414 protein-coding genes, 9 tRNA genes, 3 rRNA genes and 4 pseudogenes (1 of these 430 only partly in view) are annotated in these 461,373 nt (G+C 68.8%); 279 read left to right on the top strand and 151 right to left on the bottom strand.

The annotated features are described in order from the left end of the window. The 3 genes in view from U9J23_RS07905 to U9J23_RS07915 are tightly spaced (at most 28 nt apart) and all read left to right on the top strand, a layout consistent with a single transcriptional unit that may run on beyond the window. A protein-coding gene (locus U9J23_RS07905) for a DNA polymerase IV (protein ID WP_326602223.1) crosses the window boundary here: on the top strand, positions 1-222 show its 3' portion. The gene continues 837 nt to the left of window position 1, outside the view; 222 of the gene's 1,059 nt are visible here — the last part of the coding sequence; its start codon lies beyond the left edge, outside the window; its stop codon occupies positions 220-222. 28 nt (positions 223-250) lie between these two features. Next, positions 251-2,248, top strand: a complete 1,998-nt coding sequence (locus U9J23_RS07910; protein WP_326602225.1) for an ABC transporter ATP-binding protein — start codon at positions 251-253, stop codon at positions 2,246-2,248. Beyond that, positions 2,245-2,994 (top strand): energy-coupling factor transporter transmembrane component T family protein, encoded by a 750-nt coding sequence (locus U9J23_RS07915; protein WP_059383631.1) that lies wholly within the window; start codon positions 2,245-2,247, stop codon positions 2,992-2,994. Before U9J23_RS07910 ends, U9J23_RS07915 begins: the two co-directional genes overlap by 4 nt. 3 nt (positions 2,995-2,997) lie before the next feature. Here U9J23_RS07915 and U9J23_RS07920 read toward each other — a convergent pair whose 3' ends face one another. Then, positions 2,998-3,657 (bottom strand): DedA family protein, encoded by a 660-nt coding sequence (locus U9J23_RS07920; RefSeq protein WP_059383632.1) that lies wholly within the window; start codon positions 3,655-3,657, stop codon positions 2,998-3,000. 135 nt (positions 3,658-3,792) lie between these two features. On the opposite strand from U9J23_RS07920, the gene U9J23_RS07925 reads away from it, so the two are divergent. Together U9J23_RS07925 and U9J23_RS07930 are read left to right on the top strand one after the other, a co-directional pair. After that, the gene (locus U9J23_RS07925; RefSeq protein ID WP_059383633.1) at positions 3,793-4,299 is read left to right on the top strand and encodes an NADPH-dependent FMN reductase; all 507 of its coding nucleotides are present in this window, start codon (positions 3,793-3,795) and stop codon (positions 4,297-4,299) included. Next, positions 4,296-4,778, top strand: a complete 483-nt coding sequence (locus tag U9J23_RS07930) for a flavin reductase family protein (RefSeq protein WP_016692074.1) — start codon at positions 4,296-4,298, stop codon at positions 4,776-4,778. The genes U9J23_RS07925 and U9J23_RS07930 overlap by 4 nt, the downstream gene beginning before the upstream one ends. A 66-nt stretch (positions 4,779-4,844) precedes the next feature. On the opposite strand, the gene U9J23_RS07935 is transcribed toward U9J23_RS07930, so the two are convergent. Then, the gene (locus U9J23_RS07935; RefSeq protein ID WP_059383634.1) at positions 4,845-5,042 is read right to left on the bottom strand and encodes a DUF4177 domain-containing protein; all 198 of its coding nucleotides are present in this window, start codon (positions 5,040-5,042) and stop codon (positions 4,845-4,847) included. Between the two features lie 102 nt (positions 5,043-5,144). Between U9J23_RS07935 and U9J23_RS07940 the strand changes: the two genes are divergently transcribed. After that, on the top strand, positions 5,145-6,107 hold the full coding sequence (locus U9J23_RS07940) for an Acg family FMN-binding oxidoreductase (protein WP_059383717.1): 963 nt from the start codon (positions 5,145-5,147) through the stop codon (positions 6,105-6,107). Between the two features lie 55 nt (positions 6,108-6,162). Here U9J23_RS07940 and U9J23_RS07945 read toward each other — a convergent pair whose 3' ends face one another. Then, the gene (locus U9J23_RS07945; protein ID WP_059383718.1) at positions 6,163-7,512 is read right to left on the bottom strand and encodes an LLM class flavin-dependent oxidoreductase; all 1,350 of its coding nucleotides are present in this window, start codon (positions 7,510-7,512) and stop codon (positions 6,163-6,165) included. Between the two features lie 213 nt (positions 7,513-7,725). Here U9J23_RS07945 and U9J23_RS07950 point away from each other — a divergent pair, with 213 nt between their 5' ends. From U9J23_RS07950 to U9J23_RS07970, 5 genes are all read left to right on the top strand, one after another. Further along, entirely contained in the window at positions 7,726-8,610 is an 885-nt protein-coding gene (locus tag U9J23_RS07950) for an ABC transporter permease (RefSeq protein WP_080968354.1), read from the top strand. Further along, the gene (locus U9J23_RS07955; RefSeq protein WP_059383635.1) at positions 8,600-9,343 is read left to right on the top strand and encodes an ABC transporter ATP-binding protein; all 744 of its coding nucleotides are present in this window, start codon (positions 8,600-8,602) and stop codon (positions 9,341-9,343) included. The genes U9J23_RS07950 and U9J23_RS07955 overlap by 11 nt, the downstream gene beginning before the upstream one ends. 87 nt (positions 9,344-9,430) lie before the next feature. Then, entirely contained in the window at positions 9,431-10,501 is a 1,071-nt protein-coding gene (locus tag U9J23_RS07960; protein WP_229580222.1) for a PhnD/SsuA/transferrin family substrate-binding protein, read from the top strand. Positions 10,502-10,562: 61 nt separating this feature from the next. Beyond that, the gene (locus tag U9J23_RS07965; protein WP_059383637.1) at positions 10,563-11,480 is read left to right on the top strand and encodes a TauD/TfdA dioxygenase family protein; all 918 of its coding nucleotides are present in this window, start codon (positions 10,563-10,565) and stop codon (positions 11,478-11,480) included. A gap of 5 nt (positions 11,481-11,485) precedes the next feature. Then, on the top strand, positions 11,486-12,697 hold the full coding sequence (locus U9J23_RS07970) for an MFS transporter (protein ID WP_272268967.1): 1,212 nt from the start codon (positions 11,486-11,488) through the stop codon (positions 12,695-12,697). Here U9J23_RS07970 and U9J23_RS07975 read toward each other — a convergent pair. Further along, entirely contained in the window at positions 12,679-13,116 is a 438-nt protein-coding gene (locus U9J23_RS07975) for a PPOX class F420-dependent oxidoreductase (protein ID WP_370670868.1), read from the bottom strand. The two genes, U9J23_RS07970 and U9J23_RS07975, sit on opposite strands and share 19 nt — an antisense overlap. Positions 13,117-13,173: 57 nt before the next feature. On the opposite strand from U9J23_RS07975, the gene U9J23_RS07980 reads away from it, so the two are divergent. Beyond that, positions 13,174-13,953: a maleylpyruvate isomerase family mycothiol-dependent enzyme gene (locus U9J23_RS07980; protein WP_326602235.1), complete on the top strand. Its 780-nt coding sequence runs from the start codon at positions 13,174-13,176 to the stop codon at positions 13,951-13,953. A 63-nt stretch (positions 13,954-14,016) separates the two neighbouring features. Here U9J23_RS07980 and U9J23_RS07985 read toward each other — a convergent pair whose 3' ends face one another. Further along, positions 14,017-14,292, bottom strand: a complete 276-nt coding sequence (locus U9J23_RS07985) for a hypothetical protein (protein ID WP_059383641.1) — start codon at positions 14,290-14,292, stop codon at positions 14,017-14,019. Between the two features lie 157 nt (positions 14,293-14,449). After that, the gene (locus U9J23_RS07990) at positions 14,450-15,361 is read right to left on the bottom strand and encodes a helix-turn-helix domain-containing protein (RefSeq protein WP_272268965.1); all 912 of its coding nucleotides are present in this window, start codon (positions 15,359-15,361) and stop codon (positions 14,450-14,452) included. A gap of 36 nt (positions 15,362-15,397) precedes the next feature. Between U9J23_RS07990 and U9J23_RS07995 the strand changes: the two genes are divergently transcribed. Beyond that, a complete protein-coding gene (locus U9J23_RS07995) occupies positions 15,398-15,958 on the top strand; it encodes a TIGR03086 family metal-binding protein (RefSeq protein WP_272268964.1) in 561 nt (186 codons plus the stop codon). 20 nt (positions 15,959-15,978) lie between these two features. Then, a complete protein-coding gene (locus U9J23_RS08000) occupies positions 15,979-16,887 on the top strand; it encodes a pseudouridine-5'-phosphate glycosidase (protein WP_230825199.1) in 909 nt (302 codons plus the stop codon). Positions 16,888-16,891: 4 nt separating this feature from the next. Here U9J23_RS08000 and U9J23_RS08005 read toward each other — a convergent pair whose 3' ends face one another. Then, entirely contained in the window at positions 16,892-17,557 is a 666-nt protein-coding gene (locus U9J23_RS08005; RefSeq protein ID WP_229567772.1) for an NUDIX hydrolase, read from the bottom strand. 61 nt (positions 17,558-17,618) lie between these two features. Here U9J23_RS08005 and U9J23_RS08010 point away from each other — a divergent pair, with 61 nt between their 5' ends. Together U9J23_RS08010 and U9J23_RS08015 are read left to right on the top strand one after the other, a co-directional pair. Beyond that, positions 17,619-18,599 carry an ADP-ribosylglycohydrolase family protein gene (locus U9J23_RS08010; RefSeq protein ID WP_272268962.1) on the top strand — a complete coding sequence of 327 codons (981 nt, stop codon included), beginning with the start codon at positions 17,619-17,621 and terminating at the stop codon, positions 18,597-18,599. A 116-nt stretch (positions 18,600-18,715) separates the two neighbouring features. Next, a pseudogene (locus tag U9J23_RS08015) lies at positions 18,716-19,847 on the top strand (iron-containing alcohol dehydrogenase). A gap of 7 nt (positions 19,848-19,854) precedes the next feature. On the opposite strand, the gene U9J23_RS08020 reads toward U9J23_RS08015, so the two are convergent. Continuing rightward, on the bottom strand, positions 19,855-20,049 hold the full coding sequence (locus U9J23_RS08020; protein ID WP_060654362.1) for a hypothetical protein: 195 nt from the start codon (positions 20,047-20,049) through the stop codon (positions 19,855-19,857). 161 nt (positions 20,050-20,210) lie between these two features. Between U9J23_RS08020 and U9J23_RS08025 the strand changes: the two genes are divergently transcribed. Further along, positions 20,211-20,708 (top strand): beta-class carbonic anhydrase, encoded by a 498-nt coding sequence (locus U9J23_RS08025; protein ID WP_229567775.1) that lies wholly within the window; start codon positions 20,211-20,213, stop codon positions 20,706-20,708. Position 20,709: 1 nt separating this feature from the next. Here the strand turns inward: U9J23_RS08025 and U9J23_RS08030 are convergent, their stop codons facing one another. The 4 genes from U9J23_RS08030 to U9J23_RS08045 all read right to left on the bottom strand — a co-directional run bounded on the left by U9J23_RS08030 (position 20,710) and on the right by U9J23_RS08045 (position 30,970). Further along, entirely contained in the window at positions 20,710-21,483 is a 774-nt protein-coding gene (locus tag U9J23_RS08030) for a PIG-L deacetylase family protein (protein WP_272268961.1), read from the bottom strand. A gap of 38 nt (positions 21,484-21,521) precedes the next feature. Continuing rightward, positions 21,522-23,564, bottom strand: coding sequence for an elongation factor G-like protein EF-G2 (locus U9J23_RS08035; RefSeq protein ID WP_272268960.1), 2,043 nt, complete (start codon positions 23,562-23,564; stop codon positions 21,522-21,524). Between the two features lie 150 nt (positions 23,565-23,714). Further along, the gene (locus U9J23_RS08040) at positions 23,715-25,478 is read right to left on the bottom strand and encodes a sulfite reductase subunit alpha (RefSeq protein WP_088898730.1); all 1,764 of its coding nucleotides are present in this window, start codon (positions 25,476-25,478) and stop codon (positions 23,715-23,717) included. Next, complete coding sequence (locus tag U9J23_RS08045; RefSeq protein ID WP_272268959.1) at positions 25,475-30,970, bottom strand: glutamate synthase-related protein; 5,496 nt, start codon at positions 30,968-30,970, stop codon at positions 25,475-25,477. Before U9J23_RS08045 ends, U9J23_RS08040 begins: the two co-directional genes overlap by 4 nt. A gap of 327 nt (positions 30,971-31,297) precedes the next feature. Here U9J23_RS08045 and U9J23_RS08050 point away from each other — a divergent pair, with 327 nt between their 5' ends. Further along, entirely contained in the window at positions 31,298-32,722 is a 1,425-nt protein-coding gene (locus U9J23_RS08050; RefSeq protein WP_272268958.1) for an aldehyde dehydrogenase family protein, read from the top strand. A 173-nt stretch (positions 32,723-32,895) separates the two neighbouring features. On the opposite strand, the gene U9J23_RS08055 is transcribed toward U9J23_RS08050, so the two are convergent. Together U9J23_RS08055 and U9J23_RS08060 are read right to left on the bottom strand one after the other, a co-directional pair. After that, positions 32,896-33,693 (bottom strand): SDR family NAD(P)-dependent oxidoreductase, encoded by a 798-nt coding sequence (locus U9J23_RS08055; RefSeq protein WP_059383653.1) that lies wholly within the window; start codon positions 33,691-33,693, stop codon positions 32,896-32,898. Positions 33,694-33,847: 154 nt separating this feature from the next. Further along, positions 33,848-34,144 carry a chorismate mutase gene (locus U9J23_RS08060; RefSeq protein ID WP_085469565.1) on the bottom strand — a complete coding sequence of 99 codons (297 nt, stop codon included), beginning with the start codon at positions 34,142-34,144 and terminating at the stop codon, positions 33,848-33,850. A gap of 319 nt (positions 34,145-34,463) precedes the next feature. On the opposite strand from U9J23_RS08060, the gene U9J23_RS08065 reads away from it, so the two are divergent. Beyond that, the gene (locus U9J23_RS08065; RefSeq protein WP_272268957.1) at positions 34,464-35,411 is read left to right on the top strand and encodes a hypothetical protein; all 948 of its coding nucleotides are present in this window, start codon (positions 34,464-34,466) and stop codon (positions 35,409-35,411) included. A gap of 191 nt (positions 35,412-35,602) precedes the next feature. After that, the gene (locus U9J23_RS08070) at positions 35,603-36,787 is read left to right on the top strand and encodes a thiolase family protein (protein WP_059383655.1); all 1,185 of its coding nucleotides are present in this window, start codon (positions 35,603-35,605) and stop codon (positions 36,785-36,787) included. A 77-nt stretch (positions 36,788-36,864) separates the two neighbouring features. Here U9J23_RS08070 and U9J23_RS08075 read toward each other — a convergent pair whose 3' ends face one another. From U9J23_RS08075 to U9J23_RS08085, 3 genes are read right to left on the bottom strand one after another with little or no spacing between them, the layout of a single operon-like run. Then, positions 36,865-41,121, bottom strand: a complete 4,257-nt coding sequence (locus U9J23_RS08075; RefSeq protein ID WP_326602248.1) for a TIGR02680 family protein — start codon at positions 41,119-41,121, stop codon at positions 36,865-36,867. After that, positions 41,118-42,248, bottom strand: coding sequence for a TIGR02678 family protein (locus U9J23_RS08080; protein ID WP_272268955.1), 1,131 nt, complete (start codon positions 42,246-42,248; stop codon positions 41,118-41,120). Before U9J23_RS08080 ends, U9J23_RS08075 begins: the two co-directional genes overlap by 4 nt. After that, the gene (locus U9J23_RS08085; protein ID WP_272268954.1) at positions 42,245-43,759 is read right to left on the bottom strand and encodes a DUF2397 domain-containing protein; all 1,515 of its coding nucleotides are present in this window, start codon (positions 43,757-43,759) and stop codon (positions 42,245-42,247) included. The genes U9J23_RS08080 and U9J23_RS08085 overlap by 4 nt, the downstream gene beginning before the upstream one ends. Before the next feature lie 175 nt (positions 43,760-43,934). On the opposite strand from U9J23_RS08085, the gene U9J23_RS08090 reads away from it, so the two are divergent. Continuing rightward, positions 43,935-44,423, top strand: a complete 489-nt coding sequence (locus U9J23_RS08090) for a MarR family winged helix-turn-helix transcriptional regulator (protein ID WP_272268953.1) — start codon at positions 43,935-43,937, stop codon at positions 44,421-44,423. Beyond that, positions 44,416-46,206: an AMP-dependent synthetase/ligase gene (locus tag U9J23_RS08095; protein WP_326602251.1), complete on the top strand. Its 1,791-nt coding sequence runs from the start codon at positions 44,416-44,418 to the stop codon at positions 46,204-46,206. The genes U9J23_RS08090 and U9J23_RS08095 overlap by 8 nt, the downstream gene beginning before the upstream one ends. Positions 46,207-46,281: 75 nt before the next feature. Here the strand turns inward: U9J23_RS08095 and malQ are convergent, their stop codons facing one another. Then, positions 46,282-48,405, bottom strand: a complete 2,124-nt coding sequence (gene malQ, locus U9J23_RS08100; RefSeq protein ID WP_085469572.1) for a 4-alpha-glucanotransferase — start codon at positions 48,403-48,405, stop codon at positions 46,282-46,284. 61 nt (positions 48,406-48,466) lie between these two features. On the opposite strand from malQ, the gene U9J23_RS08105 reads away from it, so the two are divergent. Further along, positions 48,467-48,982, top strand: coding sequence for an O-acetyl-ADP-ribose deacetylase (locus U9J23_RS08105; RefSeq protein WP_059383723.1), 516 nt, complete (start codon positions 48,467-48,469; stop codon positions 48,980-48,982). 5 nt (positions 48,983-48,987) lie between these two features. Here U9J23_RS08105 and U9J23_RS08110 read toward each other — a convergent pair whose 3' ends face one another. Further along, on the bottom strand, positions 48,988-50,421 hold the full coding sequence (locus tag U9J23_RS08110) for a T3SS (YopN, CesT) and YbjN peptide-binding chaperone 1 (RefSeq protein ID WP_059383661.1): 1,434 nt from the start codon (positions 50,419-50,421) through the stop codon (positions 48,988-48,990). Positions 50,422-50,570: 149 nt separating this feature from the next. Between U9J23_RS08110 and U9J23_RS08115 the strand changes: the two genes are divergently transcribed. Continuing rightward, positions 50,571-50,777 (top strand): hypothetical protein, encoded by a 207-nt coding sequence (locus U9J23_RS08115; RefSeq protein ID WP_202400096.1) that lies wholly within the window; start codon positions 50,571-50,573, stop codon positions 50,775-50,777. 49 nt (positions 50,778-50,826) lie between these two features. On the opposite strand, the gene U9J23_RS08120 is transcribed toward U9J23_RS08115, so the two are convergent. Further along, on the bottom strand, positions 50,827-51,861 hold the full coding sequence (locus U9J23_RS08120) for an alpha/beta hydrolase (protein WP_326602257.1): 1,035 nt from the start codon (positions 51,859-51,861) through the stop codon (positions 50,827-50,829). Positions 51,862-52,202: 341 nt separating this feature from the next. Here U9J23_RS08120 and U9J23_RS08125 point away from each other — a divergent pair, with 341 nt between their 5' ends. The 5 genes from U9J23_RS08125 (at position 52,203) to U9J23_RS08145 (ending at position 57,514) form a co-directional block, all read left to right on the top strand. Further along, positions 52,203-52,517 carry a non-ribosomal peptide synthetase gene (locus tag U9J23_RS08125; RefSeq protein ID WP_225623759.1) on the top strand — a complete coding sequence of 105 codons (315 nt, stop codon included), beginning with the start codon at positions 52,203-52,205 and terminating at the stop codon, positions 52,515-52,517. A 93-nt stretch (positions 52,518-52,610) separates the two neighbouring features. Then, positions 52,611-54,149 (top strand): carboxylesterase/lipase family protein, encoded by a 1,539-nt coding sequence (locus U9J23_RS08130; RefSeq protein WP_059383663.1) that lies wholly within the window; start codon positions 52,611-52,613, stop codon positions 54,147-54,149. 104 nt (positions 54,150-54,253) lie between these two features. Next, entirely contained in the window at positions 54,254-54,910 is a 657-nt protein-coding gene (locus U9J23_RS08135) for a TetR/AcrR family transcriptional regulator (protein WP_059383664.1), read from the top strand. A 10-nt stretch (positions 54,911-54,920) separates the two neighbouring features. After that, positions 54,921-55,865 (top strand): ABC transporter ATP-binding protein, encoded by a 945-nt coding sequence (locus tag U9J23_RS08140; protein ID WP_059383665.1) that lies wholly within the window; start codon positions 54,921-54,923, stop codon positions 55,863-55,865. Then, on the top strand, positions 55,862-57,514 hold the full coding sequence (locus U9J23_RS08145; RefSeq protein WP_059383666.1) for an ABC transporter permease: 1,653 nt from the start codon (positions 55,862-55,864) through the stop codon (positions 57,512-57,514). Before U9J23_RS08140 ends, U9J23_RS08145 begins: the two co-directional genes overlap by 4 nt. Positions 57,515-57,518: 4 nt before the next feature. Here the strand turns inward: U9J23_RS08145 and U9J23_RS08150 are convergent, their stop codons facing one another. The 6 genes from U9J23_RS08150 to U9J23_RS08175 are packed head-to-tail and all read right to left on the bottom strand — an operon-like array spanning position 57,519 to position 60,707. After that, the gene (locus U9J23_RS08150; RefSeq protein ID WP_059383667.1) at positions 57,519-57,809 is read right to left on the bottom strand and encodes a GNAT family N-acetyltransferase; all 291 of its coding nucleotides are present in this window, start codon (positions 57,807-57,809) and stop codon (positions 57,519-57,521) included. Further along, positions 57,806-58,456, bottom strand: a complete 651-nt coding sequence (locus tag U9J23_RS08155) for a Type 1 glutamine amidotransferase-like domain-containing protein (protein WP_059383668.1) — start codon at positions 58,454-58,456, stop codon at positions 57,806-57,808. The genes U9J23_RS08150 and U9J23_RS08155 overlap by 4 nt, the downstream gene beginning before the upstream one ends. Before the next feature lie 4 nt (positions 58,457-58,460). After that, on the bottom strand, positions 58,461-59,315 hold the full coding sequence (locus U9J23_RS08160) for a maleylpyruvate isomerase family mycothiol-dependent enzyme (protein WP_145707235.1): 855 nt from the start codon (positions 59,313-59,315) through the stop codon (positions 58,461-58,463). Continuing rightward, a complete protein-coding gene (locus tag U9J23_RS08165) occupies positions 59,312-59,752 on the bottom strand; it encodes an HIT family protein (protein WP_059383670.1) in 441 nt (146 codons plus the stop codon). The genes U9J23_RS08160 and U9J23_RS08165 overlap by 4 nt, the downstream gene beginning before the upstream one ends. A 9-nt stretch (positions 59,753-59,761) precedes the next feature. After that, a complete protein-coding gene (locus U9J23_RS08170) occupies positions 59,762-60,526 on the bottom strand; it encodes an SIR2 family NAD-dependent protein deacylase (protein ID WP_085469577.1) in 765 nt (254 codons plus the stop codon). A 22-nt stretch (positions 60,527-60,548) separates the two neighbouring features. Beyond that, a complete protein-coding gene (locus U9J23_RS08175; RefSeq protein WP_167388354.1) occupies positions 60,549-60,707 on the bottom strand; it encodes a hypothetical protein in 159 nt (52 codons plus the stop codon). 437 nt (positions 60,708-61,144) lie between these two features. Between U9J23_RS08175 and U9J23_RS08180 the strand changes: the two genes are divergently transcribed. The 3 genes from U9J23_RS08180 to U9J23_RS08190 are packed head-to-tail and all read left to right on the top strand — an operon-like array spanning position 61,145 to position 64,026. Beyond that, positions 61,145-62,272 (top strand): Re/Si-specific NAD(P)(+) transhydrogenase subunit alpha, encoded by a 1,128-nt coding sequence (locus U9J23_RS08180; RefSeq protein ID WP_059383672.1) that lies wholly within the window; start codon positions 61,145-61,147, stop codon positions 62,270-62,272. Beyond that, entirely contained in the window at positions 62,273-62,602 is a 330-nt protein-coding gene (locus tag U9J23_RS08185) for an NAD(P) transhydrogenase subunit alpha (RefSeq protein WP_006552916.1), read from the top strand. After that, entirely contained in the window at positions 62,602-64,026 is a 1,425-nt protein-coding gene (locus U9J23_RS08190) for an NAD(P)(+) transhydrogenase (Re/Si-specific) subunit beta (RefSeq protein ID WP_059383673.1), read from the top strand. The genes U9J23_RS08185 and U9J23_RS08190 overlap by 1 nt, the downstream gene beginning before the upstream one ends. An 85-nt stretch (positions 64,027-64,111) precedes the next feature. On the opposite strand, the gene U9J23_RS08195 is transcribed toward U9J23_RS08190, so the two are convergent. Genes U9J23_RS08195 through pdhA form a run of 3 tightly spaced genes read right to left on the bottom strand, consistent with a single transcriptional unit; the run spans position 64,112 to position 67,569 of the window. Then, on the bottom strand, positions 64,112-65,479 hold the full coding sequence (locus tag U9J23_RS08195; protein ID WP_272268951.1) for a dihydrolipoamide acetyltransferase family protein: 1,368 nt from the start codon (positions 65,477-65,479) through the stop codon (positions 64,112-64,114). A 9-nt stretch (positions 65,480-65,488) separates the two neighbouring features. Then, positions 65,489-66,472 (bottom strand): alpha-ketoacid dehydrogenase subunit beta, encoded by a 984-nt coding sequence (locus tag U9J23_RS08200; protein ID WP_272268950.1) that lies wholly within the window; start codon positions 66,470-66,472, stop codon positions 65,489-65,491. Further along, positions 66,469-67,569, bottom strand: a complete 1,101-nt coding sequence (gene pdhA, locus U9J23_RS08205; protein ID WP_059383726.1) for a pyruvate dehydrogenase (acetyl-transferring) E1 component subunit alpha — start codon at positions 67,567-67,569, stop codon at positions 66,469-66,471. Before pdhA ends, U9J23_RS08200 begins: the two co-directional genes overlap by 4 nt. A gap of 166 nt (positions 67,570-67,735) precedes the next feature. Between pdhA and U9J23_RS08210 the strand changes: the two genes are divergently transcribed. Next, on the top strand, positions 67,736-68,224 hold the full coding sequence (locus U9J23_RS08210) for an Lrp/AsnC family transcriptional regulator (RefSeq protein ID WP_272268949.1): 489 nt from the start codon (positions 67,736-67,738) through the stop codon (positions 68,222-68,224). 4 nt (positions 68,225-68,228) lie between these two features. On the opposite strand, the gene U9J23_RS08215 is transcribed toward U9J23_RS08210, so the two are convergent. Beyond that, positions 68,229-68,702, bottom strand: a complete 474-nt coding sequence (locus tag U9J23_RS08215) for an acyl-CoA thioesterase (protein ID WP_024103679.1) — start codon at positions 68,700-68,702, stop codon at positions 68,229-68,231. Between the two features lie 184 nt (positions 68,703-68,886). Between U9J23_RS08215 and U9J23_RS08220 the strand changes: the two genes are divergently transcribed. Together U9J23_RS08220 and U9J23_RS08225 are read left to right on the top strand one after the other, a co-directional pair. Next, positions 68,887-69,726 carry a sulfurtransferase gene (locus U9J23_RS08220; protein ID WP_272268948.1) on the top strand — a complete coding sequence of 280 codons (840 nt, stop codon included), beginning with the start codon at positions 68,887-68,889 and terminating at the stop codon, positions 69,724-69,726. 130 nt (positions 69,727-69,856) lie between these two features. Next, positions 69,857-70,708 (top strand): DUF5995 family protein, encoded by an 852-nt coding sequence (locus tag U9J23_RS08225; RefSeq protein ID WP_059383678.1) that lies wholly within the window; start codon positions 69,857-69,859, stop codon positions 70,706-70,708. Between the two features lie 28 nt (positions 70,709-70,736). Here U9J23_RS08225 and U9J23_RS08230 read toward each other — a convergent pair whose 3' ends face one another. Further along, positions 70,737-71,555 carry a shikimate 5-dehydrogenase gene (locus tag U9J23_RS08230; protein WP_326602277.1) on the bottom strand — a complete coding sequence of 273 codons (819 nt, stop codon included), beginning with the start codon at positions 71,553-71,555 and terminating at the stop codon, positions 70,737-70,739. A gap of 92 nt (positions 71,556-71,647) precedes the next feature. On the opposite strand from U9J23_RS08230, the gene U9J23_RS08235 reads away from it, so the two are divergent. Continuing rightward, complete coding sequence (locus U9J23_RS08235; protein WP_059383679.1) at positions 71,648-72,430, top strand: enoyl-CoA hydratase/isomerase family protein; 783 nt, start codon at positions 71,648-71,650, stop codon at positions 72,428-72,430. Between the two features lie 32 nt (positions 72,431-72,462). Here U9J23_RS08235 and U9J23_RS08240 read toward each other — a convergent pair whose 3' ends face one another. After that, the gene (locus tag U9J23_RS08240; protein WP_059383728.1) at positions 72,463-73,134 is read right to left on the bottom strand and encodes an HNH endonuclease family protein; all 672 of its coding nucleotides are present in this window, start codon (positions 73,132-73,134) and stop codon (positions 72,463-72,465) included. A gap of 129 nt (positions 73,135-73,263) precedes the next feature. After that, positions 73,264-74,187 (bottom strand): NADP-dependent oxidoreductase, encoded by a 924-nt coding sequence (locus U9J23_RS08245; protein WP_085469582.1) that lies wholly within the window; start codon positions 74,185-74,187, stop codon positions 73,264-73,266. Positions 74,188-74,236: 49 nt separating this feature from the next. Between U9J23_RS08245 and U9J23_RS08250 the strand changes: the two genes are divergently transcribed. From U9J23_RS08250 to U9J23_RS08285, 8 genes are all read left to right on the top strand, one after another. Continuing rightward, positions 74,237-77,044, top strand: coding sequence for a DEAD/DEAH box helicase (locus tag U9J23_RS08250; protein WP_189637386.1), 2,808 nt, complete (start codon positions 74,237-74,239; stop codon positions 77,042-77,044). After that, positions 77,045-77,815 (top strand): SWIM zinc finger family protein, encoded by a 771-nt coding sequence (locus U9J23_RS08255; RefSeq protein ID WP_059383682.1) that lies wholly within the window; start codon positions 77,045-77,047, stop codon positions 77,813-77,815. 109 nt (positions 77,816-77,924) lie between these two features. Next, entirely contained in the window at positions 77,925-78,476 is a 552-nt protein-coding gene (locus U9J23_RS08260; protein WP_059383683.1) for a DUF1360 domain-containing protein, read from the top strand. Positions 78,477-78,682: 206 nt separating this feature from the next. Further along, positions 78,683-80,215, top strand: coding sequence for a CoA-acylating methylmalonate-semialdehyde dehydrogenase (locus U9J23_RS08265; protein ID WP_064851604.1), 1,533 nt, complete (start codon positions 78,683-78,685; stop codon positions 80,213-80,215). An 11-nt stretch (positions 80,216-80,226) separates the two neighbouring features. Continuing rightward, positions 80,227-81,381: an isobutyryl-CoA dehydrogenase gene (locus U9J23_RS08270; protein ID WP_272268947.1), complete on the top strand. Its 1,155-nt coding sequence runs from the start codon at positions 80,227-80,229 to the stop codon at positions 81,379-81,381. After that, the gene (locus U9J23_RS08275) at positions 81,378-82,442 is read left to right on the top strand and encodes an enoyl-CoA hydratase/isomerase family protein (protein ID WP_059383686.1); all 1,065 of its coding nucleotides are present in this window, start codon (positions 81,378-81,380) and stop codon (positions 82,440-82,442) included. The genes U9J23_RS08270 and U9J23_RS08275 overlap by 4 nt, the downstream gene beginning before the upstream one ends. Beyond that, positions 82,439-83,347: a 3-hydroxyisobutyrate dehydrogenase gene (gene mmsB / locus U9J23_RS08280; RefSeq protein WP_059383687.1), complete on the top strand. Its 909-nt coding sequence runs from the start codon at positions 82,439-82,441 to the stop codon at positions 83,345-83,347. The genes U9J23_RS08275 and mmsB overlap by 4 nt, the downstream gene beginning before the upstream one ends. Next, positions 83,344-84,120: an enoyl-CoA hydratase gene (locus tag U9J23_RS08285; RefSeq protein ID WP_106200181.1), complete on the top strand. Its 777-nt coding sequence runs from the start codon at positions 83,344-83,346 to the stop codon at positions 84,118-84,120. The genes mmsB and U9J23_RS08285 overlap by 4 nt, the downstream gene beginning before the upstream one ends. A 77-nt stretch (positions 84,121-84,197) precedes the next feature. Here the strand turns inward: U9J23_RS08285 and U9J23_RS08290 are convergent, their stop codons facing one another. The 4 genes from U9J23_RS08290 to U9J23_RS08305 form a co-directional block, all read right to left on the bottom strand. Beyond that, on the bottom strand, positions 84,198-84,725 hold the full coding sequence (locus U9J23_RS08290; RefSeq protein WP_006552564.1) for a MarR family winged helix-turn-helix transcriptional regulator: 528 nt from the start codon (positions 84,723-84,725) through the stop codon (positions 84,198-84,200). A gap of 72 nt (positions 84,726-84,797) precedes the next feature. Further along, positions 84,798-85,946, bottom strand: a complete 1,149-nt coding sequence (locus tag U9J23_RS08295; protein ID WP_059383688.1) for a sulfotransferase family protein — start codon at positions 85,944-85,946, stop codon at positions 84,798-84,800. A gap of 12 nt (positions 85,947-85,958) precedes the next feature. Further along, positions 85,959-86,750, bottom strand: a complete 792-nt coding sequence (locus tag U9J23_RS08300) for an SDR family oxidoreductase (RefSeq protein WP_085469587.1) — start codon at positions 86,748-86,750, stop codon at positions 85,959-85,961. Further along, complete coding sequence (locus U9J23_RS08305; RefSeq protein ID WP_229580204.1) at positions 86,747-87,913, bottom strand: hypothetical protein; 1,167 nt, start codon at positions 87,911-87,913, stop codon at positions 86,747-86,749. The genes U9J23_RS08300 and U9J23_RS08305 overlap by 4 nt, the downstream gene beginning before the upstream one ends. A gap of 82 nt (positions 87,914-87,995) precedes the next feature. Here U9J23_RS08305 and U9J23_RS08310 point away from each other — a divergent pair, with 82 nt between their 5' ends. The 6 genes from U9J23_RS08310 (at position 87,996) to U9J23_RS08335 (ending at position 94,350) form a co-directional block, all read left to right on the top strand. Beyond that, the gene (locus U9J23_RS08310; protein ID WP_085469589.1) at positions 87,996-88,937 is read left to right on the top strand and encodes an IclR family transcriptional regulator; all 942 of its coding nucleotides are present in this window, start codon (positions 87,996-87,998) and stop codon (positions 88,935-88,937) included. 114 nt (positions 88,938-89,051) lie between these two features. Further along, positions 89,052-89,984 carry a sulfate adenylyltransferase subunit CysD gene (gene cysD / locus U9J23_RS08315; RefSeq protein ID WP_272268946.1) on the top strand — a complete coding sequence of 311 codons (933 nt, stop codon included), beginning with the start codon at positions 89,052-89,054 and terminating at the stop codon, positions 89,982-89,984. After that, a complete protein-coding gene (gene cysC, locus U9J23_RS08320) occupies positions 89,984-91,819 on the top strand; it encodes an adenylyl-sulfate kinase (RefSeq protein WP_326602294.1) in 1,836 nt (611 codons plus the stop codon). The genes cysD and cysC overlap by 1 nt, the downstream gene beginning before the upstream one ends. Further along, a complete protein-coding gene (locus tag U9J23_RS08325; RefSeq protein WP_272268944.1) occupies positions 91,816-92,943 on the top strand; it encodes a 3'(2'),5'-bisphosphate nucleotidase CysQ in 1,128 nt (375 codons plus the stop codon). The genes cysC and U9J23_RS08325 overlap by 4 nt, the downstream gene beginning before the upstream one ends. 52 nt (positions 92,944-92,995) lie before the next feature. Next, positions 92,996-93,994 carry an MBL fold metallo-hydrolase gene (locus tag U9J23_RS08330; protein ID WP_272268943.1) on the top strand — a complete coding sequence of 333 codons (999 nt, stop codon included), beginning with the start codon at positions 92,996-92,998 and terminating at the stop codon, positions 93,992-93,994. Next, the gene (locus U9J23_RS08335) at positions 93,991-94,350 is read left to right on the top strand and encodes a nuclear transport factor 2 family protein (RefSeq protein ID WP_059383694.1); all 360 of its coding nucleotides are present in this window, start codon (positions 93,991-93,993) and stop codon (positions 94,348-94,350) included. Before U9J23_RS08330 ends, U9J23_RS08335 begins: the two co-directional genes overlap by 4 nt. A gap of 122 nt (positions 94,351-94,472) precedes the next feature. Here the strand turns inward: U9J23_RS08335 and U9J23_RS08340 are convergent. The 3 genes from U9J23_RS08340 to U9J23_RS08350 form a co-directional block, all read right to left on the bottom strand. Further along, positions 94,473-94,548 (bottom strand) — tRNA-Arg (locus U9J23_RS08340). 120 nt (positions 94,549-94,668) lie between these two features. Continuing rightward, positions 94,669-95,379 carry a DUF305 domain-containing protein gene (locus U9J23_RS08345; protein ID WP_059383695.1) on the bottom strand — a complete coding sequence of 237 codons (711 nt, stop codon included), beginning with the start codon at positions 95,377-95,379 and terminating at the stop codon, positions 94,669-94,671. Positions 95,380-95,381: 2 nt separating this feature from the next. Then, positions 95,382-96,203, bottom strand: a complete 822-nt coding sequence (locus U9J23_RS08350) for a DUF3105 domain-containing protein (protein ID WP_059383696.1) — start codon at positions 96,201-96,203, stop codon at positions 95,382-95,384. A gap of 154 nt (positions 96,204-96,357) precedes the next feature. On the opposite strand from U9J23_RS08350, the gene argS reads away from it, so the two are divergent. The 8 genes from argS to prfA all read left to right on the top strand — a co-directional run bounded on the left by argS (position 96,358) and on the right by prfA (position 106,757). Beyond that, positions 96,358-98,010, top strand: coding sequence for an arginine--tRNA ligase (argS, locus tag U9J23_RS08355; protein WP_106200165.1), 1,653 nt, complete (start codon positions 96,358-96,360; stop codon positions 98,008-98,010). Continuing rightward, complete coding sequence (lysA, locus tag U9J23_RS08360) at positions 98,007-99,428, top strand: diaminopimelate decarboxylase (RefSeq protein WP_326602300.1); 1,422 nt, start codon at positions 98,007-98,009, stop codon at positions 99,426-99,428. Before argS ends, lysA begins: the two co-directional genes overlap by 4 nt. Positions 99,429-99,466: 38 nt before the next feature. Next, the gene (locus U9J23_RS08365) at positions 99,467-100,753 is read left to right on the top strand and encodes a homoserine dehydrogenase (RefSeq protein ID WP_059383699.1); all 1,287 of its coding nucleotides are present in this window, start codon (positions 99,467-99,469) and stop codon (positions 100,751-100,753) included. Then, positions 100,750-101,841 carry a threonine synthase gene (gene thrC / locus U9J23_RS08370; protein ID WP_016693795.1) on the top strand — a complete coding sequence of 364 codons (1,092 nt, stop codon included), beginning with the start codon at positions 100,750-100,752 and terminating at the stop codon, positions 101,839-101,841. The genes U9J23_RS08365 and thrC overlap by 4 nt, the downstream gene beginning before the upstream one ends. 37 nt (positions 101,842-101,878) lie before the next feature. Continuing rightward, positions 101,879-102,808: a homoserine kinase gene (gene thrB, locus U9J23_RS08375; RefSeq protein WP_059383700.1), complete on the top strand. Its 930-nt coding sequence runs from the start codon at positions 101,879-101,881 to the stop codon at positions 102,806-102,808. Positions 102,809-103,178: 370 nt separating this feature from the next. Next, positions 103,179-105,233: a transcription termination factor Rho gene (gene rho, locus U9J23_RS08380; RefSeq protein ID WP_106200161.1), complete on the top strand. Its 2,055-nt coding sequence runs from the start codon at positions 103,179-103,181 to the stop codon at positions 105,231-105,233. A 122-nt stretch (positions 105,234-105,355) separates the two neighbouring features. Further along, positions 105,356-105,589 carry a 50S ribosomal protein L31 gene (gene rpmE, locus U9J23_RS08385; protein ID WP_059383702.1) on the top strand — a complete coding sequence of 78 codons (234 nt, stop codon included), beginning with the start codon at positions 105,356-105,358 and terminating at the stop codon, positions 105,587-105,589. Positions 105,590-105,677: 88 nt separating this feature from the next. Next, positions 105,678-106,757: a peptide chain release factor 1 gene (prfA, locus tag U9J23_RS08390; protein ID WP_059383703.1), complete on the top strand. Its 1,080-nt coding sequence runs from the start codon at positions 105,678-105,680 to the stop codon at positions 106,755-106,757. Positions 106,758-106,784: 27 nt separating this feature from the next. Here the strand turns inward: prfA and U9J23_RS08395 are convergent, their stop codons facing one another. After that, positions 106,785-107,261 carry a hypothetical protein gene (locus U9J23_RS08395; RefSeq protein ID WP_059383704.1) on the bottom strand — a complete coding sequence of 159 codons (477 nt, stop codon included), beginning with the start codon at positions 107,259-107,261 and terminating at the stop codon, positions 106,785-106,787. Between the two features lie 184 nt (positions 107,262-107,445). Between U9J23_RS08395 and prmC the strand changes: the two genes are divergently transcribed. The 13 genes from prmC (at position 107,446) to U9J23_RS08460 (ending at position 118,683) form a co-directional block, all read left to right on the top strand. Then, positions 107,446-108,369 (top strand): peptide chain release factor N(5)-glutamine methyltransferase, encoded by a 924-nt coding sequence (gene prmC, locus U9J23_RS08400; RefSeq protein WP_059383705.1) that lies wholly within the window; start codon positions 107,446-107,448, stop codon positions 108,367-108,369. Between the two features lie 51 nt (positions 108,370-108,420). Then, positions 108,421-109,083, top strand: a complete 663-nt coding sequence (locus tag U9J23_RS08405) for an L-threonylcarbamoyladenylate synthase (RefSeq protein WP_024103704.1) — start codon at positions 108,421-108,423, stop codon at positions 109,081-109,083. A gap of 19 nt (positions 109,084-109,102) precedes the next feature. Continuing rightward, entirely contained in the window at positions 109,103-110,308 is a 1,206-nt protein-coding gene (locus tag U9J23_RS08410) for an MraY family glycosyltransferase (protein ID WP_059383706.1), read from the top strand. 11 nt (positions 110,309-110,319) lie between these two features. Beyond that, on the top strand, positions 110,320-110,799 hold the full coding sequence (locus U9J23_RS08415; protein ID WP_006552589.1) for a hypothetical protein: 480 nt from the start codon (positions 110,320-110,322) through the stop codon (positions 110,797-110,799). 409 nt (positions 110,800-111,208) lie between these two features. Continuing rightward, positions 111,209-111,907: a F0F1 ATP synthase subunit A gene (gene atpB, locus U9J23_RS08420; protein ID WP_006552590.1), complete on the top strand. Its 699-nt coding sequence runs from the start codon at positions 111,209-111,211 to the stop codon at positions 111,905-111,907. A 90-nt stretch (positions 111,908-111,997) separates the two neighbouring features. Next, complete coding sequence (locus U9J23_RS08425; protein WP_006552591.1) at positions 111,998-112,246, top strand: ATP synthase F0 subunit C; 249 nt, start codon at positions 111,998-112,000, stop codon at positions 112,244-112,246. A gap of 13 nt (positions 112,247-112,259) precedes the next feature. Beyond that, positions 112,260-112,823 (top strand): F0F1 ATP synthase subunit B, encoded by a 564-nt coding sequence (locus tag U9J23_RS08430; protein WP_006552592.1) that lies wholly within the window; start codon positions 112,260-112,262, stop codon positions 112,821-112,823. A gap of 5 nt (positions 112,824-112,828) precedes the next feature. Further along, a complete protein-coding gene (locus U9J23_RS08435) occupies positions 112,829-113,644 on the top strand; it encodes a F0F1 ATP synthase subunit delta (RefSeq protein ID WP_059383730.1) in 816 nt (271 codons plus the stop codon). 60 nt (positions 113,645-113,704) lie between these two features. Continuing rightward, positions 113,705-115,348 carry a F0F1 ATP synthase subunit alpha gene (atpA, locus tag U9J23_RS08440; protein ID WP_059383708.1) on the top strand — a complete coding sequence of 548 codons (1,644 nt, stop codon included), beginning with the start codon at positions 113,705-113,707 and terminating at the stop codon, positions 115,346-115,348. A gap of 48 nt (positions 115,349-115,396) precedes the next feature. Next, complete coding sequence (locus U9J23_RS08445; protein ID WP_059383709.1) at positions 115,397-116,380, top strand: F0F1 ATP synthase subunit gamma; 984 nt, start codon at positions 115,397-115,399, stop codon at positions 116,378-116,380. Between the two features lie 6 nt (positions 116,381-116,386). Beyond that, positions 116,387-117,835 carry a F0F1 ATP synthase subunit beta gene (atpD, locus tag U9J23_RS08450; RefSeq protein WP_326602307.1) on the top strand — a complete coding sequence of 483 codons (1,449 nt, stop codon included), beginning with the start codon at positions 116,387-116,389 and terminating at the stop codon, positions 117,833-117,835. 6 nt (positions 117,836-117,841) lie between these two features. Further along, positions 117,842-118,210: a F0F1 ATP synthase subunit epsilon gene (locus U9J23_RS08455; protein ID WP_006552597.1), complete on the top strand. Its 369-nt coding sequence runs from the start codon at positions 117,842-117,844 to the stop codon at positions 118,208-118,210. Between the two features lie 74 nt (positions 118,211-118,284). Further along, on the top strand, positions 118,285-118,683 hold the full coding sequence (locus tag U9J23_RS08460; protein ID WP_370670867.1) for a DUF2550 domain-containing protein: 399 nt from the start codon (positions 118,285-118,287) through the stop codon (positions 118,681-118,683). A 10-nt stretch (positions 118,684-118,693) separates the two neighbouring features. Here U9J23_RS08460 and U9J23_RS08465 read toward each other — a convergent pair whose 3' ends face one another. After that, positions 118,694-119,266, bottom strand: a complete 573-nt coding sequence (locus U9J23_RS08465) for a cob(I)yrinic acid a,c-diamide adenosyltransferase (protein ID WP_059383711.1) — start codon at positions 119,264-119,266, stop codon at positions 118,694-118,696. A 58-nt stretch (positions 119,267-119,324) separates the two neighbouring features. Here U9J23_RS08465 and murA point away from each other — a divergent pair, with 58 nt between their 5' ends. The 8 genes from murA (at position 119,325) to ehuA (ending at position 129,766) form a co-directional block, all read left to right on the top strand. Then, positions 119,325-120,605 (top strand): UDP-N-acetylglucosamine 1-carboxyvinyltransferase, encoded by a 1,281-nt coding sequence (murA, locus tag U9J23_RS08470; protein ID WP_059383712.1) that lies wholly within the window; start codon positions 119,325-119,327, stop codon positions 120,603-120,605. Between the two features lie 559 nt (positions 120,606-121,164). Next, a 16S ribosomal RNA gene (locus U9J23_RS08475) occupies positions 121,165-122,686 on the top strand. A gap of 302 nt (positions 122,687-122,988) precedes the next feature. Continuing rightward, positions 122,989-126,119: ribosomal RNA gene (locus U9J23_RS08480) — 23S ribosomal RNA — on the top strand. 114 nt (positions 126,120-126,233) lie between these two features. Then, positions 126,234-126,350, top strand: a 5S ribosomal RNA gene (gene rrf, locus U9J23_RS08485). Together the 16S, 23S and 5S rRNA genes form the textbook arrangement of a ribosomal RNA operon. A 304-nt stretch (positions 126,351-126,654) precedes the next feature. Then, complete coding sequence (gene ehuB / locus U9J23_RS08490; protein ID WP_059383982.1) at positions 126,655-127,548, top strand: ectoine/hydroxyectoine ABC transporter substrate-binding protein EhuB; 894 nt, start codon at positions 126,655-126,657, stop codon at positions 127,546-127,548. 16 nt (positions 127,549-127,564) lie between these two features. Beyond that, the gene (ehuC, locus tag U9J23_RS08495) at positions 127,565-128,299 is read left to right on the top strand and encodes an ectoine/hydroxyectoine ABC transporter permease subunit EhuC (protein ID WP_059383981.1); all 735 of its coding nucleotides are present in this window, start codon (positions 127,565-127,567) and stop codon (positions 128,297-128,299) included. Continuing rightward, positions 128,296-128,940: an ectoine/hydroxyectoine ABC transporter permease subunit EhuD gene (gene ehuD / locus U9J23_RS08500; RefSeq protein ID WP_006554720.1), complete on the top strand. Its 645-nt coding sequence runs from the start codon at positions 128,296-128,298 to the stop codon at positions 128,938-128,940. The genes ehuC and ehuD overlap by 4 nt, the downstream gene beginning before the upstream one ends. A gap of 61 nt (positions 128,941-129,001) precedes the next feature. Further along, positions 129,002-129,766, top strand: a complete 765-nt coding sequence (ehuA, locus tag U9J23_RS08505) for an ectoine/hydroxyectoine ABC transporter ATP-binding protein EhuA (protein WP_174479673.1) — start codon at positions 129,002-129,004, stop codon at positions 129,764-129,766. Between the two features lie 9 nt (positions 129,767-129,775). Here the strand turns inward: ehuA and U9J23_RS08510 are convergent, their stop codons facing one another. After that, positions 129,776-131,323 carry an adenylate/guanylate cyclase domain-containing protein gene (locus U9J23_RS08510; protein WP_006554722.1) on the bottom strand — a complete coding sequence of 516 codons (1,548 nt, stop codon included), beginning with the start codon at positions 131,321-131,323 and terminating at the stop codon, positions 129,776-129,778. A gap of 42 nt (positions 131,324-131,365) precedes the next feature. Between U9J23_RS08510 and nucS the strand changes: the two genes are divergently transcribed. Then, positions 131,366-132,040 (top strand): endonuclease NucS, encoded by a 675-nt coding sequence (nucS, locus tag U9J23_RS08515; RefSeq protein WP_006554723.1) that lies wholly within the window; start codon positions 131,366-131,368, stop codon positions 132,038-132,040. 2 nt (positions 132,041-132,042) lie between these two features. Then, on the top strand, positions 132,043-132,366 hold the full coding sequence (locus U9J23_RS08520) for a hypothetical protein (protein ID WP_006554724.1): 324 nt from the start codon (positions 132,043-132,045) through the stop codon (positions 132,364-132,366). Between the two features lie 40 nt (positions 132,367-132,406). Here the strand turns inward: U9J23_RS08520 and U9J23_RS08525 are convergent, their stop codons facing one another. From U9J23_RS08525 to mce, 4 genes are all read right to left on the bottom strand, one after another. After that, positions 132,407-132,916, bottom strand: a complete 510-nt coding sequence (locus U9J23_RS08525; protein WP_106200157.1) for a hypothetical protein — start codon at positions 132,914-132,916, stop codon at positions 132,407-132,409. A gap of 88 nt (positions 132,917-133,004) precedes the next feature. Further along, a complete protein-coding gene (locus U9J23_RS08530) occupies positions 133,005-134,060 on the bottom strand; it encodes a DNA polymerase III subunit beta family protein (protein WP_272269995.1) in 1,056 nt (351 codons plus the stop codon). Positions 134,061-134,116: 56 nt separating this feature from the next. Then, complete coding sequence (locus tag U9J23_RS08535) at positions 134,117-135,349, bottom strand: hypothetical protein (protein WP_085470848.1); 1,233 nt, start codon at positions 135,347-135,349, stop codon at positions 134,117-134,119. A gap of 83 nt (positions 135,350-135,432) precedes the next feature. Further along, a complete protein-coding gene (mce, locus tag U9J23_RS08540; protein ID WP_059383976.1) occupies positions 135,433-135,918 on the bottom strand; it encodes a methylmalonyl-CoA epimerase in 486 nt (161 codons plus the stop codon). Between the two features lie 104 nt (positions 135,919-136,022). Here mce and U9J23_RS08545 point away from each other — a divergent pair, with 104 nt between their 5' ends. The 3 genes from U9J23_RS08545 (at position 136,023) to U9J23_RS08555 (ending at position 138,684) form a co-directional block, all read left to right on the top strand. Further along, a complete protein-coding gene (locus U9J23_RS08545; RefSeq protein ID WP_059383975.1) occupies positions 136,023-137,213 on the top strand; it encodes an acetyl-CoA C-acetyltransferase in 1,191 nt (396 codons plus the stop codon). Positions 137,214-137,318: 105 nt separating this feature from the next. Next, complete coding sequence (locus tag U9J23_RS08550) at positions 137,319-137,678, top strand: DUF3817 domain-containing protein (RefSeq protein WP_059383974.1); 360 nt, start codon at positions 137,319-137,321, stop codon at positions 137,676-137,678. A 115-nt stretch (positions 137,679-137,793) separates the two neighbouring features. Beyond that, positions 137,794-138,684, top strand: a complete 891-nt coding sequence (locus U9J23_RS08555; RefSeq protein ID WP_085470851.1) for a tetratricopeptide repeat protein — start codon at positions 137,794-137,796, stop codon at positions 138,682-138,684. Positions 138,685-138,757: 73 nt separating this feature from the next. Here U9J23_RS08555 and U9J23_RS08560 read toward each other — a convergent pair whose 3' ends face one another. From U9J23_RS08560 to U9J23_RS08570, 3 genes are read right to left on the bottom strand one after another with little or no spacing between them, the layout of a single operon-like run. Beyond that, on the bottom strand, positions 138,758-140,206 hold the full coding sequence (locus tag U9J23_RS08560; RefSeq protein ID WP_272269990.1) for a neutral zinc metallopeptidase: 1,449 nt from the start codon (positions 140,204-140,206) through the stop codon (positions 138,758-138,760). Positions 140,207-140,234: 28 nt separating this feature from the next. After that, entirely contained in the window at positions 140,235-142,445 is a 2,211-nt protein-coding gene (glgB, locus tag U9J23_RS08565; protein WP_442802275.1) for a 1,4-alpha-glucan branching protein GlgB, read from the bottom strand. Beyond that, positions 142,442-144,460 (bottom strand): alpha-1,4-glucan--maltose-1-phosphate maltosyltransferase, encoded by a 2,019-nt coding sequence (locus U9J23_RS08570; protein ID WP_059383972.1) that lies wholly within the window; start codon positions 144,458-144,460, stop codon positions 142,442-142,444. The genes glgB and U9J23_RS08570 overlap by 4 nt, the downstream gene beginning before the upstream one ends. A gap of 497 nt (positions 144,461-144,957) precedes the next feature. Between U9J23_RS08570 and glgP the strand changes: the two genes are divergently transcribed. Further along, complete coding sequence (gene glgP / locus U9J23_RS08575; protein ID WP_059384000.1) at positions 144,958-147,534, top strand: alpha-glucan family phosphorylase; 2,577 nt, start codon at positions 144,958-144,960, stop codon at positions 147,532-147,534. Between the two features lie 21 nt (positions 147,535-147,555). Here glgP and U9J23_RS08580 read toward each other — a convergent pair whose 3' ends face one another. Genes U9J23_RS08580 through U9J23_RS08590 form a run of 3 tightly spaced genes read right to left on the bottom strand, consistent with a single transcriptional unit; the run spans position 147,556 to position 151,563 of the window. After that, entirely contained in the window at positions 147,556-149,583 is a 2,028-nt protein-coding gene (locus U9J23_RS08580) for an ATP-dependent DNA helicase (RefSeq protein WP_174479670.1), read from the bottom strand. A 25-nt stretch (positions 149,584-149,608) separates the two neighbouring features. Beyond that, complete coding sequence (locus U9J23_RS08585) at positions 149,609-150,226, bottom strand: nicotinamidase (protein WP_059383970.1); 618 nt, start codon at positions 150,224-150,226, stop codon at positions 149,609-149,611. 5 nt (positions 150,227-150,231) lie between these two features. Continuing rightward, positions 150,232-151,563 carry a nicotinate phosphoribosyltransferase gene (locus U9J23_RS08590; protein ID WP_272266429.1) on the bottom strand — a complete coding sequence of 444 codons (1,332 nt, stop codon included), beginning with the start codon at positions 151,561-151,563 and terminating at the stop codon, positions 150,232-150,234. A gap of 69 nt (positions 151,564-151,632) precedes the next feature. On the opposite strand from U9J23_RS08590, the gene clpS reads away from it, so the two are divergent. The 7 genes and pseudogenes from clpS to rdgB all read left to right on the top strand — a co-directional run bounded on the left by clpS (position 151,633) and on the right by rdgB (position 156,682). After that, positions 151,633-151,989 (top strand): ATP-dependent Clp protease adapter ClpS, encoded by a 357-nt coding sequence (clpS, locus tag U9J23_RS08595; RefSeq protein ID WP_059383968.1) that lies wholly within the window; start codon positions 151,633-151,635, stop codon positions 151,987-151,989. Positions 151,990-152,013: 24 nt separating this feature from the next. Then, the gene (gene aosR / locus U9J23_RS08600; RefSeq protein WP_059383967.1) at positions 152,014-152,592 is read left to right on the top strand and encodes an oxidative stress transcriptional regulator AosR; all 579 of its coding nucleotides are present in this window, start codon (positions 152,014-152,016) and stop codon (positions 152,590-152,592) included. Continuing rightward, positions 152,553-153,683 carry a P1 family peptidase gene (locus tag U9J23_RS08605; RefSeq protein WP_085467924.1) on the top strand — a complete coding sequence of 377 codons (1,131 nt, stop codon included), beginning with the start codon at positions 152,553-152,555 and terminating at the stop codon, positions 153,681-153,683. The genes aosR and U9J23_RS08605 overlap by 40 nt, the downstream gene beginning before the upstream one ends. A 26-nt stretch (positions 153,684-153,709) precedes the next feature. Beyond that, complete coding sequence (locus U9J23_RS08610) at positions 153,710-154,336, top strand: rhomboid family intramembrane serine protease (protein ID WP_059383965.1); 627 nt, start codon at positions 153,710-153,712, stop codon at positions 154,334-154,336. 142 nt (positions 154,337-154,478) lie between these two features. Further along, positions 154,479-155,240, top strand: a pseudogene (locus U9J23_RS08615) (cyclic nucleotide-degrading phosphodiesterase). Positions 155,241-155,274: 34 nt separating this feature from the next. Continuing rightward, entirely contained in the window at positions 155,275-156,063 is a 789-nt protein-coding gene (gene rph, locus U9J23_RS08620) for a ribonuclease PH (RefSeq protein ID WP_106200151.1), read from the top strand. Between the two features lie 7 nt (positions 156,064-156,070). Beyond that, positions 156,071-156,682 (top strand): RdgB/HAM1 family non-canonical purine NTP pyrophosphatase, encoded by a 612-nt coding sequence (gene rdgB, locus U9J23_RS08625; protein WP_272266555.1) that lies wholly within the window; start codon positions 156,071-156,073, stop codon positions 156,680-156,682. A 71-nt stretch (positions 156,683-156,753) separates the two neighbouring features. Here rdgB and U9J23_RS08630 read toward each other — a convergent pair whose 3' ends face one another. The 3 genes from U9J23_RS08630 to U9J23_RS08640 form a co-directional block, all read right to left on the bottom strand. Continuing rightward, positions 156,754-157,215, bottom strand: coding sequence for a DUF3349 domain-containing protein (locus tag U9J23_RS08630; protein WP_059383998.1), 462 nt, complete (start codon positions 157,213-157,215; stop codon positions 156,754-156,756). A 352-nt stretch (positions 157,216-157,567) separates the two neighbouring features. After that, the gene (locus U9J23_RS08635) at positions 157,568-158,020 is read right to left on the bottom strand and encodes an ATP-binding protein (protein ID WP_272266431.1); all 453 of its coding nucleotides are present in this window, start codon (positions 158,018-158,020) and stop codon (positions 157,568-157,570) included. Between the two features lie 55 nt (positions 158,021-158,075). Beyond that, a complete protein-coding gene (locus tag U9J23_RS08640) occupies positions 158,076-158,462 on the bottom strand; it encodes an STAS domain-containing protein (RefSeq protein WP_059383961.1) in 387 nt (128 codons plus the stop codon). 146 nt (positions 158,463-158,608) lie between these two features. Here U9J23_RS08640 and U9J23_RS08645 point away from each other — a divergent pair. The 3 genes and pseudogenes from U9J23_RS08645 (at position 158,609) to U9J23_RS08655 (ending at position 161,866) form a co-directional block, all read left to right on the top strand. Continuing rightward, positions 158,609-159,793 (top strand): annotated as a pseudogene (locus tag U9J23_RS08645) (PP2C family protein-serine/threonine phosphatase). A gap of 10 nt (positions 159,794-159,803) precedes the next feature. Next, complete coding sequence (locus tag U9J23_RS08650) at positions 159,804-161,429, top strand: sensor histidine kinase (protein WP_272266433.1); 1,626 nt, start codon at positions 159,804-159,806, stop codon at positions 161,427-161,429. Beyond that, a complete protein-coding gene (locus U9J23_RS08655; RefSeq protein ID WP_059383959.1) occupies positions 161,426-161,866 on the top strand; it encodes a response regulator in 441 nt (146 codons plus the stop codon). Before U9J23_RS08650 ends, U9J23_RS08655 begins: the two co-directional genes overlap by 4 nt. A gap of 77 nt (positions 161,867-161,943) precedes the next feature. Here U9J23_RS08655 and U9J23_RS08660 read toward each other — a convergent pair whose 3' ends face one another. The 5 genes from U9J23_RS08660 to U9J23_RS08680 all read right to left on the bottom strand — a co-directional run bounded on the left by U9J23_RS08660 (position 161,944) and on the right by U9J23_RS08680 (position 163,947). Further along, positions 161,944-162,321 (bottom strand): DUF3817 domain-containing protein, encoded by a 378-nt coding sequence (locus tag U9J23_RS08660; protein WP_006554752.1) that lies wholly within the window; start codon positions 162,319-162,321, stop codon positions 161,944-161,946. Next, entirely contained in the window at positions 162,318-162,734 is a 417-nt protein-coding gene (locus U9J23_RS08665; protein WP_024100522.1) for a hypothetical protein, read from the bottom strand. Before U9J23_RS08665 ends, U9J23_RS08660 begins: the two co-directional genes overlap by 4 nt. A gap of 69 nt (positions 162,735-162,803) precedes the next feature. After that, positions 162,804-162,888 (bottom strand) — tRNA-Leu (locus U9J23_RS08670). A gap of 28 nt (positions 162,889-162,916) precedes the next feature. Beyond that, positions 162,917-163,408 (bottom strand): HNH endonuclease signature motif containing protein, encoded by a 492-nt coding sequence (locus tag U9J23_RS08675; protein ID WP_272266434.1) that lies wholly within the window; start codon positions 163,406-163,408, stop codon positions 162,917-162,919. After that, positions 163,408-163,947, bottom strand: coding sequence for an HNH endonuclease signature motif containing protein (locus U9J23_RS08680; RefSeq protein WP_272266435.1), 540 nt, complete (start codon positions 163,945-163,947; stop codon positions 163,408-163,410). Before U9J23_RS08680 ends, U9J23_RS08675 begins: the two co-directional genes overlap by 1 nt. A 402-nt stretch (positions 163,948-164,349) precedes the next feature. Between U9J23_RS08680 and U9J23_RS08685 the strand changes: the two genes are divergently transcribed. Both U9J23_RS08685 and acpS read left to right on the top strand, forming a co-directional pair. After that, on the top strand, positions 164,350-173,631 hold the full coding sequence (locus U9J23_RS08685) for a type I polyketide synthase (protein ID WP_272266436.1): 9,282 nt from the start codon (positions 164,350-164,352) through the stop codon (positions 173,629-173,631). Between the two features lie 29 nt (positions 173,632-173,660). Further along, complete coding sequence (gene acpS / locus U9J23_RS08690; RefSeq protein ID WP_059383956.1) at positions 173,661-174,068, top strand: holo-ACP synthase AcpS; 408 nt, start codon at positions 173,661-173,663, stop codon at positions 174,066-174,068. Between the two features lie 13 nt (positions 174,069-174,081). Here the strand turns inward: acpS and U9J23_RS08695 are convergent, their stop codons facing one another. The 3 genes from U9J23_RS08695 to U9J23_RS08705 all read right to left on the bottom strand — a co-directional run bounded on the left by U9J23_RS08695 (position 174,082) and on the right by U9J23_RS08705 (position 176,676). Continuing rightward, a complete protein-coding gene (locus U9J23_RS08695; protein WP_059383955.1) occupies positions 174,082-174,867 on the bottom strand; it encodes a TetR family transcriptional regulator in 786 nt (261 codons plus the stop codon). 79 nt (positions 174,868-174,946) lie between these two features. Next, a complete protein-coding gene (locus tag U9J23_RS08700) occupies positions 174,947-175,732 on the bottom strand; it encodes an ABC transporter permease (RefSeq protein ID WP_272266437.1) in 786 nt (261 codons plus the stop codon). Then, positions 175,729-176,676 (bottom strand): ABC transporter ATP-binding protein, encoded by a 948-nt coding sequence (locus U9J23_RS08705; RefSeq protein WP_272266438.1) that lies wholly within the window; start codon positions 176,674-176,676, stop codon positions 175,729-175,731. The genes U9J23_RS08700 and U9J23_RS08705 overlap by 4 nt, the downstream gene beginning before the upstream one ends. Positions 176,677-176,764: 88 nt before the next feature. On the opposite strand from U9J23_RS08705, the gene U9J23_RS08710 reads away from it, so the two are divergent. Beyond that, positions 176,765-177,526: a TetR/AcrR family transcriptional regulator gene (locus U9J23_RS08710; RefSeq protein WP_229580180.1), complete on the top strand. Its 762-nt coding sequence runs from the start codon at positions 176,765-176,767 to the stop codon at positions 177,524-177,526. Beyond that, the gene (locus U9J23_RS08715) at positions 177,523-178,893 is read left to right on the top strand and encodes a dipeptidase (protein WP_059383951.1); all 1,371 of its coding nucleotides are present in this window, start codon (positions 177,523-177,525) and stop codon (positions 178,891-178,893) included. The genes U9J23_RS08710 and U9J23_RS08715 overlap by 4 nt, the downstream gene beginning before the upstream one ends. Before the next feature lie 24 nt (positions 178,894-178,917). Here U9J23_RS08715 and bcp read toward each other — a convergent pair whose 3' ends face one another. Then, complete coding sequence (gene bcp, locus U9J23_RS08720; protein WP_059383950.1) at positions 178,918-179,391, bottom strand: thioredoxin-dependent thiol peroxidase; 474 nt, start codon at positions 179,389-179,391, stop codon at positions 178,918-178,920. Between the two features lie 89 nt (positions 179,392-179,480). Here bcp and U9J23_RS08725 point away from each other — a divergent pair, with 89 nt between their 5' ends. After that, positions 179,481-179,705, top strand: coding sequence for a DUF3618 domain-containing protein (locus U9J23_RS08725; protein ID WP_059383949.1), 225 nt, complete (start codon positions 179,481-179,483; stop codon positions 179,703-179,705). 121 nt (positions 179,706-179,826) lie between these two features. On the opposite strand, the gene U9J23_RS08730 is transcribed toward U9J23_RS08725, so the two are convergent. Further along, positions 179,827-179,899 (bottom strand) — tRNA-Lys (locus U9J23_RS08730). Positions 179,900-179,994: 95 nt separating this feature from the next. Next, positions 179,995-180,067 (bottom strand) — tRNA-Lys (locus U9J23_RS08735). A 258-nt stretch (positions 180,068-180,325) separates the two neighbouring features. Between U9J23_RS08735 and U9J23_RS08740 the strand changes: the two genes are divergently transcribed. Then, on the top strand, positions 180,326-181,546 hold the full coding sequence (locus tag U9J23_RS08740) for a L,D-transpeptidase (protein ID WP_179161674.1): 1,221 nt from the start codon (positions 180,326-180,328) through the stop codon (positions 181,544-181,546). A 17-nt stretch (positions 181,547-181,563) separates the two neighbouring features. Then, positions 181,564-182,709 carry a lipase family protein gene (locus tag U9J23_RS08745; RefSeq protein WP_085468276.1) on the top strand — a complete coding sequence of 382 codons (1,146 nt, stop codon included), beginning with the start codon at positions 181,564-181,566 and terminating at the stop codon, positions 182,707-182,709. A 178-nt stretch (positions 182,710-182,887) separates the two neighbouring features. Here U9J23_RS08745 and U9J23_RS08750 read toward each other — a convergent pair. The 3 genes from U9J23_RS08750 to U9J23_RS08760 form a co-directional block, all read right to left on the bottom strand. Next, positions 182,888-182,960 (bottom strand) — tRNA-His (locus U9J23_RS08750). 86 nt (positions 182,961-183,046) lie between these two features. Continuing rightward, positions 183,047-183,646 carry an oligoribonuclease gene (gene orn, locus U9J23_RS08755; RefSeq protein ID WP_024100533.1) on the bottom strand — a complete coding sequence of 200 codons (600 nt, stop codon included), beginning with the start codon at positions 183,644-183,646 and terminating at the stop codon, positions 183,047-183,049. Between the two features lie 72 nt (positions 183,647-183,718). Beyond that, positions 183,719-185,209: a flavin-containing monooxygenase gene (locus tag U9J23_RS08760; RefSeq protein WP_059383948.1), complete on the bottom strand. Its 1,491-nt coding sequence runs from the start codon at positions 185,207-185,209 to the stop codon at positions 183,719-183,721. Between the two features lie 273 nt (positions 185,210-185,482). On the opposite strand from U9J23_RS08760, the gene U9J23_RS08765 reads away from it, so the two are divergent. Further along, positions 185,483-187,024 carry a helicase HerA-like domain-containing protein gene (locus U9J23_RS08765; RefSeq protein WP_059383947.1) on the top strand — a complete coding sequence of 514 codons (1,542 nt, stop codon included), beginning with the start codon at positions 185,483-185,485 and terminating at the stop codon, positions 187,022-187,024. Between the two features lie 27 nt (positions 187,025-187,051). On the opposite strand, the gene cmrA is transcribed toward U9J23_RS08765, so the two are convergent. Further along, positions 187,052-187,858 (bottom strand): mycolate reductase, encoded by an 807-nt coding sequence (gene cmrA / locus U9J23_RS08770; RefSeq protein WP_326602329.1) that lies wholly within the window; start codon positions 187,856-187,858, stop codon positions 187,052-187,054. A 130-nt stretch (positions 187,859-187,988) separates the two neighbouring features. Between cmrA and U9J23_RS08775 the strand changes: the two genes are divergently transcribed. Further along, on the top strand, positions 187,989-189,320 hold the full coding sequence (locus tag U9J23_RS08775; RefSeq protein ID WP_272266439.1) for an MFS transporter: 1,332 nt from the start codon (positions 187,989-187,991) through the stop codon (positions 189,318-189,320). 6 nt (positions 189,321-189,326) lie between these two features. Here the strand turns inward: U9J23_RS08775 and U9J23_RS08780 are convergent, their stop codons facing one another. Both U9J23_RS08780 and U9J23_RS08785 read right to left on the bottom strand, forming a co-directional pair. Then, complete coding sequence (locus tag U9J23_RS08780; RefSeq protein ID WP_442802276.1) at positions 189,327-190,217, bottom strand: SGNH/GDSL hydrolase family protein; 891 nt, start codon at positions 190,215-190,217, stop codon at positions 189,327-189,329. 112 nt (positions 190,218-190,329) lie between these two features. Next, positions 190,330-191,151, bottom strand: coding sequence for an acyl-CoA thioesterase (locus tag U9J23_RS08785; protein WP_059383943.1), 822 nt, complete (start codon positions 191,149-191,151; stop codon positions 190,330-190,332). A gap of 96 nt (positions 191,152-191,247) precedes the next feature. Here U9J23_RS08785 and U9J23_RS08790 point away from each other — a divergent pair, with 96 nt between their 5' ends. After that, the gene (locus tag U9J23_RS08790) at positions 191,248-191,823 is read left to right on the top strand and encodes a TetR/AcrR family transcriptional regulator (RefSeq protein ID WP_436839758.1); all 576 of its coding nucleotides are present in this window, start codon (positions 191,248-191,250) and stop codon (positions 191,821-191,823) included. Positions 191,824-191,846: 23 nt separating this feature from the next. Here the strand turns inward: U9J23_RS08790 and U9J23_RS08795 are convergent, their stop codons facing one another. Then, complete coding sequence (locus U9J23_RS08795) at positions 191,847-192,680, bottom strand: alpha/beta fold hydrolase (protein WP_059383941.1); 834 nt, start codon at positions 192,678-192,680, stop codon at positions 191,847-191,849. Positions 192,681-192,758: 78 nt separating this feature from the next. Further along, complete coding sequence (locus U9J23_RS08800; protein WP_059383940.1) at positions 192,759-193,412, bottom strand: TetR family transcriptional regulator; 654 nt, start codon at positions 193,410-193,412, stop codon at positions 192,759-192,761. A 154-nt stretch (positions 193,413-193,566) separates the two neighbouring features. On the opposite strand from U9J23_RS08800, the gene U9J23_RS08805 reads away from it, so the two are divergent. Genes U9J23_RS08805 through U9J23_RS08815 form a run of 3 tightly spaced genes read left to right on the top strand, consistent with a single transcriptional unit; the run spans position 193,567 to position 196,228 of the window. After that, positions 193,567-194,685: a ferredoxin reductase gene (locus U9J23_RS08805; protein WP_272266441.1), complete on the top strand. Its 1,119-nt coding sequence runs from the start codon at positions 193,567-193,569 to the stop codon at positions 194,683-194,685. A 42-nt stretch (positions 194,686-194,727) separates the two neighbouring features. Then, positions 194,728-195,984: a fatty acid desaturase family protein gene (locus U9J23_RS08810; RefSeq protein ID WP_059383992.1), complete on the top strand. Its 1,257-nt coding sequence runs from the start codon at positions 194,728-194,730 to the stop codon at positions 195,982-195,984. Continuing rightward, positions 195,962-196,228 carry a hypothetical protein gene (locus U9J23_RS08815; RefSeq protein WP_059383938.1) on the top strand — a complete coding sequence of 89 codons (267 nt, stop codon included), beginning with the start codon at positions 195,962-195,964 and terminating at the stop codon, positions 196,226-196,228. Before U9J23_RS08810 ends, U9J23_RS08815 begins: the two co-directional genes overlap by 23 nt. A 12-nt stretch (positions 196,229-196,240) precedes the next feature. On the opposite strand, the gene U9J23_RS08820 is transcribed toward U9J23_RS08815, so the two are convergent. Beyond that, entirely contained in the window at positions 196,241-197,188 is a 948-nt protein-coding gene (locus U9J23_RS08820) for an alpha/beta hydrolase (protein ID WP_085467937.1), read from the bottom strand. A gap of 37 nt (positions 197,189-197,225) precedes the next feature. Beyond that, a complete protein-coding gene (locus U9J23_RS08825) occupies positions 197,226-198,869 on the bottom strand; it encodes a flavin-containing monooxygenase (protein ID WP_059383936.1) in 1,644 nt (547 codons plus the stop codon). Between the two features lie 176 nt (positions 198,870-199,045). Here U9J23_RS08825 and U9J23_RS08830 point away from each other — a divergent pair, with 176 nt between their 5' ends. After that, positions 199,046-201,430: an ATP-binding protein gene (locus tag U9J23_RS08830; RefSeq protein WP_272266442.1), complete on the top strand. Its 2,385-nt coding sequence runs from the start codon at positions 199,046-199,048 to the stop codon at positions 201,428-201,430. A gap of 22 nt (positions 201,431-201,452) precedes the next feature. Here the strand turns inward: U9J23_RS08830 and U9J23_RS08835 are convergent, their stop codons facing one another. From U9J23_RS08835 to selD, 5 genes are all read right to left on the bottom strand, one after another. Continuing rightward, a complete protein-coding gene (locus U9J23_RS08835) occupies positions 201,453-202,757 on the bottom strand; it encodes an L-lactate MFS transporter (protein ID WP_272266443.1) in 1,305 nt (434 codons plus the stop codon). A gap of 33 nt (positions 202,758-202,790) precedes the next feature. Continuing rightward, complete coding sequence (gene nrfD, locus U9J23_RS08840) at positions 202,791-203,810, bottom strand: NrfD/PsrC family molybdoenzyme membrane anchor subunit (RefSeq protein ID WP_059383934.1); 1,020 nt, start codon at positions 203,808-203,810, stop codon at positions 202,791-202,793. Beyond that, positions 203,810-204,721, bottom strand: coding sequence for a 4Fe-4S dicluster domain-containing protein (locus U9J23_RS08845; RefSeq protein ID WP_059383933.1), 912 nt, complete (start codon positions 204,719-204,721; stop codon positions 203,810-203,812). Before U9J23_RS08845 ends, nrfD begins: the two co-directional genes overlap by 1 nt. After that, the gene (fdh, locus tag U9J23_RS08850; RefSeq protein WP_226949799.1) at positions 204,718-208,062 is read right to left on the bottom strand and encodes a formate dehydrogenase; all 3,345 of its coding nucleotides are present in this window, start codon (positions 208,060-208,062) and stop codon (positions 204,718-204,720) included. Before fdh ends, U9J23_RS08845 begins: the two co-directional genes overlap by 4 nt. A gap of 103 nt (positions 208,063-208,165) precedes the next feature. Further along, positions 208,166-209,188: a selenide, water dikinase SelD gene (gene selD, locus U9J23_RS08855; RefSeq protein WP_272266444.1), complete on the bottom strand. Its 1,023-nt coding sequence runs from the start codon at positions 209,186-209,188 to the stop codon at positions 208,166-208,168. 58 nt (positions 209,189-209,246) lie between these two features. Between selD and U9J23_RS08860 the strand changes: the two genes are divergently transcribed. The 3 genes from U9J23_RS08860 to selB all read left to right on the top strand — a co-directional run bounded on the left by U9J23_RS08860 (position 209,247) and on the right by selB (position 212,420). Next, positions 209,247-209,341: transfer RNA gene (locus tag U9J23_RS08860), tRNA-Sec, on the top strand. Between the two features lie 32 nt (positions 209,342-209,373). Next, a complete protein-coding gene (gene selA / locus U9J23_RS08865) occupies positions 209,374-210,678 on the top strand; it encodes an L-seryl-tRNA(Sec) selenium transferase (protein WP_230787687.1) in 1,305 nt (434 codons plus the stop codon). Further along, entirely contained in the window at positions 210,678-212,420 is a 1,743-nt protein-coding gene (gene selB / locus U9J23_RS08870; RefSeq protein ID WP_230787686.1) for a selenocysteine-specific translation elongation factor, read from the top strand. The genes selA and selB overlap by 1 nt, the downstream gene beginning before the upstream one ends. 158 nt (positions 212,421-212,578) lie before the next feature. On the opposite strand, the gene gdhA is transcribed toward selB, so the two are convergent. After that, positions 212,579-213,922 (bottom strand): NADP-specific glutamate dehydrogenase, encoded by a 1,344-nt coding sequence (gene gdhA / locus U9J23_RS08875; protein WP_060651241.1) that lies wholly within the window; start codon positions 213,920-213,922, stop codon positions 212,579-212,581. Between the two features lie 373 nt (positions 213,923-214,295). On the opposite strand from gdhA, the gene U9J23_RS08880 reads away from it, so the two are divergent. The 12 genes from U9J23_RS08880 (at position 214,296) to U9J23_RS08935 (ending at position 222,013) form a co-directional block, all read left to right on the top strand. Continuing rightward, positions 214,296-215,417: a tyrosine-type recombinase/integrase gene (locus U9J23_RS08880; RefSeq protein ID WP_326602343.1), complete on the top strand. Its 1,122-nt coding sequence runs from the start codon at positions 214,296-214,298 to the stop codon at positions 215,415-215,417. 814 nt (positions 215,418-216,231) lie between these two features. Further along, positions 216,232-216,438, top strand: a complete 207-nt coding sequence (locus U9J23_RS08885) for a helix-turn-helix domain-containing protein (protein ID WP_326602345.1) — start codon at positions 216,232-216,234, stop codon at positions 216,436-216,438. A gap of 14 nt (positions 216,439-216,452) precedes the next feature. Continuing rightward, a complete protein-coding gene (locus U9J23_RS08890; protein ID WP_326602347.1) occupies positions 216,453-217,994 on the top strand; it encodes a hypothetical protein in 1,542 nt (513 codons plus the stop codon). A 22-nt stretch (positions 217,995-218,016) separates the two neighbouring features. Continuing rightward, positions 218,017-218,271, top strand: coding sequence for a hypothetical protein (locus U9J23_RS08895; protein WP_326602349.1), 255 nt, complete (start codon positions 218,017-218,019; stop codon positions 218,269-218,271). Further along, positions 218,268-218,564 carry a hypothetical protein gene (locus tag U9J23_RS08900; RefSeq protein WP_326602351.1) on the top strand — a complete coding sequence of 99 codons (297 nt, stop codon included), beginning with the start codon at positions 218,268-218,270 and terminating at the stop codon, positions 218,562-218,564. Before U9J23_RS08895 ends, U9J23_RS08900 begins: the two co-directional genes overlap by 4 nt. Positions 218,565-218,585: 21 nt before the next feature. Then, positions 218,586-218,828: a hypothetical protein gene (locus U9J23_RS08905; protein WP_326602353.1), complete on the top strand. Its 243-nt coding sequence runs from the start codon at positions 218,586-218,588 to the stop codon at positions 218,826-218,828. 14 nt (positions 218,829-218,842) lie between these two features. Further along, positions 218,843-219,304 (top strand): hypothetical protein, encoded by a 462-nt coding sequence (locus U9J23_RS08910; protein ID WP_326602355.1) that lies wholly within the window; start codon positions 218,843-218,845, stop codon positions 219,302-219,304. Beyond that, on the top strand, positions 219,301-219,717 hold the full coding sequence (locus tag U9J23_RS08915; RefSeq protein WP_326602357.1) for a helix-turn-helix domain-containing protein: 417 nt from the start codon (positions 219,301-219,303) through the stop codon (positions 219,715-219,717). The genes U9J23_RS08910 and U9J23_RS08915 overlap by 4 nt, the downstream gene beginning before the upstream one ends. 232 nt (positions 219,718-219,949) lie before the next feature. Further along, complete coding sequence (locus tag U9J23_RS08920; protein ID WP_326602358.1) at positions 219,950-220,282, top strand: hypothetical protein; 333 nt, start codon at positions 219,950-219,952, stop codon at positions 220,280-220,282. A gap of 10 nt (positions 220,283-220,292) precedes the next feature. Further along, on the top strand, positions 220,293-220,661 hold the full coding sequence (locus U9J23_RS08925; RefSeq protein WP_326602360.1) for a capsid cement protein: 369 nt from the start codon (positions 220,293-220,295) through the stop codon (positions 220,659-220,661). Between the two features lie 18 nt (positions 220,662-220,679). Next, positions 220,680-221,552 carry a major capsid protein gene (locus tag U9J23_RS08930; protein WP_326602362.1) on the top strand — a complete coding sequence of 291 codons (873 nt, stop codon included), beginning with the start codon at positions 220,680-220,682 and terminating at the stop codon, positions 221,550-221,552. Between the two features lie 14 nt (positions 221,553-221,566). After that, the gene (locus U9J23_RS08935) at positions 221,567-222,013 is read left to right on the top strand and encodes a hypothetical protein (RefSeq protein ID WP_326602364.1); all 447 of its coding nucleotides are present in this window, start codon (positions 221,567-221,569) and stop codon (positions 222,011-222,013) included. A gap of 269 nt (positions 222,014-222,282) precedes the next feature. Here the strand turns inward: U9J23_RS08935 and U9J23_RS08940 are convergent, their stop codons facing one another. Further along, positions 222,283-222,795: a hypothetical protein gene (locus U9J23_RS08940; RefSeq protein ID WP_326602366.1), complete on the bottom strand. Its 513-nt coding sequence runs from the start codon at positions 222,793-222,795 to the stop codon at positions 222,283-222,285. Positions 222,796-222,879: 84 nt separating this feature from the next. On the opposite strand from U9J23_RS08940, the gene U9J23_RS08945 reads away from it, so the two are divergent. Then, complete coding sequence (locus U9J23_RS08945) at positions 222,880-223,374, top strand: hypothetical protein (RefSeq protein ID WP_326602368.1); 495 nt, start codon at positions 222,880-222,882, stop codon at positions 223,372-223,374. Positions 223,375-224,034: 660 nt separating this feature from the next. Here U9J23_RS08945 and U9J23_RS08950 read toward each other — a convergent pair. Both U9J23_RS08950 and U9J23_RS08955 read right to left on the bottom strand, forming a co-directional pair. After that, positions 224,035-224,111 (bottom strand) — tRNA-Arg (locus U9J23_RS08950). A 62-nt stretch (positions 224,112-224,173) separates the two neighbouring features. Next, a complete protein-coding gene (locus tag U9J23_RS08955) occupies positions 224,174-224,830 on the bottom strand; it encodes a DedA family protein (protein WP_272266445.1) in 657 nt (218 codons plus the stop codon). A 247-nt stretch (positions 224,831-225,077) separates the two neighbouring features. Between U9J23_RS08955 and U9J23_RS08960 the strand changes: the two genes are divergently transcribed. Genes U9J23_RS08960 through U9J23_RS08990 form a run of 7 tightly spaced genes read left to right on the top strand, consistent with a single transcriptional unit; the run spans position 225,078 to position 233,979 of the window. Continuing rightward, on the top strand, positions 225,078-225,962 hold the full coding sequence (locus U9J23_RS08960) for an FAD binding domain-containing protein (RefSeq protein WP_326602370.1): 885 nt from the start codon (positions 225,078-225,080) through the stop codon (positions 225,960-225,962). 4 nt (positions 225,963-225,966) lie between these two features. Continuing rightward, positions 225,967-226,452, top strand: coding sequence for a (2Fe-2S)-binding protein (locus tag U9J23_RS08965; protein ID WP_019289024.1), 486 nt, complete (start codon positions 225,967-225,969; stop codon positions 226,450-226,452). Beyond that, the gene (locus tag U9J23_RS08970) at positions 226,452-228,845 is read left to right on the top strand and encodes an aerobic carbon-monoxide dehydrogenase large subunit (RefSeq protein WP_230787683.1); all 2,394 of its coding nucleotides are present in this window, start codon (positions 226,452-226,454) and stop codon (positions 228,843-228,845) included. Before U9J23_RS08965 ends, U9J23_RS08970 begins: the two co-directional genes overlap by 1 nt. A gap of 46 nt (positions 228,846-228,891) precedes the next feature. Beyond that, positions 228,892-229,803 carry an XdhC family protein gene (locus U9J23_RS08975; protein WP_179161675.1) on the top strand — a complete coding sequence of 304 codons (912 nt, stop codon included), beginning with the start codon at positions 228,892-228,894 and terminating at the stop codon, positions 229,801-229,803. Next, positions 229,800-230,699: an AAA family ATPase gene (locus U9J23_RS08980; RefSeq protein WP_059383923.1), complete on the top strand. Its 900-nt coding sequence runs from the start codon at positions 229,800-229,802 to the stop codon at positions 230,697-230,699. The genes U9J23_RS08975 and U9J23_RS08980 overlap by 4 nt, the downstream gene beginning before the upstream one ends. Then, the gene (locus U9J23_RS08985) at positions 230,696-231,940 is read left to right on the top strand and encodes a vWA domain-containing protein (RefSeq protein WP_085467947.1); all 1,245 of its coding nucleotides are present in this window, start codon (positions 230,696-230,698) and stop codon (positions 231,938-231,940) included. The genes U9J23_RS08980 and U9J23_RS08985 overlap by 4 nt, the downstream gene beginning before the upstream one ends. Positions 231,941-231,945: 5 nt before the next feature. Next, on the top strand, positions 231,946-233,979 hold the full coding sequence (locus tag U9J23_RS08990) for a cytochrome c oxidase assembly protein (RefSeq protein WP_272266448.1): 2,034 nt from the start codon (positions 231,946-231,948) through the stop codon (positions 233,977-233,979). A 74-nt stretch (positions 233,980-234,053) separates the two neighbouring features. Here U9J23_RS08990 and U9J23_RS08995 read toward each other — a convergent pair whose 3' ends face one another. Further along, complete coding sequence (locus U9J23_RS08995) at positions 234,054-234,908, bottom strand: tryptophan-rich sensory protein (protein WP_272266449.1); 855 nt, start codon at positions 234,906-234,908, stop codon at positions 234,054-234,056. 96 nt (positions 234,909-235,004) lie between these two features. Here U9J23_RS08995 and U9J23_RS09000 point away from each other — a divergent pair, with 96 nt between their 5' ends. From U9J23_RS09000 to U9J23_RS09025, 6 genes are all read left to right on the top strand, one after another. Beyond that, positions 235,005-236,156: a lipase family protein gene (locus tag U9J23_RS09000; RefSeq protein WP_272266450.1), complete on the top strand. Its 1,152-nt coding sequence runs from the start codon at positions 235,005-235,007 to the stop codon at positions 236,154-236,156. A 95-nt stretch (positions 236,157-236,251) separates the two neighbouring features. Next, positions 236,252-237,925, top strand: coding sequence for an energy-dependent translational throttle protein EttA (ettA, locus tag U9J23_RS09005; RefSeq protein ID WP_059383989.1), 1,674 nt, complete (start codon positions 236,252-236,254; stop codon positions 237,923-237,925). Further along, complete coding sequence (locus tag U9J23_RS09010) at positions 237,918-238,340, top strand: acyl-CoA thioesterase (protein WP_059383990.1); 423 nt, start codon at positions 237,918-237,920, stop codon at positions 238,338-238,340. Before ettA ends, U9J23_RS09010 begins: the two co-directional genes overlap by 8 nt. Positions 238,341-238,480: 140 nt before the next feature. Beyond that, positions 238,481-243,289: an NAD-glutamate dehydrogenase gene (locus U9J23_RS09015; protein ID WP_272266451.1), complete on the top strand. Its 4,809-nt coding sequence runs from the start codon at positions 238,481-238,483 to the stop codon at positions 243,287-243,289. Between the two features lie 3 nt (positions 243,290-243,292). Further along, entirely contained in the window at positions 243,293-243,727 is a 435-nt protein-coding gene (locus tag U9J23_RS09020) for an acyl-CoA thioesterase (protein ID WP_059383918.1), read from the top strand. Positions 243,728-243,811: 84 nt separating this feature from the next. Next, on the top strand, positions 243,812-244,507 hold the full coding sequence (locus U9J23_RS09025; protein WP_080968375.1) for a hypothetical protein: 696 nt from the start codon (positions 243,812-243,814) through the stop codon (positions 244,505-244,507). A gap of 7 nt (positions 244,508-244,514) precedes the next feature. Here the strand turns inward: U9J23_RS09025 and U9J23_RS09030 are convergent, their stop codons facing one another. Further along, positions 244,515-246,152 (bottom strand): glycoside hydrolase family 13 protein, encoded by a 1,638-nt coding sequence (locus tag U9J23_RS09030; protein ID WP_059383917.1) that lies wholly within the window; start codon positions 246,150-246,152, stop codon positions 244,515-244,517. 85 nt (positions 246,153-246,237) lie between these two features. Here U9J23_RS09030 and U9J23_RS09035 point away from each other — a divergent pair, with 85 nt between their 5' ends. Beyond that, on the top strand, positions 246,238-246,657 hold the full coding sequence (locus U9J23_RS09035) for a cupin domain-containing protein (protein ID WP_059383916.1): 420 nt from the start codon (positions 246,238-246,240) through the stop codon (positions 246,655-246,657). A 20-nt stretch (positions 246,658-246,677) separates the two neighbouring features. Here U9J23_RS09035 and U9J23_RS09040 read toward each other — a convergent pair whose 3' ends face one another. Continuing rightward, a complete protein-coding gene (locus tag U9J23_RS09040; RefSeq protein WP_006551125.1) occupies positions 246,678-247,070 on the bottom strand; it encodes a globin in 393 nt (130 codons plus the stop codon). A 186-nt stretch (positions 247,071-247,256) separates the two neighbouring features. Here U9J23_RS09040 and U9J23_RS09045 point away from each other — a divergent pair, with 186 nt between their 5' ends. The 3 genes from U9J23_RS09045 to U9J23_RS09055 are packed head-to-tail and all read left to right on the top strand — an operon-like array spanning position 247,257 to position 248,678. Further along, positions 247,257-247,886: an HNH endonuclease gene (locus U9J23_RS09045; protein ID WP_080968374.1), complete on the top strand. Its 630-nt coding sequence runs from the start codon at positions 247,257-247,259 to the stop codon at positions 247,884-247,886. 59 nt (positions 247,887-247,945) lie between these two features. Then, the gene (gene ctaJ, locus U9J23_RS09050; protein ID WP_085467950.1) at positions 247,946-248,218 is read left to right on the top strand and encodes an aa3-type cytochrome oxidase subunit CtaJ; all 273 of its coding nucleotides are present in this window, start codon (positions 247,946-247,948) and stop codon (positions 248,216-248,218) included. After that, positions 248,205-248,678 (top strand): DUF5130 domain-containing protein, encoded by a 474-nt coding sequence (locus U9J23_RS09055; RefSeq protein ID WP_059383915.1) that lies wholly within the window; start codon positions 248,205-248,207, stop codon positions 248,676-248,678. Before ctaJ ends, U9J23_RS09055 begins: the two co-directional genes overlap by 14 nt. Before the next feature lie 84 nt (positions 248,679-248,762). On the opposite strand, the gene pepN is transcribed toward U9J23_RS09055, so the two are convergent. Continuing rightward, complete coding sequence (pepN, locus tag U9J23_RS09060; protein WP_326602385.1) at positions 248,763-251,345, bottom strand: aminopeptidase N; 2,583 nt, start codon at positions 251,343-251,345, stop codon at positions 248,763-248,765. 63 nt (positions 251,346-251,408) lie between these two features. Beyond that, positions 251,409-252,650 carry an NAD(P)/FAD-dependent oxidoreductase gene (locus U9J23_RS09065; RefSeq protein WP_326602387.1) on the bottom strand — a complete coding sequence of 414 codons (1,242 nt, stop codon included), beginning with the start codon at positions 252,648-252,650 and terminating at the stop codon, positions 251,409-251,411. Positions 252,651-252,809: 159 nt separating this feature from the next. Here U9J23_RS09065 and U9J23_RS09070 point away from each other — a divergent pair, with 159 nt between their 5' ends. The 6 genes from U9J23_RS09070 (at position 252,810) to U9J23_RS09095 (ending at position 258,045) form a co-directional block, all read left to right on the top strand. Then, positions 252,810-253,442, top strand: coding sequence for a mycothiol-dependent nitroreductase Rv2466c family protein (locus tag U9J23_RS09070; protein WP_420714483.1), 633 nt, complete (start codon positions 252,810-252,812; stop codon positions 253,440-253,442). 37 nt (positions 253,443-253,479) lie between these two features. Further along, positions 253,480-254,067, top strand: coding sequence for a GNAT family N-acetyltransferase (locus U9J23_RS09075; protein ID WP_145691840.1), 588 nt, complete (start codon positions 253,480-253,482; stop codon positions 254,065-254,067). 178 nt (positions 254,068-254,245) lie between these two features. After that, entirely contained in the window at positions 254,246-255,460 is a 1,215-nt protein-coding gene (locus U9J23_RS09080) for an SfnB family sulfur acquisition oxidoreductase (protein WP_145691839.1), read from the top strand. A gap of 158 nt (positions 255,461-255,618) precedes the next feature. Further along, positions 255,619-256,734 (top strand): dimethylsulfone monooxygenase SfnG, encoded by a 1,116-nt coding sequence (sfnG, locus tag U9J23_RS09085; protein ID WP_026061069.1) that lies wholly within the window; start codon positions 255,619-255,621, stop codon positions 256,732-256,734. A 30-nt stretch (positions 256,735-256,764) separates the two neighbouring features. Then, positions 256,765-257,244: a ribose-5-phosphate isomerase gene (locus tag U9J23_RS09090; RefSeq protein WP_016691858.1), complete on the top strand. Its 480-nt coding sequence runs from the start codon at positions 256,765-256,767 to the stop codon at positions 257,242-257,244. A gap of 3 nt (positions 257,245-257,247) precedes the next feature. Continuing rightward, positions 257,248-258,045 (top strand): Fpg/Nei family DNA glycosylase, encoded by a 798-nt coding sequence (locus U9J23_RS09095; protein ID WP_016691859.1) that lies wholly within the window; start codon positions 257,248-257,250, stop codon positions 258,043-258,045. A 34-nt stretch (positions 258,046-258,079) separates the two neighbouring features. Here the strand turns inward: U9J23_RS09095 and U9J23_RS09100 are convergent, their stop codons facing one another. From U9J23_RS09100 to U9J23_RS09125, 6 genes are all read right to left on the bottom strand, one after another. Further along, on the bottom strand, positions 258,080-258,874 hold the full coding sequence (locus U9J23_RS09100) for a hypothetical protein (protein ID WP_088897376.1): 795 nt from the start codon (positions 258,872-258,874) through the stop codon (positions 258,080-258,082). A 54-nt stretch (positions 258,875-258,928) separates the two neighbouring features. Next, a complete protein-coding gene (locus U9J23_RS09105) occupies positions 258,929-260,035 on the bottom strand; it encodes a wax ester/triacylglycerol synthase domain-containing protein (RefSeq protein ID WP_088897375.1) in 1,107 nt (368 codons plus the stop codon). A 119-nt stretch (positions 260,036-260,154) separates the two neighbouring features. Further along, positions 260,155-260,730 carry a hypothetical protein gene (locus U9J23_RS09110; protein ID WP_160876444.1) on the bottom strand — a complete coding sequence of 192 codons (576 nt, stop codon included), beginning with the start codon at positions 260,728-260,730 and terminating at the stop codon, positions 260,155-260,157. Positions 260,731-260,741: 11 nt separating this feature from the next. Then, positions 260,742-261,890, bottom strand: a complete 1,149-nt coding sequence (locus U9J23_RS09115) for a zinc-dependent alcohol dehydrogenase (RefSeq protein WP_106200091.1) — start codon at positions 261,888-261,890, stop codon at positions 260,742-260,744. A gap of 73 nt (positions 261,891-261,963) precedes the next feature. After that, the gene (locus U9J23_RS09120; protein ID WP_326602399.1) at positions 261,964-263,121 is read right to left on the bottom strand and encodes a carboxylate-amine ligase; all 1,158 of its coding nucleotides are present in this window, start codon (positions 263,119-263,121) and stop codon (positions 261,964-261,966) included. A 606-nt stretch (positions 263,122-263,727) separates the two neighbouring features. Then, a tRNA-Gly gene (locus U9J23_RS09125) sits at positions 263,728-263,801 on the bottom strand. Between the two features lie 140 nt (positions 263,802-263,941). On the opposite strand from U9J23_RS09125, the gene U9J23_RS09130 reads away from it, so the two are divergent. The 5 genes from U9J23_RS09130 to clpX all read left to right on the top strand — a co-directional run bounded on the left by U9J23_RS09130 (position 263,942) and on the right by clpX (position 268,466). After that, positions 263,942-264,018 (top strand) — tRNA-Pro (locus U9J23_RS09130). A gap of 73 nt (positions 264,019-264,091) precedes the next feature. Further along, positions 264,092-265,480, top strand: coding sequence for a trigger factor (tig, locus tag U9J23_RS09135; protein ID WP_419957098.1), 1,389 nt, complete (start codon positions 264,092-264,094; stop codon positions 265,478-265,480). Between the two features lie 142 nt (positions 265,481-265,622). Next, on the top strand, positions 265,623-266,249 hold the full coding sequence (locus U9J23_RS09140; RefSeq protein WP_016691866.1) for an ATP-dependent Clp protease proteolytic subunit: 627 nt from the start codon (positions 265,623-265,625) through the stop codon (positions 266,247-266,249). A 46-nt stretch (positions 266,250-266,295) separates the two neighbouring features. Further along, a complete protein-coding gene (locus U9J23_RS09145) occupies positions 266,296-266,958 on the top strand; it encodes an ATP-dependent Clp protease proteolytic subunit (RefSeq protein ID WP_016691867.1) in 663 nt (220 codons plus the stop codon). Positions 266,959-267,188: 230 nt separating this feature from the next. After that, positions 267,189-268,466, top strand: coding sequence for an ATP-dependent Clp protease ATP-binding subunit ClpX (clpX, locus tag U9J23_RS09150; RefSeq protein ID WP_016691868.1), 1,278 nt, complete (start codon positions 267,189-267,191; stop codon positions 268,464-268,466). A gap of 90 nt (positions 268,467-268,556) precedes the next feature. On the opposite strand, the gene U9J23_RS09155 is transcribed toward clpX, so the two are convergent. Both U9J23_RS09155 and U9J23_RS09160 read right to left on the bottom strand, forming a co-directional pair. After that, the gene (locus U9J23_RS09155; protein WP_016691869.1) at positions 268,557-269,300 is read right to left on the bottom strand and encodes an SDR family NAD(P)-dependent oxidoreductase; all 744 of its coding nucleotides are present in this window, start codon (positions 269,298-269,300) and stop codon (positions 268,557-268,559) included. A gap of 34 nt (positions 269,301-269,334) precedes the next feature. Continuing rightward, entirely contained in the window at positions 269,335-270,255 is a 921-nt protein-coding gene (locus tag U9J23_RS09160) for a 3-oxoacyl-ACP reductase (RefSeq protein ID WP_016691870.1), read from the bottom strand. Positions 270,256-270,458: 203 nt separating this feature from the next. Between U9J23_RS09160 and U9J23_RS09165 the strand changes: the two genes are divergently transcribed. The 7 genes from U9J23_RS09165 (at position 270,459) to U9J23_RS09195 (ending at position 278,137) form a co-directional block, all read left to right on the top strand. Further along, a complete protein-coding gene (locus tag U9J23_RS09165) occupies positions 270,459-271,076 on the top strand; it encodes a TetR family transcriptional regulator (RefSeq protein WP_026061072.1) in 618 nt (205 codons plus the stop codon). Between the two features lie 118 nt (positions 271,077-271,194). Beyond that, the gene (locus U9J23_RS09170) at positions 271,195-272,358 is read left to right on the top strand and encodes a steroid 3-ketoacyl-CoA thiolase (protein ID WP_272266455.1); all 1,164 of its coding nucleotides are present in this window, start codon (positions 271,195-271,197) and stop codon (positions 272,356-272,358) included. A gap of 31 nt (positions 272,359-272,389) precedes the next feature. Continuing rightward, positions 272,390-274,579 (top strand): acyl-CoA dehydrogenase, encoded by a 2,190-nt coding sequence (locus tag U9J23_RS09175; protein WP_229580145.1) that lies wholly within the window; start codon positions 272,390-272,392, stop codon positions 274,577-274,579. A gap of 5 nt (positions 274,580-274,584) precedes the next feature. Beyond that, on the top strand, positions 274,585-275,454 hold the full coding sequence (locus U9J23_RS09180) for a MaoC/PaaZ C-terminal domain-containing protein (protein ID WP_085467964.1): 870 nt from the start codon (positions 274,585-274,587) through the stop codon (positions 275,452-275,454). Next, positions 275,451-276,107, top strand: a complete 657-nt coding sequence (locus tag U9J23_RS09185; RefSeq protein ID WP_272266456.1) for a PaaI family thioesterase — start codon at positions 275,451-275,453, stop codon at positions 276,105-276,107. Before U9J23_RS09180 ends, U9J23_RS09185 begins: the two co-directional genes overlap by 4 nt. A 41-nt stretch (positions 276,108-276,148) precedes the next feature. Continuing rightward, a complete protein-coding gene (locus U9J23_RS09190) occupies positions 276,149-276,937 on the top strand; it encodes an SDR family NAD(P)-dependent oxidoreductase (RefSeq protein ID WP_145707076.1) in 789 nt (262 codons plus the stop codon). Between the two features lie 18 nt (positions 276,938-276,955). Next, positions 276,956-278,137, top strand: coding sequence for an alpha/beta hydrolase family protein (locus U9J23_RS09195; RefSeq protein ID WP_272266457.1), 1,182 nt, complete (start codon positions 276,956-276,958; stop codon positions 278,135-278,137). 9 nt (positions 278,138-278,146) lie between these two features. On the opposite strand, the gene fdhD is transcribed toward U9J23_RS09195, so the two are convergent. After that, positions 278,147-278,977 (bottom strand): formate dehydrogenase accessory sulfurtransferase FdhD, encoded by an 831-nt coding sequence (gene fdhD, locus U9J23_RS09200; protein WP_272266458.1) that lies wholly within the window; start codon positions 278,975-278,977, stop codon positions 278,147-278,149. 300 nt (positions 278,978-279,277) lie between these two features. Between fdhD and U9J23_RS09205 the strand changes: the two genes are divergently transcribed. Further along, on the top strand, positions 279,278-280,615 hold the full coding sequence (locus U9J23_RS09205) for an ammonium transporter (protein WP_059383894.1): 1,338 nt from the start codon (positions 279,278-279,280) through the stop codon (positions 280,613-280,615). Positions 280,616-280,698: 83 nt separating this feature from the next. Here the strand turns inward: U9J23_RS09205 and U9J23_RS09210 are convergent, their stop codons facing one another. The 8 genes from U9J23_RS09210 to glnT form a co-directional block, all read right to left on the bottom strand. Continuing rightward, positions 280,699-281,346 carry a helix-turn-helix domain-containing protein gene (locus tag U9J23_RS09210; protein WP_059383893.1) on the bottom strand — a complete coding sequence of 216 codons (648 nt, stop codon included), beginning with the start codon at positions 281,344-281,346 and terminating at the stop codon, positions 280,699-280,701. A gap of 128 nt (positions 281,347-281,474) precedes the next feature. Further along, positions 281,475-282,665, bottom strand: a complete 1,191-nt coding sequence (locus U9J23_RS09215; RefSeq protein ID WP_272266460.1) for an NAD(P)/FAD-dependent oxidoreductase — start codon at positions 282,663-282,665, stop codon at positions 281,475-281,477. Positions 282,666-282,721: 56 nt separating this feature from the next. Further along, on the bottom strand, positions 282,722-283,282 hold the full coding sequence (locus tag U9J23_RS09220) for a HutD/Ves family protein (RefSeq protein WP_085467970.1): 561 nt from the start codon (positions 283,280-283,282) through the stop codon (positions 282,722-282,724). After that, a complete protein-coding gene (locus U9J23_RS09225) occupies positions 283,283-284,512 on the bottom strand; it encodes an allantoate amidohydrolase (RefSeq protein WP_272266461.1) in 1,230 nt (409 codons plus the stop codon). It lies immediately after the preceding gene. 46 nt (positions 284,513-284,558) lie between these two features. After that, entirely contained in the window at positions 284,559-285,887 is a 1,329-nt protein-coding gene (locus U9J23_RS09230) for an FMN-binding glutamate synthase family protein (protein ID WP_272266462.1), read from the bottom strand. 46 nt (positions 285,888-285,933) lie between these two features. After that, on the bottom strand, positions 285,934-286,632 hold the full coding sequence (locus U9J23_RS09235; protein ID WP_059383986.1) for a protein glxC: 699 nt from the start codon (positions 286,630-286,632) through the stop codon (positions 285,934-285,936). A 53-nt stretch (positions 286,633-286,685) separates the two neighbouring features. Beyond that, positions 286,686-287,573 (bottom strand): glutamine amidotransferase, encoded by an 888-nt coding sequence (locus U9J23_RS09240; RefSeq protein ID WP_059383888.1) that lies wholly within the window; start codon positions 287,571-287,573, stop codon positions 286,686-286,688. Positions 287,574-287,619: 46 nt separating this feature from the next. Next, positions 287,620-288,999, bottom strand: a complete 1,380-nt coding sequence (glnT, locus tag U9J23_RS09245) for a type III glutamate--ammonia ligase (protein WP_229580134.1) — start codon at positions 288,997-288,999, stop codon at positions 287,620-287,622. A 377-nt stretch (positions 289,000-289,376) separates the two neighbouring features. Here glnT and U9J23_RS09250 point away from each other — a divergent pair, with 377 nt between their 5' ends. The 5 genes from U9J23_RS09250 (at position 289,377) to U9J23_RS09270 (ending at position 293,845) form a co-directional block, all read left to right on the top strand. Beyond that, complete coding sequence (locus U9J23_RS09250) at positions 289,377-289,880, top strand: dimethylamine monooxygenase subunit DmmA family protein (RefSeq protein WP_229580133.1); 504 nt, start codon at positions 289,377-289,379, stop codon at positions 289,878-289,880. Beyond that, entirely contained in the window at positions 289,877-290,872 is a 996-nt protein-coding gene (locus U9J23_RS09255) for a PDR/VanB family oxidoreductase (protein ID WP_326602415.1), read from the top strand. The genes U9J23_RS09250 and U9J23_RS09255 overlap by 4 nt, the downstream gene beginning before the upstream one ends. Continuing rightward, positions 290,869-291,894: a heme-dependent oxidative N-demethylase family protein gene (locus tag U9J23_RS09260; RefSeq protein WP_145707056.1), complete on the top strand. Its 1,026-nt coding sequence runs from the start codon at positions 290,869-290,871 to the stop codon at positions 291,892-291,894. Before U9J23_RS09255 ends, U9J23_RS09260 begins: the two co-directional genes overlap by 4 nt. 124 nt (positions 291,895-292,018) lie before the next feature. Further along, complete coding sequence (locus tag U9J23_RS09265; protein WP_272266464.1) at positions 292,019-293,230, top strand: winged helix DNA-binding domain-containing protein; 1,212 nt, start codon at positions 292,019-292,021, stop codon at positions 293,228-293,230. 9 nt (positions 293,231-293,239) lie between these two features. Next, entirely contained in the window at positions 293,240-293,845 is a 606-nt protein-coding gene (locus U9J23_RS09270) for a GNAT family N-acetyltransferase (RefSeq protein WP_059383878.1), read from the top strand. A 90-nt stretch (positions 293,846-293,935) separates the two neighbouring features. Here U9J23_RS09270 and thiD read toward each other — a convergent pair whose 3' ends face one another. Further along, on the bottom strand, positions 293,936-294,727 hold the full coding sequence (gene thiD, locus U9J23_RS09275; protein WP_059381122.1) for a bifunctional hydroxymethylpyrimidine kinase/phosphomethylpyrimidine kinase: 792 nt from the start codon (positions 294,725-294,727) through the stop codon (positions 293,936-293,938). A gap of 124 nt (positions 294,728-294,851) precedes the next feature. Here thiD and U9J23_RS09280 point away from each other — a divergent pair, with 124 nt between their 5' ends. Further along, positions 294,852-296,846 carry a S9 family peptidase gene (locus tag U9J23_RS09280; RefSeq protein ID WP_085467975.1) on the top strand — a complete coding sequence of 665 codons (1,995 nt, stop codon included), beginning with the start codon at positions 294,852-294,854 and terminating at the stop codon, positions 296,844-296,846. A 33-nt stretch (positions 296,847-296,879) separates the two neighbouring features. Here U9J23_RS09280 and U9J23_RS09285 read toward each other — a convergent pair whose 3' ends face one another. Next, on the bottom strand, positions 296,880-297,245 hold the full coding sequence (locus U9J23_RS09285) for a hypothetical protein (protein WP_085467976.1): 366 nt from the start codon (positions 297,243-297,245) through the stop codon (positions 296,880-296,882). A 160-nt stretch (positions 297,246-297,405) separates the two neighbouring features. On the opposite strand from U9J23_RS09285, the gene U9J23_RS09290 reads away from it, so the two are divergent. The 9 genes from U9J23_RS09290 (at position 297,406) to proB (ending at position 309,662) form a co-directional block, all read left to right on the top strand. Next, positions 297,406-300,066 (top strand): valine--tRNA ligase, encoded by a 2,661-nt coding sequence (locus U9J23_RS09290; RefSeq protein WP_059381124.1) that lies wholly within the window; start codon positions 297,406-297,408, stop codon positions 300,064-300,066. After that, positions 300,063-301,484 (top strand): bifunctional tetrahydrofolate synthase/dihydrofolate synthase, encoded by a 1,422-nt coding sequence (folC, locus tag U9J23_RS09295; RefSeq protein ID WP_059381125.1) that lies wholly within the window; start codon positions 300,063-300,065, stop codon positions 301,482-301,484. Before U9J23_RS09290 ends, folC begins: the two co-directional genes overlap by 4 nt. Beyond that, positions 301,481-301,885 (top strand): DUF4233 domain-containing protein, encoded by a 405-nt coding sequence (locus U9J23_RS09300; RefSeq protein WP_016932615.1) that lies wholly within the window; start codon positions 301,481-301,483, stop codon positions 301,883-301,885. The genes folC and U9J23_RS09300 overlap by 4 nt, the downstream gene beginning before the upstream one ends. Before the next feature lie 16 nt (positions 301,886-301,901). Next, positions 301,902-302,321 (top strand): nucleoside-diphosphate kinase, encoded by a 420-nt coding sequence (gene ndk, locus U9J23_RS09305; protein ID WP_006551181.1) that lies wholly within the window; start codon positions 301,902-301,904, stop codon positions 302,319-302,321. A 445-nt stretch (positions 302,322-302,766) separates the two neighbouring features. Next, the gene (locus U9J23_RS09310; protein WP_442802277.1) at positions 302,767-306,066 is read left to right on the top strand and encodes a translation initiation factor IF-2 N-terminal domain-containing protein; all 3,300 of its coding nucleotides are present in this window, start codon (positions 302,767-302,769) and stop codon (positions 306,064-306,066) included. A gap of 234 nt (positions 306,067-306,300) precedes the next feature. Beyond that, positions 306,301-306,612 carry a 50S ribosomal protein L21 gene (rplU, locus tag U9J23_RS09315; protein ID WP_006551183.1) on the top strand — a complete coding sequence of 104 codons (312 nt, stop codon included), beginning with the start codon at positions 306,301-306,303 and terminating at the stop codon, positions 306,610-306,612. 36 nt (positions 306,613-306,648) lie between these two features. Further along, the gene (rpmA, locus tag U9J23_RS09320; protein WP_006551184.1) at positions 306,649-306,912 is read left to right on the top strand and encodes a 50S ribosomal protein L27; all 264 of its coding nucleotides are present in this window, start codon (positions 306,649-306,651) and stop codon (positions 306,910-306,912) included. 137 nt (positions 306,913-307,049) lie between these two features. Continuing rightward, positions 307,050-308,507, top strand: coding sequence for a GTPase ObgE (obgE, locus tag U9J23_RS09325; protein ID WP_059381128.1), 1,458 nt, complete (start codon positions 307,050-307,052; stop codon positions 308,505-308,507). Positions 308,508-308,558: 51 nt separating this feature from the next. Then, positions 308,559-309,662 (top strand): glutamate 5-kinase, encoded by a 1,104-nt coding sequence (gene proB / locus U9J23_RS09330; protein WP_059381129.1) that lies wholly within the window; start codon positions 308,559-308,561, stop codon positions 309,660-309,662. Between the two features lie 31 nt (positions 309,663-309,693). Here the strand turns inward: proB and U9J23_RS09335 are convergent, their stop codons facing one another. After that, positions 309,694-310,539, bottom strand: coding sequence for an NAD-dependent protein deacetylase (locus U9J23_RS09335; RefSeq protein ID WP_085467979.1), 846 nt, complete (start codon positions 310,537-310,539; stop codon positions 309,694-309,696). Positions 310,540-310,544: 5 nt separating this feature from the next. Further along, entirely contained in the window at positions 310,545-312,083 is a 1,539-nt protein-coding gene (locus tag U9J23_RS09340) for an ATP-dependent DNA ligase (RefSeq protein WP_326602426.1), read from the bottom strand. Between the two features lie 134 nt (positions 312,084-312,217). On the opposite strand from U9J23_RS09340, the gene ligD reads away from it, so the two are divergent. Next, positions 312,218-313,165: a non-homologous end-joining DNA ligase gene (gene ligD, locus U9J23_RS09345; RefSeq protein WP_326602427.1), complete on the top strand. Its 948-nt coding sequence runs from the start codon at positions 312,218-312,220 to the stop codon at positions 313,163-313,165. A 52-nt stretch (positions 313,166-313,217) separates the two neighbouring features. Here ligD and U9J23_RS09350 read toward each other — a convergent pair whose 3' ends face one another. The 5 genes from U9J23_RS09350 to U9J23_RS09370 form a co-directional block, all read right to left on the bottom strand. Then, positions 313,218-314,153 carry a D-isomer specific 2-hydroxyacid dehydrogenase family protein gene (locus tag U9J23_RS09350; RefSeq protein ID WP_326602429.1) on the bottom strand — a complete coding sequence of 312 codons (936 nt, stop codon included), beginning with the start codon at positions 314,151-314,153 and terminating at the stop codon, positions 313,218-313,220. Positions 314,154-314,202: 49 nt separating this feature from the next. After that, positions 314,203-314,601 carry an ectoine synthase gene (locus U9J23_RS09355; RefSeq protein ID WP_006551191.1) on the bottom strand — a complete coding sequence of 133 codons (399 nt, stop codon included), beginning with the start codon at positions 314,599-314,601 and terminating at the stop codon, positions 314,203-314,205. Positions 314,602-314,659: 58 nt separating this feature from the next. After that, positions 314,660-315,949 (bottom strand): diaminobutyrate--2-oxoglutarate transaminase, encoded by a 1,290-nt coding sequence (gene ectB / locus U9J23_RS09360; protein ID WP_106200046.1) that lies wholly within the window; start codon positions 315,947-315,949, stop codon positions 314,660-314,662. A gap of 60 nt (positions 315,950-316,009) precedes the next feature. Next, on the bottom strand, positions 316,010-316,516 hold the full coding sequence (gene ectA, locus U9J23_RS09365) for a diaminobutyrate acetyltransferase (RefSeq protein WP_085467984.1): 507 nt from the start codon (positions 316,514-316,516) through the stop codon (positions 316,010-316,012). A 216-nt stretch (positions 316,517-316,732) separates the two neighbouring features. After that, positions 316,733-318,883 (bottom strand): RecQ family ATP-dependent DNA helicase, encoded by a 2,151-nt coding sequence (locus U9J23_RS09370; protein ID WP_326602432.1) that lies wholly within the window; start codon positions 318,881-318,883, stop codon positions 316,733-316,735. Between the two features lie 349 nt (positions 318,884-319,232). On the opposite strand from U9J23_RS09370, the gene U9J23_RS09375 reads away from it, so the two are divergent. Continuing rightward, on the top strand, positions 319,233-320,774 hold the full coding sequence (locus U9J23_RS09375) for an acetyl-CoA hydrolase/transferase family protein (RefSeq protein ID WP_059381137.1): 1,542 nt from the start codon (positions 319,233-319,235) through the stop codon (positions 320,772-320,774). Between the two features lie 100 nt (positions 320,775-320,874). On the opposite strand, the gene U9J23_RS09380 is transcribed toward U9J23_RS09375, so the two are convergent. Further along, the gene (locus U9J23_RS09380) at positions 320,875-321,489 is read right to left on the bottom strand and encodes a DUF3515 domain-containing protein (RefSeq protein WP_059381138.1); all 615 of its coding nucleotides are present in this window, start codon (positions 321,487-321,489) and stop codon (positions 320,875-320,877) included. Between the two features lie 144 nt (positions 321,490-321,633). Here U9J23_RS09380 and U9J23_RS09385 point away from each other — a divergent pair, with 144 nt between their 5' ends. From U9J23_RS09385 to U9J23_RS09395, 3 genes are read left to right on the top strand one after another with little or no spacing between them, the layout of a single operon-like run. Further along, positions 321,634-322,557, top strand: a complete 924-nt coding sequence (locus tag U9J23_RS09385) for a thiamine-phosphate kinase (RefSeq protein ID WP_059381473.1) — start codon at positions 321,634-321,636, stop codon at positions 322,555-322,557. Positions 322,558-322,602: 45 nt separating this feature from the next. Next, positions 322,603-323,130 carry a gamma carbonic anhydrase family protein gene (locus U9J23_RS09390; protein ID WP_085467988.1) on the top strand — a complete coding sequence of 176 codons (528 nt, stop codon included), beginning with the start codon at positions 322,603-322,605 and terminating at the stop codon, positions 323,128-323,130. A 3-nt stretch (positions 323,131-323,133) separates the two neighbouring features. After that, positions 323,134-323,862 (top strand): uracil-DNA glycosylase, encoded by a 729-nt coding sequence (locus tag U9J23_RS09395; RefSeq protein WP_218775615.1) that lies wholly within the window; start codon positions 323,134-323,136, stop codon positions 323,860-323,862. 22 nt (positions 323,863-323,884) lie between these two features. On the opposite strand, the gene U9J23_RS09400 is transcribed toward U9J23_RS09395, so the two are convergent. Both U9J23_RS09400 and rpmB read right to left on the bottom strand, forming a co-directional pair. Continuing rightward, complete coding sequence (locus U9J23_RS09400) at positions 323,885-324,700, bottom strand: enoyl-CoA hydratase/isomerase family protein (protein ID WP_085467989.1); 816 nt, start codon at positions 324,698-324,700, stop codon at positions 323,885-323,887. 88 nt (positions 324,701-324,788) lie between these two features. Further along, positions 324,789-324,980, bottom strand: coding sequence for a 50S ribosomal protein L28 (gene rpmB, locus U9J23_RS09405; RefSeq protein WP_006551201.1), 192 nt, complete (start codon positions 324,978-324,980; stop codon positions 324,789-324,791). A 233-nt stretch (positions 324,981-325,213) separates the two neighbouring features. Here rpmB and U9J23_RS09410 point away from each other — a divergent pair, with 233 nt between their 5' ends. The 10 genes from U9J23_RS09410 to mutM all read left to right on the top strand — a co-directional run bounded on the left by U9J23_RS09410 (position 325,214) and on the right by mutM (position 337,359). Next, positions 325,214-326,902, top strand: coding sequence for a DAK2 domain-containing protein (locus tag U9J23_RS09410; protein WP_326602439.1), 1,689 nt, complete (start codon positions 325,214-325,216; stop codon positions 326,900-326,902). Between the two features lie 45 nt (positions 326,903-326,947). Then, on the top strand, positions 326,948-329,239 hold the full coding sequence (gene recG / locus U9J23_RS09415; RefSeq protein ID WP_106200033.1) for an ATP-dependent DNA helicase RecG: 2,292 nt from the start codon (positions 326,948-326,950) through the stop codon (positions 329,237-329,239). Positions 329,240-329,421: 182 nt separating this feature from the next. Then, a complete protein-coding gene (locus tag U9J23_RS09420; RefSeq protein WP_059381144.1) occupies positions 329,422-332,823 on the top strand; it encodes a pyruvate carboxylase in 3,402 nt (1,133 codons plus the stop codon). Next, positions 332,820-333,386: a 16S rRNA (guanine(966)-N(2))-methyltransferase RsmD gene (rsmD, locus tag U9J23_RS09425; protein ID WP_059381145.1), complete on the top strand. Its 567-nt coding sequence runs from the start codon at positions 332,820-332,822 to the stop codon at positions 333,384-333,386. Before U9J23_RS09420 ends, rsmD begins: the two co-directional genes overlap by 4 nt. Next, positions 333,383-333,874: a pantetheine-phosphate adenylyltransferase gene (gene coaD / locus U9J23_RS09430; RefSeq protein ID WP_059381146.1), complete on the top strand. Its 492-nt coding sequence runs from the start codon at positions 333,383-333,385 to the stop codon at positions 333,872-333,874. Before rsmD ends, coaD begins: the two co-directional genes overlap by 4 nt. 139 nt (positions 333,875-334,013) lie before the next feature. Beyond that, a complete protein-coding gene (locus U9J23_RS09435; RefSeq protein WP_059381147.1) occupies positions 334,014-334,772 on the top strand; it encodes a DivIVA domain-containing protein in 759 nt (252 codons plus the stop codon). Between the two features lie 102 nt (positions 334,773-334,874). Then, positions 334,875-335,489 (top strand): YceD family protein, encoded by a 615-nt coding sequence (locus U9J23_RS09440; RefSeq protein WP_059381148.1) that lies wholly within the window; start codon positions 334,875-334,877, stop codon positions 335,487-335,489. Between the two features lie 2 nt (positions 335,490-335,491). Next, a complete protein-coding gene (gene rpmF / locus U9J23_RS09445; protein WP_006551208.1) occupies positions 335,492-335,674 on the top strand; it encodes a 50S ribosomal protein L32 in 183 nt (60 codons plus the stop codon). 11 nt (positions 335,675-335,685) lie between these two features. Next, a complete protein-coding gene (rnc, locus tag U9J23_RS09450; protein ID WP_326602444.1) occupies positions 335,686-336,489 on the top strand; it encodes a ribonuclease III in 804 nt (267 codons plus the stop codon). Between the two features lie 6 nt (positions 336,490-336,495). Further along, on the top strand, positions 336,496-337,359 hold the full coding sequence (gene mutM, locus U9J23_RS09455) for a bifunctional DNA-formamidopyrimidine glycosylase/DNA-(apurinic or apyrimidinic site) lyase (RefSeq protein WP_326602446.1): 864 nt from the start codon (positions 336,496-336,498) through the stop codon (positions 337,357-337,359). A gap of 36 nt (positions 337,360-337,395) precedes the next feature. Here the strand turns inward: mutM and pcaG are convergent, their stop codons facing one another. Both pcaG and pcaH read right to left on the bottom strand, forming a co-directional pair. Beyond that, positions 337,396-338,079 (bottom strand): protocatechuate 3,4-dioxygenase subunit alpha, encoded by a 684-nt coding sequence (gene pcaG, locus U9J23_RS09460; RefSeq protein WP_326602448.1) that lies wholly within the window; start codon positions 338,077-338,079, stop codon positions 337,396-337,398. Continuing rightward, a complete protein-coding gene (gene pcaH, locus U9J23_RS09465) occupies positions 338,076-338,807 on the bottom strand; it encodes a protocatechuate 3,4-dioxygenase subunit beta (protein ID WP_326602450.1) in 732 nt (243 codons plus the stop codon). The genes pcaG and pcaH overlap by 4 nt, the downstream gene beginning before the upstream one ends. Positions 338,808-338,901: 94 nt before the next feature. Between pcaH and U9J23_RS09470 the strand changes: the two genes are divergently transcribed. The 15 genes from U9J23_RS09470 (at position 338,902) to trmD (ending at position 356,329) form a co-directional block, all read left to right on the top strand. After that, the gene (locus U9J23_RS09470; RefSeq protein WP_326602452.1) at positions 338,902-339,873 is read left to right on the top strand and encodes a LysR substrate-binding domain-containing protein; all 972 of its coding nucleotides are present in this window, start codon (positions 338,902-338,904) and stop codon (positions 339,871-339,873) included. Then, positions 339,866-340,303, top strand: coding sequence for an OsmC family protein (locus U9J23_RS09475; RefSeq protein WP_059381154.1), 438 nt, complete (start codon positions 339,866-339,868; stop codon positions 340,301-340,303). The genes U9J23_RS09470 and U9J23_RS09475 overlap by 8 nt, the downstream gene beginning before the upstream one ends. Positions 340,304-340,306: 3 nt before the next feature. After that, positions 340,307-340,594: an acylphosphatase gene (locus U9J23_RS09480; protein ID WP_059381155.1), complete on the top strand. Its 288-nt coding sequence runs from the start codon at positions 340,307-340,309 to the stop codon at positions 340,592-340,594. Between the two features lie 87 nt (positions 340,595-340,681). Beyond that, a complete protein-coding gene (locus U9J23_RS09485; protein WP_085467995.1) occupies positions 340,682-341,596 on the top strand; it encodes an SMP-30/gluconolactonase/LRE family protein in 915 nt (304 codons plus the stop codon). A 36-nt stretch (positions 341,597-341,632) separates the two neighbouring features. After that, positions 341,633-345,259, top strand: a complete 3,627-nt coding sequence (gene smc / locus U9J23_RS09490; RefSeq protein ID WP_326602456.1) for a chromosome segregation protein SMC — start codon at positions 341,633-341,635, stop codon at positions 345,257-345,259. A gap of 12 nt (positions 345,260-345,271) precedes the next feature. Then, on the top strand, positions 345,272-346,852 hold the full coding sequence (gene ftsY, locus U9J23_RS09495) for a signal recognition particle-docking protein FtsY (RefSeq protein WP_326602458.1): 1,581 nt from the start codon (positions 345,272-345,274) through the stop codon (positions 346,850-346,852). A gap of 244 nt (positions 346,853-347,096) precedes the next feature. After that, on the top strand, positions 347,097-348,404 hold the full coding sequence (locus U9J23_RS09500; RefSeq protein WP_060651072.1) for an ammonium transporter: 1,308 nt from the start codon (positions 347,097-347,099) through the stop codon (positions 348,402-348,404). A gap of 63 nt (positions 348,405-348,467) precedes the next feature. After that, the gene (locus U9J23_RS09505; protein ID WP_016694628.1) at positions 348,468-348,806 is read left to right on the top strand and encodes a P-II family nitrogen regulator; all 339 of its coding nucleotides are present in this window, start codon (positions 348,468-348,470) and stop codon (positions 348,804-348,806) included. Beyond that, on the top strand, positions 348,796-351,309 hold the full coding sequence (locus tag U9J23_RS09510) for a [protein-PII] uridylyltransferase (RefSeq protein ID WP_326602462.1): 2,514 nt from the start codon (positions 348,796-348,798) through the stop codon (positions 351,307-351,309). Before U9J23_RS09505 ends, U9J23_RS09510 begins: the two co-directional genes overlap by 11 nt. A gap of 128 nt (positions 351,310-351,437) precedes the next feature. Beyond that, a complete protein-coding gene (ffh, locus tag U9J23_RS09515; protein WP_085468000.1) occupies positions 351,438-353,006 on the top strand; it encodes a signal recognition particle protein in 1,569 nt (522 codons plus the stop codon). 13 nt (positions 353,007-353,019) lie between these two features. Next, positions 353,020-354,135 carry an amidohydrolase family protein gene (locus U9J23_RS09520; RefSeq protein ID WP_326602464.1) on the top strand — a complete coding sequence of 372 codons (1,116 nt, stop codon included), beginning with the start codon at positions 353,020-353,022 and terminating at the stop codon, positions 354,133-354,135. Positions 354,136-354,328: 193 nt separating this feature from the next. Beyond that, on the top strand, positions 354,329-354,775 hold the full coding sequence (gene rpsP, locus U9J23_RS09525; protein ID WP_059381162.1) for a 30S ribosomal protein S16: 447 nt from the start codon (positions 354,329-354,331) through the stop codon (positions 354,773-354,775). Next, complete coding sequence (locus U9J23_RS09530; RefSeq protein WP_006550954.1) at positions 354,775-355,017, top strand: RNA-binding protein; 243 nt, start codon at positions 354,775-354,777, stop codon at positions 355,015-355,017. Before rpsP ends, U9J23_RS09530 begins: the two co-directional genes overlap by 1 nt. Before the next feature lie 10 nt (positions 355,018-355,027). Further along, positions 355,028-355,618, top strand: a complete 591-nt coding sequence (gene rimM / locus U9J23_RS09535) for a ribosome maturation factor RimM (RefSeq protein ID WP_326602468.1) — start codon at positions 355,028-355,030, stop codon at positions 355,616-355,618. Positions 355,619-355,621: 3 nt separating this feature from the next. Next, complete coding sequence (gene trmD / locus U9J23_RS09540) at positions 355,622-356,329, top strand: tRNA (guanosine(37)-N1)-methyltransferase TrmD (protein WP_059381164.1); 708 nt, start codon at positions 355,622-355,624, stop codon at positions 356,327-356,329. Positions 356,330-356,347: 18 nt separating this feature from the next. On the opposite strand, the gene U9J23_RS09545 is transcribed toward trmD, so the two are convergent. Beyond that, entirely contained in the window at positions 356,348-357,295 is a 948-nt protein-coding gene (locus tag U9J23_RS09545; RefSeq protein ID WP_326602883.1) for a hypothetical protein, read from the bottom strand. A 265-nt stretch (positions 357,296-357,560) separates the two neighbouring features. Here U9J23_RS09545 and U9J23_RS09550 point away from each other — a divergent pair, with 265 nt between their 5' ends. The 9 genes from U9J23_RS09550 to dprA all read left to right on the top strand — a co-directional run bounded on the left by U9J23_RS09550 (position 357,561) and on the right by dprA (position 366,667). Next, positions 357,561-359,939: a Tex family protein gene (locus U9J23_RS09550; RefSeq protein WP_326602470.1), complete on the top strand. Its 2,379-nt coding sequence runs from the start codon at positions 357,561-357,563 to the stop codon at positions 359,937-359,939. 68 nt (positions 359,940-360,007) lie between these two features. Next, complete coding sequence (locus U9J23_RS09555; protein ID WP_326602472.1) at positions 360,008-360,913, top strand: hypothetical protein; 906 nt, start codon at positions 360,008-360,010, stop codon at positions 360,911-360,913. 83 nt (positions 360,914-360,996) lie between these two features. Then, the gene (gene rplS, locus U9J23_RS09560) at positions 360,997-361,338 is read left to right on the top strand and encodes a 50S ribosomal protein L19 (protein WP_006550960.1); all 342 of its coding nucleotides are present in this window, start codon (positions 360,997-360,999) and stop codon (positions 361,336-361,338) included. A gap of 228 nt (positions 361,339-361,566) precedes the next feature. After that, positions 361,567-362,376 (top strand): signal peptidase I, encoded by an 810-nt coding sequence (gene lepB, locus U9J23_RS09565; RefSeq protein ID WP_326602885.1) that lies wholly within the window; start codon positions 361,567-361,569, stop codon positions 362,374-362,376. Next, positions 362,373-363,125 carry a ribonuclease HII gene (locus U9J23_RS09570; protein ID WP_080968152.1) on the top strand — a complete coding sequence of 251 codons (753 nt, stop codon included), beginning with the start codon at positions 362,373-362,375 and terminating at the stop codon, positions 363,123-363,125. Before lepB ends, U9J23_RS09570 begins: the two co-directional genes overlap by 4 nt. 37 nt (positions 363,126-363,162) lie before the next feature. Then, on the top strand, positions 363,163-363,477 hold the full coding sequence (locus tag U9J23_RS09575) for a DUF2469 domain-containing protein (protein WP_006550963.1): 315 nt from the start codon (positions 363,163-363,165) through the stop codon (positions 363,475-363,477). Between the two features lie 177 nt (positions 363,478-363,654). After that, positions 363,655-364,029: a YraN family protein gene (locus U9J23_RS09580; RefSeq protein WP_059381169.1), complete on the top strand. Its 375-nt coding sequence runs from the start codon at positions 363,655-363,657 to the stop codon at positions 364,027-364,029. Beyond that, positions 364,029-365,537 (top strand): YifB family Mg chelatase-like AAA ATPase, encoded by a 1,509-nt coding sequence (locus tag U9J23_RS09585; protein WP_326602479.1) that lies wholly within the window; start codon positions 364,029-364,031, stop codon positions 365,535-365,537. Before U9J23_RS09580 ends, U9J23_RS09585 begins: the two co-directional genes overlap by 1 nt. Further along, entirely contained in the window at positions 365,534-366,667 is a 1,134-nt protein-coding gene (gene dprA / locus U9J23_RS09590) for a DNA-processing protein DprA (RefSeq protein WP_085468003.1), read from the top strand. The genes U9J23_RS09585 and dprA overlap by 4 nt, the downstream gene beginning before the upstream one ends. Before the next feature lie 20 nt (positions 366,668-366,687). Here dprA and U9J23_RS09595 read toward each other — a convergent pair whose 3' ends face one another. After that, positions 366,688-368,004 (bottom strand): ClC family H(+)/Cl(-) exchange transporter, encoded by a 1,317-nt coding sequence (locus tag U9J23_RS09595; protein WP_059381172.1) that lies wholly within the window; start codon positions 368,002-368,004, stop codon positions 366,688-366,690. A gap of 187 nt (positions 368,005-368,191) precedes the next feature. Then, positions 368,192-368,458 (bottom strand): DUF6953 family protein, encoded by a 267-nt coding sequence (locus U9J23_RS09600; protein WP_106200014.1) that lies wholly within the window; start codon positions 368,456-368,458, stop codon positions 368,192-368,194. Positions 368,459-368,573: 115 nt separating this feature from the next. Here U9J23_RS09600 and U9J23_RS09605 point away from each other — a divergent pair, with 115 nt between their 5' ends. Beyond that, positions 368,574-369,338, top strand: a complete 765-nt coding sequence (locus U9J23_RS09605) for a siderophore-interacting protein (protein WP_085468004.1) — start codon at positions 368,574-368,576, stop codon at positions 369,336-369,338. Between the two features lie 16 nt (positions 369,339-369,354). Here U9J23_RS09605 and U9J23_RS09610 read toward each other — a convergent pair whose 3' ends face one another. After that, a complete protein-coding gene (locus U9J23_RS09610) occupies positions 369,355-370,542 on the bottom strand; it encodes a multidrug effflux MFS transporter (RefSeq protein WP_059381175.1) in 1,188 nt (395 codons plus the stop codon). Positions 370,543-370,627: 85 nt separating this feature from the next. Here U9J23_RS09610 and U9J23_RS09615 point away from each other — a divergent pair, with 85 nt between their 5' ends. Both U9J23_RS09615 and U9J23_RS09620 read left to right on the top strand, forming a co-directional pair. Then, positions 370,628-371,566, top strand: coding sequence for a tyrosine recombinase XerC (locus U9J23_RS09615; RefSeq protein WP_326602482.1), 939 nt, complete (start codon positions 370,628-370,630; stop codon positions 371,564-371,566). Positions 371,567-371,632: 66 nt separating this feature from the next. Continuing rightward, positions 371,633-373,126, top strand: a complete 1,494-nt coding sequence (locus tag U9J23_RS09620) for a MinD/ParA family ATP-binding protein (RefSeq protein WP_106200012.1) — start codon at positions 371,633-371,635, stop codon at positions 373,124-373,126. 15 nt (positions 373,127-373,141) lie between these two features. Here the strand turns inward: U9J23_RS09620 and U9J23_RS09625 are convergent, their stop codons facing one another. Next, positions 373,142-373,645 carry a M23 family metallopeptidase gene (locus U9J23_RS09625; protein WP_059381178.1) on the bottom strand — a complete coding sequence of 168 codons (504 nt, stop codon included), beginning with the start codon at positions 373,643-373,645 and terminating at the stop codon, positions 373,142-373,144. A 306-nt stretch (positions 373,646-373,951) separates the two neighbouring features. Between U9J23_RS09625 and rpsB the strand changes: the two genes are divergently transcribed. From rpsB to U9J23_RS09655, 6 genes are all read left to right on the top strand, one after another. Next, positions 373,952-374,794: a 30S ribosomal protein S2 gene (gene rpsB, locus U9J23_RS09630; RefSeq protein ID WP_059381179.1), complete on the top strand. Its 843-nt coding sequence runs from the start codon at positions 373,952-373,954 to the stop codon at positions 374,792-374,794. Between the two features lie 129 nt (positions 374,795-374,923). Next, a complete protein-coding gene (gene tsf, locus U9J23_RS09635) occupies positions 374,924-375,748 on the top strand; it encodes a translation elongation factor Ts (protein ID WP_059381180.1) in 825 nt (274 codons plus the stop codon). Between the two features lie 196 nt (positions 375,749-375,944). Beyond that, entirely contained in the window at positions 375,945-376,673 is a 729-nt protein-coding gene (gene pyrH / locus U9J23_RS09640; RefSeq protein ID WP_059381181.1) for a UMP kinase, read from the top strand. A gap of 28 nt (positions 376,674-376,701) precedes the next feature. Then, on the top strand, positions 376,702-377,259 hold the full coding sequence (gene frr / locus U9J23_RS09645) for a ribosome recycling factor (RefSeq protein ID WP_024100638.1): 558 nt from the start codon (positions 376,702-376,704) through the stop codon (positions 377,257-377,259). A gap of 2 nt (positions 377,260-377,261) precedes the next feature. Next, positions 377,262-378,200: a phosphatidate cytidylyltransferase gene (locus U9J23_RS09650; RefSeq protein WP_085468007.1), complete on the top strand. Its 939-nt coding sequence runs from the start codon at positions 377,262-377,264 to the stop codon at positions 378,198-378,200. A gap of 67 nt (positions 378,201-378,267) precedes the next feature. After that, positions 378,268-378,966: a class I SAM-dependent methyltransferase gene (locus U9J23_RS09655; protein ID WP_059381183.1), complete on the top strand. Its 699-nt coding sequence runs from the start codon at positions 378,268-378,270 to the stop codon at positions 378,964-378,966. A 6-nt stretch (positions 378,967-378,972) separates the two neighbouring features. Here the strand turns inward: U9J23_RS09655 and U9J23_RS09660 are convergent, their stop codons facing one another. Next, entirely contained in the window at positions 378,973-379,812 is an 840-nt protein-coding gene (locus tag U9J23_RS09660; protein WP_059381184.1) for an HpcH/HpaI aldolase/citrate lyase family protein, read from the bottom strand. A gap of 136 nt (positions 379,813-379,948) precedes the next feature. Here U9J23_RS09660 and rlmN point away from each other — a divergent pair, with 136 nt between their 5' ends. After that, on the top strand, positions 379,949-381,058 hold the full coding sequence (gene rlmN, locus U9J23_RS09665) for a 23S rRNA (adenine(2503)-C(2))-methyltransferase RlmN (RefSeq protein WP_326602487.1): 1,110 nt from the start codon (positions 379,949-379,951) through the stop codon (positions 381,056-381,058). A 109-nt stretch (positions 381,059-381,167) separates the two neighbouring features. Here rlmN and U9J23_RS09670 read toward each other — a convergent pair whose 3' ends face one another. After that, on the bottom strand, positions 381,168-381,416 hold the full coding sequence (locus tag U9J23_RS09670; RefSeq protein WP_059381186.1) for a DUF2631 domain-containing protein: 249 nt from the start codon (positions 381,414-381,416) through the stop codon (positions 381,168-381,170). Between the two features lie 184 nt (positions 381,417-381,600). Between U9J23_RS09670 and dxr the strand changes: the two genes are divergently transcribed. The 5 genes from dxr to U9J23_RS09695 all read left to right on the top strand — a co-directional run bounded on the left by dxr (position 381,601) and on the right by U9J23_RS09695 (position 387,977). Further along, the gene (gene dxr / locus U9J23_RS09675; RefSeq protein ID WP_283478896.1) at positions 381,601-382,719 is read left to right on the top strand and encodes a 1-deoxy-D-xylulose-5-phosphate reductoisomerase; all 1,119 of its coding nucleotides are present in this window, start codon (positions 381,601-381,603) and stop codon (positions 382,717-382,719) included. 15 nt (positions 382,720-382,734) lie between these two features. Then, entirely contained in the window at positions 382,735-383,952 is a 1,218-nt protein-coding gene (locus tag U9J23_RS09680; protein WP_059381187.1) for a M50 family metallopeptidase, read from the top strand. A gap of 45 nt (positions 383,953-383,997) precedes the next feature. Next, positions 383,998-385,152: a flavodoxin-dependent (E)-4-hydroxy-3-methylbut-2-enyl-diphosphate synthase gene (gene ispG / locus U9J23_RS09685; protein ID WP_016691224.1), complete on the top strand. Its 1,155-nt coding sequence runs from the start codon at positions 383,998-384,000 to the stop codon at positions 385,150-385,152. A 114-nt stretch (positions 385,153-385,266) separates the two neighbouring features. Continuing rightward, on the top strand, positions 385,267-386,103 hold the full coding sequence (locus U9J23_RS09690; protein WP_016691223.1) for a GNAT family N-acetyltransferase: 837 nt from the start codon (positions 385,267-385,269) through the stop codon (positions 386,101-386,103). Between the two features lie 32 nt (positions 386,104-386,135). After that, the gene (locus U9J23_RS09695) at positions 386,136-387,977 is read left to right on the top strand and encodes a penicillin-binding transpeptidase domain-containing protein (protein ID WP_179161676.1); all 1,842 of its coding nucleotides are present in this window, start codon (positions 386,136-386,138) and stop codon (positions 387,975-387,977) included. A 125-nt stretch (positions 387,978-388,102) separates the two neighbouring features. On the opposite strand, the gene U9J23_RS09700 is transcribed toward U9J23_RS09695, so the two are convergent. Together U9J23_RS09700 and U9J23_RS09705 are read right to left on the bottom strand one after the other, a co-directional pair. After that, a complete protein-coding gene (locus U9J23_RS09700; RefSeq protein ID WP_059381188.1) occupies positions 388,103-389,473 on the bottom strand; it encodes an APC family permease in 1,371 nt (456 codons plus the stop codon). Positions 389,474-389,524: 51 nt separating this feature from the next. Further along, positions 389,525-390,388: a LuxR C-terminal-related transcriptional regulator gene (locus U9J23_RS09705; RefSeq protein WP_059381189.1), complete on the bottom strand. Its 864-nt coding sequence runs from the start codon at positions 390,386-390,388 to the stop codon at positions 389,525-389,527. Between the two features lie 108 nt (positions 390,389-390,496). Here U9J23_RS09705 and U9J23_RS09710 point away from each other — a divergent pair, with 108 nt between their 5' ends. After that, positions 390,497-392,140 (top strand): AMP-binding protein, encoded by a 1,644-nt coding sequence (locus U9J23_RS09710; protein ID WP_085468009.1) that lies wholly within the window; start codon positions 390,497-390,499, stop codon positions 392,138-392,140. A gap of 65 nt (positions 392,141-392,205) precedes the next feature. Then, positions 392,206-393,063 carry a type I methionyl aminopeptidase gene (map, locus tag U9J23_RS09715; protein ID WP_059381191.1) on the top strand — a complete coding sequence of 286 codons (858 nt, stop codon included), beginning with the start codon at positions 392,206-392,208 and terminating at the stop codon, positions 393,061-393,063. Between the two features lie 81 nt (positions 393,064-393,144). Here the strand turns inward: map and U9J23_RS09720 are convergent, their stop codons facing one another. The 3 genes from U9J23_RS09720 to U9J23_RS09730 are packed head-to-tail and all read right to left on the bottom strand — an operon-like array spanning position 393,145 to position 395,137. Further along, positions 393,145-393,879 (bottom strand): hypothetical protein, encoded by a 735-nt coding sequence (locus U9J23_RS09720; RefSeq protein ID WP_059381192.1) that lies wholly within the window; start codon positions 393,877-393,879, stop codon positions 393,145-393,147. Then, positions 393,876-394,781 (bottom strand): ABC transporter ATP-binding protein, encoded by a 906-nt coding sequence (locus tag U9J23_RS09725; protein WP_272266478.1) that lies wholly within the window; start codon positions 394,779-394,781, stop codon positions 393,876-393,878. The genes U9J23_RS09720 and U9J23_RS09725 overlap by 4 nt, the downstream gene beginning before the upstream one ends. Then, positions 394,778-395,137 carry a GntR family transcriptional regulator gene (locus U9J23_RS09730; protein WP_026060947.1) on the bottom strand — a complete coding sequence of 120 codons (360 nt, stop codon included), beginning with the start codon at positions 395,135-395,137 and terminating at the stop codon, positions 394,778-394,780. Before U9J23_RS09730 ends, U9J23_RS09725 begins: the two co-directional genes overlap by 4 nt. Positions 395,138-395,258: 121 nt before the next feature. On the opposite strand from U9J23_RS09730, the gene U9J23_RS09735 reads away from it, so the two are divergent. Beyond that, positions 395,259-395,825 carry an alpha/beta fold hydrolase gene (locus U9J23_RS09735; RefSeq protein ID WP_179161677.1) on the top strand — a complete coding sequence of 189 codons (567 nt, stop codon included), beginning with the start codon at positions 395,259-395,261 and terminating at the stop codon, positions 395,823-395,825. A gap of 91 nt (positions 395,826-395,916) precedes the next feature. Here the strand turns inward: U9J23_RS09735 and mtr are convergent, their stop codons facing one another. Both mtr and U9J23_RS09745 read right to left on the bottom strand, forming a co-directional pair. Continuing rightward, positions 395,917-397,290 carry a mycothione reductase gene (mtr, locus tag U9J23_RS09740; protein WP_085468011.1) on the bottom strand — a complete coding sequence of 458 codons (1,374 nt, stop codon included), beginning with the start codon at positions 397,288-397,290 and terminating at the stop codon, positions 395,917-395,919. Then, positions 397,287-398,354: an alpha/beta hydrolase gene (locus U9J23_RS09745; RefSeq protein ID WP_326602499.1), complete on the bottom strand. Its 1,068-nt coding sequence runs from the start codon at positions 398,352-398,354 to the stop codon at positions 397,287-397,289. Before U9J23_RS09745 ends, mtr begins: the two co-directional genes overlap by 4 nt. Positions 398,355-398,541: 187 nt before the next feature. On the opposite strand from U9J23_RS09745, the gene mqo reads away from it, so the two are divergent. The 4 genes from mqo to U9J23_RS09765 all read left to right on the top strand — a co-directional run bounded on the left by mqo (position 398,542) and on the right by U9J23_RS09765 (position 404,080). Beyond that, entirely contained in the window at positions 398,542-400,068 is a 1,527-nt protein-coding gene (gene mqo / locus U9J23_RS09750; protein WP_326602501.1) for a malate dehydrogenase (quinone), read from the top strand. A gap of 96 nt (positions 400,069-400,164) precedes the next feature. Continuing rightward, entirely contained in the window at positions 400,165-401,427 is a 1,263-nt protein-coding gene (cobA, locus tag U9J23_RS09755) for a uroporphyrinogen-III C-methyltransferase (protein ID WP_145706974.1), read from the top strand. A 59-nt stretch (positions 401,428-401,486) separates the two neighbouring features. Further along, positions 401,487-402,908 carry an MFS transporter gene (locus U9J23_RS09760; RefSeq protein WP_226950115.1) on the top strand — a complete coding sequence of 474 codons (1,422 nt, stop codon included), beginning with the start codon at positions 401,487-401,489 and terminating at the stop codon, positions 402,906-402,908. Between the two features lie 95 nt (positions 402,909-403,003). Beyond that, complete coding sequence (locus U9J23_RS09765; RefSeq protein WP_059381200.1) at positions 403,004-404,080, top strand: FUSC family protein; 1,077 nt, start codon at positions 403,004-403,006, stop codon at positions 404,078-404,080. Here the strand turns inward: U9J23_RS09765 and yaaA are convergent. Continuing rightward, positions 404,073-404,815: pseudogene (gene yaaA, locus U9J23_RS09770) on the bottom strand (peroxide stress protein YaaA). The gene U9J23_RS09765 and the pseudogene yaaA sit on opposite strands and share 8 nt — an antisense overlap. A 75-nt stretch (positions 404,816-404,890) precedes the next feature. Here yaaA and U9J23_RS09775 point away from each other — a divergent pair. Next, positions 404,891-406,624: a proline--tRNA ligase gene (locus tag U9J23_RS09775; RefSeq protein WP_145706971.1), complete on the top strand. Its 1,734-nt coding sequence runs from the start codon at positions 404,891-404,893 to the stop codon at positions 406,622-406,624. Positions 406,625-406,727: 103 nt separating this feature from the next. Beyond that, complete coding sequence (locus U9J23_RS09780; protein WP_085468015.1) at positions 406,728-407,387, top strand: O-methyltransferase; 660 nt, start codon at positions 406,728-406,730, stop codon at positions 407,385-407,387. 8 nt (positions 407,388-407,395) lie between these two features. Here U9J23_RS09780 and U9J23_RS09785 read toward each other — a convergent pair whose 3' ends face one another. Further along, the gene (locus tag U9J23_RS09785) at positions 407,396-407,839 is read right to left on the bottom strand and encodes a ferritin-like domain-containing protein (RefSeq protein WP_059381209.1); all 444 of its coding nucleotides are present in this window, start codon (positions 407,837-407,839) and stop codon (positions 407,396-407,398) included. Beyond that, positions 407,836-408,327: a hypothetical protein gene (locus tag U9J23_RS09790; RefSeq protein ID WP_174479582.1), complete on the bottom strand. Its 492-nt coding sequence runs from the start codon at positions 408,325-408,327 to the stop codon at positions 407,836-407,838. The genes U9J23_RS09785 and U9J23_RS09790 overlap by 4 nt, the downstream gene beginning before the upstream one ends. Before the next feature lie 156 nt (positions 408,328-408,483). On the opposite strand from U9J23_RS09790, the gene rimP reads away from it, so the two are divergent. The 11 genes from rimP (at position 408,484) to truB (ending at position 419,459) form a co-directional block, all read left to right on the top strand. Beyond that, entirely contained in the window at positions 408,484-409,083 is a 600-nt protein-coding gene (gene rimP / locus U9J23_RS09795) for a ribosome maturation factor RimP (RefSeq protein ID WP_179161678.1), read from the top strand. After that, positions 409,080-410,108 (top strand): transcription termination factor NusA, encoded by a 1,029-nt coding sequence (gene nusA / locus U9J23_RS09800; RefSeq protein ID WP_059381211.1) that lies wholly within the window; start codon positions 409,080-409,082, stop codon positions 410,106-410,108. The genes rimP and nusA overlap by 4 nt, the downstream gene beginning before the upstream one ends. Before the next feature lie 44 nt (positions 410,109-410,152). Further along, complete coding sequence (locus U9J23_RS09805) at positions 410,153-410,461, top strand: YlxR family protein (RefSeq protein ID WP_080968157.1); 309 nt, start codon at positions 410,153-410,155, stop codon at positions 410,459-410,461. 203 nt (positions 410,462-410,664) lie between these two features. Further along, positions 410,665-413,541 carry a translation initiation factor IF-2 gene (gene infB / locus U9J23_RS09810; protein WP_059381212.1) on the top strand — a complete coding sequence of 959 codons (2,877 nt, stop codon included), beginning with the start codon at positions 410,665-410,667 and terminating at the stop codon, positions 413,539-413,541. Between the two features lie 122 nt (positions 413,542-413,663). Continuing rightward, a complete protein-coding gene (locus tag U9J23_RS09815) occupies positions 413,664-413,954 on the top strand; it encodes a DUF503 domain-containing protein (RefSeq protein WP_026061433.1) in 291 nt (96 codons plus the stop codon). A 53-nt stretch (positions 413,955-414,007) separates the two neighbouring features. Beyond that, entirely contained in the window at positions 414,008-414,466 is a 459-nt protein-coding gene (rbfA, locus tag U9J23_RS09820) for a 30S ribosome-binding factor RbfA (RefSeq protein WP_016693580.1), read from the top strand. 28 nt (positions 414,467-414,494) lie between these two features. Continuing rightward, on the top strand, positions 414,495-415,502 hold the full coding sequence (locus tag U9J23_RS09825) for a DHH family phosphoesterase (protein WP_442802288.1): 1,008 nt from the start codon (positions 414,495-414,497) through the stop codon (positions 415,500-415,502). Next, positions 415,499-416,890, top strand: coding sequence for an MATE family efflux transporter (locus U9J23_RS09830; protein ID WP_442802278.1), 1,392 nt, complete (start codon positions 415,499-415,501; stop codon positions 416,888-416,890). Before U9J23_RS09825 ends, U9J23_RS09830 begins: the two co-directional genes overlap by 4 nt. A gap of 3 nt (positions 416,891-416,893) precedes the next feature. Next, the gene (locus U9J23_RS09835; protein ID WP_088898241.1) at positions 416,894-417,832 is read left to right on the top strand and encodes a metallophosphoesterase family protein; all 939 of its coding nucleotides are present in this window, start codon (positions 416,894-416,896) and stop codon (positions 417,830-417,832) included. A gap of 41 nt (positions 417,833-417,873) precedes the next feature. After that, positions 417,874-418,536, top strand: coding sequence for a 4'-phosphopantetheinyl transferase Npt (gene npt, locus U9J23_RS09840; protein ID WP_272266574.1), 663 nt, complete (start codon positions 417,874-417,876; stop codon positions 418,534-418,536). Then, positions 418,536-419,459 (top strand): tRNA pseudouridine(55) synthase TruB, encoded by a 924-nt coding sequence (truB, locus tag U9J23_RS09845; RefSeq protein WP_272266481.1) that lies wholly within the window; start codon positions 418,536-418,538, stop codon positions 419,457-419,459. The genes npt and truB overlap by 1 nt, the downstream gene beginning before the upstream one ends. A 6-nt stretch (positions 419,460-419,465) precedes the next feature. Here the strand turns inward: truB and U9J23_RS09850 are convergent, their stop codons facing one another. The 4 genes from U9J23_RS09850 to U9J23_RS09865 are packed head-to-tail and all read right to left on the bottom strand — an operon-like array spanning position 419,466 to position 422,750. After that, positions 419,466-420,158 carry a metal-dependent transcriptional regulator gene (locus tag U9J23_RS09850; protein ID WP_120282293.1) on the bottom strand — a complete coding sequence of 231 codons (693 nt, stop codon included), beginning with the start codon at positions 420,156-420,158 and terminating at the stop codon, positions 419,466-419,468. A 20-nt stretch (positions 420,159-420,178) separates the two neighbouring features. Next, complete coding sequence (locus tag U9J23_RS09855; RefSeq protein ID WP_120282294.1) at positions 420,179-421,072, bottom strand: metal ABC transporter permease; 894 nt, start codon at positions 421,070-421,072, stop codon at positions 420,179-420,181. Further along, on the bottom strand, positions 421,069-421,866 hold the full coding sequence (locus U9J23_RS09860) for a metal ABC transporter ATP-binding protein (RefSeq protein WP_120282295.1): 798 nt from the start codon (positions 421,864-421,866) through the stop codon (positions 421,069-421,071). The genes U9J23_RS09855 and U9J23_RS09860 overlap by 4 nt, the downstream gene beginning before the upstream one ends. Beyond that, a complete protein-coding gene (locus tag U9J23_RS09865; RefSeq protein ID WP_059381219.1) occupies positions 421,863-422,750 on the bottom strand; it encodes a metal ABC transporter substrate-binding protein in 888 nt (295 codons plus the stop codon). The genes U9J23_RS09860 and U9J23_RS09865 overlap by 4 nt, the downstream gene beginning before the upstream one ends. A 158-nt stretch (positions 422,751-422,908) precedes the next feature. On the opposite strand from U9J23_RS09865, the gene U9J23_RS09870 reads away from it, so the two are divergent. The 10 genes from U9J23_RS09870 to U9J23_RS09915 all read left to right on the top strand — a co-directional run bounded on the left by U9J23_RS09870 (position 422,909) and on the right by U9J23_RS09915 (position 438,138). Then, positions 422,909-423,877, top strand: a complete 969-nt coding sequence (locus U9J23_RS09870) for a bifunctional riboflavin kinase/FAD synthetase (protein WP_080968160.1) — start codon at positions 422,909-422,911, stop codon at positions 423,875-423,877. Between the two features lie 295 nt (positions 423,878-424,172). After that, positions 424,173-425,558: a DUF1298 domain-containing protein gene (locus U9J23_RS09875; RefSeq protein WP_272266482.1), complete on the top strand. Its 1,386-nt coding sequence runs from the start codon at positions 424,173-424,175 to the stop codon at positions 425,556-425,558. Between the two features lie 4 nt (positions 425,559-425,562). Further along, positions 425,563-425,832, top strand: a complete 270-nt coding sequence (gene rpsO / locus U9J23_RS09880) for a 30S ribosomal protein S15 (protein ID WP_006551263.1) — start codon at positions 425,563-425,565, stop codon at positions 425,830-425,832. 324 nt (positions 425,833-426,156) lie between these two features. After that, positions 426,157-428,442, top strand: a complete 2,286-nt coding sequence (locus U9J23_RS09885) for a polyribonucleotide nucleotidyltransferase (protein ID WP_059381222.1) — start codon at positions 426,157-426,159, stop codon at positions 428,440-428,442. A 192-nt stretch (positions 428,443-428,634) separates the two neighbouring features. Then, a complete protein-coding gene (locus tag U9J23_RS09890; RefSeq protein ID WP_326602515.1) occupies positions 428,635-429,885 on the top strand; it encodes a nitrate/nitrite transporter in 1,251 nt (416 codons plus the stop codon). Further along, on the top strand, positions 429,882-433,577 hold the full coding sequence (locus tag U9J23_RS09895; RefSeq protein ID WP_085468023.1) for a nitrate reductase subunit alpha: 3,696 nt from the start codon (positions 429,882-429,884) through the stop codon (positions 433,575-433,577). The genes U9J23_RS09890 and U9J23_RS09895 overlap by 4 nt, the downstream gene beginning before the upstream one ends. Before the next feature lie 25 nt (positions 433,578-433,602). After that, positions 433,603-435,288, top strand: a complete 1,686-nt coding sequence (gene narH / locus U9J23_RS09900; protein WP_106199997.1) for a nitrate reductase subunit beta — start codon at positions 433,603-433,605, stop codon at positions 435,286-435,288. Continuing rightward, positions 435,285-435,986 carry a nitrate reductase molybdenum cofactor assembly chaperone gene (gene narJ, locus U9J23_RS09905; protein ID WP_272266484.1) on the top strand — a complete coding sequence of 234 codons (702 nt, stop codon included), beginning with the start codon at positions 435,285-435,287 and terminating at the stop codon, positions 435,984-435,986. Before narH ends, narJ begins: the two co-directional genes overlap by 4 nt. Continuing rightward, positions 435,983-436,714, top strand: a complete 732-nt coding sequence (gene narI / locus U9J23_RS09910; RefSeq protein WP_230822995.1) for a respiratory nitrate reductase subunit gamma — start codon at positions 435,983-435,985, stop codon at positions 436,712-436,714. The genes narJ and narI overlap by 4 nt, the downstream gene beginning before the upstream one ends. A gap of 86 nt (positions 436,715-436,800) precedes the next feature. Continuing rightward, complete coding sequence (locus U9J23_RS09915) at positions 436,801-438,138, top strand: M16 family metallopeptidase (protein WP_085468026.1); 1,338 nt, start codon at positions 436,801-436,803, stop codon at positions 438,136-438,138. Here the strand turns inward: U9J23_RS09915 and zapE are convergent. Next, positions 438,087-439,166, bottom strand: a complete 1,080-nt coding sequence (gene zapE, locus U9J23_RS09920; protein WP_326602520.1) for a cell division protein ZapE — start codon at positions 439,164-439,166, stop codon at positions 438,087-438,089. The two genes, U9J23_RS09915 and zapE, sit on opposite strands and share 52 nt — an antisense overlap. A 22-nt stretch (positions 439,167-439,188) precedes the next feature. Here zapE and U9J23_RS09925 point away from each other — a divergent pair, with 22 nt between their 5' ends. The 4 genes from U9J23_RS09925 to U9J23_RS09940 all read left to right on the top strand — a co-directional run bounded on the left by U9J23_RS09925 (position 439,189) and on the right by U9J23_RS09940 (position 441,701). After that, positions 439,189-439,791 carry a TetR/AcrR family transcriptional regulator gene (locus U9J23_RS09925; protein ID WP_229580096.1) on the top strand — a complete coding sequence of 201 codons (603 nt, stop codon included), beginning with the start codon at positions 439,189-439,191 and terminating at the stop codon, positions 439,789-439,791. Between the two features lie 85 nt (positions 439,792-439,876). Beyond that, a complete protein-coding gene (gene dapB, locus U9J23_RS09930) occupies positions 439,877-440,632 on the top strand; it encodes a 4-hydroxy-tetrahydrodipicolinate reductase (RefSeq protein ID WP_174479584.1) in 756 nt (251 codons plus the stop codon). Continuing rightward, complete coding sequence (locus tag U9J23_RS09935; protein ID WP_059381231.1) at positions 440,629-441,108, top strand: hypothetical protein; 480 nt, start codon at positions 440,629-440,631, stop codon at positions 441,106-441,108. Before dapB ends, U9J23_RS09935 begins: the two co-directional genes overlap by 4 nt. An 89-nt stretch (positions 441,109-441,197) precedes the next feature. Continuing rightward, positions 441,198-441,701 (top strand): flavodoxin family protein, encoded by a 504-nt coding sequence (locus tag U9J23_RS09940; protein WP_326602889.1) that lies wholly within the window; start codon positions 441,198-441,200, stop codon positions 441,699-441,701. A 52-nt stretch (positions 441,702-441,753) separates the two neighbouring features. Here the strand turns inward: U9J23_RS09940 and U9J23_RS09945 are convergent, their stop codons facing one another. Then, positions 441,754-442,194 carry an SRPBCC family protein gene (locus tag U9J23_RS09945; protein ID WP_059381233.1) on the bottom strand — a complete coding sequence of 147 codons (441 nt, stop codon included), beginning with the start codon at positions 442,192-442,194 and terminating at the stop codon, positions 441,754-441,756. 58 nt (positions 442,195-442,252) lie between these two features. Continuing rightward, entirely contained in the window at positions 442,253-442,834 is a 582-nt protein-coding gene (locus U9J23_RS09950; protein ID WP_326602523.1) for a hypothetical protein, read from the bottom strand. A 143-nt stretch (positions 442,835-442,977) separates the two neighbouring features. Between U9J23_RS09950 and thyX the strand changes: the two genes are divergently transcribed. The 6 genes from thyX to U9J23_RS09980 all read left to right on the top strand — a co-directional run bounded on the left by thyX (position 442,978) and on the right by U9J23_RS09980 (position 451,330). Further along, positions 442,978-443,733 (top strand): FAD-dependent thymidylate synthase, encoded by a 756-nt coding sequence (gene thyX, locus U9J23_RS09955; protein WP_059381483.1) that lies wholly within the window; start codon positions 442,978-442,980, stop codon positions 443,731-443,733. Positions 443,734-443,839: 106 nt separating this feature from the next. Further along, a complete protein-coding gene (gene dapA / locus U9J23_RS09960) occupies positions 443,840-444,745 on the top strand; it encodes a 4-hydroxy-tetrahydrodipicolinate synthase (protein ID WP_059381235.1) in 906 nt (301 codons plus the stop codon). Then, positions 444,745-446,550, top strand: coding sequence for a ribonuclease J (locus U9J23_RS09965; RefSeq protein WP_326602527.1), 1,806 nt, complete (start codon positions 444,745-444,747; stop codon positions 446,548-446,550). Before dapA ends, U9J23_RS09965 begins: the two co-directional genes overlap by 1 nt. 77 nt (positions 446,551-446,627) lie before the next feature. Further along, the gene (locus U9J23_RS09970; RefSeq protein ID WP_059381236.1) at positions 446,628-447,254 is read left to right on the top strand and encodes a TIGR03085 family metal-binding protein; all 627 of its coding nucleotides are present in this window, start codon (positions 446,628-446,630) and stop codon (positions 447,252-447,254) included. 92 nt (positions 447,255-447,346) lie between these two features. After that, the gene (locus tag U9J23_RS09975; protein ID WP_167388356.1) at positions 447,347-450,130 is read left to right on the top strand and encodes a DNA translocase FtsK; all 2,784 of its coding nucleotides are present in this window, start codon (positions 447,347-447,349) and stop codon (positions 450,128-450,130) included. A 216-nt stretch (positions 450,131-450,346) separates the two neighbouring features. After that, positions 450,347-451,330 carry a TerC family protein gene (locus U9J23_RS09980; protein WP_326602531.1) on the top strand — a complete coding sequence of 328 codons (984 nt, stop codon included), beginning with the start codon at positions 450,347-450,349 and terminating at the stop codon, positions 451,328-451,330. Here U9J23_RS09980 and U9J23_RS09985 read toward each other — a convergent pair. Both U9J23_RS09985 and U9J23_RS09990 read right to left on the bottom strand, forming a co-directional pair. Next, complete coding sequence (locus tag U9J23_RS09985) at positions 451,320-451,604, bottom strand: YciI family protein (protein ID WP_033096530.1); 285 nt, start codon at positions 451,602-451,604, stop codon at positions 451,320-451,322. The genes U9J23_RS09980 and U9J23_RS09985 overlap by 11 nt on opposite strands. A gap of 25 nt (positions 451,605-451,629) precedes the next feature. Then, a complete protein-coding gene (locus U9J23_RS09990) occupies positions 451,630-452,157 on the bottom strand; it encodes an amino-acid N-acetyltransferase (RefSeq protein WP_016694603.1) in 528 nt (175 codons plus the stop codon). Positions 452,158-452,200: 43 nt separating this feature from the next. Here U9J23_RS09990 and pgsA point away from each other — a divergent pair, with 43 nt between their 5' ends. The 4 genes from pgsA (at position 452,201) to pspM (ending at position 455,379) form a co-directional block, all read left to right on the top strand. After that, entirely contained in the window at positions 452,201-452,944 is a 744-nt protein-coding gene (gene pgsA / locus U9J23_RS09995) for a CDP-diacylglycerol--glycerol-3-phosphate 3-phosphatidyltransferase (protein ID WP_326602533.1), read from the top strand. Between the two features lie 206 nt (positions 452,945-453,150). Beyond that, entirely contained in the window at positions 453,151-453,537 is a 387-nt protein-coding gene (locus tag U9J23_RS10000) for a helix-turn-helix domain-containing protein (RefSeq protein WP_059381240.1), read from the top strand. A gap of 199 nt (positions 453,538-453,736) precedes the next feature. Beyond that, positions 453,737-454,543, top strand: coding sequence for a phage shock protein PspA (gene pspA, locus U9J23_RS10005; RefSeq protein WP_006551283.1), 807 nt, complete (start codon positions 453,737-453,739; stop codon positions 454,541-454,543). A gap of 26 nt (positions 454,544-454,569) precedes the next feature. Beyond that, positions 454,570-455,379 (top strand): phage shock envelope stress response protein PspM, encoded by an 810-nt coding sequence (gene pspM / locus U9J23_RS10010; RefSeq protein WP_080968162.1) that lies wholly within the window; start codon positions 454,570-454,572, stop codon positions 455,377-455,379. A 59-nt stretch (positions 455,380-455,438) separates the two neighbouring features. Here the strand turns inward: pspM and U9J23_RS10015 are convergent, their stop codons facing one another. From U9J23_RS10015 to U9J23_RS10025, 3 genes are read right to left on the bottom strand one after another with little or no spacing between them, the layout of a single operon-like run. Further along, entirely contained in the window at positions 455,439-456,044 is a 606-nt protein-coding gene (locus tag U9J23_RS10015; RefSeq protein WP_272266486.1) for an energy-coupling factor transporter transmembrane component T family protein, read from the bottom strand. Beyond that, complete coding sequence (locus U9J23_RS10020) at positions 456,041-456,721, bottom strand: energy-coupling factor ABC transporter ATP-binding protein (RefSeq protein ID WP_016692684.1); 681 nt, start codon at positions 456,719-456,721, stop codon at positions 456,041-456,043. Before U9J23_RS10020 ends, U9J23_RS10015 begins: the two co-directional genes overlap by 4 nt. A 19-nt stretch (positions 456,722-456,740) precedes the next feature. After that, positions 456,741-457,337, bottom strand: coding sequence for a biotin transporter BioY (locus tag U9J23_RS10025; protein ID WP_059381242.1), 597 nt, complete (start codon positions 457,335-457,337; stop codon positions 456,741-456,743). 246 nt (positions 457,338-457,583) lie between these two features. Between U9J23_RS10025 and U9J23_RS10030 the strand changes: the two genes are divergently transcribed. From U9J23_RS10030 to recA, 5 genes are all read left to right on the top strand, one after another. After that, positions 457,584-457,757 carry a hypothetical protein gene (locus U9J23_RS10030; RefSeq protein WP_167388357.1) on the top strand — a complete coding sequence of 58 codons (174 nt, stop codon included), beginning with the start codon at positions 457,584-457,586 and terminating at the stop codon, positions 457,755-457,757. A 16-nt stretch (positions 457,758-457,773) separates the two neighbouring features. After that, positions 457,774-458,493 (top strand): PIG-L deacetylase family protein, encoded by a 720-nt coding sequence (locus U9J23_RS10035; RefSeq protein ID WP_085468032.1) that lies wholly within the window; start codon positions 457,774-457,776, stop codon positions 458,491-458,493. Positions 458,494-458,610: 117 nt separating this feature from the next. Next, positions 458,611-459,756 carry a glycosyltransferase gene (locus tag U9J23_RS10040; protein WP_326602890.1) on the top strand — a complete coding sequence of 382 codons (1,146 nt, stop codon included), beginning with the start codon at positions 458,611-458,613 and terminating at the stop codon, positions 459,754-459,756. Between the two features lie 37 nt (positions 459,757-459,793). After that, on the top strand, positions 459,794-459,988 hold the full coding sequence (locus U9J23_RS10045) for a DUF3046 domain-containing protein (RefSeq protein ID WP_059381488.1): 195 nt from the start codon (positions 459,794-459,796) through the stop codon (positions 459,986-459,988). A 265-nt stretch (positions 459,989-460,253) separates the two neighbouring features. Then, complete coding sequence (gene recA / locus U9J23_RS10050) at positions 460,254-461,297, top strand: recombinase RecA (RefSeq protein ID WP_059381245.1); 1,044 nt, start codon at positions 460,254-460,256, stop codon at positions 461,295-461,297. Positions 461,298-461,373: the final 76 nt, after the last annotated feature.

Here is a 461,373-nt window from a genome sequence, read left to right on the forward strand (position 1 = left end):
CGCAGTGAAGAACGGGAGGGAGTGCGGGTCGCGCTGAAGATCCGCTACGCGCCCTTCGTCACCCACACCGCGAGCGTCGCTCTTCCGTCGCCCACCACGGATCTCGCGACCGTCACGGAGGCGGCCGTCGGACTGCTCGACCGGTTCGATCACGAACGCGAGGTCCGGCTCGTCGGAGTGCGGGTGGAGATGACGCCACCGGAGAACGGGCGGTCGCTCTAGCGGCTGGCAGACTGGCCCGGTGCGATCGGTGACCAGGACACGGGGACCTCTACGACCACCGGAGGCCGCTGCAGCGGCGGTCTTCGGGACGTTGACCGCTGTGCTGTCGGTCGTCACGGGGCTGATACCTGTCGGTGTCGCCCAGGTGCTCGTCGCGCTCCCCGTCGCCTTCCTCGCGGCCACCGGGCGACTGCGCGCGATCGTCGCCGCGACCGTTGCCGCCGGAGTGGTCGCGCTCGTGGCCGGCGGACCGTTCGCCGTCGCCGCGGTCGTCGTCCTCTCCGGTATCGGAACGCTCGTCGGGTTCGCGCACCGCCGGTGGGGTCACGCCGCGGTGTTCATGGTGCTGGCCGGATCCGTCCCGGCCGGGTTGCTGCTCGCCGCCGCCGTCTGCGGTCTGCTGCTGGTCTTCGACCGGACCCGGGTACTGCTGCTCGAGGCGCTCGAAGCGTCGATGCGCGGGACGATCCGGGCGTTCGAGGCAGCGGGTGCGGGTCAGCAGTTCGTCGACACCTGGGACCGGACCCTCGAGATCATGGTGCGTCTGTGGTGGGTGTGGATCGGTGGCGCAGTGCTCGTCGGAACCGTGGGCACCGCACTGCTGTGCTTCGGGATCTTCCGGGTGGTGGCGCTGCGCAGTACGTGGGCGACCCGATCCGTCGACTGGCCCGAGCAGGACCCCACGGCCGACCCGGATCCGCTGCCCGTCGCCCTGCGCCTGGCCGGCTACCGGTATCCGGGAACCGAGCGCGACGCCCTGTCGGACATCGACCTCACGATCGGAGCCGGGGAGTTCGTCGCGATCGTCGGCGGCAACGGCTCGGGCAAGTCGACACTCGTGCGGCTGCTCGCGGGACTCGAGCCGACCGTCGGCCTGGTCGACCGGCCCGGACCCGTCGGACCGGGACGCCCCGGTGGCACCGCGATGATCCTGCAACATCCCGAGAGCCAGGTGCTCGGTCGCACGGTCGCCGAGGACCTGCGGTGGGGGATCGACGACGTCGACGTCGAGGATCTGCTCGCCCGCGTCGGCCTCGCCGGGATGGAGGACCGCGCCACGGAGGATCTGTCGGGCGGGCAACTGCAGCGACTGGCGCTGGCGGGCGCACTGGCGCGGCGACCCGCGTTGCTCATCGCCGACGAGATCACCGCGATGGTCGACGCGGACAGTCGCGCGGACCTGATCCGATTGCTCTCGGACGTCGCGCGGGACGGTACCGCGGTCGTGCTCGTCACCCACCTCGACGACGAGGCCCGCGCCGCCGACCGCATCGTGCACATCGCCGACGGTCGGATCGTCCCGCAGGTCGCGCCACCGCCCCTGCCGGCGCCGGTCCCGGCGACCGCCCCGTCCTTCCCGCAGCCGGTCCTCGAACTACGCGATGTCACGCACGTCTACGCGGCCGGAACACCCTGGGCGCACACCGCCCTGCGTGAGGTGTCGCTGACGATCTGCCGCGGCGAAGGGGTGCTCGTCGTCGGGGAGAACGGTTCGGGCAAGTCGACGCTCGCGTGGATCGTCGCCGGACTGATGCGTCCCACGCACGGAACGGCCGTCCTGCACGACACCCCGACCGCCGACCTGCACGGGGAAGTGGGCATGGTCTTCCAGCAGGCCCGGCTCCAGTTGCAGCGACCGACCGTCGCGCAGGAGATCTCCGAGGTGGCCGGACTTCCGCACACCGACCGCGGTTACGTCGCCGCCGTCCTGCACCGGGTGGGTCTGCGTCCCGAACTGATCGACCGGCCGATCGATCGGCTCAGCGGCGGAGAGATGCGGCGGGTCGCGATCGCCGCCCAGCTCGCCCGCACCCCGCGGGTGCTCGTGCTCGACGAACCGCTGGCCGGGCTGGACCTGCGGGGCCGCCGCGAAGTGGTGTCGATCCTCGCCCATCTACGGGCGGTCGAGCACGTCACCGTCGTCGTCATCTCCCACGACCTGCACGGCATGGAGGAGGTGTGTTCGCGCACCGTGGTGCTCGCGGACGGACGCATCGTGGAGCAGACGGGAGCGGTGATCGCATGAGTCGCACTCGTACGCGGCAGCGCCGCCCCGTCATCCTGCTGCGGCCGGTACCGCGGGAGACACCCCTGCACCGGGTGTGGGCGGGTACGAAGGTGCTGTCGGCAGCGGCGCTGTCGGTGGCGGTGAGTTTCGCGCCGAGCTGGACCGGGCTCGGAATCCTGCTCGCCGTGCTGGTCGCGGGCGTGCTCGTCGCGCGGATCCCGCGCGGGGTGGTCCCGACGATTCCGTGGTGGGTGTTCGCGGTCCTCGCCGTCGGCCTGGTGCTCAACGCCGCCGGCGGCGGACTCACCGCCTACGTCCGGACGATCCTGCTCGGCGTGGGGCTGCTGGTCCTCGCGTCGCTGGTGGGGTGGACGACGCGGCTGTCCGATCTCGTCGACGCCCTGCCGGTCCTGTTCGCGCCGCTGCGGTTGTTGCGGCTGCCCGTCGACGAATGGGTGACGGTGTGCGCGCTGGCGTTGCGGATGCTGCCGACCGTGCGTGCCGAGATGCGCGTGCTGTTCGCCGCCCGCAAGGTGCGCGGCCGGCCCGGCTTCCGCAATCCGGCGGGATGGTGGCAGGAGGTGATCGACGCCGTCGGCGCGGTGGTGTCGGTGTCGATGCGGCAGATCCGCGATCTCGGCGACGCACTGTCGGTGCGGGGTCCTCGATCGGCGACCCGCCCACCGCTGCGACTGCGGCTCGGGGACATCGTCACGGTGCTGGTCGTGGCGGGTGCATGCACTGCGATCACCGTGTGGGGCTGACCGTCAGTTGCGGTTGTCCGAAGCGGTGTTCTTCGCGCGCGAGCGGATGCGACGGACGAGCCCGTAGGCGATTACCGCGACGACGACGGCGATCACGACGTACTGCAGCACCGAGGCATACGGTTCCACCGCGCTCCAGTTCTCGCCGAGTTGATAGCCGGCCAGCACGAAGATCGAGTTCCAGATCAGACTGCCCGCGGTGGTGAAGGCCAGGAACTGCCAGATCGGCATCTGCGTGACACCCGCGGGGATGGAGATGAGGCTGCGGAAGACCGGCACCATCCGGCCGAAGAAGACGGCCTTGCGTCCGTGCCGCTCGAACCACGCCGTCGAACGGTCGAGGTCGTCGACGTCGACGAGCGGCAACTTCCGCACCGCCCTGCGGATCCGGTCCTCACCCACCCAGCGGCCGATCGAATACAGGCCGAGAGCGCCGACCACCGAACCGAGCGTTGTCCAGAACAGCGCACCGAACAGGGTGAAGCTGCCCAGGCTCGCCGCGAACCCGGCGAGCGGCAGGATGACCTCGCTGGGCAGCGGAGGGAAGAAGTTCTCGAGTGCGATCGCGATGCCGGCACCGACACCGCCGAGGCGGTCCATCAGGTCGAGCGCCCATCCCGCGAGACCGTCGGTGGGGGCTGACTGTGACTCCGCGACACTCATCCACCCGACCCTACCGAGGGGTCGTCGAGCTTTCCGCTCGTGCGGATCGAAACGGTTCCGGTCCGCTCGACCGGAGAGAAGGATGGCGGGGTACTTCGCTCTCCTCCGGAGGGCCGATCCGGAAGGTGAACTCCAGTGACGATCGTTGTCGTCGCGGGCAACCCGAAGCCCGCATCCCGCACTCTGGACGCCGGAGCCCGCCTCGCCACGGCGCTCACCGGACGAGAGCCCGATCACGTTGTGGACGTGATCACACTCGGCGCGGGACTGCTCGGTTGGGGCGACGAGACCGTCGCCGCCGCGGTCGAGACCGTCGCGGCCGCCGATCTCGTGGTGTTCGCGAGTCCCACCTTCAAGGCCACCTACACCGGCGTCCTCAAGTTGTTCCTCGACCAGTTCGCCACCGGTGACGGGTTGCGCGACGTCGTCGCGGTGCCGCTCATGCTCGGCGCAGGTCCTGCGCACGCGCTGGCACCCGACCTGCTGCTCAAGCCCGTCCTGGTGGAACTGGGCGCCACGACCCCGGCGCCCGGCCTGTATCTTCACGATTCGACCTACACAACCGATACCCGTATCGCGGACTACGCCGAACGCTGGTCGCCGGTGCTGTCCGCCGCACTCCGAAACGAGGCCGCCTCATGACCACTCTCGACGGACCGTCTCTGCGTCAGGCATTTGCGCACGTCCCCTCGGGCGTCGTCGCGATCTGCGCGGAGGTGGACGGGGAGCGGATCGGGATGGCGGCGAGCACCTTCGTGCCGGTCTCGCTCGACCCGCCGCTCGTCTCGTTCTGCGTGCAGAACACCTCGACCACCTGGCCGCGACTGTCGTCGCTCCCGCACCTGGGCATCAGCGTGCTCAGCGAGGAGCACGACGGTGCCGCGCGGGTGCTCGCCGCGAAGAACGGCGACCGCTTCGCCGGTATCGACATCGAGAGCCGTGAGGGCGGCGCGCTGTTCGTGTCCGGCACGAGCGTGCGCATGGACGTGACGGTGGAGCAGGAGGTTCCGGCGGGCGATCACGCGATCGTCGTGCTGCGCATCAACGAACTGCTCACCGACGCCGACGTCGAACCCATCGTGTTCCACCGCAGCTCGTTCCGTCGCCTGCTCGCATCCTGACCCGCACACGAACGATTTCGGTGGTTCCACCCCCGCTCAGCGGGGCCGGGACCACCGAAATCGTGTTCACTCCTCGCGTTCGAACGTCACGAGTATTCCCTCGACGCCGCCGGGACCGACCCGTCCCTTGATGTCGGCGGAGGTGATGGCCTTCAGACGCCACCCGGCGCGGGCGTGGTCGTTGAGGATCTTCTCGAGTTTGTCGCCGGACATCTTGCCGCCGAACATGCCTTCGCGGATCTCGACCACCTTGTACGAGTACATCGGCCCACAGTACGGCCGAACGCCGGAATCCCGTCGGAATCCCCGGTCGTATACGACACTGGGAGACGGGGCTTTCGAAATCCGGAGGCAGCAGTGGAGACGATGCCGGACCGTCGGACTCTCGAATCCGCCGTTGCGTCGGCGGGCCGCGCGCCGTCGCTGCACAACAGTCAGCCGTGGCGGTGGGTTCTGGACGCGGACGGGCTCACGCTGTTCAGCGACAACGATCGCATCCTGCCGGCCACCGATCCGTCCGGTCGCCAGATGTTGCTGTCCTGCGGAGCGGTGCTGCACCATCTTCGGACGGCATTGATCGCCCGACACTGGGCGACGGAGGTCGAGCGGATGCCCGACCCGACGAATCGTCGCTGTCTCGCGACCCTGCGCTTCCACCGGACCGACGCGGTATCAGACATCGACCTCCGGATGGCAGAGGCGATCGGTCACCGGCGTACCGAACGGTTGCCGATGGAGGCTCCACCGCAGTGGGAGCAGACCGAGAGCGCTCTGCAGACGCTCGTCGAGTCCACCGGTGTCCACCTGAGCGCGATCGCCGAACACGAGCGACCTGCACTGGAAGAGTTGTCCCGTCGCATCGGTGGTGAGCGTCGCTCCGATGCGGCCTACCAGACGGAACTTTCCTGGTGGGCCGGGCACGGGATGTACCCGGACGGAATACCTCCCGACGCACTCCCTCCGGGGCAACGCACGGTGGCGACCGAACGGGAGTTCCCTCCCGGCAGCGCGACCGGCGACTCGGCCGAAGCCGAGGACCGGGCCGCAATACTTCTGTTGTCGACCACGACGGACACGCGGCTCGACTGGCTGCGGAGCGGTGAGGCCCTGTCGGCCGTGCTTCTCGCGTGCACCGCCCGCGGGCTGGCCACGTGCTCCGTCACGCATCTGACGGAGTCGGAATCCGCACGAGTGTTCCTGCGTGACACAGCCCGGATCGAGGGTGCGCCGCAAGCGATGATCCGGGTCGGTGTCCGCTCGGGGCCGGTTCCGGATGCGGCGACGCCGCGCCGTCCGATCTCCGAGATTCTGTTCCGGACGCATCCCTGACAGGAACTTCGGTGGTTCCGACTGCGCTCAGCGACGTCGAGGACACCCGAATCGACTACGAAACGGGCACCTGCGAGAACAGTCCGGCCGGCCGCGACAGCCCGTAGTGGTCGCGGAGCGTGGTCCCTTCGTACTCGGCGCGGAACACTCCACGACGTTGCAGGATCGGTACGACCTCGTCGACGAAGACCTCGAACGAGCCGGGCAGATAGGGCGGCATGATGTTGAAACCGTCTGCGGCACCCGCCTCGAACCACGCGACGATGCGATCGGCGACATGCTCCGGTGTGCCGACGACCGTGCCGTGACCGCGGGCCCCGGCGAGGCGGTGCAGGAGCTCGCGCAGTGTCAGGCCGGGATCGCGCTCGACGAGGTCGAAGATGATGCGTGATCGGCTCTGCGCTCCCTGCACGTCCTCGGGGCGGGGCAGAGCGTACAGCGGCACCGGGCCGTCCAGCGGGAAGCCCGACAGGTCGACGTCGTCGAACCTCGCAGACAGGTGTGCCAGTCCGACCTCGGGGATCGACAGGTCGGCGAGATCCTGTTCGATGCGTCGCGCCTCGGCCTCGGTGGACGCCACGATCGGGGAGAGGCCGGGCAGGATCTTGACCGCCTCGGGATCGCGGCCGAATTCGGCGGCCTGCTGCTTGACGTCGCGGTAGAACAGGCGCGCATCGTCCAGGTCGACCTGCGCGGTGAAGATGGCTTCGGCGTAACGCGCCGCGAATGCGCGGCCGTCCGCTGAGGATCCGGCCTGGACCAGTACGGGTCGGCCCTGTGGGGAACGTGCGGCGTCGAGGGGTCCACGCACCCGGAAGTGTGCGCCCGCGTGGTCGATCCGGTGCACCCTGCGCGCATCGGCGTATACCCCGGTGTCGCGATCGAGCACGACCGCGTCGTCCTCCCAGCTGTCCCACAATGCCGTTGCGACGTCGAGGAATTCGGCGGCGCGGGCGTAGCGCTCCGAGTGGCCGGGTCGGCCGTCGACACCGAAGTTGTAGGCGGCGGCGGACGACCAGGACGTGACGATGTTCCACCCCGCACGTCCACGGCTGATGTGGTCGAGCGAAGCGAACTGGCGCGCAAGGTTGTACGGCTCGGTGTAGGTCGTCGAGACCGTGCCGATGAGCCCGATCCGTTCGGTCGCCAGGGCCAGCGCGGACAGCAGCGTCAGCGGTTCGAAACTGCTCTGGGCCACCCGGTCGTAGTGACGACCCACGGCCGGGACGTCCGCGAAGAAGATCGAGTCGAACTTCCCGCGCTCGGCCGTCTGCGCAATCTCACGGAAGTAGTGGACGTCGTCAACCCGTTCGGGTGCCGTGCCGGGCAGACGCCAGGACGCCTCGTGATGACCGGCGCCGGTGATGAACACGTTGAGATGGAGCTGAGAGGGCAAGGTGGACACCTTCCGAAGTCCCGACAGGAATCCGTTCCAGTGCAGTCCATTTCCGGCGAGGAACGAACCGTTGCGATCACCGTGATTCCTGGGGCACCCGCCGAGGCGGCCGATTGCGATCACCTCGATCACAAGGGTGGCTCGGCCGTGCGGGCACTCCTTACTGTCGGCGACCATGACGAGCAATCACACGCTTCGACGTCGGGTCGGGGTGAGCTGATCGTGGCAACCATCCTCGACAAGGCGCGCAGGACGACACCGGATGTCGCGGACACGCCCGAGACGACCGGGGCATCGGGACTGATCGATCCCACCGCGATCAGCCGGAAGACCCGCAGTTCGTCCCGCGTTCCGCGTTCGGCCCAGCGGCTGCTCGGGCCGGTCCTGCTCGTCGTGGCCTGGCAACTCACCGCGTCCAGCGGCCTGTCCGGCGAGAACGTCCTTCCCCGGCCTCTGTCGGTGCTCACCGCGGCGTGGCGACTGATCGCCAACGGGGAACTGCAGGAACACATGACGATCAGCCTGCTGCGGGTCGGCAACGGCCTGCTCATCGGCATCGTGCTCGGCCTGGTCCTCGCGCTGGTCTCGGGACTGTCGCGGGTCGGTGAGAACTTCGTCGACGCCAACATGGAAATCCTGCGCGCCGTACCGAATTTCGCGCTCGTTCCGCTGCTCATCGTGTGGTTCGGTATCAGTGAGACCCCGAAGGTCCTGCTCATCACGCTCGCCGTGGCCGTCTCGATCTACATCAACACGTTCTCCGCGATCCGGAGCGTGGATGCCGGACTCGTCGAAGCGGCACGATCGTTCGGTGTCCAGCGCCGCGAACTGATCCGTCGGGTCATCCTCCCTGGCGCGCTGCCCGGCTTCCTCATCGGCCTGCGGCTCGCCCTGACCGGTGCGTGGTTGTCGCTGATCTTCGCCGAGACCATCAACGCCAAACGTGGTCTGGGACGGATGATGAGCGACGCGCGCGAATACTTTCAGCTCGACGTGGTCTTCGTCCTGATCGCCGTCTACGCGATCCTCGGTCTGCTCTCGATCTTCATCGTGCGCGCCCTCGAAGCTCGCCTGCTCACGTGGAGGAGGTCGTTCGATGGCAACTGATGTGACCGAACGGACCGCGCTCGATTCCGTCGTCGTCGCCCGCGGTGTGCGGCGCGTGTTCGGCGAGCAGGTGGTGCTCGACGGCCTCGATCTCGACATCGCCCCCGGAGAATTCGTCGCGCTGCTCGGCCGGAGCGGCTCCGGCAAGTCCACCTTCCTGCGGGCGCTGGGAGCGCTGGACCCCGACGTCGAGGGGTATCTCCGGGTGCCGGCGAAACAGGCCATCGTCTTCCAGGACCCCCGGCTGCTGCCGTGGCAGAAGGTGCTGACGAACGTCAACATCGGACGACCGGACAACGCCCGCACCCGGGCCGAGGCGCTCGACGCGCTCGCCGAGGTCGAACTCGAGAGCAAGGCGAAGGTCTGGCCGCGGACGTTGTCCGGGGGAGAGGCGCAGCGGGTCGCCCTCGCCCGGGCACTCGTCCGCGAACCGCAACTGCTGCTGCTCGACGAACCTTTCGGCGCTCTCGACGCACTCACCCGGATCCGCATGCACGGACTGCTCGAGAAGCTGGTGGCCAAGCACCGGCCCGCGGTGCTCCTCGTGACCCACGACGTCGACGAGGCGATCCTGCTCGCGGATCGCGTCATCGTCCTCACCGACGGGGTGATCTCCCTGTCGTCGCAGGTCGAGGTGCCGCGCCCGAGGGGGCGCGACTCCCGCGAGTTCGTCGCCCTGCGACGCCGCCTGCTCACCGAACTCGGTGTCGGCGACCAGCCCGACGCGCGCTGAGCGTGCTGTGTCCCGCGCGCTGAGCGCGGCCCGTGTTCCCCCTACGTCCGGACAGCAGGTCCGGACGCCTCCCGAGAAGGATCGACTGTGTTTCGTAGTGTTCGCTCGCGATGGCTCGTGGTGCCGTCGCTCGCAGTGCTGTTCGCGGCATCCGCGTGCGGCCTCGGCGGTGCCGACGGGCAGGAAGCCCTCGCCGAGGCCACCATCGCGCATACCGGCGACGACATCCCCGACGGTGTGAAGCTCGTCGTCGCCGAGCAGAACGCGACCCGCTCGCAACCCCTCTACCTCTCCGGGGCGGGGGAGGATCTGCCGTACGACCTCGAGTTCGCCGATTTCAGCGGTGGTCCGGCCGTGATCGAGGCGTTGCGCTCCGGTGCCGCCGACATCGGTGCCCTGGGTGAAGCACCCATCCCGATCGCGGTCGCGAACGGGATCACCGACATCGTCGCGATCGCACTGGAAGCGAATCCCGGCAGCAGTGGCGGTTACTTCCTGGTGGCGCAGCCGGGTAGCGACATCGAGACGGTGGCCGACCTGAAGGGCAAGAAGGTCGCGTACCCGCCCGGAACGGGCCGGCACATGATCGTCGCGGGCCTGCTGGCGAAGGCAGGACTCGACCCGAAGACCGACATCGACGCGGTCGAACTGGCCGGCGCGGAGGTCGCTCCGACCTTCTCCTCCGGAGCCGTGGACGCCGCGATCCTCACCGGCGTGCAGTACTACAAGGTGGGCTCACCGCCCATCCTCGGCGACGGCACGGGGATCAACACCGGCATCAACACCCTGATCGTGCGGAAGCAGACCCTCGAGGATCCTGCGAAGGCCGCAGCGATCGGCGACTACGTCGGACGCTCGGTCGCCGCGAACAACTGGATCGCCTCGCATCCCGACGAGTGGGTGGAGGCGTATCACGTGGGCACTCAGGGGATGACACCCGAGGAAGGCCGCGAACTGCTCGACCACACGGGCAGCGGACGGTTCTACCCGATCGACGAGAAGTCGATCGCGCTGTTCCAGAGCGTCGCGGACGGGCTCTACGAGACCGGCACCATGACCGTTCCCGTCGACGTCTCGCCATACGTGGACGGCCGCTACAACGACATCGTCGTCGCGCAGAACGAGGCCGATGACAGCGTTCCGGATCCGCTTCCCTGATCCGACCCGTCACCGATGTCCCACCCATAGAAGATGTTCAACCGATAGAAGGAGCAGTCCCATGACCCAGGCCGCCACCCGCCTCGACGTCGTCCCCCAGTCCGGCCATGCCGGAGCAGAGATCCGCGGCGTCGACCTGACCCGCGAACTCGCCGAGGACGAGATCACCACCATCCGAGAGGCGCTGCTGAAGTGGAAGGTTGTGTTCTTCCGCGACCAGTTCCTCGACCACGACCAGCATCTGCGGTTCTCGTCGTACTTCGGGAAGCCGACCCCGGCGCATCCGCTGTTCGACTCGATTCCCGACCCGGACCACCCCACGATCTACCCGATCTTCCGCGACCGGTTCAAGGCGCGCATCGCGAACAGCAGCGGCTACGACAAGGTGCGCTGGCACGCCGACGTCACGGCGGCGGTCAACCCGCCGTTCGCGTCGATCCTGCGCGCCGAGACCCTCCCGCCCTACGGCGGCGACACCCAGTGGTCGAACGCGGTGGCGGCGTACAACGGTCTGTCGGCGCCCGTGCAGCGACTCGCCGACGAACTGCGTGCGGTGCACCGCTTCACTCCGGGTGACGGTGCGAAGCCGACCGAGGACTACCTGCGTCGCGTCGAGCGTCGCCCGTTGGTGAGTGAGCATCCGGTCGTGCGGGTGCACCCGGAGACGGGGGAGAAGGCGCTGTACGTCAACCCCGGCTTCACGCAGTACATCTCGGGGGTCTCGCCGCACGAGAGCCGGCGTCTGCTCGGGTTGTTCTTCGAGGAACTCGGCCGTCCCGAGTACACGGTCCGCTTCAAGTGGGAGCCGGGATCGATCGCATTCTGGGACAACCGATCCGCCGTGCATCTCGCCCCGAGCGATCTCGTCACCGAACACGATCGGCGCCTGTACCGCATCACTCTCGAAGGTGACGTGCCGGTCGGACCGGACGGACGCGAATCCGTCGCGCTCGAGGGCGAACCGTTCGAGGCAGTCTGAACCGCGTGACCGAACGGACGGAGCCCGGACCCGGGCTCCGTCCGTTCTTCCTGTCGCTGTTCGTCCCGTCGGCGATCTTCGGTCTGGGCACCGGTGCCGGTGCTCCCATGATGGCGCTGTTCGCCCGCGAACTCGGCGCGTCCGTGCCGGTCGCGGGACTGATCGTCGCGCTGGTCGCATTCGGGGCGGTCCTCGGCGACCTGCCGTCGGGCACGGTGGTCGCGCGTTTCGGGGAACGTCGCGCGATCGTCCTCGGATCGGCGCTCGGTGCGACCGGCGTGCTCGTGTCGTTGTCGGCGCCCACCCCGGCGGTGCTCGCGGTGGGCGCGACACTCACCGGTTTCGCGAACGCGGTGTGGGGGCTCGCGCGGCAGAGCTATCTCGCCGGTGCCCTGCCGTTGCACATGCGCGCCCGTGGCATCTCTGCGAACGCCGCTATGAGCAGGGCGGGTGTGTTCGTCGGTCCGTTCGTCGGTGCCGGTGCGGTGCACCTGACGGGCGTGAGCGGAGGGCTGATCGTCCAGGTCGTCGCGATCGTCGTCTCCGGGGCGCTCGTCGTGAATGCCGCTGTGCCGGAACCGGACAGGTCGGAGCGGCGCAGCGGCGGCGTGATCGCGGTGGCGGCCCCCCACCGGACGGTCCTCGGGACGCTGGGTGTCGGTGCGATGCTCGTCGGCGCGTCGCGCGCCTCACGCGACGCGGTGCTGCCGTTGTGGGCCGATCACATCGGGGTGGCGCCGGCGACCGTCTCGTTGATCTTCGGCGTTGCGGCGGCAGTGGACGTGGCGCTGGCCTACCCGGCCGGAGTTCTGATGGACCGCTACGGCCGCCGGGTGACGGCCGTACCGGCGCTGCTGCTGTTCGGCACGGCCTTCCTGATCCTGCCGCTGTCGCAGCAGCTGTGGTGGCTCGTGGTGGTCGCGGTGGTGCTCGGGACGGCGAACGGTATGAGCAACGGCATCGTCATGACGCTCGGCGCCGACGTCTCACCACCGCACGCGCGTGCCGAGTTCCTGGCTGCGTGGCGACTGACCTACGACACCGGATCGTTCGCGGGACCACTCGTCGTCGGAGCGGTGGCCACCGTGTCGCTCGCCGGTGGTGCCACCGCGATCGGGGCACTCGCCCTCGTCGGTGCCGGAGTGATGTACCGGTACATCCCGCGATACGTGCCGGTGCCCGTCGCGGTGCCACAGGATCAGCGCGCGGCGCCGTAGAAGCGGGAGACCCGCACACGCAGCAGCAACCTGCGATCGGCGACCATCGCGGCCCGGAAGTCGTCCCAGTCCGGATGCTCGCCCTGCACCGCTCGATACAACTCGACGAGCTGCTCGACGGTGTCGTCGTGGGGGTCCGCGGCCACCGGTGTCAGTTCGGCCTCGCCCTCCGCGACGGCGTAGGACCACTTGTCGTCGGAGTCGACGAACAGGCTCACGCGCGGGTCTCGGCGCATGTTCTGGGTCTTCGCCCGATCGTCGGTGACGGAGACGGAGAACGTGCGGGTCGCGGGCTCGTACCGGTAGGTGATGTTCGACAACTGGGGTCGCCCGTCGCGTTTGATCGTCGCGAGCACGGCGACACCGGTGGGAGGGAACAGGGCTTCGAGTGCGCTCTCGTCGGCCGGCATGGCGCCCAGACTACGGCCGACCGTGCAGAATCGGGGCGGGTATCGAGCCGAGCACGAAGGGCAGACATGCTGGACTACGCGCGTTACTGCGGAGAGATCGTCGAACAGACGGAACTGCTGGTGGACTCACTGGCCGGGCAGGACATGACCACACCGGTGCCGTCGTGCCCGGGATGGAATGTCGGTCAGCTCGCTCGACACATCGGCTACGGCCACCGCTGGGCGAGCGAGGCGGTCCGCGGTGAAGGGGCGATGCCGCGCACCGACCGCGCGATGCGGGAACTGGCGGACTACGTCGACGAGGATCCGGACGAGCTGATCCCGTGGTTGCGGGAAGGAGCGCGCGAACTCGAGGCCGCGCTTCGGGAGGTCGGCCCGGACATGCGGGTGTGGACGCCGATCCCGGGCGGCAAGAAGACACCGGAGTTCTTCGCCCGACGTTTCGCCCACGAGACCGTGGTGCATCGTGCCGACGCCGTGGTCGCGTTGGGAGCGGACTTCGAGGCGGCTCACGATCTCGCCGTGGACTGCGTGGACGAATGGCTCGACCTGGCGGTGGTCACCTGGCCGCGGCGCGATGTGGAACGGCACCGCGCGCTGCACGGCCCCGACCGGACACTGCACTTCCACGCGACGGACACCTCGGCGGAGTGGGTCGTGGACCTGACCGGCGAGGACTTCGCGTGGCGGCATGCCCACGAGAAGAGTGCCGTGGCGGTACGCGGACCGCTGACGGAACTGCTGTTGGTGCTCTACCGTCGGCGCGCCGTGGACGCAGCCGACGTGGAGGTCTTCGGCGACACCGGGTTTCTGGCGTCCTGGCTCGACGTCAGTCCCTTCGGCTAGCCGAAGGCAGAACGCACAGCGAGTGGCCGCACCGCGACGGCGAGACGGCCACCCGCCTGTGAGTCAGACCGACAGGCGCGAGGCCGAGTACGCGTGGCGGATCGCGTCGAGTGCGCTGGTGCAAGGAATGTGCGCTTCCTGCAGCGAATGGATCACCTCGGCGATCGGTCCGGACTGCTCCAAGGCGCTGCCGGCGGCGACGGCCCAGGCGACTTCGCCGGGTTCGAAGGTCCGGGTGGGCTTCCATCCTCGCTGGGGAGCGAGTTCGCGCAGTGTGCTCCAGTGCGCGACCTCGTCCGCATCCGGACGTCCGATGAAAAGTAGGCGGTCGTGTCCCACGATGAACCCCTTCGTCCTGCTTTGGTGCTTCGACAGGTAGGTCGTTTGCACTGTGTGCTTCGTTACATTTACCTGATCGAGAAGCGTCGCAGGTTTGTGACGTTCCACTATGTGGTACATCCGCCCGAATTCGGGAAACCGCATCCGGCGAGGGCGGTCAGCCACCGCCGTAACGAGCCGCGAACGCGCCCGGCGTCATACCCACGACCCTGGCGAAATCCCGTACGAAATGCGGCTGGTCGGCGTAACCGAGGACGGCGGCGACCTCCGACAGCGAGCCGGGCCCCTCGCGCAGGCGCCCGGCGGCCTCCTGCAGTCGCCGCCGCTGGATCAGCCACTTCGGGGTCAGCCCGATCCGTCGCTGGACCAGGCGTTGCAGCGCGCGCTCACCGAGACCGAACTCCGCCCGCACCTGCTCGACCCGCAGAACGTCGGAGTTCCCCTCGACGAATGCCACCACCCGGTTGACGAGCCGCCCCTCCTCGTCGATCGGAAGATAGGCGCGCAGCACGTCGTCGAACGCCTCCGTCGCGGCGCGGTGCGACTCGCGAGAGTCCGGGTCGTGCGCCATCGCCTCGCGTACCTGCGTGATCAGACGCGCACCGGCGTCGCCGAGGACATCGGTGAGGTCGACGGCCCGGTCGGTGAACACCGCGAGCGAGGTGCCGGTGATCAGAGCACCGGCCGCCGGACTGAGCATGGACCCGACCGCCCAGCCCTCACCGGTGAGGGTGACCGTGGACAGTCCGTGTTCGACACCGTAGAAGCGCGCGTAGTCGTGCGCGACCACCAGTTGGCAGACGGGATAGCGCAGCACCCGCTGGGGTGCCTCCCGGCCGGCCGGCACCGACCACACGGGAATCCAGTACCGCTGCATCAGACCCGTGAGGTCGGGCGCGGCGGGATAACGGTGCATGGTGTGCGAGGCATCGCGCGGATCCTTCAGGTGGGCACGTTCGGTGTCGTCGCGACCGCCGACGCGTTCGGTGTCGTCGCGACCGCCGACGCGGTCGGTGCCATCGCTACCGCCGAAAAGGTGCGACCCCGGGTCGCCGCCGTCGGGTTTCATCAATACCTCACGCTCGCCGGTCGTCAGTATCGAGTCATGAATACAACAGCACTGCGACACGCAGAGGCCGACCAGCCGCTCACCGACGTGATCTCGTCGCTTCGCGACACCGACTGGGATGCGCAGTCGCCGTGTGAGGGGTGGACGGCGCGCGACGTTCTGGCCCACGTCATCGACACGCAGCGGGACTTCTTCGCCGGACGCGGTGTCGAGATGGGCGAGCGGTCCGACACCGACCGTCCTGTCGAGGCGTGGAGGACGCACACGGCACGGATCGCCGAGATCCTCGCGGACGACTCCTTCGTCTCGAAGACATACGACGGATACTTCGGGCCGACCACGGTGGGTGCGACGTTCGAGCAGTTCTACATCTGGGACATGCTCGTGCACCGCTGGGACATCGCGCGCAGCGCCGGGATCGATGCGACCTTCTCGGACGCCGAACTCGACCGGATGGAGGCCGGCGCCGACAGTTTCGGCGACGCGCTCTACATGGACGGTGTCTGCGCTCCGGCCGTGCCGGCTCCCGAGGACGCGGACCGTACGACCCGGCTCCTCGCGAAGATGGGGCGCCGCACGGCCGCGTCGATCGGTTAGGCCGCGTTATCGTCGGTCGTATGAGCGAAACGATCCGCGTCGCGGATTACGTGCGCGAGGCGATCGCGGCCGGGCGGCCGGTCGTGGCGCTCGAATCGACGATCTTCACGCACGGCCTCACCCGGCCACGCAACGTCGAGGTCGCGCTCGACGCCGAGCAACGTCTGCGCGATTCCGGGGTGTTGCCCGCGACCATCGGGGTCGTCGACGGGACCCCGACGGTGGGTCTGTCGGAACAGCAGATCCGCATGCTCGGCGCGGAGGACGTCCCGGTCGTCAAACTCGGTATCCGCGACCTGCCGGTCGCAGCGGCCAAGCAGCTGCACGGCGGGACGACGGTGTCGGCGACGGCGCTGCTCGCGCATCGTGCCGGGATCGACGTGTTCGCCACGGGTGGGCTCGGCGGCGTGCACCGGGGGGCTGCGTCGACCTTCGACGAGAGCGCGGATCTCGTTGCCCTGGCGACACTTCCGATCGTGGTGGTGTGCGGCGGCGTCAAGTCCGTCCTCGACATCCCCGCCACGCTCGAACGGCTCGAGACGCTCGGGGTGATCGTGGTCGGATACCGGACCACCCGTTTTCCCGGCTTCTACGTGCGCGACAGCGGCTGCGATGTCGACGAGGTGGAGTCGGCGCAGCAGACCGCGGAGATGGCGCGGGCGCGGGACGGGCTGGGCCTGCGGTCGGCGGTGCTCGTCGGGAATCCGGTGGCGGCCGAGGCGCAGATCGATCCGGAACTGCACGACCGCGTGCTCGCCGAGGCCGAACGCGCGGCCGTGGAGGCCGGGACGCGCGGGAAGGCGATCACCCCGTTCCTGCTCGACCACATGCACCGGGCCACCGAGGGGCGCTCGCTCGAGACGAATGTCGCGGTCTACCGTGGGAACGTCGCGGTCGCTGCGGAGATCGCGCACGCGCTGGCGTCCTGATTCCTCACTGCAGGAGGAAGGCGGCGGTGGACGACGGCAGGGGAGTGCTGCGCCGGCGGTAGATCTCGGCGGGCCGGCCCGTGCCCTCCCTGCGCAGTTCGCCGGTGGGTTCGAGGCCGTGCAGCAGGTGTCTGCGGAAGGTGTCCTTGGGATAGCTGCGGGCATAGACGGTTTCGTACAGCAGCCGCAGGTCGAGCACGGTGAACTGCTCGCCGAGGAAGTTGCCGGGGTCGACCTCGGCGGAGTACCGGCGTCGCAGGTCGGCGACGGCCAGGTCGACGATCTCGGCATGGTCGAAGGCGAGGTCGGCGGTCTCGGTGGTCGGCACGAGATGCGCCTCGGCGGGGATCTCGGCGACCGGCACCGCGGCGCCGTGGGCCATCGACAGCACCCACCCGCGGTCGTCGCGCTCGGGATCGTCGAGCATGGCCAGCTGGTAGAAGTCCACGCCCGTGAGTCCGGCCTTGTCGCGCAGGGCGCGTTCGGCGGCCTCGGCGAGTCGCTCGCCGGGGTGCAGGAAGGTGCCCGGGAGGGCGAAGGTGCCGTCGGGACGTTCGACGACCAGAACTTTCAGTACTTCGTCGACGGTGAGGACCGCGACGTCCACGGCCACCGAGGGGCGCGGGTAGTCGGTGAGCGACCTGCCGGTCGAGTCGGTCGGTGTGCCCATGGTGGACATTCAATCATTGATGCGCTAACTTTAGCGCAGACTTGATCGAATAGAGGGGTTCATGGAAACGACCGCAGCGCAGAACGACCGGGCCGCCGGAGTCCTGCTCGCCACCGCAGCAGGCGACGCACTCGGGGCCGGATACGAATTCACCTATCCGACGGACGCCACGCCCATCGACATGATCGGCGGCGGTCTCGGGCCGTTCGCGCCCGGTGAGTGGACCGACGACACCTCCATGGCCCTCGCCATCGCCGAGGTCTCGGCGACCGGCGTCGACATCGGTGAGGGCGCCGGACTCGACGCGGTCGCGGCGCAGTTCCTCCGCTGGTACGCCACGAACCCCAAGGACATCGGCAACCAGACGCGTGCCGTCCTGCGCGAGGCGGGCCCCACCGCCGCCACCATGACGGCGCGCGCCCGCAGCCTCCCGGGGCGCACCGGCGGCAACGGATCGCTCATGCGCACCGCACCCGTCGGGCTCGCCTTCCTCGACGACGCCGAGCGGTGTCTGGCCGCGGCACATGCGATCAGCAGCCTCACCCACGCGGACGAGCAGGCATCCGAAGCGTGCCGGCTGTGGTCGTTCGCGATCCGTCACGCAGTCCTCCACGGCACCTTCGACGGGGTGCGGGTCGCCCTGGCCCACCTGTCGCAGCCCGCCGCACAGCGGTGGACGGCGCTGCTCGACGAGGCCGAGACCGCGCCGAGTCCGCGCGTGTTCGACAACAACGGCTGGGTCGTCCATGCCCTGCAGGCCGCGTGGTGGGCGATCACGCACGCCCGCACCGACGGCCCCGGACACCTGCCGGAGGCACTCGAACTCGCCGTGCGCGCCGGCAACGACACCGACACGGTCGCGGCCATCGCGGGCGGGCTGCTCGGCGACCGGTGGGGTGCCTCCGCGGTGCCCGAGCGGTGGCGTCGCATGCTGCACGGATGGCCGGGCTACCGCGCGGACGACCTCGAGCGCCTCGGACTGCTCACCGCGCGGAAGGGCTCCGGCGAGCGCGAGACGGGACTGCGGGTCGTCGAGAGTTGAGACTCCCCGAGATCCGCCGGATGCCTCCGCTCGCGGCTGTGATGCGGTAGACACGAGGCGTCGGCCGGATACTCGAGGAGGGATCGCACGTGGCTTCCATCGCACTTCCACGCATCATGCGCGTCGGCGGGGGCGCCGTCGACGAGGTCGGGGAGGTCGTCGCCGGACTCGGACTCGCCCGGCCCCTGGTGGTGACCGACAAGTTCCTGGTCGGCACGGGTGCGGTGGACCGGATGGTCGCGCAGCTCGAGGCCGCCGGACTGCACCCCGCGGTCTTCGCCGAGACCGTGCCCGACCCCACCACAGCCTCGCTCGAAGCGGGTGTCGCGGCGGTCGCCGAGCACGACGCCGACTGCGTGATCGGGTTCGGTGGGGGAAGCCCGATGGACACGGCCAAGGCGCTCGGGCTGCTCGCCCGGCAGGGGCGGCCACATGCGCGACTACAAGGCGCCGCGCGACAACATCGGCCCGGCGCTACCGGTGATCGCTGTGCCCACCACGGCGGGAAGCGGCTCGGAGGCAACCCAGTTCACGGTCATCAGCGACAGTGAGACCGACGAGAAGATGCTGTGCCCGGGTCTGGCCTTCCTGCCGGTCGCCGCGATCGTCGACTACCGGCTCACCCTGACGATGCCCCCGCGCCTGACCGCGGACACCGGCGTGGATGCACTCACCCACGCCATCGAGGCCTATGTCAGCAGGAAGGCGAACCCGTTCTCCGACAGCCTCGCGCTGGTCGCGATCGGCACCATCGGACAGGTGCTGCGACGCGTCTACGCGGACGGGCAGGATGCCGAGGCGCGGGAGCGGATGATGCTGGCCGCCACGCAGGCGGGGATCGCGTTCTCCAACTCCAGCGTCGCGTTGGTGCACGGCATGAGCCGGCCGATCGGCGCGCACTTCCACGTCGCGCACGGACTGTCGAACGCGATGCTGTTCCCCGCGGTCACCGAGTTCTCGGTGGACGCGGCCGAGTCCCGCTATGCCGACTGTGCCCGCGCCCTCGGCGCGGCTTCGGCGGACGCCTCGGATGCGACCGCCGCCGCCGACCTGGTCGTCGCGCTGAAGGAACTGTGCCGCGACGTGGAGGTGCCGACTCCGAAGTCGTACGGCATCGACAGGCAGACCTGGGACGAGAGGGTTCCGGTCATGGCCGAGCAGGCGCTGGCGTCGGGATCCCCGAACAACAACCCGAGGATCCCGACGGCCGACGAGATCCGCGAACTCTACGGGCGGATCTACGCGTGAGGACGGCTCATTCGGGGGCCTGATCGTCGGGTTCTACCTTCTCCGTCTTCACCCGGTCCGCGACATTGCCGGGCGCACCCTCCTCCTCGCGTTCCTTCTCGACCTTCTGTTCGAGCTTGTCGACGAGATGCTTGATCTTCTGGCCGGTGAGGTCGTCGTTGTCCTCGGGGCGGCCCGAGCCGTGCTTGGGGGCGTTGTCCATCGACGTCCGTCCTTCGTTCGTAGGGTGCAGGGGAGCGGTACCCGAGCGCCGGAACGGTCAAACGGGCAAACGGTTCTGCTCACGCCGATCACCACCCTGTACGGGCACGCCGAACCGGGCCATCATCGGGGCGGCCTGTCCGACGACGAAGGGGGACGAGGATGACCGTCACCGAGGAATTCCTGAAGAACAACGAGACCTACGCGGCCGGCTTCTCCGGCCCGCTGCCGCTTCCGCCCAGCAAACACATCGCGATCGTGGCGTGCATGGACGCCCGGCTCGACGTGTACCGGGCGCTCGGCATCGAGGAGGGCCAGGCCCACGTGATCCGCAACGCCGGCGGAGCCGTGACCGACGACGTGATCCGTTCGCTCACCATCAGTCAGCGACTGCTCGGCACCACCGAGATCGTGCTGGTCCACCACACCGACTGCGGCATGCTGACCTTCACCGACGACGAGTTCACGCGCGCGGTGCAGGACGAGATCGGTATCCGCCCGGCCTGGGCACCGGAGTCCTTCCGCGACCCGCACGAGGACGTGCGCCAGTCGCTGCGCCGCATCGAGACGAGCCCGTTCGTCACGAAGACCAGCTCGCTGCGCGGGTTCGTCTTCGACGTGGCAACCGGCAAACTCGAGGAGACCGTGCCCGCCGCCTAGTTCAGAGCGGGAGTTCGGTCTCCTGCAGGCCGGGCGGAAGGCTACGGCGCCGGAACCATTCGACACCGAAGGCGGCGCGCAGGTGTTCCTCGGGCATGTTCAGCATCGGCCCGAAGTCGCCGATCTGCGACTCGTAGCCGACCATCGCCGCACGTTTGGCACCCAGCGCCTCCGACACGTCCACCGCGGTGGTCAGTTCCGACTCCGGCAGGCCGAAGGTCCCGAGGTCCGGTGGGCGCACGTCGTCGGGGGTGTCCGGCAGCGCCGAGAGCAACCGCATCAGGTGGTCCCGGTTGCTCGACGCCTCGTAGACGGCATCGTGTCCGGTGATGCGTTCGGCATGGACCCCGGCCCGGTGGACCTGGACGTGATCGGGATGGCCGTACCCGCCGTGCGCGTCGTAGATCGTGACGACATCCGCGCGTTCCTGCTCGATCACGGCGGCCAGCCGCGCGCCCACCTCACTGGGATCGGTGTTGGCGAAGGCATTCGGATCGTGGTTGCCGGCCGTGCCGGCCATTCCCGAATCGCCGTATCCGAAGGGCACCACCCGCGCCGCACCCAGCGCCCGGGCGGATTCCTCGAGCTCCTTCGTGCGGCGCGCGGCGAGGGATTCACCGGGCGCGAGCAACCCGTCCGGACACTCGCCGCGGGCACCGTCGGTGGCGACGACGAGCACGACACGATGCCCGGCGTCGGCGGCCCGGCGCATCACGCCACCGGTGAGGAACACCTCGTCGTCGGGGTGCGCGTGGAAGCACAGCAGAACGCTCATGGCGTTCATGCTGACACGCTGCTGGTGCGGTGCAGCGATCAGTCCGACTCGCCGTACCGGGCAGCGAGGTTCTCGGGCATCGGTTCGTGCCGCAGATACTGGCGGGCGAAATCGGCGGTGCCCTGCGTGATCGCCCGCAGTTCCACCGGATAGCGGCCGAGTTCGAGTTCGGGAACCTCCGCGCGCAGCAGGGCGACACCCGGCTCGGGGGATTCGGTGCCGAGCACCCGCCCGCGTCGGGCCGACAGATCACCGAGGACCGCGCCGAGATACTCCTCGGGCACGATCACCCGTACGGCGGCGACCGGTTCGAGTACGCGAACGGTACTGTGCGATGCCGCATCCCGCAGGGCCAACCCGGCTGCCGCCTGGAAGGCCGCATCGGACGAGTCCACGGAGTGGGCCTTGCCGTCGACCAGTGTGACCTGCACGTCGACGAGCGGATATCCCGTCGTCACACCCTTCTCCGCCTGCGCGTACACGCCCTTCTCCACGGACGGGATGAACTGGCGCGGAACCGCACCGCCCACCACCTTCTCGGCGAAGACGACCCCGCTGCCCACCGGCAGTGGTTCGACCTCGACGTCGACGACCGCGTACTGGCCGTGGCCGCCGGATTGTTTGACGAGCCTGCCGTGGCCTTTCGCGGGGCCGGCGAAGGTCTCCTTCAGGGGCACCCGATGTTCGACCGTGTCGACCTGGACACCGTGCCGGGTGCGCAACCGTTCGAGGACCAGTTCGGCGTGCGCCTCGCCCGTGCACCACAGTACGAGTTGGTGCGTCTCGGGGTTCTGTTCGACGCGCAGCGCGGGATCCTCGGAGGCGAGGCGAGACAGGGCCTGCGACAGCTTGTCGTCGTCGGTGCGGGTGTGTGCCTCGATCGCGACGGGGAGCAGGGGAGTGGGGGTCGGCCACCGGTCGAGCGAGACCGGGTGGTCGGGGTCGTACAGGACGTCGCCGGGTTGCGCCGTCGCGAGCTTCCCGACGGAGGCGATGTCTCCCGCCACGGCCTCGCCGACCGGACGCTGTTGTTTGCCGAACGGGCTCGTCAGGGCGGGGATGCGTTCGCGGCTGTCGCGGTCGCCGTCGGCCAGCGCGACGATCGTGTCGGGGCGCAGCGTGCCGGAGTACACGCGCACCAGACTGATCCGGCCGACATAGGAGTCGCCGGCCACGCGCACGACCTGCGCGGCGAGCGGACCGTCCGGATCGCACGGTGGTGCCCCACGACCGCGGTGCGTCGGCGCCGGGAAACCGGTGGTGATCAACTCGAGGAGTTCGACGGCGCCGATCCCCGTCTCGTCGGCGGGGACGGCCGGGTGCAGGGTGCAGGCCAGGATCTCGCGGGTGAGCCCTTCCTGCAGGGAGGCCGTGTCGAGTTGCTCGCCGGCGATGAATCGCTCCATGAGCGTGTCGTCCTGGCCGGAGATGGCCTCCACGAGGCTCTCCCGCGCCTCGGTGGACACCGGGCACGGACCGGGTTCGCCGTAGCTGCGGCCCGTCAGCAGACCCATCGATCCGATCGGGCGGTCGCCGTCGTAGACGGGATAGAACATGGCCCGCAGGGTGTCCGGTCCCAATCCGAATGCGTCGTGGCAGTCGGTGAGCATGTCGTCGAAGCTGTGCCGGGCGACGTCGAGTTTGTTCACCACGATCGCGCGGGGGATCGCCTCGTCGTCGCATTCGCGCCAGAGCGCGCGGGTCGCGGCGCTGATGGGATCGGTGGCGGAGACGACGAAGATCGCCGCATCGGCAGCGTGCAGACCCGCGCGGACCTCGGCGTCGAAGTCGGGATGTCCCGGTGTGTCGATCAGGTTGATCTTGATGTCGTTCCATTCGAGGGGCACGACGGACAGCTGCACCGACCGGCGGTGGCGCTGCTCGATCTCCTCGTAGTCGGACACCGTGGTGCCCTCGGCCACGCGCCCGGCGCGCCCGACGGCGCCCGCTGCGACGGCGAGGGATTCGGTGAGGGTGGTTTTCCCGGAGCCGCTGCACCCCACCAGGGCAACGTTGCGGATCCGGTCGGGACTGTCGGCGGTCGGTGCCTGCCGGCTGCGTGCTGCGGAGCGATCGGGCATCGAGCTACTCCCTCGTGTGACCTGCAGCACAGTCTAAGGCATTCCGATGGTGCCTCCGGGGAGGTTCGCAGCACGCGCTCGAGGCTCGCAACGCCACCGGTGACCGATGGTGTTGCGAGCCTCGACGTGATGATGCGTACCCCGGCCTGCTCAGTACACGTCGCGCACGTACCGCTTCTCGCGCTTGAGGGTGGTGACGTACTCGGCGGCCTGCTCGTCGCTCATGCCGCCGTGCTCGGCGATGATCTCGTGCAGTGCACGGTCGACGTCCTTCGCCATCCGCGACGCGTCGCCGCAGATGTAGAAGTGTCCGCCCTCCTCGAGCCACGCGAACAGCTCCGCGCCGTGTTCCTTCATGCGGGTCTGCACGTAGATCTTCTCGGCCTGATCGCGGGAGAACGCCAGGTCCAGGCGCGTGAGCACACCCGAGTCGGCGAACTCGGTCAGCTCGTCCTCGTAGATGTAGTCGCAGCCGCGCTTCTGGTCGCCGAAGAACAGCCAGTTCTTCCCCGTCGCTCCCCGCGCCTTCCGCTCCTGCAGGAAGCCGCGGAAGGGCGCGATGCCGGTGCCCGGACCGACCATGATCATCGGTGCGGTGTCGTCGGCGGGGACGCGGAAGGCCTTGTTCTTCGACACGAAGATGCCGACCCTGCTCTCACCGACACGATCGGCGAGGAAGGTCGAGCACACCCCGCGACGCTCGCGGCCGTCGGTGCCGTAGCGCACCGCCGCGACCGTCAGGTGCACCGAACCGTCGCACGCGTTCGGGCTCGACGAGATCGAGTACGCCCGGTGCTGCAGCGGGCGCAGCAGCGCCAGGAACTGCTCGGCCGACAGCTCGGGCGCGGGATCGAGCAGGAGCACGTCGAGAATGTCGCGGCCCCACAGCCATTCGTCGAGTGCGGCCTTGTCGCCGTGCCGCAGCACGTAGGTGAGTTCCTCGTTGCCCGTGTGCTTCTCGATCTCCTCGAGGAGATCGACGGACGGAGCGGTGATCTCGTAGTTGTAGGTGAGCAGATGCTCGAGCGTGTCGTCGTGACCCTCGGGGACGGTCGCGCCGTCGAGACCGAGCCGACCGAGGATCGCGTGCACGAGTTCGGTGTCGTTGACGGGCACCACGTTCAGCGCGTCGCCCGCTTCGTATTCGAGACCGGAATCGGCGAGCGCGAACTCGTAGTGCCGGATCTCCTTGGCCGAGTCCGCCCCGGACAACAACACGTTCGACGTCAACACCGCCGGATAGGGATTCTTGCGGGTCCACTGCGACTTCGCCCGGGCCGGTGCCGCCGGTGCCGCGGGGGCGGGAGCGCCGTCGCCCACGATGCCCTCGACGGCCGCGACGAGCGGCAGCGTCTCCGCGATCCACGTCGCGGCGAGCTCCTCGAACTCGACGTCGCAGTCCACCCGCGGCACGATGCGCTGCGCACCGAGCTGCTCGAGCCGCATGTCGATGAGCTTGCCCGCCTGGCAGAACCCGTCGTAACCGGTGTCGCCGAGGGCGAGCACCGCGAAGTTCATGCCGTCGAGACGCGGGGCGCTCTCGGCCGACAGTGCCTCCCAGAACAGCTCGGCGTTGTCGGGCATCTCGCCCTCGCCGTAGGTGGACGTGACGATCAGGACCTGACCCAGACCGGCGAACCGGTCGAGGTCCATGTCGTCGAGAGCACACACGACGGGCGCGAAGCCCTGGGCACGCGCCGCGACCGCGGCGTCCTCGGCGACGGCTTCGGCATTGCCGGTCTGCGAGCCGTAGAGCACGTGCAGAGCGGGTGCCGAGCCGGCGGTCCCGGCATCGTCGGCGGGACCACCGGAGAACAGGCGGGTCTGCATCCCGGCGACGAAGCCGGAGAGCCACGACCGCTGATCGGCGGTGAACGGAGCGTCGAGGGGAATGAACGGGCCGGTGGTGGTCACGCGGAGACTCCCATCGTGGAGGTGAGGACGTTCGGGACGGCGTTGCGTGCGAACAGTTCCTCGTAACCGGGCAGGCGACCTGCGGCGTCGAGATTCTTGCGGCTCTGCAAGAGGATCCAGCCGTAGGTACCGGGCGCATCGACCGAGCGGACGTTGCGCAGGGCCAGGGCCTGCTTGTAGTCGTTGAGGCGCTTGTCGGCGACCAGCGCCGCGAGCTGCTCGTCGGTGTGGTCGGCGATCGCCGCGAGGGCGTAGCGCTCGAGCTTCGCGACGAGGAAGAAGTCCTCGGTGAGCAGCAGATTGCGTGCGGCCTTCTGCACCGCCGGATCCGACACGTCGGTGGCGCCGGGGACCTTCTGCAGCGCCATCTCCTGCGCGGCGGCGAGCACCGTGTAGTTGTTGAGCAGCGCGTACATGGCCTCGGTGTCGGTCGCGTCCGGGGTGACACCACCGGCGACGGGAACACCCGAGCGGTAGTTCTCCTTGAACTTGCGCACCTGGTGCGCGACCAGCGCGGTGGCGACCTCGGCGGCGAGGTCCTTGCGCGACGCTGCGGCGAGGATCTCGCCGAGGTCCTGGTACTGCAGCAGGGCGCGCGGCATGCCGTACGCGAACCGGTGCTGCTCGACCTGCCAGTTGTCGATCAGGAAGCGGGCCTTCACCGAGCCGGTGGCCTCGACGTGCAGGTGCAGCAGCTGCAGCACTGCAGCGTTGTGGATCGCGGCCTGCGGGTCGTCGCCGGTGATCGACCCGAGGACGATCGAGTCGGCGCTGGCCTTGCGGGGGAGCAGGCCCTCGGGGTCGTACTGGTAGACGAACCCGCCGGACATGCCGTTGCCGAAGCCCTTGCCGAACTCGCCGATGTTGAGCACCGCGCCGTTGGTCATGTACTCGCATGCGAACTCACCGACGCCCTCGACGACCGCGGTCGCACCGGAATTGCGCACCGCGAAACGGTCGCCGGCCTCGCCCTCGACGAACAGGCGACCACCCGTAGCGCCGAAGAGCGCGAAGTTGCCGATCAGGACGTTTCCGCCCCGCTCGTCGCTTCCGCCACCCGGGGAGCGCAGCACGATCTGCCCGCCGCACTGACCCTTGCCGACACCGTCGTTGGCGGTACCGGTGTGCTCGATGCGCATGCCGTCGTTGCAGAACGCCCCGAAGGACAGGCCCGCCGAACCGGAGGTGGTGATGGTGACGGTGCCGTCGCGCAGCCACCGGCGTCCGCGCTCGTCGTCGAGCACGGCCGGCAGGGCGCCGAGATCCTCGTGGTTGAGCAAGCGCTCGATGTCGATCGCCAGCTGCGCGCCGACGCTCTTGTTGTTGTTCGTCAGCTGCACGCCGTCGCCGAGCGAGACGGTGAGCTCCTTCGCATCGACGAGGGCCTCGCGCAGCCGGGCCACCCACGCCTCGTCGAGCGAGTAGTCCTTCTCCATGTAGACCGGATTGTCGATGTGCACCTCGGGCAGCACCGCGAGCATCGCCCGCAGGTCCAGTCGGCCCACGCTCGACGGGTGGTCGAGCAGGTGCAGCAGGTCGGCGCGGCCACGCGCGTCACGCAGCGACCGCAGACCCAGGCGGGCGAGCAGCTCTCGGGTCTCGTGCGCGACGTTGAGCAGGTACTGGGCCATCGCCCGCGGATCGCCGTTGAACACTTCGGGATTCGTGGTCAGACCTGCCGGGCACTTGACGTTGCAGTTCTTCGCCATGACGCAGCCGAGCATCATCAGCGCGGTGGTGCCGAACTCGAAGCTGTCGGCGCCGAGCAGCGCGGAGACGATGACGTCCGACGCCGTCTGGTGCGCACCGGAGCAGCGCAGCACGACCTTGTCGCGCAGACCGTTGGCCGTGAGGGCCTGGTGGACCTCGGCCACACCGATCTCCGCGGACCGACCCGCGTACTTCAGCGAGGTCACCGAGGCGGCACCCGTGCCGCCGGTGTTTCCGGCGACGTTGATGACGTCGGCGCCGGCCTTCGCGACACCCACGGCGATCGTGCCGATGCCCTCCGAGGAGACGAGCTTGACGATCACCCGCACCCGCGCCGCCTTGGCGTCGTGTATGAGCTGGGCGAGGTCCTCGATGGAGTAGGTGTCGTGGTGCGGCGGCGGCGAGACCAGCTCGACGCCGGGGGTCGCGCCGCGCGCCGCGGCGATCTCCACGGTGACTTTCTTGGCGGGCAGCTGACCACCCTCGCCGGGCTTCGCGCCCTGCGCGATCTTGATCTCGATCTCCTCGAGCATCGGATCGGCGAGGTAACCGGCCCACACACCGAAGCGGCCGGACGCGAACTGCTTGATGCGCGAGCCGCGGATGGTGCCGTAGCGGGAGATGTGCTCACCGCCCTCACCGCAGTTCGACATGCCGCCGACCATGTTGGTGCCGTGCGCGACGGCCTCGTGGGCGTTCGAGTTGAGCGCGCCGTGGCTCATCGCACCCGACGCGAGCGCCGGGGTGATCTCGTGCGCCGGCTGCACCCGGTCGAGTCGCACGCTCAGCGGGGCCTGGCGGACCTGCTCGAGATAGCGCGCGGCGTCACCGATCGCGTGCACGGTCAAGGTGTCGCCGTAGCAACGGTGCGAGACGATGCCGTCACCGAAGCGCGCGACGAGCGAGGCCGCGAGCGCATCGGGACGACGGTGGTCGTCTGCGAGCGGACCGGTCAGACGCAGGACGAATTCGCTCTCACCGACCCGCGCCGCGGAGATCCCGCGCACGAGCATCGAGTTGTTGCCGAACCGCGCGAAGCGGCCCATCTCCTTGGTGAAGTCCTCGGCGGTGACGGCGTAGGTGACGTCGGCGGGCAGGGCGAGCACGTCGCGCAGCGCCGCGGGACGCTGTGTGCGCTCGTCGGCCATCGTGCGGGCGAACGCGCGGTAACCCGGGGTGATCTCGAAGGCATCGATCTCGGCGGGTGTCAGGGCGCGGAAGCCGCCGTAGCGGTACGACGCGTCGTCGAGACCGTGCGCGTCGGAGAGCCGGTGCAGCGGCAGCAGACGCAGCGCGTCGGTCAGATCCGGCTCGGCCTCCTTCTCCACGGGCAGCGCGAACGGCTCCTCGGTCATGTCCACGAAGCCGCGCACGGCGGTCGTGCCGAACGAGTGACCGGCGCCCTCGGCGCGTTCCTTGAACAGACCCAGCAGCGGGACGTCCTTCTCCGTCTCGACGCTGAGGGCCCGGCGATGCCAGTCGGCGACGGCCTGCGCGAGGGTGGTGAAACCGACACCGCCGACCGGGGACTTCACGTTCGGGAACCAGCGCGCGAGCACCTCGTCGCTCGTGTCGAGATAGCTCGGCTCGAAGAATTCACCACCGATGTACGACTCGACGGTGCACAGGCCGACGCGTCCCATCGTCTTCATGAGGGACTTCTCCGCAGCCTTGCGGAACTTCAGGAACGCGGCATCGGCGTCGTCGCCGTACTTCTCCTCGGCGCGCATCTGCACCGTGAGCGGATACACCGCGGCGGCACCGAAACCGAGGGTCGCGGCGATGTGGTGCGACGAGAACAGTTGTCCGGACTCGACGATGACGGACACGCGCAGACGCAGCCCCTCGTCGATCAGGCGCTGGTTGACCGCGGCGACGGTGAGCACCATCGGTAGTCCGGCACGGTCGGTGGAGACGTGGCGGTCGGTGAGCACGGCGATGCCACCGGATTCGCGGGCGAAGTCGGCAACGGCCTCGGCCGTACCGTCGATCGCGGCGGCGAGTGCGGCCGCGTTCGCCTTGGCGTCGTCGAAGACGGGGGAGTACAGCATCTCGAAACGCTGCACCGGGGTGTCGGACTGCTCGCGGATACGCAGCATGTCGAGGTGCGTGAGGATCGGGGTGGGCACCACGATCTGGGTCGCGGACGACGCGGGAGCACCGCTACCGGGTCGGGCGCCGAGCGCGACGCGCAGGGTCATGCCGTCCGCCTCGCGGATCGAGTCCAGCGACGGGTTGGTGACCTGGGCGAAGCGCTGCGAGAAGTATTTGGCCACACCGCCTTCCTGATCCGACAGCGCATTGATCGCGTTGCCGTAACCCATCGCGGAGATGCGCTCCTGGCCCGACGCGAGCATCGGGTCGAGCATGAACCGGAAGGACTCCTGGTTGATGCTGTAGGACACGTAGCGCTGGTAGCGGCCGAGATCGCCGTTGTAGCGCAGCGGGGAACCGGCCTTCTCGGCGGGAACCTCCGGCAGGGCATCGAGTTCGCGACGGGCCTCGTCGACGAGCGATGCGTAATCCTGCTGGGCGGCAAGAAGTTCCAGTGCCTCGACGGTCCCGTAGGAGCGGCGCGTGCGGTGATCGAAGTACAGCATGCCACCGGCCTCGATGCGGCCGCGACGCAGGACGGTTTCGGGGGCGAAGTCGAACTGACCGGCTTCGGAGGTGACGGCGAGGTAGTCCTCGGTCTCCACGGTGCGCAGCGGGCGCAGACCGAGGCGGTCGAGGCGTGCGCCGACGACGGTGCCGTTGCCGAAGATCAGCGCGGCGGGACCGTCGTTCTTCTCCTCGTACAGCGAGAAGAACTCGAGCATCGCGCGGACCTGCGGCGGCAGTTCGGTGTCGTTCTCCCAGGCCGGCGGCATCATCTGCACGACGGCGGTGACGAGGTCGAGGTCGTTGTGGGCGATGCGCGAGGCCAGGGTCTGGTCGAAGCGGCAGCTGTCGGACTGTCCCGGCGGGCGGATGATGTCGCGGCCCATCGCGCGGGCGAGGGCGCCCTCGAACAGCCGGTTCTTGCGATCGGTGTTGAGCTCGCCGTTGTGCGCCATGAGGCGGAACGGCTGCGCCATCGTCGGATGCGGATCGGTGTTCGTCGAGAACCGCGTGTGGAAGAACAGGGTGTGTACCGCGTGCCGCGGGTCGGTGAGATCGCGGAAGTACGGGATGACCTCGTGGGAGTTCAAGCGGTTCTTGAGAACCTGCGTGCGCGCGCTGAGCGAGAGCGGGTACAGCCCGGCCAGTTCCGGCTCGGTGTAGGCGCGGGCCTCGACCTCGAGGAGCACGCCGTGCAGCAGCCGGTCGAACTCGTCGACGGAATCGCACGCGTCGGGCCGGGTGAAGATCCACTGGCGGATCGGCAACTGGTATTTCGGTGCGGTGGAACGCAACACGCTGTCGTCGACCGGGACGTCGCGCACCGCGAGCACGGTGACCCCGGCTCCGGCGAGTGCCGACGAGACGAGTTCCTCGGCGTCCGTATGTGCTGTGGGCTCGGTGGGGAGGAAGAAGTTTCCGACTCCGAAGTGCCCTTCCTGCAAGGGCATTCCGGTGATCTCGGAGAAGAATGCGACCGACAGGTCGACGTTGATGCCGGCTCCGTCGCCGACACCCTCGGCGGACATGCCGCCCCGGTGCGGCACGACGCACAGGGCCTCGTGGCCGCGGGTGAGCACCTCGTGAGTCTGCACGCCGTCCTTGCGGGTGATGAAACCGACACCACAACTGCTCTTGTCCAGCGTGCTGTCGTACAGGCCGGTGTCACTGGCGTGCGTCACGGACGTCCTCCTCGGTGCATCGAAGTCGTCGTCGACCGGCAGTGACGATGCGAAGAAGGGGGAACGCGTGGGAAGGCGCAGCTCCTGATGTGCATAGACGTGTGCCGGAGACGATATGTGTGAATGCAGACGTCTTTGTCCGAATGCGCCGTGCGTTGCGACGGTGGAGCGCGCGAGCAGCAAGGGCCAGTGTAGCGCACGTGTTAACTCCGGTGACGGCGGGATACATCACAACCCACCGGGCGTAAACGCTGTATTGCGGGAGGGTCTTCGCTACGCTCGCGCCCAACGGCGTCGACAGGCCGGACCACGAGCAGGGAGAGCGATATGACCGACATTCTCGACCGCACGAAGATCTACATCGACGGGCAGTGGGTGGACTCCGACGGCGCCGGCCGCATCGAGGTCGTGAACCCGACGACCGAAGAGGTCATCGCGGTGGTCGCCGAGGGTGTCGCCTCCGATGTCGATCGGGCCGTCGCCGCGGCGAAGGCCGCCTTCCCGGCCTGGTCCGCGCTCAGTGGTGCGTCACGCGCCGCCTACCTGGAGAAGGTCTCCTCGCTGGCGAACGAGCGTGCCGACGAGCTCACGAGCGTCGTCTCCCAGGACATGGGGATGCCCGCCCACTTCGCGCGTGCCATCCAGGTCGGGATGCCGCTGAAGAACATCGCCGCCTATGCGTCGCTGGCAGGAACGTACGACTTCGACGACCAGGAGATCGGCAACGCCCTGGTCGTACGCGAACCCATCGGTGTCGTCGGCGCGATCACCCCGTGGAACTACCCGCTGCACCAGGTGGTGCTCAAGGTGTTCGCCGCGCTTGCCGCCGGATGCACCGTGGTGCTCAAACCCACCGAGGTCGCGCCGCTGGTGACCTACGCGCTCGTCGACATCGTCGACGAGGCCGGCCTGCCGCCGGGCGTGTTCAACCTCGTCAGCGGCTACGGACCGGTCGTCGGCGAGGCCATCGCCGCACACCCCGACGTCGACATGGTGTCGTTCACCGGTTCGACGCGCGCCGGCAAGCGCGTCTCGGTCGTCGCCTCGGAGACGGTGAAGAAGGTCGCGCTCGAACTCGGTGGCAAGTCGGCCAACATCATCCTCGACGACGCCGACCTCACCGCCGCCGTCACCGAGGGTGTCGGCAAGTGCTTCCTCAACTCCGGCCAGACCTGCACCGCCCTGACCCGCATGCTCGTCCCCGCCGACCGTCTGCCGGAAGCCACCGCCATCGCCGAGCAGGTCGCGCGGGCCTACACCGTCGGGCTGCCCGACGATCCGTCGTCGAAGCTCGGTCCGCTCGTCAGCGGCACGCAGCAGGGGCGCGTGAAGGCGTACATCGACAAGGGTGTCGAGGAGGGCGCCGAACTGGTGCTCGACGGCCGCGAAACCGAGTTCACCACCGGCTACTTCGTCGGCCCCACCGTGTTCACGAACGTCGCACCGGAGATGACGATCGCCCGCGAGGAGATCTTCGGACCGGTGCTGTCGATCATCGGATACCAGGACGAGGACGACGCGGTGCGCATCGCCAACGACAGCGAGTACGGCCTGTCCGGCGGGGTCTGGTCGGCCGACCCGGCGCGAGCGGAGGCCGTGGCCCGCCGTATGCGCACCGGTCAGGTCTACATCAACGGCGGCGCCTTCAACACCGACGCACCCTTCGGCGGTTACAAGCAGTCGGGTATCGGACGCGAGGCCGGCGTCTTCGGGCTCGAGGAGTTCCTGGAGATCAAGACGATCCTGCGCTGACGGCGGTGCCGTCCAATTCTGCGCTGACGGCGGTGCCGTCCAATTCTGCGCTGACGGCGGTGCCGTCCAATTCTGCGCTGACGGCGGTGCCGTCCAATTCTGCGCTGACGGATGAGTGCGCGGCACCGGTCGGAGTCTTTCCGGCCGGTGCCGTGTCGTTTCGTCGGACCCGGTCAGTAGTAGACCGCGCCGGGCACGCCACCGCCCACGGCGATCGCGTCGCCGGTGATGCCGATGCTGCGCGGGCTCGCGAGGAACGCGACGACGTCGGCGACCTCGCTCGCGTCGATGAGGCGGTTCACGGAGTTCTTCGCGATCTGCTGTTCCAGTTCGGCTACCGGCGTGCCGGTCTCGGCCGACTCCTCGGCCAGTCGCGCCGCCAGCCGTTCGGTGCGGGTGCGGCCGGGGTGGACCACGGTGACGTTGATGCCGTGCGGGCCGAGTTCGTCGGCTAGGTTCTTCGTCACGGCTGCGACGCTGACGTTCCGGACCGTCTGGGCGATGGAGTTCGCGCTGCGCGCGCCGAGCCCGCTGATGTTGATGATCCGGCCCCAGCCCTGCTCGATCAGGTAGGGGGCGACGGCGCGTGCGGTGCGCAGACAGCCGAGGACCTTGATCTCGACCTCGTTGCGCACGATGTCGTCGGTGGTCGCGGCGAAATCCGTCGGCTTGTTGGCACTCCAGGGAGTGGCGGCGGAGTTGACGAGGATGTCGACCCCACCGAGTTCGGCGACGGCCCGCGCGACGAGTGCGTCGACCGAGGCCTGGTCGCCGGTGTCGGTGGGCACGGGAACGATTCGGCGCCCGGTCTCCTCCGAGAGGATTTTCGCCGCGGTGTCGAGATCGGCTGCGGTACGGGCTGCGATCACCACGTCGGCGCCCTCGGTGGCCAGTGCCCGCGCGATGGCGTAGCCGATGCCGCGGCTACCGCCGGTGACGATGGCCCTCTTCGCGGTAAGTCCGAGATCCATGCTGCTCCTGTCTGCTCTTCGGGATGTCCCGACGGTATGCCGACAGGGGAGCCGGCGGCCACGTTTGCAACCGGCGTGATGCGAATCGGTGGACGGCTCCGGGTACGGCGACGGCCCCCGCACCGTGTGGTGCGGGGGCCGTCGGTGGTAGGTCTCAGGCCTTGCGGGTGCGGCCGAGGCGCAGCAGCGTCATCGCGAGCGTGCTGCCGTCGGTGCCGAGTTCGGCGAAGCGTCCCAGGACGGCCATTTCCTCGGCCTGTGCTTCGCGGCTCGCGTCGGTGCCCTTCGCGGATGCTCCGGCGCGCTGAACGAGCTCCGAACGCCGCTTGATCACCGCGAGCAGCTGAGCGTCGAGCTCCTTGATCTGCTCGAACAGCTCCCCGAGCTCTGCCTCGGCCGACGAAGCTTCGCCGACGGACGCGATGCCAGGCGAATCAAGCTGGACAGTCATGCAGACTCCTCCGGTCTCGTCTGAATCGTCACAGATTGTGTCGTGCTCACGCCTACAGGTGTTACCGACACGTAGGGAAAAATTCTCGCGAGACTCTCCCATGCGCGTCCTGTCCCTTCAGAAACGGCCGTGACCTGGTTCAACACTCTGATGACCGAGGGGTATGTTAATTGTCACACCGACCGGTGCCAACTCGTGGGCCCGTCGGTGACATCGCGCCCGAAGGGTCCGCATCGGGTCCGCCGCTCGAGGTAGCGTTCCGGCCGACCGGCAGGGCCGAGGACGTCGGGGCTCCTCGGTACACCGGGAGGGGAGACCGATGCGACGACCTGTTGTCCCGTGGGGTGGGCGCGGCACGGAGGCTGCGACTTCCGATACCGAACCGACGCCCGGCACCGATGCGACGTACGACACCGAACCGCCGAGCGAATGGCAGCACGGCACGCGCAATCTGCACGTGTACGCAGCGGCCGGCGCGGCGGTGCTCGTGGCGATCTTCGCCGCGGCACGCGGAGCAGGCGCGTGGGGCACCGATTCGGTGGGCGCCGACCGCTTCTATTCGATCCTGGCGGTGCTGATGCTGCTGACGGCGGCCTTCGGCGCCACCTTCTGGTGGCCTGCCGGATCCGGGGGTCGGCGACCGTCGCCGTCGCCTCCGAGCCGCACACCGCGGGTCCGGTACGTCGAGACGGCCGGTCGCGGCGGTACCGAGATCGGGGGCCGCCGTCCCGTCTTCGGTCTGCTGCTCGCGATGGTCCTGTGCGGGACGTTCCTCTCGCTCGGTGCTGCCGTGGAGATCGTGGTCGGGAACGAGGGGCTACCCCTCGTGGCGCTGGTGCTGGCGCTCGTCGCCGCGGTGTGCCTGACCTTCCTCGTGGAGGTGGCACTCGGGCGCATCCGGGCCGGTTCGCTGGTTCTCGGGCCGGACGGGATCAGGCTGCGCGGCTGGTTCGTGGAGTCCTATCTGCCGTGGGTCTCGGTGCGGGGCCTCCGTGCGGTCGACCGGGGGTTCCCGGAGATCTGGATCGAGGGGCACGGGTCGGCGGCGTGGGCGCGTCGGCGCACGAGTCGGGTGTTCCCGTTCGGGCGCCTGCCGTCCGAGCCCCGGATCGAGGTGGACTCACGGCATCTGGCCGTCGATCCGGTGCAGTTGTACCGCTTCCTCGAGTTCTATGTGGAACACCCTCGGCACCGCCGTGAACTGGGAACACCGGCGGCTGCGGAGCGTCTCGCGGAGGGGCCACCGTTCGACGCCGGCGACGAGTGAAAACAACGTAGTACGTATTGTAGAATGGCGTTTCCGTTCACGTTTCTGCAACGTGTGTCCGGACCGACGCAATTGCGGCACTCGGTGCCGTAGCATCGGTCGGACGCTTCGGGAGGACGCCTTCCCGAAGAGCCGAGCGCTCGGCGGTGCCGGCGCGTGGACCCCAGGTGTTCGACCAGATTGGACGAGAAATGACCGCTCCGGAACGCATCGTCATCGTCGACGGCGCACGCACCCCCGTCGGTAGCTTCGGCGGCGCACTCAAGGACGTACCCGCGCACGAACTCGGCGCCACCGCAGTCCGTGAGGCGCTGCAGCGCGCGGGTGTCGCAGGTGAGGACATCGACGAGGTCGTCATGGGCTGCATCGGCCAGGTCGGTGCCGACGCCTACAACGCCCGTCGCGTCACCCTCGCCGCCGGACTTCCCGTCTCCACCCCGGCCCTGACCGTCAACCGCCTGTGCGGCTCGGGTCTGCAGGCCGTGTGGTCCGCGGCCCAGGAGATCCGTTGGGGTGCCGCGGAGATCACCGTCGCCGGTGGCGACGAGAGCATGTCGCGCATGCCGTTCTACGACTTCGGTGCCCGCAACGGTTACAAGCTCGGCAACCGCGAGCTCGTCGACGGCACCGTCGGCATGCTCACCGATCCGTTCAGCGGACTGCACATGGGCGTCACGGCCGAGAACGTCGCCCGCGAGTACGGCGTCAGCCGCGAGCAGCAGGACGAGTTCGCCCTCGAATCGCAGCGCCGCGCCGCCACCGACGCCGCGAAGGCCGCCTTCGCCGAGGAGATCACCCCGGTCGAGATCGGTGGCCGTAAGCCCGTCACCGTCACCGAGGACGAGCACCCCAAGCCCGACACCACGCTCGAGGTGCTCGGCAAGCTGCGCTCCGCCTTCATCAAGGACGGCACCGTCACCGCCGGTAACGCCTCCGGTATCAACGACGGCGCAGCCGCGCTCGTCCTGGCCCGTGAGTCGGTCGCGCGCGAACGCGGCCTCGGCGCCTCCGTCGTGCTCGAGTCGGTCGTCACCGCGGCGATGGAGCCCGAGCTGATGGGTTACGCCCCGACCCTCGCCCTGGTGAAGCTGTTCGAGCAGAACGGCCTGACCCCGGCCGACATCGACACCGTCGAGCTCAACGAGGCCTTCGCCTCGCAGGCCGTGGCGGTGGCGCGCGACGCCAAGCTCGACCCGGAGAAGACCAACCCCTACGGCGGTGCCATCGCCCTGGGCCACCCGGTCGGCGCGACCGGCGCGATCCTGACGCTGCGCGTCGCCAAGGACCTGATCCGTCGCGATCTCGAACTCGGCGTCGTCACCATGTGCATCGGTGGCGGACAGGCACTCGCCGCGCTGCTGCGCCGCGTGTCCTGATCCGGGCGGGTTTCGAAGGACCGACAGTGGTGGGAGCGATACGTATCGCTCCCACCACTGTCATGTCTGCAGCTCGGTCATGTCTGCAGCTCGGTGAGCGGTCGGAGTCGCCGGACGCGGCCGTCCCAGTGCACGCGGGTCGTCACGGCCGCACCGTCGGCGAGTCGCCGGACCTCGTAGACATCCAGCTCGGGCACCTCCGGCACACAACCCCACAGCGCGTGCCCGGTCATGACGAAGTCGATGTCCTGCCGTACGAGCAGACCCATGAGTTCACCGATCGTCGGGTCGTCGATCTTGGCGAACGCGTCGTCGAGCAGCACGAGCCGCAGTGCGGTGCCGGTGTCGGGTAGGCCCGAGAGATAGCCGTCCGCCGCCGCGAACAGCGCCACGTACGACACGAACCGGGTCTCGCCCTGGGATATCTTGGCGCGCGCGGAGATCCGCCGCTCGCGGCCCGGTTCGGGACCGAGAATCGTCACCTCGACCTCATGCCAGCGCCGATAGTCCAGTGCCTGCGACAGGTGCTGCGCGTAGCCGGCGGACGGATCGGCGGCGTGAGCGGATTCCACCCGGCGCCGCAGCATCCCGACCAGGTCGGAAGCGTCCCCGGGTGACCGTTCGCTGGCGGTGAGCAGCTGCGTCAACCGCGCCGCGTCGGCGTCCTCGCCGCCGGGTCGCCACTCGATCCGCACGCCGATCCCGTGCGTCGTGCGGCTGTCGGCGAGACTGTCGTTCATCGCGGCGATCACCTGTCGCGCCCGCTCGATCCGCCGACGCAGTTCGTCGGCCACACCGCCGAGCACGAATCCCGTGAACACGTCGTGCTCGCGTTGCGACAGTGCCCGTCGGCCGTCCTCGACCTGCCGGGTCAGGGCGACCGCGACACCCGCAGGCGTGGTGTCGTCGCCCGCCCCGGCGATCCGGACGCGATGGGCGCCGTGCGTCACCGTGTGCTCGATGTCGAACCGGGCCGTGATGTCGCGATCGAACTGCTGCAGCGCGACCAGCATCGCGTTCTCGTCGACTCCCGTGCGCGGCGGCAATGCGGCCAGCAGGGTACGGGCCACCGAGAGCACGTGATCCGGATCCTCGAGGTGGACGGGAGGTAGAAGCGCCGGGGCAGACGCGGCGGAGTCCGGGCCGGGATCCTCCTCGAGCGCAGCGCGCAGTTCGGGCAGCTGCAGGTGAGCGGCGAGCAGTTCGGCGGCCGCGGCGAGTTCGTGACGATCGCGGTCGAGCCGTTCGCGTGCGGCCGCACACCGCTGGAGCACCTCGGCGACGGCACGGCCGAGATGGTCGCGATGGGCGACCGTGCGTCGGTACTGCTCGTCGGCGCGTGCCCGTTCGGCCTCCGAGTCGCGCAGTTCCTGCGCCAGATCGGCGGCGTCGACGTCGACGGCCGCCGTCTGCGCCGCGACCACCGCGGCCTTCGCGTGCCATTCGTAGCGGCACGACTCGGCGATCTCCTCCGCGTCGACCCGCTCGGCGGTGGCCTGCGCACACCGCTCGGCGGCATCGGTGAACCTGGCGTGGGCAGCGAGGACGTCACCGAGGTCGCGTGCCAGCTCGGTGCACAGTGTGTCGGCGGACGCACAGCCGGCGACCAGCGCCTCGAGTTCCGGAATGCCGCCGGGCACGCCGAAGTGCTCACACGCTGTGCGGTGGGCGTCGAGTTCGGCGGTCCAGCGAGCACGCAGGGTCGTCGCCCGCTCGCGCAGTTCCACCGCGGTGTTCGCCGCTGACCGCACACGCGCGTGCGCGTACCGACGTCGTTCGAGCGCGGCGCGCATGGCATGCGAGGTCGGCGCGGTCGACAGATGCGCGTCGATCTCCGCCCGCCGGTGCGCCGCGTCCGGATAGTCGACGCGCAGCTGGTCCACCGCCAGGTCGATCCGGGCGAGTTCGGCGCGGATCTCGTCGAGACGCACACGACGGGCCGCGATCGCGGCCTCCCGGGCCGGCCTGCCGATGCAACGCGGAGTCTCGGCCGTGTGACGTCCGCGCAGAACACCGTTGTGCCAGCGGCCGTCCCGCGAGACCGAGGCCACCGCTGTGGCGTCCTCGAATCCGATCGTGCTGAGGACCGCCTCGATCGCCGGGCGCGGGACGTCGGCCTCGGGGTCCGGGCGCAGGACCGTCGACAGGGGCTGCGACGGTGGTTCGCCGCGCGGCGAGACGAGGACCTGGCCGCCCAGTGCGCGCAAGCGGCCCTCGCCGTCCACCGTTGCGGTGAGGAAACCCGCGGCGAGCAACGCAGCCTCGATCCCGGCGCGGTCGTCGTCCCCGAGCGTGTCGACGAACTCGACCGCCCGCCACAGGGGAACACCGTCGGTGCGAACGTGCCAGGGCGCCTGCTCCGGTCCCTCGCCGACAGCTTCGAGAACCGCCTGCTCCCGGACGAGATCTTCACGCGCGGTCCGCGCCTCGCGTTCACGGCGCTCCCGTTCGGCGGGGGCACTGTCGAGGTCGCTCAGGGCGGATCGAGCGGCCGCTGCGGGCAGCGAGTCCAGCTCCGCGAGTGCCGAATCGAGGTCGATGTCCTCGGAGTCCGTGTCTGCGGGGCCGGCGGGGCCGGAAAAGCCGGCGGGATCCGTAGGAGAGGCATCGATCAGTGCGTCGAGCTGCGTGGACAGTCGGCGCATCAGGACGACCCGATCCCGGTCGAGTTCCGGCAGCAGAGCCGTCGTGCGGTCGGCGGTGATCCACTCGCGCCACCGATGCTGCAGACCGGCGGCGGCCGCACCGACACCGGCATCCGTCTCGGCGGCGTCGACGGCACGCTGCTCGGCGTCGCGGGCCGCGCGGTCGGCCGCCGCCTCGGCTTCCCGGACGGCGTGCGCGGCCGCGTCGAGACGACGCGCCTCGAGCAGTCGCCGACCCGCCTGGTCCTGTCGGCGGCGGATCGCCTCGGCGGCACGGAGGACCGCATCCCGGACCTCGTCGACGTGCCCGGCGTCGAGGGAGACCGTCGCGACGACCGGCCGCACCACCTGCTCGGTGGTGTCGTCGATGCCGGTGCGCACCGGTTCGAGCACCGCGGGTGGACGGTCGACGGAGAAATGCAGCGTGGTCGGCACGGTGTCGTGCGGAAGACCCACCGACAGCAGCTCGCGACCTGCCGTCACGAGCCGTCGCGCGGCACGCGTGATCGAGCAGGTCAGGTCGTCGAGAACGCGGACCGCGTGGTCGGCGTCGCGCCGCTCCCGCAGACGGCTGCGATCGGCGGCAGCGGCCGCGTGGTCGGCGGCGCGCCGGAGCGTATCGACGGCGAGCTGGCGCTGCGCGAGATCGTCCGCGGACCGGAACATCGCGTGGGTCTCGAGTCCGCGGATCGCGCGGTCGAGTTCGGCGACCTGGTCGCGGCGCTCCTTCAGGCGGGTGTCCGCCGCGGCGGCCTGCGCGTCGAGGTCGGCCGCCTCGGCTTCCGCGACCGTGAGTGCGCGTCGCGTCTCGACGACCCGTTGTGCGAGGTCGCGGGCGGTCTCGGCGTCGGCGCGCAGCAGATCCGCCGCGTACTGCCGGTACACCTCGTGGAACTGCAGCACGTGTCCATGCGCCGTTTCGAGACGGAGCTGCTCCTGGCGGGTGTCGCCGAGCAGGTCGAGACGACCTCCCGCTTCGGCGAGCATGTTCTCCGTCAGCGGTGGCAGCGCGTCCGACAGGATCTGGGGGAGGCGCCCCTCGTCGATGCGGTGGCCGACATCGGGTGAGCGAAGGGTGTGCAGCAGCTGCAGGAGGCCGTCGTAGCGTTCGCGTCCTGTCTCCCCGTGCAGTCCGAACACCAGCCTCCGCACGGTCTCGCGATGCCGCTCCGGATCACGGGTGAGATTGTCGGCTCCGACGAGGTCGGCGAGTCGCTCCCGTGAGAGTGGGATGCGGGCGTCGTCGACGAGGTGCAACTCGGTGCCGACACGCAAGGATGTCGTGAAGAAGTGCACGTCGCTGCGACGGGCGTCGGCGCGGTACCGGATCTGCGCTCCGACGGTGAGATGTCCGCTGGGACGCGCCAGTTCGAGCCACAGATAGCCGACACGGTCGGTGGTGTCCGAAGCCCCGGTGCGCATGAGTTCGTCCAGATCGACCTTCGCGGCGCCCGTCGCGTCCATACGCCTGCGGTCGGCGTCGAGCAGGAAGGGCAGCAGCATCTCGAGGGCGCGGGACTTCCCCGATCCGTTGGTGCCGCGCAGGATCATCCGTCCACCGGACAGGACGAACTCGACGTCCAGGTAGTGCCAGACGTTCACGATGCCGGCGCGGTGGAGACGCCAGCGATCCGGGAAACGGGGTGGAGGGCTCTCGTCGAGGGCGGAGGGGTCGGACGAGTGGGTCATCGACACGTGCTTTCGGCGGGGACGGGACGGTAGCGGGCGGAGGGGGCGGTCAGTTCGAGTCCGTTCTCGTGCGGGCGCGCCAGCCCGAGCCGGACGAGCAGAGCGACGACATCCCGGCGCAGGAGCGCGAGATCGCGGACGTAGATGCTCTTCCAGGTGCGGGAACGCGCGGCGGCGAGGTCGGCGAGAACCGAGTCGAGGGTGTGGACGTCGACGTGCAGCGTGGCCGCTGCCGAGTCGCCGAACCGTTCGGTGAGTTCGGCCAGGAGCAGCAGGCAGGCGTGCTTCAGGGTGCCCGACCCCGGGAACGCCTCGTCGGTGAGTACACCGGCCGGGTCGTACGCGAGCGCGCCCTCGGCACGCACCTCGAGGACGAGACCGAAGTCGTCCTCCAGCATGCGGGCGAGCTCGTGCCGGTCGCGGGCGAGGATCGTCGTCGACTCGTCGTCCAGTGCGTCGCGCGCGACGAACGGATCCTCGACGAGCCTGCGATACAGGCGGCGGGCGGCGGGTTCGTGTTCGTGACGGGCGAGTGCCGCTGCGGGACCGGGCATCCCGTGCAGCGGAATGTCGAGCAGATGGGGAAGCAGGTCGCGGTGGACGTCGAGATGCGGCCCGTCGCCGGTCGCCTCGTCGACGTGACCGGACTCGGTGATCACGCCCCATTCCTCGAGGACGCGCAGGGCCGCAGCGAAGTTCCGCTCCTCGGACACCGGGTCGCCGAACACGATCCCGATCTCGCGCGCATCGGCGCGGACCTGCTCGAGCAGGTCGTCGACGGACACCCTCGCACCGGTTCCGGGCTCGATCAGTGCCGCGCACACCAGCGCGAGACACGCGTAGGTGGTCGCGCCGAACTCGGTACCGTCGGCGTGCCGGAGCGCGCGGTGCGGTGACGTGGACCCGAGCGGTGCCTTGGTCAGACGGGCGAAGGTCGGTTCGACGACGAGCCGGTATCCGAGGCGATCGGCGAACATGGACTTCAGGGCCGGGGCATGGCGCCGAACGAGGTCGAAGGTCTCCCGATCGCTCGCCGCGGTGACGATCGGTTGCTGCAGCAGTGCCCGCGCGGCGTCCCGCCGACCGGAGACGTCCCCCGACACCGCGCTCGCGTACGAGGTGCTCACGGGGCCACCGCGCTGTGATCGAGCGGTGCCGTGGCCGACGTGCGCAGCGAGAAACCGTGCACGGTGAGATCACCGTCGGGGGAGTGCACCACGGTGTCGGCGCCCGGCTCCGCCGTCAGCGACAACCCGAGATCTGGATCGTCCATATGCACCGGACCGTCGGTGGTGCGGTGACCCGCGAGCGCAGCGGCGAGGACGTCGAGCAGGACGTCGAGCGCCTCCGGCGACAGATCGGCTCCGTGCAGGTCGCCGGCGGCACCCAGCTCGGCGACGGCGTCGGAGCGTCGGCGCGACTCGCGCCGGGCGAGTTCGTCGGCCCGGACCCGGCCGGGCAGCGAATCGGGGAGACGGCCGACGGCCCCGCGGGACGTGTGGTCGCCGCGTTCGCGCAACGACACGGGCACGACGACGGGATCGGCCCGCCACCACGACGTGCCCGCACCCACCCGCGGGTCGGTCTCGTCGGGGCCGAGCAGCAGGTGCCGGCTGGGGAAGGCGCCGAAGGTCGCGGCGAACAACCGGTGGGCCTGTTCGTCGGACGACTCGGTGAACCACCGGGCCAGGCGCAGGAGGTCTGCGCGGTGTGAGAATCCCGGTGTGGTCGTCGTGATCCGTCGCGTGCGCACGAGCAGCCGGTTCAGGGCCGACGCTGCTGCCTCGCGCATGCGTCGCGGGCCGGCGTCCTCGGCGTACCACTGCGCCAGTTCGTCCCAGTCGGTGCGACTGCGACCGGGGGACCGGTCCGGGACGGTGTTCGGCAGGCCGGACTCGCGCAACACGGCGAGCAGGAGGTCCAGACGCGGCCCCATCCGGTCGAGCCTGCCGGCGACGAGAGGCGCGAGACGCTCGACGTCCGAACCGACGACATCGACGTAGTCGAGGAGCAGGTTCTTGGTCTCGGCGTAGTCGTCGACCACGTCCGCGCGTTCGCGGTCGGAGAAGTGTTCCAGACGACCCAGGATCTCGGCGAGGTGCGAGTAGAAATCGGCGACGCTGTCGGCGAACAACCGGTGGTGCGCGAACAGGGCGGTGACATGGGCGGCCAGTTCGTCCCGGTCGGGCACGCTCCCGTCGTCCACCAGCAGCTCGTCGATGCGGGAGAGCTCGTCGGCGACGCAGCGGAGCGACTCGCGTGCCACGCCGCGCACATCGTCGGAGGTGGTGAGGAGCCTGCCGGCCTCGCGGTGTACCCGCAGCCCGGCCGGGGTCGGCCGGTACCGGGCGCGGACGTCGGTCGATGCGGTCTCGGGGGTACTGCGCCGGTGCGAACCACCGCCGTCGGTCCCGCCGCTCGTGAGTGCGAGATTGCCCCACCGGACCAGGCTGCGGCACCGGGCGTCGACGACCGCGATGTCGAGTGCCACGCCACGCCGCGCACACGAGGCTGCGATGTCGTCGGCGGACAGATCGGCGAGCAGGAGGTCGGTGAAGCAGTCCATCACCGCGAGGTACTCGTCCGCTTCGTCGGCGACGAGATGGCGGAACAGGTCGCGACCGGTGTGTTCGCCCATCCGACCTCTTCTCCCGAGTGCTGACGCCGTACGGACAGACAGGCTAGCCCGGTGAACGCCGGGTGGGGCGGGCGAGTTCACCGGGTGTGCCCACGGGCTGTGAAGAGACAGACCGGAAATCGGCAGGACACCGCGCGGATTCGTGCCCTGCCTCACTCGCGTTTATAGTTGCCCTGTGCAACACAATCGGCAGGCCCGGCGGCCGTCCGCGGACGGCGTTGCCCGCGTATACGAGGAGTTCGAGCTTCTCGTGCGCTTCCTGACGTCCGGAACACGAACGCAGGACAGCGGACTCTCGCTGGTCCAGCATTCGCTTCTCGGCTTCATCTCCCGAAATCCGGGCTGCCGCGCCACCGACATATCCGAGGTCTTCGGGGTCCACCGCTCGACCGTGTCGCGCCAGTTGCGTCACGCCGTCGATGCGGGCTGGGTCGAGGCGGAGACGGGTCCGGCACGCGCCGGACATCCGCTCCGGCTCACCGACCACGGAGCGACAGTTCTCGAAGGTGCGATCGTGCGTCGTCTCGACGACGTCCGTGCCGGCCTCGAGGGCTGGGACGAGAACGAACTCGAACGCTTCGTGGATCTCCTGCGCCGCTTCCGCGCAGGAATCGATTCCGACGACCGGACTCCCGACCAGAACGATGGAGATTGCAGTGCGTGAGTACTCGACCCCGGCCCCGTTCACCATCGGTGACGACGAATCGGTCGTCCACACGGTGTTCACCCATGCGGAGAAGACTCCGCACCGCGTGATGTACTCCCGGCCGCAGGGGGACGACTGGGTCGCGGTCACCGCGCAGCAGTTCGCCGACCAGGTGAAGGCTGTCGCCAAGGGCCTGATCGCCAACGGTGTGCGGCCCGGCGATCGTGTCGCGCTGCTCTCGGCCACCCGCTACGAGTGGTCGCTGTTCGACTACGCCATCTGGACGGCCGGCGCGGTGTCGGTACCGATCTACGACTCCTCGTCCACGGAGCAGATCCGCTGGATCCTCCAGGACTCCGAGGCCGTCCTCGCCGTCGTCGAGACCGCGCGGCACGAGAAGCTCTTCGTCGACATGCCCGACACCCTCCGTCGCATCCTGCAGATCGAGGACGGCGCGGTGAACACGCTCGCGGCCGACGGCGCCGACGTAGACGACGCCGAGATCACCACGCGTCTGGCCGGAATCCGTTCCGGCGGCCTGGCCTCCCTCGTATACACCTCGGGAACCACCGGGCGTCCCAAGGGCTGCATGCTCACCCACCGCAACTTCCTCGCCGAGGTCCGGTCGATCCTCACCTCGGACGTCGGTATCGTCGCCAAGCCCGGCAACCGCGGCCTGACCTTCCTGCCCCTCGCACACGTGCTGGCACGCGCGGTGTCGCTCGCGCTCTTCGAATCCGGCACGGCGCAGGCGCACTGGGCGGACTTCTCGACCGTCTCCGCGCAGTTCGCCCGGTACTCGCCGAACATCATCCTCGGTGTGCCGCGCGTCTTCGAGAAGGTGCGCGACGCGGCAGCGGGCAAGGCGGCGGCCGGCGGACCGGTCAAGGCGGCGATCTTCGGTTTCGCGGAGCGCACCGCCATCGCCTACAGCGAGTCGCTCGACCACGGCGGCCCCACCTTCACGTTGAAGGCAAAGCGCGCCCTCGCCGACAAGCTGGTCTACTCCAAGCTGCGCGAGGCCATGGGCAACGAGTGCTGGTACGCGATCTCCGGCGGCGGTGCCCTGAGCCCCCGCCTCGGCCACTTCTTCCGCGGCGTCGGCGTGCCGATCTACGAGGGCTACGGCCTCACCGAGACCACGGCCGCACACAGCGTGAACACGCCCGGCGCGCAGAAGATCGGCACCGTCGGACGTCCCATGGGCGGGAACTCGGCGCGCATCGCGGACGACGGCGAGATCGAGCTGCGCGGCATGGTCGTCTTCGACGGCTACTGGCGCAACGACGAGGCCACCGAGGGTGCCTTCCACGACGGCTGGTTCCGCACCGGCGACCTCGGCTCGCTCGACGAGGGCGGCTACCTGTCCATCACCGGGCGCAAGAAGGACCTCATCATCACCGCCGGCGGCAAGAACGTCTCGCCCGGGCCGATCGAGGACCGCATGCGGTCGCACACCCTCGTCTCCCAGGCCGTCGTCGTCGGCGACGGACGCAGCTTCGTCACCGCGCTGGTGACCGTCGATCCGGAGGTCTTCGAGAACTGGAAGACCGAGAACGGCAAGCCGACCGGTGCGACGATCGCGGACCTGCGCCACGATCCCGCGCTGCGCGACGCGGTGCAGACCATCGTCGACGATGCCAACACCCTCGTCTCGCACAGCGAGGCGATCAAGAAGTTCGTCATCCTCGACCGGGATCTCACCGAGGAGTCGGGTGAGCTCACGCCGACGCTGAAGATCAAGCGCAACGTCGTCACCGAGCGTTTCGCCCACGAGATCGACGCCCTGTACGCGAAGTGACGCCCTGAGGCGTGTTACTCGAGCAGCGACCGCCGATCCGGGATCCGGATCGGCGGTCGCAGTGTTCGTGACGCGTCACTCCACCGGTGAGGTGTCTCCGGAGACCGCACGGGCCAATCTCGCGAATCCGTCGTGGTCGACGAGATCCTCGACGAGGACGACCTTGCCGCGGGCATCGGCGAGCGGGACCCGCCAGTTCGGGTACTCGTCGACCGTGCCCGGCTGGTTCTGGCTGCGGCGCTCACCGGTCACATCGGCCAGCGAGATGCCCAGCAGCGCAGACGGACTCGCTGCGATCAGCCGGTGCAACGCCTCGACCTGCCGATCGACGTCGGCTTCGCCCTCGTCGAGCAGTCCCCGCTCCACCGCGAGCGCCAGAACCGAGTCGCGTTCGGCGGCCGCATCGGTGAGTTCGGTGTCGAGATCGCCCTCGAGCAGACCGAGTTCCGATCGCAGCCGGATGTGGTCGCCCGCCAGATATCCCGCCGTGGGCGCGAGGTCGTGCGTGGTCACCGACGTCAGGCACAGGGAGCGGTAGGTCTCCGGCCCGCGCGGGGAGTCCTCGTCGCGTTCGAACCACAGGATCGACGTCCCGGCGATGCCGCGCTCGGCGAGATACTCCTGCACCCACTCCTCGAAGACCCCGAGGTCCTCACCCACGACCACGGCACCGGCGCGGTGCGCCTCGAGCGCCAGGATGCCGACGAGTGCCTCGTGGTCGCTGCGGACGTACGCGCCGTCGGCCGGTGACATCCCCTCCGGCACCCACCAGGTGCGGAACAGTCCCAGGATGTGATCGGCCCGGACACCACCCGCGTGCCGCAACGCCGAGCGCACCACATCGCGGAAGGGGATGTATCCCAGCTCCGCGAGGCGATCCGGCCGCCACGGCGGCTGATTCCAGTTCTGGCCGTTGCGGTTGAAGTCGTCGGCGGGGGCACCCACCGTGACGCCCGACGCCAACGCATCGCCCAGCGTCCAGGCGTCGGCGCCGTGCGGACCGACGCCCACGGCGAGGTCGTGCACGATGCCGATATCGGAACCTGCTGCGAGCGAAGCGGTTTGGGCGTTGGCGAGCTGTTCGTCGCACAACCATTGCAGCCACCGGTGGAAGTCGATCCGCGAGGCGAGCCGCTCGCGCAACCGGGCGACCTTGGGGTCGTCGGGACTCGGGGCGCGCGACGCCCACCGGTCGGCGCGGTCGCCGAACTTCTCGTACAGCGCGCACCACAGCGCGAAGTCGTCGAGCGCCTGCCCGCCCTCGGCGCAGAACGCCTCGTACCGTGCCCGTCGGGCGGGGCCGAGCGGCACCCGGTACACGCGCTCGAGGACGTCGAGCTTCGCGCGGAAGGTCGCATCCCGGTCGAGACGCCGCGCCTTCCGATTCGCCTTCGCCGCGCGCTGTGCGTGATCGTCGAGTTCCTTGCGGTGCTTGGCGGGCAGATAGGCCGTCTCGGGGATGTCCTCGATCCGCAGATACAGCGGGTCGACGAAGCGCCGCGACGACGGCAGATAGGGCGACGGTTCGTGCGGGGGCACGGGTTCGGCCGCGTGCACGGGGTTGATGAGGACGAAGTCGCCGCCGTAACCGGCCGTGATCGCCGCCAGATCGGCCAGGTCGGCGAAGTCGCCGATGCCCCACGACCGGCGGCTGCGCACCGAATAGATCTGGGCCGCAAGGCCCCAGCGCTTCTTCTCGAGCAGCCGGTCGGCGGTGGACAACCGGCGCGGGGTCACCACGAGGACCGCGGTGGCCTCGATGTCGTTGCTGCGGGCGTGCACGACGTGCCAACCGAGGGGCAGGCGCGGAACGGCGAAGGTCGCGCGGCCCACGAGCCGGCCGTCGACGGTCCGCGGGTCCACCCACACGTCGCGCTGCTCGACGTCGACCTCCTCGCCGTCCTCGGTGACGACCCACACCGCGACCGGGTCGCCGTGCGGCACGTGCACCGGGAACGTCCGGTTCTCGCCCTCGACGACCACGAGCGCGGGCGGGAGCATGCTGCGCCACGGACGGTCGTCGACGTCGGCGAGCGATTCCACGACCTCGTCGTCCGTCCGGGCAGGGACGTCGAGCGCGGCGAGTACACGCCGCAACGTCTCGTCGGAGACATCGTGGTCGCGTCCACCCCACCCCGTGTAGGTGGTGGTGATGCCGTGCTTTCCGGCCAGTTCGCGCAGCTTCGCCGAGGACGTCACGGTCCTGAATCATGCCAGCAAAACGACTCGGGGGCAGCGCGCGGACCATATGGTCGACAGGGTGACCGCTCTCGACATCGCGCACGGCGACATCACCACCATCGCGGTGGATGCGATCGTCAACGCCGCGAACTCCTCCCTGCTCGGAGGCGGGGGAGTGGACGGTGCGATCCACCGGGCCGGCGGCCCGGAGATCCTCGCCGCATGCCGCGAACTCCGCGCGACCTCGCTACCCGACGGACTCGAACCGGGCCGTGCGGTGGCGACGCCCGCCGGTCGCCTCCCGGCGCGGCGGGTGATCCATACCGTGGGCCCGGTGTGGTCGGCGCACGAGGACCGCTCCGGAATTCTGCGCTCGGCCTACCGCAACAGTCTGCTCGTCGCGCAGGACCTCGGCGCCCGGACGGTGTCGTTCCCGCTCGTCTCGGCCGGTATCTACGGCTGGCCCCTCGACGACGCCGCCCTGCAGGCCGTCACGACGATCCGGGAGACGCAGACGGACGTGGAGACCGTCGTACTCGTCGGGTTCGGCGACGCCGCCGTCGACGCTCTCCGGCGCGCCGTCTCCCGGACGTGATCGGTTCAGGAATAGTCGCCGAAGCCGTCGAAGAGGGTCGGTTCGTCGGGGTTGTCGAACAGCGCGGGCTGCTCGGGCGACGCCTCCCGGCCGGCGCTCGAGCGCGACGCGCGTGATCCGGCCGAATCGGTCCCCTCGCCCTGTTCGAGGAACTGGAGGGCCTCCGCGAGCGAACGGCTCGTCGCCTCCCATTCCAGTGCCCGCGCCCGTGCCTCGCGAGCACCGTCGGTGTTGAGCGCCGCCTCGCGGGTCTGCGACTCACCGTCCCACCACACCTGCAGCTCGGTGCTGATGGTGAGGAACCGTCGCAACTGCTCGGGATTGCGATCGCCGATCGCCGCGACGGTGCTGGCGGCGACGTCGGCGGCACCGTCGAGATGGAAGTCGCGCACCGCGAGCAGGGCCACCGGAAGATCGTCCTCGGCGTCGGGCAACTGCGAGACGTCGCCCCAGGGAGGATCGGCCGCCCCGCCCGTCGCACCGTCGAATCCCTGATCGCGCAGCAGCGAGCCACCGATATGGGTGGCGAACGAGCTGTCGACGGTGTCGAGGAACTGGGTGATGGTCTCGAGCGATCCGAGCAGGTGCGCCGGAGCGAACGGCGCGGCCGGAACATGATCGACGATCGCGAGGCGGTCGTCGACCAGCACGAACTTCAGGTGCGGCCACCGGCGGTTGAGATCGACGCAGATCTCGGCGGCCCGCGTACGTCCGGTGATGGAATGGACGATCGGTGCGAACAGGTCGACGGTGCCACCACCAGGGCCGACACCGACGAACACCAGCACCCCGGCGATCCGCAGGACGAGATCGCCGTCCTCGTCCCAGGCGGGAAGATCGTCGATCTGCTCGTGCAGGGTGGATTCGATCAGTTCGCGCACATGGTCGTCGCCGGTGGGGACGACCGCGAGCGGGACCTCCGGGGCCTGGGTGCGGTCCGCCTGGGGTGTCTCGGGCACGAGGAACGAGGTGAGCTCGGCGACCGAGCGCTCCGTTCCGAACGTCTCGGCCCGCAGGAAGAGGGGGTGGGGAACACCCCACACCGAACGAAGTGCACGCACGGCGATGACGGCGAGCTGATCGGCCCAGCTGCCAGGACGATCGATCCAGAACGCCGGGGATCCGCCGTCCTCCGGATCGTCCGGTCCGCGGGAGGGCGCCTGCAGCCCGAGTTCGAGGAGCATCTGCTCGTCGACCGGGGTGAGGTGCCGGTCGGGGGCGAGGTGTGCGTTGGACGGGACCTCGCAGCGGACGAGCCGGTCTCCCCACGCGTAGAACTGCACGCACGGCCCGGCAGGGCCACCGGCCTCGTCGGTGAAGGGTTCGAGGACCAGGCCGTCGCCGTCGCACATGGCCGCGACATGGTCGGCCAGGCGCGTGCGGAACTCGCGCCAGGCCGCGTCGACGTCCTGGTCGAACCGGGTCTGCGCGTCGGCCATGATCGGACCCCCTTCTCTGTGCGGTCGAGCCGAGAGAAAGACTAGTCGCCGGCACCGACAGGCATTCCTCCGCTGGGTCGCACGAGCGACGGCTTGCCCAAGCGCACGGTTCTCGGCCTGCGACGGCCCGCCGAGGTGTTCCGATCCCGGTGAACGAAACCGTGTCGATCCGTCCGGAGGTGCCCGACCATCGACGCATGATCGACGCCATCATCCGTCTCGTCCGGACCCTGCCGGCCCGCATCCCCGCAGGACGGTCGGCCGATCCGTCCGTGTGGCCCGTCGTCGTACCGGCCGGAACACCCGAATGCACCACGGATGCCGTGGCGGACTATGCGATCCGGGTCTCGATATGACCGTGCTCGCCGGGGCGGGCTCGAGGGCAATGGCGTCGGGAGGCGGGTCTCACCGCAGTTCACGCACGAAGCGGCCGATTTCGGCGAGCGCGCGGCCGCTCTCCGGGACGATCCCCGCCGCGGCCTGGAAGACGTGCACCTGTTTCTCCCACACCTGGAGTTCGGTGGAGACGCCGGCGAGTTGCAGCCGCCGGGCCATCAGCTCGGCGTCGACGTAGGTCATCTCCTCGGATCCGGTCTGGATGAGTGCGGGAGGCATCTCGGACAGGTCGAGATCGACGGGGGAGGCGACCGGCTCGGCGCCTTCGCCACCGAGGCGCTCGGCGCGATCGACGAGGGTCGACAGGACGCCGACGGCGCGTCGTGGGAAGACGGCGCACCGGTGCGAATTGGGATGGTCGAGCTTGCCCCGCGGGTCGAGATCGGTGAGGGGTGACAGGGCGACGGTGCCGGCCGGACGGCCGATGCCGAGGCGTACGGCTTCGTGGGCGACGGCGAAGGTGAGGAAGCCACCCGCGGAGTCCCCGGCGATCACGACACGCTCGACCGGGTAGCCGTGTGCCACGAGCCAGCGCAATCCGTCGAGCCCGTCCTCGACCGCGCGCCGGATCGGATGGCGGGGCAGCATGCGGTAACCGACCGCCAGAACCGGCGCGCCGGTTGCGGCGGAGATGCGGGAGACCAGATGGCGGTGCGTGGTGAGCCCGCAGCACAGGAATGCGCCACCGTGCAGGTACAGGACGGCGGTGCTGTCGATACTGGCCCGGACGGCGGTGCCGTCCGTACCGACCTGTGCGGCCGGGGGTGCGGCACCCGGAGCCCACAGCAGTTCCGCCGGGCACGTCGGGAGATCGACCCGCCGGCGGTGTGTGCCGGGTACCGGCACGAGTGGGAACGCGAGGCGGTCGATCACCGACGCCGGCCAGGGGACGGTCGGCGCGTACGACCACGCCTCGATGAACGGCCGCACGGTACGACGCACGGAGAAGGACAGGGCACGGGACTGAGTGCTCACCCCCGCGAACTCGCGCGTCGTGGCGCGGTGCGCGGGCAGAGGGAGCAACTCGGCGTGGGCGACGCTCACGACCGGCACCTCCTCGGTCTGCCCGGAGTCGTGGTCGGACCCGGTCGGGGTGGCTGCACGGACTTCGGATTTACGAGGATACGCCCGTTCATCCAGGTCGCGAGGGTTCGCGGAGCAATCGTTGTGGTCCTGGTCTCAGGGTGATGATTCCGGGTGAAGGTGGGTTCTCGGCGATGTACCTTCTGTCAGGTACCGGCAGTGCAAAAAGTTTTCCGGACCTTCTACACATTCCGTGCTTTTCGGGCCACACTGACTGTATGTTTCGACTGCGGCGCGCGGCCCGGCGTCGCTCCTGGGGGACGAACGAAGGCGAGATGTTGCGTAAATTCGACGTTGCAAGCATGAGTGCCGACGAGATCACCGCGGAGAACCTGCCCCGGATGGTGGCGGACGCCGCGGCATGCGAGCCCGACCGGATCGCCGTGGCGCACGGCGTGGACACCACCACCTACGCCCGGCTGCACGACGAGGTCGTCAAGCTCGATGCGGCCATGGGGATCCTGCTCGGAAAGGCCTCGCTCGTGCCCATCGCGCTCGCGACCGTCTTCCCGGCGCTCGCCGACTCGGCGCGCGGCGACCTGCGCGACGTACTCGACGCACTCGTGATCGATCTCGTCGACTGTGTGGCCCCCGAACCTCTCTCCGCAGCCGGCTGACAACCGACCCGGCATCCACCATCATCGAATCGGTAGGTCGACGAACGAAGTGAACGGTACTGCACGGCGGTACCGACCGGGGTGGGAGGCCACGTGGAGGACGACACGCTCACCGTCGCCTGCAAATACGGCGAGGTCCGCGGATATCGCGACGGCGGGGTCTACGTCTGGAAGGGCATCCCGTACGCGGCCCCGACCGGTTCCCGGCGGTTCCGGTCGCCGTTACCACCGGAACCGTGGGACGGCGTCCTCGACGGCGCACGATTCGGACCGATCGCTCCGCAGAGTCGGCAGAGTCCGATCGGGATCGAACCCGAGATGACGTTGAGCGAGGACTGTCTCTCGCTCAACATCTGGGCGCCGCCGCCCGACGGCCGCCGCCGCCCCGTCATGGTCTGGATCCACGGGGGCGCCTACATCATCGGATACTCGGGTCAGAAGATCTACGACGGCCGAATCCTGTGCGAGAGCGGCGATGTCGTGGTCGTCACGATCAACTACCGGCTCGGTGCGCTCGGTTTCCTCGATCTGTCGTCGTTCTCCACACCCGATGCCACCTTCGAATCCAACGTCGGTCTCCGGGACCAGATCGCCGCCCTCGAGTGGGTGCGCGACTGCATCGCCGACTTCGGGGGCGATCCGGACTGCGTCACGCTCTTCGGGGAATCGTCCGGTGCGGGGTCGGTCACCACACTCATGACGGTCCCGAAGGCCGAAGGCTTCTTCCATCGCGCGATCGCCCAGTCGCCGCCCGCCACCTCGGTGTACGGCAGCGAACGTGCCGCGACGGTCGCGCAGCGCTTCCTCGAGATCCTCGACCTACCGCCGTCCCGAGCCGCCGAACTGCTCACGATGTCGACCGACACACTGGTCGAGGCGTCGGAAGTGCTCGTCGCCGAGACCCCCACGAAGGTGCCGGGAACGCTCGCCATGACCCCGGTCGTCGATCGCGACCTGGTGCCGAAGTATCCGGTCGCTGCCTTCCAGAAGGGGCTGTCGCACCGGATCCCGCTGATCATCGGCTCGAACAAGGACGAGCCGTCGATCTTCCGCTTCATGAAGTCGCCGTTGATGCCCGTGAACGATACGGCCGTGCAAGCGATGTTCAAGGCGCTGGCCGACGACCGGACGGATCTGCCTCCCGAGCGTCTCGCCGAGATCGTCGCGGCGTATCCCGACCTGCCCAAACCCGCCGGAGCGATGGCACTCTCGCGCGATGCCGGTTTCCGGATGCCGGTGCTGTGGGTCGCCGAAGCGCACAGCGCGCATTCGCCGACCTGGGTGTACCGCTTCGACCACGCCACCCCGATGCTCAAGGCTGCGCGGATCGGTGCCGGGCACGCAACCGAATTACCTTACGTATTCGGTAATTTCGGCACCCTCGGTCGGGATCCGACCTTCTGGCTCGGCGGCCGCAGGTCCGCCGGGGAGGTCTCCGGGCGTGTGCAGCGGCGCTGGCTCGCGTTCGCGCACCACGGCGTGCCGGCGGCGCTGGACGGCTCGAAGCACTGGCCGCAGTACGAGGTGGAGGAACGTTCGACCCTGCTCATCGACTCCACGGACAGGGTCGAGTCGGATCCGGACGGCGAGATGCGCCGGGTCTGGGGCAGTCAGGTCATGGCCTTCACCTGAGCGCACCCCGAAGCGCCGAGCACATCTGCAAGTACCGGCGGTACACCCTTCGATGACACATTCCGTGCGTTGATCCGGTTGAACACGTGTGCAACGCTTGAAACGTGCGTTCAACCGTCGCCGGTGAAGACCTCACCACCCGTGCACGGATCCGCGACGCCGCGATCCGGTGCATCGCCGCGTACGGCGTCGGCGTGCCACTACGCACCATCGCCGCAGAGTGCGGCGTCAGCGCTTCGCTGATCGTGCATCACTTCGGATCCCGCGCCGGATTGAAGGAACACTGCGACCGGTACGTGCTCGACGGGATCCGGCAGGCGAAGAGTGCCGTCCTCGACCCGCAGGCCGGGCCGGCCGCGCTGAACGACCAGATGGAGCACATCGAGAACTACGCGACCACGGTCGCCTATCTCTTCCGCACCCTCCGGGCCGGCGGTGCACCCGCCGCCGACTTCCTCGACCGACTCGTCGCCGACACCGAGGCATATCTCGAAGAGGCGGTGGCTGCCGGAACCGTGCGGCCCAGCCGGTTCCCCTCCGAACGAGCACGCGCCCTCATCTCGTTCAGCGTCGGCGCCGTGCTCATGGACCTTCCGGGTCCGGACGAGTATCTCGATCTCGAGACGTTTCCTGCCAGGCTGCGTTCCTACACCGAGCGCCTCATGCTGCCGATGCTCGAGCTCTACACCGAGCCGTTGCTGACGGACTCGACGCTCCTCGAGGCATTTCTGGCAGCACGGAAGGCACCCCCCGACTCCTGACGGAGGAAAGATGGACACCCAGATCATCGAAATCCGCGACGTCGTCAAGACATTCGGAACCACGAGAGCCCTCGACGGCTTCTCGATGACCGTCGAACGCGGTACCGTCGCCGGATTCCTCGGACCGAACGGCGCCGGCAAGTCCACAGCGATCCGCGTGCTGCTCGGAATGCTGCGTGCCGATTCCGGCACCGTCCGCGTCCTCGGACTCGACCCGTGGACCGACGCCGTCGCGATCCACCGCCGGCTCGCGTACGTGCCCGGCGACACGAACCTGTGGCCCACCCTCACCGGTGGCGAGATCATCGACGTCCTCACCCGCATCCGCGGGGGCGAGGTCCGCACGCGTCGTCGCGCCGAACTCCTCGAGCGGTTCGAACTCGATCCGACGAAGAAGGCCCGCACCTATTCGAAGGGCAACCGGCAGAAGGTCGCACTCGTCGCCGCACTCGCATCGGACGCCGAGCTCTACCTGCTCGACGAACCCACCTCGGGTCTCGACCCGCTCATGGAGGCGGTGTTCACCGACGAGGTGCGAGGGCTCCGCGACCGCGGCGCGACCGTCCTGTTGTCCAGCCACATCCTCGCCGAGGTCGAGAAGCTCTGCGACACGGTGACGATCATCCGGGCCGGGCGCGACGTCGAGACCGGCACCCTCGCGCAGTTGCGGCACCTGACGCGCTCGTCCGTGCGGGCCACCACGAGTGCCCCTGCCGAGCGACTGGGCGGGCTCTCCGGGGTCCACGACCTCTACGCCGACGACGGCCGGCTCGCGTTCGACGTCGACAACACCGCCCTCGCCCCGGTCCTGCAGGAACTCGCCGGACTCGGCGTCGAGAACCTCACCATCACGCCCCCGTCGCTCGAAGAGCTGTTCATGCGGCACTACGGCGACACCTTCGACACCGGTGACGGGAACGGCGCCGGTGCGGTGGAGGAGGTGTCCTCACGATGACCACGACGACACCGACAGCTGTACCGACCCCGAGCGGTACCTCCGCGACGTCCGCGGCACCGTTCACCGGGCTCGGCACCCTGCTGCGGCTCTACCTGCGGCTGGACCGCGTGCGCATCACCGTCTGGACCCTCGCGCTCGCCTTCACGGTGTGGTCGACCGTCCTCAGCCTGGCCGCGGTCTATCCCGACGAGGCCTCCCGTCAGGCCCGTGCTGCCCTGCTGGAGAATCCGGCTGCCGTACTCATGACGGGCCCGGCCTACGGGATCGACAACTACACGCTCGGGGCGATGACCGCGAACGAACTGAGCCTGACCGTCTTCGTCGCGACCGCGATCATGAGCATCCTGCTCGTCGTGCGGCACACCCGGGCGCAGGAGGAATCCGGCCGGCTCGAACTTCTGCGGGCGCTGCCCGTCGGGGCCTATGCTCCGCCGGCGGCCGCCCTGATGCTGGTCTCGGTCGCGAACCTCATCGTGGGCACCGGTATCACCGTCGCGCTCATCGCAGGCGGGCTCGATGTCGTCGGCTCGGTCGCCTTCGGTGTGGCCTCCGCCGTCACCGGGGTGCTCTTCGGTGCGGTCGCGGCAGTGACCGCCCAGTTCGGCGAACACTCCCGCTCGGCCACGGGTACCGCGCTCGCAGTGCTCGCTGCGGCCTTCTTCGTCCGCGGCGCCGGCGACATCATCGAGTCGACCGGCTCGTGGCTGTCGTGGCTCTCGCCGATCGCCTGGGCCCAGCAGACCCGGCTCTACGTCGACGAGCGGTGGTGGCCGCTGTTGTTGTCCGTCGCCACGACGGTCGTGCTGCTCACCGTCGCCGTCGCACTGTCGCGGCGCCGCGACCTCGGAGCCGGACTGCGGGCACCGAAACCCGGACCCGCCGAGGCAAATTCCGCGTTGCTCGGTCCGGTCGGTCTGATCCGCCGCCTGCTGCGCGGAGCCTTCGTGGGCTGGCTGACGGGACTGGTCCTGTTCGGCGTCGCGATGGGCGCTCTCGCCAGCTCCGTCGAGGACCTCATCGACGAGATGCCGCAGGTGCTGGACATGGTCGGCGTGGACCCCGACGCCCTCACCGCCTCATTCTCCGGGATGATGCTGATGTTCCTCGCTCTCGGCGCCACCGCCTTCGGTGTGTCCGGCGTGATGCGGATGCGCAGCGAGGAGGACGGTGGACGTTCCGGTCTCGTGATCGTCACCGGAACGGCGCGCAGCGCATGGCTGTTCGCGGCACTCGGCGTGATCGTCGTCCAGTTGGTCGTGGCGCTGCTCGTCTCCGGTGCTGCGACCGGACTGGGGGTCGCGCTCGCGGTGGGCGACTGGGGGTGGATGCCGCGGATGATCGCGGCGTCCCTGGCCTACGCGCCGGCTGCGATCCTCGTGGTCGCCGTGGCGTTCGCGCTGCTGGGCTGCGTGCCGCGTGCCACCGGGCTCGTGTGGGTGCTCGTGGTGTGGATGGTGTTCGTCGCGTGGCTCGGCGAGATGCTGAACCTCCCCGACGAACTCGTCGCACTGTCGCCGTTCTCGCATGTCCCGCTGGTGCCCGCAGAGGGGGTGACGGTGATGCCGCTGATCGTCCCGGCGGTTGCGGCGGTGCTGCTCGTCGCAGCGGCGATCGTCGGTTTCCGCCGCCGCGACGTGCAGGTGTGACGGATCAGTTGCGGTATTCGGGATGTTCGGAGACGAACTTCTCGACGTACGAGCAGGACGTACCGATCTTCAGTCCCTGCTTCCTGGTCTCGTCGAGGGCGTGCTTCACCACGATCCCGGCGAGGCCCTTGCCGCGGAACTGCGGGTCGGTGACGGTGTGGTCGAAGTCCCGCAGGTCGCCGTGCTGCGTGTAGTCGGCGTAGGCCGCGAGGTCGTCGCCGAGATAGAGCGCGAAACGGGCCTTGTCGGCGTCGTGCTCGATCCGGGGTTCGGTGCCGTCGATGTTCTGCGTCATGATCTCACCGTACTCGGGGCGTGACCGGGAGGAGTGTCGACGACGATCGCGTCGTCGTCGGTCAACGCCACGTGTTCGACGTCGTGCTCGCGCAGGTAGCGCAGGGTCTGCCGTATCCCGTCGTCGGCCAGCATCGAGTCACCGGCGTGCGGCACGATCGCGTGTTCGACCCAGCCGAGTCCGTCCCACACCACCGGGACACCGCAGGTCGCGGCGACCTCGTCGGGGTCGTCGGAGAACTCGATGCCGCGCAGCGACGGTGTGGCGACACAGGCCCCGGCGCTGTAGCCCCCGTACACGAGACGGTTGTCGCTCACCAGATCCGTGAGCACGGTATCGCCTCCGCTGCGGGCCAATTGCGCTCGCAGGACGAAAGTGTTGCCGCCGCGCACCCACACGGACGTGAAGTCCGACAGGCGCCGCCGGAGCGAGTCGGGATCGTCGAGGTGATCACGTAGATCCACCTCCTCCGGTTCGAAGCCGAGCGACCGCAGCGGGCCCATCTCGCTCGTGACCGCCGCCGTGCGGGCCGAGGCGGGCCACGCGTCGGCGGCGTTCGCGATCACCGCGATCCGGCCCGGCGTCGTCAACCGGACGAAGGCGTCCGGATCGGTGCCGAACCGGTAGGAGGACAGGAACAGCCGCACGACGTCAGATCGTGAACGCGAGGTTGTCGACGATGCGGCGTCCGACCTCGGTGTCGCCGCCGAGGGAGATCTCCTCGATCCGGTCCTCGGCGCGCACGCGTCCACCGGCGAGCCGAACGAACAACCCGGAGTCCATCGCGATCGTGGTCGTGACCGGTTCGGACAGGGCCGGCACCTCGGTGGCCCGTCCGTGCACCTCGATGTGGATGGTGCGCGCGAGGGGACCGGTGAGTTCGAGCGTGATGCGCGCTCCCTCGGGGGCCTTGCCGCGCTTGCCGACGATGAACGGAACCGCACCGAAGACCTCCGCGGATCCGAGTTCGGCACGCGGGCCGCCCTCGCTGCCCGTCCTGCCGAGCGCGTCGCAGATGTCGAGTTCGTGGAGCCAGCAGTCGAACACGCGGATCCGCATGAAGCGCCCGTACGGTGCCGGCCCGACGGGAGTGTTCGACTGTTTCCCGAAGTCCTCCTGGGTCATCGCGCCGAGTTGCTCCGTGCGCAGGGCGACGATCTCGCGGTACCGCTCGAGCACGTCCGCGCCGGGGACGGGACGCAACGACTCCACCCACAACTCGTTGAAGGCCGCGATGTCGTTGCGCACGTGGTCGAACGAGCGCACGTCGCGTTCGACGCGCGGAGCCTCGATGCCCGCGAGCATCGACTCGGTGCCGATGAGATGCGCAGTGATGTCCTTGACGGTCCATCCCGGCAGGCAGGTGGCGGTCGTCCACTCGTCCTCGGTCAGTCCCGCCAGCAGGTCGTCGAGCACGGCGAACTGCTCGAGCAGCAGCGGCCGGATCGTGTCGATCGGGAACTCGGCAGCGGAGGTGTCGGGGGTGGTGTCGGGCTGTGATGTCACTGGTGCTCCTCGGCGGTGAGACGTTCGAGACCGGCGCGGATGATCGCCGCGGTGGTCTCGGGGTCGTGGGGGCGACGGCGGACCAGACCGATACCCATCCGGACACGATCGCCGTTCCAGCGGGGCAGGAGGTGCAGATGGGTGTGGAAGACGGTCTGGAAGGCTGCTCGTCCGTCGTTCAGGACGAGATTGGTTCCGTCGGTGGCGAGTTCGGAACGGGCCATCGCCCGGGCGATCCGTTGTCCGGCACGGAAGACTGCCGCACCCGACGCCGGATCGAGCTCCTCGAGGCGTGCGGTGTGCACGCGGGGGATCACGAGGGTGTGCCCGCGCGCGATCGGTCGGATGTCGAGGAAGGCCACGACCTCGTCGTCCTCGTACACCCGTGTCGCCGGACCGCTGCCGTCGGCTATGGCGCAGAACACACAGGAACTCACCGGGTCACCTTAACGCGGTGTGTCGGCCCCGATCTCCAGTGTGTCGACGAGGGCGGGGAGACCGACGGCAGCAGTGGTGCGCCAGGCATGGTCGACCTGATCGCTCAGATCGGTCTCGCGTGGATCGATCTGCACCACCGGTACGCCGTGACTGCGTGCGAGCGACGGCAGGCCGGCCGCCGGGTAGACGACACCCGAGGTGCCGACGACGAGCAGCAGGTCGGCATCACGCAGGGACTCGGTCGCGGTCTCCCACGGTTCCTGCGGCAACATCTCGCCGAACCACACGACGCCCGGCCGCCCGTCGCCTCCGCATGCGGGGCACGACGGCGGATCGAGACGAGCGACGGGATCCTCCGGCGGATCGGGAAGGTCGACGGCGCGCTCGCACCTGCTGCAGCGTGGGGCGAACAGGCTTCCGTGCAGATGGGTGACCTCGGAGCTTCCGGCCCGCTCGTGGAGGTCGTCGACGTTCTGCGTCACGATCTGCACGTGGGCCGCCCGTGCCCAGTCGGCGAGCGCCAGGTGTCCGGCATTGGGCTGCACCCGGCGGACGAGCGCGACCCGCCACTGGTACCAGGCCCAGACCGTAGCCGGATCGTCCGCCCACGCCTCCGGTGTGGCGAGCGCGGTGGCGTCGAAGTTCTCCCACAACCCGGTCTGCGCGTCGCGGAAGGTGGGGACACCGCTCTCGGCGGACATCCCGGCACCGGTGAGGACGGCGACGCGGCGGGCCGAGCGGGCGAGGTCGAGGACGGGGGCCGGCACGTTCATGTGGCCAGGTTAGGTGCTCGGGTCAGGAGGGATCCGGGATCGGGTGCTCCCTGCCGCATCGCGGGCACGGCTCCTCCTCGGAGGTGAGCATCGCTCCGCAGTCGGGGCAGAGGAGATGGAGCCAGCAGACCGGGTCGCCGCCGAGGTCGTCGTCGTGGTCCTTCTCGCGGTCGTGACTCATGAGAGCCCCTTACGCCGCCTGCCGGACGAGCGCAAAGATGTCGTTCGGCGACGCGGTATCTGAATCGATTCCGAAGTGTTCTGAATCGGTACACACCGTCGATCGGTACACGCGGAACGAATCTGTTTGCACACCGCCTTCTTTCGCTTCGGAGGCCGTTTCCCGGCCCGTTCCCGGGACCGTTTCCGATCGTCCTCCACGCTCTTGCTCACCGGAGGAAAATGGCATTTGTGAGGTGAGCTGCCTCACAAACTTGCGCCATCTTGCTGTTCGGACTCGATTCAGATGATTTCACCAGGTTGCGAGGTCACGGGAGGGCACGGTAGGTCTGCTTAAGCCTTTCAGTGCATGACGGGCCGTCACATGGCCTTCGATAACGCATCTTTCGCCGCCGATCGCGGCACGACGCGCACTTTCATCGACGCAGGAGTCAAGAATTGAGTACCGAAGGATCGAACACGGGGAGCGGAGCGCACCGCCGTCCGACCGTCGGCGTGGTTCGTGAGACGAACGACGGGGAACGGCGGGTCGCGCTCGTACCGAAGATCGTGCCCTCCTTGATCGGCAAGGGGCTCGACGTCGTCGTCGAGTCCGGTGCCGGCCAGGGCGCGCTCATTCCGGATGCGGCTTACAAGGAAGCCGGCGCGACCGTCGGCGACGCCTGGTCCGCCGACATCGTCGTCAAGGTCGCTCCGCCGAGCGACGCCGAGATCGCACGCCTGAAGTCCGGTCAGCGCCTGATCGGCTTCCTCGCCCCGCGCAACGCCGACAACCAGATCGGCTCCCTGACGCAGGCCGGTGTCGAGGCGTACGCCGTCGAGGCCATTCCTCGTATCTCCCGCGCGCAGGTCATGGATGCCCTGTCGTCGCAGGCGAACGTCGCCGGTTACAAGGCCGTGCTGGTCGCGGCGAGCGAATCCACGCGCTTCTTCCCGATGCTCACCACCGCCGCAGGCACCGTGAAGCCGGCGACCGTGCTGGTGCTCGGTGTGGGTGTCGCGGGTCTGCAGGCGCTCGCCACGGCGAAGCGTCTCGGTGGCCGCACCACCGGATACGACGTGCGTCCCGAGGTCGCCGACCAGGTCCGGTCGGTCGGTGCCCAGTGGCTCGACCTCGGCATCGACGCCGCCGGTGAGGGTGGCTACGCACGCGAGCTCACCGAGGCCGAGCGGGCCCAGCAGCAGCAGGCGCTCGAAGACGCCATCAAGGGCTTCGACGTCGTCATCACCACCGCGCTCGTGCCGGGCCGCCCGGCGCCGCGCCTGGTGACCGCCGCCGCGGTCGAAGGGATGAAGCCGGGTTCGGTGATCGTCGACCTCGCCGGCGAGACCGGTGGCAACTGCGAACTCACCGAGCCGGGGCAGACCGTCGTCAAGCACGACGTCACCATCTGCTCGCCGCTCAACCTGCCCGCGACGATGCCGGAGCATGCCTCCGAGCTCTACTCGAAGAACGTGTACGCGCTGATCGAGCTGCTGCTCGACGAGTCCGGTGCCCTGGCCCCGGACTTCTCGGACGAGATCCTCGCGGCTGCCTGCGTGACGCGTTCGAAGGAGAACTCCTAGATGTACAACGAACTACTCGCGAACATCGCGATTCTGGTCCTGGCCGGATTCGTCGGTTTCGCCGTCATCTCCAAGGTGCCGAACACGCTGCACACGCCGCTGATGTCGGGCACCAACGCGATCCACGGCATCGTCGTGCTCGGCGCACTCGTCGTGCTCGGTCATCTCCCCGGTGATGCCCACTGGGGCATCAAGATCATCCTGTTCGTCGCTCTGGTCTTCGGCACCCTGAACGTCGTCGGTGGCTTCGTCGTCACCGACCGCATGCTCGGGATGTTCAAGCAGCGCAAGGACTCCCCGGCTGCACAGAAGAAGGGGGCTGACGCCTGATGGGCTACCTCGTCTCGGTCCTGTACATCATCGCCTTCGCGATGTTCATCTACGGTCTGTCGGGTCTGACGGGCCCGAAGACCGCCGTCCGCGGCAACTACATCGCCGCCGTCGGTATGTTCATCGCGGTCGTCGCGGTGCTCATCGACATCCGCCACACGGAGAACTGGGGTCTGATCATCGGCGGTCTGGCCGTCGGCATCATCCTCGGCGTCCCGCCGGCACTGAAGACCAAGATGACGGCCATGCCGCAGCTGGTCGCACTGTTCAACGGCGTCGGTGGTGGCACCGTCGCGCTCATCGCGTGGGCCGAATATCTCGAGTCCACCAGCTTCACGACGCTGGACGACGACCCGACCGTGGTCATGATCGTCGGTTCGCTGTTCGCCGCGATCATCGGCTCGATCTCGTTCTGGGGTTCGCTCGTCGCCTTCGCGAAGCTGCAGGAACTGCTGAACAAGAACCTCGAGAAGAAGCTCGTCGCGTCGGCGAAGCTGTTCCAGCTGGCCAACATCGTGCTCGTCCTCGCGTCGATCGCCATCGCCGTCTACATCGGCATCAGCGCCGACGGTGAGCCGCTCGCCTCGTGGTGGATCCTGGCACTGCTCGTCGCCGCCGGCCTGATGGGTCTGTTCGTCGTGCTGCCGATCGGCGGCGCGGACATGCCCGTCGTGATCTCGCTGCTCAACGCCCTGACGGGTCTGTCGGCAGCAGCCGCCGGTCTCGCGCTGAACAACCAGGCCATGATCGTCGCGGGCATGATCGTCGGCGCCTCGGGCACCATCCTGACCAACCTCATGGCCAAGGCAATGAACCGGTCGATCCCCGCGATCGTCTTCGGCGCCTTCGGTGGTGGCGAGGCGGCCGCAGGTGTGGCCTCGGCGTCGGGTGGCACGGTCAAGGCCACCTCGGCCTCGGACGCCGCCATCCAGATGGCGTACGCCAACCAGGTCATCGTCGTCCCCGGCTACGGTCTGGCCGTCGCCCAGGCGCAGCACGCCGTCAAGGAGATGGCAGCGCTGCTCGAGGACCGCGGTGTCGAGGTCAAGTACGCGATCCACCCGGTCGCCGGTCGTATGCCCGGCCACATGAACGTCCTGCTCGCCGAGGCCGACGTCGAATACGACGCGATGAAGGAGATGGACGACATCAACGGCGAGTTCAGCCGCACCGATGTCACCATCGTCATCGGCGCGAACGACGTCACCAACCCGGCTGCCCGACTGGACTCGTCGAGCCCGATCTACGGCATGCCGATCCTCAACGTCGACCAGTCGAAGTCGGTCATCGTGCTCAAGCGCTCGATGAGCTCCGGTTACGCCGGTATCGACAACCCGCTGTTCACCGCCGACAACACGTCGATGCTGTTCGGTGACGCGAAGAAGATGGTCTCGGAGGTCACCGAGGAACTGAAGGCCCTGTAGGCCTTCCGGACCTGTCGCTGCTCCCTTACGGCGCCCACGCGGATCACCGCGTGGGCGCCGTCGGCGTCAGGGCGGCCACGCTCACCTAGTTGTCGGCAACGAGCATGGGCACGGGATCGCCGAGGAAAGCGCCGATCGTCGCGAGTGCCCGTCCCGCCTGCTCCCCGTCGACGAGCCGATGATCGAACGACAGCGACAACGTGACCACTTTGCGGATCGCAAGAGCACCGTCCACCACCCACGGGCGATCGGAGATCGCACCGACGGCGAGGATCGCCGACTCGCCGGGATTGAGGATCGGTGTTCCCCCGTCCACCCCGAACACCCCGACGTTCGTCACCGAGACCGTCGAACCCGTCAGCTCGGACGGCGTGGAGCGACCCGTCCGCGCGCGGTCGGCGACCTCGGCGATCGACCGGGCCAGGTGCGGCAACGACAGGCGCTGGGCCTCCCGGACCACCGGGACCTTCAGGCCGTCGGAGGTCGCGGTGGCGATCCCGAGATGCACGTCGTGATGGAGCACGATCTCACCTGCGTCGTCGTCCCAGTGCGCGTTGAGCGACGGTTCGGCCGCGATCGCGTGCAACAGCGCGCGGGAGACGATGCTCAGCGCCGTCGGACGGACGCCTTCGAAGGCCGGCGACGCGCGCAGGGTCGACACCAGATCGACGGTGGCAGTCGCGTCGCACGTGAGGAAGACACTCGCGTGCGGGGCGGTGAAGGCGCTGCGGGAGACGGCCTCGGCGGTCCTCTGGCGCACCCCTCCTACGGGTATCCGCGTGGTCCTCTCGGGGGAGGGCGCACGGGCGGGTGGGCGTGATTGTCCGGCGGTGGTTTCCTCGCCGTGCCCGGCGGTGGGTTCTTCGCCGTGCCCGGCGGTGGGTTCTTCGCCGTGCCCGGCGGTGGGTTCTTCGCCGTGCCCGGCGGTGCGCCGCACGTCGTCGCGTGTGATCACCCCACCTCGGCCGGTGCCCGTCACCGTGTCAAGATCCACCTCGAGGAGGGCTGCGAGTTTGCGTGCGCCGGGCTTCGCGTCGGGTCGTGCAGGTGGGGTGTCGCCGTCGCTGTCCCGCCCGGTGTCCGCCGAGGTACGGCGGGTCGCGCGCCTGCTCTGCGGGGCGTCGCCGGGGCCGTAACCGACGAGCACCGACGGTCGGGACGGGACGCCGCTGTCACCGGTCGGTTCGGCGGGTCCGTCCTCGGTGACGATCCGCAGCAGAGGTGCCCCGACCGGCACCGTCTGCCCTGGTTCGACCAGCAGTTCCTCGACCGTGCCGGCATAGGGCGACGGCAGTTCCACCGTGGCCTTGGCGGTTTCGACCTCCCCGATGACCTGGTTGAGTTCGACGCGATCGCCGACCGCGACGGCCCACTGCACCCAGTCCGCTTCGGTGAGTCCCTCACCGAGATCCGGGAGACGGAATTCCTGTACTGCACGTGTGGGATTCGTCATCGCTGCGCCTCACGCTGCGAGTGCGCGGTCGACCGCATGGAGGATGCGATCCGGGTCGGGACGGTGATGGGATTCGAGTTTGGCCGGAGGATAGGGGATGTCGAATCCGCCGACCCGCAGGACCGGTGCCTCGAGCTGGTAGAAGCACCGCTCGGTCGTGCGGGCGGCGATCTCGGCGCCGATGCCGCAGAAGACCGGCGCCTCCTGCACGACGACGAGTCGGCCGGTCCGTCGCACCGAGGCCTCGATCGTGTCGAAGTCGATGGGGGACAGCGACCTCAGATCGACGACCTCGAGCGAATGCCCTTCCGTCTCGGCGATCTCGGCTGCGCGCAACGCCGTGCCGACCAGCGCACCGAAGGTCACGACCGTCGCGTCGGAACCGGACCGGACGACCCGCGCGGATGTGAGCGGGAGGTCGGGGGCGGTGTCCGTGTCGACCTCACCGCGTTCCCAGTAGCGGTGCTTCGGCTCGAGGAAGATCACCGGATCGTCGAGTGCGACGGCCTGCTGGATCATCCAGTACGCGTCGGACGGAGTGCTCGGGCTCACGACCCGCAGACCCGCGGTGTGGGTGAAGTACACCTCCGGTGATTCCGAATGGTGTTCGACCGCACCGATGCCGCCGCCGTAGGGGATCCGGACGGTCAACGGGGCCACCACGGCACCGGCGGTGCGGTAGTGGATCTTCGCGACCTGCGAGACGATCTGGTCGAAGGCCGGGTAGACGAAGCCGTCGAACTGGATCTCGCACACGGGCCGATAGCCGCGCAGCGCCATTCCGAAGGCCGTTCCCACGATCCCGGATTCGGCGAGGGGAGTGTCGATCACGCGGCCCTCACCGAAGTCCTTCTGCAGGGTGTCGGTGATGCGGAAGACGCCGCCGAGTGTGCCGACGTCCTCGCCCATGATGACGACCTTGGGGTCGTGTTCGAGTGCGCGGCGGAGTCCGGCGTTGAGGGCGCCGCCGAGGGTCATCGTCGTGGTGGTCATCGTCGCGCCTCCTCCTCTGCGGGGCCGAAACTCGCCAGATACTCGGCGTAGTCCGCACGTTCCTGTTCGACGAGCGGATGCTCGGTGGCGTAGACGTGGTCGAACAGGGCATCGGGTTCGGGGTCGGGCATCTCGAGCGTGCCGCGCCGGAGCCGCATCGCGGCCTCGTCGGCGGCCGACCGGACCTCGTCGAAGAAGTCCTCGTCGGCGTGCCCCTCGCGTTCGAGCAGTCGGCGCAGCCGATCGATGGGATCGCGTGCCTTCCACTCCTCGAGATCGGCGGGTGTGCGGTAGCGGGTGGGGTCGTCGGAGGTCGTGTGCGGACCCATACGGTAGGTGAGGGCCTCGATGAAGAACGGGCCGGCACCCTCGCGGGCATGCCGGACGGCACGCCGGGTCACCGCCAGGACCGCGAGGACGTCGTTGCCGTCGACCTGCACGGCCGGCATCCCGAATCCGGCAGCGCGCCCTGCGAGGGGGACAGGGCTCTGCACGTGGGTGGGCGCGCTGATCGCCCAGTGGTTGTTCTGGCAGATGAACACCACGCCGACGCCCCAGCTGACGGAGAAGACCATCGCCTCCGAGATGTCGCCCTGGCTCGTGGCGCCGTCTCCGAAGTACACGACGGTGGCGATCTCGGCTCCGTCGAGCTTCGCGCCCATCGCGTAACCGGTGGCGTGCAGGCCCTGGGCTCCGACGACGATCGCGGGGTTGGTGGTGGCGACCGTCTTCGGATCCCATCCGGACAGTCCGCACCCACGCCACAGGCGTGTCATGTCGGCGGGATCGACACCGCGGCACAACGCGACGGCGTGCTCACGGTAGCTGGTGAAGACGTAGTCGTCGGGCGCGAGTGCCCGGGCGGAGCCGACCTGCGCGGCCTCCTGGCCCTGGAGCGGCGCCCAGAGGCCGAGTTCACCCTGCCGTTGGAGGGCCGTCGCCTCTGCGTCGATGCGTCGCGCGACGACCATGTCGCGGTAGAGCCCGCGCAGTTCGTCGGGGCCGACGTCGGCGACGAGTGGGCCGTACTCGGTGTCGAGGACGCGTCGCCCGTCGGGTTGGATCAACTGGACCGGATAGGCGGTCGGTACAACCATCGGATCACCTCGTCGGTGCGGATCCGGCGTGCCCTCGTGAGGCCCGACCGGATGATGTGTGCCGTACATCACATCATCCGGGCGAATCGCGCGTGCGCAATCGGTCCGCCTCCGACTGTGCAGAAAGCACGGTTTCGGGGTGCCCCGAGCTGGCAGACTGCGAAGAATGACCAGTCTGGATGCCACCGATGCGCGTCTGCTCCTCGAGCTCACACGCACACCGCGCGCCACGGGAGTCGAGCTGGCGCAGCGTCTCGGGTTGTCCCGCAACACCGTCCAGGCGCGCCTGGCCCGATGGGAGGCCGAGGGTGTGCTCGCCTCGTTCGACCGGCGCGTGGATCCCGTCAGCCTGGGCTATCCGCTCGCCGCCTACGTGGCCACCCGGGTCGATCAGCACCGTCTCGACGAGGTCGTCGACGAACTCGCGCAGATCCCCGAGGTCACCGAGGTCTACGGGCTGACCGGGCAGATCGACCTGTCGGTGAAGGTGGTCGCCCGCGACGCCGACGACCTCTACCGGCTCGCGGGCCGCATCCTGAAGATCCGCGGCGTCGAACGCACCGACATGTCGTTGGTCATGCAGGACCTCGTCCCGCAGCGCACGTCTCCGCTGCTGGCCCGGGCGGCCGGGCGCAGCGGAGACGACGCGACGTAGGGCGTCAGCGGCCCGCGTTCGGCGTGGCCAGCTGGGCGGCGGCCTTGCGGATCTGATCGGGGATCGGGACGGGGCGGCGCGTCTGCGGATCGACGTAGACGTGGACGAACCGGCCGGTCGCCGCCGGGATCAGGGTGTCGTCGGCCTCCCGGAAGATTGCGAGCGAATAGGTGATCGACTGTGTGCCCAGACGTTCGACCGCCAGTCCGACCTGCAGGCGGTCGGGGAAGGACAATTCGGCGAGATAGCGGCAGGAGGTCTCGGCCACGACCCCGATCGCGTCGAGTTCGCGGATGTCGACACCGGTGGTGGAGATGAGCCACCCGTTGACCGCCGAGTCGAAGTACGAGTAGTACGTGACGTTGTTGACGTGGCCGTAATGGTCGTTGTCGGCCCAACGCGTCTGCATGGGCCACAACACCGGGAACTGCTCCGGCTCAGGCGGGGCGGCTGGGCTCGTCGGTTGGCGGTTGCTCACGTCTCGACGATAGTGCTCTCCGCACGTCAAATCAGACCAACCCCCACGCCAATCCCGAACCGAGACGCAAAACCCTCGAATCGGACGTGCACAGGGCGTGTCCGCTTGCCGGGGTCGTCCCGGCACGCACGGCGTGTCGCCCCAAAGCCGGAACGGCATGTGCCGTTCGTGTCAGGATCGGGTCATGTCCGATACCCCCGTTCTCCTCTCCACCGTCGAACTCGCCGAGATGATCGAGCAGGGCCGGTCGCCGGTGATACTCGACGTCCGCTGGGCGCTCGGCGACAGACACGGACGGGACCGGTTCCACGAAGGGCACATCAGCGGCGCGGTCTACGTCGACCTGGACGAGGATCTCGCCGATCCGCCCGGCCCGGGGCTCGGCCGTCATCCGCTGCCCGACATCGACCGATTCCAGGCCACCGCACGCCGGTGGGGGATCGACGACGGTGCTCTGGTCGTCGCATACGACGACAGTGGTGATCTCGCCGCGGCCCGCGCCTGGTGGCTGTTGCGCTGGGCCGGGCACTCCGAGGTGCGGCTGCTCGACGGCGGACTGCAGGCGTGGATCGCCGGCGGGCACCCTCTCGCCGCAGGTCCGGGCGGCGAGAAGAAGCCGGGTAACGTGACGTTGAGTCCCGGCCACATGCCCACGATCGGTCCCGACGAGGCCGCGGCCTTCGTGACCCACGGAGTCCTGCTCGATGCGCGGGCCCACGCGCGGTACTGCGGCGACGAGGAGCCGGTGGACCGCCGGGCGGGGCACATTCCCGGGGCGGTCAGCGCGCCGACCACCGAGAACCTCCGCCAGGACGGTTCGTTCCTGCCCGCGGATCAGATCGCGCACCGCTTCTCGAAGCTGGGTGTGAAGCGCACCGACGTCGCCGTGTACTGCGGATCGGGAATCAACGCCGCACACGAGATCGCCGCGCTGGAGATCGCGGGCATCGACGCCGCCCTGTATCCGGGCTCGTGGTCGCAATGGTCGGCGGATCCGAAGCGGGAGGTCGCCACCGGCAGTTGAGCGGTCCGCCGGCCGATGCGCAGTTCTCGTCGACGATTCGCGAGATCGCCGACGAGAACTGCACGCCGGAGCCGGCCGCGAATGGGACACCCCGGAGTATCCCGGAGAAACGCCCGGTAAATTAACGCAAATGAAGCATTTCGCCCGAGGCCGTACGACGATCACCGTAGGTGCTGCAGTCCTGGCGACCCTGCTCGCCGCACCGACCGTATCGGCCGCGCCGGTGCCGGCCGATACGGCACCGTCCCACTGCGTATCCGCCACTCCCCAGGCCGAGATCGCCGCACTGACCGATCCCGCGGGAATCGACACCTTCGACGACGCCCGCACCCGGATCGCCGAGCTGCGAGACCTCCTCACCCGCAGCGACGACTACCGTGGCACGTTCGTCCTCGCCTTCGACGAGATCCTCGAACTCACCGGCCCGACCCTCGACTCCGGGATCTACGACGATCCCGAATGGGCGTCCGCGCTCGCCGTCGAAGTGGTGCGTCTCTACCTGGCGAATCTGCACGAGTACGTGACCGGCGGGTCGCCGGCGCCGCACTGGGCGGACGCGCTCGCGCTCACCGAACAGTGCGACCGCAGCCCCGGTCGCGTGTTGCTCGGCGCGATCGTCGCCCACCTGGTGGTCGACTTCCCGGAAGCGCTCGTGACCATCGGATCGACGCCCGAGCACACCCGCGATTTCTACACCTTCGGTGAAGCGCTCGTCGATGCTGCACCCGTGATCGCCGAGGAGTTCGAGGCGGTCTACGGCGTCGACCTCGGCCCGTTCTTCACCGGCTGGTTCGTCGGCGACCTGGTGGGCGACACCGAGACCACCACGTTCATGTTCCAGTCGGCACGAACAGCCGCGTGGGTCAACAACTTCGGTCTGCAGAACCCCGCCACGCACGACATCACCCGCCTCGAGATGAACGTCGCGGTCGACGCTGCCACCGTGGTGCTCGACGGTCTCGAGCAGGCCGGAATCGTCTGACGACGGGGTCGTCCTCGGTTCCCGCCGTTCAGGAACGGGAGTACTCCGACGCGCGGCGCACCTGCTCGCGCGTCGGAGCCACCCCCGTGTAGAGCTCGAACTGCAGCGCCGCCTGCAGCGCGATGACCTCGTCGCCCGTGATCGCCGGGATGTCGTGCTCGCGGGCGAACCGGACGAGCGGGGTGTCCGGCGGGACGGCCACGACGTCGAAGACCGTCGCCGCTGCGGCGACGAAGTCGTGGGGGAGCGGCAGGTCGCCCGATTCGGCGCCGCCCGCCATCCCGATCGGAGTGGCGTTGACGATCAGCCCAGGGGTGACCTCGCTCGTGTCGGCGCGCCATTCGTAGCCGTACTTGCGCGCGAGCGGCCGTCCGGTGTCCTCGTTGCGCGCGACGATCGTTCCGTCGGTGAATCCGTTGTGGCGCAGCGCCGCCGTCACCGCCTTCGCCATGCCCCCGCTGCCCACCACCGTGACCGGTAGGGCGGAGTCGACGCCGTGCTCGACGAGCACATCGCTCACCGCCTGATAGTCGGTGTTGTAGGCGTGCAGGACGCCGTCGTCGTTGACGATCGTGTTCACGGACTCGATGGCCCGCGCCGAATCGTGCAGCACGTCGACGAGCGGCAGCACGGCTTCCTTGAACGGCATGGACACCCCGGCTCCGCGGATGCCCAGGCCGCGTATCCCCGCCACGGCGTCCTCGATGTTCACGGGCGCGAACGCCTTGTAGACGAAGTCGAGACCGAGTTCCTCGTAGAGGTAGTTGTGGAACCGGGTGCCGATGTTGCTGGGGCGGCCGGACATCGAGATGCACAGCCGGGTGTCCTTGGAGATGCGCTCGAGCATTTCCTCACCGTAGACCGGATGCACTCGGAAACATCGATGTTCTTGTTTGAGCATGCTGTTCTCATGATTAAGAATGAGATACTGTCCGATACATGGGAGACGATCTGGGCGCAGGCGGACTGAGATTCGAACGGGAAGGCGCGATCGGCTGGTGCATCATCGATCGGCCCGCAGCACGCAACGCATTCACCCCGGCGATGTACTACGGGATCAAACGTGCGGTGCGACTGGTCAATTCCGATCCCGACCTCGCTGCCCTCGTCATCACCGGTGTCGACGACGTCTTCGCGCCCGGCGGTGACCTCGGCGGTCGCGCCGAACCCGGCGACGATCTGCCCGAGGGCCTCTCGGGAGTGGACGTCGTCCCGTTCCTGACCATCCGCGACAGTCGCGCCCCCGTCATCTCCGCCGTCAACGGCATCTGCCAGGCCGGGGGACTGCTGGTCGCGATGATGTCCGACATCGCCGTCGCCAGCGAACGCGCGACCTTCCGTGTCCCCGAACTCCTCCGGGGCATCCCCGACGCGACCTTCGCCGCAGCACTACCCGCGCACGTCGGTCTCGCCGCCGCCCGCGACCTGCTGTTGTCGGCGCGGGTCTTCGACGCCCACGAGGCGCAGCGCCTGGGAGTCATCTCCCGCGTCGTCCCGCACGAGCAACTGCGCGAGGCCGCCCTCGAAGCCGCGCGGCAGGTCCTGCGGACCGCGCCGATCGCGCGTGCCCAGGTCAAGCGCATGCTCAACGAGCGCTACGGGCAGTTCGACTACCAGACGATGTTCGGGGCACTCGAGACCTCGCCCGAACCCCGCGAGGGGATGCGGGCCTTCATGGAGAAGCGCGAGCCCGACTGGATCCCGCGCAACCTTCCCGCCTGAGCGGCAACACGGGCACGCTCCCCGCGACGGCATCACGGGCACGACTCCGCCGCGCCCAGCAGGGCACGGTGGTCGTCGACCGTGATCGGCAACGCGTAACGCACCGCCACGGTCAGGTACCGGCCGGCGAACCAGCAGCGGTAACCCGGAGCCGGGGGCAACCACTGCGCCGGCGTGCCGTCGCGCTTGTCGAGGTTCGCCTGCCCGTCGACGGCGACGAGGTTGTAGATGATGTCGTTCGCGAACCGGCGCCGACGTTCGGCAGGCCATGCGGAGGCACCGAGATCCCAGGCCGCGGCGAGTGGATAGATGTGATCGATGTGCACGGCGTTCGCCGCGGCGCGCCGGAACTCCACGCGCGCCCCGGTATACGGATCGTTGAGGACCCCGCTCGTCACGACGCAGTCGTCGGTGCCGGCCCGGAAGGTGGGGGAGGAGAGGTCGCGCGCGAGGACGTTGTTGCGGGTGTCGCACCCGTCGTGCCCACCGGCGCCGGGGTGGTCGTCGGACCAGGCCGGACCGAACACACATCGCTCGCCCGCGCCGCAGCCCCGCTGATAGCCGGGCACCTTCCGGCGCTCCTCGACCACCGTCACCTGCTCGAGCAGGGCATGCACCTCGGCTCGGGCGGGGCTGCCCGGCACCGTCCCGGATCCCGGCGCGGTGCGGTCCCACAACCACGACACCGCCACCGCGACCAGCACTGCCGCCACCCACCATGTCGCGTTCCCCCCACGCACGCGGCGATCCTGACATGCCCGGCCGACACGATGCTGCCGACAGGACCCTCGGGGCGGAGCGATCCGGAGTGAGGCGATTCGGAGTGAGGCGATTCAGGGGAGCGTGACGACGATCTTCCCGCCGGCGTGCCCGGACTCGACGAGTTCCAGGGCGGCCCCGGCTTCGGCGAGCGGGAAGGTCCGCTCGATGCGCGGCGCGAGGACACCCCGCTCGACGAACGCCGCGACCCGCTCGAACACCTCCCGGGTCCGTCGCCGCGTGATGCCCGAACCGCCCAGCTTCTCCGCGCGGGCCGGATCGGCGACACTCACGACCCGTTCCGGCGCCCGCGTCAGCGCGACCGCCCGTTCGAGCACGTCGCCACCCACGAGGTCGACGACCGCGGTCACCGCCCCGCACCGCTCGGTGGTGGCCGCGACCCGCGCGTCGAATCCGTCACCGGACTCGATCCACAGTCCGCCGCACGATTCGACGAGTTCCCGTTTGCCCGCGCTCGCCACGCCGAGCACGGCGGCACCCGCGGCGTGCGCGAGTTGCGTCGTTGCCGACCCGACACCACCACCGGCCCCCAGGACAAGGACGGTGTCCGCATCGACGATCTCGAGGTGCTCGACGATGTCGAAGGCCGTTCCGGACGCGACCGGGAGGGTGGCCGCAACCTCGAACGGCACGGAGTCGGGCTTGTGCGCGGCAGCCCGCGCGTCGACGAGGGTGTACTCGGCGTAGCCGCCGTAGCCCTCCGCGGTGGCTCCGAAGACGGCATCGCCCGGCCGGAAGCGGGTGTCCGGACCGACGGCCTCCACCACACCCGAGACCTCCCGGCCGAGCACCGCCGGGAAGTGCACCGTGACGCTGCCCGTGCGCCGTCCGGACCGCACCTTCCAGTCGGCGGGATTCACGCCCGCGGCCCGGACCGCCACGAGGAGCTGCCCCGGACCGGGTGAGGGGACGGGGGTGTCGAACAGCTGCTGTGTCTCCGGACCGCCGTACTCCACGAAGCCGTATGCGCGTGCCATGGGACCCAGCCTGCCATCGGGGTCGGGTGCAGCTGGCACGATAGTGGGCATGTTGCACGGGCTGTGGTCACCGGGATCCGGCCTGATGCTGTGGTGGGACCCCGCCGCAGAGCCCGATCCCGACGCGCTGCCGTCTGCGCTGCGCCGGTGGATCGACCGCCCGTTCCGCCATCGCGTCACCCTCACCCTCCCCACGGACACCGAGCCGAGCACGCTGCCCGCCGTCGCGGTCGCACCGGCGGACGCAGCCGAGCTCCTGCTCGACATGCCGCGCCGTCCCGGGGGCGTCGGCGGCGACCTGCGATATCTCGCGCACGTCGCCCGCGGCATCGAGAGGTGGGCGCAGGCCGGCCGCGTCGCACCGGAACTCGTGCGTGTCGAGAAGCAGTGGTGGGCGCGGTGGCGCCTGCTCGGTGGTGAGAAGACGCGGGCGTGGTCCGCCGAACTCGCGGCGGCGATGTCGCCTGCGCAGCGACAGCTCGGACGACCCGTCGATCTCCTCGACGATCTGTGCCGCGAACTGACCGATCCGATCGTGCGCACCCTCCACGGCTCGTCGACCTCGCTGCACCCGCTCGTCGCCGCACTGGCCGAGGGCAGCCCCCACCCCCGCGGGACCCAGCGCATGGCCGACGCGCTCGAGGAATGGCGTGCCAGCCTCGCCGGATACGAACCCGACCTCGTGCTGCGCCTCGTCGAGCCGGACGACGCCGACGACGCGGTCGGAGCCGACTCCGTCTGGCGGCTCGAGGTGTGCCTGCGTCCGGAGGGACAGTCCCCGACGCCGCTGCCCGTCGAGGACACCGACCCTCATCTGCTCCAGATCGGCGTGCGCAAGCTCGGGATCGCACTCCAGGCCTATCCCCGTCTGCAGGACGTGCCCCGCGACCCCGACAGTCTCGACCTGCTGCTGCCCACCCCGGTCGTCGTCGACCTCGTCGAGCACGGCGCCCGCGAACTCGAGGCCGCGGGCATCGCCGTGTTGCTGCCGCGTGCTTGGACCCGGGTCGATCCGTCCCTGCGTCTGCAGGTCGACTCGCCCGTCGCCCCCGTGAGCGCCGACGACAGCGTCGTCGGGATGAGCGCGATCGTCTCGTACGAATGGCAGCTCGCCGTCGGCGACATGCTGCTCACCCAGTCGGAGATGGAAGAGCTCGTCGCGGCCAACAGCGACCTGGTCAAGCTGCGCGGCAAGTGGGTCCGGGCCGACGCCGAGGCGCTGGCCCGCGCGGCCCGGTACGTCACGGCGCATTCCGCCGAGGATGCGACCCTCGGGTCGTTGTTCGCCCAGTTCACCGGCGACGATGCGCCGCCCGCGGAGGTCACCGAGATCTCCGCGTCCGGCTGGGTCGAGATGCTGCTCGACGGGCAGGCCCACCCCGAGTCCGTCCCCGTGCCGGCGGGACTGAACGCCGAACTGCGTCCCTACCAGCAGCGCGGCCTCGACTGGCTCGCGTTCATGAGCCGGCTCGGCCTCGGCGCCGTGCTCGCCGACGACATGGGCCTGGGCAAGACCATCCAGGTCCTCGCGCTGCTCGCCCACGAACGCGAGTCGGGGCTGCGGAAGGCGCCGACACTGCTCGTCTGCCCGATGTCCGTGGTGGGCAACTGGCAGCGCGAGGCCGAACGGTTCGTGCCCGACCTGCGGGTGCACGTCCACCACGGTGCCCAGCGGCTGAGCGGGCCGGCACTCGCCGCCGCTGCGGCCGACCACGATCTCGTGGTGACGACCTACGCCATCGCCGCCCGGGACGTCGCGCAGCTTGCGACCCTGACCTGGCAACGCGTGGTCCTCGACGAGGCCCAGCACGTGAAGAACACCGCGACGGCGCAGTCCCGTGCCACGCGCGCCGTGCCCGCCGCGCACCGGATCGCGCTCACCGGTACACCGGTGGAGAACCGTCTCGAGGAACTGCGCGCGATCCTGGACTTCGCGAATCCGTCCCTGCTCGGCAGTGCGGCATCCTTCCGTGCCCGGTTCGCGGTGCCGATCGAGCGCGACCACGACGCCGTCGCCGCGGCGCGGTTGCGGGCACTGTCCGCACCGTTCGTGATGCGCCGCGTCAAGACCGATCCCGACGTGATCTCCGATCTGCCCGAGAAGTTCGAGCAGACCGTGCGCGCCAACCTCACGGCCGAGCAGGCCGCCCTCTACCGGGCCGTGGTGGACGACATGATGCGCCGGATCCGCGACAAGGAGGGCATGGCCCGCAAGGGTGCGGTGCTCGCGGCGCTGACCCGGCTAAAGCAGGTGTGCAACCATCCGGCGCACTATCTGAGCGACGGCTCGCCCGTCCTGCGTCGCGGACGGCACCGCTCGGGCAAGCTCGGTCTGGTCGAGGACATCGTCGAGTCGGTACTGGCCGACGGCGAGAAGGTGTTGCTGTTCACGCAGTTCCGCGAGTTCGGTGAGCTCGTCGTCCCCTATCTCGAGGAGCGGTTCGCGACGACGGTGCCCTTCCTGCACGGGGGAGTGTCCAAGAGCCGTCGCGACGCGATGGTCGCCGGCTTCCAGGGAGAGGGCGGCCCGCCGATCATGGTGCTCTCGCTCAAGGCGGGCGGTACCGGACTGAACCTCACCGCCGCCAACCACGTCGTGCATCTCGACCGATGGTGGAATCCGGCGGTGGAGAACCAGGCCACCGACCGCGCGTTCCGGATCGGGCAGCGTCGCGACGTCCAGGTCCGAAAGCTCGTCTGTGTCGGAACGGTGGAGGAGCGTATCGACGAGATGCTCACCGGTAAGCAGGAACTGGCCGAGATCGTGGTCGGGGCGGGGGAGAACTGGATCACCGAGTTGTCCACCGACCAGCTGCAGAGCCTGCTCACGCTCGGCGACGACGCGGTGGGGGACTAGATGGCACGGGGCAACGTACGCCGCTACGGCACGGCCCGCCGGATCGACGGTGGCATCGAGGCGCGCACCAAGCGGGGCGCGATCGGCCGAAGCTGGTGGTCGAAGGAACTGATCTCGGCGATGGAGGAGGTCGCCGAGAAGGGGCGACTGACGCGGGGCCGTGCCTACGCGCGCGCCGGTCAGGTGATCTCCATGCGACTCGAACCCGGTGCGGCCGTCGGCGAGGTGCAGGGCAGCCAGCTCACACCGTTCACCTCGGCGGTGCGGGTGCGGACGCTCGACGAGGACGCGGTGGGTGAACTCGTGTCGCTGGTCCGCTCGTCGCCGGGCATGCTGGCGCGACTCGCGGCGGGCATCCTCCCCGAAGAGCTGGGATCCTCCCTGCTGCCGCGACGCGCGGGTGAACTCGATTTCGACTGCACGTGCCCCGACGACTCGTGGCCCTGCAAGCACGCTGCGGCCGTTGCCTACCTGCTCGCAGAACACGTCGACGACCAGCCGCTCGCGGTCCTGACCCTGCGCGGACTGGACCTCGCGACGCTGATCGGGGGTGTCGACGAAGCGGATGCCGACGACGACGCGGCCGCGTCGCAGGACTTCTACGGTGACGACACCGAGTTGCCCGAGTTGCCCGCGGAGCGGTTCCGCCCGGCCCTCGATGACCTCGATCCGATGCTGCTGCGCCGCGCCTTGCGGGCCGGTGGAACCGACGAAGCCGTGGTGATCCGCGGGATCACCGACCTCGAGGATCTCTACCGCCGCATGCGCTGACCGCGATCGGACGCCGGTGGTTGTGCCGTCCGCACCCGGGGTATGCCGCCCGATGAAGGTGACGGCTCCGGTCGCGCCGCCGACAGCACATGCCACGAGTGGAGGATTCATGCGGACACCGGAAGCACCGTCGACAGCGCGAGAGAACGCCGAACGTGCGGTCGATGCGGTCCAGGACGAGGCCGACACCTATCGGAACGGGGAGGATCGCCCCCTCGGCGGATATGCGGTGCTCATGTCCGTCTACCTCACCACCGTCGGCACGCTCGGTGCCGTCGCGGCCAGGCGCGGGCGGGCGATGCCGAGGCCCGATGCCGGGGATCTCGTGGTCACCGCGCTCGCGAGCCACAAGATCTCCCGGATCGTGAGCAAGGCGGCGGTGACCAGCCCGGTGCGGGCACCGTTCACGAAGTTCGACGGCCCCGGTGGTCCGGCCGAGGTGATGGAGCAGCCGCGCAAGTCGTCGCGGGTCCGTCACGCGGTCGGGGAACTGCTTGCGTGCCCCTTCTGCCTCGACCTGTGGACGGTGACGGCGCTGGTCTTCGGCCGTGTCTACGCTCCGAATCTCACACGTCTGGTGGCGGGTTCGTTCGCGGCGCTGACCGGAGCCGACTTCCTGCACCTTGCGTACGCGAAGGCGCAGCAGATGGCCGAGGGCTGATCTCGACCCTCGGGTATCGACCCGGGTGCACGGACCCCTCACGCGACGATCGTTCGTGAGGGGTGCCGGCCGATCCGGTCCGGTGTGACGGTAGACATACGTGGACTTCCAACTATAGGATGAGCGAAGACTTCGGGCCTTCGCCCGTTCGCGCCGAAAATCGCACATCCCACGTCATCGCACACCAGTAAAGGACGGGATCGGACATGAGCGTTCGAGAATTGACCCACTTCGTCGGCGGACAGCACGTCGCCGGCACCTCCGGCCGCTTCGCCGACGTCTTCGCCCCCAACACCGGAGAGGTCCAGGCCCGCGTGCCGCTCGCGGCCGACTCCGAGGTCGACGCCGTCATCGCCAACGCCGCCGAGGCGCAGAAGGTGTGGGCGTCCTGGAATCCTCAGAAGCGCGTGCGCGTCCTCATGAAGTTCGTGCACCTCGTGCAGGAGAACATGGACGAACTCGCCCACCTGCTGTCGAGCGAGCACGGCAAGACCGTCCCCGACGCGAAGGGCGACATCCAGCGCGGCCTCGAGGTGATCGAGGTCGCCATCGGCGCCCCGCACCTCCTCAAGGGTGAGTACACCGAGTCCGCAGGCGGCGGCATCGACGTCTACTCGATGCGTCAGCCCCTCGGTGTCGTCGCCGGGATCACCCCGTTCAACTTCCCGGCCATGATCCCGCTGTGGAAGGCCGGTCCTGCCCTCGCCGCCGGAAATGCATTCGTGCTCAAGCCTTCCGAGCGCGACCCCTCCGTGCCGCTCCGCCTGGCCGAGCTCTTCCTCGAGGCCGGCCTGCCCGCCGGTGTGTTCAACGTCGTCAACGGCGACAAGAGCGCCGTCGATTACCTGCTGAACGACCCGCGCATCAAGGCGATCGGCTTCGTCGGCTCGACCCCCATCGCGCAGTACATCTACGAGACGGCCGCGAAGAACGGCAAGCGCGCACAGTGCTTCGGTGGTGCGAAGAACCACGCGATCATCATGCCCGATGCCGACCTCGACCAGGTCGCGGACGCACTCGTCGGCGCCGCCTACGGCTCGGCCGGTGAGCGCTGCATGGCGCTGTCCGTCGCCGTCCCCGTCGGCGAGGAGACCGCGGACCGGCTCGTCGCCAAGCTCACCGAGCGCATCGCCGAACTGCGTATCGGCACCAGCTTCGACGAGAAGGCCGACTTCGGTCCGCTCGTGACCGCCGCCGCCCGCGACCGCGTGCACGGCTACATCGCCCAGGGCGTCGAGGAAGGCGCCGAGCTGGTCGTCGACGGCCGCGACTTCGTCCTCGAAGGACACGAGAACGGCTTCTTCTCCGGCGCCACCCTGTTCGACAAGGTCACCCCCGAGATGTCCATCTACAAGGAGGAGATCTTCGGCCCCGTGCTCACCGTGGTGCGTGCGCGCGACTACGAGGACGCCCTGCGCCTGCCGACCGAGCACGAGTACGGCAACGGCGTCGCGATCTTCACCCGCGACGGCGACACCGCCCGCGACTTCGCCGCCCGCGTCGAGGTCGGCATGGTCGGCATCAACGTCCCGATCCCCGTCCCGATCGCGTACTACACCTTCGGCGGCTGGAAGGCCTCCGGCTTCGGCGACCTCAACCAGCACGGCCCCGACGCCTTCCGCTTCTACACCAAGACCAAGACGGTCACGCAGCGCTGGCCGTCCGGTGTCAAGGAAGGCGACATCGAGGGTGCGCACGTGGCCGACACCGACCACTTCGTCATCCCGACGATGAACTAGGCGGTCCATCGATGTTCGTTCTCTCCGACGACGACCGGGCGATCCGCGACACCGCCCGCGACTTCGCCACCGAGTATCTGGCCCCGAACGCGGTCGAATGGGACCAGAGCAAGCACTTCCCCGTGGACGTGCTGCGCAAGGCCGCCGAACTGGGCATGGGCGGGATCTACGTCCGCGAGGACGTGGGCGGATCGGGGCTGCGACGCCTCGACTCCGTCCGCATCTTCGAGGAACTCGCCAAGGGCTGCCCGTCCATCGCCGCGTACATCTCCATCCACAACATGGTCACGTGGATGATCGACAAGTTCGGCAACGACGATCAGCGCAAGCAGTGGATCCCGAAGCTCTGCACGATGGAGCACCTCGCGAGCTACTGCCTCACCGAGCCCGGAGCCGGATCCGACGCAGCGGCCCTGAGCACCAAGGCCGTTCGTGACGGTGACGAGTTCGTGCTCACCGGGGTCAAGCAGTTCATCTCCGGGGCCGGCACGTCCGACGTCTACGTGGTCATGGCCCGCACCGGCGACACCGGCGCCCGCGGCATCTCGGCGTTCATCGTCCCGAAGGACACCCCCGGGCTGTCCTTCGGTGCCAACGAGAAGAAGATGGGCTGGAACGCGCAGCCCACCCGCCAGGTCATCCTCGACGGTGCACGCGTGCCCGCCGAGAACCTCCTCGGCACCGAGGGCGGCGGCTTCCGGATCGCCATGCACGGCCTGAACGGCGGCCGCATCAACATCGCCGCGTGCTCGGTGGGTGGCGGCCAGACCGCTCTCGACCGGGCGATCGCCTACCTCGCCGAGCGCAAGGCCTTCGGCGAGCGGCTGCTCGACTCGCAGGCGCTGCAGTTCCGCCTCGCCGACATGCGGATCGAACTCGAGGCCGCGCGCACGATGCTGTGGCGTGCCGCCGACGCGCTCGACCGCGGCGCCGACGACGTCGTGGAGCTGTGCGCGATGGCCAAGCGCTTCGCCACCGACACCGGTTTCGAGGTCGCGAACGAGGCGCTGCAGTTGCACGGCGGATACGGTTACCTTGCCGAGTACGGGATCGAGAAGATCGTGCGCGACCTGCGCGTGCATCAGATCCTGGAAGGAACCAACGAGATCATGCGGGTGGTCGTCGCGCGGAGCGTGGTGGCCGCAGCGCAGAACGGAGCGGCATGACCGGGCAGGAACCCGAGATCCTCATCGACGTGAAGGACGGCATCGGCCGTATCACGCTCAACCGGCCCAAGGCCATCAACGCCCTCAACCACGCCATGGTCCTCGAGATGTCGAAGGCCCTGAGCGCGTGGGAGAACGACGATTCGGTGCGTGCCGTGCTGGTGCGCGGTGCCGGTGAGCGCGGCCTGTGCGCCGGCGGCGACATCGTCTCGATCTACCACGACGCCAAGGATGGCGGCACGGGTTCGCAGGACTTCTGGCGCGACGAGTACATCCTCAACGCCGCCATCGGTCGCTACCCGAAGCCGTACATCGCGATCATGGACGGCATCGTCATGGGTGGCGGCGTCGGGATCTCGGCGCACGGCAACGTCCGGATCGTCACCGAACGCTCGAGCATCGCGATGCCCGAGACCGGAATCGGATTCGTTCCCGACGTCGGCGGCACCTACCTGCTCTCGCGCACGCCCGGTGAGATCGGCACGCACATCGCGCTGACCACCGGACGGATGAAGGCCGGCGACGCCATCGCTCTGGGCTTCGCCGACCACTACCTGCCGTCCGAGTCGCTCGACAAGTTCGTCGCCGCACTCGAATCCGGCTCGCTCGAGGACGCACTCGCCGAATACTCGCAGCCCGCACCGGAATCGGCACTGCTCGCGCAGCGCGAATGGATCGACGCGGCGTACTCCGCCGACACCGTCGAGGAGATCGTCGAACGCCTCCGGGCGTCCGATGTTCCGGAGGCGCGTGAGACCGCCGATCAGGTGCTCGCGAAATCGCCTGTCGCGCTGAAGGTGACCCTCCGGTCGCTGCGTCACGCCCGGCAGCTCGGCAGCCTCGAAGAGGTGCTGAACGAGGAATTCCGGGTCTCGACCGCCTCGCTGAAGTCGCACGACCTCGTCGAGGGCATCCGCGCACAGGTCGTCGACAAGGACCGCAACCCGCAGTGGTCGCCGGCGACCCTCGCCGATGTCACCGAGGCCGACGTCGACGCCTACTTCCAGCCGCTCGGCGATCTCGAACTCGGGCTCGCCGCTCCCAAGGAGAACGACCGATGAGTGAACTTCCCACCGTCGCCTTCCTCGGCCTCGGACACATGGGCGGGCCGATGGCCGCGAACCTCGTCCGCGCCGGGTACACCGTCAACGGCTACGACCCCGTTCCCGCTGCGCAGGAAGAAGCCACGAAGAACGGCATCACCGTCGCCGAGGCCGCGACCGACGCGGTGCGCGGCGCCCAGGTCGTGATCACCATGCTGCCCAACGGCAAGCTCGTCCTCGACCTGTACGACGAGATCCTGCCCGCGGCCGAGCCGAACACGCTGTTCGTCGACAGCTCGACCATCGACGTCGCCGACGCCCGCGCGGCGGCGGAGAAGGCACGCACGGCCGGTCACCGTGCCGTCGACGCCCCGGTCTCCGGTGGTGTCGCCGGTGCCGCCGCAGGCACTCTCGCGTTCATGGTCGGCGGCAGCGAGGACGACTTCGCCACCGCGAAGCCGCTGCTCGAGGCCATGGGACGCAAGATCGTCCACTGCGGCGGGTCGGGCAACGGCCAGGCCGCGAAGATCTGCAACAACATGATCCTGGGCATCTCGATGATCGCGATCAGCGAGGCGTTCGTCCTCGGCGAGAAGCTGGGCCTCGACAACCAGGCACTGTTCGACGTCGCGTCCAACGCGTCCGGCCAGTGCTGGGCGCTGACGAGCAACTGCCCGGTCCCGGGCCCCGTCCCGACCACCCCCGCGAACAACGACTATCAGCCGGGCTTCGCGGCCGCGCTCATGGACAAGGATCTCGGACTGGCCGCGAACGCGGTGCGGGCCAACGGTGTCGAGGCCGAACTCGGACTGCGTGCAGCCGAGCTCTACCATCGTTTCAACACCGAGGGTGGTGGAGGACTCGACTTCTCCGCCATCATCACCGACATCCGAGACCGCTCGACCGCGAAGGACAGCCAGTGACCGATTTCGAGACCATTCTGCTCGACCGCAAGGGCCGCGTCGGCATCGTCACCCTCAACCGGCCGAAGGCGCTCAACGCCCTCAACAGCCAGTTGATGCGTGAGGTCGTCGCCGCCGTCGAGGAACTCGACGCGGACGGCGAGATCGGTGCGATCCTGCTCACGGGCTCGGAGAAGGCGTTCGCCGCCGGCGCCGACATCAAGGAGATGGCGCCGAAGACCTTCGCCGAGGTCTACGCGGAAGACCTGTTCTCGCAGTGGGATCGGCTCTCGTCCGTGCGCAAGCCGATCGTCGCCGCGGTGTCGGGCTACGCGCTCGGTGGCGGTTGCGAGCTGGCGATGCTGTGTGACTTCATCATCGCGTCCGACACCGCCAAGTTCGGTCAGCCCGAGATCAAGCTCGGCGTCATCCCCGGCATCGGTGGATCGCAGCGCCTGACCCGCGCCGTGGGCAAGGCCAAGGCCATGGACATGTGCCTGACCGGCCGCAACATGGACGCCGAGGAGGCCGAGCGCGCCGGACTCGTCTCGCGCATCGTCCCCGCAGCGGAACTGTTCGACGTGGCGCTCGAGACGGCGACCACCATCGCGTCGATGTCGCTGCCGGTCGCGATCATGGCGAAGGAAGCCGTCAACCGGTCCTTCGAGACGACGCTGGCCGAGGGCGTGAAGTTCGAGCGCCGCGTGTTCCATTCGACGTTCGCCACCGCCGACCAGAAGGAAGGCATGGCGGCCTTCGTCGAGAAGCGCACGCCGGAGTTCAAGCACGCCTGACCCGCACTACCCGTACACGACGAAGGGCCGCCCCGAACGGGGCGGCCCTTCGTCGTATGTCGGCCGTCTCTCGTGCCTCACCACTTGGAAGGCGCACCGCCGGTGTCGAAGTCGCCGGCGTCGTGCCGCATCGTCGCGATGATGCGCAGCAGTGTGTCGATGTGCTCCTCGGGGATACCCGGCCGGGCGAAGACCTCCGTGTTGAGCTTCTCGGTCGCCTGGATCGCCAATGCCCGTCCCTCGTCGGTGAGTTCGATGAGAGTGGCCCGTCGATCGCTCGGATGCGGGGTACGCCGGACCAGTCCGGCTTTCTCGAGCCGGTCGACGGCGTTGGTGACACTGGTGGGGTGCACCTGCAGGCGCGCACTGGCCTTCGCCATCGGCAACGCTCCCGACCTGGTGAAATGCAGCAGCGTGAGGAGTTCGTAGCGGGCGAAGGTCAGGCCGAAGGGCTTGAGCACCTCCTCGACCCGCGCCATCATGATCTGCTGTGCCCGCATCACCGAGGTGACCGCGGCCATGCCGTCGGCGACTTCGCCCCAGCCGTGGGCGGTCCACTGGCGGTGGGCTTCGGCGATGGGGTCGAGGGGGAGTGGTGCGGGCATGCCTCCATCATCCCACGGACGAACGCGCAGGTAGCCAGGGCACACCGGTTTCCGGTGCCTTTCCTGCCGGGTTCAGCGGTACGCGTAGTCGCGGAAACGCTCGTCGACCTCGCCCACACTCAACCCGAACTCCTCGAGCGTGTACCGGTGCGCGGGTTTCCTTGCCCCGCTGCGGCTTTCTTCGTGCAGGTCGGCCATTGCGCGTTCGGCCTCCGCGGTGAACGGCAGACCGAACCGGTCGTACAGGCCGCCGACGGTGCCGAGCGGATCGGCGACGAAATCCCGGTAGTCCACGTCGACGAATCGGGCGGGATCGTGCCGGCGGCGCACCTCGGTGAAATGATCGAAACCTCGTGCCCAGAGGTCGAGCTGGCTGCGCCCGATCGTCTCACCGACGAACGCGTCGGACCATCCCTCGGTGGCCTGTGCCGCGAGGCTGCACACCGACGGGATCACGGTGCGCGGATCTCGATGGGTGACGACGACGAGCGCGTCCGGATACACCGTGAGCAGTTCGTCCAGTGCGAACAGATGACTGGGATTCTTGAGCACCCACCGCTTGTCGGCGTCCGGCAGTCCGATGAGCTGCAGGTTCCTCCGGTGCCGGGCATAGGCCGCGGTCCAGTCCTGCTCCGCGAGCCACTGCGAATAGGTGGGCAGGTGGGCCAGGCACTCGTAGGAGATCGAGCGGAACGACTGGCGCAGCAACTGCCAGCATTCCTCGACCTCGGCGGCCGACATGTAGTGCACACCCATGAATTCGGGATGCTCGACGTGGTGCTGTGCGAATCCGGCCTCGATCCCGGCGAAGACGGGGTTCTCCGCCCAGGTCTCGCGAGGAGGTCGCGGTTGCGGCATCTCGGTCAGCCACATCTCGAGCCCCTGATGGGCGGGATCCGCGGCGAGCAGGCGGTGCAGTGCCGTCGTGCCGGTGCGGGGCAGGCCGGTGACGAAGATCGGCCGGGTGATCGGGACGTCGGCGTGCTCGGGATGGGCGGCCCAGGCCGATTCCGAGAGCAACCGCGCGACGAGGGCGCCGCGCAGGAAGACCCGTGACATCTTGCTGCCGAGCGGGGTGAGTTTCTCGTCCCGTGCATACGATTCGAGTAGGACCTCGAGCCCGTCACGGTAGTCGTCGTCGCCGAAATCGGTCAGGCCCGTCAGGCGGGTCGCGGAGGCGTGCAGATCCTCGACGGTGCCGACGGTGGTGCGTTCGCTCATGTGCTGTCCCGTTCAGTGGTGGTATTCGCCGCAGTTGACGTCGAGGCACTGGCCGGTGATCGCCGACGCCATCGGCGAGGCCAGGAAGATCACCGCATCCGCGATCTCCTCGGTGGTCGGGAGACGCTTCAGATCGGAGGCGGCGGCGGTGTGCTCGTAGATCTGTTCGACGGTGGTGCCGTACTTTCCGGCCTGGTGTTCGAAGTAGCCCTGCAGGATCGGACCCCAGATGTAGCCCGGCGCAACGGAGTTCACGCGGACTCCCTGCGGTCCGAGTTCGGTCGCCAGGGACTGCGACATCGCCAGCAACGCCGACTTCGCGAGTTTGTAACTGCCATAACGTTCCTGGGAGTGCCGCAGCACCATCGAATTGATGTTGACCACCGCGCCGGCCGACTCGGCGAGGGCGGGGGTGAACAACTGTGTGAGCCGCAGCGCGCCGAGGACGGTGAGTTCCACGCTGTCCCGGATCTGCTGGAAGTCGGTGCGAGCCAACGGCTTCATCGACGGAACGGAGAAGGCGTTGTTGACGAGCACGTCGACACGCCCGAACTCCGAGACCGCAGACTCGACGAGTGCGGCGGCGGACTCGTCGTCGGTGATGTCGGTGGGCACGACCAGTGCCCGGCGGCCCGTGCTCTCGACCTCCGCTGCAACCTTCTCGAGCCGCTCCCGGGTCCGGGCGGCGAGCACCACGTCGGCGCCGTGTTCGGCGCACCGCAGCGCGAGCATGCGCCCCAGTCCCGGACCGACACCGGAGATCACGACGACGCGGTCGCGGAGCAGTCCGGCTGCCGCGCTCATGCGAGCATCCGATCGGCGACGCCCCGCTGGCGGTCCGCGATGCGCTGCGCCCAGGCCTCGGGAGTGATGCGGTTCGAATCGTGGAAGGGCAGGACCTCGGGAAGCCGCTCGAACGGCACCACCTCGGCGGTCGGGCCGTCGGCCGCGGTCAGTTCGCGATCGAGGCGCTGCCAGCGGAACTGCAGGATCCCGCGGCTGCGGCCGAGGGTCTCGACCCAATTGGTCAGCCCCGGATCGCGGGCCGAGACCACGATCCGGACCATCTCGTCGGGATCGACCTGCGCCTGACTGTTGTTCAGGGAGGTCTGGTGGTGGATGTAGTCCAGGGAGATGTACCAGAGGCTGCCGATCTGGAAGCCCAGATAGGGCGCGTCGCTCGCCGGGAGGGTCAGGACCATCGCCTCGTCGTCACCGAGTTCGTAGTGCCCGACGGACGAGTACTGCGTGTCCAGACCACCGGGGGTGCGGCGCGGCTCGGTGACCGTGTTCACCGGCAGCTTCAGGTAGAACCACTCGGGGAACTGCAGCCAGGTCTTCACCCGCGAGACGAGCGCGCGACCGGCACGTTCGTAACGGGTGACCACGTCCTGGTGGGTGGGCTCGGGTGCGGGGGTGCCGAGGTTGTCGAGCCGGTGGATGCTCAGCATGCCGCGGCGCTGCGTCCAGTCGCTGTAGACCTCGCGGACCACGAGCTGCGACGAGCCGGGCGCGAGCGGGAAGTAGTTCCGTTCCGGGTCTCTTGGGCCGGGTCCGAACCGCACCTCGAAGGTGCCGTCGTCGGCGATGGCCAACGCGCGGTCGTCGAAGGCCGTGACGTTGCCGGGCACCTCGGCGTCGGTGTAGTTGCCGGCCAGCACCTGGAAACTGAGGTCGCAGGTCGTGCCGCGGCGCCCGGTGACGACATATTCGGCGTCGTCGCGGATCGACGCGCCCCAGTACAGGGTGTCGGGATTGTCGAGGCCCATCTTCGCGTAGGGGCCGGTGCCGGTGACGAAGACCGGATGGGAGCGGCTGTACGCGAAGGTGGCGTGGACGCACGCCGATATCCCGCCCGCCAGATATCCGTATCCCTCGACGAGGTCCTGTTCGGTGCGGATGTGCGGGGCGGTGGCGACGAGTTTCTCGGCCTCGGCTATCGCCGCGGTGAGCGGATCGGTGAGCACTGCGATCTCCTGTGGTCCAAATATGTACCGCTGCGGTAGTCTTCCGTTGCGCCGAGAGTAGAACGTGTTCCAGGGAGGGTCAATGGCTCGTCGCGAGACCGGGATGCTCGGAGAGTCGGTCGCCGGGGTGGGAGCCGCCCGCCGATCGCCGCCCACGGAACGCGTCGTGCAGGTCCTCGACCACCTCGTCGTGCGACCCGGCGTCCGGTTCGGATTGTCGGAACTGGCGCGCGAACTCGACCTGAGCAAGCCCACCTGCCTGGGCATCCTCACCGTGCTCGCCGATGCCGGTTATCTGATCCGCGACCCCGTCGACAAGACCTACGGACTCGGGCCGGCGCTGATCGTCGCGGGACGCGCCGCCCAGCGCGGCTTCGCGTCCGGGCCGGTCGCGCACCGGCACCTCGCCGCGCTCGCCGAGGAGTTCGGCGTGATGTGCTCTGCATCGGCGGTCGTCGGCGACCGGATCGCCGTTCTCGACGTCGTCGGTGGCCACGGCACGGCCGCGGCGGCGCGGGTGGGAGAGGTGTATCCCTTCGCGCCCCCGGTGGGGCTGATGTACGTGCTGTGGGACACCGACGAGCGCATCGAGCAGTGGCTGCGGCGCGAGCCGACCCTGCCCGTGACCGTCGACCGCGACGATCTGTGGCGGATCGTCACCGAATGTCGTCGCGCGGGCTATCTGGTCGAGTCCCTCACGCCCGGCGGCCGTCGCCTCTACGCGCTCATGGCCGGGGTGGTCTCGCACGACCTCGCGCCCGAGATGCGGGAGATGCTGGCGGAACTCGTGGCCAGTCCCGGCGAGCGCGTGCTGATGCCCGACGCCTTCGCCGCGAAAGAGAGGCGGGCGGTCAATCTCGTGGCCGCCCCGGCCTACGATCCCGACGGTCACCAGTCGCTCGTGCTCACGCTGCACCTCGAACGGGAGATGGACGCCGACGGGATCGAGCGGTGCGGCGCGGCGCTCGTGGCGGTTGCGGAGGCGATCACCGCGGATCTCGGCGGGCGTCGGCCGCCGCGCTGATGGAGGCCGCGAGGACCGCCCGTTGACCTGGAATTGAAACTCGTTCTACTGTTGCGGAGTAATCTTCGACCGCGTCGGTACACATGTGTACCGCGCCGGGTGAGAGGGGCACGAGTGACCACGGTGCCACCGCAACGACCACCGATCTACGAACTGCCGCTGCTCGGTGCGCTCGAGGCCGAGTCCGTCCACATCTTCCGTGAGGTCGCCGCGACCTTCTCCCGTCCCGTCCTGCTGTTCTCGGGTGGCAAGGACTCCGCGGTGATGCTCCATCTCGCGGTCAAGGCGTTCTGGCCCGCGCCGCTGCCGTTCCCCGTGCTGCACATCGACACCGGGCACAATTTCGACGAGGTGATCGACTTCCGCGACCGCACCGTCGAGCGGCTGGGGCTCCGGTCGATCGTCGCCTCGGTGCAGGACGACATCGAGGCCGGGCGCGCCGTCGAGGACGACGGACCGCACGCGACCCGCAACCGGCTGCAGACCGGAACCCTCCTGCGCGCGTTGCGGGAAGGGGGATTCGACGCCGTCTTCGGGGGCGCGCGCCGCGACGAGGAGAAGGCCCGCGCGAAGGAACGCATCTTCAGCCTTCGCGACGAATTCGGACAGTGGGACCCGAAGGCGCAACGACCCGAACTGTGGCAGCTGTACAACGGCCGGCACCGCCGCGGCGAACACATGCGGGTGTTCCCGTTGTCCAACTGGACCGAACTCGACATCTGGCGCTACATCCGCGACGAGGGTGTCGACCTGCCGTCCCTGTACTACGCCCACCGGCGTCCGGTGATCGAGCGCGACGGAATGCTGCTCGCGCACAACCGTTTTCTCACTCGTCTCCCCGGAGATGCCCCGCGCGAGAGCCTCGTCCGGTTCCGCACCGTCGGCGACGCGACGTGCACCGGCTGCGTCGAATCCGCCGCCGCCACCGCGGACGAGGTGATCACCGAGATCGCCGCCAGCCGAATCACCGAACGCGGCGCGACGCGGGCAGACGACCGGATCTCCGACGCCGGGATGGAAGACCGCAAGAGGGAAGGGTATTTCTGATGTCCCGCCTGCTGCGCATCGCCACCGCCGGCAGCGTCGACGACGGCAAGTCCACGCTGATCGGCCGATTGCTGTTCGATTCCAAGGCCGTCTTCGAGGACCAACTCGAGGCGGTCACCCGCACGAGCCTCGACCGCGGCGCCGACCGCGCCGATCTCGCCCTGCTCACCGACGGCCTGCGCGCCGAACGCGAGCAGGGCATCACGATCGACGTCGCCTATCGCTATTTCGCCACGGCGCAGAGAACATTCGTCATCGCCGATACTCCCGGCCACGAGCAGTACACGCGCAACATGGTCACCGGTGCGTCCACCGCCGACCTGGCGCTCGTCCTCGTCGACGCCCGCAACGGCATCGTCGAGCAGACCCGCCGGCACGCCTTCCTCGCGTCGCTGCTCGGGGTGCGGCACGTGGTGCTGTGCATCAACAAGATGGACCTGGTGGACTGGTCGCAGAGCCGATTCGACGAGATCTGCGACGAATTCCGGAACTTCGCGGCGAAGCTCGACATGCCCGACCTCGCGTTCGTCCCCGTCTCCGCGCTGCACGGCGACAACGTCGTCTCCCGCACCGCGAACATGCCGTGGTACGAGGGCACTTCGCTGCTGCACCATCTCGAGCAGGTCCACATCGCCTCGGACACCAACCTCATCGACGCGCGCCTGCCCGTGCAGTACGTGATCCGCCCGGGCGAGGGCGAACACCGCGACTTCCGCGGCTACGCCGGAACGGTCGCCGCCGGCGGATTCGCGCCCGGCGACGACGTGGTCGTTCTCCCATCCGGTTTCGGAACACGGGTACGGACGCTGTGGGGGCCGGGAGGAACGGAACTCGAGCACGCCTTCGCCGGTGCTGCGGTGTGCGTCGAACTCGAGGACGACCTCGACGTCGGGCGCGGCGACATGCTGTGCCGCCCCAACAACCGTCCGCTCGTCGGGCACGAGATCGACGCCATGGTGTGCTGGTTCGACGAACGCTCCGCCCTCGACCCGGACGCCCGCTACGCCTTGCTGCACACCACGCGTTCGACCACCGCGCGGGTCGGGCGACTGGACTACCGGCTCGACGTCAACACCCTGCACCGCGACGAGGCCGCGACGACGCTCGGCCTCAACGAGATCGGCCGCGTGCAACTGCGAACGCAGCAGCCGCTGCTGTTCGACCCCTACCGGCGCAACCGCACCACCGGAAGCTTCGTGCTCGTCGACGGACGCACCGGCAACACCGTCGCGGCCGGGATGATCACCGGGCCGACGCTGGCGGACAGCCGGGTGGTCTGGCACTCGGCGGCGGTCTCGCGGACCGAACGGGGGAAAGCCGGGGCGACGGTGTGGCTCACCGGGCTGTCCGCCTCCGGCAAGTCCACGCTCGCCGTCGAACTCGAACGACGACTGCTCGCCGAAGGCATCCCCGCCTACCGCCTCGACGGCGACAACCTCAGGCACGGCCTCAACGCCGACCTCGGATTCGGCCCCGAGGACCGCGCGGAGAACGTCCGCCGCGTCGGCGCGGTCGCACAACTGATGGCCGACGCCGGACTCGTTGCGATCTGTGCGCTCATCAGCCCCTACCGACAGGACCGCGACCGCATCCGCCGCCAGCACGAGGAGGCCGGGATCCGTTTCGTCGAGGTCTTCGTCGACACCCCGCTCGCCGACTGCGAGGCCCGCGATCCGAAAGGCATGTACGCGCGGGCACGCGCCGGCGAGATCACCGGATTCACCGGCGTCGACGATCCCTACGAACCACCGTCGGATCCCGAACTGGTCGTGCGCCCCCACGACGGCACGCCTGCCGTGCAAGCGGGCCTCGTCGTGGAATTGTTGAGGACATGACGCACGACTACAGCGACGATGCCCGACTCGCAGCCGAGACGGCTTCCGGCGCAGGTGAACTGCTGCTCACGGTCCGCGCCATCGAATCGGATGCCCTCACCGGGCGCGAGCTGGGCCGGCGCGGCGATCACGCCGCCAACACGTACATCCTCGAACGGCTGGCGGCCGCGCGCCCCGGCGACGCGGTGCTCTCGGAGGAATCCGCGGACGATCCGGCGCGGGTCGGCGCAGACCGCGTCTGGATCATCGACCCCCTCGACGGGTCGAAGGAGTACGGGATGCCCGACCATGTCGACTGGGCGGTCCACATCGCGCTCTGGGAGGCAGGACGAGGGCTCACCGCAGCCGCGGTCGCGCAACCGGCGATCGGCGTCGTCCACAGCACCGCCGATCCGGTTCCGCCGCCGCGGCCGGCCCGTCGCCGCCCCCGCATCGTCATCAGCGGGAGCAGGCCGCCCGCCTTCGTGTTCGATCTGGCGCGCGATCTCGGTGCCGACCTGATCCGGATGGGTTCGGCCGGTGCCAAGGCGATGGCGGTGGTGCGCGGGGAGGCCGACGCCTACATCCACGCGGGCGGTCAGTGGGAGTGGGATTCGGCGGCACCGGTCGCGGTCGCGCGCGCCGCGGGTCTGCACTGCGCCCGCATCGACGGCAGCGAACTCGAATACAACCGGCCGCATCCGTATCTGCCCGACCTGGTGATCTGCCGCGCCGACTGGGCGCCGGAGGTGATGTCCGCGCTGGCCGTGCACGCCACCGGGCCGACCGACAGCCCCCGGGTCGCGATGGCACGCGCGTACATCCGATCCCTGGTCAGTCACGACGCGTCCCACGTCCGGCTCGCCGAGGACGCCTGGCGGGTCGAGAACGGGGAGCGCACCGGCGACAGCGGCATCGAGATCCGCGACCGCCTCGAGAACGGCCCGGAATACCGGCCCATCCGCCGCGTCCGCGACCTGCAGTTCCGCGAATGGCACCACAACGTCGTCGCGCGGTTCGTCCTGGACATCGCGGCGGGCCCGAGCGCGGAGATGTCGGTCGCGGTGACGGAGCACTTCGACATCCCGGCGGGGGAGATCAGGTCGATCGTCGCGATCATCGAGCCCGCGCAGGGTAATAGTTGAATTCATTGTTGTAGCTTTCGAAAGAAAGTCACCATGACCGAGAGGCATCACCATGGCCGAAGCGCGTGATATCGGGGACGGCATCCACGTCGTTCCCGTCCCGGTGGCGGACCTACCCGTCGGCGACACCCAGGTCTACGTGATGGAATCCCCGCGCGGCGTCGTCCTCGTCGACGTCGGCTGGAACGACGACCGGTCGTGGGCGGCGTTGCAGGACGGCCTGGCCACCGCCGGCCTGTCGGTCACCGACGTCGAGGGCGTGGTGGTCACCCATTTCCACCCCGACCACGTCGGGCTCACCGGGCGCATCCGGGAGGCCTCCGGCTGCTGGGTCGCGATGAACGAGGCCGACTTCGCCCACCTCGAGGTCATGCTCTCCGACGACGACCGGCGTCCTCAGGAAGCCGAACTGCTGCGCCGCGCCGGGGCGCCCGAGGACGCGATCGAGGAATCGCTCGCCACCCTCGTACCGGCGGTCGGCCGTCCCGACGCGCTGCCCGACCGCAAACTCGGTGCCGACGAGGCGATCCCGCTGACGGGGCGGTCACTGCGCACCGTGCTGACCCCCGGTCACACGGCCGGCCACGCGTGTTTCCTGCTCGAGGAACACGGTGTGCTGTTCAGCGGCGACCACGTCCTCGCGACCACGACCCCGCACGTCGGCGAGTTCGATTTCCCTCTGCCGCAACGCGACGCCCTGGGGGAGTACCTCGACTCGCTGCGCGCGGTCGCCGACCTGCCCGTGCGACGTGCACTGCCCGCGCACCGGCAGCAGATCGACGACCTGCCGCACCGCGTCGGCGAACTGATCGCCCACCACGACCAGCGCCTCGACGATCTCTACGACGCCTTCGGCGACGAGGAGCTCACGCTGTGGGAGGCCACCGCCCGCATGCGCTGGTACCGGCCGTGGGACGAGACCCCCTTGCACGGCAAGAGGATGGCGCTCGCGGAGGGATCGGCGCACGTCCGGCAGCTCATCGAACGCGGACGGGTCCGTCGCGTGCCCGGTACCGAACCCGCCCGCTTCGCGCGAGTGCAGAACCGATGAGCCCCGACGAACTGGTCACCGAGTTCTGCCGGCGCTGGGCCGATCCCGATCCTGCCGAGCTCGCGGCCTTCTTCGCCGACGACGCCGTCTTCCACAACATCCCGATGGAACCGATCCGCGGCCGCGCGGCGATCGAGGAATACATCGCGGGTTTCGTGACGTCCTTCGGTGCCATCGACTACCGCATCCACCACCAGGCGGTGTCCGGCAACGTCGTGCTCAACGAACGGACCGATGTGTTCACGATGAACGGCCGGACGATCGAACTGCCCGTCACGGGCGTCTTCGAGATCGTCGACGGGAAGATCGCGGCCTGCCGCGACTACTTCGATCCCACACCCTTCACCGGCAACTGACGGGCACCCGCCACCGAGCCCGGGAACGCCGAAGGCTTCCGCGGAGTCACCGGGAATGCCGAAGGCTTCCGCAGAGTCACCGGAACGCCGAAGGCCCCGCTTCGTGAGAAGCGGGGCCTTCGTGGTGCCCTCGGCAGGATTCGAACCTGCGACTTCTTGCTCCGGAGGCAAGCGCTCTATCCCCTGAGCTACGAGGGCATCCGGACCACCGGATGACCGGAGGTGCGGGAGTTAGCCTAGCGCATCGAGCGCTCAACTCCACATCGCCAGGTCAGAGCCGGTTTTCGGCCCGAAGTCGCGTTTCGCCCGATCGGTGGCTCAGTTGAGGGGCAGAGGTTCGGCGCCGCGCTCGGCGAGCAGCGACCTCATCAGATCCGACTCGCCCTGCTGCGTCGCGACCATCGTGCCCGCCAGATTGCGCACCGCCGAAGTGCTCGCGTACTGCTCGCCGTATTCCATCATCGGCAGACCACCCTCGTGGTGGCGCAGCATCAGCTGGAGGAAGAGCACGTCCAGTTCGGGCCCGCGCGCGGCCCGGAGATTCGCGAGATCCTCGGAGGTCGCCATCCCCGGCATCAGGTGCGAGCCGTCCGAATCCTCGGACTCGGCGGTCGCGCCGTGATCACCGTGGCCGTGACCCGTCCCGGTCTCGGTCATCCACTCCATGTACTCGCCCGTCGGCAGCGCCGGCTGTCCCCACAGCGACAACCAGCCCTGCATCTGACCGATCTGGTTCTGCTGGGTGGTGAGGATGTCGTACGCGATGTTGCGGATCCGATCGTCCTCCGAATTGGAGACCACCACGGCGGCCATCTCGACGCCCTGGTCGTGGTGCACGATCATGTCCTGCGCGAATCCGACGTCCACCGATCCGGCCTCCGGCGTCGCCTGCGCGGAGTCCTCGAAGGGGATCCGGGACAGGAACCCCGCGAGGAAGCCCACGGCGACCGCGGCGACGGTGAGCAGTACCAGCAGCAGCCGGTTGTGCCCACCGCGCTCGGGGGAGATGTCCGAGGAGGTCTCGCTCATCGTCAGCTCCCGGCCGGTGCCTGCTGCATGTCGCCGGCGGTCTCCGCGTTCATCGGCACGGCGTCGGGGCCGGGCTCGGAGGCGTCGAAGGCCGGCGGGTTCGCCGGATCGAACGAACCGGGGATCGTCGAGCAGCTCGCACCCACCTCGGGGTAGGTGTACTGGTTCAGGCGCAGCGCGCTGATGAACTGGTCGATGCGCTCGTCGTCGACGCTGTCGACCTTGAGCTGGTGACCCCACGACTGCAGCGCGATCGGGGTGTCGAGGTCCGGGTAGGGCGACATCAGCGTGTAGGTGCGGCCGTCGACCTTCTGGCGCAGCGTGTCGACCGCGGCGTCGTCGAGCAGATCAGGGTTGTACGCCACCCACACGGCGCCGTGCTCGAGGGAGTGGACCATGTTCTCGGTCCGGACCGGCTGCTCGTAGACGGTTCCGGTGCAGGTCGCCCACACGGAGTCGTGGGGGCCACCGAAGGGCGGCGACTGGTCGTAGGCGACGCGCTGGCCCGGCGCGACGTGCACACCGGCCGGGTACTCGATCTTCAGCACGCCCTCGATGTCGTCCGACGGGTCCTGGTTGGACTCCGACGGCGTCCACGCCGACATCTCCTGCTGGTTCTGGTACTTCGGGATCAGGCTCACAGCGATCACAGCGACGAGTACGACGACCAGGGCCACGCCGCCGATCGTCAACCACGGGATCTGACGCTGCGCGGGGACCCCGCGAGCGCCGCCGCTCTTCTTCTTGGCGGCCTGAATGGCCTTCGACGACTTGGCTCCGGTCTTCTTGTTACCGGAGCCGCCACTAACCGAACCGCTGGGCATCGCTGTGTGCTCTTTCGACGGGTGGACAGGCGGACGCGCGCCCATCGGGCGCACAAACACCCACAACTCTACGGGCGTGCTCCCGAGCGGTGCCCGGAGCTGCCGTAGGGGGAGCGTCGGCGCCGCGATCGACCAGCCAATAGGATGGACACCTGTGACTCCCTCCGACCTTGCTCAGCTGCTCCGCGGAACCGCCGCCGGTGTCCTCACCGACCGTGGTCTCGACGCGTCCGTTCTTCCCGAGACCCTCACCGTCGAGCGCCCGCGCAATCCGGAGCACGGCGACTATGCGACCAACGTCGCGATGCAGGTCGCGAAGAAGGTCGGCGTCAATCCCCGCGAACTCGCCACCTGGCTCGCCGAGGCCCTGACCGCCGCCGACGGCATCGATTCCGCCGAGGTCGCGGGCCCCGGCTTCCTCAACATCCGGCTCGCCGCCGACGCTCAGGGAGCGATCGTGGCGAAGGTGCTCGCCGAGGGCGACGCCTACGGCAACGGCAGCGACCTCACGAACACGAAGATCAACCTCGAGTTCGTCTCCGCCAACCCCACCGGCCCGATCCACCTCGGTGGCACCCGCTGGGCTGCGGTCGGCGACGCGCTCGGACGCATCCTCACCGCCCAGGGCGGCGAGGTCACCCGCGAGTACTACTTCAACGACCACGGCGCACAGATCGACCGCTTCACCCGGTCGCTCATCGCCTCCGCGCTCGGACAGCCCGCCCCCGAGGACGGTTACGCCGGCGCCTACATCGTCGACATCGCCTCCTCCGTGCTCGAGCAGCGTCCCGACGCCCTCGAACTCCCCGAGGACGAGCGGCACGAGACGTTCCGCTCGATCGGTGTGGACCTGATGTTCGCGCACATCAAGCGCACCCTCCACGAGTTCGGTGTCGACTTCGACGTGTACTTCCACGAGAACTCCCTCTTCGAGAGCGGAGCGGTCGACAAGGCCGTCGAGACCCTCAAGGCGTCGGGCAACCTGTACTTCGAAGACGGCGCCTGGTGGCTCAAGAGCACCGACTACGGCGACGACAAGGACCGCGTCGTCATCAAGTCCGACGGCAACGCCGCCTACATCGCCGGCGACATCGCCTACTTCCAGGACAAGCGCTCGCGCGGCTTCGACCTGTGCATCTACATGCTCGGGGCCGACCACCACGGATATATCGCGCGCCTGAAGGCCGCCGCGGCGGCGTTCGGCGACGATCCCGACACCGTCGAGGTGATGATCGGCCAGATGGTCAACCTCGTCCGCGGTGGCGAGGCCGTGAAGATGAGCAAGCGGGCCGGTACCGTGATCACCCTCGACGACCTCGTCGAGGCGATCGGCGTCGACGCCGCGCGCTACTCGCTCGTGAGGTCCTCGGTCGACCAGAGCATCGACATCGATCTCGAACTGTGGGCGAGCACCACGAACGAGAACCCGGTCTACTACGTGCAGTACGCCCACGCCCGACTGTCGTCGATCGCGCGCAACGCCGCCGATCTCGGTCTGAGCACCGAGGGCGCCGACTTCTCGCTGCTCACCCATGAGCGCGAGGGCGACCTGATCCGCACCCTCGGCGAGTACCCCCGGGTGCTCGCGAAGGCGGCCGAACTGCGCGAACCGCACCGCGTCGCCCGCTACCTCGAGGAACTCGCGGGCACTTACCACCGCTTCTACGACGCCTGCCGGATCCTGCCGCAGGGCGACGAGGAGGCCGGCCCGCTGCACACCGCGCGACTCGCGCTGTGCGCGGCCGCACGTCAGGTTCTTGCCAACGGCCTCGGCCTGCTCGGCGTCAACGCCCCGGAGCGGATGTGAACGCGCATCCGGCGGGACCGCGCCACGCCCAGATCCCGCACGCCCCGAACCTGCCCGAGCGCCCCGCCGACGCCGCGGCGCTCAACGCGCTCGCCCCGCACGTGTGGCCGCGCAACGCCGAGCGCGGCGAGGACGGCGTCATGCGCATCGCCGGCATCCCGGTGACCGAGCTCGCCGAGAAGTACGGCACGCCGCTGTTCGTCGTCGACGAGGACGACTTCCGCTCCCGCTGCCGGGAGATCGCGGAAGCCTTCGGTCCGACGGCGAAGGTGCACTACGCGTCGAAGGCGTTCCTGTGCAGCGAGATCGCGCGGTGGGTCCACCAGGAGGGACTCTCGCTCGACGTGGCGTCCGGCGGTGAGCTCGCCGTCGCCCTGCACGCCGGCTTCCCCGCCGAGAAGATCGCGATGCACGGCAACAACAAGTCCGTCCGCGAACTGCAGGCCGCCGTGAGCGCCGGGGTCGGGCACATCGTGCTCGACTCGCTCGCCGAGATCGACCGGCTCGATGCGGTCGCCGGTGAGGCCGGTGTCGTCCAGGACGTGCTGATCCGGGTGACCGTGGGCGTCGAGGCCCACACCCACGAGTTCATCTCCACCGCGCACGAGGACCAGAAGTTCGGGCTCTCACTCGCCGGTGGCCATGCCATGCAGGCCGTGCGGCGCGTCTTCGCGGCCGACAATCTCCGCCTCGTCGGCCTGCACAGCCACATCGGCTCGCAGATCTTCGACGTCGACGGCTTCGAACTGGCCGCCCACCGCGTCATCGGTCTGCTGCGCGACGTCGTCGCCGAGTTCGGCGTCGACAAGACCTCGCAGATGAACATCGTCGACCTCGGCGGCGGCCTCGGCATCTCGTACGTGCCGAGCGACGACCCGCCGCCGGTCGCCGATCTCGCGGCGAAGCTCAACGACATCGTCCGCAACGAGTCCGCGCTCGCGGGCCTGCCGGCCCCGACCCTCGCGGTCGAACCCGGCCGCGCCATCGCCGGGCCGGGCACGGTGACGCTCTACGAGGTGGGAACCCTCAAGGACGTCGAGGTCGGCTCCGGGCACGTCCGCCGCTACATCAGCGTCGACGGTGGCATGAGCGACAACATCCGCACATCGCTGTACCAGGCGGAGTACGACTCGCGCCTCGTCTCCCGCGTGAGCGAGGCCGCACCGGTGGTCTCGCGCGTCGTCGGCAAGCACTGCGAGAGCGGCGACATCGTCATCCGCGACGCCTGGATGCCCGCCGACGTCGCACCCGGTGATTTACTGGCGGTCGCGGCGACGGGTGCATACTGCTACTCGATGTCGAGCAGGTACAACCTGCTGCCTCGCCCCGCCGTCGTGGCGGTCAAGGACGGTGTCTCGCGGGTTCTGCTGCGCCGTGAGACCGTCGAAGATCTGCTCAACTTGGAGGTTTCGGAGTGACCAGTGCAACGGCGACCGATGCTTCGGGCCGGCGTCCTGTGGGTGTGGCGGTTCTCGGGCACGGCACCGTCGGTGCCGAGGTCGCGCGGATCATCCGCGAGGACGCCGCGGATCTCGAGGCGCGCATCGGTGCACCCCTCGAGTTGAGAGGGGTCGCCGTGCGCGACGCCTCCCGCGACCGGGGTCTTCCCGCGGAACTGGTCACCACGAACGCCGAGGCCTTGATCCGCCGCGACGACGTCGACATCGTCGTCGAACTCATCGGCGGCATCGAACTGCCCCGCAAACTCGTGCGCACGGCACTCGACTCCGGCAAGTCCGTCGTCACCGCCAACAAGGCGCTGCTCGCCGCCTACACCGGCGAACTGGCCGAGGTGGCCGAGGCCCGCAACGTCGACCTGTACTTCGAGGCGTCGGTGGCCGGCGCGATCCCGGTGATCCGTCCGCTGACCCAGTCGCTCGCAGGCGACAAGGTCAACCGGGTCGTCGGCATCGTCAACGGCACCACCAACTACATCCTCTCGGCCATGGACGAGACGGGCGCCGACTACGACGAGACGCTCGCCGAGGCGAGCCGCCTCGGATACGCCGAGGCCGATCCCACCGCCGACGTCGAAGGCTTCGACGCGGCCTCGAAGGCGGCGATCCTCGCGTCGATCGCCTTCCACACCCGCGTGACGGCAGCCGACGTCTACCGCGAGGGCATCTCGTCGATCACCGCCGCCGACCTCACCTCGGCCCGTGCGCTCAACTGCACGATCAAGCTGCTCGCGCTGTGCGAGCGCGTCCCGTCCGCCGACGGCAAGGACCGCGTGTCCGCCAGGGTCTACCCGGCGCTCGTGCCCCGCGAGCATCCGCTGGCCTCGGTCAACGGCGCGTTCAACGCCGTCGTCGTCGAAGCGGAGTCCTCGGGCCGGCTCATGTTCTACGGCCAGGGTGCCGGTGGCGCCCCCACCGCCTCCGCCGTGATGGGCGACCTCGTGATGGCCGCCCGCAACCGGGTTCAGGGTGGTCGTGGTCCGCGTGAGTCGAAGTACGCGCAGCTGGAGATCGCGCCCATGAGCGACATCCTCACCCGCTACTACGTCAATCTGAAGGTCGCCGACCGCGCCGGTGTGCTCTCCGCGGTCGCCGCCGAGTTCGCCACGCGGGGCGTGAGCATCGCAGCGGTCCGCCAGGAAGGCGCCGGCGACGCTGCCCGTCTGGTGGTACTCACCCATCAGGCCACCGACCGTGCGCTTGCGGATACCGTCGCAGCGCTCGACAAACTCGAATCCGTGATCGCTGTGACCAGCGTCCTGAGACTGGAGGGATCCGCCGAATGAGCGCGGCCGAGAAGAACACCACCCCCGTGCACACGCCGTGGCCGGGCCTGATCGAGGCGTACCGTTCGCGCCTGCCGATCGGTGACGACTGGAAGACGGTCACGCTGCGCGAGGGTGGCACGCCGCTGCTCCCGGCTCCGCGCCTGTCGGAGATCACCGGTTGCGAGGTCCACGTGAAGGTCGAGGGGCTCAACCCCACCGGCTCCTTCAAGGACCGCGGTATGACCATGGCGGTCACCGAAGCCCTCGCGACCGGCAAGCAGGCCGTGCTGTGCGCCTCCACCGGCAACACCTCCGCGTCGGCCGCCGCCTATGCCGCCCGCGCCGGTATCGGCTGCGCGGTGCTCGTGCCGCAGGGCAAGATCGCGATGGGCAAGCTCGCCCAGGCCGTCATGCACGGCGCGAAGATCGTCCAGGTCGAGGGCAACTTCGACGACTGCCTCGAGCTCGCCCGCAAGACCACCGCCGAGTTCTCCACCATCGGTCTGGTCAACTCGGTCAACCCGGTGCGCATCGAGGGCCAGAAGACCGCGGCCTTCGAGATCGTCGACGCGCTCGGCGACGCTCCCGACGTGCACATCCTGCCCGTCGGCAACGCCGGCAACATCACGGCCTACTGGAAGGGCTACAGCGAGTACGCGGCCGACGGCCTCAGCACGCGCCGCCCGCGCATGCTCGGCGTCCAGGCGGCCGGTGCCGCACCGCTCGTCCTCGGCCATCCCGTGAAGGATCCCGAGACCATCGCGACCGCCATCCGCATCGGTGCCCCCGCATCGTGGAACGGCGCGGTGGCCGCCAAGGAGGAGTCGAACGGCGCGTTCCGCGCGGCGACCGACGAGGAGATCCTCGAGGCGTACCGGCTGCTCGCGAAGTCCGAGTCGATCTTCGTCGAGCCGGCCTCGGCCGCGTCCATCGCCGGCCTGCTCGCGGCGAGCAAGGAAGGCTGGCTCGAGCGCGGCCTCAAGGTCGTGTGCACCGTGACCGGCAACGGTCTCAAGGATCCCGATACAGCCCTGCGCGACGTGCCCGTGGTCGAGCCCATCCCGGTCGACCCGGTCGCGGTCGCCTCCGCGCTCGAGTTGGCCTGAGTTGACCGCCACGCCTTCCTCCGTTGGGAATCAGGACATGACGCAGACGTTGCCCGTGGGGCTTTCGGTGACGGCACGGGTTCCCGCCTCGAGCGCGAATCTCGGTCCCGGCTTCGACTGCCTGGGTCTCGCCCTCGGTCTGTACGACGAGATCACCGTCACGACAACGGCTTCCGGGCTCGACGTGAAGGTGGAGGGGGAAGGCGCCCAGGAGGTCCCGTGGGGACCCTCGCACCTCGTGGTCCGTGCCGTCGAGCGTGGGCTCGAGGCCGCCGGTGTGTGGGCGGACGGACTGGACGTCGTGTGCCACAACGTCATCCCGCACTCGCGTGGTCTGGGATCCTCCGCCTCGGCGGCCGTGGGAGGGCTGGCGGCGGCCAACGGGCTCGTCCGCAAGATCGCTCCCGAGCGCGTGCTCGACGACGAGCAGCTCGTGCAGCTCGCCTCCGAGTTCGAGGGCCATCCCGACAACGCCTCCGCGAGCGTCCTCGGTGGGGCAGTGGTGTCGTGGACCGAGGCCGAGGTCGACTCCGAGCAGCGGACCTACCGCGCGGTGAACCTGCGGGTGCACCCGGACATCAAGGCGTACGCCTTCGTCCCGTCGGTCCGTTCGTCGACGGCCCACACCCGGGGCCTGCTGCCCGAACTCGTCCCGCACCGGGACGCGGCGTTCAACGTCAGCCGGGCGGCCCTCGCGGTCGTCGCGCTCACCGAGCGGCCCGAGCTCCTGATGCCGGCGACACAGGATCTGCTCCACCAGGCCCAGCGGGCACCCGCACTGCCGGTCACCACCAAATGGGTGGCCGCACTGCGCGAGGCGGGCATCCCCGCCGTCGTCTCGGGTGCCGGGCCGACAGTGCTCGCGCTCACGACCTCCGCGCTGCCCGACGAACTGCGGGCCGCCGCCGAGGCCGACGAACTGACGGTGCTCGACCTCGAGATCGCCGAGGGCGTCCAGGTCGACTGAGCAGACGCGCGGTGCCGGATGGGAGTCGACGGGTGGTGCAACACACACGTCCCATCCGGCACGGCGATTCTTGCTCTACGTACAGATCGTCGCTATTCTGTGGGGTGTCCGCACGTCGTGCGTATCAGTCGCCGGATTCTCCAGGGCAATCACTCCAGCTCCATCGGGGCGTCGAGCCTGGATCGATCCTCACCTGCTCCCGGATCCGGGAGGGGGACAGACCGCACCTACCGGATTTCGGTGTGGTGGCGGACGTGCCGACCGTTCGTTTTCCCTGAACTCGTACGGCAAATCCCAGCTCAGTGGACGAACTGATCTGCGGGACGAACCCTCTGCTGCGCATGAGCGAGCGAGGGAAGGAAGGATCTCCGTGACAGATACGGACCTGATCACTACACCTGCTCTCGACATTCCCGAGGCCGGTAGCCGGACGACCACGCGCGGTCGCCGCGGAGCAGGCCTTTCGGGCATGGTGCTTGCCGAGTTGCGGACTCTTGCCGCCGAGCTCGGAATCAAGGGCACCTCCGGGATGCGCAAGGGTGATCTCATCGCTGCGATCAAGGAGAAGCAGGGCGGCGGCGCCGCCGCACCTGCCGAGCAGCCTGCAGCCGCGCAGAACACCGGTGCCGAGAAGACCACTGCCCCCGAGAAGACCGACGCGGCAGTGAAGACCGAGACGGCGGGGAAGCCCGAGACGGCCGACAAGTCCGAGGGAGCGCCCTCGCGTGGCACCCGCGGTCGCCGTGGCCGTGCCGCCGCCGACGAGACCGCCACACCCGAGCAGAAGGCCGACGCCAAGCCGGCCGAGCAGAAGGCCGACGCGAAGTCCGGCGAAGAGGGTTCGCAGGAGAAGTCGCAAGGCGGCCAGACCTCCAGCGGCGACAACGAATCCGACGGAAACCGTCGTGGCCGTGGCCGCCGCGGACGCCGCGGTGGCGACAACGCCGACCAGAACCAGCAGAACGAGAGCGCCGACGCGTCCGATGACGGCCGCCAGGATCGCGACTCGCAGCGTGAGCGTGGCCAGGACCGCAACTCCGGAGACGGCTCCTCGCGCCGCGATCGCAACCAGGGCGACCGCAACCAGGGCGACCGCAACCAGGACGGTGGCGATCGCGACGGCGGGAACCAGGGTCCGCGCCAGGGCCAGGACAATCGTGGGGGAGACGACGAGGAAGGCGGCCGCGGCCGCCGGGGCCGTCGTTTCCGCGAGCGTCGTCGTGGACGCGACCGCGGCGAGAGCGGTTCGGACTCGCGCGAGCCCGAGATCCGCGAGGACGACGTCCTGCAGCCGGTCGCCGGCATCCTCGACGTCCTCGACAACTACGCGTTCGTCCGCACGTCCGGCTACCTCGCCGGCCCGAACGACGTGTACGTCTCGATGAACATGGTGCGCAAGAACGGCCTGCGCCGCGGCGACGCCATCACCGGTGCCGTGCGGGTTCCCCGCGAGGGCGAGCAGAGCAACCAGCGCCAGAAGTTCAACCCGCTGGTCCGCCTCGACACGGTCAACGGCCGCGACGTGGATTCGGCCAAGCGCCGCCCCGAGTTCAACAAGCTCACGCCGCTGTACCCCAATCAGCGCCTGCGGCTCGAGACCCAGCCGAACATCCTCACCACGCGCGTGATCGACCTGGTCATGCCGATCGGTAAGGGTCAGCGCGCACTCATCGTGTCGCCGCCGAAGGCCGGTAAGACCACCGTCCTCCAGGACATCGCGAACGCGATCGCCGTCAACAACCCCGAGTGCTACCTGATGGTCGTGCTCGTCGACGAGCGCCCCGAAGAGGTCACCGACATGCAGCGTTCGGTGAAGGGCGAGGTCATCGCCTCGACCTTCGACCGCCCGCCGTCAGATCACACCTCGGTCGCCGAGCTCGCCATCGAGCGCGCGAAGCGTCTCGTGGAGATGGGCCAGGACGTCGTGGTGCTCCTCGACTCCATCACCCGTCTCGGCCGCGCGTACAACAACTCGTCGCCGGCATCCGGACGCATCCTCTCCGGTGGTGTCGACTCGACCGCGCTGTACCCGCCGAAGCGTTTCCTCGGTGCTGCCCGCAACATCGAGAACGGCGGATCGCTCACGATCATCGCCACCGCGATGGTCGAGACCGGTTCCACCGGCGACACCGTGATCTTCGAGGAGTTCAAGGGCACGGGTAACGCCGAGCTCAAGCTCGACCGGAAGATCGCCGAGCGGCGTGTGTTCCCGGCGGTCGACGTCAACCCGTCCGGTACGCGCAAGGACGAGCTGCTCATGAGCCCCGACGAGTTCGCCGTGGTGCACAAGCTGCGCCGCGTGCTCTCGGGCCTCGATTCGCACCAGGCGATCGATCTGCTCATCGACCGGCTCAAGAAGTCCAAGACGAACATCGAGTTCCTCATGAATGTGGCGAAGACCGCACCGGGGGCACTCGACGACTGACGTCGGCGCCCCGGGGAATTTCTTCCCGGGGCCCTACGTTTGGCATAATCGACAGGCTCAGTCCGGCTCCGGTTCACGTCTTCGACCCGCGAAGGCGACCCGGCGGCCACGAAAGGGACACCATGAAGGCAGGAATCCACCCCAACTACGTGACGACGACCGTCGTCTGCGGTTGCGGTAACACGTTCGAGACGCGCAGCACCAAGGAGTCGGGACGTATCAACGTCGAAGTCTGCTCCAACTGCCACCCGTTCTACACCGGCAAGCAGAAGATCCTCGACACCGGTGGACGCGTCGCGCGCTTCGAGGCTCGCTACGGCAAGCGTGCGCCGAAGAACGCCGCTTCCGACAGCTAGCTGTCACGCCGACGCCCGGTACTGCCCTCGTGCAGGCCGGGCGTCGGCTTTTTCATCGCAAGGATCGAAATCAGAGCGGAGCACACTCATGGCGGGGCAGACCAAGCCGTCGGCCATCGACGACATCCTGGCCGAACACACGGGTCTGGAGCAGCAGCTGTCCGACCCGTCGCTGCACGACGATCCTGCGGCAGCGCGTCGGGTGGGTAAGCGGTTCGCCGAACTCGCCCCCGTGATGTCGACCTACAACGCTCTGAAGCAGGCCCGTGAGGATCTCGAGGCGGCGCGCGAACTCGCCGCCGACGATTCGTCGTTCGCGTCCGAGGTCGAGGACCTCGAGGCGCAGGTCGCCGAACTCGACCGTTCGCTGACCGATCTGCTCGCCCCGCGCGACCCGCACGACGGTGACGACGTCGTCCTCGAGGTCAAGTCCGGTGAGGGCGGCGAGGAGTCGGCCCTGTTCGCCGGCGATCTCGCCCGGATGTACACGCGCTACGCCGAACGTGCCGGTTGGCGCGTCGAGATCCTCGGTGCCACCTACTCCGATCTCGGCGGCTACAAGGACGTCACGTTGTCGATCAAGTCGCGGACCGACGTGCGCGACGGCGTGTGGTCCCGCCTGAAGTTCGAGGGCGGCGTGCACCGCGTCCAACGTGTGCCCGTCACCGAGTCGCAGGGACGCGTGCACACCTCCGCGGCCGGCGTCTTCGTATATCCCGAGCCCGACGAGGTCGAGCAGGTACAGATCGACGAGGGCGACCTGCGCATCGACGTCTACCGGTCGTCCGGCAAGGGCGGTCAGGGAGTCAACACCACCGACTCGGCCGTGCGCATCACGCACCTTCCCACCGGCATCGTGGTGACCTGCCAGAACGAACGCTCGCAGCTGCAGAACAAGGCCCGCGCGATGCAGGTCCTCGCGGCGCGCCTACAGGCGGCGGCCGAAGAAGCGGCCGAGGCGGAGGCATCGGCGGGTCGCGCCAGCCAGGTCCGGACAGTCGACCGGTCGGAGCGCATCCGCACCTACAACTTCCCGGAGAACCGGATCACCGATCACCGCATCGGCTTCAAGTCCCACAACCTCGACGCGGTGCTCGACGGCGAACTCGACGCGCTGCTCGACGCCCTGGGCGCTGCGGACAGAGAAGCCCGGCTCGCGGCGGAGTAACCGAGAACCGGGCTCGTCGGCAGGGGATCAGGCAGGAACGTCGTCGCCTTCGCCGTCCCCGTTGTCGTCGGGTGCCGGTGCCGCCGGCACATTCGTGAGATCGACGCCCGGCAGCAGGAAGCAACCCTGGCCGTCGGAGTTCTGATGAGCACCCCAGACTGCGCTGACCACGAGTCCGTCACCCGTCTGGAGGGCGATCGCGGGCTCGTCCCCCTCGGCCGCGTCCGGAAGAACGCCGCCACCGAGCTGCAGCGTCCTCAGGTTCACCCAGTTGATCTGGCCTCCGCCGCTGCCCTCCTGCTCGATCTCGTATTCGATCCCGGCGGGCGCCGCGTCCTCCTCGGCGACGGCGGTCTCCGTGTCGACCACGCCGACGCCCGCCGGGCATCCGATGGGGATCGGCTGGAAGTCGATGGGCTCGGCGCTCGCGAGAGCAGGGGCCGCGAATGCGGTTGCACCCGCAGCGGCAAGAACGGTGATTCCACGCACAGTCCGCGTCTTCATGGAGCAATCCCTTTCTGTCGATGAAACCGACCGGAAGGTATCGGTCCTCGTTCGGGTGCCCACCCTGCCGTGTCGTCAATCACGTTGCCGGAAACGCACTCGATGTCCGGTCCGTGCGTTCTGCCTGCAATGCGAGGGCTACCTCCCCGTAGTGCAGGGCCGAGGTCGTGGCACGCTGTAAGGCGTGAGCCGTCAACCTCTGCGCCTGGCCATCATCGAAGCGGCATCGGTCCTCGAGGAAGCAGGAGTCCCGAGTCCCCGGGTCGACGCCGAACTTCTCGCAGCGCACCTCCTCGGCATCGAGCGCGGGCGACTCGGGCTGGTGCCGCTCGTCGACGCCGCGATCATCGACGCCTACCGGTCCATGGTCGAACAGCGGGCGAAGCGGATACCCCTGCAATACATCACCGGCACCTCACCGATGGGAGAGATCGACCTGGCGGTGGGGCCGGGTGTCTTCGTTCCGCGTCCCGAGACGGAACTGCTGCTCGGGTGGGCGCTGGCCTTCCTCGAACGCCACGGCAGCCGCAATCCGGTCGTGCTCGACCTGTGCACCGGATCCGGCGCGCTGGCCCTGGCGATCGCGCACGCGCGTCCCGACGCCGAGGTCCACGCCGTCGAACTCGAAGCGAAGGCCCTCGGGTGGGCGCGACGGAACGCCGAGGCCCGTGTGCAGGAGGGGGACACCCCTATCCGGCTGTACCAGGGGGACGTCACCGACCGCACTCTGCTCACCAACCTCGAAGGCAGTGTCGACCTCGTGGTCGCCAACCCGCCCTACATCCCCGAGGGGGCCGACCTCGAACCCGAGGTGATCGAACACGATCCGCACTCGGCGCTCTTCGGGGGAGCCGACGGCCTGTCCGTCATCCGGCCGATGGTCTCCAACATCGCGCGGTGGCTGCGGATCGGGGGAGCGGCAGCGGTCGAGCACGACGACACGCACAGCCTGCTGGTCGCCGAACTGTTCGAGCAGCGCCGGGTGTTCGGGGACGTCGTACGGCACCCCGACCTCGCCGGGAAGGCCCGCTTCGTGACCGCACACCGTGTGCCCACCGCAGTGGAGGCCGACCGCATGAAGTCGGTACGGTCTGCGGCGGACGGCTGACGGGCAGGACCCGTCCGGTGCCGATTGCGGCCGAAGTGGAAGGATGAGCGCGTGAGCACCGTGTACGACTGCAACAACGAAGCTTCGCGCGCCGCCGGACTCAACGCGGCGCGCGGTGCACTCAAGGCCGGACGACTCGTCGTCGTACCCACCGACACGGTGTACGGCATCGCTGCCGACGCGTTCGACTCGGACGCCGTGACCGCGCTCCTGCGCGCGAAGGGACGCGGCCGCGACATGCCGGTGCCGGTCCTCGTCGGATCGTGGACGACCATCGACGGCCTCGTCGCCTCCGTGCGTCCCGAGGCGCGGGAGTTGATCCGCGCGTTCTGGCCGGGCGGGCTCAGCCTCGTGGTGCACCAGGCGCCGTCTCTGGCCTGGGATCTCGGCGACACCCGCGGCACGGTCATGCTCCGCATGCCGCTGCACCCGGTCATCCTGGAACTGCTGCGCGAGGTCGGTCCGCTCGCGGTCTCCAGCGCCAACGTCTCCGGCCGGCCCCCCGCCACGAACGTCACCGAGGCGCGCGAGCAACTCGGAGCGTCGGCGAGTGTCTATCTCGACGGTGGCCCCGCCGAGCACGGTGTCGCATCGACGATCGTCGACCTCACGGGTGACCGCCCGCGCATCCTGCGCGAAGGCGCGGTGACGGCCGAGGCACTCGCGGAGGTTCTCGGCGACGATCCCGAGCGCCTCCGGTCCGGCGGGGAGTAGCGGCGGAGGAACGGAGCACGTGACTGCAGCCGACACCACCGCCGTACTGCTCGCCCAGGCCGGGCGAGGCGCCGGCGTCCCCATCCGGGAACTTCTCCTCGTCCTGCTCACCGCCGCGGTGGTGACCTTTCTCGCGACCGGTGTGGTGAGGATCCTCGCGCTGAAGTTCGGGGCGGTTGCCGTTCCCCGCGACCGCGACGTGCACGTGACCCCGACCCCGCGGATGGGTGGGGTCGGCATGTACATCGGCCTCGTCGCGGGAATCGTGTTCGCTCAGCAATTGCCTGCTCTGACAAGGGGTTTCGAATTCACCCCGGATATGGGGGCGGCGCTCGTCGCGGCCTCGATCATCGTCGTCGTCGGCATCGTCGACGACCGGTGGGGACTCGACGCGCTCACCAAGTTCGTCGGCCAGGTCACCGCGGCCGGCGTGCTCGTGATCATGGGCGTGAGCTGGATCGTCATCTACGACCCGTTCAGTGCCTCGACGCTCGTGCTCGACCAGCTCCAGGGCGGCCTCATCACCGTCGCCGTCGCCGCGGTGACGATCAACGCGATGAACTTCGTCGACGGACTCGACGGACTGGCGGCCGGACTGGGGCTCATCGCCGCACTCGCGATCTGCGCGTTCTCCGTCGGTCTGCTGCTCGATCAGGGCGGCGACGTCTCCGCCTACCCGCCGGCCCTCATGGCCGCGGCCCTCGCCGGCGCCTGCCTCGGCTTCCTGCCGCACAACTTCCAGCCCGCCAAGATCTTCATGGGCGACTCCGGGTCGATGCTCATCGGTCTCATGCTCGCCGCGATCTCCACGAGCGCCTCGGGCCTCATCCCGCTCAGTGCCTACGGTTCGCGCGACCTGCTCGGTCTGCTCTCGCCGCTGATCCTGGTCGGTGCCGTGATGTTCATCCCGATCCTCGACCTGCTCCTCGCGATCGTGCGGCGCACCCGGGCCGGCGTCAGCCCCTTCAGCCCCGACAAGATGCACCTCCACCACCGCCTGCTGCAGATCGGGCATTCGCACCGTCGCGTGGTGCTGCTGCTCTACCTGTGGGTCGGCATCCTGGCCTTCGGGGCCGTCGGTTCCTCGCTGCTCGACCGGCGGGCGGTGGTGTTGATCCTCGCGGGCGGTCTCGTGTTCGCCCTCGTCGTGACCGCCGTGCCGTCGCTGCGGCGGCACGACGAGTCGGGGGAGACGCCGCCGGAGCACTCGCGAGAGGTCGGTTAGGCTCGGATATCGTGACGAACCCGGATCATCCCGAACCCGACCACGGTCTGCCCTCGCTGCCCGACCCGATCGCGCCGATGCGTGCGGCCGTGCGGTACGGCGCCCTCGGTCTTCTCGCACTCGCCGTCGTGGCGTCGGTGATCTCGGTGCTCGTCGCCGGGATGCCCGGCCTGTGGGGTGCACTCATCGGAGCGGCCGTCGGCGGAGGGTTCATCCTCTTCACCGCACTCGGCGTTCTCCTGACGTCGAAGATGCCGGCGATGACCGCCGGAGCCGTACTTCTCGGCACCTGGCTGCTGAAGCTGATCCTCGCCATCGTCGTGATGGGCTCGCTCGACTCGCTCGACTTCTACAACCGCAACGCGCTCGTCCTCACCATCGTGTTCGCCCTGGTCATCGTTCTGGGAGCCGAGACCTACGGGGTGCTCTCGCAACGCGCCCTGTATGTCGATCCCCAGGCGTCGTCCGGATCCGACAACGACGATCGGTAGTAGCACCGCTTGTCCATAACCCCCCACGTAGGAACCCACCTACGCACTGTCGTAGAGCAGTTGGTAGGGTGAGTTCTACGAGAGTGACGCTGCCCGCATCGGGTTCGAAGAGGGTGCGCAGTTGTGACTTCGTAGGCGGTCGTGTTCAAATGGCCGCCGAGTCGACGAGAGTCGCCGACACCGGCAGGAAGCGGGACCGTTCACGCGGTTCGGACCACTGGCGAATACGCGAGCCGACCTGGTCGACTTCTGGATCGTCAATGTCCGATCGAACCGCAGACGGCATGCCTGCGGCCGACTACGGGAGAGAGCGCTGAGCGTCACCACCTTGGCAGCCGGAGAATTCCACGCGCCGTCACTAGCTGATTTTTTCCCACCGGCAGTCCTGTTCGAAGGCACCCCCTTCGAGATGGACCGGCTGATGCTCATCCGCGTCGCCGTCGCCCTGATCGTCGCGCTGTTCTTCTTCTTCGCGCTGCGGAGTCCGAAGATCGTGCCGCGGGGCGTGCAGAACGTCGCCGAGATCATGCTCGACTTCGTCCGGATCCATATCGCCGAGGACATCCTCGGTAAGGAACAGGGACGCCGGTTCCTCCCGGTGATCGTCACCATCTTCTTCTTGGTGGTCGGTCTGAACCTGACATCGGTCATCCCGTTCCTCAACATCTCGTCCAACGCACGAATCGGTATGCCGATCGTGCTCGCGGCACTCGCCTACATCGTCTTCAACTATGTGGGCATCAAGAAGTACGGATTCTTCCGCTACGTCAAGAGCAGCATCGTCATCCCGAACCTGCCGCCCGCTCTCCACGTGCTGGTGATCCCGATCGAGTTCGTCTCGACGTTCATTCTGCGGCCGTTCACGCTGACCATTCGTCTCATGGCCAACATGCTGGCCGGTCACATCATGCTCGTGCTGTTCTTCAGTGCCACGCAGTTCTTCTTCTTCGATTCCGACGGCTTCATGAAGGTGTTCGGCATCGGTTCTCTCATCGGCGGAATCGCGTTCACCTTCTTCGAGCTCCTGGTGATCGTCCTGCAGGCCTACATCTTCGCGCTGCTCACTGCGGTGTACATCGACCTGGCCCTGCACGCCGAAGAGCACTAGCTCGACGAACGGCACGACCCACATCTACACAAAGACTGACTCGGTTGCCGACTCCCGGGGCCGAGCCACAAGAAAGGGAATGGAACACCAATGAGCGTTGCGCTTCAGGCAGCAGACGTCCTCGCCCAGGAGACCACGATCTCGGGTGCAGGCGCCATCGGCTACGGCCTCGCCGCCATCGGCCCCGGCATCGGCATCGGCATCGTCGTCGGCAAGGCGATCGAGGGCATGGCTCGTCAGCCCGAGATGGCCGGCCAGCTGCGCACCACGATGTTCCTCGGTATCGCATTCACCGAGGCCCTCGCGCTGATCGGCATCGTCGCCGGCTTCATCTTCTGATCCGACGATCACAATGGCTGACAGCATCCTGATCCTCGCGGCAGAGGAAGGGGAGACTCCCAATCCCCTTCTCCCCGCGACATACGACATCGTCTGGTCGCTGGTCGCCCTGATCCTCGTCGGATTCGTCTTCTGGAAGTTCGTGCTTCCGATGTTCCAGAAGGTGCTCGACGAGCGTTCGGAGCTGATCGAAGGCGGCATCAAGAAGGCAGAGGAAGCTCAGGCGGAGGCTGCGGCCGCGCTCGAGCAGTACCGTAGCCAGCTCGCCGAGGCCCGCACCGAGGCGGCGCAGATCCGTGAAGAGGCCCGTGCACAGGGCCAGCAGATCATCGCCGACATGAAGGCGCAGGCCCAGGAGGAGAGCGACCGTATCGTCGCCGCCGGTCACAACCAGCTGCAGGCCCAGCGCCAGCAGATCGTGGCCGAGCTGCGTAGCGATCTCGGACGCAGCTCCGTGGATCTCGCCGAGAAGATCCTCGGCGAAGCGCTCGCGGACGACGTGAAGCGTGCCGGCTCGATCGATCGGTTCCTCGACGAACTCGACTCCCTCAGCGCTGACTCTGCATCCGGAAAGTGAGCACCATGTACGCAGCAAGCCGTGAGGCACTCGCTCATACGCGTTCCGCGTTGCAGTCCGCCCTGGGCTCGGGTGCCGCGACTGCCGCTGCGGCTCAGGCCGGTTCCGAACTCTTCTCGGTGGTCGAGGCGCTCGACAGCCAGCGGGCTCTCCGGACCGCGCTGGCCGACGCCTCGGCCCCGGCTGCCGTTCGCGAGCGGCTGGCCGAGCAGGTCTTCGGCGGCAAGGTTTCGGCCCAGACCCTCGCGACCGTCAAGGCCGCAGCGGGGCAGGACTGGTCGGCGCAGTCCGACCTGACCGGCTCGCTCGTCCAGCTCGGCCGTGAGGCACTGCTGAAGGCGGCGGCGGACCAGGACCAGCTCGACACCGTCGAGGACGAACTGTTCCGCCTCGGTCGCATCGTGGCCGGCGACCCCGAACTCGAGCAGACGCTCTCGGATCGCAGCACCCCGGCTTCGGCCAAGCGTGATCTGCTGACGCGCCTGCTGTACGGCAAGGTCACCGCGGTCACCGAGGCCCTGGCGGTCCACGCGGTCGGTCGGCTGAGCACGTCGCCGGCCGAGACGTTCGACGAGTTGTCGGCGCTCGCCGCGGCCCAGCGGGACCGTGCCGTCGCGCACGTCCGCAGCGCGGCACCGCTCGATGCGAAGCAGGAGGAGCGGCTCACCGCGACCCTGACCCGCATCTACGGGAAGCCTGTGACGGTGCACGTCGAGGTCGATCCCGAGCTTCTCAGTGGATTGGTCGTCCGGGTGGGCGACGAGGTCATCGACGGTAGTGCCGCGGGTCGACTCGCTGCAGTGCGCAAGAGCCTCACGTAGTCCACTACCGAACACACACATAGATCTTTTCGAAGACCAGATACCGAGAGCAGGAAGAACATGGCGGAGCTGACGATCTCCTCCGACGAGATCCGTAGCGCGATTGACAATTACACCGCGAGCTACTCCCCGGAGGCCTCCCGCGAGGAGGTCGGCGTGGTCGTCGACACCAGTGACGGCATCGCGCACATCAGCGGTCTGCCGTCGGCGATGGCGAACGAGCTGCTGGAGTTCCCCGGTGGCGTCCTCGGCGTGGCCCTCAACCTCGAGGCCACCGAGATCGGTGCCGTTATCCTGGGCGACTTCCAGACCATCGAGGAAGGCCAGGAAGTCAAGCGGACCGGCGACGTTCTGTCGGTGCCGGTGAGCGACAACTTCCTCGGTCGCGTCGTGAACCCGCTCGGTCAGCCGATCGACGGCCTCGGCGACATCGAAGCCGATGAGACCCGCGCCCTCGAGCTGCAGGCCGCGACCGTGCTGGAGCGCCAGCCGGTCGAGGAGCCGCTGCAGACCGGCATCAAGGCCATCGACGCGATGACCCCGATCGGCCGCGGCCAGCGTCAGCTCGTGATCGGCGACCGCAAGACGGGCAAGACCGCGGTCTGCATCGACGCGATCCTGAACCAGAAGGCGAACTGGGAGACCGGCGACCCGAAGCAGCAGGTCCGCTGCATCTACGTCGCGATCGGCCAGAAGGGCTCGACCATCGCGGGTGTCAAGCAGGCACTCGAGGAGAACGGCGCGATGGAGTACACCACCATCGTCGCGGCTCCGGCCTCCGACTCCGCCGGCTTCAAGTGGCTCGCCCCCTACACCGGTTCGGCCCTCGGCCAGCACTGGATGTACCAGGGCAAGCACGTCCTCATCGTGTTCGACGACCTGACCAAGCAGGCCGAGGCCTACCGCGCCATCTCGCTGCTGCTGCGTCGTCCGCCGGGCCGCGAGGCATACCCCGGCGACGTCTTCTACCTGCACTCGCGTCTGCTGGAGCGCTCCGCCAAGCTCTCCGACGAACTCGGTGGCGGCTCGCTGACGGCCCTGCCGATCATCGAGACCAAGGCGAACGACGTGTCGGCCTACATCCCGACCAACGTCATCTCCATCACCGACGGCCAGGTCTTCCTCGAGTCCGACCTGTTCAACAAGGGTGTCCGCCCCGCCATCAACGTCGGTATCTCGGTTTCCCGAGTCGGTGGCGCCGCCCAGACCAAGGGCATGAAGAAGGTCTCCGGTTCGCTGCGTCTCGAGCTCGCGCAGTTCCGTGAGCTCGAAGGCTTCGCCGCCTTCGCATCCGACCTCGACGCCGCGTCGAAGGCTCAGCTCGAGCGCGGTCAGCGTCTCGTCGAGCTCCTCAAGCAGGACCAGTACGCTCCCATCGCGGTCGAGGACCAGATCGTGTCGATCTACCTCGCCGGCGAAGGTGTCTTCGACTCGGTTCCGGTCGAGGACGTGCGTCGCTTCGAGACCGAGCTCCTCGAGGATCTGCACCGCAACGCCGCAGGCGTCTACGAGCAGATCGCCGGTGGCAAGGCCCTGTCCGACGAGTCGATCGAGGCTCTCCGCGCCGCGACCGCCAAGTTCAAGGAGGGCTTCATCGCCTCCGACGGCAGCCGTGTCGTGAACGAGGCAGAGGCCGAGGCCCTCGGTGCCGACGAGGTCCAGCAGGAGCAGGTCTCCGTCAAGCGCACCACCGTTCGCAAGTGAGCGGGGAGTCCATGACCCAGCGTCCAGTGAAGGGAGTGTGATCGACGAATGGCGAACTTGCGCGAACTGCGCTCGCGGATCAAGTCGGTCAACTCGACCAAGAAGATCACCAAGGCGCAGGAACTGATCGCGACGTCGCGTATCACGAAGGCCCAGGCCCGAGTGGCAGCGTCCAAGCCGTACGCCGAGGAGATCACCAAGGTGCTCTCCGAGCTGGCGAGTGCGTCGGCCTCGTTGGATCACCCCCTGCTCAACGAGCGCGAGAACCCCAAGCGTGCCGCAGTGCTGGTCGTGACCAGCGACCGCGGTATGGCCGGCGGTTACAACTCCAACGTCCTCAAGGAAGCCGAGGAGCTGCGGCAGCTGCTCCTCAGCGAGGGCAAGGAGCCTGTGCTGTACGTGATGGGCGGCAAGGGCCTCGGCTACTACACGTTCCGTGAGCGTGAAGTGGCCGCTGCCTGGACGGGCTTCTCGCAGGACCCCCGTTACACGGACGCCGCGAAGGCGAGCCGTCACCTGGTCGAGCTGTTCATGGCGGGTTCGGGCACCGAGGTGCCCGCCCCGAACGGCGAGGGCACCATCGAGGGCGTCGACGAACTGCACATCGTCTACACCCGCTTCGTGTCGATGCTGACCCAGACCCCCCAGGTTCGCAGGATGGCTCCGCTCGAGGTGAGCATCACCGAGGACGAGATCGACCTCGGCGAGGACATGCTCACCGACGGACGCCGCGCCACGGACACCGAGGGACCGCAGGCCGTGTACAACTTCGAGCCGGAGGCCGGAGTTCTGCTCGAGGCTCTCCTGCCGAAGTACATCAGCACGCGGATCTACGCGTCGCTGCTGGACGCGGCGGCCTCCGAGTCGGCAGCCCGTCGTACCGCCATGAAGGCCGCGACGGACAACGCCACGGAACTGGTGAACACCCTCAGCCGTCAGGCGAACCAGGCCCGCCAGGCCCAGATCACCCAGGAAATCAGCGAGATCGTCGGCGGTGCCGGTGCGCTCGCCTCGAGTGCAGGAAGTGACTGAACCACAATGACCGCAGCAGTAACCGACAACAACGCCGGTGCGGCGTCGGCCCTTGCCGGGCGCATCGTCCGCGTCATCGGCGCCGTCGTCGACGTGGAATTCCCGCGTGGCGCCGTGCCCGAGCTGTTCAACGCCCTGCACGCAGAGGTCACTCTGCCGTCCGTGGCGAAGACCCTGACCCTCGAGGTCGCGCAGCACCTGGGTGACAACCTGGTCCGCACGATCTCGATGCAGCCCACCGACGGCCTGGTGCGTGGCGCCCCCGTCAGCGACACCGGCAAGCCGATCTCGGTTCCCGTCGGCGACGTCGTCAAGGGCCACGTGTTCAACGCGCTGGGCGACTGCCTCGACGCGCCGGGCACCGGCCGCGACGGCGAGCAGTGGGGCATCCACCGCAAGCCCCCGGCCTTCGACCAGCTCGAGGGCAAGACCGAGATTCTCGAGACCGGCATCAAGGTCATCGACCTGCTGACCCCGTACGTGAAGGGCGGCAAGATCGGTCTGTTCGGTGGTGCCGGTGTCGGCAAGACCGTTCTGATCCAGGAGATGATCACCCGTATCGCGCGTGAGTTCTCCGGTACGTCGGTGTTCGCCGGCGTCGGTGAGCGCACCCGTGAGGGCACCGACCTCCACCTCGAGATGGAAGAGATGGGCGTCCTCCAGGACACCGCCCTCGTCTTCGGCCAGATGGACGAGCCGCCGGGCACGCGTATGCGCGTCGCTCTGTCGGCCCTGACGATGGCGGAGTACTTCCGCGACGTCCAGGGACAGGACGTGCTCCTGTTCATCGACAACATCTTCCGCTTCACGCAGGCCGGCTCGGAGGTTTCGACCCTCCTCGGCCGTATGCCGTCGGCCGTGGGTTACCAGCCCACGCTGGCAGACGAGATGGGTGAGCTCCAGGAGCGCATCACCTCGACGCGTGGCCGCTCGATCACCTCGCTGCAGGCGATCTACGTGCCCGCCGACGACTACACCGACCCCGCGCCGGCCACGACGTTCGCTCACCTCGATGCGACCACCGAGCTCTCGCGTCCGATCTCGCAGATGGGTATCTACCCCGCTGTGGACCCGCTGACGTCGACCTCGCGAATCCTCGAGCCGGGCATCGTCGGTGCCGACCACTTCCGGGTGGCCAACGAGGTCAAGCGCATCCTGCAGAAGTACAAGGAACTGCAGGACATCATCGCCATCCTCGGTATGGACGAGCTCTCCGAAGAGGACAAGGTCACGGTCGCCCGTGCCCGTCGTCTCCAGAAGTTCCTCGGCCAGAACTTCATCGTCGCCGAGAAGTTCACGGGTCAGCCGGGTTCGGTCGTGCCGCTCGCCGACACCATCGAGGCCTTCGACCGCGTGTGCAAGGGCGAGTTCGACCACCTGCCCGAGCAGGCGTTCAACAGCTGCGGTGGACTCGACGACGTCGAGGCTGCAGCCAAGAAGATCGCCGGAAAGTAGGCCACCGTGGCTGAGATGAGCGTGGACATCGTTGCCGTCGAGGAGCGTGTGTGGTCCGGATCGGCGACTCTCGTCACCGCCCAGACCACCGAGGGCGAGATCGGCATCATGCCCGGTCACGAGCCCGTGCTCGGCCAGCTCGTCGAGGGTGGCGTCGTGTCCGTCAGGACCGCGGACGGTGAGCGGATCGTCATGGCCGTCCATGGCGGATTCCTCTCGGTGACCGCGACGACGGTGACGGTGCTCGCCGAAGCCGCCGACCGCGTGGAGGACATCGACGTCGAGGCAGCGAAGTCGACTCTGAACGATGCGGATCGTGACGAGTCGGAGATCGCAGCGGCCCGCGGCCGCCTGCGGGCTGTCGAACGAGCCTGATCGTCGAACAACGAGAGCCGCGACGGAGCCGACGAGCAGTGTCACTTGGATTTCTGATTCTTACTATCCTTGTGGTGCTGCTCGCGGTCTCCGTCGCGGCTTTGTTGTACCGCCTCTTCACCCTGCGCGGCGGGGGTACCGCCGCCATTCTGCGAGTTATGCCTCAGAACGAAGGTTCCGGCTGGAGGCACGGAATCGTTCGGTACGGCGACGAGACACTCGCGTTCTACAAGCTTTCGAGCCTTCGGCCCGGACCCGACGTACGACTGACCCGTCAGGGCATCGATGTGCGTTCGCGGCGCAAGCCGGAAGGCAGTGAGTTCGACATCATGACCGAGGACATCGTGATCCTCGATGTGATCGACCGCGACGACTCGTACGAGATCGCGCTCGACAGCGGCGCTTTGATGGCCTTCATGTCCTGGGTCGAGTCCAGGCCCGATGGCCGGTCGCAGCGCCGCCGCCCCCTCTAGAGGGACTTCCTCACGCGCCCGCTCCCGGCTTCCACAGCACGTCGCCGTCCGGGTTCGCGATCCGGCACAGGATGAAGAGCAGATCCGAGAGCCGGTTCAGATACTTCGCCGGCAGGACGTTCGTGTCGTCCGGAGCCGCGTCCACCGCCGCCCACGCCGACCGTTCCGCACGTCGTGCGACGGTCCTGGCGGTGTGCAGCAGGGCAGCCCCCGGCGTGCCGCCCGGAAGAATGAACGAGTTGAGCGGTTCCAGCTCCTCGTTGAATTCGTCGCACCAGCCCTCGAGCCGATCGATGTACTGCTGGGTGATCCGCAGCGGCGGGTACTTCGGGTTCTCGACCACGGGCGTCGACAGATCGGCGCCGGCATCGAAGAGATCGTTCTGGATCTGCCGGAGTACCGCGACGAGCCGTTCCGGGAGCGCTCCCAGTGCGAGCGCCACACCGATCGCCGCATTGGTCTCGTCGCAATCGGCGTAGGCGACCAGACGAGGGTCGTTCTTCGAGACGCGCGAGAAGTCGCTGAGCCCCGTCGTTCCGTCGTCTCCGGTGCGCGTATAGATCCGTGTCAGGTGGACTGCCATGAGCGTCACGGTACCGGCTCTGCTCTTCCCTCGGACACGCCCGTTACGCTGTGTCGTTGTGAGTGAACGCTTTCTTGTCACAGGTGGGAACCGCCTTTCCGGCGACGTCGTCGTCGGGGGTGCCAAGAACAGCGTCCTCAAGTTGATGGCTGCGGCACTCCTCGCCGAGGGCACCACCACGATCACGAACTGCCCCGACATCCTCGACGTGCCCCTGATGGCCGATGTCCTGCGCGGACTCGGATGCGAAGTCGAACTCGAAGGCGACGCCGTACGCATCACGACGCCTGCCGAACCCGAGTACCGCGCCGATTTCGCGGCCGTGCGGCAGTTCCGAGCGTCGGTCTGCGTGCTCGGCCCGCTGGTCGCACGCTGCCGCAAGGCGATCGTGGCGCTGCCGGGTGGCGACGCCATCGGCTCCCGTCCGCTCGACATGCACCAGGCGGGTCTGCGACTGCTCGGCGCCCATTCGTCGATCGAGCACGGGTGTGTCGTCGCGGAAGCGGACGATCTGCACGGTGCCACCATCCGCCTGGCGTTCCCCTCGGTGGGGGCGACGGAGAACATCCTCATGGCCGCGGTTCTCGCCAAGGGGGACACGACCATCGACAATGCAGCCCGTGAACCGGAGATCGTCGACCTGTGCAACATGCTGGTCCGCATGGGGGCACGGATCACCGGTGCGGGCAGTACGACGCTGCGGGTCTCGGGAGTCTCGTCCCTCCGCCCCACCGAGCACCGGTGCATCGGCGACCGGATCGTCGCGGCGACATGGGGGATCGCAGCGGTGATGACGCGGGGCGATATCGCCGTCCACGGCGTCAATCCGAAGCACCTCGCGTTGGTGCTGGACAAGTTGCGCAGTGCCGGCGCCGAAGTCACGCCGTTGGCCGACGGATTCCACGTCGTGCAGAAGGAACGGCCCCGTGCCGTCAACTTCGCGACGCTGCCGTATCCGGGATTCCCGACCGACCTGCAGCCCATGGCCATCGGTCTCGCGGCCATCGCCGACGGGACGTCGATGATCACCGAGAACGTCTTCGAAGCACGGTTCCGGTTCGTCGAGGAGATGGTGCGTCTCGGAGCGGACGCCCGTACCGACGGACATCACGCGGTCGTGCGGGGAGTGGAGCAGTTGTCGAGCGCACCTGTGTGGGCATCGGACATCCGTGCGGGCGCAGGCCTGGTGCTCGCCGGGCTGTGCGCGGACGGGGTCACGGAAGTGCACGACGTCTACCACATCGACCGCGGTTATCCGCGGTTCGTGGAGATCCTGCAGGAGCTCGGCGGAACCATCGAGCGAGTGGGTGTCGAGGAAGGCCGGCTCCTGTCGCACTAGGGAGAAATCCCTGGTCGGGAGCTGTGTCCGGCGTCACCGGTGGCGATTTCGGTCCGGCCGGCGACTTTCGTGGGTAGCCACCTGGGCTTTCTCGGAGGTCCACCCACTCTGACCAGGCGATTTGGCAGGCAGTTGATCCTCGCGTAACTTATTCCAGGTCAGAGCGACACGGACACCGACCCGGGCCGAGAGGAACGGGACAACGAGGTTGGACGAAGGCGCCTGAACTTGGTTACGAGCCCCTGATTCTTCTGGTAAGGTCAGTGGCCCGGGAGGTCGAAGAGACCTCCTGATGAACAGTCACCCCGGAGTGAACGAACCGGAAGGTTCGGGATCGATGGTGTGTGCGTGTTCTTTGAGAACTCAACAGTGTGCCGATGAATGTCAGTGCCAATATTATTTGGTACTCCGCTCCGTCGTTTCGATGGGGTGGGTATTTGCTGATCGTCTCATTCTTCCGTCTGGGATGGTCAGTGTTTTTGAGCTAGTTTGAGTTTTTATGCTAGTGATTTGACTCGATGTCTTTGACTGATTGCCCCTTCGGGGTGATTGTGAGTCTTCAACGGAGAGTTTGATCCTGGCTCAGGACGAACGCTGGCGGCGTGCTTAACACATGCAAGTCGAACGATGAAGCCCAGCTTGCTGGGTGGATTAGTGGCGAACGGGTGAGTAACACGTGGGTGATCTGCCCTGCACTCTGGGATAAGCCTGGGAAACTGGGTCTAATACCGGATATGACCTCTTGCTGCATGGCGAGGGGTGGAAAGTTTTTCGGTGCAGGATGAGCCCGCGGCCTATCAGCTTGTTGGTGGGGTAATGGCCTACCAAGGCGACGACGGGTAGCCGGCCTGAGAGGGCGACCGGCCACACTGGGACTGAGACACGGCCCAGACTCCTACGGGAGGCAGCAGTGGGGAATATTGCACAATGGGCGAAAGCCTGATGCAGCGACGCCGCGTGAGGGATGACGGCCTTCGGGTTGTAAACCTCTTTCAGCAGGGACGAAGCGAAAGTGACGGTACCTGCAGAAGAAGCACCGGCCAACTACGTGCCAGCAGCCGCGGTAATACGTAGGGTGCGAGCGTTGTCCGGAATTACTGGGCGTAAAGAGCTCGTAGGCGGTTTGTCGCGTCGTCTGTGAAATCCCGCAGCTCAACTGCGGGCTTGCAGGCGATACGGGCAGACTCGAGTACTGCAGGGGAGACTGGAATTCCTGGTGTAGCGGTGAAATGCGCAGATATCAGGAGGAACACCGGTGGCGAAGGCGGGTCTCTGGGCAGTAACTGACGCTGAGGAGCGAAAGCGTGGGTAGCGAACAGGATTAGATACCCTGGTAGTCCACGCCGTAAACGGTGGGCGCTAGGTGTGGGTTTCCTTCCACGGGATCCGTGCCGTAGCCAACGCATTAAGCGCCCCGCCTGGGGAGTACGGCCGCAAGGCTAAAACTCAAAGGAATTGACGGGGGCCCGCACAAGCGGCGGAGCATGTGGATTAATTCGATGCAACGCGAAGAACCTTACCTGGGTTTGACATGTACCGGACGACTGCAGAGATGTGGTTTCCCTTGTGGCCGGTAGACAGGTGGTGCATGGCTGTCGTCAGCTCGTGTCGTGAGATGTTGGGTTAAGTCCCGCAACGAGCGCAACCCTTGTCCTGTGTTGCCAGCACGTAATGGTGGGGACTCGCAGGAGACTGCCGGGGTCAACTCGGAGGAAGGTGGGGACGACGTCAAGTCATCATGCCCCTTATGTCCAGGGCTTCACACATGCTACAATGGTCGGTACAGAGGGCTGCGATACCGTGAGGTGGAGCGAATCCCTTAAAGCCGGTCTCAGTTCGGATCGGGGTCTGCAACTCGACCCCGTGAAGTCGGAGTCGCTAGTAATCGCAGATCAGCAACGCTGCGGTGAATACGTTCCCGGGCCTTGTACACACCGCCCGTCACGTCATGAAAGTCGGTAACACCCGAAGCCGGTGGCCTAACCCCTTGTGGGAGGGAGCCGTCGAAGGTGGGATCGGCGATTGGGACGAAGTCGTAACAAGGTAGCCGTACCGGAAGGTGCGGCTGGATCACCTCCTTTCTAAGGAGCATCTCCTGTCTCGGACCAGCACGTAGGTGTTGGGGGAGCAGGCAGAGCCATTACGGATTCACATGTAATCCGGTGGTGCTCATGGGTGGAACGCTGACAAGCATTTTCTTCACTACTGCGGGCCCGAGTGCCGGCAGGAAGAAAGTTATATCGGTGCACTGTTGGGTCCTGAGAGAACACGCGAGTGTTTGATCAGCGACGATGACTTACGAAGACGGTTGGCCGTGTGGCCGGCGTTGGTAGGGGTTGTTGTGTGTTGTTTGAGAACTGCACAGTGGACGCGAGCATCTTTGTTGTAAGTGTTTATGAGCGTACGGTGGATGTCTTGGCACCAGGAGCCGATGAAGGACGTGGGAGGCTGCGATATGCCTCGGGGAGCTGTCAACCGAGCTGTGATCCGAGGATTTCCGAATGGGGAAACCCAGCACGAGTGATGTCGTGTTACCCGCACCTGAATATATAGGGTGTGTGGAGGGAACGTGGGGAAGTGAAACATCTCAGTACCCACAGGAAGAGAAAACAACATGTGATTCCGTGAGTAGTGGCGAGCGAAAGCGGATGAGGCTAAACCGAGTACATGTGATACCTGGCAGGGGTTGTGTATTCGGGGTTGTGGGGTTCGTTGTGTCGGCGCTGCCATGCCGGCCGACAGTAAGAAATCGTCGTGTTAGTCGAAGTGGTCTGGAACGGCCTGTCGTAGAGGGTGAGAATCCCGTAGACGAAAACACGGCGACTGTCGATTCGAATACCCGAGTAGCACCGGGCCCGTGAAATCCGGTGTGAATCTGTCGGGACCACCCGATAAGCCTGAATACTCCCTGGTGACCGATAGCGGACTAGTACCGTGAGGGAAAGATGAAAAGTACCCCGGGAGGGGAGTGAAATAGTACCTGAAACCGTGCGCTTACAATCCGTCAGAGCCTTCGAACACTTCGGTGTTGGGGGTGATGGCGTGCCTTTTGAAGAATGAGCCTGCGAGTTAGTGGCATGTCGCGAGGTTAACCCGTGTGGGGTAGCCGTAGCGAAAGCGAGTCCGAATAGGGCGAGTCAGTGGCATGTTCTAGACCCGAAGCGGAGTGATCTACCCATGGCCAGGGTGAAGCGATGGTAAGACGTCGTGGAGGCCCGAACCCACTTAGGTTGAAAACTGAGGGGATGAGTTGTGGGTAGGGGTGAAAGGCCAATCAAACTCCGTGATAGCTGGTTCTCCCCGAAATGCATTTAGGTGCAGCGTCGCGTGTTTCTCACCGGAGGTAGAGCTACTGGATGGTCTAGGGGGCCCACAAGCTTACCGAAATCAGCCAAACTCCGAATGCCGGTGAGTGAGAGCGCGGCAGTGAGACTGCGGGGGATAAGCTTCGTAGTCGAGAGGGAAACAGCCCAGATCGCCGGCTAAGGCCCCTAAGCGTGTACTAAGTGGAAAAGGATGTGGGATCGCTGAGACAACCAGGAGGTTGGCTTAGAAGCAGCCACCCTTGAAAGAGTGCGTAATAGCTCACTGGTCAAGTGGTCCTGCGCCGACAATGTAGCGGGGCTCAAGTACACCGCCGAAGCCGCGGCATTCACACAAGCCCGCTGATTCTCCACGGAGGGTCGGCCAGGTGTGTGGATGGGTAGGGGAGCGTCGTGTGGCCGTAGAAGCGCCGGAGTGATCCAGGTGTGGAGGCCACGCGAGTGAGAATGCAGGCATGAGTAGCGAAAGACGAGTGAGAAACTCGTCCGCCGGATGACCAAGGGTTCCTGGGCCAGGTTAATCCGCCCAGGGTGAGTCGGGACCTAAGGCGAGGCCGACAGGCGTAGTCGATGGACAACGGGTTGATATTCCCGTACCCGTGTATCCGCGCCCAATGGCGAATCAGTTGTGCTAACCGTCCAAAAGGTCGGTCGTCTCCTTCGGGAGTCGGCGGGCTGGCTGCACGGGACCCCGATTGTAGTAGTCAAGCGATGGGGTGACGCAGGAAGGTAGCTGGGCCAGGTGATGGAATACCTGGTGTAAGCCGGTAGGGCGAATGGTAGGCAAATCCGCCATTCATCAAGCCTGAGAGGTGATGCGTACCCGTTGAGGGGAATTCAGTGATCCTATGCTGCCGAGAAAAGCCTCTAGTGAGTTGGTACACGGCCCGTACCCCAAACCGACACAGGTGGTCAGGTAGAGAATACCGAGGCGATCGAGAGAACTGTGGTTAAGGAACTCGGCAAAATGCCCCCGTAACTTCGGGAGAAGGGGGACCACGCTCGGTGACGAGTCTTGCACTCTGAGCTGGGGGTGGTCGCAGAGACCAGAGAGAAGCGACTGTTTACTAAAAACACAGGTCCGTGCGAAGTCGTAAGACGATGTATACGGACTGACGCCTGCCCGGTGCTGGAAGGTTAAGAGGACCGGTTAGTCACTTCGGTGGCGAAGCTGAGAATTTAAGCCCCAGTAAACGGCGGTGGTAACTATAACCATCCTAAGGTAGCGAAATTCCTTGTCGGGTAAGTTCCGACCTGCACGAATGGCGTAACGACTTCTCTGCTGTCTCGACCACAGACTCGGCGAAATTGCATTACGAGTAAAGATGCTCGTTACGCGCGGCAGGACGAAAAGACCCCGGGACCTTCACTATAGCTTGGTATTGGTGTTCGGTTCGGTTTGTGTAGGATAGGTGGGAGACTGTGAAGCGGCCACGCCAGTGGTTGTGGAGTCGTTGTTGAAATACCACTCTGATCGTATTGGACCTCTAACCTCGGACCATGATCTGGTTCAGGGACAGTGCCTGGTGGGTAGTTTAACTGGGGCGGTTGCCTCCCAAAATGTAACGGAGGCGCCCAAAGGTTCCCTCAGCCTGGTTGGCAATCAGGTGTCGAGTGCAAGTGCACAAGGGAGCTTGACTGTGAGACTGACAGGTCGAGCAGGGACGAAAGTCGGGACTAGTGATCCGGCACCGGCATGTGGAAGCGGTGTCGCTCAACGGATAAAAGGTACCCCGGGGATAACAGGCTGATCTTCCCCAAGAGTCCATATCGACGGGATGGTTTGGCACCTCGATGTCGGCTCGTCGCATCCTGGGGCTGGAGTAGGTCCCAAGGGTTGGGCTGTTCGCCCATTAAAGCGGCACGCGAGCTGGGTTTAGAACGTCGTGAGACAGTTCGGTCTCTATCCGCCGCGCGCGTTAGAAACTTGAGGAAGGCTGTCCCTAGTACGAGAGGACCGGGACGGACGAACCTCTGGTGTGCCAGTTGTCCCGCCAGGGGCATGGCTGGTTGGCTACGTTCGGAAGGGATAACCGCTGAAAGCATCTAAGCGGGAAGCCTGTTCCAAGATGAGGTTTCTCACCCCCTCGAGGGGTAAGGCCCCCGGCAGACCACCGGGTTGATAGGCCGGAACTGGAAGCACAGCAATGTGTGGAGGTGACCGGTACTAATAGGCCGAGGACTTACCACGAAGATGTTACGCGTCCACTGTGCGGTATCTGAAACAACACACACAGATATCCGATCGAGTTCTGCTGCGGCGGAACGCTATCGAGAGGTCTGCGTGGTTACTGTTTCATAGAGTTACGGCGGCCATAGCGACAGGGAAACGCCCGGTCCCATTCCGAACCCGGAAGCTAAGCCTGTCTGCGCCGATGGTACTGCACTCGACAGGGTGTGGGAGAGTAGGACACCGCCGAACACCCGTTCCGAAAGGGGACCCACATTGTGGGTCCCCTTTCGTGTTTTCCGGGCTCTCTCCGGACCGTCGGAGGATCCCATCCCACGGGAAAGTCCTTACGCTCCGAACGGATTTCGGGTACGGTGCGCCCTTTTCCATCGCCGGCGCCCGGCGGATCACGACCTCGTAACAAACACGCTCTGTTCCAGGCTATGCCTACTTATGTCGGTAACGTCCGCTCATGCACGATCGCACGGTTCGTGTGGGTTCGGCGTGTGAGCGCCTGTCGGGGGCGTTCTCGTCGACGACGAGGAGGGGCGAGACGATGACGAATCGATCGACTACGGGTACCGCCGGCAAGTTCACGGCGGTGATCGCGGGACTGGGACTCATCGGCGCGGCCGTCACAGGATGTACGAGCGTCGACACCGACAGCGAGGGCTCGACCCTCGAACGGCTCCAGCAGGAAGGCACCGTCACCGTCGGGTTCGCCGGCGAGGCGCCCTACAGCTTCATGCAGGACGGCGAACTCACCGGTGCCACCGTCGCTCTGCACCGCGAGATCTTCAAGAACCTCGGCATCGACAACGTCGAAGGTGTGGCCACCGACTTCGGTGCACTCATCCCCGGACTGCAGGCCGGCCGGTTCGACGTCGTCAGTGCCGGCATGTCGATCCTGCCACAGCGTTGCGAACAGGCACTGTTCAGCGAGCCGGAGTTCAACTACACCACCGCGCTCATGGTCCCGCAGGGCAATCCGGAACAGCTCGCCGACATGCAGTCGATCGCCGATAGCGGCGTCCGGATGGCCGTCATGACCGGCGCGATCGAAGCCGACTACGCGTCCGCCCTCGGCATCGACGCGATGCAGGTCGCGTCTCCCCAGGACGGAATGGATGCCGTCGTCAACGGACGCGCCGACGTCTTCGCCCTGACGGGTATCTCCTTGAACTGGATGAAGCAGAACAACGAGGGTGCACCCGTCGACGTCACCGAGTCGTTCGTCGCGGAGATCGACGGGGTGCCTCAGGTGGGCGCCGGCGGAACGGTCTTCCGTAAGGAGGACACCGAACTGCGCGACGCCTACAACGAGGAACTCGCGAAGATCACGTCCGACCCGCAGAAGTACCTGTCGATCGTCGGCGACTTCGGGTTCACGGAGGCCGAGATGCCCGATCCGGGGCTGACGACCGAGATGCTCTGCGAGGGCGTTTCCTGATCTCGGCTGCGTCGTAATGGATTTCGGTTCCAAGATCGAACTGCTGTGGAACTCCTTCCCCCAACTGTTCGACGGTCTGCTCGTCACCGTCGAATTGACCGTGGGGAGTGCGGTCTTCGCGTTCCTGCTCGCCGTGGCCCTCGGGCTGGCGGCAGGCGCGAAGAACCTCGTCCTGCGTGGCAGCGCGAGGGTGTTCATCGAGTTCTTCCGTGGCACGTCACTTCTCGTGCAGCTGTTCTGGTTCTTCTATGTCCTTCCGTTGTTCGGGTTCCGGCTCGAATCCATCGTGTGCGGGATCCTCGCCCTGTCGCTCAATTACGGCGCCTACGGCGCGGAGGTGGTGCGCGGTGCGATCGCGTCGGTGCCCAAGCCGCAACTCGAGGCGGCGACGGCGCTGAACTTCGGTTACTGGCAGCGCATGCGGCGGGTGATCTTCCCGCAGGCCTGGGCCGAGATGATCCCGCCGCTGACGAATCTGCTCATCCAGTTGCTCAAGGGAACGGCACTGGCGAGCTATATCCTCCTGCAGGACCTCACGTTCCAGATCGAGCAGCTCCGTAGAGGAAGCGGCGACACCATCTTCGCGTTCGGCGTGGGGTTGGTGCTGTACTTCGTGCTCGGCTATCTGCTGACGCTGCTGATGAATGCGCTCGAGGTGCGTGCGAAGAGCCGACTCGGGACCGGTCCGACGCTCCGTGAGATCTTCGGGCTCGCCCCGGTCTTCGATCAGCCGGTGGGGGCACGCTCATGACCGTCGACTGGAGTTGGCAACGCGCGGCCGACGCGCTTCCGGTGCTGCTCGAAGGATTTCGGATCACCCTGCTGGCCACGGTCCTCGGATTCGTGGTCGCCGCGGTGCTGGGGCTGGTCGTGGCCGTCGCCCGCCGCTCGTTGCCGAAGGTGCTCGCGACGGCGCTGTCCGCCGTCGTCCAGTTCATCCGGCTCACACCACTCGTGGTGCAGCTGCTGTTCGTCTACTACCTGCTCCCGCAGTTCAGTGCGCTGCAGATCGGCATCGCGGTACTGGGGATCCACTACTCGACCTACATGGCCGAGGTGTACCGGGCGGGCATCGACGCCGTGCCGAAGGGACAATGGGAGGCGTGCCGCGCCCTGTCGTTGTCGCCGATGCGTACGTGGCGTGCGGTGATCCTGCCGCAGGCCGTGCGCCGTGTCGTGCCCGCGCTGGGCAACTACGCGGTGTCGCTGTTCAAGGACACCCCGTTCCTGTTCACGATCTCCGTCGTGGAGATGGTGACCGCAGCCCAGCAGTTCGGTGCGCGCAACTTTCAGTACCTCGAGCCGCTCACGCTGGCCGGCCTGATCTTCCTCATCGCCAGCTACCCGACGTCGTTGCTCGTCCGCCGATTGGAGCGTCGCCTTGCCTATTGAGATGCACAAGGAAGCCGGTGCCGACGGCGACTCGCTTCCCGCCGCCAGCTCCGACGGATCCATGATCCGTTTCGACTCCGTGGTCAAGAGATTCGGCGACCACGTAGTACTCGACCACTTGGATTTCACCGTCGCCCCGGGGGAACGGGTCACGTTGATCGGTCCGAGCGGTTCGGGCAAGACGACCATCCTGCGCCTGCTCATGACCCTCGAGAAAATCGACGACGGTGTGGTGTGGGTCAAGGGCGAACCACTCAGCCACGAACGCAAGGGGACGCGTCTCGTTCCGGCCTCCGAGCGCTACCTGAGGACGATGCGCCGCAGCATCGGCATGGTCTTCCAGCAGTTCAACCTCTTCCCCAACATGAACGTGATGGAGAACCTCACCGAGGCTCCGGTCCACGTCCTCGGTCGCAGCAAGGCCGAGGCACGCGACCGTGCGCGGGAGCTGCTCGCGATGGTCGGTCTGTCCGACAAGGAGACCGCCCACCCCACGCAACTGTCGGGTGGTCAGCAGCAGCGGGTCGCGATCGCCCGTGCCCTCGCCATGGATCCGGAGATCCTGCTGCTCGACGAGGTGACCTCGGCCCTCGACCCCGAACTCGTCGCCGATGTGCTGGACGTGCTGCGGAGGATCGCCGAGACGACCGACATCACGATGCTGATCGTGACGCACGAGATGCACTTCGCCCGCGACGTCTCCGATCGTGTGCTGATGTTCGATCGGGGTCGCATCGTGGAGGAGGGGCCGCCCGAGCGCATCTTCACCAGCCCCCGGGAGGAACGCACCCGCAAGTTCCTCGACGCGGTGCTGGCGGGGGAGTGAGGCCGGCCGTCAGTCCGCGCGCGGAATCGCCAGGCGCGTCGGCTCGGAACGACCGCGCAGGGTGATCTCCTCACCCAGTTCCCACCGTGCGCGTTCGTCCTCGGGGGCGAGCTGCACGGTGCGGGCCGACGCCGCGACGTAACCCGGAACGGTCTTCGCGAGATCGGACAGCCTCGCTGCTTCGTTGACCGGATCGCCGATCACGGTGTACTCGAAGCGTTCCTGCGCGCCGATGTTCCCAGCGACCGCGCGACCTGCCGTGACCCCGATACCCGCGCGACACTCCGGTACTTCCTCGGCGAGACGTCGCGCCATCCTCCTCGCGGCGCCGAGCGCGGAACCGGCGGCGTTGTCGAGGGCGACCGGCGCCCCGAAGATCGCGAGCGCCGCATCACCCTCGAACTTGTTGACGAATCCTTCGGCCGCGTGCACCTCTTCGACGACGACCGCGAAGAAGCGGTTGAGCAGCGCCACCACCTCTGTCGGTGGGCGACTCGCGGCCAACGCGGTGGACCCGACGATGTCGACGAACAACACCGCGACATCCCGTTCTTCACCGCCGAGGACACCGGGATTGGCCAGCGCCGCAGCCGCGACCTCCCGTCCGACATGGCGGCCGAACACGTCGCGCAGTTTCTCGCGTTCGCGCAGGCCTTCGGCCATCCGGTTGAACCCCGTCTGCAGCTGCCCCAATTCGGTTCCGTCGTAGACGACGACCGCGGTATCGAAATCGCCCGACGCGATGCGCTGCATCCCGGCGCGCACCGACTCGATCGGCGCGATCGTCGACCGGATCGTGAGGAACATCAGCAGCGAGCCGGTGAGCAGACCGAGTCCACCGATGGCGAGGATCGTGATCGCCAGGCGCGTCGATGTGACGGGACGGATGAAGCTGAACACCGCGATGAACAGCAGACCGACGACGGGCACCGCGCTGCCCAGGGCCCACGCGAGCATCACGCGTCCGGTGGTGCCGGCCAGGCGCGGGCGACGAGGCGTTCCGACCTCGAGCGCGCGCGCCGCGATGGGGCGCAGCGCGAAATCGGTGAACATGTACGCGAATCCGCACACCGTGACACCGGCCAGGGTGATGGTCAGCGCGACCTTCGGGATCGTCTGCGGGTCGATGACCCCGAAACCGACGGTGAACAGGATCAACCCGATGAACCACAGTGCTCCCTGCTGGAGGGTGGTACGCCAGGGCATCCGCAACGCGATCCGCTGTTCCTGCGGGGTGGGCGGCCGGTTCTCCAGCGCCCACCGCAGCCTGCGGAGCGTCGCCCGGGTACCGAGCACCGAGCCGACCACGACGGCCGAGACCACGTAGACAGGAGCGAGGATCGCGGTGATGACGAGGAAGTCGGAGGTCAGCACGGACGGGCCCGGGATCACGACGTTGATGAGAGCGGCCACGATCAGGGCACCGACGAGATGCGTACCGATCAGGGAGAACGTCAACAGGGTCTGGATCCTGATGCGTTGCCGTCGGATCGGTTCGGCAGGCTCTCCCAGGATGGCCGATCCGAGCGGGGCCGTGCGGTGACTGCGTGCGGGCATGGTCGTTCGAGACTAGTCGAGTGGATCCTCTAGGGTGGCTGTGTGCGTCTTGTGATTGCCCGTTGCCGTGTGGACTACATCGGACGCCTGACGGCTCATCTGCCGACGGCCCGACGTCTCCTCCTCGTCAAATCCGACGGTTCGGTGAGTGTCCACGCCGACGACCGTGCCTACAAGCCCCTGAACTGGATGAGCCCACCCTGCTGGCTCGAGGAGGAGTCCGTCGAGGACGCCGAGGCCCTGTGGGTGGTCACCAACAAGGCAGGCGAGCAGCTGCGCATCACTCTCGAAGAGATCGACCACGATTCGAGCCACGAACTCGGTGTCGACCCCGGTCTGATCAAGGACGGTGTCGAGGCGCACCTGCAGGAACTTCTCGCCGAGCACGTCGAAACCCTCGGGACGGGCTTCACCCTGATCCGGCGCGAGTACCCCACGGCGATCGGACCCGTGGACCTGTTGTGCCGCGACGCCGACGGGGCGACCGTCGCCGTGGAGGTGAAGCGCCGCGGCGAGATCGACGGCGTGGAGCAGCTCACCCGGTATCTCGAACTGCTCAACCGGGATCCGCTGCTTGCTCCCGTCAGCGGCGTGTTCGCGGCCCAGCAGATCAAGCCGCAGGCACGGACGCTGGCCACGGACCGCGGCATCCGCTGCCTCGTACTCGACTACGAGGCGTTGCGGGGTACCGAGAGCACCGAGTTCAGATTGTTCTGATCGTGCCGCGCCGCAACCGATCCCGCACCGGCCGCAAGCGCGGTGGGGCGACCGACGAATCCCCGACCTATTTCGGGGCGACGGTGCGCACCGAGAACGGTCCCGCGGGGGCCGAAGGTGAGCGTTTCACCGTGCGCACGGTGCCGGGTTCGCGTGCCACCAAGCCGTACCGGTGCCCGGGATGCGATCACGAGATCGCGCCGGGAACACCCCATGTCGTCGCGTGGCCGACCGATGCGCTCGGCGGTGCGGAGGACCGGCGGCACTGGCACAGCGGATGCTGGGCAGGACGCGGGACCCGTCGGCCCACGCGACGCTGGTCCTAGGCCACGACGGATCGCTGTGGGACCGGTCGTAATAGACCTGTCAGCGGGCAGTACCCGGTGCGGACACTCGCGGCGCGGTGTCGCGGTCGGCGGTCGCCTGCCGCACCTCGTGCACGGCTGTGCGGATGGTGTCGCCGTAGGGATCGTCGGGGAGCGCGGAGAGGTGGTCCTGCGCGCGGTCGAGATGTTCCGTGGCTGCCCGGAACGACCCGAGACGACGGAGGTCGTCGGCCAGGTTCAGGTGCAGGCTCGGATAGAAGCCCGCGACGCGGAGAGATTCGTGGTGTTCCCGGGCACGCTCGTCGGTGAGGGCATCGGCAGCGTCGAGGGCGCGGACATCCCAGACCAGGGACTCAGCGGGATCGTCGTACAGGTCGGCAAGGTAGTGCGCGAGCGTGCAGCGGTGGAATACGTCGCCCGCCGAACCGATTCGCTCCCAGAGGGACAGCAGGTCGCGTCGGGCCGACCCGGTGTCCCCGTCGCGACCGCGAAGCACTGCTGCGCTGATCGCGTCCATCGTGGGATCGGGTGTCGAGGGGGATGTGGACATGGCGGGGCTCCTGTCGAGGTCTTGGGCGGATCCGGAGGGCACTGTTGATGTGGGCACTGTTGATGTGGGCACTGTTCGAGGGAGTGCTTCAGGGCGCGCTGCGCGGCATGACGAGTGTGGTGAGATCCCCCTCGTCGGCCGACCGGACGGTGACCGGCAGCTCGGGGCCGCGAATGTCGAGCATCAGGTCGTCGCCCAGCGCGTGACTCCACGCGGGATACACGGTGACCAGGTCGAACCAGATCGTCAGCTCCGGTCCGGTGGCCGTGCCGTCGAGCGGTATCTCGTCCCCGTCTGGGAATACCAGGACGGGCCGGTCGGGGGAGGTTCGTAGGCCGACCGTCTCCGGTGCTCGCTGTTCGAGCACCGTCACCACCCGGCGTTTGCCGAGGGTGACCCGCTGTGTCGCCGCGGGGAGCGAGTCCAGCAGGAGTCGGTGGTCGGGGTAAGGCTCGGGAAGCAGACGGCAGCGGAGGACGTCGTCGCCGGAGGTGCGGAAGGCGACCGCCCGCTCGTCCGCTTCGACGGTCACCGACGGACTGCGTCGGAGCCGGGACGTCGCGACCCGCAGGTCGTCGCCGGCGAGGGTGCCGGCCCAGGACGGGCAGGTCGGATCGGTGGGCACGAGCGTCCGGGTGGCGAGCCGGTACCGGTCGGTGGCGGTCAGCCTCACGCAGCCGGATCCGGTTTCCATGTGCACGCCGTTCAGTACCGGGATGTCGGGGTCGTGACCGGTGGAGGCGGAGACCTGATCGACGGCGCCGGCGAGGACGGGTCCCGGCACCGTGCAGATCACGCGGCGCGATTCGGCACGCAGGGACGCCGCGAGGGTCTCGGCGGCCCGTCGGAGCCGCTCGGCCTCCGTGGTCATCCCGGTGACGTGGTCGTCGAGCAGTCGCGCGGCCTCGTCCGTGTCGGCGGCGAAGAACTCACCGATGGCGGGCAGCGGCATCCCGATCTCCCGCAACTGCCGCAGCCGGCACGCACGCGGGACCTGGGAGCGGCTGTAGAACCGGTATCCCGTCGACGGATCGACCTGCTCGGGACGCAGCAGGCCGGCATCGTCGTAGAACCGCAATGCGCTCGCGGTCAGTCCGACGAGCTCGGCGAACACGCCGATCGACATCATCTCCGGGTCGGTCACCGGCCCATCATGGAGCTTCGACCGACTCGAAGGTCAAGCCCGACGGCCGGCGACCGTCAGTTGCGGACCTTGCTGGCCACGGCGGGAGAGCGACCCTGCGCACCGGCGCCGACCGAGGGGGAGCGATGCGGTGCCGAGGCGTTCGGCGTGCGTGGAGTGGACTGGGATCCCTGTGCGCCGCTGTTCGGCTGCGCGGCCGAGTTCGGGCCGGAGGCGTCGCTCTGGGGGATCCGCGCCGTCCGGTCGGCCTGCGGCATGGGCGTGGTCTTGTCGGTCTGCGGCAGCGGCGCGGTCTTGTCCGCCTTCGCGTCGGCCTCGGAGGATGCCGGCTCCTTCGGACTCTCGTCGTCCGAACCCTGCTTGTCGCTGCCCTGCTTGTTGTCGCGCGCCGTGCCGAGGACGGTCGTGCGGGGCTCGTCGAGGGAGATCTCCCGGTCGAGCAGTTCGCCCTCGCGGTTGATGCCCGCGAGCAGCGTGGGGACGTCGTCGAGCTGCTCGCGAACGGCGTCGAGCTGGCCGAGGATGCGTCCGCGCAGCACGCGGAGTTCCTCGGTGAGGTCGCGCGCGTTGGCGACCTTCCGCTCGGACTGTTCGGTGGCGCGGGCGAGCCGTCGTTCGGCTTCCTGCGTGGCTTCCTCGATGCGGCGCTCGGCTTCGGCCTTACTCGTCCGTTCGAGTTCGTCGAGCGCTCCGAGCAGCTTCGTGCGGCGCTCGGACATCGTGATCTCGAAGTCCTGCTGTACCTGCTCGCGCTTGGCCTCGGCCTCGGCGGCGAGTCGCTCGGCCTCCGCGCGGGCCGCCGCCACGATCCGCTCGGCCTCTGCGCGGGCCGCGGTCATCGTCCGCTCGTGCTCGGCCGCGAAGGCGACGCGGGTGTCCTCGAGTTCGGCGAGCTTCTTCTCGTAGTCGCCCCGGAGTCGGATGCCCTCCTGCTCCGCCAGCGAGATCATCTCGGCGGCGTCGGCCTCGGCGCGGGCGCGCAACTCGGAGGCCTCGTCGGAGGCGAGACGCAGCATCCGGGAGATGCGGTCGCTCATGCCCTCGGCGGTGGTGGGCGGCACCGACAGACGGTCGACGTCCTTGCGGAGTTCGTCGATCTCGTTGCGGGCGTTCTCGAGCTGTCGGGCCAGATCGCGGGCCTGCGCGGCGGCGGCGTCGCGGTCGGTGGCGGTCACGCGCAGCTCGGCCTCGAACCGTGCGAAGTAGTTGGTCACCTCGTCGCGGTCGAAGCCCTTCCGCACGATGGAGAACGGCAGGTGGCTGGGTGCGCGATCACGATCGAAGACCATGGAGACAATCTACCCGGTCCCTGCGGGTACGACCCGGGTGCGCTCCCGCCCCATCCGTCTTCGGGAGCGCACCGGAACGGCCGTCAGTGAGCGGGATGTGCTGCCGGCTCGACGAGCTCGACGAGGACGCCGCCCGCGTCCTTCGGATGCAGGAAGTTGATGCGCGAATCGGCGGTGCCGCGACGGGGTGCGTCGTACAGCAGGCGGACGCCGCGCTCACGAAGCGCAGTGGAGACGGCATCGATGTCGGAGACGCGGTAGGCGAGCTGCTGCAGACCCGCACCGTTGCGGTCGATGAACTTCGCGATCGTGGAGTTCTCGTTCAGCGGGGCGAGCAGCTGGATCATGGTGGACCCTTCGGGGGTCCCCGGAACGGCCAGCATCGCCTCGCGCACGCCCTGCTCCTCGTTGACTTCCTCGTGGGTGGACACGAGGCCGAGGTTCTCGGCGTACCAGGTGAGGGCGGCATCGAGGTCGGGCACGGCGATGCCGACGTGATCGATGGCGGTGACGAGTCCGGAGGCGAGAACGGACGTCGCCGGAGTGGATGTGGGAGAGGTCTCGGTCATGCTCTAGACGGTAGCGGTACCGTTGAGTGCACTCCTATCGGGATTCAGGTGAATATCCGAGGGGAGTTTTCCGATCACATGCCGATCTTTCGGAGGAATGTCCCGTGAGCAGTTCTGTCATCGTCGCCGGAGCCCGTACGCCCATGGGGCGTCTTCAGGGCTCGCTCAAGGATTTCTCCGGATCGGATCTCGGTGGCGTGGCGATCTCCGGTGCGCTCGAGCGCGCCGGTGTGGCTCCTGAGCAGGTCGAATACGTCATCATGGGCCAGGTGCTCACCGCCGGCGCCGGCCAGATCCCGGCCCGTCAGGCGGCCGTCGCCGCCGGCATCCCGATGGACGTCCCGGCGCTGACCATCAACAAGGTGTGTCTGTCGGGCATCAACGCGATCGCGATGGCCGACCAGCTGATCCGCGCGGGCGAGTTCGACGTCGTCGTCGCCGGCGGCCAGGAGTCGATGAGCCAGGCCCCGCACATGCTCGAGAAGTCCCGCGCCGGCTTCAAGTACGGCGACGTGACCCTGCGCGACCACATGGCCTACGACGGTCTGCACGACATCTTCACCGACCAGGCGATGGGCAACCTCACCGAGTCGGCCAACTCCGGCGACCGCTTCGTCTCCCGCGAGGAGCAGGACGCCTTCGCCGCTGCCTCGCACCAGAGGGCTGCCCGTGCCTGGAAGGACGGGCTGTTCGAGGACGAGGTCGTCCCGGTGTCGATCAAGCAGCGCAAGGGCGACCCGATCGTCTTCGCCGCCGACGAGGGCATCCGCCCGGAGACCACCGCCGAGTCGCTCGGTTCGCTGCGTCCGGCCTTCTCGAAGGACGGGACCGTCACCGCCGGTTCGGCCTCACAGATCTCCGACGGCGCCGCCGCGGTCGTCGTGATGAGCAAGGCCAAGGCCGAGGAGCTCGGCCTGAGCTGGATCGCCGAGATCGGTCGCCACGGTGTCGTCGCCGGGCCGGATTCGACCCTGCAGTCGCAGCCGGCACGGGCGATCGCCAAGGCTTGCGAGCGCGAGGGTGTCGACCCGAAGGACCTCGACCTCGTCGAGATCAACGAGGCGTTCGCCGCCGTCGGCATCGTCTCGGCCCGCGAACTGGGCATCGATCCCGCGAAGGTGAACGTCAACGGCGGTGCGATCGCGCTCGGCCACCCGCTCGGCATGTCGGGTGCGCGCATCGTGCTGCACCTGGCGCTGGAGCTGAAGCGCCGCGGCGGTGGCGTCGGTGCCGCCGCACTGTGTGGTGGTGGCGGCCAGGGCGACGCGCTCATCGTGCGGGTGCCCAAGAGCTGACCCTCTTTCCTAGAGCATGATCACGGCCCCGGCGCAAGCATGCCGGGGCCGTGATGTCTCTCACTGAACTACGGCTTGTCGTAGGCCTTTCGGCACAATGGCCGCATGACCAACATCCTCGACGTGTCCACGCCCGCGAAACGATTCCGGCTGATCGCGATCTGGGAGGCGGTGACCTGGCTCGCCCTCCTGATCGCCATGTTCTTCAAGTGGGTGCTCGGCTACGAAGAGGCCATCGCGATCCCGGGCATGGTGCACGGCGTGGCCGGTTTCATCCCGTTCGTGCTCATCGCGCTCCTCACTGCGCTGTCGCTGAAGTGGGATCTCAAGACGACCTTCCTCGCCCTCGTGTCGAGCGTGCCCCCGTTCGGCACGATCGTCTTCGAGCGCTGGGCCGTGCGCACCGGCCGCCTCGGAGAGCTGTCCGCTCCGGCGACCCGCGAGGACGTCACCGCGACCGTCTGACCTCACGGCGACGTCCCCCGGTCCGCGCAGCACGATTCGGACCACTCGTGACAAACTGGTGGACGTGACTCGACCCGGTTCCCGTCCAGCACGTTCAGCCGCCGTCGCCGCGGCGATGTCCGGCGCGGTGGATCTCTCACCGCTCAAGGAGAGGGCCTCCGCGCCGCCGCCTCCGCCTCCGTCCGGTGGCGACGGCGCCGCACCCGCTGCCATCGCCCCGATCGTGGACGTCACCGAAGCGACGTTCGAGACCGAGGTGCTGCAGCGGTCGACGCAGGTGCCCGTGATCGTCGACCTGTGGGCGACCTGGTGCGAGCCGTGCAAGCAGCTCTCACCCGTTCTCGAGAAGCTCGCGAACGAAGCGAACGGTGCATGGGTCCTCGCGAAGGTCGACGTCGACGCGAACCCGCGGATCGCCCAGGCGTTCGGCGTCCAGTCGGTGCCCACGGTGGTCGCGATCGCGGCCGGCCAGCCGCTCGCCGACTTCCAGGGCGTGCAGCCCGAGCCCGCGCTGCGTCAGTGGCTCGACGCCATCCAGAACGCGGTCGCAGGCAAGCTGTCCGGCCCTCCCGGGGCCGAACCGGAGGAACAGCCCGCCGACCCGCGCTTCGAGGCCGCCGAGCAGGCACTCGAGAACGGCGACTTCGAGGGCGCGGAGGCGGCCTACCAGCTCGTACTGAACTCCGAGCCGAACAACACCGAGGCGCAGGCCGCGCTGCGGCAGGTGCGTTTCCTCGCCCGCGCGAGCAAGGTTCCCGAGGATGCGATCGAGCGCGCCGATGCCGCTCCGAACGACCTCGAAGCCCAGTTCACGGCGGCCGACGCCGAACTGTTCGCGCAGCAGCCGGAGGCGGCCTTCGGTCGTCTCATCGAGTTCGTGCGTCGAAGCGCCGGGGACGAACGCACCGCCGCACGCACCCGGCTCCTCGAACTGTTCGAACTGTTCGACGCCGCGGATCCGGTGGTGGTGTCGTCGCGCCGCAAGCTCGCGATGGCCCTCTACTGATCCCTACCGATCGATTCCCTACCGATCTATCGGCCCGGCCGCTCACCATTCGTGGTGGGCGGCCGGTGTCGTCTCAGCGGTAACGCCCGGTGCAGGCCGCTTCGCCGCCGAGGACGCCGGTGCGGAAGGCGTCCACCCGCGCGAATCCGCTCGGCACCGTGTTGCCGTTGACGTCGCTCGCGGCCAGGCCGTCGGTGAGCAGACCCGAGACTGCTTCGTCGAGGTCGCCGGGGGACAGCCACACCAGCACCTGGCTCGGGTCGACGTTCGAGGCGAGGGTGCTGTCGGGGCTCAGCGCGGCACTGATCACCCCGGACAGGCAGGCCGCCCGCAGGGCGGTGCGCGGCTCGGTGAGCGACTGCCCGGCCTCCTTCTGCACTGCGAGTGCGTAGCGCGAGGCGACGAGCACGTAGGCGTTGTAGTCGCCGCGGACACCGGGGTCGAAGCCGCTCCCCGGCGGGGCGGCCGTACCGCGCTCGCTCAGTGCGTCCATGTCGACGCCCACGGTGTTGGTTGCGGGGCAGTACGACACCGGCGAGGTGGCCCGTGCGTCCGAACACCCGAGGTCGGCGCCCGACAGATCGAGTTGCGGCAGCGCCGCGAGGTCGAAGACCTGGTGGAACGACTCGAAGATGGCCTCGACCGACTCGTCGGTGACCGGCAGTTCGCCGTCGTCGGCGGCGTCCTGGTACTGCGGCAGATCGGCGCGGCGCGACTCGATTTCGGCGGCATCGATGCGCGCACACGAGCCCGCCCCGTCGGTGAATCCGATCTGTACGGCCGTCACCCGTTCGAAGGCCGAACCGTGGATCGAGTCGGGATCGTTCGGATCGGCGTCGCGGAAGAGCACCATCGATGCGAGCACGTTGTTCAGCCCGTCGGAGGTGTCGAGCTGGAAGTGCGTCGACCGGCCCTCCGCGACGTGCCGCATGAACGCACCGGCGAAGCAATCGGCCTGCTGCTCGAACACGATGCCCGGATCGTCCTCGGCGACCAGCCCCGCCGAATGCTGGACGGCGTGCCCGTATTCGTGGGCGAGGACCGTCACCGCGGCCATCGGCCCGAAGCTGTCGATGAGCTGCGGCATGAGGTAGGTGCGGTCCCATCCGATCTCGTCACCACCGCTGCAGTAGGCCGCGTTGATGAAGTCGTAGGTGGGTTTGCCGCAGAAACGCGGTCCCCGCCGCTCGGACGGATCCCACGACACGATCGTCCCGACCGGACGGAAGGTGCCCCTGGCGACGGAAGCGAACTCCTGACGCCAGTACTCCTCGATGTCGGCGATGGCGTTGCCGGCCAGGACGTCGACGGGACCGCCGTCGGTGTTCTCGATCTCGATGTCCGCATCGGGCACCCCGTTGCGCGGGCCCGACGCCCCGGAGGTGACGGGCAGCCCCGCCACGGTGAAGGGGTTGTCGTAGATCGACACCGCCGTTCCTTCGATCCGCTGGGCGCATCCCGCCAGCAGGACGACGGTCAGTGCGGGCACCACCAGTCGCGCGAACCGGTGCGTCCGTCGCATGTCGTTGTGCTCCTGTCGTCGGGCAGCGTCACCTCCGCAACGACAACCAGATGGCGCCGTGCGCAGGCAAGGTCACCCGAGCCGAGGCGGGACGCCCGTGCCACGAATGTTCGTCCGCCTCCACGGCGCCGAAGTTGCCCGCTCCGTTGCCCTGGTAGGCGGTCGCGTCCGTGTTGAGGACTTCCTCCCACGTGCCCGGTTCGGGCAATCCGACACGATAGTCGGCGTAGGTCGTGCCCGAAAAGTTGTGCAGGCACGCGAGCACCGAGCCGTCGCTGCCGTAGCGCAGGAACGACAGGACGTTGTTGTGCGCGTCGTTGGCGTCGATCCACGAATATCCGCCGGGCGTGGTGTCGAGCGTGTAGAGCGCCGGGTGCGAGCGGTAGATGCCGTTGAGATCGCACACCAGCCGGTGGATGCCGGCGTGGAGCGGTTCGTCGAGCTGCCACCAGTCGAGGCCGCGTTCCTCGGACCACTCGGCGACCTGCCCGAACTCCTGGCCCATGAACAGCAACTGCTTGCCGGGATGCGCCCACATGTAGGCGAGCATCGACCGCAGGCCGGCCGCACGTGTGGCATCGTCGCCCGGTAGTCGCGTCCACAGCGTGCCCTTGCCGTGGACGACCTCGTCGTGGCTGATGGGGAGCACGAAGTTCTCGCTCCACGCGTACACGAGCGAGAACGTGATCTCGTGGTGGTGGTAGGTGCGGTGCACGGGATCTCGGCCGAGATAGCCGAGAGTGTCGTGCATCCAGCCCATGTTCCACTTCATGCTGAACCCGAGCCCGCCGACGTTCGTCGAGCGGGTCACGCCCGGCCAGGAGGTCGATTCTTCCGCGACCGTCACGATCCCCGGATAGTGCTTGTGGACGGTGGCGTTGAGTTCCTGCAGGAACGCGACGGCCTCGAGGTTCTCGCGTCCGCCGTAGATGTTCGGCGTCCAGCCGCCCTCGGGACGCGAGTAGTCGAGATACAACATCGAGGCCACGGCGTCGACGCGCAGACCGTCGATGTGGAACTCCTCGATCCAGTACAGGGCGTTGGCGACGAGGAAGTTCCGCACCTCGGGCCGGCCGTAGTCGAAAACGTAGGTGCCCCAGTCCAGCTGCTCACCGCGGCGCGGATCGGGATGCTCGTACTGGGGGCTGCCGTCGAAGCGCGCGAGCGCCCACTCGTCCTTGGGGAAGTGGGCGGGCACCCAGTCCACGATCACGCCGATCCCGGCGGCGTGGAGACGGTCGACGAACGCGCGGAACTCGTCGGGAGTGCCGAAGCGGGAGGTGGGGGCGTAGTAGGAGGTGACCTGGTAGCCCCACGACCCGCCGAAGGGATGCTCCGCGACCGGCAGCAGTTCGACGTGCGTGAACCCGGTCTCGAGGATGTACTCGGCCAGCTGGTCGGCGAGTTCTGTGTAGTTCAGGCCCGGACGCCACGATCCGAGGTGCACCTCGTAGACCGCCATCGGTTCCTGCCAGGGCTGCGACTTCTCGCGGGTCGCGACCCACTCGTCGTCGTTCCAGGTGTAGTGACTCTCGGTGACCTTCGACGCGGTCGCGGGCGGCACCTCGGTGGCGAACGCCATCGGGTCGGCCTTGTCGCGGACGGATCCGTCGCGGCCGTGCACCCGGTACTTGTACAGCGCGCCCGGTTCGACGCCGGGGACGAAGACCTCCCAGACGCCGCTCGAACCGAGCACCCGCATCGGGGTGGTGCGCCCACCCCAGCCGTCGAAGTCGCCGGTGACGGTGACTCCGCGTGCGCCCGGTGCCCACACGGCGAAGGACGTGCCCGTCACCGGGCCGTCCGGGGTCTCGTAGGTTCGTGGGTGGGCGCCGAGCACCTCCCACAGCCGTTCGTGCCGGCCCTCGCTCAGCAGGTGACGGTCGAGTTCGCCCAGCGTCGGCATGAAGCGGTATCCGTCCGCGACGACCTCGACGTGATCGAACGGGTAGGTCACCACGAGCCGGTAGTCGGCGAGATCGAAGACCGGGATCAGGGCGCTGAAGACGTCCTCGCCCACGGGTTCGAGCGGATGGTCGCGACCACTGATCCGGGCGGCGACCTTCTCGGCCCCGGGGCGCAGTGCCCGGATGACCGTCCCCTCCGGATGCGGATGGGCCCCGAGCACCGCGTGCGGATCGTGGTGCTCACCGGCGGCGAGCAGGTCGAGGTCCTCCGGTCGCGGGCTGTGGCGCCGGCGCGGAACATCGGCGCCCGGCGTCTGGGGCGGCACGGTCACGACTGCCTCCTGTAGGCGAGCGTTGTGCGGGTGGGGATGCCGATCGGGGGCAGGACCAGGATGTGTGCCACCGCCCGCCACGGCTCGAGGCGCACGTAGTTGGCCTGTCCCCACGAGTACTGTTCCCCGCTCACCTCGTCGTAAACGGGGAAGTGGTCGTGCCAGTCGTGTCCGATCGCCGGCATGTCGAGCCAGACCGTGCCCTGTTCGGCCCCGTAGGGGTTGAGGTTGATCACCGTGAGCACGCAGTCCCCGGTGGACGGATCGAACTTCGAATAGGCGATGAGTGCGTCGTTGTCGACGTGGTGGAAGGTGATGTTGCGCAGCTGCTGCAAGGCCGGATGCGCGCGCCGGATGCGGTTGAGGGTGGTCAGCCACGGTTCGAGCGACTCGCCGCGCCGGCGGGCCTCGTCGTATCGTCGCGGCCGCAATTGGTACTTCTCCGAGTCGAGGTACTCCTCGCTGCCCGGCCGCACCGCAAGGTGCTCGAACAGTTCGTAACCCGAGTACACCCCCCACGACGGGGCCATGGTGGCGGCGAGCGCCGCGCGCAGCGCGAACATGCCCGGCCCGCCGTGCTGCAGCGTCTCGTGCAGGATGTCGGGGGTGTTGACGAACAGGTTCGGCCGGGCTTCGTCGGCCTTCGCAGCGATCTCGGTACCGAACTCCGTGAGCTCCCATTTCGCGACCCGCCACGTGAAATACGTGTAGGACTGCGTGAATCCGCGTCGCGCGAGCCCGTACATGCGGGCGGGGCGGGTGAACGCCTCGGACAGGAACAGCACGTCGGCATCGGTGCGCTTGATCTCGGCGATGAGCTGCTCCCAGAAGTTCGGGGGCTTGGTGTGCGGATTGTCGACGCGGAAAATGTCGACGCCCAACCGGATCCAGTGCCGGACCACGCGCAGGACCTCGGCGTAGATGCCCTCGGGGTCGTCGTCGAAGTTGATCGGGTAGATGTCCTGGTACTTCTTGGGCGGGTTCTCCGCGTACGCGATCGTGCCGTCGGGCAGCACGGTGAACCACTCCGGATGCTCCCGCGCCCACGGATGATCGGGGGCGCACTGCAACGCGAGATCGAGTGCGACCTCGAGGTCGAGTTCCTTCGCCCGGGCGACGAAATCGCGGAAGTCCTGCTCGGTGCCCAGTTCGGGGTGGATGGCGTCGTGACCGCCCTCGTCGGAACCGATCGCCCAGGGCGACCCGACGTCGTTCGGGCCGGCGACGAGCGTGTTGTTCGGTCCCTTGCGGTTGACCTTGCCGATCGGATGGATCGGGGGGAGGTAGACGACGTCGAAGCCCATCGCCGCGATGCGCGGCAGGTCGCCGGCGGCCGTGGCGAAGGTGCCGTGCCGCGGGGTGCCGTCCTCGTGCCAGCCGCCGGTGGACCGGGGGAAGAACTCGTACCAGGAGCCGAACAGTGCGCGGCGACGATCCGCGAAGGCCGTGAACGCCTTTCCGCGCGTGACCAGCTCGCGAAGGGGATGAGCGCGGAGGATCTCGGTGACGTCGGGGGAGAAGGCCGGAGCGATGCGTTCGGCCAGCGGCCGGTCGGAGCGCAGGGACACCGCGACCGCGAGCAGGGCGGGCCGGTTGCCGCGCGGTGCGCCCTTCGCGGCCTTCTCGAAGATCCGTGCACCGACCTCGAGATCGTTCGCGAGTTCGGCGGCGTCCTGCCCGGCATCGGCCTTCGCGGTGACCGCGTGCCGCCAGGTCGCCACCGGGTCGCTCCACGCCTCGACCCGGTAGGTCCACGCGCCGACGCTCGTGGGGGAGAAGGTGGCGTGGAAGGTGTCGGGTTCGGTGCCCGGAACCATCGGGATCCGCACCAGCCTGCCGGCGGATTCGGGATCGTCGGCCGGTCCTCGGACGGCGAGTGTCGCGGCGATGGCGTCGTGGCCCTCGCGCCACACGACGGCGGAGACCGGCACCACCTCCCCGACGACCGCCTTCGTCGGATAACGCCCTCCGTCGATGGAGGGTTGTACGTCGTCGATGGCGAGCCGACCTGTCACGCTAGCTCCGTTCCGTGCGGGTCCGGGTGGACGAGCAGGGCCGATGGGGGCAACGACCGTGTCTCGGACCACCGTAATGGAGGTCGCGCCGCGCGGCTGTGCATGCGGCGGGGACCCGCGAAGGATCCCCTCTGCGGCACCGAAATTATCTGTAACTCAGCGTTCACTTCAATTGACCGGACGGCAACACCCTGCTCCCTACTGTTTGTTCTGCAAGACAACAACAGCCTCCTCGGAGGCACGACGAAGGGAAGAACACATGGGTCTGGTTGCCGGTCTGATCGGAGTCGTCGGAGACTTGCTGCACCTGCTCCTCGGCGGACTCTGAGTCCACCGGCCGACGGGGGGTCGGTCACAGGAGAGAAGGCCCCGCGGTGTGCACGCCGCGGGGCCTCTCCGTGTGCCGGGTGATCCCGTCCGCGACCGGCACGGATACGGGCACGTGAGATCCGACGCCCGGCCGTCACGAAGCGCCCGCGGTCGGTAGTGTGCTCCCCGTGAAAGCACTGCGCCGGTTCACCGTACGAGCCCATCTTCCCGAGCGGCTGGCTGCGCTGGGAGCCCTGACCGCCAACCTCAGATGGTCGTGGCACCCGCAGACCCAGGACCTGTTCGAATCGGTCGACCCGGACCTGTGGCGCCGGTGCAGCAACGACCCCGTCCGGCTGCTCGGCGAGGTGCCGCCCGCCCGCCTCGACGCGCTCGCCGAGGACGGCGACTTCCTCGCCCGCCTCGATGCCGCTGCCGCCGACCTCGAGCACTACCTCGCCCGTCCCCGCTGGTTCCAGGAACAGCAGGAACGCGGCGCGGCACTGCCCGCCGGCATCGCCTACTTCTCGATGGAATTCGGTGTCACCGAGGTGCTGCCGAACTACTCCGGCGGCCTCGGCATCCTCGCCGGCGACCACCTCAAGGCCGCCTCCGATCTCGGCCTGCCGCTCATCGGTGTCGGCCTGCTCTACCGCTCCGGCTACTTCCGGCAGTCGCTCAGCGCCGACGGCTGGCAGATGGAGCACTACCCCTCCTACGACCCGCAGGGCCTGCCGCTGCGACTGCTCACCGAGGCCGACGGCACCGCCGCGCTCGTGCAGGTCGCCGTGCCGGGTGGGCGCACACTCGACGCGCGGATCTGGATCGCCCAGGTCGGGCGCGTCCCGCTGCTGCTGCTCGACTCCGACATCCCGTCCAACGACGAGGAGCTGTGCGGGGTCACCGACCGCCTCTACGGCGGCGACCAGGACCACCGCATCAAGCAGGAGATCCTCGCCGGCGTCGGCGGTGTCCGCGCGGTGCGCGCCTACACACGCATCCACGGCCTGCCCGACCCCGACGTCTTCCACATGAACGAGGGACACGCGGGTTTCCTGGGCGCAGAACGCATCCGCGAACTCGTCACCGGCTCCGGACTCGACTTCGACGAAGCGCTCGCCGCCGTGCGGGCCGGCACGGTCTTCACCACCCACACCCCCGTGCCCGCGGGTATCGACCGCTTCCCGATCGATCTCGTCCGTCACTACTTCTCGGGCACCAACGGCGAGAACGAGTCGGCGCTGCTGCCCGGCCTCACGGTCGACCGCATCCTCGCGCTCGGACGCGAGAGCAACCCGAACGTGTTCAACATGGCCCATCTCGGTCTGCGACTCGGCCAGCGCTGCAACGGTGTGTCCAAGCTGCACGGCGAGGTCAGCCGCGGCATGTTCGAAGGACTGTGGCCCGGATTCGACGCCGCCGAGGTGCCCATCGGATCGGTCACCAACGGTGTGCACGCCCCCACCTGGGCCGCGCGCGAGTGGATCGCGCTGGCCAACCGGCTCGCCGGACCCGACCGGGTCGAGGAGGCCCGCGGCTGGGAATTGCTCCAGTCCATCGACCGCAAGGAACTGTGGTCGACCCGCAACACGCTGCGCGCCCAGCTCGTCGCCGAGGTGCGCCGCCGGCTGCGCGAGTCGTGGCTCGAACGCGGCGCCACCGAGGCCGAACTGGGCTGGATCGAGTCGGTCTTCGACCCGAACGTGCTCACCGTCGGGTTCGCACGGCGCGTGCCCACCTACAAGCGCCTCACCCTGATGCTGCGCGATCCCGAGCGGCTGCGCGCGTTGCTGCTCGACGACGAACGGCCCGTGCAGCTCGTCGTCGCCGGTAAGAGCCACCCCGCCGACGACGGCGGCAAGGCCCTCATCCAGCAGGTCGTGCGGTTCGCCGACGAGTACGACGTGCGGCACCGCATCGTCTTCCTGCCCAACTACGACATGTCGATGGCCCGCTATCTGTACTGGGGTTGCGATGTGTGGCTGAACAACCCGCTGCGCCCGCTCGAGGCGTGCGGCACGTCGGGCATGAAGTCGGCCCTCAACGGCGGTCTCAACCTGTCCATCCGCGACGGATGGTGGGACGAGATGTTCGACGGTGAGAACGGCTGGGCCATCCCCACCGCCGACGGTGTCGACGACACCCGCCGCGACGATCTCGAGGCCGCCGCCCTGTACGAATTGCTCGAACGTTCGGTGCTGCCGCGCTTCTACGACCGCGACTCCGACGGTGTGCCGGCCCGCTGGATCGAGATGGTGCGTCACACGCTCGAGAATCTCGGCCCGAAGGTGCTCGCCTCGCGCATGGTGCGCGACTACGCCGTCGACTACTACATCCCCGCGGCCGCGGCGGCCGCGAAGGTGACCGCCGACGACTACGCGGGTGCGCGGGCGCTGGCCGACTACCGGCACCGCATCGAGGCGGCGTGGCCCGGAGTACGTGTCGCGCAGGTCGATTCGACGCCGATTCCGGACGTGCCGCAGATCGGCCTGCCGCTGGGGCTGACCGCACACGTCCAGCTCGGCGACCTGACCCCGGAGGACGTCGAGGTGCAGGCAGTGGTCGGGCGCGTGGGCTCCGACGACACGATCGGCGACCCCGTCACCGTGCCGATGGAACACATCGGCACCGATTCGCTGGGGGAGGAGTTCACCGCGACGGTGCCGTTGCCGCTCGCCGGCGCCGTCGGCTACACGGTGCGGGTGCTGCCCAGACACGGCCTGCTCGCCTCGCCCGCCGAACTCGGCATGGTCGCGCTCCCGTAGGAGCCGGGGCCCGCCGGGTGCTCAGCCGCGCAGACGCGTGAGTGCCCGGCGGACCACCGCCGGATCGGCCGTTTCCCAGAACGGCGGCAGCGACGCGCGCAGATAGCCGCCGTACCGCGCGGTCGCCAGACGCGAATCGAGCACCGCCACCACACCCCGGTCGTCGGTGCTGCGCAGCAGTCGCCCCACACCCTGCGCCAACAGCAGGGCGGCATGATTGGCGGCGACCGCCATGAATCCGTTGCCGCCGCGCGCCTCGACGGCGCGCTGCCGGGCGACCAGCAGCGGATCGTCGGGGCGGGGGAACGGAATGCGGTCGATGAGCACCAGCGACAGCGACGGGCCCGGAACGTCGACACCCTGCCACAGCGACAGGGTCCCGAACAGGCTCGTCGCCTCGTCGGCTGCGAACTTCTCGACCAGCGCGCCCGTCGCGTCGTCGCCCTGGCACAGGACCGGCGTGTCGAGACGGTCGCGCAGCGCCTCGGTGGCGGCCTTCGCGGCGCGCATCGAGGAGAACAATCCGAGGGTGCGCCCTTCGGCTGCGGTGACGAGTTCGGCGATCTCGTCGAGATGCGAGGGCGGCAGACCGTCGCGGCCGGGTGGCGTCAGGTGCTTCGCGATGTAGAGGATGCCCGCCTTCGCATGATCGAAAGGCGACCCCACGTCGATCCCGTTCCACGCGAGATCGCCCTTGTCGGAAGGCGGTTCGGCGCCGGAGGCGGAGGTGGTGTCGCTACGGGCGGGGGACTGCGGCGGCAGACCCCAGTTGACGGCGAGGCCGTCGAACGACCCGCCGACCGTGAGGGTCGCGGAGGTGAGGACGACGGTGGACTCGCCGAACAACCGGCTGCGCAACAACCCGCCGACCGAGAGCGGCGCGACCCGCACGGTGCGGCGGACGTTGCCGCGGAACTCGTCGGCGGCGAGCCACACGACGTCGGGCCGCTGAGAGGGATCGCGCTGCTCGAAGGTCGTGAGCACCCGGACCGCGCAGTCGTGCACCTCGTCGATCTCCGCGAGCGCCTGACTGCGGGCCGCGGCGACCTCGGGGTCGGTGCCGGGCTTGGCCGGTCCGATCGCCGTGTGCACGGCCCAGGCGGCATCGCGGATCGAGGCCAGCGCGGCCGCGGCGCCCTCGGGCAGCTCGTCCCAGCGACCCGCCGGTAGTGCTTCGAGAAACGACTCCCAGTTCTCGGCGGCACCGTCGAGCCGATCGATCTCCTCGTCCTCGACGAGCTTGACGCAGCGCCGCGCGGCCGCCGACACCGTGCCCGGAGACAACTCGGCCGTGGCGACGTTCGTGATCCGATCGACGAGTTCGTGCGCCTCGTCGACGACCACGACGTCGTGCTCGGGCAGGATCGAGATGCCGGTGATGGCATCGATCGCGAGCAGCGCGTGGTTGGTGACGACTACGTCGACCTGCGCGGCCTCGGCTCGCGCGATCTCGGCGAAGCAGTCTTCTCCCACCGGGCACCGCGACTTGCCGAGGCACTCGCGCGCCGTGACGGAGAGCTGACGCCACGCCTGATCGGAGACGCCGGGAGACAGATCGTCGCGGTCGCCGGTCTCGGTGGTGGACGACCACTCCGTCACCCGCCGCACCTCGCGGCCGATGCGCGAGAGGGCGAACGCGTCGAACAGCTCGGCGTCGGGCGTCTCCTCGGCGAGGCCGGTATGGATCTTGTTCAGGCACAGGTAGTTTCCGCGACCCTTGAGGATCGCGAAACGCGGGCGCCGGCCGAGCGAACCGGCGAGGGCGTCGGCGAGTCGCGGCAGGTCGCGCTCGACGAGCTGCCGCTGCAACGCGATGGTCGCGGTGGAGACCACCACGGTGCGGCCCGTCTTCACCGCGTACCGGATACTCGGCACGAGATAGGCCAGCGACTTACCGGTACCCGTGCCGGCCTGTACGGCGAGGTGTTCGCCGGTGTCGATGCTGTGCGCGACGGCCGAGGCCATCGTCAGCTGGTTGCGCCGCTCCTTACCGCCCAGTGCGTGCACCGCGGTTCGCAGCAATTCTGGGACTTCGGGGAGATCCGGCACCGGCACAGGGTATCGGTCCCCACCGTCACCTTCGGCCTGCGGCCCCGCTACCTGTGACTTCGGCGATATCTGTGACTCCGGAGATGTCGGTGACCAGTTCGACGCCGGCCTCGCGCATCCGTTCGAGTGCCGGGCGGATCGTCGTCTCCGACACCCCCGCGGTGTAGGGCAGCAGCACCCGCGCGCCGAAACCCTCCTCGATCGCGTCGAGCGCGGTGGCCCGCACGCAGTGGTCGGTGGCGATCCCGACGATGTCGACGTCCGTCACGCCGCGGTCGCGCAACCACGACGCCAGCATCGTGCCCTCGTCGTCGGTTCCCTCGAAGCCCGAATAGGCCGCGTCGTCGGCCCCCTTCGAGAAGACGGCCTCGAACCGGTCCGTGGCCAGCTCCGGATGGAAGTCCGCGCCCGGCGTCCCGGCCCGGCAGTGCGGCGGCCACGAGTCGACGAAATCGGGTTCGGGAGAGAAATGATCCCCGGGATCGACGTGGTGGTCGCGGGTCGCGACGATGTGTGCGTAGTCGTCACCGCGCGCCTGCAGGAACCGGGTGATGTCGGACGCCACCCGCGAGCCACCCTCCACGGCGAGCGAACCGCCCTCGCAGAAGTCGTTCTGGACGTCGACCACCAACAATGCGCGCATGGCACTCACCCCTCACGGACGAAGCGGGTGGGGATGGCGGGATCCCCGGCCGAGAGCGTCAGGCCCTCCCACGGCAGACGCACCATGCCCTGCCGGAGGTACTCCCGGCTCTCCTCCAGGGTAGGCAGATCGCCGACCGCCTCGCCGCCGCGGACCAACGGGATCATCAGTTCGTGGACCTGCGAACCCTCGCCCGGCGGGACCTGCTCGGCGCGGGCCGGGTACACGACCTCCTCGACGAGCGTGCCCGTCCTCCGCGCATACCGGACGGCCCGCTTCGCGCCTCCTCGGGACTCCTTCGCCGCACTGCGCTTCTCGACCGCGATGCCGTCGACCTCCACGAGCTTGAAGACCATGCCCGCGGTCGGAGCCCCCGACCCCGTGACCAGCGACGTGCCGACACCGTAGGCGTCGACCGGCTCGGCCCGCAGGCCCGCGATCCCGTATTCGTCGAGATCACCCGACATCACGATCTTCGTGCGGGTCGCGCCGAGCCCGTCCAGCTGTGCGCGCACCTGGCGGGCGAGCACACCGAGATCACCCGAATCGATCCGCACGCCACCGAGTTCGGGGCCGGCCACCGCGATCGCCGTGTTCACGCCCTCGGTGATGTCGTAGGTGTCCACCAGCAGGGTCGTGCCCACACCGAGGCTCTCGACCTGGCTGCGGAAGGCGGACGCCTCGTCGCGACCGGCCGTCGTGGTGTGCAGCAGGGTGAACGCGTGCGCGGCGGTACCTGCGGCGGGAATGCCGTACCGCTGCGCGGCCTGCAGATTGGACGTCGAGTCGAATCCTGCGAGATAGGCCGCGCGCGCCGCGGCGACCGCCGCTTCCTCGTGGGTGCGCCGCGACCCCATCTCGATGAGCGCGCGGCCGTCGGCCACACTCGCCATCCGTGCCGCCGCCGACGCGATCGCACTGTCGTGGTTGAAGATCGACAGCGTCAACGTCTCGAGCAGGACGCACTCGGCGAAGGTGCCGCTCACCGACAGGATCGGTGAGCCCGGGAAGTAGAAGTCGCCCTCGCGGTAGCCGTCGATGTCGCCGGAGAACCGGAAGTCGCGCAGCCACTCGACGGTCCGCGGAGCCAGGAAACCGGCGGCGAGTTCGAGCTCGGCCTCGTCGAACCGGAACGATTCGAGTGCCTCCACCAACCGTGCGGTGCCCGCGACGACGCCGTACCGCCGGCCCGGGGGAAGACGCCGGGCGAAGACCTCGAAGACGCACGGGCGGTCGCCCGTGCCGTCCGCCAGGGCAGCCTCGAGCATGGTCAACTCGTACTTGTCCGTGAACAGTGCGGTGCCGGGACGACCGGCACGGTGAATGGCTTCGGGCACCCGATCACTGTAGAGCCACGGCCTCCGAGGCGGGTTTTTCGCCGTGCTCCGAAGTCGTACCCTGGGAACATGGCGCCGTGTAGTACGACCACTCCGCTCGACGTCCGATTCATGGCCGGCCAGGCCGTTCAGGCCATGGCGGGACAGGCCGTTCCTGCCGAGGCCGAAATCGTCGAGGAGATCGAAGCGGTCGACAGGCCATGGGTGACCGTGGTCTGGGACGACCCCGTCAACCTCATGCACTACGTGACGTTCATCTTCCAGAAGCTGTTCGGGTACAGCAAGGCCAAGGCCACCGAGCTCATGCTCAAGGTCCACAACGAGGGCAAGGCCGTCGTGTCGAGTGGTTCGCGTGACAAGATGGAACACGACGTGCAGCGTCTGCACGCCGCCGGGCTGTGGGCGACGATGCAACGCGACGAATGATCCCCACAGGAGGGCCCGACCGACGTGCGGCAGTGGACCAGGAAGAACTCGCTCAGCGGCCCCAAGCTCCGGTCGGAGATGGACGCCCACGAAGCGTCGGTGCTGCGGTCGCTCGTGTCCTCCGTGCTGGGCATGCTCGAGGAACGCGCCGGACAGGCCCCGCAGGACGACCTCGCGGCGCTGACCGGCCTGCGCACCGGTAACGCCACCCCGCCCGAGATCCCGGCGCTGCGACGACTCCTTCCCGACTTTCACCGCCCCGACGCCGATGCCGTCGCCGAGGTCGGCGACGACGCCGCCGACCTCAACGGTGCGATGCGGAGCCTGCACGAACCGAGCATCATCGACGCCAAGCTCGCCGCCGGCGCGGTCATCCTGCGCACCGTGCCCGAAGGCGGCGGCAAGGTGGTGCTCAATCCCGAACAGGCCGAAGCCTGGCTGTACGGGCTCAACGACGTGCGGCTCGCGCTCGGCACCACCCTCGGCATCGACGCCGACACCCCCGATGTTCTCGACGACGACGATCCGCGTGCCCCGCATCTCGACGTCTACCACTGGCTGACATGGATGCAGGACTCCCTCGTCCAGGCGCTTCAGCCGTGATCGTGCCGGGGCCGACCGATTCGCTGCTCGACGTGGCGGGTCTGAGTGTCGGTCACTGGCAGCGCCTCGATCCCGAGGTCACCGTAGGCACCCCCGAGATTCCCGGTACGGGCGCCGCCACGGGATGCACCGTCGTGCTCGCCGACCCGTCCGCCGTCGCATCGGTGGACGTGCGAGGCGGGGGACCGGGCACGCGGGAGACCGACCTGCTCGATCCGAGTCACTCCGTGCAGCGCGTCGACGCGGTCCTCCTCACCGGTGGCAGCGCGTACGGGCTGGCCGCCGCCGACGGCGTGATGCGTTATCTCGAGAAGAACGGCAAGGGGATCCCGATGGGCGCGCCCGGCGCGGTCGTCCCGATCGTCCCCGGCGCCGTCATCTTCGACCTGCCGGTGGGCCAGTGGTCCGCGCGCCCGACCGCCGATTCCGGATGCACCGCCGCGGCCACCGCCTGCTCCACGCACCTCGAGCGCGGCAGCGCCGGCGCCGGCACCGGTGCCCGCGCCGGGGCGCTCAAGGGCGGCATCGGCTCGGCGAGCGTGCGGATCACGGACGGTCCAGCAGCCGGGGTGACCGTGGCGGCGCTGATGGTCGCCAACCCCGTCGGCTCGGTGTTCGACCCCGTGACCGGCCTGCCCTGGGGCGTCGACGCCGCGCGAGCCGAGGAACTCGGACTGTCGTCGCCCTCCGCGTCGGATCTGGCCGCGGCCCGCGCGCTCGGCGACAAGGGCACCGTCCTGAACACCACGATCGGTGTGGTCGCTACCGACGCACCGCTGTCGAAGGCGGCGTGCCGTCGCGTCGCGGTCACCGGGCACGACGGGCTCGGCCGCGCGATCCGTCCCGCGCATTCCCCGCTCGACGGCGACACGATCTTCGCCCTCTCGACCGGCACCGCCGACGTCACCGACGCACTCCGCGACTCCCCGTCGATCCCGGCCTTCGCCGCCGAACTGCCGATCCTCGCCGCCGTGTGTGAGGCCGCGGCGGTGGTGGTCGAACGCGCGATCGTCGACGCGATCCTGTCCGCGACCTCCGTGGCCGACATCCCCGCCTATCGCGACGTGCTGCCCTCGGTCTTCGGCCGCTGACCGGTACGTGACGGCAGAATGGTGCCATGACCATTCCCAGCGGTACCGGCGCCGACACCCGCATCCGGCCGATCTGGCAGCGTGCCGGTCTGTGGATCGGTGGGTTCGTCGCGATGCTCTACGGCGTCGAGGCCGTCGATGCGGTGCTCCCCGCCGATCTCGACGCGGCCGGTGTCGAACCCCGCACCGCCGACGGACTGTGGGGCGTGTTGTTCGCGCCGATCCTGCACGCCGACTGGGCCCATCTCACCGCCAACACCGTGCCCGCGCTCGTCCTCGGCTTCCTGGTGCTGCTCTCCGGTATCGGGCGCGGACTGGCCGCGACCGCGATCATCTGGGTGGTCGCAGGGGTGGGGACGTGGTTGATCGCAGGCTCGGGCGAAACCCACATCGGAGCGTCGAGCCTGATCTTCGGGTGGCTCACCTATCTGATCGTGCGAGGTGTGTTCACCCGCAAGGCCGGGCAGATCCTGCTGGGAGTCGTAGTGCTGTTCCTCTACGGCGGCATGCTGTGGGGCGTGCTGCCGAGCGAACCGTGGATCTCCTGGGAAGGGCACTTCTTCGGTGCGGTCGGCGGCGTCCTCGCGGCGTGGGCGCTGTCCGCGGACGCGCGTCGCGCCCGCCGCACCACCACCTCCGTCATGCCGCGCTGACCACCCGCGCCGAGAGCCACCGTTCGGCCTCGCGAAGTGGCCGAACGATCCGCGCGTCACACCTTCCCGGCCACTGTGAGTCTGCGCCGCAATACGCGCGTTGGCTTCATCGAGGGACCCTCGGCATGGCAGCATGGCTGATATGCGCATGACCGTTCTGGGGTGCTCGGGCAGTGTGGCCGGGCCGGATTCCGCAGCCTCCGGCTACCTGCTGACGGCACCGGACACCCCACCCCTGGTCATCGACTTCGGTCCCGGTGTCCTCGGTGCGCTCCAGCGCCACGCCGACCCCGGTGAAGTGTCGATCCTGCTGTCCCATCTGCACGCCGACCACTGCCTCGACCTGCCCGGACTGCTGGTCTGGCGCCGCTACTCGCCGTCCCCGCCGCAGGGGCGCGTCCTCACCTACGGTCCCGCCGGCACCGCCCACCGCATCGGCGTGGCGTCCGCGGAGATCCCCGGCGAGGTCGACGACGTCAGCGACACCCTCGACGTCCGGATGCTCGGCGACGGCGAGACGATCCGGTTCGGAAGCCTGACCATCTGCCCCGGCCGCGTCCACCACCCGCCGGAGGCCTAAGGCTTCCGCATCACCAGCGACTCCGGCCGCACCCTCGTCTACACCGGCGACACCGGCATGTGCGATTCGGTCGTCGAACTCGCCCGCGGCGCCGACGTGCTGCTCGCCGAGGCCTCGTGGACCCACGCCCCGGGGGAACGCCCCGAAGGCGTGCACCTCTCGGGCACCGAAGCCGGTCGCGTCGCGGCCCTCGCCGGTGTCGGCGAACTCCTCCTGACCCACATCCCGCCGTGGACCTCCCGCGAGGACGTCATCGCCGAGGCCAAGGCCGAGTACTCCGGACCGGTCCACGCGGTCACCGCCGGAGACGTGTACCGCATCTGAAGGGCCCGCCCCCGGATCGCCTAGGCTCGGACGAGTGACGACACGAGAAGACGGCAGAGCGGACGACGAACTCCGGAACATTCGCATCACCCGGGGATTCACCAACCACCCGGCGGGCTCCGTGCTCGTCGAATTCGGACAGACCCGCGTGATGTGCACCGCCAGCGTCGAGGAAGGCGTCCCGCGGTGGCGTAGGGGCTCCGGCCTCGGCTGGCTGACCGCCGAGTACGCGATGCTTCCCGCCGCCACCCACACCCGCAGCGGACGCGAATCGGTCAAGGGCAAGCTCGGCGGCCGCACCCAGGAGATCAGCCGGCTCGTCGGCCGGTCGCTGCGCGCGTGCATCGACCTCGCCGCGCTCGGCGAGAACACCATCGCGATCGACTGCGACGTGCTGCAGGCCGACGGAGGCACCCGCACCGCCGCCATCACCGGCGCCTACGTCGCACTGTGCGACGCGGTGACCTACCTTCGTGCCGCGGGCAGCCTCGCCGACCCGCAGCCCATCTCGTGCCAGATCGCCGCCGTCAGCGTCGGCGTGGTCGACGGACGTGTCCGCCTCGACCTGCCCTACGAGGAGGACGTGCGCGCCGAGGTCGACATGAACGTCGTCGCCACCGAGACGGGCACCCTCGTCGAGGTCCAGGGCACCGGCGAAGGCGCGACCTTCCCGCGTTCCACGCTCGACGCGATGCTCGACTCCTCGCTCGCCGGGATCGAGGAACTGTGCCGGATCCAGCGCGAAGTGCTCGCCGAGCCGTACCCGGGCGCCCTGCCCGAGCCGGTCGAGGCGGAGGCCGGCAAGAAGAAGTTCGGAGCCTGACGTGCGGGTGCTGGTCGCAAGTCGCAACGCGAAGAAGCTGCGCGAACTGCAGCGCGTGCTCGACCGTGCCGGGATCGAGGGCATCGAACTCGTAGGCCTCGACACCGTCCCGCCGTACCCGGAGGCGCCCGAGACGGGGGAGACCTTCGAAGCGAACGCCGGGGCCAAGGCTCGCGACGGCGTCGCAGCCACGGGTATGCCCTGCGTCGCCGACGACTCCGGTCTCGAGGTCGACGCCCTGCGCGGCATGCCCGGCGTGCTCTCGGCGCGCTGGAGCGGACGCCACGGCGACGACGAGGCGAACACCGCACTGCTGCTCGGCCAGATGCAGGACGTGCCGGACGAGCGTCGCGGCGCGGCCTTCGTGTCGGCCTGCGCACTCGTGGTGCCGTCGGACGACGGATTCGTCACGACCGTCGTGCGCGGCGAATGGCGCGGCAGCATCGTGCGCGAGCCGCGCGGCGAGAACGGTTTCGGTTACGACCCGGTCTTCCGGCCCGAAGGTGAAGAACGCACCGCGGCGGAACTGTCCGCGGAGGAGAAGGACGCACAGTCGCATCGAGGACGGGCACTCGCTCAGCTCGTGCCCGCCCTCGCTGCACTCGCCGCGAGTGCCTGACCCGCGGCTCGCCGCGGTCGGTTGATTCCCGGCTCGCCGCAGTCGGTTGATTCGCGGCTTGCCGCGGTCGGCTAGCGGGCGCCTGCCTGCGTCCCCCGCTCCTCGCGAACCGGCTCCGCGGCGCCGGTATCCGATGCAACGCCGGCGTCGGGTGCCGGCGCCGCAGCCGTCTCGGTCGTCGGTTGCGTATCCGCTTCGGCGGGTTCGGTCGGCTCGTCGCCGCGGGAGAGTTCACCGCCCACGACGGGCCAGCCCGCAGCGACCAACTGTTCGCGAACCCGCTCGACGTCCTGCGGGTCCGGTTCCTCGTGGATCACTCCCGCCACGATCTTCCGCAATGTGTCGTGGTCGACCTGCCGCTCCGGATGTTCCGACGCGGTCGCCGCTGCCGTCTCGATCGCCTCGAGAAGTTCCTCTTCGGTGAGCCGGCGCTTGAGCACGGCAAGCAACGCGAAGTGATCCTTGGCCGGGATCCCCTCGGGATATCCCGCCCGCAACCAGTCCAGTACCACGCGTGGATTCCAACGCGCCATCGTCGCCTCCTCACTCACCGTCCCGCACGGACCCTTCGAACCCGAATGCCCGCCGGAAACCCCCTGTCAGGGTCACAGGGTTCCCGCCACGATAGCGAGGAACACCTGATTCGCCCCGTCAGGGCAGTGAAATGTCCCGCAGATACGCGGTGGGCGACTTCTTCACCGTCGTCGACACACCGTCCTCGACCGGGTGAACCGGGATCTGCTCGAGCAAAGATGCACGGGCGTTCCGTCGCACGGGCCGTACCCGCAACGACAGGTATGACGAAAGCGGCCGTGGGAGGAGCATCGTGCTCCTCCCACGGCCGCTTCGTATCCGAGAACTCGCGACGCGCGCCTACCGCGCAGATCAGCTCGCGTCGTGGGACGAGAGTTCGTTGTTCGGCCTGTCCGTCTCTTCGAGGACCCATCGCATCTCGACGACCGTGCCCTTCGGGCCGGCCGAGACCTGCAGATCGCTGGCCAGATTGCGGATCAGCGTCAACCCGTGACCGCGTGAACGTCGGGCGTCGCTGTCGACGGCGTCGTGCCAGGAGCCGTGGTCGACGACCCGCACGACCACCTCACCCTCGTCGGGCAGATACGCCGCCTCGTAGTCGAGCGTCCCGTGCGCATCGTCCGGCGCATAGGCGTGCTCGACGGCATTTGCGAGCGCTTCGTAGCTCGCGAGCAGTATGTCCTGTCGTTGGTCCTCGCTGAGGGGGAGCTTCGCCAGCCACCGCCTCGTGACGACCCGCAGGCCTGCAATCTCGGTCGGGTCGGCTCGCACACCCGACGAACTGATCTCGTCGGGAAAGAGCAAAGCTGACTCCTCGGGCGCAGACGACATGGCTCCTCGGTTCGTCGGGTACGGCGGTCTACTCGGAGACGCCTTCCGGCGAGGTACCGAGGCCGACGAGCGCGTCGTCGAGCTTCGGATGGATCGCCAAGACCTCTCCGAGGCCGAGGAGTTCGAGCGGGCGTGCCGTTGCACTGCCGTGTGCCACGACGGCGAAACCGGTGTTGTCGGCAGCTCGCTTGGACAACTCGACCAACAGAGCGATACCCATCGAAGCGAGGAAATCAACCCCGCTGAGGTCGACAATCAGTCCGGAGATGTCGGTGTCGAGAAGTGCGAGGGCTTCCTGCTCGAGGAGCGGGGCGCTCGTCATGTCGACTTCGCCGTTGACGGACAGCACGGCCACGGAGCCGTTGCGGGTCGTGGAAATAGTCATATGCGGATGCGCGGTCATGGGATCGTTCACCTTGTCATCATGCAAGATCGTGCCGATAGATGCACACATCGGTCCGTCGGCCGTGGCCGCGACCCTCCGTGACCACCCTGTGACCATGCCGTCGTGCAGTCTGTAATGTTCCCTTTCGAGCAGGGAGGGAGGGGCGCCGAGTGGACATGCACCGAGCGCAGAGCGAGTCGGTCGAACCACCGTCGTTGCTCCTCATCGAGGACGATCCGGGTGACGCGCTCATCGTGGAGGAACTCGTCGTCGACAGTGCCCCTGAGATGACCGTCGTGTGGGTACAGACACTTGCGCAGGCCCGCGACGAACTCACCACATCGGCTCCCGACTGCGTACTTCTCGACCTCCACCTGCCCGATGCGAGCGGGCTCGAAGCCGTCGCCCGCATCCAGGAGATCACAGATTCCGTCCCCATCGTCGTCCTCACCGGCCTCGCGGAGGAACAGACCGGCCTCGCCGCGTTGTCCGTGGGCGCCCAGGACTATCTCGTCAAGGGACGCGTCGAACCCGATCTGTTCGGCCGCGCCGTCCGCTACGCCATCTAGCGAAAGCAGACCGAGATCGCGGCGGCCGAACTCCAGGCGAGCCAGCTGCACGCACAGGAGAACGCCCGACTCGAACGCGGACTGCTCCCGTCCCCGCTCCTGCGCAACGGTCAGGAGTTCGACGTCGTTTCCCGCTACCGCCCCGGCCGGTCGTCCGCTCTTCTCGGCGGCGACTTCTACGACGTCGTGCAGACCGACGACGGCACCGTCCACGTTCTCATCGGCGACGTCTCCGGCCACGGCCCCGACGAGGCAGCCCTCGGCGTCGGGTTGCGCATCGCGTGGCGCACGCTCGTGCTCAGCGGGGTCGACGGCCCCCGCCGCTTGCACCAACTCGAGGAGATCCTCGTCGCGGAGCGCACGGAGAGTCGCTTCTTCGCGTCGATGACGAACCTCACGATGTGTGCCGACCGCAGCACCGTCGAGGTCATGCGGGCCGGTCATCCCGGTCTGCTGCTCCGACATGGCGGAACCATCGACTGGGTCGAAGCGCCCGGTGGTCCGGCTCTCGGCCTGCTGCCGGGTGTGGCCACCTGGCCAGTCCACACGATGGAGCTGCCCGAGGACGGCGCGATCGTGCTGTTCACCGACGGATTGTTCGAGGGGCATCGCGGCGACGGCCCGGAACGACTCGGTGAGGAAGGACTCCTCGAGCTCGCGCGCGAACGCGCTCATCTGCCGGCCGCCGAGTTCACCGACTCGCTGATCGACGGTGCCGAGAAACTCGCGGACAGTAGGGGAGGACTGTCCGACGACGTCGCAGTCGTCCACGTGCAATGGAACAGGAAGTGATCACCACCGCATGACGAACAACGACGCAACGGGGGAGGCGGGAGACGTGCGTCGTTCGCCGTCCCGCGGGCTGACGGTCCAGGGCTGGTTCCTCCTCGTACTGGGCGTGATGGGGCTGCTGGTCGTCGTCGGCACTGTGGTCGGCAGCCACTTCCTCCGTGAGACGACGGAGTACTCCAACTACGTGCGCGACCGAATCCAGCCCGCCCGCGTCGAGGCGTACCGGTTGCAGTCGGCGCTGATCAACCAGGAGACGGGCGCGCGGGGTTACATCCTCGCCGCCGACCCCGAGTTCCTCCGCCCCTACGAGGACGGACGACGCGACGAGGAGGCCGCGGCCGCCGAGTTACGTGCCCTCGTCGGCGACGAGGAGGACCTGATGGCGGACCTCGAAGCGATCGAAAGGCACGCAGCGGAATGGCGGCGCGTGTACGCCGAACCTCTCATCTCCACTGTTGTGCCGGGAGAGCCCCGGTTCGTCGACCCCGCCGCCGTCGCAGCGGGGCGTGATGCCTTCGACCGGATCCGGACCGCGTTCGCCGTCCAGAACGCCGACCTCACGCAGGCCCGAGAAGACGGCATCGCCACGCTTGAGGACACCCGGACCACGCGGGATCGCATCCTCGCCGGCATGGTCGTGGTCTTCCTCCTCACCGGCGTCGGTCTGGCCGTTCTGCTCCAGATGATCGTGGTCCGGCCGATCCAGCGGCTGCGGCAGGCCTCGCGCAAGGTGGTCGCGGGGGAGAACTTCGACGTCGAGATCGAGCCACAGGGTCCCGCCGACATCCGGGCACTCGGGCGGGATGTCGAGGACATGCGTGAGCGGATCGTGCGCGAACTGCAGGTCGCGCACGAACGCGAGGAGCAACTCGAGAACCAGACGACGGAACTGCGACGCTCGAACTCCGAACTCGAACAGTTCGCCTACGTCGCCTCCCACGACCTGCAGGAGCCGCTCCGCAAGGTCGCGTCCTTCTGCCAGTTGCTCGAGAAGCGCTACGGCGACAAGCTCGACGAACGCGGCACCCAGTACATCGCCTTCGCGGTCGACGGCGCGAAGCGTATGCAGGTGCTCATCAACGACCTGCTGACCTTCTCGCGGGTCGGACGAGTCAGCGACGCGCACGTCCGCACCGAACTGGACGTGACCCTCGACGCGGCCCTGACGAACATCTCCCAGGCGGTCGAGGAATCCGGAGCGAAGATCTCCCGGCCCGAGTCCCTGCCGACGATCGTGGGGGATCCCACACTGATGATCATGTTGTGGCAGAACCTGATCGGAAACGCGATCAAGTTCCGCCACGAGGACCGGCCCGTGGAGATCCGGATCGACTGCGAGGAGATCGTCGACGAGGGTGACGAGTTCTGGCGATTCTCCGTGCAGGACAACGGAATCGGTATCGCCGAGGAGTTCGCCGACAAGGTCTTCGTGATCTTCCAGAGGCTGCACGGCCGGGACGTCTACACCGGCACCGGCATCGGCCTGGCGATCTGCCGCAAGATCGTCGAATACCACGGTGGAGAGATCTGGCTCGACCCGCAGTATCGGGACGGCAGTCGGTTCTGCTTTACGATGCCCAAGGCAGACGACAGCATGTCTGCAACCGAAGTCGCTCTGAAAGGGGCATCTGCATGAGCGTTTCCGGGCGGCCGATCGACGTCCTCCTCGTCGAGGACGACCCCGGCGACGAATTGATGACGCGCGAAGCGTTCGAGGACAACAAGATCGGAAACACCCTCCACGTGGTCCGCGACGGCGAGGAGGCACTCGACTTCCTCTACCGGCGCGGCCAGTACGAGAACGCGCCTCGGCCCGACCTGATCCTCCTCGACCTGAACCTGCCCAAGTACGACGGACGGCAGGTCCTCGAGCAGGTCAAGTCCGACTCCGACCTCACCGACATCCCCGTCGTGGTCCTCACCACCTCGGCAGCGGAAGAGGATATCCTCCGCAGCTACAAGCTGCATGCCAACGCGTACGTGACGAAGCCGGTCGACCTCGACCAGTTCATCCGCGCGGTGCGCCAGATCGACGAGTTCTTCGTCCAGGTGGTGCGCCTGCCGCGACGCTGAGCGCGCACGGTCACAGACGAAAATCGGGCGGATCCTTTCGAAGGATCCGCCCGATTCGTGTCCGTGGAGGTTGCCGGTCAGACTCCGAAGTCGGCCTTCACCTGCTGCGTGCGCTTGTGCTCGACGAAGAACGACAGGAACGGGATGGTGCCCGCCAGGAGCGTCCACACCGTCCGGGCGATCGGCCAGCGCACCTTGATGGACAGATCGAAAGTGAGAACCAGGTACACCGCGTACACCCAGCCGTGCACGATCGCGATCCAGGCCGGCACGTTCTCGACACCGATGATGTACTTGGCGACCATCTCACCGGTGAGGATGAGCAGCCAGATACCGGTCGCGTAGGCGAGCACGCGGTAACGCAGAAGAGCGGACCGGATCTTCTTCCGGTCGGCCTCACTGACGACGCGCGGCGTGGTGGCCTGGCCGGACGCCTGCTCGGGGGTCGTGCTCACTGAGCGCTCCTATCGGACCTGCGCGCCAGCTGCGCGAGGTACTCGTTGTACTCGTTGATCTGTTGTGCGTCGGGATCCGCGGCCTCCTGCTCGCGTGCCTCGGCGAGCGTGCGCGGACGGGTGGGAAGAAGATCCTCGGGGATCTCGGTGGGCTCGTCCGGCTCGGACGGGCGTCGTCCGCCGGTGCTCTCGGCTTCCTGCTCCTCGGCCTCGAGGCGGACGAAGCGCCGGTATGCGTAGACGCAGAAGAAGGCGAATGCGGGCCACTGGAGGGCGTAGCCGAGATTCTGGTAGGTGCCGCCGACCGCTTCGAACCGGACCCACTGCCAGTAACCGAGGCCGAGGCATCCGGCCGCGGCCACCAGAACCAGGATGATCAGGGCCAACCGGCGGGGAGGGCGATGCTCGGACACGCCCTCGACGGTACCCGAACGGTGCACCGACCTGCCAAGACCGGCCGGTGCACCGTGGGTGAGGTCACGTGGTGCGCGAGGGGGGACTCGAACCCCCACGTCCGAAGACACGGGTACCTAAAACCCGGGCGTCTGCCAATTCCGCCACTCGCGCCAGACCTCAGCAGGATACGGCATGGCCGTCATTCGGGAGCCGTGCGGTGCTGCACGTTTCGTCCGGCCCAGGTGGGCGTCTGACTGTGACAGTTGGGGCACAGGAAGCGGACGTTCTCCGGGCGGGAATCGTTCGGGTTCCCGTCGATGTGGTCGACGTGCAAGGTGAGCGGTTTTCCGTTCCACTCGGGCTCGGTGCCGCACCGGGTGCACCGGTAGGGGCGTCCGTACTCGACGAGTGCCCGTCGGAGTTGATCCGGTTTCGTGCGCCTGGAGCCGCGCGGCTTCTCGATGAGAAGGTCCTGCCATCCGTGTCGGACGTACGGTCTGCGTGCGGTCGTCCTGGGCCGTCCGGTGAAGTGGGAGGTATCGATGCCGAGGGCGCGGATCCGGCGGCTCAGATGCGTGTGGTGCCCGCCGTGCGGCGCGAGACCGAAGTAGCGCATGACCTCGGCGAAGTTGACGCTGCTCCGGACCGCTTCCTCCAGCATCTCCTTGGTGTACTTTACCGGTCGCGCCATCACGCCGCCCCGTCGAGTTCGGCTCCGATCCGGTCGGGAGTCCGTTCGGGAGGTTCGTCGAGAACGCGACATGCGTTCCTGCGCGCCCATGTCGGCGTCTGGCTGTGGCAGTTGGGGCACAGGAAACGAAGATTGTGCGGGCGGGAGTCGTTCGGATTGCCGTCGACATGATCGATGTGGAGCATGAGCGGAGATTCGAGCCATTCCGGTCCGATGCCGCACGTCTCGCACTCGTGTGCGCGACCGTATTCGAGGAGTGCCCGCCTGAGCGTCCTGGTCTCCTTCCGGTTCGTGCCGGCCGGTGCGGCCGTGAGCACGTCGGACCAGTGCAGCCGGTTGCGGGCAGGTCGTCCCTTCTGGTGGGCCATGCCCCGGAAGTGGGAGGTGTCGATTCCGTAGGCCTCGATCCGTCGTTTGACGACGACGTAACTACCTCCGCCCGCCCGCAGTCCCAGATGACGGAGAACACCCGCAGTACTGACGGACGCAGCCACCGCTTCCTCCAGCAGTTCCTTGGTGTACCCGATCCGCTTCCCCATCTCGCCCCCTGTCGAATGTCTGTTCGATCCGGTCGAAGATTAACCGCGGGTGCCGACACTCTTTTCGATCTTGCGATGCACGATCCGCGACGCCCGTCAACAGGTAACGATTTGATAACGATAAACGTGAGGGATTCCTCGGGTTCGTGGACGTCCACGCATTGGCGCAGCCAGGAGTGATTCGGGTTACCGACCAGTTACTTTCGAGCGGTCGTGTGAGGGAAATCACTGGTGGGGGAGGTGTCGAGCAAACTGCGCGAAACAAAACATGAGGAACCCCTCATGATTTTGTGCGAACCTTGGCGTGCCCGAACAGCGGACCACTAGTCCAGCAGCACACCGGCGCGCAGCGCTGACACACGAAGCCTCGACGCCGGGGTGTTCAGGAGAGGAACCACACGCGTGACGATCGACGAGACCACACCAGGCGACAACGGACGGAACTCGAAGGCATCACGACGCACCACCGATCGGTCCACGGCAGCCGCTCCGGCCCGTGCCCTGGTCGACAAGCTCCTCGCGGGTGAGCCCTACGCGCTCGCATTCGGCGGCCAGGGAGCCCCCTGGCTGACCTCGCTCGAGGAGCTCAGCCGCGACAACGGACTCGAACCGGTCCTCACCGACCTGGTCAACCGCGCCACCGCGCACCTCGCCCCGGTCGCGAGCGACCTCGTCGTGGTCCGTCCGACGGGCTTCGACCCCGTCGCGTGGATCCTCGAGGCCGAACTCGCCGACGAGGACGACGCGCCCACCGGCCCCTCCGAAGCCGCTCTCACCTCCGCCGCCGTGTCGCTTCCCGGCGTCTTCCTCACTCAGGTCGCCGCACTGCGTGCGCTCGCGAACCAGGGCCTCGACGTCGACTCCGTCGCGCCGAGTGCGGTCATCGGCCACTCGCAGGGCGTCCTCGCCGTCGAGTCCGTCGCCGCCGCCGGCCGCAAGGACGCCGAGATCCTCGCGATCGCCCAGCTCATCGGTGCCGCCGCGACCCTCGTCGGACGTCGTCGCGGCCTGATCTCCGGCGCCGGCAAGTACCCGATGCTCGCCGTCGCCAACGTCGACCCCGAGCGCCTGCGCGCGATCGTCGCCGAGGTCTTCGAGGGCCAGGATGCCGAGCGCAGCGCCGTCGTCGCGATCCGCAACGCCCGGCGTCGTGTCGTGCTGTCGGGCCCGCCCGCCGCCCTCGAGCGCGTGCAGCAGCGCTGTGAGCAGATCTCCGCCGCGGAGACCCGCGAGCGTGAGGCCAAGAAGCGCGGTGGCGCCGTGTTCTCCCCGACCTTCGAGCCCGTCGCGGCCGAGGTCGGCTTCCATCACCCCGCCTTCGCGGATGCCGTGGAGCAGGTCGCCGACTGGGCCGCCCGCTGCGAGCTCGACGCCGAGCTCGCGCGCAGCCTGGCGCAGGCCATCCTCGTCGCCCCGATCGACTGGGTCGAGCAGGTCGACTCCGCCGTCGCGTCCGGTGCCTCGTGGATCCTCGACCTCGGCCCGGGGGAGCTCCTCACCCGCATGACCAGCTCGGGCCTGCGCGGTCAGGGCGTCGGCATCATCGCCGCCGCGACCCGCGGCGGTCAGCGCAACCTCCTCACCCCGGGCGCCGAGCCCGAGGTTCCGCGTGCCTGGTCGGAGTTCGCTCCGAAGCCGGTCGCGCTGCCCGACGGCCGCATCGCCGTCGAGACGGCCTTCACCCGCCTGACGGGCCGCTCGCCGATCCTGCTCGCGGGCATGACCCCCACGACCGTCGATCCGAAGATCGTCGCCGCGGCCGCGAACGCCGGACACTGGGCCGAGCTCGCCGGTGGCGGCCAGGTCACCGAGCAGATCTTCGCCGACCACGTCGCCGAGCTCACGGAGTTGCTCGAGCCGGGTCGCGCCGTCCAGTTCAACTCGATGTTCCTGGACCCCTACCTGTGGAAGCTGCACGTCGGCGGCAAGCGCCTCGTGCCCAAGGCCCGCGCGGCGGGTGCGCCCTTCGACGGTGTCGTCGTCACCGCCGGTATCCCGGAGCTCGACGAGGCCGTGCAGATCATCTCCGACCTGCGTGAGGCCGGCATCGAGCACGTTGCCTTCAAGCCGGGCACGGTCGCGCAGATCCGTTCGGTGATCCGCATCGCGAACGAGGTTCCGGACTACCCGGTCATCGCCCACATCGAGGGCGGTCGCGCGGGTGGTCACCACTCGTGGGAAGACCTCGACGACCTGCTCCTCGACACCTACGCCGAGCTGCGTACGCGCCCGAACCTGGTGCTGTGCGTCGGCGGTGGCATCGGTACGCCGGAGAAGGCGGCCGAGTACCTGACCGGTCGCTGGTCGACCGTCTACGGCTTCCCGGCCATGCCGCTCGACGGCATCCTCGTCGGCACCGCCGCGATGGCGACCCTCGAGGCCACGACGGCTCCCGAGGTCAAGCAGCTTCTCGCCGACACTCCCGGCACCCCCGACTGGGTCGCCGCCGGCACCGCGACCGGTGGTATGGCCTCCGGCCGCAGCCAGCTCGGTGCCGACATCCACGAGATCGACAACGCCGCATCGCGCACGGGTCGCCTGCTCGACGAGGTCGCCGGTGACGCCGACGCCGTGGCCGCGCGACGCGACGAGATCATCGAGGCCCTGAACGGAACGGCGAAGCCGTACTTCGGTGACCTCGACACCATGACCTACCTGCAGTGGCTCGAGCGCTACCTCGAGCTGGCCGTCGGCGCGGACAACGGCGCCGAGTTCGACTGCGGCACCGATCTCGCGGACGTCCTCGCCGAGGCGCACACCAGCCCGTGGCTGGACGTGTCGTGGCGTGAGCGTTTCCGCGACATGCTGCAGCGCGCCGAGGCACGCCTGCATCCCGTCTGCCGGGGCCCGATCCCGACGCTGTTCGACGACGACGCGGTGCTCGAGCGCCCGTACGCCGCGATCAAGTCGCTGCTCGCGCAGTACCCCGACGCGGGCGACGTCGTGCTGCACCCCGCCGACGTGCCGTTCTTCGTGTCGCTGTGCCGCACGCCCGGCAAGCCCGTGAACTTCGTTCCGGTCGTCGACCAGGATGTGCGTCGCTGGTGGCGTTCGGATTCGTTGTGGCAGGCCCACGATCCGCGGTACTCCGCCGACCAGGTCTGCGTCATCCCCGGCACCGTCGCCGTCGCCGGCATCACCCGCGTCGACGAGCCGGTCGGTGAACTCCTCGACCGTTTCGAGAAGGCCACGGCCGACGAGCTCGTCGCCGAGGGTGCGGAGCCGGTGGAGCTCGCTGCGCGTCGCCACCGCGACATCGCGCCGGGTCTGCTCGACGCCGTGCTGTCCTCGCCGGACGTCTCGTGGGCGGGTCGTCAGACCCGCAACCCGATCCACCGTCTCGGTGATCTGGACGAGTGGACCGTCGAGTCGGAGACCGCCGCCTCGCACGCCCCGACGGGTGCGACCCTGACGATCCTCGACGACGAGCACGTCGGCCTGCGGGTTCCGCTGGTGCGCGACAAGGCCGTCGAGATCCGCCTGACCGTGCCCGCCTCGGTCGTCTCCGGTGGCGCGCCCGTCGTCACCGAGGCCGACGCCGATGCGTCGATGTCCGCTCTGCTCGGTGTCGCCGCCGGTCAGGAACTGCCCGAGGTCAAGAAGGGCGCTGCCCGCATCACCCTGGGCTGGCTGCCGGAGAAGATCGCCGACCATGCCGGTGTCACCGGTTCGGGCCTGCCCGCGAACCTGACGCCGAGCGGCAACGGTGTGCCCGATGTGCTCGTCGGTGCCTGCTGGCCGGCCGTCTTCGCCGCACTCGGCGCCGCCCGCACCGAGACCGATCTCTCGGTCATCGAGGGCATGCTCGACCTGGTCCACCTGGACCACGCGATCGACGTGAAGAACGGTCTGCCCACCGATCCCGCCTTCCTGGGTGTCAAGGCCGAGGTCACCGGTGTCTCCGACACCGACCTGGGTCGTGTCGTCGAGGTCGACGTGGTCATCACCGCCGACAGCGGTGACGGCTCGGGCGACCGGGTGGTCGCCACCCTGGCCGAGCGGTTCGCGATCCGCGGCCGCACCGGCACCGCCGAGCTCGCCGATCCGGTCCGCGCCGGTGGCGCTCTCACCGAGGCCGTCACCGACACCCCGCGTCGCCGCCGCCGCGACGCCGTGATCGTCGCGCCGACCGACATGAGCGCCTTCGCGAAGGTCTCCGGCGACCACAACCCGATCCACACCTCCGACAACGCCGCGCTGCTCGCCGGTCTCGGAAGCCCGATCGTCCACGGCATGTGGCTGTCGGCCGCGGCCCAGCAGGTCGTCACCGCGATCGAGCAGGACGCGAAGCTGCCGGTCCGTCGCCTGACGGCGTGGACCACCCGCTTCCTGGGCATGGTCCGTCCGGGCGCGAGGATCGACGTGCGTGTCGACCGCATCGCCACCGACGGTGGCGCCGAGGTCGTCGAGGTCGGCTGCCGCGTCGACGGTGATCTGGTGATGGTCGCGACCGGCCGTATCGCCGCGCCGAAGACCGTCTACGCCTTCCCGGGCCAGGGCATCCAGCGTCCCGGCATGGGCCTCGACGCCCGTGCCCGCTCGAAGGCCGCCCGCGAGATCTGGGAGCGCGCCGACAAGCACACCCGCGAGGCTCTCGGCTTCTCGATCCTGGCCGTGGTCCGCGACAACCCGACGGTCCTCAAGGCCCGCGGCGTCACCCACAAGCACCCCGACGGCGTGCTGCACCTGACGCAGTTCACCCAGGTCGCGATGGCGACCCTCGGTGTCGCGCAGATCGCCGAGCTCAAGGAGGCCGGTGCGTTCGTCGACGACGCCTTCCTGGCCGGTCATTCGGTGGGCGAGTACAACGCGCTCGCCGCGGTCGCCGGTGTGCTGCCGCTCGAGGCCGTCCTCGAGGTCGTCTTCCAGCGCGGCTCCGCGATGCACGCCCTCGTGCCGCGCGACGAGCACGGCCGCTCGAACTACCGCATGGCCGCGATCCGGCCGTCGCAGTTCGGTGTGGACGACGCGGACCTGCAGGCCTTCGTCGCCGGTGTCGCCGAGGAGACCGGGGAATTCCTGGAGATCGTCAACCTCAACCTGCGCGGATCGCAGTATGCGATCGCCGGTACGGTCGCCGGCCTCGAAGCCCTCGAGTCCGTGATCGAGCGCAAGGTCGCCGAGTTCGGTGGCAAGCGCGCGTTCATCCTCGTCCCGGGCATCGACGTGCCGTTCCACTCGACCGTGCTGCGCGGCGGTGTCGACGACTTCCGTGAGCGCCTGCTCGCCCTGCTGCCGCAGGAGATCGACCCGGACATCCTCATCGGCCGGTACATCCCGAACCTCGTGCCCAAGCCGTTCGATCTGGGCCGCGAGTTCATCCAGGAGATCGCCGACCTGGTGCCGTCGCAGCCGCTCGCCGACGTCCTCGCGGACTTCGACAGCTGGTCGGCCAAGCCGGTCGAGCTCACCCGCGTGGTGCTCGCCGAGCTGCTGGCCTGGCAGTTCGCGTCGCCGGTGCGCTGGATCGAGACGCAGGACCTGCTGTTCGCCGACGAGGCCGACGGTGGTCTCGGTGTCGAGCGGTTCGTCGAGGTCGGTCTCGGTGGCGCGCCCACCGTCGCGAACCTCGCATCGCAGACGCTGAAGCTGCCCGGCCGCTTCGGTCAGCCCGTCGAGGTGCTCAACATCGAGCGCGAGGCGTCGGTCGTCTACTCGACCGACACCGATCCCGCCCCGGTCGAGGACGACGATCCCGCCGCACCGGCCACCGAGTCCGCTCCCGCCGCCGCTGCGGCCCCGGCACCCGCCGCGGCTCCCGCTGCGCCGGCCGGTGGCCCGACGCCGGACGACATCGCCTTCAAGGCCGCAGACGCCACCAAGGTGCTCATCGCACTGTGGACGAAGCTGCGCCCGGATCAGATCGGCCCCGCCGACACGATCGAGGCGTTGTGCGACGGCGTGTCCTCGCGCCGCAACCAGCTGCTCGTCGACCTCGGTTCCGAGCTCTCGCTCGGCGCGATCGACGGTGCCGCCGACGCCGACATGGGTGCCCTCGCCGGCACGGTCGACCGTCTCGCCCGCACCTACCGTCCCTTCGGCCCGGTGCTGTCGGACTCGATCAACGACCACCTGCGCAAGGTGTTCGGTCCGTCGGGCAAGCGTCCCGCCTACATCGCCGACCGCGTCACCAAGGTGTGGGGTCTGGGCGAGGGCTGGGCGTCGCACGTCACCGCCGAAGCTGCGCTCGGCAGCCGCGACGGTTCGTCCGTCCGCGGTGGTGACCTGGGCGGCCTGACCGACGGCGCCCTCGCGGATGCCGCTTCGGTCGACAAGCTGATCGACGCCGCCGTGCAGTCGGTGGCCTCGCGTCGCGGAATCGCCGTGTCGATGCCGTCCGCCGGTGGCGGCGGGGGAGCGACGGTCGACGCCGCTGCCCTCGGCGAGTTCGCCGAGCAGATCACCGGTCGCGACGGAGTGCTCGCCGGCGCTGCCCGCTTCGTGCTCGAGCAGCTCGGCCACACCGAGCAGGTCTCGGGTCTGGCAGACAAGGCCGACGACGAACTCGTCGACCTGGTCTCGGCGGAGCTCGGCTCCGATTGGCCGCGTCTGGTCGCTCCGGCCTTCGACGAGCGCAAGGCCGTCCTGATCGACGACCGCTGGGCCACCGCCCGTGAGGACCTGGCCCGTGTCTGGCTCGGCGAGCAGCTCGAGGTCGAGCGGTTCACCGGCGCCGGCCGGACCGTGGCCGCGCACGCCGAGTTCTGGGGCCGCAAGGCCACCGAGGCCGGTCGTACCGAGCTCGCGCAGACCTACGCCGCGATCGCCGGAACCGCCGTCGTCACCGAGGGTGCCGAGTACGCGGACGAGGTCGCCGTGGTCACCGGCGCCAGCAAGGGCGGTATCGGCGCAGCCGTCGCCGCGAAGCTGCTGGCCGGTGGTGCGACGGTCGTCGTGACCACGTCCTCGCTGAACGACAGCCGCCTGGGCTTCTACAAGGAGCTGTACGCACGTAACGCCCGCGCCGGCGCCGCTCTGTGGGTGGTTCCCGCGAACATGGCGTCCTACAGCGACGTCGATGCCCTGATCGAGTGGATCGGCACCGAGACCGTCGAGGTCGCCGGTGGCGCCAAGAAGCTCATCAAGGACGCGCTCACCCCGACGCTGCTCTTCCCGTTCGCCGCGCCGCGCGTGGCGGGCTCGCTCGCCGACGCCGGTGCGCGCGCCGAGATGGAGATGCGGGTGCTGCTGTGGTCGGTCGAGCGACTGATCGCCGGACTGTCGCAGATCGGGTACGACCGCGACGTCGACACCCACCTGCACGTCGTGCTGCCCGGTTCGCCGAACCGCGGCAAGTTCGGTGGCGACGGTGCCTACGGTGAGGCCAAGGCCGCACTCGACGCGATCATCAACCGCTGGAGCGCCGAGCGCACCTGGGCCGAGCGCGTCACCCTGGCCCACGCCCTCATCGGCTGGGTGCGTGGCACGGGCCTGATGGGCGGCAACGACCCGCTGGTCGAGGCCGTCGAGGCCGCCGGTGTCCGCACCTGGTCGACCGACGAGATGGCCGGCGAGCTGCTGAAGCTGGTCGGGCCGGAGGCCACGCGTCTCGCCGCCGAGGCTCCGCTCGTCGCGGACCTGACCGGTGGACTGTCCGAGGTGGACGTCGACCTGCCGGCGCTCGCGAAGCAGGCGCAGGACGCGGCCGACGCCGTCGAGGAGGACGAGGACGACACCGCGACCATCGCGGCGCTGCCCGAGCCTCCGCGCGCCGAGGCGCTGCCGACCCCCGAGTGGGGCACGGTCACCGCCGACCTCGCCGACACGGTCGTCATCGTCGGCGCCGGCGAGCTCGGCCCCTACGGTTCCGCTCGCACCCGCTTCGAGATGGAGGTCGACGAGGAACTGTCGGCCGCCGGTGTGCTCGAGCTGGCGTGGGTCACGGGGCTGATCGGCTGGGAGAACGATCCCAAGCCGGGCTTCTACGACACCGAGACCGGTGAGCTGGTGCCCGAGGCGGAGATCGCCGACCGCTACCACGACGCGGTGGTCGAGCGTTGCGGCATCCGCCGCTACGCCGACGACGGCGCGATGATCGACAACACGGCTCCGCTGCTCACCTCGGTCTTCCTCGACAAGGACCTGTCCTTCGTCGTCGGTTCCGAGGCCGAGGCTCGCGCGTTCGTCGACTCCGATCCGGAGAACACGGTCGCGTCGGTCGACGCCGAGTCGGGCGACTGGACGGTCACCCGCAAGGCCGGCACCGAGATCCGGGTGCCGCGCAAGGCGAAGCTGACCCGCACGGTCGGCGGCCAGATCCCGACCGGCTTCGACGTCACGAAGTGGGGCATCCCCGCCGACATGGCGGACTCGGTGGACCGGGTGGGTCTGTGGAACATCGTCAGCACGGTCGACGCCTTCCTCACCGGTGGCTTCACCCCGTCCGAGCTGCTCCGCTGGGTGCACCCGTCGATGGTCGCCAACACGCAGGGCACCGGCATGGGTGGCATGTCCTCGATGCGGTCGCTGTACATCGACACGCTGCTCGGCGAGTCGCGGGCGAACGACATCCTGCAGGAGGCCCTGCCGAACGTCATCGCCGCACACGTCGTCCAGTCGTACGTCGGTGGCTACGGCGCGATGGTGCACCCGGTCGCGGCGTGCGCCACGGCTGCGGTCTCCGTCGAGGAGGGCGTGGACAAGATCAAGCTCGGCAAGGCCGATCTGGTCGTCGCCGGTGGCTTCGACGATCTCGGTATCGAGGGCATCGTCGGCTTCGGTGACATGTCCGCGACCGCCAAGTCGGAGGACATGCAGGCCAAGGGCATCAGCGATCGTCGCTTCTCCCGCGCCAACGACCGTCGTCGCGGTGGCTTCGTCGAGTCGGCCGGTGGCGGCACCATCCTGCTCGCCCGCGGCGATGTCGCGCTCGAGATGGGCCTGCCGGTGCTCGGTGTGGTCGCCTGGGCCGGATCGTTCGCCGACGGTGTGCACACCTCGATTCCGGCGCCCGGCATCGGTGCGCTCGGTGCGGGTCGCGGTGGACGCGAGTCGGGTCTGGCGAAGGAACTGCGCAAGCTCGGTCTCACGGCCGACGACATCGCGGTGATCTCCAAGCACGACACCTCGACCGCCGCGAACGACCCGAACGAGGCCGAGCTGCACGAGCGTCTGGCCGCTGCGCTGGGCCGCAGCGAGGGCAACCCGATGTTCGTGGTCTCGCAGAAGTCGCTGACCGGTCACGCCAAGGGCGGCGCCGCTGCCTTCCAGCTGATCGGCCTGTGCCAGGTCCTCGCGCAGGGTGTGGTTCCGCCGAACCGCAGCCTCGACTGTGTCGACGAGAAGATGGCGGAGTTCGAGCACCTCGTGTGGCCGCGCACGCCGATCCGGTTCGGCGAGCAGCTTCCGCTCAAGGCGGGTCTGCTCACGAGCCTCGGTTTCGGGCACGTGTCGGGTCTGATCGCGGTGGTCCACCCGCAGGCGTTCGTCGAGGCGATCCCGGCCGAGCGCCGGGAGGCCTACCTGGCCAAGGCTGCCGAGCGCACCGTCGCCGGCAAGCGTCGCCTGGTGGACGCGATGACCGGTGGGGCCTCGCTCTACCAGCGGCCCGCGGATCGTCGCCTCGGCGGCGACAGCGTGCCGGCACCGGCCTCGCGTCAGCTCGAGGCGGACGTGCTGCTCTCGCCGGAGGCCCGCCTCGGTGAGGACGACGTGTACCGCTCCGGTCTGCCCGGCTGCAAGTAGTCGGCCGAGCAGGACGGACGAGTACCGGAATGGGAGTTGCGGGTGTCGGGTTCGACCTCGTGTCGGTGCCGGAGTTCGCGGAACAGCTGAGTCGTACGGGAACGACGATGCTGGCGAACTTCACGCCGGGCGAGCGTCGCGACGCGAACACCCGCAGCTCCGATCCCGCCCGTCACTTCGCCGCCCGGTGGGCGGCGAAGGAGGCGGTGATCAAGGCGTGGTCGGCGTCGCTGTTCGGGAGCCCCCCGGTCCTACCGGAGACGATCCATCAGCAGATCGAAGTGGTCTCGGACGCGTGGGGTCGCCCGAGCATCCGGCTGCACCGGCAGGTCGCCGAGAAGCTGACCGGCGTCCGGATCCATGTGTCGCTGACCCATGACGGTGACATGGCCGGCGCATTCGTCGTCCTCGACGAGGTCGACGACCGAAGTACGTAGTAGATGTGGGGACTCAGGCCGAGGGAGCGGGAGCTTCCTCGGCCTGATCCGTGTCGGCCTCCTGCAGATCGGCTCGCGCCGATTCCTCGCGGCGCTTGCGTCGCTTGGCCTGGGCACGTGAGTCCTGTTCGGCGATCTGCAGATAGGCGACCATGATGCGCTTGAGCTCCACGACGGCGTCGGCGTGGGTCTGGTCGTCCTGCACCGAGAAGTTGAGCATCGAGTACACGATGTGGACGAGCACCTCGGCCATGAGCTTGCGGCGCGGCCGCGGGGTGTCCGGGGTGAGCGGTGCCAGCATCCGCGCGACCTGCTCGGCGAACTCGCGTTCGTGGATGGCGCCGGTGGCCCGGGTGGACGGGGTGGACTGCATCGCGAGCCACACCTCGCGGCGGGACGGATCGGTGGTCCACAGTCCGGCGAGGTGGTCGACGAAGCTGTTGAGGAAGCGCAACCAGTCGACGGACGGGATCTTGCCGTTGAACTGGGCGAGTTCGCTCTGGACGCCGACGAGGTCCTGCCGGTTGAGCTCGCACACGATCACGTACTTGTTGGCGAAGAACTGGTAGAGCGTGCCGATGGGGACGTCGGCGCGGGACGCGACCTCCTCACAGGTGAACGACTCGAAGCCGACCTCGGTGAGCAGTTCACGCGAGGCGGCCAACAGGGCGTCGAACTTGCGGCGGCTCCGCTCCTGGGTGGGCCGCCGACGCGGCACGAGCTCCTGGGGCTCGGCCTGAACCTCGAGCGCCGGATCGATCCGGCGCGGGGCGCGGCGGCCGTTCGTTGCTGACTCCACGCGCCCAGGCTAGCCGGACGTCCGTGCTTTCCCGAATACTTGTTGTGAGTCAGAGTGTCACAAACCGGGCAGCCACAGGTCAGCGCGCGGTCCGCTGTCGGAACAGTGCTGTGGTGGCGACCAGGCCGATCGCGGTGAACGCCGCGCACCACCCGATCGCGACGATCGCGGACGACCCGATCCCGGTGCCGGTGAGCAGTCCCCGGACGGTCTCGATCACCGGGGTGACCGGCTGGTGTTCGGCGAAACCGCGCAGCCATCCGGGCATCGTCTCGGGCGGGACGAACGCGCTGCTCACGTAGGGGAGGAAGAGCAGTAGGAAGGTGAACCCGCTCGCGGCCTCGTCATTGCCCGCGAGCATCCCGAGCGCGGCCGAGACGGCGGAGATCGCCAGGACGAACAACGCGATGACACCCGTGGCGGCCACCCATTCGACGAGGTGGGCGTCGGGCCGGAATCCCATGAGTGCGGCCACCACGAACACAACGACGGTGCTGGCGAGATTGCGGACCAGGCTCGCGACGACGTGCGCGGTGAGCACGGCCGACCGGGCGATGGGCATGGACCTGAACCGGTCGACGATGCCGCGGTGCATGTCGGAGGCGACCGCGACGGCCGTCTGTGCCGCCCCGAAGGAGGCCGACAGCAGCACGATGCCGGGCACGACGTAGTTGAGATAGTCGGTGCCGGTGTCGATCGCGCCGCCGAAGACGTAGACGAACAACACGAGCAGCAGGACCGGCAGTGCGAGGCCCATGAGCAGTGCGTCGGGGCTGCGGAGCATCCGCCGCAGGTTCCGGCCGGTCACGGCGGCGTGGTCGCGCGCGGCGAAGCGGAGCGGGGTGGGGTGCGCGAGGAGTGTCATCGGACGACCTTCGTTTCGTCGGTGGAGCCGGTGAGGGTGAGGAAGACGTCGTCGAGGGTGGGGGAGTGCAGCCCGAACTTCTCGACGGGGACCGCCTCGGCGGCGAGGCGTTCGAGCAGGGTGGCGACGTGGGGCAGATCGCCGTCGGTGTGGACCTGCAGTGTCAGTGCTGCCCGGTCGATCTCGCCGTCGAGCACCGACGCGGCACGGGTGAGGTCGGCGTCGGTGGCGAAGCGCAGTTCGAGATAGCCGCCGCGCACCAGCGACTTGAGTTCGTCGGGTGTGCCCTCGGCGACGATCCGCCCGCCGTCGAGGACGGCGATGCGGTCGGCGAGCCGGTCGGCCTCCTCGAGGTACTGGGTGGTCAGGAAGATGGTGACGCCGTCGTCGGCGAGTTCGCGGATCGCCTCCCACATCACGAGGCGGCTGCGCGGGTCGAGCCCGGTCGTGGGTTCGTCGAGGAACAACACCTGCGGGGACGCGACGAGACTCATGGCGATGTCGAGGCGTCGCATCGTGCCGCCGGAGTACGTGCCGGCGCGACGGTCGGCGACGTGCGCGAGGTCGAAACGTTCGATCAGGTCACGGACGCGACCGGGAATCGCGGCCGACGGCAGGTGCGCGAGGCGCGCTGCGAGACGGAGGTTCTCCGTGCCGGTGAGGACGTCGTCGATCGCGGCGTACTGGCCGGTGAGTGCGATGTTCTCGCGCACGGCGTGGGCGCGGGCGGGGAGGGGCAGGCCGGCCACGGTGACGGTGCCCGCGTCGGGGCGCAACATGGTGGTCAGGATGCGGACGGTCGTGGACTTGCCGGCGCCGTTCGCGCCGAGCAGTGCGAAGACGGATCCGGTGTCGACCCGGAGGTCGACGCCGTCGAGAACGGTGGTCGGGCCGAACGACTTGCGTAGGCCCCGGACGTCGATGGCGGGAACGGGACGAGTCATGACATCTCCCTAACTGTGTATGCCATATACCGATGTGTATAGCGTACACAGTTTTAGGATGGCGGCAAGACCCGAAATCTGGAGGAGCATGAGCAGTCCCGAGCCCGGCGATCCGCTGCCGCAGAGTGTGCAGCTGGCATGGGGATTGAGCGATACCGGCACCCGGGGTCCGCGACGGGGACTCACGCTCGAGCAGGTCCTCGATGCGGCGATCGAGGTGGCGGGCGCCGAAGGGCTCGAAGCGCTCTCGATGAGCCGGGTGGCCAAGCAACTGGGTTTCACCACCATGTCGCTGTACCGCTACGTGAGCAACAAGGACCAGCTCGTCGAACTCGCGTGGGACCGCGCCATCGGGTCGCCCCCCGAGCTACCGGCCGGAGGCGACTGGCGGGAACGGCTCGAGGCATGGGCGATGGCCGAGTACCGGAGTCTGCGCGCGCACAAGTGGCTGACGCAGTACCCGATCCGCACGGCGCCGTACTATCCCAACAACCTGCTCTGGCTCGACGCGGGACTCGGCGCGCTGTCCGCCACCCCACTCGACGAGCCTGCGAAGGTGCAGGTGGTGACCATGATCTCGCTCTACGCCATCGGTCGCGCACGCTTCTCGTGGGAACTCGGAACCGATGTCGCGGACGACCCGTCCGACACCCCGGCGATGCTGCGGCGCATCCTCGATCCCGAGAAGTACCCCTCGGTGCTGGCGGCGGTCGAGGGCGGCGCGTTCGACCCCGACGGGAGCGATGCCGACGACGAGGCAGTATGGCACGAACAGGACTTCCGTTTCGGTCTCGAACGATTGCTGGACGGAATCGACGTACTCATCCGACGTGCGGAGGACGGATCATGACAGCGACAGACACCGACGCGACGCAGCGCATCCGCGAGCGGATCCGGGAGGCGATGCCGGCCGCGCGCGACGATCTCGCGCGGCTCGTCGCGTTCCGTTCCGTCGCGGATCCGCGCCAGTTCCCGGTGGAGGAATGCGTCGGTGCGGCGAACTGGGTGCGAGATGCCTTCACCGAGGCGGGAATCGAGAACGTCGAGACGATCGAGACGGTCGACGGCTCACTCGCCGTACTCGGACACACGCCCGCACCCGAGGGCGCCCCGACGGTTCTGCTCTACAGCCACTACGACGTTCAGCCGCCCGGCGACGAATCGCTCTGGCACAGCGAGCCCTTCACGCTCACCGAACGGGACGGCCGCTGGTACGGCCGCGGCGCCGCCGACTGCAAGGGCAACGTCGTCATGCACCTGCTGGCGCTGCGGGCGCTGTGTGCGGACGGCCCACTGCCCGTCGGTGTCCGCATCGTCATCGAGGGCTCGGAGGAGATGGGCGGCGCCGGACTCGACCACCTCGTCGCCGAACGACCCGAACTGTTCGACGCCGATCTCATCGTCATCGGCGACAGCGGCAACGCCGAGGTGGGCCGGCCCACCCTCACCACGACGCTGCGGGGAATCGCGAACGTCGACGTCCACATCGAGACACTGAAGGGCGAGATCCACTCCGGGATGTACGGGGGAGCGGCACCCGACGCGCTGGCCGCGCTGATCCATCTGCTCGGCACCCTGCGCGACGAGCGCGGCAACACCGTTGTCGACGGACTCGACTGCACCGCGACCTGGGACGGTGTGCCCTATCCCGAAGACCGTTTCCGCGCCGACGCGGGCGTGCTCGACGGTGTTTCGCTCCCCACCTCCGGAACCGTCGCCGACGCGGTGTGGGCGCGACCGGCACTGACCGTCCTCGGGATCGACGCCCCGCCCGTGGTCGGATCGGCCGCCGCGGTCGTGCCACGCGCGTCCGCACGCCTGAACCTGCGCGTGCCGCCCGGCATCGACGCCCGCACCGCCCAGGACGCGCTCGTCGCCCATCTCGAGGCCCACGTGCCGTGGGGAGCGCACCTGCGCATCGACCGCGACGTCCTCGGCGAACCCTTCCGGGCGGCGACGGACGGTCCGGGTTACGCCGCACTGCGCGCGGCGCTCGAGGCCGCCTACGGCCGGGAGGTCGGGACCGCCGGTCAGGGCGGATCGATCCCGCTGTGCACCGCGCTGCAACGCGCCGTGCCGCGGGCCGAGATCGCCCTGATCGGCGTCGAGGAACCGCGCTGCGTCATCCACGCGCCGAACGAGAGCGTCGACCCCACCGAGATCGAGAATCTCGCCGTGGCCGAGGCGCTGCTGCTGACCTCGCTGGCGCCGCGGTAACGCTGCCGGACGGGGCGCCGGGCGTCAGACGGACAGGTCGCGGCGCAGCTTCGCCACGTGCCCGGTCGCGCGGACGTTGTACTGCGCGACCTCGATCCTGCCGTCCTCGTCGACGAGGAAGGTCGAGCGGATGACGCCGGTGACGGTCTTGCCGTACATCTTCTTCTCGCCGAAGGCGCCCCACGCCTGGAGGGTGGTCTTCTCGGGATCCGACAGCAGCGGGAAGGTCAGCTGTTCGGCGTCGCGGAACTTCGCGAGCTTGGCCGGCTTGTCGGGCGAGATGCCGATCACCTCGAGGCCTGCCTCGTTCAGCTCGGCGAGACTGTCGCGGAAGTCGCACGCCTGCTTCGTGCATCCCGGGGTGCTCGCGGCGGGGTAGAAGTACACGATGACCTTGCGTCCGCGATAGTCCGACAGCGACACCTCGTTGCCGTCGGCATCGGGAAGGGTGAAATCGGGTGCGGGATCACCGGGGGCGAGTCTGCTGTTCTCGGTCATGGAGGCGACAGTAGTGGACCGTGCAGCCATTCCCGGCGCGCGTCCATTACCGTGGTCGCAGCACACTGCAGCGACCTTCTGGAGGACACGTGGCTAGGGACACCGAGGACATCGAGCGGGAGATCGAGAAGGCCCGCAATCAGCTCGCGAGCACACTCGACGAACTGAGCGTCCGCGCCAACCCGAAGAATCTGGTGGCGAGCACGAAGCAGACCATCCTCGCGAAGGTGAACCAGCCGCAGGTGAAGAAGTACGCGGCGATCGCGGCCGGCACGGTCGTCGGATTGCTGGTACTGCGCAGGATCATGCGCTGATCCCCGGCTGCACACAGGGCACCCACGCCGACCCGGCGTGGGTGTTCCTCGTTCCGGGGGGGTGGAACCGCCGCGAACGACGAAGGCCGGACACCGTTTCCGGTGTCCGGCCTTCGTGTTGTGCGCCATCAGGGACTCGAACCCCGAACCCGCTGATTAAGAGTCAGCTGCTCTGCCAATTGAGCTAATGGCGCGTGGCGATGGGTCTCCCGGTCGTCGCCGGGCGACGCGGAGGACGGTGTCACCGCCAGAACGAAGGCCGGACACTGGGTGTCCGGCCTTCGTGTTGTGCGCCATCAGGGACTCGAACCCCGAACCCGCTGATTAAGAGTCAGCTGCTCTGCCAATTGAGCTAATGGCGCTTGACGATCTGTTCCCGGGATGCCGTCCCAGCAACGAGAAGAACATTACACACCGTCGCGCGACGCGCCAAATCGGCTGGTCAGAATGTTTTCTGTAAGGTTGTGGATGTAACGGATCGGACGGTCGGAGCGATTGTCATTCGAACGTTACCGACGTACGGGGGAGTCGCGTCGGGTCGGCCGCAAGAGAGGCTGGCATCATCGTGTTCGGTGTTATGACGTGCGTTTTCGGTGCCTTGGGGGAGGCGGGATCGGAGTATGGAAGTGACGGAGTCGAGTGCGGGGAACCCCCGGGGTCGTCGGGTACGGGGAATCCTCGGAGTGATCGTCGTCGGCGTTGTTGCGTTCGTCACGGGATGCGCCGGCGGTTCGGGAACGGGCGCCGAAGAAGTGCCCATCGATTCCAATCCCGTGGCGGCGCTGATCAAGCCGACGGTGTCGTCGAGTGTCACCGACGGATCGGTCGGCTTCTCGCCGATCGACCCGGTGACGGTCTCGGTGGTCAACGGCAAGCTCGACTCGGTGACCCTACTCAACCCTGCAGGGGAGCCGGTGCAGGGCGAACTCGCCGACGACGGACTCACCTGGGTGAACACCGAACCGCTCGGCTACAACCGCTCCTACACGCTCGAGACCGTCGCGTACGGGCTCGGCGGCGCGACCACGTCGACGGCGGCCTTCACCACCTCGTCGCCGGCCAATCTCACCCAGCCCTACGTGTTGCCCGGTGAGGGTTCGATCGTGGGTATCGGCCAGCCGATCGCCGTGCAGTTCGACGAGAACATCCCGGATCGGCTCGCGGCCGAGGCGGCCATCACCGTCACCACGAACCCGCCCGTCGAGGGCGCCTTCTACTGGGTCAACAACCGCGAGGTGCGGTGGCGGCCGGAGAACTACTGGGTGCCCGGCACCGCCATCACGGTCGACGTGAACGTCTACGGCAAGGATCTCGGCGACGGTCTCTTCGGCCAGTCCGACGTCCACTCCTCCTTCACCATCGGCGATGCGGTGGTCATCACTGCGGACGATGCGACCAAGCAGGTCACCGTCAACCGCAACGGCGTCGACGTCATCACGATGCCGACCTCCTTCGGCAAGGATTCCTCGCCCACCCCGAACGGCGTCTACATCATCGGCGACCGGTTCGCGGACATGATCATGGACTCGTCCACCTACGGGGTCCCCGCCGACTCGGCGCAGGGCTACCGTACGCCGGTCGAGTGGGCCACGCGGATGTCCTACAGCGGCATCTTCTTCCACTCCGCGCCGTGGTCGCTCGGCGACCAGGGCGTGCGCAACGTCAGCCACGGTTGCCTGAACCTCAGCCCCGCCAACGCCAAGTGGATCTTCGACAACACCAAGCGCGGCGACATCGTCGTGGTCCGCAACACCGTGGGCGGCACCCTCTCCGGAACGGACGGACTCGGTGACTGGAACATCCCGTGGTCGACATGGAAGGCCGGCAACGCTGCGGCATGACGGGTGAAGGGGGATCGATGGCCGTTCGGGGGAGATGGTTGCGTGCTGCCTGCTGCGGTGCCGTGCTGCTCGCGGCGCTGACACCGGCAGGGGCTGCGGCCTCGCCGGTCGCATCGTCGACCCCACCGGCACCGGGTTCGGTGATCTCGCAACAGCCGCTGCCCGACGAACTGTCGCTGCCCGGTGCCGCCACCGCCACCAAGCTCGAGTACGCCACCGAGTGGCGGTCGGGGGAGCCGACCGTCGCCACGGGCGCGTTGTTCCTGCCCGAGGGTGATGCCCCCGAGGGTGGCTGGCCCGTCATCGCGTGGGCGCACGGCACGACCGGCGTGGGCGACGACTGCGCGCTCACGACCCGCACGCCGCGTTCCGATCTCGAGCGGACCTATCTGCAGCACTGGCTCGATTCCGGGTACGCGGTCGTCTCCGCCGACTTCCCGGGTCTGGGCTCCGAGGGTCTCCACCGCTATCTCGACGGCCCCAGCGCCGCGAACAGCATCGTCGACATCGTCCGGGCCGCCCGCGACGGTGGGGCGCCGCTGTCGGAGCGCTGGATCGTGATGGGGCAGTCGCAGGGAGGACACGCGGCGCTGCACACCGCCGCGATCGCGACCTCCCGCGCTCCCGAACTCGACTTCCGCGGAACGGTCGCGACGGGTGCCCCGGCGAACCTCGAACGGGCCTTCACGATCGGCGTCCCGGGCTTCCCCGATCCGGGACTGTGGGGCCTCGTCAGCTTCAGCGGGTACATCTTCGCAGGGTTGCGCGACGCCTACCCCGAGGCCGACGTCGAGGGCTACCTGACCCCGACCGGCCGTGAGGTCGTCGATCGGGCCGAGGAGCTCTGCTACGACGATCTCGAGGAATCGGTGCGCGACATCCCCGTCGGGGAGCTGCTCGCGCGCCCGCTGGCCGAGGGGCCGATGCCGGCGCTGCTGGCCGACTATCTCGCCGCCCCGGCGGACGGCTACGACCGGCCGGTCTTCCTCGCGCACGGCATCCACGACGTGATGGTTCCGCTGCCGTTGTCCGCAGCGCTCGCCGCCGACATGAAGGCCGCAGGGGCAGACGTCGACTACCGCGTCTACGTGGCCGGGCACTACACAACGGTCGAGCGCTCCCGGGCCGACGTCGACGCGTTCGTGACGCGCTCGTTCGAATAGACCGGCCTTCGCGCCCCGAACCGGGCCTTGCGCGCGCTGCAGCGGCGGCGAACCCCGGTTCAGCGCGCGAGGAGCCTTGCGCGTGAGGAGCCCTGCGTGTGAGGAACCGCTGTGCGTGAGAATTCTTCCGGGAACGAGAGAGCCCCCGATCGGAAATCCGATCGGGGGCTCTCTTCGGGGTGAGTGACGGGACTCGAACCCGCGACAGCCAGGATCACAACCTGGTGCTCTACCAACTGAACTACACTCACCATCGCATTCGCCGGCAACCTCTCGGTCGCTTGCGCCTGCGGTACAGATACTAGCCTGACGAAGACGAAAAAGACGAATCGGCTGGTCAGGCCGGTCCCAGGTCCTTCACGACGGCTGCAAGATCGGCCGGAGTGGGGCCGGGAGGTGCCACGAAGGCCGTGCGCCGGTAGTAACGCAGTTCGCGGATCGACTCCTTGATGTCCGCGAGTGCCCGGTGCGACAGGCCCTTCTCCGGCTGACCGAAGTAGATGCGCGGATACCAGCGCCGGCACAGCTCCTTGATCGAGCTGACGTCCACCATGCGGTAGTGCAGGTAGTTGTCGAGCTCGGGCATGTCGCGGGTGATGAACGCGCGGTCGGTCGCGATGGAGTTGCCGGCCAGCGGCGCCGTGCCCGCCTCGGTGACGTGCTCGCGGATGTACGCGAGGACCTGTTTCTCTGCTTCGGCGAGGCTGACCGTCGAGCGGCGCACCTCTTCGGTGAGGCCGGACCGCTCGTGCATCTGCTGCACGACCTCCGGCATGTCGGCGAGGGCGTCGTCATCGGCGTGGATCACGATGTCCACGCCCTCGCCGAGCACGTTGAGATCACTGTCGGTGACCAGAGCCGCGATCTCGATCAGTTTGTCGCTGCCGAGACGCAGCCCCGTCATCTCACAGTCGATCCATACGAGTTTGTCCTGCACGACAGACAGACTATCCATCGACGCCGCACCCACGAGGCGCGGCGTCGACGGTCCGGGACGAAATGTGCACCGTCATGCCTTCACGGCGACGGTGCGCGGCGCGGCCGGGCGGGTGGGACGACGTGCCGCCGGGGTGTGCTGCCGGTCGAGGGTCCGGCCCTCTGTGCTCACTTCGGTGGCGGTGGACCCGCGCTCCGCGGCCGCGTCCGGAGCGGTGAAGTCGTGCCGCAGGAAGGACTCGGGGGAGTCGTCGAGGATCTCCATCCACGGTGCCGGCAGCGGCGGAGCGACGGTGCCGGTGAGCGTCGAGGGGTAACTGTTGTTGCGGTAGCCCATGATGTCGCGCTTCTTGTCCTGTTTCCACTGCTTGAACACCTCCCCCTGGCGTTCGACGTGGAACTCGGGGTAATCGGTGCGGTCGACGAGATCGCGGATGTACGCGGCCTGGAAGTCGATTTCCTCCACCGGCGACGACAGCTTCTCCTCACGTGCCCGCCAGTGGTCGATGTCCTGCTCGCGGGTGTCGCAGTCGGGCAGGTCGACACGGCCGAGCATGAAGTCGCGTGCGTACCAGGCCTGGGCGTCGAACATGTTGAACGTGAAGTACTGGTCCTGCGCACCGAGGTACATCAGCTTCGGGTTGCGCTGGAAGAAGATGCCCTTGTAGATGTCGCGCGGGTAGAGCCGGTTGTTGGTGCGCAGTGCGAGTTCGTCGGGCAGGAACGGGTAGTGGTGCTTGTACCCCGTGCACAGCACGATGGCGTCGACCTCGCGGGTGCTGCCGTCACGGAAGTGGGCGACCTTGCCGTCGACATGGGTGAGCAACGGCACCTCGGAGAACTGCTCGGGCCAGTCGTGACCCATCGGTGCGCTGCGGTAGCTGAAGGTGACCTGTTCGGCGCCGTACTTGATGCACTGCGTTCCGATGTCCTCGGCCGAGTAGCTGCTGCCGACGAGCAGCAGTCGCTTGCCGGTGAACTCGCGGGCGTCACGGAAGTCGTGGGCGTGCAACACACGTCCGGGGAACCGGTCGAGACCGTCGAAGTGGGGGACCTGCGGGGTGGAGAAGTGTCCGGTGGCGACGACGACGTGGTCGAACTCGTCGGACTCCAGCGCGCCCCGGTCGTGGTTCATCACCGTCACGGTGAACTTCTGCGTCTCGTCGGACCACTCGACCCACCGCACTGCAGTGTTGAACCGGATGTACTTGCGCACGTCGCTCTTCTCGACGCGACCCATGATGTAGTCGAGCAGGACGGCGCGCGGCGGGTACGACGGGATGGGGCGTCCGAAGTGCTCCTCGAAGGAGTAGTCGGCGAATTCGAGGCATTCCTTCGGGCCATTGGACCACAGGTAGCGGTACATGCTCCCGTGGACGGGCTCACCGTGCTCGTCGAGTCCCGTGCGCCAGGTGTAGTTCCACATTCCTCCCCAATCGGGCTGCTTCTCGTAGCAGACGATGTCGGGGATCTGCTCCAGACCGGCCTTTCGGGCTGCTTCGAAAGCACGCAGCTGTGCGAGTCCACTGGGACCTGCTCCGAGAATGGCGATCTTGGGCGTCAATGTGTTTCTCCTGTGTTCGTGGAATATGTCGCGTAGTTCGTTGCTAGCACACGTCGTTGTTTTTGCGAACGATCCTCACGTCGTCGACGGCACAGATTCTCGTAGGGAACGTGCAGGTCAATGCGGTGTACCAGCCGGGAAACCTTGCCGCTGCTGTTGTGAGCGGAATCACTGTAATGCGACAATTCTGGCATCCGATAAGAATGGTTCTTCCGTGGGTTCGACGGCCCGGTACCGTCGCGGTGGGCGAGGTCGAGGCCGGAGGGGGCGAGCATGACCGACAAGCCGGAGATCACCGCCGCGACCATCGCGGCCGGGTACGAAGTGATCGGCGAGGCGCTGGAACTGGGCGCCGTCGTGCTCGACGGCGTCGCCGATCCCGACGCGCCGGTGCGCATCCCGCTCGCCACTCTGAATCGTCACGCGCTGGTCGCCGGTGCGACCGGCACGGGCAAGACCAAGACGCTGCAGGTCATGGCGGAACAACTGTCGGCGGCGGGGGTGCCGGTGGTGATGGCCGACGTGAAGTCCGACCTGTCGGGCCTGTCGGCCGCCGGCGAGCCCGACGATGCGGTGCTCAACCGCGCGGCCGACACCGGCGACGAGGACTGGACGCCCACGGGGCATCCCGTGGCCTTCTACTCGCTCGGTACCGACGGGGTCGGTATCCCCGTCCGCGCCACCGTCACCTCGTTCGGGCCGATCCTGCTCTCGAAGGTGCTGGGGCTCAACGCCACTCAGGAGTCCACTCTCGCGTTGATCTTCCACTGGGCCGACCGCCACGGCCTGCCGCTGCTCGATCTCGCCGACCTGCGGCAGGTGATCCGGCACCTGACGAGCGACGAAGGGCGCGACGCACTCGCCGATCTCGGCGCCGTGTCGCCCGCGACCGCCGGCGTCATCCTCCGCGCGGTCGTCAACCTCGAGAACGCGGGTGGGGACGGATTCTTCGGCGAACCCGAACTGGAGGTCGAGGACCTACTGCGGGTGATCGACGGTCAGGGCACGATCAACCTGTTCGAGTTCGGCGACGAGGCCACCCGACCAGCGCTGTTCTCGACATTCCTGATGTGGTTGCTCGCCGACCTGTTCCAGTCGCTACCGGAGGTCGGCGACGTCGACACACCGCGGCTCGTGTTCTTCTTCGACGAGGCGCACCTGCTCTTCACCGATGCGTCGAAGGCGTTCCTGCAACAGATCGAACAGACCGTGAAGCTCATCCGGTCCACGGGCGTCGGTGTGGTCTTCTGTACGCAGTCGCCCACCGACATCCCCCGGAGCGTGCTCTCACAACTGGGAGCGCGGATCCAGCACGCATTGCGCGCCTTCACCCCCGAGGACGAGGCGGCGCTCGCGAAGGTCGTGCGTACCTTCCCGAAGACCGACGCCTACGACCTCGCCGACGCTCTGACCGGTTTGGGGACCGGGGAAGCGATCGTGACGGTCCTGTCCGAGCTGGGCGCCCCCACACCGGTCGCCTGGACGCGTCTGCGACCGCCGCGCTCGCTGATGGGCACAGTGGGGGAGAGCGCGATGCGTGCGTCGGCGCAAGCGAACCCGCTCTACGGGAAGTACGGCCGCACCATCGACCGGGAATCGGCCTACGAGAAGCTCACCGCGTCGGTGGTCGGGGCCACCGACGTCGAACCGATCCCGGACATGCCGTCGCAGGCGCCGGACGATGCCGGGGCGTCGGTCGTGGAGCAGGTGCTCGGCAGCGAAGCCGTGCGCAGCTTCATCCGCTCGGCGGCGTCCGCGGCCGGCCGGGAGATCGGCCGGAGCCTCTTCGGCACAGGACGCCGCCGAAGGCGGTGAAGGAACGATTCGTTGGGCGGTCGCCCGTCAGCTGCCGCCGAGCTTCTTGTAGAACGCGCCGGCGATCGGGGCCGAGATGGACCGCGGCGAGAACTGACCGGCAGCCGACATGGCCTTGCTGATCACACCGGGCACGATGCGCATCCGGTTCGCAGCGAGCGCGTCGAGCGACACCTTCGCGGTGTGTTCGCTCGAGATCCACAGGAAGTCCGGGACCAGCTTGTCGACGATCGACGCCTCGGCCGGGTCGGGTTCCTCGGTGCGCACCGGGCCGGGGGCGAGCAGCGTGATGTGCACGTCGGTGCCCTTGAGCTCACCGCGCAGGGACTCGGAGAAGGTGTTGACGAACGCCTTCGTCGCGGCGTAGGTGGCGTTGTTCGGGATCGGCATGTTGCCTGCGGCCGAACCCACCATGAGGATCGCGCCGGAGTTCCGCTCGACCATCTGCGGCAGCACCGCGAGGGTGAGGTCGTGGACGGCGACGGCGTTGAGCTCGACCTGTGCCCGCTCGTAGGCCGCGTCGAGCTCGGCGACCGCGCCGAAGGTGGCGATACCGGCATTGTTGCACAGGATGCTGATGCGCCGACGTCCGAGTTCGTCGACGAGCGGCGTCCGTGCGTCGCGGTCGGACAGATCGCAGGCGCGCACCTCGACGGTCACGCCGTGCTTCGCGCGCAGGGTCTCGGCGAGGGCCTCCATCACCTCTCCGCGACGGGCGACCAGGATCAGCGAGTGGCCGCGGGCGGCGAGTTCGGTTGCGAGGGCCTCGCCGATGCCGGAGGACGCTCCGGTGACGACGGCACGGGCATCGGGATGGGGATTCGGCAGAGTCACAGTGGGTCAGCGTAGCGGCAGGCTCGGGAGCGGCGACCGGGCCCGCCCCGGCCATGGGGCCGAGTCGTTCGGTGCCGCGCGACGGAGTCGTTCCATGCCACCGCAGCTCCGGAAGCCTAGGCTCCGGGGCATGAATGCGTTCACGGACACGGCGAGCGGGGCCGGGGAGGCCACGACACGTCGTCAGGTCGTCTCGTGGGGTCTGTGGGACTGGGGTTCCGCGGCGTTCAACGCCGTGATCCTGACGTTCGTGTTCTCCGTCTATCTCACCGACGCGGTCGGCGACGACCTGCCGGGTGGGATCTCGGCGAGCACCTGGCTCGGATGGTCGCTCGGCATCGCCGGGTTCGTCATCGCCGTGACCGCCCCGGTGTCGGGTCAGCGGTACGACGCGGCCGGGCGACGGAAGTGGTCGCTGGGCATTCTCACCGCGGTCACCGTCGCGGCGATGGCTGCGATGTACTTCGTGCGCGACGACTACCACTATCTGTGGCTCGGCCTGGTCCTGCTCGGCGTGACGTCCGTGATGGCCGAGCTCGCGCAGGTGCCGTACAACTCGATGCTGCGTCAGGTGTCGACGCCGGACGACATCGGCCGGGTCTCGGGTTTCGGTTGGGCGATGGGCTACTTCGGCGGCATCGTGCTTCTGCTGCTGTGCTACACCGGGTTCATCGCCGGTGACGGCGACACCCGCGGTTTCCTCGGGGTGCCCACCGAGGACGGCACCAACATCCGGCTCGTCGCGCTGTTCGCGGCCGTGTGGTTCGCGGTGTTCGCCGTGCCCGTGCTCCTCGCCGTCCCGGAGAAGCCGGTCGCGCGTGGCGACGTCGCCCGCCGCGCCGGTTTCGTCGAGTCGTACCGCGTGCTGTGGCGCGACCTGACGGAGTTGTGGCGAGCGGATCGTCGCACCATCTGGTATCTCGGGGCGTCGGCGTTGTTCCGGGACGGTCTCGCCGGTGTCTTCACCTTCGGCGCGGTCCTCGCCGTCACGGTCTACGGGATCGGAGCGGGCGACGTGCTGATCTTCGGTGTCGCCGCGAACGTCGTCTCCGCGGTGGGCGCACTGGTGGCCGGACGCGTCGACGACCGGGTCGGGCCCAAGGCGGTCATCGTGGGCTCGCTGGTCGCCATGATCGCGACCGGCATCGTCCTGCTCGTGGTCTCGGGTCCCACGATGTTCTGGATCTTCGGTCTGGTGCTGTGCCTGTTCGTCGGCCCCGCCCAGTCGTCGGCGCGCACCTTCCTGGCGCGACTGACCCCGCCGGGACGGGAGGGACAGATGTTCGGTCTCTACGCGACGACGGGACGCGCGGTGTCGTTCCTGGCGCCGACGCTGTTCGGGTTCTTCGCGTGGTGGTTCGGCACCGACCGCGCGGGCATCGTGGGATTGCTGATCGTGCTCGGCGCGGGCCTGGTGGCGCTGCTCGCAGTGCGGGCTCCCGAGGCGTCCGCGACGGCGTGAACCGGCTCAGTCGGTGATCGTGGCGAGCACCTGGTCGGCGGCGTTGCGGTGCCCGGCCGCGTTCGGATGCAGCGGGATCGATCCGGCGGTCGGCTGCAGGCCGGCCATCCACCGGGTCTCCGGGTCGGCGCACGCGTCGTGGTCGCGGGTCGAATCGCGCAGGTCGACGTAGTCCACGTCCGCGGCCTCGGCCTGCTCGCGCATGACGGTGTTCAACCGGTCGATCTTCTCCTGCAGGTAGGTCGCGTCGTCGGGCCAGATCCGCTGTTCGGGGAAGCACCCGCCGTCGCGGATCCCGGTGGGGTAGCCGACGAGCACGATGCGTGCCTCCGGGGAACGGCGGCGGATCTCGTCGATCACCGTGGTGTAGACGGGAGCGAAGGTGTCGATGGCGGCATCGATGCGGTCGGTGCCGTCCGGGGCGTTCGTGATCGCGCACGAGGTGCCCTGGGGCGGCGCGGCGAGATTGACGCATCCCAGCGCCAGCTGGACGAGACCGATGTCGTTGCCGCCGATACCCACGGTGACGAGTTCGGTGTCGGGGCGCAGTGCGTCGTACTGCGGTGGCACCGTCGCGCCCCGGAAGGTGGTCTGCGGCATCGCGAAGTCGAGGGAGGTGGCGGCACCGCACGACGCGTCGACGAAGTCCTCGATGCCGAGATCTGTCGCGACGAGGGTGGGGTAGTTGCTCGCCGACCGCCCGCACGGATCGCCTTCGGTCTGCGGGGGGATTCCGGGTCCGGAGGTGAACGAATCTCCCAGGGCGACGTACGACGCGTAGTCTGCGGCCGCTTCCGGCTCCTGTGTGTCGGCGCAGGCGACCGTGCCCACGGTCGCGAACGCGATTGCGGCGCAGGCGATGACACCCGACCGTCGGAGGAGTCTCGGCATCGTCACAGTGGACCTCGCAATTCGGGGAGAAGATGTTTCCGAGGCTACAGGTGTGCCGGTGACGCGGGCGGGCGCCGAACACGGACCGCTCGGGTCGGCCGGGCACCGACCGCTGCGATCATGCCTTGAAATAGACGATCTGGTGCGAGGTCGCGAGCAGGATGCCGTCGCGTCCCCACAGATGTGCGCTCTGGTCGAAGAAGCCCTGTTCGAAACGATTCGCACGTGCGGTCGCGAGCACGGGACTGTCGGATTGCGCGGCAACGGTCTCCGGGTCCGCGTGGAAGTAGACGGTCATCGAGACCGTGCCGGCAGGCAGCACTCGACCCAGACGTAGGAAGGCGCGGGGATAGAAGATGTCGCACATCGCGGTGAGCGAGGCGAAGTCGAGCGGACGCGACGGGACGTCGCGGACCCACAGTGTCGACGTGGAGTCGGCGACCTCCGCGCTGCCCTCCTCGGGAACGGCTCCCGCGGCGTACCTCATCTCGTAGTTGCGTGCCCACGCGATGTAGTCGGGCAGAGGTGTCGGCTCGAGCGAGTCGGGTGCCGGGGCGGTCGGTGCCTGCAGTTCGGTCGACGACCAGGTGGGGCGACGAAGACCGAAGACGGCTGTCGCCGTGGTGGTGACCTCACCGCCCTGCGACAGCTCGATCGACCAGTGCTGGGTGGTCCGATTCGTGCGCACCGGGCGCACCGCGATGTCGAACGGGCCGTCGGCGATGGGGCCGGCGTAGTTGACGGTCAGGGACAGCGGCATGCCGAGGACATCCGGGTGTCGTTCGACCGCGCGGAGGAGGGTCGCGGCGGTGATACCGCCGAACGGGCCGACCATGTTCGCGTAGGCGGGGTGCGTGTGCCCTTCGGTGTGATCGTCCCGGACCTCGAACAGGTCGACGGCAGCGTCGAAGACGTGAGTGGTCACCGAGACGTCGGTCATGGCAGGGTCTCCTCGGAAAATGGTGTCGCGCAAGATCGGATCCGTACGACAACATACATAGAATATGGGGGACAACCACCACTGCCGGAGGAACGGGTGAGCGCTGCAGAACGACGGGACGGACCGCGCGCGGCGATGATCGCCAGCGCGATCGCGCTGATGAGCGAACGAGGGGTCGCGGCCACGTCGTTCCGGGACGTCCTCGAACACAGCGGTGCGCCGCGCGGTTCCATCTACCACCACTTTCCCGGCGGCAAGGCGCAACTCGTCGAAGAGGCCACGGACCAGGCCGCGAGCCGGATCGAGCGGTCGCTGACGGCGAAGGTCGACGGTCTCGGTGTGGTGGACACGGTGCGCGCCGTCGTCGACCTGTGGCGTGAGGGTCTCGTGGCCACCGACTATGTCGCGGGATGCCCGGTGGTGGCCGCCGGTCTCGGGACCGAACCGCGGGCGCGCGCACGGGCCGGGGAGGCCTTCGACACCTTCGTCGACGTCGTCGCGCGGTCCCTGGTGGCCGACGGCGTCGGCGCGGAGCGTGCGCGGTCGTTGGCGAACCTGGTCATCGCCGCACTGGAGGGCGCACTGGTCGTGGCCCAGGCGCAGCGCAGCCCGGCTCCGCTCGATGCGGTCGTCGCCGAACTCGAAGTGCTGCTCGCCCCGGTCGTGGGCTGACGGAAGCCGCGGTGGGCGGGCTCTCAGCCGTTCCGCCGCCGCGTGACGGCGTTCGCGATCTCGTCCGGCGCCTCCTCCGGGATCCAGTGCGAGACGTCGGGCAGGACCACGAAGTCGTACTCGGCGTCGACGAATTCGCCACACCGTTCGGCGCCGGCGCGGCCGATCGCCATGTCGGCGGTGCTCCAGATGTAGGTCGTCGGGACGCGGACCGGGGGAGTCGAATCGAGATCCCGTGTCATGGCGCGATACCAGTTCAGGGCAGCGGTCAGAGCGCCCGGCGCGGACATGGCGGCGACGTAGTGGTCGACCGAGTCGTGGTCGACGGCAGAGGTGAACATCGCCCGCAGGCGCCGCGCGTCGTCGGCGAGGAGGAGCTCCTCCGCCTTGCCCTCCTGGCGGAACAGGCCGATGTAGGAGGAGCGCTCGCGCTGGTCGGCGTCCTCCCGCAACGCCCAGCCGTAGGCAGCAAGGTGGGGGACCGAGACCGCGGTCAACGCCGAGACGCGGTCGGGATTGTGCGCGGCGAAGTACCACGCCACAGCGGCGCCCCAGTCGTGCCCGACGAGGTGGACGCGATCGAGCCCGAACTCGTCGAGCAGGCCGAGGACATCACCGGCGAGCGCCGGCACCCCGTAGTGCTCGACACCGGTCGGCCGGGCACCGGGGGAGTATCCGCGCTGGTCGGGGGCGATCACGCGGAAACCGCGCTCGACGAGCAGTCGCGCCACCGGCGTCCAGCTGCGTGATGTCTCGGGGAAGCCGTGCAGGAGCACGACGGGCGTGCCGTCCCTCGGACCCGCCACGCGCACGTCGAAGGTCAGGTCGTCGTAGGTGGCGGGTTCGGTCGATGCCATGGGAACCACGTTACGGAAGGGGAGTGTCTGCGACAGGATTTCCCGTCCACCTCGGCGAACCGGCGTCGCGCCGGCCTGTCACCGGTCGCCGGACGTCCGTCGCGGCCGCCATGCCGCCGCACCCAGCAGGATCAGACGCATCTGTTTCTCCGCGCGGGTGACGACCTCCGCCTCCTGCGCGCTGCCGGGACGTTCGACGGCGAGCAGGTCGAGGACGAAATCGAGCATCGCGGTCACCAGCAGGTCGGCGGCCATCTCGAGATCGTCGAAATCCCAGTCCTCGAGGCCCGGGGAGCGACCCAGGTCGGCGGCGAGCTCGCTGGTCAGCAGGCGCAGCTCGACGGAGATCGCGGCGGCCACCTCGGGAACGCCGCCGTGGCGTTCGCGTGCCAGGAACCGGAAGGCAGCCTTGTGAGCCCGTACCTGCTGGACCAGCACGTCGAGCGATTGCCGCGCCCCTGCCGGGCCGGGTGTTCGACGCGCGTCGCGCAGCAGGCGCCGCAGCACCCGCATCGTGTCGGCGGCGAGAGTGACACCGAGCTCGTCCATGGACGAGAAGTGCCGGTAGAACGCGGTGGGCACGATGCCCGCGCTGCGGGCCACCTCCCGCAGGCTCACCCCGCCGAGTCCCCGGTCGGCGGACAGTTCGAGGGCGGCGTCGAGAAGCGCCTGTCGTGTGCGTTCCTTGCGTTCGGCGCGTGTGGTCGGCGGAGGTACGGAAGCGGTGGACACCCCCCGAGTCTAGGCACGACGTTCCGGGTGGGGGCCGGGCATCTGTGTCGGCGGTCACATCGGGGTTGACAGGCAGGTGTGTCCGGCTGTCACACTGATTTCAGTGCACATTCGTTCACTGAGCACGCAGAGGTCTACCGAAAGGCGGACAGACATGATCGTGCGCGACCGTCCGACACCCGTCCCGCGCTCGGGTTCGTTGCGAAAACTACTGGTAGGGGCACTCGGAATGCTGTCCTACCCGCATCACCCGGACCGCTACCTGGAACTCGCCGACCCGCTTCTTGTCACGTCGGCGAACTATGCCCGGATTACAGATGTGGACCGAAGTGCCACCGACTCGCTCACGATCACGGTGCGCCCCGCGCAGCCGTGCCGACCCCTACCCGGGCAGTACGTGACCGTGTCGGTGCGTGTCGACGGTGTGCGGCACACGCGCTGCTACTCGCCGACGCTCGTCGAAGCGGAGTCGAAGCGCCCGCCCGACCTGCGGTTCACCATCGGCAGGCATCCCGAGGGCACCGTCTCGCGCCACCTCCACGACCACGCGGAGGTCGGCGACGTCGTCGAACTCGGTCCTCCTGCAGGCGAGTTCGTGCTGCCGAGCCCTCGGCCTCGACGCCTGCTGTTCGTCGCCGCGGGTTCCGGCCTGACGCCCGTGCTGTCCATGCTCTCCGGTCTGGTCGCCGAGGGGTACGACGGGTCCGCGGTCCTGCTCTACTACACGCGTACGCCCGGGCACGTTCCGCGTCGCGCCGAACTCGACGCTCTCGCCGACCGGCCCAATGTCGAGATCGTCCACGCCCACACCCGCTCCGACGACGGGATGTTGCAGGGGCGGTTCGACCGCAGCCACCTCGCGGCCGTCGCGCCCTGGTACGCCGACACGCCCACCTTCGTGTGCGGTCCGGCCGAGATGGTCGCGAGCATCCGCGAGGTCTACGCCGAACGGGGCGCCGAGACGATGGTGAACACCGAGGAATTCGTCCTCGCACCACCGGTCGTGTCGACGGACGATGCCGGCGGCGAGATCTCCTTCGCCGAATCCGGCGTCGTTGCCGAGAACACCGGGTCGACGCTGCTCGAACAGGCCGAAGCGGCCGGTCTCACGCCCGAACACGGATGCCGCATGGGCATCTGCCACAGCTGCACCGCCGTCCGGCTGTCGGGGTGCACGCGCGACGTGCGTACCGGCGACGTCGATTCGGAGCCGGGCCGCCGCATCCAGATCTGTGTCAACGCCCCGGTCGGCGACGTCGCCGTCGAACTCTGAACCGGCCGTCCGGCGACACCACCGAAACCATTGGAGGACATCATGTTCGGATTGTCCCTACCCACCGTTCCCTTTCTGCCCTTCCTGTCCGGCCGCAGTTCTTCGGCCGAGAACGAACCGCTCGTCCTCGACTGCGACAGTGTCGAGGAGATCGGCCGTGAACTCGACGCACTGCGGGAGCAGACGCTCGCATCCCTCGGTGACGAGGACCGCGAGTATCTCTACCGGATCATCAAGGCACAGCGCGGATTCGAGATCGCCGGCCGCGGTCTGCTCTTCGTCGGATTCCTCCCGCCCGCATGGGTCGCCGGTGTGGCGGCGCTGAGTGTGTCGAAGATCCTCGACAACATGGAGATCGGGCACAACGTGATGCACGGTCAGTACGACTGGATGCGCGAACCGTCGCTGAATTCCCGTGTCTTCGAATGGGACACGGTGTGCCCGTCGGACCAGTGGCGGCACTCGCACAACTACGTGCACCACACCTATACCAACATCCTCGGTCAGGATCGTGACATCGGATACGGGATCCTGCGCATGGACCCTGCCCAGAAGTGGCATCCCTACTATCTCGGCAACCCGGTCTACGCGACCGCACTCATGTTCCTGTTCGAGTGGGGCGTGATGATGCACGACGCCGAGGTCGACCGGATCGTCGCAGGCAAGCGGTCGTGGCGCGACGTGATCCCGATCTCGAAGGGCTGGTGGCACAAGGCCGGCCGTCAGGTGGTCAAGGACTACATCGCGTTCCCGCTGTTGAGCGGTCCGATGTTCGTTCCGACCCTGCTCGGCAACGTCACCGCCAACCTGGTGCGCAACGTGTGGGCGTATTCGATCATCTTCTGTGGTCACTTCCCGTCCGGCGTGCAGTCCTTCACCGAGGAGGAGACCGCCGAGGAGACCCGTGGTGAGTGGTACGTCCGGCAGATGCTGGGCAGCGCGAATATCACCGGCTCACCGTTGTTCCACATCATGTCCGGCAACCTGTCGCACCAGATCGAGCACCACCTGTTCCCCGACCTGCCGGCACACCGCTATCCGGAGCTCGCTCCGAAGGTCAGGGAACTGTGCGAGAAGCACGGACTTCCGTACAACACCGGTGGCCTCACAGCCCAGGTGACGTCGGTCTGGAAGAAGATCTTCAAGTTCGCCCTCCCGCCCGGTTGGCTCGCGCCCGAACCCGAGTCGCAGGTGATCATCCAACGTCACCGCTCCACCGATCGCCGGCTCGACGATGCGGGTACCCTCGCGGACGACACGATCGAGGGGGTCGAACATGGTGGGAAGATTCGAGCGTAACAAGGACACGATCCAGGAGGTCACCGAGTCGGCGGCCACCCACGTCGGCGCGATCGCGGGGATCATCACCGGAGCGGTCCGGGACGTCACCCGCGAGATCGGCGAACTGATCACCGACGCGATCGAGATGCGCGAGGCCGCCCGCGCGGCGCGCGACGACGACGAGCGTGCGGCGCGCGACGGCGAGGAAAGCGGAGAAGGGCCGGCGACGTCGGATCGTCGCTCGGCCCCTCCCGCGGAATAGCGGATCGAGTTCCTACCGGGTGGGGACGCCCGAGATGGTGCGGGTGACGAACTTCGCCACCTCGTCGCGCATCTCGCCGCTGCGCGGCACCGCGCCCGACATCCAGAACGCGCCGTGCACGAGCCCGTCGAACCGGCGGATCGTCACGTCCACGCCGGCTTCGCGCAGCCGCCGTCCGTAGAACTCACCTTCGTCGCGGAGCACCTCGTTCTCGGTGGTGAGCACCAGGGTCGGTGGCAGGCCGTCCACATCGGCTGCGCGTGCGGGCAGCGCATAGGGCGTCTCCGCGTCCCCGGGTGAGGTGAAGTACCGGTCGAGGAACCAGTCCATGTCGGCGGCGGTGACGATGTACCCCTCGGCGAACTCGCGGCGCGAGGGCAGGTCGGCAGCGCGGTCGAGCGCCGGATAGATCAGCACCTGTCCGCGCAGCACCGGTGCGCCTTCGTCACGAGCCCGCAACGCGACTCCGGCTGCGAGGTTGCCCCCGGCGCTGTCGCCCATCACCACCAGGTTGTGCGGGTCGCCGCCGTACTCGGCGATGTGGGCGGTGACCCACTGCAACGCAGCCCACGCGTCGTCGGCCGCTGCGGGGAACGGATGTTCCGGCGCCAGCCGGTATCCCGCGGTCACCACGGTGGCTCCGGTCGCCAGGGCGACCGCCCGGGCCGGTTCGTCCACGACGGTGAGGTCGCCCGCGACGAACCCGCCGCCGTGGAAGTAGAGCACCACCGGCTGCGGTCCGGTGTCCGCCCCGGGGGTATAGATCCGCAGGGGGAGATCGACGCCGTCGCTCTCGTAGTGGGTCTCGTCGACGCGAGCGACGTCCTGCGGTGGGAGTTGGAGGTCGGTGAAGGTCGCGATCGTCGCGCGGACCTGATCGACCGTCATCTGCGAGAACGAGGTGAATCCCTGCTGCCGAAGTCCTGTGATGAGGCCTGCGGCGTGCTCGTCGAGTGCCATGGGTGCTGTCCTTCCGAGTGATGGGGAGTTCGGTGCCCTACGAGGCGGCCGGGACGGTGGCTCGCGCCGGGGCCAGGTCGAAGCCGACGTAACCGCCGTCGACGACCTCGGCGCAGACCTGCCGGTAGGTCGGGGCGCCGCCGAGGTAGACCATGCAGGCACGCGGTTTACCGGGGATGTTCGCGCCCATGTACCACGAGTCGGTCTGCGGCAGCAGCGTCTGCTCGGCGATCTCGGTGGTGGTGCGCACCCAGTCGGCTTCGGCCTCGGCGGTGGGTTCGATGACGTCGAGATCGTGTGCGCGCAGATACGCGATCGCGTCGGTCGCGAAGTCGACGTGGTCCTCGATCGCCAGCGGCATGTTGTAGAGCACCGAGGGTGACTGAGGTCCGGTGATCGTGAACAGATTGGGGAACTCGTTGCTCATGATGCCGAGATAGGTGCGCGGTCCGTGCGCCCACCTGTCGGCCAGGCGCACACCGTTGCGTCCGCGGATGTCCATGGCCATGAGCGGTCCGGTCATGGCGTCGAAGCCGGTCGCGAGCACGATGGTGTCGACCTCGTAGGTGCGGTCGCCGACGCGCACACCGGTCTCGGTGATCTCGCTGATCGGGGTGCTCTTCACATCGACGAGGTGCACGTTGTCGCGGTTGTAGGCCTCGTAGTAGTTCGTCTCGAGCGGCGGACGTTTCGTGGCGTAGGCGTATCCCCGGGGTGCGAGCTTGTCGGCCTTGGCCGGGTCCTGCACCCGTTCACGGATCCGCTCGCGGATGTACTCGGCGGCGGTGTCGTTGGCCTTCCGGTCGAAGAGGATGTCCTGGAAACTGTCGATGAACAGGCGGAACCCACCCGCGTTCCAGCGTTCGTCGAACACCCGCCGACGCTCCTCGGCATCGACGGCGAGCGCCGACGGCCGGACCTGGTCGAACGGAACACCCAGGAAGTGGTTGCGTGCGGCCTCTCTCAGTTCGGGGTAGACCTGCTTGGCCTCGTCCAGCACCTGCGGGTCGAGCGGACCGTTCCCGAGCGGGGTGGCGAACTGGGGTGTGCGCTGGAATACCACCAGTTCCGCGGCCTGCTGCGCGATCAGTGGGATCGCCTGGATCCCACTGGCACCGGTGCCGATGATCGCGACGCGCCTGCCGGTGAAGTCGACGGGCTCGTGCGGCCAGTTCCCGGTCAGCAGCACCTGCCCGCGGAAGTTGTCGATGCCTCCGAACTCGGGCTTCTTGGGAACCGAGAGGTTGCCGGCGCCGGAGATGAACCACCGGGCCGTCACGGTCTCGCCGGTGTCGGTGCGGACCGTCCACCACGAGTTCTCGTCGTCCCAGTGCACACCGATCACCCGAGTGCCGAATGTGATTCCCTTCCGCAGGTCGAAGCGGTCGGCCACATGGTTCAGGTAGCGGAGGATCTCCGGCTGCCCGGCGAACTTCTCGCTCCACTGCCACTCCTGCTGCAGGTCCTCGTCGAACGAGTACGAGTAGTGGATCGACTCGATGTCGCAGCGGGCGCCGGGATAGCGGTTCCAGTACCAGGTGCCACCCACATCGTCGCCGGCCTCGAAGACCCGCACGGACATGTTCATCCGGTCGCGCAGTCTGTGCAGCGCGTACAGGCCGGCGAATCCGGCTCCTACGACGACGACGTCGGTGTCGGGGGTGGTGGAGGAAGTGGTCATCTGTCCTGGCTCCTCGGTATCGGGGATGTCGCTCCGGCGTCGAACCGGAGGTCTGCATCGACGATGACGTGGATCACACACGAGGACGCGGGGTGAATTACCCCATTGGTTACCTGTGTTGGCCGTCACACGACCACCCGGGTATGTTGGGCCCACTATCTCTGAGAAGCGTGACGATGGAATCTGCCCTGCCGGAATCTGCACCACCCCGCACCCCGGGGCCCACCCGTTCGGTGACGACCTTCATCGGTCGCCGTCGCGAGATCGACGAGGCCCGGTCGTGTCTCCAGCGGACCCGGTTGCTGACGATCCTCGGTCCGGGTGGTGTGGGAAAGACCCGGGTGGCGGAGGAACTGGCGGTGCGCACCTCGCGTGCGTTCCGCGATTCGTTCCGCTGGATCGATCTGGCGGTGGTGCGGGATCCGGAGTCCGTTCCCTCGGCTGCAGCGGCCGCTCTGGGGGTGACCGACCAGTCCACCAGGCCTGTGGTGGACAAGATCATCGACCGTCTCCGCGACGAGCACATGCTGATCGTGGTCGACAACTGCGAACACCTGATCGCGACCGTGGCCGATTTCGTCGCTGCCGTCCTCGGTGGCGCGCCAGAGGTGCGGATCCTCGCGACCAGTCGTGAGCCGCTCGCGGTGGCGGGGGAGGCGGAGTACGTGCTTCCCCCGCTGACGACACCGGACGGATCGACGGGGAACCGGGCGGCCGATCTCGGGCGGTTCGAAGCGGTGGGTCTTCTCGTGGAACGGGCCCGGCAGGTGGTCCCGGGCTTCGAGGTGACCGACGGCAATGCCGATGCCGTTGCGCAACTGTGCATCGCGCTCGACGGCGTGCCGCTCGCTCTCGAACTCGCGGCCACCCGGCTGCGTTCGTTGTCTCCGGCGCAACTCGTCGACCGACTCGATCGTCGTTTCGCGCTGCTCACCGGAGGCAGTCGCGTGGCGGTGCCGCGGCAGCAGACGTTGCGTGCGCTGATCGACTGGAGCTACGAACTGTGCTCCGATGCCGAGCGGACGCTGTGGGCGCGATTGTCGGTGTTCACCGGCAGTTTCGACCTCGAAGCCGCGGAGACCGTCTGCGCCGACGACGATCTCCCGAGCGAGCAGGTCATCGACCTGCTCGACAGGTTGATCGCGAAATCACTTGTGGGAGTCGATCGTTCGTCTGCCGTGTTGAGGTACTCGCAACTGGTGACCGTGCGCGAGTACGGTCACGAACTGCTCGACGCCCGCGGGGAGCGCGAGCAGTTGTACCGGCGGCATTGCGAGCACTATCTCGACCGCGCCCGTCGCTGCGCCGAGAGTTGGTACGGGCCGAAGCAATCCGCCCTCCTGTCCTCCATGCGCGCCGACCATGCGGATTTCATGGCAGCGCTCGACCGGTCGATCCGGGACGACGACGAACTCGCCTCGGGGGCGGCGCTCGCCGTCGCGCTGCGCTATCACTGGATCGCGGGCGGCTACCTGTCCACCGGACGGGCCCGGCTCGAACGACTCCTGCAGCGACTTCCGCGCTCGAACAGCGAGCGCGGGAACGTGCTGTGGGTGACCGCGTGGACGGCCCTCATCCAGGGAGACCGCGACGGGGCGGCGGTCCACCTCGACGAGTGTCGTTCGATCGCAGACGAATGCGACGACGTACGGTTGCGGGCCCACTGCGATCACTGGAGTGCCCTGCACGCACTGTTCTGCGGGGCGACGGCCGAGGCGATCGACCTCTACCTCCGTGCGGCCCGGGTCCATCGTGCGCACGGCGACCACGCCGCCCACCTGACCTGCCTGTTCCAGCTGGCCATGGCGCAGACCTACGACGGACGACTCGACGACGCGCTGGAGACGTGCGCTCGTGTCGTCGAGATGGCGGACCAGCACGGTGAGCGGTGGAACAAGGCCTATGCGCTGTGGGTTTCGGGACTCGCGCATTTCCATCTCGGACGCCTCGACTCTGCGGTCGGAGCGGCGAACGGCGCGCTCGCCGTCCAGCGCGATTTCGAGGACAAGATCTGCACGGCGCTGTCGCTCGAACTGCTGGCCTGGTCGGCGGGCGCCGAAGGCGATACGGAGAAGGCAACAAGCCTGTTCGGGGCTGCACGGACGGTGTGGCAACGTCTCGGTACGACGATCGCAGCATTCGGGCCGCACATCGAGCAGGACTCGATCGCAGCGGAGCGTCGTCTCCGGGAAAGGGTGGGGGAGACGGACACCGTCGGCTCTCCTCACCCGCAGTCCGGCATGAGCATCGTCGATCTCGTGGACAGCGCACTGGAGCCGAGGGAGTCCTCGGGAAGGCACGTCTCGCGTGCTCAGGCCTCCGACCGTCGGCACCGCGGTGCGGACGAGCCCGCCTCCCGGACCTCCCCGCTGACGAAGAGGGAACAGGAGATCGCGGGACTCGTCGCCGGAGGCCTGAGCAATCGCGCGATCGCCGACCGGCTCGTGATCTCACGCCGGACCGTCGACGGTCACGTCGAACGGATCCTCGACAAACTCGGCGTGCACTCCCGCACGCAGGTCGTCTCGTGGTTGCATGCCCACGGGGCGCCCGGAGCGTGACCGTGCGGGACGACGCTCCGGCTCAGGACCGGGCCGGGACCGATTCCCGGCGTGCCGCGGGCACCTTCGTGATCACCGTGAGCGCGACGGACACCAGCGCGATGATGCCGATGGTGGTGTAGGCGAGGGTGTAGGCCTTGTCGTCGCCGAGGAGCGTGGACGCGATGATCGGGCCGATGATGCCGCCGATGCTCCACCCGATGAGCATCAGGCCGTAGATGGCGCCGGCGTTGCGGACCCCGAAGAAGTCGCCTGCGGTGGCGGGCATGGTGCCGAATGCGCCGCCGTAGCAGAGGTAGATGATCGCGGCCAGGATCGAGAACAACACCACGCCGGTGGCATGCGGCAGCACGATCAGGCACACGCCCTGCAGCACGAGCAGTGCGGTGAAGGTCTTCATCCGGCCGATACGGTCGGAGATCGCCGCCCACACGATCCGGCCGGCGCCGTTGAAGATCGCGAGCCCGCCCACGAGTGCCGCCGCGCCGGAGGCGCTGAAACCGGCGATGTCGGACGCACTCGGCTTCGCCTGCGAGATCAGGGAGATGCCGGCGGTCACGCACAGGGTGAGGATGGCGGTCAGGAGATACCACTGGGGCGTGCGGAGGGCCTCGCCCTGGGTGTACTCCTTGCCGCGGTCCGCTCCGCCGCCGTTGCGGCCGACGGGGTCGAAACCCGGCACGGTGTACCCCTCGGGCGGGTTGCGGAAGAGTGCCGCACCGGCCAGCGACATCACGAGGTAGGCGATACCCAAGGGCAGGAAGGCGCTCGTGGGGTCGTCCGGATTCCGGTCGATGAGCCACTGCGCGACCGGCGAGGTGAGCACGGCGCCGAACCCGAAACCGCCCACGGCGAGTCCGGTGATGAGACCGGTCTTGTCGGGGAACCACTTCTGCAGCATGGCGATCGGGACGATGTACGCGAAGCCCAGCCCGAAGCCACTGATGATGCCGTATCCGAGGATGAGCAGCCAGTAGTCGTCGGCTCCGTCGGTGAACGAGGCGAGGAGGATGCCGAGCGCGTAGATGATGCCGCCGATCAACGCGACGACCCGGGGACCTTTCAGGTCCTGCAGTCGGCCACCGAGATAGGTGCCGATGAAGATCATGCCGATGGTGACGGTGAACGGCAGTGAGGCCCGGACCGTGCTCAGTTGCCAGGAGTCGGCGCTCTCGAGGGCTCCGCCGAAGACCGACCACGCATAGACCGCGCCGATCGAGAACTGCAGCAACAGACCCCCGGCGACGAGGAGCCAGCGGAAGCTGCCCGGAGGCTGTGCCGTCGGGGCGTCGCCGTGTGGTTCGCGCGTGGGCTTGCCGGAGTCCATGCGTTCTCCTTCGTCCTGCCCGCGAGCCGGATCTCAGCTGCGGTAACGAACGGGTTCCCCGCGATCGACTCGTTCACGCTGGGGAACGACGGTGTACTTGGGATCCTTCGCCGACGCGATGCCGGCCTCGTAGACTCCGACTCGCGTACACAGCGAACCGACCATGAGTGCGGCACCGGACACTGCCGACACCACCCGATTGCGGCGACCGACGAGTGCGCCGAGCGCGCCGGCCACCGTCAATGCCTTACTGGCCTTCATCAGTCGCCCGGGGCGGCCCTGGTGGAGCGTCTCGGCCGACAGGCCCATCGACTTCTCCATCTGCTGCTCGGTCGCGAGTTCGACGAGCGCGCCGCCGACGGCGAAGGCGCGCGCCGGCCCGGCCTCGGCGACCGGTGCGCCCAACAGTCCGAGACCTCCCGATGCGGCGGCCGCGGACCCGCAGAACACGAAGGGAATCTCCTTGTAGGCGGAGTGCCATGCCGGAGTTGCGGTGTCGGACAACAGGACCCCGGTGTAGGCGGCGACCGGCGGTGCCGTCAGCGCACCCACGATCCCGGCGGGCCGTCCGAGGGCGAGCAGCAGGCGCACCGGTCCGCGCTTCCATCGGGCGGGGAGCATCTCGGCAATCTCCGCGACCGCAGCGAGGCCCGCGAACGGACCGTGCAGCGACAGGATCCACGTACCGACCGACATCGGGGAGGTCGGTTTGGCGACCCGCAGCATGTTGAGGAATCGGCTCGGTTTGCCGAGATCGTGGACCAGCGCACCGACACTGACGAGCAGCGATGTGAGCGAGCCGAATCGGGCGACGCGACGGAGGGCGGGCCGCCCCGTGAGATCGGCACCCGCAGCGAGCAGCGAACTGCCCGCGGCCACGCCACCGGTGAACAGATAGATCGCGATGTCGTGTTCCCACGGAGCCGGTTTCACGATCTGGCGCCCGTAATAGGATTCGAAGTCGGCCTCCGGCACCATCACCCGGTCGCCGCCGCGACCACCTCCGGACCGGCGGGAGTTGCCCGGGCTGCCGCCGTGCTGCACCTGTGTCATCAGCGCCTCCTCAGGAACGACGCGGCGGCGCCCGCCAGCATCGCGACCGCTGCCACGGCGGCGCGGGTCCACATCTCCGGCAGATCCTTGGTCGTCACCACCGGATCCGGCGGCAAGCCGTAGACCTCCGGTTCGTCGAGGAGCAGGAAGAAGGCGCCGGTCCCGCCGACCCCGTCCTCGGGATCGTTGCCGTAGAGCCGTGCCTCGCTCACGCCGCGCTCGTGCAGGGCTGCCAGTCGTTCCTCGGCGCGGGCGCGCAGTTCCTCGACGTCGCCGTACTGGATCGACTCCGTGGGGCACGCCTGCGCGCAGGACGGGGTCTGGCCGTCGGTGAGCCGGTCGTAGCAGAGCGTGCACTTCTGGGCGATACCGACCTTCGGGTCGCCCTCCGGACCCTTGCGGCGGTCGATGACGCCGTACGGGCACGCGGCCACGCAGTATCCGCAGCCGTTGCAGATGTCGTCCTGCACGACCACCGTGCCGAACTCGCTGCGGAACAGCGACCCGGTCGGGCACACGTCGAGGCACGCCGCGTGGGTGCAGTGCTTGCACACGTCCGAGGACATCAACCAGCGGAAGTCCGGCTTCTCCTCCTCCGGAAGTTCCGTCGGGGTCGCGCCGACGGTCGGCATCCCCAGCGAGACCGGGGGTTTCGACTCCGCGGGGCGCTCGATGAAGGCGACGTGCCGCCACTGGTTGGCGTTGAGCGAATGACTGTTGTCGTACGAGGTGCCGAGCATCGCGAAGAGGTTCTCGGGGACGTCGTTCCACTCCTTGCAGGCCACCTCGCAGGCCTTGCATCCGATGCACACGCTGGTGTCGGTGAAGAAGCCCTTGCGAGCCGGCGGATCCTCGTACCCGGCATCGGGTGCCGGGTCGATCGGTCCGAAGAAGCTGTTGGGGCCGGTCACTCGTCCTCCTCCGGGGGATGTCGGTCGTCCGAAGCCTCCGGGGCACGTGGGTCGTCCGAGGCCGTATCGCCGTCCGGGACCGTCACGATGGGTGGGTACACGTGATCGGTTACCCCGGCCCGCCGCGCATATCCCTCGACGTACTCCCGCAGTGCCGCTCCGGACGGTCGGCGTCCGGCCCGGACGTCGCACGTACCGACCTTGGTCTCCTGGATGAGCACGTTGGGGTCCAACGTGATTCCGAACAGATCGTTGGTCGAGTCGCCGGTCACCATGCCGCCGCTGCCCCAGTGATAGGGCATCCACACCTGGTGGACGGTCCGTCCCTCCACCTTCAGCGGGCGCAACCGCTCGGTCACCAGCACCCGGCCCTCGATCGCGGAGCGGGCGGTGACGACGTGGCACCAACCCATGTGCTCGAGTCCGCGTTCGGCCGCCAGGGCGGGGGAGACCTCCACGAACATCTCCGGTTGCAGTTCGGCGAGATGTTCGAGATAGCGGCTCATGCCGCCGGCGGTGTGGTGCTCGGTGAGACGGCTCGTCGTGAACACGAAGGGGAACACGTCGATGTGGTCCTCCGGCGGCGCCGGATTCATCGGGTTGTCGTCGCGGCGGTACTCCTTGCGCGTCGGGTTGGCCTGCTGCGCGTAGAGCGGGTTGCGGAAGGGCGACTCCACCGGTTCGTAGTGCGTCGGCATCGGACCGTCGACGAGCCCCTGCGGCACGTAGAGGGCACCCTTGCCGTCGCCCTGCATGATGAACGGGTCGATCCCCTCGAGCGCCTCGACACCGTCGGCGCCTTCGGGGGAGCGATAGCTCGGCGGCTTCGTCTTCTCGAAGTCCGGAACGTCCGCACCCGTCCACTGCTGCGCGTCGTCGTCCCACCACACGTAGGCCTTGCGTTCGCTCCACGGCCGGCCCTCGGGGTCGGCGGAGGCCCGGTTGTAGAGAATGCGGCGGTTCATCGGCCACGCCCAGCCCCACTCGGGAGCCACGAACGACTGCTCGTGCCGGGACTTGCGCCGGTTGGCCTGGTTGACGCCGTCGGCGTAGACCCCGGTGTAGATCCAGCAGCCACCGAGGGTGGAGCCGTCGTTCTTCATCTCGGTGAACGACGAGAGCGGCCGGCGGGTTGCGACGTCGTAGCCGTTGATCTCCATGAGCACCGCGTCGGCACTCGGCTCGTCGTACTCGCCGTGCACGGGGTAGTCCCACGCCAGGTCGAGCAGCGGACGGTCGCGCTCGTCGGTCGACTCGGCCAGACGCTCCCGCATCATGCGGCCGAGGTGGTAGAAGAACCACAGTTCCGAGCGACAGTCCTCCGGCGGCTCGACGGCCTTCTCCCGCCACTGCAGCATCCGCTGGGTCTGCGTGAAGGTGCCTTCCTTCTCGGCGTAGGAGGCCGCCGGGAAGAGGAACACCTCGGTGGCGCACTCCTCGGTCACGATCTCGCCGGTCTCGATCTCCGGTGAGTCCTTCCAGAAGTTGGCGCTCTCGATCTCGAACAGGTCGCGCACCACGAGCCAGTCGAGGTTCGCCATCCCGAGCCGCTGGGCGCGCCCGTGGGCGGAGCCGACGGCCGGGTTCTGCCCGAGGAGGAAGTAGCCCTTGACCTTTCCGTCGATCATGTCGAGCACCGAACGGTAGGTGCCGTGGTCGCCGGTGATCTTCGGCATGTAGTCGAAGCAGTAGTCGTTGTCGGCGGTCGCTGCGTCGCCCCAGTAGGCCTTGAGCAGGTTCACGGCGTAGGCGTCGGCCTTCGACCAGAAACCCTTGCTTCCGGGGTTGCGGACACTGTCGACCCAGTCCGTGAACGAGTGGTGCTTGTTCGCGTCGGGCATCGGCAGGTAGCCGGGCAACAGGTTGAACAGCGTCGGGATGTCGGTCGAGCCCTGGATACTGGCGTGACCGCGCAGCGCCATGATGCCTCCGCCGGGGCGGCCCATGTTGCCGAGCAGCAGCTGCAGGATCGCGCCGGTACGGATGTACTGCACACCGACACTGTGCTGGGTCCAGCCCACGCTGTAGACGAGCGCCGTCGTCCGCTCCCGGCCGGAGTTCTCGGTCCACGCGCGGCAGACGTCGAGGAAGTCCTCCTGCGAGACGCCGCACACCTGCTCGACCATCTCGGGGGTGTAGCGGGCGAAGTGCCGCTTGAGCACCTGGTAGACGCACCGCGGGTGCTGCAGCGTCTCGTCGCGCCTCGGGTGGCTCGCCGTCTGCATGCCGTGCGCCTCGTTCTGCAGGCCCGCGGCCGTCTCCCGATGCTCGGCGTGCTCTTCGGAGCCGTTGGCCTGCGACTTGTGCAGGTCGCCGGATTCGTCCTCCACGTCGTACTGCCAGCTCGTCGGATCGTAGGTCCGCTTCTCGGGGTCGAAGCCCGAGAAGAGCCCGTCGAGATCGTCGGTGTCCTCGAACTTGTCGCTGACGAGCACCGCGGCGTTCGTGTAGTTGACGACGTACTCGCGGAAGTCCAGCTCGTTGCTCAGGATGTAGTTGACGATGCCGCCGAGGAAGGCGATGTCGCTGCCGACCCGGATCGGGACGTGCTTGTCCGCCACCGCGCTGGTACGGGTGAAGCGCGGGTCGATGTGGATGACGCGGGCACCACGCTTCTGGGCCTCCACGACCCACTGGAAGCCCACCGGGTGGGCCTCGGCCATGTTGGAACCCTGGATGATGATGCAGTCAGCGTTCGCCAGGTCGGCTGTGTAGCCGGTGGCACCGCCGCGCCCGAAGCTGGTCCCCAGACCGGGGACGGTGGCGGAGTGTCATATGCGGGCCTGATTCTCGATCTGGACCGCCCCCATCGCTGTGAACAGCTTCTTGATGAGGTAGTTCTCCTCGTTGTCCAGCGTGGCACCGCCGAGACTGGCGATACCCATCGTGCGCCGGACACGGTGGCCCTTGTCGTCGAATTCCTGCCAGGTCTCGCGGCGGGTCTTCAGCACGCGGTCGACGACCATCTCCATGGCCGTGTCGAGATCGAGGTCTTCCCATTCGGTGCCGTAGGGCCGGCGGTAGCGGACCCGGGTCTCGCGTAGCTCGCTGGTGACGAGGTTCTTGCTCGCCGAACCCTTGGGACACAGGCGCCCGCGGTTCACCGGACTGTCGGGATCGCCCTCGATCTGGACGACCTTGTCGTCCTTGACGAAGATCTTCTGTCCGCATCCGACAGCGCAGTAGGGGCACACGCTGCGGGCGACACGATCGGCGGTGGAGGTGCGCGGTTCGATCTCCTCGGTACGACGGGACCGTGCGGCCTTGCCGCGTCCGAGCAGATCCTTCCCGAGGAACTGGCGCAGGACGGGCCAGGGGAGGGACGTGTCCTTCTCCGCCATCTGTGCTCCTTTCCTGCGCTCTCGTTCCGAAGCTACCGTCTACCCCCGCTTCGTGCCGGTTAATCCGGTGCAGGTGTGTCGGCATGTCCGACGATGAACGGGGTCAGCGCACCCGGATCGCGTGTTCGCCCGCGGGAACCACCTCGCCGACGACCGGATGACCGGGCAGCTCACCGACGACCAGCAGACCGCCGGACGTCTGGGCGTCGGCGAGCAGGAGCAGTTCGTCGTCGTCCACCTCGGAGTCGACCGCGTCGCGTACCCAGTCGAGATTGCGCCGGCTCCCGCCGGGGACGAATCCCTCCGCGAGCGACTCCCGCGCCCCGGCGACGTACGGCACGGCCGCGGAGTCGATCACGGCGGTCGTACCGCTGGCCCGCATCATCTTCATCAGGTGCCCGAGCAGACCGAAACCGGTGACGTCGGTGGCGGCTCGGACACCGGCCTCGTGCGCGAGTTGCGCCGCCTCGCGGTTGAGAGTCGTCATCACCGCGACCGCTTCCTCGAAACGCTCGCCGGTGGCCTTGTGCCGGTTGTTCAGGATGCCGAGACCGAGCGGCTTGGTGAGAGTCAGGGGCAGGCCGGGCGTGGCAGCGTCGTTGCGCAGCAGGCGATCCGGATCGCCCAGACCGGTCACGGCCAGCCCGTACTTCGGCTCCCGGTCGTCGATGCTGTGCCCGCCGGCGAGATGAGCACCCGCCTCGGCGCACGCGTCGGCGCCACCGCGCATCACCTCGGCGGCGAGTTCGAACGGGATGAGTTCGCGCGGCCAGCCCAGGAGGTTGACCGCGATGATCGGCGTGCCACCCATCGCGTAGACGTCGGACATGGCGTTGGTGGCGGCGATCCGTCCCCAGTCGTAGGCGTCGTCGACGACCGGGGTGAAGAAGTCGGCCGTCACGATGACGGCCCGGCCGCTCCCATCGGGCGCCGGATCGATCCGGACCGCGGCACCGTCGTCGCCGTTCTCCACGCCCACCAAGAGTTCGCCGGCGGCCCGTCCACCCTGCAAACCGCCGAGCACCCGTTCGAGTTCGCCCGGCGGAACCTTGCATGCGCAACCGCCGCCGGCGGCGTACTGGGTGAGTCGGATGGCGCCCTCGGGAAGGTCGACGTGTGCGGTCATGAACCCAAACATACGGGCGAGTCGTAACCGAGGGCCCGACTTCGGTTAGGGTGAGCGCGGAGGTGGTTCTCGTCTGGTGACGGTCGCGGTCTTCAAAACCGTTGTGGCCCAGTATCTGGGCTGGGCGGGTTCGATTCCCGTCCGCCTCCGCCAAATGTTTTCGTCGACCGTGGGATGGGGAGCGCGTGCCGGATCCGAGACGGGACGTTCCCCGCACCGACCAGGTCCTGGCCGATCCGCGCCTGCGAGAGGCCGTCGACCGGCTCGGCGCCCGACTGGTCAAGCAGACCGTCGTCGCGGCCCAGCAACGGTGCCGCGACGGCGAGATCGCGCCCGATGCCGTCGCCGACGTCGCGGTCGCGTCGCTGCCGCAACAGGCGACCACCCTGCGCCGCGTCGTCAACGCGACCGGCGTGGTGGTGCACACCAATCTCGGTCGCGCCCCGCTGTCCCGAGCGGCGGTCGAGGCCGTGTCCACCGCGGCGGGTGCCACCGACGTCGAACTCGACCTGGCCACCGGCCGGCGCGGACGGCGAGGACGCGGCGCCCTCGAGGCGCTCGCCGAACAGGTACCCGACGCCGGCGGCGTCCACGTCGTCAACAACGGTGCCGCGGCTCTCGCCCTGGTCACCCGGGTGCTCACACGCGGTGGTCGCTCGATCGTGATCGCACGGGGCGAACTGGTCGAGATCGGCGACGGCTTCCGGATCCCGGAACTGCTGGAATCCGTGGGCGCGACGCTGCGTGAGGTCGGCACCACCAACCGCGTGCGCCTGAGCGACTACGCCGCGGCCGTCGACGACGACACCGCCTTCGTCCTCAAGGTGCACCCCTCGAACTTCACCGTCAGCGGCTTCACGTCGTCGGTGTCGGTCCGGGAACTCACCGGGCTCGGACCGCCCGTCGTGGTCGACATCGGATCCGGTCTGCTCGCGCCGCATCCGCGGTTGCCGAACGAACCCGACGCCACCACCGCGCTGCGTGCCGGCGCCGACCTGGTGACCGCCTCGGGCGACAAGCTCCTCGGCGGCCCGCAGGCCGGCCTGCTACTCGGGCGGGCCGAACTCGTGGAACTCCTGCGGCGCGACCCGTTCGCGCGGGCGCTGCGCGTCGACAAGCTCACCCTGGCCGCTCTCGAAGCGACCCTGACGGGACCGATGCCACCCGTGGCGGCGGCGCTGGCCTCCCGCCCGGAGGATCTCCACGCCCGCGCACAGGCGATCTGCGTGGCATTGCCACCGGAGTGCGACCCCGAGGTGGTCGACTCCGACGGCGTCGTCGGGGGCGGCGGCGCCCCGGACGTCGTCCTGCCGAGCGTCGCGATCGCCCTGCCCGAACACCTCGCACTCCCGTTGCGGCTCGGTGAGCACCCCGTCGTCGGCCGCGTCGAACGCGGCCGGTTGCTGCTCGACCTGCTCGCGGTCGACCCCGCCGAGGACGGCGAGTTGATCGACGCCGTGACGCGCGTGGCTACTCGCGAAGGATCCTGATGCACGTCGTCGCGACCGCCGGTCACGTCGATCACGGCAAGTCGACGCTGGTCGAGGCGCTCACCGGTGCAAATCCGGACCGGCTCGCCGAGGAACGGCGACGAGGACTGACCATCGAGCTCGGCTACTGCTGGACGTCCTGGTCCGAGGTGGGGGAGGTCGCCTTCGTCGACGTCCCCGGACACGAGCGATTCCTCACGACGATGCTCTCCGGAGTGGGATCGGTCCCCGCCGCGCTGTTCGTGGTGGCCGCCGACGATCCGTGGATGCCGCAGGCGGCCGAACACCTCGCAGCGCTCGACGCGCTCGGCGTTCGTCACGCGGTCGTCGCCGTCACCCGCGCCGATCTCGCCGATCCGGGACCCGCGGCCGCGCGGGCCGCGGCGGAGGTCGCCCGTACGAGTCTGGCGGGGGCTCCCGTCGTCGCCGTGAGTGGGCGGACCGGGATGGGCCTCGACGATCTCCGGGGCGCCCTGACGAGGATGGTCGCCTCGCTTCCGGACCCCGATCCGCAGGCCGACGTCCGGCTCTGGGTGGACCGCCGGTTCACCGTGCGTGGATCCGGAACCGTCGTCACCGGAACGCTTCCCGCGGGCACGGTGCGCGTGGGGGACACCCTCGCGCTCGGGGACACACCGCTGCGGGTTCGCAGCCTGCAGGCACTCGGTCGCGACCGGACCGCGGTGAGTGGCGTGGCCCGGGTCGCCCTCAATCTCACCGGCCGGGTCGACGACCTGGGACGGGGCGGTGTGCTCGTAACGCCCGGCGCGTGGCACCACACCTCCGTCGTCGACGTGCGGATCAGCGGCGACGACCGGCCGCCCGTCGCTCCGGTGCTGCACATCGGTGCCGCGGACGTCGGTGTCCGGTGCCGTCCGCTGGGCGACGATCTCGTCCGGCTCACCCTCGACCGCCCGTTGCCCCTGCGGATCGGCGACCGCGCCCTGCTGCGCGACCCGGGCCGCCGGATGATCTGGCGGGCCGACGTTCTCGATCCCGATCCACCCCGATTCCGGCGTCGCGGCGCGGCGGCACGCCGCGCGTTGCAACTGGCGGGGGCCGACGGGACGCCGCGCCTGGCCGACGAACTCGCCCGCCGCGGACTCCTGCATCGGCAACGGTTGCGACAGTTGGGCATCCCGCTCGAACGGGGAGAGCACCTGACGGTCGGGCCGTGGCTCGTCGCACCCGGCCTCGCGAAGGCTGTCGCCGACCGGCTGCCCACACTCGTGCAGGCCCACACCCGCGCCCACCCACTGGATCCGGCGGCCCCGTTGACGGTGCTGGCGTCGCAGCTTCGTCTTCCCACGCCCGACCTCGTCCGGGCGCTGGTGCGACCTCCGCTCGAAGTGGTCGGGGGACGGGTGATCGCTCCCGGTGCCGACGGTCTACCGCCGAAGATCCGCAAGGCCGTCGAGCAGGTGCGCCGCGATCTGTCGGCCGCTCCGTTCGCGGCTCCGACCGCCGATCGCCTGCGCGAGCTCGGCCTCGACGACCGGGCCCTCGGCGCGGCCGAACGCAGCGGACGGTTGTGGCGGGCGGGCCCGGGCATCGTCCTGCTCCCCGACGCCGCCGACACGGCCGTGGAGCTGCTGGGCGAATTGGACCAGCCGTTCACGACCAGTGCCGCGCGCGAGCGGCTGGGAACGACACGGCGGGTGGTCCTGCCGTTGCTCGACCGGCTCGACAAGGCGGGTCGCACACGCCGGCTCCCCGACGACCGCCGCGAGATCGTCCGCTAGAGCAGCCGTCCCCGCCCTTTCCGAGGGGAGGATTCTTCACCCGAACACGAAGTGCGGGTACCGAACTCGTCGGTACCCGCACTTCGCATGAAGAATCGGTCGTCAGATGACGCCCGGTGCGAACACAGCGTCAGATGACGCCCGGTGCGAACGCAGCGTCAGATGACGCCCAGCGCGAACATGGCGTCGGCGACCTTCACGAAGCCGGCGATGTTGGCGCCGTGGACGTAGTCGCCCGGCTTGCCGTACTCGGCGGCGGTCTCGACGCACCGGCCGTGGATGTCGGCCATGATGCCGGCGAGGCGCTCGTCGGTGTAGTCGAAGTGCCACGAGTCGCGCGAGGCGTTCTGCTGCATCTCCAGCGCGGAGGTCGCCACGCCACCGGCGTTGGCGGCCTTACCGGGCGCGAAGGCGACTCCGGCGTCGCGGAAGACGCTGATGCCGCCCGGGGTGGTGGGCATGTTGGCGCCCTCGGCGACGATCTTCACGCCGTTGTTGACGAGGGTCTTGGCCGACTCCTCGTCGAGCTCGTTCTGCGTGGCGCACGGCAGTGCGACGTCGCAGGGCACGTTCCAGATGTTACCGCCGGGGAAGAACTCGGCGTCGCCGCGCTCGTCGACGTACTCGGAGATGCGTCCGCGGCGGACCTCCTTGATCTCCTTGAGGAGAGCGACGTCGAGGCCCTTGCGGTCGACGATGTAGCCGGAGGAGTCGGAGCACGCGATCGCGGTGCCGCCGAGCTGGTGGATCTTCTCGATGGCGTAGATCGCGACGTTGCCCGAACCCGAGACGACGGCGGTGCGGCCCTCGAGCGAGGTGCCGGCGGTCTTGGCCATCTCGTTGACGAAGTAGGCCGCGCCGTAACCGGTGGCCTCCTTGCGCACCTGCGAACCGCCCCAGGTGAGGCCCTTGCCGGTGAGGACGCCGGACTCGTAGGAGTTGGTGAGGCGCTTGTACTGGCCGAACAGGTAGCCGATCTCGCGGCCGCCGACGCCGATGTCACCGGCCGGGACGTCGGTGTACTCACCGATGTGGCGGTGCAGCTCGGTCATGAACGACTGGCAGAAGCGCATGATCTCCTGCTCGGAGCGACCCTTGGGGTCGAAGTCCGAGCCGCCCTTGCCGCCGCCGATGGGCAGGCCGGTGAGGGCGTTCTTGAAGATCTGCTCGAAGCCGAGGAACTTGACGATGCCGAGGTTGACGCTCGGGTGGAAGCGCAGGCCACCCTTGTAGGGGCCGAGAACGCTGTTGTACTGCACGCGGAAGCCACGGTTGACGTGGACGTTGCCCTGATCATCGATCCACGGCACGCGGAAGATGATCTGTCGCTCCGGCTCGCACAGGCGCTCGATCAGGCCGGATTCGAAGTATCCGGGGTGACGCTCGAGCACGACATGCAGAGACTCGAACACTTCGGCCGCAGCCTGGTGGAATTCGGGTTCACCTGCGTTGCGGGCCTTGACCTGCTCGTAGATCTCTTCGATGCGGTCCGATGTCGACACGCCCACCTACCTGACTCTGTGAGGATTCTGTAACAAGGGTTTTACGACGAAAACTATAGGGTGTGGCCCTTAGCATGTGTTAGCCCGCCTCCAAGGTGGGATGAGAAACACACGGTCCGAACGGCCTGTCCGTCGGGTGGATTGCCCGGTTCATCGGTACGATGTGCGACCCCGCGGCGGGCACTGCGCCGACGGTCGGAGGTGCCCCCGGCAGGACTCGAACCTGCCTCGGGATCGCTGTAGATCTTCCGTTTACCAGGGCCGATAGCGCCTTTGCCCTGGTGACCGGCAACTCTATCGGGTGACTGACGTGGACACAACCGAACACCCGATTACTCTCAGACTGCACGAATGCTGCACGAGAGGGGTCGACGTGGCCGGGAAACGTCGCGGGTGGGGTCAGATTCGGAGGCTGCCCTCGGGCCGCTGGCAGGCGAGTTACGTCGGTCCCGACGGTGTGAGATATACCGCGCCGCGTACTTTTTCGGCCGAGGACGACGCCGTTGCGTGGCTTGCCACCGAACGCCGCCACATCGATCTCGGGGTGTGGACCGCGCCGGGCGCCGAGCCGGACGCCGCCGACGAGGCCGCGCCGCTGACCTTTCATGCGTACGCCGAACAGTGGTTGGCAGAACGCAAGCTCAAACCGCGCACACGCAGCGGATACGCCGATCTGCTGAGGCTGCACATTTACCCGGTGCTCGGTGACGCCGAGCTGACCGCGATCACGCCGGCAACCGTCCGCAGCTGGCATTCGGGTCTGGGTACCTCGACACCGACGCGCAACGCGCACGCCTACGGTCTGTTGCACGCGATCATGGCCACCGCCTACGACGACGAGCTGATCCCGGCGAACCCGTGCCGGATCCGCGGCGCATCGACGACCAAGCGCGCCGGGACGATCACGCTGCTGACCCCGGCCGAGGTCGACAAGCTGGCCGCCGCCATGCCCGAACGGTTGCGGTGCTCGGTCCTGCTGGCCGCGTGGTGCGGTCTGCGGTGGGGTGAGACCAGCGAACTGCGCCGTAAGGATGTCTCCACAGACCGGACCGTCCTGCACGTCCGCAGGGCCGTGGTCTACCGAGGTGGCAAATTCATCGTGTCGACGCCCAAGACGGTGGCGGGACGCCGAGACGTGGCCATTCCGCCGCACATCGTCACCGCCCTCGAGGCTCACCTCGACACCTACGTCGACCGTGGGAAAGAGTCGCTGTTGTTCCCGGCCGCCAAGGGTGGCCACATGGGCGACTACGAATACCGGAAGGTGTTCAAGCCCGCCGCCGCCGAGATCGGTCGCGACACGCTGCGGGTCCACGATCTACGGCACGTGGGGGCGGTGCTCGCCGCGCAGGCAGGTGCGACCACCGCCGAGCTGATGAACCGTCTAGGCCATACGTCGCCCGCTATGTCGTTGAAGTATCAACATGTCGCAGCCGGACGGGACGCCCACATTGCCGCCCGTCTGTCGCAGCTCGTCGGGGGCACCGAGGGCTGATCGATTTCGCGAAAAATATGCTCTGACCTGCACGGGAACAGTGGGAACGGTTCTAGGGCATTTTCGACTGTTCTCGCAGCCTCTACGCAGCTCCATCGTTCCCCAACCGTTCCCGGCCATTTGCCCTGGTCAGGTGGCATTTACAACGAACCGTTCCCAACCGTTCCCCTCCGTTCCCGGAACGGTCCGAACTGAATCGTTCCCCGTTCCCCCGCCTATATAAGCGGGGAACGGGGAACGGTTCGGGGAATGGTCGGTGTCAGTGGTCGGTGTCAGACTGCAAGGTCCACCCTCGGCGGTCACCGTCGAGGGAGCTGTGTAGACGATCCCCGCCCACCGTTGGGAGCGGTGTGATCGGTGGCCGTGGACGCCGGCAACCATCGGTGTCGATTCTCGGGGCTGTGTGGCCCGTAGGCGGTCGAGAACGCCGCCACCTATCGGAGTCTGTCCGAGGCCGTGTCGACGCCCCTACGGGCCGTAGGGGGGCGGGGAAATCGACCTCACCCCTACGTAAGTGATCCATATCACAAATATTCGTTATCCCTGCAGGTCAAAGACTTACGTAATTCTCCCCGCCACCCCGTGGGTTGATATGCGCAATCGTGCATATATTGCTCCGGGTCGAACCCGCAAACTGCCGCCTGAATGGTCAGAAACATCTCTTGACCTGCAAAACACCTCACGAGGTGTATTGTGCCGCAACGCGTTTCACGTTCATGTGAGAGCGCGCCAAGAGCGTCTACGAAGAAAACCCGATTTCGCAGACTTGTCCACGAAGGGCCGAGAAGTCCGGCTCCGAGGAGGACGAGAACCGATGACCAGGAAAACCGCACCCGCCCGCCGCATGGTCGGACTGACCGAAGCGGCCGAGCATTTCGGGGTTTGCACCAAGACGCTGCGGCGTCGTATCGCCGATGGATCGTTGAAGGCGTACCGGTTGGGCGGCAAGGCGATTCGCGTGGATCTCAACGAGGCCGAGACTGCACTACTGCGCCCGATGGCCGCAGCGGGGGATCGCTGAACGTGACCCCTCACATGAGCGTGGCCGCCAGCGCTGCACACGCTGACGGCCACCGAAACACAACAATTCTCGGCGTTGATACTAGCCCGCCGTCTGTCGACTGGGAAGACGACCACGATGACGAACCGCCGTTCGATCCCGACACTGATCCGTGGCAGATCATTGCCGAGTATTCGCCGCAGCCTCGACCCGTCCTCGACGCGATCCGTGAGCGCCTCGAGAACCAAGGTGGGCGCCTCGACGGTGTCCCGCGTGAGGTTCTCGAGGCCCTGGCCGTGGACATCCCCGCGTCACTGGCGGTGCACCTGCCCGACGATCACCTGATTCTCGAATGTCGGGAAGCTCTGCGGGTCCTCGACGTGGCCGAGGCACGCAAGGCCGATCACCTCGCACGACTGCGGGCCGAGGCCGAGGTCGCGGCCGAGCTGAAAGCCAAGGTGGCCGCCGAGGAGGCCGCCGCAGCCGCCACCGCAGAGTCGTCGTGGGATCCGGTCGACCTGACCCCGATCCTCGCAGACATCGCCGCAGGGACGATCACACTGCCCGAGGCCACGATCATGCCCCGCGCAGACGGGCTGTGCCTGCTGTACCCGGGTCTCGTGCACTCGTTCCACGGTGAGAGTGAGTCGGGCAAGTCGCTGCTGATGCAGAGCGCCAGCGCCGTCGAGATCAGTGACGGTCATGACGTGCTGTACCTCGACTACGAATCCGATCAGCTCTCGGTGGTGCAGCGAATCGCACAGCTCGGTGCGCCTGTCGACATGATCGCCCGCCACCTGACCTACGTCCGGCCCGGGGAAGCGATCAACGGGGCGGTGAGCCGTGGGCGGTGGGAACGGTTGCTCTCCCGCCGCTACTCGTTGGCCATCCTCGACGGCGTGACCGACGCCCTCGCGACGTTCGGCTATTCGTCCATCGACAACGACGACGTGACCAAGTGGACGCGCGACGTTCCCAAACACATCGCCGATGTCACCGGGGCGGCCGTGGCGCTGATCGACCACGTCTCCAAGGACACGGGCGGCCGGGGACGGTTCGCGATCGGCGGCTCGGCCAAGATGAACGGTCTGACCGGTGCCGCGTACATCGTCGAGGTCGAGGAACCTCTCGGCCGAGGCCGGCGGGGTGTCCTGACCGTGCGGATCGGCAAGGATCGGCCCGGCGGTGTCCGTGGTCGATTGCCCGCCAGCAAGCCTCGGCACGACCGCACCGAACCCGTTGCCACGGTCGTGGTCGATTCGACGGCCGGGGACGGAATCCACGTCGAGCTGCAGGTGCCTACCGACCTCGCACCGTCCGGCGTGGTGAAGAACGACGCCGCCGCTCTCGCCCGTGCAGCGGAGTACATCACCGAGCACCCGGGTCTGGCCAAGACGGTTACGGCCAAGACGATGGGCGGAAAGTACTCGGCCAGTCTCGCAGCTATCGAAACGCTGATCATCCACGGATACGTGGCCGACGACGGGCGGGGTAAGGGTCTGCGGATCGTCAAGCCGTACAAGCCTGCTGACGATGTGTACGCGATGCACACGCACCTCGACATTCCCAATTCCTAAGTCTGACAGGGGAACAACTCTCATGACCTATCGCAGCCAGATCGACAGATGGCACGACGAACCGATCGAGTTCGCTCACAGCCTGCTCACCATTTACCGCCAGGGGCTGACCGTGGCCGAGCTACAGCGCCGTGTCGGGTGGCGGTTCAACGATCGGCACCGCCGTGACGAATGCATGGCCGAGATCGAGCGCCTGATCCAAATCGGCCAGCTCGAGTGCGTGCAGGTGGACCGGTCCCGCCTCGTCCGCATCGCCACTGTTGGGGGTGCCGAGTGACCATCAGCCACGCCGCCGCAATGCGCAGCGCCGCCCGTCTACTGCTCAACGACCACCAGGCCCGCACCGCCGAGGACCCGGACCTCTACGTTTTCAACGTCGAGCGCCTGATCAGCGGGGCCGCTGCTGCCGGTGACCTCGAGCAGATCGTTTACGGGCTGCTGGACGTGCTCGCTGACGCCGACACCGAGACCGCCCACTACCGCCTCGCGCACCGCGCCCACTTGGTTGCCTACGCCGACGGTGCCGATCTCGCCGCCGAGGCACTGGGACAACGCCGCACCGAATCCTGACACCTCACAGGGAGACGACCCGTGACCACTCTCATCGCATCACCCCGAAATCCTTCGCTGGCCGCCCTCGAGGCCGCTGTGACCGCCGCTCTCGACATTGCCGGTGTCTGCCCGCGCTGCACGTTCGACGCCGTCGTCGTGCCCCTGGCGCTGCGCACCGTGGGCGTTGCCCCGGCCGAGCGTGACGCCGCCCTCGACCGCTGGCGGGAACGGGTCGGTGGCCACGCCGGCCACGGCCGCCGCTTCGCTACTACTTCCCGATAGGAGACCTACCCACCATGACCACAAATTCGACGACCGGGCTTGCCCTCCGCGTTGCCATCCATGCCGCCCTGCTCGACCTCGACCGCCCGGCCACGATCGAGGAGCTTCACGGGATCCTGACCGATCAGGGGCACCGTGTGGGCGGCCGGACGGTCGAGGACGCGATTGTGAGACTGTCCTCTGACGGGGAGATCCACCGCATCACCGACGACGGCCGCACCGTCCTGGCGTCACTGACCCCGATCGACGCAGCCGCCACGGTCCGTGACCAGATCACCGAGGTGGCCACGGCCGCCGCAGATCAGGCAATCGAGTCGTTGAGCGTTGACGAGAGTTGGTCGTGCCGCCACCGTGCAGCCCTGATCGAGCAGGTCGGCGACAGTGTCGAGGCCGCCGTGGGCGACTGGGTCAACCGCAACACGGTGATGATCGCCAAACTCATCGCGGACAAGTACGCCGAGGCGGTGAACGGATGACCGCCCGGGCCGTGACCACGGTGCAGCTCGACGCCGCCGACGCCGCGCTGATCGTTCGACTGATCGACGCGCACGCCGACGCGATCCGCCCGACCGGCCGCCAACTCGGTCGGTCGGTGGTCCGTCTACGGGCCGAATTGGAGCGGGCTAGCGTCCGCGTCAACGCCCGAGGGGCAAACGTCAACGCGAACGTCAGTGGCACCGATCGGGAACAACCGCTTGGCCACGCTGAGGTCCATGCGTTTATTGATTCCGCCCAAGCTGCGGCCGTGCTCGGGATCAGCCCGGGCGGGGTTCGCTATCGCGCTCGAAACGGTCAGATTGCAAGCCGCAAGGCCGGAGGTCGTTGGGTCTACAGCTTGGCTGATACAGAGAGAATTGCAGCCGAGCGCGCCCGCCGACTGCGCCGCTAGCCCGGACCGGGGACGGTGACCAATGCCCCTGGTCACTGTTTCCGACGTAGAGCTTATCCACACCGGCACGTGGGAAATCAGCACCGGCACATGGGAAGTCACGACGGAAACGCTCGAGTCCGCAGTGGCCGCCCATGCTGCCGGTGTTGTTCGTCGTCCACCGCTCCGACTCGGTCATGACGATCCCCGGTTCGACGGTCAGCCGGCGGTGGGGTACCTCGACAATCTCCGCGTGACCGACAACGGTCAGACCCTCGTCGGGGACTACGTCGGCGTTCCGCAATGGCTGGCCGAGATCCTGGCCACTGCGTACCCCACGAGGTCGGTTGAGGGTGTCCACGATGTCGTGGCCGTGGACGGCACCCGCTACCCGTTCGTCCTCACCGCGTGCGCACTGCTCGGTGTCACGGATCCCGGAATCTCCACCCTGGCCGACATCCCGGCCTATTTCGGCGTGGCCGCTAAGGCCGTCGCCGTCACTGTCTCCGCAACAACGGAAACGCCCACGGCGATGGCCGTGGCGCTCGCATCGGCACGGCGTGCTCGTCGTGCTCGAGGGAAGTAGGTAACGCACCATGCCCAAGAACATTCAGGTCTACTCGCCTGGCCAGGCAATCACCGTCGAGGCAACCGGCGCCGTCGCACAGTCGACGTTCGTGGCCGTGTCCGGTAACCGCACCGCCGGCGGGAACATCGCAGGCGCAACGGCCGGGGCCGGTGTGCGTTCTCTCGGTGTCGCAGCTGCCGACGCCAAGGCCGGTCAGGTCGTCGCCGTCCACCGTGCCGGTGTCGTGCGTGTCGTGGCCGGTGCCGCGATCGCAGCCGGGGCAGAGGTCGAGGTCGGGGCCGCCGGGAAGGCGGTGACGCTCGCAGCCGGTAAGGCCGTGGGTCTGGCCGTCACCGGTGCCGCGTCCGGTGCCCACGCCGAAATCGCTCTGTACTGATCAGGAGAACTAGAAACCATGAACGCACTTCTTCCGCAGCTCACCGGCCGCGCTCTGACCGTGGACGCCGCCCTGTCGCAGCCGACGATCATTCGTGACCGGATCGCTCGCCTGGCCGATTCTCAGATGGTCATGAGTCGGTTCTTTTCCAGCCTCGGCAAGCAGGTCGAGGGCGGCGGGATCCTCTACTCGGTGGCCAAGTCGTCCGACCTCTACGCGACCGGTGTTGAGCGCCGCAGCCCGGGCGCTGAGTACCCCGTCGTCGAGGGCGTCGACCGTGAACCCAAGCTGGCCGTGGTCGAGGACTTCGGCGGCAAGTTCCAGATTTTCGACGAGCAGACCAAGCGCAACGATGTGAGCTACCTCGACGGCCAGGTCAATCAGCTGGCCAATACGGTCACCGCCAAGGTTGACGCCGCCGCCATGGCCGCTGTGGCCGCCGCCGACATCGATTCGATCGTGGCCACCGCAGCGTGGGACGAGACGGTTCTCGACGGATCCGCCCCGACGGCCCCGGCCGAGCGTCCGACCGGCACGCTGGCGCAGGTCCTCGAGGTATTCGAGACCGACGCCATGGGAATCGTGCCGGATACCCTGCTCGTCGCTCCGCAGGAAGCCCGGGTGCTGCGCACCCTGTACGGCCGGGACCTCGGTGCTGTGCTCGACTCGTTCGGGCTGACGCTGGTCTCGAATGCACGCCTCGAGGCAGGAGCGGCGTACGTCCTGCGTGTCGGTGAGGTCGGCACCGTCGGGTTCGAAGAGCCGTTGCGCACCGAGGTGTACGACGACCGCTCGACCCGGTCCAAGTGGGTGCAGACGTTCTGCGTGCCTGCGTTCGCCGTCGAGAAGCCGTACGCGGCCAAGAAGCTGACCGCGCTGGCATCGGTCTGAGGGGAGATAGAACCATGGCACTGACATTCAACGATGACCAGACCGCACGCCTGCTCGACGTGCTCGGCCTCTCCGCCGACACGGCCGACGTGGCCGTGATCCTCGCAGCGATCTCCGACCTGGCGGTGGCAGAGAACGCCGTCGCTGCCAAGGCTGCGGGTACCGGGCTGACCCTGATCGACGGCGAACAGCTCGCCGCCCTCGAGGCCGCAGCGGAGGAAGGTCGCACGATCGCCGCCGCCGCAGCACAGGCCAAGGTCGAGGGGATCGTCACCGACGCGATCAAGGCCGGCAAGCTTCCCCCGGCCCGCAAGGATCACTGGGTCAAGCTGATCACCGCCGACGAGTCGATGGCCGATGTCCTGGCCAGCGCACCGGCAGTGATCCCCGTGACCGAGATCGGACACAGCCACGGCGCCGACGCTGACATCGACGCGAACACTCCCGAGTGGTTCCGCTGACCTGACATCGCAGGACCCGCAACGACGAACGGCCCCCGGCAACCGGGGGCCGTTCTCGTGTCGGTGGCAGGGGAGACGAGGGGCCGCCACCGCCATCGAGGCTACAGAGGACCGTCGTCCCCGCCCTGACCTGCGGATATGGGCACCGCCCCGCCATTTCCCCTGGTCGGCTGACCGGGGCCGTCAGCCCCTCGTAAAAATACGGACAGTAGGCACCGTGGGAGGAGCTGTCCGTGCCCCCCGCCCCAGCAAATGCGCAGGTCAGAGAGCTAACCGGCAATGGTCGACGGGACCTGCAAGGCTAGACCGACAACCGCAAGGATTAGACCCCATCCCGCGAGGCGCAGATCGGTGACGATCTCTACTCGCCCCTGAGACTGTGCTTGTTCGAAAGTGGACAGGATCTCCTGCCGTTGAGCTGCCACGCGCGTGTTGACTTCACGCAGCGCGTCACCGGTCGAATGGACGTGATCTTGGAGGTTCCTCGCGGCGTCGGTCACCGCCTCCTCCAATGCGCGCAATCGATCCTCGACAGGGTCGGATTCCCTGAACCCGCGCACTGCCACCACCCTGACGGCTGCGTCTGCCGTCATTGCCGCGTCGTGTGCCTCGACCTGGACGGGTCGCCGTCGTCCGACCAAGTTCCGTACCCACTGGGGGAAGAATCGATCCCATCCTCGGGCATGTTCTCGCCATTTGGATCTGACACCGAGGGCCGCCAGGGCGAAGCCCGCAACCTCGATGAATATGCCAGCGATAGCCATGGCTGTCAGCGTGTCCACAAGATCAGGTTAGGCGGGTAGGTGTCCGTTCCTCGATCGGAGGGGTACGCGGGTGCTGTCCGTCGGAGGTGCCAGAATCGCGATGTGACTCACATCGAGAATTACGACGAACAGATTTCCCGGCTTGTTGATCAGTTCAAGGTCAACGAGGAGCGGCTGAAGTCGCTGCTGCGCAAGACGAGTGTGGATACTCGGCGGCTCGACCTCGAGGAACTCGCCAGGGATGCACAGAGGTACCTCGTCAACATCGCAGATGCTTTGGACGAGCTGGACGCCCCTCTCGGCCGTATCGACGAGGGCAACGACGGGATCTCGGCGGCGATGCGGTTGCGCGAACTGTTGGATCCGCACAACGATGCTCACCGCCGATTGCCCGACGCTGCAATGACGATCGACGGCCGCCCGGCGCGTGTGGGAAGGCATGAGCAGGGTGATCAGAATGACGTAGAGCTGTACGTGGGCGAACCCCGCGAACTGTCGGTTGCTCTCACTCCGCAGAATGCCCGCAGGCTCGCAGTTGACCTGTATCGGGTCGCCGACGCGCTCGATGGTGAGTACCCGAACCGTCCGCCGCGCTGATCTTCCCAGTAGATACGACAGTGCCCACGCCTCCCGTGACCAAACGGAGCAACGTGGGCACTGTCGTCATGACTCTCGAGCATCACATCGAGTACGTATCTCAGTGTAGCGATGGTGCGTTCCTCGACCTGATGAATCGGAACGGGCTACCGCCCGTGCTGCCCTCGACCGAGCGGAGCACCCAAGGGTGCCGGTGTCGATACCCCTCCCCGGAGCTCCCACGAACCATGCCCCGTTATCGCGTCACGGCCAACACCTCTGGCCACGTCCCGAACGGGTACGTGGCTGTGTCGGACCCTCACAGCGTCTGGCCAGACACCGCAGTGAGAGCGCCCGCCCCGGTTGGCGGGATTGAGAACACCGGCCCACATTGGTTAGCGTCGGACGTGGGGAGAGAACGACGACGAGGACCACACCGCCCGTGATGGGGGGTGTGGCCCTGACCTAGTGGTGCTCGGTGTGGGGAATGGACGCCGCGCGCCCTACGATGGCAAGACGGTTCATCGGACTGCTTTCCGTTGGGCCGAGGCCCTGGAATCGGGAGGGAAGCCCGATCCGGGGCCGCTTTCGTTTCAGCGACCCTGAGACGGTCCGAACTGCACGTGAACTGCACGCCGTGCGTCCGTTGAGCCTGGAAAACGCTGTGACCAGCGTGTTCCTTGGTGCCCCCGGCAGGACTCGAACCTGCGACCTAGAGATTAGAAGGCTCTTGCTCTATCCATCTGAGCTACGGAGGCGCGGCCAGAATCTTAGCGGGTGCTTCCTGTGGTCGCCGCACACACCCTCGTACCCGCCGGGATCAGCGCTCGAGCGTGCTGCCGCGTTCGTCGTCGGGGCTCGATTCGCCCCGGGGAATGTCCACTCGACCGGTCTTGAACCGCTGGATGAGATGGTCGATTCCGACACCCAGGACCACTGCGACGCAGATGGCGACCGCGGCGCCGAACAGGGGCTGCGATTCGAACCAGCCGCCGACGAGACGCCCCACGAACGCCGAGTACAGCGCCCAGGTCGTACCGCCGAGAATCGTGAGCGGCACGAACTTCTGTCGCGGGTAGCGGGTCGCTCCGGCCGTCATGTTCACGGCGATCCGACCGATCGGGATGTATCGCGCCGTGAGGATCACTGCGGCGCCGCGCTTGTCGAGTCCGCGCCGCGCCCACGCGAAGGCGGCCTGCGCCTTCGGGCGGCGCATCCATCGGAACCGTTCGGTGCCGACCTTCCGTCCGATCGCGTAGGCGCTGTTGTCGCCGATGATCGCGCCGAGCGCCGCCAGCACGATGACGATCCACAGATAGGGACGTCCCGTCGAACCCGAGAGGGACGACAGGGTGACCAGGACGGTCTCGCTGGGCACCGGTGGGAAGAAGCCGTCGAGCGTGCACACGGCGAAGAGCAACGGGTAGACCCACAGGGCTGCGGCCTGGCCGATGATGAATTCGTTGATCACGTCCATGGATATGCGTGGTGCTCCCGTCGCGTCGGCCGGTCGGCTCCTTCCACGCTATCCGCTCGCGCCGCCGAGAGCTCCTGACGAGGACGGTCGGCTCTCCACTCGCCGCCCCGGACATGGGGGGTTCGGTCCAGATCGTCCGTTTCGCCCCACGGATCGTGGCTCGGGGCTAACCTGGGCGCCGAAGGGGGAAGTGCGGACGGATCGGCGGGGGACAACCGATGCGTCCGCCCGAGGGTGGGAGTTCTTCATGCAGGTTCCTGGCCCGTTCGACTACGCGCGCGCAACCGGAGTGGAGCACGCCGTCGAGTTGCTCGACCGGCACGGAGAAGGTGCCCGCGTCGTCGCCGGCGGACACAGCCTTCTCCCGATGATGAAACTGCGGCTCGCGAATCCGGAATACCTGATCGACATCAACGACCTCGGGGACGAACTCGACCACATCACGGTCGAACCCGAGGTCGTTCGCATCGGTGCCCTCGTGCGCCACCGTCGACTGCTCGAATCCGACGAACTCGCCGACATCTTCCCGATCTTCCGGGACGCGGAGAAGGTCATCGCCGATCCGGTCGTCCGCAATCGCGGGACGCTCGGAGGGTCGATCTGCCAGGCCGACCCCGCCGAGGACCTGTCGACGGTCTGCGCGGTGCTCGGTGCGACATGCGTCGTCCGCGGGCCGGCGGGGGTGCGCGAGCTCGCCTTCGACGACTTCCATCTCGGTGCCTACGAGACGGCGGTCGCTCCGAACGAGTTGCTCGTCGAGGTGCGACTGCCGCGGAAGGGCACCGCCTCCAGCGCGTACGAGAAGGTCGAGCGTCGCGCGGGGGACTGGGCGGTGGCCGCGGCGGGCGCCGCGCTGTGGATGTCGGACGACGGACGCATCACCGACGCGCGTGTCGGGCTGACGGCGGTGCGCGCCGACGAGGCGGCGCTGTCGAGGGTGTCCGAGCGGTTGCGCGGCTCGCCGGTCTCGGAGGAGTTGTTCCGCGAGGCGGGAACGGCGGCCGCGTCGGCATGCGATCCCGAGACCGATCAGCGCGGCACCGCCGCCTACAAGCGTCACCTCGCATCGGAGTTGACGGTGCGGGCCCTGCGCCGATCCGCCGAACGTCTCGGCGCCACCGAAAGGGTGTGAACCGATGCAGATCTCGATGACGGTCAACGGCGAGAGTGTCACCGCCGACGTCGAACCCCGGACACTGCTCGTGCACTTCCTGCGTGACCACCTCGGTCTGACCGGAACGCACTGGGGATGCGACACGAGCAACTGCGGAACGTGTGTCGTCGCCGTGGACGGCGAGCCGGTGAAGTCGTGCACCACGCTGGCGGTCATGGCCGCCGGCCACGAGGTGCTCACCGTCGAGGGACTCGAACGCGACGGTGTCCTCGACCCCGTGCAGGAAGGCTTCGTGCGTTGCCACGGACTGCAGTGCGGCTTCTGCACCCCGGGAATGATGATCACCGCGCGGTCCCTGCTCGACCGCGATCCCGACCCCGACGAGGCGACGATCCGCGAGGCGATCTCCGGGCAGATCTGCCGCTGCACCGGCTACACCACCATCGTCCGGTCGGTCCGGTGGGCCGCCGAACACTCCTCGAAGGCGCAACCCACGGAGGTGTCGTGATGACCGCGGTCGAACCGGACACACGCCCGGAGGAACAGGACAACGATCGCAAGCCGTGCGGACACGGCCGGATGCTGCGCAAGGAGGACCCGCGGTTCGTGCGCGGCCGCGGCAACTACGTCGACGACGTCCGTCTGCCCGGCATGCTGCATCTCGCGGTGCTCCGATCGCCGGTCGCGCATGCTCGCATCAACGGCATCGACACGTCCGCCGCCCTCGCGCACCCGAAGGTGCGGGCGGTGATCACGGGCGCCGATCTGGCCGAGAAGGGGCTCGCCTGGATGCCGACGCTGTCGAACGACGTACAGGCCGTGCTGGCCACCGACAAGGTGCGCTTCCACGGTCAGGAGGTCGCCTTCGTCGTCGCCGACGACCACTACTCGGCGCGCGACGCCCTCGAACTGATCGACGTCGACTACGAGATGCTCGACCCGGTCGTCGACGTGCGCACGGCCCTGTCGCCCGAGGCACCGGTGATCCGGACCGATCTCGACGGCAAAACCGACAACCACTGCTTCGACTGGGAAGCCGGCGATGCCGCGGCGACCGACGCGGTCTTCGCGAAGGCCGACGTCGTCACCCGGCAGGAGATCGTCTATCCACGCGTGCATCCCGCACCGATGGAGACCTGCGGTGCGGTCGCCGACTACGACCGGATCTCCGGGAAGCTGACGCTCTGGTCCACCACGCAGGCCCCGCACGCCCACCGCACGCTGTACGCGCTGGTCGCGGGTCTGCCCGAGCACAAGATCCGCGTCATCTCACCCGACATCGGCGGGGGATTCGGCAACAAGGTCCCCATCTACCCCGGCTATGTCGGGGCGATCGTTGCCTCGCTGGTCACCGGGCACCCGGTCAAGTGGATGGAGGACCGCAGCGAGAACCTCATGAGCACGGGCTTCGCGCGCGACTACATCATGGTCGGCGAGATCGCGGCGACGAAGGAAGGCCGCATCCTCGCGATCCGGTCGCGGGTCCTCGCCGATCACGGCGCCTTCAACGCCACCGCCGCCCCGGTGAAGTATCCGGCCGGCTTCTTCGGTGTGTTCACCGGCAGCTACGACATCGAGGCCGCCTACTGCCACATGACGGCCGTCTACACGAACAAGGCACCCGGCGGCGTCGCCTACGCCTGCTCGTTCCGCATCACCGAGGCTGTGTACTTCGTCGAACGGCTCGTCGACTGCCTCGCCCACGACCTCGACATGGACCCCGCGGAACTGCGCCTGAAGAACCTCCTGCGCCCCGATCAGTTCCCCTACACGAGCAAGACCGGCTGGAAGTACGACTCGGGCGACTACGAGACCACCATGCGCAAGGCCATGGACATCGTCGGCTACGACGAACTGCGCCGCGAACAGGCCGAACGCCGCGCGCGGGGTGAGCTGATGGGTATCGGCATGTCGTTCTTCACCGAGGCCGTGGGAGCCGGTCCGCGCAAGGACATGGACATCCTCGGTCTCGGCATGGCCGACGGATGCGAACTACGCGTCCATCCCACCGGCAAGGCCGTCGTGAGGTTGTCGGTGCAGTCGCAGGGACAGGGGCACGAGACGACCTTCGCGCAGATCGTCGCGGAGGAGATCGGCATTCCACCCGACGACATCGACGTCGTGCACGGCGACACCGACAACACCCCGTTCGGGCTCGGCACCTACGGGAGTCGCTCGACACCGGTGTCCGGGGCGGCCGCCGCGCTCGTCGCGCGGAAGGTGCGCGACAAGGCGAAGATCATCGCCGCGGGAATGCTCGAGGTCTCCGTCGCCGACCTCGAATGGGAGAAGGGCCGCTTCCACGTGAAGGGCGACCCGGGAGCGTCGGTGACCATCCAGGACATCGCGATGCGCGCCCACGGTGCCGGCGACCTGCCGGAGGGTCTCGAAGGTGGTCTCGAGGCGCAGATCTGCTACAACCCCGAGAACCTCACCTATCCGTACGGTGCCTACTTCTGCGTCGTCGACGTCGATCCCGGCACCGCGCAGGTGAAGATCCGCCGGTTCCTGGCCGTGGACGACTGCGGCACCCGCATCAACCCGATGATCATCGAGGGCCAGGTGCACGGCGGCATCGTCGACGGGATCGGCATGGCCCTGATGGAGATGATCGCGTTCGACGAGAACGGCACCTGCCTGGGCGGTTCGTTCATGGACTACCTCATCCCCACGGCACTCGAGGTCCCGACGCTCGAGACCGCGTTCACCGTCACCCCGTCGCCGCACCATCCGATCGGCGCGAAGGGCATCGGCGAATCCGCCACCGTCGGTTCGCCGCCCGCGATCGTCAACGCGGTCGTCGACGCGTTGAAGCCGTTCGGTGTCCGGCACGCCGACATGCCGCTGACGCCGTCGCGGGTATGGGAGGCGATGCAGGGCCGCGCGACCCCGCCGATCTGAGCGACACGACCGGAGGGTGCCAGTGGAGCGATCGGAGGACGGGAACATGGATCTCGCGGTGCGGGCGGAGCAGTTGCGCAGCGAACGACAGCCGTTCGTCGAAGCGACGGTCGTGCGGGCGCAGCCACCGACGTCCGCACACTCGGGCGACCGGGCGCTCGTCCTCGCCGACGGCACGATCGAGGGGTTCGTCGGCGGGCAGTGCACCGAGAGCTCCGTGCGCGAGGCATCCCGCACGGTGCTCGAACAAGGGGAGAGCATGCTTCTGCGGGTGCTGCCCGCCGGGTCCGGCGAGTTCCCCGACACCCCGGGAGCGACGATCGCGGTCAACCCGTGCATGTCCGGTGGGGCCACCGAGATCTTCCTCGAACCGCGGATGCCCCCGATCGTGGTGGCCGTCTTCGGGGACTCGCCCGTCGCCGAGGCCGTGGGCGAGTTCGCGCGGCGCGTCGACTACTCGGTGGAACAGATCCTCGGGACGAGCGTGCCCGCCGAGGCGTCGGTGGTGATCGTCGCGAGCCACGGGGGTGACGAGGCGGGAGTGATCCGTGCGGCCCTGGACGCCGGGAGCCGATATGTGGGCCTGGTCGCGAGTCGCACCCGGGGCGCCGCGGTGCTCGACGATGTGGAACCGACCGACGAGGAGCGTGCCCGCCTCCGCACCCCGGTCGGCCTCGACATCGGCGCCCGCACCCCGGCGGAGATCGGATTGTCGATCGTCGCCGATATCGTGCGTGTCGCGCGCAGCGGCGGACTCGCACGGTCGTCCGGGGAGAGCGGGCGCCGTGTCGAGGTTCCGCGGGGGACGGGCCCGAAGCCGCGCACGGCGGTCGATCCGGTGTGCGGGATGACCGTCACGATCACCGAGTCGACACCGCATCTCGTCCTCGCCGGGCGGACGGTGTGGTTCTGCTGCCCGGGCTGCCGCCGTCGCTACGAGAAGGACGACGTGGCGTGACCGATCCGTCGTCCCCGGGCATCTTCGACGACGTCGACGACGTCGTCGCCAGGTTCGACGACCACGACCATCTGCTCGATCAGGGCACCGCCGCCGCGATCCACCTCGCGGTCGCGCTGGGCCGGCCGTTATTGCTCGAGGGCGAACCCGGGGTCGGTAAGACCACCGCCGCCAAGGTGCTCGCGCAGATCCTCGGCAGCCCGCTGATCCGATTGCAGTGCTACGAGGGACTGTCGGTCGCCGAGGCCCTCTACGACTGGAACTACCAGCGTCAACTACTCGCGATCCGGCTCGCCGAAGCGCGCGGCGAGGTTCCCGCCGAGGCCGACCTGTACTCCGAGGACTATCTCCTCGAACGCCCCGTCCTGCGCTGCGTCCGCCATCGCGGCGACAGACCCGCCGTCCTGCTCGTCGACGAGATCGACCGCGCCGACGACGAATTCGAGGCCCTGTTGCTCGAATTCCTGGGAGAGTTCGCCGTCACCGTCCCCGAGCTCGGCACCCTCACCGCGGCCCGCCCGCCCGTCGTGGTGCTCACCTCCAACCGGAGCCGCGACCTGCACGACGCACTGCGAAGGCGCTGCCTGTACCACTGGATCGACTTTCCCGATCGTGCCCGAGCGGTGGCGATCCTGCGGCGCACGGTGCCCTCGGCGAACGTCGCGCTCGTCGAACGTGCCACGGATTTCGTCGCGGTGGCCCGCGGACTCGATCTCGACAAGGCACCGGGGATCGCGGAGACCATCGACTGGGTGTCGGCGCTGGCGGCGCTCGGCGTCGCCGACCTCGTCCGGCCCGAAGCGGTGATGTCGCTCGCCGCACTGGCGAAGACCCCCGACGACGTCGATGCGCTGGGGGAGGCTCTGGCCACCTTCGTCTCCACCGAGGTGTCGTGAGCGCCCGGTTGCTCCCGGGGGTCGATCACGCGGCCTTCGCGGTCGGACTGGTCGACCGGCTCAGATCCGCCGGGATCGTGGTCCCGGCGGACGGAGCCGCGACCTTCACGCGTGCTCTGCGCGTGTGCGCTCCGACCACACGGAGCCGGTTGTACTGGACGGCGCGGCTCACCCTCGTCGACCGGCACGAGAGCCTCGCCACCTTCGACGCGGTGTTCGACCGGGTCTTCGGCGACGCTCCGCTCCCGCTCGACCCGCATGCCCGCCGCACCGGACCCGAGGACGACGGCACACGCGCGACGCCCACCTCGGACACACCTGGTCGCGTGCAGGATGCTCCGGTCGGCCAGGACGTCCCATGGGTCACGAGGACCGTCGTCGAATCGGCGGAGGGGGAGCGGGCGGCCGACCGGCCCGGCCGCGAGGTCGCGAGTGCGCTGGCGGAGATCGCCGACCAACGATTCGACGACCTCGACCCCGCACGGCTCGCACTGCTCGAATCGTGGATCGAGAAGGCCAGGGTCCGATGGGCGACCCGCCGCACCCGCCGCCGGGTCGAACGCCACACCGGTCGCGTCGATGTGCGGGCGAGCATCGCCGCCTCGCGTAGCACCGGGTTCGAGCCGCTCCGGTTGATCCGTACCCGTCCCGGTCGACGACGGCGGCAGATCGTCGTCTTCTGCGATGTCAGCCGGTCGATGCGGCCCTACGTCGGGGTGTATCTGCATCTCGTCCGTGCTCTTGCGCACACCGGAACGGCCGAGGTCTTCGTGTTCTCCACCACAGCGACGCGTCTTACGCCGATCCTGCGGCACCGGTCGGTCGAGCAGGCGATCGACGTCGCCAACGATCGCGTGCGGACGCGGTTCGGAGGCACGCGCATCGCCGGATCCCTCGCCGAGGTGGTCGCCTCCCACCACGGCCACCTGCTGCGCGGAGCGATCGTCGTCGTCGCCTCGGACGGTTGGGACAGCGACGATCCCACCGAACTCGCGCACGTCCTGGCCAGGATCCGGCGCCGCGCCCATCGGGTGGTGTGGCTCAACCCGCGGGCCGGACAGTCCGGTTTCACGCCCTCCACCGGGTCGATGTCCGCGGCGCTCCCGCACTGCGACGCGATGGTGGCGGCCGACACACTCCTCGCGCTGCAGCACGCCGTCGACGTCGTCACATGCACCGATACCGGCCCCGGAGGGCTCCGACGGCGTGTCGTAGGTCATGGCGTGGACGTCCTACCCTGATAGGCATGGCAACATCCGAGCTCGCGTCTCCCGCGCAGCCTGCGGCGCCCGCCCCTACGAGGGGGAACCCGCCGGCACTGCTGATCCTCCTCGGCCTCCTCGCCGCCATCGTCGCGGCGTTCGCGGTCGGGCTGTCCGCTGCGCAGGCGCTGGTGTTGCTCGGCATCCCCGACCCCGGTCCGCTCACCACCTACGGTCTTCCGGCGGTCCGTGCGATCTCCGAGATCGCGACCGTCATCACGATCGGATCGCTGTTCTTCGCCGCCTTCCTCGTGCCCCCGCAACGAGGGGGTGTGCTCGACGTCGGCGGCTACCGTGCCGTCCGGACCGCGGGTGTCGCGGCGACGGTGTGGGCGATCACCGCGGCGCTGATGGTGCCGCTGACCCTGTCCGACACGTCCGGCAGCCCGCTCGGTGAGGCCATCCGGCCGGAGAACCTCTTCTCGGCGCTCGGCAGGGTGGAGGTCTCACTGGCCTGGGCCTGGACGACGGTGCTCGCGTTGATCACCGCCCTGCTGATCCGGCTCACGGTGCGTTGGTCGTGGACGCCCTACCTGCTGTTGCTGTCCTTCGTCGCGCTCATGCCGATCGCCCTGACCGGGCACTCGTCGTCGGGTGGTTCGCACGACATGGCGACCAACAGTCTCGTGCTGCACCTCGTCGCGGCGTCCGTCTGGGCGGGTGGGCTGTTCGCGCTGCTCGCGCACTCCATGCGGGGAGGCGAGCACACCGACATCGCGGCCCGGCGGTTCTCCTTCGTCGCAGGACTCGCCTTCGTCGTCATGGCCGTCAGCGGTGTCATCAATGCCGCGGTCCGCGTGTCGTTCGACGACCTGACCACGACCACCTACGGCAGGTTGCTGCTCGCGAAGATCGTCGCGCTGATCCTGCTCGGCATCTTCGGCTGGGGGCAGCGCCGCCGCGCACTGCCGGCCCTCGAAGCCGACCCCACGAGCCGGTCCGCGCTCGTGCGTTTCACCCTCGTCGAGTCGTTCGTCCTCGCCGCGACGATCGGTCTGGCCGTGGGACTCGGCCGCACGCCCCCGCCGCCGCCGGCTTCGGTGCCGACGATCCAGGAGGTCGAGCTCGGCTACCAGCTCGACGTGCCGCCGTCGTTCGTGAGCCTGTTCTTCGGCCAGTGGCGGTTCGACCTGATCTTCGGCACGGCCGCTCTCGTGCTCGCCGTCGCCTACGCCGTCGGACTGTGGACGCTGCGCAAACGCGGTGACTCGTGGCCGGTCGGCCGGTCGATCGCCTGGTTCTCTGGTTGCTTCGTGCTGTTCGTCGCCACCAGTTCCGGCGTCGGGATGTACTCGCCGGCGATGTTCAGCGTGCACATGGGTGCGCACATGGCCCTATCGATGCTCGCCCCGGTGCTCCTCGCGCTCGGCGGAGCGATGACCCTCGCCCTGCGTGCGTTCAAGCCGGCCGGACGCAACGCCCCTCCCGGACCGCGCGAATGGATCCTCGAGTTCCTGCACAGCCCGCCGTCGCGCTTCTTCACGCATCCGATCGTCGCGTCGGTCATGTTCGTGGGCGGCTTCTACGCGCTGTATCTCGGCGGGATCTTCTCCGCGACCATCGACAGCCACACCGCGCACGTCCTGATGAACCTGCACTTCCTGCTGAGCGGCTATCTCTTCTACTGGGTGGTGATCGGCGTCGATCCGTCACCGCGCGACCTGCAGCCGGTGACGAAGCTGGCCATGGTCTTCGGCTCGCTACCGTTCCACGCCTTCTTCGGTGTGACCCTCATGAGCATGGGCACGGTGATGGCCGAGAGCTACTACCGCGGCCTGGCACTGCCGTGGAACTACGACCTGTTCTCCGATCAGAAGGTCGGCGGCAGCATCGCATGGTCGGCCGGTGAGATCCCGCTCGTGCTCGTGATGCTCGCCCTGCTCGTCCAGTGGTCGCGCAGCGACCGGCGCACGGCCCGGCGTGTCGACCGGGCCGCCGAGCGCGACGACGACGCCGATCTCGCGGCCCACAACGCGATGTTCGCCGAGCTGGCGCGCCGCGACCGCGAAGGCCGCTGACCGCACCCGCCCGACGTGCACATCTCGTCGCGACACACCGAAGTGGACCGACGAGATGTGCACGTACGAGAGGATCAGGCGGCTGCTGTCGTGCGGGTGGGGGAGCGCTCGGCGCTGATTCGGACCACCACGGTGGCCACGACCGCGATGACCGCGGCTGTCACGGCGGCGACCGCTGCGGGAGTGGACACCAGACCGCCGTCACCCGTGCGGGCGACCGCGATCCATGCCAGACCCCACACGAGCGCACCGGTCACGGCCAGTCGGCCCCGACCTGCCGTGGCGAGGACCACGGAGACGGCGGCGACGACGGCCAGCACGATGATCGCCCACACGTCGGCTCCCCAGCCGAACGGATCGATGTCCTCGTAACGCAGCGCCGCGGCGGTGTTGGCGACGGTCGCCACCGACACCCAGCCCAGGTAGACGAACATCGTGCCGTCGACGACCACCGCTTCGAGCCTGCTCGACGGCAGGACGCGCGTGAAGATCAGGAACACCCGGACGAGCACGGCGAGCAGCGCGACGATCACCACGACACTCAGCCAGACCTGATCGAACTGGATCGCCGTGATCCACGCTGCGTTCAGCAGCATCGACGCAGCGATCCACCAGCCCGCGGCGCGTTGACGCGCGTCGGTGTGGTTCGCCGGCAGTGCCTGCCACACCGCGAGCGCGAGCAGACCGGCGTAGATGAGGGTCCAGATCGAGAAGGCCGGGCCTCCGGGCGCGACCGCCGTGGAATCCGCCGACAACGCACCACCTGCAGCTTCCGCGACCGGCGTCCCACCGGCCGCACCCGAACCGAAGAACGACACCACGACGGCAAGCGGAGCGCTCACCGCCACGGCCACGACGCGGGCGATGTCGCGCCCGGTGCGGGTCGCGGGGGATGTGGCGGGCGCGGATCCGTGGGAATGGGATGTCATGCCTGGAGGGTGCCCGTCCTGCGGATCACTCAATCCCGATCCGGCGAATCGGACGAATGCGAACGCACCGGCCGCACGACCCGTATCGTCCACGACGTGACCCGTACCGCGCGTGTCCCGACCCTGCTGCTCACCTGTGCACTGGCACTGCTGACGCCACTCCTTGCACCTCCCGCGGTGCACGCGAGTCCGGCACCGGGGGCCGTCGTCGACACGCCGGGGACCGTCGTCGATGTCGCCCCGCTCGAGCTCGGGTTGTCGCTACCCGGGGCGTCCTCGGCGCGGGCCCTGACCTACACCACGCAGTGGCGCAGCGGCGCTCCCACCACCGCGACCGGGGCGTTGTTCCTTCCCCACGGCACGCCTCCCGAGGGAGGGTGGCCCGTCGTCGCGTGGGCGCACGGCACCGTCGGCCTCGACGATTCGTGCGCACCCTCGCGGTTGCCGCGTACACCGCGCGACACCGCCTATCTCGACCACTGGCTCGGGCAGGGTTACGCCGTCGTGGCAGCCGACTATCCGGGTCTCGGGTCGGACGGGTTGCACCGTTATCTGGACGGACAGAGCGCCGCGAACAGCGTCATCGACATCGTGAGGGCGGGACGCGCCGTCGAACCGTCGCTGTCCGACCGCTGGGTCGTGATCGGGCAGTCCCAGGGCGGGCACACCGGCCTGCACACCGCGCGCGCCGCGACCGCCCGGGCACCCGAACTGGACTTCCGCGGGACGCTCACGACCGGCGCCCCGTCCAACCTCGAGTACCTGTTCCCGCTCGGATTCCCGGGCCTTCCCGATCTCGGTCTCGACGGACTCACCACCTTCGCCGCCTACATCTTCGCGGGCCTGCGCGACGCCGATCCGGCCCTGGACCTCGACGGATATCTCACACCCCTCGGACGGGAGATCGTCGACGCCGCCGAACGACTCTGCTACGACGACCTGAGCGACCGGTACGGCGAGGTCGGCGTCGGTGAGGTCCTCGCTCGACCGCTGAGCGACGACCGGTTCCGTGCGGCGTTCACCGACTACCTGGCCGTGCCGACCGCCGGATACGACCGGCCGTTGTTCCTCGCCCAGGGCCTGCGCGACACGCCGGTGCCCGCGCCGCTCGCGTTCGAGCTGATCGCGGATCTGTGGGCCGGTGGCGCGAACGCCCAGTTCAGGACGTACCCCACGGGGCATTCGGAGACGATGTTCGCGTCGCTGCCCGACACGACAGGCTTCGTCGCGGAGCTGCTGCGACCCTGACAGCGGCTCCGGCACCTGCGGGACTCCGGCGCCGGCCCCACCTGTCGGGTTCGCACGATGTGGGTTATCGACCGTCGACCGATACGCTGGTGGTCATGGCGGAGTTCATTTACACGATGAAGAAGGTGCGCAAGGCGCACGGTGACAAGGTCATCCTCGATGACGTCACCATGAGCTTCTACCACGGCGCGAAGATCGGCGTCGTCGGACCCAACGGCGCGGGCAAGTCGTCGATTCTCAAGATCATGGCCGGGCTCGATCAGCCCAGCAACGGCGAGGCCTTCCTCGATCCGGAGGCCACCGTCGGCATCCTCCAGCAGGAGCCGCCCCTCAACGAGGAGAAGACGGTCCGGGAGAACGTCGAGGAGGGCCTCGGCGAGATCAAGGTCAAGCTCGACCGGTTCAACGAGATCGCCGAGCTCATGGCCACCGACTACTCCGACGAGCTGATGGAGGAGATGGGCAAGCTCCAGGAGGAGCTCGACCACGCCAACGCGTGGGATCTCGACTCGCAGCTCGAGCAGGCCATGGACGCACTGCGCTGCCCTCCGCCGGACGAGCCCGTCACCCACCTCTCCGGTGGTGAGCGCCGCCGTGTCGCGCTGTGCAAGCTGCTGCTGAGCAAGCCCGACCTGCTGCTCCTCGACGAGCCCACCAACCACCTCGACGCCGAGTCGGTGCTGTGGCTCGAGCAGTTCCTCGCGTCCTACCCGGGCGCAGTGCTGGCCGTCACCCACGACCGGTACTTCCTCGACCACGTCGCGCAGTGGATCTGCGAGGTCGACCGCGGCAAGCTGCACCCCTACGAGGGCAACTACTCCACCTACCTGGAGAAGAAGGCCGAGCGTCTCGAGGTCCAGGGCAAGAAGGACCAGAAGCTGCAGAAGCGGCTCCGCGAGGAACTCGAGTGGGTCCGCTCCGGTGCCAAGGCACGGCAGACGAAGAACAAGGCGCGTCTGGCCCGCTACGAGGAGATGGCAGCCGAGGCCGAGAAGCACCGCAAGCTCGACTTCGAGGAGATCCAGATCCCGACGCCGCCGCGTCTGGGCAACGTCGTCGTCGAGGTCGAGCACCTCGACAAGGGCTTCGACGGCCGTGTCCTGATCAAGGACCTGTCGTTCACGCTGCCGCGCAACGGCATCGTCGGTGTCATCGGCCCCAACGGCGTCGGCAAGACCACGCTGTTCAAGACCATCGTCGGTCTCGAGGAGCCCGACAGCGGCACCGTCAAGGTGGGCGACACGGTCAAGCTGAGCTACGTCGACCAGAACCGCGCGAACATCGACCCGAAGAAGACGGTCTTCGAGGTGGTCTCCGACGGTCTCGACTTCATCGAGGTCGGGCAGAACGAGATGCCGTCGCGCGCGTACGTGAGCGCGTTCGGGTTCAAGGGTCCCGACCAGCAGAAGCCGGCCGGTGTGCTCTCCGGTGGTGAGCGCAACCGCCTGAACCTGGCGCTCACGCTCAAGGAGGGCGGCAACCTGATCCTCCTCGACGAGCCGACCAACGACCTCGACGTCGAGACCCTGTCGTCGCTCGAGAACGCGCTGCAGCAGTTCCCGGGTTGCGCCGTCGTGATCTCCCACGACCGCTGGTTCCTCGACCGCACCTGTACCCACATCCTGGCGTGGGAGGGCAACGTCGAAGAGGGCAAGTGGTTCTGGTTCGAGGGCAACTTCGAGGCCTACGAGGCGAACAAGGTCGAGCGTCTCGGAGCCGATGCGGCACGTCCGCACCGCGTCACGCACCGGAAGCTCACGCGTGACTGAGCGCAACGGCCACCGGCCCTACCGGTGCCCGGTCGAGGTGCGCTGGGGCGACTCCGATCGGCTCGGGCACGTCAACAACGCCAAGGTCGTGGAATACCTGCAGGAAGGGCGCATCAAGTTCTTCCGGAGCGAGCTGCCGGCACGCGATGCCGTCGTGCTCCGGAAGATGGACGTCGAGTTCCTGCGTCCGATCAAGGATTCCTCGGCGCCGATCGAGGTCGAGACGACGGTGCTGCGTCTCGGCACGAGCTCGTTCACGGTGCGTCAGACGATCCTCGACCGGGAAGGCGTGGTGTGCGCGGTCGCCGACACCGTGCTCGTCGGCTTCGATCCCGAGACCGACACGTCGCGGCCGCTGACAGACGAGGTACGGGCGGTGCTCGACCGGCACCGCGCCGTCACGCCCACCGGCTGAGCGGGTACATCCTGTCGACCGGCCCGGCTGTTACCCGACCCGCCGGTTCCGACCCCCCGACTGCGCGCCGCGGATAGGCTCGATCACGAGTCCGTCCGCGGCGCGCGGTGTATCCGCCCGATAGAGCAGGAGGGGTGTCGATGGCCGATCCGGCTGTGGCGCAGACAAATTCAACAGGCAGCGATGCCTCTCCCGAGGCGGTCCTCGAGCGGATCTATCAGAGCTCCGGAGAGTTCACCACCGACCACGGCGCGGCCGCGCTCGAGCACGTCCGTCTCGGTCGTCGGCGCGCACCGGACACCGCTGTCGTCGGTGTGCGCCGCACCGACGGCATGGGTGTCGCCGTACAGATCGTCACCGACGACATGCCGCTGCTCGTCGAATCGGTGCTGGCACTGCTGTCCCGGCTGGGTGTCTCGGTGGCGACGGTCATCCACCCCGTCCTGTCTGCGCGCCGCACCGCCGAGGGCGACCTCGAGCGCCTGACCGACGAAGGCGGACGGACCTCGGGTGGAGTCGCCGAATCATGGATGCACATCGAGCTGCGCGGGCCCGTCGACGACGAATCGGTCGAGGAGATCGATCACGGCCTGCGGCGCGTACTGTCCGATGTGCGGCAGGTGGCGTCGGACTCCGGGGAGATGCACGCCCTGCAGCGCGACCTGGCGGACGCGCTCGACGGCCTGGCCGCCGATCCGCCGGCGCACTACACGGCCGACGAGCTCACCGAGACCGCCGAACTGCTGCGCTGGTTGAGCGGCGGGAACTTCACCCTCCTCGGCTACCGGCGCTACGACTTCGTGCCCGACGGCGGCGACGACAACGTGCGCGCGACGCCCGTGCCCGGCAGCGGCAGGGGAGTGCTGCGCACCGATGCCTCGGTCGCGGACCCGCTCGACCTGCCCGGTGAGGTCGGCACGGGTCGCCGTCCGCTCCTCGTGCTCACTCAGGGCGCGCTTCCCGCCACCGTGCACCGTTCCGTCTATCCGTACTTCGTCGGCGTCGCCCGGCTTGACGCCGACGGCGCGGTCGTCGGGGAGGATCGTTTCCTCGGTGTCCTCACGGTGACCGCTCTGCACGAGAACATCCTCGACATCCCCGTGGTCTCGCGCCGGGTGCGGGAGGTCGTCGCGCGGGCGCGGGTCGAGCTGTCGTCCTACAGCGGCCAGGCGATGCTCGAGATCATGCAGACGGTGCCCCGCGCGGAACTGTTCTCCATGGACACCGACACCCTCTACGAGACCGTCACGGCGGTGGTCGACATCCGCCGGCAGGTGCGGTTGTTCGTCCGCGTCGACACCTACGGGCGGTACATCTCGTGCCTGGTCTACCTGCCGCGCGACCGCTATACGACGAAGGTGCGCGTGGCGATCCAGGACATCCTGTTGCGCGAGTTCGGTGGCGGCGTACTCGACTACACCGCGCGGGTCTCCGAACGCGACCTCGCGTTGCTGCACGTGACGATCCGGTTCTCCGGGCGCGCACGTCGCGAGGTGGACACCTCCGAGGAGAACCGCCTGCGGATCCAGGCGATGCTCGCGGAAGTGACCCGCAACTGGGCCGATCGGCTCGGTGAGGCGGCGGCCGCAACCGGCGATCTCGATCCGTTGCTGGTGCAGCGGTACGCCGAGGTCGTGCCCGAGGCGTACAAGGAGGACTTCGGTTCCGAACGTGCCCTGGACGACCTGCGGCGTCTGGAAGCGCTCGACTCCGGCGATCTCGACACGCACCTGTACCGTCCGGGTTCCGACGATCCGTTGTCGTTGCGTTTCACCCTGTACATCGCCGACGAGACGGTCACCCTCGGCCGGATCCTCCCGGTGTTGCAGAGCCTCGGCGTCGAGGTCGTCGACGAGCGACCCTACCGGCTGCCGCGATCGGACGGAATCGATTGCTGGATATACGATTTCGGACTCTGCCTGCCCGAGGACATCGAGCACGGCATCGTCGAGACCGATCCGACCCTGGCGGATCGTCTCACCGACACCTTCACCGTGGCCTGGCGGGGCGCGGTCGAGACCGACCGGTTCAACCAGCTCGTGCTGCGCGCCGGGCTCACCTGGAAGCAGGTCGTGCTTCTCCGCGCCTACGCGAAGTACCTGCGCCAGACCGAATTCCCCTACAGCCAGTACAACATCGAAGGTGTGCTGCTCGGCGCCCCCCACACCGCGGCGCTGCTCGTCGGGCTGTTCGAGTCCCGGTTCGATCCGGAGGACGCCTCCGCCGAACGCGAACAGCAGATCGCCGAGGAACTCACGACGACGATCGCGGAGGTGACCGCCCTGGCCACCGACCGCATCCTCCGGGGGCTGTTCTCGTTGATCCGTGCGACCCTGCGCACCAACTTCTACGTGGCCGGCGGGATCGGGCACGAGCGCCCGGACGGTCGGGCGTTGTCGCTCAAGTTCGATCCGCGACGGATCGCCGAACTACCCCAGCCGCGACCGGCTTTCGAGGTGTTCGTCTACGCCCCGGACGTCGAGGGCGTCCACATGCGGTTCGGTCCCGTCGCCCGCGGTGGGCTGCGCTGGTCCGACCGTCGGGAGGACTTCCGCACGGAGGTGCTCGGCCTGGTCAAGGCGCAGGCCGTGAAGAACGCGGTGATCGTGCCCGTGGGTGCGAAGGGCGGCTTCGTCGTCAAGCACGCCCCGCGTCCGACCGGTGACGCCGAGGCGGACCGGCGCGCCGTCCGCGAGCGCGGCGAACGGTGCTACCGGTGCTTCATCGCCGGTCTGCTCGACATCACGGACAACCTCGACGCCGCCCGCAACGACACGGTCCCGCCGCAGCGGGTCGTGCGTCACGACAACGACGACCCGTATCTCGTGGTGGCCGCGGACAAGGGCACCGCGTCGTTCTCCGACCTCGCGAATTCCGTTGCGGCGGAATACGGCTACTGGCTCGGTGACGCGTTCGCGTCAGGTGGCTCCGCCGGTTACGACCACAAGGAGATGGGCATCACCGCGCGCGGTGCATGGGAGAGCGTCCGGCGTCACTTCCGCGAACTCGGATCCGACCCGCAGACGGACGATTTCACCGTCGTCGGAATCGGTGACATGAGCGGCGACGTCTTCGGCAACGGCATGCTGCTCAGCCGGCACATCCGGCTCGTCGCCGCGTTCGATCATCGGCACATCTTCCTCGATCCCGACCCCGATCCGGAGCGGTCGTTCGAGGAGCGGCGCCGGTTGTTCGAACTGCCGCGGTCGTCGTGGAAGGACTACTCGACAGAACTCGTCTCGGCCGGGGGCGGGGTGTGGGACCGGACGGCCAAATCGGTGCCCGTCGGTCCCGAGGTGCGTGCGGTGCTCGACCTGCCCGACGACGTCACCGCACTCCCACCGCCCGAACTGATCCGCGCGATCCTGCGCGCACCCGTCGACCTGTTGTGGAACGGCGGTGTCGGCACCTACGTGAAGGCGTCGACGGAAACCCATGCGGACGTGGGGGACAAGAGCAACGACGGCGTGCGCGTCGACGGGCGGGAACTGCGTGCCCGGGTCGTGGGCGAGGGCGGCAATCTCGGCGTCACGCAACGCGGCCGCATCGAGTTCGCGCGCGCCGGTGGGAAGATCAACACCGACGCGATCGACAACTCGGCCGGCGTCGACAGCTCCGACCACGAGGTCAACATCAAAATCCTCCTCGACGCCATGGTGACCGCCGGCGAGCTCGCGGCGGAGGACCGCAATCCGCTGCTCGCGTCGATGACCGGTGACGTCGCCGAACTCGTTCTCGCCGACAACATCTCGCAGAACGCCGTGCTCGGACTAGAGCGGGCCGTAGCGCCGTCCCTGTTGGGGGTGCACCGTCGGATGCTCGCAGCCCTGGAACTCGATCGCGGACTCGACCGCGGCCTCGAGGCCCTGCCCGACGAGGCCGAGTTCGATCGTCGTGAAGCGGCGGGGGAGGGATTGACGTCGCCGGAGCTGGCGCAGCTCCTCGCCCACGTCAAGCTCGCCCTCGTCGACGACCTGCTGGCCACGGACCTGCCCGACAACGAGACCTTCGCGTCGATCCTGCCCGCCTACTTCCCGCCCGCTCTGCGCGAGCGGTTCCGGGCCGGGATCCGGGCGCATCCGCTGCGTCGGCAGATCGTTGCGACCATGCTGGCCAACACCACGGTCGACAACGGCGGCCCCACCTACGTCTACCGGCTCGCCGAGGAGGCCGGGGCGACGGCGACCGACGCCATCCGCGCCTACACCGCCGTCACTACCATCTTCGGGCTACCGGCCCTGTGGGACGAGATCCGGGCCGCCGGGCTGCCTGTCGATATCGAGGACGACCTGCTGCTCGAATCCCGCCGCGTGCTCGACCGGGCGTCGCGCCGGCTCCTCGCCACGCGACCGCAGCCCCTCGCAGTCGGTGCCGAGATCAGCCGTTACCGCGACGCCTTCGCGCGTCTCGCACCGCGGGTCGCGGACTGGATGCGCGGGCACCACGCCGAGGACTTCCTGCGTCGTACCCGCCCGCTCCTCGAACGAGGAGCACCGGAGGAGCTCACGGGCGTCGTCTTCCGGCTCCTCGACCAGTTCCCGCTGCTCGACGTCGTCGACATCGCCGACATAGAGCAGCGCGACGAGGCGGAGGTCGCCGACCTCTACTACGCCCTCGACGCGCGTCTCGGCGTCGACCGCCTGCTCACGGCGGTCTCCGGTCTCGAGCGGGGCGACCGCTGGCATTCGCTGGCACGCCTCGCGCTGCGCGACGACCTGTACGGCTCGTTGCGGTCGCTCGTCCTCGACGTGCTCGCCGGCGCCGAACCCGGGGAGTCGACCGAGGAGATGATCGAGGACTGGGAGTCGTCCAACGGCTCCAAGCTCGTCCGCGCGAGGGCGGCGCTCGACGAGATCTTCGCGTCTGGAAGTCTGGACCTCGCCACCCTTTCGGTGGCGGCACGACAGATCAGGGGCATGGTGCGCACGGGCGCATCCGATCGGAGGTAACGAGTGAGCGGTGCGGGCGAACAGTTCGGTTTCCACACCGAGGTGATGGTGCGGTGGTCCGACATGGACGTCTTCCAGCACATCAACCACGCGCGGATGGTCACGCTCCTCGAGGAAGCACGGATCCCGTGGTTGTTCGCCGACGGTCGCCCCACCCGCAACCTGCGCGAAGGTGCCGTCATCGCCGATCTCCACGTCCGTTATCGCGGGCAGTTGCGCCACGACGACGGTCCGCTCGACGTGCTGATGTGGACCGAGAAGGTGCGGGCCGTCGACTTCACGATCGGTTACGAGGTGCGGCCGGGCGGTGCCCCGGTCGACTCGGCGCCGGCGGTGGTCGCGTCCACCCAGATCGCGGCGTTCGACATCGAGACCCAGCGTCTGCGCCGGCTCACCGACGAAGAACGTGTCTTCCTGCGGCAGTGGCAACGCGACTGACGGTGGCAGTGGCAGTGGCAGTGGCAGTGGCAGTGGCAGTGGCAACGCGACAGCGACAGCAACAACGCAACCGATGAGGGCGATGTGAGCGACGATCGGATCCGACACGCAGAGCGCCTCCTGACGCTCGCAGGCCCCGACGACAGCGTCGATCTCGCCGCCTTCCTGGCCCGGGCCGCGCGTCTCGACGAGGCCGCCGTGGTGCGGTTGCGCCGGCGCGGTGACGGACTGCTCGGCATCTGGACGCGTACCGGTTTCGAGGTGCTCGCAGGACGTGTCGTCCGTGGAACCGTGGCACCGGCCGACACCTGCGTCGCCGCAGAATCGCTGCGGGCCGCGCTCCTCGCCGGGTCCGGGCCGCGCACCGAGGTCGACCCGGGCTGGGCGATGGATTCCGCCTGGCGCGGGGCACTCCCGCCCGACGACGGCTACGTCCACGTCGACGACGTGCCGGCACGGATCCTCGTCGAACTCGCGCAACGCGGCGTCGCGCTCACCCGCGAGCACGGCGCGCAAGGGCCGCCGGCGTCGCTGCTCGCCCAGGAGGTTCTCGAGGTGAGCGGCGCCGGGACCACCGTGGGCGTGCCGATGCGCATGGTGTTCGCGCTCGGTGCGATGGGCTTCGTGCCCGGTGCCGGTCGCGACACCGTCGACTCGGCGGGCATCGATCCCACCGAGGTGGTCCGGGTCCGGGCGTCCGCTACCTGGATGCGCCTCGACGCCCGCTTCGGGTCGGTCTACCTGCGCCGCGGCGGCGGGCTCGGTCTGAGCGTCCTCTGAGGGTGCCTCACGCCAACCAGGCGGCGGTGTCCGGTGGCAGTACGTGTCCGGTGAGCGGCGCACTCGCGAGCAGCACCTCGCCCGGAGGCAGATCGACCGCGACGTCGCCGGCGTTGAGCACGCAGGTCAGGCCGTCGGAACGGCGGAACGCCAGGCACCCGGCCGGGCTTCCGTACCAGCCGATCTCACCGCCCTCGGATCGCCTTCGCTCCGTGTCGATGGGGCGCCTTCGCTCCGTGCGGATCTCGATCGCCCTGCGGTACAGCGAGAGCGTCGAGTCCGCGTCCTCGAGTTGCTTCTCGACGGTGAGCGCCGACCACTCCGGCGGCTGGGGCAGCCACGCGGACCCGGCTGAGGTGAACCCGAAGGGCGGTGCTCCGCCCTCCCACGGCAGCGGCACGCGGCAACCGTCGCGTCCGCGTTCGGTGTGGCCGGATCGTTCCCAGACCGGATCCTGCAGTACCTCGTCGGGCAGATCGACGTTCGGCAACCCGAGTTCGGCGCCGTTGTAGACGAACACCGTTCCCGGGAGCGCGAGGGCGACGAGGATCATCGCGCGTGCCCGTGCGAGCCCGACCTCGTCGCCTCCGTATCGCGTGACCTCGCGGTCGACGTCGTGGTTCGACAGTGTCCACGTCGGTGAGGCCTGCACCGACGTCACCGCGGCCAGGCCCTTCTCGATCGCGTCCCGGACGGCATCGGCGTCCCAGTCCGACAGCGTCAGGTGGAAGTCGAAGGCGAGATGCAGTTCGTCCGGGCGCAGGTACTCGGCGAACCGCTCGTGATCGTCGACCCAGATCTCACCGATCGCCACCGAGTCCGGATACTCGTCGAAGACCCGCCGGATGCGGCGGTGGATGTCGTGCACCTCGGGATTGTTGAACCGAGGGTCGGCGCGGGAGTGCCCGAGCAGTTCGTTGGTCTCCCACCCCTCGTGGTCGGGAAGATCTGCGGGCTTGGCCATGCCGTGGGCCACGTCGATCCGGAAACCGTCCACGCCCCGGTCCAGCCAGAACCGCAGGGTCTTGTCGAGGTCCTCGACGACCTCCTCGTCGCCCCAGTTCAGATCGGGCTGCCCGGGAGCGAAGACGTGCAGATACCACTGGCCCGGCGTGCCGTCGGGTTCGGTGACGCGGGTCCAGGCCGGTCCGCCGAAGACGCTCGGCCAGTTGTTCGGTGGTGCGCTGCCGTCCGGTCCGCGTCCGTCCCGGAAGTGGAAGCGTCGGCGTTCGCGGCTGCCCGGTCCGGCTTCGAGCGCGGCCCGGAACCAGCGGTGCTCGACGCTGACATGGTTCGGTACGAGGTCCATCACAACCCGGATTCCGCGGGCGTGGGCGTCGGCGATCAGCGCTTCGAGATCGGCGATGTCCCCGAACAGCGGGTCGATGTCGCGGGGATCGGAGACGTCGTAGCCGTGATCCGCCATCGGCGACCGCATCACCGGGTTGAGCCAGATCGCGTCGACACCGAGCAGTTCGAGATAGCCGAGGCGGCTGCGCACACCCGCGAGGTCGCCGATGCCGTCACCGTTCGCGTCGACGAACGAGCGGGGATAGACCTGGTAGAAGACCGCGTCTCGCCACCACGGCGATGCCGGGTCGCCTCGTCCGGAGGTCGGTGCTGCGGGGTGGGCCACGGGAGTCATCGTGTCAGACGGCAGGGCGAAAGGCAGGGCGAACGGTGCCCGCGGCCGTTCCGTCAGGGCTTGCCCGCATGATAGGACGAACGGCATGAATACGACATCGATCGTCGCGGTCCGGTTGGACGACGTGGAGTTGCGCGACGACCCGATCGACCCTGCGTGGATCCGCGAGGGTGCGCCCGTGGCGCGCAGCGGTCAGTGGGCGACCAGCGCCGACCGCACCACCACCACACACGTGTGGGACTGCACGGCCGGTCGCTTCGACTGGCATTTCGGCGTCGACGAGATCGTCCACATCGTGGAGGGCTCGGTCATCGTCTCGTCCGCCGACTCCGAACCCCGGACGTTGCGTGCCGGTGACGCGGCGCTCTTCCGCGCCGGGACCACCGCGCTGTGGGAGGTCCCCGAATACGTGCGCAAGCATGCCGTCCTGCGTCGTCACCTGTCGCCGGTCGCTCGGTTCACCCAGAAGGTGGAGGACCGCCTGCGCCTGATCCTGGGGCGCTGACCCTCAGGAGACGCCGACCCCTAGATCGGGGAATTCATCATCGAGTCGGCCGCCATGTTCATGTAGTCGACGAGTTGCCGGCGGTGCTCGTCGTCGAGCGTCTTCTCGTCGATCGACGCGATCGCGGTGTGCATGCATCGCAACCAGGCGTCGCGCTCGAGCGGCCCGATCCGGAAGGGATGATGACGCATGCGCAGCCGCGGGTGGCCCCGCTCCTCGGAGTAGGTGCGCGGGCCGCCCCAGTACTGCTCGAGGAACATCCGCATGCGTCGTTCGGCCGGACCGAGATCCTCCTCGGGATACAGGGGCCGGACGATCTCGTCCCGTGCGATCTCCTCGTAGAACCGTGCAGTGAGCCGGCGGAACGTCTCGGCGCCACCGACCGCCTCGTAGAAGGTCTGCTCGTCACTCATCTGTATTCGTTCACCGTCCCTCTCGACCGTCCATTGTGCCTGCTCCCGACCGCACACCGCCCGACGAGCCGTGCCGGGCGGGACCGACACCGGATGTTCACCGGCCCGACCTGGACCGGTCCGCTGATTTCGGGTGCGATTCGGGAGCATCCGTGGTCCACTGTTCCCAGTCTTTTCGGAGGTCGTATGAAGCACAGCAACAGCTCGCATCGACAACTCCCGCCCGCGGACGCCCCTGCAGGGGTGCCGGGGGCTACCACACTGCGCGTGGTGCACGACAGCACCGCGACGGTACCCGACTGGTTGAAACGTCGAGTGTTGCTGCTCAACGCCACCTACGAGCCGCTCACCGCCCTGCCCGCCCGCAGGGCCGTGGTCCTGATGGCCGGGGGCAAGGCCGATACCGTGCACGACGATCCGCTCGCCCCGCTCGTGCGGTCGGCAGAATGGTCCGTGCAGCTGCCGTCGGTGATCCGTCTGCGCAACTATGTGCGCGTTCCGTATCACGCGCGGGTGCCGCTCACCCGGGCCGCGCTCATGCACCGCGACCGGAACCGGTGCGCCTACTGCGGGGGCAAGGCCGAGACGATCGACCACGTCGTGCCGCGCAGCCGCGGCGGCGAGCACACCTGGGAGAACTGCGTCGCATGCTGCGCGCCGTGCAACCATCGCAAGGCCGACAAGCTGCTCACCGAACTCGGGTGGACCCTGCGTGTGGTGCCGAATCCGCCCAAGGGCCGGCACTGGCGCCTGCTCGCCACCCTGCCCGAGTTGCACCCCACCTGGTTGCCCTATCTGGGGGAGGGCGCGGCCTGATCGGGCCGTTCTGCGGGGCATATGAGGCCTTTCGGGCCCGGCTGGGCTAACGTTTGGCTGTGAGCATTCTCGAGACAACCCTGATCTTCGTCGGCATCCCGCTGCTGATCGTCTTGGTCTTCGGTGGGCTGTCCTTCGTCATGAGCAAGTACCCGGGCTCCACGCCGTCGGACGACCCGTACACGCTCGACCGGAAATGGGAGTACGAACCGCTCCTGTGGACCGCGACCGACGAATCGACCCATCCCTGGAAATACCCGCATCATGGTCACGGTCATGCCGCTCTGACCTCGGCGGAGCTGATCGGAGGTACCGCAAGTGGCAAGTGGTGACGTGATCCAGCGTCCGGCCGTAGCGCCGGAGAACCTGCCGCACGGTGCGGCACTCACCGCGAGCGGGCGCATCTCCGCCGTGCGCGGTCTCGGTCAGGCCTTCACGGGTGCGCCCTTCAAGGACCGCGACCTCATCACCCTCGACGACACGCTCACGCACGCGACGCGGATCACCAACGTGCGGTTCACCGTCTACATCGGTGACGACGTGAATCCGGCTGCGGCGACCGACGCCCTGCTGCCGACGACGCCGGACGCCGACAACTCGGTCCTCGTCGCCGTCTTCCCGAACCAGCGGAGCATCGAGATCCGCTCGGGTCGCACCGCCGCCGACCGCGCCACCGACCGGGTGCTGCAGCTCGGCGTGACCGCGGCCGTGTCGTCCTTCGGTCAGGGGAATCTGCTCGACGGCATCACCAGTGCCGTCCGCGTCATCGCGAACGCCATGGTCGCTCCCTAGTCCGGAGCCCACGACCATCTGTGGCCCGCTGCCACTCCGTGAAGGAGAGGCAGCGGGCCACAGTCGTTCGGTGAGGTCGGCGCGTCAGGACGCGTCGAACGCGCGTGCCTTCAACGAGCGCACGACCCCGGCACGGCCTTCGACGACGAGCCGGCGCAGCGCCGGCGGATGGTCGCCGGCGAGGAACTCGTCCGCCGCCGCCACCGACTGCTCACTGATCGACCACGACGGGTAGAGCCCGATCACGACGGTCTGCGCGACCTCGCTCGAACGGCGCTCCCACACCCCCGGCACCTCCGCGAAGTACCGCGCGACGTACGGCTCGAGCAGTTCGCCCTGACCGGCCGGGGCGAAACCGCCGATCACGGCGCGCGCCGTGATGTTCGGGACGCTGTCGTCGTGCACGACCGTCTGCCACACCTGTTCCTTGACGGCCTCCTGCGGACGCGCCGCGCGGGCGGCTGCCGCCTGGCGGGCACCCGCGGCCGTCGGGTCGCGTTCGGCCTCCGCGTCGATGAACGGCGACTCCACGCCCTCGGCGTCGACCTCACCCGCTGCGGCGAGCGCCTGGACGATCCGCCAGCGCAGATCGGTGTCGACCGTCAGCCCGGGCAGGCCGACCGTCGCCGGATCCGCGCCCAGCAGCTCCTCGAGCACCTCGGTGTGCCAGGGCGACAGGTACGCGGTGGTCAGCGCGTTGACGAACGCGAGCTGATGGTCGGAGCCTGCCTCGGACTCGCGGGCGAGCTCGAGCAGACGGTTGGCGAAGTCCGCCCGGCCCTGCTCCGCGGCCCAGGACGGGTCGGCGTAGCTCTCCAGCGCGGTGTGCGCCTGCATGAGCAGACGCTGGACGACACCGACCTCGGTCTCGGCGGCGATACCGCGCTGCACGAGGGCGACGAAGTCGCGCGCCTTCATCTCGGCCTGGCGGGTCATCTCCCACGCCGCCGACCACACCAGGGTGCGCGGCAGCGACTCGGCGATATCGCCGACCCGGTCGATGACGGTCGCGAGCGACTCCTCGTCGAGACGCACCGAGCAGTACGTCAGGTCGTCGTCGTTGACGAGGACGAACGCGCCGCGCGGCACACCCACCAGATCGGGGACCTCGGTGCGCTCGGCGGCGTCGACGTCGATCTCCACGCGGTGCGTGCGGACGAGCTTGCCGGAGCCGTCGTCGTCGTACACACCGATCGCGAGGCGGTGCACGCGGAACTCACCGGCGCCGGGCTGGGCACCTTCCTGCACCACCGCGAAACGCGTGAAGCGTCCCTGGTCGTCGACCTCGAAGTCCGGTCGCAGGATGTTCAGGCCGGTGGTCTTGAGCCACTGGGCACCCCAGTCCGACAGGTCGCGGCCGGAGGCCTTCTCCAGCGCGGCGAGCAGGTCGTCGAAGGTGGCGTTTCCGTAGGCGTGGTCGCGGAAGTACTCGCGCAGACCGGCGAGGAAGGGCTCCTGCCCCACATAGGCGACGAGCTGCTTGAGCACCGACGCGCCCTTGGCGTAGGTGATGCCGTCGAAGTTGACCTCGACCGCGGCGAGGTCGGGGATGTCGGCGGCGATGGGGTGCGTCGACGGCAGCTGGTCCTGCCGGTAGGCCCACGACTTCTCGACGTTCGCGAAGGTCGTCCACGCGTTGGTGTACTCGGTGGCCGAGGCCTGGCACAGCACCGACGCGAACGTCGCGAACGACTCGTTGAGCCACAGGTCGTCCCACCAGCGCATGGTGACGAGGTCGCCGAACCACATGTGCGCCATCTCGTGCAGGACGGTCTCGGCGCGGCGCTCGTAGGAGTAGCGGGTGACCTTGGAGCGGAAGACGTAGTCCTCCAGGAAGGTCACCGCGCCGGCGTTCTCCATCGCCCCGGCGTTGAATTCGGGCACGAACAGCTGGTCGTACTTGCCGAAGGCGTAGGGGATCCCGAAGTTGGCGTGGTAGAAGCCGAAGCCCTGCTTGGTCTCGGTGAACAGCCGGTCGGCGTCCATGTACTCCGCGAGCGACGCGCGGCAGAAGATGCGCAGCGGGATGGTGCCGTGCTCGTCGGTGTACTCGTCGGACCACACCGCGTACGGACCGGCGATGAGCGCGACGAGATAGGTGCTCATCCGCGGGGTGGTGCGGAAGATGTGCAGACCCGGCTGCGCGGCGGCGGTCTGCACGGTGTCGGCGTTGGAGATCACGGCCCAGTCCTGCGGCGCGGTGACCTTCAGGTCGAAGGTGGCCTTGAGATCGGGCTGGTCGAAGCACGCGAACATCCGCTTGGCGTCGGCCGTTTCGAACTGCGAGTACAGGTACACCGCGTCGTCGGTGGGGTCGACGAACCGGTGCAGGCCCTCACCGGTGTTCGTGTACAGGCAGTCGGCGTCGACGACGAGTTCGTTGTGGGCGGCGAGACCGGTGAGGGCGATGCCGGTCTCCTCGGAGTATCCGGACACGTCGACGGATTCGCCGTTGAGGGTTGCCGAGTGCACGGTCTTCGCGATGAGGTCGATGAACGTCGAGGCGCCCTCGGTCGCGTCGAATCGGACGGTGGTCACCGACCGGAAGGTCGTGGTGCCCGGCGCGCCGGCACCGTCGGTGAGATCCAGTTCGATGCTGTAGTTGTCGACGGACAGGATCGCGGCCCGTTCGGCGGCCTGCTCGCGGGTCAGATTCGGTGGTGCCACGGGAGAACTCCTTCTCACGACGGAATGTCGGTCGGCGTCCATCCCATCATGATCGACGGAGCCTCACGGAGCGACGTCGGACAACGGCACCGTGGTGTCCGTCAACCGGCCGACGTCGACGGGCCGCCCGGAGGCGATGAGAGCGCGGGTGTCGTCGCCGGCATCCCAGATGTTGACGTTCATCCCCGCCTGGACGCGTTGTTCGTCGTCGAGCCAGAAGGCGAGGAACTGCCGTCCCTGCACGTCGCCGCGGGTGACCACCCGCGCGTCGCGGGGAGCGAGCCCGACGTATTCCATGCCGAGGTCGTACTGGTCGGTGAAGAAATAGGGGAGCCGGTCGTAGGTCGCGTCGCGGCCGAGCATCGTCGCGGCCGCGACGGCCGGCTGGTTCAAAGCGTTGGCCCAGTGTTCGACGCGCACCCGGGTGCCGAGCAGCGGATGCTCCGCCGACGCGATGTCGCCGACCGCCACGATGTCCGGATCGCTCGTCCGCAGCGATGCGTCGACGAGCACGCCGTCGTCGACCGCGAGCCCGGCGTCGCGGGCCAGCTCGACGTTCGGGCGCGCCCCGACCGCGACGAGCACGGCGTCGGCGGGCACCACACTGTCGTCGCCGAACCGGATGCCGCTCGCGCGACCGTCGTAGGCGACGATCTCGCGCACCGAGGTGTTCGTCCGCAGATCGACCCCGTTCGCGCGGTGCAGGTCGGCGAACACCGCACCCATCTCCTCGCCGAGGGCGCCGAGCAGGGGCTGCTTCGCGGTCTCCGCGACCACCACGCCCGCGCCCCGGCCGCGGGCGTTCGCGGCGATCTCCATGCCTATCCATCCCGCGCCGATGACGGCCAGCCATCCCGCGTGGTCGGTCTCGCCCTGGATCGCGGCGAGCAGCGCATCGGAGTCCTCGACGGTGCGCATGACGTACACGCGTTCGGCGTCGGCTCCGGGAATCGGGACCGTGCGGGGCGTCGAGCCCGTTGCGAGAGCAAGCTTGTCGTAGTGCAGCGTCGACCCGTCGGGCAGCGTCACCGTGTGGGCGGCCGGATCGATCGCGGTGACCTTCGTGCCGAGCAGCAGTTCGACGCGGTGGTCGCGGTACCAGTCGCCGTCGTGCACCGTGAAGTCGGCGAGTTGCTTGCGTCCGGCGAAGTAGTCCTTCGACAACGGCGGTCGCTCGTAGGGCAGGTGCTCCTCCGCGCCGATCAGCAGGATGCGCCCGGGAAAGTCGCGGGCGCGCAGTTCCTCTGCCAGCTTGGCGCCGGCCAGACCCGCGCCGACGATCAGAAACGTTTCCTCACCCGACATCGTGGTGCCTCCACTGTGATGCGTGCCGGACCTGCTTCCCGGCTCCGACGTTACGGCTACCGCCCGCACTACGGCCCGGTTCAGGAAGAATCGTCGACGGGGCCGTGTTGAACATGCTTGTAGTTGTCCGGCCCGTACGAACTCTTGTGAGGAGATCTCTTGAGCGACCTGACTGCCGCGTCCTCGACCGGCAAGGACACCGCCGACTTCTGGTTCGATCCGTTGTGCCCGTGGTGCTGGATCACCTCGCGCTGGATCCTCGAGGTCACGAAGGTGCGCGACATCGAGGCGCGTTTCCACGTGATGAGCCTGGCCGTGCTGAACGAGGGGCGCGACCTGCCGGAGGAGTACGCCGAGCTGATGACGAAGGCGTGGGGCCCGGTGCGCGTCGCGATTGCCGCGGCGCAGAAGTACGGCGACGACATCCTCTCCCCGCTGTACACGGCGATGGGCACCCGCATCCACAACGAGGGCAACAAGGACTTCGCGGACGTGATCGCCGCGTCGCTCGCCGAACTCGACCTCGACGCCTCGCTGGCAGAGGCCGCCGACAGCGATGCCTACGACGAGGCTCTGCGCACGAGCCACCACGCCGGCATGGACAAGGTGGGCCAGGACGTCGGTACCCCCACGATCCACGTCAACGGCATCGCCTTCTTCGGTCCCGTCCTGTCGAAGATCCCGCGCGGCGAAGAGGCCGGGAAGGTGTGGGACGGCGTGGTCGCTCTCGCGTCCTACCCGCATTTCTTCGAACTCAAGCGCAGCCGCGACGAGGAGCCCGACTTCTCCTGACCGGGCATCGCCGTGGCGCTCGGTAGAGTGCCACGGCGTGTCGAACGATCATGTGGTCCGGCCGGCGACGGTGCACGATGTCGAGAAGGCGACGGCAACGCTCGGACGAGCGTTCCGCGACTATCCGTTCACCCGCTACACCGTCGACGGCCGGGACCACGAGACCCGGGTCCGCGACCTGCAGGGGCTCTTCCTCGCCGAGATCGGCATGCGCTGCGGCGAGGTGTGGGTCTCCGACGACGTCGACGCGGTGGCCGTGTGGACGACGCCCGACTCCATCGGGCTCGGGGAGGCGTTCGCGTCCGTCGCCGATCGGGTGACGGAACTGCGGGGCGATCGTGCCCGCGCCGCCGAACTGGCCGAGCAGGCCACCGCGGAACTGCAGCCGAACGAGCCCGTGTGGTTCCTGGCCACGGTGGGCGTCGATCCCACCTCGCAGGGTCGCGGCCTGGGACGGGCCGTCCTCGAACCCGGACTCCGCGCGGCCGAGCGGCAGGGGGTCGCGGCCTGTCTGGAAACCTCCTCGGAGACGAACGTCGCGCTCTACGAACGTCTCGGATTCGTCGTCACCGGTGTCGTGGAGCTGCCGGACGGCGGCCCGAAGGTCTGGGCGATGCGCCGCTGACCTGACGGAGACTCGGGACCGGAGGTCGCAACGCTCCGCGCGTACAGACTTGTGCTCATCCCGAATTCAATTCTCGGCTTCGGGTCGGACGCGGACTACCGTGATGCATCATGGCTGTTCCCTGTCCCCGTACCCTGCTCGTCACACCCAGCGCGTCGCTCGCGCCGGAGGTGACGCGATGACCACCTCACGCACCGCGACCCGCCTTGCAGACACCGGCGAGGCCCTGCGCGTCGCTTCTGCGCTCGCCGACGAGTTCGCAGCCGGCGCGTCACGTCGTGATGCCGAACGGGAACTGCCGCGCGACGAGATCCGCGCGCTCGCGTCCTCCGGACTGCTCGCGGTGACCGTGCCCACCGAATACGGCGGCATCGCCGCTCCGTACGAAGTGGTCGCCGAGATCTTCCGGATCCTGGCCTCGGCGGATCCGAGCATCGCCCAGATCCCGCACTCGCACTTCACCTTCCTCGAGGCGATCCGGTCCCAGGGCAGCGACGAGCAGAAGCGTTTCTTCTACGGCGAGGTGCTCGACGGGGCGCTGTTCGCCAACGCCCAGAGCGAACGCGGATCGCGTGCGGTGAACATCGACAGCACCGTGCTGCGCCGACGGGACGACGGCTACGTCCTCACCGGCCGCAAGTTCTACAGCACCGGTGCGCTGTTCGCCGACTGGATCGCGGTGCGCGCCAGCCTCGCCGACAACCCGGACGCGACCGACGCGTCGACCCCGAAGGCCGTCGCCTTCGTCCGGCGCGAGACCGCCGGACTCACCGTCGTCGACGACTGGGACGGCATGGGCCAACGCACCACCGCCAGCGGCACCGTCACCCTCGACGACATCGAGGTCCCCGACGCGGCGGTCGTGCCGTACACGCCGATCTTCGAAGCGCCCACCACCTACGGCGCTCAAGCGCAGCTGCTGCACTCGGCGATCGACGTGGGTATCGCGACCGGCGCACTCGCCGAGGCCGTCGTCCAGGCAGGTCGCGCACGGCCGCACTTCGAGGCGGATGTCGAACGAGCAGTGGACGATCCGCTGCTCGTCCAGATCGCCGGAGAGGCCACCGTCACCGTCCGGGCCGCCCAGGCACTGCTCGCGGAGGCAGGGCGGGCCGTCGACCGCGCACGCGCGAACCCGACCGCAGAGACCACCGCCGCGGCCTCCATCGAGGTCGCGACCGCGAAGGTCGCCGCGACCCGCGCCGCCGTCGAGACGGCGAACATCCTGTTCGAACTCGGCGGCACCCGCAGCGCATCGGGAGCCGCGAATCTGTCGCGCTACTGGCGCGACGCCCGCACGCACACCCTGCACGACGCGACCCGGTGGAAGCTCCAGCACATCGGCCGGTGGACCCTCAGCGGCACCCACCCGCCGCGCTACGGCGTGCTCTGACCCGCCTCCGGCGGGGTGTGCTCCGACCTGCCTCCGGCGGGGTGTGCTCCGACCTGCCTCCGGCGGGGTGTGCTCCGACCCGCCTCCGGCGGTCCACTGTTCGGATCTCGTTGATTCTTATGGTGGGCGCGAGGTCGATCCCGGGCTTGGATGAACACATGTCGACCGAACGCATCGCCGATCAGACCACTTTCGCCTACTGGGTGCCCAACGTCAGTGGTGGTCTGGTCACCTCGGACATCGAACAGCGCACGAGCTGGGACTACGAGTACAACGTCGAGCTCGCCCGCACGGCCGAGAACAACGGCTTCGAATACGCACTGAGCCAGGTGCGGTACGAGGCCAGCTACGGCGCGGAGTTCCAGCACGAGTCGACGAGTTTCAGCCTCGCTCTGCTGCTCGCCACCGAGCGGCTCAAGGTCATCGCCGCCGTCCACCCCGGTCTGTGGCAGCCGGCCGTGCTGGCCAAGCTCGGCGCGACCGCCGACCAGCTGTCCGGTGGCCGGTTCGCGGTCAACGTCGTCAGCGGATGGTTCAAGGACGAGTTCACCCACATGGGTGAGCCGTGGCTCGAGCACGACGAGCGCTACCGGCGCAGCGCCGAGTTCCTCCAGGTGCTCCGCAAGATCTGGACCGAGGACGAGGTCGACTTCCGCGGCGACTTCTACCGGATCCACGACTTCACACTGAAGCCGAAGCCGGCCAACACCCCCGAGCGCCCGAATCCGGAGCTGTTCCAGGGTGGCAACTCCACCGCCGCCATCGCCAACGGTGGTCGCTACGCCGACTGGTACTTCAGCAACGGCAAGGACTACGACGGCATCACCGCCCAGATCGACGAGCTGCGCGAGGTCGCCCGTGCCCACGACCGCGAGGTGAAGATCGGGCTCAACGGGTTCATCATTGCCCGCGACACCGAGAAGGAGGCCCGCGACACCCTCCGGGAGATCGTGGAGAAGGCGAACAAGCCGGCCGTCGAGGGCTTCCGCAGTGCCGTCCGGCAGGCCGGTTCGTCCACGGGCGACAAGAAGGGCATGTGGGCGGACTCGACTTTCGAGGATCTCGTCCAGTACAACGACGGTTTCAAGACCCAGCTCATCGGCACGCCCGAGCAGATCGCACATCGCATCGTCGAATACCGTCGTCGCGGCGTCGACCTGATCCTCGCCGGTTTCCTGCACTTCCAGGAGGAGGTCGAGTACTTCGGCAGGAACGTGCTGCCGATCGTGCGCGAACTCGAGGCCCAGGAGGCCCGCGAACCCGTCGGCGTCTGACACACCGACCGGCCTCGTTAGACTCGGCCCATGCGCGTTTACCTGGGAGCCGACCACGCGGGCTTCGAACGGAAGAATGAGATCATCGAGCACCTGAAGAAGAACGGCCACGAGCCGATCGACTGCGGTGCGTTCGAGTACGACGCCCTCGACGACTACCCGGCCTTCTGCATCGAGGCCGCGCGGCGCACCGTCGCCGACAAGGGCAGCCTCGGCATCGTGCTCGGGGGTAGCGGCAACGGCGAGCAGATCGCCGCCAACAAGGTGCCGGGTGCGCGCTGCGCCCTGGCGTGGAGCGTCGACACCGCCAAGCTTGCGCGCGAGCACAACAACGCGCAGCTCATCGGCATCGGTGGCCGTATGCACAGCCTCGAGGAGACCCTCGCGATCGTCGACGCCTTCCTGTCGACCGAGTGGTCGAACGAGGAGCGTCACCAGCGCCGCATCGACATCCTCGCCGAGTACGAGAAGACCGGCGAGGCCCCGGCGGTTCCCGGCGCGCCTGCCTGATCCGTGCCCGAAGGACACATCCTGCACCGGCTCGCCCGGCTGCACCACGAGTGGTATTCGGGTGCGCCGGTGCGGGTGTCCAGTCCGCAGGGGCGGTTCGCCGACGGTGCCGCCGCCGTGGACGGACGCGTCCTGACCCACGCGGACGCGTGGGGCAAGCATCTCTTCCACCACTACGAGGGTGGTCTCGCCGTCCACGTGCATCTCGGTATCTACGGTGAGTTCACCGACCGCGAGTTGCCGCTCGGCGAACCGGTCGGACAGGTGCGGATGCGGATGATCGGCGCGCGCCACGGCAGCGACCTGCGTGGTCCGGCGGCGTGCGAGGTGCTCACCCCCGGTGAGGTCGAGTCGATCGAGGCCCGGCTCGGTCCCGACCCGCTGCGTCCCGACGCCGATCCCGAGCGGGCGTGGCGCCGCATCGGCAGATCACGCACCGCGATCGGGGCGTTGCTCATGAACCAGGCCGTCATCGCCGGGGTCGGCAACGTCTACCGCGCCGAAGTGCTCTTCCGCCACGGCATCCATCCGGAACGTCCGGGAAACAAGCTGTCCCGCAGTGAGTTCGACGCGATCTGGGCCGACCTCGTCGAGCTGATGAACGTCGGTGTCGAGCACGGGCGCATGCACGTCGTGCGACCCGAACACGACCACGGCGCGCCGGCCTACGCCAAGAACAGACCCCGTACGTACGTCTATCGCCGTGCCGGCGAACCCTGCCGGATCTGCGGGACTCCCGTCCTGCACTCGGTCATGCAGGCGCGGAACCTGTTCTGGTGCCCGGTCTGTCAGCCGAGCTGACCCGACTCAGGGGATTCGGCTCAGTCGACCCGGCTCAGAAATCGAAGCCGCCGAAATCGAATCCGCCGCCGTCCCCGCCACCGAAGTCGCCGCCACCGAAATCGTCACCGCCTCCGAACTCGTCGCCCCCGCCGTATTCGTCACCACCGCCGAAGTCGTCGCCCCCGCCTGTCTCCGCGGACGGATCACCGACGCCGGATTCGAATGCCTGCGCGTCGTAGGGGACACCGGCCATCCCGGCGAACATCGTCGAGAAGAGCAGCATCGAGCCGACACCCCACGCGCCTGCCACCAGGGCGGGCTTCCACCACGGCTCCGAATACCAGCCCGCAGGGACGGGCCGGCCCGCGACGCGACCGCCCGGGTAGTAGTTCGGTGTCGCGGAGGACGGTGACGGCGACGCGGCGATGGTGCGTCCCTCGAAGTCGACGGTGCGTTTCTCGGTGACCTCGCCGGCGGACTTCTGTCCGTCGAGCGTCGGGATCTCCGGACCCGGGTCCATGCCCATCGCCAGGCGCGCGGCGCGGATGTAGTACAGACCTTCGAGCGCGGTCTGTTTCGCGAGACGCGCCTGCATCGGCGAGTTCGCCTGCTCGATCTGGGAGCCGGCGGCGGTGAAGCGCTCGGATGCGTCCGCCAGCGCTTGGCGTGAGGCGTCGTCGGTGCCGGTCAGGTTGTAGATCTGGCCGCCGAGACGCTCGATCGCCTGCCGTGCGTCGGCCTTGGCGTCGTCGAGGGTGACGGTGCGGTGACGGGTGGTGCTCTTCTGGGAGCGGGAGACGAAGTACACCACGGCACCGACGGCGGCGAGGATGAGCAGAAGTTCCACGGCCGATCCTTCCGGTGGGGAGGGTCCTGTTCTCCAGCGTACCGACGCGGGGAGTCACTCCCCGAGGACCGCGCGCATCCCTTCCTGCAGGCAGGAATCGAACGAATCGCGGTTGGGGAGGACCGTGGGGTCCACCGCCAGGCCCATGCAGCAGGTGTCGCGGTAGGACATCGCCGACGCGGTCATCATTGCGCCGTCGGCCGCGCCGAAGCCGTAGTACCGCTCGATCTTCGCGCCACCGACGTAGAGCGGTGCGTGGGAACCCGGGAGCGTGGACACCACCACGTCCCGCGGACCGACGGCGATGTCGGCCTGTGCTCCGGCGGAGGACGGGAACGAGATGTCGATGCGTCGCATGAGATCGACCGCGTCCATCGCGTGGATCTCCGTCTCGTCCTCGGGTGCCATGGCCACCGCTCCGCCGTCCGGCCCGGGCACGACGACGCGCAGGCCGTCGATCGAGCGGCCGTGTCGACGGCGGTACTCGCTGCACGCGAGGAGCATCGCGGCGGAGAACCCGCTCGACACGCGACAGCCCGCGCGTTCGCAGGCGTGACGCAGGGCGGCGAGATCCGCGTCGAGCACGTGCAGTCGCGGCGCGCGGGGTGCGGGCTCCTCGCGGTCGCCGGTGCGTCCGAGCAGGGCATTGATCAATCCGGTGCCCAGCGACGTGAACACGTGCGCGGCGGTGCGGAACGACTCGGCGCTCTGCTCGGACACCGATTTCGCCCACGACAACATGGAGTCGGACTGCCCGGGAGCCGGCACGGAGCCGAGATGGCGCAGGCGGATCACCAGTGCCGACTGGCCGCCGTCGAGGCCGTCGAGCAGGGTCAGTTCCCAGCGCGGGTGCCCGAGTCCCGAGGGCTCGGGTGCGGTGCGGGCGTAGGCGAGCACCTCCTCGAAACTCGCCGGGGCGGGCAGCTCGACCCGCTCGAGATGCCAGGGCGGATCCGAGTCCGGATGCCCGGTACGGCGCGGCGGGTCGAGGCCGAACGGAAGTTCCACCACGCGGTGCCGGAAGCTCGGCGACTCGTGGTTGCCCGGCGCGAGCACCGCCGCGACCCGATCCCAGTCGGGGGTGGCGTCGAGAAGGACGGCGGCGACGACCGAGGAGCCGGGGGAGCAGTCCCGGGCGAGGTCGTCGGAGGTGTCCTTCACAACAGGGACGGTCTCATATCGTGAACGACACACACCCGCGCATGACTCTCGCTTTGCACTATCGAGTCGAAAAGGTGACACGTCGTTGCTGGATTCGGGATGTCCCCACATGCCGGTCCTCACCGCCGCGCTCGTCCTCTCCAACGTCCGACGGCCACTGCGCCCAGACCCGCCGCGGCGATCCACGGTGCTCCCGAGACGAACGGATCGAGCCACTGGTGATTGACGTCGGCCCGCGAACTCCGACGTCGCGATGCCCCACCGTGCGCGGTGATCTCCGCCCGGAGTCCGCTCTCGGTCACCGGATTGTCGGGGCGGCCCTGCAGCAGCGCCCGGACCCGGCTCTCGGCGACGTCGATGCGGTCGGCGCCGATCAGAAGTAACCAGTGCGCGGCGCGGGCCTCGCTGTACCGGCGGTAGGCGTGCCTGCGCACGACACCCGACAGTCCCTTCAACGGCGCGGTGGTGCCGAAGACCGGCGTGACGAAGGCGTGCTCGATCGAGCGTTCGCGGGTCTCGTGTCCCGGCTGGCGTTCGGGGAAGTCCCAGTGCGCGCCCGTCGCCTCGGGCGCGAAGCGTTCCTTCGGCACCGACGGGCGGTCGCGCGGATCCAGGTCGACGCCCCAGCCGGGGATACGGGCACGCAGCTGGTCGGGGGTCTCGGGCGGTTCGGGCTTGTCTGCGGTGTAGGCCATGATGGTCCTCCTCAGCTCCCGTCGGCGACGATGATCGGTTTGATGCACCCGTCGAGCTTCGACGAGAACATGTGGTAGGCCTCCGCAATGTGTTCGAGCGGAACGCGGTGCGTGACGATGTCGTTCGGTTTCAGGTAGCCGTTGCGGACGTGCTCGAACAGCCGCGGCCACTGGCGCTTGACGGGGCACTGGTTCATTCGCAGCGTCAGGCCCTTGTTGAGCGCGTCGCCGAACTTCACGGCACTGAAGATCGGGCCGTAGGCGCCCATCACCGAGATGGTGCCGCCCTTACGGACACCGTCGATGGCCCAGTTCAGCGCGACCGGCGAGCCACCCTGCATCTTCAGCTTCGCGGCGGTGACGTGCTGCAGGAAGTTCCCGTCGGCCTCCGCGCCGACGGCGTCGATGGCGACGTCCGCCCCGAGATGGCCGGTGATCTTCTTCAGATGGACGACGATGTCGTCGTACTCCGCGAAGTTGTAGGTCTCGGCGTGTGCGAAGGTGCGGGCCTTCTCCAGCCGGTACTCGAGATGGTCGATCACGATGACCCGGCCGGCCCCCATGAACCAGGCGGACTTCGCCGCGTACAGGCCCACCGGGCCGGCGCCGAAGACCACGACCGTGTCGCCCTCGACGATGTCGCCCAGTTGGGCACCGAAGTAGCCGGTCGCCAGGGCGTCGGTGAGCATCAGAGCGTCCTCGCCGTCCATCCAGTCGGGCACGACGGTGGGACCGACGTCGGCGAACGGCACCCGCACGAACTCGGCCTGGCCACCGTCGTAGCCGCCGCAGGTGTGCGAGTAGCCGTAGATGCCACCGACCGCGGTGGCGTTGGGGTTGACGTTGTGGCAGTTCGAATACAGGCCGCGCGCGCAGAAGAAGCACGACCCGCAGAAGACGTTGAACGGGACCATGACGCGGTCGCCGGGTTTCAGGCTCTGCACCGACGGACCGACCTCGTGGACCACCCCGACGAACTCGTGGCCGAAGGTCGTACCGACGCGGGTGTCGGGCATCATCCCGTGGTAGAGGTGCAGGTCGGAACCGCAGATCGCCGCCAACTCGACGCGCACGATGGCGTCGTTGGGATGCTCGATCCGGGGAATGTCCTTCTCTTCGACGCGGACCCGATACGGGCCGCGATAGACCATCGCGCGCATACGTGCTCCCTCGTCGTGGCTCGTGTGGTCGCGAATTCCCGAGGGAAGGACCTCCAAACGGCAGGTCGCGGGATCAGAGCGCCGGAACGTCCGGGGCGGGGTGGGCGCCGCCGGACAGGGGAGGAGTCTGCGGTCCGTCGACGAACGCGCGGTGCAGTGCGTCGACGACGTCGGCGACGGCGTGACGGCGGGCGAACGCGCGTCGCTGCAGCATCGCCCCGGTGCCGCGGGCGAGGATCGTCTCCCACATCGCCGCCGCGCACCGGTGGTCGCCGGTCGCCTCGAGTTGTGGGCGGATGTATCGGAGGAAAGCGCGGAACGACTGTTGCGCGGTGGCGGGCCGTCCGGTGAACACGTCGACGGCACGTCCGGTCGGCCCCTCGCGAGCAGCGCACAGGTACGCGGCGTGGACGACCTCGTCGGCGACCGGAGGAGCAGTGATGCCCGCCCGGACCTCTCGTTCGGCGGTGGCGACGAGCGCGCGGACGAGCATCGCCAGGAGAACAGTCTCGTCGACCGTCGCCGGCACGTCGCTCACCCGGATCTCGACGGTAGGCAGATGCGCCGAGGGACGCACGTCCCAATAGACCATGCCCGGATCGAGGATGTTGCCGCTCTCGATCATCATGGCGACGATCGCGTCGTAGTGCTCCGCCGACGTGAACCGCGGGGGAGGACCCGCGCACGGCCAGCGGGAGGCCATGATCGCCCGCCAACTGGCGTACCCGGTGTCGCGGCCCCGATGGATGGGCGAGTTGGCCGTCGCGGCCAGCAGGGTGGGCAACCACACCCGGACGTGATTGCACACCAGGACGGCGGTTTCGCGGTCCGCAACACCGACGTGGACGTGGCAGCCGCAGACCTCCTGCTCCTCGACGAGACGTCCGTACCGCTCGGCCATCGTCCGGTAGCGCGGCACATCCGTCACGGACGCGAGCTGTTGGAGCGTGGGCGACACACCCGACGCGAGCAGACCCACGTGCGCCTCCCGCGCGGCCGCGGCTGCGATGGTCCGGCCCTCGACGACACGCGCACGCAACTCGGCCGAGCTGCGGCAGACCGGTGTGTTCACCTCGACCTGGATGCGTTTGAGCTCGTAGTCCATGTCGAGTCCGAGCCGGGCGGCTGTGGCCACGACGAGGTCGTTGCTCGCGGTGAGCCGTTCGGAGGTCGGGTCGACGAGGAAGAACTCCTCCTCGACGCCGACGGTCGGAGCGGAGGTCGGGGGCATGTCCGGAGTCGGTCTGTGGCGCCGAGGCATCGTTGCCTCCCTGCATAGCGAGGCGCCGTCGGTACAGCCGGCGCCGTCGGTGACGCCGGCGCCTTCTCGACCGACCGCTGACCTACGGGGGTGAGACGACGATACTCGGATTTCACACCGGAGAACGGCATTCGATGGGGGAGAGGGACCGACCGGAGTCGTTCCCGACTCCGGCCGGCCGGAGGTGGGGCGAGGCCGGTCCCTCGACACCCCCTGCGGTGTCATCCGACGACGCCCCACCCGTTCGCGGTCGCGTCCACGGGAGGGACGCGACGAGGAATCACGACGCGGTGGTTCGTGCGGTCGTCGGAATGCGGATGGGCGGGCCGGACGAGACGGGGCCGGACGAGAAGGGCGAGGACCGAGGCCGACGCGAGTCGAACCGAAGTGGACTGCAGCCGAGGTCGCATTCGGACGACCTGTGGTGGGGCTGCTTCTCAACCTCGACGGCATGATGACACCCCTCGGGACCATGTGTCCAGGAATGTGCATGTCACCTGCCGGAAACCGGACGTCGGCGACGGTCCGGAACGACGAAGCCCGCCGGTGCTGTGTGCACCCGGCGGGCTTCCTCCGTGGAGGGGATGACGGGAATCGAACCCGCGTAGCCAGTTTGGAAGACTGGGGCTCTACCATTGAGCTACATCCCCGTTGCGGCTGCGGCGCCGGTGTCGACCGGTGCTGCGGCTTGCGAGATGTGACTGTACCGGACCTCGCTTTGGATTTCATAATCGGGGGGCCGTAGGATTCTGCGATGGGTCCCGCGGGTCGGATGCGGTGCCTTCACGACCGGGATGTGGCGCAGCTTGGTAGCGCATCCGCTTTGGGAGCGGAGGGTCGCAGGTTCGAATCCTGTCATCCCGACCAGATCGAACAGCGTCAGCGCGCTCAGTAGTGACACGAACGACCGACAAGAGAGCACGACAGAAGGAGCATGTCCGTGAAGAGCACCGTCGAGCAGCTGAGCCCGACGCGAGTCCGTATCAATGTTGAGGTGCCCTTCGAGGAGCTCCAGCCTGATTTCGACCGCGCTTTCAAGGCCCTCGCCGGCCAGGTCCGCATCCCGGGCTTCCGCCCCGGTAAGGCTCCTCGCAAGATCCTCGAGGCCCGCGTCGGCCGCGGCGCCGTTCTGGACCAGGTCATCAACGAGGCCATCCAGAGCCGCTACAGCGAAGCCGTGACCGCGAACGACGTCAAGGTCATCAGCCAGCCCGAGATCGACGTCACCAAGCTCGAGGACAACGTCGAGCTGGCGTTCACCGCCGAGGTCGACGTCCGTCCCGAGATCACCCTCCCCGATTTCTCCGAGATCGCCGTCACCGTCGATCCCGTCGAGATCACCGACGAGGACATCGCCGAGCAGCTGCTGTCGCTGCGTCAGCGCTTCGGCACCCTCACGGGCGTCGAGCGTCCGGTGCAGGACGGCGACTTCGTCTCCATCGACCTCTCCGCGACGGTCGACGGCAACGAGGTTCCCGAGGCCGCCACCGAGGGCCTGTCGCACGAGGTCGGCTCCGGCCAGCTCATCGACGGACTCGACGAGGCGATCATCGGCCTGTCCGCCGGCGAGTCGAAGGAGTTCACCTCCACGCTGGTCGCCGGTGAGTACGCCGGTAAGGAAGCCGTCGTCACCGTCAAGGTCAACACCGTCAAGCAGCGCGAGCTGCCCGAGGCCGACGACGAGTTCGCGCAGCTCGCGAGCGAGTTCGACACCATCGGCGAGCTCGAGGCCGACCTCCGCGAGCGCGTCCAGCGCGTCAAGCAGGTCGAGCAGGCCGGCCAGATCCGCGACAAGGTCCTCGAAGTTCTCCTCGAGACCGTCGAGATCCCGGTCCCCGAGGCCGCCGTCCAGGCCGAGGTCGACAGCGCGCTGCACGACGCGATCCACGAGCTCGATCACGACGAGACCAAGCTGAACGAGCTGCTCGAGGCCCAGGGTACGAGCCGCGAGGAGTTCGACAAGGAAGCACGCGAGTCCGCCGAGCGTTCGGTGAAGACCCAGCTGCTCCTCGACGCGATCGCCGAGGCGGAGAACACCACGGTCGAGCAGCAGGAGCTGACCGAGCGCATCTTCTTCCAGGCGCAGCGCTACGGCATCCCGCCGGAGCAGTTCATCCAGCAGATCAGCCAGGCCAACCAGCTCGGCGCCGTCTTCGCCGACGTCCGCCGCGGCAAGGCGCTCGGCACCGTCGTCGATCGCGCCACCGTGACCGATACCACGGGTGCGACCGTCGACACCAGCGAGCTGTTCGGCACCAAGAACGACGACGACGACGCCGAGGGCGAGAACGCCGAGGCGGAGACCACCGAGGACTCGGCTTCCGAGTAGTCGGACGACCCACGGAGATTCGAAACCCCAGGGGCACGAATTTCCGCTTTCAGCGAAGAGGGGCGGCACCGGGCATCCGGTGCCGCCCCGTTTCGTTAGTGTCAGTGTCAGCAACCCACGATCGACGAGAAGGCAGGTACCCGTGACTCCTCAGAATCCGGCGACATCCATCGGTCCCGCGATGACCTCGGCCACCGCTGGGCTGAACCTCAGCGACTCGGTGTACGAACGCCTGCTCCGCGAGCGCATCATCTTCCTGGGCACCCAGGTCGACGACGACATCGCGAACAAGCTGTGCGCGCAGATCCTTCTGCTGTCGGCCGAGGACCCCACCCGCGACATCTCCCTGTACATCAACTCGCCGGGCGGTTCGGTCACCGCCGGTATGGCGATCTACGACACGATGAAGTTCGTCGAGTGCGATGTCGCGACCTTCGCGATGGGCCTTGCCGCCTCGATGGGTCAGTTCCTGCTCTCCGCCGGCACCAAGGGCAAGCGTTACGCACTCCCGCACGCGCGGATCATGATGCACCAGCCGTCCGCAGGCATCGGTGGTACGGCGAGCGACATCGCGATCATGGCGGAGCAGTTCGCACACACCAAGCGCGAGATGGCCGAGCTCATCGCGGAGCACACGGGCCAGTCGGTGGAGCAGATCACCAAGGACTCCGACCGCGACCGCTGGTTCACGGCGCAGCAGGCGCTCGAATACGGCTTCGTCGACCACGTCGTCTCCCGGGCGCAGCAGGCCGGCGGCACCGCCAACTAGGTCCCGGCCCGATCTGCCCTCACACCACCGAATTCTTGGAGAAGCGATGACCAACATGTTCGATCCGCGTCAGCTCGGCGGCGCCGCTCCTGCCTCGCCCGCGAGCCGCTACATCCTCCCGTCGTTCATCGAGCACTCGAGCTACGGCGTCAAGGAATCCAACCCGTACAACAAGCTGTTCGAAGAGCGCATCATCTTCCTCGGCGTCCAGGTCGACGACGCGTCCGCCAACGACGTGATGGCCCAGCTGCTGGTGCTCGAGTCGCTCGATCCCGACCGCGACATCACCATGTACATCAACTCGCCGGGTGGTTCGTTCACCTCGCTCATGGCGATCTACGACACCATGCAGTACGTCCGCGCCGACATCACCACGGTGTGCCTCGGCCAAGCGGCGTCCGCCGCGGCCGTCCTGCTCGCCGCCGGCACCCCGGGCAAGCGTCTGGCGCTGCCCAACGCTCGCGTGCTCATCCACCAGCCCGCGACGGGTGGCATCCAGGGTCAGGTCTCCGACCTCGAGATCCAGGCCGCCGAGATCGAGCGCATGCGTACCCTCATGGAGAACACGCTCTCGAAGCACACCGGCAAGGATCCCGAGCAGATCCGCAAGGACACCGATCGGGACAAGATCCTCACGGCGGAGCAGGCCGTCGAATACGGTCTGATCGACCGGGTCCTCGAGTACCGCAAGCTCTCGGCCCAGAAGTAGAACGTCGCAGGCGGTTCCGGAAGGCACGGTGCCTTCCGGAACCGCCGACGCCGGGACTGTGATCGCCGACACATGTTGTGCTGTACAAATATGACCGGAAACGCGCAGAACCGGTCGACCTGCGCGCCGACATCCGGGTACGGTCGATCAAAGGGCCCGCTCCCCGGGACCGCCCCGTGTGGTGGTTGCGGGACCGGTTGCACGCACACGAGGAAGTAGGGACCTGACTGATGGCACGTATCGGTGACGGCGGAGATCTGCTCAAGTGCTCCTTCTGCGGAAAGAGCCAGAAGCAGGTCAAGAAGCTCATTGCGGGCCCCGGTGTCTACATCTGCGACGAGTGCATCGATCTCTGCAACGAGATCATCGAGGAGGAGCTGGCCGAGACCAGCGAGGTCAAGCTCGACGAGCTGCCCAAGCCCGCCGAGATCCGCGACTTCCTCGACAATTACGTGATCGGCCAGGATGCCGCCAAGCGCACGCTGGCCGTCGCGGTCTACAACCACTACAAGCGCATCCAGGCCGGCGACAAGGGCCGCGACTCCCGCGGTGAGACGGTCGAACTCGCGAAGTCCAACATCCTGCTCCTCGGTCCCACCGGCTGCGGCAAGACCTATCTCGCGCAGACGCTCGCGAAGATGCTCAACGTGCCGTTCGCCATCGCCGACGCCACGGCACTGACGGAGGCCGGCTACGTCGGCGAGGACGTCGAGAACATCCTCCTCAAGCTCATCCAGGCCGCCGACTACGACGTCAAGCGCGCCGAGACCGGCATCATCTACATCGACGAGGTCGACAAGATCGCCCGCAAGAGCGAGAACCCGTCGATCACCCGCGACGTGTCGGGCGAGGGTGTGCAGCAGGCGCTGTTGAAGATCCTCGAAGGCACCCAGGCATCCGTCCCGCCGCAGGGTGGCCGCAAGCATCCGCACCAGGAATTCATCCAGATCGACACCACGAACGTGCTGTTCATCGTGGCGGGTGCATTCGCCGGCCTCGAGAAGATCGTCTCCGACCGCGTCGGCAAGCGCGGCATCGGCTTCGGCGCCGAGGTGCGGTCGAAGGCAGAGATCGACACCACCGACCACTTCGCCGACGTCATGCCCGAGGACCTCATCAAGTTCGGTCTGATCCCCGAGTTCATCGGCCGCCTGCCGATCCTCGCGTCGGTGACCAATCTCGACAAGGAATCGCTCGTCCAGATCCTGTCGGAGCCGAAGAACGCTCTGGTCAAGCAGTACGTGCGCCTCTTCGAGATGGACGGCGTCGAACTCGAGTTCTCCCAGGACGGACTCGAAGCAGTCGCTGACCAGGCGATCCTCCGTGGCACCGGCGCCCGCGGGCTCCGCGCCATCATGGAGGAGGTGCTCCTGCCCGTGATGTACGACATCCCCAGCCGCGACGACGTCGCCAAGGTCGTGGTCACCGCCGAGACCGTCAACGACAACGTCCTTCCGACGATCGTTCCGCGCAAGGCCGATCGGGAGCGTCGCGACAAGAGCGCCTGATCCGGAGAACCTCCAGCCATGCACGAGCGCCTCGGCACGAAAGTGCCGAGGCGCTCGTCGTCGTTCCGGCCGAATCCGGCCCCTGCTGAATCAGCGTAGTTTGACGGTTCCGCCGTCGACCATGAGGGTCTGGCCGGTCATGTAGGACGCATCCTCACTGGCCAGGAAGACTGCAACACGGCCGATATCGGCCTGCGGGTCGCCGAACCGGTGCATCGGGGTCTTCGCCAGCAGAGCCTCCTCGACGCCGGGGTTGGCCGCGATGTACGCCTCCACACCCTCGGTCAGTGCCAGAGGCGAGATGACGTTGACGTTGATGTCCTCCGCGGCCCATTCGTTCGCCGCGACCCGGCTGATCGCCCTGATCGCTTCCTTGGCAGCGGCATACGAACTCTGCGTGGCGCTCCCGTCGATCCCTGCCCCGGACGCGAAGTTGATCACGGACCCCTTGTTCGCGGCGAGTTGGGGGTGTGCTGCCTTCATCAACCGGAACGTCGGGTAGAAGCCCGTGCCGAACGACAGGTCGAGCATCTCCTGAGTGGTCTCGAGCAGTGGCGCCTGCCGGGACGCGTGCGCGTTGTTGACGAGCACGTCGAGCTTTCCGAAATGCTCGACGGCGGACGCGACGATCGTCTCGGCGCTCGACTCGTCGGAGATGTCCGCGTACAGGAATTTCCCGGCTTCGCCGACCTCGGCTTCGAGGGCTTCACCCGCGGGCCGGTCGATGTCGACGAACAGGACGCGGGCACCCTCGTCCACGAATGCTCTGACGATGCCGCGCCCGATTCCTCCGGCGCCACCGGTGACGATCGCGACCTTGTCTGCAAGCCTCATGGCGTGCTCCCTTCGTGGGTGTGGTGTCAAGCGATCAGTCGACGGCCAGCGCGACCTTCTCGAGTTCCGCGATGCTGTAGGCGGCGTAGGTCTCGTACGGGCCGCGGCCGGTGAAGTACGACGAGAGCTGCTCGTCGAGTTCCTCGACCGTGAATGCCGAACCGGCTGCGTCGAAGCGGTTCTCGACGGTCGGCGCTGCCATGAGCGCGACCATCTTGCCGTACACCACGAACACCTGTCCGGTGATCTCCGAGGACGCCGGTGAGGCGAGGTAACGCACGAGGGTGGCCACGCGCTCCGGCGCCAGGGGATCGAGTCCGGTCGTGGCGCCGGCCTCGCCGAAGGCCTCCGCGGTCATCGCGGTGCGTGCACGGGGGCAGATCGCATTCGCGGTGACGCCGTAGCGCGCCAGGCCCTGCGCCGTGGACAGTGTCAGTGCCGTGATGCCTGCCTTCGCGGCGGAATAGTTCGGCTGTCCGGCGGAACCGAAGAGGAAGGCCTCCGACGAGGTGTTGACGACGCGGCCGTAGACCGGTCCACCCGCAGCCTTGCTCGCCTGACGCCAGTGCACCGCCGCCGCGTGGGAGGTGGCGGCGTGGCCCTTGAGATGGACCCGGATCACGTCGTCCCAGTCGGACTCGGTGAGGTTGAAGATCATCTTGTCGCGGATGATGCCCGCGTTGTTGACGAGGATGTCGAAGGACCCGAACGACTTGACGGATTCCTCGACGAGGCGTCCGCCGAGAGCCCAGTCGGACACGTCGCCGGTAACGGCGATGGCCTGGCCTCCCGACGCGACGATTTCCTCTGCCACCTCGTGCGCCGCGTCGCCCATGTCGTTGACGACGACGGCGGCACCTGCCTCGGCGAGGGCGAGGGCTTCGGCGCGGCCCAGGCCGGCCCCGGCGCCGGTCACGACCGCCGCGCGCCCGGCCAGACTTACGGATTCACCCATGGAACGTCTCCTGTTCGATTGCGGCGGTTCGTCAGTGCACCGCGCCGGAATTAGTATTCATTCTAGTCTCGGGTGGTGGTCGGTCCACCCACGGGACAGGTCCCACTGGCCGGGATCAGGCGGGATACGAGACGTGCCCACCTGGAACGTTCGTCGCCGGCAGTGGTCGATGCGCCACCGGTCGTGAAGGGGAGGAACCGAGCATGCCCAGACTTGCGGAGGCCCGGGACGCCGCAGAACCGAGTTCGGCGGAACAGCATGCGCGATACGGCAGGATCATCGATGCTGCTGCGCACCTGGGCGCGATGAAGGATCTCGAGCGCGTCCGGATGCAGGAGGTCGCCGAACTCGCCGGTGTCGCCATCGGGACCCTCTACCGCTACTTTCCGTCCAAGACCCATCTGTTCGTCGCGGTCATGGTGGATCAGATCGATCGGATGGGAATCCACCTCTCCAGGCGATCGCAGTCGTCCTCGTCGCCTGTCGACGTCGTATACGACGCGTTGCTGCAGGCCACCCGGGCGCTCGTGCGCACTCCGTTGCTGGCGAACGCGATGATCCAATCCGCCGCGTCGTCGAACGCCGCCACCATTCCCGACGTGGCGAAGATCGACCAGCACTTCGACAGACTGCTCCTGGCCGCCGCGGGTATCGCGGAACCCACGGTGCGGGACGCGACCGTCGTGCGGTTGGTCGTGGCGCTGTGGTTCGGTCTCGTCCAGTCCGCGCTCAACGGGCGGATATCGATCCCCGAGGTCGAGTCCGATCTGCGCGTCGCGTGCGACCTTCTGCTGGTCGATCTGCCCGCCGGTACGCGCTGACGGGCGATTCCCGAAGGCCACATTCCGCAAGGCCGGTCCCGCTCGGTGGGACCGTGCGGGAAACCGCGATCACCGTCACTAGAATAAATTTCAATAACGTCGAGAGCTGGGAGTAGGCATGAGGAACGTCGTCATCGTGGAGGCCGCGCGGACACCGATCGGTCGTCGTCGCGGACAGCTGGCCGGGGTCCACCCCGCGGTGTTGCTCGGTGCCGCCCAGAAGGCCGTTCTCGACCGCACCGGACTGCCTGCCGACCAGGTCGGTCAGCTCGTCGGGGGCGCCGTGACCCAAGCGGGGGAGCAGTCCAACAACGTGACCCGCCAGGCCTGGCTCCACGCAGGTCTCCCGTACACGACCGCCGCGACCACCATCGACTGCGCATGCAGTTCGTCGCAGCAGGCGGTCCACATGGTGGCCGGACTGATCGCGTCCGGGCAGATCGACGCGGGAATCGGATGCGGCGTCGAGGTGATGAGCCGGGTGTTCCTCGGTCAGGCCAACGCACCGGGCACCGGCAACCCCTATCCGGACGACTGGTCGATCGACATGGGTGACCAGTTCACCTCCGCCGAACGGATCGCCCACAAGCGCGGCATCAAGCGTGACGACGTCGACGCCCTGGGGCTCCAGTCGCAGCAGCGCGCCGCGGTCGCGTGGGCCGAAGGCCGGTTCGATCGCGAGATCGTCCCGGTACAGGCGCCGGTGGTGACCAAGGAGGTCGAGCCCACCGGTGAGATCGCGACCGTGACGCGTGACGGAGGTCTTCGCGAAACCACCGCGGAAGGACTCGCCGGTCTCCGGCCGGTCATCGAGAACGGAATCCACACCGCCGGAAACTCCTCCCAGGTCAGCGACGGCGCGGCCGCTGTACTGCTGATGAGCGAGGACAAGGCGCGCGAGGCGGGTCTGCGGCCACGTGCCCGTATCCTCGCGTCGACGCTCGTCGGTTCGGACCCGTACTACCACCTCGACGGCCCCATCGACGCGACCCGAGCCGTGCTCGAGCGCACCGGAATGTCGTTGTCCGACATCGACATCGTCGAGATCAACGAAGCCTTCGCCTCCGTCGTGCTGTCCTGGGCGCAGGTCCACGAGGCGGACATGAGCAAGGTCAACGTCAACGGCGGTGCCATCGCGCTCGGTCATCCCGTCGGTTCCACCGGTTCGCGACTGATCACCAGTGCCCTGCACGAACTCGAACGCTCGGACCGTTCGACTGCACTGGTCACGATGTGTGCGGGTGGCGCGCTGGCCACCGCCACCATCATCGAGCGCATCTGACGCCGGACACCTTCTACCCAAAGGACCCATCATGACTCTGGGATTGAGCGACGAGGACCGCGAACTCCGCGACTCCGTGCGCGGCTGGGCGGCACGACACGCCACACCCGACGTGATCCGCACGGCCGTCGAAGCGAAGACGGAAGCCCGCCCGACGTACTGGAGCTCGTTCGCCGAACTCGGCATGCTGGGATTGCACCTGCCCGAAGAGGTCGGAGGCGCCGGTTTCGGTCTGCTCGAAACGGCGATCGTCGCAGAGGAACTCGGACGGGCCATGGTGCCCGGCCCGTTCCTTCCGACCGTGATCGTGTCCGCGGTCCTCGACGAGGCCGGCCGTCGCAGCGAACTCGACGGGCTCGCGGACGGTTCGCTGTTCGGTGCGGTCGCCCTGCAGCCGGGGGACCTGCGCGTGGAGCGCGACGGCGATTCCGTCACGCTCTCGGGAACCTCCGGTGTCGCTCTCGGCGGCCAGGTCGCGGATGTCTTCCTGCTCGCGGCCGACGACGGTGGTGAGCGGGTATTCGTCGTCGTGACCCGTGACCGGGTCGAGGTCACGAACCTGCCCAGCTACGACGTGATCCGCCGCAACGCCGAGATCACCGTGAGTGCCGTGCCGCTGTCCGACGGGGACGTGCTGGAGTCGGATCCGCAGCGAATCGTCGATATCGCCGCGACCTTGTTCGCCGCCGAAGCCGCCGGTCTCGCGGACTGGGCCACCACCACCGCCGCGGACTATGCGCGGGTCCGCAAGCAGTTCGGCCGCGTCATCGGACAGTTCCAGGGTGTCAAGCACACCGTCGCCCGGATGCTCTGCCTCACCGAACAGGCTCGGGTCGTGGCCTGGGACGCCGCGCGAGCGCGGCGCGAGGACGTGCCGGACGACGAGGCGTCGCTGGCCGTGGCGGTCGCCGCCTCCATCGCCCCGGAGGCCGCCTTCCAGGTCACCAAGAACTGCATCCAGGTGCTCGGCGGTATCGGCTACACCTGGGAGCACGACGCCCACCTGTACATGCGGCGCGCCCAGTCGCTCCGGATCCTGCTCGGCTCCACGGCGTCCTGGCGGCGCCGGGTCGCCCACCTCACGCTCGGCGGTGCCCGCCGCGTGCTGAGCGTCGATCTGCCGCCCGAGGCGGAACGGATCCGCGCCGACGTCCGTGCCGAACTCGAGCCGGCGAAGTCGCTGGAGAACGCAGCGCGGAAGGCGTATCTGGCGGAGAAGGGCTACACCGCTCCCCATCTGCCCGAACCGTGGGGCAAGGCCGCCGACGCCGTCACGCAACTCGTCGTCGCCGAGGAACTGCGCGCCGCCGAACTCGAACCGCACGACATGATCATCGGCAACTGGGTGGTGCCGACCCTCATCGCGCACGGCAGTACCGAGCAGATCGAGCGATTCGTCCCGCAGTCGCTGCGCGGGGATCTCGTGTGGTGTCAGCTCTTCTCCGAACCCGGCGCCGGATCCGACCTCGCGGGCCTGTCCACCAAGGCCGTCAAGGTGGACGGCGGATGGAGGCTCGACGGCCAGAAGGTGTGGACGTCGATGGCACGGGTCGCGGATTGGGGCATCTGCCTCGCCCGCACCGACGCGGAAGCGCCCAAACACAAAGGCCTGTCCTACTTCCTGATCGACATCAGGAACACCGAGGGTCTCGACATCCGGCCGCTGCGAGAGATCACCGGCGAAGCCCTGTTCAACGAGGTGTTCCTCGACGGCGTGTTCGTGCCCGACGAGTGCCTCGTCGGCGAGCCCGGGGACGGATGGAAGCTCGCCCGTACCACCCTCGCGAACGAACGCGTCTCCCTCTCGCACGATTCGACTTTCGGTGCCGGCTGCGAGACTCTCATAGCGCTCGCGAACGGTATGCCCGGTGGACCGGACGACGAACAACTCACCGTCCTCGGCAAGGTTCTCGGCGATGCCGCGTCCGGTGGCCTCATGGGTCTGCGTACCGCTCTACGGTCCCTGGCCGGCGCACAGCCGGGTGCCGAGTCCTCCGTCGCCAAGCTCCTCGGCGTCGAGCACCTCCAGCAGGTCTGGGAGACCGCGATGGACTGGGCCGGTACTGCGTCGTTGCTCGACGACCAGGACCGAACTTCGGCGACCCACATGTTCCTCAACGTGCAGTGCATGTCCATCGCCGGTGGGACGACCAACGTCCAGCTGAACATCATCGGTGAGCGGCTTCTCGGCCTGCCCCGCGATCCCGAACCCGGAAAGTGACGCCCATGCCCATCGATACCGATGTCGCGCTCTCCGCTGCGCCCACCGTCCGCGACGCCTCGTGGACCGAACGCGATGTGATCCTCTACCACCTCGGTCTGGGCGCGGGCGTCGACTCGCTCGATCCCGCCGAACTGCGGTGGGTGTACGAGAAGGACCTGCGGGTCCTGCCGACCTTCGCGATGGTCGCCGGTCAGGGCGTCTCTGCCGGTGCGGTGACACCGGCCGGACTGAGCCTGCCGGGAATCGACATCGACCTGCGCAGAATCCTGCACGGTGGTCAGTCCGTCACCGTGCACGCCCCGATCCCGGTCTCCGGCTCCGCGACCATCTCGTCGCGTATCGCCGACGTATGGGACAAGGGCAAGGCCGCGGTGATCGTGCTCGAGCAGTCCGCAGTGGACGCCGACGGAAACCCGTTGTGGACCAGTGCGATGCAGATCTGGGCGCGCGGTGAGGGCGGCTTCGGCGGAGACGCCGGGCCCGATGTGTCGAACGCAGTGCCGGAACGGGACGCCGACAAGACCCTGGCGTCACCTACGAGCACGCAACAGGCACTGGTGTACCGGCTCAGCGCAGACATGAACCCGCTGCACGCCGACCCCGGGTTCGCGAAGGCGGCCGGCTTCGATCGGCCGATCCTGCACGGACTCGCCTCGTACGGTGTCGTGTGCAAGGCCGTCGTCGACGGTGTGCTCGACGGAGACCCGACCCGGGTCCGGTCGTTCTCGGTCCGCTTCGCCGGCACGCTGTACCCCGGGGAGACGATCGAGACGGCAGTCTGGCGCGACGACGACACCCTCACCCTGCTCGCCACCTGTCCCGAGCGCGACGGGCAACCGGTGCTCACCCACGCCACGATGGAGATTCGATGAGAGTCGCCCCGGACACCCACCCCGTCGTCGGACACGCGCCCGACGGCACGGTTCTGACCTCGGCACCGCAAGACACCGCCGTCGACCGCGCCACCGCCGCCGCGCGGCGCGTGGTGGACGCGTTGCTGCGCACCGACCGAGGCAACGCGAACCTCGAGCGGGTCGCCGAAGAACTCGACAATATCGCCGAGCACCTCGAGGAACACGCTCCCGAAGTGCAGGAGCGCTTGGTCGACATGTGGCACGGGGAGGGCGTCACCCGGCACGATCCGGTCACCGGGCCGGAGAACGCGCTCGCTCCGCCGCTGGTGCTCGCCGGTCGCGAGGACGGATCGGTGGAAGGCGTCGTCGAACTGACCTTCCCGTACCAGGGGCCGCCCGGGCACGTGCACGGCGGAGTGTCCGCCCTGCTGCTCGACCACACGCTGGGTGTGGCGAACGCCTGGGCCGGGCGCAGCGGCGCCACCGCACAGCTCAACGTGCGGTACCACCGGCCGACCCCGCTGTTCGAGCCGCTGACGATCACCGGTCGTCTGGTCGAGCAGGACGGCCGCAAGATCAACACGGTCGGCGAGATCAGGACCGCGGACGGCACGGTGTGCGTGTCCGTCGAGGCGCTGTTCATCGACAGGACGGTTCCCCGCCCTCGCTGACGGCCTGCACCGCACACGCCGTCGTATCGGAAAGGAACGGCATGGGGAAATTGGACGGGCGGGTGGCGATCGTCACCGGCGCCGGGATGGGAATCGGCCGCGGTGTTGCCGGCGCGCTGGCCCGTGAGGGAGCGAGCGTCGTCGTCGCCGAGGTCGACGAGGATGCAGGCGCGGCCACCGCGCGGTGGCTCACCGAGCATTGGGGCGTGGCCGCACATTTCGTACCCACCGACGTCACCGACCGCGAACAGGTGCACGCCATGGTGGATGCCGCGGTGCGCGAATTCGGGCGTCTCGACATCCTGGTCAACAACGCCTGGCGTTCATTGGGTTTCGCGCGGCTGGAGAACACGCCCGAGGAGAGCATGCAGTCGGGTTTCGACATGGCCGTGATGGCCGCCTTCTGGGCGATGCAGCGCGCATACCCGGAACTCGCCCGGCACGGAACCGGCCGCGTGATCAACATGTGCAGTCTCAACGGTGTCAATGCGCACATGTACTCGGTGTCGTACAACGCCGCGAAAGAGGCACTGCGCAGCATGACACGCACTGCGGCTCGGGAATGGGCACCGAAACAGGTGTGCTGCAACGTGATCTGCCCCGGCGCGCAGAGCGCGGCATACCGACGGGTGGCGGCGGCCGACCCGCAGATGGCCGCCACGCAGGCCGCGGCGAACCCGATGGGCCGCATCGGCGACCCTCTCGACGACATCGGCACGGTCGCAGCCTTTCTCGCGAGCGACGACTCCCGTTATCTCACAGGCAACACGCTGTTCGTCGACGGCGGTAGCCACATCAACGGCGTGCAGTGGGCGCCGAACGTGGACTGAAATCCCAACGGAGGATTCATGATCTCTCGTACTTCCCGGCGTGTGATGGCAGTACTCGCCGCAGCGTCGATGCTCGGCATCACGTCCTGCTCCGAATCCGGCGACGACGCCGAGGAGACTGCCGGGGGACCCGGTTCCCTCGTCACCGAACGCACCCTCACCGGTACGGCGGCGCTTCCCAGCGCGTCGCGAACGCATCTGATCACCTACCTGTCCGATGGTGCCGATCGGCGCCCCACCCTCGTCTCGGGCACGGTCGCGATCCCCGAGGGAGAGGCGCCCGACGGAGGCTGGCCCGTGATCAGCTGGGCGCACGGCACCACTGGGGTCGGTGACGCCTGTGCGCCGTCCGCCGACACCCCCGGTGGTCCGGCCCACTCCTACGTCAGCAGGACGACTGCCATGCTCGACCGGTGGGTCGCAGACGGCTACGCCGTGGTCCAGACCGACTACGAGGGCCTCGGCACACCGGGCGGACATCCCTACATGAACGGAGACAGCGCAGCCGACAGTGTCGTCGACATCGTGCGTGCCGCGCGGCAACTCGACCCGGGTGTCGGCACCCGGTGGATCGCGATGGGGCACAGTCAGGGCGGGCACGCCGCGCTGTATGCGGCGGCACGTGGCGAGGACCGCGCCCCCGAACTCGAACTGCAGGGTGCGGTCGCCTTCGCCCCCGGCAGCCGCACGAGTGAAACGGCCGAGTACTACGCGACCGCCGGCCCCGCGATCGGTCCGGCGCTCGGGTTCCTGCCGGTGCTGCTGCTCGGAGCGCAGGCGGCGGACCCGAGCATCGATGCCGACGCGATGCTCACCGACGCCTCGCGCCCCTTGCTCGACGCCGCTCGCACCGGGTGCATGGACGACATCCGCGAGGTGGCGAGCACGGTACCGGTGGATCAGGTGTTCGCCCCGGATGCGGACCTCGAGTCGCTCCGTGAGTACTACGCCGGTCAGGAGGTCGAACCGCTCACCCTGGCGGTGCCGACGCTCGTCGTGCAGGGAAGCGACGACGCGCTGGTACTGCGTCCGGTCACCGATCAGGTGACCGCGGCGCTGTGCAGCAACGGAGCCGATCTGACCTATCGGGTGTACGACGGAGCCGATCACCGAGCGGTACTCGAGGAGTCCGTCGAGGATGTGCGGGCGTTCGTCGACGGAGTACGCGCGGGCGAGGCGCAGGACGGCACGTGCGGTTGATGCCGCCGATCAGTTGGTCTTGATGCGTTCGGGGACGGTGTAGACGTTCATCGTGTCGCCGCGGAGGAAGCCCACGAGGGTGAGGTCGGACTCCGCGGCGAGGTCGACGGCCAGCGACGACGGCGCCGAGACCGCCGCGAGCACGGGGATCCCGGCCATGACCGCCTTCTGCACGAGTTCGAACGAGGCGCGTCCGCTCACCATGAGCACGCTGTGCGAGAGCGGAACCCGGTTGTCGGTCAGGGCCCAGCCGATCACCTTGTCGACGGCGTTGTGCCGGCCGACGTCCTCGCGCAGGGCCAGCAGCGCCCCGTCGGGGGTGAACAGTGCGGCCGCGTGCAGACCGCCCGTCGACTCGAAGACCTGCTGGTGCCGACGCAGCGTGTCGGGCAGTTCGGTGAGGGTGTGCGTGCCGATCGAGGTGGTGCCGGCATCCTTCAACGGATAGCGGGTGCGCGTGCGCACCTCGTCGAGCGAGTTCTTCCCGCACACCCCGCACGCGGAGGTCGTCGTGAACGCGCGTCGCCCCGTCCCTTCGGGGACGGTGACGCCGGGCGCGAGGGAGACGTCGAGAACGTTGTAGGTGTTGGCGCCGCTCTCGTCCACCCCGTCGCAGTAGCGGACGGCGGCGATGTCCTCGCGACTGCCGATCATCCCTTCGGCCAGCAGGAATCCGTGGACGAGATCGACGTCGTGCCCGGGGGTGCGCATCGTGATGGTGAGCGACTCACCACCGACCCTGATCTCGAGTGGTTCCTCGACGGCGAGGGTGTCGGGACGTCGCGTCGCCCTGTCCGCAGTGATGCGCAGTACCGGTCGACGTGTCGTGACCCGTCCCATCGTCTACCTCCCAGATGCGTGCAGCGGTTCGAGCCGTCGTTCCCCCGGAACCCCGGCAGGGCCGGGGTACCCCGGTGGCACAGGTTGTGCACACCGCGGGACGCGGCGTCTCGTCCTCCATACTGCCTGCCCGGACGCAACGGCATCCCTGTCCGGTGAACTGCGGTGGCGTTACACGAAGTTCACCCGCGCCTCGCAGGGACATTACAGAGTGGGTCCACTCTCAGGGGACGGTGATGAATGCGGGTCACCGACTGACGTAGGGGTCGTGAACCCCGGGATCGAACAGGGTGGACTTATATGGAACAGGCACTCGCGGCCGCCGATACCGCCTGGGTTCTGGCGGCGTTCACAGCAGTCGTACTGATGGTTCCGGGCCTGGCGCTGTTCTACAGCGGCATGCTCGGAGTCAAGAGCGCGCTCAACATGATCATGATGGTCTTCGGCGGATTCGCCGTCACGGCCGTCCTGTGGGTGCTGTTCGGTCCGGCCGCCGTGCTCGGTGACAGCGTCGGGGGCCTCGGCCTCATCGGCGATCCCTTCACCGACATCGGTCTGGGGTCGCTGCTCGAGGAGGACCCGGACGGAGGGATGCCCGCCGCACTGACCGCGGCCTTCCACCTCCTCTTCGCGGGCATCACAGTGGCGATCATCGCCGGTGGTGTCGCGGACCGGATGAAGTTCTCGGCGTGGCTGGTGTTCTCGGGCATCTGGGTCGTCCTCGTCTACTTCCCGGTCGCGCACTGGGTCTTCGCCTTCGACGACGAGGAGGCGGGTACGAAGGGCGGATGGATCGCCAACACGCTCGCCGCCCACGACTTCGCCGGCGGCACCGCCGTGCACATGAACTCGGGTGTCGCGGCGCTGGCACTCGCCATCGCACTCGGTCGCCGCCGTGGATTCCCGCACGTGGCCCGTCCCCACAACCTGCCCCTCGTCGTGCTCGGTGGCGGAATCCTGCTGTTCGGCTGGTTCGGCTTCAACGGCGGTTCGGCGGGCGGCGCCAACCACATGGCCGGTGTCGTCGTCCTCAACACGCTCGTCGCTGCGATGGCCGGCCTGCTCGGCTGGCTGATAGTCGAACGCATCAAGGAGAAGCACGCGACGACGCTCGGTGCCATCTCGGGCGTGATCGCCGCACTCGTGGGCATCACGCCCGCAGCGAGCCTCGTGTCCCCGCTCGGTGCCCTGCTGATCGGCGTGGTCTCCGGTGCCGTCGGCTGCTTCGCCGTGAGCTGGAAGTTCCGCATGGGCTACGACGACTCGCTCGACGTCGTCGCCATCCACCTCATGGGCGGCGTCGTGGGCACCACCCTCATCGCCTTCGTCGCGACGGCCGCCGCGCCGGCCGGTGTCGACGGTCTGTTCTTCGGTGGTGGGATCGACTTCCTCGGACGCCAGGTCGTCGCGATGGCCGCGGTCTTCGCCTACTCGTTCGCGGTGACCTTCCTGATCGCGAAGGCGCTCGACAAGATCATGGGCATCCGGGTCGACACCGAGACGGAGATGCGAGGCATCGACGTCCCGGTCCACGGGGAGACGGCCTACGTGATGGACTCGTTCTCACCGACCGGTCCGTCGACGCTGCGCCCCGAGGTGTTCGCCGAGGATCGCGACGTGATCGTGCCCAAGTCCTGATCGACGGACTTCGTTGATCGAACGGCAGGAGCCCTCACCGCACGCGAGGTGAGGGCTCCGTTGTGTTCACGGTTTCCGGTCGTTCACGGCTGGTGGTTGTCGGGATACGCCGTGACGGCGAGGAACCGGATGGGCAGCTTCAGCAGCTCGTTCGGTCCGTGCAACCCCTCGCCGTCGAGGAGCAGTGCGTCGCCCGGCTGCAGGTGGTACTCGGAATCGCCGTGGCCGTAGAGCATCTCGCCCTCGAGCATGTACAGCAGCTCCGTGCCGGGATGCTGGAAGAGCGGGAAGACGTCGCTCGCGTCGGTGAGGGTCACCAGCACCGGTTCGAGTCTCTTGTGCTGGCCGCGCAGCGCACCGAGCAGTTCGTAGTGATGGCCCACCCGCGTACCGCGACCGACGATCTCGGCGCCGTGCCCGTTCTTGGTGAACACCGCGTCGCGGTGCGCGTCCGCGCCCCGGAAGAGCGAGGTGACGGGGACGTCGAGGCCGGCGGCGAGCCGGGCGAGCGTCGACAGGCTGCACGAGGTCTGGGCGTTCTCGATCTTCGAGAGCATCGCCTTGGAGATCCCCACCTTGGCAGCCATGTCGCCGACGGACAGGCCGCTGGCCAAACGCAACGACCGTACCTGGTGGGCGATCGCGCGCTCGAGATCCACACCCGTCGGGGTGCCGCGCGGGACTTCGCGTCCGGAATCGTCGTACAGGACGGGACGATCTGGGCTGGCCATATCGTCAGCGTAGCGTGTGTCCACCGGTGGTGAACGCCGCAATGCGGACACGGCGGCGCCCTCCACGGATCCGGACGACAGGGATCCGGCCGGGTCCGTGGAGGGCACGAGTGCTGAGCGGGTGGGGATCAGCGCATCTCGCCGGCGCCTTCGTAGGGGTTGAGGCTCAGGAGCAGATCACCCTCCTCGAAGCGGGAGAAACGGAAGTCGTCCGGGTTCACGTTCGGAAGTTCGGTCTTCCCGTCGATCAGCAGGTCGGCGACCAGCTTGCCCACGGCGGGGGAGATCTTGAATCCGTGCCCGGAGAATCCCGTCGCCAGGAACAGACCCTCGACCGGTGCCGGACCGATGACGGGGTTGTAGTCCTCGGTGACGTCGTAGGCACCGACGTAAGAACTGGTGATCCGCGGGTCCGGCATGTCGGGAAGGCGGTTGCCGAGCTTCGTGATGTTCTTCTCGATCGTCGAGTCGTCGGCGCGGTTGACGTACTTGTCGGGATCGATGTACTGCGGCGTCTGGTGATCGGAATTGCCCACCAGGAGTTCACCGTTCGGCTCACGGCAGATGTACTGCAGACCCGCCAGATCGGACAGCACCGGCACCTCCGGGGTCGGGACGCCCTGGTCGACGAGAACCAACTGCGCGCGCTGCGCCCGGACGTCGATGTCGACGCCGACCCCGGCGACGAGTGCCGGCGTCCAGGGTCCCGCCGCGACGATGACCTGCTCGGCGTGCACCTCTGACCCGTCGGCGAGGGCGACGCCGTAGACCCGGCCCACGGCGTTCTGCAGCAACGACACCACCGGGGTGCTCTGCCGGATCTTCACGCCCATCCGACGTGCCGTTGCACCGAACGCCATTCCCGCCATGTAGGCCTCGCCGCGACCGCCGAGCGGTTCGTAGGCGAACAGGGCGAAATCGTCGAGGTTCAGGCCCGGCCACAGTTCGGCCATCGTGTCGTGGGAGATGAGTTCGGTGGCGATGCCCAGGCCCTGCATCATCTCGATGTTCGCCTCGAGCGGCTTGACGTTGTTCTCCGCGACACCGACGACGTAACCGCACTGGCGGAATGCCATGTCGTCGCCGAAGATTTCGGTCGCCCTGGTGAAGATGTCGACGCCGTACCAGGACATCGCGGCCAGCGAGGGGGTGCCGTAGTGGCACCGCACGACGCCGCTGGATTTACCGGTCATGCCCGAGCAGAGGGTGTCGCGCTCGAGGACGAGGACGTCGGTCTCGCCGCGGTCGGCGAGGGAGTAGGCGATGGCCAGGCCTTCGAGGCCGCCGCCGACGATCAGAAACTTGGTCGTGTCCGTCACCTGAGGATCCTTTGTTCGGTCGGCCTCCGAATCGGAGGTCGGTGGGGGAGTCGATGTCAGAGGGAGGAAGTGGGTTCGATGCGGACCAGTAGTCCGGTGGCCGACGAGCCTCGTAGGGTGATGGCCTCGCCGCGGATCAGGACACAGTCCCCGGGCGCAGCTCGTTCGGTGCCGGCCTGCACCGAGCCCGATCGCACGTAGAGGGCCGATACACGATCTGCGGCGGTGTCGAACGCCGTGTCGAGCGTGAAGTACCCGACGGCCGCGGTGGCGCCCCCGCGCTCGGTCATGACATTGAATGCACGGGTGGCGCCTCGGGGGACGCAGTGGGGCGCGTCCTCACCGGCGAACGAGTGTGGATGCCACGGATCCAGCGAACGGGGTCCGTGGCCCCAGTCGAGGTCGACGCCGTGCTCACCGATGACGGTGAAGATGCGGTCCCTGCCGGGGAAGGCCGAGAACTCGCTGGGGTCGGAGCCCAGATCGGCCACGCTGAGCCGCCACAGCGGACGGCCGGAGGGGCCGTCGGGTCCGGTCGCGACCTCCTCCGTGATCCCGGCGCCGTTGCGCCAGGGCACCCGCCGCCGCTCACCGGACCGGATCACCTGCGCGGCCACCTAACTGCCCGCCGTCCAGTCCGTCATGATGTCGGCCAGCGCCTGCGCTCCGATGTTGCAATCGTCGGCCTCGGCGAACTCGTGCGGTGAATGCGAGACGCCGGTGGGGTTGCGCACGAACAACATTGCGGTGGGAACCTTCTCCGAGAGGATGCCCGCGTCGTGCCCCGCCCGGGTGGGCAGTACCGGGATGTCCCCGAGATGCGACAGCGCGCGGCGCAACCGTTCGCGCGGTCCGGCCGGGAACTCGACGATCGGGGTGATCGATTCGGCGAAGACGTCGAATCCGATCTCGTCCGGCAGGCAGTGCTTGCGGGCCTCGGCCTCGATCTCGGCGACCAGCGTCGTCAGGGTCTCCTCGTCCGCGGCGCGAGCGTCGAGCCAGGCCTTGATCTCGGAGGGGATCGCGTTGGCCCCGTTGGGCAGCACCTCGAGTTTGCCGAAGGTGGCGACCGCGCCGGCCGCCGCGGCACACGAGCGGGCGCTGTGCACCGACGAGGCGTAGGCGAGCATCGGGTCGCGGCGGTCCACCAGGCGCGTGGCGCCGGCGTGGTTGGCCTCACCGGTGAAGGTGAACTGCCACCGGCCGTGCGGCCAGATCGACGACGCGACCGCGACCGGCGCGTCGACGAGGTCGAGGGCCCGGCCCTGTTCGACGTGAAGTTCGACGTATACCCCGACCCGGTCGACGAGGGTGGGGTCGGCGCCGATGTGTTCGGGCACGCGACCGGCGCGGGTCATGGCCTCGGCCAACGTGATTCCGTCACGATCACGCAGGCCGAGCGCACGCTGCGGAGCGAGCGCCCCGGTGGTGAGCTGACTGCCCACGCACGCCACACCGAAGCGGGCACCCTCCTCGTCGGAGAACGCGGTGATCGCGATCGGCACGGTCGGGACGATGCCGCGCTCACGGACCAGATCGACCGCGGCGAACGCCGAGACCACGCCGAGTGGTCCGTCGAACGCGCCGCCGTCGGGCACCGAGTCCAGGTGCGAACCGGTGACGAAGGCGTCGGTGGGATCGCCTTCCCAGCCGACGGGGAGCCACCACGCCCACAGGTTCCCGTTACGGTCCTCTTCGACGTCCATGCCGCGCTCGGCGGCGCAGCCGCGGAACCACTCGCGGAGAGTGAGATCGGCATCGCTCCAGGCGAATCGGCGATAGCCCCCGGTCATCGGATGTTTACCGACCTCCAGGATCGATGCCCAGAGCGTGTCGAAGGCGGTCATGTGTTGTGTCCTCTCGGGAAGTACGGTGGCAGGCCTGTTGCCACGGTCAGAAGGTGCTGCGGCGGGGGATCCAGTCGGTTCCGGCCAGGGGCACCCGTGCCATCGCGGCGGCTTCCATCGTGACGGCGACGAGGTCCTGCGGTTCGAGATTGCGCAGGTGCGACTTGCCGCACGCCCGGGCGATGGTCTGGGCTTCCATGGTGAGCACGCGCAGGTAGTTCGCGAGGCGACGGCCACCCTCGATCGGATCGAAACGCGCCTGCAGGTCGGGATCCTGCGTGGTGATGCCGGCGGGGTCCTTGCCGTCCTGGAAGTCGTCGTAGAATCCGGCCGCGGAGCCCAGCTTCTCGTACTCCGCCTGGTACTTCGGATCGTTGTCGCCGAGGGCGATCAGCGCGGCCGTGCCGATGGCGACGGCGTCGGCGCCGAGGGCCATCGCCTTGGCGACGTCGGCGCCCGAGCGGATGCCGCCCGAGACGATCAGCTGCACGCCGCCGGGGGTGCGGTGCACACCCATCTCCTGCAGGGCCTGCACGGCCTGGGGGAGCGCGGCGAGGGTGGGGATGCCGACGTGCTCGATGAAGACGTCCTGGGTGGCTGCGGTGCCACCCTGCATCCCGTCGACCACTACGACGTCGGCGCCGGACTTCACGGCGAGCTTGACGTCGTAGTAGGTGCGGGTCGCGCCGACCTTGACGTAGATCGGCTTCTCCCAGCCGGTGATCTCGCGCAGTTCGAGGATCTTGATGGCGAGGTCGTCGGGCCCGGTCCAGTCGGGGTGCCGGCAGGCGCTGCGCTGGTCGATGCCCACCGGCAGGGTGCGCATCCCCGCGACCCGCTCGGTGATCTTCTGCCCGAGGAGCATGCCGCCGCCACCGGGCTTGGCGCCCTGGCCGAGCACGACCTCGATGGCGTCGGCCTTGCGCAGGTCGTCGGGGTTCATGCCGTAGCGCGACGGGAGGTACTGGTAGACGAGGTGCTTGGACTGCCCGCGTTCCTCCGGGGTCATGCCACCGTCACCGGTGGTGGTGGACGTGCCGACCTCGCTGGCGCCACGTCCGAGGGCCTCCTTCGCGCGACCGGACAGCGCACCGAAGCTCATTCCGGCGATCGTGACCGGGATGTCGAGGTGCAGCGGGTACGTCGCGTTGCGGTCGCCGAGGACGACGTCGGTCTCGCACTTCTCGCGGTAGCCCTCGAGCGGGTAACGCGACATGGACGCGCCGAGGAAGAGTAGGTCGTCGAAGTGGGGAACCTTGCGCTTGGCACCCCAGCCGCGGATGTCGTAGATGCCGGTCGCGGCGGCACGCTGGATCTCGTGGATGACGTTGCGGTCGAAGGTGGCCGACTCACGCAGTCCGGGCTGGAAGGTCATGGAAGTCTCCTCGGGGGTCGAGCGGGCGGAAGGACGTCGGGGGCTCTCAGTAGGCCGAAGCGTTGTCGACGTGGAAGTGGTAGAGCTGCCGGGCCGAGCCGTAGCGGGTGAACTCGGCCGGGTCGGCGTCGAAACCGCCCGCGTCGAGCAGTTCCTGCAGTTCGGCGATGTGCTCGGGGCGCATCTCCTTCTTGACGCAGTCCGCACCGAGTGAGGCGACGGTGCCTCGCACGTAGATCCGCACCTCGTACAGCGAATCGCCCAGGGCCTCGCCGGCATCGCCAAGGACGACGAGTCGGCCGGCCTGGCCCATGAAGGCGCTCATGTGCCCGATGTCGCCGCCGACGACGATGTCGATGCCCTTCATCGAGATGCCGCAGCGTGCGGCGGCGTTGCCTTCGATCACCAGCAGCCCGCCGTGGGCGGTGGCGCCTGCGGACTGCGAGGCGTCGCCGGTGACGCGCACGCTGCCCGACATCATGTTCTCGGCGACACCGACCCCGGCGTTGCCGTCGATGGTCACGTGGGCGTGCTGGTTCATCCCGGCGGCGTAGTAACCGACGTGGCCGTCGATGCGGACGTCGATCGGCCGGTTCAGGCCGCAGGCGAGTGCGTGGGCGCCCTGCGGGTTCGCCACCTCGACCGAGGCCGGGGCCTCCGTCGCGTGTAGTGCCGCATTGAGTTCGCGGGTGGTGGTCGTCGCCAGGTCGTAGGTGGCGGTCTGGAGCAGGGTGTCGGTGGTCATGATTGCCTCCGGGGATGAGATCGGGACGGCGGGTTCGGGATTCGCGTGGCCGGTCAGCGTCGCCACACGTAGACCCGGTCCGGTTCGGGTTCGAAGATGCGGGCGTCGGCGATGCCGGGAAGTCCTGCCAGGGCGCGGAATTCCGAGGCCATGGCGACGTAGGCGTCGCACTCGGCGACGATCGCGGGCTTGCAGGCGATCGGATCGCGGACCACGGCGAAGGAATCGGAGGTGGACACCAGCAGGGTGTAGAAACCGTCGAAGCGTTCGCCGAGAAGGCGCAACGCCTTCTCGAGATCTGCGCCCTCCGCCAGGTGCTTGGCCACGAAGCGTGCGCCGACCTCGGTGTCGTTCTCGCTGTCGAACACCACGCCCTCGTCCTCGAGTTCGCGCTTGATCGACAGGTGATTGGAGAACGAGCCGTTGTGGACGAGACACTGGTCCGGGCCGACGGCGAAGGGATGTGATCCGGCTGCGGTGACGGCGGATTCGGTGGCCATGCGGGTGTGGCCCACACCCTGCCATCCGGATGCGGCCGGCAGGCCGAAGTCCTCGGCGAGGACGCGCGGGTCACCGGTGCCCTTGAGGACCGTGACATCGTCACCGAAACCGATGACGGTCGCCGTGGGTGCCAGTGTGCGGACGGTGTCGGCGAGCAGGGTCGCGGGGACGGGGGCGTGCAGCACGGTGGTGGGTGCGAGGTCGAGCGACCCGATGGTCACGCCCAGTGCGTCGCCGACGATCGTAGCGAGGTCCGAGGGTGCGTCGAGTACCGAGACCGACGACTCCCCGGCGGGGGAGAAGACCGGGTTGCCGTAGACGGCGACGCCCGCCGAATCCGGTCCGCGGTCCACCATCTGCCCGAGCATTCCGGTGAGCAGGCTGCCCAGCCGGGGTTCGAGCGAGGTGTCCCGCAGATGAAGTCCGACGATTCCGCACATGGTCGTCTCTCCTGTTCGATGGGGTGGGGAAGTAGGCGAAGATTTCTCAGAAGGCGGTCAGGTAGCTGTCGATCTCCCACGGCGTCACGGTGTTGTGCCAGTGGAAGAACTCCTCGCGCTTGAGGGAGGCGAAGTAGTCGGCGACACTCGCACCCGCTGCGTCGAGGGCGCCGGAGACGACAGGATCGGCCTGGAGGGCGTCCATCGCGTGCAACAGCGTCATCGGCAGGGTCTCCGTGGAACCGCCCGTACCGGGAGCGCCGGGGTCGAGATTGCGCTCGATGCCGTCGAGGCCTGCACCGACGGTCGCGGCGGTAGCGAGATAGGGGTTCGCGGAACCGTCGCCGCCGCGCAGTTCGACGCGGTTGGAATCGGGGACCCGCAGGTAGTGGGTGCGGTCGTTGCCGCCGTAGGTCGCGTAGCGCGGCGACCAGGTGGCGCCGGAGGACGTGCTGGTCGCGCCGGTGCGCTTGTAGGAGTTGACCGTCGGCGCGATGACGCCCTGCAGAGCACAGGCGTGCTCGAGGATGCCGGCGATGAACGAGTAGGCGGTCTTCGACAGGCCCAGGCCGCGCGGGTCCGATGCGTCGGGGAACGCCGAGGCACCGTCGCTCCACAGCGACAGGTGCATGTGCATGCCCGAGCCCGTGCGGTCGGCGAACGGCTTGGGCATGAAGGTCGCGGTCATGCCACGCTGCTCGGCGAGCACGGAGATGAGGTAGCGCAGGGTCACGACCCGGTCGGCGGTGGTCAGGGCGTCGGCGTACTTGAAGTTCTGCTCGAACTGACCGTTGCCGTCCTCGTGGTCGTTGGCGTAGTTGCCCCATCCGAGGGTGTTCATCGCCGACGAGATCGACGTCAGGTGCTCGTACATGCGGGTGACGTCGCGGGCGTCGTAACAGGGCTGACGGGAGGTGTCGAGGGCGTCGGCCGTGCGCAGCGTTCCGTTCTCGTCCTTGTTGACGAGGAAGTACTCGATCTCGGCGCCCACGTTGACCTCGAGGCCGAGTTCGGCGGCCTGTGCCAGCACGGACTTGAGGATCACACGCGGTGCGTACGGCCAGGGCTTGCCTTCGACGTGCGGGTCGCAGTGGACGAGAGCGAGGCCTTCGCGCACGAACGGGATGGGCGTGAACGACGCGGCATCGGGGATGGCGACGAGGTCGGGATCCTTCGGGACCTGGCCCATCGACCCGGCGGCGTAGCCGGCGAACCCGACTCCCTCGGTCCCGAGCTCACCGACGGATTCGACGGGAACGAGTTTGGCGCAGGGTTTTCCGGACAGGGTGGTGAAGACGGCGAGGATGTAGCGGGTGCCGGCGGCGTGGGCGAGTTCGGTCAGGGTGGGGGATCCGGAGGTCTCAGGGGACCGGCCGTTCGCGGACGGGAGGCGCAGCACGGACGTGTCGGTGGCTTCCAGCGTCATGGGGGCTCCTCGGATTCGACTGGTCGGGTTCGACGAGTTTCACTGTGTGAATCGGTGTCGAATGAAAGGAAACAGCCTGTTGATGACGTGCATGTTACGTACCGATGAGATTGCCGTCACGGTTGCCGAGTGGAGCGCGGGCCAGCTGCCGCAGTGCGGGAGAGGAAGCGGTTACATGCGTTAACCGGGCGGCAACTCCGGCTGGCGTTTCTTCGCATTACTGTTTGTTTCACGCCAGCGATCGATTGTCTCGTGCATTGCGCGCATGTGCACAGTCCGTTCCGAGGAGCTCTCATGTCCGACATAAATGCCACCGCAACTGTTTTCGGGACCGATGCCCGGTCGTCTGTGCTTGGGGGAACTCCGTGAACGTATGCATGGACACCACCAGCGTCCCGAGGTGGGACGAGGAACGACGCATCGCCGGCGGGGGACGCTACGTGACCGTCCTGTCCTTCGGTGACGCCGCCCTGGACCAGGCGCGAAGTCTCGTGTCGTCCTTCGAGGGTCGTCGTGTCGACTGGATCCGCCTGCCGGAGGAGTGGGGTGACACGGCCGCACAGATCCTGGAGCGGCAGGCGAGCGCAGCTCGTGTGGGATGGCGCCTCGCGCTGGTCGGACCGGAAGCGGCGGTGCTCGCGGCACGATCGGCGGCCGTGACCGCCGGACTCCTCGATGACGAGATCCTTCCCCTCCCCGTGGATTCGGCGGCGCGCACCGTCTACTGCGCGCACTGCCATTCGACGCACGTCGCCGACGTCGCGGTCGGACAGTCCAGCACCTGCCCGACCTGCGCCTCGGGACTCGTCGTCCACCACCATGTCTCCCGCCTGCACGCCGCCTATCTCGGCTTCGCGGCCGACACGGAGGAACGCCGATGACGCTGACATCCGGCGTCCCGGTGCGGAACTCGGCCGGCGGAACGGAACTGCAGTTGACGGTCGCGGAGACGATCGCGCTGACGCCCGCCGTGCGACACGTCCGCCTCGTGGACCCTGCCGGCCCCACGCTTCCCTCCTTCACGCCCGGTAGCCACGTCGTCGTCACCTGCGGGACCGGACCCGGCGGGCGACCGCGTCACAACTCGTATTCCCTGACCGGTCCCGCTTTCGAACCCGACCACTACGCGATCTCGGTGCGGCTGGAGGAATCCGGTCGCGGCGGGTCGCAGTGGGTCCACGACCTCCAGGTCGGTGACCGAGTCCCGGTCGGCACACCGCGCAGCGCGTTCGCTCCGATCCTCACGGCCCGGCACCATCTGCTGGTCGCGGGTGGAATCGGGATCACGCCGATCCTGTCCCATGTCCGCGCAGCCGTGCAGTGGGGTCGATCGTTCGAGGTGCATTACGCCTTCCGCGACGGCGACGGTGCCCACCTCGACGAACTGCATGACCTGTGCGGACCGCGTCTGTACATCTACACGGCGCGCGAGGTCTTCCGGAAGCGGATGGGGCAGGCGCTGCTGGAGCAGCCCATCGGCACCCACCTCTACATGTGCGGTCCGACCGGTCTCGTCGACGACCTCTGTGAACGTGCGGGTCGCGCGGGGTGGCCCGACGCGCGTGTGCACTACGAGCACTTCCGGGTCGGCGACCTCGACCTGGGAGAACCGTTCACCGCACATCTGACCCGCCGCGTCATCGACGTCACCGTCGACTCGGGCGTCAGCCTGCTCGACGCACTCGAAAGTCGTGGCGTCGCAGTGCCCAATCTGTGCAGGCAGGGCGTGTGCGGTGAGTGCCGGCTGCCCGTCATGAGCGGAGGGATCGACCACCGTGATCTGTACCTGAGCGCTGCGGAGAAGGAAGCGGGAGACTGCGTGATGCCGTGCGTCTCCCGAGCGAACGGCCCACGATTGGAGCTGGATCTGTGAGTACGACAATCGATCTCGCCGTCCGCGACGACGACCTCGGGCTTCCCGATCGGATCGCGCGCTTCCCGTTTCCGTTCACTCGTGACACCTATCGCTACAGCACCAACGTCGAACCCGCCGGGAGTCCCGTTGCGACCGCCGCGGGCGGATGGGGCCGGCATCCCGTCGACATCGATGGCCACTATCTCGACGACCTCACCGAACGGGAGCGCATCCTCGGTGCCGACCCGACCCGGTTCCAGTCCCTGCCGCACATGGAGATCGCGCAGTGGGACGCGATGGTCACGCTCATGCGGATGCTCGCCGACGCGTACCCGGAGACCTTCGCACTCGAACGCGACGGTGAGGCGCGACTGTTCGTCAATCGCGCGCTCGGCCTCGAACAGTCCTTCGTCTTCGGTGATCGGTCGACGCTGCCCGACCCACCGCTGCGGTTCATCGGCAGGCACCTCCAGGAGGACGTCGTCCTGCTCGACCAGCGCGAAGGTGCCCTCTGGGGTGATGCCGGCCTGGTCACTTTCGCGGCCGACTGGTCGCTGCGATTCGACGTCGGCATGAGTTTCCGCCAGATCCACGGGCCGGTCCCGCGCGTCCACACCGAAGGAGTGATCCCGCGCGCCGAGCAGTTCCTCATGGGACTGCAGGCGGGACAGTGCTACCGACGCACGAACTGGTCGCTCAGCGTCGACCGGCGACTCGACCAGTCCACCGAGACCTATCCCGAATGGGGCCGCGACCGCCGACTGCTCGCCGAGGGGCCGCTCGAGGACGTCGGACGACGCCTGCACCTCCGCGTCGAGATCCAGCACCTCGTGCGTCTCGGCGTCTCCGGCGCGATCATGTTCCTCATCCGCACGCACCTGTTGTCGTTCGAGGACATAGCCCGGGTGCCCGAGTGGGCCGCGCGTCTCCACTCGGTTCTCGACGAACTTCCCGACGACATGGCCGATTACAAGGGCATCATGCGTACCCGCGGGCCGGGTCTGCGTTGGCTGCGTACCTACGGCGGCGTCCGATCCTGAACGCAGAACGAGGGGGAGGTTGTGTGCGGAATTTTTGATGGACACGCACCCAACCTCCCCGCAGTTCTCGATTCGGCTCGTCGGTAGCCCTCCTGCGTCGGACACCACCTCTACGATGTCGGCCATGGCTGTGCGCAGGATCGACGCAACCGAACGGCGAGCACGACTTGCCGCCAGGCACCGTCTGCACCCGAAGCACCGCGCGTCCGACGCGGTCGATGCGGCGAGGAGCCTGGTGTGCCTGCACGGCACCGACCCGGCGACCGTCTACCTGTCGGCGTGGGCGCGGGTGGGCGACTTCACTGTGGCCGACCTCGACAGGGCGCTCTACGACGACCGCGCCCTGGTCAAGCACATGGCCATGCGGCGCACCGTCTTCGTCGTCCCGCGCGACACCCTCCCGGTGGTGCAGGCCGGGGCGAGCGCCCGGGTCGCCGCCGCACAACGGCGCACGGTCGTCAAGGACGTCGTGAAGGCCGGATTGCACGACGACGGCGAGAGCTGGCTCGACGAGGTGAGCCGCCACATCCTCGCCGCCCTGGCCGACGGGCGGGAGGCGACATCGAGCGAGCTCAAGGCCGAGATCCCGCTCCTCGACGGCGCGCTGGAGTTCGGTGCCGGCAAATCCTGGGGTGGGCCGGTCACCTTCGCGCCTCGCGTGCTCACGGTGCTCTCCGCCGAGGGGAAAGTGGTCCGGGCGTCGAACAAGGGGTCGTGGCGGGTCTCGCGCCCCACCTGGACGACCACCGAGTCGTGGCTGGGCTCGGCCATCGACCCCGTCGACGAGGCGACGGGTGTGCGTGAACTCGTGCGGATGTGGCTGCGCGCCTTCGGTCCCGGCACCGAGGCGGATCTGAAGTGGTGGCTCGGCTCCACCCTCACCGCCGTCCGCGCCGCCCTCGCCGAACTCGACGTGGTGGAGGTCGATCTCGACGGCCGCACCGGTTACCTGCTGTTCGACGACCTCGAACCGCAGGTCGAGGTCGAACCGTGGGGTGCGCTGCTGCCCGGTCTGGACCCCACGGTCATGGGGTGGACCGAACGCGAGTGGTATCTCGGGCCGTACAAGGAGGCGCTGTTCGACTCCAACGGCAACGCCGGTCCCACCGCCTGGTGGGACGGACGGATCGTCGGCACGTGGTGGCAGACCGACACGGGTGGGGTGAGCCTGCACCTGCTCGAGGACATCGGCGCCGAAGGCACCGCGGTGCTGCGCGAGGAAGCCGCCCGCCTCGACGACTGGCTGGGCGGGGTGCGGGTGATGCCGCGTTTCCCCACACCCCTCGCGAAGGAACTGGCCGCAGAAGGCAGGTCGTCGGGCGGATCTTCGTCGTAGGCTGCGGATATGGCCGTCGAACCGAGAACCGCCACGCGCAGCGACATTCCGGTCTTTGCTCGGGTGATCGCCGAGGCATTCTTCGACGATCCGGTCTTCACGTGGATGTTCCCGGACGAGGAGCACCGGATGCGCCGGATGACCCGATTCTTCGCCGCCGACGCCCGGCATCACATGGTGCCGTTGGAAGCCACCGACATCGCCGAGTCCGGCGGGACGGTCGGAGGTGCGGCGATGTGGGCGCCGCCCGGACGATGGCGCACCGATGTGTGGACCTCGCTCCGTCTCCTACCCGGCCTCTACGCCGCGCTCGGTCGCTACATGAAGCGGGGCGCACAGGTCAACGGAACCCTCGACGCGGCGCATCCGGACGAACCGCACTGGTACCTGTCGACGATCGGCACCTCACCCGCCGCGCGGGGGACCGGCCTCGGCAAAGCCCTCATGAAGGCCGGCCTCGACCGCGCCGACGCCGAACACGCTCCCGCCTACCTCGAATCGAGCAAGGAGTCGAACATTCGCTACTACGAGCGGTTCGGCTTCGAGGTCACCCGCGAGATCGTCATCCCCGGCGGCGGGCCGACGCTGTGGGGGATGTGGCGGCAGTCGCGCTGACGGGTATCGATCCGCGATCGAATTCGTCATTCGCTACAGCGATTGCGGCAGCGGATGACGAATCGGATCGCGGATGCTTCCGCCTTCGGATCAGGCGCCCTGCCAGACCGTGTCGAACGGGGTGTTGGCGGACACACGTCCCTTGATCCCGGCGGTGACGAAATCCTTCGCGCGGGCCGCGGCGTCGGCGACCGACGCGCCCTTCGCGAGTTCGGCGGTGATCGCGGCGGCGAGGGTGCAGCCGGCGCCGGAGACGCGCTCGTTGCCGACCTTCGGTGCCGTCAGGAGGGTGACCTCGGAGCCGTCGAACAGCACGTCCACGGCGTCCTCGCCGTCGAGTTCGACGCCGCCCTTCGCGACGACGTACTGCGGGCCGAGGTCGTGGATGCGACGCGCGGCCTCGATGAGTTGGTCGACCGAGGTGATCTCGTCCATGCCGGACAGCGTGCGCGCCTCGAACAGGTTCGGGGTGACGACCGTGGCGTGGGGGAGCACCTGGGCGCGCAGTGCGTTGTCGGTGTCGAGCGCGGCGCCGGCCTCCTGGCCCTTGCAGATCAGGACCGGGTCGAGCACGACATGCCGCCAGTCCTGCTTCTCGAGACCCTCGGCGACGACGTCGATCGTGGCGGGCGTGCCCAGCATGCCGATCTTCACCACGTCGAGGTTGTGGGCGGCGGTGGCGGCTTCGATCTGGTCGGCGATCACGTCGGCCGGGACCGGGAAGAAGCGGTGGCCCCAGTCGTTCTTCGGGTCGAACGAGACGATGCACGTCGTGGTGCCTACCCCGTACACACCGAGCTGCTGGAACGTCTTGAGGTCGACCTGCAGACCGGCGCCACCGGTCGCTTCCGAGCCGGCGATGACGTATGCGAGGTCGACCATGTGAGTGCTCCGTTCGGACTGGGAGACGGCGTTTCCACGGGATGTACCCGCCGAACGACCAGGTTACAGACGTACCCGGTGCCACCTGCGGACCGCCCACCCTCGATCCCGATATCGTCCAGGCATGACGGCCTTCGACGAACTCGACGATTACCTGGCGCTTCCCCGTGTCACCTCCCTAACGATGTCTCCGGACGGGAAACGCCTGGTGATCACGCAGTCGATGCTCGACGAGAAAGCCACCTCGTACACCGGCGCGCTGTGGGAGGTGGATCCCGAAGGAACCGTCCCGGCGCGACGACTCACCCACGGCACCACGGGCGAATCGAACCCGACCTTCACCGCGACCGGCGACCTGCTGTTCACCGCCGCGCGGGGCAAGGACGACCCGCCGGTGTCGCTGTGGCGACTGCCCGTGGCGGGCGGCGAGGCCGAGCGCGTCCGGTCCCGCAAGGGTGGATTCGCCTCGGTGTATGCGGCGTCCGAGGCCGACCGGATCGTCCTCGTCGCGTCCGTCCTCGGCCACAGCGAGTCCGACGACGAACGGATCCGGGACGCCCGCAAGGACGGGGCCGTCACCGCAGTGCTGCACACGGGCTATCCGGTGCGCTACTGGGATCACGATCTCGGACCCGACCAGCCGCACCTGCTCGTCCCGGACAAGAGCGGCGACGGGTTCACCGATCTCACGCCGGGTATCCGGGGGTCGCTGCGTGATGCGTCGGTCGACATCGCCGCGGACGGTTCGTTCGCCGCGGCGACGTGGGTGGTCCCCGGTCCGCTCGCCTCGCGGCGCGTCACTCTCGTGCGCGTCGATCTGGGTACCGGACTGCGCACCCCGCTCGTCGACGACGAGACCGGCGACGCGACGCACCCGGTGATCTCACGAGACGGGACGAAGCTCGCCTACCTGCACGAATCGATCAGCGACGCGGAGAACCCGCCGCAGATCACCGTCCGTGTCCTCGACATCGCGACCGGAAGCACGACCGTCGAGGCCCCGGAGTGGGACAGGCGTCCCACTTCCGTCACGTGGTTGCCCGACGGTTCCGGTCTCGTGCTCACCGCCGACGATCACGGTCGCGCGCCGGTGTTCGTGCAGCGACTCGGGTCCGCTCGGCCCGACCGCCTCACCACGGACGCCGCCGCCTACACGGACGTCCGCATCGCGCCCGACGGCAGCAGGGCATACGCGCTGCGGGCCTCCTACGAAGCGCCGCCGCACCCCGTGCGCATCGCCCTCATCGGACCCGATGCGGGCACCGTCACGCCGCTACGTGCTCCCGCTGCGCTTCCGGAGCTACCGGGACGTCTCGAGGAACTGATCTCCGAGGCCGCAGACGGCACACCGGTGCGGGCGTGGTTCGCACTCCCGCACACCGCGTCCGCCGCCGACCCCGCGCCGATGCTGCTGTGGGTGCACGGCGGCCCGCTGAGCAGCTGGAACACGTGGTCGTGGCGCTGGAATCCGTGGCTTCTCGTCGCCCGCGGTTATGCGGTGCTGCTGCCCGATCCCGCACTGTCCACGGGATACGGCGACGACTTCGTCCGGCGCGGCTGGGGCCGGTGGGGGAGCGAACCGTACACCGATCTGATGTCGATCACCGACGCTGCGGTCGCGCGCGAGGACATCGATGAGGAACGGACCGCGGTGATGGGCGGATCCTTCGGTGGATATCTCGCCAACTGGATTGCCGGGCACACCGACCGGTTCCGCGCGATCGTCACCCACGCGGGTCTGTGGGCGCTGGACCAGTTCACCCCGACCACCGATGTGGCCTGGTACTGGCAGCGGGAGTTGACCCCGGAGATGGCGGTCGAGAACTCACCGCACCTGTTCGTCGCCGACATCGTCACGCCCATGCTCGTGATCCACGGCGACAAGGACTATCGCGTCCCGATCGGCGAGGCCCTGCGCCTGTGGTACGAGCTGCTCGACGAGTCGGGGCTGCCCGCGGAGGACGACGGCACCACCGTCCACCGCTTCCTGTACTTCCCGTCCGAGAACCACTGGGTGTTGAAGCCGCAGCACTCGAAGATCTGGTACCGAACCGTCGAGGCGTTCCTGTCCGAGCACGTGCTCGGCCGCCCGCTCGACCTGCCGGACGAGCTGGGCTGACCGAGGACGTCCTCCCGTGTGGTCGACCGTCCGCTATGCGGGTGGTCGCGGCTGGTCGCCGGGCGAGACCGGCGGCCGGGTGAGTTCGTCGGTGGCCGGTGTCGACTCGCTCGCGGAGTCGGAGCCGGCCGACGAGTGCTGACCCGATCCGCCGCGATGGGTGACCTTCTCGGCGAGGCCACCGACCGTCTCCTGGAGGTGGGGTGCCTTCTCCTTCACGACGGTGGCCGCTTCCGTCACCTTGTCCTGAACCGCAGGAATGACCTTTTCCTGTACCGCCGGGTTGTGCCACAGCTCGTTCGAGCGTCCCCGCAATTTGTCGTACGTCTCGCGTCCCGCTCTGGTCCCCGCGACGAATCCCGCGGCTGCACCTGCAGCGAAGATCAATGCCCGCATCATGACGGTGTCCTCCGTCCTGTTCGTTCGGCGTCCGCGCATTCGGCCGCCCGGCACTGCCATACCCGGTCGGAGATAAGGCCACACTCTTCTGTCGCGACCCCTGCCCGGCACTGTCGTGGCCCGTGTCCAGGAGGTTCTCCGCGACGCTTACGATTGACGGGTGACCAGTGCGCCAGAGAACTCCCAGAACCCCGCCGACGCCCTTCCCAAGAGCTGGGACCCCAGCGCCGTCGAAGCGGAGCTCTACCAGCAGTGGGTCGACGCCGGCTACTTCGAGGCCGACCCCACGAGCGACAAGCCCGGGTACTCGATCGTTCTGCCGCCGCCGAACGTCACCGGCAGCCTGCACATGGGTCACGCCCTCGACCACACCCTCATGGACGTGCTCTCCCGCCGTAAGCGGATGCAGGGCTACGAGGTGCTGTGGCTGCCCGGCATGGACCACGCCGGCATCGCCACCCAGACCGTCGTCGAGAAGCAGCTCGCCGCCGACGGCAAGAAGAAGGAGGACCTCGGTCGCGAGGCCTTCATCGAGAAGGTCTGGCAGTGGAAGGCCGAGTCCGGCGGCATGATCCAGGGCCAGATGCGTCGCATCGGCGACGGTGTGGACTGGTCGCGCGACCGCTTCACCATGGACGAGGGCCTGTCCCGCGCCGTGCAGACGATGTTCAAGCGCCTCTACGACGAGGGTCTGATCTACCGCGCCGAGCGTCTGGTCAACTGGTCGCCCGTGCTGCAGACCGCGATCTCCGACATCGAGGTGAAGTTCGAGGAGGTCGAGGGCGAACTCGTCTCCCTGCGTTACGGCTCCCTGAACGACGACGAGCCGCACGTCGTCGTCGCCACGACTCGTGTGGAGACGATGCTCGGCGACACCGCCGTCGCGGTGCACCCCGAGGACGAGCGCTACAAGGACATCATCGGCACCACGCTCGAGCACCCGATCACCGGGCGGCAGATCCCGATCATCGCCGACGAATATGTCGACCCCGAATTCGGTACGGGCGCAGTGAAGATCACGCCTGCGCACGACCCCAACGACTTCGAGATGGGCCTGCGGCACGATCTGCCGATGCCCACGATCATGGACAAGGCCGGCCGTATCGCCGACTCCGGCACCCGTTTCGACGGCATGGACCGTTTCGAGGCGCGTGTCGCGATCCGCGAGGAACTCGCCGCGCAGGGCCGCGTCGTCGCCGAGAAGCGTCCCTATCTGCACAGCGTCGGCCACTCCGAACGGTCCGGCGAGACCATCGAGCCGCGCCTGTCGATGCAGTGGTGGGTCAAGGTCGACAAGCTCGCCAAGGCCGCCGGCGACGCGGTGCGCAACGGCCACACCGTCATCCACCCGGCGAGCCAGGAACCGCGCTGGTTCGACTGGGTCGACAACATGCACGACTGGTGCATCTCGCGTCAGCTGTGGTGGGGCCACCGCATCCCGATCTGGTACGGCCCGAACGGCGAGGTCGAATGCTTCGGCCCCGACGAGACCGCACCCGAGGGCTGGGAGCAGGACCCGGACGTGCTCGACACGTGGTTCTCGTCCGGTCTGTGGCCGTTCTCCACGATGGGCTGGCCGGAGAAGACTCCCGAGCTCGACAAGTTCTATCCCACCAGTGTTCTCGTCACCGGCTACGACATCCTGTTCTTCTGGGTCGCCCGCATGATGATGTTCGGCACCTACGTGTCGGGCGACGACGCGGTGCACCAGGCGCAGGTTCCGTTCCGGGATCTGTTCCTGCACGGCCTCGTCCGCGACCAGTTCGGCAAGAAGATGTCGAAGTCTCGCGGCAACGGCATCGACCCCCTGGACTGGGTCGAGCGTTTCGGCGCCGACGCCCTGCGCTTCACGCTGGCGCGCGGCGCGAACCCGGGTGGCGACCTCGCCGTCGGTGAGGACCACGCCCAGTCGTCGCGCAACTTCGCGAACAAGCTGTTCAACGCGACCAAGTTCGCGCTGATGAACGGCGCGGTGATCGGCGAACTCCCGGTCCGCGAGCAGCTCACCGACGCCGACCGGTGGATCCTCGACCGCCTCGAGCAGGTGCGCACCGAGGTCGACGCGGCCTTCGACCACTACGAGTTCTCGAAGGCATGCGAGGCGCTCTACCACTTCGCGTGGGACGAGGTCTGCGACTGGTATCTCGAGCTCGCCAAGGTCCAGCTCGCCGAGGGCAGCGCCCACGCCGACGGCACCAAGGTCGTGCTCGGCACCGTCCTCGACCAGTTGCTGCGCCTGCTGCACCCGGTCATCCCGTTCGTCACCGAGACCCTCTGGAAGGTGCTCACCGGCGGCGAGTCCGTCGTGATCGCGTCCTGGCCCGAGGCGTCCGGCGTGGCCACCGACGAGACCGCGGCGCAGCGTGTCGCCGACCTGCAGAAGCTCGTCACCGAGGTCCGCCGGTTCCGCAGCGATCAGGGCCTCAAGCCGTCGCAGAAGGTTGCGGCCCGGCTCGTCGGTGTCGAGGACGCCGATCTCGTCGCGCAGGTGCCGGCGGCGCAGTCGCTCGCGCGTCTGACCGCGCCGGAGGACTCGTTCTCGGCCACCGCGTCGATCGAGGTCCGGCTGAGCCGCGCGACGGTCACCGTCGAGCTCGACACCTCCGGCAGCATCGACGTGGGCGCCGAGATCGCCCGCCTGCGCAAGGATCTCGCCGCCGCGGAGAAGGAGCTGACGGGTACCTCCGCGAAGCTGTCCAACGAGGCCTTCCTCGCGAAGGCACCCGACCAGGTGGTCGAGAAGATCCGCGGTCGCAAGCAGATCGCGGAAGAAGAGATCGCACGGATCACCGCACGACTGAAGGAGCTGGGCGCGGCGTGAGCACCGACACCCCGGGGGCGCCGTCCCCGGTGGACCTGGCCGAACTGACGCTCGTCGAAGCCGAGCTCGACAAGCGCTGGCCGGAGACGAAGATCGAACCGTCCCTGGCGCGGATCGCTGCGCTCATGGACATCCTCGGGTCGCCGCAGAACAGCTACCCGTCGATCCACGTGGCCGGCACGAACGGCAAGACCTCGACGGCCCGGATGATCGACGCGCTGCTCACCCGCATGCATCACCGGGTCGGCCGGACGACGAGCCCGCACCTGCAGCTCGCCACCGAGCGGATCAGCATCGACGGCGCACCGGTCTCGCCGCGCACCTACGTCGACACCTACCGCGACGTCGAACCGTACGTCCGGATGATCGACGATCAATCCGAGGCGGCCGGTGGCCCGAGGATGAGCAAGTTCGAGGTCACCACCGCCATGGCGTTCGCGGCGTTCGCCGACGCGCCCGTCGACGTGGCGGTCGTCGAGGTGGGTCTCGGTGGCCGGTGGGACGCCACCAACGTCGTCACCGGGCAGGTCGCCGTGATCACGCCGGTCGGCATCGACCACACCGGCTATCTCGGCGACACCCTCACGGAGATCGCGGGGGAGAAGGCCGGGATCATCAAGAAGGCACCCGACGACGGTCTCGTGCCCCGCGACACCGTGGCGATCATCGCGCAGCAGGAGCCCGAGGCGATGGACGTGCTGCTGCGGCAGGCCGTCGAGGCCGACGCGGCCGTGGCCCGTCAGGGTTCCGAGTTCGCGGTGGTGCGGCGTGCGGTCGCCGTCGGTGGACAGCAGATCGACCTGCAGGGTCTCGGCGGTCTCTACACCGACATCTTCCTGCCGCTCCACGGCGAGCACCAGGCCCACAACGCGTCTCTCGCGCTTGCCGCCGTCGAGGCGTTCTTCGGAGCGGGTCCCGACAAGCAACTCGACGTCGAGGCGGTGCGCGACGCGTTCGCGTCGGTGACCACCCCGGGCCGGCTCGAACGGGTGCGCAATGCGCCCACCGTCTTCCTCGACGCCGCGCACAACCCGCACGGTGCGAAGGCCCTCGCGGCCGCGCTCGCGCAGGAATTCGACTTCCGCAAGCTCGTGGGCGTCGTGAGCGTGATGGCCGACAAGGACGTCGCGGGTCTGATCGAGGCGCTCGAACCGGTCTTCGACGAGATCGTCGTCACCCACAACGGGTCGCCGCGGGCGATGGACGTCGACGATCTCGCGAACATCGCCGTCGCCCGATTCGGCGACGAACGGGTCGTCACGGCGTCGACGCTCCCGGATGCGATCGAGACCGCGATCGCGATCGCGGAGGAGGTCGGCGAGCCCGGCGAAGCGGTGTCGGGCGCCGGGGTCGTGGTCACCGGTTCGGTGGTGACCGCAGGTGCGGCCCGCAGTCTGTTCGGAAAGGATCCCGCGTGAGCAACGACAAGCCGGAGGAACAGAAGTTCCGGCCGCCGACGACGGACCCCTGGAAGGGCTTCCGCGGCGTGATGGCGGGAACGCTCGTGCTCGAGGCGATCGTGGTGCTGCTGGTGTTGCCGGTGATCGCGACCGTCGGCGGGGGATTGAGCGCGTGGTCGACGACCTATGTCGTGGGCCTCGCCGTTCTCATGTTCCTCGGAGCCGGGGTGCAGAAGAAGTCGTGGGCGATCCCCTTCAACATCACGCTGCAGGTGCTCGCCGTGCTGGGCTTCTTCGTCGACCTCGCATTCGGTGCGGTGGGTGTGCTCTTCGCCGTGGTGTGGGCGTACATCTTCTACCTGCGCAAGGACATCAGGGATCGCGAATCCAGGGGGCTGCTCCCGGGCCAGCGGGACTGACCTCTAGGCTTGTCGCGTGACTGAGCGGACCCTGGTACTGATCAAGCCCGACGGCGTCGCACGCCGTCACGTCGGAGAAATCCTCTCGCGCATCGAGCGCAAGGGGCTGGACATCGTGGCTCTCGAGCTGCGCACCGCGACCGAGGAGGTCGCCGGAGCGCACTACGCAGAGCACGAGGGCAAGCCCTTCTACCCCTCGCTGATCGAGTTCATCACCGGCGGCCCCCTCGTGGCCGCGGTCCTCGAGGGCCCCCGCGCGATCGCGGCGTTCCGGCAGCTCGCCGGTGGCACCGATCCGGTCGAGAAGGCCGTCCCCGGCTCGATCCGCGGCGACCTCGGCCTGGATCCGGGAGAGAACCTGGTCCACGGTTCCGACTCGGTGGAGTCCGCCGAGCGCGAGATCGCCCTCTGGTTCCCCGCCCTGGCTGCGAAGTAACAACCCCGCACCGAGCGGCGCCTGGCGTGTCGCTCGAGAAACCTCTCGGGCGTCGCGCTTCGCGCCTCCCGACACCGCCGACGGCGCCCTCCGGGGCGCCGTTGGCGTATCCGTGCATCTCCGTGTGGGATACTGGCAGAGGTTGCCCCGCACACACCGCGTGCGGAGCGGCCGAACGACATCACGGATCGATGCCCGACATCGCTGTGGCCGAGGACGAAGGAGACACCTCGCTCGGCGGCACGCTGGATGTTCCGGCGCTCGACCCGCGATCAAGCCAGGCATTGCTCGGCCGTGCAGTGAAAACGGGCACCGGACGACCGCGCGATGCGAGACCGGAAGGACTCGCGCCCACCCGGCGCGAGTACACAAGCTGCGCCCCCGCGTGGCCGCTCACATCGCTGTTGTCGGTGGTGGACGCGCCCGGGGGCCTTAGGAGACCTACGTGGCCGATCAAGAGCCGCCGGAGAACAACTCGATCGAAGCGTCGGACGCAGGGGGACGGAACCTCCTCGGTCTGCCTGCCAAGATCCGCGTCCATGCCCTCGCCAAGTTGCTGGGGCTGACCAGTAAGCAGGTGATTGCGAAGGCCGCCGAGCGCGGCACCGAGCTGCGCAGTGCGCACTCGACCCTTCCGCGCGACGTCGCGGAGGACCTGCACGCCGCGTTGAGCGACGACACGGGCACGCCCGAGCCTGCCGTGCAGCAAGCCGGAACTGCGCCCGAAACTGCAGAGCAGACGGCTCCCGAGGTCGAGACCGCCCCCGAGCCTGTCGCGGAGAAGGCTGCGGAGAGCACCGAGGCCCTGCCGGTCGAGAGCGACGACTTGCGACCCGCAGAGAAGACTGCGGACGAGACTGCACCGCAGGCACTCGACATCCCCTCCGTCGGAGGACCCACCGGGCTGTTCACGTCGGTGGAGCAGAGCACGCCGCTGTTCGAGATGCCCGAGCCGTCCACCACGGCCGAGCCGATCGTCGCCGCACCGCTGTTCCTCCAGCCCGAGGTACCCTCGCCGGCCGAGGAGGAGGAGACCCGCCCGCGTCGACGTCGCGCACGCCGCGGCAAGGACACCGAGCAGACTCCGGTCGAGGACGAGCAGCAGACCGCCGAGCCGGCCGCCGCCGAGTCCACCGAGGAAGCGCCGTCGCAGCAGGCGGACGAGGACCAGGACGACCAGCCGCGTCGCCGCCGCCGCGGACGTCGCGGTCGTGGACGTGGCCGCGGGGACGGCACGGACACCGATCAGCAGGACGAGACCACCGCGAGCGGCGAGGACTCCGAGTCCTCCGACGCGGAGACGGACAAGTCCGCTGCAGCGGAGTCCACCGCCGCGGAGACTCCTGCGGAGGAGACCGCCGGCGCCGAGGAGAGCACCTCCGACGAGGCCGCCTCGGGCGACGATCAGAGCAGCGACGAGCACGATTCCGACGACGAGCAGGGCGGCGGGACCTCCCGTCGCCGTCGCCGTCGCCGTCGCCGTCGCGGTTCCTCCGACACCGACACCGCGAGCACCGACGACGACTCGGTTCCCACGGTCGTCCACGAGCGGGAGCCGCGTCCCAAGAGCCGCGCCAAGGACGAGGTCCAGGGCATCAGTGGTTCGACGCGTCTCGAGGCGAAGCGTCAGCGTCGGCGCGACGGCCGCGAGGCCGGTCGCCGGCGGCCCCCGATCCTCACCGAATCCGAGTTCCTCGCCCGTCGCGAGGCCGTCGACCGGGTCATGGTCGTGCGCGAACGCACGGGCGGTTCCCACGCGGGCATGACGCAGGTTGCGGTGCTCGAGGACGGCATCCTCGTCGAGCACTTCGTCACGACCTCCGGTTCGGCGTCGATGGTCGGCAACATCTATCTCGGCCGCGTGCAGAACGTCCTTCCGTCCATGGAGGCCGCGTTCATCGACATCGGCCGTGGCCGCAACGGCGTGCTCTACGCCGGTGAGGTGAACTGGGAGGCCGCTGGCCTCGGAGGCAACTCCCGCAAGATCGAGCAGGCCCTCAAGCCCGGCGACCAGGTGGTCGTGCAGGTCAGCAAGGACCCGGTCGGTCACAAGGGTGCGCGTCTGACCACCCAGATCAGCCTTGCCGGACGCTTCCTGGTGTACGTGCCGGGCGGCTCGTCCACGGGCATCAGCCGCAAGCTGCCCGACACCGAGCGCAAACGCCTCAAGGACATCCTCCGCGAGATCGTCCCCTCCGAGGCGGGCGTGATCATCCGTACCGCCGCCGAGGGCGTGAGCGAGGAGGAACTCTCGCGCGACGTCACCCGCCTGCAGACGCAGTGGGAGGCGATCCGCGAGCAGTCCGAGAAGCTGCAGGCCGACGCATCGGGACAGCCGAAGACGCTCTACGAGGAGCCGGATCTGCTCGTGAAGGTCGTGCGCGACCTGTTCAACGAGGACTTCTCCAAGCTCGTCATCGAGGGCGACTCGGCGTGGAACACCGTCGAGAGCTACATCCGGACGGTCGCACCCGACCTGCTGCCGCGCGTCGAGCGCTACCGCTCGGAGAACTCGGTGGACGTCTTCGGTGCGCACCGCATCGACGAGCAGCTCGCGAAGGCTCTCGACCGCAAGGTGTGGCTGCCGTCCGGTGGCACGCTCGTCATCGACCGCACCGAGGCGATGACTGTCATCGACGTCAACACCGGCAAGTTCACCGGGTCCGGCGGCAACCTCGAGGAGACGGTCACCCGTAACAACCTCGAGGCGGCCGAGGAGATCGTCCGCCAGATGCGCCTGCGCGACATCGGCGGCATGATCGTCGTCGACTTCATCGACATGGTGCTCGAATCCAACCGCGACCTCGTGCTGCGTCGCCTGACCGAGGCTCTCGGCCGGGACCGCACCCGCCACCAGGTCTCGGAGGTCACCTCGCTCGGCCTCGTCCAGATGACGCGCAAGCGGCTCGGGACCGGTCTCGTCGAGGCGTTCTCCACCACCTGTGAGCACTGCAACGGCCGCGGCCTCATCGTGCACTCGGAGCCGATCGAGTCGAAGTCCTCGGACGACTCCGGTCGTTCGTCCGGCGGCGGTTCGCGGCGCAAGCGTGGACGCGACAAGAGCTCGCAGGAGCCCGCCGCCGAGACGCACACGACGCCGTCGCCCGAAGAGGTCGTCAAGCGTGCCGCGCACCCCGTCGCGCTCGCGATGGCCGCGCACCACTCGACACCGGCCGCGGACGCTCCGGCCGCAGAGCCGACAGCGACCGAGACCGCATCCGAGGCGGCGTCCGCACCTGCGGGCGACGTCGACCCGGTCAAGGTCACCGAGCCGCTGCGGGCCGTCGAGCCCGAGAAGGTCGCCGCGCCGACGAAGGAGCCCGTCGCGGGGGAGGACGCCACCACGGTGACGACCGCCTCCGACGAGCCCGCCGAGATCGAGGCAGAGGTCGCAGCGGCGGAATCCGCGGTCGCCGACACGGCCGTGTCCGAGGCTCCTGTGGCCGAGACGGCCGTCTCCGGAGCAGGGGAGAGCACCGACGGTGCGGCTTCCGTCGAGGCCGCAGAACCGGCTCCGCGTCGTCGGGCACGCAGGGTCGCCCGGGCGGCGGCAGCGCCCGCCGGGGACGGTGGGCCTGCAGCCAAGGTGTTCGTCGTCCCCGCGACGACCGGCACCTCGACCGGAACCGAGCCGGACTCCCGGCCGAGCACACCGGTCGAGACGCCGGTGGAGATCGTGCGGCGGCCGCGTTCGCGGCGTGCCGCAGGGCGCCCCGCCGGACCTCCGGTGGACGCCGAGGCGTGATCCTCCGCTTCCGGGCCGGTCACCACCGGCCCGGAAGCAGGCACTACCGTGCCACCCGGTTTGACCCTGGGAGTCACCTTCCCGTAATCTTGTTCAGTCGCTACTCGGCGATAGTGCCCAGCCGCGTCCGGATTCAGGATGCCGGCGGGACCCGAGTCAGCAACCACACCAGACCAGTCGCGTCCGCAGCACTGTGGCGCGAGCACGTTCGAAGAAGCAAGGGGTAGCCGTCCGATGGCAACGTACGCGATCGTCAAGACCGGCGGTAAGCAGTACAAGGTCGCTGAAGGCGACCTCGTCAAGGTCGAGAAGATCGAGGGTGAGCCCGGCGCTGCTGTCTCGCTTGCCCCGGTCCTCGTCGTCGACGGATCCGAACTGACCACCGACGCCGACAAGCTGGCCAAGGTCTCGGTCACCGGCGAGATCGTCGAGCACACCAAGGGCCCGAAGATCCGCATCCACAAGTTCAAGAACAAGACCGGGTACCACAAGCGCCAGGGCCACCGTCAGAAGCTGACGGTCGTCAAGGTCACCGGCATCAAGTAAACCGAGCTTCGAGCTTCAACCCCAGGAGGGTTCGTCATGGCACACAAGAAGGGTGCATCCAGCTCCCGTAACGGTCGCGATTCGAACGCGCAGCGACTCGGCGTCAAGCGCTTCGGTGGCCAGGCCGTCAACGCCGGCGAGATCATCGTGCGCCAGCGCGGCACCCACTTCCACCCCGGCGTGAACGTGGGACGCGGCGGCGACGACACGCTGTTCGCCCTCGCGGCCGGTGCCGTCGAGTTCGGTACCAAGCGCGGTCGCAAGACCGTCAACATCGTTCCGGCTGCGGCAGACGCCTGATCTGCCGTCCGGTAACGGACACCGCGGGAGCACCTCCCGCGACATACTCCCAATAGGGGCGGGCCAGGGTCGCACACCCTGACCCGCCCTTGTTGCGTTGATCACCATGTTTTTTTCGGACGAGAGAAGGTCCACCCATGTCCCGCTTCATCGACCGGGTGGTGCTGCACGTCAGCGCCGGTAAGGGCGGCAACGGCTGCGCCTCCGTCCACCGCGAGAAGTTCAAGCCGCTCGGCGGCCCCGACGGCGGTAACGGAGGCAACGGTGGCGACGTCGTCCTCGAAGTCGACCGCAACGTCCATACCCTGCTCGACTTCCACTTCCACCAGCACGCCAAGGCGACCAACGGTGCCCAGGGCGCCGGCGGCCACCGCAACGGTGCCAACGGCGGCGACCTCGTCCTGAAGGTCCCCGACGGCACCGTCGTGCTCGACCGCGACGGCCGGATCCTCGCCGACCTCGTGGGCACCGGCACCCGCTTCGTGGCCGCGCACGGCGGTCGCGGTGGCCTGGGCAACGCCGCACTCGCGTCCAAGGCACGCAAGGCCCCCGGCTTCGCGCTTCTCGGTGAGGAAGGCGAGGAACTCGAACTCGTCCTCGAACTGAAGTCCGTCGCCGACGTCGGCCTGGTGGGCTTCCCGTCGGCCGGCAAGTCGTCGCTCGTGTCGGTGCTCTCGGCCGCGAAGCCGAAGATCGCCGACTACCCGTTCACCACCCTCGTGCCGAATCTCGGTGTGGTGCAGTCGGGCGACACGACCTTCACCGTCGCCGACGTGCCCGGCCTGATCCCCGGGGCCAGTGAGGGACGCGGTCTCGGTCTCGACTTCCTCCGTCATCTCGAGCGCTGCGCCGTGCTCGCGCACGTCGTCGACTGCGCGACCCTCGAACCCGGCCGCGACCCGATCTCCGACATCGACGCGCTCGAGGCCGAACTCGCCGCCTACCAGCCCGCCCTGTCGGGCGACAGCGGACTCGGCGATCTCGCCGAGCGCCCCCGCATCGTGATCCTGAACAAGGCCGACGTGCCCGACGCGAAGGAACTCGCCGAGTTCGTCACCCCCGAACTCGAGGCCCGTGGCTGGCCGGTCTTCACGATCTCGGCCGTGAGCCGCGACGGGCTGCGCCCGCTGACGTTCGCCCTCGCGAAGATGGTCGACGAGTACCGGGCGGCGCATCCGCCGGCCGCACCGACCCGCCCGGTGATCCGCCCCGTCGCCCGCGACGAGGAAGCCTTCACCGTGGTCCGCGATCCCGAGGTGCCCGGCGGATTCATCGTGCGGGGCACCCGTCCCGAGCGGTGGGTGCGTCAGACGGCCTTCGACAACGACGAGGCCGTCGGTTATCTCGCCGACCGTCTCGCACGTCTCGGCGTCGAGGACAAGCTCGTCAAGCTCGGCGCGGAACCCGGATGCTGGGTCACCATCGGCGAGGTCGCCTTCGAGTGGGAACCGCAGACGCAGGCCGGCGTGGACGTCGTGCCCACCGGTCGCGGCACGGACGCCCGTCTCGACCAGGTCGACCGCATCGGCGCCGCCGAGCGTCGCCACGCGAAGAAGGTGCGCCGCGGTCTGGCCACCGACGACGAGTTCGAGTAACCGGCCCCGCGTACCCACCGTTCAGGAAGCCCGAAGCGTACCGAGGAGAACATGAGCGACACCCGGGAGGTCGTCTCCCACGCCCGCAGCGTAGTGGTCAAGATCGGCTCGTCGGCGATCACGAGCCTGGTGGGCGGGCTCGACCGTGGCCGGCTCGATCGTCTCGTCGACGCCATCGAGTCCCGGATCCGCACGGGCTCGAGTGTCGTCGTGGTCTCCTCGGGTGCGGTCGGTGCCGGGCTCGCACCGCTCGGCCTCACGAGCCGGCCGCGTGATCTCGCGACGAAGCAGGCCGCGGCCAGCGTCGGGCAGCTCACCCTCGCCCACGCCTGGGGCACCTCCTTCGCCCGCTACGACCGCACCGTGGGCCAGGTGCTCCTCACCGCCGACGACATCGGCCGGCGCACCCAGCACCGCAACGCGCAACGCACCCTCGACCGGCTGCGCTCGCTCGGGGCGGTGCCGGTGGTCAACGAGAACGACACCGTCGCGACCGTCGAACTGCGCTTCGGCGACAACGACCGACTCGCGGCACTCGTCGCGCACCTCATCGGCGCCGACGCGCTGATCCTGCTGTCCGACGTCGACGGTCTGTACGACGGGGATCCTCGCAAGGGCTCCGCGAACCTCATACCGGAGGTCCGCACGCCCGAGGATCTCGACGGTGTGGTCGCCGGGTCGGGTGGCGCGCTGGGTACCGGTGGCATGGCGTCGAAACTGTCCGCTGCCCGTCTCGCGGCGGACTCCGGGGTGCCGGTGCTGCTCGCCGCGGCCTCCCAGGCCGATCGTGCGCTGGGCGCCGCCGACGTCGGCACGGCCTTCGCGGCCCGCCCGCAGCGCCTGTCGGCGCGGCGCTTCTGGGTGCGGCACGCCGCTGACGTCCACGGTTCGCTGTATCTCGACGAGGGCGCCGTGCGGGCCGTGATGGAGCGGCGACGCTCACTGCTCGCCGCCGGAATCACCGGCACCAGTGGCGGTTTCCACGCCGGCGACGTGGTGGGCATCGTCGCACCCGACGGCCGCACGGTCGCGCGCGGTGTGGTGGCCTACGACGCGTCCGAACTCGATTTCATGATCGGCTTCTCGACCGGTCAGTTGCCGCCGGATCTCCAGCGACCCGTCGTGCACGCCGACGACCTCGTCCGGGTGGTCTGAGAGTCGTCACCTGCTCGGTGTCCGGCCGCCGTCACCGGCTCGGTGCGGTCACCGCGTCGGCCAGGAAGGTGAGGGTTTCCGAGGTACCCGCCTCGAGCTTGAGGGTCGCCAGCACATCTCCGCGCGTGGGACCACGGTTGATCACCACCACCGGGATGTTCCGCTGCGCGGCGCGCCGTACGAACCGCAGCCCCGACTGCACCGTCAGTGAACTCCCGGCCACCAGCAGTGCGTCGGCCCCGTCGACCACCGAGTAGGCGAGATCGACGCGCGGGCGCGGCACCGTCTCCCCGAAGTACACGATGTCGGGTTTGAGCATCCCGCCGCAGCGGTCGCAGCCGACGACGACGAAGTCCTCGGTGTCGGTGACCACCGCGTCCGCGTCCGGGGCGACCTCGAGACCGGTTGTCGCGCGCATCCGGTCGTCGAATCCCGGATTGGCCGCGCACAGCCGCTCGTGCAGCGTGAACCGCGAGATGCGATGTTCGCACGACAGGCATCGGACCTGCGCGTAGGTGCCGTGCAGGTCGACGACCCGTCGGCTGCCGGCCTTCGTGTGCAGCAGGTCGACGTTCTGGGTGATCACGCCGACGACGGAGCCAACGTGTTCGAGGGCCGCGAGTGCCCGGTGCCCGGCATTGGGGCGGGCGGCGTCCATGTGCTTCCAGCCGACATGGTTGCGCGCCCAGTAGCGTTGCCGGAACTCCGCGTCGCCGACGAACTGCTGGTAGGTCATCGGGTTGCGGGGCGGCGAGCCGGGGCCGCGATAGTCGGGGATACCGGAGTCCGTCGACAGTCCGGCACCGGTGAGAACAGCGATCCGACGGCCGTGCAGGAGCGTGGGCAGGTCGTCGGAACGGAGTGGAACGTCGATCACCCCATCTACGGTAGGCCGGTTCCGGGAACCGGCGCTGCGGGCAGCAGTGCGCGGACCGCATCGATCGTGTCGGCGTCGGCGGCCGATTTGTCGGGCCGGTACCGCAGCACCCGTGCGAAGCGCAGGGCCACGCCGCCCGGATATCGGGTGCTGGTCTGTACTCCGTCGAGTTCGATCTCGACGACGATCGCGGGTCGCAGGTGAACGGTGTGCTCGTCGCGGTGGGTCTCGTAGCGTGGGAATTCCTCTGTCTGCCACTGCAGCAGAGCGTCGGTGAGTCCTTTGAACGTCTTCCCGACCATGATCGGCGGACCACCGTCCGGGTCGCGGGCACCGAGGTGCAAGTTGGACAGGAAGCCGGTGCGGCGCCCGTAACCCCACTCGGCGGCGAGCACCACGAGATCCAGGGTGTGCTCGGGTTTGACCTTCTGCCACGCCCGGCCTCGGCGTCCGGCGGTGTAGGTCGACGTGAGCGACTTCACCATCACACCCTCGTGACCGTTGCCGAGCGAGTCACCGAGATGTGTCTCGGCGCTGTCGGCGTCCGGAGCGACCAGCGTCGGGATCCGGTGTTCACCCGCGACGCGGGCGAGATGGTCGAGACGCACCGACAGCGGTTCGTCGAGCAGGTCGTCGCCGTCGAGGTGCAGGCAGTCGAAGAAGTACGGGTGGAGGAGCAGTTCGCGTTCGGAGCGGGCACCGAACCGGCTCATGGTCTCCTGGAACGGGCGGGGACGGCCGGAATCGGTGAGCGCGAGCGTCTCGCCATCGAGCACGACACTGCGGCACGGCAGCGCCCGGACGAGTTCGACCAGTTCGGGGACCGACGCGGTGATGTCGCGCAGCGTGCGGGTGAAGATCCACACGGCGTCCTCGTGGCGGTGCACCTGGATGCGTGCGCCGTCGAGTTTGTACTCCACGCTCACCGCCCCGTCGAACTCGGTGAGTGCCGCCCCGAGCGACTCGGCGGGCGAGGCGAGCATCGGCCGGACAGGCCGGCCGAGTTCCAGACCGAACTCCGCCAGCGCATCGACACCACCGGCGAAGGCCGCCGCCGCGGCCTGTGCGAGTCGGCCCGACAGCATCACCGCCCGGCGGACCGGCTCGACGGGGAGACCGGCTGCCGCTGCGACCGCATCGGTCATCACTCCTTCGAGCGCTCCCTGCCGCAGCTCACCGCCGAGGAGCGCGACGAGGAAACGCTGCTCGGCGTCGGTGGCCCGGCCGAACAGGTCCAGGAGCAGTTGCTGTCGCGCGGCGGTGGATCCGGGGCCGGAGATGCCGGCGAGCCGGTCGAGGAAGTCGGACACGTCGTCGACGGAGAGCGTCGGCTCGTCGGCGACCGGTGCGGAGAGGCCGGCGAGGGTACGGAAGCCGACTCCCAGGCGGCCCTGGGTCATCTCTCCGGACAACCACGAGACCACCGCTTCGACCTCGTGGGGTTCGGCGCGCCCGAGCAATTCCCGCAGCAGATCGATCTTGGTGCGTCGTGACCGTGTGGCGGCGACGGCGACGGAGGTGTCGACGATCGAGTGCAGCAGCATCGCTTCGACGTTAGCGCCCGGACGTGCCACGCGGAGGAAATCCTGCGCCGGGGTGTATTTCCGCGCGCGGGCGGGAATCGAGAGGCCAGGATGGTGCACAGGACGGGGCGCGAGGGGGAGGACGGGAGACGCGGATGAGCAAGGACTCCGAGGCGGTCGAGCTCGACGTGGACGGTCGCACGGTGCGCATCACGCACCCCGACCGCGTGTACTTCCCCGAGATCGGGGCGACCAAGCTCGACCTCGCGAACTACTACCTGAGTGTGGGGGAGGGGATCGTCCGGGCACTCCGTGAGCGGCCCTGCATGCTGCACCGCTTCCCCGACGGCCTCGAAGGGCAGAAGGTGCACCAGAAGCGGCTGCCCCGCGGGGCACCGGACTGGGTCGAAACGGTGCGGGTGCATTTCCCGCGCTACGACCGCGATGCGGACGAACTGTGCGTCACCCACCTCGCCGACGTTGTGTGGGCCGTGCAGATGTCCACCGTGGAGTTCCATCCGTGGAACTCGCGGCGCAGCGACGTGGAGCGGCCCGACGAGTGGCGGATCGACCTCGATCCGATGCCCGACTGCGATTTCGATCGGGTGCGGCGCGTGGCGTCGGTGGCGCACGAGGTGCTCGACGAACTCGGTGCCGTGGGCTGGCCGAAGACCTCGGGCGGCGACGGCCTGCATGTCTACGTCCGGATCGCGCCGCAATGGGAGTTCGACGACGTCCGAAGGGCCGCATGGGCTTTCGCGCGGGAGGTGGAGCGACGCGCGCCCGGCGACGTGACGACGGCGTGGTGGCGCAAGGAACGCGACCCGTCGGCGGTCTTCGTCGACTACAACCAGAACTCGCGCGACCACACGATCGCCAGTGCCTATTCGGTCCGCGGTGTGCCGGAGGCGACGGTCTCCACTCCGGTGCGGTGGGACGAGATCGACGACCTCGATCCGCGGGACTTCACCATCCGGACCGTGCCGAAGCGGTTCGAGGAACTCGGCGACCTGCACGCGGGTATCGACGACGCGGTCTTCTCCCTCGATCCGCTCCTGGAATGGGCGGAACGCGACGAGAAGCGGGAGAAGGCGTCGGAGTGAGCCCTGTGGCCCGGTAATGGTGGCCCGGTAATGGTGGCCCGGTAGACGTGGCCTAGTAGCCGGCGCTGGGATCGACGACCCCGATCGGCACGAGGCCGGACGCGAACCGTGTGACGTTCTCGGTCACGTGCTCGAGATAGGCCGGAATGCGCAGCGGGGGTGGATTGGCGTCGTGGGGAGTGATCACGGCGTTGGGGAGCGTCCACAACGGATGATCGTCGGGGAGCGGTTCGGGATCGGTGACGTCGAGCCCCGCGCCGCCGATTGCGCCGGATCGGAGAGCGGCGACGAGGGCGTCGGTGTCGACGAGATCGCCTCGGGCGACGTTGACGACCCACGCCGTGGACTTCATCGCTGCGAGCTCGGTTGCGCCGACGAGCTGCTCGACGTCGAGAGTGGCCGTCGCGGAGATGACGAAATGATCTGCCAGAGGCCATATCTCGTCGATACGTTCGACGGGGAACGTCTCGATGGCTCCCGGCACGGGACGACCGCTGCGGGTGACGGCGAGCGCGCGCGCGCCCAGCGCGGCCAGCATCGGGATCAGCGCCCGGCCGACACCGCCCGCGCCGATGATCCCGACCGTCGCGCCGCGGAGGGTGCCGACGACCGGCGCGAGACTCTCGGGTGTCCACGAGGTGGCCGCCAGATGGGCCGGCAGGGCCCGGACCCCGGCGAGCAGGAGCAGGAGCGCGTGCTCGGCGACGGTCGTGGAGTAGGCCGCGGCCGCCGACGTCCAGGTGACGCGAGGGTGGGCCTTGACGACGCCTTGCGACAGCCAGTACTCGACACCGGCGGACGGTAGCTGCACCCAGCGGACGGAGGCGGGGAGGACCTCGGGGAAGTCCTGCGGCCCGGCCGTCCAGACGAGCGCGTCGGGAGTTTCCTCGAGTCCGCAGGGCACGCCGCCCCCGCCCGTGACCGCCCGTTCGAAACGAGGGTCGCGCTCGGGGCCGACAGCGATGCGGGGCGCACGCTCGGGAGTCATGGTCTCGACTCTAAGCGTCCGCCCCGCATCGGTCACGTGGTTACCGCACTCAGGCGGGTTCGACGATCAACGGGTACACACCGTTCTCGTCGTGCACCTCACGGCCGGTGACCGGGGGATTGAAGACGCACAGCATGCGCATGCGCGTCTCGGGGAGCACGCGGTGACGCTCGTGTCCGTTGAGCAGGTACATCGTGCCCGGAGCGAGGTCGTACTCCACATCGTTGTCGAGGTCCTGGAGCTTGCCGGTGCCCTCGACGAGCCACACGGCCTCGACGTGGTTGGCGTAGTGGAACTCGTTGACGGTGCCGGGCTCGATGGTGGTCTCGTGGAACGAGAAGCCCACCTTGTCGCCGGCGAGGACGATGCGCTTGCTGCGCCACTGGCCGTCCTCCGAGACGACGTCGCGCTCGGTGCCGGTGATCTCTTCTGTCGTACGAACGATCATGGGTGTCGAAAGTCCTTCTTCTGCAAGTGAGTTCGGAACGGGCGGAGCGGGGGACCGCTCAGGAACGGACCTTGGCGGTCGCTTCCGCCAGGATGTTCAGCCCGAACTCGAGTTCGTCGTCGGTGATGGTCAGCGGCGGCAGCAGCTTGACGACCTCGTCCGACGGACCGGAGGTCTCGGCGAGCAGACCCTCTTCGAAGGCCAGGGCGCAGACCTTGTCGGCGTCCTCCGGCTTGTCGAAGACCAGGCCCTGGACCAGGCCGCGACCGCGGGTCGAGACGCCGTCGAACATGTCCGACAGGTTCATGAAGGTCTGGCGGATGCGCTCACCCTTGCGCAGGGTGTCGCGCTCGAGTTTGTCGTCGGCCCAGTAGTGCTCGAGGGCGGCAGCCGCCGTCACGAAGGCCGGGTTGTTGCCGCGGAAGGTGCCGTTGTGCTCGCCCGGGCCCCACACGTCGAGCTCACGCTTGAACAGGGTGAGCGCCAGCGGCATTCCGTATCCGCCGATCGACTTCGACAGGGTCACGATGTCGGGCGTGATGCCGGCGATCTCGAACGAGAAGAACGGGCCGGTGCGGCCGCAGCCCATCTGCACGTCGTCGACGATCAGCAGGATGTCGCGTTCCTTGCACAGGTCGGCCAGAGCGCGAAGCCACTCGGGGCGAGCAACATTCACGCCGCCTTCACCCTGCACGGTCTCGACGATGACCGCGGCCGGACGGTTCAGGCCGCTGCCCGCGTCGTCGAGGACGCGCGAGAACCACTGGAAGTCCTCGGTGACGCCGTTGAAGTAGTTGTCGAACGGCATCGGCGTCGCGTGGACGAGGGGGACACCCGCGCCGGCGCGCTTCATCGAGTTGCCGGTCACCGACAGCGCACCCAGGGTCATGCCGTGGAAAGCGTTGGTGAAGTTGATGATCGACTCGCGACCGGTCACCTTACGGGCGAGCTTCAGTGCCGCCTCCACGGCGTTCGTGCCGGTCGGGCCGGGGAACTGGACCTTGTAGTCCAGGCCACGCGGCGCGAGCACGTGCGACTCGAAAGTCTCGAGCAGCTTGCGCTTGGCGACGGTGTACATGTCGAGGCCGTGGGTGACGCCGTCGCTCATGATGTAGTCGACCAGGGCCGACTTGAGCACCGGGTTGTTGTGGCCGTAGTTCAGGGCTCCGGCGCCGGCGAAGAAGTCGAGGTAGTCCTTGCCGTCCTCGCTGCGCAGCCAGGATCCCGATGCCTTGTCGAAAACGGCGGGCCAGCCGCGGCTGTAACTCCGGACCTCGGATTCGAGGTGCGAGAAAATCGAGGTATCGGGCTTACGAGTGGTCTCGGGCTTGTTTTCCAGGATGGTCATGTCGTGGTCCTCCTGTGATTATTCGAGAATTATGAGATGTCGCGCGCACATGCGCTGCGATCATTCGCCGATGGTGTAGAGATCCTCGGCCAGATGTGAATCGGGGAAATCGTCGGGCGCGAACAACTCGGTGCGAGTGATATGCGTTCCGCGGCGACGCGCGAGAGCGGTGAACATTGCGATCGACGCTTCGTTGTCGGGGCTCACCGTCGTTTCCAGACGGGTCACGCCGAGCGGCTCGAGTCGGTCGAGCAGAGCGTCGAGCATATGGCCGGCCACTCCACGTCCACGCTGGTCTGCGTCGACTGCCACCTGCCAGACGAACAGGGTGTTCGGGGAGTCGGGGCGGCGGTAGCCGGTCACGAATCCCACGGGGCGATCGGTGTCGTCCGTTGCGACGACCGATGTGTCGGCGAAATCGCGACACCACAGCACATATGCGTAACCGGAATTGACGTCGAGAACCTGCGAATCACGCGCGATCTGCCAGAGTCGTCTACCGTCGGCGATACGCGGACGCCGGAATTCGATTGCAGCCGGCTCACTACCGGACTCGGTTGCGGCCACGTCCGGAGATGTGGTCGCGGTATTCGATTCAGCCGAGTCGGGGGTCGGGGTACTTCTTTCCTTGACGGGCCTCATATGTCCTTTCAACCTAACAACTTCCGGTGTCGAGATCACGCCCGTGTCCGGAATCGGGATCGGAACCCTGTGGTCCGTGCAGGTCGAGCGCATGTTGTGATGCCGGTCACAAACATGTTACGTCGGTCCTCCTCGTGGCGATTACTTCGGGCTCGCGAGTGCGTACGGCAACACCGCGTCGGCTCCCGCGGCGACGAGAGTTCTCGCCGCCATCGTGAACGTCCAGCCGGTGTCGGTCACCGCATCGACGAGAAGGATCGGACCACTCGACCCGAGGTTGTCGGGTCGCTCCCACGCGTCGATCAGTGCGGCGACCCGATATGCCGAGTTCGCTGCCGTCGGCTCCGTATTCCCGCTTCGGCGTCGCAATACACCTAGATCTCGTAATCGTCCGATTTGTGCCAATCGGGACGCAAGTGACTTGACGAGCAGGGGGTGTGTGGGGGAGTCCATGGCCATGACGGCGGTGGGCCGGTCCTCCCAGTCCCAAGCCGCGAGCACCGCGATCGACGCGTCGACCACCGCCTTCGGCACTTCGCGGTCCGGTCCGTCGAGCAGTTCGCGCAGTCGCGGTCCCCATCCCAGATCCGACAGCCGGCCCAGCACGCGCCCGGGGCGCGGACCGTCCGTGATCCGGCCGGACAGCGGGATCCCGAGGGTCGACATCCCCGCGGGCCACTGCCGGCGCGGCGGCAGATCCACACCGGGGCGTTCGAGCCGGGCGCGGGTCCGGGTGACCTCGTCGTCGCCGACGGACGTCTCCCACCGGGAACCGATGCAGTTGTCACACCGGCCGCAACCGGGGCTCCGGGTGTCGAGATCGGGATCGTCGAGCTGACGGCGGAGGAAGACCATGCGGCATTCGGTGGTGCGCTCGTATTCGAGCATCGCCTCCTGTTCCGCGGCGCGGGCCTCCTCGAGGCGCCCGTAGCGCTCCTCGTCGTACGTCCAGGGCTGCCCGGTGGCGATCCAGCCGCCCTTGACCCTCTTCACCGCTCCGTCGACGTCGAGGACCTTGAGGACCATCTCCAGGCGGGAGCGCGTGAGGTCGACCCGCGGTTCGAGGGCGGGTGTCGATACCGGCCGTTCGGTATCGAGCGCTGCGATCACGCGTCGTACGAGCGCCTCGTCCGGGAAGGCGACCGAGGCGAACCACTGCCAGATCCGGCGGTCCTCCGGGCCGGGGAGCAGAACCACCTCGGCGCGGTCGGCGGAGCGACCCGCACGGCCGACCTGCTGGTAGTAGGAGATCGGGGACGAGGGGGCGCCGAGGTGCACCACGAAGCCGAGATCGGGCTTGTCGAAGCCCATGCCGAGCGCCGAGGTCGCGACGAGCGCCTTGACCTTGTTGTCGAGGAGATCCGCCTCGAGCTGTTCACGCTCGGTCGGTTCGGTCTGACCGGTGTATGCCGCCACTGCATAGCCGTGGTCGGTGAGCAGCGCCGCGAGGTCGCGGGCGGCGGAGACCGTCAGCGCGTACACGATGCCCGAGCCCGGCAGATCCTTCAGATGCTGCGCGAGCCACGCCGCGCGTCGTGCCGGTTCGTCGATCCGCACCACCGATAGGTGCAGCGACGGACGGTCGAGACCGCCGCGCAGTACGAGCGTGCCGCCGGAACCGGCACTGCTGTTCCCACCGACGCTGCTGTTCCCACCGCCACTGCTGTTTCCGCCGACACCGAGCTGGGCGGCGATGTCGGCGACCACCCGGTCGTTGGCGGTCGCGGTCGTCGCCAGCACCGGGATGTCGTCGCCGAGCTCGGCGACGAGGGTGCGGATGCGGCGGTAGTCGGGCCGGAAGTCGTGTCCCCAGTCCGACACACAGTGCGCCTCGTCGACGACCACCAGTCCGGCGTCGCGGGCGAGGGACGGCAGCACCTGGTCGCGGAAGTCGGGGTTGTTCAGGCGCTCGGGGCTGACGAGGAGGACGTCGACCTCTCCCGCCGCGATCCGCTCGTGGATCGCCGACCATTCCGTGACGTTGCCGGAGTTGATCGTGGCGGCGTGGACCCCGGCCCGCTCGGCGGCCGCGACCTGGTTGCGCATCAGGGCGAGCAGCGGCGAGACGATCACCGTGGGGCCCCTGCCCTGGCGGCGCAGCAGCTTCGCGGAGATGAAGTAGACGGCCGACTTCCCCCAGCCCGTGCGCTGGACGACGAGGGCGCGGCGGCGATGCACCACGAGCGCTTCGATGGCGACCCATTGGTCGTCGCGGAGCCGGGCATCGGGGCCTGCCAGCTCGCGGAGAAGGTGCTCGGCATCGTCGCGCAACAGGTCGGTCGAGTTCGTCATGCTGCAATCGTGCCCGACGGCGTTCCGTCACGGTGGCGGTGAACGGTTCTCCGGGGGCGGCGAACGGTACTGATGCGGCGGCGAACGGGGATACCGTAGAGATGGCGGCGGAGCGGCTCGCACGAAAGGTGGTGGCACCCAGTGTCAGTCAGCGTGGCGGAAATCATCGTGTAAAATCTTGCGGAACAACAACTTCCGATTACATCGATCTTGGAGTGCGACTCGTGACACTCTGTGTCCAAATTGGTGACGGCGATCGCCGGTCCGGCCCGAGTGTGACGAGCGGATCATCCGCGCCGCTATGGTCGTCGTCATGTACGCAGCCCTTTCATCCCCCGCAGCACCGTCTGTGGAGTCGGTCGTCGTGACCCCGGCCGAGGCTCGGGTACGTCATGAGACCTACCGCAAGAAGATCGTGTCGGCGCAGGACGCCGTCCAGTGGATCCGCCCCGGCGACACGGTCGCCATCAGCGGCTTCGCGAGCGCAGGCACCCCGAAGGCCGTGACCCCGGCCCTCGCCGAACACATCCGGCGCACGCGGGCGACCGGCGGCGACTTCCGGATCAACCTGCTCACCGGGGCGTCGGTCGCCTCCGACACCGAACGCATGCTCGCCGACGTCGACGGAATCGCGCTGCGTATGCCGTACCAGGCGGAGCCCACCGCCCGCGGACGGATCAACGAAGGCCGCATGGACTACGTCGACATCCACCTGTCGCACGTCGCCCAGCAGGTCTGGGAGGGCTACTACGGACACGTCGACGTCGCAGTCGTCGAGATCTCCGGCATCACCGAGACGGGTGAGCTGATCCCCGCCACCTCCATCGGCAACAACAAGACCTGGCTCGACGTCGCCGAGAAGGTGATCCTCGAGGTCAACTCGTGGATCCCCGCCGCCATGGACGGCGTGCACGACGTCTACTACGGCACCGCACTTCCCCCCAACCGTCGCCCGATCGACCTCACCGACGTCGAGGACCGCATCGGACAGCCCTACTTCCGGATCGATCCGGAACGCGTCGTCGCGGTCGTCGAGACCGACCGTCCCGACAGCGCGACCCCGCTCACGGCTCCGGACGCCACCAGCCGGGCCATCGCCGACCACGTCCTCGACTTCTTCGCGCACGAGGTCGCCGCGGGACGGTTGCCCGCCGACACGCTGCTCCCGCTGCAGTCGGGTGTCGGCAACGTCGCCAACGCCGTGCTCGCCGGTCTCGACAGCGGACCGTACCGGGGACTGACCTGCTACTCGGAGGTCATCCAGGACGGCATGCTCGACCTCGTCAAGCACGGCACCGTCCGGTTCGCCTCCGCGACCGCCCTCGCGCTGTCCGAAGCGGGACTGAACGACTTCGTCGAGAACATCGACTTCTACCGCGAGCACATCATGTTGCGGCCGCAGGAGATCAGCAACCATCCCGAGATCGTGCGCCGACTCGGCATCATCGCCATGAACGGCATGCTCGAGGCCGACGTCTACGGCAACGTCAACTCCACCCACGTGATGGGCACCCGCATCATGAACGGCATCGGCGGCTCCGGCGACTTCGCGCGCAACGGCTACCTGTCGATGTTCCTGAGCCCGTCGACGGCCCGCGACGGTGCGATCTCGTCGATCGTCCCCATGGTGCCGCACGTCGACCATACCGAGCACGACGTGCAGGTCATCGTGACCGAACAGGGTCTCGCCGATCTGCGTGCCCTGTCTCCCCGCCGTCGGTCGCGGGTCGTCGTGGAGCGCTGCGCGCATCCCGACTACCGCGCCGAACTGCTCGACTACATCGAGCGCGCCGAAGCGACTCCCGGAGCAGGTCACACCCCGCACCTGCTCGGTGAGGCGTTCTCCTTCCACGAGCGCTACCAGCGCACGGGGACCATGCACGCGTCCTGATCGACGCGGCGACGAACACGGTCGGCCCCGGCACCACACCACGGTGCCGGGGCCGACCTTCGTTCGTGGGTCGTAGTGAAGACGGCGGGGTCGATCCCGCTCAGCGGATCGGCGCCGGATCGATCTCCTGCTGCGGGAGTGTGGCCGAGATCGTCGCCGTGATGTCCTGCAGCGGGGTGGGCCCGGATCCGTCGGGCACGGTCAGCGCCACGTAGACCGGACGGTCGACGGCGAACCACGTGCTCGCCGGGATACCCTGCTCGGCTCCCGACACCTCGAACCACTGCACGTCGTCGATCACCTGCAGCGCCGCCGCCTGGTCGAACTGCTCGGGCCGGTCGAGACCACAGCGCAGGACGACCTCCTCGCCGTCGCCCGACTGCCAGGCCGCCGCACCCACCGGTGCCGGATCGGCCAGTTCGGCGCGTGTGTAGTCGCCGAGCTCCTCCGGCAGCGCGTCGAGCAACTGCGAGCAGGATTCGGATTCTGCTTCCGGAGCGGGCACGGGACCGAGGCCGACCGGCGTGTTCACCGGTGACTGCGACACGATGACGGCCGCGACCACCACGCCGACCAGCAGAGCGACGGGCAGTGCGATCGCCGTGGCGATCAGAGCGGGACTGCGTCGCGTCCCGTCCGATCCGGGTGCCTCGACGGGGGCGTCGTCGGACGGTTCGCGATCGGAAGCAGAGGTGTCGTTCATCGTGTCCAGCATCCGGGCTCGGGGACAGGGGGCGGTAGCGTGATCGAACGTAGCAGGGCACGTGCCGGCTCTCTCCCACCGCCGACCGAGAAAGAGGCGACCGTCACCGTGGCGAACCCGACCGGACCCACCGTCGCCGACATCGGCGAGTTTCCCGTGATCGAACGGGCAGTGAGAGCACGGCGGCAACCCGACAGCACACTCGTCGGGCCGGGCCACGACGCAGCGGTCGTGACAGCCGCCGACGGGCGCATCGCGATCTCGACCGACATGCTCGTCGAAGGACGGCACTTCCGGTTCGACTGGTCCGCCCCGCAGGAGGTCGGACGCAAGGCCGTCGCCCAGAACGGAGCCGATGTCGCCGCGGTCGGCGCACGCCCCACCGCCTTCGTCGTCGGCCTCGGATGCCCACCCCACACACCCGTCGCCGTGCTCGACGGCATCTCGGCCGGCATCGGCGAAGCCGCCGAGGAGATCGGCGCCGGAGTCGTGGGAGGCGACCTCGTGCAGGCCGATCAGGTGATCGTCTCGGTCACCGTGCTCGGCGAACTCGACGGACGGCCACCACTGCTCCGCTCCACCGCCCGCCCCGGTGACGTCGTCGCCCTCGCGGGCCGCACCGGTCGGTCCGCGGCCGGCCTGGCGCTGTTGCTGGCCGGCAACCGGGACTTCCCCGACCTCGTCGCGGCGCACCGCGTGCCGACTCCGCCCTACGCGGCAGGTCCTGCAGCGGCCGCGGCCGGCGCCCACGCGTGCACCGACATCTCCGACGGTCTCGTCGCCGATCTCGGGCACATCTGCACCGCATCGGAGGTCGCGATCGACCTGGACTCCGGCGCGCTCGCTCCCGACGCGCTGCTCCGGGAGGCCGGGGAAGCGCTCGCGGCCGACCCGTGGGAATGGATCCTCACCGGCGGCGAGGACCACGCCCTCGCGGCGTGCTTTCCCCGCGAGGTCGCCCTGCCGGACGGATGGCGGTCGATCGGCGTCGTCCTGGAAGGCTCGGGCGTCACCGTCGACGGGCAGCGCCACGACGGATCCGGTGGCTGGGAGAGCTTCGTGGCAGGCGCCGGTCACTAGGGCGACCACCACGGGTGTGGTTCGCTCGAGATAGGTTCTGCAGTCATGGCTGTCTACGCACTCGGCGAGCGTGTCCCCGATATCCATCCCGACGCGTGGGTTCATCCCGACGCGGTCGTGATCGGCAACGTCACCCTCGGTGCCGGTGCCTCCGTATGGCCCTCGGCGGTGCTGCGCGGGGACTACGGCAGGATCTCCGTGGGGGAGAAGACCAACATCCAGGACGGCACGATCATCCATTGCACCGCGATCGAGGCCACCGTCATCGGCGCGAGGTGCGTCGTCGGACACAACGCGCACATCGAGGGCTCCACGATCGGTGACGGCGCGCTGATCGGCTCGGGTTCGCTCGTCCTCAACGGATCGGTGATCGGTGCCGGTGCGCAGGTCGCCGCCGGAGCGCTGATCCCGCCGCGCTTCGAACTCCCGCCCCGCCGCATGGCGATGGGTATCCCCGCGAAGGTCCGCGAGGGCTACGAGGTGCCCGAGAACAACTTCGACGCCAACGCCGAGATGTATGCGGCGAACGCCGCCTACTACCGGACCGCCCTCCGCCGCATCGACCAGGAGTGACAGGTGGCCGACACCGTCGACACACAGGCCGCGGCCGGGGGAGCGGACGAGCCCCGTTCCGGTCGGCCCCTGTCCGAACTCGTCGAGCCGGGTTGGGCGCGAGCACTCGAACCCGTCGCAGGTGACATCAGCGCGATGGGGCAGTTCCTCCGCGCCGAACTCGCCGCGGGCCGCAGTTACCTGCCGTCCGGTCCGAACGTGCTGCGTGCCTTCACGCAGCCGTTCGAATCCGTCCGCGTCCTGATCGTCGGGCAGGATCCCTATCCCACTCCGGGTCACGCTGTGGGACTGAGCTTCTCGGTGGCTCCGGACGTCCGGCCCATCCCGCGCAGTCTCGCCAACATCTACCGCGAGTACACCGACGATCTCGGTCTGCCGCAGCCCTCCACCGGCGACCTGTCGCCGTGGACCGAGCACGGTGTCCTGTTGCTCAACCGGGTCCTCACCGTCGCGCCGGGCCAGCCGGCCTCGCACCGTGGCAAGGGCTGGGAGGCCGTCACCGAGCAGGCGATCCGCGCGCTGGTCGCGCGCGGTACCCCGCTCGTCGCGATCCTGTGGGGCCGCGACGCGGCGACCCTCGAACCCATGCTCGGCGGTGTGCCCACCGTGAAGTCGGCGCACCCGTCCCCGCTGTCGGCCTCACGCGGTTTCTTCGGGTCGCGTCCGTTCAGCCGCTCGAACGCCCTGCTCGTCGAGCAGGGCGGCGAACCGGTGGACTGGCGACTGCCCTGACCACCGATCCGCCGCCGGGATGTCAGGCGCGGGCCGAATCCCAGTCCGGGCGCCGCTTGGCGACGAAGGCGTCGACACCCTCGATACCCGTGGGCGTCGTGGCGGCCGCGGAGATCGAGGCGGCTTCGGCGTCGAGGTGGTCGGACAGCGATCGTCCGGCGGAGCCCGCCACGAGCGAGCGGATGGCGGCGTAGGACTGCGTGGGGCCGTGCGCGAGGGTCCGTGCGAGTCGCAACCCCTCGCTCTGGATCTCGCCGTCGGCGACGAGCCGGCTGAGCAGACCCAGGCGCACGGCTTCGTCGGCGCCGATCACGGCGTCGGTCATGATGATCTCCCGTGCCCGCGACGGGCCGACGATCCGCGGCAGGGTCCACGACATGCCGCCGTCGGGGGAGAAGCCGATCGACGGGTACGCGGCGCGCATCTTCGTGCCGGGGCCGGCGAGTGCGATGTCGGCGAGCAGCGCCAGGCTCATGCCGGCGCCGGCGGCCCAGCCGTGCACGGCGGCGACGACCGGCACGGCCGCCTTCTCCAGCTCGCGCACGAAGTCGTGGAAAAGGTTCGCGATGTCGAGCAGGTGGGCGCCGCGGTCCTCGGCCGCGGCGAACCCGTGGACGTTGCCGCCCGCGCAGAAGTTCGCACCCTCACCGACGAGCAGCACGGCGCCGATCTCGGGGCCTGCCGCGCGCAGGGCCGCGATGCCCTGCTCCATCCCTGCGGGGGACAGGGAGGTGCCGTGCTCGGAGGTCGCCACGGCGATCCGCAGGACGCGGTCCTCAACACTCACCAGTGAGCGGAGAGAGTCGCTGTCGGGGAAGGAAACTTGGTTCTCGGTCATTCCCGCACGATATCCGGCCGCGGGATCGAACGGCGAAGGCCCCCTGCGCAATCAGCGCAGGGGGCCTTCGCTACGACTCGACCGGGAATCAGCCGCGGACGACCTTGCCGGCCTTGAGGCAGGAGGTGCACACGTTCATCTTGCGGGTGTTGCCCGGTGCAACCTGAGCGCGCACGCTCTGGATGTTCGGGTTCCAGCGACGGTTGGTACGCCGGTGCGAGTGCGAGACCGACTTCCCGAAGCCGGGGCCCTTGGCGCATACGTCGCAGACGGCAGCCATGTCGCGAACTCCTTGTGTCTAGTGGATAGATCTTCTGTCTCTTGTTTCGCCTTGCGAACACGGGGAACGAGCCGCCCGTGCGAGGCAACCCGGCAAGCTTAGCGAACTCGAGGGCGGTTGGCCAAACCGGACGGTGCGCCGGGTCGCGGCTAACCTGTTCGCCAGGGCTCGGCACCGTGCGCAACGGTACCGATCGTAGAGGTGGACGATGCCCGTAGGACGAGGCGAAGGGGGTGGAATCGTTGCTCGGAGCCGAGGACACGGTGGACGGGCGGGCGCTGCGCCGGTGGGTCGAGTTCGGTGTGGAAGCGCTCGAACAACGCCGAGCGGAGATCAACTCGCTCAACGTCTTCCCGGTGCCCGACGGGGACACCGGAAACAATCTGTTGATCACCCTGCAGGCCGCGGCGGCCCGGATCGGCGGGCCGGTGGACGGCGCGCTCACCGCATCCGACGTCGCCGAAGGGCTCGCGCGCGGCGCCTTCGCCGGGGCGCGGGGCAACTCCGGGATCATCCTGGCGCAGGCGCTGCGCGGTCTCGCCGACGCGATCGCGGGACTGACGACGGTCGGCGCCCGGGACCTCGCCGCCGCCTTCTCCAACGCCGCGACGCTCGTGACCGGAGCGCTCAGCGCACCCGCGAAAGGCACCATCGTCAGCGTCCTCGAAGCTGCGGCCGACGGCGCGACCCGCGTCGCCTCGGAGACGGATGCGACCGTGTGCGATGTCGCCGTCGCGAGTGCCGATGCCGCCGCCGACGCGCTGCAGCGCACCACCACCCAGCTCGACGTCCTCGCCGAGGCCGGGGTCGTCGACGCCGGCGGCCTCGGCCTGCTCGTGCTGCTCGACTGCCTGGTGGAGGTCGCCACCGGAACACGTCCCGATCGCCGGATGGTGCTCGCCGGCGCCTCGCGGCCGGTGGTCGAACCCGAGATCGTCGCCGAACGTCACGACAGCGACCAGCAGGAATACGAGGTGATGTATCTCGTCGGGAACTCCGACGACGCGCGCATGGACGCCCTGCGGTCCTCTCTCGACGCGCTCGGCGACTCGGTCGCGATCGTCGCCGGGGGATCGGGGTGCTGGTCCGTGCACGTGCACTGCTGCGATCCCGGGGCCGCCGTGGAGGCCGGTCTCGCGGCGGGCTCGCTGAGCCGCATCGACATCACGTGCTTCGCGCTCGAGTCCGCACGTCGCGGGTGCGGCGACGGTCCCGTGGCGCTCGGCACGGCTCCCGCCCCGGTCCGTGCCGAGTCGGCGGGGGAGCAGTCCCGGGCGGTCCTCGCGGTGGTGGGCGGCGAGGGCGCGGCCGAACTGTTCGAGGCGGAGGGCGCCCGGGTGCTGCGGGCCGAGGAGATCTCAGCCCCGGACGAACTGCTCGAGGCGATCCGGGCACTGCCGAGCCGGGACGTCCTCGTGCTGCCCAACGGTGCGCTCTCCGCGCAGGACGTCGTCGCCGTGGGCGCCCGGGCGCGGCGGGACGACCGTGACGTGATGTTCCTGCCGTCCTCCTCCGTGGTCCAGGGGCTGGCCTCGTTGGCCGTGCACGATCCGATGCGCGCCACCGTCGACGATGCCTTCGCGATGTCGGAGGCGGCGGCGTGCGTGCGGTGGGGATCTCTGCGATACGCGAACGAACGTGCGTTGACCTGGGTCGGAACGTGCGAGCCCGGCGACAGTCTCGGACTGGCCGGTCATGATGTCGTAGTGATCGAGCATGATCTGGTGACAGCGGGAGCGTCGCTGCTCGACCGGATTCTCGCCGCGGGCGGTGAGCTCGTGACGATGCTGGTCGGCGCCGACGCCCCCGACGGACTCGTCGAGCAACTGGCCGCTCACCTCGATCGCCGTCACCCGGAGATCGACGTGGCGGTCTACCAGGGCGGTCAGCGCAGCGACCTGCTGCAGCTCGGCGTCGAGTAGCCGGTGCGCCGCGAGGCCACCGCAGGAGTAGCGGAAGGGACGGCAGTGGCGACACTCGCGGACCGGCTCGATCATGTCCTCGGCCGCAAGACGGCGGACGCCCTGCACGACGCGTTCGGGATGACCACCGTCGAGGATCTACTGAGGCACTATCCGCACCGCTACGCCACCCAGGGCGCCGAACTCGGCGAGAGTCAGCCCGCGGAGGGCCAGCACATCACGATCATCGCGCGGGTCGAGTCGGCGCAGGAGGTGCCGATGAAATCCCGCGCCGGCAAACGCCTCGCGGTGCGGTTGCGCTCCGATCGCCACAGCATCGACGTCACCTTCTTCAACCCGCACCGGGTCAAGCACAACATCAAGCCCGGCGTGCGCGCGATGTTCTCCGGCACCGTGAAGTACTTCCGCGACAAGTGGAGCCTGACCCACCCGAGCTATCTCGTGCTGCCCGAGCCGCGCGACGCCGAGGATCTGGTCTCGGCGACCCCCGCGCGGGTGCGGGGCGCTGGCGCCCTGGCGGGTCTCGCCCGCACCGCGCAGGACGGGTCGGGGGTCGACATGTCGGTCTTCGACCGCGCGCTGATCCCGATGTACCGCGCGACCCGCGAGGTCGAGTCGTGGACCGTCATGCGGTGTGTGCGGCAGGTGCTCGATCAGCTCGACCACGTCGACGACCCGCTGCCCGAGTGGGTGCGCGACGAGCACGGCTTCGTGGGCCTCGACGAGGCGCTCCGCTCGATCCACCTGCCCGATACGAAGCAGGAGATCGACCGGGCGCGCGACCGCCTGCGGTTCGACGAAGCCGCCGCGGTGCAGCTCGTGCTCGCCGGACGCCGGCACGACGTCGAGGTGCGGTCGGCGCCGTCCTGCCCGCGCCGTGAGGGCGGGATCGCCGACGAGTTCGACCGGCGGCTGCCCTTCGAGCTGACGGCCGGGCAGCTCTCGGTGGCCGACGAGATCGCGGCCGATCTCGCACGCGAACACCCCATGAACCGGCTGCTCCAGGGCGAGGTCGGCTCGGGCAAGACCATCGTGGCGCTGCGGGCGATGCTGCAGGTGATCGACTCCGGTCGGCAGTGCGCGCTGCTCGCGCCCACCGAGGTGCTCGCGGCGCAGCACGCGCGCTCGCTCACGAAGATGCTGGGCGATCTCGCCGCGGCGGGCGAACTCGGTGCCCACGAACGCGCGACCCGCGTGACCCTGCTGACCGGCTCGATGGGGGTCGCGCGCAAACGGGCCGCGCTCAATGAGGCGCTCACGGGCGATGCCGGGATCGTCATCGGCACGCACGCGCTGATCGAGGACACGGTGCAGTTCTTCGACCTCGGTCTCGTGGTGATCGACGAGCAGCACCGCTTCGGTGTCGAACAACGCGACGCCCTGCGCTCGCGAGGTCGCGACGGCGCATCCCCGCACGTGCTGGTGATGACCGCGACGCCCATCCCGCGCACCATCGCGATGACGGTGCTCGGCGACCTCGAGGTCTCGACCCTGCGCGAGTTGCCCCGCGGGCGGTCGCCGATCGTCAGCCGCGTGGTGCCGGCGAAGGTACACCCGAAGTGGGTCGACCGCGCGTGGGAGCGCATCCGTGAGGAGGTCGCCGACGGCCGGCAGGCCTACGTGGTGTGTTCCCGCATCGGCGACGGCGATTCCGACGACGACGCGCTCTTCGATCCGGACGGGCCCGAGCCCTCGGGATCGGGAAAGGGCAAGCAGGCCCCGCCCGAAACCGTCTCGGTGCTCGAGCAGTTCGAGTTCCTCACTTCCGGTCCGCTGCGCGACCTGAGGGTGGGGCTGCTGCACGGCCGCCTCCCCGGCGACGAGAAGGACGCGGTGATGCAGGCCTTCAACGCCGCGGAGCTCGACGTGCTCGTGTGCACGACCGTCGTCGAGGTCGGTGTCGACGTGCCGAACGCGACGGTGATGGTGATCGTCGATGCCGACCGGTTCGGTGTCAGCCAGCTGCACCAGCTGCGCGGTCGCGTCGGTCGCGGCGGCCACCAGGGCCTGTGCCTGCTCGTGACCGACGCGAAGCCCGCGACCCCGACGATGATGCGGCTCGAGGCCGTCGCCGGCACCACCGACGGTTTCGAACTCGCCCAGCTCGACCTGCAGTTGCGCCGGGAGGGCGACGTCCTCGGTGTCGCCCAGTCCGGCACCGTGTCGACGCTGCGGTTGCTCTCGCTCGTCGACGACGCCGACGTCATCGAGGCGGCCCGCGACTTCTCCCGGACGGTGACGGAGAAGGATCCCGGCCTCGAACACCACCCGGGGCTCGCGAGCATGGTGCGGGCCGCGCTCGACGCCGAGCGCGTGGCCTATCTCGACAAGTCCTGAGTTACGTTCCGTACACCGTGCCGCAGAACCCGCGGTGAGGTTTCGGGGGCCGTGCCCGGCGTGTTGACGCCGTGTTACGACGGGGCCGACTGCATCGTTCCAGTCGTGCCATCCGGACGCCTTGTCCCACGATGTGGAACGCGCGTCGAAGTCGGCATGTTACGGCGCGGTACCGTCGACCAATGTTCTCGAAAGTGCTTGTCGCCAACCGTGGCGAGATCGCGATCCGCGCGTTCCGTGCCGCCTACGAACTGGGTGCCGGGACGGTCGCGGTGTTCCCGTACGAAGACCGGAACTCCCTGCACCGGTTGAAGGCCGACGAGGCCTATCAGATCGGTGAGGAGGGACACCCGGTCCGCGCCTACCTGTCGGTCGAGAAGATCGTCGAAGCGGCCGTGTCGGCCGGCGCCGACGCGATCTACCCCGGCTACGGCTTCCTCTCCGAGAACCCGGACCTCGCCGCGGCGTGCGCCGAAGCGGGCATCACCTTCGTCGGTCCGTCGGCGGAGATCCTCGAGCTGACGGGCAACAAGGCCCGCGCGATCGCCTCGGCGAAGGCCGCCGGCCTCCCGGTGCTGGCGTCGTCGGAGCCGTCGTCGGACGTCGAGGAGCTGGTCGCCGCCTCGGAAACGATGAACTTCCCGGTCTTCGTCAAGGCTGTCGCCGGTGGTGGCGGACGCGGCATGCGCCGGGTCGCCGAACCCTCCCAGCTGCGCGAGGCCATCGAAGCCGCCTCCCGCGAGGCAGACGCCGCCTTCGGTGATCCCACCGTCTTCCTGGAACAGGCCGTGGTCAACCCGCGGCACATCGAGGTGCAGATCCTCGCCGACAAGCACGGCAACGTCATCCACCTGTACGAGCGCGACTGCTCCGTGCAGCGCCGCCACCAGAAGGTCATCGAGCTCGCCCCCGCCCCGAATCTCGATCCCGAGCTGCGCGACCGTATCTGCGCCGACGCCGTCGCCTTCGCCAAGGAGATCGGCTACCAGTGCGCAGGAACCGTCGAGTTCCTCGTCGACGAACGCGGCAACCACGTGTTCATCGAGATGAACCCGCGTATCCAGGTCGAGCACACGGTCACCGAGGAGATCACCGACGTCGACCTCGTGCAGTCCCAGCTGCGCATCGCTGCGGGCGAGTCGCTCGAGGAACTGGGCCTGTCGCAGGACGGCATCACCATCCGCGGCGCGGCGCTGCAGTGCCGCATCACGACCGAGGACCCGGCCAACGGGTTCCGTCCGGACACCGGTCGCATCACCGGTTACCGCACCCCGGGCGGTGCCGGTATCCGTCTCGACGGCGGCACGTCGGTGGGCGCGGAGATCTCCGCCCACTTCGACTCGATGCTCGTCAAGCTCACCTGCCGCGGCCGCAACTTCGAGACCGCGGTCGCCCGCGCGCGCCGCGCGGTCGCCGAGTTCCGTATCCGCGGTGTCGCCACGAACATCCCGTTCCTGCAGGCGGTGCTCGACGACGAGGACTTCCGCGGCGGCAACGTCAACACCTCGTTCATCGAGGAGCGCCCGCACCTGCTGACGCTGCGCTCGTCCGCCGACCGTGGCACCAAGATCCTGCGGTACCTCGCCGACGTGACGGTGAACAAGCCGCACGGCGAGCGCACCACGACGGTCTACCCGCACGACAAGCTGCCTGCGATCGACCTGAACGCCGAGCCGCCGGCCGGTTCGCGTCAGCGTCTGCTCGAACTCGGCCCCGAGGGCTTCGCCCGTGCGCTGCGCGAGCAGAAGGCGATCGGCGTCACCGACACCACCTTCCGCGACGCCCACCAGTCGCTGCTCGCGACCCGCGTGCGCAGCAAGGACCTGCTGACGGTGGCCGGGCACGTGGCCCGGATGACGCCGCAGCTGCTGTCGATCGAGGCGTGGGGCGGCGCGACCTACGACGTCGCACTGCGCTTCCTGCACGAGGATCCGTGGGAGCGGCTCGCGGCGCTGCGCGAGGCGATCCCGAACATCAACCTGCAGATGCTGCTGCGCGGACGCAACACCGTCGGCTACACCCCCTACCCGGAGGCCGTCACCCGTGCCTTCGTGCAGGAGGCCGCCGACACCGGCATCGACATCTTCCGCATCTTCGACGCGCTGAACAACGTCGACCAGATGCGTCCGGCGATCGACGCGGTGCGCGAGACCGGCACCACCCTCGCCGAGGTCGCGATGTCCTACACCGGCGACCTGTCGAATCCGAACGAGTCGATCTACACGCTCGACTACTACCTGCGTCTGGCCGAGGAGATCGTCGAGGCCGGTGCGCACGTCCTGGCCATCAAGGACATGGCGGGTCTGCTGCGCGCCCCGGCTGCCGCGACGCTCGTGTCGGCGCTGCGCAGCAACTTCGATCTGCCGGTGCACGTGCACACGCACGACACCCCGGGCGGTCAGCTCGCCACCTACCTCGCGGCCTGGCACGCCGGTGCCGACGCCGTCGACGGTGCGTCCGCGGCGCTGGCCGGTACGACGAGCCAGCCCGCCCTGTCGGCGATCGTCGCCGCCGCGGCGAACAGCGAGTTCGACACCGGTCTCGACCTGCAGGCCGTGTGCGATCTCGAGCCGTACTGGGAGGCGCTGCGCAAGGTGTACGCACCGTTCGAGTCGGGGCTGCCCGCACCGACCGGCCGCGTCTACACCCACGAGATCCCCGGCGGTCAGCTGTCGAACCTGCGCCAGCAGGCCATCGCGCTGGGCCTCGGCGATCGCTTCGAGGAGGTCGAGGCCGCCTACGCCGGCGCCGACCGCCTCCTGGGCCGCCTGATCAAGGTCACGCCGTCGAGCAAGGTCGTCGGCGACCTCGCGCTGCACCTCGTGGGCGCGGGCGTCTCGGTCGACGACTTCGCCGCCGAGCCCGGCAAGTACGACATCCCCGATTCGGTGATCGGCTTCCTGCGCGGCGATCTCGGGACCCCGGCCGGCGGCTGGCCCGAGCCCTTCCGCAGCAAGGCGCTGTCGGGCCGCGCCGAGCCCAAGCCGATCACCCCGCTCGCGCCGGAGGAGGAGAAGGCCCTCGGCGGTTCGTCCGACGAGCGTCGCCGCATGCTCAACCGCCTGCTCTTCCCGGGCCCCGCGAAGGAGTTCGAGCAGCACCGCGAGACCTACGGTGACACCACCGAGCTGTCGGCCAACCAGTTCTTCTACGGTCTGCGGCACGGCGACGAGCACCGGGTGCGCCTGGACAAGGGTGTCGAACTGCTCATCGGCCTCGAGGCGATCTCCGATGCCGACGAGAAGGGCTACCGCACGGTCATGTGCATCCTCAACGGGCAGCTGCGCCCGGTGTCGGTGCGCGACCGCTCGGTGGCCGCGGAGACCCCTGCCGCGGAGAAGGCCGACCGCAACCATCCCGGTCACGTCGCGGCGCCGTTCGCCGGCATGGTCACCCTCGTCGTGTCCGAGGGCGACAGCGTCTCGGCGGGCGACACCGTCGCCACGATCGAGGCCATGAAGATGGAGGCCGCGATCACCGCGCCGCGCGGCGGACGCATCACGCGGGTCGCGATCGGACCGGTGCAACAGGTCGAAGGTGGCGACCTGCTCGTCGAGGTGTCCACGGGAGACAGCGCCGAGTGACACGGATCGTCGCCGGCCGGGCCGGGGGGCGGCGCCTGAAGGTGCCGCCCCGCGGAACCCGGCCCACCTCCGAACGGGTGCGCGAAGCCCTGTTCAGTTCGCTCGACGCACGCATGGACATCGACGGGGCCGCCGTCCTCGACCTCTACGCGGGGTCGGGGGCGCTCGGCCTCGAGGCGCTCTCCCGCGGCGCCGAGCACGCGATGCTCGTCGAGTCCGACGCGAAGGCGGCGGGTGTGATCCGCGAGAACATCGCAGCGGTCGGACTGTCCGGTGCGGTGCTGCGCACCGCACCGGTGTCCGCCGTGCTCGCGGGCACCCCCGACCGCGTCTACGACCTCGTCCTGGCCGACCCGCCCTATGCGGTGACCGAGGAGGCCGTCACCGGCGTGCTCGGGACGCTGGTGTCCGGAGGCTGGGTCGAGGACGGCTCGATCGTCGTGGTCGAACGGTCGTCGCGATCACCGGAAACGGTGTGGCCGCAGGGATTCGAGGTCGGCAGGTCGAAGCGCTACGGCGAGACCAGAGTGGAGATCGCCACCTGCTACGGTGCTGGGTCATGAGCCGCGCGGTCTGCCCAGGATCCTTCGACCCGGTCACCAACGGACACCTCGACGTCATCGGCAGGGTCTCGGCCCAGTTCGACGAGGTCGTCGTGACCGTCACGATCAATCCCAACAAGCAGGGGATGTTCACGATCGACGAACGCCTCGAGATGCTCACCGAGGCCACGGCGCACTTGCCGAACGTCACGGTCGACGCCTGGCAGGGCCTGCTCGTCGACTACGCCCGCGAGCGCGGGATCACCGCGATCGTCAAGGGCCTGCGCGGCGCCAACGACTTCGACTACGAGTTGCAGATGGCGCAGATGAACCACAAGCTCACCGGCGTCGACACCCTGTTCGTCGCCACCAATCCGGTCTACAGCTACCTGTCGAGTTCGCTCGTCAAGGAGGTCGCGACCTACGGCGGCGACGTCTCCGAGATGCTGCCGGGTTCCGTGCACGATCGTCTGCTCGCGCGCCTCGCCGAGCGGGCCGCCGCGAAGTAGACGGACCCGTCCCGCACGGCCTGTGACGGCCGTATCCCGACACACCGAGCGCAGGGCACACGAGCGTGCCCTGCGCTGCGGCAGACTGGACGTCGGCGCGACCGCACCGGTCGTGTCGAGCGAGTGATTGGGGTTGGGCGTGTACCGGGTATTCGAGGCACTCGACGAGCTGGTCGCAATCGTCGAAGAGGCACGTAGCGTTCCGATGACGGCGAGCTGCGTGGTACCGCGCGGCGATGTCCTCGAACTGCTCGACGACGTGCGCGACGCGCTGCCGCCCGAACTCGACGACGCGCAGGACGTCCTCGATCACCGCGACAAGCTGATCAACGATGCGCGGGCCCAGGCCGACAAGACCGTCGGGGACGCCGACGAGGAGGCGCGAACCCTCCTCGAGGACGCGCGCGCCGACGCCGATCGCATGCTTGCGGACGCGAAGGCCCAGGCGGACCGCATGGTCAAGGAGGCCCGCGCCCACGCCGAGGAACTCGTGCGCGATGCGCAGGCCGAGGCCGACGAACTCGTCGCCGAGGGCAACAAGCAGTACGAGAGCGTGACCGGGCGTGCCCGTGTCGAGGCCGATCGCCTGGTCGAGTCCGGGCAGGCGTCCTACGAGCGTTCCGTGGCCGAGGGCGAGGCCGAGAAGGCGCGTCTGGTGTCGCAGACCGAGGTCGTGCAGGCCGCGCACGCGGAGTCGGCGCGTGTCATCGATTCGGCCCACGCCGAGTCCGACCGCCTCCGGACCGAGTGCGACGAGTACATCGACGGCAAGCTGTCGGAGTTCGAGGAACTGCTCGGAACCACGCTGCGGTCGGTCGGCCGAGGCCGGCAGCAGCTGCGGCTGTCGGGTGCTCCCGACTTCGCGGAGGCCGACCACCGGGCGAGTCGCCGCCGCTGACCCGCGGGATTTTTGCTCTTGCCGCCCATCGCGTATCATGGAGCGGTTGCCCTATCACGACCGAGTCGTGTCCTGCGTCATCCGAAGAAGGTGAGTTCCTCCGTGTCCACCCGTGATTCCAGCACGTCCCGTCCCGGCCGGGACTCCGGGCTGGTGTTCGACACGCTCTCCCTGGGTCGCCGGCCCGGATCGATGCGTACGGTCGAGCGGAAGGTGCCGTCACCCTCGCGCATCGGACTCGATCTGATCGCGATCGAGGAGAACTCCGAGATCGATCTCGATCTCCGCCTGGAGTCGGTGTCCGAGGGCGTCCTGGTCACCGGTAGTGTTCGTGCCGACGCCGTCGGTGAGTGCTCTCGGTGCCTCGAGTCGTTCACCGAGTCGGTGGACGTGTACCTCACCGAACTGTTCGCCTACCCGAACAGCGTCACGGAGCAGACCACCGAGGACGACGAGGTGTACCGCGTCGAGAACGATCTGATCGATCTCGAACCGGTCCTCGTGAACGCGGTGGGTCTGGAACTTCCGCTGCAGCCGTTGTGTAGTGACGACTGTGCGGGATTGTGCCCCGAATGCGGCATTCGCCTGGCGATTGCAGAATCCGGGCACCGTCATGAGACAATGGATCCTCGCTGGGCTGGGTTGGCAGCCAAGTTCGGCGCGGGCTCCGAAGAACCCAGCAGTCAAATCGACAGCTCGAACAACGAGGAGAAGTAGACGTGGCCGTCCCCAAGCGCAGAATGTCGCGTTCCAACACCCGGTCGCGGCGCAGCCAGTGGAACACCACTGCGCCGACGCTCGTCACCTGCCCGAACCGGGGTTGCGGAGAGAAGAAGCTGCCCCACGTGGCGTGCCCGTCGTGCGGCACCTACAACGGCCGTCAGGTGACCGCGCCCGTCTAATCGGTATTCACGTGACGAGCAAGTCCTCCGAAACAGCTACCGAGGGCGGCGAAGAGAGCCACGAGTCTCTCCTCGCCGCCCTCGGCGTGCCTCTGGACGCAGAACTGCTGTCCTTGGCGCTCACCCACCGCTCGTACGCCTACGAGAACGGCGGGTTGCCCACCAACGAACGTCTCGAGTTCCTCGGCGATGCCGTCCTCGGGCTCGCGGTGACCGAAAAGCTCTACCTCACCCACCCGGACAAGTCCGAGGGCGAACTCGCCAAGATCCGCGCGAGCGTCGTCAACATGCACGCGCTCGCCGAGGTGGCGCGCGGCCTCGGAGAGGGCGGGCTCGGAGTGCATCTCCTGCTCGGCAAGGGCGAGGAGCTGACGGGCGGACGCGACAAGGCCAGCATCCTGGCCGACGGAATGGAATCGCTTCTCGGCGCCGTCCATCTCGCCCACGGCATCGACGTCGCCCGCGAAGTGGTCCTGCGCCTGTTCGCCGCACTGCTCGAACGCGGTCCCCGTCTCGGTGCCGGTCTGGACTGGAAGACGAGTCTGCAGGAACTCACCGCCGAACGCGGTCTCGGTGTTCCCGCCTACGAGATCACCGCCACCGGTCCGGATCACGACAAGGAATTCACCGCCACCGCCCTCATCGGGGGCAATCCCTACGGCACCGGTGTCGGCCGTACCAAGAAGGAAGCCGAGCAGAAGGCCGCGTCGGCCGCGTGGAACGCGCTGACCGAGGGCGCTGCTGCCGACGCCGGTGATGCCGAGGCTTCCGATCAGCAGTCCGGATCCGCCGACACGCCCACCGAGGGCAACTGACCGCAGGTGCCCGAACTTCCCGAGGTCGAGGTGGTCCGTCGCGGACTCGACGCGCACGTCGTCGGCGCGACGGTGGACTCGGTGCAGGTGCTGCATCCGCGTGCCGTCCGCCGGCACGAGCCCGGTCCGCGCGATCTCGCACTGCAGATGACCGGTCAGAAGGTCGCTTCGGTCGAGCGCCGCGGCAAGTACATGTGGCTCGTGCTCGAACCGGCCGATCTGGCTCTCGTGGTGCATCTGGGGATGAGCGGGCAGATGCTCGTGCAGCCTCCGACCGTTCCGGACGAGAAGCATCTGCGTATCCGCGCCGTCCTCGACAACGGTGCCGATCTGCGTTTCGTCGACCAGCGCACCTTCGGAGGCTGGGCCCTGGCCCCGCTCGTGGAGGTGGACGGTGATCGTCTGCCGCTGCCGGTCGCGCACATCGCCCGCGACCCGATGGATCCCCGGTTCGACCCGGATGCGGTCGTGGCCGTGCTGCGCACCAAGCACACCGAGATCAAGCGTGCGCTGCTCGACCAGACCGTCGTCTCCGGCATCGGCAACATCTACGCCGACGAAGCGCTGTGGCGCGCAAGGATTCACGGCAACCGGCCGACCGACGCGCTGTCGCGTCCGAAGCTCCGGTCGGCTCTCGATGCGGCCACCGAGGTGATGGCGGAGGCTCTCGGGCAGGGCGGTACGTCGTTCGACGCCCTCTACGTCAACGTCAACGGGGAGTCCGGCTACTTCGAACGCTCCCTGAACGTCTACGGGCGCGAGAACGAGCCGTGCCGACGCTGCGGCGCGCCGATCCGCCGCGAGAAGTTCATGAACCGCTCGTCGTACAGCTGCCCGAGGTGTCAGCCACGACCCCGAACGGCCCGGTAGCGCACGCGCATACCGGGCCGTTCGGAACGTGGTGGTTCAGATGTCGACGAAGACCGTCTCGGCGCCACCGTCCGGGGTGTCCTGCAGCCGGATGTCGATCGTGTAGACGGTGCGTCCGTCGCGCTCGGAACGCGACGCGATCAGGGTGTTGCGCCGCACCTCCCATTCGATGCCCTTCAGGACGGGATCCTCGGCGTTGAGTTCGGCCTCGTCCTCGAAGTAGACCCGCGTGTGCAGCCCGAGGTTGATGCCGCGCGCGAAGATCACCAGCAGGATGTGGGGTGCCGAGACGGAGCCGTCGGGGTTGGTGACGGCCCCGGGCTTGATCGTCTCGATCGTGAACACGCCGGTCTCGAAGTCGCCGCCGGTGCGTCCCCAGCCGCGGAAGTTCGGATCGAGATCCTTGTCCTGTGCGTCGTCCGGATGTGCGTACCGGCCGTGCGCGTTCGCCTGCCAGCTCTCGAGCAGGGCGTCGCGCACCGGGGTGCCGGTGCCGTCGATGACGCGGCCCTCCAACACGATTCGCTCGCCCTCGGTCTCGTCGGTGACGAGGACGTTGCCGAAGTTGTTGTCGAAGATGTCGAAGCCGGCCTGCTGTGGCGCGAGCCCGATGTGGACGTACGGGCCGCCGGTCTGCGAGGGCGTCTCCGGGAAACGCGTGACCATCGCGCGGGGGAGCAGCGGGGGCACGGGCCGGTAGGGATCGGTGGGCAGGCTCATCGCGGGGCTCCCGGGAGGTCGGTGTTCTCGAAGAAGGCGGCGCGGCGACCGCGCAGGGTGATGTCCCAGCGGTAGGCGCGGGCGTCGAACGGAGCATTGGAGGCGGGATCCTCCTGGGCGATCAGGCTGCGGAGCTGGTCCACTGTCGGGATCGTCCGCGCGATCGGGCACTTCTCGATGAGCGGGTCGCCCTCGAAGTACAGCTGCGTGATCAGGCGCTGCGCCCACCCGCGGCCGAGGATCGACACGTGGATGTGCGCCGGGCGCCAGGCGTTGCGGCTGTTGCCCCACGGATATGCGCCGGGTTTGATCGTCCGGAACTGGTAGTAGCCGTTCGCGTCCGTGAGCATCCGTCCGCAACCGCCGAAGTTCGGATCGATGGGAGCGAGATAGGTGTCCTTCTTGTGGCGGTACCGGCCACCGGCGTTGGCCTGCCACACCTCGACGAGTGCGCCCTCGACCGGATTGTCGAACTCGTCCTTGACGAAGCCGTGGACGATGATGCGCTCACCGATCGGCAGGCCGTCCTTCGAGAAGTTCAGGATCAGGTCGTTGTCGAGGGCGCCGAGCTCGTCGCTGCGGAAGACGGGTCCGGTGATCTCCGACAGCGTCGGCTTCGGCGTGATGAGCGCGTTGCGCGGTGCGCGCAGCACCGACGTGCGGTAGCCGGGAGTGAGCGCGGGTGGGTGCAGTGTGTGGTCGCGCTCGACGTATTCGCCGGTGGACATGCGATCTCCGATCTCTGAGCCGTGGACACCACCATAAGGTGAAGAAAAACTCATGTAAATTGACAAAACAGCAGTTAATTCATAACTTTCAGTGATGCAATCCGCGTTCGGTCCGTCCTCGTCCGTCCCGGAGCAGGCGCGACGCATCCGCCTCCGGCACCTGAGATGTTTCGTCACCGTCGCGCGCGAGGGTCAGGTCGGTCGGGCCGCCGAGCTGTTGCAGCTGAGTCAGCCGGCCGTCACGAAGACCCTCAACGAGCTCGAGGTGCTCGCCGGAGCGAAACTCCTCGACCGCGGCCGACACGGTGCGCGCCTCACCACGGCGGGTCACCGCTTCCTGCGATACGCGCAGGACGTCACCACCTCACTGGACGCAGCGGTGGCCGCACTGGCGGGAGCGGCCGAACCCGCCCGCGAGCCGCTGCGGATCGGGGCTCTGCCCACCGTGGCCGGGTCCGTGCTCCCCGAAGCTCTGGTGGAGCTGCGCCGCGTGCGCGCCGATCTGGACATCCGGATCCGCACCGACCCCAATGCCGTCCTGCTGTCGGCGCTCGCCGCCGGCGCCCTCGACGTCGTCCTCGGGCGCATGGCCGAACCGTCCCGGATGGTGGGGCTGTCGTTCGAGCTCCTGTACGCCGAGACGCTGATCCTCGTCGTCCGGCCCGGCCACCCCCTCGCCGAGCGTTCCGTCTCCGTCGCCGACACGCTCGAACACCCCCTGGTGGTCGCGACCAGCGGAACCGTGCCGCGCCACGCGACCGAGGCGTTGTTCGAACGTCACGGCCTGCGACTGCCGGTCGGGCTGATCGAGACACTCGACCTCGCCGTGGCACGCGGGGTGGTCCGGCGCAGCGACGCCGTGTGGATCACCACCGAACGCGCGGCCCGGGACGACCTCGCCGACGGCGTGGTCCGGCGCCTGGACGTGCCCACCGCGGGCACCGTCGAACCGGTCGGAGTGCTGCGACGCAGTGCCGACGCGTCGTCCGCCGCGGTCGAGGACTTCGTGACCATCCTGCGCGACATCCCCGTCGACGGGACATGGCAGGATTTCCCCCATGGCTGACCAGACTTCCGACCTTCCCGCCACCGAGCTGTGGGTCGAGCGCACCGGCACGCGCCGCTACACCGGACGCAGCTCCCGCGGCGCCGAGGTGCTCATCGGCTCGGAGAGCGTCGAGGGCGTCTTCACCCCGGGCGAGCTGCTCAAGATTGCGCTCGCCGCGTGCTCCGGCATGGCTTCGGACTTCCCGCTCTCCCGCCGGCTCGGCGACGACTACGACGCGACGATCCGCGTCTCCGGTGCCGCCGACCGCGAGAACGAGGTCTACCCGCACCTCGAGGAGGAGATGGTCCTCGACCTGTCGGAGCTCGACGCCGACGCACGGGACCGCCTCATCGCCCTCGTCGAACGGTCCGTCGACAAGGTGTGCACGGTGGGCCGCACCCTCAAGGCGGGCACCAAGGTCTCGCTGACGATCACCCCCGAGGACTGATCGATGAGCGCCCCCGCAGACGTCGAACGGCTCACGGCGTGGGTGCACGGCCGCGTCCAGGGGGTCGGTTTCCGCTGGTTCACGCGTGCCCGCGCACTCGAACTCGGGCTCGTCGGGCACGCGACGAATCATCCCGACGGTCGCGTGATGGTCGTGGCCGAAGGCCCCCGGCCCGCGCTCGAACAGCTCCTCGCGTGGCTGCGATCCGGCGACACCCCCGGTGAGGTGCGGCTCGTCGTCGAATCCTGGGATCCCGCGCGCGGCGACCTCACCGGTTTCGTCGAACGCTGACATCTGTCCTGTTTGTCCGTTCGGCTTGGTATCCTGCCGCGATCGGGTGGGAACGGCCGGGGGTCGCGGTCGGCGAGGGGGGGACATATGGGCAGGCGTGCACGTTCGACGATGGTGGCGGTAGTACTCGCCGCTGTGGGAGTGGCGCCCCTGGCCACAGCACCGGCGGCGGCCGGTCCGGCTGCCTGCGCCCCGCGGTCCGTCACGACGGTCGCCTCGGGGCTCGGTGTCCTCGAGAACCTGGCGTTCGACGAGCGGGGCGGTCTGCTCGTCTCGGACACCTCCTTCGTCGGCCCCGGAGCGCTGCGCCGGATCACTCCCGACGGCAGCGTGACCACCGTGCCGGCCGAGGTGACCGGTCCGGGCGGCATCGTCGTCGACGGTCCCACCGTGTACCTGAACGTGGGCAACACGACCGTCTCGGGACTCGCCGGGATCGCCGACGGCACGATCGACACGCTCGACCTCGACACGGGTGAACGCGGCACCCACGGCACCGGGCTGGTCATGCCGAACGGCCTCGGCCGGCTGTCGGACGGATCGATGCTCGCCTCGCGCGATCTCGGCGAGGTCGGACTCACGCTCGTGCCCGCCGGCGGGGGCGAGGCCCGCGTCGTCCGCACCGATCTCGGATCCGTCAACGGCATCGCCGTCGACGGCGACACCGTCTACACGGTGACGACCTTCGAGAACGTCAACCGGCTCCACATCCTCGACGCACGCGACCTCGAAGGACCCGTGCGCAGCATCGACCTGCCCGGGCCGGGGCTGCTCTCGATGCCCGACGATCTCACGATCGGTCCCGACGGCGCGCTGTACATCGCGCTCAACCTCGGCGGCGCGGTCCTGCGGGTCGATCCGGCGACCGGGCACAGCTGCCGCATCGCCGAGGGCATCCCGCTGATGTCCTCGCTCGCCTTCGGTTCGGGACCGGGCTGGGACCCGAACGTCCTTTACACGACCGGTTTCGACGGGACGGTCCGCGCGGTGCACCCGGCCTAGGAAAGCGGTCACAACCCGCCGGTAGAGTTCTCACCCATGTACCTCAAGAGTCTGACGTTGAAGGGCTTCAAGTCCTTCGCCTCGTCGACGACTCTGCGTTTCGAACCGGGCATCACCTGTGTGGTCGGCCCCAACGGGTCCGGCAAGTCGAACGTCGTCGACGCACTCACCTGGGTGATGGGGGAGCAGGGCGCCAAGGCCCTGCGCGGCGGCAAGATGCAGGACGTCATCTTCGCCGGAACCGCAGGCCGCCCGCCGCTCGGACGCGCCGAGGTCACGCTCACCATCGACAACTCCGACGGCGCGCTGCCCATCGAGTACTCCGAGGTCTCCGTCACCCGCCGCATGTTCCGCGACGGCGCCGGCGAATACGAGATCAACGGCAGCTCCTGCCGTCTCATGGACGTGCAGGAACTGCTGTCCGACTCCGGTATCGGCCGCGAGATGCACGTCATCGTCGGCCAGGGCCGCCTCGCCGCGATCCTCGAATCCCGCCCGGAGGACCGGCGCGCCTTCATCGAGGAGGCCGCCGGCGTCCTCAAGCACCGCAAGCGCAAGGAAAAGGCGCTGCGCAAGCTCGACTCGATGCAGGCCAACCTCGCCCGCCTCACCGATCTCACCGCCGAACTGCGCCGCCAGCTCAAACCGCTCGGCCGGCAGGCCGAGGTCGCACGTCGCGCCCAGACCATCCAGGCCGACCTGCGCGACGCGCGGTTGCGACTGGCTGCCGACGACCTCGTCACCCGCCGCGCCGAACTCGCCGGGCACGACGAGCAGGAAAAGATGGTCCGGGAGCGGCTCGACACCGTGCTCGCGGCGTTCGACGACGCGAACGCCGAACTCGCCCGTCACGAACAGGCCCTCGCACAGCTCACGCCGGGTGCCGAAGCGGCGTCGCAGACCTGGTTCCGCCTGTCCGCGCTCGCCGAGCGCGTGTCGGCGACCGTGCGGGTCGCGCAGGAACGCGCCCGGCACCTGCACGCCGAACCCGAGGACCGCTCCGGTCAGGATCCCGACGAGATGGAGGCCCGCGCCGACCGGATCGCCGCCGAGGAAGCGGAACTGATCGAGGCCGTCGAGATCGCGCACGGAGCCCTCGAAGCGGCTCGCGAGCAGCTCGCCGCGCAGGAGGAGGCCGCAGCGGCCGCCGAACGCGCACATCTGGCCGCGGTGCGTGCCGTCGCCGACCGGCGCGAGGGCCTCGCGCGTCTCGCGGGCCAGGTCGAGACGATGCGCACCCGCGCCGAGTCGATCGACGCGGAGATCGCGCGCCTGACCGTCGCCATCGAGGAGGCCCGCCTCCGCGGCGTCGCCGCACAGGCCGAGTTCGAGACCGCTCAGGCACGCATCGACGATCTCGACGCCGGTGAGATCGACGCCGACGCGCAGCACGAACGAGCCCTGGAAGCGCAGCGACTCGCCGACGAGCGGGTCACCGAACTCCAGGAGGCAGAACGCGCCGCGGGCAAGGAGGTCGCCTCCCTCGGAGCCCGCATCGAGGCCCTGTCGATGGGCCTCGAACGCACCGACGGTGCGGCCTGGCTGATCGACACGCGGTCCGGCGACGGACTCGTGGGGCGCCTCGCCGACCGGCTCCGGGTGTCCCCGGGATACGAGGCCGCCGTCGCAGCCGCCTTCGGCGCCGCGGCCGACGCCCTCGAGGTGGAGTCGGCCGACGCCGCGATCTCGGCGGTCGCAGCGCTCGCCGACGCCGACCAGGGCCGGGTGGCATTCGTCCTGCCCGGCGCGGCCGGCCCCACCGACACCGGCGACCTGCCGTCCGGTGCCCGATGGCTCCGCGAGGTCGTCGAGTGCCCCGCCGACCTGTGCGGAGGCGTCGACGGCCTGCTGGCCCGCACCGTCGTGGTCGACGACCTGCCCACCGCCCTCGGGGTCTGCGCCGCCCGCCCCGACCTGCGCGCCGTGACGCGCGGGGGAGACCTCGCCGGTGCGGGCTGGGTGGTCGGCGGCTCGCACCGCGCCCCGAGCACCCTCGAGATCCAGGCGGCGATCGACACTGCCCGTGCCGGTCTCGAACAGGCCGAACGCCGCTCCGAGGAACTGGCCGCGGCTCTCGCGGGCGCACTCGCGGAGCAGGCCGAACGCGCCGAACACGTCGAACAGACCCTCGCTGCGCTCAACGAGTCCGACGCGGCGATGTCGGCCGTCTACGAACAACTCGGCCGGCTCGGCCAGGCGGCACGCACCGCCCACGCCGAATCCGGACGGCTCGCCGCCCAGCGCACCGAAGCGGAGAAGGAACGCGACGCGGCGCGGGAGAAGCTGGTCGAACTCGAGGAGCGACTGCGCCTGGCCGAGGACGACTCGGCCGGAAGTAGCGACGGTGCCGGCACCGATCACACCGCCGCCGAACGGGAGATGGCCGCGGCCGCCCTCGCCGAGGTCCGGGCCGTCGAGGTCGAGGCGCGACTCGCGGCGCGCACGGCCGAGGAACGCGCCGAAGCGCTTCGGGGCAAAGCAGATTCGCTTCGTCGTGCCGCGCAGGCCGAGCGCGAGGCCCGTGCTCGTGCCGAACGTGCCCGCGTCGCGCGTCGTCAGGCGGCGGCCGTCGCCGCGGCGGTGGCCGAATCAGGGCAGCGACTCGCCGAACAACTCGAGGTGGCCGTGGCGATGGCACTCGCACAGCGCGACGACCTGAACCGGCGCCGCGCCGAATGCGCCGAGCAGCTCGAACGGGCCCGCGAACTCGTTCGCGAACTGTCGGCGCAGCGCGACCAGCTCACCGACGCGGTGCATCGCGACGAGGTGGCCCGGGCGCAGGCCTCGCTCCGGATCGAGCAGCTCGAGCAGACCATCCTCGAGCAGCACGGCATCGCCCTCGACGACCTCGTGGCCGAGTACGGCCCCGACGTGCCGCTGCCGCCCACGCCGCTGGAGATGGCCGAGTACGAGCAGGCACGCGAACGCGGCGAACAGGTGGTCGCTCCGCAACCGATGCCCTACGACCGGGCCACCCAGGAGCGGCGGGCCAAGCGCGCGGAGAAGGATCTCGCGACGCTCGGGCGCGTCAACCCGCTTGCATTGGAGGAGTTCGCGGCGCTCGAGGAGCGGTACAACTTCCTGTCGACCCAGCTCGAGGACGTCAAGAGCGCCCGCAAGGACCTTCTCGCCGTCGTCGAGGAGGTCGACGCGCGAATCCTGCAGGTGTTCACCGAGGCCTACGCCGACGTCGAGCGCGAGTTCGAACAGGTCTTCGCGAAGCTGTTCCCCGGTGGGGAGGGACGGCTCGTGCTCACCGACCCCAGCGACATGCTCACTACCGGCATCGAGGTCGAGGCCCGCCCGCCGGGCAAGAAGGTCAAGCGCCTGTCGCTGCTGTCGGGCGGCGAGAAGTCCCTGACTGCGGTGGCGATGCTGGTCGCGATCTTCCGGGCCCGTCCCTCACCCTTCTACGTGATGGACGAGGTCGAAGCCGCGCTCGACGACACCAACCTGCGACGGTTGATCGGGCTGTTCGAGCAGCTGCGCGAGAAGTCCCAACTCATCGTCATCACCCACCAGAAGCCGACGATGGAGGTCGCCGACGCGCTGTACGGCGTGAGCATGCGGGGCGACGGCATCACCCGGGTCATCTCGCAGCGACTGCGCGGACGCGAGATCGCGACACCGGTCCCCGAACCGGAGGAAGAGCTCCAAGCCTGACAGTATGGGTGCGTGAGTACCGGAGCCTGGATAGTCATCGCCGCCGCGCTGGCGGTCGTTCTCGTCGCGCTCGTCGTCGGTCTGACCCTCTACCGGCGGCGGCAGGTGTCGCTGAAGGCGCCCGAGACCCCGCAGCTCGATTCCGCCGAGACCAAGGACCGCTCGGGCGGTTACAAGGCGCAGAGCGGATTCAGTTTCTCGCAGGGCACGGCCGCGCCACCGGCGCCGGCCCCCCGGCCTGCGCCGAAACCGGCACCGAAGCCTGCGGCGAAGCCGGAGCCCGCGCCCCGCACGGTGCCGTTGCCGGAGGAGATCACCGAAGCTCCGCCGAGCGCACCTGCACCCGCGGAGCCGAAGGCGGAACCGGCGCCTGCGCCGAAGGTCGAGCCCAAGCCTGCGGAGCCGAAGCCGGCCGAACCGAAGCCGGCCGAACCCGAGCCGGTCGAACCCGAGGTCGCCCCGGAGCCGGAGCGTCCCGCTCCCGAGCCCGTCGAGCCCGAGGTCGCCCCCGAACCGGAAGTCGCACCGGCACCGGAACCCGAGGTCGAGCCCGCCCCGGCGACGGAGACCGTCGCCGAACCTGAGGTCACCGAACCCGAGGTCGTCGAACCGGAAATCGTCGAACCGGCCGGACCGGCCGCTGTTCCGCCGGCAGCCCCGATCGAGGAGATCGAACCCACCGCAGGTCGCCTCGTCCGCCTGCGCGGCCGTCTGGCCCGCTCGCAGTCGGCGGTCGGCAAGAGCCTGCTCGGTCTGCTCGGTGGCGGCGACCTCGACGAGGACTCCTGGGAGGAGATCGAGGACACGCTGCTCGTCGCCGACCTCGGCGCCGCGACGACCACCAAGATCGTCGACCGTCTGCGTGAGGAGATGGTCGTGAACAACGTGCGCAGTGAGGCCGACGCCCGCGCCGTGCTGCGCAGCGTGCTCGTCGACGAGCTCCGTCCCGAACTCGACCGTTCGATCCGGGCCCTCCCGCACGAGGACCATCCCGCCGTGCTGCTCGTCGTCGGTGTCAACGGCACCGGCAAGACCACGACGACCGGCAAGCTCGCCCGCGTGCTCGTCGCGGACGGACGCCGGGTGCTGCTCGGTGCCGCCGACACCTTCCGTGCCGCGGCCGCCGACCAGCTGCAGACCTGGGCCGAACGTGTCGGCGCCGAGGTCGTCCGCGGCAAGGAGGCCGCCGATCCGGCCGCGGTGGCGTTCGATGCCGTCGCGAGGGGCATCGACAACGGTGTCGACGCGGTCCTCGTCGACACTGCCGGCCGCCTGCACACCAAGACCGGCCTGATGGACGAGCTCGGCAAGGTCAAGCGCGTCGTGGAGAAGAAGGCCGCCGTCGACGAGGTGCTGCTCGTCCTCGACGCGACGATCGGCCAGAACGGTCTGATGCAGGCCCGCGTGTTCGCCGAGGTCGTCGACATCACCGGTGTGGTGCTCACCAAGCTCGACGGAACCGCCAAGGGCGGCATCGTCTTCCAGGTGCAGCACGAACTCGGCGTGCCGGTGAAGCTGGTGGGTCTCGGTGAGGGCGCCGACGATCTCGCTCCCTTCGAACCGGAAGCCTTCGTGGACGCCCTGTTGGGCTGATCGACGCTGCCCTGTTGGGCTGATCCGCACCGCGTCCGTCGTTCCGGCCGCTGTCCGCTCGTGCGGGCAGCGGCCGGTTCCGTCGGTGGGGATGCGGTGTCCGAAAAGTGTGAAACAAGGATGAAACAAGGTCGGTTCCTGCGTTCACGCCCACGAAACAGCGCAGCGCCTCCACGGAAACATCCGGGCAGCAAGCTTTCCCTCGACAACGCGCCGATCGGCGCGGCCTACAGGGAGGTTGCAAGTGGAGGAAGTGGTGAACACCGGCGACGCAGCGTGGATGCTGATAGCAGCGTCGCTCGTGCTTCTGATGACCCCGGGCCTGGCGTTCTTCTACGGCGGGATGTCCCGCTCCAAGTCCGTGCTCAACATGATGATGATGTCCTTCGGCGCGATGGCCGTGATCGGGGTCATCTACGTCCTGTGGGGCTGGTCGATGTCCTACGGCAACGAGAGCGTGCTCGGGATCTTCGCGAACCCGTTCGAGCAGTTCGGTCTGCAGGGAGCCATGTACGGCGAGGACGGTGAGTTCCTTGCAAGTGGTTCGGGCAACTACCCGCAGATCATCGACATCGGTTTCCAGGTGACCTTCGCGATCATCACCACCGCCCTGATCAGCGGTGCGCTGGCCGAGCGCGTGAAGTTCGGTACGTGGATGGCGTTCGCGGCCATCTGGGTCACCTGCGCCTACTTCCCGCTCGCCCACATGGTGTGGGGTGGCGGCCTGCTCTCGGGCTCCGAGGACAGCATCGCAGCGGCCATGTTCGGCACCGTCGAGGACGGCGGAGAGGTCAGCGCCGCGGTGGAGCCGATCGACTTCGCCGGTGGCACGGTCGTCCACATCAACGCCGGTATCGCCGCTCTCGTCCTCGCCGTCGTCATCGGCAAGCGCGCCGGTTTCGGTCGTACCGCCTTCCGTCCGCACAACCTGCCGTTCGTCATGCTCGGTGCCGCGCTGCTGTGGTTCGGATGGTTCGGCTTCAACGCCGGTTCCGCCTTCGCCGCTGACGGTACTGCCGGCCTGGCCTGGGTCAACACCACCACCGCCACCGCCGCCGCCATCCTCGGCTGGCTCCTCACCGAGCGGATCCGCGACGGCAAGGCCACCAGCCTCGGTGCCGCGTCGGGTGCCGTCGCCGGCCTGGTCGCCATCACCCCCGCTGCCGGCTCGCTGAGCCCGGTCGGATCGATCGCCCTCGGCGTCATCGCCGGCATCCTGTCCGCCCTCGCCGTGGGTCTGAAGTACAAGTTCGGTTACGACGACTCGCTCGACGTCGTGGGTGTGCACCTCGTGTCGGGCCTGTGGGGCACGGTCGCCATCGGCTTCCTCGGCACCGAGACCGGATTGTTCTACGGTGGCGATTACAAGCAGCTCGTCATCCAGATCGTCATCGCAGTCGTCGCCCTGGTGTTCACCGCAGTCGTCACCGCAGTGATCGCCTTCGCACTCAAGCCCATGGGCTGGCGTGTGAGCGACGAGGAAGAGGCCCGCGGTATCGACGAAGCCGAACATGCGGAATCCGCATACGACTTCGCGCCGGCTCTCAAGTGATAAGAAGACCACGACAGCGAGCAGGGATGACAGCGGCCAGCGGGCTCTGGGAAGGATGAGGATATGAAGCTGATCACGGCGATCATCAAGCCGTTCACGCTCGAGGACGTCAAGGCCGGCCTGGAACAGGCCGGAGTGCTCGGAATGACAGTCAGCGAGGTGCAGGGGTACGGCCGCCAGAAGGGCCACACCGAGGTCTACCGCGGAGCGGAGTACTCCGTCGACTTCGTGCCGAAGGTCCGGGTCGAGGTCGTCGTCGACGATTCCGCTGTCGACAAGGTCGTCGAGACCATCGTCGAGGCCTCCCGTACCGGGAAGATCGGCGACGGCAAGGTGTGGGTCACGCCCGTGGAAGCCGTGGTCCGGGTCCGCACCGGAGAACGAGGTTCGGATGCGCTCTGACCCCCAGGGGTCCGGCACTCGAGGCCCTGATCCCGCTGCTTCGGCAGCGGGGTCGGGGCCTTCGGTGTCCTCGGCCCGCACAACCGCACCGGCGGGCGCCGCCGATCTCGCGGCAGCCCGCGACACCCTGCTCTCCGGCGGCCCCCGCAGCCGCCGCCTCGACACCGTGGCTCTGCGTCACGCCCTCGTCGACCTGCACGAATTCTGGTTGACTACCAAGGGCTCCGAACTCGGCATCAAGCGCGAGGGCGGCTTCGCCATCGTCGCCGTCGGGGGTCTCGGACGCCGCGAGATGCTCCCGTACTCCGATCTCGATCTCATCCTCCTCCACGACGACATGGCGCCGTCCGTCGTGTCGAAGGTCGCCGACGAGCTCTGGTACCCGCTGTGGGACGCGCACATCAAGCTCGACCACAGTGTCCGGACGGTGCCCCAGGCCCTCCAGGTGTTCTCCTCCGATCTGACGGCCGCGCTGGGAATGCTCGAGGCCCGGCACATCGCGGGCGACGCCCAGCTGAGCAATCTGCTCATCGGCGGTGTGCGACGTCAGTGGCGCACCGGCATCCGGTCCCGCTTCGACGAACTCATCGAGATGACCGAGGTGCGGTGGCAGCGCAGCGGGCAGATCGCCCACCGAGCCGAACCCGACCTCAAGAGCGGTCGCGGCGGGTTGCGGGACGTGCAGTTGCTCAATGCCCTGTCCGTTGCGCAGCTCACCGACGGCATGCCTGGACTCGGACCCGACGTCCCGGGCGGCGGTCTCGCGGCCGCCCACCGGCGACTGCTCGACGTACGCACCGAGCTGCACCGCGTCGCCGGCCGCTCCCGCGACCAGCTGCGCGCCCAGGACGCCGACGAGATCGCCGCGGCGCTGCGGATCGGCGACCGTTTCGACCTCGCACGGGTGCTCACCGAATCGGCACGCACGATCAGCTACTCCGTCGACGTCGGCCTGCGCACTGCGGCCAATTCGCTGCCGCGCAAGGGCCTGTCACGTCTGCGCCGCGGACCGGTGCGGCGTCCCCTCGACGAAGGGGTCGTCGAGCACGGGGGAGAGGTCGCCCTCGCGCGCGACGCCCATCCGCGTCGCGACCCGGGCCTGATCACGCGGGTCGCGGCGGCCGCCGCGCAGGCGGGACTGCCGGTCTCGGCGGCCACGCTCACCCGGCTCGCCGATCATGCCCCGGAACTGCGCGAACCCTGGCCCCGCGAAGCTCTCGACGACTTCCTGGTGCTGCTCGGTTCGGGACGTCGCGCGGTCGACGTCATCGAGTCGCTGGATCGCACAGGTCTGTGGGGGCGGTTGCTCCCCGAATGGGGCGCGGTGCGCGACCTGCCGCCGCGCGACGCCGTCCACACGTGGACCGTGGACCGGCACCTCGTCGAGACCGCCGTGTACGCGAGCGAGTTGACGACGCGGGTCGCCCGTCCGGACCTGCTCGTACTGGGCGCGTTGCTGCACGACATCGGCAAGGGGCGCGGCGGCGACCACAGCGTGGTCGGTGCCGAACTGGCCCTGCAGATCGGGCGGCGGATGGGCCTGTGGCCCTCGGATCTGGCGCTGCTCACCTCGATGGTGCGACACCACCTGCTGCTGCCGCACACCGCGACCCGCCGCGACCTCGACGATCCGGAGACGGTGGCGGCGGTGGTCGACGCCCTCGACGGCGATCCGGTACTGCTCGACCTGCTCCACGCGTTGGCCGAAGCGGATTCGCAGGCGACCGGCCCGGGGGTCTGGGGGGACTGGAAGGCGTCGCTGATCCGGGAACTCGTGCGCCGCTGCCGCATGATGATGGCGGGGGACGAGTTGCCGGCGCCGGATCCGATCGATCCCGCACTCGCGAGCCTCGCCGAGGACGGTGCCCTGCACGTCGCGCTCGAACCGCGCGAGGACGGCCGCAGCTTCACCGCAACCTTCGTCGCGCCCGACGAGCGGGGTGTGCTCTCCGACGAGGCCGGCGTGCTCTCGCTGCACGGTCTGCGGGTGTTGTCGGCGTCCATCGGCAGCCACGCCGGCAGCACGGTCAACACATTCGTGGTGGCCCCGAGATTCGGCTCACCGCCCGAAGCGGCCCTGCTCCGGCAGGAACTCGTGCGGGCGCGCTCCGGCGACCTGGACCTCCTCGATGCCCTCGAGGCCAAGGATCGCGCCGAACGTGAGAGCAGGCTCCCCGAGCACACGGCCCGGGCGGTACCCGTCAGCACTGCGCTCGCGCCACCGCGGATCATCTGGTTCGAAGGATCCGAAGCGGAGCAGGTCGTGCTCGAGATCCGGTCGGAGGACCGGATCGGTCTGCTGTGCCGTCTCGCGGACGTCTTCGAGCGCGTCGGAGCCGACGTGCGGTGGGCGCGGGTGAGCACGCTGGGTTCGACGGTCGTCGACTCGTTCTGTGTCGATCTCGCGGGAGCTCACACCCGTGTCTCGCGGGAACATCTCGAGAAGGAACTGCTGTCGGTCCTGCCTGCTCCCGAGCCGCCTGCACCCGCCGACAGATCGTGACCGACGGATCGTGACCGCGCGGGTGGCCCGCCCTGTGGCGTGGCCACCCGCGATCGCGACGGATCGGGAGCGGTTACCCTGGTTCGCAGCAATGTCCGCATCTTCGTCAGAGCTCAGGAGCGCATTCGGTGTTCGAATCCCTTTCCGACAGGTTGACAGGGGTCCTGAAGGACCTGCGCGGCAAGGGGCGGCTGTCCGACGCGGACATCGACGCGACCTGCCGTGAGATCCGCCTCGCCCTGCTCGAGGCCGACGTCGCACTGCCCGTGGTGCGCGAGTTCATCAAGAAGATCAAGGTGCGCGCCAAGGGCGCCGAGGTGCACGGCGCGCTCAACCCGGCCCAGCAGGTCGTCAAGATCGTCAACGAGGAACTCGTCGGGATCCTCGGTGGCGAGACCCGTCGGCTGCAGTTCGCGAAGACCCCGCCGACGGTCATCATGCTCGCCGGTCTGCAGGGCGCCGGTAAGACCACCCTCGCGGGCAAGCTCGCGAAGTGGCTCAAGGCGCAGGGGCACACCCCGATGCTGGTCGCCTGCGACCTCCAGCGCCCCGGCGCGGTGACCCAGCTGCAGGTGGTCGGTGAGCGTGCCGGCGTGACGGTCTTCGCTCCGCATCCCGGCACCTCCATCGGCGGTGGCGAGAACGAGCTCGGCGTCACCGCCGCCGACCCGATCGCCGTGGCAGAGCAGGGCATCGCCGAGGCACGCAACAAGCAGTACGACGTGGTCATCGTCGACACCGCCGGTCGTCTCGGCATCGACCAGGAACTCATGGCGCAGGCCGCGGGCATCCGCGACGCGGTGCAGCCCGACGAGGTGCTGTTCGTCCTCGACGCGATGATCGGTCAGGACGCCGTGAGCACCGCCGAGGCGTTCCGCGAGGGCGTCGGCTTCACCGGCGTGGTGCTCACCAAGCTCGACGGCGACGCCCGCGGTGGTGCCGCGCTGAGCGTCCGCGAGCTCACCGGCCAGCCGATCATGTTCGCCTCCACCGGTGAGAAGCTCGAGGACTTCGACGTCTTCCACCCCGAGCGCATGGCCAGCCGCATCCTCGGCATGGGCGACGTGCTCACCCTGATCGAGCAGGCCGAGCAGGTCTTCGACGCCCAGCAGGCCGAGGCCACCGCCAGCAAGATCGGTTCCGGTGAGCTCACCCTCGAGGACTTCCTCGAGCAGATGATGGCAGTGCGGAAGATGGGCCCTATCGCCAATCTCCTGGGCATGCTGCCCGGAGCCGGGCAGATGAAGGACGCCCTCGCCAACGTCGACGAGAAGCAGCTCGACCGCATCCAGGCGATCATCCGCGGCATGACGCCGGAGGAGCGCGCCAACCCGAAGATCATCAACGGCTCGCGGCGACTGCGCATCGCCAACGGTTCCGGTGTGAAGGTCTCCGACGTCAACCAGCTCGTCGACCGGTTCTTCGAGGCCCGGAAGATGATGACGGCGATGGCCGGCCAGATGGGCATGCCGGGCGCACGCAAGAACCAGCGCAAGAAGGGCAAGAAGGGGAAGAAGGGCGGTCGCGGACCGACGCCGCCGAAGGTGCGGGGCGGTATGCCCGGTGGCTTCCCCGGTCTTCCGGGTGGCATGCCGGCCGGGATGCCCGACCTGTCGAAGATGCCGAAGGGCCTCGACGAGCTGCCTCCGGGTCTCGAGAACTTCGACCTGTCGAAGCTGAAGTTCCCCAAGAACTGAGCCGAGCCGGGTGATGACCGTGACCGAGGGTGATGCGCGTTCCTTCGTCGTGCGGGGCCGGTCGTTGGCCGACGGCGAACCCGTCGAGCTGTACGTCGGGGCCGACGGATCGTTCACGGCCGAGCCCGACCCCGACGCGGAGGTGCTCTGCGCCGACGGCTGGATCCTGCCGGGTCTCGTCGACGCGCACTGCCACGTCGGCATCCGGTTCGGCGGGGGAGCGGAGGACGTGGACGGTCTGCTCGCGCAGGCCGTCACCGAACGCGACGCGGGTGTCCTGTTGCTCCGTGACGCCGGATCACCCGTCGACACCCGGGCCCTCGACCAGCGGACGGATCTGCCTCGGATCATCCGGGCGGGCCGGCACATCGCGTTGCCCAAGCGCTACATCCGCGGTCTGCCCGTCGACCTCGAGGACGAGTCGCAGCTGCCCGAGGAAGTGGCACGTCAGGCCCGGGCCGGTGACGGCTGGGTCAAGCTCATCGGCGACTGGATCGACCGCGAGGCCGGCGACCTCGCTCCGCTGTGGAGCGACGGGATCCTCGTCGAGGCGATCGCCGCCGCCCACCGCGAAGGCGCGCGGGTGACGGCGCACGTCTTCGGCGAGGAGGCCCTGCCCGGACTGCTCGCGGCGGGGATCGACTGCATCGAGCACGGCACGGGTCTGACCGACGAGACCATCGCGACGATGGCTGCCGCCGGCACCGCGCTCGTGCCGACCCTGGTCAACATCGAGAACTTCCCGGACATCGCCGATTCGGCGACGCGATTTCCGGTGTACGCGGCGCACATGCGCGCTCTGTACGCGCGCCTCGACGAGACCATCGGCGCCGCCCACGAGGCCGGCATCCCGATCTACGCGGGCACCGATGCCGGTGGTCAGGTGCAGCACGGGCGCATCGCCGACGAGATCGCGTCGCTCGTGCGCGTGGGTCTCCACCCCACCGAGGCGTACGCCGCGGCGAGCTGGAAGGCCCGCGCGTGGCTCGGGCACCCGAGTCTCGAACCGGGGACGTCGGCGGATTTCGTCGTGTACCGGGAGGATCCGCGCAGCGACCCCGCGGCGGCGCGTCCCGATCTCGTGGTTCTCCGCGGCCGAGTGGTCTCGGGCAGTCCCGCGCGCTTGTAGGGGGTGCGCGGCGTCACCGGGTGCCGGTTTCGTCCTGGCTCACGCGTCTGGCAGAATGGTTCGCTGTCGTCGCATCCGGTTACGTACCGCGCGGCGGTCACAGGCTAGAGGCAAAACCGGGCGTGCCAGAAGGGCGCGTCGTCCGAATTGCACGTGACACGCGCCTCGGCGCACCCCGAAGGAGAACACAGCAGTGGCTGTCAAGATCAAGCTCACCCGTCTCGGCAAGATCCGCAACCCGCAGTACCGCATCGTCGTCGCGGACTCGCGCACCCGCCGCAACGGCCGGGCCATCGAGACCATCGGCAAGTACCACCCGAAGGAAGAGCCTTCGCTGATCGAGGTCGATTCGGAGCGTGCGCAGTACTGGCTGAACGTCGGCGCGCAGCCGACCGAGCCGGTCCTCAACCTCCTCAAGATCACCGGCGACTGGCAGAAGTTCAAGGGCCTGCCGGGTGCCGAGGGCACGCTGAAGAAGGCGGAGGCGAAGCCGTCCAAGCTCGAGCTGTTCCAGGCCGCCCTCGCGCAGGCCGAGAACGAGCCGGCTGCCGAGGCTGTCACGCCCAAGAAGAAGAAGGCTGCCAAGGAAGAGTCCGCCGAGGCGTCCACCGAGGCCGAGTCCACCGAGGCCGCCGAGTAATGAGCGCCGTGGTCGCCGATGCCGTCGAGCATCTCGTTCGTGGAATCGTCGCCCATCCCGACGACGTCCGCGTCGACCTGATCGCGGGCCGTCGGGGCCGCACCGTCGAGGTGCATGTCAATCCCGACGACCTCGGCAAGGTCATCGGCCGCGGCGGTCGCACCGCGACCGCACTGCGGACCCTCGTCACCGGAATCGGTGGCCGGGGTATCCGTGTCGACGTCGTCGACACCGACCGCTAGGCGAGCGTCGATGGAGCTCGTCGTGGGCCGTGTGGCCAAGTCGCACGGCATCCGAGGCGAAGTCGTCGTCGAGGTTCGCACCGACGAACCCGAGGAGCGCTTCGCCGTCGGCGCGGTTCTGCGTGGACGCAAGCCTCGCGACAAGCACCTGCACGAGTACACAGTGGAAGCCGCCCGGGAACACTCCGGGCGGCTTCTGCTGCGCCTGCAGGGCATCGACGGTCGCGAAGCCGCAGACGCGCTGCGCGGGGTGCTGTTCGTCGTCGACAGTGCCGACCTTCCGCCGTCCGACGATCCGGACGAGTTCTACGACCACGAACTCGAAGGGCTGACGGTGCGGATCGTCGCAGGTCGCCCCGACGGCGGAAACGAGGTCGGCACCGTCCGCGAGGTCCTGCACACGGCCGCCGGCGAACTGCTGTCGCTCCGGCCGACAGGCCAGGAACGTGGAGAGCTGCTCGTCCCGTTCGTCACCGAGATCGTTCCGACGGTGTCGGTGCGGGACGGCGTGATCGAGATCGATCCGCCCGACGGGCTCCTCGACCCCGATTTCGGGGAACCGCCGTCCAAGAAGAAGAAGTCGACCGAGGGGAAGCAGTAGTCCGTGCGGCTCGACGTCGTCACCATCTTCCCCGAATATCTCGAACCCCTGCGGGTCGCCCTGCTCGGCAAAGCAATCGACAAGGGGCTCATCTCCGTCGGTGTGCACAACCTGCGCGACTGGACGCACGACGTGCACAAGGCCGTCGACGATGCGCCCTACGGTGGCGGGCCGGGCATGGTCATGAAACCCACCGTGTGGGGACCGGCGCTCGACGACGTGCTCGCCGGACCCGATGGTGGAACCGACCCCGACGTGCTGCTCGTCGTCCCGACGCCCGCTGGTCGCCGCTTCGATCAGGCCACCGCACAACGCTGGTCGAAGGAGAAGCGGATCGTCTTCGCGTGCGGTCGCTACGAAGGAATCGACCAGCGCGTCTTCGACGATGCCGCGAGGCGCGTGCGCGTCGAGGAGGTGAGCATCGGCGACTACGTCCTCATCGGTGGGGAGGTCGCCGTTCTCGTCATGGTCGAGGCCGTCGTCCGGCTGCTACCCGGTGTGCTCGGCAATCAGCAGTCGCACCAGGAGGATTCGTTCTCCGACGGACTGCTCGAGGGCCCGAGCTACACCCGGCCTGCGGTGTGGCGCGACCTCGAGGTGCCGCCGGTGCTGTTGTCCGGCGACCACGGCAAGGTTGCTCGCTGGCGCCACGAGCAGTCGCTCGAACGCACCCGGGACCGACGACCCGATCTGCTGCCGTCCGACGACTGACGCCGCGCCGGACGGCCCTCAGGGCCGGTGCGCGCTTCCGAGCGTCGTCTCGACCGCCAGCGTGACGGTCTCGCGCGCGTGCTGCGCGCTCCCGTCGTCCGTCGCGTCGTACATCGCCGTGTCGGGCAGGAAACCGGTGTCGTAGAAGGGATCCGACTCGTCGTAGGTGACGGTCTCCCGTGCCGTGACCACGGCCACGTACCGGTGGTCGTCGCCGAAGAATCCGGTGGACAGGTGCAACCATTCACCGGCCAGGCAGCACATCCACCCCTGCTTGACACCCAGATCCGTGGAGTCGCCGAGACCCTCGGGAAGCCCGAAACGCTGGTCGTATCCGTCGACGCCGTCGTCGGTGAACTCCACCAGGTGGCCGACGATCCGGGCCGCACTCTCGTCACCGGAGGCGCTGTCGCCGAGCAGATCGTCGTACCAGGTCAGCAGGTCCGATGCCGTCGTGGTCGTGTTCCACCACCAGGACCCCGGATCCGGGGGAGTCGTGCCGGTCAGGTTGTGCCGCTCCACGACGTGCTCGACGATCTCGGGACCGCCGTAGGTCTCCCACAGCAGCGTGGCAGCGTTGTCGTCGGAGGAGCGCAGCATCGACCGGATCAGTTCGTGGTCCTCGTCGGCGAGCGTCGCCTCGCCCGTCACCTCGCGGTACAGGACTTCCTCGGCGATGAACAGCTTGACGGTCGAGGCGGTCTCGAAGGGTTCGTCCGTGCCGCCGAGCACGCGGGTCCCGGATTCGCGGTCGAGCACGGCGACGGTCAGGCGCGCTCCGCGGCTGTCGGCGAGTGCGACGGCCGCGTCGATCTGCCGGGGGAGCTCGGCCGTCGACAGCGTCACGGTCGGCTCGTCGGAATCGGTGTCCGCCACCGAGGCGAGACCGAGGGCTTCGTGCGGGAGGGGGTGGGTGTCCATCGAATCGCAGCCGGATACGGCCAGTGCGGTGGTCACGCACAGCATCATCGCGCCCGATCGTGCGCGTCCGCGCCCGTGCTTCATTTCCGGTTCCTGCATTCCATTGTGCTGTGGACGATAGCGCCGGTCCACCCGACAGCCTGCACGGACCCCGCGCGTGAGCGCGCACGGTCACAGGCGCGGGCGCCTACGCGGTCACAGGTGCGGGCGCCTACGCAGGCACAGGTGCGGGCGCCTACGCAGGCACAGGTGCGGGCGCCTACGCAGGCACAGGCGCGTGGCGAGGGCGGCAACTGTAGGGTCGTTCGACGTGACGACCGAACTCGACACCGTGAACCGGCGGATCGCCCAGGAACTCGACGTCCGCGAAGACCAGGTGGCCGCGGCCGTGGGACTGCTCGACGGCGGCGCGACCGTGCCGTTCGTCGCGCGTTACCGTAAGGAGGCGACCGGCGGTCTCGACGACGCCCAGCTGCGCACTCTCGAGGAACGTCTCCGCTACCTGCGCGAACTCGACGAGCGCCGCGTCGCGATCCTCGAATCGATCGAGGCGCAGGGCAAGCTCGACGACACGCTGCGCGGCCAGATCATGCTCGCCGACACCAAGGCGCGGCTCGAGGACATCTACCTGCCGTTCAAGCCGAAGCGGCGCACCAAGGCGCAGATCGCCCGCGAGGCCGGTCACGAGCCCGTCGCCGACGCGCTCATCGGCGACCCCACCACCGATCCTGCCGGGTACACCTCCGAGCAGCTCGATGGTGCGCGCGCCATCCTCGTCGAACGCTTCGCCGAGGATGCGGACCTCGTCGGCGAGCTCCGGGAGGCGATGTGGACGCGCGGCAAGGTGACCTCCACCGTGCGGTCCGGCAAGGAGAACGACGGCGCGAAGTTCTCCGACTACTTCGAGTTCTCGGAACCGTTCACCCAGCTGCCCTCGCACCGCATCCTCGCCCTCCTGCGCGGCGAGAAGGAGGAGGTGCTGTCGCTGTCGTTCGATCCCGAGATCGACGAGCGGGTGCCCGGCGAGCGCAGCTACTACGAGGGCCGGATCGCGACGCGCTTCGGCATCGCCGACCAGGGTCGCCCCGCCGACAAGTGGCTGCTCGACACCGTGCGGTGGGCGTGGCGTACCAAGCTGCAGATGTCGCTGTCGCTGGACATCAGGATGCGGCTGCGGCAGTCCGCCGAGAAGGATGCGGTCGACGTCTTCGCCGCCAATCTCAAGGACCTGCTGCTCGCCGCACCGGCCGGCACTCGCCCGACGATGGGTCTCGACCCCGGCTACCGCACCGGCACGAAGGTCGCGGTCGTCGACGCGACCGGCAAGGTCGTCGACCACACCACGATCTATCCGCATCAGCCCCACAACAAGCGTGACGAGGCCCTCGCGGTGCTCGCCGCCCTGGTCGCGCGGCACGGTGTCGAATTGATCGCCATCGGCAACGGCACGGCGTCGCGTGAGACCGACGCTCTCGCAGCCGATCTCGTGTCGCTGGCGAAGGTGCCCGGGCTGACGAAGATCGTGGTGTCCGAGGCGGGTGCCTCGGTCTACTCGGCCTCCGAGTACGCCACCAAGGAACTCCCGGACCTCGACGTGTCCATCCGCGGTGCGGTCTCCATCGCGCGCCGTCTGCAGGATCCGCTCGCCGAACTGGTGAAGATCGACCCGAAGTCGATCGGCGTCGGCCAGTACCAGCACGACGTGTCCGAGACGATGCTCGCGCGGTCGCTGGGCGCGGTCGTCGAGGACGCGGTGAACGCCGTCGGTGTCGATGTCAACACGGCGTCGGTCCCGCTGCTGTCGCGCGTCTCGGGTATCACCGGCTCGCTTGCGGAGAGCATCGTCGCCCACCGCGACCAGAACGGTCCGTTCCGGGCGCGCACCGCGCTCAAGGACGTCCCGCGACTCGGCCCGAAGGCCTTCGAGCAGTGCGCGGGCTTCCTACGGATCCCCAACGGTGACGACCCGCTCGACGCGTCCGCGGTGCACCCCGAGGCGTATCCGGTGGTGCGGCGTATCGTCGACCGGACGGGCAGCAGCGTCCGCGAACTGCTCGGCAACACCACGACCCTGCGGAAGCTGCGCGCGGACGAGTTCGCTGACGACCGTTTCGGTGTCCCCACCGTCACCGACATCATTTCCGAGCTCGAGAAGCCCGGCCGCGACCCGCGTCCCGAGTTCAGGACCGCGACCTTCGCCGCCGGTGTCGAGAAGGTCGCCGACCTGAAGCCCGGCATGGTCCTCGAGGGAGTGGTCACCAACGTCGCGGCGTTCGGTGCATTCGTCGACGTGGGCGTGCACCAGGACGGCCTCGTGCACGTCTCCGCCATGTCGCGCAGCTTCGTGAAGGATCCCCACGACGTCGTCCGGTCCGGCGAGGTCGTCAAGGTGAAGGTCCTCGAGGTCGACGTCGCGCGCCGGCGCATCGGTCTGACACTGCGACTCGACGACGAGATCCCCACCCCGGGCGCCGAGAAGTCCGGAGGTCATCCGCGCGGAGGTGCTCGTCGTCCCGGAGGCCAGGGCGGCGGTAACCAGGGCGGCGGTCGGGGCCGGAACGGCCAGGGCAATCGCGGACAGCAGGGCAATCGGGGGCAACAGGGCCGTGGCGGCGACCGTCGTTCGGCGCCGGCCGCCTCCGGATCGATGGCCGACGCTCTGCGACGCGCCGGTTTCGGTAACAACTGACGCGAATCACCGGGTCACTCCTGCAATGCTGTGGACATGAGATCCACGGTGGCCGGAGTGAGCCGGTGATGCTCGACTGGATGCGGCGCGAGATCGTCGATCAGGGGCGCCTCCCGCTGCTGTTCTTCCTGCTCGGTTTCGTGGCCGCGTTCGTCTTCATCCGGATCAGCGTGCGGTTGATCCGCGCGCAGGTGCGCTGGTGGCCCGGCAACATCACCCCCGGTGGTCAGCACGTGCACCACGTGGTGTTCGGTGTCGTGACGATGGTGATCGCCGGTGGGGGACTGATCGCGATCTCCGAGGACGCGAACCGCCTCGCCGCCTGCATCCTCGCAGCGGTCTTCGGCATCGGTGCCGCGCTGACCCTCGACGAGTTCGCGCTGATCTTCTACCTGAACGACGTGTACTGGGAAGAACAGGGACGGGTGTCCGTCGACGCCGTCTTCGTGGCGATCGCCGTGACCGGGATGTGGTTGCTCGGCCTGCGACCGTTCGAACTCGGGGACGCCACGAACTTCGAGGACAGCGGCGACTGGGCCGGACGAGCCGCGCTCGTCGTGGCCGTGCTCGTGAACCTTCTGCTCGCCGCGATCGTCCTGGCGAAAGGCAAGATCTGGACCGGCCTGGTGGGGTTGTTCATCATCCCGCTGCTGTGGGTCGGAGCGATCCGGCTCTCGCGGCCCGGTGCGCCCTGGGCTCGCTGGCGGTACGGCAAGCGGCCACGTCGTATGGCGCGCGCGCTCGAACGCGAACGTCGACTGCGACGTCCGGTGATCCGCGCCAAGATCTTCGTGCAGGATCTCGTCGCGGGCGCCCCGACGCTCGCGACCGTGCGGGGCAGTGTCGAGCACTCGCGCACCGCGACCGAGGCGGAACTGGACCGCCGCGTCAAACCGGCGCCACCGCCGATTTCATCGATCGATGCTCCGTCTGGCACAATGGACGGGTTGCCCCGTTCGGGCACGCCTACCTGACCTGGGCACGAACCGGTCGAGCCCGCCATACGGCGGTCGCCGCCAGGTTCCTCTGCTCGAGCGAACAAGAGGATGTAAAACCGATGAACACCCTGGACTTTCTGGACGCCAAGTCGCTGCGCGACGACATCCCGGACTTCCGTCCCGGCGACACTCTCGACGTGCACGTCAAGGTCATCGAGGGCAGCAAGGAGCGTGTGCAGGTCTTCAAGGGCGTCGTGATCCGGCGTCAGGGCGGCGGCATCCGCGAGACCTTCACCGTCCGCAAGGTTTCCTTCGGAGTGGGCGTGGAGCGCACCTTCCCGGTGCACAGCCCCAACCTCGCCAAGATCGACGTGCTGACCCGTGGCGACGTCCGTCGCGCGAAGCTCTACTACCTGCGTGAGCTGCGCGGCAAGGCTGCCAAGATCAAGGAGAAGCGCTGATCTTCGGCCGCTGACCAGCCCCTCGGGCTGCTCGGCACGGCTCTCGAGCCACCCGATACAGCATCCGACGACCCGGCCCGGACATACGTCCCGGCCGGGTCGTCGTCGTTCTGGATGGCGGTCTGTCTCTCGCCCGGCCGGTCGACGGTCGTCCTCGGCGGACCGCTGTACCGCAGACGCTAGTCTGTCGAGGTGGCAGATTCCCCGCACGATCCGGCTCGACCGGATGTGAACCGCAACGATGTTCGAGGTTCGGCTCGGAGCGATCGAGCCGACGGTGCACACCACCGGCGCGAGGACCCCGCGGCGAACGACACCGCCCCGGAGGCGAAGAAGCAGAAGTCGTTCTGGCGTGAACTGCCGATCCTGGTCGTCGTCGCACTGGCCCTGAGCTTCCTGCTGCAGACCTTCGTGGCGCGGGTCTACCTCATTCCCTCGGAGTCGATGGAGCCGACACTGCACGGCTGCCCGGGCTGCACCGGCGACCGCATCGTCGTCGAGAAGGTGGGTTACCGCTTCACCGACCCCCGCCCCGGTGACGTCATCGTCTTCGAGGGCCCCGACTCGTGGTCGGCCGGGTACGTCTCGACACGTTCCGACAACGTCGTCGTGCGGGGACTGCAGGAGATCGGTTCGCTCGTCGGCGTCGTGCCGCCCGACGAGAACGACCTCGTCAAGCGCGTGATCGCGACCGGAGGGCAGACGGTCGAATGCTGCGACGACCAGGGCCGTGTCCTCGTCGACGGTGTCCCGCTCGACGAGCCGTACGTGACCACGGACTTCCCGTTCACCCCGGGTGTCGTCACCTGCGAGACCGAGGTGCCCTCCGGGCGCTGCTTCGGGCCCGTCACCGTGCCCGAGGGCCACGTCTGGGTGATGGGTGACAACCGCAGCAACTCCGCCGACTCGCGTTACCACGTCGGGGACGAGCATCAGGGCTCGATCCCGCTGGACAATGTCATCGGTAAAGCCCGCTTCATCGTGCTGCCTCCCGGCCGATGGGGCCTGATCGATTCACCGGAGATCCTTCCCTCGTGACTGCTTGGCCACCTCGACCCGTGATCCGTCGCTCCTCGGGACTGCGCACCATGGAGTCCGCGCTCGCGCGGTGCGGTCTCGGTCCGGTCGCGGGGGTCGACGAAGCCGGCCGCGGTGCCTGCGCCGGGCCGCTGGTCGTCGCGGCCTGTGTGCTCGGCGACCGGCCGCACGCGTCGCTCGACCGGCTCGACGACTCGAAGAAGCTCACCGAACGAACCCGCGAGGAGCTGTACTCGGTGATCGTGAAACGCGCCCGGGCGTGGAGCGTGGTGGTGATCCCCGCGGAGGAGGTCGACGCGATCGGCGTCCACGTCGCCAACATCGAAGGCATGCGACGCGCGGTGGCGGGTCTGTCGACTCCGCCCGGTTACGTGCTCACCGACGGTTTCCGGGTCCCCGGACTGCCCGCACCGTCCCTGCCCGTGATCGGCGGCGACGCGGCCGCCGCATGCATCGCGGCGGCCAGCGTGCTCGCGAAGGTCACACGCGATCGGATGATGGTCGACCTCGACGGCGAGCTACCGGAGTACGGTTTCGCAGTACACAAGGGCTACAGCACTCCGACGCACATGGCGGCGTTGGCCGAGCACGGCCCGTCACCGCAGCACCGGCGGTCGTGGGCCAATGTGCGCTCCGTGTGCGGAGTGCCCGCAGTGCGACGTCGGTTGTTCGCCGACGACCCGGTTCGTCGCTCGTATGCAGACGACCCGGGGCGTCGATTGTTCACCGACGAGGCGGATGCGGGATGATTGCAGGACACACCAGACTGGGAGGACACCGAGACCGATGAGTGCCGAGGATCTCGAGAAGTACGAAACCGAGATGGAACTCTCGCTGTACAGGGAGTACCGGGACATCGTCGGTCAGTTCGCGTACGTCGTGGAGACCGAGCGCCGGTTCTACCTGGCGAACGCGGTCGAGTTGCTGCCGCACAACGCCAACGGCGAGGTGTACTTCGAGGTGCGCATGTCCGACGCCTGGGTGTGGGACATGTACCGTCCCGCACGCTTCGTCAAGCATGTCCGTGTCATCACGTTCAAGGACGTCAACATCGAAGAGCTCGACAAGCCCGAACTGAGACTGCCCGACAAGCTGGGCTGACGTCCTCGGGGACGATCCTGCGCGCAGCGGCCGCATCCTAACCGGGGCGCCGAGACCGAGCCCTTCGCCGCGGCTCGTCGCCCTCGGTTGTGCACAGGCACCGCACTCATCCACAGATCCCCCGATCTCCGTGCTCGGACCCCGATTCCACGTGCCTCGGTCCTCCACAGTGGGCGCATGCAGGGGACGAATCGGACATCACACAATCGGGATCTGGGCGCGCTAGGCGAAGACCTCGCCGCGGACTACCTCGAGTCGACCGGCATGGTCGTGCTCGCCCGGAACTGGCGCAGTCGATACGGCGAACTCGATCTCATCGCACAGGACGGCGCGGCCGTCGTCTTCGTCGAGGTCAAGACCCGCACAGGCACCGGATACGGCACCCCCGCCGAAGCGGTGACGCCCGCGAAGGCCGAACGCATCCGTCGCCTCGCCGGGCAGTGGTTGTCCGAACAGACGCGCCGCTGGTCGCACATCCGCGTCGATGTGGTCACCGTCCTGCTCGCGCGGGGGCACGCTCCGGAGATCACCCACCGCAAGCAGGTCCTCTGATGGCGCTCGGACGCGCGTGGTCGGTCGCGGTCTCCGGGATCGACGGGCAGGTCGTCGAGATCGAAGCCGACATCGGGCGAGGTCTGCCGGGTGTGACGATGGTCGGGCTGCCCGACACCGCGCTCCAGGAGTCGCGCGATCGGGTGCGCGCCGCCGTGTCGAATTCCGGTGCCAAGTGGCCGGATTCGAAGGTCGTGCTCGCACTGTCTCCGGCCACGCTGCCGAAGGTCGGCAGTGTCTACGACCTCGGGTTGGCGTGCGCGGTCCTCGACGCGGCGGATGTCGTGCCGACCGAGGCAGTCTCCCGGACGGTGCTGCTCGGCGAACTCGCGCTCGACGGGCGCGTCCGTCCGGTGCGCGGTGTGCTGCCCGCCGTGCTCACGGCGAAGAAGCACGGCTGGTCGCGCGTGGTGGTGCCCACCGCGACGATGACCGAGGCGGCGCTCGTCGACGGCATCGACGTCTACGGCGCCGAAACGCTGCGCGAGTTGGTGATCTGGCTGCAGGGCGACGGTCCGCTCGAACGGCCCGATCCGCGTGCGCTGCCACCACGGGCGGTGCGGGGTGATCTCAGCGAAGTGGTCGGTCAGCACGAAGCGCGTCGCGCGATCGAGGTCGCTGCGGCCGGCGCGCACCACCTGATGCTGACCGGTCCGCCGGGGATCGGGAAAACGATGCTTGCACAGCGACTTCCGGGGATTCTGCCGGACCTGAGCGAGAATCATGCCCTCGAGGTGACGGCCATCCACTCGGTGGCGGGCACCCTCACCAGCGACCGGCCGCTCGTGACGGAACCACCTTTCATCGCGCCCCATCACACGGCGTCGGTGAGTTCGCTGATCGGAGGCGGCACCGGCATGGCGAAACCCGGCGCGGTGAGCCGGGCGCACCGCGGCGTGCTGTTCCTCGACGAGGTCGCCGAGATGGGGACGAAGACACTCGAAGCGCTGCGTACACCGCTCGAGGACGGGGAGGTACGCATCGCCCGGCGCGACGGTGTCGCGCGATATCCGGCTCGGTTCCAGCTGATCCTCGCCGCCAACCCCTGCCCGTGCGCACCGCCACGCGACGCCGACTGCGTGTGCGCGCCGACCGCACGTCGCCGTTATCTGGGGCGACTGTCGGGCCCGCTCCTCGATCGCGTCGACCTGCGGGTCCGGATGCAGGCCGTCGCGACGAGCGCATTGATGGGGGAGACGGGCGAGAGCACCGACGACGTGCGGGCGCGTGTCGCCCGGGCGAGAGTCGCGGCACGCGAGCGGTGGGCCGATCACGGCTGGGCTACCAACGCCGAGGTGCCCGGACCGGCCCTCCGGCAGAAGTTCCGGCTTCCGCGGGCCGCGCTCGAACCCGTCGAATGGGCGCTGCGTAAGGGCGCTATCACCGCGCGAGGAGCGGATCGCGCACTTCGGGTCGCGTGGACGCTGAGCGACCTCGACGGTTCCGATTCGCCGTCGGCGACGCACGTCGCTGCCGCCCTCGACTTCCGGGATCGGGGTGTCGCATGAGCGGACACGACGATGAACGGCGCCTGGCCTGGGCCTATCTGTCGACCGTCACGCAGGGCGCGTCGCGATCGTTGTCGGCGGCGGTCGAGGCCGCGGGTGTGCTCGAGGTGGCGGCCGCCATCCGGTCGGGCTCGGGCCTCGGCGAACTCTCGTCGCGGTACTCGGTGCGGGCGCACCTCGACACCGCGGCACGGGATCTCGACCGTCTGGGTCGGGCCGGAGGTCGACTGGTGACGCCCGACGACGACGAATGGCCCGCATGGCAGATGCTCGGCTTCGGCACCCTCGACACCGCGACCGACGCCGAGGGGCCGCCCCTCGCACTGTGGGTGTGGGGGAGCCGGCGGATCGACGACCTCGCCGAACGCGCGATCGGCATCGTCGGGACCCGTGCCGCGAGCGGTTACGGAGAGCACGTCACCGCCGAGATCGCCGGGGATCTCGCCGCCGACGGGTGGACGGTCGTGTCCGGTGCGGCCTTCGGCGTCGACGCTGCCGCACACCGCGCGGCGCTCGGGGTGGGCGGCACCACGGTCGCGATCCTGGCCTGTGGGGTCGATCGGGCGTACCCGGCGGCGCACACGACCATGCTGCGCCGGATCTCCGAGTCGGGCCTGGTGGTCAGCGAATATCCGCCGGGTACGACCCCTGCGCGGTACCGGTTCCTCGCCCGCAATCGGCTGATCGCGGCGTTGTCCGCCGGCACGGTCGTCGTCGAGGCGGGTTGGCGCAGCGGGGCGCGCAACACCGCGGCTTGGGCGCGACGACTCGGCCGGCCGGTCATGGCGGTCCCCGGACCGGTGACCTCGGCGGCATCGCAGGGCTGTCACCGCATGATCAGGGAAGGCGAGGCCCGTCTGGTGGGTGCGGCGCGCGACATCGTCGAGGAGTGCGGTCCGCTCCTGGCCTGCGGGGACGACGACCGTGACGGCCTGTTCCGCCGCGACCTGGACGGACTGTCGGGTGACATGGCTCTGGTCTACGAGGCACTTCCGGCATCGGAGGTCTGCGATCCGGCGACGGTGGCCGAGTCGGCGGGACTGCCGATCGAGCGGGTGCGGGCTGCGCTTCCCCTGCTCGAACTCGACGGCCTGGTGGTGGCGACGGACGGAGGGTGGCAGCGGACATGACCCTGGATCGATGCCAGGGTCTACGCGCGGTCGGGAGGGGCGCCGAACATGCGGTTGCGCAGGCTGTCGTAGATGGGCGGGACCCGCGTGGAGGATGCCACGACGACGGCGCAGATCGTCGCGGCGAGCATCGGGACCGTCACCCCCGTCACCGCGGTCATCTCCACGACGAGGACGACTCCGGTGATCGGCGCCCGCACCGACGCGCCGAAGAGGGCGGCCATCCCTGCGATCGCCATCGGTACGGCGAGGGACGACCCGATCCCGGGGACGATCACGGCGCAGATCCCGGCGCACAACAGTCCCCAGAGAGCACCCAGTGCCAGGAGGGGCGCGAACAATCCGCCCGGTGTCCCGGCCGCATACGACAGCGGTCCCGCGACGAACCGCAGCAGGACGTACCAGGCGACCACCGGCAGTGCGAGGGCGCCACCGCCCACCACGTGCTGGACGAGGGAGTCGCCGCCACCGCCGGCCCACGGTGCGACCACCGACAACAACCCGACGAGTCCGCCGATGATCGCGGCCTTCGTCACCGGCGAGAGCGAGCGGATCGACTCCACCACGCTCAGCGATCCCAGGACCATCCGGTTGTAGGCCGCGCCGAGCAATCCGGTGAGCAGACCGAACACCACGAAGACGGGCAGCAGGACGATGGACGGGGGAGCGATGGGGTCCACGGTGAAGTCTGGGGTGTCGCCGACGATCGTCCGCGAACACGCCACCGCGGCGGCCACCGACAGGACGACGGGCACGACGGTGCGGAAACGGAAGCTGCCGGTGACCTCCTCGAAGACGAACAGCGCACCACCGATCGGGGCGTTGAACGCGACCGCAAGTCCGGCACCGGAGACCGAGGTCTGCAGCAGACGTTCGTGTTCGGGGTGCCGGGAGCGGCGTGCGGTCTCGGCGCCCACCGCGGCACCCATGTGCACGATCGGACCCTCCCGCCCCAGGACGAGGCCCGACCCGATCGACAGGAGTGCCCCGACGAATCTGGAGGGCAGCACCGACAGGGGTGGTGGCGCGGCCTGCCCGCGGTCGACGGCCTCGACGTGCTGGATCCCGCTACCCGAGGCGAGGGGGACCACCCGGACGATCAGCGCCGCGAGCAGTGCGCCGAGGATCGTGATCCCCACCGGCACGAGCCATCCCGGACCGGGGAGTTCGTGCGCCCACTCCACGGTGTGGATCCGCCATCGTTCGAGCCGTTCCAGGCACCAGCGGAAGGCTCCGCCGACGACACCGATGACGGTGCCGGCCACGATCGCCAGCACACAGATCGTCGCGAGTTCGCGGGCGGGTACGGAAGGTTCCCGCTCGTTCTCGATGTCCACCCGGCGCCCTCCGACCTGCTGCCGACGCGCCGATCGGCTCGGCAGTGCCGGAGACGGTCGCGCGAAGGAGTCGTGACCGTATGCTCACAGACTTCGCGCCGTTCCGCCGGACACGCGAGGGGTGAATTCGGAGGATTACCGTGCTCGCCTGCGAAATCGGTGTCTTGCGAAGGGGCCCGAGTGTCGACTACTCGTCGGAGGGCTCGACCGTCGGCGCGTCCTCGACGTACCAGGCGCGGTCCTCGCGGTCCCACTTCACGGTACCGCGGTGGGCCTTGCGGAACTCCTTGAGGACAGCGCGGTCGATGGACGGGTGGCCGTTGTCGTTCACGTAGATCCACTCGGAGCCGAACTTGGCCTCGATCGCGTCGACCATGTCGGTCTGGGTGACCCTGCGTTCGGTGGTGATGATGTCGGTCATCCAGGTGGCGATGTCGGCCGCGGTGGTGCTCATGTTCTCGAGCCTAGAGCCTCGCCGATCGTGACCTCCCCGCCGCACCCCGCGACAGAGTACGGTGACGCGATAATAGGTAACCCTAATAGGAGGTTCGGTGGCACGGAAAGCGCCCATGGGGACGACACTCACGGTCCTGCGGACCGAGACGATCGGCGAGCACTTCGTCCGCGTCGTACTCGGCGGAGACGGCTTCGGCGGGTTCCAGGCCCGCGCGGAGACCGACAGCTACGTGAAAATCGAGCTGCCTGCGGGGAACGACACGGTCGTCCGCACCTATACGGTCCGGCGCGTGGACGCGGACGCCCGGGAGATCTGGATCGACTTCGTCGTGCACGGCGACGAGGGTGTCGCGGGGCCGTGGGCTCGCTCGGTACAGCCGGGCACGCAGGTCGTGGTGCGGGGACCCGGGGCGGGATACCGGCCCGATCGCTCCGCCGACTTCCATCTGCTCGCCGGCGACGAGACCGCGATCCCCGCAATCGCGGCCGCGCTCGAGGACTTGCCCGCCGACGCGCGGGGCGCGGTCTTCCTGGAGGTCATCGGGCCCGGCGACGAGCTGAAGCTCGACGCCCCGGCGGGTGTGGACGTCACCTGGCTCCATCGCGGTGTCGCGGCCGGAGACGCCGGTGCCGACCTGATCGACGGCAACTCACCCCTCGTCGCTGCGGTGAAGGCCCTGCCCTGGCCGGACGGTGACGTGCAAGTCTTCGTGCACGGAGAGGCCGAGGCCGTCATGAAGCACATCCGGCCGTACCTGCGGAAGGAGCGGGCCGTACCGCCGGCGCGCGCGTCGATCTCGGGTTACTGGCGTCGTGGACGCACCGAGGAGGGCTTCCGCGTGTGGAAGAGCGAACTGGCGGCCGTCGAGAGCAATTGACGGCCGGTCGTTCACGTCAGCTCGCGGACTCGCGCGCCGGCACCGCGGCGGAGTCACGTGCCAGCACCGCGGCGGAGGTGAGCGCCAGTCCCGAGCAGACCACGATGGCGACGGCCATCGGGATACCGGTGCCTTCGCCGCCGAGCCCGACGAGCGGGGAGACCACGGCAGCGAGACCGAACTGGGAGGCGCCGATCACGGCGGAGCCCGTACCGGCCGCCTTCGGGACCTGCGACTGGGCCAACGCGGTGGCGTTGCCCAATGTCAGACCCATCATGCTGATCGCGACGAACAGCAGCGGCAGGATCAGCGCCGCGACGTAGCCGACGACGACCATCGTCAGCAACAGCAGCGCACCTGCCGTGAACATGGTGGTCACACCGAAGAGCAGCAGTGTCCGCACCTCGAACCGGCCGATGAGGCGGGTGTTGACGGCGTTTGCCAGCACGAGACCGGCCGAGTTCACGGCGAAGACCAGAGAGAACTGTCCGGGGCTCAGGCCGAGGATGTTCTGGGTGACGAAGGGTGAGGCCGAGATGTACGAGAACATCGCGCCGAATCCCAGGGCCATGGCGGCGGCGTAACCGACGAAGCGTCGTTGCCGGAGGACGTATCCGAAGTTGCCGGCCATCGTCTTCAGACCGCCGGCGTGTCGCTTCTCCGGCGGCAGGGTCTCTGGGACGAACGCGAAGGCGCCGACGGCCATCAGGACGGCCAGGCCGGTGAGCACCCAGAAGATGCCGCGCCATCCGATCGGTCCCAGCAGCACGCCACCGAGCAGAGGAGCGGCGACGGGCGCGATGCCACCGATGATCATCATCAGGCTGAACAGCTTGGCGGCCTGATTGCCTCGCGCCCGGTCGGCGATGACCGCCCGGGCGAGGACGATGCCGGTGCCGCCGCTGAAGCCCTGGATCAGACGCGCAGCGATCAGGATCTCGACGGTGGGCGCCATCGCGCAGATCGCGCTGCTCACCGCCAGGACGATCGTGCCGGCGAGGATCAGCCGTCGCCGGCCCCAGCCGTCCGACAGGGGACCCACGAGCAGCTGGCCGAGCCCGAGACCCGCCATGAACGTCGTGAGCGTGAGCTGGACGCCGACGGTCGAACTGTCCAGGCTCTCCGCCATGACGGGAAGTCCCGGGAGGTACATGTCCGTGGCGAGCGGCGCGATCGCCGACAGCAACGCCAGTGCGCACAACATCGGTACCGGGATCGTTTTGTTCACGAAAGCACCTTAGTCGGCGCGGGTCGTTGCACCCGAGCCGGTCGTGCCGCACGGTAGACCCATGCGAGGCAACGAATCCGACATGCTTCCGGCGACGCTGGACGTACACCTGGGGGACTTCGTCGATCACCTCCGCCTCGAAGACAACCGCTCGGAGCACACGATCCGCGCGTATCGCACCGACATCCGCTCGCTGTTGCAGCACCTCGCCGACCGGAATCCCGATGCGCGCATCACCGACCTCGATCTCGATGTGCTGAGGTCCTGGCTCGCCGGGATGGTGGCGGCGGGGGCGGCCCGCACCACGCTCGCGCGGCGTACCTCGTCGGCACGCGTCTTCACGGCATGGCTCGTGCGCACCCGGCGACTCGACGCCGATCCGGCGAAGCGTCTCGTCTCACCGCGTCCGCACCGCTCACTGCCCGCGGTGCTCCGCGACGACCAGGCGCTGGAGATCATGGAGGCCGCGAAATCCGGTGCGCGCGAACTCGATCCCATCGCCCTCCGTGATCGGGTGATCGTCGAGCTGCTGTATGCGACCGGAATTCGGGTCGGGGAGCTGTGCGCGGTCGACATCGACGACGTCGACGCCGAGCGGCGGGTCGTCCGGGTCCTCGGCAAGGGCGACAAAGAACGGATCGTCCCCTACGGGACCCCCGCGGCCGAGGCGCTCGACGCGTGGTTGCGTCACGGACGCCCGCATCTCGCACGCCCGTCGTCGGGTGCGGCGTTGCTGCTGGGCAAGCGCGGTGGTCGGATCGACCAGCGGCAGGTCCGGTCGGTGGTGCACGAGGCGGTCTCGTCGGTGCCGGGCGCACCCGACCTCGCGCCGCACGGTCTGCGGCACAGTGCGGCGACGCACCTGCTCGAAGGGGGAGCGGACCTGCGCGTGGTCCAGGAGGTGCTGGGCCATACGAGTCTGGCCACCACGCAGCTCTACACCCACGTCTCGGTGGCGCGCCTGCGTGCCGCGCACGATCAGGCCCATCCTCGCGCCTGATCGGCCTGCCCGAGAAGCCGTCCCGGTTTGATAGCGTGCGCCGGCACCATCGAATCGGGGGAACAGATGAGACGCAACGACCCGGGTCCTGCCGTGCCCGCCTGGCTGCAGGATCCACCGGAATCCGGAACCGAACACGCGAGACGCGGTCTCCGCCGCGCGGCCAGGGGTACCGAGACGCCCGGCCCATCCACTTCGTCCGGCGACGGTGCGACTCCACCCGCCCCCTCCGCTCCGCTCGGGATGACGGCCTCCGTGCCTCTCGGCATGGCGTTGCGGCCCCGGATGAGTACGGACGACGACCCGGAGCCGCAGGCGACCGTGCCGGTAGTGCCGGAGGCGACGGTGCCGGTAGTGCCGCAGGCGACGGTGCCGGAAGTGCCGCCCGAGCCCGAGCCTGCCTCCGCCACCGCGGATCCGGTGCCCGCAGTCGCGGAGGCGAAGCCCGACACGGTGGCACCTGCACCCGAGCCGGAGGTGGCGAGCCCGGAGGTTTCGGAGGTCGCGCCCGGTCCGGGCGATCCCGAGTCCGCAGCGGTCCCGGCCCCGCTGCCGGCGCGAACGGACGCTGTGGTCGACGATCTGCCGGTCGACGACCTGCAGCACGAGGCACAGCGGTTCGACGATCGGCCGTCCAACGTCGACCTCGCGTCGGGAGTGCTCGTCCGCAGGTCACGACGTTCGACGCGGCGATGGCGAGAACGGGTCGACCGGCTGACCGGTGGCAGGCTCGAGGGCGGAGGCAGTGAACGCCGCGAGGATCTCGTCGCCCGGATCCGCCAGCCGATCCCGGGCGACTACCGCATCGCGGTGCTGTCCCTGAAGGGCGGGGTGGGCAAGACCACCACGACCGTCGGACTGGGGTCGACGTTCGCGTCGCTGCGCGGCGACTGCGTCATCGCCGTCGACGCGAATCCGGACTTCGGCACCCTCGGGCAGAGGATCCCGCAGCAGACCACCTCGACCGTGCGGGACCTGCTCGCGAAGGCGTCGGGCATCCGCCGGTACTCGGACGTGCGCGCCCACACCTCGCAGGCGCCGAGCCGACTCGAAGTGCTTGCGAGCGAACGCGATCCCGCTGCCTCGGAAGCGTTCAGCGAGGAGGACTACCGCCGCGTCGTCGCAATCCTGCAGGTCTACTACAACGTGATCCTCACCGACTGCGGGACCGGGATCATGCACTCGGTCATGCGTGGCGTACTGGACCTGGCGAACACCCTCGTGCTCGTCGCGTCGCCGGCGGTCGATGCGGCGCGCAGTGCGGCGGCGACCCTCGACTGGCTGCAGGCTCACGGTTACTCCGACCTGGTCGAACGTACGGTCGTGGTGATCAGCTCGCCGCGCCCGGGTGCGGCGAGTATCGACATGGACGCGCTGACCGCGCACTTCCTGGCGCGGTGCCGCGCGGTGAAGGTGCTGCCCTTCGACGAGCATCTCGCCGAGGGAGCCGAGATCGATCTCGAACGGCTCCGCCCCGCGACCCGCACGGCGTTCGTCGAACTCGCCGCGATGGTCGCCGACGACTTCCCCGCACTGTCGGGTCGGCACGCGGTGCACTAGCCGGGGCGCCGGGCGTCACACCGGCAGCAGGCGGATCACCGGGCGCTCCACGAGGGGGAGGGGATCGAGATAGTCGTCGCGGCCGCGGCGCAGTCCCCAGTGCAGACATGCGGAGGACGCGCAGCCTTCGTGGCCCGCGACGACGGTGCCGATGGGATCACCTCTCGTCACCCGGCGGCCCGCGGCGACCGACGCCTCGACCGGTTCGTAGGTGGTGCGCAGCCCGCCCTCGTGATCGACGGAGACCACGGGTTTCCCGGCCACGACACCGGCGAACGCGATGACGCCGTCACCGGCGGCCACGACGGTCTGTCCTGCTCGTGCGTCGAGATCGACTCCGCGGTGACCGGGGAGCCAGTTCTGCTCGGGTGGGTCGAACTGCCGGCTCACGGCCGGCCGGGGATCGAGTGGCCATACGAACCGTCCGGTGTCGGCCGATCCGGTTCCCGGGACGACGGCGAGCACGACGAACGCGGCGATCACAACGGCGATCGTCCGGAAGGGCGCGGCGAGAAGCATGCCCGTCAGCCTCGTGAATCGGACTCCCGCGCACCAGGCGTCGACGCGATCTGTGGACTAGCCCGGATCCATCCACAGGACCGGTGACTCCCGGTTAGGGATCCGCGCCCGCTCCGCGTACACTTGTCGGGCGGTCTGTATACGCAGATCGACTTCGCGCGTCCGCGCATCGATGCCGACCCGTTTCTCCGGGCCGCATCGGAAATGGCCGTCGGCCGGTCCCGCAAGGGTTCGACGGGCATGTGGACGCCAGGGCGGGGATCGGAAGATCCACCGCGGAAACCGACACGAAAGAGAGAAACAGGCATGCCTGTTGTGACTATGCGGCAGCTGCTCGACAGCGGCGCCCACTTCGGACACCAGACCCGTCGCTGGAATCCGAAGATGAAGCGGTTCATCTTCACCGACCGCAACGGCATCTACATCATCGACCTGCAGCAGACCCTGACGTACATCGACAAGGCGTACGAGTTCGTCAAGGAGACCGTCGCTCACGGTGGAACCGTGCTGTTCGTCGGCACCAAGAAGCAGGCTCAGGAATCCATCGCCGAAGAGGCCACCCGCGTGGGCATGCCCTACGTGAACCAGCGCTGGCTCGGCGGCATGCTCACCAACTTCTCGACCGTCCACAAGCGCCTGCAGCGCCTGAAGGAGCTCGAGTCGATGGAGCAGACCGGCGGCTTCGAGGGACGCACCAAGAAGGAAATCCTCATGCTCACGCGTGAGAAGAACAAGCTGGAGCGCACCCTCGGCGGCATCCGCGACATGGCGAAGGTTCCGTCGGCGATCTGGGTCGTCGACACCAACAAGGAGCACATCGCCGTCGGTGAGGCCCGCAAGCTGAACATCCCGGTCATCGCGATCCTCGACACCAACTGCGATCCGGACCTCGTCGACTACCCGATCCCGGGTAACGACGACGCGATCCGTTCCGCGGCGCTGCTGACCAAGGTCGTCGCTTCCGCCGTCGCCGAGGGCCTGCAGGCCCGCGCCGGCAAGAGCAGCGACGCCGAGGCCAAGCCCGAGGCCGGTGCCGAGCCTCTCGCCGAGTGGGAGCAGGAGCTGCTCTCGCAGGCCACCCCCGCCGCCGACGCCGAGGCGCCCGCAGCGGACGCAGCCCCCGCAGCAGACGCGGCCCCCGAGGCCTGATTCGTTGCCCGGCCCCGACCTTCCGATCGAGAGATCCTGGTCGGGGCCGTCGCATCGCGGCCCGAGCCCATCCGCGCGGTAGGGCCGCCCCAGAGACTTTTCCACCACAGACACAGGAGGCTCGCTTCCATGGCGAACTACACCGCCGCCGACGTCAAGCGTCTTCGTGAGCTCACCGGCTCCGGAATGCTGGACTGCAAGAACGCGCTCGCCGACAACGACGGCGACTTCGACAAGGCCGTCGAGCAGCTGCGCATCAAGGGTGCCAAGGACGTGGGCAAGCGCGCCGAGCGCTCCACCGCCGAGGGCCTCGTCGTGGCCAAGGACGGCGTGCTCGTCGAGCTGAACTCCGAGACCGACTTCGTCGCCAAGAACGACGAGTTCCAGGCTCTCGCCGACAAGGTCGTCACCGCTGCCGCGCAGGCCCGCGCGAACGACGTCGAGGCGCTCAAGGCCGTCGAGATCGACGGTAAGACCGTCGACGCCCTCGTCCAGGAGCTGTCTGCGAAGATCGGCGAGAAGCTCGAGCTGCGTCGCGTCGCTGCTTTCGACGGCCAGACCGCCGTCTACCTGCACAAGCGTGCTTCCGACCTGCCGCCGTCGGTCGGCGTGCTCGTCGAGTACACCGGTGAGGGCGACGCCGCTGCCGAGGCCGCTCGCGGTGCCGCGATGCAGATCGCCGCTCTGAAGGCCAAGTACGTCAGCCGTGACGAGGTGCCCGAGGACATCGTCGCCAACGAGCGGCGTATCGCCGAGGAGACCGCCAAGGCCGAGGGCAAGCCGGAGCAGGCTCTGCCGAAGATCGTCGAAGGCCGCGTCAACGGCTACTTCAAGGACGTCGTCCTGCTCGAGCAGGCGTCCGTGACGGACTCGAAGAAGACCGTCAAGGCGATCCTCGACGAGGCCGGCGCGACCGTCGCCCGCTTCGTGCGTTTCGAGGTCGGCGCCAGCTAGTTCTTCCACTCCACGACCCCGTCGGTTCACAACCGGCGGGGTCGAGGTGTGTCGGGCCACGCCGCCTCGGGGCCCGGAGGCATCCGCGCGTGCTGCGCGGTGACAGGTGTGGCGTGTCGATCCGCCCGATCTCGGTTCCCTCGAGCGGATGAGGCAGGATGATAAGGGCCGATTCATGCGCAACCAGAGGAGAGTCATGTCCGACCACGCCCACGATCGGCCCGGATTCCGCCGGGTACTGCTCAAGCTCGGTGGCGAGATGTTCGGCGGCGGCAAGGTCGGACTCGACCCGGACGTGGTGACCACGGTGGCCCAGCAGATCGCGGAGGTCGTGCGCGGTGGCGCCGAGGTCGCGGTCGTGATCGGTGGCGGCAACTTCTTCCGCGGCGCCGAACTCCAGCAGCGCGGTCTCGAACGCGCACGGTCCGATTACATGGGCATGCTCGGAACGGTCATGAACTCCCTTGCGCTGCAGGACTTCCTGGAGAAGGAAGGCATCGACACCCGCGTGCAGACCGCCATCACGATGGGACAGGTCGCCGAGCCCTACCTGCCGCTGCGTGCGCGCCGCCACCTCGAGAAGGGGCGCGTGGTCATCTTCGGTGCGGGCATGGGTATGCCGTACTTTTCCACCGACACCACCGCTGCGCAGCGCGCCCTCGAGATCGGCGCCGAGGTCGTCCTCATGGCGAAGGCCGTCGACGGGGTCTACTCCGACGACCCCCGCACGAACCCGGATGCGGAGCTGTTCGAGGAGATCACCCACCGCGAGGTCATCGAGCAGGGCCTCAAGGTCGCCGACGCGACCGCCTTCAGCCTGTGCATGGACAACGCCATGCCGATCATGGTCTTCAATCTGCTGACCAAGGGCAATATCGCCCGAGCCATCGCCGGTGAGAAGATCGGAACACTCGTACGGTCATGAACGGACAACGGAACATGGAGGAACTGCCGTGATCGATGAAGCCCTCTTCGAAGCCGAAGAGAAGATGGAGAAGGCCGTCACGGTGGCCCGGGACGATCTGGGTGGCATTCGGACCGGTCGCGCGAACCCGGGCATGTTCAACCGCATCGTCGTCGACTACTACGGGGCTCCCACGCCGATCACGCAGATCGCCAGCATCAATGTTCCCGAGGCGCGCATGGTCATCGTCAAGCCGTACGAGGCCTCGCAGCTGAACGCGATCGAGACCGCGATCCGCAACTCCGATCTCGGCGTCAACCCCACCAACGACGGCAACATCATCCGCATCTCGGTCCCGCAGCTCACCGAGGAGCGTCGTCGCGAACTCGTCAAGCAGGCCAAGGCCAAGGGTGAGGACGCGAAGGTCGCGGTGCGCAACGTCCGCCGCAAGGCGATGGAGGAACTCGGCCGTATCCAGAAGGACGGCGAGGCCGGCGAGGACGATGTGAACCGCGCCGAGAAGGAACTCGACAAGACGACCGCGAAGTACGTCGGTCAGATCGACGAGTTGATCAAGCACAAGGAAGCCGAACTGATGGAGGTCTGACGGTGGGTCGAGCCGACGGGTCCTCCGACCCGCAGCTTCCACTCGGTGCCGGAGCCGACTCCGGTGCCACCCCTGCAGACCCGACGCCGGCCCCCGACCCCGCGTCGGAGCCGGTGAAGAAACCGTCACGGGCCGGACGCGACCTGCCGGCCGCCTTCGCGGTCGGCGGTGGTCTGGGCGCGCTCGTCATCGGGATCCTGCTGTTCGCCCCGAAGGCGTGGCTCGCCGTGGTCGCAATCGCCATCGGTATCGCGACCTGGGAGGTCACCAAGCGTCTGCGCGAAGCCGACGTGCTCGTCCCCAGAGTGCCGTTGCTGGTCGGCGGGCAGGCGATGATCTGGCTCGGGTGGCCGTACGGCACGACGGGTGTGCTCGGTGCGTTCGCGGGCACGGTCGTCGTGACGATGCTGTGGCGCCTGTTCGGACGCGGCCTCGGCGCGCAGCCGCGCAACTACCTGCGGGATACCGCGGTCGCGGTCTTCGTCGCGGCCTGGTTGCCGTTGCTGGCGTCGTTCGCGACCCTCATGGTCCTCGAGGACCAGGGTGCCCAGCGGGTGTTCTGCCTGATGATCGTGTGCGTGGCGTCGGACATCGGCGGCTATGCATCCGGGGTGCTGTTCGGCAAGCACCCGATGGTGCCGGCGATCAGCCCGAAGAAGTCGTGGGAAGGCTTCGCCGGGTCGGCGGTGGCGTGCATCGCTGCCGGTGTGCTCACCGTGATGTTCCTGCTCGACGGTCCGTGGTGGGCAGGTGCGTTGCTCGGCGCGGTGCTCGTGGTGACGGCGACGGCCGGCGATCTCATCGAGTCGCAGGTCAAGCGCGACCTCGGCATCAAGGACATGGGCACCTTGTTGCCCGGACACGGCGGCATCATGGACCGGCTCGACTCGATCCTGCCGTCGGCCTTCGTCACCTGGCTGATCCTCACGGCCTTCGTGTAGTCGCCCGATGGTGCGTTCGTCGAAGCTCCGTACACCGAAGCCCGGTACACCGAAATCGGGGAGCGGTGTGATCGCCAGCCCCAACATCTGGCACTGGCCCGAGGTGTACGAGGAGGAGAACCGCGCGCAGGACCCCCGCGGCGCCGTGTACGCGGCGCTGCGGGAGGCCGCGGACTGGACCGGCCGCGACGTCGTCGACGTCGGGTGCGGTTCGGGCTTCCACCTTCCGATGTTCGCGGCCGACGCTCGCACGGTGACCGGGATCGAACCGCATCCACCGCTGGTCGCCGCGGCCCGCATCCGCGTGGACGGTCTTCCGTCGGTCACCGTGACGGAAGGCTCCGCTGCGGACATACCGCTTCCCGACGCCTCGGTCGATCTCGTCCACGCCCGCACCGCCTACTTCTTCGGTCCCGGATGCGGCGCCGGGATCCTCGAGGCGATGCGGGTGCTGCGTCCCGGCGGGGCGCTCGCCGTCGTCGATCTCGACGCCACCGCCCATCCCTACGGCGATTGGATGTGCGACGACCTGCCGCATTACGACCCGGCGACGGTCGAGGCGTTCTTCGAGGCGCAGGGATTCGATCTGCGCCGCATCGACACGCTGTGGGAGTTCCCCGACCGCGCGACCCTCGAACGGGTGCTCGGCATCGAGTTCGCACCGCGCGTCGCGGCCCGAGCGATCCGGGAGACACCCGGCACGACGCTCACCGTGCGCTACCGGCTGCACGTGCGCCGCAGACCCGCCGGCCTTGAACTGAGCTGAGACCGGTCAGCGCGACCGGCCGATACCGAACATCCGCGCCAGCTCGGTGATCTTCTTCGCCTTCGCGAGATTCGGCAGGTCGCTGCCGTCGCGGACGTTCCGCCCGTCCTCGCCGAGCCGGTCGATGACACCTTCCGCCCAGTCCACATCGGTGCTGTTCGGACTCAACGCCACATTCGCGTACGAGGCGCGCTCACCGGTCATGCACAACTTGCCGGTCATCCCCATCGAGCGGGTCAGCTCGGCCTCACGCTTCAGTACCTCGGGGTCGTCGCTGAGCGTGGGGCCGTCGATGGGGCCCGGCAGGCGCGCGGCGCGGCTCGTGATGACCAGACGCGACCGTGCGTACGCCATCGCCATCGGACTGTCGCTCATGCCGGTGTCGCGCCGGAAGTCGCCGCTGCCGAACACCAGGCGGAAGGTGCCCTCCGCGCGGGCGATCTCGGGGGCCGCCTCGAGCCCCATCGCCGACTCGATGAGCACGAGGATGTGCGTGCCCTCCGGCAGCAGGCCGGCGGTGGCCTCGACCTGGTGACCGCTCTCCGCCTTCGCGAGCATGACGCCCTGCAGGCCGGGAAGCCCGGCGAGCGCGGCGAGGTCGTCGGCCCAGAACGACGTGGTGGCGTCGTTGACCCGCACCCAGGCCTTCCCGCCCCCGCGCAACCACGACACGATGCCGTCGCGAGCAGCGGGTTTGGCCGCGGCGGGCACGGCGTCCTCGAGGTCGAGCACCACCGCATCCGCCGGCGAGTCGGCGGCGGCGTCGAAGAGATCGGGGGAGCGGCCCGGAACGAGCAACCACGAGCGTGCGACTTCGGGAGCGACGAGACCGGTCATGATGTCCATGCTCCCGTATTCCCACTCCACGCTCGGGCAACTCGGCGTGAGGGAGACCGACCGGTGACACCTGCCCGGGAATGGGGGCGAGTATCACAGCGACGCTCGGACCCATCCGTCCCGGATCATGGGACAATAGGTGATTATGGCTTCTTCCCTGCCCCTGGTCTTCGATGCACCCAAGCGCGGACTTCCGCCGCGCCATCTCGCCGACCTCGACGCAGATCAGCGTCGTGATGCGGTGCGCGACCTGGGGCTTCCGGCCTTCCGCGCCGACCAGCTCGCCCGCCAGTACTACGGGCGGCTCGAGGCGGATCCGGCGAAGATGACCGATCTGCCCGCCGCCGTCCGCGACAAGGTGGGGGAGGCGTTGTTCCCGCCTCTGCTCGACGCGGTCCGGCACATCGCGTGCGACGGCGGTGAGACCCGCAAGACCCTGTGGCGCGCCCACGACGGCACCCTGCTCGAGAGCGTCCTCATGCGCTATCCCGACCGCGCCACGCTGTGCATCTCGAGCCAGGCCGGTTGCGGTATGGCGTGCCCGTTCTGCGCGACCGGCCAGGGCGGTCTCGACCGCAACCTGTCCACGGCCGAGATCGTCGACCAGGTGCGTGCGGCCGCCGCGGCCCTGCGCGACGGCGACGTCGCCGGCGGACCGGGACGGCTGTCGAACGTCGTGTTCATGGGCATGGGTGAGCCGCTCGCGAACTACAAGCGCGTGGTCGCGGCGGTGCGGCGCATCACCTCACCCGCACCCGAAGGTCTCGGTCTGTCACAGCGCTCGGTCACCGTTTCCACCGTCGGGCTCGCACCGGCCATCCGCCGCCTCGCCGACGAAGGACTCAGCGTCACCCTCGCGGTGTCACTGCACACCCCGGACGACGAACTGCGCGACACCCTCGTTCCGGTCAACAACCGGTGGTCGGTCGCCGAGGTCCTCGAGGCCGCGCGGTACTACGCCGACAAGACCGGCCGTCGCGTCTCGATCGAGTACGCCCTCATCCGCGACGTCAACGACCAGCCGTGGCGCGCCGACATGCTCGGCAAGAAGCTCCACAAGGCTCTCGGGTCGCTCGTGCACGTGAACCTGATCCCGCTCAACCCCACGCCGGGCAGCGAGTGGGACGCCAGCCCGAAGAATGTCGAGCGCGAGTTCGTGCGGCGCGTGCAGGCCCAGGGTGTGTCGTGCACCGTGCGCGACACCCGCGGCCAGGAGATCGCCGCGGCCTGCGGTCAGCTCGCCGCCGAAGGCTGAGCGGACAGACGCGACAGCCGAGCTGAGCCGACCCCCGGCAGACACGGAGGGCCCGTCCGGAGAATTCCGGACGGGCCCTCTGTCGGTGGACCCAGCGCAGTCGATGGACCTAGCGCAACCGGCGGCGACGCACCGCGTCGCGCGCGACGATGAAGATCAGCAGAGCCGCCGAACCGATGAGGTACAGGCTCTCGACGTGGCCTTCGTGGTTGCCGATCAGCATCAGCAGCAGGAACACCGCCGCGATCACGGCCATGACGCGGAAGAACTTGGGGGCTTCCCCGCTCCAACCCCACTCGGCGGACGGCACTTCCGCCGCCACATCACCACGAGTGGACTGCAACTCGGTACCGGCCACGGTTTCCTCCTGCTCACCAGATGCTGCTGTTGCTGCTTATCGTGACATACGACCCCGCGTCGTACGAAGCGGGGCATGCGTGTGGCGCCTGTCGAGGGGTGGACACCGGCCGGTTCAGGAACTGTTCAGGTGCGTGGGGAACAATGCTCGCGTGGCCGACACTCGATCTTCTTCCCGCACCCGGGTGCTCCTGCTGGGCAGTACCGGTTCCATCGGTACCCAGGCACTCGACGTGATCGCCGCCAATCCCGACGACTTCGAAGTCGTCGGTCTCGCCGCGGGCGGAGGCAAGACGGATCTGCTCGCCGAGCAGATCCGTGCGACCGGCGTCCGCGAGGTCGCCGTCGCCGACCCCGATGCCGCCGCACGTCTCGACCTGCCGGTCCGGAGCGGATCGACCGCCGTCACCGAACTCGTCCGCGACGTCGAGGCGGACGTCGTGCTCAACGCCCTCGTCGGATCCCTCGGTCTCGAACCGACCCTCGCAGCGCTCGGCACCGGCGCGCGACTCGCGTTGGCGAACAAGGAGTCGCTGGTCGCGGGCGGGTCGCTCGTCACGAAGGCGGCGGCGCCGGGCCAGATCGTGCCCGTCGATTCGGAGCATTCCGCGCTCGCGCAGTGCCTGCGCGGTGGCACCGGTGACGAGGTGGCGCGTCTCGTGCTCACCGCCTCGGGCGGCCCGTTCCGGGGCTGGACCGCCGACCGCCTCGAATCGGTGACGCCCGAGCAGGCCGGCGCCCACCCCACCTGGTCGATGGGGCCGATGAACACCCTCAACTCGGCGACCCTCGTCAACAAGGGGCTCGAGCTCATCGAGACCCACCTGCTCTTCGGTGTGGACTACGACCGGATCGATGTGACGGTGCACCCGCAGTCGATCGTGCACTCGATGGTCACCTTCGTCGACGGGTCGACCCTGGCCCAGGCGTCGCCGCCGTCGATGAAGCTGCCGATCGCACTGGCTCTCGGCTGGCCGCACCGCGTTCCGCACGCCGCCCCGGCACTCGACTTCTCGACCGCGTCCACCTGGGAGTTCGAACCCCTCGACAACGACGTCTTCCCCGCGGTGCGGCTCGCACGCCAGGCGGGCGTGGGCGGCGGATGCCTCACCGCCGTCTACAACGCGGCCAACGAGGTCGCCGCCGAGGCGTTCCTCGCGGGGACGCTGTCGTTCCCGCGGATCGTTCGGACGGTCGAGGCCGTGCTGAACGACGCACACGAGTGGTCCGCCGAACCCAGTACCGTGGACGACGTGCTCGCCGCCGACGGCTGGGCCCGCGACCGGGCGCGCACACTCGTATAGGAGGATCGGCCACTCATGATGTTCGCACTGGGCGTGGTGGTGTTCGCCCTCGGCATCGCCATCTCCATCGCCCTGCACGAGGCCGGCCACATGTGGACCGCGCAGAAACTGGGCATGAAGGTCCGGCGCTACTACATCGGGTTCGGTCCCCGTGTGTTCGCCTTCCGTCGCGGTGAGACCGAATACGGCCTCAAAGCGGTTCCGGCCGGCGGGTTCTGCGATATCGCCGGCATGACGGCCCTGGACGAACTCGCGCCCGACGAGGTCGAGCGCGCGATGTACAAGCAGAAGACGTGGAAGCGCCTCGTCGTGATGTCGGGCGGCATCGCGATGAACTTCCTGCTCGGCATCGTGCTCATCTACGGCCTCGCCGCCAGTGCGGGGCTGCCCAACACCGACAACCGCGCGGTGGTCGGCACCGTCGGCTGTGCTGCGCCGACCCAGGACGGTCCGCCCGACTACACCCCGGCCGACTGCTCGGGCCCCGGTCCGGCCGAGCAGGCCGGTATCGAACCCGGCGATGTGATCGTCGCCGTGGACGGGCAGTCCGTCGAGACCTTCGGCGACCTCGTCCGGGCCACGCAGCCGCTGTCCGGCACCGTGCCGTTCACCGTCGAGCGCGGCGACGAGACCCTCACCGTGCCGGTCACGGTGCAGCAGGTCCAGCGCTGGGTCTACGAGAGCGAATCGCCCGACGCCGAACCCGTCTCCCGCACCGTCGGTGCGATCGGTGTCGGTGGAGAGCCGGGAATCATCGAGTACACGCCGCTCTCGGCGATCCCCGCGACCTTCGAGTTCACCGGCTACCTCGCGGTCCGCACGGCCGAGGCGCTGGTGAGCCTGCCGAGCAAGGTCGCCGACCTGTGGACGGCCGTCACCGGGGGAGAGCGCGCGGTCGACACCCCGGTCAGCGTCGTCGGCGCCAGCGTCATCGGCGGTCAGTTCGCCGAGCGCGGCATCTGGGAATCGTTCGTGTTGTTGCTCGCACAGCTGAACTTCTTCCTCGGTGCGTTCAACCTCCTCCCGCTGCTGCCGCTCGACGGCGGCCACATGGCCGTCGCGATCTACGAGAAGGCCCGCAACTGGCTGCGCGGCCTGCGCGGACTGCCCGTCGGCCCGCCCGTGGACTACATGAAACTGCTGCCGTTGACCTATGTGGCGGTGGTCATCGGTGGCGCCTACATGGTGCTCACCCTCACAGCAGACATCGTCAACCCCATCAAGCTGTTCTGATCTGCGCCGGTAGACTTGCCGAGTAGCGACGAAAGAAGGCGAACTGTGACCAGCCCCGTCGGATTGGGCATGCCCGAAATTCCTGCGGTCCTCGCACCCCGACGCAAGACCCGCCAACTCATGGTCGGAAATGTCGGCGTCGGCAGCGATCACCCGGTGTCCGTGCAGTCGATGACCACCACGAAGACGCACGACGTGAACGCCACCCTCCAGCAGATCGCGGAGCTCACAGCGTCCGGCTGCGACATCGTGCGTGTCGCGTGCCCGCGTCAGGAGGACGCCGACGCGCTCCCGATCATCGCGAAGAAGAGCAAGATCCCGGTGATCGCCGACATCCACTTCCAGCCGCGGTACATCTTCGCCGCGATCGACGCCGGCTGCGCGGCCGTGCGCGTCAACCCCGGCAACATCAAGGAATTCGACGGTCGCGTCAAGGAGGTCGCCAAGGCGGCCGGAGACGCCGGGATTCCCATCCGCATCGGCGTCAACGCCGGCTCGCTCGATCCCCGCCTCCTCGCCAAGTACGGCAAGGCCACCCCGGAGGCGCTCGTCGAGTCCGCGCTGTGGGAAGCAAGCCTGTTCGAGGAACACGGCTTCGGCGACATCAAGATCTCCGTCAAGCACAACGACCCCGTCGTGATGGTCGAGGCCTACCGCCAGCTCGCCGCGCAGTGCGACTACCCGCTGCACCTCGGCGTGACCGAGGCCGGCCCCGCCTTCCAGGGCACCATCAAGTCGGCTGTCGCCTTCGGTGCGCTGCTCAGCGAGGGCATCGGAGACACCATTCGCGTGTCGCTGTCGGCGCCGCCCGCCGAGGAGATCAAGGTCGGCACCCAGATCCTGCAGTCGCTGAACCTGCGTCCCCGCAAGCTCGAGATCGTCTCCTGCCCGTCCTGCGGCCGCGCCCAGGTGGACGTCTACTCTCTCGCCAACGAGGTCACCGCGGGCCTCGAGGGCATGGAGGTGCCGCTGCGGGTCGCGGTGATGGGTTGCGTCGTCAACGGACCCGGTGAGGCCCGCGAGGCGGACCTCGGTGTGGCCTCCGGAAACGGCAAGGGTCAGATCTTCGTCAAGGGCAAGGTCATCAAGACCGTGCCCGAGGCACAGATCGTCGAGACCCTCATCGAGGAAGCGATGCGCATCGCCGACGAGATGGAAGGCAACGCCTCGGGCGGTGGCCCCGTGGTGTCGGTCGGCTGATACCGGTGGGGCGCACGGGACGGCGTTCTCTCACTTTCGGGGACTCAGGTTTCCACGTCGCCGTCCGGCATGGCACTCTGATCTCGTATCGGCTTGTCGACGGGTGGTGAGCGAGTGCTCAAGCTTCTGGGTGTCCGGTCGTTGGGCGGACGTGACACCGCCGCGGTGCTCCGGGTGCTCTCCCGCGACCCCGTGGCCGCGTGCATGGTGGCCGGCCGCGTCGAGGAATACGGACTTGACGGGCGTGCCGTCGGCGGCGAGATGTGGAGTCGCGGTGGCCCCGAGACGTCGCTGTGCTTCTCGGGCGCGAACCTCATTCCGCTGCTGGGCAGTCCGGACGACATCCAGGCGTTCGCCGAGCGCGCGAGTCGCGGGCCGCGACTGTGTTCGTCCATCGTCGGCCGCGCCGAGTACGCGCTGCCGATGTGGGAGCGACTCGAATCGGCGTGGGGTGCGCCCCGCGAGGTGAGGGCCGAACAACCCCTCCTCGTTCTCGACCGCGAGCCCCTCGTCGAACCCGACCCGCAGGTCCGTCCCGTGCGGCCCGACGAACTCGACATCTACCTGCCGGCCGCGATCTCGATGTTCATCGAGGAGGTCGGCATCGACCCGCGCACCGGCGACGGCGGTGCGGGTTACCGGCGCCGCGTCGCGAGCCTGATCGCGGCGGGACGCGCCTGGGCGCGCTTCGAGGACGGACAGGTCGTGTTCAAGGCGGAGGTGGGTTCGCAGTCGTCCACCGTGGGCCAGATCCAGGGCGTGTGGGTCGATCCCGCGCATCGCGGCTCGGGCCTCGGCACGATCGGCACGGCCGCCGTGGCCTGCGCGGTCGCTCGCAGCGGCCGCCTGCCCAGCCTCTACGTCAACAGCTTCAACGCCCCGGCCCGCGGAGCCTACGCCCGCGCGGGTTTCCGTCAGGTCGCGACGTTCTCCACGGTGCTGCTCGACTGATTTCCCGTCGGCTCTGCCTACGATGACGGGCGATGAGACCTCGAAGTTCCACCCCGGCATCCCCGTACGCACGCGCACTCCGGATCGGCGCTGTGTTGTCGGCGGCCGTCGTGCTCCTCGGCCTGGCGGTCGCGTGCACGCCGCGTCCGGCCGGGCCGGAGGCCGCGGCACAGGCGTTCCTCGACGCGTTCGCGGCGCAGGACGTCGGGTCGGCGGCGGACCGCACCGACCGTCCCGACGACGCGGCCGTCGCGATACAGGAGGTCCTGGACGGACTTCAGGCCGAATCCCTCACCGCCACCACGACATCCACCCGGATCAGCGGCGACTCCGCGACCGTCGGATACAACTACGAGTGGCACCTGCCGAAGGACCGGGTGTGGCAGTACACCGGTGAGCTCAACATGGGGCGCAGCGGGAACGACTGGGTCGTGCGGTGGGCGAAGTCCGCGCTGCACCCGCAGCTCGGTGAACGGCAGACCGTACAGCTCCGCAGCAGCCCGGCGCCGCGCGCCCGGGTCAACGAGCACGCGGGCAGCGACATCCTCGTCCCCGGCACGGTCTACGGCATCGCCTTCGACGCCTCGCAGACCACGGACGTCGCCGGTGCGGCACGACAGCTCGCGTCGACGTTGTCGGAGTTCGATTCCTCGCTCACGGCGCAGGCGATCGCCGAATCGGTGACGGCCTCGTCCGGGCCGCGGTCGGTGCTGCGCCTGCGCGAGGACGACTACGAGCGTGTCGCCCCGCGCCTCGCCGGGATCGACGGTGTCGTGGTGACCGAGCAGGCCGACCTCGTCGCGACCGACCGCAACTTCGCGCCCGATCTCGTGGGACAGATCAAGAAGACCGTCATCGACGAGGTCGACGGCACGGCCGGGTGGAGCGTCGTCGTGGTGAACCAGTACGGCGTGGACACCGGGGTGCTCACCGAGACTCCGCCCCAGCCGGTGCCGTCGTTCTCGGTCAGCCTCGACCGTCCCCTCCAGCTCGCAGCCCAGGCGGCCGTCGAGGCGCGCACCGAGCAGGCGATGACGGTCGTGATCGAGGCGTCGACGGGTGCGGTGCTGGCGGTGGCCCAGAACAAGGCCGCCGACCGGGACGGGCCGGTCGCGCTGGCCGGGCAGTACCCGCCGGGTTCGACGTTCAAGATCGTCACTTCGGGCGCGGCGATCGCCGAGGGCCGCGCGACCCCGAACACGATGGTCCCGTGCCCGGGCCGTATCACGATCGGCGAGCGCAGCGTGCCGAACTACAACGAGTTCGAGCTCGGGACGGTCTCTCTCGCCACTGCTTTCGCTAGATCCTGCAACACCTCGTTCGCCAAGCTCGCCTCCGAGATGGCCCCGGACGCGCTGACCGTCGCCGCTTCGCAGTTCGGTATCGGCGTGGACTACGAGGTGGTCGGGATGCCGACCTTCACCGGATCGGTTCCGCCCGCGGAGGATCTCGTCGAACGGACCGAGGACGGCTTCGGCCAGGGCAAGGTGGTCGTGAGCCCGTTCGGGATGGCGCTCGCCGCGGCGACCGTCGCGGCCGGTCGTACCCCGGTGCCCTACCTCATCGCGGGTCGCGAGACGGTCGTGGAGGATTCGCCGCCGCCGGTGACGCCGGAGATGGTGGAGGGTCTGCGCGAGATGATGCGCCTGGTGATCACCAGCGGTACCGCCGACCGCATCCGGGACCAGGGCGACGTCTACGGCAAGACCGGTGAGGCCGAGGTCGAGGGTGGGTCGCACTCGTGGTTCGTCGGCTACCGCGGTGATCTTGCGTTCGCGACGCTCGTCGTGCGCGGCGGCAGTTCCGACAACGCGGTCGCGGTCACCCGCGACATGTTCGCCGCCCTGCCGCCGGAATACGACGAGGGGGCCTGAGCTCAGGCCCGAACGGGATCCGCTCGTCGGCACGGCCGTGACCCACGCTCGTCACCGCCGTCCTCGGCCTCGGCTCGATGGCGCTGGTCCGCAACCTCGGACCGTCTTCCATCCCTCCTCGCGGTTCAGCTCTCCTCGCGATCCGTCGTACTCGCGGGCCGGCCGTCGCGCCGGCCCGCGAATCGCGTCACCAGCCACAGCACCACGCCGATCCCGAGCAGCACCCCGGCCGTCCGGTACTGGGTCGCCGGCCGGTCGACCCACGGCAGGACGAGGAACAGGCAACTGGCCGCCCCGAGGACCGGAAGGATCGTCGGCGCGCGGAAGTGCCGGTGCTCCACGTGGTCCCGGCGCAGAACCAGGGCTGCGACGTTCACGATCGCGAACACCCCGAGCAGGAGCAGGGCCGTCGTCCCCCCGAGTTCGGGCACCCCGCCCACGAAGACGACGAGACCGACCGCGAGCAGCGTCGTGAACACGATCGCGACGTAGGGCGTGCGGCGCGTCGGGTGCACCCGCCCCAGGACGGTGGGCAGGACGTCCTCGCGGGCGATGCCGTAGACCAGCCGGCTCGCCATCAGCATGTTGATCAGCGCGGTGTTGGCGACGGCGAACATCGTGACGAACGCGAAGATCCCGACCGGGAACGCCGGGGCACCGACCTCGACCACCCGCAGCAGGGGCGTCTCGCCCGCACCGAGTTCGTCGGGCGGGACGAGCGCGATCGCGGTGATCGACACGAGCACGTACACGAGCGCCGCGAGACCCAGGCCGAGCAGGAGCATCCGGGGGAAGATCCGGGTGGGTTCCTTGCACTCCTCGGCCATGTTCACCGAGTCCTCGAACCCCACCATCGCGAAGAAGGCCAGGGCCGTCCCCGCGACCACCGCGGAGAAGACGGACCGGTCGCCGGGATCGATCTCGACCACACGCGAGAAGTCGCCGCCGCCGAAACCCAACGCCCACATGCCGATCGCGACGATGATCAGCAGGCCGCCCAGCTCGACCATCGTGAGCACCACGTTGGTCTTCACGCTCTCGCCGACCCCGCGGAAGTTGATCACCGCCAGGACGAGGACGAAGACCAGCGCGATCGCGGTGATCCCGACCGTGCCGGCCAGGTCGAGTCCGAATGCCTCGGCGAAGTTCGCGGCGAAAGCCCGCGCGGCAGTGGCGGCAGAGGTGATGCCGGAGGACATCACGGCGAAGGCCACCAGGAAGGTCAGGAAGTGCACGCCGAACGCCTTGTGCGTGTAGAGCGCCGCTCCGGCCGCCCGGGGGTACTTCGTCACGAGCTCCAGATAGCTGAACGCCGTCACCGTCGCGACGCCGAACGCGAGGAGGAACGGCAGCCACACCACGCCGCCGACCTCGTTCGCGACCTCGCCGGTGAGGGCATATATGCCCGTGCCCAGGATGTCGCCGATGACGAACAGCAGGAGCAGTCCCGGCCCGAGGACGCGGACGAGCTGGGGTGAGTCGGTCGTCTCGGCCACCGCAGGCCCCCTTCCGCGCACCCCTGTCCGCCGGCGGGGGCCGGTCGGATGTCAGGGCAGCAGACCCGATTTTCGCGCGGCGACGACGGCCTCGTGACGGGAATGGACGTCGAGCTTGCTCATGGCGCTGCGCAGGTAGCTCTTCACCGTCTCGGCGCCGACCGACAGTCGCTGGGCGATCTCGGCGTTACTGCACCCCAGCGCCACGTGCGAGAGCACGTCGGTCTCGCGCGGCGACAACACGACGTCCGTCGGCTCCGGCTGCGTGCCGTCGAGCACGCCGGCGAGGCGGTCGGACAGCGAGCGGAGCTTCTCCTGCAGTGCCGCATCGGTCGCACCCTGCGCGAGCACCCTCAACTCGGCATGGACCTCACGGACCTGCGCGGTCGTGACGGGATCGCGGTCGTCCGACGACCGTTCGAGCATCGCGAGTCGCCGGTCCACCTCGTCGCGTACCGCGATCTCGTGCGCAAGACGAGCCGCTGCCTGCGCGAACGCCGTCACCGCCCGATCGCCGACCGGCGCGCACTCGCGCGCGGCGCCGTACAGCACCGCGCGTGCCTTGCCCTCGACGAGTACCGGCACGGCGAGGATCGACCGCAACCCCTCGTACAGCACCGGACGGTCGAAGTGGTGGGTGATCGACGCGGAGCGGCCGTAGTCCGACACCGTCACCACACGGGACTCGGCGAGAACGCGACCGCCGAGCCCGGCGCGCGGCGGCACCACGACCCCGGCCAGGCTGTTGGTGCGGGTGCCGAAGAATTCGCTGAGCTGAAGCGATCCCTGCTGGACCTCGCCGGCGAAGACCACCGGCAGCTGGGCATGCGCCGCGGTGCGGCGGAGTTCTCCGCGCAGGGCATCACCGTCGCGGGGACGCAGCAGCGCCGACGAGGAGGACGACACGAACGCCACCCCTTTCCGGGGGTATCGGGGAACATGGTGTGACTCGAATCATAGACGTCGAACGGGTGTGCTCCACAGATCACGAACACCCTGGCCGGTACGGACGAAAGGACCACAATGGGCGACACAGCGAGCCGCGTGCGGACACTGCTCGAGCGGTACGACACGGCAGACGCCTGCGCAGCCCGACTGCTGTGCGACGACCATCCCGCCGACGCGGTGGCGTTCACCGTCGTCGACGCCGACCTGAGCTCCACCGATCTCACCTACGGTGAGCTCCGCGAACGGTCGTCCCGCTTCGCCGCGGCCCTGGCGGATCTCGGTGTCGAGCCCGGCGACCACGTCGCGACGCTCATGGGCAAGTCGGCGGACCTGGTGGTCGCGGTTCTCGGCATCTGGCGTCGCGGCGCCGTGCACGTGCCGCTGTTCACCGCCTTCGCGCCGCCGGCGATCGCCTTCCGGCTCGACGCGAGCGGCACCAAGGTGGTCGTGGCCGACCGGGACCAGGCCGGCAAGCTCGCCGCCGGAGCGGATCTTCCCGCCGAGGTGTCGTGGCAGGTCGTCGTGGCCGGTGAGGGCAACGCCGACGCGTCCGGTCGCGGAGCCCGCGACTTCCGCGAACTGGTCGACGCGCACTCGGCCGACGACCCGCGTGGCGAGGCCGTCGCCGTCGGTGCCGACGGACGCCTGGTCCAGCTGTTCACCTCCGGCACGACCGGCACCCCCAAGGGTGTTCCCGTCCCCGTGAAGGCACTGGCGTCCTTCCACGCCTACCTGGAGTTCGGCCTCGACGTGCGCGAGGACGACGTCTTCTGGAACGCAGCCGATCCGGGATGGGCGTACGGGCTCTACTACGCGCTGCTCGGCCCGCTCGCAGCCGGTCGGCGCAGCCTCCTGCTGCACGCCGGTTTCTCGCCCGCGCTCACCTGGAAGATCCTCGACACCTTCGGGGTCACCAACTTCGCCGCGGCCCCGACGGTCTATCGCAGCCTCAAGGCCGACACCGCCGAGCACCCGCCGGTCCGGCTGCGTCGTGCCTCCTCGGCCGGTGAGCCGCTGACCCCGGACGTCCTCGAGTGGTCGCAGGAGACGCTCGGTGTCGTGGTGCGCGACCAGTACGGGCAGACCGAGCACGGCATGTTCGTCGTCGACGCGTGGGCGGACGAGCTGCGCGAGAACACCCCGGCGCGTTCGATGGGCAAGCCCCTGCCGGGCTGGAACTGCGCGGTGCTGCGCGAGGACAGCGACGAGATCGCCGAGCCCGGTGAGGTCGGGCGCGTCGCGATCGACGTCCACGCGAGCCCGCTCGTGTGGTTCACCGGCTACGTCGACGCACCCGAGAAGACCGCCGACCGGTTCAGCGAGGACGGCCGCTGGTACCTGACCGGCGACGCCGGCAAGGTCGACGAGAACGGATTCTTCTTCTTCTCGTCCCGCGACGACGACGTGATCATCATGGCGGGCTACCGCATCGGCCCGTTCGACGTCGAATCGGTGCTCGTGATGCATCCCGACGTGATCGAGGCCGCCGTGGTGGGTCTGCCGGACGAACTGAGGGGCGAGGTCCTCGAGGCATTCGTGGTGCTGCGGGAGGGAGTCGAGGGTGACGACGCGCTCGAGGCGGAACTCCAGAAGCTCGTGAAGCAGAAGTACGCCGCCCACGCCTATCCGCGCGCGGTTCACTTCGTTCCGCATCTGCCCAAGACGCCGAGCGGCAAGGTCCAGCGCTTCAAGTTGCGCCAGGCGGGCGCCGTCGGCTGATCGGTGCACGGCGACCCGATCGGTGGATGACAGGGGAGCGGGGCGCGGCAGCTAATCTGGAAGTCATGGCTACCCGCGCTCCGCTCGTCCCCGGCACTCCGACTCCCATCCGGGAGGTGCCCGCGTCGATCGAACGGCCGGAGTACGTGTGGAAGCCCACGGCGAAGGAAGGCAACGAGCCGTGGGTGCAGACACCCGAGACGATCGAGAAGATGCGACTCGCATCGAAGATCGCCGCGCAGGCCCTCGTGGAGGCCGGTAAGGCCGTCGCGCCGGGCGTGACCACCGACGAGATCGACCGCGTCGCGCACGAGTACATGTGCGACCACGGCGCCTACCCGTCGACCCTCGGCTACCGCGGCTTCACCAAGTCGTGCTGCACCTCGCTCAACGAGGTCATCTGCCACGGCATCCCCGACTCGACCGTCGTCCAGGACGGCGACATCGTCAACATCGACGTGACCGCCTACATCGACGGCGTCCACGGCGACACCAACGCGACCTTCCTGGCCGGCGACGTCTCCGAGGAGGTCCGCCTGCTCGTCGATCGCACCCGCGAGGCGACGATGCGCGGCATCAAGGCGGTCAAGCCGGGCCGGGCCCTCAACGTCATCGGGCGGGTCATCGAGTCCTACGCCAACCGCTTCGGTTACGGCGTCGTCCGCGACTTCACCGGCCACGGCATCGGCGAGACCTTCCACAACGGCCTGGTGATCCTGCACTACGACCGGCCCGACATCGACACGATCATCGAACCCGGCATGGTGTTCACCATCGAACCGATGATCAACCTCGGTACGCCCGACTACGAGATCTGGGAGGACGGCTGGACGGTCGTCACCAAGGACCGCAAGTGGACCGCGCAGTTCGAGCACACCATCGTCGTCACCGACACCGGCGCCGAGATCCTCACCCTGCCGTGACGTCCGGTCGCTTAGCGAGCACGGAGTTCGGCCCCGACCCGGAAGGGGTCGGGGCCGAACGTGTTCCGGAAGGGGACCGATCTAGGGTGCCGCGTTGCGGGCGACCTGCCAGGTCGCAACCGTGCACACCGCGGCCACCAGCAGGGGGAGGACCACCAGGGTCGTCGTCGGCGACGCATCGACGATCCACGACCACAGCGACGACCACGACCGGGTCCACGTGACGAGGATCGCGGCGAGACCGCCGATCACCACGACGGACGCGGCGGCCGTCAGCAGACCCGTTGTGCGCCAACGGTGCTGGATGGCCCCGATGAGCATCGACAGCGCGACGATCAGGAGCATCGTGGCGAGGAAGCCCAGGAACTGCACCACGGAACTGTCGGTGACGAACCGCAGGATCCCGAACATCCGCATGTTCACCCCCCAGCCCCCGGTTGCGGCCTCGAGCACCGAGAGGATCTGGAAACCGAGCGCGAACACCGTGGACTGGACCACCGCGATCGCCACGATCGACTGCATGTAGTGCGATCGCGTGGAACCGAGACGTAGTGCGAACGAGAACATCTGGGTCATCGCCAGCAGATAGAACGCGACGACGAAGCCGTAGACCGACAATATGCTGCCGGTCACGTTGTACTCCGCACCCGTGTCGACGAGCGAGAAGATCACCCACGGGATCAGCGCCGAGGTGATCAGCAGTCCGACGGGCCACGCGACGAGCAGCGGCCACGAGACGAGTTGCAGGCGGGCGACGGACAGGACGCGTGCCGCCCCGGTGACGACCGGGGCGGGGAGCGGGATCGCGGTGGTCACAGCGATGCCTCCTCGTTCGTCGTGCCGGTCTCGGGTGTCCGGTGGAGGTGGACCACGAGCTCCTGGAGCGAGATCGGTTGCACGTCCACACGTCCGGAGGGGTGGGGGAGCTCGTCCGGGTCGTTGCGGAGGAAGGTCGTGCGGGCGATACCGCCGAGGCTTTCCGTGTGCAGGACGGTGCTGTCGCCGACGATCCGCGCCACTTCGTCCGCCGGCCCGGTCGCCCGGGCGGCGCGGGTGCGCAGCGTGTCGGCGTCCTCGTCGACGACGAGATGCCCGCGGTCGAGCACGAGGATGTGTTCGAGCAGGTCGGCGGCCTCGTCGATCAGGTGGGTCGACAGCACGATCGTGCGCGGCCGCTCCGCGTAGTCGAGCAGCAGTTCGTCGTAGAACATCTGCCGGGCCACGGCGTCGAGGCCCAGATACGGCTCGTCGAAGACCGTCACCGGTGCGCGCGACGCGAGACCCACCACGATGCCCAGTGCGGAACTCATGCCGCGGGAGAGCTTCTTGACCTTGCGACCGCAGGGCAGCGCGAACTTGTCGGCCAGCCGCTCGGCGTACTCCCGATCCCACAGCGGCAGAAGCAGTTCCGCCGAGGCGAGTACGTGCCCGACGCGCATGTCGTCGGGATAGCGCTGGGTGTCGGCGACGAAGCACAACTGCTGGAGCACCGCGGTGTTCTCGTACGGGTCGGCCCCGAACACCTCGACGCTGCCGGTCGTGGGACGCATGTGGCCTGCGAGCAACTGCATCAGGGTGGTCTTGCCGGCGCCGTTGCGGCCGAGCAGGCCGTAGATCGTGTTCCGGTGGAGTGTGAAGTCGGCGTCGGTGAGGGCGGCGACGTCGCCGAACCGCATGCCGAGGTGACGTGCGCGGGCGACGGGTGGAGTGAGGGTCATACGTGCTCCCGTGTGTCGAGCATGGACTTGAGCTCGTCGATGCCGATTCCGAGTTTCTCGGCCTCGAGGACGAGCGGGACGACGTACTGCTGGGCGAACCGATCCCGTCGGCGGGCGATCAGCTTGTCGCGAGCGCCGGTGGTGACGAACATGCCGATTCCTCGCTTCTTGTAGAGGATTCCGTCGGCTACCAGGGCGTTGAGGCCCTTCGCGGCCGTGGCCGGGTTGATGCGGTGGAAGGCGGCGAGCTCGTTCGTCGAGGGAACCTGCGATTCCTCCGCGAGGCTGCCGTCGACGATCGAGTTCTCGATGAGCTCGGCGATCTGTTGGAAGAGGGGCTTGCCCTCGTCGTTCAGCACGACGCCCCGGGACCCGAGGGCGGGTGCATCGGTTCATTACTCATGTAATGAACCATAGAACCTTGTCGTCGATACGGCAAGAGGCCGGGCACACACTGCGGCCATGTAGCGTTTGCCCATGGAATCGAGGACGGTGACCACGCCCGGTGGGGACGTGCAGGTTCGGATCGGCGGCCCCGAAAGTCGTTACACGGTGCTGCTCTTCCCCGACGCGGGGGAGGACGCGGGCGTGTACGACGTCGTGTGCGAGCGCCTGCACACGTCCGACCTGCGGACGATCGTGGTCGAGAAGATCGACGGACTCGCGCCCGCCGACGTGTTCGCCCTACTGGACGCCCTCGCCCTGCCCTGGGTTCATCTGGCGGGCAGCGGTGCGGGAGCCGAGCTGGCGTGGGCCGTCGCCGCAGGGCGCTTCGGACGGTTCGCAAGCCTGGTGGTCGCCGACCGCGGCCATCCCGCGGTCCCGGATCGCGACGGCACCGTGCGCGACGCGTCGGCGCCGCCCGCGGAGGTGCCCACCACGATCGTCGTGGGCGATGTCTCGCGCCGCCCCGAAGCGGACGCATCGATGCGCTACGTGACGGGGGAGTTCCGGGTGGTCGAACTCGCCGGCGTGGCCAACGTGCCCGCCGAGGCGCCCACCGACTTCGCGTCCGCGATCGCGCTGCGCACCGGAAGCTGGTGAGACGCGTGTGGCCTGCGGCCCGGAGAGGGCGGCAGGCCACACGGCGCTGATGAGTCGGTCCGAGAACCGGAAGTTCGTCGGATCCAGGGGATCAGAGGCCCAGCAGGGCGTTCTCGACGAGTTCGGGCAGCGCCGGGTGGATCCAGTACTGGCCGGTCGCCATCTCCCGCGCGGGCAGACCGAACGACATCGCCTGGATGAGCGGCTGGATGACCGTGGACGCCTGGGCCCCGATGATGTGGGCGCCGAGCAGCAGACCCGTCGACCGGTCGGCGATCAACTTGCAGAAGCCTTCGGTGTCCTCCATGGCCCAGCCGTAGGCGACGTTCCCGTAGTCCTGGATCTTGACGGAGATGTCGTATCCCGCCTCCCGTGCCTCGGCCTCGGTGAGCCCGACCGACGCGATCTGCGGATCGGTGAACACCGCGGAGGGGACGTAGCGGTGGTCCGTCCGCTGCAGCCCCGCGGTGTCGCCGCTCCACGCGTCGTGCAGCAGGTTGTGCTGGACGACCCGCGCCTCGTGGTTGGCCACGTGCTTGAGTTGGTAGGGCGACGACACGTCGCCGAGCGCGAACACGCCCGCAGCGGACGTGCGCTGGAACTCGTCGACCACGATCCGGCCCTTCGTATCGAGTTCGATGCCGGCCGCCGCGGCGTCGAGCAGGTCTCCGTTGGGCTGCCGGCCCGTCGCGACGAGCAGCGTATCGCCGCTGACGACGGTGCCGTCGGCGAGTTCGACCTCCACACCGTCACCGACCGGACGGAACTCCCGGGCCGGGTTGGCGAGGTGCACGTCCCACTTGGCCGCGGCGAGCGCCGTGAACCGCTCGGAGACGTCGGCGTCGAGATGCCGCAGCAGACGGTCGGTCCGCGCGATCACCGACACCCGCGTGCCGAGCGCCGAGAAGACATGGGCGAACTCCATCGCGATGAAGCCCGTCCCGAGGATCACGAGGGACTCGGGCAGTTTCGGTAGCCGCATGACGTCGTCGCTCGTGTGATATCTCACACCGGAATCGAGTACGTCCTGCGGGATCGCGGGCCGCGAACCGGCGGCGACGACCACCTGATCCGCGGTGATGACCTCTCCGTTTCCGGTATCGATGCGGCGTTCGCCGACAAACCGCGCGTGACCGTCGAAGACGGTGACGTTCGCGCAGTCCTCGCGGCGGTAGCGCTCACCGCCCGCAGCGATGGGATCGATGCGGCCGAAGACCCGGTCGACGATGTCGTTCCACCGCACCCCGTCGATCGACGCGTCGATGCCGTACTTCGAAGCGGTGCGGACCGTGTGGGCGACCTCCGCGGCGTAGACGTACATCTTCGTGGGGATGCAGCCCACGTTGAGGCAGGTGCCCCCGAAGGTGCCTTCTTCGAGGAGGGCGACGCGCTTCCCGTCGTACCGCTCGTCGAGGATCGAGTTCCCCGATCCTGTGCCGATGATCGCGAGGTCGTAGTGGGTCACGCGTGCTCTCCCATGGGTCGGTGCAGTACGGAAACGGTGGCGGAGCCGGCGGAGTCGTCCGCGGGATCGGGTGCGGGGGTGTCCGCCTTGCCCGCTCCGTCCAACCATTCCAGCCACAGGTCCAATTCCCGGAAGGCCTCCGCCAGGGGACCGGGTGTGGACAGGAACACGTCGTGCCGGGCACCGTCGATCGGCACGATCGTCGTGCGGTTGCCCAGGCATCCCGCCCATCGGGCTATCTGGCGGACGTCGAGAACCGCGTCGACGGTGTCGACGCTCGCGTCGTACTTCGGAGCGGAACGCGAGGCACCGGACCGCAGGATCAGCGACGGCACCCCGATGTCGAGCCCGCGGTGCAGGACGGCCTGGCCCCGCCGCACGGCACGCAACCAGCCGAACCGGACGGGGAAGCCGGTCAGGGGCTTCCAGTCGAGGTCGTAGCGCCAGCCGTCGGTCTGCAGGCTGCGGCCGTAGGCCTCGGTCTTCGGCAGCGGGATGAGCGCGCGGGGCCGGAGGCGGCCGACGACGTCGATGGCCGCCGTGCCGACATTGCGCAGGTAGGACGGCCCCTGCAGGTCGAACCACGGACTGTTCAGGACGAGACCCACGATGCCCGTCGCGGCCACCCCGCCGGGCCGGCGACGGAGCCGGTCGAGCCACAACGGCAGAACCAGCCCGCCCGTCGAGTGGGCCGCCAGCAGCACGCCTCCACCGACCTCCTCGCGCACCACGCGCAGCGCCTCGTCGAGCTCGGCGTCGTAGTGGGAGAGGTCGGTGACGAAGTGAGGGGTGTGCCCGGGTGCCCGAGAGCGGCCGCATTTGCGCAGGTCCAGCGCGAAGAAGCGGTAGCCGCGCGCCGCGAAGTGCTCCGCGAGGTGCTGTTGGAAGAAGTAGTCGGTGAAGCCGTGGACGTAGAGCGCCGCACGGTCGGGAAGGTCGGTGGTCGTCGGCTGGTAGCGCACCAGGGTCGCCGAGATCTCGCCTTCGCCGTCGGGGTCGGTGCCCAGCGGTAGTTCGAGCTGCTCGTAGCCGTCTCCGAGGACGTCAGGACGCCAAGTAGTCACTATCACACCCTAGGTGTGTTCGCCGACCAACGCTCATGGGTACACAATGAGGTGAAATGAAACGCCGGACCACGCGCGGGTAACCTGTCGGTCGCATTCGCGCGCCGCGTTGACGGGACACTCACGCGAGACGGTACCTCCGTACTTCGGCGGCGCGTGCGAACCAGACAAGGAAGTCGATTTCCCAGTGTCAGAGAACGTAGTAGCGAAAACCGACGTAGTGCTCGTGGGCGCGGGCATCATGAGCGCAACCCTCGGTGCGTTGTTGCGTCAGGTGCAGCCCGACTGGTCGATCACCGCGTTCGAGCGCCTCGACGCCGCGGCCGCCGAGAGCAGCGACCCCTGGAACAACGCCGGTACGGGCCACTCCGCGCTGTGTGAGCTCAACTACACCCCCGCGAAGCCGGACGGTTCGGTCGAGATCGCGAAGGCCGTCAACGTCAACGAGCAGTTCCAGGTCTCGCGTCAGTTCTGGTCGTACGCCGTGGACAACGGCATCCTGTCCGACCCGAAGAACTTCATCAACCCGGTTCCGCACGTCAGCTTCGTGCACGGCGCCGAGAACGTGAAGTACCTGCGTGCCCGCTACGACGCTCTCGCCGGCCATCCCCTCTTCGAAGGCATGGAGTACACCGAGAGCCCCGAGGTCTTCACCGAGCGCCTGCCGCTCATGGGCAAGGGCCGCGACTTCTCCGATCCGGTGGCGTTGAACTGGACGCAGACCGGCACCGACGTCGACTTCGGTGCCCTCACCAAGCAGCTCATCAACCATGTCGCGGCCTCCGGCGGCACCGTCTTCTTCGGCCACGAGGTCACCGACGTGTCCAAGCAGTCCGACGGCAGCTGGATCGTGAAGGTCCGCAACCGCCGCACCGCCGAGTCGCGCAAGGTCCAGGCGAAGTTCGTCTTCGTCGGCGCCGGTGGTGGCGCGCTGCACCTGCTGCAGAAGTCGGGCATCAAGGAGATCAAGGGCTTCGGTGGCTTCCCGGTCTCCGGCGCCTTCCTGCGCTGCACCAACCCCGAGGTCATCGCGCAGCACAGCGCCAAGGTCTACGGCAAGGCCGCGGTCGGTGCCCCTCCGATGTCGGTGCCGCACCTCGACACCCGCGTCATCGGTGGCAAGCAGGGTCTGCTCTTCGGTCCCTACGCCGGTTGGTCGCCCAAGTTCCTCAAGCAGGGCGGCATCATGGACCTGCCGAAGTCGGTCAAGCCCGGCAACCTGATGTCGATGCTCGGCGTCGGTGTCACCGAGCTCGGCCTGGTCAAGTACCTCGTCGGTGAGCTCATGCAGTCGCCCGCCGACCGCATCGGCACCCTCGCCGAGTTCGTGCCCGAGGCCCGCCTCGAGGACTGGGAGCTCATCGTCGCCGGTCAGCGCGTGCAGGTCATCCGCCGCAAGGGTGCGGGCGGTGTCCTCGAGTTCGGTACCGCCGTGGTCAGCGCCGGCGACGGTTCGATCGCCGGTCTGCTCGGTGCGTCGCCGGGTGCCTCGACGGCTGTTCCGGCCATGCTCGACGTCCTCGAGCGCTGCTTCCCGCAGCAGTGGGCGGGCTGGCAGTCCAAGCTCCGCGAGATGGTCCCGTCGCTCGGCCTGAAGCTGTCCGACAACCCCGACCTGTTCCGCCAGGTCTGGGACCACAGCACGAAGTCGCTGCAGCTCGACGTCGTCTCCGACACCGTGGCCGAGGCGCCCGCCGAGGCCGCCGCGGTCTGATCCGATCACTGCACCTGTGGCCCGGCGCGATGCCCGGGCCACAGGTGTCCTGAAGGTGGGTCCGATCGGATTCGCCCCGACACGAGAGATGGGGAGATGCCCGTGTCCGCTGCTGCTGAGGACGAGACCAGTTACCTGGTCGGACTCGATCTCCGTGGGCGCCGCGTCGTGATCGTCGGAGGAGGCAGCGTCGCGCAGCGGCGTCTCGGCCTGCTCGTCGCGTCCGGTGCCGACGTCCACGTCGTCGCCCGGGCCGCGACCCCCGTGGTCGAGAGCATGGCGACGAAGGGCCGCATCTCCCTCGACCTGCGCGACTACCGCGACGGTGACCTCGACGGTGCGTGGTACGCCATGGCGTGCACCGACGAACCCGAGACCAACGCCGCGGTCGTCGCCGAGGCCGAACGCAACAGGATCTTCTGCGTCCGCGCCGACAACGCCCGTCACGGCAGCGCTGTCACCCCGGCCACGGCCCGCTACGAGGGCCTGACCGTCGGCGTGCTCGCCGGTGGCGACCACCGCCGCTCCGCCGCCGTGCGCACCTCGATCCGCGACGCTCTCGCCGGAGCGGCCGTCACCGAGTTCGCCGAGACCGGGCCGAAGCCGTTCGGCGTCGCCCTCGTCGGCGGAGGACCGGGCGATCCGGATCTGATCACTGTGCGTGGCCGCCGCCTTCTCGCCCGCGCCGATGTGGTCGTCGCCGACCATCTCGCCCCGCAGGAGCTGCTCGCGGAACTCGACTCGCACGTCGAGGTGATCGACGCGGCGAAACTCCCGTACGGGCGTGCCATGGCCCAGCAGGTCATCAACGAGACCCTCATCGACCGCGCGAAGGCCGGCAAGTTCGTCGTCCGGCTCAAGGGTGGCGACCCGTACGTCTTCGGACGCGGCTACGAGGAGCTCGAGGCCTGCACCGCGGCCGGGGTCCCGGTGACCGTCGTCCCCGGCATCACCAGCGCCATCTCCGTACCGTCTGCGGCCGGGATCCCCGTCACCCACCGCGGGGTCACCCACGAGTTCGTCGTGGTCAGTGGCCACGTCGCACCCGGGCACCCCGACTCGCTCACCGACTGGGACGCGCTCGCGAAGCTGCGCGGCACCCTGGTCCTGCTCATGGCCGTCGAACGCATCGAACAGTTCGCCGACGCCCTGATCGCCGGCGGGCGCCCCACCGACACCCCCGTGGTCGTCGTGCAGGAGGGGACGCTGAGCAGCCAGCGAGTGGTGCGTGCCGACCTCTCGACCGTCGCGCAGCGCGTCCGGGACGAGGCCGTGCGCCCGCCCGCCATCGTCGTGATCGGGCCGGTGGCCGGATTCGGGCTCGATCCGCAGACCGGTTCCGACTCGGACGGTGGGTAACGTTGGGTCACGTGTCAGCCACCTCGCATCCGTCGGCCACCCGCGCGGTCGCTCTGGCCATGCTGGTCCTCAGCGGCCTCCAGTTGATGGTCGTGCTCGACGGAACGGTCGCGAATCTCGCGCTCGCGCCGCTGCAGAGCGATCTGGGACTCTCGGACGCGGGTCGCAACTGGGTCCTCACCTCCTACGCCCTCGCCTTCGGTGGGTTGATGCTCCTCGGCGGCCGTCTCGGCGACAGCTACGGACGCAAACGCATGTTCATGGGTGGCGTCGGACTGTTCACCCTGGCGTCCCTGCTGTGCGGTCTGGCGACCGGCGAGGCGATGCTCATCGGTGCCCGAGCGCTGCAGGGTGTCGGCGCCGCAATCGCCTCACCGACCGCCCTCGCGCTCGTCGCGACGACTTTCGCCGCAGGTCCGGCACGCAACCGCGCCATCGCGGTGTTCGCGGCCATGACCGGCGTCGGGTCCATCGCCGGACTGATCCTCGGCGGGGCGCTCACCCAGGTGTCGTGGCGCTGGATCTTCCTCATCAACGTCCCCATCGGCGTCCTCATCGTCGTGCTCGCCGCGATCGCGCTGCGTGAGACCGCCTCCGAACGCCTCGCGCTCGACGTGCCCGGCGCGATCCTCGCGACGCTCGGCTGCACCGGCCTGGTCTTCGGTCTCACCGAGGGTCCCGAACTCGGCTGGGCGAGCCCCTCGGTGATCGGCGCGATCGTCGCCGGCTTCGTGCTGCTGGGAGTGTTCCTGCTCGTCGAGCGGCGGGCCGAGAACCCGCTGCTGCCGTTCGTGCTGTTCCGCAACAAGGACCGCGTCGCGACCTTCGTGGCGATCTTCTTCGCGGGCGCCGTGATGTTCAGCCTCGCGGCCTTCGTCGCCCTGTTCGTCCAGGACATCCTCGGTTACAGCCCGCTCGCCGCGGGTCTGGCCTTCGTCCCGTTCGCTTTCGGCCTCGGTGCCGCCGCCGCGGTGTCGTCGAAGATGGTCGCCCGGATCGAACCGCGCTGGCTCGTGGTCACCGGCTCGGCGATCATGACCGTCAGCCTGCTCTACGGATCGACCATGGACGGCAGCGTCCGCTACTTCCCGACCCTGTTCGTACTGGTGCTCGTCGTCGGCTTCGGTGTCGGCCTGGCCGTGGTCCCGCTGCCGCTGTGCGCGATCTCCGGGGTGGGACCGCACGAGATCGGACCGCTTTCGGCGATCGCGCAGGTCGCGCAGACCCTCGGAGGTCCGGTCGGCCTCGGCGTGATCGGTGCGATGGCCACCTCGCGGACGATGTCGCTCGGCGGTGTCTCCGGAGCCGTCGCCGACATGTCCGAGGCGCAGCTCGTCGCCCAGGGCGAGGGATACATGTTCGCGCTCGTCGGCTGCGCCGTCTGTGCGGTGATCGCCGGCGTCGCGGCGCTGTTCATCCGCTTCACGCCCGAAGAGGTCGCGCAGGCGCAGGAAGCCGAGAAGGCCGCGCAGACCTCCTGACCGCCGGACCCCTACCGCGGCGGCCGCCGAGCGACCGCTGCGGCGGATGAGTTTGCTCACGCCTGCCGCACCCGAACCGCGGGTACCCGGCACCCATGCAGGTCGGTGTTCTCGAACGGGGCAGATTCGTCGGATCGTGGATCGTCCGGGCCGTACGCGAGGCCGGACACGAGCGATACGTCGCCCTCCAGGCGTTCCGGTCCACACTCGCCGCGGTCGTCGCGTGGCTCGTCGTGACCGAGGTCTTCCACTTCCAGCAGGCATTCCTCGCGCCCTACGTCGCGGTCTTCCTCGTCGAAGCGACGCTCGTCCGCTCGCTTCAACAGGCGGTGGTGCAGGTCGGGGCGGTCGTCACGGGTCTGCTGGTCGCGGTCGTGGTGACCCGGCTGGTGGAATCCACGACCGCTGCGATCGGGATGGCCGTCGCGGTCGGCTACTTCGCGGGTCGCTGGCGGCGATTCGGGGCCAGCGGTATCTGGGTGGCGATCACGGCGTTGCTGGTGATCGCGACGGGCGCTTCGGACAGCCCGATCCTGCTCGGTGAACGGCTAGCGGAGACGATGATCGGCGCCGCGATCGGCGTGGCCGTGACGGCGCTGGTCTTCCCGCCGGTCTACTCGGCGGGCAAGGAGGCCGGCGAACTCACCGGTGAGCTGCGCGACCTGCTGCGGGACATGGCGTCCGGATGCCGCGAGGGATCGTCGGGAGTGCGGGACTGGGTGCAGCGCGCGCGGGGCATCGACAGCCTCGTGCAGCGGGCCTTCGACGAATCGCGGTGGGCGCACGAGAGTGCCCGGATGAATCCACGTCCCGCCGCGGCGCGGGCGGGGGAATGGGCACGGCGCTGGGACCGCACACTCGACGACCTCTCCTCGGTGTCCAGCGCCGTCGAGGAACTCGCGCATGCGCTGGACCCGGTGCTCGGCGACGAGATCGCCGAATCCGACCGCGTACGGACGACGATCGCAGCGACGCTCGATGCCCTCGCCGAGCTGATCGACGCCGTGGGGGCTGGCCGGGAGGTCGACCCCGACGGGGCGTGCCGCAGCAATCTCACCGAGCTCGAGCGGTTCGCCACCGAATCGGACGACCTGGCCCTGACCGCGCGACTCGGCGCCGTCCTGCACACGGCCCGCCGGATCGTCGCGGCGATGGGACTCGAGGTCAGGTGAGCACGACCAGCTCGGTCGGCGACTCCACCTCGACTCGCAGTCCCGCCTTCGAGGCCACCCGGGCGAGTGCGCCGATGTCGCTCGGCTCCGCGCGGGTGAGGACCAGCGCGCGGGCCAGCAGGCCCTTGTGGTGCTTGTTGAAGTGACTGACGACCTTCCGGGTGCCGTCGGGCTGCTCGGTGAGCACGGTCGCGGTCACCGCACCGGGCACGGGACCGAGCTGCTGATAGACACCGGAGCGGAGATCGACCACGAGGTCGCCGTCGGCCTCGGTCACCAGCGCGTCGGTGAGTTCGTTCCGCCACACGGACTTCAACGTGCCGAAGCCGGGCAGTTTCGACCCCCGGAGAGGCGGTAGGCGGGGATCGGATCCGCGGCCCGCACCGCGCCGAACAGCGCCGACCCGATGCCCAGGCGCCGGTAGGCCTTGTCGCGTTGCGCCTTCGTGAACGCTCCCGCGTCGAGCGCGTCGTACAGCACCCCGGTGTACCGCTCGAGCGCCGGGCGGGTGGGGGAGACCCACAGCTTGGCGTTGCGCTCGATCTCGTCGGCGCCCTTCGTACCCAGTCCGAGTGCGCGGCTCGACTCCTCGGGGTCGGCGGAGAGGTCGACGAGGGCCTGCACGAGCATCTCCCGCGTCTCCGTCAACTGCGGCATCGACAGATCGGCGAGATCGAGCGGCCCGTCGTCGCCGCCGTCGGACTTGGTTTCGGATGGAGGGAGAAGCACCAGCACAAGCGGTAACCGTACCGACCCCGCCACCGGGCGCGGACGTCACGGCCCGGGGCGGCCACGGTAGGCTGCAGGGTCGTGATCACCCGCATGTCGCACCTGTTCCTCCGCACCCTCCGAGACGACCCGGCCGACGCCGAGGTCGCGAGCCACAAGTTGCTGGTCCGAGCCGGATACGTGCGACGAATCGCGCCGGGTGTGTACTCGTGGCTGCCTCTGGGCCTGCGGGTGCTGCGGCAGATCGAGCGGGTGGTGCGCGAGGAGATGAACTCCATCGGAGCGCAGGAGATCGCTCTGCCCGCGCTGCTGCCGCGCGAGCCCTACGAGGCCACCAACCGGTGGACGGAATACGGCGACAGCCTGTTCCGGCTGAAGGACCGCAAGGGCGGCGACTACCTCCTCGGACCCACCCACGAGGAGCTCTTCGCGCTCACCGTCAAGGGTGAGTACAACTCCTACAAGGACTTCCCGGTCACGCTCTACCAGATCCAGACGAAGTACCGCGACGAGGAGCGCCCCCGCGCCGGCATCCTCCGCGGTCGCGAGTTCGTCATGAAGGACTCCTACAGCTTCGACCTCACCGACGAGGGCCTGGCCGACTCGTACAAGGCTCACCGCGACGCCTACGAGCGCATCTTCGCGCGTCTCGGCGTGAAGTACGTGATCGTCTCGGCCACCTCCGGTGCGATGGGTGGCAGCGCCTCCGAGGAGTTCCTGGCCGACTCGCCTGCGGGTGAGGACACCTACGTGCGGTGCCTCGAATCCGGTTACGCGGCGAACGTCGAAGCGGTGAAGACGCTCGCGCCGGAACCGCTGCCGATCGACGGACAGCCCGAGGCGGTCGTGCACAATACCCCCGACACCCCGACGATCGCCTCGCTCGTCGCGGTGGCGTCGGAGGTCCTCGGCCGGGAGGTCACCGCGGCCGAGACACTCAAGAACGTCATGGTCAAGGTCCGGCAGCCCGGTGGCGAGTGGGAACTGCTCGGCATCGGCATCCCCGGCGACCGCGAGGTCGACGACAAGCGCCTCGAGGCCTCGCTCGAGCCCGCCGAGGTGGAGCTGCTCACCGACGCCGACTTCGAGGCCAATCCCTTCCTCGTCAAGGGCTACATCGGCCCGAAGGCGCTGCTCGCCAACGGTGTCCGCTACCTCGTCGACCCCCGCGTGGTCGACGGCACCAGCTGGATCACGGGCGCCGACGAGCAGGGCAAGCACGTCTTCGGGCTGGTCGCCGGTCGCGACTTCACCCCGGACGGCACGATCGAGGCCGCGGAGGTGCGCGACGGCGATCCGTCGCCCGACGGAGCCGGACCGCTCGTCGCCGCCCGCGGCATCGAGATCGGTCACGTCTTCCAGCTCGGCCGCAAGTACACCGACGCCTTCGCGGTGGACGTCCTGGGCGAGAACGGCAAACCCGTCCGCCCCACGATGGGCTCCTACGGTGTCGGCGTGTCGCGTCTCGTCGCGGTGGTCGCCGAACAGCAGCACGACGAGAAGGGGCTGCGCTGGCCGTCGGAGATCGCGCCGTTCGACGTGCACCTGGTGATCGCCAACAAGGACGAGCAGGCCCGCGAAGGCGCCGAGAACCTCGCCGAGGAACTCTCGAACGCCGGCCTCGAGGTGCTCCTCGACGACCGCAAGGCGTCGCCCGGCGTGAAGTTCAAGGACTCCGAGTTGCTCGGTATGCCGCTGGTCGTGGTGGTTGGCCGCGGCTTCGCCGACGGCAAGGTCGAGGTCCGCGACCGCTTCTCCGGCGAGGCCGACGAACTGCCGATCGGTGAGGTCGTCCAGCGCATCGTCAACCGCTGACACACTCCCGTTCCGGTGCCCCTGCGACCTGCCGTCGCAGGGGCACCGGCGCATGTGGCCGAAGATGCCGTGGTGCGCTGCGCGCCGAACCACAATGAGGTGCATGGCCGACAACTGGAGTGCGACCGACCACTACCTCACCGACGTACTGATCGGCGACGATCCTGCGCTGACCTCGGCGCTCGAGGCGAACGCCGCAGCGGAACTCCCGCCCATCGACGTCTCCGCACCACAGGGCAAGTTCCTGCACCTGCTCGCACGGATCCGGGGTGCCCGCCGTGTCCTGGAGATCGGCACCCTCGGCGGGTACTCGACCATCTGGCTCGCCCGGGCGGTCGGGGAGTCCGGCCGGGTGGTCACCCTCGAATACGAGCCGAAGCACGCCGAGGTCGCCCGCGCCAACCTCGACCGCGCCGGCGTCGGTGACCGCGTGGACATCCGGGTCGGTCCCGCTCTGGACTCGCTTCCGGGCCTGGTCGACGAGGATCCCTTCGACCTGGTGTTCATCGACGCCGACAAGGAGAACAACAGCAACTACGTGCGCGCGGCCCTCGGACTGTCACAGCCCGGCACGGTCATCGTCGTCGACAACGTGGTGCGGGCAGGGGCCGTCGTCGACCCGGACAGCGACGACGAACGGGTCCGCGCGTCACGGGACGTACTCGAACTGCTCGCCCGCGAGCCGCGCCTCGACGCGACGGCGCTGCAGACCGTGGGGACGAAGGGCTGGGACGGCTTCGCACTCGCGGTGGTGACCGGGTGACCCGGATTTCAGGGTTGGCCGGGGAAGGGCACCGACGGCACGACTCCGCGGCTCTGCCGCCACCACGCCGCCCGCAGCGCCGCCTCGGTGAGTGCGCCCACGGCCGTGGCCCGGGTGGCCTCGCTGCGCGCGCGTTCGACGACCGATCGCCACGCCACGGCCGTGTCGCTCTCGATCTGCTCGGCGAGCTGCGCGGCGGACGCGGCGTCGACCACCGGGAACGGCACGGTGTAACCGGGGGCCGCCACCGGCGGCTCGACGCTCGCGGCGCGCAACGCCTCGACCGTCGAATCACGTCGTGCGCGGTGCGCGGCGGTGTCCTCCGCCACGGCGTCCGCGCGGGCGGGATCCGCGAAGGCTGCGATCACGCCGTATCCGTACACCGCCGCGTGCTCGGCCTCGAGCGCGTCGACGAGGGCTTGCTGTTCGGAACCGAGTTCGGGTGAGCTCACGGCAACATCACCGCCGTCTGCACTGCGCAGGAGGCGCTGATCGAGGCGAGCAGACCCGCGCGGTAGCCCGACAGCGTGCGTGCGAGGTCGGCGGCTTCGCGCTGCGACCGGTTCAACCGCTCACGGAGCTCCCCGACGGTCGGCAGCTCCCCGGCGGGTGTGGTCACCGTGGTCGACGGGGGAGTGAAACTCGTGGTGGCGCCCTCCATCCGGGCGATCTCCGCCTCGAGCGCGTCGGCGTGGGAGGTCCGCTCTGCCGCGATCGTGGTGAGCGGCGCGGACAGCTCCGGCGTCCGCGCGACCAGCACGGTCGCGATCGCGGCGTCGGTGCGGGCGCGGCTCGCCTGACCCTCCAGCGGATCCGGTTCGGCGGCGTCCTCGTCGGAGGCGCCGCACGCGGTGATCGTCGTGATTCCGAACCCACCGACGGCGACCGACGACCATCGCAGGAGGGTTCGTCGGGAGAGGGTGGGACGGTCGAGTGGCATCGGCACCGGACCATCCTGCCAGTCGCGTCGTCCGGCGAAGGACGCCGCCCTGGTCACGGCAGCACGAAACGCGGGTTAGGCTTGATGTCTGCCGGTACGCATCCGTTCCGGCCCGCTGTCCGCTGCGACCACAACTGAACGAGGAGCCTGCCCGCCATGCCTGTGCCGCCCCCGGAGAGGATCGTCGAGCTCGTCTCCGATCTGCTCGCCAGAGAGGGATACGACCTCGAGGACGTGGTGGTCACGGCCGCCGGAAAGCACAGTACGGTGCGCCTCCTCGTCGACAGCGACGCAGGTCTCGGTCTCGACGAGGCGGCCCGTCTGAGCAGGACCGTCTCCGAGGCATTCGACGGCGTCTCGGACTTCGGTGAGTCGCCCTATGTCCTGGAGGTCACCAGCCCCGGGATCGGCCGGCCCCTGACCGAGCCCCGCCACTGGCGGCGTGCCCAGGGCCGCAAGGCGAAGGTGGAACTGGCCGGCGAGACCGTCGTCGCACGCATCGGCGAGCTCGTCGGCGACGAGATCAGGCTCGTGCTGCCCGCTCGGTCCGGGCCGGTCGTGCGTTCGGTCCCGCTCTCGGAGGTGCGCAGAGCGGTGGTGGAGGTGGAGTTCTCCCCGCCGCCGCCGAGGGAACTCGAGCTCGCGGGCGGGGTTCCGGACGGTCGGGTCGCGGCCGGGGAACTCACCGAAGGACCCGAGGACGAGACCGGCAGCGACGACCACGACGAGACGAACGAAACGAAGGTGGACAAGTGAATATCGAGATCGCCGCCCTGCGCATGCTCGAGGCGGAGAAGAACATCCCGTTCGACGAGCTGATCGCAACGCTCGAGACGGCCCTGCTCACGGCGTACCGGCACGTCGACGGACACCAGCCGCACGCGCGGGTCGTGGTCGACACCAAGACCGGCGCCATCCAGGTCCTCGCCGAGGAACGCGACGCCGACGGCAACCTGATCGCCGAGTGGGACGACACCCCCGAGGACTTCGGCCGGATCGCGGCGACCACCGCCCGTCAGGTCATCATGCAGCGCATCCGCGACGCCGAGCACGAGCAGCGCTTCGGCGAGTTCGCGACCCACGAGGGCGAGATCGTCAGCGGCGTCGTGCAGCGCGACTCGCGTGCCAACGCCCGCGGCATGGTCGTCGTGAAGATCGGTGGCGAGACCAACAACGCCGAGGGACTGATCCCGCCGGCCGAGCAGGTGCCGGGGGAGACCTACGAGCACGGCGACCGCATCAAGTGCTACGTCGTGGGCGTCTCCCGCGGACAGCGCGGCCCCCAGATCACCCTTTCGCGGACGCACCCCAACCTGGTGCGCAAGCTGTTCGCCCTCGAGGTCCCCGAGATCGCCGACGAGTCGGTGGAGATCGTCGCGGTCGCCCGGGAGGCAGGCCACCGCTCGAAGATCGCCGTGCACTCGACCGTCCCGGGCCTCAACGCCAAGGGTGCGTGCATCGGCCCGATGGGGCAGCGGGTGCGCAACGTCATGCGTGAGCTCGGCGAGGAGAAGATCGACATCATCGACTACGACGAGGATCCCGCCAAGTTCGTGGGCAATGCACTCTCGCCGTCGAAGGTGGTTTCGGTCACGGTCGTCGACCCCGACGCGCGTGCCGCCCGGGTGGTCGTCCCCGACTTCCAATTGTCCCTCGCGATCGGCAAGGAAGGGCAGAACGCCCGGCTCGCGGCCCGGCTGACCGGCTGGCGGATCGACATCCGCAGCGACGCGGCACCGGCTGCGAACGACGATTCGCGCGGCGGCTCGACAGGCGCGTAGGAGTGGGATGCGGGATTCCGGGCAAATCAGCGGTACAGTGGTCGATGGTTCAGCATGACCTGTCCTCGACCGGCGGGGAACGCACCACTCCGGTGCGGACCTGTGTCGGATGTCGGCAGCGAACGCTGGCTGCCGAACTGCTCCGGGTGGTGGCGCGCGAGAAGGAACCGTCAGGTTTCGCCGTGATTCCCGATCCCCGACGCAGGCTTCCCGGGCGAGGTGCTTGGTTGCATCCCACTCCGGAATGTCTGGGCCTGGCGGTTCGGCGTCGAGCATTCGGCAGGGCACTGCGCGTGACCGGACAACCGGACACCGCAGCGCTGGATCAGCTGGTCGGGTCCACGGAACAGTGATCACGGACGCATCGAATCGGCCTCGGCCGGGTAGACGTACGTGGGAACGACGACGAGGAACACCAACAGTGACATCGCACTCTGAGAAGAACAGGCACGAACACTCATGAGCACACCGTGAAGCACCAGCGATGAACGTCCATCGGAGATAACCCGAGGTCGTGCGGGCAGTCGGCCGCTCGACCTCATCAGTGAGGAGAGCAGTGGCAGGCAAGGCCCGCGTGCACGAGTTGGCGAAAGAACTCGGTGTCACCAGCAAGGAACTACTCGCACGCCTGAAGGAACAGGGCGAGTTCGTCAAGTCCGCGTCGTCGACGGTCGAACCGCCGGTCGCGCGTCGACTCCGCGAATCGTTCGGTAAGACCGAAGGCGATGCAGCCGCGAAGGCTGCATCCACCCCCGCACCGAAGCCCGGTGCCCCCCGGCCGGGTCCCCGGCCCACCCCTGCGAGCCCGGCCCCCGCGGCCGAGACCGCACGTCCGAAGCCCGGCGCACCGAAGCCGGCCGCTCCCAAGCCGGCTCCGGCACCGGAGAAGCCCGCGGCTCCCGCGCCGCAGGCCCCCGCTGCCCAGGCGGCACCGCAGTCCCCGGCTGCTCAGGCTCCCGGCGCGACGCCGCAGGCCCCCGCAGCGAAGCCCGGCCCCAAGCCGGCCGGTCCGCGTCCGGGTCCGAAGACCCCGCGCGTCGGTAACAACCCCTACTCCTCGGCTCCGGCCGAGCGTCCCGCTCCGCGTCCGGGTGCCCCGCGCCCCGGCCCGGGCGGACCGCGTCCGGCTCCCGGACAGGGCGGTCCCCGCCCCACGCCCGGACAGGGACGTCCCGCAGCAGGCCCCGGTGGCCCGCGTCCCGGACCCGGCCAGGCCGGTCCGCGTCCGGCTCCCGGACAGGGCGGTCCCCGCCCCGCTCCCGGTCAGGGCGGACCCCGTCCGTCCCCGGGTTCGATGCCCCCGCGTCCCAACCCGGGTGCGATGCCGCAGCGTGCTGCGCGTCCGGCCGCGTCCGGTCGTCCGGGTCGTCCGGGCGGAGCTCCCGGTGGTCGTCCCGGTGGTGGCGGCGGCGGTTACCGCGGTGGCGGTGCCGGTGGCGGCGCACCTGCAGGTGCAGGCGCTCCCGGTGGTTTCCGCGGTCGCCCCGGTGGTGGCGGTGGACGCGGTCGCGGCGGCGCAGCCGGCGCGTTCGGTCGTCCCGGTGGCGCTCCGCGTCGTGGTCGCAAGTCGAAGCGGCAGAAGCGCCAGGAATACGATTCGATGCAGGCGCCGTCGGTCGGCGGCGTGCGGTTGCCGCGTGGCAACGGCGAGACCATCCGTCTCGCTCGTGGCGCATCGCTGTCCGACTTCGCCGAGAAGATCGACGCGAACCCGTCGGCCCTGGTGCAGGCGCTGTTCAACCTTGGTGAGATGGTCACGGCCACTCAGTCGGTGAACGACGACATCCTCGAGCTGCTCGGCTCGGAGATGAACTACGTCGTGCAGGTCGTCTCGCCCGAGGACGAGGACCGCGAGCTGCTCGAGTCGTTCGACATCCAGTACGGCGAGGACGAGGGCACGGAGGAAGACCTCCAGCAGCGCCCGCCGGTCGTCACCGTCATGGGTCACGTCGACCACGGCAAGACCCGCTTGCTCGACACGATCCGTAAGGCGAACGTCGGTGAGGGCGAGGCCGGTGGCATCACCCAGCACATCGGTGCCTACCAGGTCATGACGCACCTCAACGGTGAAGATCGCCTGATCACCTTCATCGACACCCCGGGTCACGAGGCGTTCACCGCCATGCGTGCCCGCGGTGCGAAGTCGACGGACATCGCGATCCTCGTGGTCGCCGCCGACGACGGTGTCATGCCGCAGACGGTGGAGGCGATCAACCACGCGCAGGCCGCCGATGTCCCCATCGTGGTCGCGGTGAACAAGATCGACAAGGAGGGTGCGAACCCTCAGAAGATCCGTCAGCAGCTCACCGAGTACGGGCTGGTCGCGGAGGAGTACGGCGGCGACACCATGTTCGTCGACATCTCCGCGAAGCAGAACCTCAACATCGAGCAGCTGCTCGAAGCGGTGCTGCTCACCGCCGACGCAGCGCTCGATCTGCGGGCCAACCCGGACATGGAGGCGCAGGGCGTCGCCATCGAGGCGCACCTCGACCGCGGTCGTGGTCCGGTGGCCACGGTGCTCGTCCAGCGCGGCACGCTGCGGGTCGGCGATTCCATCGTCGCCGGCGACGCCTACGGTCGTGTCCGTCGCATGGTCGACGAGCACGGCGAGGATGTCCTCGAGGCGCTCCCGTCCCGGCCCGTGCAGGTCGTCGGCTTCACGTCGGTGCCCGGCGCCGGCGACAACCTGGTCGTCGTCGACGAGGACCGGATCGCTCGGCAGATCGCCGACCGACGCAACGCCCGCAAGCGCAACGCGCTGGCAGCGAAGAGTCGCAAGCGGATCAGCCTGGAAGATCTCGATGCCGCTCTCAAGGAGCACAACGAGCTCAACCTCATCCTCAAGGGCGACAACTCCGGTACCGTCGAGGCCCTCGAAGAGGCCCTCATGGGTATCGAGATCGACGACGAGGTTCGGCTGCGGGTCATCGACCGCGGTGTCGGTGGCGTCACCGAGACCAACGTCAACCTGGCAGCGGCTTCGAACGCTGTGATCATCGGCTTCAACGTTCGCGCCGAAGGCAAGGCGACGGAGCTGGCGAACCGCGAGGGTGTCGACATCCGCTACTACTCGGTCATCTACCAGGCGATCGACGAGGTGGAGAAGGCTCTCAAGGGCATGCTCAAGCCGATCTACGAGGAGGTCGAGCTCGGCCGCGCCGAGATCCGCGCGATCTTCAAGTCGTCGAAGATCGGCAACATCGCGGGTTGCCTCGTGCAGTCCGGCATCGTCAAGCGCAACGCGAAGGCCCGTCTGCTCCGCGACAACAACGTTGTCGCCGAGACGGTCACCATCTCGTCGCTGCGACGCGAGAAGGACGACGTCACCGAGGTCCGCGAGGGCTTCGAGTGCGGTATGACGATCACCTACTCCGACATCAAGGTCGGCGACGTGATCGAGGCGTACGAGTTGCGCGAGAAGCCGCGCGACTGATCCACCCGCACCCGTGGCGGTGAACGATTCGTCGTTCGCCGCCACGGGTGTGTCGGGACGCCCGACCGGTCGGTACAGAGCCGACCGGACGGCCGACCGGACGCCCTCGAGGGGAGAAGCGGATGTATCTGGGAGCGCTCGAACTCGACCTGCTGCTCGGCGACGTGCATTCGCTCAAACAGAAGAGATCGGCGATCCGTCCGGTGATCGCGGAACTGCGCCGGTTCGGGGTGTCCGCCGCCGAAACCGGGGAACACGATCTGTACCGCCGGGCGCAGGTGGGTGTGGCGGTCGTCGCCCCCGATCTCGCGCACGTCGGAGAGATACTGGACAAGTGTGAGCGGCTGGTCGCCCAGCGGCCCGAACTCGACCTGCTGTCGGTCAGACGCAGGCTGTACGGGCCCGAGGACTGATCCCGGCCGCACGACGGGCCGCCTGCCGGCGGCCACAGAAGGGAACGAACGACATGGCCGATCCAGCACGGGCCCGCCGACTCGCGAAGCGCATCGCCACCATCGTGGCCACCGCCATCGACCTCGAGATCAAGGATCCGCGGCTCGAGTTCGTGACGATCACCGACGCGAAGGTCACCGCGGATCTGCACGACGCCACCGTCTACTACACGGTCCGCGGCGCGGATCTGAACACCGAACCCGATCACGAGGCCGCTGCTGCCGGCCTCGAGAAGGCCAAGGGCGTGCTCCGCTCGAAGGTCGGCGCCGGTACCGGTGTGCGGTTCACCCCGACGCTGACGTTCGTCACCGACACCGTGCCCGACACGGCACGGCACATGGAGGAACTCCTCGCGCGTGCTCGCGCTGCCGACGACGAGGTCGCACGCGCCCGTGAGGGCGCCGTTCCGGCCGGCGATGCCGATCCCTACAAGGAACCCCGTGAGCGCGACGCCGGTGACGACGACGAATAACGCACCGGTGCCCGACCCGACTCCTCCAGTGGTCCCGTCGCACCGGGACGATGCCGGCGTCCCGTCCGGCCCGGCAGGATCCGTCGACCTGCACGGTGCCGCCGCACTGCTCGACGCGGCGGCCACCGTGACGGTGCTGTGCCACATCAACCCCGACGCCGACACCCTCGGCAGCGGGCTGGCCCTCGGGCTCGCGCTCGAGCGGCGCGGTGTCGCCGTGCAGGTCGCGTTCGGTTCGCCCGCGAACATGCCGGACTCGATGCGGTCGCTGCCGGGCGCACACCTGGTCACGCCGGTCTCGGAGGTACGCCGTGAGGCCGATCTCGTGGTGACCGTCGACTGCGGTACCGCGGGCCGTCTCGGTGTCCTGCGCGACCGTCTGAAGACTGCCCCGAACGTCCTGGTGATCGACCACCACCTGTCCAACACGCGGTTCGGCACCCACAACCTCGTCGACCCGGAGTCCGAGGCCACCGCGATGGTGCTCGCCGACCTCTTCGACGTGTGGGGTGTCGAGATCGACGCCGCACTCGCGCACTGCCTGTACGCGGGACTGGTGACCGATACCGGATCGTTCCGCTGGGGTCGCCCGCAGGCCCACGGACTCGCCGAGCGCCTGCTCGGCACCGGCATCGACGGCACGTCGATCACGCGGGCCCTGCTCGACACCCATCCCTTCGGGTGGTTGCCGATGCTGTCGTCGGTGCTGGCCACCGCCACGCTCGAACGCGACGCCGCGAAGGGCAGGGGACTGGTCTACGCCTTCGTCCGGCGCGCCGACTCCGCGCATCTCGGTCCGGAGGAGGTCGAGAGCGTCATCGACATCGTGCGCACCACCGCCGAGGCCGAGGTCGCCGCGGTGTTCAAGGAGGTCGCTCCCGAGGAGTGGACCGTCTCGCTGCGCGCGAAGACCTCGGTGGACGTGTCCGCGGTCGCCACCGCACTCGGCGGCGGAGGACACCGCCTGGCGGCGGGGTACACCGCCCACGGCGACACCGATCGGATCGTCGCCGCCCTGCGCGGCGTGCTCGGTTGACTGCGTCGGGCGGGTCGCCCGCCTCCGATGCACCCGGCGGCTCACGCGCTTCCGACGTCACCGGACGGCGGATCCTCGAGCTCGCCCTTCCCGCCCTCGGGGTGCTCGCGGCCGAACCGCTCTACCTGCTGTTCGACATCGCCGTCGTCGGCCGGCTCGGGGCGCTGCCCCTGGCCGGTCTCGCGATCGGCGGGTTGATCCTCGCGCAGGTGAGCACCCAGCTCACCTTCCTGTCGTACGGCACCACCGCGCGCGCGGCGCGTTTCCACGGCGCGGACCGGCACGACGACGCCGTCGGCGAGGGCGTGCAGGCGACCTGGCTCGCGATGATCGTCGGACTGGCGATCCTGCTCGTCGGCCAGGCACTGGCCGGTCCCGTCGCGCGGCTGCTCGCCGGCGATGCCGAGATCGCCGACGCCGCCGTCTCGTGGCTGCGCGTCGCGCTGTTCGGGGCACCCCTGATCCTTGTCGGCCTGGCCGGGAACGGCTGGATGCGCGGCGTCCAGGACACGATGCGGCCGCTGCGATTCGTCATCGCCGGCCTCGCCCTGTCGGCGGTGCTGTGCCCGGTACTGGTCCACGGACTGCTGGGCGCTCCCCGGTGGGAGCTCGTCGGTTCCGCCGTCGCCAATGTGATCGGGCAGTCCGTGACGGCCGTCCTGTTCGTCGTGGCGTTGCTGCGGTCCGGGGTTCCGCTGCGACCGCGACCCGCTGTGATCGGAGCGCAGTTGCGGCTCGGACGCGATCTGATCGCCCGCAGCCTCGCGTTCCAGGCCTGCTTCCTGTCCGCGGCGGCGGTGGCGTCGCGCTTCGGTGCGGCCGCGGTGGCCGGTCATCAGGTCGTGCTGCAACTGTGGAACTTCGTGACCCTCACCCTGGACTCGCTGGCGATCGCCGCGCAGGCCCTCGTCGGCGCAGCGCTCGGTGCGGCCGATCGGCGGGGTGCGTCGCGCCTGGCGTGGCGGTTGTCGGCCTGGTCGGCGGTCTTCGCCGTCGTCCTCGCGGTGGTCTTCGTGGTGGGGAAGGACGTGATCCCGGGTCTGTTCACCACCGACACCGAGGTGCTCGATCAGATCGGCGTGGCGTGGTGGTTCTTCGTCGCGATCATGCCGCTCGCAGGAATCGTGTTCGCACTCGACGGTGTTCTCCTCGGTGCCGGGGACGCGGCGTTCCTCCGCACCGCGACGCTGGCCTCGGCGTTGTTCGGCTTCCTGCCGTTGATCTGGTTGTCGCTCGCGTACGACTGGGGTCTGGCGGGTATCTGGACGGGGCTTACGGTGTTCATCGTGTTCCGGATGATCGCCGTCGTATGGCGCACGCTCTCGGGACGATGGGCGGTGACGGGCGCGGACCGGCAGGTGCGTGTCCAGGACGAGTCGGGAGGTTAGTGCGTGGCAGCGAAGCTGTGGGCGATCAGCGACATCCATGTAGGCCATCGGGGCAACCGGCCGGTCACCGAGGATCTGTATCCCGAGTCGCCCGACGACTGGTTGATCGTCGCGGGCGACGTGTCGGAGAAGACCGACGACATCCGGTGGGCGCTGTCGCTGCTCCGTAGCCGGTTCGCGAAGGTGATCTGGGTGCCCGGCAACCACGAACTGTGGACCACCGCCAAGGATCCCGTGCAGATGTTCGGGGTCGCGCGCTACGACTACCTCGTGACGATGTGCCGCGAACTCGACGTGCTCACCCCCGAGGATCCGTATCCGATCTGGGAGGGCGAGGACGGGCCCGTGGTGCTCGTGCCGATGTTCCTGCTCTACGACTACTCGTTCCTGCCGGAGGGCACCACGACGAAGGCGGACGGCCTCGCCCTCGCGCGCGAACGCAACGTCGTCGCGACCGACGAGTTCCTGCTGAAGCCGGATCCGTACATCACGCGCGACACCTGGTGCCGGGTACGTGTGGAGCAGACCCGAGCCCGTCTCGACGCGCTCGATCCCGCGCTGCCCACCGTGCTGATCAACCACTTCCCGCTGGTGCGCGAACCCACGCGGATGCTGTTCTACCCCGAGTTCGCGCTGTGGTGCGGTACCACCGAGACGGCCGACTGGCACCTGCGCTACCGGGCGCTGTGCAGCGTCTACGGCCACCTGCACATCCCGCGCACCACCTACTACGACGGGGTGCGCTTCGAGGAGGTCTCGGTCGGCTACCCGCGCGAATGGCAGCGACGCGGCATGCCGGAGCAGCCCCTGCGGCAGATCCTCCCCGTCCCGGAGTATCCGCCGGGCAGCCTGAACAAGTGGGGCGGTCACTTCACCGTGACCCCCGAGATGGAAGCCGAGGCCGAGAAGATGCGGGCTCAACGAGAGAAGGAGTTGCGGTGACCGAACCGGACACCGGGCAGAAGACGGACACGCGCGGCGCGCTGATCGGGCGCATCGTGCCGGACGGCGTCGCTGCAGCCGAGTTGTTCGAGGACCCACCGGGACTGCGGCCGCATCCCCAGGAGGAGCCGCTCGTGGCGCGGGCCGTGGAGAAGCGGCGCCGCGAGTTCGCCGGTGCCCGTCACTGCGCCCGCCAGGCCATGCGCACCCTCGGCGTCGACCCCGCGCCGGTACTGCGCGGAGAGAAGGGCGATCCCGTCTGGCCGCGCGGCGTCGTCGGCAGCCTCACCCACTGCGACGGCTATCGCGGTGCCGTGCTGGGCTATTCGCTGCAGATCCGTTCGCTCGGCATCGACGCCGAACCGCACGACGTGCTCCCCGACGGAGTGCTGCCCGCGGTGAGCCTCGAACCCGAGCGCGAGTGGCTCGCCTCGGCCGGCGACGACCTGCACTGGGACCGGCTGTTGTTCTGCGCCAAGGAGGCCACCTACAAGGCGTGGTTCCCGCTGACGAAGAGGTGGCTGGGCTTCGAGGACGCCCACATCACGTTCGAGCGCGACACCACCTCGGACGCGGTCACCGGCACCTTCCATTCGCGACTGCTCGTCCCCGGCGACACCCTCGACGGGCAGCAGCTGACAGGATTCGACGGACGGTGGCTCGTCGCCGACGGTCTCGTCCTCACCGCGATCACGGTGCGCTGATGAACGACACCGCACCCTCGCAGGAACATCCGGCCCTCGCCCGCGCAGGCCTGCTCGTCGTCGACAAGCCCGCCGGCATGACGAGCCACGACGTGGTGGCGCGCTGCCGCCGACTGCTCGGCACCCGCAAGGTCGGGCACGCGGGCACCCTCGACCCCATGGCGACGGGTGTGCTCGTCCTCGGCGTCGAGCGCGCCACGAAGCTGCTCGGGCTGCTCGCACTGACGACCAAGTCGTACACCGCGACGATCCGTCTCGGGCAGAGCACCGTCACGGACGACGCGGAGGGCGAGACCGTCGCGACCACCGATGCGACGCACGTGACCGACGAGCAGATCGGCGAGGGCGTGGCCGCGTTGACAGGCGACATCCAGCAGGTGCCCGCCAGCGTCAGCGCCATCAAGATCGACGGCAAGCGCGCCTACGCCCGCATGCGCGAGGGGGAGGCGGTCGAGCTGAAGGCCCGGCCGGTCACCGTCTCGCGGTTCGACGTCCTCGCCCGCCGCGATGTGCCCGAGAGCGGCTTCGTGGATGTCGACGTCGACGTGGACTGCTCGTCCGGCACCTACATCCGGGCGCTCGCACGCGATCTCGGCGCGGCGCTCGGAGTGGGCGGTCATCTCACGGCGCTGCGTCGCACGAAGGTCGGCCCGTTCGGCCTCGAGCACGCCCGCACGCTCGAACAACTCGCCGACGATCCGACGCCGAGCCTCGACATCGACGCGGCCGTGCGCACGGCCTTCGAGTGCCGCACCATCAGCGACGAGGAGGCGGGACTGCTCGCAAACGGCCGCTGGCTCGAGCCCGTCGGGATCCACGGGGTCTACGGTGCCGTGGATGCACAGGGTCGGGCCGCGGCGCTGCTGCAGGAGAAGGGCAAGCGGGCCGCGGCGGTGTTCGTGGTGCGGCCCTCCAACATGTGAGCCGGCTCAGACGAGCCAGATCGCTTCCGCTGCCGGGTGACCGAGATCGATCGTGCGGCCCTCGGTCGGGCCCAGCCGGACCGAGATGGTTCCGGCGAAGTCGCGACGTTCGAGCACGGTGATGTCGGTGTCGAGGGCGATCCCCACCTCGTCGAAGTAGCGCAGCATCGCGGGGTCGGAGTCGGAGATGCGGGCCACGCGGCCGTGGTCGCCGTCGTTGAACTCGCTCAGGGCGCGGGCCGGAGGTGACGGGATCGTGCCGTCGGGCGCGGGGATCGGGTCGCCGTGCGGGTCGCGTTCGGGATGACCGAGTTTGGTGTCGATCGCCGCGACCATCCGTTCGGAGACGGCGTGCTCGAGGATCTCGGCCTCGTCGTGCACCTCGTCCCACCCGTAGCCGAGCTCGCGGACCAGGAAGGTCTCGATGAGGCGGTGGCGCCGGACCATCGCCACCGCGGCCTGCCGGCCCTCGTCGGTGAGGGAGATCGCGCCGTAGCGCTCGTGGTCGACGAGCCCCTGGTCCGCGAGACGGCGCACCGCTTCGGACACGGTGGACGCCGACACGCCCAGCTTCTCGGCGAGTAGCTTGGTGGAGATCTTCTCCCCGGACCACTCCTGGACCGTCCACATGATCTTGAGATAGTCCTGTGCGACCGAGGACAGCATCTCGGTCGCGGTGGTCTCGTTACTCTCAGGCACGCGTCCAGCTTAGGTAACCATCACCCGGGAATCACGCTCTCCGTCGTCTCGCTCGTTCTTTCGCCCTCCGGCGCGCGGCGACGCATCACGAGCCGGGTGACGACACCCTGACGCGGCGCGAACAGGTACGCGAGAGTGAAGACCACGGCCTGGGCGAGCACAACGACGCCGCCGGTCGCGGCGTCGGTGTAATAGCTCGTGTACACACCGACCACCGACGCGATCACCGCGAGTACCGGTGCGATCACCAGCATCCGGGCCATCCGGTCGGTGAGCAGATAGGCCGTCGCGCCCGGGATGATGAGCATCGCGACGACCAGGATCACGCCGACCGCCTGCAGCGCGCTGACGATCGTCACCGCGAGCAGCGACAACAGCAACGCCGACAGCGCGGCGGGGGACAGGCCGAGGGTGTGCGCCTGGACGCGGTCGAAGGCGAACAGCGTCAGATCGCGGCGCTTCGCGACGAGGACGGCCAGCACGACGGCCGCCAGGATCGACACCTGCCAGACGTCGCCCGTCGCGAGCCCGAGCAGGTTTCCGAACAGCACGTGGTGCAGGTCGATCTGGCTCGGGTTCTTCGAGATCAGCACCACGCCCAGGGCGAACAGTGTCGTGAAGACGATGCCGATGGTGGCGTCCTCCTTGACGCGGCTCGTGCCGCGGACGAGCCAGATCAACGCGACGGCGATGCCGGCGAAGACGAGGGCTCCGAGCGCGAACGGCACCCCCACCAGATAGGCGAGGACGACACCGGGCAGTACGGCGTGCGAGACCGCGTCGCCCATCAGCGACCAGCCGATGAGCACGAGCCAGCAGCTGAGCAGCGCGCACACGATCGTCGCGGCGACCGCGACGAGCAGCGCGCGCTGCATGAAGCCGTACTGCAGGGGTTCGATCAGCACGTCGATCATCGTCCGGCCTCCTGTGCGTAGGTCTCCCGCGCGACGTCCTCGGCTCGTCCACCGTTCGCCGGTGGGGGAGCGCCGAAGGCGCGGGCGAGGTTCTCCGGGAGGAGGATCTCCTCGGGGGAGCCGTGCACGAGCACGCGTCGCTGCAGCAGCACCGCTTCGTCGCACAGTTGTGCCAGACCCGCGAGATCGTGGGTGGCGACGAGGATCGTGTGACCGCTCGCCGCCAGTTCGCGGATGACGGCGGTCAGCGCGTGCTCGGTGGTGGTGTCGACCCCCGCGAACGGCTCGTCGAGCAGCAGCAACGGCGAGCCCTGCGCGATTGCCCGTGCCACGAAGACACGCTTGCGCTGGCCGCCCGAGAGCTGCCCGATCTGCCGGCCGGACAGCGCGGTCATGCCGACCCGGTCGAGCGCGGCGTCGACGGCCTCGTGGTCGGCGGCGCGCGGGCGGCGCAGGAAGCCCTGGTGGCCGTAGCGGCCCGTCATGACGACGTCGCGCACGCCGATCGGGAAGTTCCAGTCGACTGCCTCGGACTGCGGCACGTAGGCGACCTGTGTGCGACGACGCGCCACGGCGGTGGTCGTCCCGCCGATGGTGACGCGACCCGAGGTGGGTCGCACGAGGCCCATGATCGTCTTGAACAGCGTCGACTTGCCCGAACCGTTGGTTCCCACGAGTCCGCAGACACGGCCCGGTGCGAGCTTCAGAGTGACGTTCTGCAGGGCCAGGACGGTGTCGTAGCGCACCGTCACGTCGTCGACGAACAGTGCCGGTGTGTCGAGTGTCGAAGTCATGGCCTCAGTCCCGTCGTGATGACGTCGATGTCGTGTCGGAGCAGATCGAGGTAGGTGGGGACGGGGCCGTCCGCCTCGGAGAGCGAGTCGACGTAGAGGATTCCGCCGAATTCCGTTCCGGTATCGGCCGCGACCTGCCGTTGCGCCTTGTCCGAGACGGTCGATTCGCAGAACACCGCCGGCACCTCGTTGGTGCGCACGAAGTCGACGGTCCGGGCGATCTGCTGGGGGGTGCCCTGCTGGTCGGAGTTCACCGGCCACAGATAGGCCTCCTGCAGCCCGGCATCCCGAGCGAGATAGCTGAACGCGCCTTCACAGGTGACGAGTGCGCGCCGGTTGGCAGGGATGCCGTCGAGGGCGGTGACGAGTTCGGTGTGGAGAGCGTCGAGTTCGGCCTTGTACGCCTCGGCGCGGGCCGCGAAGTCGTCCGCGTGCTCGGGGGCGAGGTCGGCCAGTGCCGCGGTGATGTTGTCGACGTAGACGCGGGCGGCGAGTGGGGACATCCAGGCGTGGGGGTTGTAGGGGCCCGTCATCGCGCCCTCACCGATCGGCAGTGGGTCCACACCGTCGCTCACGACCACGTGCTCGGCGTCGACGTCGGCGACGAACTGTTCGAACCACCGTTCGAGACCGAGTCCGTTGTCGAGGACGAGGTCGGCCTCGGTCGCGAACCGCAGGTCGCCCGGGGTGGGCTCGTAGCCGTGGACCTCGGCGCCGGGCTTGGTGATGGACTCGACCCGCACGTGATCGCCGCCGACGTTGCGTGCCATGTCGGCGAGAACGGTGAAGGTGGTCAGGACCAGGGGCCGATCGTCGGCGGAACCGGTGGTCGAACACGCCGCGAGGGCGGCGGCGCAGGCCGTGGCCGCGAGGGCGGCGATCATGCGACCGGCACGGGAACGTACGGACTGTGTTCTGCGGGCTCTCGGCGAAAAGTTCGGCACACCGAAATTATGCATTCGCCGAGCCGTCACCGTCATGTGGGGCGCGCCGGGAGCCATCCGGGCGTGCCCGACCCGCTCACGGGCCGTAGGCTGCCGATGTGCAGAGATGGCGAGGTCTGGACGAAATTCCTGCGGACTGGGGTCGGTGTGTACTCACGATCGGCGTGTTCGACGGTGTACACCGCGGCCATCAGCAGCTCATAGCGCGTGCCGTCGAGGCCGCGCGGGCACGCGGTGTGGCCGCCGTGCTCATGACCTTCGATCCCCACCCCATGGAAGTGGTCCGTCCGGGCAGCCACCCGGCGCAGCTGACCACCCTCGCGCGACGCGCCGAGCTCGCCGAGGAACTCGGTATCGACGTCTTCTGCGTCATGCCGTTCACCCCGGAATTCATGAAGCTCTCACCGGAGCGGTACGCCCACGAGATCCTCGTCGAGCGACTGCACGTGGCCGAGGTGGTCGTGGGGGAGAACTTCACCTTCGGGAAGAAGGCGGCCGGCACCGTCGACATGTTGCGCTCGATCGGTGAGCGCTTCGGGTTCGCGGTGCAGGGGCTCACGCTGGTCGCCGAGCACGCCGTGACGTTCTCGTCGACCTACATCCGTTCGTGCGTCGACGCCGGGGACGTCGTCGCTGCCGCGGACGCACTCGGGCGCCCGCACCGGGTCGAGGGCGTGGTCGTGCACGGCGACGGCCGCGGTCGCGGACTCGGATTCCCGACCGCCAACGTCGCACCGCCGATCTACGCGGCGATCCCCGCCGACGGCGTGTACGCGGCCTGGTTCACGGTGCTCGACTCCGGTTCGCCCGTCGAGGGACTCACGGCCGGTCAGCGTTACCTTGCGGCCGTGTCGGTGGGCACCAATCCGACCTTCTCCGGACGCAAGCGCACGGTCGAGGCGTTCGTCCTCGACGAGAAGGCCGATCTCTACGGCCAGCACGTGGCGGTCGACTTCGTCGAGCGGCTGCGGGGCATGGAGAAGTTCGATTCGGTCGAGGCGCTCATCTCCGCGATGCACCGCGACGCCGACCGAGCGCGAGAGGTTCTCACGAAGACTCCCCAGTGACACCGACTACCGAGTGACACCGACTACCGAGTGACGTGGGTGTCCGTCGACCGTCCGGTGTCGTCCGAACGAACGAAACTGCGAGTTCGGTACGAAAAAGGTCTTGTCCGCCGTCACAATCGGCTACATGTTTTTTCGAGAGTGGAGGTCCGCGCGCCTTTCGTGGGTCGATGCGGGTAACTACTTTCAGTCGATCCCGGGACGGCCCACCGATTGGTGGTCGTTCGCCGTGTTCTCGGAGGACCGGGGAAATACCCCGGACCGCGGGTCGATTCTGTCGTTCTTCGACTCCCGGATGCACCTGGTCAGCGCTCTGGCACGTCGGATCGCCGACGCGCCGGGCTCACTGGACTATCCCTACTGGGTGAAGGCCGACCTCGCCGTCGACGACGTGGTCACCGTCCACGACGCGCGCAGTTCCACCTTCGAGGACTGGCTCGGGTCGGTGGCGCGACTGTCCGCCGACGGCGTCGACGCCGCCCGGTGCCCGTGGCAGGTGCACGTCTTCCCGGGCGTCCCCGATCCGGACGAGCCCGGCGCTACCGTCACCGTCGCCGCGATCCAGGCGAGCCATGCCATGCTCGTCGGTTCCTCCGCCCGGGGGCTCCTCGAAGCCCTGTTCGGTGAGGAGGGCCGGCCGCTGGAGGTCGACGGTCTCGCGCCGCCCGCCGGCACGACCCATCCCGTCGCGGCCACGACGCACGGCATCGCCCGTCTCGCGATCTGGCCGGTCGTCGCGCTCGGCGGGCTCGTGCGGGCACATCTGGAGGCGCGTCGTCGCCGTCAGGATCCGCTGCCCGGAACGGTAAGCGCGGATCCCGCCCCGGACAGGACTCCCGTCGTGCAGACGAACCGCCGTGTCATCCGCATCCTGCGCCCCGACCTGTCGGCGCTGGCCGGACGGTCCTGGACGGTGACCGCCCTCGGTCTGACGGCGGTGTCGCTGGCGATGGAGCGCTACTACCGCGAGCGCGGGGAGGATCTGCCCTCGGAGTACGCGGCAGTTCCCGTGGCACTCGGCGAGTCTGCGGCGGGCCTCGGGGTGAACCGTGTCGCGGGCGGCCTGGTACCCCTGCACGTCGAGATCCCCGAACCCGCGCAGCGCGCCGCGACGATCGCCGACTCGCTTGCGCGCGAACGGGCCCGCGTCGACTCGTCGGAGAGCATCGACGCGATGCACCGCACCGGTGCCGCCCCCTATCCGGTCTTCCGGCGTGTCTCCCGCGCCCTGGCACACGCCCTCGCGTCCGGCGCGGTGCCCGGTGTCGCGACGGCGCTCAGCAGCGTCAACTGCGGCGCGGACGTGCGGTGGTCGGTGCCGTGGGGTCACCTGAAATTCGTCGCCGGCGTGCAGGCGCTCGTGCCGCGTGTCGACTTCATGCACACCTTCGCGCGGGCAGGCGATGCCTTCGCGGTCACCGTCCTGGCCCCGGCGAGCGACGACAGTCGTCCCGATCACGACATCGACCGGTACGTCGAGTTGCTCGACCAGGGGTTCGCCGAGGTGTCGGCTGCGGTGGGCCGCGTGGGTGCCGGCCGGGCACTGAACCCGATCGTGGTTCGGCGGTGGAAGCTGTCTCTGATAGGCTGGACCGTCGGTGCGTGCTGCGGTTCGCGGTGGCCGTACCGGGCGGACTCTCGTCCGTCTACCGTCACGCGGACGTCAGTTGTACAGGAGTGACCCAGTGGCTCTGACCACCGAACAGAAGAAGCAGATCCTCGGCGAGTACGGCCTCCACGAGACCGACACCGGTTCCCCCGAGGCGCAGGTGGCACTGCTCACCAAGCGCATCGTGGACCTCACCGAGCACCTCAAGCAGCACAAGCACGACCACCACTCCCGCCGCGGCCTGCTGCTGTTGGTCGGTCGTCGTCGCCGCCTGCTGAAGTACGTCGAGAAGGTCGACGTCGAGCGTTACCGCTCGCTCATCCAGCGTCTGGGCCTGCGTCGCTGACGCGGACAGGACACGACCTGATCTGCATTCGCTGATCTTTTCCGGCAGCCGACGGGGTACCCACTACACTGGGCCTCGTTGGCTGTCGGTGTTTGTGCCGGTTCGGCCGGCGACTTCCATCGCCTCCAGCGGCGATGATCCGTATGCACCGACGGTGTCGGTCCTCGGTAGTGACCTTCCGGTCCCGTCGGGTGTCGTATCCCGAATCCGCCGGAGGGTTTCGATCGACGACCGCCTCCGTGAGTCGGTGCGCAGCCGTGGCCACGGGGGTCGCGGCGCCCGCGCGGGTACGGCGAAGACGAAGAGGGAAGAGAAGACATACAGATGACAAGCACTACCGCAGTCGAGATCGACGAAGGGGTCTACGAGACCACCGCGACGCTCGACAACGGTGCCTACGGCACCCGCACGATCCGTTTCGAGACCGGCCGCCTCGCACGTCAGGCCGCCGGTTCGGTCGTCGCCTATCTCGACGACGAGACCATGCTGCTCTCGGCCACCAGCGCCTCGAAGCAGCCCAAGGACCAGTTCGACTTCTTCCCGCTGACGGTGGACGTCGAGGAGCGCATGTACGCCGCGGGTCGCATCCCCGGCTCGTTCTTCCGTCGCGAGGGACGCCCCTCCACCGACGCGATCCTGACCTGCCGTCTGATCGACCGGCCGCTGCGCCCGTCCTTCGTTGACGGTCTGCGCAACGAGATCCAGGTCGTCGTCACGGTTCTGAGCCTGAACCCGAACGACCTCTACGACGTCGTCGCGATCAACGCCGCGTCGGCCTCCACCCAGCTCGCCGGTCTGCCGTTCTCCGGCCCGGTCGGTGGCGTGCGTGTCGCGCTCATCGTCTCCGACGACAACAAGTCGGGGCAGTGGGTCGCGTTCCCGACTGTCGAGCAGCTCGAGAACGCCGTCTTCGACATGGTCGTCGCCGGCCGCATCGTCGGTGGGGGAGACAACCCCGACACCGCCGACGTCGCGATCATGATGGTCGAGGCCGAGGCGACCGACAACGTCATCGCGCTCGTCGAGGGGGGCGCCCAGGCGCCCACCGAGACCGTCGTGGCCGAGGGCCTCGAGGCAGCGAAGCCGTTCATCGCCCGCCTGTGCATCGCGCAGCAGCAGCTCGCCGCCGCTTCCGCGAAGCCCACCGGCGATTTCCCGCTGTTCCCGCCCTACCAGGACGACGTCTACGCCGCGGTCGAGTCCGCTGCGTCGGAGAAGCTCGCCGACGCGCTCACCATCGCCGGCAAGCAGGAGCGCGACGACCGCACCGACGAGATCAAGGTCGAGGTGCTCGAGCAGGTCGCTCCGAACTTCGAGGGTCGCGAGAAGGAGATCGGCGCGGCCTTCCGCTCGCTGACCAAGAAGCTCGTGCGCCAGCGCATCCTGCGCGACCAGTTCCGCATCGACGGCCGCGGTGTCACCGACATCCGTGCCCTCTCCGCCGAGGTCGCGGTCGTTCCTCGCGCCCACGGTTCGGCGCTGTTCGAGCGCGGCGAGACCCAGATCATGGGTGTCACCACGCTCGACATGGTGAAGATGGCGCAGCAGGTCGACTCGCTCGGTCCCGAGACCAGCAAGCGCTACATGCACCACTACAACTTCCCGCCGTACTCCACCGGTGAGACCGGTCGCGTGGGCTCGCCGAAGCGCCGCGAGATCGGCCACGGTGCCCTCGCGGAGCGCGCGCTCATCCCGGTTCTGCCGAGCCAGGAGGAGTTCCCCTACGCCATCCGTCAGGTCTCCGAGGCTCTGAGCTCGAACGGCTCGACGTCCATGGGCTCGGTCTGTGCCTCGACGCTGTCGATGCTCAACGCCGGTGTGCCCCTGAAGGCCCCGGTCGCCGGTATCGCCATGGGCCTGGTCTCCGACGAGGTCGAGCTCGAGGACGGCACCCGCGAGACCCGCTACGTCGCCCTCACCGACATCCTCGGTGCGGAGGACGCGTTCGGCGACATGGACTTCAAGGTCGCAGGCACGAAGGACTTCGTCACGGCCCTGCAGCTCGACACCAAGCTCGACGGCATCCCGTCGCAGGTCCTCGCCGGTGCGCTGTCGCAGGCCCACGATGCCCGCGCCACGATCCTCGAGGTCATGGCCGAGGCCATCGACGCCCCGGACGAGATGAGCGAGTTCGCTCCGCGCATCACCACCATCAAGGTCCCGGTGGACAAGATCGGCGAGGTCATCGGCCCCAAGGGCAAGATGATCAACTCGATCACCGAGGAGACCGGCGCCAACATCTCCATCGAGGATGACGGCACCGTCTACGTCGGTGCAGCGGACGGCCCGTCCGCGCAGGCCGCGATCGACAAGATCAACGCCATCGCCAACCCGCAGCTGCCGAAGGTCGGCGAGCGCTTCCTCGGCACCGTGGTCAAGACCACGGCGTTCGGTGCGTTCGTCTCCCTGCTCCCCGGCCGCGACGGCCTGGTGCACATCAGCAAGCTCGGCAACGGCAAGCGCATCGCCAAGGTCGAGGACGTCGTGAACGTCGGTTCGAAGATCCGCGTCGAGATCGCCGACATCGACAACCGCGGCAAGATCAGCCTCGTCCCCGTCGAGGACGAGTCGGCCGAGGCCGCTGCGACCGGCGAGAACGCCGAGTCCTGATCACCCCACCCGCCTGCCGGTTCCCGGTGGGCGCGTGAACCCCGCACCCGTGGCGCCCGACATCCGGTCGGGCACCACGGGTGCGTCGTTTCCGGCAGACCATGGTTACCGGGGTGCAACGGCCGGACGTCCTCCGGGTGAGGTTCCGCCGAACCGGGTGCGGACCGCGCCCGGGAATGGTTCCCTGAATATGTGAGAACGGCCACGCCGGCGGATCTCGGGAGGTTGCGCGGAGCGAATCTGGCTCTGGCAACCTGGGTGTCCGCCATCAACTTCTGGGCCTGGAACATGATCGGGCCGCTGTCGACGACCTACGCCACCGACATGTCGCTCAGCAGCACGGAAGCGTCGATGCTGGTGGCCACGCCGATCCTCGTAGGCTCCCTCGGCCGCATCGCGGTCGGGGCGATGACGGACCGGTACGGCGGAAGGGCGATGTTCATCGCCGTCTCGCTGCTGTCGATCGTTCCTGTCGTCGCGGTCGGATTCGCCGCCGAGGCCGGCTCCTACCCGCTGCTCCTGGTCTGCGGGTTCTTCCTCGGCATCGCCGGCACGATCTTCGCGGTCGGGATCCCGTTCGCCAACAACTGGTACGAACCCGCCCGCCGCGGCTTCGCGACCGGCGTGTTCGGGGCGGGCATGGTGGGCACGGCCCTGTCGGCCTTCTTCACCCCGCGTTTCGTGAACTGGTTCGGGCTGGTGCCCACCCACATCGTCGTGGCGGCCGCCCTCGCCGTGACCGCCGTGGTGTGCATCCTGGTGATGCGCAACGCTCCCGATTTCCGTCCCAACACCGACCCGGTGCTGCCCAAACTGACAGCCGCGGCGAAACTCGGTGTGACCTGGGAGATGTCGTTCCTGTACGCGGTCGTGTTCGGCGGATTCGTGGCGTTCAGCAACTATCTGCCCACCTACATCAAGACGATCTACGGCTTCTCCGCGGTCGACGCCGGTACGCGCACGGCGGGTTTCGCGCTCGCCGCGGTCCTCGCCCGGCCCGTGGGCGGAGCGCTGTCGGACCGGGTGCCGCCGAAGTACGTGGTCCTGGCCTCGTTCACCGGCACCGCCGTGATGGCGGTGATCGCGACCTTCCAGCCCCCGCCCGACCTGTGGTCGGCGCTGACGTTCATCACGATGGCGATCTTCCTGGGTATCGGCACCGGTGGGGTCTTCGCATGGGTGGCGCGCCGCGCCCCGGCGCACGCGGTGGGCAGCGTCACGGGCATCGTCGCCGCAGCCGGTGGGCTCGGCGGTTACTTCCCACCCCTGGTGATGGGCGCGACCTACGACGCCGAGGGCAACGACTACACCGTCGGCCTGCTCCTGCTCGCCGCGACGGCACTGGTGTGCCTGCTCTACACCGCCTTCCGGCTGCATGCCCACGAACCGCCGCCGTCGGCCGCAGGATCCGGGAACCGCGACGTACGTGAGGAGAAGCCGTGACGGACACCGCCGGAGTCGGGAACCGGATCGAGGAACTGCTCGTGCGCAGCGGACGGTTCTTCACCTCCGGCGAGCAGTCCGACGACACGCGCACGGTCACGCGGCGCGGTGGCCGCGAAGGCGACATCTTCTACCGGGACCGCTGGAGTCACGACAAGGTCGTCCGCTCCACCCACGGGGTGAACTGCACCGGCTCCTGCTCGTGGAAGATCTATGTCAAGGACGGCATCATCACCTGGGAGACCCAGGAAACCGACTATCCGACAGTCGGTCCCGACCGTCCCGAGTACGAACCGCGCGGGTGCCCGCGCGGCGCGGCCTTCTCCTGGTACACCTACTCACCGACGCGCGTGCGGTACCCGTATGCGCGCGGGCTGCTCGTCGAGATGTACCGGGAGGCACGGCAGCGACTCGGCGATCCGGTGCTCGCCTGGGCCGACATCCAGAACGATCCCGAGCGGCGCCGCCGCTACCAGCGTGCCCGCGGCAAGGGCGGGCTGGTGCGCGTCACGTGGGCCGAGGCCACGGAGATGATCGCCGCCGCGCACGTTCACACCATCAAGGAGTACGGGCCCGACCGGGTGGCGGGTTTCTCGCCGATCCCCGCGATGTCGATGGTCTCCTTCGCCGCCGGTTCCCGGTTCGTCGAACTGCTCGGCGGCGTGATGACGTCGTTCTACGACTGGTACGCGGACCTGCCGGTGGCGTCGCCGCAGGTCTTCGGCGACCAGACCGACGTGCCCGAGTCCGGGGACTGGTGGGACGCGTCCTATCTGATGATGTGGGGCTCGAACGTGCCCGTCACCCGCACCCCGGATGCGCACTGGATGACGGAGGTCCGTTATCGCGGCACGAAGGTCGTCTCGGTGAGCCCGGACTACGCCGACAACACCAAGTTCGCCGACGAATGGATGGCGTGCGCGGCGGGTACCGACGGTGCCCTGGCGATGGCGATGGGCCATGTGCTTCTCACAGAGTTCTATGTGCGGCAGCGTGTTCCGTTCTTCGTCGACTATGTGCGCCGGTACACCGACCTGCCCTTCCTCGTACGGCTCGACCAACGCGACGGGAAGCTCGTGCCGGGCAAGAACCTCACCGCCGCCGACCTCGGGCACAGTGTCGAGAACGCGGCCTTCAAGCCGGTCTTCGTCGACGGTGCGACCGACACCGTCGTCGCACCCCGGGGCTCCCTCGGATTCCGCTACGGCGACGACGGCATCGGCAAGTGGAATCTCGAACTCGGTGACCTCGTCCCCGCACTGACGGTCGCGCCCGGAGGTGGGGGAGCGGGTGAGACCGCGGCGGTGCACCTGCCGAGTTTCGACACCGTCGACGGGCACGGTGAGAGCATCGAACGGGGCGTGCCGGTGCGGCGGATCGGGGATCACCTCGTGTGCACCGTCTTCGACCTGATGCTCGCGCAGTACGGGGTGAACCGCCCGGAGCTCGACCTGCCCGGGCAGTGGCCGAGCGGGTACGACGACCCGGGCTCGCCGTACACCCCGGCCTGGCAGGAGGCCCTCACCGGAGTGCCCGCAGCCCAGGCGATCCGGATCGCGACGGAGTTCGCCCGCAACGCAGAGGAATCGGGCGGGCGTTCGATGATCATCATGGGGGCCGGCATCTGCCAGTGGTTCCACGGCGACGCGACCTATCGCGCTGTACTCGCGCTGCTCATGCTCACCGGCTGCATGGGACGCAACGGAGGCGGATGGGCGCACTACGTCGGCCAGGAGAAGTGCCGGCCCGTCACGGGATGGGCGGCCATGGCGATGGGGACGGACTGGTCTCGCCCGCCCCGCCAGATGGCCGGAACCTCCTACTGGTACGTGCACACCGATCAGTGGCGCTACGACGGTTACCGCGCCGACGCCCTGGCCAGTCCCCTGGGACGAGGACGTTTCCGCGACAAGCACACGATGGACGTCATGGCGTCCGCCGTCGCCATGGGCTGGACGCCCTTCTATCCGCAGTTCGACCGCAACACCCACGAGGTCGCCGAACAGGCGCGGGCCGCGGGAACGGAGATCCCGCAGCACGTTGCGCAGCAACTCGCCTCGGGCGAGTTGAAGCTGTCGGTCACCGACCCCGACGATCCCCGGAACTGGCCGCGTGTGCTCAGCGTGTGGCGGTCGAATCTGCTCGGCTCGTCCAGCAAGGGCAACGAGTACTTCCTGCGGCACCTGCTCGGCACCGACTCCAACGTGCAGGGCGAGCCGACGGCCCCCGGCCTGCGACCCGGCGAGGTCGCGTGGCCCGACGACCTGCCCGAAGGAAAACTCGATCTGCTCATGTCGATCGACTTCCGCATGACCTCGACGACGTTGTTCTCCGACATCGTCCTGCCCGCCGCGACCTGGTACGAGAAGGGCGACCTGTCGAGCACCGACATGCACCCCTACATCCACGCCTTCACCGCGGCGGTCGACCCGCCCTGGGAAACCCGTTCGGACTACGACGCCTTCGGCGCCATCGCGCAGACCTTCAGCGCCCTCGCCCGGACCCATCTGGGAACCCGCACCGACATCGTCATGGGGACACTGCAGCACGACACGCCCGCGGCGATGGCGTATCCGTCCGGCACCGAACGGGACTGGCGCGCGACCGGCGAAATACCGGTTCCGGGGAAGACGATGGGTCCGCTCACCGTCGTCGAACGGGACTACGGTGCGGTCGCGGAGAAGTGGGCGACCCTCGGCCCGCTCGTCGAGACCCTCGGATTGAACACCAAGGGTGTCGTGACCCGGCCGGACCGTGAGGTCGCCGAACTGGCACAGAGATTCGGCGTGATGGATTCCGGTGCCGGGCAGGGGCGTCCGGCGATCACCACCGCCGAGCGCATGGCCGACACGATCCTCGCGCTGTCGGGCACGTCCAACGGCAGGCTCGCCGTCGAGGGTTTCCGCGAGCTGGAGAAACGCACCGGACGGCGACTCGTGCACCTCGCGGAGGGCAGTGAGGAACGGCGGATCACCTACGCCGACACCCAGTCCCGTCCCGTACCGGTCATCACGAGCCCGGAATGGTCGGGGAGCGAAACAGGAGGTCGCCGGTACGCCCCGTTCACCGTGAACATCGAAGAACTGAAGCCCTTCCACACGTTGACGGGCCGGATGCACTTCTACCTCGACCACGACTGGCTCGAAGAACTCGGGGAGCAGCTTCCGGTCTACCGGCCCCCGCTCGACATGTCGCGGCTGTTCGGTGAGCAAGCGGTCGGCTCCGGCGACGGTATCGGCCTGACGGTGAGGTACCTGACCCCGCACTCGAAGTGGTCGATCCACTCGGAATACCAGGACAACCTGTTCATGCTGTCGCTGTCCCGGGGCGGACCGGCGATGTGGATGTCGCCGGCCGACGCCGCGAAGATCTCGGTGAGCGACAACGACTGGGTCGAGGCGGTCAATCGCAACGGTGTCGTGGTGTGCCGGGCGATCGTCTCGCACCGGATGCCCGAGGGAGTGGTGTTCGTCTACCACGCCCAGGACCGCGTCATCGACGTCCCGCGCAGCGAGACCACCGGACGCCGCGGCGGCATCCACAATTCGCTGACGCGCATCCTCATCAAGCCGAGCCACCTCGCCGGCGGATACGCGCAGACGGCCTACGCGTTCAACTATCTCGGTCCGACGGGCAACCAGCGCGACGAGGTGACGATCGTGCGGCGCCGATCCCAGGAGGTCGTCTACTGATGCGTGAGCAGGGAACGAGGCGGTCGTGAAGGTCATGGCACAGCTCGCGATGGTGATGAACCTCGACAAGTGCATCGGATGCCACACCTGCTCGGTGACCTGCAAGCAGGCATGGACCAACCGGTCGGGCACCGAGTACGTGTGGTTCAACAATGTCGAAACCCGGCCGGGCCAAGGCTATCCACGCACCTACGAGGATCAGGAACGCTGGCGCGGCGGATGGGTCCGGGACGCGAAGGGACGTCTGCGTCTCCGCGACGGCGGACGCCTCGCGAAACTCGCCCGCATCTTCTCGAATCCGAAGATGCCGTCCATCCAGGACTACTACGAACCGTGGACCTACGACTACGAGAACCTCACGAATGCCCCGCTCGGCGAACACGTCCCGGTGGCGTCACCGCGCAGCCTGATCTCCGGCGAGCCGATGAAGGTGGAATGGTCGGCCAACTGGGACGACGATCTCGGCGGCTCACCGTCGATCGTGCCCGACGATCCGATCCTGAAGAAGGTCGGCGACCGGGTGAAACTCGAGTTCGAACAGACCTTCATGTTCTACCTGCCGCGGATCTGCGAGCACTGCCTGAACCCGTCCTGCGTCGCGTCGTGCCCGTCCGGGGCGATGTACAAGCGGTCGGAGGACGGCATCGTGCTCGTCGACCAGGACCGGTGTCGGGGCTGGCGGATGTGCGTGTCCGGATGCCCGTACAAGAAGGTGTACTTCAACCACAAGACCGGCAAGGCCGAGAAGTGCACCTTCTGCTATCCGCGCGTCGAGGTCGGGTTGCCGACGGTGTGTTCGGAGACGTGCGTGGGCAGGCTTCGGTACATCGGTCTGGTCCTCTACGACGTCGACCGGGTCCTGGAGGCGGCATCGGTGGAGAACGACACCGACCTGTACGAGGCGCAACGCGGGCTGCTGCTCGACCCCCGCGACCCCGAGGTGATCGCCGGCGCCCGCGCCGAGGGCATCTCCGACGAGTGGATCGAGGCCGCGCAACGGTCCCCGGTCTACGACCTGATCAGCACCTACCGGGTCGCGTTGCCGCTGCATCCGGAATACCGGACGATGCCGATGGTCTGGTACGTGCCACCGCTGTCGCCGGTCGTCGACGCCGTCAGCCGGGAGGGACACGACGGCGAGGACATCGGCAACCTGTTCGGCGCCCTCGACGCCCTGCGCATCCCCATCGCGTACCTCGCGGAACTGTTCACCGCCGGGGACACCGCGACGGTCGAGGCGGTGCTGCGACGACTCGCTGCGATGCGCTCCTACATGCGCGACATCAATCTCGGCCGCGAGACCCGCCCCGAGATCCCCGAGGCCGTCGGCATGACCGAGGAACGGATCTACGAGATGTACCGGCTCCTCGCGCTCGCCAAGTACGACGAGCGGTACGTCATCCCCACCGCCTACGCGGCCGAAGGGCATCGCCTCGAGGAGTCGGCGACGGACTGCGCACTGTCCTACGAGGGTGGTCCCGGCATGTACGAGTCGGGTCCGTTCGGTGAGGCCAGCGGCGCCCCGGTCCCGGTGGCGGTCGAGACCTTCCACGCCCTCGCCCAGCGGCAGACCAGTGAGGGGATGGCGGCGAACGCGTCGAACCCGTCGCGGGTGAACCTCCTGAACTGGGACGGCAAGGGCGTGCCGACGGGCATGTTCCCGGGCGGTCACGACAGGGGCGGTCACGGCACGGAAGGGGAGAAGCGATGAGACTGCTGCGTCCACGGCGCGCCGGCGTCGATCGCGCACTGCACCGTCGCCTCGTCCGTCAGGCCGCGTCGCTGCTGCTGGCCTATCCCGACGACGGACACGCCGGACGGCTGGACGTCGCCGGGCAGCTCGTCGACCACATCACCGGTCCCGAGGAGGACATGCTGGGGACGGCGGTCCGCGCACTGGACGAACCGGATCTGCTCGTCCTGGCCCAGCGGTACGTCGAGACCTTCGACCTGCGGCGACGCTCGACGATGTACCTGACCTACTGGACCGCGGGCGACACCCGGAATCGCGGCGCCGAGATGCACGCCTTCGCGAGTGCCTACCGCGCCGCGGGCGTCGAGCCGCCCGCCCACGAATCACCCGACCATCTGCCGGTCGTCCTCGAATTCGCGGCCACCGTGGATCCCTCTGCAGGCGAGGAACTTCTCATCCGGTATCGGGTGGCCCTCGACGTGCTGCACACCTCCCTGCACGAGACCGGCTCGCCGTACGCGCAGGTCGTCGCGGCCGTGTGCGCGACGCTCCCGCCGGTCACCGCCCGGGACGAGGAGCGGGCCCGGCGCCTCGCGCAGGCGGGACCGCCCCGCGAGTCGATCGGATTGCAGCCCTTCACCCTGACGGTGCCGCCCCGGCCCGCGCCCTCGTCGCCGTCCGACGGATCTTCCCGGCGAGGAGTCCCGGAATCATGAGTGCAGGAGAGATCTTCTGGGACGTGGTGCCGTACGTGACACTCGCGATCGTCGCGGTGGGGACCTGGTGGCGGTACCGATACGACAAGTTCGGATGGACCACCCGTTCGTCCCAGCTGTACGAGGCGCGGTTGCTGCGCATCGCGAGCCCGATGTTCCACTTCGGAATCCTGGTCGTGATCGTCGGCCACGTCATCGGCCTGGTGATCCCGCAGTCGTGGACCGACGCCGTCGGGTTGAGTCAGCACGCCTATCACGTGCAGGCCATCACTCTCGGCACGATCGCCGGTGTCTCGACGCTCGTCGGCATCTCCCTGCTCGTGTACCGCCGTCGCACCCGCGGTCCCGTCTTCAGCGCCACCACTCTCAACGACAAGGTCATGTATGTCGTGCTCGTCGCCGCGATCGTGGCGGGTCTCGCCACCACGCTGATGGGGTCGGGTGTCGTGGGCGAGGAACACAACTACCGGGAGACCGTCTCGCCGTGGTTCCGGTCGATCTGGGTCCTGCAACCCCGCGGCGACCTGATGGTGGAGGCGCCGTTCAGCTTCCAGCTGCACGCGCTGATCGGTCTCCTGCTCTTCGCCATCTGGCCGTTCACCCGCCTGGTCCACGCCTTCAGTGCCCCCGTCGGATACCTGTTCCGGCCGTACATCGTCTACCGCAGCCGCGACGAGGCACGTCCCGGACGGCTCGTGGGTTCGCAGCCGCAACGACGGGGATGGTGAGCGCGCGCCCGATGGTGGGGGAGAGTCCCGGTGTACTGTGAAATGTTCCGCGCCCTCCGACCTTGTCAGGACCACCGAAGATCCCCATGGCTTCCAGTTCCCACGTGAAGAACGACGCTTCGACCCCCGCACCCGTCGCGGCCACCGGCGTCCGACGCTCGGTCCTGCCCGGAGGCGTGCGGGTCGTCACCGAGCACGTCCCGGGAGTTCGCTCGGCGGCCGTCGGAGTGTGGGTCGGTGTCGGGTCCCGCGACGAACAACCGTCCGTCGCAGGCGCCGCCCACTTCCTCGAGCACCTGCTGTTCAAGGCGACCCCGACGCGTACCGCTCTCGACATCGCCGAGACGATGGACGGGATCGGGGGAGAGCTCAACGCGTTCACCAGCAAGGAGCACACCTGCTTCTATGCGCACGTGCTCGACGACGACCTGCCGATCGCCGTCGACGTCGTCGCCGACGTCGTCCTGCGCGGCCGGTGCCTGAGCGCGGACGTCGACGTCGAGCGTCAGGTGGTGCTCGAGGAGATCGCGATGCGCGACGACGATCCCGAGGACCTGCTCGGCGACTCGCTGCTCACCGCGCTGTACGGCGATCACCCCATCGGCCGGCCGATCATCGGATCCGTCGAGTCGATCGAGTCCATGACCCGGACCCAGCTGCATTCGTTCCACGTGCGCCGCTACACGCCGCCGCGGATGGTCGTCGCGGTCGCCGGCAACGTCGACCACGCGCACACCGTCGAACTGGTGCGCCGCGCCTTCGCCGGTCATCTGGACGACGCGGCCGCTCCCGCGCCCTGCCGCGACGGACGGCTCGAACTGCGTACCGCGCCGACGATGAGCATCGTCGAGCGCGACAACGAGCAGGCGCACCTGACCCTCGGCGTGCGCTCCTTCGGCCGGCACGACGGGCGTCGCTGGGCGCTGTCGGTGCTCAACGCAGCCGTCGGCGGCGGGCTGAGTTCGCGCCTGTTCCAGGAAGTGCGGGAGAAGCGGGGCCTGGCCTACTCGGTGTACTCCGGCACCGACACCTTCGCCGACACCGGCGCCTTCTCCGTCTACGCGGGTTGTCAGCCCGACAACCTCGGGGAGGTCGCCGCGGTGGTCCGGGAAGTGCTCACCGACGTGGCCGAACACGGCATCACCGACGCGGAATGCGCTCGTGCCAAGGGGTCGCTGCGCGGCGGTCTCGTGCTCGGACTCGAGGACACCGGCGCGCGCATGCACCGGATCGGCCGCAGCGAACTGAGCTACGGACAGCACTGGAGCATCACCGAGACCCTCGAACGCATCTCGTCGGTGTCCACCGAGGAAGTACGCAGCGTGGCAGCCGACCTGCTGCACCGGCCGTTCGCGGTCGCGGTCGCCGGTCCCTACAGGCGCACGCGTGACCTTCCGGCATCGGTGCGCGAACTCGTGTCCTGAATCGTCCTCAGCTGAGCCAGTCGGCTCCGCAGGCGTCCGATGTCGTGCGCGACGGGTCCCGCCGCGGCAGCGAGTTCCGACACCGCGACCTCCGCGACGAAGACGACCCGCGCGTCGCGGTCGTGGAGCACGTCCACCAGATCGGCGAATCGCTGCGCGGGTTCGCGACCGGCGGTCGTCAGGTTCGGGATCCCGTCGACGACCCAGAACAGGTGCTCCGCCGCGAGCGCCAGATAGTCGGCCGGCGCCGTGGTGTGCCCACAGAGGTCGCCGAAGTCGAACCAGAGACAGTCCTTCTCGGCCCGTAGAGCGCGGAGCGGACGTCCTGCCGGGCGCAGGACCCGATGTTCGGCCGGTGCCGGCCGCTCGAGGCCCTGCCGTCGTAGCTGCAGGTCGGACGGGGAGACGGCCCAGATCCCCGACGCGAAACCCCGCGTACGGTCGGAATCGAGCCGATGATCGCGCGGACCGTCCAGGGCCACGACGGTCGCGCACCGCTCGACGAGCTCGATCGTCGGGACGAAGCCCTCGTGGAAGAGCGGATCGGGGAGAAGCTCGCGGGGACGGTAATTCGAGGTCAGGACGAGACGCGTGTGCCGCGCGAGCAGTGCGGGGAGCAACCGGGCGACGAACGTGCCGTCCGCCGGATCGTGGACGTGGAATTCGTCGAAGCACACGAGTTCGGCGCGACCGATCAGATGATCGAGTGCGGCGTCGAGATCGAAGCGGTGCCGTCGGAGCTCGACGTGCAGGTCGCGGAAGAACTCGTGGAAGTGGACGCGCAGCTTGTCCGGTCCGGGATAGGCCGAGAAGTAGACGTCGGCGAGCCAACTCTTGCCACGTCCGGGCGGGCCCCACAGGTAGACGTTCGGGCGCTCGGGATGGCACAGCTGCTCGACGGCGTGGTGTTGCGCGGGATCGAGCACGAACCCCCTGCTACGCGCGGCGTCGTCGAACACCGTGCGGGGAACGGGGTTCGGCAGGGCGGTGTTCGGTGACCCGCGGTTCCTGCGGCGGCGCAACCTCACGCCGAGACTCTATCATCGTAGAGTGACGATTCCGCCTCGACGTCCCTCCCGGCACACGGCCATCAGCGACGCCGCACTCGAACTCGCCGCCCGTGGCGGCAACCACGCGGTGACGCACACGGGCATCGACGTGCATCTCGGTCTGCCGAAGGGCTCGACCTCGTACTACTTCCGCACCCGCCACGCCCTGGTCTCGGCTGCGATCGCCCGTCTCACCGATCGGTCGCGCGCGGATTTCGCCGCGCTGTTCGACGACACGACCGGCACCCCGAGTTCGCCCGCCGACCTGATCGCGCGCTATATCGAACGTCTGCTCACGGTGCGCCGCACCGATGTGCTGGCCCGGTACGCGCTCGCGACCGACGCGCGGCTCGAACCCGAGTCGGCCGAGGCGCTCGCGGGCTGCATGTTCTCGATCACCGCGGCCACCGACCTCGTGCGGGAGCTCGGAGCGCCCGACCCCGGTACGGCCGGCCACGATCTGGTGACCCTGCTCGAAGGAATTCTGTTCGATCGCACCCACGGCCTACGCGCCCACACGTCCTCGGGGCCGGGCACGGCGTGGGTCGACGAGATCCGTTCGTCGGTCGGCCTGTGGCTCGACGCCCTCTGCGCGCAGCAGTAGGTGGCATTCGACCCGCTCGGGACATCCGCGGGTGGTTGCGTAGGATTTCCGGGGGAGACGGCAACGAAAGGGCGTGACGACGCAAGTGGATGCAACAAAGGTTCGGGTGGGTGTACTCGGTGCTGCCGGCAAGGTCGGCCAGGCGATCTGCGCCGCCGTCGACGCCGCGTCCGATCTCGAGCTCGTCGCCACCGTCGACAAGGGTGACGGTCTCGACACCCTGGTGAACTCGCAGGCCCAGGTGGTCGTCGACTTCACGCACCCCGACGTCGTCATGGACAACCTGCACTTCCTCGTCGAGAACGGTATCCACGCCGTGGTCGGAACCACCGGCTTCGACGACGAGCGCCTCGACAGGGTGCGGAGCTGGCTCGCGGATCGTCCCGAGGTGGGGGTACTCATCGCACCGAACTTCGCGATCGGTGCCGTGCTGTCGATGCGCTTCGCCCAGGCCGCCGCCCGGTTCTTCGACTCCGTCGAGGTGATCGAGCTGCACCACCCGAACAAGGCCGACGCACCGTCCGGTACCGCCTACCGCACCGCCCGTCTGATCGCGCAGGCCCGCGCCGAGGCCGGTGTGGCTCCGAGCCCGGACGCCACCACCACCGAACTCGACGGTGCGCGCGGCGCCGACGTCGACGGTGTCCGCGTGCACTCCGTGCGTCTCGCCGGACTCGTCGCCCACCAGGAGGTGCTGCTCGGCACCCAGGGCGAGACCCTCACCATCCGGCACGACTCGATCGACCGCTCCTCCTTCGCCCCCGGCGTGCTGCTCGGCGTGCGGGAGATCGGTAAGCGGCCGGGACTGACCGTCGGAATCGATCCCCTCCTCGACCTGTGAGAACCGGCTCCCTCAAAGTCCTCGTGCCCATCGCGTTCATCGTGGTGGCGCTGGGGTTCTACTTCGTCCTGCTCGGCTCGACCGGCCTGGAGCTGATCCGCTCCGGTGAGGTCGCGGCGATCGGTCTCGGTATCGGCATCCTCATCCTCCCGATCGTGGGAGCCTGGATCGTCTACGCGACCCTCCGCGCAGGCCTGCAGCACCAGCATCTCGCGCGGCGGATCCACGACGAAGGCCTCGAACTCGACGTCGACGATCTGCCCCGCATGCCCTCGGGGCGGATCGACCGGGACGCCGCCGACGAACTGTTCGCGACCGTGAAGCAGGAATGGGAAGCCGACCCCGACAACTGGCGCAACTCCTATCGGCTCGCACGCGCCTACGACTATGCGGGCGACCGCAGTCGCGCGCGGGAGACGATGCGCCGGGCCGTCGCGCTCGAGAAACTCGAACGGGACGGCGACGCGGGTTCCTGAACCGACGAGCGGCTTCGACAAGCGCTGCCGTGAGCGGCTTTGACAAGCTCAGCGCGGTCCAGCAGCCTGCTGATGTGACGGACGAGGCTGTGGAAGACCGGTCAGGGGCGGACGAGACGGGACGCGGGGACGGATCGCGCACGGTGCTGGTGGTGCACCACACCCCGTCGCCGTCGACCCGCGAGATCCTCGAAGCGGTCCTGGCGGGAGCGCGGGACCCGGAGATCACGGGTGTCACCGTCCGGGCGGTTCCTGCGCTGGGTGCCACGGTGCCCGATGTGCTGGCCGCCGATGGTTTCCTGTTCGGCACCACCGCCAATTTCGGCTACATGTCGGGTGCGCTCAAGCACTTCTTCGACACCGTCTACTACCCGTGTCTCGATGCCGTGGCCGGCCGTCCCTACGGTCTGTGGGTGCACGGGAACAACGACACCGCCGGGGCTGTGGCCTCGGTTCGGCGCCTGACCACCGGCTTGGGTCTCGTGCAGGCTGCCGCCGATCTCGAGATCACCGGACCGGTCGACGCGAAGGTGCGCGAGCAGTGCTACGAGTTCGGCGCCATCGTCGCGGCGACCGCGGCCGGTGAGATCTGACGCGAGCGAGAGTTCTTCGCTCCGCGATCAGTGGACATGCTTCGCTCCGCTATCAGCGGAAATGCTTTTCCGTGAACGACTTGAGGCCCTTGCCGGCGGTTTCGAGGGCCATCTTCTCGGCGCGCCGCACGAGGAATCCGGGGATCGGGATCTTCGGATCGATCGTCAGCGAGAATTCGGCCGTCGTGCCGGATCCCTTGGCAGTGAGGGTGTAGGCACCGTCCTGCTGGCGCTGCTGGCTGCTCTCCACGAGGGTCCACGACATGGACTCGTTGCCGTTCCAGTCGTACTCGACGACCTGTTCGTCGGTGATGCCGACGATCGAGACGGTCATCCGCACACGGTGTGGGCGTCCGTCGGGGTGGGTGGATTCGACGGTGACGGACTTGTGGGTCGACGACCACTCGGGCAGGCGTTCGACCGCGGCGAGTGCGGCCATCACCTGCTCCGGGGTTGCGTCGATGTCGAAATTCCTGGTGCTGCTGACCGCCATGCGCCCTCCGCGTCGCCCGATATGTGTGCGTCGGCACTCTATCGTGCGGTGAGGTGCCTCACGCGTCGGTGTGGGGCTCCGTGTCGCCGGGGCCCGCCGCGTCGTCCGGGCCCGCGGTATCGGTCGGGTCGGTCGGCGGTTGCTCGGTGGATGCGGGCGGGGTGGGCTTCGCCCAACCACCTCGACGGCGCCATTCGTCGGCACGGCGCTGGTAGCGCATCTGCTCCCGCAGGGCGCCCTGCACGGCCTGCGCCATCCAGGAGTTGAGCGACAGTCCGCTCTGCTGCGCGGCTTCCTCGGCCTTGGTCTTGATCTGCTCGACGAGGCGCAGGGTCACCCGGCTGATATCGCCGGTCATCTCCTCGAAGGACGGCGTCGGATCCTCTTGCGGGGGAGCGGTTTCGCTGTGGACGGCGAGGACGGCGTCGGTGCCGTCGAGTCGCACCGTGACGGTGCGGTCGCCGAGTTCGTCGCTGATCTCGTTGGCCATGTCGGACAGTGCTGCCAGGACCGCGAGCCGGACGGGTGCGGCGATGGCGGTCGCGAGGGCCGCGGCGGTGCGTCGGGTCTGTTCGTCGCCGAGTTCGGCCGCGGAGATCACGGAGTCGGTGATGGCGGACGTGTACTTGTCGATGTCCATGACGCCAGTGTGACGTCACAAATGATGTCACGCAAGGTGTCATCGTGATGTCATCGATCGTCGCAGGTCGAGGCGCGTTAGTGTGCGGACGGAAGAGACGGCGCGTCCGGAGGATGCGCGACGACCGAGGCGAGGAGGAGACGATGGCGCCCGAACCCGCCGTTCCGAAGGTCCGGCTCATCGCCACGACGGAGTTCCATCTCCCCGACGACGTCGACTGGGACACCGACGCCGAGGGCGGGGAGGCGCTCGTCGAGTTCGCCGGTCGCGCCTGCTACCAGAGCTGGTCCAAGCCCAACCCGCGCACCGCGACGAATGCCGGGTACCTCCGTCACCTGCTCACCGTGGGGCACCTGTCCGTGCTCGAACACGCCACGGCGACCTTCTACATCACCGGTATCTCCCGCTCGTGCACGCACGAGTTGATCCGGCACCGCCACTTCTCGTTCTCTCAGCTGTCCCAGCGTTTCGTCGCCGACGGTGAGGTGCCCGTGGTGGTTCCGCCCGCGATCGCGGGCGACGCCGAGCTCGAGGAGCTGTTCTTCGCGGCCGCGGCGCGCAGCCGCGAGGCGTACGTGGCGCTGCTGGAGGCACTCGACGAGAAGCTCTCGCATCTTCCCGCCGGTCCGTTGCGCGCCAAGCAGGTCCGGGAGGCCGCCCGGGCGGTCCTCCCCAACGCCACGGAGACCCGCATCGTCGTCACCGGCAACTACCGCTCGTGGCGTCACTTCGTCGCCATGCGCGCGACCGAACATGCCGACGTCGAGATCCGGCGTCTCGCCGTCGAATGTGTACGTCAGCTTGCGGATGCCGCACCGAACGCGTTCTCGGACTTCGCGATCACGAAACTGTCCGACGGCAGCGAGATCGCAGCTCCCACGCTCGCGACCGATCTCTGATCGACCTGCACACAGATCTTCGATCCACCTCGACACCGATCTGTGATCCGTCTTCGGGGGGCGGGCGTGTGTCGAGGCGACCCTGCCACGCGGTAGCCTTCTGACCATGACCAACGGTGATTCCGCAACTGCTGTCGAGCTTCCGTTCGGCACCGTCGCCACAGCGATGGTGACCCCGTTCACTGCCGATGGCAAGCTCGACGTGGATGCGGGCGTGCGTCTGGCGAACTATCTCGTCGACGGTGGCTGTGACGCACTGGTTCTCGCCGGTACGACCGGCGAATCGCCCACGACGACCGAGAACGAGAAGATCGAGCTGATGCGGGCCGTGCTCGCATCCGTCGGCGACCGCGCCAAGATCATCGCCGGTGCCGGCAGCAACGACACCGCCCACAGTGTCGAGCTCGCCCGCGACGCCGCGCGTGCCGGGGCGCACGGCCTGCTCGTGGTGACCCCGTACTACTCGCGACCCCCGCAGGCCGGCCTCTACGCCCACTTCGTCGCCGTGGCCGATGCGACCGATCTGCCGGTCATGCTCTACGACATCCCACCTCGATCCGTCGTGCCGATCGAGACCGACACGCTGCGCCTGCTCGCCGAGCACCCGCGGATCGTCGCGGTCAAGGACGCCAAGGGCGACCTGAACGCGGGTGCCGAACTGATCGGCACCACCGACCTGAAGTTCTACTCGGGCGACGACCCGCTGAACCTGCCGTGGCTGTCCGTCGGCGCCGTCGGATTCGTCAGCGTGATCGGTCATCTCGTGCCCGGTCGCCTCCGCGAGCTGCACACCGCCTTCGAGGCCGGCGATCTCGAACTCGCCCGCCGCATCAACCTGTCGATGGTGCCCATCTACCGGGCCGTCGCGCGGCTGGGAGGTGTGAGCGCCTCGAAGGCCGGGCTGCGACTGCTCGGCATCGACGTCGGAGAGCCCCGCCTGCCGCAGGTCGCCCCGGTGACCGCGCAGATCGACGCGCTCGCGGCAGATCTCCAGGCTGCGGGGGTGCTGTGATGAGCCGCCCCGATCGTGGCCGTGGCCGCGCCACCCGCAACGCCGGTCCGCCCTCCCGCGCCCCGCGCCGGGTCGCGCAGAACTCCGCTGCCGCCCAGCGACCCGACGCGCGCGTCGTCGACCCCACCGAACGGTTGGGTACACCGCCCAAGGCTCCCCGCGACGGTCTGCGTGTGGTTGCGCTCGGCGGTATCGGCGAGATCGGCCGCAACATGACGGTCTTCGAACACCAGGGACGGCTCCTGATCGTCGACTGCGGTGTTCTCTTCCCCGAGGACCAGCAGCCGGGCGTCGACCTGATCCTGCCCGACTTCCGGTACATCGAGGACCGGATGGACGACGTCGAGGCGATCGTCCTCACCCACGGCCACGAGGATCACATCGGTGCCGTGCCGTTCCTGCTGCGTCTGCGCCCCGATGTCCCGGTCGTCGGGTCCAAGTTCACCCTGGCGTTGGTCGCGGCCAAGTGCCGCGAACACCGTCAGCGTCCCAAGCTCGTCGAGGTCGTCGAGGGACAGACCACCTCGCACGGTCCGTTCGAGTGCGAGTACTTCGCGGTCAACCACTCCATCCCCGATGCGATCGCCGTCGCGATCCGCACCGCCGCGGGCATCGTGCTGCATACCGGCGACATCAAGCTCGACCAGTTGCCGCTCGACAACCGCCTCACCGACCTCGCGGGCTTCTCCCGCCTCGGTGACGAGGGCGTCGACCTGTTCCTCGTCGACTCGACGAACGCCGAGGTCCCGGGCTTCGTCACCCCCGAGCGCGAGATCGGCGGAGTGCTCGACACCGTCATCGGCAAGGCCACCAACCGGGTGATCGTCGCGTCCTTCGCGAGCCACGTGCACCGCATCCAGCAGATCGTCGACGTCGCCGAGCGCTACAACCGGCGCGTGGCGTTCGTCGGCCGGTCGATGGTCCGCAACATGCAGATCGCGCAGGATCTGGGCTACCTGAACGTGCCCGACGGCCTCGAGGTCGACATCGACACCGCGGCGAGCCTGCCCGACGGCCGGGTCGTGCTGGTCTCCACCGGTTCGCAGGGTGAACCGCTCTCGGCGCTTTCCCGGATGGCGCGAGGGGAGCACCGGCAGATCAACATCCGGGCCGACGATCTCGTCGTCCTCGCCTCGTCGCTGATCCCCGGCAACGAGAACTCCGTGTTCGCGGTCGTCAACGGCCTTGCCAAGCGCGGTGCGAAGGTCGTCACCCAGCAGAACGCGAAGGTGCACGTCTCCGGCCACGCGTCGGCCGGCGAGCTGCTGTACCTGTACAACGCGGTGCGTCCGACCAACGCGATGCCCGTCCACGGCGAGTGGCGCCACCTGCGGGCGAACGCCGCTCTGGCCGAGGCCACGGGTGTTCCCCGCGAGCGGATCGTGCTCGCAGAGGACGGCGTGGTCGTCGACATGGTCGACGGACTCGCCGAGATCGTCGGGCGTGTCCCGGTCGGCCACGTCTACGTCGACGGCCTGTCGGTGGGCGACGTGGGCGAGTCCACGCTGTCCGATCGTCTCGTTCTCGGCGAAGGTGGTTTCATCTCGATCTCCGTCGCGGTCGACGCCACCACCGGCCGTGCGGTGAGTACCCCGGAGGTCTCCGGTCGCGGTTTCTCCGACGACCCGGGCGCATTGAACGAAGCGGCACAACTCGTCGACAAGGCGCTCAACGAACTCGCTGCCGAAGGGGTCACGGAGACCCATCGCATCGCCCAGGGCATCCGCCGGGTCGTCGGCCGCTGGGTCGCCGAGACCTATCGTCGTCGTCCGATGATCGTGCCCACGGTGATCCCGGTCTCCTGAGTACGGTCCGCGCGGGCCCGCCGAACACGCGGGCTCGCGCGATGGGCGAGGGCAACCGTGATCGCTAGAGTGGCGGAATGAGCCTCGCCCGAAGCGAACGACATGCCCTCGTCCGCACCATGTCCGAGGTCGGGCCCGACGCGCCGACGCTCTGCGGCGACTGGACGGTCCGGGATCTCGCCGCGCACCTGCTCGTCCGCGAGCGCCGCGTGGACGCGATGCCCGGCATCCTCGTCCCGGCCCTGGCCGACCACACGGAGAAGGTGCGACGCTCCGCCACCGACCGGCAGTGGGCACACCTGCTCGCCGACGTCGATTCCGGCCCGCCGAAGTGGTCGCCGATGTTCCTGTTCGACGCCGTCGCCAACGCGGCGGAGATGTTCGTGCACCACGAGGACGTGCGCCGCGCGCAGCCCGGATGGGAACCGCGGACGCTGTCGGCCGACGACCAGGACCAGCTCTGGCGGATCGCACGGATGATCGGGCGCAACAGTTACGGCGGATGCGACGTCACGGTCGTCTTCGAGAGGTCCGATTCCGGCGAGCGGGTCACCCTCCGCAAGCGCGGCCCCCGCACGGTCGTGTTGCGCGGCGAACCGTCGGAACTCGTGCTCCACGCCTTCGGCCGCGACCAGGTGCGGCTCGAGATCGAGGGCGACGAGTCGGCCGTCACCGAACTGGCGGCGTCGAAACGCGGCCTGTGAGCACTCGCCTGCACGGCATGTGACCAGTGCCGCCGCCCGGTACCCGTGTTGCTGATGGTTCATGAGAGGTCCGTGCGGCTACCCTGGCGGACATGGCAGGAAAGTCGTCGGGCAGCCGCGGAACGTCGTCTACGACCTCTCGGTCGCGGACGGGGGCGCGGGGCTCGGGCGGCAGCACCTCCCGTGCCCGCAGTGCGGGTGCCTCCACCTCGAAGACCCGATCGACCGCGAAGTCGAAGGCGTCCGGTTCGTCCCGGTCCACCGCCGCACGCAAGCCGCGGGCCGCGGCCTCGACCACGAGCCGTCGCAGCGGGGGCACCGCGCGTCGCGCTCCGGCCGCGAGCCGACGTCCCGCGCCCGCCCGTCCCCGGCGCAGTTCCGGGGGGATCCTCACCGCCGTGGGCCGCACCGTCGGCGCCGGCTGGATGATGACGGCCCGCGCCGTCGGAGCCACGACCCGCACGATGGGTCGCGCCACCGAGATCGAGTCCGGACACCGCCGCGACGGCATCGCGCTCGGACTGATCTCCCTCGGCGTGATCATCGCCGGCACGGTGTGGTTCGGTGTCGGTGGCCCGGTGGGCGAGTGGGTCGAGACGGCTGTCCGTGCCGTCACCGGCGGTGCGAGCGCGGTCCTTCCGCTCGTCGCGGTCGGCATCGCGGTGACGCTCATGCGCACCGAACCGCATCCCGAGATCCGTCCGCGGCTCGTCGTCGGCGGACTGCTCGTCGGTCTGCCCGCACTGGGTCTGTGGCACATCGCCTCCGGTTCACCCACCGACGCGGAGGGCCGCGCCGAGGGAGCCGGTTTCGTCGGTGCCGCCGTTGGCGGCCCGCTCACCTCCGGACTCACCGTCTGGCTGTCCGTGCCGCTGATGCTCCTCGCGGCGGGCTTCGGGATCCTGCTGCTCACCGGCACCACGGTGCGGGAGCTGCCCGAACTGTTCCGCGACTACTTCGGTCTCGGCTACCGCGCCGAGGACGAGTACGGCGACTACGACGACCACTACGACGACGGCTACGGCTACGACGAGCCGCCGATGTTCGACGCCGACGGCTACCCGATCGACGAGCCGCCCGCGCCCAAGCGGTCCCGCCGCCGGCGTACCCCGGTGGAGAACTACCCGCCCGACGAGTTCGACGGCGACGCGAAGACCGAGGTGCTCCCGCTGTGGGACGACCGCGCAGCCGAACCGGAGAAGCCCACCTCACCACCGGCCACGCTGGAGATGCCCTCGGTCGCCGAGACCCCGGCTGCAGCACCGGCCCCCGCTCCCACCCGCAAGAAGCCGAAGGCCGCCCCGGTACCCGAGGTCGTCGACCAGACCACCGAACCGGAACCCGCCGAGACGTTCGTCCGCGACCGCGAGGTCGAGGGCGACTACACGCTTCCCTCGCTCGAGTTGCTCACCAAGGGCGACCCGCCCAAGACGCGGTCGGCCGCGAACGACCAGATGATCGAGGCGATCACCGAGGTCCTCGAACAGTTCAAGATCGACGCAGCGGTCACCGGCTTCACCCGCGGCCCGACCGTCACCCGCTACGAGGTCGAACTCGGCCCCGGCGTCAAGGTCGAGAAGATCACCGCGCTCGCCCGCAACATCGCGTACGCCGTGGCGACCGACAACGTGCGGTTGCTCGCGCCGATCCCGGGAAAATCCGCCGTCGGTATCGAGGTTCCCAACACCGACCGCGAACTCGTGCGCCTGTCGGACGTGCTCGCGGCACCGTCGACCCGCCGCGACCACCATCCCCTCGTCATCGGTCTCGGCAAGGACATCGAGGGCGACTTCGTCTCCGCCAACCTCGCGAAGATGCCGCACCTTCTGGTCGCCGGTTCCACCGGGTCCGGTAAGTCGAGCTTCGTCAACTCGATGCTCGTGTCGCTGCTCATCCGCGCGACGCCCGACGAGGTGCGGATGATCCTCATCGACCCGAAGATGGTCGAGCTGACGCCCTACGAGGGCATCCCGCACCTGATCACACCGATCATCACGCAGCCGAAGAAGGCCGCGGCGGCGCTCGCGTGGCTCGTCGAGGAGATGGAGCAGCGCTACCAGGACATGCAGGCCAACCGGGTGCGGCACATCGACGACTTCAACGCGAAGGTGAAGTCGGGGGAGATCACCGCACCGCTGGGCAGCGAGCGTGTTTACCGGCCGTATCCCTACATCCTCGCCATCGTCGACGAGCTCGCCGACCTGATGATGACGGCCCCGCGCGACGTCGAGGACGCCATCGTCCGCATCACCCAGAAGGCCCGCGCCGCCGGCATCCACCTCGTGCTCGCCACCCAGCGACCCTCGGTCGACGTCGTCACCGGTCTCATCAAGACGAACGTGCCCTCGCGGCTCGCGTTCGCGACGAGTTCGCTCACCGACTCGCGCGTCATCCTCGACCAGCCCGGTGCCGAGAAGCTCATCGGTATGGGCGACGGACTGTTCCTGCCGATGGGCGCGGGCAAACCGATCCGTCTGCAGGGCGCGTTCATCACCGACGACGAGATCGCAGGGGTCGTCGACTTCGCCAAGAACCAGGCCGAACCCGAGTACAACGAGGGCGTCACCGCCCCGAAGGCCGGCGACAAGAAGGACGTCGACCCCGACATCGGCGACGACCTCGACGTCTTCCTGCAGGCCGTCGAACTCGTCGTCACGAGCCAGTTCGGTTCGACGTCGATGCTGCAGCGCAAGCTCCGCGTCGGATTCGCCAAGGCCGGTCGCCTGATGGACCTGATGGAGACACGCGGCGTGGTCGGGCCGAGCGAGGGCAGCAAGGCCCGCGACGTGCTCGTCAAGCCGGAGGAGCTCGACGGCCTGCTGTACTCGATCCGTGGCGGCGGAGACCCGGCGGAGGCCCCGGCCGCCGAGCAATGAGACCGGCCCGTTCGACGGACCGTCACTGCTGCCTCCGGCGGGAAGTGACGATGTGTGGCACAATCGGGGGAGCTGTGGAGGGGAGTATCCCCTGATCCGCGGCGGTCTCGTCAACACGTGCGGCGCCGATGCCGTCCCGGGGCCGTCGGTCCGGCGATGGTCCGGGCGGGAGAGACCTCCGGCAGGTACGCATACCTACCGGAAGGCCCTGTGCCCATGCACGTAACCCTGACCACGTGGTTGATCACGATCGCCGTCATCATCGGGTTGTTCGTCTTCGACTTCTTCGCCCACGTCCGCAAGCCGCACGCGCCGACCCTGCGCGAATCCGGCTTCTGGTCGGCCGTCTTCATCGCCATCGCGATCCTCTTCGGCGTGATCGTCTTCGCGATCTGGGGCCCGACCTACGGCGGTGAGTACTTCGCCGGCTACATCACCGAGAAGGCGCTGTCGGTCGACAACCTCTTCGTGTTCGTCATCATCATGGCCACCTTCGCAGTGCCCCGTGAATACCAGCAGAAGGTCCTCACGATCGGCATCGTGCTGGCCCTGGTGATGCGCGGTGCCTTCATCGCGGTCGGTGCCGCGGCGATCAACACCTACAGCTGGGTGTTCTACCTGTTCGGCTTCTTCCTCGTCTACACCGCCGTCAAGCTCATCCGCGACCACGGCGAGGACCCGCAGGGCATCTCGGAGAACCGGATGGTCAAGTTGGCCCGGAAGTTCCTGCCGGTGCACGACGAGTACGACGGCGACCGGCTCGTCACCCGCATCGACGGCAAGAAGCTCGTCACGCCGATGCTGCTCGCGCTCGTCGCGATCGGGTTCACCGACATCCTCTTCGCGCTAGACTCGATCCCCGCGATCTACGGTCTGACGAACGAGCCGTACCTGGTGTTCACCGCGAACGCCTTCGCGCTGATGGGTCTGCGACAGCTGTTCTTCCTCATCGGCGGTCTGCTCGAGCGGCTGGTCTACCTGTCCTACGGACTGTCGATCATCCTGGCGTTCATCGGCGTGAAGCTGGTGCTCCACGCCCTGCACGAGAACACGCTCGGCTGGATCAACGGCGGCGAGCACGTCGCCGTCCCGGAGATCTCCACCGGCGTGTCCCTGGTCGTGATCGTCGGCGTGCTGGCCGTGACGACGGTGGCCAGCCTGCTGAAAACGCGCGGCGAGAAGGAATCCGTCAGGAGTTGAATACGCCCATCACCGGGTTCCACCCGGTGATGCGCACGGCATCGACGAGGTCGCGCTGCGCGAACGGGTCCTGGGCCATCAGTTCGCGCGCCGCGGCCTCGTCGGCCACGTCGACGAGGATGAGCGCACCCGAACCGTCCGTCCACGGGCCGGTTGCCCGCACGATGCCCTGTTCGACGAGATCGCCGAGCCATGCGCGGTGCTTCGGGCGGTGCTCGTCGCGCGCCGAGGCGGTCGCGTCCGAATAGGTGTACTCGACGGCGAACAGGGCCATGCGGGCCTCGCTTTCGTGGTCTCGATCAGAGGGTGAGGAGCATCCGGGTGTTCCCGAGCGTGTTCGGTTTCACATAGCTCAGGTCCAGGAACTCCGCGACGCCCGTATCGTACGACCGGCACATCTCCGCGTAGACCTCGGCCGTCACAGGAGTCCCCTGGATCTCCGCGAAACCGTGCCGCGCAAAGAATTCCACCTCGAAGGTGAGCACGAACAATCGTTCCAGCTCGAGCTCGCGGGCGACCTCGATGAGGCGCGCGACGATCAGGTGACCCGCGCCGTGACCCTTGACCGACGGATCGACGGCCACGGTGCGTACCTCGCCGAGATCCGACCACAGCACGTGCAGGGCACCGCAACCGACGACCTGCCCTCCGAGTTCGGCGACCCAGAACTCCTGGACGGCCTCGTACAGGGTCACCAGATTCTTCTCGAGCAGGATCTTGCCCGCGTAGATGTCGATGAGCCGCTTGATCTCGGGCACGTCGGAGGTTCGGGCGCGCCGGACGACCATTCGATCGTTCGAGTCGTGGTTCGTCGGCGGTGTCGTCATGCGGTGAACAGTAGCGCGTGCGGCTACCGATATTGTGGGGCACATGAGCACGCCCCGCCAGCATGTCACCGCGTCGGGCGGGAGCGGCGCCGCACCGGGACCGCACGCCGGGAGCCCGCACGATCCGGTGCCGTTGTGGAACATCGCCAACATCCTGACGGTGGGCCGGATCGCGTTGGTGCCGGTCTTCCTGGTGCTGCTCTTCGTCGGCGACGGGCACGACACCGTGTGGAGGCTCGCGGCGACCGGAGTCTTCGCGATCGCCGCCATCACCGACCGGATCGACGGTCAACTCGCGCGAAAGCACGGTCTCGTCACCGATTTCGGCAAACTCGCCGATCCCATCGCCGACAAGGCCCTCATCGGTGCCGCGCTGGTCGGCCTGTCGTTGCTCGGCGACCTGTCGTGGTGGGTCACCGGGATCATCGCGGCCCGGGAACTGGGGATCACCGCCCTGCGGTTCGCCGTGCTCCGGCACGCCGTGATCCCGGCGAGTCGCGGCGGCAAGCTCAAGACCCTGGTACAGACGCTCGCGATCGGCGTCTACCTGCTGCCGCTGCCGGACTCGGTGGCACCGGTGGCGATCGGCCTGATGATCCTGGCGGTCGCCCTGACAGTGGTGACGGGACTCGACTACGTGGTCCAGGCGATCCGGTTGCGTACCGGGGTGCGCCGGAGCGAGAGCGGCCGTGCAGACGACGTCACGGGGGAGGACGTCACGGGGGAGGGCGCAGCCACTCGGGACACGCCGGACGACGGTCGCACGGTGGGTGAGGACGCCCGGTAACCACGCCCGGTAACCACGGGCGGGATGTGCGGGATCGGGCCCGGCGCGGACGACACCGCTGTGTCGGGACTACTCGGACGTCTGCAACCGCCGTCGGCGTTGTAATGTCTGGACACCGCGGTATCGAGGTCCGATCGGTCTGCGGGAACCTCGCAGCGTCGTCGTGCGTTGACGAGGTGTCGGCACGACGGACGAAGGAGGATGGGATGGCGCTGTTGTTGCGTGAGGCACTCGGTGACAGCCTTCGGCGCACCCGTGTTTCGCAGAGCCGCACCCTGCGCGAAGTCTCCAGCAGCGCCCGGGTCAGCCTCGGTTACCTCTCGGAGATCGAGCGCGGCAGGAAGGAGGCCTCGAGCGAACTGCTCGCGGCCATCTGCGACGCACTGGAGGTCCCGCTGTCCGACGTGCTGTTCGACGTGAGCGGTCTGCTGGCGGACGGCCTCGACCGTCGCACGGACATGGAGACCACCGCAGCCGCCACGGCATCCGCCGAGCGGTCCGACGACGGCGCCACCGCCGAGCCCGGGTTGCTCGCGCAGGAGCCGCGGATGGTGATCCCTGCACCCGCCGCGCAGGCGCTGGCAGCCGCCTAACATGGATCACGAACCGTGCCGGCCTCGCCGGATACGGTCGTAAGCGACATCGACCGGGGCGTGGTGCGTGCACGGACCCGGCCGGGGCAGGTGGGTCGTCGGGGGTAGCAGCGGACCGGCGATCTTCGAACCGGGGCGCGAGGGCCGCGTACCGGGTCGCGTTCGGCGCGGCGTACCAGATGGAGGCAGGATCACACCCATGGCTAATCCTTTCGTCAAGGGCTGGAAGTACCTGATGGCGCTTTTCAACTCGAAGATCGATGAGAAGGCCGATCCGAAGGTCCAGATTCAGCAGGCGATCGAGGACGCGCAGCGTCAGCATCAGGCGCTCTCGCAGCAGGCGGCCTCCGTCATCGGTAACCAGCGTCAGCTCGAGATGAAGCTCAACCGCCAGCTGGACGAGGTCGAGAAGCTCAACGCGAGTGCTCGCCAGGCCGTCATGATGGCCGACCAGGCGACGGCGGCGGGCGACACCGAGAAGGCGATCCAGTACACGAACGCGGCCGAGGCCTTCGCGGCACAGCTCGTCACCGCCGAGCAGTCCGTCGAAGACCTCAAGGTGCTGCACGACCAGTCGCTCCAGGCGGCCGCGCAGGCCAAGAAGGCCGTCGAGCAGAACGCCATGGCGCTGCAGCAGAAGGTCGCCGAGCGCACGAAGCTGCTCAGCCAGCTCGAGCAGGCCAAGATGCAGGAGCGCGTGAGCGAGTCGCTGCGCTCGATGGATTCCACCCTCGCAGCTCCGGGCACCACTCCGAGCCTCGACGCCGTCCGCGAGAAGATCGAGCGTCGCTACGCCAACGCTCTCGGTTCGGCCGAGCTCGCCCAGAACTCGGTGCAGGGCCGCATGCTCGAGGTGCAGCAGGCCACCGTCCAGATGGCCGGCCACAGCCGCCTCGAGCAGATCCGGGCGTCGATGAAGGGCGAGGCGCTTCCGGGTACTCCCGCCAACCCTGCCGTCGACACGCGCAAAGAGCCCCCGAACGCGGCCGGTACCACCGGCCGGTGATCCGTACGCCTCGGAACTGATCCGCCGTGAACGACTCCGGAGACGACCGGACCGGGAACATCCCCGGTTCGGTCGTCTCTGCGTTCCGCGACGCCACCGACACCGCGATGGAGGCCGCGCGCCGTTGGCGCGATCCCGCCGCCCGCTTGCGGCGTAAGAAGCGTCGCGCGCGTCGACGCGCGAGTTTCTTCGGTGCCGGCTCGGGCACCACTGCGATCGGCACCGCGACCCTCGCCGTCGCGTCGGCTCCCGAATGGACGCTCGTCGCGGCCGGGGGAGCGACAGCGGCTCTCGCGGTGCCCGCCGTCCTCGCCGTCCGCACGTTCCGTCGTCTCGATGCGGTGCCGCTGCCCCCACCGCCGCCGCGTCGCCGGTCGCTGCCACCGGCCGGCTCGGTCGCCCGTGCTCCGATGGAACGCCTCGCGGCGAACGAGGAGAGCCTGCGACGTCTGCTCGGTGTGCTCGTGCGGTCGAACTCCGTGGCTCCCGACGACCTCACCGAGATCGACGACGCGGCCCGCGCAGCCGCAGCCGCACTCGATGCCGTCGTCGAGGATGTCGTGGCCCTCGAATCCGCCGCGCGGGGCAGTGCGGCCGCGAAGACCCATCTGTCCGCTGCCATCGTCGACGCGGGCGAGCGTCTCGGGACGGGTGTCGACCAGTTCGAGGAACTCGTCGCCGCCGCCGCACGCCTCGCCGCGACCGCCGAGGGCAACCGGTCGCTGGCGGTGCTCGACCAGCGACGCGCCGAACTGATCGCCACCTCCGACAAGCTCGAGAGCTGGGCGCAGTCCTGGCGCGAGTTGGGGCAGATCGAGCAGCGTTACCGCCCCTGAGGGGTGGAACATTTCCGTCATCGACACCGCGAGCCGAACACGTCGGTCGTCGACACCTGTCAGTCGTCCACACCACGAGCGGCGAGGGCCTCACCCATCGCCTCGGCGGTGCGCAGCGCTCCCACCACCACTGGAACCACGAGGGCCCGCAACGAGAATCCGAGACCGCGCGCCTTGCGTGCCTCTGTCACGCGGGTGATCACGGTGCCGATCAGCGGGATCGCGCGGACGGTCATCACCAGTACGAGTCCGACCCGGTCGGGATCGACCCCGACGCGCGCGAGGGGACGGGCCGCCCGCACGATCGCGTCGAGCATCTCGGTGGTCCGCGTCGTGAGGGTCACGAGGGCGGCCAGAGCGACCGCCACGAGCAGCGACCCGCAGATCACGACCGCCCGTTCCCACCCCGCTACGAGGACCTGAAACGCTGCGATGATCGCCAGCACCCACACCAGCGGCCGCAATTGCACGACGGCGAGACGCGGAGGTATGCGCGCCGCCGCGTACGCGAGCACGGCCAGTGTCAGCGCGGGAAGCACCTGCCAGGGCTGCCGGATCCACAGGGTCAGCGCGAGGATCAGCGCTGCGACCGCGAGCAGTTTCGCTCCCGCCGGAAGCCGGTGCAGGACCGAGTGTCCGGGGTGGTAGAGGCCGAAGGTGTTCACCCGATCAGATTCCGGTAGAACGCGAGCGCGGACGCCGGTTCGTCGTCGGCGACGATCCGCCCGGAGTCCACCACCAGCACACGATCGAAGTCGGCGAGGAGATCGAGATTGTGGGTCACCGCGATCACCTGCTGCGGCAGGCTCGCGAAGGTGCGCGCGATGAGCTTCGTGTTGCGCAGGTCCAGCAGCGTCGTCGGTTCGTCGGCGACGAGCACCGCCGGGTCGGTCACCATGATCGCGGCGAGCGCGAGCAACTGTTTCTGACCGCCCGAGAGCAGGTGACTGGGGTGGTCGTGGTGTCCCGCGAGCCCGAAGTCTGCGAGGACCTGCCGTACCCGGGCCTCGCGTTCCTCCTTGCCGAGTCCGCTGCGCCGCAGCGAGAAGGCGACGTCCTCGGCCACGGTGGGCATGACGATCTGGTGGTCGGGGTCGGTGAAGACGAATCCGACCTTCCTACGGACCTCCCGGCCCTTGCGGGCCGTGTCGAGGCCGTCGACGGTCACCGACCCGGACGACGGGACGAGCAGGCCGTTGATCATCCGTGCCATCGTCGACTTGCCGCTGCCGTTCGCACCGACGATGCCGACGCGTCGTTCGGTGAGGACGACATCGACCCCGTCGAGGACGGTGCGGTCGCCGTAGGCGTGCCGCACCTCCCGGAATCGGATCTCGCTCATCGACGGTCGGTCGGCGGCGTCAGTGCGCGGGATCCGCGGCGGGGCGGGGTGCGATGCGCGGTGCCGCCAGTGCGGGGTAGGCGCGGTGCACCTGGGCGGCGACCGCCGCGGCGACGACCGCCTTGGCCAGGTCGCCCGGCAGGAAGGTGACATTGGCAGCGGCGGCGGCCCACACCGTGAGATCGGTGCGCAGGACCATGCCCGCGATACCGAAGGCGTAGAGCACGACGATGCCGCCGAGGACGTTGACGGCCACACCCGGCAGCGTGCGGTAGCGCGGCAGCATCTTCATGCTCAGCCAGCCGATCACGGCGACGGCGGGGATCCAGCCGATGAGGAAGCCCACCGTGGGACCGGCCAGCGAGGTGAGGGTCGTGCGGCCGCCGGCGAGTACGGGCAGCGCCAGTCCCAGCACGATCACGGTGAGCACCGACAGGACACCCTTGCGTGCGCCGAGCAGTGCACCCGCGAGCATCACGCCCAGGGTCTGCAGCGTGATGGGCACGCCGGACGAACCGATGCTGATCTGACCGGGCAGTCCCAGGGCGATGATCAGGGCGGCGAAGACGGCGATCTGCGCGAGGTCGCGCGCGGGGATACGGCGGGACGAGGACACGATTACTCAGCCTTCCGATCGGACGGTGAACCCGTAGAGCCTAAGCCGTGACGACGTGCCGCGGGTCACCGACCCGTCTGCGGATGCCCCGGGCCACACCGGGGTGCGTCTCCGGGTGTCCCCTGATCTTTCCCTGATATCTGTGCTGACCTGCTGTTTTTCGTCGCCCGAGCTGTCAGGATCGAGGCGTACCGAGCAAACGGAGTCCGGCGCGGAAGCGGCCGGCATCGAGGGTGGGAGTACCCAATGTTCTGGAAGATCGTAGGAATCGTCGCGGTGGTGTGGGTCGGCCTCGCCGTCCTCGGCGCCCTGCTCGACAACCTGATCGGCTTTCTCGTACTCGGCGCCGTGATCTTCGGCGGATACCTGCTGTACAAGGCAGTATCGGGAGGTGACAAGCACGACCTGACACGTCTGTAGGACGAAGGGGGCAGCTGTGGAGGCGGTACCGGAGGACTGGCAGGACGGACTCGTGATCGCCGCGCACCCCGACGACATCGAATACGGTGCCGCCGCGGCCGTGGCCCGATGGACCCGGCAGGGCAAGCAGGTGCGCTACGTCCTCGCGACGAGCGGGGAGGCCGGGATCGCCGGGCTCGACCCGAAGGAGTGCGGCCCCCTGCGGGAGGCGGAGGAACGCGAATCCGCGCGGATCGTCGGCGTGGACTCCGTGGAGTTCCTCGGCCACCGCGACGGGCACATCGTCGCCGGTCTCGACCTGCGACGCGACATCGCGGCGAGCATCCGCAGACACCGACCCGAGATGGTGGTGACCGGGAACTTCGGGCTCACCTGGTTCCCCGGCATCCTCAACAGTGCAGACCACCGTGCGGTCGGGCTGGCCGTGCTCGACGCCGTCGCCGACGCCGCGAACGAGTGGATCTTCCCGGAACTCGCGGAGGCCGGTCTCGAAGCCTGGCCCGGGGTGCGGTGGGTGGCGGTCGCCACGACGTCTCCGACGCACGCGGTGGACGTCACCGACACGGTCGAGGTGGCGGTCGAGTCGCTCTCGGCGCACCGCCGCTATCTCGAGGCCCTCGACGACAGGAGCGCCGAGGAGCAGGCCCGCGAGCAGGTGGAGCGATCGTCCGCACCGCTGCCGGGTTTTCCGGCCTCTCGGGCCGCCGGATTCGAGCTGTACACCTTCGCGGGATAAGGGACGTCCCACGACGGTGCGGTGACACCTGTCCCGCGTCCGCGGGAGGGACCGTACGGTCCCGTGTGCGCACAGGTGGTGCGGTCCTGCGCGTGCGGGATGTGGCAGGCTGTGCGCGTGCGAGTGGCGGTGGTGGCCGGGCCCGATGCGGGTCATGCGATTCCGGCGATCGCGTTGTCGCTGTGGCTCGCGGATGCCGGGCACGACGCGGTCGTCTTCACGGGCGAACGGTGGCTCGGCCTCGAGGTGCCCGGTGTGACGTTCGCGGAGTTGAAGGGGCTCGCGCCCCGGCTCGGGGACGACGACGGCGATGCGGGGGCGAAGATCCACGCCCGTGCCGCCCACATCGCGAGCGAGATGCTCCCGGATCTCGGAGCCCTGCTACCCGACCTCGTGGTGGCGGACGTGCTCACGGCCGGCGGAGGGATGGCCGCCGAGCGCCTGGGGATCCCGTGGGTCGAGCTCTCGCCGCACCCGTTGTACCTGCCGTCGCGCGGGCTCCCGCCGATCGGCAGCGGTCTCGATGTGGGCACGGGCGTGCGGGGCCGGTTGAGGGACGCCGCGTTGCGGGCGATGACCGCGAGATCGCTGCGGCAGGGGGAGCGCGAGCGTTCGGCCGCACGCGTCGGGATCGGTCTGCCGGAGCGCGATCCCGGGCCCCGGGCCCGGCTGATCGCCACCCTGCCGGCACTCGAGGTGTCCCGCCCCGACTGGCCCGGGCACGCGCACGTCGTCGGTCCGCTGCTGTGGGAACCCACCGCGGAGATCCTCTATCCGCCGCCGGGTGACGGACCTCTCGTGATGGTCGCGCCGTCGACCGCGGTGACCGGGGTGACCGGGATGGTCGAGACGGTCTGCGACGCACTCGACGGTGCCGGGATGCGGGTCGCCGCGACGATGCTCGATCCCCCGCAGCAGGCGCTTCCGAGCTGGGCCGTCTCGGGTCGTGGCAGGCAGGACGTCCTGCTCCGGCAGGCCGATGTCGTCGTGTGCGGGGGCGGGCACGGGATGCTTGCCAAGACGTTGAGTGCGGGGGTTCCGGCGGTGATCGTGCCCGGGGGCGGTGATCAGTGGGAGCTGGCGAACCGCGCCGCACGGCAGGGGAGTGCGGTGGTGGTCCGTCCGCTCGAGGCGGCTGCGGTCCGCTCCGCGATCGACACCGTGTTGTCGTCACCGGACTTCGCCGCCGCGGCGCGTGCGGCCGCGGACGGCGCCGGTGACGTGGAGGATCCGGTCGCGGTATGCGAGGCCGCGGTGGACTGACTGTCGTGCCGCAGCACGCGCGACTACCGTGGTCGGGGTGCGGTTGACGGAGTTCTACGAGGTGGTCCGGGACGAGTTCGGACAGATGCACGGCGATGCCCTGCTGCGCGATCATGTGCTGCTCTCGCTCGGTGGACGGACGGCGGCCGAGGCGATCGAGGCGGGGCGCGAACCCCGCGAGGTGTGGCGCGCGCTCTGCGACGAGTTCGACGTCCCGCCCGTACGGCGGTAGGCCCGGAACCGGCCGGGGCGTTCCGACCGGAGTCGGTGCCGGTGTCGATTTTCTGTCCGACCGGGATGCGACCATTCCTCACGTACACGAAGCGACCGGATTTCGAACACGTGTTCGGCTATGCTGGGAGCGCCGGATGGGTGTTGTCCACAGGTGGTGATTCCATCCACAGATGCGGCGTTTCCGCGGTCGCGACAGCGAACTTGTCGGTGCCGGGTTCTAACGTCGTCGACAACAAGGACGAGATTCTATTAAGGGGACCAAGATGGCAGCACAGGCTCACGACCGCGAGAAGGCGCTCGAGCTCGCCCTCGCGCAGATCGACAAGAGCTTCGGTAAGGGCTCGGTGATGCGCCTGGGCGAGGACGTCCGTCCGCCCATCGCCGTCATTCCCACCGGGTCGATCGCACTCGACGTGGCTCTCGGTATCGGCGGTCTGCCGCGCGGGCGCGTCATCGAGATCTACGGCCCGGAATCGTCGGGTAAGACGACGGTGGCCCTCCACGCGGTCGCCAACGCGCAGGCCGCCGGCGGCATCGCGGCGTTCATCGACGCCGAGCACGCCCTGGATCCGGACTACGCGCGCAAGCTCGGTGTCGACACCGACGCCCTGCTCGTGTCCCAGCCCGACACCGGTGAGCAGGCCCTCGAGATCGCCGACATGCTCATCCGCTCGGGTGCGCTCGACATCATCGTCATCGACTCGGTGGCGGCGCTCGTGCCCCGCGCCGAGATCGAGGGCGAGATGGGCGACAGCCACGTCGGTCTCCAGGCCCGCCTGATGAGCCAGGCGCTGCGCAAGATGACCGGTGCGCTCAACAACTCCGGCACCACCGCGATCTTCATCAACCAGCTGCGCGAGAAGATCGGCGTGATGTTCGGCTCGCCCGAGACCACCACGGGCGGTAAGGCGCTGAAGTTCTACGCCTCGGTGCGTCTGGACGTGCGCCGGATCGAGACGCTCAAGGACGGCGGCGACGCGGTGGGCAACCGCACCCGTGTGAAGGTCGTCAAGAACAAGGTCTCGCCTCCGTTCAAGCAGGCCGAGTTCGACATCCTGTACGGCCAGGGCATCTCGAAGGAGGGCTCGCTCATCGACATGGGTGTCGACCAGGGCTTCATCCGTAAGTCCGGCTCCTGGTACACCTACGAGGGCGACCAGCTGGGGCAGGGCAAGGAGAATGCCCGCAAGTTCCTGCTCGAGAACACCGATGTGCGTGACGAGATCGAGAAGAAGATCAAGGAGAAGCTCGGCATCGGTGCCGTTCTCACCGATCCGAGCGATGTCGAGGAGCCGGTCGACTTCTAGTCACCGCCCAGAACCCGCGGGGGCACGGACGCACGTTGCGTCCGTGCCCCCGCGGCGTATCCGCACGCGACTGCGC

The organism is Rhodococcus sp. PD04 (assembly GCF_035918275.1).
Taxonomy (GTDB): domain Bacteria; phylum Actinomycetota; class Actinomycetes; order Mycobacteriales; family Mycobacteriaceae; genus Rhodococcus; species Rhodococcus rhodochrous.

Coding starts and splice junctions, on each gene's coding strand:
- U9J23_RS09205 (WP_059383894.1), top strand. CDS start 279,278: ATGGAACAGGCACTCGCGGCCGCCGATACCGCCTGGGTTCTGGCGGCG.
- U9J23_RS09975 (WP_167388356.1), top strand. CDS start 447,347: ATGGCAGGAAAGTCGTCGGGCAGCCGCGGAACGTCGTCTACGACCTCT.
- U9J23_RS08185 (WP_006552916.1), top strand. CDS start 62,273: ATGTACAACGAACTACTCGCGAACATCGCGATTCTGGTCCTGGCCGGA.
- U9J23_RS09530 (WP_006550954.1), top strand. CDS start 354,775: ATGAGCGCCGTGGTCGCCGATGCCGTCGAGCATCTCGTTCGTGGAATC.
- narI (WP_230822995.1), top strand. CDS start 435,983: ATGAGTGCAGGAGAGATCTTCTGGGACGTGGTGCCGTACGTGACACTC.
- U9J23_RS08335 (WP_059383694.1), top strand. CDS start 93,991: ATGAGCCCCGACGAACTGGTCACCGAGTTCTGCCGGCGCTGGGCCGAT.
- U9J23_RS09600 (WP_106200014.1), bottom strand. CDS start 368,458: ATGAGCACCACCGCGGCCGACATCGCCACCTGGATGACCGACATCATC.
- U9J23_RS08705 (WP_272266438.1), bottom strand. CDS start 176,676: ATGACTCGTCCCGTTCCCGCCATCGACGTCCGGGGCCTACGCAAGTCG.
- U9J23_RS08425 (WP_006552591.1), top strand. CDS start 111,998: ATGAGCGTTGCGCTTCAGGCAGCAGACGTCCTCGCCCAGGAGACCACG.
- U9J23_RS09860 (WP_120282295.1), bottom strand. CDS start 421,866: ATGACTTCGACACTCGACACACCGGCACTGTTCGTCGACGACGTGACG.
- U9J23_RS08395 (WP_059383704.1), bottom strand. CDS start 107,261: ATGAAGACGCGGACTGTGCGTGGAATCACCGTTCTTGCCGCTGCGGGT.
- U9J23_RS09240 (WP_059383888.1), bottom strand. CDS start 287,573: ATGTGCGGAATCGTCGGACTTCATCTGCGGGACACCTCGCTCGAACCC.
- recA (WP_059381245.1), top strand. CDS start 460,254: ATGGCAGCACAGGCTCACGACCGCGAGAAGGCGCTCGAGCTCGCCCTC.
- ehuB (WP_059383982.1), top strand. CDS start 126,655: ATGACGAATCGATCGACTACGGGTACCGCCGGCAAGTTCACGGCGGTG.
- U9J23_RS08020 (WP_060654362.1), bottom strand. CDS start 20,049: ATGGACAACGCCCCCAAGCACGGCTCGGGCCGCCCCGAGGACAACGAC.
- U9J23_RS09950 (WP_326602523.1), bottom strand. CDS start 442,834: ATGGACATCGACAAGTACACGTCCGCCATCACCGACTCCGTGATCTCC.
- rpmB (WP_006551201.1), bottom strand. CDS start 324,980: ATGGCTGCCGTCTGCGACGTATGCGCCAAGGGCCCCGGCTTCGGGAAG.
- U9J23_RS08910 (WP_326602355.1), top strand. CDS start 218,843: ATGACCACAAATTCGACGACCGGGCTTGCCCTCCGCGTTGCCATCCAT.
- U9J23_RS09620 (WP_106200012.1), top strand. CDS start 371,633: ATGAGACGCAACGACCCGGGTCCTGCCGTGCCCGCCTGGCTGCAGGAT.
- U9J23_RS10000 (WP_059381240.1), top strand. CDS start 453,151: ATGGCGCTGTTGTTGCGTGAGGCACTCGGTGACAGCCTTCGGCGCACC.
- U9J23_RS08195 (WP_272268951.1), bottom strand. CDS start 65,479: ATGACGAATCCCACACGTGCAGTACAGGAATTCCGTCTCCCGGATCTC.
- U9J23_RS08050 (WP_272268958.1), top strand. CDS start 31,298: ATGACCGACATTCTCGACCGCACGAAGATCTACATCGACGGGCAGTGG.
- proB (WP_059381129.1), top strand. CDS start 308,559: ATGAGCGACACCCGGGAGGTCGTCTCCCACGCCCGCAGCGTAGTGGTC.
- U9J23_RS08200 (WP_272268950.1), bottom strand. CDS start 66,472: ATGACCACCACGACGATGACCCTCGGCGGCGCCCTCAACGCCGGACTC.
- U9J23_RS08975 (WP_179161675.1), top strand. CDS start 228,892: ATGGATCTCGCGGTGCGGGCGGAGCAGTTGCGCAGCGAACGACAGCCG.
- U9J23_RS09575 (WP_006550963.1), top strand. CDS start 363,163: ATGAGTGCCGAGGATCTCGAGAAGTACGAAACCGAGATGGAACTCTCG.
- ettA (WP_059383989.1), top strand. CDS start 236,252: ATGGCGGAGTTCATTTACACGATGAAGAAGGTGCGCAAGGCGCACGGT.
- rimP (WP_179161678.1), top strand. CDS start 408,484: ATGCCTGTGCCGCCCCCGGAGAGGATCGTCGAGCTCGTCTCCGATCTG.
- U9J23_RS09790 (WP_174479582.1), bottom strand. CDS start 408,327: ATGCCACTCGACCGTCCCACCCTCTCCCGACGAACCCTCCTGCGATGG.
- U9J23_RS08835 (WP_272266443.1), bottom strand. CDS start 202,757: ATGGACTCCGGCAAGCCCACGCGCGAACCACACGGCGACGCCCCGACG.
- U9J23_RS09235 (WP_059383986.1), bottom strand. CDS start 286,632: ATGACCACCGACACCCTGCTCCAGACCGCCACCTACGACCTGGCGACG.
- U9J23_RS09470 (WP_326602452.1), top strand. CDS start 338,902: ATGCAATCCGCGTTCGGTCCGTCCTCGTCCGTCCCGGAGCAGGCGCGA.
- U9J23_RS09915 (WP_085468026.1), top strand. CDS start 436,801: ATGGCTTCCAGTTCCCACGTGAAGAACGACGCTTCGACCCCCGCACCC.
- U9J23_RS09190 (WP_145707076.1), top strand. CDS start 276,149: ATGGGGAAATTGGACGGGCGGGTGGCGATCGTCACCGGCGCCGGGATG.
- U9J23_RS08275 (WP_059383686.1), top strand. CDS start 81,378: ATGACCGGGCAGGAACCCGAGATCCTCATCGACGTGAAGGACGGCATC.
- U9J23_RS08295 (WP_059383688.1), bottom strand. CDS start 85,946: ATGAGCGAACGCACCACCGTCGGCACCGTCGAGGATCTGCACGCCTCC.
- U9J23_RS08815 (WP_059383938.1), top strand. CDS start 195,962: ATGGTGGGAAGATTCGAGCGTAACAAGGACACGATCCAGGAGGTCACC.
- U9J23_RS08005 (WP_229567772.1), bottom strand. CDS start 17,557: ATGGGCACACCGACCGACTCGACCGGCAGGTCGCTCACCGACTACCCG.
- pcaG (WP_326602448.1), bottom strand. CDS start 338,079: ATGAGCCTGCCCACCGATCCCTACCGGCCCGTGCCCCCGCTGCTCCCC.
- U9J23_RS08465 (WP_059383711.1), bottom strand. CDS start 119,266: ATGGCAGTCCACCTGACACGGATCTATACGCGCACCGGAGACGACGGA.
- U9J23_RS08655 (WP_059383959.1), top strand. CDS start 161,426: ATGAGCGTTTCCGGGCGGCCGATCGACGTCCTCCTCGTCGAGGACGAC.
- U9J23_RS09805 (WP_080968157.1), top strand. CDS start 410,153: ATGGTTCAGCATGACCTGTCCTCGACCGGCGGGGAACGCACCACTCCG.
- U9J23_RS09695 (WP_179161676.1), top strand. CDS start 386,136: ATGAGACCTCGAAGTTCCACCCCGGCATCCCCGTACGCACGCGCACTC.
- U9J23_RS09045 (WP_080968374.1), top strand. CDS start 247,257: ATGAAGCACAGCAACAGCTCGCATCGACAACTCCCGCCCGCGGACGCC.
- bcp (WP_059383950.1), bottom strand. CDS start 179,391: ATGACCGAGAACAGCAGACTCGCCCCCGGTGATCCCGCACCCGATTTC.
- U9J23_RS09735 (WP_179161677.1), top strand. CDS start 395,259: ATGGAATCGAGGACGGTGACCACGCCCGGTGGGGACGTGCAGGTTCGG.
- U9J23_RS08230 (WP_326602277.1), bottom strand. CDS start 71,555: ATGCTCGAGCGCATCTCCAAGGACACCCGGCTGTGCATCTCGATGTCC.
- U9J23_RS09015 (WP_272266451.1), top strand. CDS start 238,481: ATGGCCGATCCGGCTGTGGCGCAGACAAATTCAACAGGCAGCGATGCC.
- U9J23_RS09625 (WP_059381178.1), bottom strand. CDS start 373,645: ATGCTTCTCGCCGCGCCCTTCCGGACGATCGCCGTTGTGATCGCCGCG.
- U9J23_RS09965 (WP_326602527.1), top strand. CDS start 444,745: ATGAGCCGCCCCGATCGTGGCCGTGGCCGCGCCACCCGCAACGCCGGT.
- thiD (WP_059381122.1), bottom strand. CDS start 294,727: ATGGTCGACCTCGCATACGTCATCGCCGGCTCGGAAGCGACCGGTGGC.
- U9J23_RS09370 (WP_326602432.1), bottom strand. CDS start 318,883: ATGACGAACTCGACCGACCTGTTGCGCGACGATGCCGAGCACCTTCTC.
- U9J23_RS08825 (WP_059383936.1), bottom strand. CDS start 198,869: ATGACCACTTCCTCCACCACCCCCGACACCGACGTCGTCGTCGTAGGA.
- U9J23_RS08065 (WP_272268957.1), top strand. CDS start 34,464: ATGCGACGACCTGTTGTCCCGTGGGGTGGGCGCGGCACGGAGGCTGCG.
- U9J23_RS08955 (WP_272266445.1), bottom strand. CDS start 224,830: ATGGACGTGATCAACGAATTCATCATCGGCCAGGCCGCAGCCCTGTGG.
- U9J23_RS08075 (WP_326602248.1), bottom strand. CDS start 41,121: ATGACCCACTCGTCCGACCCCTCCGCCCTCGACGAGAGCCCTCCACCC.
- U9J23_RS08745 (WP_085468276.1), top strand. CDS start 181,564: ATGGCCGTTCGGGGGAGATGGTTGCGTGCTGCCTGCTGCGGTGCCGTG.
- U9J23_RS08970 (WP_230787683.1), top strand. CDS start 226,452: ATGACCGCGGTCGAACCGGACACACGCCCGGAGGAACAGGACAACGAT.
- U9J23_RS09030 (WP_059383917.1), bottom strand. CDS start 246,152: ATGACTCCCGTGGCCCACCCCGCAGCACCGACCTCCGGACGAGGCGAC.
- U9J23_RS09520 (WP_326602464.1), top strand. CDS start 353,020: ATGACCGTGACCGAGGGTGATGCGCGTTCCTTCGTCGTGCGGGGCCGG.
- selD (WP_272266444.1), bottom strand. CDS start 209,188: ATGACCGCACACGTCGACCTTCCCGAGGGCGCCATCCGACTCACCCAG.
- U9J23_RS09480 (WP_059381155.1), top strand. CDS start 340,307: ATGAGCGCCCCCGCAGACGTCGAACGGCTCACGGCGTGGGTGCACGGC.
- narJ (WP_272266484.1), top strand. CDS start 435,285: ATGAGACTGCTGCGTCCACGGCGCGCCGGCGTCGATCGCGCACTGCAC.
- U9J23_RS09350 (WP_326602429.1), bottom strand. CDS start 314,153: ATGACTCCCGAGCGTGCGCCCCGCATCGCTGTCGGCCCCGAGCGCGAC.
- U9J23_RS08085 (WP_272268954.1), bottom strand. CDS start 43,759: ATGGGCGAACACACCGGTCGCGACCTGTTCCGCCATCTCGTCGCCGAC.
- U9J23_RS09210 (WP_059383893.1), bottom strand. CDS start 281,346: ATGGCCAGCCCAGATCGTCCCGTCCTGTACGACGATTCCGGACGCGAA.
- dapA (WP_059381235.1), top strand. CDS start 443,840: ATGACCAACGGTGATTCCGCAACTGCTGTCGAGCTTCCGTTCGGCACC.
- U9J23_RS08035 (WP_272268960.1), bottom strand. CDS start 23,564: ATGCCCGATCGCTCCGCAGCACGCAGCCGGCAGGCACCGACCGCCGAC.
- clpS (WP_059383968.1), top strand. CDS start 151,633: ATGGCGCCGTGTAGTACGACCACTCCGCTCGACGTCCGATTCATGGCC.
- U9J23_RS08550 (WP_059383974.1), top strand. CDS start 137,319: ATGACCAACATCCTCGACGTGTCCACGCCCGCGAAACGATTCCGGCTG.
- U9J23_RS09580 (WP_059381169.1), top strand. CDS start 363,655: ATGCAGGGGACGAATCGGACATCACACAATCGGGATCTGGGCGCGCTA.
- U9J23_RS08810 (WP_059383992.1), top strand. CDS start 194,728: ATGTTCGGATTGTCCCTACCCACCGTTCCCTTTCTGCCCTTCCTGTCC.
- coaD (WP_059381146.1), top strand. CDS start 333,383: ATGAGCCGCGCGGTCTGCCCAGGATCCTTCGACCCGGTCACCAACGGA.
- U9J23_RS08060 (WP_085469565.1), bottom strand. CDS start 34,144: ATGACTGTCCAGCTTGATTCGCCTGGCATCGCGTCCGTCGGCGAAGCT.
- U9J23_RS10030 (WP_167388357.1), top strand. CDS start 457,584: ATGTTCTGGAAGATCGTAGGAATCGTCGCGGTGGTGTGGGTCGGCCTC.
- rplU (WP_006551183.1), top strand. CDS start 306,301: ATGGCAACGTACGCGATCGTCAAGACCGGCGGTAAGCAGTACAAGGTC.
- U9J23_RS09985 (WP_033096530.1), bottom strand. CDS start 451,604: ATGGCCCTGTTCGCCGTCGAGTACACCTATTCGGACGCGACCGCCTCG.
- U9J23_RS09510 (WP_326602462.1), top strand. CDS start 348,796: ATGCGCTCTGACCCCCAGGGGTCCGGCACTCGAGGCCCTGATCCCGCT.
- U9J23_RS09765 (WP_059381200.1), top strand. CDS start 403,004: ATGCAGGTCGGTGTTCTCGAACGGGGCAGATTCGTCGGATCGTGGATC.
- U9J23_RS07995 (WP_272268964.1), top strand. CDS start 15,398: ATGAATACAACAGCACTGCGACACGCAGAGGCCGACCAGCCGCTCACC.
- U9J23_RS07940 (WP_059383717.1), top strand. CDS start 5,145: ATGCCGGACCGTCGGACTCTCGAATCCGCCGTTGCGTCGGCGGGCCGC.
- U9J23_RS09855 (WP_120282294.1), bottom strand. CDS start 421,072: ATGATCGACGTGCTGATCGAACCCCTGCAGTACGGCTTCATGCAGCGC.
- U9J23_RS08270 (WP_272268947.1), top strand. CDS start 80,227: ATGTTCGTTCTCTCCGACGACGACCGGGCGATCCGCGACACCGCCCGC.
- U9J23_RS08560 (WP_272269990.1), bottom strand. CDS start 140,206: ATGCGACGGACGCACCGGTTCGCGCGACTGGTGGTGCCCGCACTGACC.
- U9J23_RS09865 (WP_059381219.1), bottom strand. CDS start 422,750: ATGATCGCCGCCCTCGCGGCCACGGCCTGCGCCGCCGCCCTCGCGGCG.
- U9J23_RS09110 (WP_160876444.1), bottom strand. CDS start 260,730: ATGGCCTACACCGCAGACAAGCCCGAACCGCCCGAGACCCCCGACCAG.
- nrfD (WP_059383934.1), bottom strand. CDS start 203,810: ATGACACAGGTGCAGCACGGCGGCAGCCCGGGCAACTCCCGCCGGTCC.
- U9J23_RS08605 (WP_085467924.1), top strand. CDS start 152,553: ATGGATGCAGGACTCCCTCGTCCAGGCGCTTCAGCCGTGATCGTGCCG.
- rlmN (WP_326602487.1), top strand. CDS start 379,949: ATGGCTTCTTCCCTGCCCCTGGTCTTCGATGCACCCAAGCGCGGACTT.
- U9J23_RS09195 (WP_272266457.1), top strand. CDS start 276,956: ATGATCTCTCGTACTTCCCGGCGTGTGATGGCAGTACTCGCCGCAGCG.
- U9J23_RS09080 (WP_145691839.1), top strand. CDS start 254,246: ATGACCACCTCACGCACCGCGACCCGCCTTGCAGACACCGGCGAGGCC.
- U9J23_RS08435 (WP_059383730.1), top strand. CDS start 112,829: ATGTACGCAGCAAGCCGTGAGGCACTCGCTCATACGCGTTCCGCGTTG.
- U9J23_RS09875 (WP_272266482.1), top strand. CDS start 424,173: ATGCACCTGGTCAGCGCTCTGGCACGTCGGATCGCCGACGCGCCGGGC.
- U9J23_RS09160 (WP_016691870.1), bottom strand. CDS start 270,255: ATGGGTGAATCCGTAAGTCTGGCCGGGCGCGCGGCGGTCGTGACCGGC.
- U9J23_RS08710 (WP_229580180.1), top strand. CDS start 176,765: ATGAGCAGTCCCGAGCCCGGCGATCCGCTGCCGCAGAGTGTGCAGCTG.
- U9J23_RS08300 (WP_085469587.1), bottom strand. CDS start 86,750: ATGAGCGCGGCAGCCGGACTGCTCCGCGACCGCGTCGTCGTGATCTCC.
- U9J23_RS08140 (WP_059383665.1), top strand. CDS start 54,921: ATGGACACCCAGATCATCGAAATCCGCGACGTCGTCAAGACATTCGGA.
- U9J23_RS08510 (WP_006554722.1), bottom strand. CDS start 131,323: ATGCCCGCACGCAGTCACCGCACGGCCCCGCTCGGATCGGCCATCCTG.
- U9J23_RS09980 (WP_326602531.1), top strand. CDS start 450,347: ATGCACGTAACCCTGACCACGTGGTTGATCACGATCGCCGTCATCATC.
- U9J23_RS09265 (WP_272266464.1), top strand. CDS start 292,019: ATGGCTGTGCGCAGGATCGACGCAACCGAACGGCGAGCACGACTTGCC.
- U9J23_RS08555 (WP_085470851.1), top strand. CDS start 137,794: ATGTCCGGCGCGGTGGATCTCTCACCGCTCAAGGAGAGGGCCTCCGCG.
- cysC (WP_326602294.1), top strand. CDS start 89,984: ATGTCCCGCCTGCTGCGCATCGCCACCGCCGGCAGCGTCGACGACGGC.
- acpS (WP_059383956.1), top strand. CDS start 173,661: ATGGGAGTTGCGGGTGTCGGGTTCGACCTCGTGTCGGTGCCGGAGTTC.
- U9J23_RS08700 (WP_272266437.1), bottom strand. CDS start 175,732: ATGACACTCCTCGCGCACCCCACCCCGCTCCGCTTCGCCGCGCGCGAC.
- U9J23_RS08330 (WP_272268943.1), top strand. CDS start 92,996: ATGGCCGAAGCGCGTGATATCGGGGACGGCATCCACGTCGTTCCCGTC.
- U9J23_RS08290 (WP_006552564.1), bottom strand. CDS start 84,725: ATGCCCGCACCACTCCCCCTCGACCCCATCGCCGAAGCCCACCGCCAG.
- U9J23_RS08000 (WP_230825199.1), top strand. CDS start 15,979: ATGAGCGAAACGATCCGCGTCGCGGATTACGTGCGCGAGGCGATCGCG.
- U9J23_RS08345 (WP_059383695.1), bottom strand. CDS start 95,379: ATGAGCGAGACCTCCTCGGACATCTCCCCCGAGCGCGGTGGGCACAAC.
- U9J23_RS08960 (WP_326602370.1), top strand. CDS start 225,078: ATGCAGGTTCCTGGCCCGTTCGACTACGCGCGCGCAACCGGAGTGGAG.
- U9J23_RS08070 (WP_059383655.1), top strand. CDS start 35,603: ATGACCGCTCCGGAACGCATCGTCATCGTCGACGGCGCACGCACCCCC.
- atpA (WP_059383708.1), top strand. CDS start 113,705: ATGGCGGAGCTGACGATCTCCTCCGACGAGATCCGTAGCGCGATTGAC.
- U9J23_RS08535 (WP_085470848.1), bottom strand. CDS start 135,349: ATGGTCTTCGATCGTGATCGCGCACCCAGCCACCTGCCGTTCTCCATC.
- clpX (WP_016691868.1), top strand. CDS start 267,189: ATGGCACGTATCGGTGACGGCGGAGATCTGCTCAAGTGCTCCTTCTGC.
- U9J23_RS09545 (WP_326602883.1), bottom strand. CDS start 357,295: ATGCTGTGCGTGACCACCGCACTGGCCGTATCCGGCTGCGATTCGATG.
- U9J23_RS09180 (WP_085467964.1), top strand. CDS start 274,585: ATGCCCATCGATACCGATGTCGCGCTCTCCGCTGCGCCCACCGTCCGC.
- U9J23_RS09420 (WP_059381144.1), top strand. CDS start 329,422: ATGTTCTCGAAAGTGCTTGTCGCCAACCGTGGCGAGATCGCGATCCGC.
- U9J23_RS08170 (WP_085469577.1), bottom strand. CDS start 60,526: ATGAACGTGCCGGCCCCCGTCCTCGACCTCGCCCGCTCGGCCCGCCGC.
- thrB (WP_059383700.1), top strand. CDS start 101,879: ATGACGCAGACGTTGCCCGTGGGGCTTTCGGTGACGGCACGGGTTCCC.
- U9J23_RS09780 (WP_085468015.1), top strand. CDS start 406,728: ATGGCCGACAACTGGAGTGCGACCGACCACTACCTCACCGACGTACTG.
- U9J23_RS08350 (WP_059383696.1), bottom strand. CDS start 96,203: ATGCCCAGCGGTTCGGTTAGTGGCGGCTCCGGTAACAAGAAGACCGGA.
- U9J23_RS07930 (WP_016692074.1), top strand. CDS start 4,296: ATGACCACTCTCGACGGACCGTCTCTGCGTCAGGCATTTGCGCACGTC.
- rpsB (WP_059381179.1), top strand. CDS start 373,952: ATGCCTGTTGTGACTATGCGGCAGCTGCTCGACAGCGGCGCCCACTTC.
- U9J23_RS09400 (WP_085467989.1), bottom strand. CDS start 324,700: ATGACCGAGAACCAAGTTTCCTTCCCCGACAGCGACTCTCTCCGCTCA.
- rplS (WP_006550960.1), top strand. CDS start 360,997: ATGAACACCCTGGACTTTCTGGACGCCAAGTCGCTGCGCGACGACATC.
- U9J23_RS08010 (WP_272268962.1), top strand. CDS start 17,619: ATGGAAACGACCGCAGCGCAGAACGACCGGGCCGCCGGAGTCCTGCTC.
- U9J23_RS09605 (WP_085468004.1), top strand. CDS start 368,574: ATGGGGACGACACTCACGGTCCTGCGGACCGAGACGATCGGCGAGCAC.
- U9J23_RS09165 (WP_026061072.1), top strand. CDS start 270,459: ATGCCCAGACTTGCGGAGGCCCGGGACGCCGCAGAACCGAGTTCGGCG.
- U9J23_RS08775 (WP_272266439.1), top strand. CDS start 187,989: ATGAATGCGTTCACGGACACGGCGAGCGGGGCCGGGGAGGCCACGACA.
- U9J23_RS09815 (WP_026061433.1), top strand. CDS start 413,664: ATGTATCTGGGAGCGCTCGAACTCGACCTGCTGCTCGGCGACGTGCAT.
- pyrH (WP_059381181.1), top strand. CDS start 375,945: ATGTCCGACCACGCCCACGATCGGCCCGGATTCCGCCGGGTACTGCTC.
- pgsA (WP_326602533.1), top strand. CDS start 452,201: ATGAGCACGCCCCGCCAGCATGTCACCGCGTCGGGCGGGAGCGGCGCC.
- U9J23_RS08030 (WP_272268961.1), bottom strand. CDS start 21,483: ATGAGCGTTCTGCTGTGCTTCCACGCGCACCCCGACGACGAGGTGTTC.
- U9J23_RS08220 (WP_272268948.1), top strand. CDS start 68,887: ATGTCCGATACCCCCGTTCTCCTCTCCACCGTCGAACTCGCCGAGATG.
- ectB (WP_106200046.1), bottom strand. CDS start 315,949: ATGACCATCCTGGAAAACAAGCCCGAGACCACTCGTAAGCCCGATACC.
- U9J23_RS09475 (WP_059381154.1), top strand. CDS start 339,866: ATGGCTGACCAGACTTCCGACCTTCCCGCCACCGAGCTGTGGGTCGAG.
- U9J23_RS08235 (WP_059383679.1), top strand. CDS start 71,648: ATGGGAGACGATCTGGGCGCAGGCGGACTGAGATTCGAACGGGAAGGC.
- dprA (WP_085468003.1), top strand. CDS start 365,534: ATGAGCGGACACGACGATGAACGGCGCCTGGCCTGGGCCTATCTGTCG.
- rbfA (WP_016693580.1), top strand. CDS start 414,008: ATGGCCGATCCAGCACGGGCCCGCCGACTCGCGAAGCGCATCGCCACC.
- U9J23_RS09250 (WP_229580133.1), top strand. CDS start 289,377: ATGGACACCACCAGCGTCCCGAGGTGGGACGAGGAACGACGCATCGCC.
- rpmE (WP_059383702.1), top strand. CDS start 105,356: ATGAAGGCAGGAATCCACCCCAACTACGTGACGACGACCGTCGTCTGC.
- U9J23_RS08930 (WP_326602362.1), top strand. CDS start 220,680: ATGAACGCACTTCTTCCGCAGCTCACCGGCCGCGCTCTGACCGTGGAC.
- U9J23_RS07915 (WP_059383631.1), top strand. CDS start 2,245: ATGAGTCGCACTCGTACGCGGCAGCGCCGCCCCGTCATCCTGCTGCGG.
- prfA (WP_059383703.1), top strand. CDS start 105,678: ATGGCGGGGCAGACCAAGCCGTCGGCCATCGACGACATCCTGGCCGAA.
- map (WP_059381191.1), top strand. CDS start 392,206: ATGGCTACCCGCGCTCCGCTCGTCCCCGGCACTCCGACTCCCATCCGG.
- U9J23_RS08210 (WP_272268949.1), top strand. CDS start 67,736: ATGACCAGTCTGGATGCCACCGATGCGCGTCTGCTCCTCGAGCTCACA.
- U9J23_RS09610 (WP_059381175.1), bottom strand. CDS start 370,542: ATGTTGTGCGCACTGGCGTTGCTGTCGGCGATCGCGCCGCTCGCCACG.
- U9J23_RS07955 (WP_059383635.1), top strand. CDS start 8,600: ATGGCAACTGATGTGACCGAACGGACCGCGCTCGATTCCGTCGTCGTC.
- U9J23_RS08890 (WP_326602347.1), top strand. CDS start 216,453: ATGAGCGTGGCCGCCAGCGCTGCACACGCTGACGGCCACCGAAACACA.
- U9J23_RS09065 (WP_326602387.1), bottom strand. CDS start 252,650: ATGTCGGGTGAGGAAACGTTTCTGATCGTCGGCGCGGGTCTGGCCGGC.
- mce (WP_059383976.1), bottom strand. CDS start 135,918: ATGACCGAGACCTCTCCCACATCCACTCCGGCGACGTCCGTTCTCGCC.
- U9J23_RS08830 (WP_272266442.1), top strand. CDS start 199,046: ATGGAATCTGCCCTGCCGGAATCTGCACCACCCCGCACCCCGGGGCCC.
- U9J23_RS08990 (WP_272266448.1), top strand. CDS start 231,946: ATGGCAACATCCGAGCTCGCGTCTCCCGCGCAGCCTGCGGCGCCCGCC.
- U9J23_RS08585 (WP_059383970.1), bottom strand. CDS start 150,226: ATGCGCGCATTGTTGGTGGTCGACGTCCAGAACGACTTCTGCGAGGGC.
- sfnG (WP_026061069.1), top strand. CDS start 255,619: ATGTCGACCGAACGCATCGCCGATCAGACCACTTTCGCCTACTGGGTG.
- U9J23_RS08260 (WP_059383683.1), top strand. CDS start 77,925: ATGCGGACACCGGAAGCACCGTCGACAGCGCGAGAGAACGCCGAACGT.
- U9J23_RS08820 (WP_085467937.1), bottom strand. CDS start 197,188: ATGGCACTCGACGAGCACGCCGCAGGCCTCATCACAGGACTTCGGCAG.
- U9J23_RS09725 (WP_272266478.1), bottom strand. CDS start 394,781: ATGACCCTCACTCCACCCGTCGCCCGCGCACGTCACCTCGGCATGCGG.
- thrC (WP_016693795.1), top strand. CDS start 100,750: ATGAGCGCGGCCGAGAAGAACACCACCCCCGTGCACACGCCGTGGCCG.
- U9J23_RS09120 (WP_326602399.1), bottom strand. CDS start 263,121: ATGCCCCCGACCTCCGCTCCGACCGTCGGCGTCGAGGAGGAGTTCTTC.
- U9J23_RS09155 (WP_016691869.1), bottom strand. CDS start 269,300: ATGAGGCTTGCAGACAAGGTCGCGATCGTCACCGGTGGCGCCGGAGGA.
- smc (WP_326602456.1), top strand. CDS start 341,633: ATGTACCTCAAGAGTCTGACGTTGAAGGGCTTCAAGTCCTTCGCCTCG.
- U9J23_RS09270 (WP_059383878.1), top strand. CDS start 293,240: ATGGCCGTCGAACCGAGAACCGCCACGCGCAGCGACATTCCGGTCTTT.
- U9J23_RS09710 (WP_085468009.1), top strand. CDS start 390,497: ATGGGCGACACAGCGAGCCGCGTGCGGACACTGCTCGAGCGGTACGAC.
- obgE (WP_059381128.1), top strand. CDS start 307,050: ATGTCCCGCTTCATCGACCGGGTGGTGCTGCACGTCAGCGCCGGTAAG.
- U9J23_RS08915 (WP_326602357.1), top strand. CDS start 219,301: ATGACCGCCCGGGCCGTGACCACGGTGCAGCTCGACGCCGCCGACGCC.
- truB (WP_272266481.1), top strand. CDS start 418,536: ATGAACGACACCGCACCCTCGCAGGAACATCCGGCCCTCGCCCGCGCA.
- U9J23_RS09090 (WP_016691858.1), top strand. CDS start 256,765: ATGCGCGTTTACCTGGGAGCCGACCACGCGGGCTTCGAACGGAAGAAT.
- U9J23_RS07980 (WP_326602235.1), top strand. CDS start 13,174: ATGCTGGACTACGCGCGTTACTGCGGAGAGATCGTCGAACAGACGGAA.
- U9J23_RS08190 (WP_059383673.1), top strand. CDS start 62,602: ATGGGCTACCTCGTCTCGGTCCTGTACATCATCGCCTTCGCGATGTTC.
- U9J23_RS08175 (WP_167388354.1), bottom strand. CDS start 60,707: ATGAGTCACGACCGCGAGAAGGACCACGACGACGACCTCGGCGGCGAC.
- U9J23_RS09340 (WP_326602426.1), bottom strand. CDS start 312,083: ATGCTGCTGCACTCGATCGTCGACACCTCCGTCGCCGTCGCCGCCACA.
- U9J23_RS09035 (WP_059383916.1), top strand. CDS start 246,238: ATGAATACGACATCGATCGTCGCGGTCCGGTTGGACGACGTGGAGTTG.
- U9J23_RS10020 (WP_016692684.1), bottom strand. CDS start 456,721: ATGAGCGAGATCCGATTCCGGGAGGTGCGGCACGCCTACGGCGACCGC.
- U9J23_RS09680 (WP_059381187.1), top strand. CDS start 382,735: ATGATGTTCGCACTGGGCGTGGTGGTGTTCGCCCTCGGCATCGCCATC.
- mmsB (WP_059383687.1), top strand. CDS start 82,439: ATGAGTGAACTTCCCACCGTCGCCTTCCTCGGCCTCGGACACATGGGC.
- rimM (WP_326602468.1), top strand. CDS start 355,028: ATGGAGCTCGTCGTGGGCCGTGTGGCCAAGTCGCACGGCATCCGAGGC.
- atpD (WP_326602307.1), top strand. CDS start 116,387: ATGACCGCAGCAGTAACCGACAACAACGCCGGTGCGGCGTCGGCCCTT.
- U9J23_RS09225 (WP_272266461.1), bottom strand. CDS start 284,512: ATGACCGCCTTCGACACGCTCTGGGCATCGATCCTGGAGGTCGGTAAA.
- U9J23_RS09185 (WP_272266456.1), top strand. CDS start 275,451: ATGAGAGTCGCCCCGGACACCCACCCCGTCGTCGGACACGCGCCCGAC.
- U9J23_RS08715 (WP_059383951.1), top strand. CDS start 177,523: ATGACAGCGACAGACACCGACGCGACGCAGCGCATCCGCGAGCGGATC.
- U9J23_RS08935 (WP_326602364.1), top strand. CDS start 221,567: ATGGCACTGACATTCAACGATGACCAGACCGCACGCCTGCTCGACGTG.
- U9J23_RS08125 (WP_225623759.1), top strand. CDS start 52,203: ATGAGTGCCGACGAGATCACCGCGGAGAACCTGCCCCGGATGGTGGCG.
- U9J23_RS08785 (WP_059383943.1), bottom strand. CDS start 191,151: ATGACCGACGTCTCGGTGACCACTCACGTCTTCGACGCTGCCGTCGAC.
- U9J23_RS08675 (WP_272266434.1), bottom strand. CDS start 163,408: ATGGCGCGACCGGTAAAGTACACCAAGGAGATGCTGGAGGAAGCGGTC.
- U9J23_RS09760 (WP_226950115.1), top strand. CDS start 401,487: ATGCTGGTCCTCAGCGGCCTCCAGTTGATGGTCGTGCTCGACGGAACG.
- U9J23_RS09280 (WP_085467975.1), top strand. CDS start 294,852: ATGACGGCCTTCGACGAACTCGACGATTACCTGGCGCTTCCCCGTGTC.
- U9J23_RS08055 (WP_059383653.1), bottom strand. CDS start 33,693: ATGGATCTCGGACTTACCGCGAAGAGGGCCATCGTCACCGGCGGTAGC.
- U9J23_RS09390 (WP_085467988.1), top strand. CDS start 322,603: ATGGCTGTCTACGCACTCGGCGAGCGTGTCCCCGATATCCATCCCGAC.
- U9J23_RS08650 (WP_272266433.1), top strand. CDS start 159,804: ATGACGAACAACGACGCAACGGGGGAGGCGGGAGACGTGCGTCGTTCG.
- U9J23_RS09115 (WP_106200091.1), bottom strand. CDS start 261,890: ATGCGCGCGATGGTCTATCGCGGCCCGTATCGGGTCCGCGTCGAAGAG.
- U9J23_RS07965 (WP_059383637.1), top strand. CDS start 10,563: ATGACCCAGGCCGCCACCCGCCTCGACGTCGTCCCCCAGTCCGGCCAT.
- ehuA (WP_174479673.1), top strand. CDS start 129,002: ATGATCCGTTTCGACTCCGTGGTCAAGAGATTCGGCGACCACGTAGTA.
- cobA (WP_145706974.1), top strand. CDS start 400,165: ATGCCCGTGTCCGCTGCTGCTGAGGACGAGACCAGTTACCTGGTCGGA.
- U9J23_RS07990 (WP_272268965.1), bottom strand. CDS start 15,361: ATGAAACCCGACGGCGGCGACCCGGGGTCGCACCTTTTCGGCGGTAGC.
- U9J23_RS09285 (WP_085467976.1), bottom strand. CDS start 297,245: ATGATGCGGGCATTGATCTTCGCTGCAGGTGCAGCCGCGGGATTCGTC.
- U9J23_RS09485 (WP_085467995.1), top strand. CDS start 340,682: ATGGGCAGGCGTGCACGTTCGACGATGGTGGCGGTAGTACTCGCCGCT.
- U9J23_RS09145 (WP_016691867.1), top strand. CDS start 266,296: ATGACCAACATGTTCGATCCGCGTCAGCTCGGCGGCGCCGCTCCTGCC.
- U9J23_RS08525 (WP_106200157.1), bottom strand. CDS start 132,916: ATGTCCACATCCCCCTCGACACCCGATCCCACGATGGACGCGATCAGC.
- U9J23_RS08430 (WP_006552592.1), top strand. CDS start 112,260: ATGGCTGACAGCATCCTGATCCTCGCGGCAGAGGAAGGGGAGACTCCC.
- U9J23_RS09255 (WP_326602415.1), top strand. CDS start 289,877: ATGACGCTGACATCCGGCGTCCCGGTGCGGAACTCGGCCGGCGGAACG.
- U9J23_RS08925 (WP_326602360.1), top strand. CDS start 220,293: ATGCCCAAGAACATTCAGGTCTACTCGCCTGGCCAGGCAATCACCGTC.
- U9J23_RS08245 (WP_085469582.1), bottom strand. CDS start 74,187: ATGGCACGCGCATACGGCTTCGTGGAGTACGGCGGTCCGGAGACACAG.
- U9J23_RS09660 (WP_059381184.1), bottom strand. CDS start 379,812: ATGGACATCATGACCGGTCTCGTCGCTCCCGAAGTCGCACGCTCGTGG.
- thyX (WP_059381483.1), top strand. CDS start 442,978: ATGGCGCCCGAACCCGCCGTTCCGAAGGTCCGGCTCATCGCCACGACG.
- U9J23_RS09615 (WP_326602482.1), top strand. CDS start 370,628: ATGCGAGGCAACGAATCCGACATGCTTCCGGCGACGCTGGACGTACAC.
- fdhD (WP_272266458.1), bottom strand. CDS start 278,977: ATGGGACGGGTCACGACACGTCGACCGGTACTGCGCATCACTGCGGAC.
- rpmA (WP_006551184.1), top strand. CDS start 306,649: ATGGCACACAAGAAGGGTGCATCCAGCTCCCGTAACGGTCGCGATTCG.
- U9J23_RS08110 (WP_059383661.1), bottom strand. CDS start 50,421: ATGGCCGACGCGCAGACCCGGTTCGACCAGGACGTCGACGCGGCCTGG.
- pdhA (WP_059383726.1), bottom strand. CDS start 67,569: ATGGTTGTACCGACCGCCTATCCGGTCCAGTTGATCCAACCCGACGGG.
- U9J23_RS08265 (WP_064851604.1), top strand. CDS start 78,683: ATGAGCGTTCGAGAATTGACCCACTTCGTCGGCGGACAGCACGTCGCC.
- U9J23_RS08150 (WP_059383667.1), bottom strand. CDS start 57,809: ATGACGCAGAACATCGACGGCACCGAACCCCGGATCGAGCACGACGCC.
- U9J23_RS08610 (WP_059383965.1), top strand. CDS start 153,710: ATGACCATTCCCAGCGGTACCGGCGCCGACACCCGCATCCGGCCGATC.
- U9J23_RS09970 (WP_059381236.1), top strand. CDS start 446,628: ATGAGCCTCGCCCGAAGCGAACGACATGCCCTCGTCCGCACCATGTCC.
- U9J23_RS08630 (WP_059383998.1), bottom strand. CDS start 157,215: ATGGCGCGTTGGAATCCACGCGTGGTACTGGACTGGTTGCGGGCGGGA.
- U9J23_RS08995 (WP_272266449.1), bottom strand. CDS start 234,908: ATGACATCCCATTCCCACGGATCCGCGCCCGCCACATCCCCCGCGACC.
- U9J23_RS09175 (WP_229580145.1), top strand. CDS start 272,390: ATGACTCTGGGATTGAGCGACGAGGACCGCGAACTCCGCGACTCCGTG.
- U9J23_RS09555 (WP_326602472.1), top strand. CDS start 360,008: ATGCTCGACTGGATGCGGCGCGAGATCGTCGATCAGGGGCGCCTCCCG.
- U9J23_RS08255 (WP_059383682.1), top strand. CDS start 77,045: ATGGCACGGGGCAACGTACGCCGCTACGGCACGGCCCGCCGGATCGAC.
- U9J23_RS08145 (WP_059383666.1), top strand. CDS start 55,862: ATGACCACGACGACACCGACAGCTGTACCGACCCCGAGCGGTACCTCC.
- U9J23_RS09040 (WP_006551125.1), bottom strand. CDS start 247,070: ATGAGTGACGAGCAGACCTTCTACGAGGCGGTCGGTGGCGCCGAGACG.
- ehuC (WP_059383981.1), top strand. CDS start 127,565: ATGGATTTCGGTTCCAAGATCGAACTGCTGTGGAACTCCTTCCCCCAA.
- U9J23_RS08895 (WP_326602349.1), top strand. CDS start 218,017: ATGACCTATCGCAGCCAGATCGACAGATGGCACGACGAACCGATCGAG.
- U9J23_RS08885 (WP_326602345.1), top strand. CDS start 216,232: ATGACCAGGAAAACCGCACCCGCCCGCCGCATGGTCGGACTGACCGAA.
- U9J23_RS09355 (WP_006551191.1), bottom strand. CDS start 314,601: ATGATCGTTCGTACGACAGAAGAGATCACCGGCACCGAGCGCGACGTC.
- U9J23_RS08965 (WP_019289024.1), top strand. CDS start 225,967: ATGCAGATCTCGATGACGGTCAACGGCGAGAGTGTCACCGCCGACGTC.
- U9J23_RS09170 (WP_272266455.1), top strand. CDS start 271,195: ATGAGGAACGTCGTCATCGTGGAGGCCGCGCGGACACCGATCGGTCGT.
- U9J23_RS09505 (WP_016694628.1), top strand. CDS start 348,468: ATGAAGCTGATCACGGCGATCATCAAGCCGTTCACGCTCGAGGACGTC.
- U9J23_RS08765 (WP_059383947.1), top strand. CDS start 185,483: ATGACCGACAAGCCGGAGATCACCGCCGCGACCATCGCGGCCGGGTAC.
- U9J23_RS08740 (WP_179161674.1), top strand. CDS start 180,326: ATGGAAGTGACGGAGTCGAGTGCGGGGAACCCCCGGGGTCGTCGGGTA.
- U9J23_RS08325 (WP_272268944.1), top strand. CDS start 91,816: ATGACGCACGACTACAGCGACGATGCCCGACTCGCAGCCGAGACGGCT.
- U9J23_RS08795 (WP_059383941.1), bottom strand. CDS start 192,680: ATGGCATCGACCGAACCCGCCACCTACGACGACCTGACCTTCGACGTG.
- ligD (WP_326602427.1), top strand. CDS start 312,218: ATGAGCAAGGACTCCGAGGCGGTCGAGCTCGACGTGGACGGTCGCACG.
- U9J23_RS08250 (WP_189637386.1), top strand. CDS start 74,237: ATGTTGCACGGGCTGTGGTCACCGGGATCCGGCCTGATGCTGTGGTGG.
- U9J23_RS09945 (WP_059381233.1), bottom strand. CDS start 442,194: ATGGCGGTCAGCAGCACCAGGAATTTCGACATCGACGCAACCCCGGAG.
- U9J23_RS08445 (WP_059383709.1), top strand. CDS start 115,397: ATGGCGAACTTGCGCGAACTGCGCTCGCGGATCAAGTCGGTCAACTCG.
- U9J23_RS07920 (WP_059383632.1), bottom strand. CDS start 3,657: ATGAGTGTCGCGGAGTCACAGTCAGCCCCCACCGACGGTCTCGCGGGA.
- pspA (WP_006551283.1), top strand. CDS start 453,737: ATGGCTAATCCTTTCGTCAAGGGCTGGAAGTACCTGATGGCGCTTTTC.
- U9J23_RS09230 (WP_272266462.1), bottom strand. CDS start 285,887: ATGACCTTCCAGCCCGGACTGCGTGAGTCGGCCACCTTCGACCGCAAC.
- U9J23_RS08805 (WP_272266441.1), top strand. CDS start 193,567: ATGATCGTGCGCGACCGTCCGACACCCGTCCCGCGCTCGGGTTCGTTG.
- tsf (WP_059381180.1), top strand. CDS start 374,924: ATGGCGAACTACACCGCCGCCGACGTCAAGCGTCTTCGTGAGCTCACC.
- ehuD (WP_006554720.1), top strand. CDS start 128,296: ATGACCGTCGACTGGAGTTGGCAACGCGCGGCCGACGCGCTTCCGGTG.
- U9J23_RS09885 (WP_059381222.1), top strand. CDS start 426,157: ATGACAAGCACTACCGCAGTCGAGATCGACGAAGGGGTCTACGAGACC.
- U9J23_RS09585 (WP_326602479.1), top strand. CDS start 364,029: ATGGCGCTCGGACGCGCGTGGTCGGTCGCGGTCTCCGGGATCGACGGG.
- selB (WP_230787686.1), top strand. CDS start 210,678: ATGCACGTCGTCGCGACCGCCGGTCACGTCGATCACGGCAAGTCGACG.
- U9J23_RS09380 (WP_059381138.1), bottom strand. CDS start 321,489: ATGCTGGACACGATGAACGACACCTCTGCTTCCGATCGCGAACCGTCC.
- U9J23_RS08025 (WP_229567775.1), top strand. CDS start 20,211: ATGACCGTCACCGAGGAATTCCTGAAGAACAACGAGACCTACGCGGCC.
- U9J23_RS08310 (WP_085469589.1), top strand. CDS start 87,996: ATGGCTCGTCGCGAGACCGGGATGCTCGGAGAGTCGGTCGCCGGGGTG.
- U9J23_RS08680 (WP_272266435.1), bottom strand. CDS start 163,947: ATGGGGAAGCGGATCGGGTACACCAAGGAACTGCTGGAGGAAGCGGTG.
- glnT (WP_229580134.1), bottom strand. CDS start 288,999: ATGACGCTGGAAGCCACCGACACGTCCGTGCTGCGCCTCCCGTCCGCG.
- pcaH (WP_326602450.1), bottom strand. CDS start 338,807: ATGTCCACCGGCGAATACGTCGAGCGCGACCACACACTGCACCCACCC.
- U9J23_RS07935 (WP_059383634.1), bottom strand. CDS start 5,042: ATGTACTCGTACAAGGTGGTCGAGATCCGCGAAGGCATGTTCGGCGGC.
- U9J23_RS09990 (WP_016694603.1), bottom strand. CDS start 452,157: ATGACGACACCGCCGACGAACCACGACTCGAACGATCGAATGGTCGTC.
- atpB (WP_006552590.1), top strand. CDS start 111,209: ATGGACCGGCTGATGCTCATCCGCGTCGCCGTCGCCCTGATCGTCGCG.
- U9J23_RS08225 (WP_059383678.1), top strand. CDS start 69,857: ATGAAGCATTTCGCCCGAGGCCGTACGACGATCACCGTAGGTGCTGCA.